Here is a 461,373-nt window from a genome sequence, read left to right as displayed (position 1 = left end):
TTCAATACGGTACGCAAGTCGGGGATTTCCAAAACAAACGAATTGTGCAACGATCATTCTCCTGTCCAAACTAATTTAATTAGGTCTTTATTACTTATATAATACCATTTACTTTACATAAAACAAGGACTCGGTAAAAATAAAGCCTCTTTTTTTTAGATGATAAAAAAGCAAAGTATTCTTCATCATTTACGGAGCAGTCAGAAAGACGTATAATAGAAGGAAAGTTTTATTTTGGGGCGATGCATATGGCTACGGTTCAATCCCTGGCGAAAAGGTTCGAAGATACGATACACAATTATATGGCTGCTATCGACAAATCACTTCTACCAACGCGTGCGTTGGATGAAGAAATGGTTCGAAAAGCAGTCTTTTTAGTGCGCCATGACGGCGTACAGATTCAGTCGTTCAATGAAGAACGGCTATTGCTCGAAGCAATCGTCAAAGATGCACATGCAGTTAAGGTCATTCTCAACTTTGATCAGCTCACGGCAATTTGCGCTTGTCCGCAGGAGACGATGTGCCGCCACCGGTTGGCGGTCATTTTTGCGCTATACCAAAAAATAGGCTCCCTTTCTGAATGGGTTGCCGCTTGGCGCGAACCTGAAAACAAGCAGCTGACCCTGTTGTCCGAAAAGCGTTCTCCTGAACAATGGACAAAGCTGATCCGCAGCACATGGCGTGAGGCGATCCCGGATTACACCACCCGCAATTATTTCTATTTTGAACAAATGTACGATGGGCGTTTGAAAAATGCTTTGTCCTACGTGCCTTTGGAACGCGAGTGGAAGGTACTGTACCGCACCTATGCGCATTTTATTTCATTGACGGAGGTATGGGCGACCTTTATCGCCGGCACACAGGAAGTCCATCATTCATTTTTCAAAACCTGGTTCGATGATGAACTCCATGAATTGCGTGATCTTCTCGACCAGCTGCGTGTTCAGCACCGGACATTTGAAACGGATGCTTTTTTTGAACACCTGAAAACCTTGATCCGTGAATTCATAGAAGTGAAGGACAGCTCGTTTTCACAGCGATTTTCGCTTTATCAGCTGTTTTGGACCCACTTGTTCACGACTAACAGGCTGCGGGAAGAAGAACTTGCCGCACTGAAAAATCCAGATGAACGGCTGAAAGCTTTTTTCGCCGTTATTTTGAAGAAAGATCTCGATGTCAAAAAAATATCACCGAATGAAACGCATGACTGGGTCGAACTGGCGGTTCTTGCCGAAGGTGAAAACCATCCACAGGCATTGACGAATATTTTGCTGGCAATCAAGCCGCATGTGAAGACCTTCCTGTTTGAAGGCCTTTATACGCAGTATCGCCATCAATATGTGCGGACGCTCAGCCGCTTATTTTCACAAATCGAATTGAGCGAATCCGACTGGGAAGATCTGTTCAAGCAGTTTGGCCATTATGGCCTCCCCGCCTATTCTGCTTATTTAGTCGAAAAGCAATTTTACAAGCAATGGGCAGAACTGCACCATCTCCATAATTCGCCTTTGTATTTTGCAGAGGAATGCGGACTCAAAGAAGTGCAGGCAGCGGCACCTGATTATGTCCTGCCGCTTTTCCACCGGTATGCGCTGGCTCACCTTGAAGAACGCAATCGTCCAAGCTATAAACAAGCGGTTCGCATCTGGAAGAAGATGAAGGCCGCCTGTAAGAAAAGTGGTCAAATGGAGTTTTGGACTGCGTACATCAATGAAATCCGCAAACAGAACAAACGTCTGCGTGCACTCCAGGAAGAGATCGAGAAAGGAAATCTGATATGAATCAATTCCAAACTGAAGGAAGCCGCCTCTATTATTTAACCATCACCCGCGGAGAACTTTTCCGTATCCAGGCAACCAATGAAGCGGGCAACCGGATTCCTCCGGAAATTTGGAAGCCGTATTTGTATTTTCTGGATAAAGACAGCTTCTTCGGCTTGACGGCAGAGACAGACGGCCTGGACTTGGTGTTAACACCTGCTGATTTCGTCCGTCTGTTCCAAAACGAACCTCACCATTACGTGACATTCGCCGGACAGCGGGCAGAAGATGAAGGCTGGCTGAAACTCGCCGCAAAAGTTGCCGATTCCTTAAGTGATCCGGATTTATGGGACCATGTTTCGGTTGAAGACGGGGACATCATTATCAGCGACAAGTATGGAGATCAGGAAATCCGGACCTTCCTTGGCGACACGATCCAGCATCAATTGCGCCAAAAAGGGTTGTCTGTGGCCCAACTCCCTTATATTCAAGGCTTTGTCCAAAAAGCGGGCTGGCAGGGAATGCCCGATGCAGATGACTATGTCGTCGCCGTGCAGTTGAGCGAACCGGATACGAATGAATTCTGGTCTTTTAAAGTTGTCATGCGTTCGAAGCGCGGCAGTGTTTACTGGTCCCCTTCCAAGCGCCGCGCTGATGAACCGATCGACAAGGCTTTGCCTGAAAAATGGCGTCCCTTTGCTGAGGATATAACAGAACGCCAATCGCTGCTGTTGAGTCTATGCCCTTCTGTCGAGCAGTTTGACGAAGACCGCTTTTACCATGCTGAATGGACAGATGGGGAAATTCTCGAGTTTCTCCGCAATGATGCAGAAATTCTCCAGGCTTTCGGTATCGAAGTGTCGATTCCTTCCTGGTTGAAAGCTGTACAGGAATCAAAAATCCGCGTCAAAGCCAATGTCAACTCGCCGATCAAGAAAGCATCGGTTGTCGGGCTTGACCAGATCGTCAATTTCGACTGGCAGTTTTCTTTGAATGGCCATGAATTGAGCATGCAGGATTTCCAACGCCTGGTTTCTGAAAACAAGGAATTTATCCGCATCGGCAATGAATGGGTGCGTGTCGACTCAAACCTGTTGATGCAATTGCGGAAGATGATCGAAGAAGCGGAAGATGCAGACTGGACGATCAAGGACATGCTGTTCCAAAATGTGCCTGAAATCATGTTGGAGGAGACAGCTGACGAGGATGATCCGCTGGTTGAATTCCATTTGAACCGCTCCTTAAAAACCTTATTGGATAAGTTGCTGGATAAACGCGATCTGCCGGAGACTGTTCTGCCGAATAATCTGTTGACAGAGCTGCGCCCTTATCAGAAAATCGGTTTCGATTACTTGGTATTCATGCGCGAAGAGGGCTTTGGCCTTTGTTTAGCGGATGATATGGGCCTTGGAAAAACCGTTCAGCTCATTACGTATTTGCTGCATGTCCATGGGAAAAAGCCGGACACTCCATCACTGATTGTCTGTCCAACTTCCGTGCTCGGCAACTGGCAAAAGGAACTAGAGCGTTTTGCGCCTGATTTGAAGGTGGTCACCCATTACGGCAGCATCCGTCCGAAAGGCGAGGAATTCAATGCCTTTTTAGCGGAAGAAAAACCAGATGTCGTGTTGTCGACTTACGGCATCGCCTCTTCTGATGGCGAGGAAATGCAGAGCCTGCACTGGTCGAGCATTACGCTCGATGAAGCACAGAACATCAAGAATATGTACACAAAACAATCGCGGACTATCCGGAAGTTTAAAGGGGACCATCACATCGCCCTGACAGGAACACCGATTGAAAACCGCTTGTCTGAGTTATGGTCGATCTTCGACTTCATCAATAAAGGTTACCTGTACCGCATCAAGCAATTCCAGGAAAACTTCATGATTCCGATTGAACGTGACAATTCTGAAGAACATAAGGAAAAATTGCGCCAGCGGATCCAGCCATTCCTGCTGCGCCGGACCAAGAAAGATCCGGACCTGCAATTGAACCTGCCCGAAAAACTGGAACAATTGGAGTATTGTCCACTGACGCCGGAACAGGCCGCTCTTTACGAAGGGCTGGTACAGGATACGGTGCAGAAAATGGAGACGCTCACAGGCTTTGAGAAAAAAGGGCTGGTATTGAAAATGCTGAGCAAATTGAAGCAGCTATGTAACCATCCGTCTCTATACTTAAAAGAGCCGTATACGAACGCCGCTGAAATCCTGCCCCGTTCTCAAAAACTGGAGCGCATTGTGACCTTGGCCGGGGAAATTGCGGAACGCGGGGAACAATGTTTGATCTTTACGCAATACATCGGAATGGGGCATCTGCTGCAACAGGCCATCAATGAGTTGTATGGCCATGAAGTGCCATTCTTGACGGGTAGCATGCCAAAGCAGCAGCGTGATTCCCTGGTTGCTTCTTTCCAAGCCGGTAAATTTCCGATTTTCATCCTATCCTTGAAAGCGGGGGGCACCGGGCTCAATCTGACCGCAGCAACTCACGTTCTTCATGCGGACAGATGGTGGAATCCGGCTGTTGAAAACCAGGCGACTGACCGTGCTTATCGCATTGGGCAGACGCAATTCGTCCATGTCCACAAATTTGTGACCATCGGGACGATCGAAGAGAAAATCGATGCCCTACTGGTGCAAAAGCAATCGATGTCTGAAGAATTCATCCAATCCAGCCAGTGGATGACCGATCTGTCGGATAATGACCTGAAGGAATTGTTCACGTATTCACTTTAAATCGCTTTAAATAAATCCGGCCAGGTCCCCACCTGGCCGGATTCCCCTTTTAGACGTGAATACTCACCCTTTTTGAACGGAACGGAAGATCGATTTCAGTTCACTTAGTTCCCGCTCCGCCTCTGCCAATCGTTGATGGAGCAAAGCGGTTAGTTTGATCAATTGCTCCATATGCACTTCCAGTTGCAACTGTACATCTTTCGGCATCGCTAAGTGCCTCCTTTTTTAAACTTGCTTATGCGTTTACCTGCTCCGTCTCCGGCGGTTGGAAATCGAAGTCTGCATCAGACTGCGGCACTTCCTGCTGAGGGGCGGTTTCTTCATGTGGTTTTCTTCTGTCGAGGAAGCGGATCTGGTCGCCGAGCACTTCCGTCACATAGATTCTCGTCCCGTCTTCTTTATCGTACGAGCGTGACTGCAAACGGCCCGTGACAGCGACAAGTGACCCTTTGACGCAGTATTTCGAGACGTTGTGGGCAGGCTTGCCCCAGGTGGAACAAAGGACATAATCCGTTTCTGTCTCCCCTTTCTGATTTTTATAGTTGCGGGAGACCGCTACGATGAAGGAGGTATGTATCCGTCCTTCATTCATGACCCGCATGGCTGGATCTTTGGTCAACCGTCCTACAATTCCGACTTGATTCATTTACTCACCTCCTTTGGCTTACTTAGAGCATACTAAGAAGATTGAATTCTTTGCAAAACGGAAAAAATAATTTTTTGTGGGTTTTCCGCTTCCATATCTCATTTTTGAAGCAGTCCCCAAAATAATTCTCCAGACATTTGGTTGAATTGATTGAGTTTCAGGAAACTGATCTACCAAATCAAAACTCGTTTTTTGCAGAATTCCAGTTTTTTTACAGTAGTCTTTTCCGTTCGCTTGCCAAATCGTCTGTATGCTATACTGAAACAAAGCTAGTATTGGAGGCATTGCTGCATGAAAACATTTAAAATGCTGTCATTGGGTATTGAAACAGACGATCAAGTGAACGATTATCCGGTACATGATGGCATCATCATCAACCAGGAGAACAGTGAACGCTCTTGGATCCTTGAAATGCTGATCGACTTACCGCATCTGGAGACTTTTGAAATACTGATGCAATCCGAGGCTACGATTGATGTGCAGGTGGTCATTTCCTATCCTGGAAACGAACCAGCCCCTTTTGAAGTTACTATTCGCAAGGTGAAGGTCATCGGCGACCATACCTCTGTATTGATGAAAGGCACTTTGAAACGGGCTCGCCGAAAGTACGCGGAAACCCTGCTTTCGGAACTGCTGGAAGATGGACTTGAAGGACAGGAACTGCTCAATCGCTTTGAAACGGATATGCGCACCCGTCCAGGCCTGCGAAAAGATGAGACAAAATCATAAGCCACAATTGCAACAATAAAAAGCAGTCCCCAAGGTCATTTTTCTGACCTTGGGGACTGCTTTTTTATTAATCGGGAGTACAGACTTTTTTCCAGCCTGCTGTTTAAGCAGTTAAATGCTTTGAATTACTTTTCAGGAACTGGCCCTAATGCAAAGAGAATATCACATTCGCAGGCAAGTTCCCCGTCTACTGTAGCAATTGCATGGCCCTTGCCCATTGAACCGCGAAGTTTCGTCAATTGGACTTCCAGGCGCAATTGATCGCCTGGTACGACCTGGCGTTTAAAGCGGCAATTATCGATGCCTGTAAAGAACGCCAGACGGCCTTTATTGGCATCCATCTGAAGAACAGCTGCTGCACCGACCTGCGCCAGCGCTTCAACGATCAAGACTCCCGGCATTACCGGATATCCTGGAAAATGTCCATTGAAAAAGTCTTCATTTGCAGATACATTCTTTAAGCCGACCGCTTTCTTGCCAGGTTCAATTTCTAATATTCGGTCCACCATCAAAAATGGGTAGCGATGCGGTAAAATCGCCTGAATTTGTTCTGTTGTCAACAATCGATTCAGCTCCTCTTATTTTGCTTCAAAGGCCAGTAAGACTCTGTCCCTTATTTCCCACTCATAATATCCAATATATGCTGCCAGGTTTCCCATTTCAGGGCATCGCCCGGTTTCCCATCACCAATCACACCAAAGCCTACCATGGCCCCCAGAACAGCCGCTAAGGCGACCAACGCCAGCACGATGATGATACGGAGCCAAATCGGAAACAGGCGTATTTGAACCCACCATGTCTTTTTCGTTTCTTCGGTTTCTGCTTTATCTTGGTTAGCTTTTTTCCGAAGAGAAAAGTTTTTTTTCAGCTCAGCCATTCACTCCGTCAACCTTTCCATCTACTGAATTCCCGGATTCCGGGCAAAGTCCGTTCGTTTTTTTCCTCAGTGGAGACGTTCTTCTGCTCGTTGAAGTTTCCCCATTATACAAACTCCATTCATTATACTAAAATACGCTGTTTTTTCCACCTGTTAATTGACTCTGTTTTCTTTGGCGAAAGACATTTTCTTTTGCTTCCAGCATCAAGCCCGTGCCCAGTGCCACACATTCCATCGGATTTTCTGCTATGGAAACCGGAATTTCCAATTTCTCTGCCAACAGCCGATCGAGGCCATCCAGTAATGCGCCTCCACCAGTCATAATTGCTCCGCTTTCAATAATATCTGAAGCCAGTTCGGGCGGTGTTTTCTCCAACACCATCCGGGCAGCTTCAACAATGGACTGGACCGATTCCCTTAAAGCCAGCTCAATTTCCACCGAATTGACAATCAATGTTTTCGGATAGCCAGTCATAATATCACGGCCTCTGATTTCCATTTCTTTCTCTTCCAAGCGTTTCACCGCTGTACCGATTTCCTTCTTGATCCTTTCAGCGGTCTTTTCGCCAATCAGCAGCTTATGGTGTTGTTTGACATATTTCATTATCTGCTGGTCAAAACGGTCACCGGCTATTTTAATTGTTTCACTGGTGACAATATCCCCCATAGTCAAAACGGCGACATCGGTCGTTCCGCCTCCAATATCGATGACCATACTGGCATTCGGCTGATAGATATTCAGACCTGCTCCAATCGCTGCCACTTTCGGTTCCACTTCGACATAAACTTTCTTGCCGCCTGCTTTTTCCGCCACTTCACGGATTGCATTCTGTTCAATGCTTGTAACATTCGTGGGACAGCAAATGAGGATGCGCGGCTTGGACATGAAACCTTTCAATTTCAGGATGTGAATAAAATGCTTCAGCATCGCTTCCGTAACATCGAAATCATGGATTACGCCATCCTTTAATGGACGGACCGCCACGATATGTTTAGGCGTTCTGCCCATCATTTTATATGCTTCTTTTCCAACCGCGAGAACTTCATTGGTTTTTCGGTCCATCGCCACTACAGAAGGCTCGTTTAAAATGATGCCTTTGCCTTTAACGTAGATCAATACATTCGCCGTTCCAAGATCGATTCCAATATCTTTTGAAAACATCAAGCCCGCACTCCTTCTGACCCATTTATCCCATTTCAGCAATCCCGGGATAATAACTTCGTTGATTGAAGTTCCCCATCATGAATATGTAATTAAATAAGTTTCTCTTAACTCAATATTTTATCATAGTGAGGAACGCATTGACAAAAATTCCTCGATCTATCTGGATTCATAAAAAAGAGCTTGCAGCACTGGTATCCAGCACTGCAAGCCCATTATGAAAAAATTAGACCAATTGCTCAACTTTCGTTTCAGTCTGCTCAACGCTTACACGCTCGATATCAGCGCCTAAAGCTGCCAGTTTCAAATGAAAATCAACATATCCGCGATCCAAATGATAAAGTTCATTAACCCGTGTGATTCCGTCTGCAGCCAGCCCAGCTAGGATCAATGCCGCTGCGGCTCTCAAATCGGTAGCTGCCACTTCCGCTCCCTGAAGATCTGAAGGACCTTCCATGATTACAGAACGGCCTTCAATTTTGACTGAAGCATTCATGCGGCGGAATTCTTCCACATGCATAAAGCGGTTTTCAAAAACGGTTTCTGTCAGGATGCCGCTGCCCGTAGCAGTCAACATCAGTGACATCATCTGAGATTGCATATCCGTCGGGAATCCTGGATGAGGCATTGTTTTAATATCGATAGATCGAAGTGGACGGCTAGCACGGACACGCAGTCCTTCTGCTGTCTCCTGAATGTCTACGCCCATTTCTCCCATTTTGGATATCAAGGCAGCCATATGCTCAGGAACAGCATTCTCGATGATTACGTCCCCTTCCGTGATTGCAGCAGCAACCATGAATGTTCCGGCTTCAACCCGATCCGGAATGATGTAATGCTCAGCGCCATGCAGTTCCTCAACGCCTTCAATACGCATTGTATCCGTACCGGCACCAATAATGCGGCCACCCATTTCGTTGATGTAATTTGCTACATCAACAATTTCGGGTTCTTTTGCAGCATTTTCGATAAGTGTCGTACCCTCTGCCAAAGCGGCAGCCATCATAATATTTTCAGTTGCGCCAACACTCGGGAAATCCAAATAGATTTTTGCCCCGCGTAAACGGCCAGTTGTCTTTGCCTCAACAAAACCATTTCCGAAAGTGATGCTCGCGCCCATTGCTTCAAACCCTTTCAGGTGTTGATCAATTGGACGTGAACCTATTGCGCAGCCACCTGGCAAAGCAACACGAGCAAACCCATTACGCGCTAGAACTGGTCCCATGACCAGGATAGAAGCACGCATTTTACGCACATATTCGAATTGCGCTTCGCTTGATAAGGTTGCTGAAGAATCGATCAGCATTTCATTCTTTTCAGGAGAGTACTCAACGGTAACATTCAAGCTTCTTAAGACTTCCTGAATAGTGTAAACATCCGCCAAATTCGGTACTTCTTTGATGATGCTTTTTCCTTTTGAAGCCAATAACGCTCCGGCTAATACCGGAAGAACTGCATTTTTTGCACCCTCCACACGTACTTTACCTGTTAATCTTTGGCCGCCTTTTACAATAATTTGATCCACTGATATGCCCTCCATGTGTTTAATAGTCATCTATATGTATCCCATATACGTTTAAAGTCCAATGTCATTATTTAGAAACAAAACCTTACTTATACTACCTTCTTTTTTGGTAAAAAACAAGCAACTATACTCTCATTTTGTGTTTCATTTGGACTTATAAGTATTCAGTGACGCTACATCATTCGATATATGCCTCAGCTTTATGTCCGTCAGGGAAGAAAGTCACGTTCTAAAAAGAATCTATTAGACCTTTTCCCCTCTAACTCCGCCTTAAACCTGATCCAAGCATTTATTTCCCGGGAAATATACATTTTGCCGTTTTGCCATAGCCATGGCACTGGAGCTCATGGCTATGGCAAAACGGCAATTTAAAACAGGTAAGGCAATTGCCGTGACCAAGATGAAATATTTAGGAAAAAAGTAGATACCATGGTCCCAATTGAAATGCTAAGAAAAATATAAAGAATTTGTGCCTGCAGCACATGATGTTTGTGGATCCATTTTTCGAACATTACTGCGCGCATCGCGTAAAAAGCGACTCCAGAAAAGAAAATATGGCTGAAGATTGAAATCAAAGCTGTTTGCCCAATCATGGTTTCCATCTTATCAATCCTTTCGTAAATAGAAAAAACGGACAGAAGTCAATTGCCCTTTGTCCGCTTTTCTTATTGTCCAGCTTCAACACCCAGATTCTAGGGTCATAAGCCACCCTGGCTGTGCGGCTGAAAACATGCCACTTCGCCAGGGCGTCTTATGCCTGTCGAATCTACACGGGCGCTTCTGCTTTTCTTATTGTCCAGCTTCAACGGCCAACTCTTCGGGTCATAAGTCAACCCAACTATGCGGCAAAAACGCCGCTTCGCCATTCTGCCTTATGCCTGTCGGAGCTGAACGGCCGTTTACGCTTTTCTTATTGTCTAGCTTCAACGGCCAACTCTTCGGGTCATAAGGCAGCCTGGCTGTGCGGCTGAAAAGATGCCGCTTCGCCATTCTGCCTTATGCCTGTCAGAGCTGAACGGCCGTTTACGCTTTTCTTATTGTCTAGCTTCAGCGCCCAGATTCTAGGGTCATAAGCCACTCTGGCTGTGCGGCTGAAAAAACGCCACTTCGCCAGCGCGTCTTATGCCCGTCGAATCTACATGGGCGCTTACGCTTTTCTTTAAATGTTACCCTCATAAACGTTGATACGATTCATCGCACGCTTTAACGCCAATTCTGCACGTTTAAAGTCGATTTCATCTTTATTTGCCTGCAAGAGTGCTTCTGCACGTTTAGCGGATTCCTGAGCACGCGCCAGATCGATGTCTGTTGCGCGTTCAGCCGATTGTGCAAGAATGGTCACTTTTTCAGGGCGGATTTCAAGAAATCCACCATTTACAGCAACCAATTCTGTCGAGTTCTCTTTTTTCAATCGGATTGCACCGATTCCAAGAGGAGCGACTGTCGGAATGTGGCCGGGCAGAACGCCCATTTCGCCTGTTGCTGTAACTGCAATAACCATAGATACTTCTGAATCGTATACCGGGCCGTCGGGAGTGACAATATTGACTGTAATGGTCTTCATTTTTTTCCCTCCTGGTCCCTGGTTTTAGACTTCTACGCCCATGCCTTTTGCTTTTGCAATAACATCTTCAATGCGTCCGACCAAACGGAAAGCATCTTCTGGCAAGTGGTCATATTTTCCATCAAGAATTGCTCTGAATCCTTTGATTGTTTCCTGAACAGGAACATAAGAACCTTTTTGGCCTGTGAACTGTTCAGCAACGTGGAAGTTCTGAGAAAGGAAGTTTTGGACACGGCGTGCACGGTTAACCGTCAGCTTGTCTTCATCACTTAACTCATCCATACCAAGGATTGCAATGATATCCTGTAATTCCTTGTAGCGCTGAAGCGTTTCTTGAACTTCACGTGAGATGTTGTAATGCTCTTGACCAACAATTTCAGGTGACAATGCACGTGAAGTGGAAGCCAGAGGATCTACCGCTGGGTAGATACCCATCTCAGAAAGTTTACGCTCAAGGTTAGTTGTCGCGTCCAAATGGGCGAAAGTTGTAGCCGGTGCCGGATCCGTATAGTCATCGGCTGGTACATAAATCGCTTGGATTGAAGTTACAGAACCAGTGCTTGTTGTCGTAATACGTTCCTGCAATTGGCCCATTTCAGTCGCAAGTGTCGGCTGGTAACCAACGGCAGATGGCATACGGCCAAGAAGCGCCGATACCTCAGAACCTGCTTGCGTGTAACGATAGATATTATCGATGAATAGGAGTACATCCGCGCCTTGTTCGTCACGGAAATATTCAGCCATTGTCAAAGCGGACAAAGCGACACGCATACGTGCGCCCGGCGGCTCGTTCATTTGGCCGAAGACCATTGCAGTTTTCTTGATAACGCCGGATTCGCTCATCTCGTGGAATAAGTCATTTCCTTCACGTGTACGCTCACCAACACCGGCGAATACTGAAAGACCGCCGTGCTCTTGAGCAATGTTGTTGATCAATTCCTGGATTAGAACTGTTTTACCTACGCCGGCACCACCGAAGAGACCGATTTTACCGCCTTTGATGTAAGGGGCAAGCAAGTCAACAACTTTGATGCCTGTTTCAAGAATTTCAACTTCTGTGGAAAGATGTTCGAATGTAGGCGCTAAGCGGTGAATCGGATCACGGCGCTCTGTAGCAGGAATCTCTTCCCCTAAATCGATAATTTCACCAAGTACGTTGAATACGCGGCCCAATGTTGCTTCTCCAACTGGAACAGTAATAGCGCTGCCCAAATCGGTTACAACCGACCCACGCTGCAATCCATCAGTGGATTCCATCGCAATTGTACGGACTGAATCATCACCAAGGTGAAGAGCCACTTCAAGCGTCAAAACGACTTGAGCTTGTCCGGGACGATCAATATTTACAGTTAGGGCATTGTAGATAGCTGGCAGTTGGCCGTTAGCGAACTTGACATCTACAACCGGTCCCATAACTTGAAGAACGTGTCCTGTGTTCATGCTGTTCCCTCCTGTCTTACTTTTATTAAAACTCCCCATCAGGGATGTTCGCAATTTATAGATTAGCAAACTTCAGTGCCCATCTGCATGGACACTTCCATTTTTTTATTCTAACGCAGCTGCTCCGCCAACAATCTCAGAGATTTCCTGAGTGATTGCCGCTTGGCGGGCACGGTTGTATTGAAGTGTCAATCCGCCGATTAAATCAGACGCATTGTCGGTCGCGCTCTTCATTGCTGTCATAGATGCAGCATGTTCACTCGCTTTGCCATCAAGAAGGGCCCCAAAGATCAAGCTTTCAGCATATTGTGGAAGAAGAACTTCCAAAATCGCTTCTGCTGAAGGATCGAACTCATAAGATGCAGTCGATCCTGTCGGTTGAATATCCGTCAGCGGCAAGACTTTTTTCTCTGTGACTTCTTGTTGAATAGCTGAAACAAAGTGATTGTAATACATATAAACTTCGTCATACGTACCATCTGAGAACATACCAACAGCTTTGCGCGTTATTTCTTTAATATCCGAAAACGTCGGATGGTCCGGAAGTGCGATTGCACTTTCAAGAATGGTCATTCCTTGTTTTGTAAAGAATTCCTTTCCTTTCCGGCCGACACTCAGGATAACAAAGTCGTCATTGGATGTATGCCGTTCACGGATTCTGCTCGTGACAGTACGAAGAATATTACTGTTGTATCCGCCTACAAGGCCACGATCCGATGTAATCACTAAATAAGCGGTTTTCTTCACAGGCCGCGCAATCATCATCGGGTTGCTTGTGTCCGAAGACCCAGCTGCGATAGATGCTACTACATCCTGGATTTTTTCCATGTAGGGAACGAACGCTTTCGCGTTTACTTCCGCACGGCTTAGTTTAGATGCAGAAACCATTTGCATGGCTTTTGTGATCTGACTCGTTTTCTTGGTTGACGTAATTCGTGTTTTTATATCGCGTAAAGATGCCACTGGTATTTCACCACCCTATTATTTTTTCTTCATATTCGACTCTAGTGTTACCCCACTTTAACGGGCAGTATGTCTCCCACATTGACATGCAGGAGATGGACTTGCCGTAAAAGTAAGAGTAGATGGACTAGCATTCAGTGAGGTAAAAGCCCCCCACTGAATCTAGTTTCTCTTTACTCTGATTTTGCGAATGTGCGTTTGAATTCATTGATCGCTGCACCAAATGCGTCATCAGCAGGTAAACCTTGAGTTGTACGAATAGTGTCCAAAATTTCTGTGTGGTTCGAATCCAACCAGCTTGTCAATTCAGCTTCAAAGCGAGAAATGTCGTTGATAGCGATGTCGTCAAGGAATCCACGAGTCAACGCATAGAAAATAACAACTTGTTTTTCAACTTTGATCGGATTGTTCAAGTCCTGTTTCAAGACTTCAACAGTACGTTTCCCGCGCTCAATTTTCGCAGCAGTTGCAGCATCAAGATCTGAGCCGAACTGAGAGAATGATTCAAGTTCACGGAAAGAAGCCAAATCAAGACGCAATGTACCCGCAACTTTTTTCATTGCTTTGATCTGAGCTGAACCACCAACACGTGATACAGAAAGACCCGCATTGATTGCTGGGCGTACACCTGAGAAGAATAGATCCGATTGAAGGAAGATCTGGCCATCCGTAATCGAGATAACGTTTGTAGGAATATATGCAGAGATATCGCCAGCCTGCGTTTCAACGAACGGCAATGCTGTGATTGATCCTCCGCCAAGAGTTTCGTTCAATTTCGCAGCACGTTCAAGCAAACGTGAGTGCAAGTAGAAGACATCCCCTGGATAAGCTTCACGGCCTGGTGGACGACGAAGCAATAGTGAAAGTTCGCGGTAAGCAGATGCTTGTTTTGTCAAATCATCATAGACGATCAACACGTGCTTGCCTTCAAACATGAATTCTTCAGCCATTGTGATACCTGCATAAGGAGCCAAGAACAATAATGGAGCTGGCTGTGAAGCCGAAGCGGTTACAACGATTGTGTAATCAAGCGCTCCGTTTTTGCGGAAAGTTTCTACTACGTTACGGACAGTAGATTCTTTTTGTCCGATTGCAACATAGATACAGATCATGTCTTGGTCAGATTGGTTTAGGATCGTATCGATCGCTACAGAAGTTTTACCTGTCTGGCGGTCACCGATGATCAATTCACGCTGTCCACGGCCGATCGGCACAAGTGCGTCAATCGCTTTGATGCCTGTCTGAAGTGGTTCATGAACCGATTTACGGGCCATAACCCCTTGTGCAGGGCTTTCAATTGGACGAGTTTTTGTCGTATTGATTGGTCCAAGACCATCGACAGGCTCTCCAAGTGGATTTACTACGCGTCCGATAAGTTCAGGTCCTACCGGTACTTCCATAATACGGCCAGTCCGACGTACTTCATCGCCTTCTTTAATGTCAGTGTAAGGGCCAAGGATAATGATACCAACATTGTTGGCTTCCAAGTTTTGCGCCATTCCAAGGACACCAGTTGAGAATTCTACAAGTTCTCCAGCCATGATGTTGTCGAGGCCATGAGCGCGTGCGATACCATCACCAATGGTGATTACTGTACCAACGTCGTCAACTTTCATCTCTGATTGATAATTTTCAATCTGTTTTTTGATCAGACCGCTGATTTCTTCAGCTTTGATGCTCATGTATGTCACCCTCTCATAATTTCATAAATTAACCGATTAATTGACGCTGCAGACGTGCTAACTTCGTGCTCACGCTGCTGTCGTAAATGCGGTTTCCGATTTGAAGACGCAATCCGCCGATTAACGATGGATCGATGATGTTTTCAATTCGTAAAGATTGTTTGCCGATTTTTTTAGCAAACACAGAAGAGATGGATGCGTGTTCTTCTTCAGTCAAAGGACGTGTAGAGTAAACTTTTGCATCTTCAATTCCCTGTGCATTGTTGGATAAAGAGACGAACGCGTCAGCCATTGAGCCGACTTCGTTCAGACGTTTGCGTTCTGCCATCAATTGAAGTGTATTCAGAACAAGTTGATTCGCTCCATTGAATACTTCATTGATCAAGTTTGTTCTTTTATCAGCTGAAAGTTTTGGAGAAACGATCAAATTGTAAAGTTCCGGAGTCATTTCGAAGACCTTTTTCACTTCACGCAGATCCTGTTCTACATCCAATGACGATTCATGCTTTTGAGCGACTTGGAACAATGCTAAAGCGTAGCGTTCTGCAACTTGACTCACTGAACTTCGCCTGCCTTCGCAATCGTTTCGTTAATCAACTGGCGGTTGTCTTCCTCAGAGATTTCTTTTTCAAGCACTTTCGTAGCAGCAAGCAATGACAATGCCACAACTTCTTCACGAACAGCTGAAATAGCTTTATCTCTTTCGTTGGCAATTTCTTGAACCGCAGCATCTTTCATGCGACCAGACTCAGCACGCGCTGTCGTGATGATTTCCTCACGCGAAACGTCGCCTTGCTTTTTAGCATTTTCAATGATTTCTTGTGCTTGCGTGCGCGCATCTTTAAGAAGGCTGCGCTGCTCGTCAAGCATTTTCTGTGATTCCAGACGGCTGTTTTCAGCAGTTTCGATTTCACTCTTAATCAAATCTTCACGCTGCTGCATTATGCCCATCAAAGGACCCCATGCGAATTTCTTCAAAAGCATCATTAGCAAAATGAAGATAACAAGTGTAGCGAGAATGTCTCCAATATTTAAAAACTCCCCGGTTGCACCGAGTACGAGGTGATCAAAAAACACGATTGTTTCACTCCCTTCAAGAGCCTAAAATGCAATTCTTTCTATAGTAAGATCTTTTATAGTCGTAAGATGAATTTTCAAAAAAATGGGTTCATACAAGTTTAAATGGCGAAAACCATATCGAAGCATCCCCACCATTTAACTTTTTGTATAAAAATACTATTGGTTCATAACGATGAACGCGATAACTACAGCGATGATCGGCAATGCTTCAACCAATGCAACACCGATGAACATTGTTGTTTGTAGAACGCCACGTGCTTCTGGCTGGCGAGCGATGCCTTCAACTGTTTTTGAAACGATAAGACCGTTACCGATACCCGCGCCTAGTGCTGCTAAACCTACTGCGATTGCTGCTGCTAATAAACCTAATGAACCTGTCATTGTAATGTGTCCTCCTCAGGATAGTTGTTTTTTTTTTGCTCTATGAGCAGTTTATACTCAATGGTCGTCGGCAACTTTATGCGATAAATAAACCATTGTCAACATAACGAAAATAAACGCTTGGATTGTCCCGATAAAGATCGAGAACCCTTGCCATAGCATCATTGGAAGGATGCCGGCTGCAAATCCAAATATACTTGCTGATGCGAGGCCTGCCAACAAAGTCAACAAGATTTCCCCCGCATAGATGTTACCGTAAAGACGCAGACCGAGTGTCAGCGTATTTGCGAATTCTTCAATGACTTTCAAAGGGAATAAGAATTTCATCGGCTTGATATAGCCTCCGGCATATCCTTTAACCCCTTTCAGCTTGATGCCATAATAATGGCTCAAGATGAGCACCATTGCGGCCAATGTCATCGCTACCGTTGGATCCGCTGTTGGTGATTTCCACCAAAGGTCTCCGTTGACAACTATTGCAAATGGAAGCCCCAACATATTCGAAACAAAAATGAACATAATCAGAGTGATTCCAAGAACATGGAATCGGCCACCATCTTTCCAATCCATATTGCTGTTGATTATCCCTTTCACGAAATCCATGATCCATTCCATGAAGTTCTGCATGCCCGTCGGTTTAAGCTGCAGTTTCCGTGTAGAGATAAAAGCAATTAGGAAGACGATAAGAGCGGCTACAAGTAGCATCATAACGTTCGATAGGTTGAACCAGATCCCGAACACCTCGAGCATAGGAGCGCCATGTTCCACGATAGTTTCACCTCTCTTTCCACATTCTTAATGGTATTTCACGTGATAAACAATCCGCTCTGTCAATAACAGAGCATAAGGGATCATCAACCCAATTACCGTACTGACCAAGTGAATGTGCTCTGCGAATAAAATGGCAATCGCCACAGCTGCAACACCTGATGCAAACCGTAATGCCGTTCCAATAGAACGAACTTTCGAGCCTTCAGCCACCGCACGGTCGAATTTCTCCATCCGTCGAACCAGGATCCACATGTTGTAAATGCCGAACAAAGTTCCGATTATGAGACCCGCGAACACTTCTTGATAAGGGGTAAACCCCCAACCAATAACGCAGAACGCTAAGATGAAAAGGATCATCTTTTTCAGTCTAGTATATATCTCCCTTAGTCCATCCATTTTTACTTGTCTCCTGATTCGAATTTGCGGACGGTCTGAAGCATTGCCCACACACCGGCAGTGATGCCTATGAATAGGCAGATGATCATGAAAAACGGTGCGGTTCCGATCCTTTCATCGAGCCACATGCCTGTGAACACACCGATGAGGACGGACCCGACAAGTTGTGAGAGGATGGCGCTGTAAAGTGCCATCGCTTGCAAGGGACTTTTTGTTGGGCGCATGACAACCCCCTCGAACTTCGTTGATTTGACATTAAACCCTATAAAAGAGCAGTCGCATCAGGCTTCTAAGACCACGTAATCTATGTAAGAAAACCTTCTCATGCATACCCTTTGTTAGCATACAATAGGGGTAAAATCATGTCAATTGCTAGAAGTGAAAAACTTCACAAGCGATTCTCCTCTGACATATTGTCGACAAACTTTACCGAAAAATGTGATAATGGCCGTTTTTTTTATTGCAGCTTTGCAAAATAAGCATGCAGCGCTTCAACAATTCTAGCCGACGCTTTGCCGTCTCCGTAAGGATTGGATGCCTGAGACATTGCTTTATAAGCTTTTTCGTCTGTCAGCAATTCTTTGGCCATCCCGTAAATCGTCTCTTCATTTGTTCCGGCAAGCTTCAACGTGCCCGCCGAGATCCCTTCAGGGCGCTCAGTCGTATCCCGCAAAACCAATACCGGCTTGCCAAGTGAAGGCGCTTCTTCTTGAATTCCGCCCGAATCGGTCAGAATAAAGAATGAACGAGCCGCAAAGTTATGGAAGTCCAGAACTTCGAGCGGTTCAATCAAATGGATACGTGAATCACGGCCCAATACTTCATCCGCCACTTCACGAACGGCTGGATTCATATGTACCGGATAAACCACTTGAATATCATCATGCTCGCTAATCAGGCGTTTGATGGCACGGAACATATTGCGCATCGGCTGGCCCAGGTTTTCACGGCGATGTGCCGTCAAAAGAATCATGCGGTCCGTGCCGATCTTGTCCAAAATCGGATGCGTGTAAGTTTCGCGCACGGTCGTTTGAAGCGCATCGATGGCCGTGTTGCCTGTGATGTAGATGGTTTCTGCCTTCTTGTTTTCATCCAGCAGGTTCTGAGCGGATTTTTCAGTTGGTGAAAAATGAATATCCGCCATGACGCCCGTCAGCTGACGGTTCATTTCTTCAGGATACGGCGAATATTTATTGTGCGTACGCAAGCCCGCTTCAACATGTCCAATGGCGATCTGGTTGTAGAAAGCGGCAAGGCTGGCAGCGAAAGTTGTTGTTGTATCACCATGCACCAATACGATGTCCGGTTTTGCTTCTTTCATGACTTCATCAAGCCCCTGCATTGCACGCATCGTGACGTCGGTCAAAGTCTGACGGTCCTTCATGATGTTCAGATCGAAGTCAGGCGTGATTTTGAATGTCTCCAGCACCTGGTCCAACATTTCCCTATGCTGCGCCGTCACCGTCACCAATGGTTCGATGGTGTCGGGATGTTTTTGAAGTTCCAGAACCAGCGGCGCCATTTTGATGGCTTCAGGCCGCGTACCAAATATCGTCATTACTTTCCATTTTTTCGTCAAGCTGATAGACCTCGCTCTCTTATTTTGTTCCGAATAAACGGTCTCCAGCATCTCCAAGACCTGGAACGATATATCCTTTTTCATTCAATTTCTCATCAAGTGACGCAATGTAGATATCCACATCGGGATGCGCTTGTTGAAGTGCTTCTACGCCTTCAGGAGCTGCGATGATGCACATGAAACGAATTTTCGTGGCTCCACGTTTTTTCATGGAGTTGACAGCTTCGATGGCTGATCCGCCTGTAGCAAGCATTGGATCAACAACGATAAAGTCGCGCTCTGCAACATCGGAAGGTAATTTCAAATAGTACTCAACCGGCTGTAATGTAACCGGGTCGCGGTATAAACCGATGTGTCCGACTTTAGCAGCTGGAATCAATTTCAGGATTCCATCGACCATGCCGATGCCTGCACGCAAAATCGGCACAACGCCCAATTTTTTCCCTGCAAGGACTTTCGATTTCGCCAGCTGAACCGGCGTCTCTACTTCAATTTCTTCCAATGGCAAGTCGCGTGTGATTTCGAATGCCATCAACGTGGCGATTTCATCTACCAATTCCCGGAACTCTTTCGTGCCTGTAGACTTATCACGGATGTACGTAAGTTTATGCTGAATCAGTGGATGATCAAAAACGTATACTTTTCCCACGGCCTATCTCTCCTTTTCAAACATTATCTTAAATAGTATAACAGAAAATCATTGGCTCAAGTTGCCAGATCCCGCTTTACCATTATTCAGTTATTTTCACCTATGGTTTATTTTCCAAAGAAAAAACCGGGAAATAATTCCCCGGTTTTTTCTTGAAGTGTGTTAAATCATTTTCTATACGTTCCAGTTGGAGCTGAGTAATTTGGAATTATAGCTTCCAGCAGTTGCCATTGCACAACACGGCCGTCTTCCAACAACCAGGCCAAAATGCAGTTCTTCAGCCTGAATTGCACACTCTATAATAAGAACGCTTCGTTGAGTGGCATAGGTTTGTAGAATAGATACCCCTGCCCTACTTTACAGCCAAGGGTCAGCAATGTCTGGCGATCCTTTTCCGTTTCTATGCCTTCGGCAACTGCACGCATGTTCAGATTTTCCGCAAGCTGGATGATGGTCCGGATGATGGCCAATGTGCCCGGTTCGCTCATATTCGAAATAAACGAACGGTCGATTTTCAGTTCCTCAACCGGCAGCTTCTGCAGATAGCTGAGCGATGAGTAACCGGTCCCGAAATCATCAATTGATGTTGTAAAGCCGCAATGTTTTAGGTGCTTGAATACTTTATTGGCCGTATCGATATCGACAAAGCCGATACGTTCTGTAATTTCCAATTGAATCCATTGCGGATCGATGCCAAACTCAGCAGTTATGTCCATCAAATACGGAACAAAAGAATGATGGAAAAAATGGTCTGCAGATATATTGATGGCCACTTGCCGAAGTTTCAAGTCCTGCTCGACTCTTTTTTTGAGCCAACCCAGCACATCCCTCAGAATATTTTGCTCCAACAATCGAATCTTGCCGTTTTTTTCAGCGGCCGGAATAAAGACATCCGGAGGGATCGTGCCAAGATCCGGTGAAGTCCACCGGGCCAGCGCTTCAAAGCTTAAGATCTCACCGGTTGCCAAATCAACTTTCGGCTGCAGATGGGCGCCGACTTCATTGCGCCGGAGGGCCGCCGTCAATTCATTGGCCACACGCAGATCCTTCATCATGAACTCATCATATTCACTTTCAAAATAACAGATGGCTTCGCCTGTACGGAGCTTAGCCTGCGACAGCGCACTGTCTGCACAACGGATCAATTCTTCCGTATCTTTTTGGTGGGGCGTTGCGATGGCGACACCCATTTTCAAAGTCAGGAACAACTCCATGTCTCCGACAGTAATGGGTTCAACCAACCCCAGCAGGAGCTGATCCAGGTATTCTGGAATTCTGGTGAAAGGCGTCCTGCTGTACATGGCTAATGTGGAGTCTGAAAACCTTGCAATCAAAGTATCAGAGGAACTTTGCGCCTGCGTTAAGCGTTTGCCGATTTCGCGCATAATCGTGTCGCCTGCGCGATGGCCGTACTGGTCAACTACTTTGATATATTCATCAGTGGAAAGGAAGGCGATAAATCCTTCTTTTCCTTCTATCATCATTTCAGCAATTTCATTTCTGAAATAATTGCGGTTGGGCAGATCCGTATTCCCATCCGTATAAGCAAGGCGCAGGATCTCTTCCTGCTGCCGGGAATATTTAATCGCCAGTGAAGCAATCGACGTGATTTCTTCCATGAATTCCAAATCTTTTTCATGTGGAGGCAATGACTTGGGAAAGTAAATGCCGAATGTGCCGACCGGCGTACCTTCCACATTGAAAATGGGAATTGACCAGCTTGATACCAGCTCGTATTCTTCCACCAAATGCTGGTGATTCCGCCATAAGTGATCCGTTCTCATGTCTTCGACAATCACCGGTTGCTGCCTATGGTATGCCGCACCGCAGGTTCCGATATCCGGCTCTACCCTGACGCCATCAATAGCATCCTGAAAACCTTTTGGCATCGAATTCGCTGCACCAATTTGATAACGTTCTAAATCATCAATCAACAATACCGTACACTTTGCACCGTCAATGAAGAACGATTCGGCAGTATGGCAGATGTTCTGCAGCAGCATGCTGAGCATATAGCCATTTTCGATTCCCCTGTAAGTCTCTTTTTGGAGTTTTATCAAGGCTTCGGCCCGTTTACGGTCGGTGATATCGTGTTGAAGCATCAAGGTGAAGTTGAAATTCTTCTCTGGAAATACCAGCGGTTGCACAGTGATTTCATTCCAGAAAGGCGTGCCGTTTTTTCGATAATTGACGATTTCAATTATGCGGCTTTCTTCGGCATCCACGCAGATACGGATTTCTTCACTTGCTTCTTCGGCCGTTTTTTCACCATGCAAGAAACGTCCATTCCGTCCCAAGGTTTCCTTTTCGCTGTAGCCAATCATTTTGTAGAAGGCTTCATTGGCGTAAACGACAGGCTGATCTTCCATTTCCGAATTGACAACCAAAAACGATGTGTGGAACTCTACACCCAGACGGCGCAGCCACTCCATGATTACCTTTTTATCTCTCTTAAGTTCATGCCTGTGCATACGACGCGTCCCTCCTGGTGATTATTCTATGTATATATATTGAAGCTTATGTACTCTTCGTATTTTTCTAAGAGTCCCTAAAGCAATTCCTGATAAACAATCGCTCTAAAGCGGCCTCTATAGCTTTTCCCTCTTTACCAGTTTGGGAAACGTTAGGATTCAGTTCAATTTTTTAAGGGAAAAATACAGCTGCCAAGCAGTGTTACCTGGCAGCTGTATGGATTTATTTATATAGCGGATGCGCAGCAGTCAATTTGGCTGTACGTTCTGCAGCATCTTTTTTCACTGATTCGTCTTCCGGATTTTTCAGAAGCATTGCCATAATAGAAGCAATTTCTTTCATGTCTGCTTCTTTAAAACCACGGGATGTGACGGCAGCAGTTCCAAGGCGGACGCCGGAAGTGACAAATGGGCTTTCCGGGTCGAAAGGAATGGTATTTTTGTTCGTTGTAATACCGACTTCATCCAGTACATGTTCTGCGACTTTGCCTGTCAGGTTCAACGAGCGAAGATCGAGCAACAGCAAGTGATTGTCTGTGCCGCCTGAGACGATATTGACACCTTCAGCGATCAAGCTTTCAGCAAGTGCATGGGCGTTTTTCACGACTTGTTCAATATAGGTTTTGAATTCCGGCTGCAACGCTTCACCGAATGCAACAGCTTTCGCTGCGATTACGTGCATAAGCGGTCCGCCTTGAATTCCTGGGAAAATGGTTTTATCGATTTTTTTAGCAAATTCCGCATTGCAGAGAATCAACCCGCCGCGTGGTCCGCGGAGTGTTTTATGCGTAGTCGATGTGACAAAATGGGCGTGTGGGACAGGGTTAGGGTGAGCTCCAGTGGCGACCAGACCGGCGATATGCGCCATGTCGACCATCAGGTATGCTCCGACTTCATCAGCGATTTCACGGAATTTAGCGAAATCCAATTGGCGTGAATAAGCACTTGCTCCAGCAACGATCATTTTCGGCTTGTGTTCCAAGGCTGCCTGGCGAACTGCTTCATAATCGACCAATTGTTCTTCTTCTGTAACGCCGTACTCAACAAAATTGTACTGCATGCCGCTGAAATTCACTTTACTGCCATGCGTCAAATGCCCGCCATGGTTAAGGTTCATTCCAAGAACTGTGTCGCCTTTTTCCAAAACTGCTGTATAGACAGCCATATTGGCCTGTGATCCGGAATGTGGTTGAACGTTCGCGTGATCCCCGCCAAAAATTTCCTTCAGGCGGTCGCGCGCGATGTTCTCAACGACGTCCACAAATTCGCAGCCTCCGTAATAGCGTTTGCCCGGATAGCCTTCCGCGTATTTGTTGGTCAATACCGATCCTTGTGCATCCATAACTGCTTGTGAGACAAAGTTTTCAGAAGCGATCAATTCAATATTCGCTTCCTGTCTTCCTTTTTCTGCATTCATCGCTTCATATACTGCTGGGTCTTGCGCCTTAATCAATTCCATCCGTATATCCCTCCCGTGATTGAACAAGCTCACGTTTGTAGCTCGCACGTTCACCGCCGATCAGTTTCGGCCGTGTAGTTGCAGCTGCCACAATCGCTTCACCTACTAGTTTAACAGAAGTTCGCAGAGGAACGGCAACTCTTTTCAAATGCATGCCGATCATCGTCTGCCCGATATCAATGCCTGCATGAGCCTGAATCTCTTCCACCACCACGGGATCGGCCATATTGCTGAATGCATAGGCACTCATCGAACCGCCCGCTTTTGCGACTGGAATAACAGAGACAGGTTCCCAACCATATTTACTGGCTGCCTGCCGCTCTACCGTCAATGCACGGTTGATATGCTCGCAGCCTTGAAATGCCAGAAACAAGTGATGGCGCGCTGCGAATTTCGCTAAAGGTTCAAAGAGACTTTCTGCAATATCCAATCCGCCGCCTGTTCCAATCCGTTTTCCTGCCACTTCCGATGTTGAACAGCCGACTACAAACACTTGGCCTTTCCTGAACTCGATCTGCTGTTCTAATTCACTTAAAACTTCTTCAAGTTGCAATTGCCATAAAGTTTGCATGCCGACTCCTCCTTATTTTTCGAGGTCTGTGATTTTTTGGATGCGTTTGCCGTGTCTGCCGCCTTCAAATTCTTCAGTCAGCCAGGTTTGAGCGATTTCACGTGCAAGCCCAGGGCCAATGACACGCTCGCCCATAGCCAAAATATTAGAATCGTTATGTCCTCTGGTCGCTTTTGCACTGAACACATCATGAACAAGTGCACAACGGATGCCTTTGACTTTGTTCGCAGAAATGGACATGCCGATTCCTGTGCCGCAAATCAGGATCCCGCGATCAAATTCTCCGCTCGCCACAAGATCCGCCACCGGCTTTGCATAATCAGGATAATCTACTGAATCATCTGTATGCGGTCCAAAATCCTTATATTCGATACCAAGTTCGTTCATTAGGTTAACGATTTCTTTGCGCAGGTTATTGCCGCCGTGATCTGATGAAATTGCCACTCTCATGATATACCCTCTTTTCTTGAAATCAAATTTATCGTGCAGGAAAAGCGTCGATGTCGAATTATGCCGAATTTTGTTCACGCTTTTATTCAATTCTAACATTTTTACGCAAAAAAGACAGACAAACCCTCGATAGGTTGGCCTGTCTTTTTGAATCATGTCACTTTTTTGATTAATTTGTTAATCAAAAGCTGGAGTTCCTGAAATGTCTGCTCATAAAGCGCCAGTGGCCCACCATATGGATCACTGATATCTTCTGTCGAACCGTCTGTAAATTCCTTCAGCGTATACAGCTTTGTCGCCGCTTCAGGATACGCCTGCAAAATGACCATTTTATGTGAATGGGTCATCGTTAAGATCAGTTCGGCCCATTCCATATCTTCGATGTCGAGCGGCTTTGACATATGCGCAAAAGAAATTTGCTGTTGGTCCAGTATTGTTTGGGCATTAGCAGAGAGAGGCGCGGCTCCGGCATGGATACCGGCAGAACGCGCTTCGATTTCCGGCAGATTTCTGGCTGACAAAATCGCTTCAGCCATCGGGCTGCGACATGTATTGCCTGTACAGACAAAAAGAATTCTCATCCCGCATCTCCTTTCAGCAATTCAGCTGAACCATTTATGGTCCGCCGCTTTTTCGAGTCTGTTCATCATTGCGTCATTGTTCTGCATACCGGGTTCAACTGAAGCCAAAATCAGGTCGGCATCTGTCGAATCACATTTCCGCAAACTGGCATAAAGGCTTTCCATCGACAACGGAAAGTTGAAATCAGCCGTCGGGTATTCGGTTTTGCTGATAACAGCTACACTCTTTCCTTTTTCATGAACGTAATCAATTGCTTTTTCAATCAAACCCTCTTCGTTTTCTATCAAATACAAAGGGGCAGTTGGCGCATAATGCATATATTTCATTCCCGGTGATTTCGGAACGTTATTTTTGTTGCCCGAAGATGTTCGGACCATCCCAATCACACTTTCTATTTGCTCTTTCGACACTTTTCCTGGACGCAAGATGACCGGCGGTTCACTGGTCATATCCAGAACGGTGGATTCAATGCCTATTTCCGTTGCTCCACCGTCCAGGATCAACGGAATTTTGCCATCCATGTCATGATAAACATGCTCGGCTAAAGTCGGACTTGGCTTGCCGCTGGTATTGGCACTTGGAGCAGCCAAAGGCAATTGCAGCTTGCGCAATAAACTCAAGGCAACCGGATGATTCGGCACACGGATGCCGACCGTTTGAAGATCTGCAGTTACATTTTTTGCGAATGCTCCTGGTTGTGCCTGCAGAATCAACGTTAAAGCACCTGGCCAAAAAGCATCCATGCATTGCAGCGCTTTTGGAGTAACTTCCTGCACATAACCTAGCGCCGCTTCTTTCGAATCGACATGAACAATCAAGGGATTATCTGCTGGCCGGCCTTTTGCTTCAAAAATTCTGCTGACGGCTTCCGAATTGGTGGCATCCGCCCCCAGGCCATAAACCGTTTCAGTCGGAAAAGCGACAACTCCACCCGCAAGCAGAATTTCCACAGCCTGTGCATAACTTTTTTCTTCATCCACATTGTTATCCACAAAAATAATTTCCGTTTTCACATGAACAACTCCTATTTTTAAGGGTTTCCCACCTTCTTATCCACAACTCGTGGATAAGTTCTACTGGTTTATGCGTAATCTGTGCATAACCTACTTTAGTATTGCAAAAACCATTCGGTCGTTTTTGTTGATATCTTTTTTACTATAGACTAAAGCATCCGGAAAAGCGTCTTTCAGTAATTGTTGGACTGCTTGTCCCTGTTGATAACCTATTTCAAAACCGATGATGCCTGGTTTATTGAGCAACGCTGGAAGCTGCCTCGCCATTTTTTGATAAAGAGCTAAGCCTTCTTTGTCGGCAAACAAGGCTTGATGCGGTTCAAAATCGCGGACACTGTCCGACAAGCCAGGGGCTTCAGCATAAGCGATATAGGGAGGATTAGATAAAACAACGTCCCATTTTTCATTTTTGATTGGTTCGGCCAAATCGCCTAGACGAAAGTCGATTTGCGCATTCAAGCGTTCGGCATTTTTTGCTGCCATATCCAATGCCGACTGCGAAATGTCAGTCGCCACAACCTGCGCATCAGGCAATTCGCATTTCAGCGTGATGGCGATAATGCCGCTGCCTGTACCAATATCAGCGATTGCCAGGTCTTTTTTCGATAGATGACGATCAATCAGTCCAAGCGTTTCTTCTATTAACTCTTCTGTTTCCGGCCGTGGAATCAACACATCCGGATTCACCAGAAAGTTTCTTCCATAGAATTCTTCACTGCCGGTCAAATGCTGGACTGGAATTCCTTTGGCATGCTGCTCGATTTTCGCCCAAAACCTTTCAAATTGCTGTTCACTGATTGTATCGCGCATCGAGGCGATCAAACCGGAATACGAAAGGCCCATTTCATGCTGCAGAAGAATGCGTGCAGCTCCTTCTTCCCGGCCGTTCTCCGTTAAATAAGAAGAAGCCCTCTTGAGGGCCTCATACACATACTTAAGATTGGTCATTGTTCAAGCTTTCCATGCGTGCAGATTGTTCTTCAACAATCAGGGCATCGATGATTTCATCCATTTTCCCCTGCAAAATCTGATCCAATTTCTGAATCGTTAAACCGATTCGGTGATCTGTTACACGGTTTTGAGGGAAGTTATATGTCCGGATCCGTTCAGAACGGTCGCCCGTTCCAACTGCGGATTTGCGGACTGCGTCATATTCAGCCTGAGCTTCCTGTTGGAATTTCTCGTAGACGCGTGCACGCAGGACTTTCATTGCACTGGCTTTGTTTTTGATCTGCGATTTTTCATCCTGGCACGTTACCACTGTATTCGTCGGAAGGTGCGTCAATCGGACAGCTGACATTGTCGTGTTGACGGATTGTCCACCAGCGCCCGAAGATGCATAGGTGTCTGTCCGGATATCGTTTTCATGAATATCAATTTCCACTTCTTCAACTTCCGGCAAACACGCAACCGTTGCTGTCGAGGTATGAATCCGGCCGCCCGATTCCGTTTCTGGAACCCGTTGTACACGGTGTGCACCATTTTCATACTTCAATTTCGAATAAGCGCCTTTTCCTGTAATCATAAAGACGATTTCCTTGAATCCGCCAAGGCCGGTCGGGTTTGAATCCATGACTTGGACTTTCCAACCATTGGCTTCCGCAAAACGCGTGTACATGCGGTAAAGATCCCCGGCAAACAGCGCGGCTTCATCTCCGCCGGCAGCGCCACGGATTTCCATGATTACGTTTTTGTCATCATTTGGATCTTTCGGAATCAACAGCTTGTGAAGGCGTTCTTCAACAACTTCAATCTGCCCTTCCAGTTCATTAACTTCTTCTTTGACCATTTCGCGCATGTCGGCATCCATCTTATCATCGAACATCGCTTTCGCTTCTGCCAATTGAGCTGTCAGATCCTTGTATTCACGGTATGTTTCGACCGTGTCCTGGAGGTCGGATTGTTCTTTTGAATAGTCGCGCAGTTTATTGGTATCCTTGACGATATCCGGGTCGCTCAGTAATTCATTTAAACGGTCATATCTATCTTCCACTGATTGCAATCGATCAAACATAGGTGTCACCTCGAGTTCTATTTTTTTATTATTGTAGATTTTATATTCCGCAAACCAGCTACGCTATTGGACCTGTAGCGATTTCTTCAAAACCATCTAAATATCTATAATCTATTCACTTAACAGTAACACCCGCCGGCACTTCGTGGTGATGGCGGCAGCGCGGTTCGTAGGCTTCTGATGCACCTACCAGGATTGTCGGATCATCCGACCCGGCAGGCTTTCCGTCGATGAGGCGCTGCGTCCGGCTTGCGGGGGAACCGCAAACTGTGCAGACTGCTTGAAGTTTCGTCACTTGCTCAGCGATTGCCAATAATGCCGGCATCGGGCCGAACGGGCGCCCTCTGAAATCCTGGTCCAGCCCTGCAACAATGACACGGAAACCGTGATTTGCAAGCTTCTGGACATTTTCGATAATGTCTTCATCAAAAAATTGGGCTTCATCTATGGCAATGACATCAAATTCATCGGTAATGTACTCCCACATTTCGGTTGAGCGGGAAATTGGCAGGGCAATCACAGTCGCACCGTTATGCGTAACAACCTCTTCTTTGCTGTAACGGTCATCGATTTTCGGTTTAAAGACAGCTATTTTTTGTTTGGCGAATTGGGAACGGCGGACACGGCGGATCAGTTCTTCTGATTTTCCGGAAAACATGCTGCCGCAGATCAATTCAACCCATCCTGTTTGTTTCATGACATACATAGGTGAGACCCCTTTCAAACACTTTGTTGTTTTTTTCATGTACTACTATCAATAGAAAGATAGAGCCCTTTCTATTATATAAATTGAACTCGACTAACTGTAGTAGCCGATATTCCGCAAAACAGCTCCGAAGACATTAGCCGTAGCTTGCGAGGACAATGTCTTTGCGACGTAGTGCGCAGCACGAAGGAGCACGGTTTTTAAAGCTACGCTATCGATAGGGATATAGCATAGCTGTTTTGCTCCATATCTCTAGAGATTTCTTTAACGCCGGCGCGGCACAGGAGCAGGCGAATGCCGAGCGGAGCAATAAGACGAGCGGTCTTCTCGGCTTATTGCGGGAGCCTTGTCCAAAGCGCCCAAGTGGCTTATTTATGATGATTCTTTAGTTCAACTTATATAGGCGAAGTTTTTCTTTATCATACCAAAAATCATGCTATTGCTTGCTGTTTTTTGAAATATGTAAGGTGTTTTTTGGGATAGAAGGCGAAAAAAAAATACCCGCCAGGCGTTTTCGCGCTAGGCAGGTATAATTTTATTTACTCGTTGATTTCTTCTTTTAAGCCGTATTTCTTGTTGAAACGATCTACGCGGCCATCTGCTGATGCAAATTTCTGACGTCCAGTGTAGAATGGATGACATTCATTGCAAAGCTCAACGCTGATGTTTTCTTTTACAGAACCAGTTGTGAAAGAGTTCCCACATGAGCAAGTTACTGTAGCTTGTTTGTAATCTGGATGAATACCTGTTTTCATTGTAATTTTCTCCTCTCGCCCTGAACCATCTGGAACAGAGTTTAATCTATTTTACTATTGCCTTACACGGTTCTTCAGACCGTATATGCAATAGCTTTGCTTTGATTCACTCTCATAATCATAACAAATTCCCGCACCATTTGCAAGCAATTAAATCATCTTCTTATTGCTTCGATGGGTCTTCATTTCCGTAGCCAATTGCTCAAAGAATTCTTCATTGGTATCCGTTTGGCTCAGTTTCTTCAGGAAACGTTCGCCGAAATCATGTGAATCCGAGAAAGTTTTCCGGATAGACCAAAGCTTTTCAAGTTGCTTCGGTTCAATCAGCAATTCTTCTTTGCGTGTTCCGGAACGGCGAATATCAAGTGCCGGGAAAATCCGGCGTTCAGCCAACGAGCGGTCAAGATGCAATTCCATATTGCCCGTTCCTTTAAATTCCTCGTAAATGACTTCATCCATACGTGACCCGGTTTCCACTAAAGCAGTAGCTAAAATAGTCAAACTGCCGCCTTCTTCGATATTGCGGGCAGCTCCGAAAAAGCGTTTCGGCCGGTGGAAGGCAGCGGGATCGATTCCTCCCGATAGTGTACGGCCACTTGGCGGAATCACCAAATTATATGCTCGCGCCAGGCGGGTGATGGAATCCATCAAAATGACAACATCACGTTTGTGTTCAACAAGGCGCATTGCGCGTTCAAGAACAAGTTCCGCAACTTTGACATGATTTTCAGGAACTTCATCGAAAGTTGAAGACACGACATCGGCATCCACTGAACGCTCGATATCCGTCACTTCCTCAGGGCGTTCATCAATCAGCAGGACGATCAATTCCGCTTCTGGATGATTGGTCGTAATTGAATTGGCGATTTCCTTCAGCAGCATGGTTTTCCCTGCTTTAGGCGGTGCCACAATCAAACCGCGTTGGCCAAAGCCGACGGGTGCGACCAAGTCCATAATGCGTGTGGACAAATGAGCCGGCGTTGTTTCCAAACGGATGTGGCGGTCTGGATAAAGCGGCGTAAGCCCTGGGAAATGGACACGTTCTTTTGCCACTTCCGGATCTTCTCCGTTTACCGCTTCTACTTGAAGCAAACCGAAATAACGTTCGTTTTCTTTTGGCGGACGCACTTTCCCGGAAACCTTATCGCCATTTCTTAAGTCAAAACGGCGGATTTGGGAAGCGGAGATGTAGATGTCCTGTGAACTTGGTGAATAATTGATCGGCCGCAGGAAACCAAAGCCTTCTGATTGGATGATCTCCAAAACGCCTTCCATAAAGAAGAAGCCTTCCTGTTCTGCACGCGTTTTCAAAATCGCGAAAATCAGTTCTTTTTTAGTCAGTTTGCTGTAGTTGTTCAGTTTGTATTCTTTTGCTAAATTATAAAGCTCTTTTAACGTCATATTCTCCAATGCGGAGATTGTTATCGTTGCCATTTATCGCACACCACTCTTATTCGTATTATTTTTGGTTTGTAGATAGGATTTGAGGATCAGCAGTGAATGATTGAGAAGATCTAAAGAAGAAGTCCGGCAAATTGCCGGACTCATTTTTATGAAGTAGGATCGTTAATCGTTCATTACAAGATTCGGCTTTTTCTGCAGGCTGTGACGCCCTTCGATAAAGCGGATGGTTCCGGATTTCGCACGCATGACCAATGTATGGCTTTCGGCGAAACCACCTTTTAGCTGGACGCCTTTTAATAGTTCGCCGTCTGTGACGCCTGTTGCCGCAAAAATGGCATCATCGCCTTTGACGAGGTCATCCATCATCAGGACTTTACTTACGTCAAGGCCCATATCGATGCAGCGCTGCGCTTCTTCTTCGTTCTGTGGAACCAGTTTCCCTTGGATCTCACCGCCGAGGCATTTTAATCCGACTGCAGCGATGACGCCTTCGGGTGCTCCGCCAGTTCCAAATAGAATGTCGACACCGGTTTGATCGAATGCTGTATTGATTGCACCGGCAACATCGCCGTCATCAATCAATTTGATGCGGGCTCCCGCTGCACGGACCTGGTCAATGATGTCCTGGTGGCGAGGACGGTTCATAATGGTGGCCACGACGTCTTCGATGTTCTTGTTCTTAGCTTTCGCCACTGCACGAAGATTGTCGATGACTGGTGCGTTAATATCGATTTTGCCTACTGATTCCGGCCCAACCGCAATTTTTTCCATGTACATATCAGGTGCATTCAGAAGGTTGCCGCGATCTGCGATTGCCAGAACGGCCAAAGCATTCCAACCACCAGCAGCGACAATATTTGTTCCTTCTAGAGGATCTACTGCAACGTCCACTTCCGGACCGTTGCCCGTTCCCAGTTCTTCACCGATATACAGCATAGGCGCTTCATCCATCTCACCTTCGCCGATGACCACTACACCACGCATTGGAATGGTATCAAATACCGTTCTCATTGCAGTGGTCGCTGCATCATCCGCTTCAATCTTCATGCCGCGGCCCATCCATTTTGAAGCAGCAATTGCTGCCGCTTCAGTGATACGCACTAATTCCATCGAAAGACTTCGTTCCATATTATAAGTTCCTCCAGTTCAGCTATAGCTCTATGTCTTTATTATTGTAGCATATATTTTTACGCTAAAAGAGAGTCAGTTTGCATCTTGGATAAGGTCAGACTTCATGCTTGTCACCGGGTCGATTGTCTCTCTCCGGATATCTGCACCAAGGCCTTGAAGCTTTTCGATGATCGACGAATAGCCACGTTCGATATGATAAATTTCACGAATTTCCGTTTCGCCTTCTGCCAGCAGTCCGGCAATCACCAGTGCAGCTCCTGCGCGCAGATCGGATGCTACAACGGTTGCAGAAGTCAACGGAGTCGGACCTGTAATAATTGCCGCTCTTCCTTCCACACGTCCACTTGCATTCATCCGGCGAAGTTCGTCAATATGCTTGAAGCGCGCAGAATAGATGGTATCCGTAATCATAGAAGATCCTTGTGCCTGGGTCATCAGCACGGAAAATGGCTGCTGAAGGTCTGTCGCAAATCCTGGATAAACCAAAGTTTTCACATCGATTGCATTCAAATTTTCAGACTTAGGAATATAAATCGATTCTTCGCCTTCCTGCACGTCGACGCCCATTTCACGCAATTTGGCAGTCAATGCTTCCATATGGAAAGGAATCACGTTGTCGATCGTTACACCATCTCCTACTGCTGCAGCCATAATCATGAAGGTTCCTGCTTCGATGCGGTCGGGGATGATTGTGTGATTGGTGCCGTGCAATTCTTCCACGCCATCAATTCGGATGACATTTGTTCCGGCTCCTTTGATTTTCGCACCCATATTAGTCAATAGGGTTGCTACATCAATGATTTCCGGTTCTTTTGCTGCGTTTTCAATGGTCGTCTGCCCTTTGGCCATAACAGCTGCCAACATAATGTTGATGGTTGCGCCGACACTGACAACGTCCAGGTAAATTTTAGCTCCGCGAAGTTCATCGGCACGCAAATAGATGGCGCCGTGTTCGTTCGTCACTTTGGCGCCCAATGCTTCAAAGCCTTTGATATGCTGATCGATTGGACGGGGCCCTAAGAAACAGCCTCCTGGAAGACCGATTGCCGCATGTTTAAAGCGGCCAAGCATCGCGCCCATCATATAATAGGAAGCACGAAGCTTTTTCACATTGCCATTCGGCAAAGGCATATCAATCATTTTCGTCGGATCGATATTCATCGTTCCGTCTTCAAATGTAACTTCCCCGCCGATTTCTTCCAAGATATTCTTCAGTGTCCATGCGTCGGAAATTCCAGGCAATCCTTCGATCGTTACTGGCGAGTTCGCCAAAATCGATGCAGGAATCAATGCTACTGCACTATTTTTAGCGCCATTGACTTTAATTGTCCCGGAAAGGCGGTTGCCGCCTCTTATTTTATAAACATCCATTAAATTTCTCCTTTTTCCACTTTCCAGATAGCTCGATTGGCCTGAAAAGTTCCAATGGTTCGGCTTTTGAGCTCGTTGCCGATCACAATTTTAATCTATCCGCTTTTCAAAAGGGGATAGATCCACCGCTCTAAATTCTTCTTTATTCCGCTTTATTTTACGCCGTCTTCCACTGAACGTTTTTCCCAGTCAGCAAGGAATGCTTCGATTCCCTGATCTGTCAGCGGATGTTTGAACATCTGATGCATAACTTTAATTGGCATAGTGGCAATATGTGCACCATTCAATGCAGCTTCTGTAACGTGCTGCGGATGACGGATTGAAGCAGCGATGATTTCTGAAGGGATGTCATGGATGGCAAAAATCTCTGCAATTGTTGCAATCAAGTCCATTCCGTTATGTCCGATATCGTCAAGGCGTCCAAGGAACGGTGAAACGTATGCCGCTCCTGCGCGTGCCGCAAGCAATGCCTGGTTAGCACTGAAAATCAACGTGACATTTACTTTTTTGCCTTCTGAAGCAAGAACCGCACAAGCTTTCAAACCGTCTGGAGTCATCGGCAATTTCACCGTGATGTTCGGAGCCAGATCAGCCAGTTCGCGGCCTTCTTTAATCATGCCTTCTGCATCAAGGGCGATGACTTCCCCACTGATTGAACCGTCAACAAGTGCTGCGATTTCTTTCAGGCGGTCATGGAATGAAACATTTTTCTCTTTTGCAACTAATGATGGATTGGTTGTAACACCCGAAAGGATGCCCCAAGCATGTGCTTCTTTAATTTCGTCAAAGTTTGCTGTATCGATGAAAAATTTCATAGTTTTTTCCTCCAGTATGACGGGAAAAAGAGAAGGAGCCTTTCGGACACTTCTCTCCCATCTTTTTTTATCTATTTATTAAGCTTTTCCTGAACTTCCAAACTCACGCATTTTGCCGGTTACCGTTTTTTTGATTGCGTCGCGGCCTGGTCCCAAATATTTGCGGGGATCAAAGACATCCGGATCGCTGTTCAATACATCGCGGACTGCTTGAGCCGATGTAATCTGGCTTTCTGTATTGACATTGATTTTCGATGTACCTAGAGAAACGGAGCGCTGAATATCTTTTGTCGGAATTCCCGTTCCACCATGCAATACTAGCGGCACATCACAAAGTTGAGAAATTTCTTCCATTTCTTTAAATCCTAGATTTGGTTCGCCTTTATAAGGTCCGTGGACTGAACCAAGTGCTGGTGCCAGGCAATCGATTCCTGTTTCCTCGACCAGTGTCTTGCATTCCTGAGGGTCAGCATAAATAACGCCATCTGCGATGATGTCATCTTCCTGTCCGCCGACAGTTCCTAATTCCGCTTCTACGGATACATTATGCTTACGTGCATATTCCACAACTTGTTTCGTGATTTCAATGTTTTCTTCAAATGGATGATGGGATGCATCGATCATAACTGAAGTAAACCCAGCATCAATCGCTTCTTTACATTTTTCAAAGCTTGAACCGTGATCTAAATGAATCGCCACGGGAACGGTAATTTTATAATCATGCATCAATCCTTTAACAATATTAACAACTGTCGTGAATCCACCCATGTAACGGGCTGCGCCTTCAGAAACTCCACAAATCACTGGAGAATTCTCTTCTTGTGCGGCTTGCAGGATCGCCTGTGCGAACTCCAGGTTGTTTATATTGAATTGACCGATTGCATAGCCTTCTTGTTTTCCTTTTATCATCATTTCTTTCATTGAAACCAATGGCATTTAGAATTCCTCCTCGTTAATCTTTAAAGCGAATATCCTTTATACTATATCAAAAACCCAGTACTTACGCTACTCTCCGGTGTTACTCTTCCAACAACTGCTTTACTGCATCGCGCACTTCGAAGACATCAAACGGCTTAGTGAAATAACGCGCCGCTCCCCAATTCATGGATTCCTTAATGAGGTCAAGTTCACCATAAGCCGTCATCATGATGACATGAACGTCTGAATTGCTCCTCTTTAAGCGCTTCAAAATTTCAATGCCATCCATTCCCGGAATTTTCATGTCCAACAGCACCAGGTCCGGACAAACTTCCTGCACTTTTTCAAGCGCTTCTTTTCCGCTGCCTGCTGTAATCGCTTGGTAGCCTTCTTTGCTGAATACTTCTTTCAACAACAACCGGATTCCTGGCTGATCATCTACAATTAAAATGGTTTTCAAGAAGAGCCACTCCTTTATCTGCTATACTTTTTTCACGAGGTGATTTTTATGGATCCATTAACTGCACAATTAACCCATTTGTTTGAACGCTTGTCCCAGCAGCAACCTGCTATCGGCAGCATTGCCGGCGTTTTGGCTCAGGCTGCCATTGCGGAAGGCACGATCTTCATCGCGGCATTCGGCGAAATGAAAACTGTCGCCGCCGCTGCCCTTCTCAGTGAAGAGCCTTTGATTGCTGCAGCGGAATGGTCGCCCGCAAGCATCGTCACCAGCACTGACCGCGTCTGGATCTTATCACCAAATAGAGAAGGCGATGAACTTGCCGGCAGGCTATCGGATGCCGGCATTCCGTTCGCCTTTGTCGGGCCACATTCAACTGACAGTGAATCGGCCGCTGCCATCCTGCTCTTGAACGACCAGGAAGGCGCCCTGTTACATGACGATGGCCCGCCTATGTTAGTTCCATACGCCATGGCCGCTCTCTATATTTACTACGCCGTCAAACTTCAAATCGACGAACTGCTGGCCGAATAGTTGTATGCATAAAAGCCTTCCCTTTTTTCAAAGGGAAGGCTTTTTGCCATTTATTTATTGGCAATGGATGCTTTTACAAATTCACGGAACAATGGCTGCGGACGGTTCGGACGTGAAATGAACTCTGGGTGGAATTGGCAGGCCACGAACCATGGGTGGTCAGCGACTTCAATAATTTCCACTAGGCGGCCATCCGGGCTAGTGCCTGTAAATTTAAATCCGGCATTCTCAAAAGCTTCACGGTATTCATTGTTGAACTCGTAACGGTGGCGGTGTCTTTCATAGACCAATTCTTCGCCGTAAGCTTCGTACGCTTTCGAACCTTTTTCAAGTTTCGCTGGGTACAAACCAAGGCGAAGTGTTCCGCCCAAGTCTTCGATGTCTTTTTGTTCAGGCAATAGATCAATTACCGGGAAAGGTGTTTTAGCGTTCAATTCAGAAGAATGCGCGCCCTCCAGGTTCATGATGCTGCGGGCAAATTCGACAGATGCCAATTGCATACCCAAACAAATACCGAAGAATGGCACATTGTTTTCACGGGCGAATTGAGTAGCTGCAATTTTCCCTTCAACTCCACGGTCGCCAAAGCCACCTGGAACCAGAATGCCGTCGCAGTCCTTCAATTTTTCTGCAACATTGTCTGCGTTGACGTGTTCAGCGTTGATCCAATCCACTTCGATTTCAGAATCGAATGCGAAACCGGCATGTTTCAAAGCTTCCACTACAGAAATATAAGCATCCTGCAATTCCACATATTTTCCGACAAGGCCGATGCGTACGCTGTTTTTAAGCGACTTTACTTTATCGACAAGTGTATTCCATTCCGTCATGTTCGCTTCAGGCGCTTCGATTCCGAAATGATCCAGGACGATTTGGTCCATATGCTGCTCTTGAAGGCGAAGCGGCATTTCGTAGATTACGTCAACATCACGTGATTCGATGACTTCTTCGGGCTTAATATCGCAGAACAGCGCAATTTTATCCTTCATGTCCTGTGGCACTGGGTGTTCTGTGCGCACGACGATCAGGTTCGGCTGAATGCCGAGGCTGCGAAGTTCTTTCACACTATGCTGTGTCGGTTTTGTTTTCATTTCCTTCGCTGCTCCAAGATATGGAATCAAGGTACAGTGGACGTACATGACTTCGTCGCGCCCAAGATCAGAACGCATCTGGCGGATCGCTTCGAGGAATGGCAATGATTCGATATCGCCGACGGTTCCGCCAATTTCTGTGATGACTACGTCCGCTTTCGCTGTTTTGGCAGCACGCAAAAGACGGTCTTTGATTTCATTCGTGATATGCGGAATAACTTGAACTGTTCCGCCCAAATAATCGCCGCGGCGTTCTTTTTGGATAACGGTCGAGTAGACTTTCCCTGTTGTTACGTTTGAGTATTTGTTTAAGTTGATGTCGATAAAACGTTCGTAATGGCCAAGATCCAAATCCGTTTCTGCGCCATCATCTGTCACGAAAACTTCTCCGTGCTGATATGGGCTCATGGTTCCAGGGTCGATATTGATGTACGGATCGAACTTTTGAATCGTTACATTCAACCCTCTGTTTTTCAATAAACGCCCTAATGATGCGGCTACAATTCCTTTACCGAGTGATGATACAACGCCACCGGTTACAAATATATACTTCGTCATGCCTGCTTCCTCCTCGAATGGTAAAAATAAAAAGCGCTCCACCTGCTGCATATGCAGGGGGAGCGCGTAAACTGTACGAATCATCTCTCCTATTTTAAGGAGCCCAGTAAAATCTTATCCAGTCCAGCTCCATAAGTCAAGATGAAAAAATGTTCAGATTACTTCAAGTCATCTTCTTCATCATCGTCATCGTCGTCGTCTTCTTCTTCATCAATGATGTTGCCGTCAAGATCTTCAACCAAAACGTCAACGTCCTCTTCATCGTCATCGTCCGCATCGAAATCAAGCACTTCCACTTCAACAGGTGATTTGACTACTTCGTCATCGTCGTCATCCTCGTCGTCTTCACCGAAGTCCTCAAACTCCAATTCGTCCTCCAACGACAATTCGTCCAGATCGTCAAAGCCTTCATCGTCAGCCACTTTGGCTTTTTTCTTGCGTGCTTTAACAGTTGGAGCAGATTCTTCTTCAATTTGTTCAACCGGATACCATTCGCGCAGGCCCCAGCGATTTTCGCCTAAAATCAAAAAGCGTCCATCAATATTCAGGTCTGTGTAGAATTGAACAAGACGATCTTTCATATCTTCTCTAGACAAGTTCAGTAATTTTTCGATTTCTGCAATTAATTCTGCATAGGTTTTTGTTTCGCGCGTTTCTTCCAACATAGCATATGTCAAGTCAACGAATGACTCTTCTATTAGTTCTTCTTTAGATAATTCACGAATTTTCATTCCGTGCACGTCCCTTCTTCTTTCTTAACTTAATTCATTATATACAAACTACCTAGTCTCCGCTACCGTGTTTTCTTTTTTCTGGGATCTATTTGTCTCCATCCAAAATAAAACAAATAAAGCGCCAGAATCATAAACGGAATCGATCCCAAAGCTTTATTGTACAGGAAGAAAATCAGTATGACACAGATTGTGATGATTATGTAGTGGATAGCTTTGCGCATAGGATCCATCCTTCTTGGTTTGTGCGATGCGTATTCTTCTATTATACAGAAAAAACGTGTGGATATCGACCGGCCATGTCTTTGAATCGATATTTTGGATGCGTTCTTTTTATTTTTCCGGAAATTTTTTCTTTATTTTAATATGATGCTGGATTTAATTTCTTTACATCTCTCTTTTTTTCCGTTGAACGTGCGTATTTCCTGCTGAACGTGCGTAACGCTCTAAAATAACAAAAAGTTCCTTCCTTAGCCTGCAAGTTAACCCCCGCTTTTCGTGTTCTTTTCAAAAAAGACACAAGCCCCGGCTTTTGACGGGGGTTGTGTCTTTTTTCGTCTTTTAATCCATCTCGCTCTTAGGTCAAAAATTGGCGTAACGACTGCAAATCTTTCTGAACGACTGCAAATTTCTTTGAACGACTGCAAATCTTTCTGAACGACCACAAATCTGTTTGAACGACCACAAATCAAATCCAGCCTGCATTTTCCCATAAAAAAAGTAAGCGGAATCCATTTCCCAATGGATTCCGCTTACTTTCCCGTATTTTATTCAGCGTTTCTTTACCCAAACTCAGATTCTGAGAGCGGATCCGCTTTTCCTTGTCCAGTTGCAAGTGCCTAGCTCTTCGGGTCATAAGTCAACCCGGCTGTGTGGCAAAGAACACCACTCTGCCGGTCTGCCTTATGCCTTTCAGAGCTGAACAGGCACTTTCGCTTTCCCTTTGTCCAGCTCCTCCAGCCTGCTCCTTGGGTCGTAAGCTGCTTTGGCTGTGCGGCTGAAAACACGCCGCTTCGCCAAACCCTCTTACGCCTGTCGGAGCAAAATGGCTGCTTCCGCTTTTCCCACTACATATTCCGTCGATACTGACCGCCGACTTCATACAACGCAGTCGTAATCTGGCCGAGGCTTGCGACTTTTACGGTTTCCATCAGTTCTTCGAAGATGTTGCCGCCGGTCTTCGCCACTTGCTTGAGGCGCTCCAAAGCTTCGGCTGAATCGTTGCGTTCCTGGAAGGCGCGCAGGTTGTTGATTTGTGTTTCTTTTTCTTCCACTGTGGCGCGGGCGATTTCCATCGCGTTGATGTCGTCGTCCGATTGCGGATTCGGGTTCAAGTACGTGTTGACCCCGATGATCGGCAATTCGCCTGTGTGTTTCTTCATTTCGTAATGCATGGACTCTTCCTGGATTTTGCCGCGTTGGTATTGTGTTTCCATCGCGCCCAGGACGCCTCCGCGGTCGTTGATGCGGTCAAACTCTGTCAGCACCGCATCTTCCACCAATTGCGTCATTTCTTCGATGATGAACGCACCTTGCAGCGGGTTCTCGTTTTTCGACAGGCCATGCTCTTTGGTGATGATCATCTGGATCGCCATCGCACGGCGGACCGATTCTTCCGTCGGTGTGGTGATCGCTTCATCGTAGGCATTGGTATGCAGCGAGTTGCAGTTGTCCTGCAGCGCCATCAAGGCCTGCAGCGTTGTGCGGATGTCATTGAAATCGATTTCCTGCGCGTGCAGGCTGCGCCCTGACGTTTGCACATGGTATTTCAGCTTCTGGCTGCGTTCGTCGGCGCCGTATTTATCGCGCATGACGATTGCCCAGATGCGGCGTGCCACACGGCCGATGACGGTATATTCCGGATCCAGTCCGTTCGAGAAGAAGAACGACAAGTTTCCGGCAAAGTCATCAATGTTCATGCCGCGGCTCAAGTAATATTCCACGTACGTGAAGCCGTTGGAAAGCGTAAACGCCAATTGCGAAATCGGATTCGCGCCCGCTTCGGCAATATGGTAGCCCGAAATCGATACGGAGTAGTAATTGCGCACTTTGTGGTCGATAAAGTATTGCTGGATATCGCCCATCATACGAAGCGCGAATTCGGTCGAGAAGATGCAGGTGTTCTGCCCCTGGTCTTCTTTCAGAATATCTGCCTGTACGGTTCCGCGCACCATCTGCAGCGTGCTTTCACGGACTTCGGTAAATTCTTCGACCGTCAACGTGCGGCCCAGTTTTTCTTCATTCAACTTAACCTGCTGATCGATGGCGGTATTCATGAACATCGCCAGGATGATCGGCGCCGGTCCGTTGATGGTCATGGAAACGGACGTCGATGGGGCACACAGGTCGAACCCTGCGTAAAGCTTCTTCATATCGTCCAGTGTACAGATCGATACGCCCGATTCGCCGACTTTCCCGTAAATATCCGGGCGGTGGTCCGGGTCTTCGCCGTAAAGCGTCACCGAGTCAAACGCTGTCGACAAGCGTTTTGCATCGTCGTCTTTCGACAAATAATGGAAACGGCGGTTTGTGCGTTCCGGCGTTCCTTCGCCCGCAAACTGGCGTTTCGGGTCTTCCCCTTCACGTTTGAACGGGAATACCCCAGCTGTATAAGGGAATGAACCCGGTGCGTTCTCCAAATAAACCCATGACAGGATTTCGCCGTAATCGACGAATTTCGGCAACACCACACGCGGCACTTTGATGCCGGATAGGCTTTCTGTGCGCAAGATCGTGCGGATTTCCCGGTCGCGTACGGATGTGACGAATTCATCTCCGGCATACATCTCTTTCAAGGCATCCCAGTTCGCAAGAATGCGCTTGGATTCCGTCGTCAGTTCATCACGGACGCCGTCAGCCAGCGATTCGAGTGAAGCGACCAATGCATCATCCGGCGCTCTTTCCTTAACCGCTTCAATGGCGCCTTCCAATTGGAACAGGCGGCGCGCAAAGGCGGATTGTTCTTTCGTTTTGGCGTGGTAGCCGCGGATTGTGTCCGTCAGCTCGCGCAGGTAATAGCGGCGGTCGTTTGGAATGATGAGGTTCTCTTTTTGGGTTTTGATGAATTTGTCGTAATCCGTCTCCCAATCGGTTCCACATTTTTCATTGACCGTACCCACTAATGCCGCGAACAGGGAATTGGTCCCTTTATCGTTGAACTGGCTGGCGATCGTGCCGTAGACAGGCATGTCGTCCAAATCTTTGTCCCACAGCAGATGGCTGCGCTGATACTGCTTCTGCACTTGGCGAAGCGCATCCTGCGAACCGCTGCGTTCGAATTTATTGATGACAATCAAATCGGCATAATCAATCATGTCGATTTTTTCCAATTGAGAAGGCGCACCAAATTCACTGGTCATGACGTACATGGAGACGTCCGAGAAATTAGCGATTTCCGCATCTCCCTGGCCAATCCCGCTCGTTTCGACGATGATCAAGTCAAAGTCTGCGGCTTTCACGACATCCAACACGTCCCCGATGGCACCCGACAGTTCAGAACGTGAACCGCGCGTTGCCAGGCTTCTCATAAAGACGCGTTTGTTGAAGATGGCGTTCATGCGGATCCGGTCACCCAGAAGGGCACCGCCCGTTTTCTGTTTGGTCGGGTCAATTGACAGAATCGCAATTTTCTTGTCCGGCAGTTCAGACAGGAAACGGCGGATCAATTCATCCGTCAACGAACTTTTCCCAGCTCCGCCTGTTCCGGTGATGCCGAGGACCGGCGTGTTTTTCGTCTGTTCCCGGACCGCTCTCAATAAATCGTCGGTATCAGTGTCGCGCGTGTGGGCTTCTTCCGCTGCTGTAATGACATTCGCCAAGACAACCGGTTCATCGGCTGACAGGTTTTCAATCTTCTGATCCGGCTTTACGGTAGAGAAATCACATTCCTCAACGATTTCCGTAATCATCCCCTGCAAGCCTTTTTTGCGGCCGTCTTCCGGCGAGAAAATACCGGCAATGCCGTATGCTTCCAGCTCTTTGATTTCGCGCGGCAAAATGACGCCTCCGCCTCCGCCGTAAATGCGGATATGCGAAGCGCCTTTTTCCTGCAGCAAATCGTACATATACTTGAAGTATTCCATATGGCCGCCCTGATAGGACGAAATGCAGATGCCCTGGACATCTTCCTGGATTGCCGCATTGACCACTTCTTCAACCGACCGGTTATGGCCTAAGTGAATCACTTCGGCACCGCTCGACTGCAGGATCCGGCGCATGATATTGATGGACGCGTCATGGCCGTCAAAAAGGCTGGACGCTGTGACAAAGCGGATATGGTTTTTCGGCTGATAGGTTTTCGTTTCTTCAATTGTAGCCATTATGATCAAGCCCCCTGTATTGAAATGTTTTCCCCTGCCATCCCCTGCAAAAGAAATTTGGTTTGCATATCGATAAATTCCTGTATGGTGAAATCATTTAATGCCCACCGTCTGAACGCCCACATCTGTCCCTGTACGAATAAATGATGGGAAGCCATGACCACTTCTTTCGGGGTCATCTTGATTTCTCCGCTGTCGACGCATTGCATCAAGAGGCGTTCGAAAATCGCCACCATTTCAAGTTCTTTATTCAACACATAGCTTAATGCGTCTTTCGGCAAGGATTTGGATTCCTGGTACATGACCACGAATTCATCCTGCATATCATCGATCAATGTGTAATAATGCTCGATGGCTGTAACCAGTACGCTGATGGAACCTTGTTCGATATCGAGCCGGTTCAAACGCGTATGCACCTCATCATAAATAGAGTCACAGACGAGATACAGCACGTCTTCTTTGGTCCGGATATATTCGTATAAAGTACCGATGCTAAAACCGGCCGCTTTGGCAATTTCCCGCGTCGTCGTCCGGTGAAAGCCCTTTTCTTTGAAAAGAGTAACCGCTCCGCGAATCATCTGTTCACGGCGCTTTTCAATCAGGCTTTCGTCTTTCACGGAAGACTCAATCTCACGCTTTTTGTTCATAAGGCAACCCTCCGCTTATTTCGTAACCATCCGGGAAATAACCAGGCGCTGGACTTCCTGCGTGCCTTCGTAAATTTGCGTGATTTTCGCGTCGCGCATAAAGCGTTCAACCGGATAATCCTTGGTGTAGCCGTAGCCGCCAAATACCTGAACTGCTTCAACTGTCACTTTCATCGCTGTGTCGCCGGCCATCAATTTCGCCATTGCCGACTCTTTGCTGTAAGACAATTTGTTCGACTCGAGCCATGCTGCCTGATAAGTCAACAGACGGGATGCTTCGATTGAAGTTGCCATATCCGCCAATTTGAATGAAATCCCTTGGTTGACCAGGATCGGCTTGCCGAATTGCTCGCGCTCTTTTGCGTAATCGATCGAAGCGTCAAGTGCGCCTTGTGCAATGCCGACAGCCTGAGCTGCGATGCCGTTGCGTCCGCCGTCAAGCGTCTGCATAGCGATTTTGAAGCCTTGGCCCAGTTCACCCAAAATGTTTTCTTTCGGTACACGGCAGTTGTCGAAAATGATTTCTGTTGTCGGGCTTGAACGGATGCCGAGCTTGCGTTCTTTTTTGCCGACCGAGAAGCCTTCAAAGTCTTTTTCAATGATGAAAGCTGTTGTGCCTTTATGCTTCGATTCCGGGTCAGTTACTGCAAAAACGATATAGATATCTGCAATGCCGCCATTGGTGATGAAGATTTTTGAACCGTTCAATACGTAATGGTCGCCGTCTTCTTTAGCAGAAGTACGCATAGAGCCTGCATCAGATCCCGCAGATGGTTCTGTTAATCCGTAAGCACCGATTTTTGTGCCTTCAGCCATCGGGCGAAGGTATTTCTGTTTTTGCTCTTCTGTTCCGAATGTATAGACCGGCCATCCGGCAAGTGAAGTGTGCGCAGAAAGCGTTACCCCCGTTGATGCGCAGACGCGCGACAATTCTTCAACTGCGATGCAATAAGCCAAATAATCCGATCCGATTCCGCCGTATTCTTCAGGCCATGGAATGCCGGTAAGGCCAAGTTCAGCCATCTTATCAAAGATTTCACGGTCAAAACGCTCTTCTTCGTCACGCTCTTCTGCTGTTGGCGCCACTTCTTTGTTAGCGAAATCCCGTACCATTTTGCGGATCATTTCGTGTTCTTCAGACAGTTGAAAATTCATTTTCCATTCCTCCAATTACTTGATTAGTTGTTTGCTGATGACAATTCGTTGAATTTCGCTGGTGCCTTCATAGATTTCGGTCACTTTAGCGTCGCGGAACAGGCGCTCGACCGGATAGTCTTTCGTATAGCCATAGCCGCCGAACACTTGAATGGCTTCAATCGTGACATCCATTGCCGCTTTCGAAGCGAAAAGCTTCGCCATGGAAGCCTGTTTATTGCAGTCTTTGCCTTTTGAATACAGGTCTGCCGCGCTATAGACCAGCAGCTTTGCCGCCTCTACCTGCGTTGCCATGTCCGCCAACTTAAAGCCGATGCCTTGCTGTTGTGCAATCGGTTTGCCGAACTGTACACGCTCTTTGGCATAGGCCACTGCGTATTCGTATGCCGCTTCAGCGATGCCAAGCGCTTGTGCCGCGATGCCGATCCGTCCAACATTCAAATTCGCCATTGCGATGCTGAATCCTTTATTTTCTTCGCCCAACAGGTTTTCAGCCGGAACCCGCATGTTTTCGAAGGTCAACTGGACCGTCTTCGAACCGTGCAGCCCCATTTTCTTTTCATTTTTTCCGATAATTAAACCCGGTGTATCCTTTTCAACGATAAAAGCCGAAATTCCACGAGAACCTGCAGACGGTTTTGTGGAAGCGAACACGATATAAGTATCTGCTTCCCCGCCGTTGGTAATAAAGACTTTCGAGCCGTTCATGACATAGTCATCGCCGTCGAGGACCGCTTTTGTTTTGAGGCTGCCCGCATCAGATCCTGCCGCGGGTTCCGTTAAACAGAAAGCCCCGAGGTATTCGCCGCTCGCCAGTTTCGGTACATATTTCTCAATTTGCTGCTGTGATCCGAAATTGAGGATCGGGTTGGTGCCGACAGACGTATGGACTGACAGGATGACACCGACCACGCCGCTCGCTTTTGATAGTTCGTGGATGGCCGTGATATAGGAAGTGAAATCCATTTCCGAGCCGCCGTATTTTTCCGGGGCCGTAATTCCCATCAATCCAAGCTCGCCCATTTTCTTCAGAATGGCTGTTGGGAATTCGCCATTTTCCATGTTCTCGATAAACGGTGTAATCTCTTCTTTCGCGAAATCCCGCACCATGTTGCGCATCATAAGCTGTTCATCTGTAAAGTGCAAATCCATTGCGGTTCCCCCTAATTATCATGTGTATTCATAGAAACCGCGTCCGGTTTTCTTGCCTAGCCAACCTGCTTTGACGTATTGGCGCAATAACGGGCTCGGGCGGTATTTGCTGTCGCCGAATCCGTCATGCAGCACTTCCATAATATACAGGCAAGTATCCAATCCAATAAAATCAGCCAATTCGAGCGGCCCCATCGGATGGTTCATGCCGAGTTTCATGATGTCATCGATTGCTTCTTTGGTCGCGACACCTTCCTGAAGCGTGAAAATCGCTTCATTGATCATCGGCATCAGGATGCGGTTAGCGACAAATCCTGGGAAGTCGTTCACTTCTACAGGTGTTTTCGACAGTCGAACCGTCATTTCTTCCACTTTTTTATAGACACTATCTGAAGTTGCCAAACCACGGATAATTTCCACCAATTTCATCACCGGTACCGGATTCATGAAATGCATGCCGATCACTTGCTCGGGGCGGTTGGTGACTGCCGCGATTTCCGTAATCGGAAGAGAAGACGTATTGGTTGCCAGAATCGCATGCTTTGGCGCCACTTCGTCAAGCGTTTTGAAAATGCTGTGCTTGATGGCCATATTTTCGACAGCCGCTTCAATGACGATGTCCACGTCGTGCGCATCTTTAAGATCAAGCGAAGGGGTGATGCGTCCGAGAACTGCTGTTTTTTCATCTTCCGTCATGCGGCCTTTTTCGACATTGCGGGACAGGTTTTTGGTGATGGTCCCGATTCCGCGCTCGTATGCTTCTTGTTTCATATCATTTAATTTCACATCTAGTCCTGCTTGTGCGCAAACCTGCGCGATGCCGGAACCCATTTGTCCGGCGCCAATGACCATTACTTTTTGAATCGACATGCTTATTTTGCCTCCTTAGGAACTTCAATCATGACCGCGTCGCCTTGCCCGCCGCCTGAACAGATGGCTGCGATGCCGATGCCGCCTCCACGGCGTTTTAATTCATAAGCCAAAGTCAGGATGATGCGTGCACCACTTGCTCCGATTGGGTGTCCAAGTGCCACAGATCCGCCGTTGACATTGACTTTTTCAGCGTCTAACCCAGCGATTTTCGAACTTGCGAGTGCGACCGCTGCGAACGCTTCGTTGATTTCAAACAGATCGATGTCATCCAGCGATTTGCCGGTTTTCTTCAATAATTCATTGATGACGATACCCGGTGTCTCCGGGAATCGATGCGGCTCGATCGCCACTTCTGTATGGGACAAGATATGTGCCAATACATTTTTCCCTTCTTTTTGCGCACGTTCTTCGCTCATCAGGACGAGTGCCGCAGCTCCGTCATTGATGCCGGGTGCGTTTCCTGCCGTGATCGTACCGTCCTTGCCGAATGCCGGTTTCAGTTTCGCCAATGCCTCAATTGTTGAATTGGCGCGCGGAGATTCATCCACATCAACTGTGATGGGATCCCCTTTGCGCTGTGGAATGTCGATGGCGACGATTTCTTCCGCAAACAGACTCTTCGCTTTAATGGCGCGCTCATGCGAACGGGCTGACCATTCATCCTGCGCTTCACGCGTCAGGTTGAAATCTTCAGCGGTTGAGTTTCCGTACGTCCCCATATGGACTTTATCCGGATGGAACGAGCAGGACAAACCGTCATGGACCATGCCGTCAATGACTTGAGCATCGCCCATGCGAAGGCCCCAGCGCGCTTTCGGCAAATAATAAGGCGCATTGGACATGGATTCCATGCCGCCTGCAACAATCACTTCTTCATCACCCAAGCGGATGATCTGGTCTGCCAAGGTGACGCTCCGCATGCCGGATGCACATACTTTATTGATGGTTTCAGATTTGACGCTGTAAGGAATGCCTGCTTTTTTCGCTGCCTGGCGTGAAGGGATCTGCCCCTGTCCTGCCTGCAACACATTGCCCATGATGACTTCCTGTACGTCTTCCGGCTTGATGTCCGCGCGGCTCATTGCGGCTTTGATCGCTTCTGCCCCAAGTTCGCTTGCCGTTAAGGTGCTCAAACTTCCTCCGAATTTCCCGAATGCTGTGCGTGCCCCATCGATGATGACTGTTTTTGCCATGATGATTTTCCTCCCCTTTGTGTTTTCGTGTAAACGGTTTCAACTGTGGTAAAAAAATTTAGCTGTTGTAGAAATCGCTGCAGGCGGACGCTTTCCGGGGGTACGGCTTCAGCCGCTTCCCTCGCTTTGCTCAGTCCAGGGTCTTCAGCTCGTACTGATTCCCCAGGAGTCGCCGCCTTTCGCTCTTTCTTTTAAGCATCATTCAGTTATTAGTGAATGAAGAATCATATTTTTCATGCAGCATATGGATTTAAATGGTGTAAACTCCCAAAGGATAGCCATGATGTGCAGAATATCCATAGCATAAAACTTGTTACAAATAAATTAGCTCAACTTATACAATTTTCAATCTAACTGAACTTGCTTTAATCATGTCTAACTTTGTCTTTATTCAATTACTCTCTAATCAAAACGGTTAAAAATATTGCCCCTGTATCGCTTCGGTAGCTTTGCCGCAAATTTTACGAGTTGAATTTCATTCAGCTTATAAAATTGACTGAACGCTCGCTCGGTTTAATTCCAAAAGAAAAGGGAGCATTCACTCCCTTCCTTTTTTTGCTTATGCTGTTATTCTACTCAATTTTCTGTCATTAAGCAATTATTAATTATTGAAGCTTTTTTGCAGTTGTTTACTGGACAATCGCTTCCGGTTCCGGCACTTCATTGCCAAGAACAGCCATTTCCAGCAGCTCAGCCACATCGTATGTGCCAACCTCGTCTTCGACTTCTTTGGCTTTCGTCCCATCTGACAGCATCGTCAAGCAGTATGGACAGCCGGAGGAAATCATCGTCGGATTGACTTCAAGTGCCTGTTCGGTACGGGCAACGTTGACGCGATGGCCTGCATCTTCTTCCATCCACATCATTCCGCCGCCGGCTCCGCAGCACATGCCGTCTTGTCGGTTGCGGACCATTTCGACTAATTCTACGCCTTCGATTGCTTTCAATATCTCGCGCGGTGCGTCATAGACATCGTTGTAGCGGCCGAGGTAGCAGGAATCGTGGAACGTGATTCGCTCGTTTACCGGGAACTGCGGTTTCAAACGGCCCTCCTGGAGCAATTCGAACAGCATTTCGGTATGGTGGTACACTTCGGCTTTGAAACCGAAATCCGGGTACTCGTTTTTAAAGATATTATAGGCATGCGGATCAATCGTGACGATTTTCTTGACTTCCGCTTTTTCAAATTCTTTGATATTGCCAGTCGCCAGTTCCTGGAACAAGAATTCGTTCCCAAGGCGGCGCGGCGTGTCTCCCGAGTTCTTTTCTTTATTGCCGAGAATCGCGAATTTCACACCGGCTTCATTCATCAAGCGGGCAAATGACAACGCGATTTTCTGTGAGCGGCTGTCGAATGAACCCATTGATCCAACCCAGAACAGGAATTCAAACTCTTCGCCGGCTTTGTTCATTTCTTTTACTGTTGGAATCGAAATATCTGGACGTGCATCTCTCCAGTTTTCTTTTTCTTTGCGGTTAAGGCCCCAAGGATTGCCCTGCTTCTCGATGTTCGTCATCGCGCGTTGAGCATCTTTGTCCATTTTCCCTTCGGTCATTACCAGGTAACGGCGAAGGTCGATGATTTTGTCGACGTGCTCGTTCATAACCGGACATTGGTCTTCACAGTTACGGCATGTCGTACACGCCCAAATTTCTTCTTCTGTGATAATGTCGCCGATCAGGCTTGGGCTGTATAGCTCGTCGATGCTGATTCCTTCAGCGCCGGCAGCCATCGCCAATTGGTTTCCTTGCGTATTGCTGAATGCCATTGCCGGCACCCATGGTTTTTTCTGTGTCATGACTGCGCCTGTATTTGTCAGGTTGTCACGGAGTTTTGTAATAAGATCCATCGGAGACAGCATTTTGCCTGTTCCGGTTGCCGGACACATATTCGTACAGCGTCCGCATTCTACGCAGGCATAGAAATCGATCATCTGCCCCTGAGTAAAGTCGGTGATTTTCCCGACGCCGAATGAAGGCATGGCATCCGGATCTTCTTCGTCTTCCATTTCTTCGAAGTTGATCGGCTTCAAGCGTCCAACGTGATCAACTCGGTGGAACCAGGTGTTGACCGGTCCGAAGATCAAGTGAGCATGCTTGGATTGTGGTACGTAAACCAGGAACGTCAATAGGCAAAGCAGGTGCACCCACCACATGACATAGAAAATAGCAGCCGCAGCAGCTACTGGCAGCCCAGAGAATAAGATCGCGAATACAGAAGCAACCGGCTCTGTCCAAGCTGTTTCATGGCCTTGCCAGATCATGCTTGCACCGTTCCCGACCAGTACAGACACCATCAATGTGCCGAGGAAGATTAGGACCAAGCCCGCTTTCCAGCCGCGTTTCAAGCGAACCAATTTCTCGATATATCTTCTATAGAATGCCCATACGACAGCAACCAAAATCGTCAACGTGACGATTTCCTGGAAAAATGTGAATGCCGGATAAAGCGGCCCTAGTGGAAGATGCGCTCCTGGCACCAAGCCTTTGATGATGAAATCAATGGCACTTGCCTGCACTAATAGGAATCCATAAAAGAAAATGACGTGTATGGTTCCGCTCTTTTTGTCTTTCAGCAGCTTCTTTTGGCCAAACACATTGACCATGACTTTGCGCAAACGCTCGTTGAAATTCTCTTCGAATTCGACTTTCTTGCCGAGCTTGATGAAATCATATCTCGACTTCAGCAAATAGATGAAAAGATAGACACCGTAAGCGACTATCGCTATGAATAAAACCCAGTTTGCAATAAGTAATGGCTCCATCGTAAAATCCCCCTTGTGTGTATATTCTAAAAATTCCTTATTCAAAGTTTACGTGAATGACAATAGATTGTCGATACTATGTTCTATATTAAAATATGAATGAGCATTCAGTCAACCTATATTTAAAAGTTTTTTCAATATATTGTTATCGCCTTATGTAAAATGGGAGATCAGATCGTGGATCACAGGAATCCGCTTTAGGCGTTGATTGGGATATACTGCTTTTAGAGTTCCAGAAACCGTTCACAGACAGAAAAAAACATCATCCATTTTAGTGGATGATGCACTTGCTTTATTCCAATCCCATCTGAAAAAGATTTTCTCCGAAGGACTCCTGAACACGTCCGCTGTTTGCTGGCAATACACCAATCAGGACACAGGTTGCCGGCCCAGCGGAGCTGTCGACATTAAGAGCGGCAGAAAATTTTTGGGAATTGCCCATCAACAATTCCACTTCATGCGCAATCCCTTTCGATCCGACTGGCCAGATGCGTTCAATCAACCCTGATTCGATAGCCTTCTTGATGATAGCAAGATCAGCGATTTGATCGATCTTCGCCAACACGTCTTCTCCGAACAGCGGAACGCCGTAGACGAACCACTGCAGCGATTCGGCAGGTGCCGGCTTGCGGTGCTGTTTGCCGATCATCGTCACGGCGATGCCGGATTGCAGCGTCGGCATATTGGTTTCCGTGCTGCCTGAAACTGGCGGCAACGGCGTTTGGGCTTCTGCGAAAAGTTCGGCGATGCCAGCCATATAGGCATCCCATTGATCGGCTCCGCTGAAATTATGCAGCAGCAAGGCATGCGGTTCGCTGCCCGCCGCCCATTGCTCGAGCAGCGCAACCCGTGCCGCAAACTTAGCGGTGACGGAGTCGGGAGCGTATACTGCATCATCCGGTTTTTCACCGATTGCCGCTGAATTATCCGAGGTGATGACAAAGCCGTCTATTAACAGTTCATGGCGCATGGTGCATTCCTCCACGGAATTTCAGTACATGCGGCATCAGTAAAGCAGCGACTCCAGCGTTGATGGACGCGGCAATCACCAATCCGGGCACCGAAGCGTAGAAAAATGCCGGTGACAGCAGGAAATAGAACGGAACGGCCGCAAGCACTCCGTTGCCGACGATGAATGCCGGCCATTTCAGCCAGTGTTTGCCGGCTTGATGCAATTTAGCAAACAGCCAGACGACTGCCCACATTTCAAGCGCAATGATGAGGTGAAACGGTCCGAGCGGCATGCCGCCGAACAAAGCCGAAATCAAATGGCCGAATGCCGCAATGGTTCCGGCAAGCGGTGCTGAAAAGAACAGGACCGCCACAAGTGCCGGCATCGAATCAAGTGCGATGGACGCGACGCCGAGCGGAATCTTAATCATGCCTCCGATTGCGGACAAGCTGATGAACAAAGCCGCAAGTGCCAGTTTTTTCGTCGACAACTCAATCCACCGACTTTTTGCTGCGCCCGCCATTCTTGAACACTTTGGCGCTGCGTACATATTCGTTATCCGGAACACCGGCGCGCGAATTGACGACGCGGGATGCAGCGAACAAGTAATCAGACAGGCGGTTCAAATAACGCTGGACCACCGGTGGGAACTCTTCCCCTGCTCTCATCAAGGTCACCGTCTGGCGTTCTGCACGGCGCGTGATGGTGCGCGCGATATGCAGCGTCGCAGCCGCGGGAGATCCACCTGGCAGGATAAAACGCTCCAGCAAAGGCGGTTCTTCCATTAGTTCATCGATGCGTTTTTCCAGAATTTCTACAGGCTCTTCCGTCATTTTGAAATTGGGTTCTTTACGGACATCGGCCAAATCGCCGCCGCAATCGAATAATTCGTTTTGGATCGCTTCCAGATCCACCAGCAGATCCGCATATGTTTCCGGTGCCAATTCTGTCATTGCCTTGCCGATAAATGAATTCACTTCGTCGATGGTGCCATAAGCTTCTACGCGCGGCGCATCTTTGTCCGTACGCGCTCCAATCAAACTGGTCTGCCCTTTATCTCCTGTTTTCGTGTAAATCTTCATCTTTATCCGCCCCTTTTCTCCCGCTTTGCGGACAGCAGGATTCCAGCTGTCCGTTAACGCCTGATTGGTTCAACAAACACCCCGTCGAAAATATAAACTCTTTTCAACTGGATGAACTTTCATTTGATCTTTTCTGGTATGCCGTACCAAATCCGTGTAACTTTTTCAGCTTCCGAAAATAAAAACTGGTACAGCCGTCCGATAACATCACGCATTTCCCGTTCAATCCGCTCAGTCGGCACGATACCGCGGTTCAGATCCGTTAAAATCCAAATCTGCTGCGCTTGTCCGCCATTTACTGCTTTCCTGACTTGCTCCATCAATTGCTCTTCTGAAAAACCCTGTTCAATTTGCCGCTTGACCCAATGCTCCAAACCAGCGATGACAGCAATCCCTTTCGCAGCTGCCGTTTCTGGCAGGCTGCCTTCATGCCAATCGATGGCTTGTCCTTCTAATTGGTCTTTCACATATTGCCGTTTGCCGTTAAAGGCTCCACCGAAAACGATGTGCATAATGCCCGCTCCTCGAACGCTTGGCGGCTTTGCCAAATTAAGGTGTGGCAGCCGCCGTGCAGCGCAATTTGATCTTGAAATTTTTCTCCCAAAGCTTGGGCCATCAGGTAACGAATCGGACCGCCATGGACAACCAGCGTAATTCGGTTGCCCTCCGGCAGTTTCCGTATGCCCTGTTCGACCCGTTCCGCCATGTCTGCCAGGCTTTCACCGCCAGGCGGCCGGATCTTCCATGGTTCGTCTATCCAATTTCGGTATAATTGATTCTCTTTCAGTTCTTCATAGGTTTTCATTTCCCATTCGCCGAAATGGCATTCCCGCAAATCCCGGTTTGCCAGGTAGGCGGCATTTGGAAACAGCCTAGCTGCCGTCTGGCGGCACCGCTTTAAGTCACTGCCGATCACATTTTTCAATTCCAGGTCGGGTTCTGCCCGAAACGGCAAAATCGACTCGTCAGTCCAGCCGATATAGCGTTTTTGTTGATTGCCTCGTGTAGGGGCATGGCGGATTAAACGAAGAACAAAAGACTGGTCCATAATAGAATCTCCACTCCTTCCACATAAGCACCAAACAAGTCACCGGTCACTCCACCGAAATTCCGCAGGCACCAGGCGCGGAACAGCCAGAGCGAAACGAGCAGCAGCGCAAGCAGGATCAACGCTATCCAGAAAGTTGTGCTCCAAGACAAGAAGACAAAACTGATAGCCAATAAAATAACAGCTGCGCGCTTTAGTTTACTGGAGTCCGCATGCTGCTGGAAGAATGCAGCCAAACCTTCCCGCTTTGCTGATTTCGTCGAGCTGAATAGGATCAACAACCCTATTCTGGATAATATCGGAACAAATAAAACCAACACCAGCGAAACACTAGCTAGGGATTCTGCTGCGATGATGATTTTCCCGACAATCGACAGCAGCAAAACCATGGTGCCGAATGCGCCAATCCGGGGATCTCCCATGATCTCCAACCGCTTTTCCCGGTCCTGATAGGAAAAGTAAGCATCCCCCGTATCAGCGAGGCCATCCATGTGCAATCCGCCAGTCAGCACGATGCTGATCACTACAACTGCAAAGCCGATCAGCAATGAACTCGCGTCAGTCGTTTCCCGCAGCAGCCAAACCGATCCTGCCAGAATGTTTCCAAGGAGCAGACCCAATACAGGCAGCATGGCGTACATCGCAGTGATATGAGCTCCTTCCATCGGCAGCTGTTTTTTCACCGGGATCACCGAGAAAAATTGAAGTGCCAATAGAAACCCTGTTCCCCACTGGCGGCTCATCGGCTTGCCTCCATGATTTCTTCGACTTTTTGCCAGTCCAGATGTTCTTTCACGTGCTCTGCCCAGCGGTCAAAAGGATCCGGCACGGCTTCAGGCGCCGGCGACGGCAGATTCTTCTTTTTCCGGATCGGTGCCAGAAAAGCGCTGCGGCAATGGGGGTCACGGAAAAACCCATGCAGATGCGTACCCAATAAACGTTCTCGGAAATGTCCTTCCACAGTGTTTTCGCATTGCAGGAGTGGATGAGCAGATCTAGTCGCTTTGCCGTGATGGATTTCGTAGCCGTCCACTTTAATAGGCCTCTCTGCAAATTCCACTATGCCGCTTTGCCGTTGGACCACTTTCTGTTTTTCAAAACGGACGTGCATATTCGGCACCAGGCCGAACCCTTCTTCGCTTTCTGCAGCGAAGCCGTCATGGCCTTCCGGGTCCGACAGGGTTTCGGCAAACATCTGAAATCCTCCGCATAAGCCGACAATCCAGGTATCTTCCTTCAACGCTTGGATTTTGGCGCCAAGCCCCTGCTCCTTCCAGTAGCGCAGATCAGCAATCGTACTTTTGGTGCCAGGCAACAAGAGGATATCGGGATGTCCGATAGCTTCAACCGTTTCCGCCCAGCGGATCGTTACATCCGGTTCATTCAAAAAGGGTTCAATATCTGTAAAATTCGAGATATAAGGATGTCTGCAAATCACCAGTTCGATCGCCTCTTTAACACCGGATACCCGTTGAACCCTCTGAACACCGAGCGAATCTTCCTGTTCGATTTCATGGCTGGCCATATAGGGGATGACGCCGAGCACCGGAATGCCAGTATAGGATTCTAAGAAACGGACCCCATCATCAAAAAGTCGGGCATCGCCGCGGAATTTATTGATGATCAGTCCTTTAACACGCTCCGGTTCAGGCGTCAGCGCAAGCGTTCCGACAATCGATGCAAACACGCCGCCGCGTTCAATGTCGGCAACAAGAATCACCGGAACATCCGCACGTTTGGCGACTGTCATATTGACCAGTTCCCGGTCGTTCAAATTGACTTCGGCCGGACTGCCGGCGCCTTCGATGACCACATGGGTAAAATCTTTTGCCAGATTGCCCAGTGCCTGATCGATTGCAGCTAGCCCTTTTTCATAAAACTGCGACCGGTAATCCATGCCGTCCATCGTCTCCAGTTTTTTGCCGAACAAGACCACTTGCGATTTCATGCCGCTTTCAGGCTTCAGCAGGATCGGATTCATATTGACCGTCGCCGTTGTCCGGGCGGCTTCCGCCTGAACGCCCTGCGCACGGCCGATTTCTTCGCCCCATACCGTCACATAGGAATTATTCGACATGTTCTGCGATTTGAAAGGTGCCACTTTCCGTCCCTCATCAGAAAAGATTCGGCAAAAAGCGGTACAGATCATGCTTTTCCCGACATCTGAAGCGGTGCCTTGAATCATTATTCCGCGCATTTTTTCACTTCCTTCTGAATGCCAGGCCGTTTTCCATCTCGATGGCCTGATCGGCTTGCTGCACGAGCCAGATGTGGATGCGCCCTAGCCAGCTCTGGTAAAGTTCGTCGCGCACGAAGTCGTCCAGCACTTCGTTCGAGACGACTGTCAATAAATCAACGGTCTCCAGCATTTCGTAAATCGTTTTTTTCAGGCCGCTCCATTTCTGTTCCATGCATCCTGGCTTTTCCGCACACATGCTGCCTGTTTCCCAGCCTTCGTAAAGTTCATTGGCGAGCCATGTCGTTACACAATCCCATAACACCAAGTCTTCTGGTTGCAGTTCACCCAGAACACTGTCCATACGATAGGCTTGTTCGATTGTCAGCCAGCCATCTTCCTGGCGATCTTTCCGGTGGCGTTCAATGCGGTCTTTCATTTCTTCATCGTGGGCCTGTCCGCTCGCCAAATAGATTTTCCGCCGGTTGCCAGCTGCGCAGACAATCGATTCTGCATAGGCGCTTTTGCCGCTTCTGACCCCTCCGCTGATAAATATTAATTGGCCTCGAGCCATTCCTTAATCGCCTCCCGCAATATCCCCATGTTCTCCGTTGACTTCATGCCGATCCGAAACCATTTGCCGTCCATCCCCCGAAACGATTCGGTATGCCGCAGGACGATTCCCGCTTTTAGGAAATCCCTGAAAAACGCAGTAGAATCGTCTGGATCCGGCAGCTGAAACGACAGGAAATTTGCTGCTGAATCGCTGGTCCGGCAATTGTTCGCAGCCAAAAACTGCCGCATATGCTGCCGTTCTTCCGTTGCAGCCGCAATGACTTTGCTGCGATAAGCCGCTTCGTCCAAGCATTGGGCACCGATAGCCGCAGATAAAGCATTGACGTTCCAATGCGCCGCCCCCTGCTTCAACTGCCCAATCGTTTCTGCCCGGCTGACCACGTAGCCGAGGCGCAGTCCGGGAATGGCATACATTTTGGTCATCGACCGGACGATGATGACATTTGGAAAGCTCTTCAAAAGCGGCATAAAGGATGCCGCTTCACCAATAAAGTCGATAAACGCTTCGTCGATTACGAGTTCGCAGTCCTTTTCCAGGCAACTCTGCGCGATTTCCTGAAGTGTATCGGTGCTCAGCAATACACCCGTAGGATTTTGCGGATTGCAGATATAGATAGCTGCACAGCCTGGAATTGCGGCTTGGACATTTTCAATCGTTAATTTCCATCTATTTCCAGCTTGCAATTGAATCTCTTTAATCTGGACATTTTCCGCTTCCAGCGTCTGGCGGTATTCGGAAAATGCCGGTTCGACCAATCCGACCTGCTGATTGCGGTATCTTCTGGCGAGCCATGTAAAAATCTCGGCCGCGCCGTTTCCTGCAGCCACTCCATCTACCGCGACATTATGGAATTCTGCAGCTGCCGTGCGGAAAGGTTCTCCGTCAGGGTCCGGGTAGGAACCGATTAATTCAAGCAAATCCGTCCACCGTTCAGCCAGAAAAGCAGGCGGCCCGAACGGATGGACATTTTCACTAAAATCCAAAATCTGTTGCGGCGGGCTGATGCCTGCCTGTTTATAGAGGCGCAGCGGATTGGCTCCATGTTTAGGCAATTCCAAGCAAAACTCCTCCTATAGCGAATAAAATGAAAAAACCGATGGTGACCGTCTGCATCTGGCTGATGGCATCCTTGATATGATGCGCTTCCAGCGGATGGACTGCTGTGCCCATGCGCGCACGGTCCGACTCGACTCCCTTGTAGCGGTTGACTCCGCCAAGTTCTACGCCCAATTGCACGGCAGTCGCCGCTTCCAGCCAGCCGCTGTTCGGGCTCGGGTGCTTTGGAGCATCCCGCAGCCATTCTGAAAAACGCTGACGCAAGGTCAGTGAACGCTTGTTTTCTGTCATCACCAAAATCAAAAATCCGGTCAAACGGCTTGGTATAAAGTTCACTGCATCATCTGCTTTTGCGGATGCAAAACCGAACTGCTCGAATTCTTCATTCCGGTAGCCTACCATCGAATCGAGCGTGTTGATGGCTTTATACAGCCACAAACCCGGTGCGCCCAGCAGAAACGCCCAGAACAGCGGTGCTGTTACCCCGTCGCTGGTGTTTTCAGATACCGTTTCCACGACGCCTCTGGTAATTTCGCTTTCATTTAGCCCGGCCGTATCCCTGCCGACAATCCAGGACAATTTTTCACGTGCCAGCACCATGTTTTTATTCGTCAGGGGATTGTAGACATCCATCGCCGCATCTTTTAGACTCTTCTGGGCAAGGCCTGAAGCGATCAGCAAGGCTTCAACGGCAATTCCTGCAAAGACATTCAGTGAATAGGCCAGAAAAACAATCGCGTAGACGATCAAAAAGGACGAAACGGCAATCGTTGCAAGCAGCAGGAAGCCGTTTCGGAAAGCGTTCGGCCCGTGATTCCAGCGCCCGGTCAGCTTGCGTATCGCTGTGCCGATCCAGCGAACCGGATGGGGCCAATTCGGCGGATCTCCGACGAGGCGGTCGATGGCCAATCCCAGCGCAATTGCAATCAAATGAGACATCATATACTTTTCGCTTTCGCCAGCTGGTACAATTTGAGCGCTTCAACTGTGCACTCAAAAACGCCGACGCCGATCAATTTCCCAAGCTCGGTGATGGGACCCGCGTAAGGAAGCGGCTCGCCTTGCTGTGTTGCCGCGACCAGGCAGCTGTCGGTGGATGTTCCGGTCGCAATCGTGCCGGTCAGCGGATCTTTGACTTTCTCCTGCTGAAGGGCTTTGGTCTTGGCTTCCGTCGCGGTGATCATCGCCTGGATAAAGGCTTCATCCGACAAGACGCCATTGACCAATACCCAGGTGTTGATGGTGCCGACGCGCAGTGTACGCTCCACCGCTTTCGAGACATCCACGCCGTTTCCGACGCCCGCTGTCACAGCGATCACCACTGAACCGAATGGGCCTTCGTATTCTTTTACGATGGCGTCTTCTGTCTGGACAGCAGTCATCATCCCTACTGTATCCGTCGTTTTCAGTCCGCTTTGTTCAATAAACCCGGACATTTCCTGGACGCTGTCATTGACATTGTAGAAAGCATCCACATGGCGATTCATAAAATTCCGGAACCATCCGAAGCCCGCATTGACAACTGCTGAAGAAACCGTCTTTAACGGAATGGGGCTCTGATAAAGCACCATGTCTTTGGAAACCTGAAATTCAGCTGCACGGATGGGATGGAGGACGGACTCTCGTTCGACTCCCGGCAATAAAGTAATCTGAGGTTTCGGCAATTCCGGATGCGGATGGTTGCTGACGCGCGTATGGTAGACCGCCTCGATATCCTGTTCCCGAACCACTTCATGCGGTTCACCGATCCGGACAACCTGCCCCTGGTCCAGCAGCAGCAATTGATCGCAATACATCGATGCCAGGTTGATGTCGTGAAAAATGGAGACAATCGTCAAATCCTTTTCGATGGCCTGTTTTTTGATGGTGTCGAGCAATTCCTTCTGGTGGTTGATGTCCAGATGATTGGTCGGCTCATCCAACAGCAGGATCCCTGCATCCTGGGCCAAAGCTTGTGCCACAAAGACACGCTGCTGTTCGCCGCCCGACATCCGGTCGATCTGTGTTTTTTCGTATTGGCTGATGTCCATCAGGCGCATCGCTTCCAGGACAGTCTGCTCATCTTCTTCCGACCAGGAAGAAAACCAGCCGTTTTGATGCGGATACCTGCCAAGTGAAACGGTCTCCCGGACGGTATGGGCAAAAGCGTGGGCATGCAATTGAGGCAAGACCGCCATTTTTCTGGCCAATTCTTTTGCCGGAAAATCAGCAATCGACATGCCGTCAATCCGAACGTCCCCACTCGATGCCGGCAGCACACCGCTGATCAGTTTCATCAAGGTTGATTTGCCGCTGCCGTTAGGCCCTAAAATACCGAGGATTGAGCCTTTATTGACTGTAAACGATACGTCTTTGACGATATTCTTATCGCCATAGCCGCCTGTCAGTCCTGTTATTTCCAGCATGGTTAAGCCCCTCCTTTGCGTTGTCGGAAAAAGATGAATGCAAATACCGGCGCCCCGATAAACGCAGTGATGACCCCGATCGGCAATTCTGTCGGTGAAATGATGGTCCGTGACACCAAGTCACAGACGATCAAAAGCGCCGCTCCGTTGATGAACGATAAAGGCAGCACGTGCCGATGATCAGACCCCCAAAGCAAACGGGTCATATGCGGAACGACCAGACCGACAAAGCCGATGGTGCCGGAAACCGAAACTGCTGCGCCCGTCAGCACCGAACCGCCGATCAAAATGGTCATTTTGCTCTTTTTGACATCGACTCCCAAATGCTGCGCGCGTTCTTCACCGAACAGCATGGCGTTCAATTCACGGCGCTTCAGCCATAAGACGAACGAGCCGATCAAGACGAACGGCAACGCCATCCGCACATAAGGCCAGCCCCGCATCGATACGCTGCCAAGCAGCCAGCCGATAATCTGGCGCAGTTCTTCCCCAGTCAATGCAATCATTAAGGAAATGATGGAGCCGAGAAATGAACTGAAGATGATCCCTGTCAAAATGACGGTTTCCATTTTCATGGAACGATCCACCATCTTCGCAAAGCTCATGACAGCAAGCATCGTCAGCAGCGCGCCAATCATGCTCATGACCGGCAAAGTGAACGGACCCAAAAACGGGATGGAAATACCAAAAAAGAGCGTCATCACAGCGCCGACGGAGGCACCGGAAGACACTCCCAGGGTGTAGGGATCAGCCAACGGATTCTTTAGAAGCCCTTGGAATGCAGCCCCGGCAATCGCCAGCGCCGCACCGACAAGCCCTGCCAAAATAACGCGCGGCATGCGGATATTCCATAAAATATTGGCAGCCGCCTCATCCGATGACGGGTTCCACAACACAACCGGCGAAATGGAGACCGTCCCAACCGTCACCCCCAGCAAAACGGCTCCTGCTAAAATCAGCAGCGAGACGCTGTATGCCAGAACATTTTTACTCATTGAATACTTCAGGATAAACAGCCTGCGCCATTTCCATCAATCCTTCTGATAAGCGTGGGCCTGAACGGGTGAGCATATCCGAATCCAGGTTGTAGACAGCATCCTCTTTGACAGCTGTCACTTCTGCAAAGCCGCTGCGCGACTTGATTTGGTCAACGGCATCTTCAATATAGCCGCCTTCTGTCGTAATGATGACTTCTGGATCTGCAGCCACGATGGCTTCCGGATCCATACTGACCCAGCCTTCCAACTCGCCGGCTACATTTTCAGCGTTGATGAGCGTCAGCATTTCGTCCATAAAGGTGCCTTTACCGGTCGTGTAGATATCCGGCTGGCTGCCGACTTCCAAGAAAACGGTTTTCGGCTCTTCGATCGTACTTGCCAATTCCTCGATTTCCGCCACTTGGACTTCCATTTCCGAAACAACGCTTTCCGCCTCTTCCATCGCGCCTGTCGCTTGTGCGATTACCGTAATGGAATCATAGACTTCTTCAAAACTGACCGCATTGTTGACGACGAATACAACAAGTCCCGCATCACGCAATTGCTGCAGGCCTGCGTCTCCTACCCCAAGTCCGGATTCATGTGCCAGCACCAAGTCGGGTTGCAAGCTGATGATTTTCTCCACATTGAATTCCTGGCCGCCGATTTTCTCGATTTCTGCAGCTTCTTCCGGGTAGTTGTCAAAATCCGAGACGCCGACCATTTTGTCGCCAATTCCGAGTTCAAAGGCGATTTCGGTATTTGACGGCACCATCGAGACGATGGCTTCCGGTTCTTCTTCAATGACAATTTCATCCCCGACCGCATCCGTCAGTGTCACCGGAAATTCAACATCCGCCACTTCTGTCGGCGGTTCCGCTGGTGTTTCGACGTCCTGTTCTTCTTCCGGTGCTGCCGTTTCTCCGCAACCTGCCAGTAACACCGCAGCCAATCCTGCCGCTGCACCAAACTTCCAAATCTTCTTCATAATAAATCCCCCTTGTTGTTTTTACTGTTTATCTGGTTATAACAAGTGAACGACCGAAGAAATCACTACAGGCGGACGCTTTCCGCGGGCGAAGCGCTGAGCCTCCTCGTCGCAAGCTCCTGCGGGGTCTCATCACTCCGCTTTCCCGCAGGAGTCGCCGCCTTTCGCTCTTTCTTCTAAAGAGCCACCTTGGTAATACAAAGTTATTTTTTTGCTAAGGAAGCCTCTGAATCTCTATAAGAAATCACTTCTAACATAAAATCCCCCGCAGCAAACTGCGGGGGATTGAAAGGACGCCATAAAAAAGCATGCGCATCCAGCCTTTCCTCGCAGGCGTTTGGGTGTGTTGTCATAAAGGCAGGTCTCCTGGCTTGTGGTCGTCGGTTTCTGCACCTTCCCAAAGCATCGCTTCAGTGGCATTTTGCAGATTCCTCTCACATACAGTGGCGGGACCACGCCGGAGTTGGACCGGCTTCCCTTTTAACTCATGTTCTTAGACATAAGCACCTTTATGAATTGTTATCATATTCTGTTACTTCTCTTTATTATACACGTAAACGACCGTGTGTTCCTTACATTTTTTCTGGAGCTGCAACACCGACTGTTTTCAATGCGTTGGCCAAAGTCGTTTTCACGGCCGTAATCAATGCCAGACGGGCACTTGTCAATTCCGGATTGGACGCGTCCAATACTTTATTGGCGTTATAGAAGCTATGGAAATGAGACGCCAGTTCATGGATGTACGCAGTGATTCGGTGAGGTGCACGCTGCTTGGCCGCATCCGCGATGACCTGCGGGAAATCACCGATTTTCTTCAGGACATCAATTTCCTTTTCAGAAGTCAATAAATCTAAATGGTCTTCTGAAACCATCAAGCCTTGCTCTTCTGCCTGACGCAGAATGGAAGAGATACGGGCGTGAGCGTATTGCGAATAGTAGACCGGGTTTTCGTTGGATTGTGAAACAGCCAAATCCAGGTCGAAGTCCATATGTGTATCGCCCGAACGCATCGCGAAGAAATAGCGCACAGCATCCAAGCCGACCAATTCAACCAGCTCGCGCATCGTTACGGCTTTGCCGGTACGTTTGCTCATTTTCATCTTTTCCCCGTCTTTGTACAATTGCACCATTTGGATGATGCTGACTTCCAGTGTCTCGCGGTCATAGCCAAGTGCTTCGATCGCCGCTTTCATGCGCGGGATATAGCCGTGGTGGTCAGCTCCCCACACATTGATGAGCTTGTCGAATCCACGCTGCAATTTATCTTCGTGATAAGCGATATCGGGCATCAGGTATGTGTAAGTGCCGTCGTTTTTGATCAGCACACGGTCCTTGTCGTCACCGAAGGTCGTTGAGCGGAACCAAGTCGCGCCGTCTTCTTCATAGACATGGCCGTTTTCACGCAATTTAGCTAAGGCAACATCAATCTTGCCGTTCTTGTAAAGAGACGATTCCGGATACCAGACGTCGAATTTCACGCGGAAATCTTCCAAGTCCTGCTGCAATTTGGCCAATTCCACTTTCAAGCCGTGCTGGCGGAATGCTTCAAAACGCTCTTCATGGGTCATGCTGACGAATTTGTCGCCATGTTCCTGAACGAGTGCATCCGCAATATCTTTAATATCCTGTCCGCGGTAGCCGTTTTCCGGCATGCTGTCGCCTTGGCCGAGAGCTTCAAAATAACGGGCTTCGATCGACAAAGCCAAATTATTGATTTGATTGCCGGCATCGTTGATGTAGTATTCGCGTGACACTTCGTATCCCGCAAAGTCCAATACATTACAAAGCGAATCGCCGACGGAAGACCCGCGGGCATGGCCCAAATGCAGATCCCCTGTCGGATTGGCTGAGACAAATTCCACTTGGATGCGTTCGCCGTTACCCGCTGTTGAACGACCATAATCCGCTTGCTGCTCCAGCACGGTTTTAATGACATCCAGCAGATAATCCTTTTTGATGGTGATATTGATGAATCCAGGCCCAGCGATTTCAACCGTCTGGATGTTTGCTGCATCTTTGTCAAGGTTTGCTACAATCGCTTCAGCAATCGCACGGGGCGGCTTTTTCGCCAGACGTGTCAATTGCATGGCAATATTCGTGGCGTAATCGCCGTTCGCTTTGTCTTTAGGTGATTCTAGTTGGACTTCAACCGGTTCGGTCGTCAATTCCGCTTTTTCGATGGCTTCCGCAAACGCCATTTTAATCGCCTGTTGAACTTTTTCTACTGCATTCATCATTTAGCCTCCATAAACTGTATTTCCATTTCGTATTCGCCGACATGATCCGAGCCCAATGCCAGATCATAGCGGACCATGAACCGCGTACCGCTGATCGATAGCTCGTGTGCCTTCGTCGTCAGCATGAACGACCCCTGTTCATTTGTCAGATTGCCGGTTTGTTCTTTATGTAATAAAAAAGGGAGCCGCATCTGCAGGCCGCCGCTTCTCATGATCACTGCTTCATCTTCTTGAATTTTGACCGTCGTCCGGATTTCAAGATCATCCTGCTGTTCAGCATATTGCAGATAACGCATCTTGTTTTTCTCCGTTAAGGTTCCGTGAGATTCCAGCACCATCACTTGTTCATCCATATCCGGCTGGCGGATCGTCGTCGTCAGTTTGATTGTCACTTTTTTTTGCATAGCTCTCCGCCTCCCCGTCCTTTGATAACCTTTATATTATAGCTTGACTCGACTGTTTTTTTCAATGAAGGATTGGCAGGAACTGCAGATTAGACAAAAGACCACATGTTTTGGCCTCAGCCAAATCCATGTGGTCTTTAAATCTTGTCCATTACAAAGTGCATTTGTTCATCTTGTATAGGTCGTCACAAAAGAAGGGCGCGGGAAAATATTCGGGCGCTTGTCGATGCCTTCCGTGGTGCCTCGCTTGGCGTGTGCATGCCCGTATGCCTGCGATTCCTGCCAATCCTTGAACGATTGCTCGTCTTTCCAAATCGTCAGAATGGTGTAGGTATCCGAATTCAGCGGACGCAATACGCGGATCGCCGCAAAGCCTGGCTCTTTCTCCACCATTCCCGCGCGGTTTTGGAAGCGCGACTCGAACAGCTCACGTCCTTCTTCCGTCACGGGAATATTATTGAACACTGCATAGAAGCCGTCGTTGATGTCTCCTACCGCATTCAGCACTTCGTAAGCTTCCGCCCCTTGCAGCCCGGGACCGCCCTCTGTTTCATAGAGCAAAACCGCTTCGTCGCCGTTCACTAAATAAATCAGCCGCGCATTAGCCAAGTTTGCCATCAGTGTTACCGCCTGGTCGCGGTGGCCTGTCCATTTATACAATTCCATCGTCTGCACCTCTTCCACTAGTTCGTCCATTTCATCTTATCCCTTTTAATCTAAAGAATCTATCCAGAGCACACTTGTTGAAATACCAAAAACCGATCTGAAGATTTCTCAGACCGGTTTGATTTATTTTATGTCTTTCAAATCCAGACAGGTGCTTGCGCTTGTCACGGCTAGACGGCTTCCAGCGCTTGTCGGGGCTTAACGGCTGCCTTCGCTTTTCTTTATTGTCCAGCTCCAGCGCCCAGCTCCTTGGGTCATAAGCCAACCCAGCTGCGTGGCAAAGTGCGCCACACTGCTGGTCTGTCTTATGCCCGTTGAATCTACACGGGCGCTTACGCTTTTCTTACTTCACCCAACCCAAAATCATCTCACGCATCAGCTTGCTGGCTGTGTTTGCGGTTTGGTCGGAATGGTCGTAGACAGGGGCCAGTTCGACAAGGTCGAATCCGACTACGTTGACGCCTGACGCTGCGATGGCGTGGATGGATGCCAGCAGTTCACGGGACGTGATGCCGCCTGCGTCGACGGTTCCTGTGCCCGGTGCGTGTGCAGGGTCCAATACGTCCATATCGATCGTCACGTAGACATCGCGCCCTTCAAGGGTCGGCAATACTCTCTTCAACGGCTCCAGCACTTCAAATTTCGAAATGTGCATGCCTTGCTCTTTGGCCCATTCGAATTCTTCTTTCATGCCCGAACGGATGCCGAATGAATAGACATTCTTCGGTCCGATATGGTCCGCAATTTTACGGATCGGCGTCGAATGGGAATATTCTTCGCCTTCGTAGTTTTCACGAAGGTCGGTGTGTGCATCAAAATGGATGATCGCCAAGTCGTCGTATTTGCTGGCGACCGCTTTCATGACCGGCAAGGATACCAAATGTTCGCCGCCCATGCCCATTGGGATTTTATTATCAGCCAAAAGTGTGTGAACGTAAGTTTCGATTTCGATCAGGCTTTTTTCCGGATTGCCGAACGGCAAGGGTATATCGCCGGCATCAAAAAACTTCACGTCTCCAAGTTCGCGGTCAAGATACGGGCTGTATTCTTCCAGTCCGATCGACACTTCACGGATTTTGTTCGGGCCGAAGCGGGATCCCGGACGGTAGCTGACTGTCCAGTCCATCGGCATGCCGTAAAGGACGGCTTTCGACTCTTCGTAATTCGGATGGCTTTTGATGAATACTTTTCCTGAATAGGTTTCGTCAAATCTCATCGGTTACTCTCCTGTCAGATCTTTTACGAATTTCGGCAATACGAAAGCGGCGTTATGCAGCTCAGGCGTGTAGTATTTTGTGTCGATTTCATGGAAACGCTCTGCCGGAACTTCCAGCGGGTTGTATTTCTTCGAACCGATCGTGAATGCCCACAAGCCGCTCGGGTACGTCGGAATGTTCGCCAAGTAGAGCTTCGTGATCGGGAAGATTTCCCCGACGTCGCTTTGGACCTGTTTGATCAAATCCGCTTTAAACCAAGGGTTGTCCGATTGGGCCACAAAAATGCCGTCTTCTTTCAACGCTTTTGAAATGCCTGCATAGAAGCCTTTTGAAAATAGGTTTACTGCCGGTCCGACCGGTTCAGTTGAATCCACCATGATGACGTCGAATTCGTTGTCAGATTCCGCAATGTGCATGAAGCCGTCGCCGACGATCACTTCCACGCGTGAATCTTCCAAGCCTGACGCGATGCTTGGCAAGAATTTTTTCGAGTACTCGATCACTTTGCCGTCAATGTCGACAAGCGTCGCTTTCTTGACAGACGGGTGTTTCAGGATTTCGCGGATAACGCCGCCGTCACCACCGCCGACAACCAACACGTTTTCCGGATTCGGGTGCGTGAACAATGGCACGTGCGCCACCATTTCGTGATAGACGAATTCGTCTTTTTCAGAAGTCATGACCATGCCGTCCAAGAACAGCATATTGCCCCATTCCGCTGTTTCCGCCATTTCCAGGTATTGAAATTCCGTTTGCTCCGTATGAAGCGTCTTGTTGATCTTCATCGTAATCCCGAAATTCTCTGTTTGTTTTTCTGTATACCAAAATCCTGCCATCTATAATCAAACTCCTTTTCAATCTGAATCAAATCCACCTTAAAAAAGTATAAGTGTTTTCGGTGAAAGTGCAATATTTTTTTCCTATTCCTCTTTACCCGTTGAAAGTGGTGCTACGCTCTAAATAAAAAGGTTTCCTGTACAGGGAATCTTTTCCCTTCACAGAAAACCTTTTTAAAGCCTGACGATGCGGAGAAAGAGACATGAGGCATTGGGCTTGGGTTTTATCGCGCTTTAACGGTCAGTAAGACTTCCACTTATGTAAGTGAGAGCACTGACCGTTAAAGTCCGATTGGATGGACTAACAATCAGCGGGGATAAATCCCCACTGTTTGAAGTTTCTCTTTATCGCAATGGCTCACAGCACTTGCTCGCTATCAGGTGTCCTAGCTTTCTATTGAAAAGCTGTATTTCTAGTGTACTGCCTTTTATAGACAACTTCAACCATCCAATGGAAGCAAATTGAAATGTCACATTCTGTTCAAAAAGCTGCATTTTTGATAGATATTCCGCTTTGACAATTGCATCATTTATTGGCCAAGCAGTTTTTCTTACTTTCGGCCAAGGTCCTGGTGAAGCTGTTCTGAACTGCGCTGCCACATTTCCGGGTTATGGGTCTCCAAGTATTCGGCCAGTACCCGCTTCGACGGTTCGTCCATTTGGTCGACGAGGATTTTGCGCTTCATCGATTTGTCCATGCGGTTGACATGATCAGCCAATATCTTATAGCCTCTGCGTTTCTCCCGGTTGACCACCATTTCACAAGCCGCAACTCCCGCATAATAAGGGCCTTCCGGATTAAAATCGATGGTGATCCACACGAGCCAATAATCTTTGCCGCCCTCAGAATCTTCCGGGTTGGTGGTGAACTTGATGCCGCGCTCCACTTCACTGCGGGCGTGCATCGCGCCGATATCAATAAAGGCTTCCTGCTCTTCCACGTCGATGAATAGTGGAGAAACGTTTTCCAGTGACAAAGAACCGATGCCGTAGCCTTTATGGCCGTCCGTCGGATCGTTTTTTATGATGGTGAAGCCTACTTTTTGTTTTGGTTTTTCTTCGTTCGCCATTGTCTGAATCCTCCGTTCTGCTATGATGATAGTATTCTCAAGAAAAGGAGCTGTATCCATTATGCCATACGTAACTGTAAAAATGCTCGAAGGCCGCACAGAAGACCAAAAACGCGCACTTGTCGAGAAGGTATCCGAAGCTGTTTCTGAAACAACAGGCGCACCCATCGAAAATGTCACTGTCTTTATCGAGGACATGAAAAAAACCGATTATGGAACAAAAGGCAAACTGTTCAGCGATCAGTAAGAAAAGCGGAAATGGCCGTTCAGCTCCGACAAGCATAAGACGCGCTGGCGAAGCGGCATTTTTTCAGCCGCACAGCCAGAGTGGCTTATGACTCGAGGAGTTGGCCATTGCAGCTGGATCTCATGAAGAGTGGAAGTGCCTATTCAGCTCTGACAGGCATAAGGCAGACCGGCGAAGCGGCGGACTTTGCCGCACAGCCAGAGTGGCTTACATCCCGAAGAGCTAGGCACTGCAACTGGATCCCAAGAGAAGCTCAACTTCAATTGCTCAAAAACTCCCGTAACGGGAGTTTTTTCATTTCTCCTCCACTTACGAACGCAATTCCTCGATAAAAGCGAACGCTTCATCGATTTCCTCAGCCGTAAATTTCAGCTTACCTTTGACGACATGCAGCTTGTGGATCTGTTCCTCGCGGTTCAGGTTGTCGAAATATAGGAGTGTCGCGGCCAATTCCAGGAATCGCCCGCTTTTGGCATTCAGTTTTCCGGCGGTCAACGGGTTATCCAAAACGGATTTGCCCAAAACCTTTCGGAATTCCATGCCTTCTTCCGTCACGCTGTATTTGTATTGAACGTAAGAACCTTTGTCTTCCAATGCTTCCGACAAAAACCCCATATCGCATAATTCCTCCACACGGGCAGTCAATTCTTCTGAATACGGTCCATAAATATGGAACTCGTATTTTTCCTGAAACGGCAGGTCCATCTTCTTCATTATGTAAATCATTTTCTGCAATTTCTTGCGGCCGGTGACCCCTTCCGCAGTGGCAATAAAGTCCACGATTTTTGCATGTTCCTTGAGCAACTAGAGCCCTCCTTCTCGAAGCATTTCCAAAATCTGTTGCTTGATGGCTTTTTTCTTGCCATCGATCAATAGTTCAGCTGGAAAATACAATTTATAATCGGTTCTGCGCTTGCCTGAAATGGCGTCCACAATCTGGGACAAGCGCGATAATTCCTTGATGTCGCCATTCGGCATCAGCAAGTGGATCGGCAGACGCTCTTCTTCCTCTCCCGGACGATAAAAATCGTAGGGCAGATCGGATGTCGAGTCGTCAATCAAATAATATTCCGGGTCAATGCCGGCAGAATGGAACAGCTGAGCCAGCTCGCCAAGCTTTTTATAGTCCTTGCCCGGATCGAAATCGACGTACTGGAACAAACGGCGGTTGACGAACCGGTCGCAAAGGTCTGCCAAAATCGGATCGCGTTCGTCCATCCATAATTGGAAGTAGGTCATCAGGACGCCTTCGTCCAGCGCCAAATATTCTTTCAATGTAAAGCTGCGGTCGAAAAACGACAGGAAGTGGGTCGGCGGCTGCGCAAATTTATAGCCGCTTCCGCTCAATTCTTTTGCACGCTGGAGAATCTTCCGCAAAATCACTTCTGCGCTGCGGGCAACCGGATGGAAATACACTTGCCAATACATTTGGTAACGGCTCATGATGTAATCTTCGACGGCGTGCATGCCGCTCGACTTGATGACAACCTGATCATCCAGCGGCCGCATGACGCGCAGTATCCGTTCCATATCAAAATGGCCATAGGAAACCCCGGTATAATACGCATCCCGCTGGAGGTAATCCATGCGGTCCGCATCGATCTGGCTGGAAATCAAGGATACGACTTGTTTATTCGAATACGTTTTGGCAATGACATCTGCCACTTTCTTCGGGAAATCCTCAGATACCCTCGTCAAGACTTCATTGACCTCGGTGTCCCCCAGCAGAATTTTCCGTGTAAACTCCTCATGGTCGACTGAAAAAACTTTCTCGAATGAATGCGAAAACGGGCCATGCCCAAGATCATGAAGAAGCGCCGCGCACAATACGACAAGGCGCTCGCTTTCATCCCATTCCGGACGGCCATGGAAAATATCATCCGAAATCCGGCGGACGATTTCATATACGCCAAGCGAGTGGCTGAAACGGCTGTGTTCCGCGCCGTGGAATACTAAATATGAGGTGCCCAATTGCTTGATCCTGCGCAAACGCTGAACTTCACGCGAATTGATCAGATCCCAAATCACTTGGTCGCGCACATGGATATACCGGTGAACTGGATCTTTAAAGACTTTTTCCTCAGCTAATTTTTGCGTTGCGTAGCTCACTCGCGCACCTCCGTTTTTTCATGTAACAGCTATTCTACACCAGCGCCGCTCCTCTATTCAAGAGAGCGTTCCAACATTTTTCGGTTGCGTTCGACCACCCGTTCCAGATAAAATCCGTACAGCTCCGTCTCGTCCGGCTGCAGCGGCATCAGCGCCGGTGCGCCCATCAAGGCATGGAGGTCCAGCACCACTTCCTGGACGGTGATTTGCCGTTCCAGCAGCTCACTGAGCGATGCCATCGTTTCGGGTTTTATTTCCGGATAAGCGAATTTCGTTTCTTCGCCTTGCAGCCCTGCCCTGTAAAAATCACGGATGACTCTTGCGCGCTCCGATCCGCTGCCTTCGATGCATAGATAAACTTGTACGGCAATGCCGCGGCGGATCCGGCGCTGCGAAATGCCGGCGAATTTCCGGCCGCCGATGCTCAGGTCATACGATCCCGGGCAATACGAGCCGACGATTTCGTAGGCATCGATCACGGCTTCCGGAAACAGTTCCCGGACCAATTCGAGCATCAATTCATAGCCTGCCGGAATGTCGATGGCGTTGTCCTTTTCCGACAGCACCAGCGAAATGTTCAGGACACCGGCGTCCAGCACAACCGCGAGTCCGCCGGAGTTCCGGACAATCGGCGTAAAGCCGTGTGCTCTCAAGGCGTCCATGCCCTCATCGATATGCGGCAAACGGTGATCCTGGATGCCAAGTACCACGGTATCGTCGTGCACCCAGGTGCGGACGGTGGGCGCGCTTTTTCCCGCTCCCACCAATTCACACAAGGTATCGTCCGCTGCAAATGACTCCAGCGCGGAACGGCTTTTAGCGCTCAGGGACTGATCCCAGAAACGCCAGGATGTTTCTTCAAAAAATAATGGCATGCCCATTTCTCCTCTTCCTGCAATTCCTTGTCTTCAGTTTACCCTTTTCCGGACCCGCTGAAAACCCGGGCGCGTCATGTCAAATTGGTGACAGCCATTAGTTTTAAAGGAAGTTGGTTGGGCGTTGTGCTAAACTGATTGGTGAGTGATTTACATCAAAGGAGTGTTTGAGTAATGAATGAAGCAGCAATTACATTAGATGGCTGGTACGTCCTGCACGATTTCCGTTCGATGGATTGGGTAACGTGGAAAATGCTGACGGACGAAGAACGCCAATTCGCGACCGAAGAATTCCAGGCATTTATGGACAAAATCAACCAAGCCGATGAAAATAAAACCGGCGCACACGCACTGTATTCAATTGTTGGCCAAAAAGCTGACTTGATGCTGATGATGCTGCGCGAAACAATGGACGAATTGAACGAACTTGAAACGGAATACAATAAGCTGACATTGATCGCTTATACGGTTCCTACCTATTCATACGTTTCCGTTGTCGAACTTTCCAACTACCTGGCTGGAAAATCCGATGAAGACCCTTACCAGAACCCGCATATCCGCTCGCGTCTGTACCCAGAGCTTCAGCGTTCACAGTACATCTGCTTCTACCCGATGGACAAGCGCCGCGAAGGCAACGACAACTGGTACATGCTTCCGATGGATACACGCAAAGAATTGATGCTGTCACACGGCAAGATCGGCCGCAGCTATGCCGGCAAAGTAAAACAGATCATTTCTGGATCTGTCGGCTTTGACGACTACGAATGGGGCGTTACTTTGTTCGCAGACGATGTTCTTCAATTCAAGAAATTGATCTACGAAATGCGTTTTGACGAAGTCAGCGCGCGCTACGCAGAATTCGGTTCATTCTACGTAGGAACACGACTGGATGCCGAAAGAACCGTTAAGCTTCTGGAAGTTTAATCAATGCATGCCGAAAGCCGCCTTTTGGGCGGCTTTTTTGTTTGATTATATGGGGAGCGCACCTCAAACGTCCTAAATCGCACCTCGCCGCGGAATCAGCAGCAGTTTCACACATTATTTTTCCAGTTAATTGGATATACAATCCGGATTGGTCAATATACTGTCCATTCCGCTCCAAATACTGTCCAAACTTCGAAAATACTGTCCAAACAACCACATTTACTGTCCACAGCCAAAAAAGAGGGCAATCCGCATAAAACGGATTGCCCTCTTCCTATTCTTACAATGCTTTTACTGCAGCAATGATGACCATTACCCAGGCGGCGATAAATGCAACGCCGCCGATTGGCGTGACGGCACCTAAAATGCTGATGCCTGTTAAACTCAGGACATATAAGCTCCCTGAAAAAATGACGATTCCAGCAAGCATCAAATAGCCTGCCCAGTTCAATGAGCCGAGTGGCCCAAGCAGAGACGAGCTCATGAGGATCGCGATGACCATCAAGCCGACTGCGTGGAACATCTGATATTGTACGGCGGTTTGCCATGTTTCTAAGTATTTGTCCGCAACGCGCCCTTCCAGCAGATGTGCGCCAAACGCGCCAAATGCGACAGACAGGAGGGCGTTAACCGCTCCGGCAATCAAGAAAAACTTCATATTCGGCTTCCTCTTTCCTTTTAAAATTCAAACAGCGAATCGCCGTTTGCGTCTTCTTCTTTCAGCTTGTTGACGGCAGAAACCGCCTGCGGCTGAGGGGAAGCAAGCGGCACGGCACGCGGTGCTGGCTTGTCGACTGCCGGTTGATCATCCTCGAGCAGCAAATCGCATAATGCACGGATTGCTGCGACAGCGTCACGCACCTTCGCAGGATCGCCGCCCCGGGCACGCGTCGTGTGCTTGTCGATTTCATTTAAAATACGCATGGTATCGATGGCCATGTTACAGCCCCCTCTCCGTTTATGAATTACTTCCAGTTTACCACGGCAATCTGCTGCAGGTCAGTCCAAACAGAAATCGATGGGCGCTTGGCCGCGGCTTTGTAACAGACTGTTCACTTTTGAATAGGGCCGGCTGCCGAAAAATCCACGGCTGGCGCTGAGCGGGCTCGGATGCGGCGCTTCGAGTACGTCATGCTTCCCGAGATTGATGAGCCGTTTTTTCGTTTGGGCAGGTTTGCCCCATAACACAAAAATAATCGGCTCCTCGCGCTCGGATAATTTGCTGATCACCCTGTCCGTAAACGTCTCCCATCCTTTATTGCGATGCGAATTGGCTTCACCGGCCCTGACCGTCAGCACGGTGTTCATCATCAGGACGCCTTGGTCGGCCCATTTCGTCAAGGTGCCGTCTGCCGGTTTGTCACAGCCGATGTCTTCCTTCAGCTCTTTGAACATATTGCGCAGACTCGGCGGATGCGGCACCCCCGGCTGGACCGAAAAGCTCAAGCCATGCGCCTGGTTTGGCCCGTGATACGGATCCTGTCCCAGAATAACGACTTTGACATCCTGATACGCGGTGTGTTCAAATGCCGACCAGATATTTTCCTTTGCAGGATAAATGGCGTTCGCCGCATATTCTGCTTTTAAAAACTCACGCAGCTCCAAATAATACGGTTTGTCGAATTCTTCACCCACGACCTCCTGCCAATCGTTGTTGAAAATCTGTTTCTCCATATTCACATCACTCCTCGAATTCTACTGTAACGTCATAGTCGACCAGCCCGAACATCTCCTGGACCGAACGCGCAGCATTGGCTTCTGCCGTCTGCAGCACACCTTGGCCCTCGGTTTCCGCGAGCATCAGGCTTTTGGCTTCTTCTGCCAGTTCATATGCTTCGGAAATGTCGGCCCCGCTGCGGAACAGCCCTTCATACGAATAAACCTCCACCTGGTCCATAAACAGTTCCGGGCCTCCCAAAAACTCAGCCGGCGGCAACGTCAATGTTGCAGTCTGTGCCTCTTCGTCAAGCACGATATCGTCTTCCGACACTTTGGAAAAATCAATGCCGGCGCGGACCGATCCCGGGATGACGACGAGCAATTGCCGTTTCGTTCCCGGCAGGTCGAGACCGATTTCCTGTCCGAACACTGCGTTGTCTTCACGTTCTATAATGACTTTCGAAAAAGCTTCTGCTGTGGACAATTCATTCAAGTCCTGGATCTGTTCCAGAAAAGCGCCTTTACTTTCTTTGAATGTGCTGCCTTGGATCATCCAAAAAGTGCCCAGCGGCAGAGCCACGAGCAACAACAATAAAATTGCGATCAATACGAGGAACGTATTGCGCCAGACGCTCATCATCAGTTTAGTGCTTTTCCAAAAGCCGGATTCTTTCGTAGTCCCCTGCTCTTTCATTTCTTCCAATAAACGTTCGATCTCCGTCAATTTCGGATCCTTCGCCAATAAAACCCCTACTTTCTTATATTCTATTCATCTCTGCTTCATGGTACGCTTATCTAAAGGAGCGATCAGCATGGCCGATTGGCGCGAAAAAATATCCAGTGTTTCAAAAACTAAAGGCACAAGTGCCCCCGAAAGTGCGAAACGTGCCGGACTGGGCTGTCTTGGGCTTATTATCATAGTTGTTTCCATTCTAACATTACTTATTACGATCGGTCTTTTCAAAAGCGGCTTTGCTTTAATGGGAATTTTCACCACTGTATTCCTGCTTATCTGCATCGCGACGGCCGTTCTTCTGCTTGTGCCGAATAAGCGCAATCCGTTGTAAATGTTCGAATTTTTGTTAAACTGAGAGCAAAGACATAATCCACTTAAAGGAGATTTACCCATGACACTGAAAAAAACCTTAACCATCGCCGGTTCTGACACTTCCGGCGGAGCAGGCATACAAGCAGACCTAAAAACCTTTCAGGAACACGGCACCTATGGCATGAACGCATTGACCGTCATCGTCACTATGGATCCTGAAAATGGCTGGAGCCACGGCATCCATCCTATCGCGCTGGATACACTCGATGCGCAGTTGAAAACCGCATTTTCCACAGGCATCGACGCATTGAAAACGGGCATGCTGCCAACGGTCGACATCATTGAAATGGCCGGAAAAGCGATTGCCGAGTCCGCCATCAAGGACGTCGTCATCGATCCGGTTATGGCGTGCAAAGGCGAAGACGAGGTTTTATTTCCTGAAAACGTTGACGCCATGATCAAGTATTTACTGCCGAACGCCAAAGTCGTGACACCGAACCTGGTGGAAGCGGGGCAATTATCAGGCGAAGGCACGATTCATACAGTGGAAGACATGCAGGCAGCTGCTGAAAAGATCCATGCACACGGCGCTGAGTTTGTTGTCATCAAAGGCGGCAAGCAACTAAAGCATGAAAAAGCAGCCGATTTGCTGTTTGACGGCAAAACACATTATTTGCTGACATCCGAGAAAACCGATACTACCTACAACCATGGCGCTGGCTGCACATTCGCAGCAGCCATCACGGCTAACCTGGCTAACGGCCAGTCGGTCAAAGATGCTGTCCTGAATGCCAAGATTTTTGTGGCGACGGCAATCCAGCACGGCTGGAAGCTGAACGAGTACGTCGGTCCGGTTATGCACGGCGCCGCATCGAAATTCACCAAAGCCGAAGTTGACGTAACCGAATTATAAGAAATAATAAAAGCGTGCCGGATTTTTTCGGCACGCTTTTTTGCGACCGGATTTTATTGCTGTCGGACTGAGGTGCGGTTTTCGTGTCGTGAGGTGCGGTTATTGTGGAATGAGGTGCGGTTTTCGGCCTGAGAGGTGCGGTTATTGCAGCATAAGGTGCGCTTAACAGCATTTGAGGTGCGGTCGGGAGAAATTTCAGTATAATCCTGGCCCCAAAGCATCCTAATCGCATTCTTCCCCATACTTCCTTATACTGAAAGAATACCGATTCTATAGGAGGAACATCATGGAACTAGTCGAAGTAAAAAAATTACAGGTTCAACTGGATGCGTTCGCAGGCAAAGATGTTTACCTTCATTTGGAAACCACCAACGGCTCGTATGCCACCCATTTCAATGAAGGCTTTTTCAACGCCGGAGCGTTTATCCGAAACGTCGTCATCAATTACGAACTTGGAAAAGTGGTCGGCGACAGCCCACACCGTGTCGGACTGAAATTGCCGCATGGCTGGGTCTATGCACAAGGCATCACCCATTATGAATTAGACGAACAGGGCCGCCTGCTGCTGGCAGGACATGACGGCGCTGGGAAATTGGCGGTGGCGCTGCAGATCAGCGAAACACCGTTCAGTTATTAAGGGAGGACTCACTATGACAATTTCACCAGAACGCCATGTGCTGGTCATCTTCCCTCACCCCGACGATGAAGCGTTTGGGGTTTCCGGAACGATCACGACATATATCAACCAAGGCACTCCCGTTACATACGCGTGTCTGACGCTTGGCGAAATGGGCCGCAATCTGGGCAACCCGCCATTTGCCACAAGAGAATCATTGCCGATCATCCGCAAAAAAGAACTTCAGGCCTCTGCAGATGCAATGGGACTGACCGATCTTCGGATGATGGGGCTTCGCGATAAAACCATTGAATTTGAAGACGACGAGAAGATGGTCGGCCTGATGACGGATCTGATCGAAGAGCTGAATCCTTCGAAGATCATCACCTTCTATCCCGGTTTTGCTGTCCATCCGGACCACGAAGCGACTGCCCGTGCGGTTGTCCGCGCTGTCCGCCGGATGAAAGACCGTCCGACATTGCATGGCGTCGCTTTTGCAAACGACACGTTGGAAATGCTAGGCCAACCTGATGTCGTTTACGATATCAGCGAAGTCCGCGACCAAAAGATGAATTCCATGAAAGCCCATATTTCTCAAACTGCCTGGATGCTTGAAGAAATGGAACACAAGCTTCAGCAAGGGGATACAGAGACGGAAAATTGGCTGACGAAAGAACGTTACTATAATTATAGATGGCATGAGGATTTTGAAAAATCCTTCTAAAATTATCCCCCCCAACTTTTTCTCTGTTGGGGGTTTTTTTTATGGACGTTTTCAGATAATATAAACATTGGCTGTAAAGCGTTTTCATAGGGGAAAAACGCTGTATAATCAGTTATAATTACGTGTATTCATGCATTGAGAAAAGGGGAATTATTTGTGAAAAAGTTTTCTGCTTCAACCTGGCTATTATTTCTGATTCCTTCTTTACTTGGAATCCTGCTTTTCCTGGTACCTATTCCAACTGAAGATGGCTGGATGGTAACCATAGCAGTTCTCGCCAACCTCATGGCCGGATCCATTGAATCCACCGTACCGTGGATCATGATGGGCATTTTGATTGTGGCCGCTTTGGGTTCATTGCTCTTCATCACAAAGGAAGTCAACGAAACAGAATATGTTTCATTTATCGACAAGCTTTTTAATGTCAATCTCTTCTGGACAATTGTCCGGATTCTTGGAGCTGTGTTTGCAATCATGGTCCTGTTCCAAGTCGGTCCTGAACCAATCTGGAATGAAAATACCGGCGGCCTTCTTCTCGCTGGAGACGGTTTATTATCTTTCCTTTTCACGATTTTCTTGTTTGCTGGACTTTTTCTTCCACTCTTGATGAATTTTGGTTTACTGGAGTTTTTCGGGACCATGATGGTGAAGATCATGCGTCCGCTCTTCCGCTTGCCTGGCCGTTCGTCCATTGACGCTTTGGCATCATGGGTTGGAGACGGCACCATCGGGGTCTTATTGACAAGCAAGCAATACGAAGCGAATAAATACACGCAGCGTGAAGCAGCTATCATCGGAACCACTTTCTCCGTAGTTTCCATCACTTTCGCGATTGTTGTCATTCAGGAAATCGGGCTTGGCAATTACTTCCTGCCTTACTACGCAACTGTCATTCTGGCAGGCATCATCCTGGCACTCATCATGCCGCGTATTTATCCACTGTCGAAAAAGCCCACTACCTTCATGGACGGTTCACCCCAGGAATCTCAATCTGAGGATGTCCCAGAAGGCTATAATGTTGCTACCCACGGCATCGAAAACGCGCTGACGAAAGCGGAAGACAATCGTTCAGTCAGCAAATTCTTCAAAGACGGCTTCAAAAACGTGCTGGATATGTGGATCGGTGTCGCACCAGTAGTTATGGCGTTTGGTACTGTTGCTTTGATCTTGGCTGAATATACGTCTGTATTCACGATACTTGGCTTGCCATTCGAGCCATACTTACGTTTGCTTGGCGTTCCGGAAGCAGCTGAAGCTGCACAATTAATGGTTGTCGGCTTTGCTGACATGTTCCTGCCAGCCATTCTTGGCGCAGGAATCGAGTCTGAAATGACACGCTTTGTCGTCGCTACGATGTCCGTAACACAATTGATCTATATGTCCGAAGTCGGCGGCTTGCTGCTCGGTTCCAAGATTCCTGTCAATATTCTGGACCTGATCATCATCTTCCTGCTGCGCACAATCATCGCTTTGCCGATTGTTGTCGGTGTCGCACATCTTTTATTCTAATCAACTCACAAAACGCCATCCGCATGCCGCGGATGGCGTTTTTATACTTTCAAGCTCTTTTAATGGGATTCACTTAAACGAGTTGAAGCTTTTTTTTTAATTTTTCCAGCATATCGAAAGTCATCGCATCCAGATCGTAGGAAGCTTTGAAGCCCCATTCCGCTTTTGCAGCCGATGCGTCAATATTATCCGGCCAGCTGTCTGCGATTGCCTGTCTTGCCGGGTCGACCGCATAGGACATCTTGAAATCCGGAATCTGCTTGCGGATTGATGCCGCAATCTGTTCCGGCTCAAAGCTCATCGCTGTCACATTGAATGCGTTGCGGTGGATCAATTTTGCTGGATCTGCTTCCATCAAGTCGACGATGGCCTGCAGTGCATCCGGCATATACATCATGTCCATGTAAGTGCCCTCTGCAATATAAGAGGTATAGCTGCCTTGCTCAATCGCTTTGTAATAGATGTCGACTGCATAGTCGGTCGTACCGCCACCCGGCTGTGCCACATTTGAAACCAACCCTGGGAAACGGACACCGCGCGTATCGACGCCGAACTTCGTATAGTAGTAGTCACACAGCAGCTCCCCGGCTACCTTATTGACGCCGTACATGGTGGTCGGACGCTGCAATGTGTCTTGTGGTGTATTCTTTTTAGGAGTTGAAGGACCAAATGCGCCAATGGAACTGGGTGTGAAAAATTGCATGCCGAGCTCACGAGATGCTTCGAGCGCATTGATAAGGCCGCCCATGTTCAGGTTCCAGGCAAGAAGAGGTTTTTCTTCAGCAGTCGCTGACAGCAAAGCCGCCATGTGGACCATTGTATCCGCTCCAAAATCCTTTGCCAAATCGTGCATTCTCTGTGCATCTGTCACATCCAAAATTTCGAAAGGACCTGATTGATCGGAAGAGTAGCGAATATCTGTCGCCAATACATTGTCATTGCCGTATATGCTGCGCATTTTACCGACAAGCTCCGACCCTATCTGTCCCAAAGCACCTGTAATCATAATTCGTTCCATTTTAAACACTCCTTTTCCCCAAAAAATGTCCTGTGTAAAAACACAAAAATCTTCTTGTAAACGCTGTTTATTTAAGCTTTATTATTAATTTATTATAAGGTGTTCTCTTTAAAAACACAAATACTTTCTTAAAAAAGATTTTCCAGAACTGCTTCGGGTTCTGGAAAACCTTTAAAGTCCATATATAATTGCTGACACTTCCAGCTGCAGCATGCTGGATGAAGCGCATTCACATCATTTGAGACTGCAGGACAGGCGTGCTATAATAAATCAGCTTTAGGATTCCGGTGGATTTCGCATCAGATTTTCCTTTTTTTAAACTTTAAACCCACTAATCCAGTAGGTTATAACGGTATTGTTCTTTATTTTATATTAGGTTTAAAAAAAGAAGCGATGTTCAGTTAGGAATCACAGAAAAAAATATAAAGGAATAGAGGAGATTATTTATGAAGAAATTTAGTTTGGCGTTTTTATTATTGATGGCAATGCTGGTATTGGCGGCCTGCGGCGGGTCCACTGAAGAAGATCCAACGACGGACGATGCTGCGGAGAATGGCGGCTCTGAAGAGGATGTCTTGGCTAAAGTCCAGGAAGAAGGTACGTTGGTCATCGGTACCGAGGGAACATACCCTCCCTTCACTTTCCACGATGCGTCAGGGGAATTGACGGGCTTTGATGTAGAAATTGCACGTGAAGTGGCAGAGCGCCTTGGCGTTGAAGCGGAATTCCTTGAAACGCAATGGGATGCCATGTTCGCGGGATTGGATGCTGGCCGTTTTGATATGGTTGCCAACCAAGTCGGCATCAACCCGGAACGCCAGGAAAGCTATGAGTTTTCAGACCCATACATCACTTCCACGGCAGTCCTGGTAGTCGCTGAAGATGACACTGAAATTCAAAGCTTTGAAGATTTGGAAGGCAAATTGTCGGCGCAGTCACTGACCAGCAATTATGCTGAAACCGCAACTTCATTCGGTGCAGAACTTGAAGGCGTCGAAGGATTTAACCAAGCAATTGAATTATTGAATTCAGGCCGTGTTGATGCGACTGTCAATGATAATTTGACCGTTTTGGATTTCCTGAAACAGCGTCCGGATGCACAAGTAAAAGTTGTCGATGAGTCTGAAGATGCTGCACAAAGCGGGTTATTGTTCAGACAGGACAGCGGCGCAATCGTCGATGAAGTCAATCAGGCTCTGGCAGATATGATCGAAGACGGCACATACGATGAAATTTCCGAAAAATGGTTTGGTGAAAATGTACTTGAGTAGTATTTTCTCGGATCCGGTCAGAATGGAACGGCTTGTGGACATTGCGCAATCTTCATTCCTTCCATTAATCGAGGCGACGCTTCAATTCACCTTGCCTTTATCGATTATTTCTTTTATTTTCGGATTGATCTTGGCGATTTTGACAGCGCTGGCGCGGATTTCAACGGTTAAAATTTTTCAGATCATTGCCCGCGTCTATGTTTCGATTATTCGAGGTACGCCTCTACTGGTCCAATTGTTCATCCTGTTTTACGGATTGCCGACACTCGGCATCACGATCGATCCGTTTCCAGCGGCAGTGATCGGTTTCTCCCTGAACGTCGGCGCTTATGCTTCCGAAGTGATCCGGGCAGCCATCCTGTCGATTCCAAAAGGCCAATGGGAAGCAGCCGACACCATCGGCATGTCCTATACACAATCTCTGCGGCGCGTCATTTTGCCGCAGGCATCGCGTGTTTCATTGCCACCCTTGTCGAATACCTTCATCAGCCTGATCAAAGACACATCGCTCGCATCCCTTATCCTGGTTACCGAGATGTTCAGGGTCGCCCAGCAGATTGCCGCAACCAATTATGAATTCCTGCTGCTGTACGGGCAGGCGGCATTGCTTTACTGGGTCATCTGCTTTGCTTTGTCCCTGGTTCAAGGAAGGCTCGAACACCGCTTTGACCGATACGTTTCCAGATAATAAAAGCAGTTCACTGATTGCAGTAAGGAGTCCCAGATGATTTCAATCAAAAATTTGCATAAAAAGTTCGGTGACCTTGAAGTATTGAAAGGCATTGATGCAGACGTCCAAAAAGGCCAGGCCATCGTGGTCATCGGGCCATCCGGTTCCGGGAAGACGACATTCCTGCGCTGCCTCAACACCTTGGAGACACCGACTTCCGGTTCCGTAACAATCGACGAACAAACCGTCGACTTCTCCAAGCCTTTGCCGAAAAAGCAGATCATGGCGTTTCGCAAGCAATCGGCGATGGTCTTTCAGCATTACAACCTGTTCCCTCACATGACTGCTCTTGAAAACGTCATGGAAGGCCCGGTCACTGTCCAAAAGCAGGACAAGAAGCTGGCCCGCAAAAAAGCCGAACAGCTGCTGACGAAAGTCGGGCTCGGCGAAAAGATCAATGACTATCCGTTCCAGCTGAGCGGCGGCCAGCAGCAGCGCGTCGGCATCGCCCGCGCACTGGCACTTGAACCGAAAGTCATGCTGTTCGATGAACCGACGTCCGCCCTCGACCCTGAACTGGTCGGCGAAGTGCTGCAGGTCATGAAAGACCTTGCCGCTGAAGGCATGACGATGGTCGTGGTGACACATGAAATGCGCTTTGCCAAAGGTGTTGCTGACGAAGTGCTGTTCATGGATGAAGGACGCATCGTCGAACGCGGCAAACCCGAAGACATCTTCAATCATCCGAAAGAAGAGCGGACGCAGCGTTTCCTAAGTTTGATCCAAAAAACCGACACTATTTAAGAAAAGCGTAAACTGAATAAAATAAAAAACTCGCCTCTCTTTTGAGATTGCGAGTTTTTTTGTGGTCATTTTTCGATGATGCATGATTTAACAGTCAGTTTTTCCAGCTGCGCCAGATCCACTTCCACACCCAGCCCCGGCTTGCCGGACAGCAGGACGTACGGATGCTGATAGGTCAAGTCCCCGATTTCTTCACTGAACAGCAGCGGACCTGTCAATTCCGTGCTTTCGATATTGATGCGTGACATGGCGACGTGATAGCCTGCCGCTGACCCGATGGAAGATTCCACCATCGAGCCGATCTGGCACAGCATCCCTGCCGCCTCGGCAGTCTTGGCCATCTGTGAAGCATGGAAAATTCCGGCACATTTCATCAGCTTGATGTTGATGACGTCAGCTGCCTGCAGCCGGATAATTTCCAGCAGGTCTTCCATCGATTGGATGCTTTCGTCGGCCATGATCGGAACAGCTGTCTTCGAACGGATTTCAGCCAGTCCGCGGATGTCGCCCATGCGGATCGGCTGCTCGATCCAGGCGATGTTTGCCCCTTCAAGCTGTTTGATGGCCGCTACGGCAATGCCTGGCGACTTCCATCCTTGATTGACATCCACACGGATTGGCATGTCTTTGCCGACTGCTTTGCGGACGGCCAGAATCCGGTCCACGTCTTCCTGCGCCTGCCCTTTCCCCACTTTCAGTTTCAGGGAAGCATAGCCCATTTCGACGGCTTTCTTCGCTTTTTCCGCCATGATTTCAGGTGCTTCGATACTTAGCACTTTCGGGTAATCCAAGTGAGCAGTTGCCTGTCCGCCAATCAGGTTATAGACCGGCTGTCCTGCCGCTTTGCCCATCAAGTCGTAGCAGGCGATGTCCACAGCGGCTTTGGCCGCTGGATTGCGTGCCATCAAGCCGTTCATTTTCGAATGGATGGCTTCGATATCGAACGGGTTCATTCCGATGATTGCCGGCAGGAACAACTCTTTCAATAGTTCAAATGCCGCAGTGAAATACTCTCCTGTGACATGTTCATCCGGAACCGCTTCCCCGTACCCGACAAGGCCGGCATCTGTTTCCAGCACGACAATCAATGCCGGCATATCGGGGTAAGTCGCATAGGATATGATGAATGGTTCGTTGAGAGGAAATCTGACCGCATGCAATGACGCTTTAGTGATTTTCATTTGAGTGCCTCCAATGATTTTAACTTATTGTATACTTACTACTATAGTGAAATTGAAGCGTGATTGGTATTTTATTTTACATCCAAAGGAGTTTTAGGATATGACATTAGCTGAACGGATTGATTTGCTTTACAACGAAATGGTTGAGACAAGAAGGCATCTGCATATGCATCCCGAGCTGTCGCATCAGGAAGTTGCGACTCCTGCTTTTATTGCGGAGCGTTTGGAAGAATTGGGCATCGAGGTTCGCTGGGGAGTTGGCGGGCGCGGAGTCGTCGGAACGATCCGTGGCGGCAAGCCCGGCAAAACGATTGCATTTCGCGCAGATTTCGACGCCCTGCCGATTGATGATCAAAAAGATGTCCCTTATAAATCCACTGTTCCCGGTGCCATGCATGCTTGTGGGCACGATGGCCATACTGCTGCATTGCTGGGCTTCGCCAAAGCGATGATGGCCATTCGGGAGGAGCTTCCGGGCACGATTGTGCTGATCCATCAATTCGGCGAAGAGCTGTCTCCTGGCGGTGCACGGGCGATGATCGCAGATGGCTGCCTCGACGGTGTTGATGCGGTCTACGGCGCCCATCTGCAAAGCAAAATGGACAGTGGCCGTATTTATTTGCGCGATGGATTCCTCCAGGCTTCCGAAGACACCGTCAAAATCATTGTCCATGGCTCCGGAAGCCACGGAGCCGAACCGCATAATGGCGTTGATCCCATTTTGGCAGCCAGCCACATCATGGTGGCATTGCAATCCATCGTCAGCCGCAACGCTGATCCGCTGAAGGAATTGGTCGTCTCCATCGGCAAATTCCATGCAGGCGACGCTGATAACGTCATCCCGGGTAAAGCTGTGCTGGAAGGCACTATCCGCGTGTTCGATCCTGAGCTGCGCAAGCTGGCCAGCCAGCGCCTGCGGACGATTGTGGAGAATGTCGCCATCGCGATGGGTGCTTCGGCTGAAGTGATCATTGAACATGGCTACGATGCGCTGTGGAACCATCCGGCAGAAGCTGATGCAGTCCGCATTGCAGGCCGCGGCTTGTTGGGCGAAGAAAACGTCGTGGAAATCGATCCGGTCATGCCGGTCGAGGATTTTACTTATTTTACGCAGGCAAAGCCAGGCGCCTACTTTTTTGTCGGGGCGAAAATGGCCGATAGCGAGTCCGTTTACCCGCACCACCACGAAAACTTCGATTTCAATGAAACCGCTATGCTGGTGACGGCAAAAATGTTCGCTGCGATTTACTTCGAGGCGCAGAAAATGCCTGCGGACAGTATTTCGGTTGATTTGGACAGTATTTGAGCTAGTTTGGACTGTATTTCCTGATGTCTGGACTGTATATTGCACTATACAGACTGTATATCCTATATCTGGAAATAAAAACACGCCCAGCAGCGTATGCCGGGCGTGTTTTCGTCTATTTACTTGATAACGCCTAATTCTTTGCCGACTTTTTCGTAAGTGGCGATGGCTTTATCCAGCATTTCTTTCGTGTGGGCAGCTGTCGGCATGTTGCGTACGCGTCCAGTGCCTTTTGGAACGGTTGGGAAGACGATTGATTTGGCATAGACGCCTTCGTCAAACAGACGCTTCGAAAATTCCTGCGTCAACTTTTCATCACCGATGATGCACGGCGTAATCGGCGTTTCAGAATGGCCGATATCGAAGCCAAGTGCATCGAGGCCTTTTTTCAGGTAATCGCCATTGTCCCATAATTTATCATGCAATTCTGTTGAGTCCATGATCATTTGGACTGCTGCTGTGATCGCTGCCACGTCGCCTGGCGTTACCGCTGTCGAGAACAGGAATGGACGTGAACGGACTTTCAGCCAATCAATGAGGTTTTTCTTGCCGGCTACATAACCGCCGACAACCCCGACTGCTTTAGACAAAGTGCCCATTTGCATGTCGACTTCTTTTTCAAGGCCGAAATGCTTCACGGTTCCTTTCCCTTTGCCGGTAACTCCTGAACCGTGTGCATCATCGACGTACGTGATCAAGTCGAATTCTTTGGCAATTTCCACGATTTCCGGAAGTTTGGCGATGTCGCCGTCCATTGAGAAGACGCCGTCCGTGATGACCATGACTTTAGTGTAAAGGCCGGATTCTGTTGCTTCTTTTGCTTTCAGGCGCAGGTCTGCCATATCGGAATGCTTGAAGGCAATGATTTTCGCTCTTGATAAACGGCAGCCGTCAATGATGGAAGCGTGGTTCAATTGATCAGACAGAATGGCATCATTCTTGTCCATTACAGCTGAAATCGCCGCCATGTTGCAGTTAAAGCCGGATTGGTAGGAAATGGCCGCTTCGGTTCCTTTAAACTCGGCTAATTTCTCTTCCAATTTCACATGCAGATCAAGCGTCCCGTTGATTGTGCGGACTGCCCCTGCACCGACACCGTATTTATCGATGGCGTCTTTTGCCACTTGCTTTAACTCTTCGTTGGTCGCAAGCCCCAAGTAGTTATTTGAAGAAAGGTTGATCAATTCCTTGCCGCGCACTTTGATGATGGCGCCGTTTGGCCCTTCAACCGGATCGATTTCATTATAAAGGCCCTGCTCTTTTAATTCTGTTAAGTTTTCATCTAAAAATGCATCTAGTTTTTTTGACAATGTCCTCTTCCTTTCAATAACGCAATTCTCTATCCATCTTACCATAAGGGCCTTTTTCTCCAAAAGAAAAAGCGGACCGAGGTCCGCTTTCAACTTATTTATTGCTTTTAGCTTTCTTTTTGCCTTTGTTCGGATTGTCCTGCTTGTAGATGACTTCATACGTGAATTCTTTCGCTTCACGTTGCCCTTCTTCAGCAGCGTAAGAAGTGATCATTTTGACATTTCCTTCACGAAGGACCTGCTTAAGATCCAAGGCTTGTTTTTCCGTCACGTTAAATGGATCTACGTGGAAAACGCGTTCTTTGCCATTTTTCTTGGTTTGGATGAATGTTGTCGTAAAGTTGACATAGTCACCTTTCAATTGGCCCAGCGACTGGAAAGCATCCGTTGAAGTTCCGTCAGCTGTGAAGTCACCCAATTGAACATTCTTGATGAACCAGCCTGCTTCATTTGAACCCCAGTCAGTCAGGTTGCGGAATGAAACCAGAACGTCCTGGCCTGCATAAGCGGATAAATCAAAGGTTTCAGTTGTCCAATCGCCATTCGTCCCAGTAAATCCAGGAACGTTTTCCTTGATCGTCGGATAGCCTTCTTCAACTACATCACTGCGCGTGTTTTCATTTTCAAGCGATTTCCATGTTTCGCCGTTATCCGTTGAAACCTGTACCATGCCGAAATCCCATTGTTCTTCAATAGTGTAGTAATGCTCGAATGTCAATGCTGCATCAGCTGCAGGGACAGTTGCTCCGAAAATCAATGCCTGGTCTGCTTCATCGCCATTATTGGCATGCAACACCTGGGTACCTGAACCTTTTGGATCGGCTACAGTGCCCCATTGCAATGGCAGGAAGTCGACGCCGTCAAATTCCAGGCCGCGCACATCTTTGTTGAAGTTGAATTCCTTAAAGTCGCCGCCCCATGCTGGAACGCCTTCTTTTTCAAAGGTCTTCGCTTTTTCAAAGTCTACCGTTTTGCCGCGCACGTCACCATTTGTGCCGACCGGCAGTTCGCGCAAATCAATGCTGTCAAAATTGTAATCGCTGCTGACGTCTGAGTTGTCCAACGTCAACGCCGTCATGAAGTTCTGGTAGACTTCAGTGAATGTCTTATTGGTGCCGTAATCCTGCAACACTTTGTCGACGCTGGCCATTCCCTGGCTGTCGCCGTCTGTTGCCAATTCACGGATGAATTCCTGGCCGAACTTGTCGTACATATAAAGAGTGAACAGGTAGACCTGGCCATAATCCGCAATCGTTTCAGGTCCGGTCGCTGATGTTCCATGCTCATCCCAGTTGACTAGCGAGTTTTCCGGATGGTCCAAATAGAAGTTGATCGATCCTTCTCCGTGGCCATATCCGCCCAGAAATTCAGAGAAAGTCGACATGCCTTCGTTCAACCAGGTTTCTTCAGAAGGGTCGTTATCCGCTTGGATCAAATGCTGCAATTCGTGGATCGTCGTCCCGAAGAATGTGTTCTCCAGACGCGTTTCCCATGAATTCGTATCAATGGTGATGATGTTGCGGTCTGTATAGTTTTCAAGAGTCTGCCAGAAGAAGCCGGCAACAAAGAATGGATAGCTCGGATCGTTCCAGCCTTCATCCTGGACATTATCGACCAGCATGATGACTTTATCGGACCCTTCGTAATAGCCTTCAGGAAGGCCGACCATGCCAGGAAGCGGCGAGTTGGAGCCATCAAGCTGGTCAGGTGTTCCGAAGAAATCAGTGGCTACCGGATAGATATTGCTGTCGAATTCAGCCTTCAATTTATCCACCTGCGCCTGCGTCACCACATCCGCTGGTTTCGGGTTATTTGGTCCATATGCCAAGTCATTAGCAACCCAGATTTCCACGTTGTCGCCTACACTGCGCAGTGTAAATTCTTTAAAACTTAAGTTGCGGTCGAGAAATTTTTTCGTCCCGCCATCGTATGTAAAGGCCCCGTCGGCTGCCGCATCAGCCGTTCCGCCTGCCGCTTCATCCGCCTGCGCTTTTATCTTTTTATCCGCTTCTTTTTTAAAGTTTGCATCCTGCGTCAACTCATTCAGGCTTTGATCGATATCAATCCGGTCCCCGTATCGTTCACTGTTCCAGTCCTTCATTGTTGGCACTGCCTCGGTTGGTGCCGCTGCAGCTGCTGGCGCGAATAAAGATAGAGTTAACGCACTAGCCGATAAGATCGATACCCATTTGCTGTTCTTCATATTGCATCCCCTTTCGAACTGTCAGAATATTGTTTCTTTGGAAATCTTACCATGACAGAATAATCAGAAGAATAGGGAATAAGATATATTTTTTCATCCTTCTTTTAGTTAAAAAGAGTGAAGTAAAGGAAAAAAAAACAAAAAAAACCGCCCCTCACAGGCGGTTTGTCCCTTATTTTAATGCACTTTCCAGATCTTCAATCAAATCTTCTACATCTTCGATCCCGACTGAAATCCGGACAAGCCCTTCGACAATGCCCAGTTCAGCTCGGCGTTCGATAGGTATCGACGCATGGGTCATCTGTGCCGGTACGGAAATCAAGCTTTCGACCGCCCCCAAACTTTCAGCCAAGGTGAAGTATTTCAGCTTGGCCAATAATTCTCCGGCTTTTTCTTTGCTGCCTACATCAAATGAAATCATGCCGCCAAAACCAGTTGCCTGTTTCTGCATTAATTCACGTCCAGGGTGGCTTTCCAGTCCTGGGTAGATGACTTTTCCGACCGCTTCATGCGCTTCCAAAAACTCCGCGATTTTCTGTGCATTGGCGTTGGCTTCTTCCATGCGCAAGCCCAATGTCTTCAATCCGCGGATCAGCAGCCATGAATCCTGCGGCCCTAAAATCGCACCGATGGAATTCTGGACAAAATGGACCTCTTCAGCAAGCTCTGCTGAATTGACGACCACCAGTCCGGCGACAACATCGCTGTGTCCGCCGATGTATTTTGTCGCGCTGTGCACAACAATATCCGCCCCCAACACAATCGGGTTCTGCAGATACGGCGTCATGAACGTGTTGTCGACAATCGTCAGCAAGCCCTTCGATTTCGCGAAGGCTGCAACCGCTTCAATATCCGTCACTTTCAACAGCGGATTGGTTGGCGTTTCAATGAAAATCGCTTTGGTGTTTTCTTTGACCGCCGCTTCCACTTCCGCCAGGTTGCCGGTATCGACAAAGGTAAATTCCAGGCCGAAACGGTTCAGGACTTTATTGATGACGCGGTAAGTTCCGCCGTAGACGTCATCTGTCAATACAACATGGTCGCCCGCCGAAAACATCATCATCACTGACGAAATGGCGGCCATTCCTGAGCCGAATGCGAAACCGGCGTGGCCGAATTCCACATCTGCAATCAATTCCTCGAGTGCATGGCGTGTCGGATTGCCCGTCCGCGAGTATTCATACCCTTTAAATTTGCCGACCGATTCCTGCTTATAGGTGCTGACCTGATAGATCGGCGTAGACACCGCGCCTGTCGCTTCATCTCCGACAATGCCACCGTGGATTAATCTTGTTTTTGGTTTCATTACTGATCCTCCTCAAAACTTCTGCTATAAATATTTTGGCTCATATAACGTTCGCTTGAGTCAGCAAAGACAGTCACAATATGGCTTCCCGGCTTAGCGGTTTCCGCTTCCCGGAGCGCTGCTACAAAAGCTGCACCGGAAGAGCTTCCCACTAATAAACCTTCGTTTTTTGCCAACTCGCGAACGGCCATAAATGCTTCTTTATCCAGGATGGTATGGATGGCTTCAAAATAACTGGCATCCATATAATCCGGCAAAAACTCCATGCCGATGCCTTCAGTCAAATGTGGCCCTGATGGCCCGCCGTTTAAGATCGAGCCTTCCGGTTCCACGATGACTGTTTTGATGGCCTGATTTTTTGATTTCAAATAACGCGCCGTACCCATGAAAGTGCCGCCAGATCCTGCTCCAGCAATAAAGACGTCAATTTTGCCGTCCAACGCTTCCCAGACTTCCGGCCCAAGTGTCCGGACATACGTTTCGGGATTTGCGGGATTGGAAAATTGGGAAGGAGAAAATGCCCCTTCCGCTTCCACCAATTCTTTGGCCTTGGCGATTGCGCCTTTGATGCCTTTTTCAGTCGGCGTATTGATGACTTCCGCACCTAATGCGCGCATCAGCCCCTGTTTTTCCTGACTGAATTTTTCAGGCACTACAAATTTCACGTGATAGCCTTTGCCGATGGCGGCGATCGCCAAACCGATGCCGGTGTTGCCGGCAGTCGGCTCGATCATTGTGCCGCCCGGCTTCAGAACTCCGCGTTTCTCAGCGTCTTCTATCAACGAAACGCCCAAACGGTCTTTGACGCTGCCTCCGGGGTTAAAATACTCCAGTTTGGCGAAAATGCGGCAGCCGTTCGGGATTTCGCTGTGTGTCAGTTCCAGCAGTGGCGTATTGCCGATCAGTTGCTGAATTCCAGTAACATAGTTCATCGTTATTCTCCTTAGATCGCTTTATCCGCGAAGACTTGGCGCCATTGGTCTTTTTTCGCCAGCATTTCACGCGCCAGTTCTTTTGCGCCTTCCAGGCTATGGCTTGCAGCCCAGCCGCATTGCACTTCATTGCATGCCGGCACTTCGTCCGCTTCAATAACATCCTTCAATGTGCTTTCCAGGATGCGGAGAATATCTTCGTAATCATCATGGTTGATGACGGATAAGTAAAAGCCCGTCTGGCATCCCATCGGCCCGATGTCCACAATGTCATCTGAATGGTTGCGGCTGTGTTCAGCCATCATATGCTCAAGCGAATGAAGTCCAGGCATATCCATATGTTCTTTGTTCGGCTGCTTGAAACGGATGTCGTATTTGCGGATTGTGTCGCCTTTTGCTCCGGTTTTTTCTCCTGCTAAACGTACATACGGCGCCACTACTTTTGTGTGATCCAAGTTAAAGCTTTCAACATTCATTTTTTTCATCCTAATCGCTCCTTGTTTCTTATTTTTTAGTTGCATCAATCAGAAATACGTAATTGTTCATCTTCGACAATTCTACCGTAAACCCTGCATCCGTAATCAACTTTTCCATGACAGGCACCGTGGTGTAATACTCACGGTTCAAGTCCTCTACTAGATTAGCATGACCTCTCGCTTGTTCAAATGCAATTATTTCCTTTTTGGCATCTTCTGATTCGAATAGCGTATCTGCGAAAACCACTTTGCCTCCTGCCGGCAATTGTTTTGCATAAATCTGGAATGCCTGTGCTTTTTCTGCATCTGTCAGGTGATGGAATGCGTAAGAGCTGACAAAGCTCTGCGGCGTGACGCCTGCATCAAATTCCAGAAAATCGCCGTCGGTGACTGTCAGGCCTTCTAGTTTTTGCGCCGTCACTTCACGCATCGCCTCGTTCGGTTCGATTCCGACCACTTCGAGGCCGCGGCCCAGAAGTTTTTCCGTCAAGTTTCCCGTCCCGACACCGAACTCCACAACCGGACCAATCGCCGCATCGGCAACGGCCTGCAGAATTTCATTATATTTTAAGAAGACGTCCTTGTATTCCTCGTCTTTTCCGCTGACCGACTCATCATAGGTATGCACCCATTCATCAAAGATCCGTACAAATTCCCGTCCCATAAAAATGCCCCTTTACGTTTATATTCAATAAAACCAATAGAGTTACTCGGCTTTATTTATAACACATTGCTAGAGAGGTTTCAACTATATGAAATGGGTCTTGGACCAAGCTTTCATCCTGGCTTTGTTAAAATCCAGTCCATGAAAAAAAGCCAGGCTGCGCTCACCTGGATTGCCGTTTTGTTTTTAACGGCGCATATAGCATTCATGGATGCAGAAAAAAGGCTGTATGTTTACATATAAAGATGTGATGGCGCTCCGCTTGCTCAAATCTTGAGAATGGGCGGGACGTCTGCTTTTTTGCCGATGAGCGTCACCAGCAGCTTTTCAAATTGCGGCAGCGAGACTTGCACGATTCTGCCAGTCAACAAGGCGACTGCAATGGTCCCGACACCAACCGGTCCGCCGAGCAGCCAGCCGAGGAAAGCGACGCCCACTTCGATTCCTGCACGTACCACGCTGATGCTGAGTCCGGTTTTCTCAACCAGCATCATCATCAGGCTGTCCCGCGGTCCCGCTCCGATTTTCGGCGACACATAGAGGCCCACGCCATAGCCCGAAACGATGATGCCGGCCGACAAAATCACGATTTGCCCGACCAGCGTCTGAATATCCGGAATCAGGAAATTGAAAATATCGATGAAAACACCGATCAGCACCATGTTCAAGAAGGTACCGATTTGCGGAATTCTTCGTGTAAACAAAGCCGTGCTGGCAATCAGCACAAATCCCGCGATGACCGACCAGGTGCCGATGGTCAATCCGAAGTTCAGGTACAGCCCGACATGCAGCACATCCCAAGGCCCGATGCCCAGCTTGCTGCCTTTGATGGTCATAGTAAAACCGAGAGCAAGAACAATCAATCCAACAATAAAAAACAACCAGCGGTAAAACAGCGAACGCTTCATCCAAATCCTCTTCTCTTCTAATGTGATATGAAAAATCCACCCATTCAAAAAGAATGGATGGAGGCCTCATTGACCGGAGGCTGTCAATTCCGCAAACTGGCCGTTTGCCACAGCTGCCAGTCTAGCAGGAGACAGTTTTAACTGCATGCCGATTTTACCGGCAGAAACGATCATTTCAGGCAATTGCTCAGCTTCCGCTGACACAAAGGTGGGAAACAGTTTTTTCATTCCGACAGGTGAACAGCCGCCCCGGATATAGCCGGTCAATGCCAGAATATCCTTGGCCGGGGCCATGTCGATTTTCTTTTCGCCGGCTGCTTTGGCCGCCTTTTTCAAATCCAGTTCTTCTGCAACTGGAATGACGAAAACATATGCCTGCTTTGACGCACCAATCGCCACCAATGTCTTGTAGACAAGCTTGGCAGAAGAGCCGATTTTAGCGGCGACGGAAACGCCATCCACTTTGCCGTCATCGGTACTGTAATAGAGCAGTTCGTAAGGGATTTGCTCTTTGTCGAGCATCCGTGCTGCATTGGTTTTCGCGATTTTCTTAGCCATGGCGTCTTCTCCTTATCTGAAAACTCTCTTCTTCACAGCATACCATCATCTGCAGCGGGATTCTATTCGGTTTGGCCCAATAGTTTCTTCAGCGCTTCAGCCATCGCCGTATTTTGCGGCGCTTCATCCTGTTGGTTCAGGTATTTATTGACATCTTTCTTATTGGCTTTGGACTGGCCGGACTTTTTGCGTTTTTCGAAGGCCGACAGCTTTTCGCGATGCCCGCATTTGCAGACGAATATCTTGCCGTCCCCTTCGCCCTGCATCTCCAGTTTCTTGTGGCAGTTCGGGCAGCGCGCATTGGTCTGCATCGCCACATTCTTTTTGTAGCCGCAGTCACGGTCCTGGCAGACATTCATCTTGCCGCGCTTGCCGTTGACTTCAAGAAGCGGCTTGCCGCAATCCGGGCACATTTTGCCGGTGATGTTGTCATGTTTGAATTTCTTGTCGCTCTTCTTGATGTCCGACACCGACTTCTCGGCGAAGACGATCATTTCTTTAATGAATTCTTCTTTTTTCAGTTGGCCTTTGGCGATTTTGGTCAATTGCTGTTCCCAGTCGGCTGTCAGTTTCGGCGACTTCAAGTCTTCCGGAACAAGCTCCAGCAGCTGGCGGCCTTTTGAGGTGATCGTCAGGTCCTTGCCTTTTTTCTCGATCAGGAAGGTGTTGAACAATTTATCGATGACGTCGGCACGCGTCGCTACGGTACCGAGGCCGCCTGTTTCGCCGAGCGTCTGGATCAGCTCTTTCGATTCGCCGCTCATGAACTGCGCCGGATTTTCCATAGCACCCAGCAGCGTCCCTTCATTGAAGAAAGCGGGCGGCTTGGTTTTGCCGTCAGTCAAGGCGATCCCTTTGATAGCCAACTTCTGGCCGTTTTCGAATGGCGCCAGTGTCGTATCGTTGTCGTCGTCTTCATCTTTGTAGACGCGTTTCCAGCCTTCATTGCGGACCGTATTGCCTTTGGCCAGGAAGGTTTCCCCGCCAGCCGTCAGCTTGACGGTCGTCTGGTCGTACTCATACTGCGGATAGAATACCGCGAGAAAACGCTTGACGATCATATCGTATAATTTAATCTCTTTATCGGACAAATCATGCAGCGGCGGCGTTTCTTCGGTCGGGATGATGGCATGGTGATCGGAAACTTTGGCATCGTCAATGACACCGTTTTGCGGCGCCACCGGATTTTTCAGGATCATCGCGGCCAGGCTGCGGTACGGCCCCATCTGCACCGCTTTGACACGGTCTTTCAGCGTGTCACGCATATCGCTCGTCAGATGCTTCGAATCGGTCCGCGGATACGTCACGATTTTATAGCGCTCGTACAGGTTCTGCAGCGTGTTGAGCGTCTCTTTCGCCGACCAGCTATAGCGCTTGTAGGCTTCTTTCTGCAGTTCGGTCAAGTCGAATAAAGGCGGTGCCGGCTGCCGTTTCGGCGTAATTTTGATATCCGTCACCGTGCCTTCATGCGTGTTCTGGAGTTTTTCGAACAGCTGATCGACTTTGTCCTTATCGAAGGAGTGCGTCGAGTTGCCGTCCGTCCAGGTGAACGCGGCCTTGTCGGTGACAGCCTGCATGCCGTAATAGGGCTTTGGCTGGAAATTGCGGATCTGCTGCTCGCGTTCGGCAATCATCGCCAGTGTCGGCGTCTGCACGCGGCCCGTCGACAATTGCGCATTGTATTTGACGGTCAGCGCGCGCGTCGCATTGATGCCGACCACCCAGTCCGCTTCCGCGCGCGCGACAGCTGCCGCGTAAAGGTTTTCGTAGGCGCCGCCGTCTTTCAGGTTATTGAAGCCGTCTTTGATGGCTTTGTCGGTCACCGACGAAATCCACAGCCGCTTCACCGGTTTGCGCGTATTCGTCTTCTCCAGGATCCAGCGCGCCACCAGCTCGCCTTCGCGCCCGGCGTCTGTTGCGATGATAACTTCATTGACATCGCCGCGCTGCAGCTGTGATTTGACAGCATTGTATTGCTTCATCGACTGCTTGATCGGCACCAGCTTGAACGGTTTCGGAATGATCGGCAGCGTGTCCATCTTCCATTCCTTAAAGTCGTTGTCGTATTGCTCCGGCTGGGCATGCGTCACCAAGTGGCCAAGCGCCCACGTGACGATATACTGCTTGCCTTCCAAGTACCCGTTGCCTTTTTGTTCGCATCCAAGAACGCGCGCAATATCACGCGCCACGGACGGCTTTTCTGCTAAAACGATCGATTTCATTTGGATTCACCCTCATTTCTGATGTGATTATTGTAACATTTTCTGATTTTAAAGGAAAAAAATGCGCCAGAATCATATTTCTCGTTCAATGGAACATATTTAAAGTTTTGTGAGTCGTATTTCAGAAATAATGGAACGTATTTCATTCCCAATGGATCGTATCCAGTTAAAACTGCATTACCATGAAAATAAAGTCGGAATATTCTTGATTTCATTAGTCAATAACGCTATATTATTTTAAACTCCCTTGAAAGGAATGATGTGTTTGCAACTGGTTGAACGCCGGCGGCCCAATATCCTTATTTATTTGGAAGCATTGCTGGCCCGCACCCCTCTCCATCATCCAACCTATGCCGATGTAAAAGAAAAAGTGAGGACCTGGACCGCTGGATATGCCGGCGAAAAGTGGTTTGACCGAATCTGGCATGATTATGCAAGCGATGAAATCTTCAGAGTTATCCCCGACTATGCTATTCCTGCCCATCAAATGGATGCCATCTGTGTCTTTTCCAAATTCATTGCCATTATCGAGATTAAAAACATCGGTGGAGTCATTGAAATGGACGGAACGACTCGGCAATTCACCCGCACACTGCATACAGAAACCATGGGTATGAGAAATCCCGACGATCAGCTTTATCGCCATGAAAAAAAGATCCGGCAGCTGACCAACTATAAGATTCCTGTTATCGGCATTGTTGTATTTACAAATCCCTCAAGCATCCTCAAGCTCGAAGCTGTTGAACGACGAGTTATCCATCTCTCCGGGCTTCCATTTGTATTAGATCAATTGATTGAACAACATGCCACCTACCCTTCATTTGATGTTCCCCAACTATGCGATCTTCTCCTGGCTTACCAATGTCCACCCACAGCCTATCAGTCCGAACCCATTACTTTCCCATTACAAACCGGTGTTTTTTGTTCCGCATGCTCTTTTTCAAAAATGGTCTATTCCCGCGATTTATGGCGGTGCCTCAATTGCAGCCACAGGCAGCAAGATTCTCATTTATTAGCCCTGCAAGATTATCGCTTATTAGTTGCAGACACTATTTCGAATCAGGAATTCCGTAGCTTTACGGAGATGGAGTCAAGGTCGAACGCTGTGAAAATTTTAAAACGCTGCGGTTTCAAAACTGTCGGCAACTATAAAAGCCTCAGGTATATGATTCCTGAGATGGACTTGCGGAATAAAGCCAAATAGGGAGCAAAATCGTATTTCGGGCTCAATGGATCATATATGCGTGGCTGTGGGTCGTTTCCTATTCCTAACGAATCGTATTTCCAGGCTTATGGAACGTATTTCATTTCCAGCGGAACACAAACAAAAAAACCTCCCACAAAGGGAGGTTTTTCTCATCAATCAAGGATTATCCAGCGTTTCCTTCGACAGATGCTTGCTCATCTCGGCGTATTGCACAAAGACGCGGGCCAGCTCGCGCAGGCGGTTGTGGACGTCTTCATTGGTGATGGTGTTGGTGTCATCGAAATGGCTGGTATGGGTGTAGACGTAGTTCGGCGTCACCAGGCAGCGGAAATAATCGAGAATCGGCTTGAGCTGGTTTTCGATGACCAGGTGATGCTGGTAGGTGCCGCCGTTCGCGACGATCGATACCGGCTTGTAGCGCATCGTGCGCGGGTGCAGCATATCAAATGTATTTTTCAGGACACCGGGGATCGATCCCTGGAAAATCGGCGACGCGATGATGTAGCCGTCGGCATCTTCAAAGCGGCGGACGATTTCCTGCATGCTGTCATTGTATTCGCCAAGCGGGCGGCCATCGACGAATTGGTGGTCGTAATCGGCCAGTTTTAAAATCCGTAATTCCATTTCCGGATTGAACTCCTTGATGTAAATCTGCACCTGCTCCAGAATGGCACCGGTCTTGCTGCCCAAAATTGTTCCGTCTACTAATAAAACCTTCATAATCCTATGTCCTCCTCAAAATGCGCAAAGTAGCTGTTGGTTGTGTATGTGGCAAGCCGAATCATTGTAAAGATCCGCAACAATCCGTTTGATTTAATCATAACAAACCCTGTTTCACAATACGCATTGAAAAGCTTAGGAGCGGATGATTTCATTCTTTAGGCTGAGTGGCGAGCTTGAAACGTTTATTTTCCAATCGCTCTTGTGTCCGGTCCGACTGGCGGATAGGTGAAGTGAAGCTGACGACGGTATCTCCCGCTTTCGGCTCGAGCTTATTGTTTTCAGCGAAAAATTCAATTTTGCCCTGCGGCCGCTGGATAAACAGCGGAATGGTTTCGCCAGTCCATTTGCCCTTGAAGTCCTCGAAGCTGAACTGCGCTGTCAATTGCGTTTTGCGCATCGTGTAGCCTTGTTCTACCTTCATCTCCAGCTCGTGGATGTTCCACGTTTCCCCGAACAGGGTCCGGCCGCTTAAAGAAGAATGGAAGTCGGCTGGATCACCTTCATGGATCGCCGTCTGGTAAAGGTTTGCGCGCCCCAGTTCAGGGACAAAGTTATTGACGACAAGTGCATTGTAGGAGTCGGTTTCAGTAGCGACAATCATCGTCTCGTAAGGCGTCAATTCCACTTCATAATCTGTGTGCTCCGACAGGATTTCACCGGCATAAGTATTTAACCCGACTTGGCGGGCTCCCTGCAGACGCCCCCAGGAAGGATCCATGATCAGCACGTTTTTATTGAAATCAGCCAGCGCTTCACCAAGCTTGGTTGCGAACCGGCTGGCCCCAACGATGATGATGCCAGGTTCGTCGGCAGTCGCCAGACCCAGCTTCCTGCCCAGCCAGCCGATGGTGAAACCATGGGCAACCACAGTCGAAAAGACCAGTGCAAAGGTCAGGGCCGTCAGCAGTTCCGCATCCGCAAAACCAGCATCCAGCAAGACTCCCGCAAAATAACCGGAAACCGTCAATGCCACGATGCCGCGCGGTGCAATCCAACCGACCAAGGTCTTTTCCTGAATGGTCAATTCGGTGCCGATTGTCGACAGCCAAATGGATAAGGGGCGAACGATGAACAAGGTCGCCAATACGAATGAAATGATTTGCCAATTGAAGATTTCAATCAATACACCGAGGCTTAACGAAGCGGTCAGCATGACAAAAATACTGGAAATCAACAAGACCGAAATATTTTCCTTGAAATGGCGCATATCATTGATTGAAGCAATATTCATATTGGCCATGATCATGCCCATAGCGGTCACTGCCAGCAGCCCCGTTTCGTGCATGACCATATCCGACACGACAAAAGTCAGTAAAACTACACCAAAAACCATTGGCGCTTTCAGAAATTCAGGCATCTGCCCCTTCTCGAACATCAGCCCCATAAGCCCTCCGGCTCCGGCGCCAAGTGCGACTGCAAACAGGGAGGCCAGGAAGAACAGGCCAAAGGCGGACGCTGTTACGTCGCCAATGGCGAACAGCACAAACTGAAACGCGAACAAAGCCAGGAGCGCTCCGAAAGGATCCACGATAATGCCTTCCCATTTCAGGATGGCCGCTGGACGCGATTTTAATTTTGCCTGCCGCAGCAATGGCAGGATGACGGTTGGCCCGGTGACGATGAACAGCCCGCCAATGACGAAGGCCACCGCCCACGATAAACCGGCGATATAATGCGCCGCCAGGGAACCCACAATCCAGGCGATGAACGCGCCCAGCGTGACAATCCGTAAAATGGGTTTGCCGAAGGTACGGATTTCCTTGAAATTCAAATTCAGGCTGCCTTCAAAGAGGATGATGGCTACTGCCAATGAAACAAAGGGATTGAACAGATCTCCGAAACTTTCAGCTGGATCGATGATGCCGAATATCGGTCCAACCAAGAGCCCGGCAATCGACATCAGCACAATGGCAGGAAGTTGAAAACGCCAAGCGATCCATTGGGAGAGCACCCCCAGAAAAATAATGAGCATCAAATCGAATAATAAAGTATCGATGGCAAGTCACTTCCTTTTGCTTTTTTTGGAATTATACAGGTTTTATATAGTGAAGGAAAATCATAAAAGATTCAACTTTTGTGTTTTTGTGTTACACTGGTAGAAAAATAAGGGTGATTTTGTGAACAAACAGGAATTGGAATACACAATTGCTGAGCTGAAGATGGATTATGTCCACCATCAAGGTGATATCGAAAAGCTTGAAACGACTGGACATACTGGAATGCTGGAAAAAGCGGAATTGCGTTTGGAAAAAATGGAACTACAACTTGCGGAATTAAACAAAAAACTCGCGGATCTGTAACCGCGATTTTTTTTATGATATTGGAGGAATTTATTAAATGAGTTTATTGACAGTAGAAAATTTAAGCCACACGTTCGGTGACCGGACACTTTTCAACGATGTATCTTTCCGATTGGTCGAAGGCGAACATGTTGGATTAGTTGGAGCAAACGGTGTCGGGAAATCGACAATGATGAATATTTTAACAGGCAAGATCATCCACGATGATGGGCGTGTTGAATGGCAGCCACGGACGCATTACGGTTATTTGGACCAGCACACGGAGCTGCAGTCTGGACGCACAATTCGCGAAACTCTTCAGGACGCGTTCCTGCCTCTTTACCAGAAAGAAGCGGAATTGAACGATATCGCCATGCAAATGGGCGATGCCGACTCTGAACGCCTTGAAGAACTGCTGGAGCTGATGGCGGAAGCGCAGGACGCTTTGGATGCTGGAGACTTTTATACCCTTGACGGCAAAGTTGAAGAAATCGCTCGCGGCCTTGGCCTTGATGCAATCGGCCTTGACCGCAATGTTGAAGCCCTTTCAGGTGGACAGCGCACCAAGCTGCTCTTGGCGAAGCTGCTTCTTGAAAAGCCGAAAGTATTGCTTTTGGATGAGCCGACCAACTATCTGGACGAAGAGCATATCCAGTGGCTCGTCAATTATTTGAAGAACTATCCGCATGCTTTCCTGTTGATTTCGCATGATACGGAATTTATGAGCAGCGTTACCAGCGTTATCTTCCACTTGGAATTTTCACGTTTGACGCGCTATACAGCGACTTACGAAAAATTCATCGAACTTGCGGAATTGAGCAAGCAACAGCATCTGGATGCCTATGAAAGACAAGAAGACATGATCAAGAAAACCGAGACTTTTATTGCGAAAAACAAAGCGCGTGCTTCGACGACCGGCCGTGCCAAGTCCCGCCAGAAACAGCTGGACCGCATGGATCGCATCGACAAGCCGGAAGTTGCGGCAAATCCACAATTCGCCTTCAAGGAAACACGCAGCCCGAGCCGTTACGTCGTTGAAGCGGAAGCTCTTTCCATCGGCTATGACAAGGCGCTCCTGCCGCCGTTGACCTTTATGATTGAACGCGGCGAAAAAATCGCTCTTGTCGGCATGAACGGTGTCGGGAAATCGACCTTGCTGAAAACGATGCTTGGCAAAATCAAACCGCTTGATGGTGATGTGCTGCGCGGTGAATATTTGACTCCGAGTTATTTCGAACAGGAAGTCAAAGCACCGACCCATACGCCGCTTGATGAAATCTGGGCCGCTTATCCGAGCATGGACCAGGGCCAAGTGCGCGGTGCCCTTGCCCGTACTGGCTTGAAAAACGAACATATTTCGCGCCCGATGACACAGCTGAGCGGTGGCGAACAAGCCAAAGTCCGTCTTTGCAAATTGATGATGGAAGAAAGCAATTGGCTGATTTTCGATGAGCCGACCAACCACTTGGACATCAATGCAAAAGCTGAACTGAAACGCGCGATGCAAGCTTATAAAGGCACCATCGTTCTGGTAAGCCACGAACCCGACTTCTACGAAGACTTGGCAACAAAAGTCTGGGACGTTGAAGAATGGATCGCAGCAGGCCAACAGGTACAGCCAAAATAAATAAAAATGCCTCTTCCGGTTTTCCGGAAGAGGCATTTTTCAATACGTCGTCAATTTGAATAGTTTTTGGAATCCATAGATTCCGCGTTGCCAAAATGTGAAATCGTCTTGGTATTCTTCAGTTTCCAATGTATATAATGCGTCTTCATTGTCCCATAATCGATCAAAATAAGTTTCCATTTCTCCAGTCAGCTCGCTGCCGTTCGGAGCGACAATCCGGATATTGCTTTCCAGATTATAATCATTGAACGCCCGCTCCGTGTAATTCGTGGAACCGCCTGAAATGATTGTTTGGTCAGGTGTTTGGATCATGATGGATTTTGTATGGAATTGTCCGACCACCGCATTATACCAGCGTACCTGCAAACGATCTTCCGTCTCTGCCAGCATTTCATGAACTACCGGCCGGTTCGGCAATCCGGTTTTTTCAGTACCAAAGGCATTTTCATTGGCATCCAGGATCAAGCGGACGTCCACTCCCCGATTGGCCGCGTCTGTCAAGGCATTGACGACACTGCTTTCAGAGATATAGAACATCGCCAATTGGATGGTGTCGCCTTCTGCTGTCCCTTCAATATCCGAAAGCAAAGCATCCAGCACTTTCCGTTCCGTCAAATACTGTACTTGATAGTCACCCTCTTGTTCAGCCGCCTCAATTCTGGGCAGCTCCGGCCCACCAGAAAATAGGGATACGGCTTCTTCCGCTTCGAGAATATCATTCAGGACGGGTCCGCTGACTTTAAAGGCCATGTTGCCGTGCAGACCACTGGCATTGTGGGGATTCGCCGAACTGATCAATGCCTCCCTTTCCGTAATGACCGCTTTCCGGTGATTGGCTTTGATATTCATCATCTTCAAATAAGAGGACACCGTTAAGTCGGGTGCGTCACTCGACATCCCATTCGGCACCCAGCCTTTTCCGCCGGCATCAAACCATTGGAAAATCACCCGGTAAAATCCGGAATACAGCGGGGTGGAGTCGCGCAGCTTGTCGAGGTCTGTAGTGATGACTTCGACGCCTTCGTCTTCCAATGTACCCAGAAATTGATTTTCATAGGATCCATAGCCATAATTCAGCGGATCTGTAATAAAGTAGATGGGAAAATCCGGATTTTCTTCTTTTTTGTCGAGTAAATGATCGGTCAAAGTTTCTGCTACTGCCGGGAAATCCGTGTCCTGATCATTGTAATTATCAAAAAGGAAAAGGTCGAGGACGATGAATTCTTCCGCCTCATCAATCATGTCGTAAATTTCATTGAATATCCGCAATTCACTTTCTGTTTCCGTGCCTTCTTTATCTTGGGCATAAGACAAATCATAAATCATTTCAACCTGCTCAACCGCATGGAGGTCGCCTGCGCTTGAAATTCCTTCAGGCAAGGGCTTGAAAGTCTGCCATGCGATGACGGCGATATAAAGGAATGCCAGAATGCCGACGGTGCCCATAACAATCCGCCTTCTTCTGCTCCAATTCTGAAACTTTTTCTTTTTCATGGACTTTCCCCCTCCTGTATATTATAACCAGTCAGAGAATAAAATCCTTAAAATATTTTCCATAAAAAAAACAACCGAATTTTCGGTTGTTTTCTTTTTATATTAGATGACCACGACATATTCACGTGTCCGGTCGTCTTCCATCAGCATGTCCTTTAATCGCTGTTTGCCGCGGAACAGGCGGGATTTCACTGTACCGATCGATACTTTCATGGCGTCCGCAATTTCAATCAGTGAATATTGATGAACATAAAAATACAAGATGGTCGTACGGTATATCGTATCCAACTCTGCAATCTTGTGGCGGATCATGACGGAAACATCCTGTTTTTCCAGCAGTTCGGCCACTCCCGTTGAATCAGAAGGAATCAAATCAAGCAGCGATACGTCCAAACCTTCCGGCTGCTGGATCACATGCTTGCTGCGCCGTACGTTTTTGCGGTAACGATCACGGAACGTATTCATACAGATTGTCGTCAGCCATGCCTTTACATGATCCACTTCAGCAATCGAAGATTCATAGCGTACAACTTTCAGCCAAACTTCCTGCATCAGATCTTCCGCTTCGGCTTTATTGCGTGTCAGTTTCAAACATAAATGATAAATGTACCGATTGTATTCTGTGTATAGCGTTTCCATGATCGTGCCCCCGTCCGTTCTGCTTGTCCAGCGAAGCAGTTGTTGCTTTCGCTTTCTCTTATATCCTTATCTTGACGGAAGTTTCCCTTTCACTCTATCGCATCTGCTTTCATTCTCCTTACAAAGGTGTAATAAAGGGAACTTTTTATAAACAGGCATTTTCCCTATTGATTAGATCTGGAACAAAAAAATCCCCTGTCCGAGGACAGGGGATTTTCTATGCCAACGCTTCTTCTTTATCCGTTTTCGTCATTGTTAAGCGGACAATACGATTTCGGTCCATTTCATTGATTTCTACGTGAAGATTTTCATAGGTGAACTGCTCGCCTTCATCCGGCACATGCCCAAGCTGCTGCATGACAAAACCGGCGATGGTATCGTGGTCATTCGGCACTTCCACTTTGAACATGTCATTAACATCTTCAATCTCAAGGCGGCCGTGGCACGACAACAAGGTATCCGTCATTTCAAACACCAGTTCATCATCTTCTACATCCGTTTCATCTTCGATATCCTGGCCGATCATTTCTTCGATAATGTCTTCGTGCGTGACAATTCCAAGTGTTCCACCGTATTCATCCAAAATAACCGCCATGTGTTTCTTCTTCGCCATCATCATTTTAAAGACTTTTTCCACGCTCACTGACTGGACTACGAACAAAGGATTATCGTCCATCAGCTCTTCCAGCGTCAAATTCGGGTTCATCGACCATTCGATCAGTTTTTTCGAATAAAACAAACCGACGACATTGTCCATGCTTTCTTCATAAACCGGATAGCGTGTATAGGAAGAATCCAAAATCAAATCACGGACCTCTTCATAGGTTGAGCCGATGGCAATCCCCACTGTATCCGTCCGGTGAGTCGACATGACATCCGACACGTCTTTGTGCGGGAAATCCAGAACTCCTTTGATGCGCTCAGATTCGTCTTCTTCGAAAGTCCCTTCAGTTGATGCAATATCAACCATTGTCCGCAACTCTTCTTTTGTCATAGTCGCTTCTTTCACAGAACCTTTGGAGATGATGCGAATAAAGATATTTGTAAATTGTGCCAGTAACCAAGTTAAAGGCTTTAATACGACCACCAAGAAACTGATGACTGGAAAAACGATATACGCCACTTTATCAGAGAATGTCGCTGCAATTGTTTTTGGCAGCACTTCCCCAAAAATGATCAGAATGACCGTTAGAATAGCAGTCGCAACTCCGACTTCCCATCCCCGCGTAATAGCAATTGTAGTCACTAATGTTGGCAGCATGATGTTGGCAATATTGTTGCCGATTAAGATTGTTGTAATCATTCGGTCCGGCTTCGCAATTAACTTTTGCAGTTTCTGTGCCTTAATGTCACCCTGCTCTGCGCGAAGATGGACCTTCATCCTATTTACTGCGGTTAATGCCGTTTCGCTTCCCGATAGAAAGAACGACATCATCAAAAAGATACCTAATGCTATAAACAATTTTATTTCCTCCAGTGCCTTAAACACATAATTTTACGAACTCTTTCCGTACTAAACACTATACCATAGCCAATTTCCACTTGTCGAAAACCAAAACCTGGTATGTTATAATTTTTTCATACTTAAAATTAATGAATCGAGGGATCTTTGATGAACGCTCAAGCCATAGACCAATACTTTAAAGACAACCGGGAAGCACATCTGGAAGAATTAAAAACGTTTTTGCGCATCCCTTCTGTCAGCTCTTTATCCGAACATAAAGCGGATATGCAAAAAGGGGCAGAATGGCTGATCACCGCACTGGAAAGTGCAGGCATGGAAAATGCGAAAATCGATGAAACTGATGGGCATCCTGTTGTTTATGCAGACTGGCTCCATGCAGAAGGCAAACCGACCGTTCTGGTATACGGCCATTATGATGTCCAACCGGTCGATCCCCTGAATTTGTGGGAGTCGGCTCCTTTTGAACCGCAAGTGCGCGACAATAAACTTTATGCCCGCGGCGCAAGCGACGACAAAGGACAGGTCTTCATGCACATCAAAGCTGCTGAGGCTCTTCTGAAGTTGAACGGTGAATTGCCGGTCAATATCAAATTCATCATCGAAGGTGAAGAAGAGATCGGCAGTCCGAACCTTCCGAAATATGTCGAAGAAAACCAGGAATTACTGAAAGCTGATGTCATCGTCATTTCTGATACCGGCATGCAAGGGCCAGGACGCCCAGCTGTCTGCTACGGATTGCGCGGGCTTGCCGGCATCCAGATCGATGTCAAAGGGCCAAAAGGCGATCTGCATTCCGGATTATACGGCGGCGCAGTCCAAAATCCGTTGCATGCCATCGTTGAAATCCTGCAATCGTTCCGTGACAAAGAAGGCTTGATTCAAGTGGAAGGTTTTTACGACGACGTACTCGAGGTCTCCGATAAAGAGCGCGAAGAATTTGCGGCGCTTGAGTTCGACCTGGAGCATGAGAAAAAAGAGATCGGCATTTCAGAAGACTTCGGCGAAAAAGGCTATTCTTTCGTGGAGCGTACGTGGATTCGCCCGACACTTGAAGTCAACGGCATTACCGGGGGCTTTTCAGGTGAAGGCATCAAAACCGTATTGCCCGCAGAAGCCAGCACGAAAATCACCTGCCGTCTGGTGCCGAATCAGGACCCCGACGACATCGTCGCAAAACTGAAAGCGCATGTTGACTCCCATAAACCTGCAGGCGTCACCGTTGAGATTTCTGAGTTTGATAAAGGAAAACCTTTCCTGACGCCATTCGACCATCCCGCCATCCAGGCAGCCGGCCGCTCTTATGAAAAAATCTATGGCGTACCGACTGCGTTCACGCGCATGGGCGGATCCATTCCGATTGTTGCAGCATTCGATGAAATTCTTGGCTTGCCGATCGTCTTGATGGGCTTCGGGCTTGCTTCAGAGAATTTCCATGCACCCAATGAACATTTCCATTTGGAAAACTTCGATAAAGGCCTTCGCGTCATCAGCGATTACCTCTTCGAAGCTGCAGAGTTAAACTAAACTTTTCTATAAAAGCCTTCCCGTTATGCTGGGAAGGCTTTTATACTCTGTTTTTATTTTGAAATTGGAGGCTCTCTCATGATTGTATACTGGCTATTGTCCTATTTTATCGGTAATTTTTTGACAGCCTGGTGGATCGGCAAATGGAAAGGCGTCGATTTGCGGCAGCAGCGCAGCGGCAATCTGGGAGCGCGGAATGCCGGTGCCATCCTTGGAAAATCCGCCTTTATCCTGACCTTTCTTGGTGATGCCGGCAAAGGGGCGTTGGTTGTCTGGATTGGGTTCTTTTTCGGGTTCTCCATCTGGGAAATCGCTGTGGCTGGTCTCGCTGTCATTCTGGGCCATCTATTCCCGTTCTGGCTCAAATACCGCGGCGGCAAAGGAATCGCCGCTTTTATCGGTGTCACATTTTGCTTGACACCGGATTTATTTCTGGCGATGCTTATTCTGTTTCTGGCATTTTATCCCTGGCTCAAAAGCGCGACTTTATCGATGCTCGCCAGTTTTTCCGGCTTTATCTTGATGGCCATCATCCTTCAGGTCTGGCTCATCGTCTGGCCCTTGATGGTAGCCATTTTTATTATTGTAATTAAGCATAAAGTGGATATTGTGGAATCGTTCAACAAGCGATTCCGCCCCTCTTCTGCATAGGAAAATCCACTTCCGACGGCTATTGCTACCGCAGGAATACTATCCATGTTATAGTTTTTGTATTCTAATTATTCTAAAAAGATAGGGGTTTTTATGATGAAAAAACCAATTGCCTGGGTTATGGATACAACAGGATTTGTTACAGAGGAATTCAAGGCTCATCCGGACGTTTATATCGTTCCGTTGAATATTCATTTTGGCACTGAAGAATTCATTGATGACGGGGTGGACTTGACGAACGATGAACTTTATCGGCGGATCAAAGAGGCGTCTGACTTCCCCAAAACCTCCCAGCCGTCCGCAGGGAAATTTGCCGAGCTGTATGACAAGTTAAAAGAAGAGTATGAATGCGCAATTGCTGTCCATGCTTCTGCAAAGCTCAGCGGCACAATCGCCTCTTCTACTGTGGGCGCCGAAATGAGCGAGTTCAAAGTCTACGCCATCGATTCGCTGGCACTGTCCTACGGCTTATCAGGCCTGATTGAGCGCGGCCTCAAACTTCAAGAACAAGGGTTGGAAGCAGAGGAAATCGCAAAACGCCTGGAAAAAGAAACTGCTAATTTCCGCAATTACATCTTAATTGGCAATCTGACACAGCTCTACAAAGGGGGCCGAATGAGCGGAGCCCAGTATTATTTGGGAAGCCTGCTGCAGATTAAACCGATTGTCCAGCTTACCTCTGAAGGCGAGCTCCAGCCCATCGATAAAGTCCGTTCCCATAAAAAAGCCATTCAGTATTTGATCAACCATGCGAAAAAAGACTATGAAGAACATGGCATCCGGCGCTTCCAGATCATGCATGGCCATGTTATGAAAGAAGCCGAAAGCCTCAAACAAGAGTTGTTGAAAGTGATGCCGGATGCCGACATTTTGATTGGGGACTTGAGTTCATCGCTCGCTGTCCATGCAGGAGAAGGCACATTGGCATTCCAGTGGCGCCGGGATGATTTGTAGAAGGTGAATAGGTCTATTGACTCATAATTGATTTTTATTTTTCAGACTTTTCGGCTGAATCAGCCGTCCTTTACCGGATATTCCTCTTTTGTTCTGCTACAATAAGAGTAGAAGAATGATGGTGAGGTGGATTTAATGCAACATGTGGAGCGAGAGCTTACTGAATTTGTAAAACTTTGTGATGCAAGAGGCCAATTAAATCCAAAAGCCATTGGTTATGCCAAGCAGCCATTGGTGGAAAGCAATTTACGCGGAAATTTCATGCGGAAGAAAAAATGGAATTATTGGTGCGTGTTTGGAGACGAAATCTTATTCTCAGCAACAATTTCCCATTTGGATTACGCAACTGTCTGCTTTGTTTATTTCCTTAATTATGAAACGCAGCGATTTTTTGAAAAAACGATTGTGGTTCCTTTTACAAGACATGTAAAATTATCTGAAAACGCACTGGATCCCTGCTACTTCCGCAGTGACACCATGACCATTGAATCAGTATACAGCCAGGATGCGACGCATTTAACGGTCAGCGTCAAAGATTTTGATGGGGAAGATCTGGAAGCGATTCTGGTCATCTCCCATCCCAAGGATTACGAATCCTTGAACGTCGTCGTTCCCTGGAATCGCCAAACCTTCCAGTTCACCGGCAAGCATACGTCCCTTCCGGTCAACGGAATGGTGAAAATCGGCAGCCAGCGCTTCGAGTTTGAAAAGCTCGACAGCTTTGCCGTATTGGATTATGGCCGAGGTGTCTGGCCCCGGGAATCTCTTTGGAATTGGGGAATGGCCTCTCAACGGTCGCTCGGAAAAGTGATTGCCCTGAATTTAGGCGGGAAATGGACCGATGGCACAGGAATGACGGAAAATGCTTTTTTCGTGAATGGCAAAATGACGAAAATCCACGAAGATGTTTTGTTTCATTACGACAAGGAAGACTATAAGAAACCTTGGCTGGTCCACACCAAATTCTCTGATGACGTCAAGCTGACGTTCTCTCCGTTTTTTGAACGTGTTTCACAAACCGACGCACGTCTCGTTAAATCAGAAGTCCATCAATTATTCGGCTATTATAATGGCTATGTCCGTTATCCCGATGGCAAAAAACTGAAAATCACCCAGCTTCTCGGTTCCATCGAGGAGCATTACGCTAAATGGTAAAATGAAAAGACGAATTGGAGAAATCCAATTCGTCTTTTTAGTGGAAAAATATAATAAGTCAGGTCAACTTTCACCCAAATGTGCCAGCATCTTTTCCGGATGGTCCGTAAAGATTCCATGGACGCCGATTTTCTGCAGTTCTTCTGCGTAGCTCAGGTCATTGACTGTATAGACATAGACGATGGCGCCTTTTCGCAAAGCGTCCGTGGTCATTCTTCTGAAAGCCGATGGCAGGGAAACGTGGATCCGTTTCGTCCCAATGACACGTGCGTAATCGTAGACATCCACCAGCACTTCAAAGGTGAGGATGGCACTTTCCACCTGTTTTCCTTGGACGATAGACTGGATATCTTCGTGGTTAAAGGAAGATATCAGTACACGGTCTGTAAATCCGCGCTCGGCAGCAAGCTCGACCACTTTATCAGCTAATCCGTCATATGGAAAGACATCGGTCTTTAATTCGATATTCAGCCGATGGTTGGTTTCTTCAAAAATATCGAATACCTCATCCAAGGTCGGAATTTTTTCATCGCTCCATTCCTCGGAATACCAGGAACCGCAATCGAGCTCACGCAATTCTTTTAAGGTCATTTCTTTTACATAGCCTTTGCCATTTGTGGTGCGATTGACTTTTTCATCGTGAATAACAACAATTTCACCGTCTTTGGTTAAATGCACATCAATTTCGACACCTGTAATCGGCAATTCTGCCGCTGCGCGAAAGGCCACTAATGTATTTTCCGGATAGGCGCCTGAGCAACCTCTATGCGCGTAGATCTTCACAAAACCCCTCCTAAATATCTGTCCGTATTTCCCATAGTTCAGGGAAGAAGTATTGATCAAGAACTTTCTTCAAGTAATTGACTCCTGAAGAGCCTCCAGTTCCCTGCTTGAATCCAATCACACGTTCCACTGTCTTCATATGGCGGAACCGCCATTGCTGCAGCCAGTCTTCAATGTCCACTAATTTCTCTGCCAGCTGGTATAGCTCCCAATGGGTCTCCACGTCACGATAGATTGTTTTCCATGCGTCGCGCACGCTTTCATTGGATTCATAGACCATGCTGACATCCCGCTGCAGTATTTCTTCATCGATGGCAAAACCGCTTCTGGCCAGTTTTTGAATGGCTGCGTCGTAAAGGCCCGGCGCGTTGAATGCTTTTTCAAGTTCCACGTGAAGCGGCGCATCTTTTTCATAGATCTTCAGCACATGCTTGGTTTTGTAGCCAAGAGCAAATTCAATCATGCGGTACTGGTAAGATTGGAATCCACTGGCATTCCCCAAATCATCACGGAACTCCATGTATTCAGCAGGCGTCAATGTCGACAGCACATCCCAGCCTTGGATAATCTGCGATTGAATGCGCGATACCCGGGCCAATTGCTTGAACGCCGGCTGCAGGTCGTCTTTATTGATATTGTCGATGGCTGCCTGCAGTTCATGCAAAATCAGCTTCATCCACAGCTCGGATACTTGGTGGATGATGATGAATAGGGTTTCGTCATGATGGCCACTGACGCCGTCTTGGGCCGTCAACAGCTTATCCAAGTGCAAGTATTCACCATAGGTCATGCTTTCCTTAAAATCTGTGCGGATGTTTTTTTCGGCTGCTGCGGCGATATTCTGTCCATTTTCGTAGTTGTTCATCAAAGTTGCTCCGTTCAATCTCGGCTTGGTCTCTGCTGGTCTCGGTTGGTGCCTTTTCTGCAAACTATTGATTAAATCCAGAAAATTCGGGAATGTGCATAGTAATAAGTATAAGCTAAGGGAAAGGATGGAGTCGGATGATCTTCAATAAAAAAAATATAGTGATGCCTTTGCTGTTTTCTTCTGCTTTGCTGCTGGCCGCCTGTGGTGATGACGAACAAGTAACAGAACCTGTGGACAATGAAAGCCAGGAGCAGCCGGCCGATCCCGGAGGTACGGAAAATGCTTCTCCTGAAGGCGGATTGGACCAGGACAGTATCGGCGGTGAAACATTCGGTTTTACCGAGCTTGATGTCAATGTCGACTTTCCTGATATGGACGATATGATCGAAATCACTTACGAAGAAGACCGCGATAAAGTGGAAGCCGAATATAAAAACCAAATGACAGAAACAGACCTATCAGGAAATGATGCCATGGATGAAATTGAACCTGGACTCAGCCAATTGGAGCTGACAACGGATACGCCCGATGACGAAGCGATCACGCAAGTCATTGAAGCTTTTGGAATTGAAGACGGATTTACCGAAATCGAAATTGAAGTCCGGTATCCTGACGGTACAGACAAAGAATACAGACAAACCGGAAATTGATTCAGCATCCGGATAAACTCTCAGCTAGTGCTGCATGAAAATCCATTCGCATACCCGGCTTCCTGAGTCGGGCACAGGCGGATGGTTTTTTGTTAGACGGTTTCACGTTTCCAATAAGAAATGGTTTGTATCCGCTCAAATCCTGATTTTTCGTAGACATGAAGTGCTTTATTATCCGTTTCAACATCCAGCAAGACTTTCGCCAAACCCCGATCGGAAGCCAGATTCCGGCACCATTTCAAGAACAGTTTGCCATAGCCGCTGCCCTGCTGGTCAGGATGCACAGCAAAAGCCGTCACCCATAACGCTCCTTCTTCAGTCAGCAGCGTGGCAGTGGCAACCAGCTGGTTTTCTTTCTGAAGCAGCCAGATCTCCCTTTCCGGATCTACCATATTGTGCTGCAGAATCGGCAGGATCGTATCATCAAATGCCGCCCTCAGCAGCTCGGTCAGCGCTTCATCTGCCCCTTCGTAAGGAACAATTTCCAGTCCGTCAGGCAAAGGATTCCCGGGCAATGGTTCTGCAGAAAGAAGGATTTCATTGAAGTCTGGACCGTAGCCGATCTTTTCCATGAATGCAGCAATTTCGGCGTCGTCTGCAAAAGCCGCCAACTCGCTTTCAGCCTGGCGCTGCGACAAGGCGTGGGATACACCATCTGCTAAAGCCGTCCCAAGCGAAATTCTGCGGTAATCCGGATGGACAAACAGCGACCACTCGTAATGATGCAGCCCGACCATATCCGCCGCTGCGGCAAAGCCGATCAACTCTTCCTGACCCGTGTAGGCAATCACAGCAAAACCTCTTGCCTCCGCTGCTCTCCATAGGGATGGATGAAGGACCATTCTTTGCTGCTCCGGCAGTTCTTTCAGCAATTGCGCCATATCCCCCGCTGTTTGTTCATCTACCGGGAATGAAACGATTGATAACGATAAATCCATTGGGATGCCTCCTCAGTGTACGTTTAATATTCACTGGTTTCGAATTTCCAGTTGAATAAAATGCCTCTTTATTTTCATCGTATCATATAGCCCGCGGAATGTAAGCGATGGCGCGAAAAAAGCCAAGCCCATTTAGTTGGGCTTGGCTCTTCTTTATAATTTGGCGTCGGCCAGCATATTGGCGTAAATGCCGTCTTTACTCAATAATTGCTGCTGTGTACCGGATTCCACCAATTTCCCCATCTCCATGACCAAAACCAAATCGGCTTTTCGCACGGTATTCAACCGGTGGGCGATGACAAAGCTGGTGCGTCCCGCCATGAGCCGCTCCAACGCTTCCTGTATCTTCAGTTCGGTGACGGTATCGATGCTGCTCGTCGCTTCATCCAGCAACAGGATGACCGGGTCGGCAATCAAGGCGCGGGCAATCGACAGCAATTGCTTCTGGCCCTGGCTGATCATCGAACCGTCTCCGGTCAAGATGGTGTCGTAGCCATTCGGCAACTTTTCGATAAAGTCATGGGCGTTGGCGCCTTTTGCCGCCGCCATCACTTCTTCATCCGTAGCGTCCAATTTGCCGTAGCGGATATTGTCACTGACGGTCGCTTCGAAAAGGAACGGATCCTGCAGCACAAAAGCGATCTGTTTGCGCAATGTTTCGCGCGGCATGTCAGCAATCCGTGTGCCGTCCAGGCGGATTTCGCCTTCATCGGCATCGTAGAAGCGCGCCAATAACTGCATGATGGTCGTTTTCCCTGCACCGGTTGCCCCGACAAGCGCCACGGTTTGGCCAATGCCGACGGTAAAGCTGACATCGCGGATGGTCCAGTCTTCTTCCGCTCCTTCGTATTTAAAGGACACACGATCGAAGGCCACTTCGCCTTCCAATTTCTTTTCGACATTGAAGACCTGGTCATCCTTTTCTTCGGTCTCGCCCATAATGGAGAAAACCCGTTCAGCGCCGGCGATTGCGGACAGTACGGTATTGAATTGGTTGGCCAGGTCGTTCAGCGGACGTGTAAATTGCCGGGAGTACTCCGTAAAAATTACGATGACCCCGATCGATACAGAACCGTTGAGCGCCAGGATTCCCCCGACACCAGCCACAATTGCAAAACTGCCGTTATTGAGGAAGTTCATCACTTTTGGAATGAACCCGGCATAGGTCCATGCCCAGAATCCGGCATGCCGAAGCCGCTCGCTTTTTTCCCGGAACTCTTCCATAACCCGGGGCTCCTGCGAAAATGCTTTGATGATTTTTTGTCCTGAAATCGTTTCTTCGATCATCCCGTTCAATTCCCCAATGGCTTTCTGCTGCTCTTTATAGAGAGGGCCTGTGCGCTTGGTGATCCATTGAATGGAAATATACATGAGCGGAATGATGATTAAGGTCAACAAAGTCAATAACGGACTGAGTGTCAGCATGACAACAGCCGTACCGGTCAAAGTCAAAACGCTGGAGAACACTTGGATGAAAGACGTGTTTAATGTCGAAGAAACGTTTTCAATATCGTTCGTCATCCGGCTCATCAATTCCCCGTGCTGCCGCTTATCAAAAAAAGTCACCGGCAGCCGCTGGAGATGTGAAAAGAGCCGTGTCCGCATACGGTAAATCACTTGCTGGGCAATCCCCACCATCCAGAAATTCTGAAGATACAACGAAACAGAATGCCCAATGTACACGACAATCAGCCACAGCACCACGATTCCCATGCCAGTAAAGCTTTGGGGAACGATGTATTCATCTATGATGAAGCCGATTAAATACGGACCGAGCAATGCCAAAGCGGAGCTGACAAAAACAAGTGCCAATACCACGATCAGCAGGAAGCGCTGTTCATCGACCAGTTTCCAGATCTGCAGCAGCGTTGATTTCCAGTTTTCCGCCCGCTCCGTTTTCTTGTTTTTCTTTTTCTGCAAGTCTTCTTTCGTCAAGATCGGTTCATGGCCGAAAGGACGGCGAATGGCATCAAACATATTCATCAACCTCCTCTTCTTGCTGGGACATCGCAATCTGGCGATACAGTTCCGAACTCTTCATCAGCTCTTCATGTGTGCCGTAAGCCGAGATGACGCCATCTTCCAACAGCAAGATGCGGTCGGCTCTCATCGCCGTCCTGATTTTTTGCGTGACCATGAGCATCGTCGCCTCTTCCCGGTCCAGCTCTTCCCATAATGCCGCTTCGGTTTTAACATCCAATGCGCTTGTGCTGTCATCCAATATCAAAATCGACGGCTTACGGACCAATGCGCGCGCAATTGACAAGCGCTGTTTTTGGCCACCGGATAAATTGACGCCTTTTTGCCCGACGCGGGTAAAATAGCCTTTCGGAAAGCGTTCCACCGTTTCATGGATCTGCGCTTTGATCGCTGCATCGGCCAGTTCCTCCTGCACCACTTCATCTTTGCCCCACGATAGATTATTGGAAATGGTTCCTGTAAACAGAAGCGATTGCTGAGGCACGATGCCGATTGTTTTGCGTAATTCCCGCAGCGACCATTCTGTAACATCCCGGCCATGCACCGACACCGTTCCGCCGGTTGCATCATAGAACCGCGGAATCAGCTGCAGCAAGGACGATTTCCCCGCCCCCGTCGCTCCCATGATCGCCAGCTTTTCATTGGCTTTCAAATGGAAAGAGACGTTTTCCAGTACAGGGCGTGAGGTTTCCGGATAGGTGAATGAAACATTGTCGAAACGGATTTCACCGCGGCGGATGGCTCGACTTTCTCCAACTTCCTCTTTTTCACGGACATCTTCCGCCAGCAGCACTTCTTCAAGCCGCTCGGAAGAAGCTTTGGCACGGGCAAAAATCATGATGATGAAGGAAAACATGGAGAAAGCGCCCGTCATCCGCATCGCGTAGTTGACGATGGCGACCAATTCCCCAATCTGCGCTCCGCCGCTCCGGATTTCAAATGCCCCAAACCATAAAACGGCCAGCAAGGAAAGGTTCATGCCGAATAATAAAATGGGCAGGATAATTTCCATAATCCTGAATGCCTTCACTGTATCCACTTTTAAAGAATCAGCTACTTCAGCAAAGCGGTTGGTTTCATATTTGCCCCGCAGATAGGCTTTGATCAGGCGCACCGCCTGCAGATTTTCCTGAACGATCCGGTTGACCCGGTCCAGCCGTTTTTGGACAAACCCAAAATAGCTGACGCCTTTTTTGACCATGACATACAAAAAAATAAGCAGGAACGGAAAAACGATCACCAAATAGAAAGCCAGTTTCGGGTTGACGACAAATGCCATGACCATGCTTCCCACCACCAGCAAAGGAGCACGCAGCATAATCCGCAACCCCATATAAAGGACCTGCTGGACCAATGTGACGTCACTCGTCAACCGTGTAATCAGCCCGGAAGCCGGGAATTTATTGAACGTCGCCAATGAAAATGATTGGATCCGCCCGTAAAGGACTTGGCGCAGATCGAACGAGAAGCTTTGTGAGGCATGCGCCGCAAAATAGGAATTGACGATTCCGGAAACGAATGCGATGGCCGATAAAACCATCAGCACGATTCCCAGCTGAATGATGACGTCCCGGTCTCTTGCGACGATGCCTTGGTCGATGATGCTGGCGATGACAAGCGGCTGCATTAATTCAACCGTCAGTTCCAGAAGCATTAAAATCAACGCAATGACAATGTAAAATTTATATGGTTTGGCATACGAAAAAACTGTTTTCATGGGAGTGCCTCCTAAACGTTTCGAAACTCGAACCTTTGTATTGAATAGTATGCCATAATTTTCAGATATCGAATAGGGATTTCTGTTTTTGCGCAAAAAAGCGATGCCCCCTTAAGCGGCATCGCTGACAGAAAAATTATGGAGGCAAGACTTCAGAAATCAGCAAGCATCGTTTGCTTTGTCAGAGTTTACTCAGAAGACTGCGGCTGATGAGCCTGCCCTTTTTTCTTTTTCGGATTGCCGGCAAGCGACAGCCACGTGACGAACACCAGCATCAACAATGCACCGAGCAATTGAATCGGCGACAAGACCTGGCCAAACCAATATATGGAAATGACCATTGCCGTTAAAGGCTCAAGTGATGACAGGATACTGGTCTCAACGGCCGTGATATAGCGCATGCTGCTGAGGAACAGGACGAAAGCGGCTGTTCCGATGACGATGATTGCAAGGATGGCACCGATAACCGGCACTTCAGTCAGGATCGGCCATTCATCTGACAGAAAAATCGGGTTTACCAGTCCCAGGAAGATTCCGCCAAACAGCATCGACCATCCGACAACAAGCAAGACTCCCCATTCCTGCATCAGCCGCGCAGGATAGAGTGTATAAAATGTGAAAGCCAGCCCCACCAGGATTCCCCAGAAAAATGCTTCTCCACTGATGATCAGCTGATCGGGCCTGCCATTGGTCAGCAATAGGAATAAACCGGCTAAAGTGCCCAACATCCCAATAATCTGGTAGCTTGGCGGCATTTTTTTATGGGTGATGGAAACAAACAAGATTACATAAACAGGAGCCAAAAACTGCATCAATGTCGCCACTACGGCGTTGCTTGCTTCAATGGCCGCGACAAAACTGTACTGGACACCGAGCATTCCCAATATGGAGAAGATCAGCAAAGGCCGAACCCAATACTTGTTGCGGAAGACAGCTGTGATGCGGACGCCTTTCAGCTTCAGGAACCCCAGCAATAAAAGACCTGCCACGGTCAAACGAATGGTTAAAAGAAATGGCACAGAAATACCGTAAATTTCCATTGTCCATTCCATCAAGGGGCCTGTAGCTCCCCACAGCATGGCCCCGATCAATATCATGGAAATTCCTTTTAAACGCTTCATTTCTGCACTCCTTTCCATAGAAAAACCAATCCCGAGAGATTGGCCGGCAATTGATTAAAATGAAAGATTCAACATCAATCCTACATAAAAACTGAAGATGAACCCAATACTGAATAATAGCGACAGCCAGGCATTCAATTGACGGGAAAAGCTCAGCAGCATCAATGCCAACAAGAGCAAGCTCAGTCCCAACAACAGCGAGCCATTCAACGTCCAATCCATTCCTGCAGTGAGCGGAATGTATAAAGGTCCCGACAACTTTTCAATAAACCAGCCGGCGCCTTCAATCCGCAGCGTATCATTGACGTCATGAGGCGGCGCTTGCTTGCTCATAAAAGCAGTAAAGACAAAGACGATCAGCAGCAATATACTTTCAAGTTTCAGCCAGGCCTGCTGAAACACTTTCTGTTTGTTGAGAAATCCATTGATCAAAGCTGCCAGCAGTACTGGTATGATGCTTAGATGCTTCAGCAGCAGCAGCTGGCCATAAGGCAAAGCCCAGGAATTCGCATAATCGGCAGGAGCCACGAAAAAGAACATGATGATAATTCCGCTGGCAATAACCGACGCTACACAGAAAAAGGCAAATGGCGTGAACCACGACAGAAACCGGCGCCAATCCGTTCCTTCTTTTGCAAACCATGCGATATGGAGCAAAACTCCTGCCCACATTGCCATGAAGAGAATATGGATCGAATGAAGAGCAAATCCAGTCCACAGGTCAAGCGTCGAAATATGGCTGTAAAAACCGACAGTCAAGATGAGCAGGAACAAAAACAATGCCTGGATATTCCGGCTGCCTCCCAAATAGATCGACAAAGCTAAGATGATGCTGAGCAGCAAGGTGATCACCCATCCCTGCCCGATACGAAACCCGGTAATGGCATTTAGGTAAGACTCTCCCCAACCTTGGCCGCTCTGGAGAAATAAAGCCAATTCGTGGACCGGCAAAAATGACAGCAATACGATGCCTGCGGTGCTGAGCAGCAGCAGAACTTTGGAGACAGCCATCGGCGGTTTCCGGTCTTCTGGCACAAATTGAAGCACAATCGAGCCTGCCAAGTATGAAAAGGCAAGATACAGCAAGACATCAGCAAATGCAGTAAAAAATATCATTTCTTCTTCATCAGTAATTTATAGATTCCGTAGACAACCAACACCGCAACCAGTAAAAGCAGAACCGTCACAAGCAAATTCCCGCCTTCTTCAGTTTGAACTTCTGCTGCTTCTTCTGAAGGCACAACAATTGGCTCTGCCGGCTCTTCAGCCTTTTCAGTTGCCGTTGTTTCTGTTGCTGCTTCTTCCTCAGCTTCGATGGAGACACCGAAAGCAATTTCACCTTCGATCGGATGCCCATCTTCTCCGATGATATTCCAAAGAATGCGATACGATCCATTGGGCAAGGTTTCATTGAAATCCCCCAACATCGAATCATCCGTGATGGCAATGCTGTCGAATTCGAAAGAGTCGCTTTCTCCTTCAATGGTCATCGTGCTGCCTTCTTCAATTTTCGTTCCAAACACCAACTGGACTTCTTTTATAGCTTCCGTTACATTTTCGCCTTCTGCTGGCGTGGAAGACAACAAAGTTGTATGCGCTTGAACCGAAAAAGGTATAATTAATATTAGGAATAATAATACAATAAATTTGTTTAGCATCTTCTTACCTCTATTTTCATATGATTTAAGCCTATTCTCTCACGATTAACCACGAAAGGATAGTGAAAAATCCGTGAATTTCCTGTAGAGATTATTTTGAAAAGGATGACGATAGACCTTTTCTTCTTTATAATGAAAGTACACTACGGTTAAGGAGCGTCAAAGAATGAGTGAATTGCAAGGAAAACTGGCTGATAACCTCGTTTTTAACCATATCCCTTTCCCCATTATCATAATTGATAAAAACGGCTTTATTTCCTGGTGCAACCAGTATGCCGAGAACGTTTTTCAAATAAAATCTGAGGCGGTCAAAGGACTGCTTTCTCCTTATATGAATCCCGAAAAAGCAGCATTAAGCAAGCATTCGTGGGACAAATTATTACATACTGAGGAACCGGTAAGATTTGAAGATGTGGAAATAGAATTGGGCGATGGCATAAAAGCATATACAACAGTAGTAGCCAAATCCTATACTTCCGACAACGAACAGTTCGTCATGACGATCTATGAACTGGATGAAGCGGATGAAGAAGGCTCTGCTCCCAAAGAATTAAACCATTTACGAAACGGTTTGGATGACTCGTTCATGCTGCTTTATTTTGATCAGGAATTTCTGATCACCTATGCGAATCCCTTGTTTTTGAAATTGAGCAAGTGGACACCCAAACGGATATTAGGCAAACCTGTCTGGCATATGTTCGGAGACGGTGAAGCAGATGTCCAATTTGTCGATTCCATTCTGTCCACGTTAAGAGAAGGAAATGTCTGGAACGGCGAAGCGAAAAAAGTGAAAAAAGACGGCGAAATTTATTGGGTTGATTTGACAGCGATTCCTATGCAGCTGTCCAGCGATGACACGTACTATATCTTCCTGGAAAAAGACATCACAGCAAATAAGAATGCCCAAAAGCATCTAGAGGAGATTGCATTTATCGATCCTGTGACCGGTTTAAAAAATCGCCACCGCCTTGAGCAGGTAGTCAATGAATACATAGAGGAAGGCCGACACTTCTCTTTCATCTTCCTGAATATTGACCGCTTCTATACGCTGCGTGATGTTTCGGATACAGATACTGAAAACGAGCTGCTCATCGAATTCACCAAGCGCCTGCGGATGTACTTTTCCGATTCCATCATTACGCGCGCCGGTTTACACGAATTCGCTCTAGTGACGCCTTTGAGCAATTGGTTTATCGAAGGATTTCTCCCTTACCTGCAGCAACACCCGATCTATCTGAACGGGACAGCGGTACCTTTGACCATCAGTGGTGCCATCACCAAATATCCAGAAGATCAGCAAAGCTTCATGCATCTGATCAAAGCTTCCTATGCGACCATCAAAAAAGTAAAAGATCGTGGCGGCAGTGCTATTTCTGCGTTGACATCCGATGACCATGAACGGTTGAGCCGCAAAGCCCTTATCGAAAAACGGCTGATTTATGCATTGGACCGTAAGAATTTGCAACTTCTATACCAGCCGCAGGTCAATTTAAAAAATGGCAAAGTAGAACGCGTCGAAGCATTAGTGCGTTGGACCGATTCAGAAATCGGCATCGTTACACCTGATGAATTGATACCGATTGCAGAAGAAAATGGCCTGATCAATGAAATCGGCAGCTTTGTCATCGAAACAGCCTGCCTTCAATTAAAAGACTGGAAATCAAAAGATATCGATCTGCAGATCAGCATCAACTCCTCCATCCGTGAATTCAGGGATAAGGATATGGCAAAAATGCTGCTCGAGCAACTGAAGATCAATAATTGCGAGCCCAGTTCATTAATGATTGAAATCACTGAGAAGTTCGCTCTCGAAGCGGAAGCAGAACGTTCAATCATGGCACAAATGAAAACTCTTCACCAGCAAGGCATCAGCTTTGCATTAGATGACTTCGGAACTGGTTACGCTTCGTTCCGCTATATGCTTATGCTGCCAATTTCTTCATTAAAAATAGATCAAATGATTATACAATCCATCACCAAACAAGAAAAAATACAAAAGCTGATCAACGGCATGATTCAGTTCGGCAAATCACTCGACTTCCAAGTAACAGCAGAAGGCGTTGAGACAAATGAACAATTTGAACTCCTGCGCGCCATGGGCTGCGACAGCCTCCAAGGCTACATCATCGGTCACCCGATGACTGCAGAAGATTTAGAGAAATGGTTGGGGTAGACAGAAAAGCGGAAGCAGCCAACAGCAGAAGCTAACCTAAGAACGCGACTTCCTGTCGCAACGGTTAGCTGACCCGCATCCTGCGGGCCCGCGACAAGCGCTGGAAGCCTTACCGGTAATGGCGTTCTTTGCCATTGCTGGTAAGGCTGAAGCGACTCGAGCGGCTGGCTGCTGGAGCTGGACAAAGAAAACCGGAAGCGCCCGTGTAGCTCTGACAGGCAGACCGGCAGAGTGGCATGTTTTCAGCCGCTCAGCAGGGCTGACTTATGACCCAAAGAGCTGGGCGCTGGAGCTGGACAAAGAAAAGCGGAAGCGCCCAACAAAAGGAACGTAAGCTAAAAGCGCGACTTCCTGTCGCAACGCTTACATGATCCGCATCCCGTGGACTTATGACCCGAAGAGCTAGGCAATAAAAAAACGCAAAATAAAAATGGGTCTGACAAACAAGAATCACTCTTGTGTCAGGCCCATTTTTCTCTGTATTCTTCGTGCCTGCCGCTTAAAGTACAGCTGCATCAGCACTTCTGCAAAGACCAGTCCCATCGCAACAGCTCCAGAAATCATCAATGCTTCGGAAGCAAAAGCGATGGCTTCCAGGTAATTGTTTTCGACGATATTCCGCATGGCGTTGTACGCCTTGCTCCCCGGCACCAAAGGAATGATTCCCGCGATACTGAATATGATCATCGGCATCCGAAACTTCTTAGCCAGCAAATGAGCCACTATGGAGACGGCAAATGCTCCGGCAAAAGAAGCCTGAACCGAATCATCAAAGGCCAGAAAGAATGCGCGGTAGATGAGCCAGCCGCTCATGCCGACCAGCCCACAGCTGATCAAGGTGCGGCGCGGGGCATTGAATATGACGCCGAACGCGCCTGCTGCCAAAAAACTGAGAAATGCTTCCAATGGCCAGTTCATCTGATCTCCTCCTTAAAATGATAGGACCACAGCGACTCCTGCACCGATGGCAAATGCCGTCAAAAAAGCTTCGGCTCCCTTAGACAACCCGGATATAAAATACCCTGCCATCAAATCCCGTACCGCGTTGGTAATCAGCAATCCAGGAACCAGCGGCATAATGGAGCCAATGATCAATGTATCCAAATTTGTCGCGAATCCCGTATAGACAGCGATGGATGCGAGTATTGCGATTAAAAAAGCGCCGATGAATTCGGCAAAAATCTTTACCCGTGTTTCGGTCAGAATGGTATCCACAATGAAAAATCCAATTCCACCGATTACAAAAGGAAAAGGAATATTGCTCCAACTGCCGCCGAGTAAAATAAAAAAGCAGGCACTGGCCACCGAAGCGGCTAGGGTCTGCACCCATATACTAGTTCGATAATTAGTTTGGTCAATGATCATCATTTCATCATAAGCTTGTTGCAATGTATATTCACCGGCCACCAGCTTCCGCGAAACGGAATTGACAAGCGCCACCCGTTCCAGGTCGGTGCTCTGGTTATTGACTCGGACAAATCGTGTAGCCAGCTCTTCACTTGGAGAAAACATGATGCCTGTCGGTGTTACGAAGCAATGGGAGTTCACCATATTTTGTGATACAGCCATTCGGATCATCGTATCCTCCACACGGTAGGTTTCAGCTCCACTTTCCATCATGATTCTGCCAGCCAGTAAAAAACAATCCAACGCGAGTTCACGCCTGGTCTCTCCTATTTGCGCCACGTATGTCTCTCCTCTCGCTGTCGGTTTCTGTACTTATCATAACTCACATAGACAAAAAATTAAACGCCCCGACTCTTGGGGGCGTTTAATAAGCTTTACCGCATGCATATTCGTAATTATGGTTTCAATACGACTTTAGTACAATTGTCCTGATGATCATTAAAGATTTGATAGGCATCACTGGCATTTTCCAACGGCACAATATGCGAAATGATTTCGCGTGGATCAAATTCTCCATTTTCAATTTTCTCATAGAGCATCGGCATCAAGTGGATAACAGGAGCCTGCCCCATTTTCAAAGTAACATTTCGTTCGAACATATTTCCAAGCGGGAACATATTGTAAGTTAAACCATAAACGCCGGTTAATTGAATGGTCCCAAATTTGCTGACAGCATCTTTGGCGATATTAATGGCACTGAGTGTGCCGCCTTGCAGCATCAGCTTTTGCTGTGCAGCTTCTGCCGGTGATTTCTTGCCATCCATCCCAACACAATCGATGACGACATTTGCTCCGCCTTGCGTAATTTCGTGGATTAAAGCACCTGTATTGTCGTGTTTGCTGAAATCAACAATTTCTACATTGTTCATTTTTTTGGCAAGTTCCATCCGGTAAGGGATTTCATCCACCGCAATAACGCGGCTGGCCCCTTGCATCCAGGCAAATTTCTGTGTCATGAGCCCGATAGGACCGCATCCCAGAACGACTACCGTATCCCCTTTTTTTACACCGGCATTCTCAACACTCCACCAGGCGGTCGGCAAAACGTCTGATAGGAACAGGAGCGATTCATCCTCCAGTTCAGAGGATTCAGGAACTAAAAGAGGCATGAAATTTCCATAAGGCACACGCAGATACTCAGCCTGGCCGCCTGAATAATCGCCATAGCGCTCCGTCAAGCCGAAATATCCACCCGTATCAAAATGGGGATTATCATTCGAGTTGTCGCACTGGCTTTCCATTTCGTTGCTGCAGTAAAAACATTTGCCGCAGCTGACGTTGAACGGCAAGACGATGCGGTCGCCTTTTTTCACTTTGGTGACGTCTGGTCCGACTTCTTCAACAATCCCCATCGGTTCATGGCCAATGACCGTGTCTTTTGTTGTCGGCAATGCGCCTTGATAGATATGCAGATCTGTACCACAGATAGCGGTTGACGTTATTTTCACAATGATATCGTCTTTTTTCTGAATTTCCGGATCCTTGACATTTTTCACCTGCATATTCTTGGTTCCTTGGAACGTTACTGCTTTCATCGATACCCCTCCAATTGTAGTTTTCAGAATACTTTTCAGCTTCCCTTTTTCTGCTAATTAAAAACATAAAAAAAGAAGAGGCAGCTGAAAACCTGCCTCTCCCTGCTATTGATTGAATGCCAGACTGCCGATCGGCTCGAAGGTGTCCAAGCCATAGCTCTTGATTTCACCATTTGCCACTGTGTACAATTCCCCACCAATATAAAGGATGCGCTGAATGGCCGTATTCCAGTCTTCGTATTGATCATCTGTTGGTTCAATTAAATTCGCTGTTTGTGAAATTCCATCTGGAGTAATCGTGTAGATCAACGCCCCTTCCCCTTCAAATTCCACATAATCACCAGCAGTTCCTTCGTATAGCGCAGCAGGAAAGCCAAACAGGTTTTTTTCCTGATGTGTAAACAAAGCTTTGTGATCATATTGAAGTGCCGAATAGGTTCCAGGTCCGCCGATAATCTCTGTGTCTTTTTCCACCGGTGCAGTAAAGTCACTGACATCAAACAACGAAATCTTCATGCCGCCTGTGACCACACGAGGCTCACCATTCTTGACAGGCACCAGTTTCGTATCATAGCCAAAGCCGATCAAATGGTCATCATCCAGCGGGTGCAGATAATTTGAGAAGCCCGGTATTTTCAATTCTCCAAGCACCTCCGGAGAGGACGGGACAGCAACATCAATGACGAAAAGCGGATCCGTTTCTTTAAAGGTCACCATATAGGCTTTGTCTTCAATAAAGCGGGCTGAATAGATCCGTTCTCCAGGAGCCAAATCTTCCACTGATCCCACTTGGTTCATCTGCCCATCCAAGATGAACAGGTGACTTTTCGATGGAGAAGTTAAGTCCCACGTAATCCCATCTGTCGTCACTGCCCTAAAATAACCATTGTATTCATCCATGGAAAACTGGTTGAGCAGGGAACCTGTTATTTCTGCAGAAGCCAGAAAATCGACCGCCGTACCATTCAATCCAAATTTAAAAACTTCCGTGTTGGCCTGTTGAGGGAGCCAAATCGCCATTTCACTGCCGCTGCTTGTATCATCATCTAACGGGACATACGCGGATGCTGTCAAATAGAGATTTTCTTCATTCATGTAAAGCTGCTCACTGCCTCCTAAAAACCCTTCTGTCGAAATGTCGCTGGTTTCAGGAACAGTCAAATCAATACTCGTAATGACACTGTAGCTGCCTTCCATGGTTCCAGGCAGAACGGCGATGCTGTCGTATGGCAAAGGCTGAAGCTCGCCGCCGTTATTCGAGTCATATCGATGCGGCCGCAGCTCAGGCTCATCCTGCTCTTCGAGAACCCAATAATCCGGATAGACATTGGTGACAAAATAAAGGACATTGCCCGCCAGCCTTGCACCGCTTAAATCTCCTTCCGCGCCGAATTCACGGATCAATTGAGGCGATTCAGGATTGCTGACATCATATAAATAGACGGAAGTGATGCCTAAATAAGGCAACTGGCTATGCGGCAACCGAAAGTTATCGATCGGCATAGCTGAAAAACGGCTGCCCATGACCACCAGTGTGCCGTCTGATAAGAAAAGCTGCTGCGGATACGTTTCTTCCGTGAAAGGCAGCTCCGCTGCGACAACCATCTCCTGTGGATTTCGGACATCTGAAATCACGACGCGCGATTCACTGATAGAGTAGATATACGAACCATCCGTTTTCACAAGGTCAGCTTCATCCACTCCCTCCACTTGGTTATTGGTGGTCGAATGATCGCCTTCCGCTCCCGCGCCTTCACCAGTTGCGGAGTCAGCGGATTCTGCTGTGTCTTCTCCACTTTCCTGAACAACGCCGCCGTATTGCTGATTGTTCTGCTGCATTTCCATCAGACGCGCAAAATAATTCCGCAACTCTTCTTCATCCGACAATTTCTCCAATTGTTCCTGCACAGTGAACGAAACTTCCGTATTCACCAAACTTTTCATAAAACTGTTCTTTAACGCTGCTCTTTTGATATGCAGTTGATATTCGCCGGTTGTGATTTCAGGGATTTCCAGTGTCTTTCCATTGTCGTGGATGAACATTTCGACATCCACACGGCCACCCTTTGCATCCGTCACATATACGTACCCCTTATCGATGGCTTCCTGATGAAGTGATGAAGAGAAATTGGCCTTCCATCCCTGTTCTGTTAAAGCGACAGAGGAAGCGCTGACGGATACCTTATCATTGAAAAAAACAAACAGCAGACCGATCGCTGCAGCCGCAATGGCGGCAAGAAGCCAGATCTTTTTCTTCTTCATGACGCTTCACCCTTTCAGACATCCCTTTTTCCATTAGACAGAAAATCACTGGAAAAGTTACACATTTCATCTGAAATTTTTTACAGCTGTCCGGAAAACATTCTTGAACGTCTCCGGTGATTCGTCCGTTGCGCCGCCACCTTGAGCAAATTGGGCGTTGCCGCCGCCTTTGCCTCTAGTCAATGCCAAAAGTTGCTGCAGAACTTCACGCATATCGCCCGGCGCCTGCTCTCCTTTTGCACAGACAAAGCGCATATCTCCTTCTGAAGCGCTGATGAACAGCACGGTTGCTGAAGGATTTTTGCCGATCACCAGGCGGGCAAGCTGCTGCAGTTCCTTAACCGGCCGGCCGGCAAAGAGCTTTTCTACAATTCCATTGTCCGGAAGCATTGCCTCCGCTTCCATGTTCAACAGTTGTTCCTGAAGATTTTTGATGGTTTTGTCGGCAGATGCTTTGTCGGCCACCAGAGCTTTTGCAGCCTCCGGCAATTCGGCAGTCGGCGCATTCAATTGAACGACCAATTTATCAGTGGTTTCCATAAGGAAATTGAAATGCTGCAATGCCCGGTCGCCGCATAAAAAATAAACCCGCATGCCGCCTTTGGCTTTCTCCGTGGAGATGATCTTCAACAGGCCGATATCCGCTGTATTTTTGGGATGGGTGCCACCGCAGGCATTCAAATCCACTCCATCAATTTCAACCAGGCGAATATCACCTTCCACCACTGGCGGCTTTCTCAGTTGCATTTCTTTGGCTCTTTCGGAAGTGACCCAGCGATCCGAAATTGCCAGACATTGGCGGATGAACCCATTCGCCTTTTTTTCAACTGCCTGCAGCTGTTCTTTTGTTGCCGAATCCAGATCCAGGTCAATAGAGACCCGTTCTTTCCCTAAATGAAAACTTTGGGTTTTAAAGCCGAAATCGTCTTCGAGCAACGCACTCAGCAAATGCTGCCCCGCGTGCTGCTGCATATGATCCCACCTTCTTTGCCGATCTACTTGGGCAAAAAAGCTGGTTTCTGGCAGCTGAATATGGGTGTAATGGCGGATTTCACCTCTGACGATCTGCACATCCAGCACTTTGGCAGGTCCAATTTCGCCTTTATCAGCCGGTTGCCCTCCACCTTCCGGATAAAAGCAGCTTTGATCCAGAATGGCGTAATAGCCGGCCTCATCCTTTCCGCTATCCATCACTTGGACAGTTGCTTCTAGAATCTCTGAATCCTGGTAATATAGTTTTTTTGTCATATCGGCACCTCATCTTTATAGTTGTGTATATTTCACTGGTTTCTGTTGTTTACGAAATCTGGATTAGTGGAATTATATTAGCAAATAGAAGTACAGGAGGGCACATGAAATGCCTAAGTTCAATCGTTCCGTATTATTGTATAACGGCAATGCAGGAGCGTCTACGGTAGACACTGTCCTGAGACTGGCTGTCCCGCATCTGGCTGAAGCATCCAAATCGCTCGAACTGATCCAAACGGATTCTCCGGAAGAATTCGAGAATGCCTGCCAGACCGCTGCAACTCATGCAGATATTCTATTCATCGCTGGAGGTGATGGAACCATCCATTCGGCGGTCCGTGCTTTGGCAGCTGTTCCTGCTCCTCCGCCCATCGCCATCATTCCAAGTGGTACCTGCAATGATTTTGCACGCACTTTGAATATTCCTTTGGACTTGGACTTGGCGGCTTCAGAACTGGTCAATGGGGAAATCAAGGAAATTGATACAGGAAAAATCAACGGCGGCTCTTTTCTCAATTTTGCCGGCATTGGCCTGATCACCGATGCTTCTTCCAATATCGATCCCCATTTAAAAGAACGCTACGGGAAACTCAGTTATTTTATGAGCGCGCTGCAATCCATGAGGCAAGCAGAACCATTTCCAGTCCATTTGAAGATTGATGGAATCAGCTACGCCGAGGAAGGCGTCCTGGTGCTTGTCATGAACGGCAAGTCGATTGGCACCCACAACTTCCCACTGGCAACGATCGACCCTGCAGACGGCTTGCTCGACCTGTTCATTATTCAAACCTCTTCTTTGGCTGCGTTGCGCGAATGGTTTTCCCTTTCTCAGCCTGAAGTCGTGACAGAAGAATTAGAGCATATCGTCCATTATCAGGGCAAATCCATTTCCATCACCACCGAGGAAGAAGTGGATGTTGATACCGATGGTGAAATCTATTTGACGACACCGCTCGCCATCGAGATTCAGCCAGGCAGCCTGAAAATGCTGGTTCCGAAAAAAGTGGAAGAGCCCATCTAAAAATCGAAAAGAGGGATGGCTCCTGTCTGAGCCATCCCTCTTTCTGGTCAAAAATCCCATTGCGTCCTTCATTCCGCGGAGACAGCCGGCTCGTTCAGTTCTGGAAAGCTGAACGGTGGATGGTTTCTTTAATTTCCACACCGCGCTTGGCCATCTCTGCAATATATTCCTCTCCGGGAACTATCATTTCTGGCGGGTAGGCACCCGGCTTATCGATTATGCCTTTGCCAATCATCTGTGCAACCACTGAAACGGTATGGGCGGTCGCACGTGCCATTGCGGTAACACCCGTATCAAGGTCTTTTACCGTCACCATATTGTATTCGCAGCTGATTTCCTCACCCGCTTTCACGCCTGACACCGTCACCCGCAAAACCACGGCATCCTGTTTGTCTCCAAGTGCGGTTATCGGTTCCAGCACTGCCTTTAAGACCGAGCGCAGCTTTACTTCACGGCCTTCCACTTGGACTGTTTTCGTCCGGTCCGTAAAGCCCAGATCAACCAGCAATTTAAATTTCTCAGCATGCCCTTTATAGCGCAAGGTTTTGTATTCCAACGACTTTACATCGCTGAAGGTATCCGTCAATGTCGACGTTCCTCCGGAGGTATGGAAAGCCTCCAATTCACCGAAGCCTTCAAATTCCACATGTTCAATTTCAGATAGGGATTCAACTTCCAGCAGCTTCCCTTCACGGATGACATGTGATTTGTCCGTATAATGATCGAAAACGCCTTCCAGTGAAAAAACATGGTTGTATTCGAGCGGCGGTTCCGGATGAACCGGGATGCCCCCGACAAACAGCCGGATATCGGATACTTGATCAAGTTTGCTGGCGCCGTAGCCTGCAAGGATATTGATCATGCCAGGCGCCACACCCAAATCCGGAATCAGCGTGATGCCCTTTTGCTGCGCTTGTTCATGCATCTCCAGCACCGCATCTGTCGCGCCTCCGATATGTCCACCTAAATCTACAGCATGGACACCACACCGGAGCGCAGTAGCCGCCACCTTTTCATTAAAGGTATAGAAAAGCGCATTGATGACGATATCCCCTTTCGAAATAACTGCCGCCAATGCATCATCATCGTCCGCATCCAGCTCCAGTACTTCCAGCTTGCTGCTGCCGAGCTGCTCCTTGAACACCTCGGCTTGATCAATAGTACGATCCGCTAAAAAGACCCGTTCCACAGCTTCACCGGCGACCAAATCCCGAGCCGCCTGTTTCCCCATCAATCCTGCGCCTAATACGACGATTTTCATCTCTCTATCCCCTTTCCCTTAAACTTCATTATCGATTTGCGCGCGTTGCAATTTACCACTGTAATCGACATAGACACTTTTCCATTCCGTAAAGACATCCAATGCCGCGACGCCGGAATCGCGATGTCCATTCCCAGTGCCTTTTGTTCCTCCGAACGGCAGATGAATTTCAGCACCTGTCGTCCCTGCATTTATATAGACGATTCCCGTATCCAAATCACGCTGGGCTTTGAACGCCCGGTTGACATCAGCCGTATAGATAGAGCTGGATAAACCATAAATCACCCCATTGTTGACCTCAATGGCTTCTTCGAAACTCGCCACTTCAATCATCGACACGACCGGTCCAAAAATCTCTTCCTGCGCAATGCGCATATTCGGCGTCACATCCGCAAACAATGTCGGAGCGTAATAGTTGCCTTTATCGTAAATGCCGCCTGTCAGGATTTCACCGCCAACTAAGAGGCTGGCTCCTTCCTCCTGGCCGATTGCAATATAGGAATGGATCTTTTCAAGGGCTTTGCGATTGATGACCGGCCCCACTTTAATCGATTCATCCGTGCCATCGCCAATCGTCAAAGTTTCCATTTTCGACAGCAGACGCTTCTGCAATTCCTCCTTGACATCCCGATGGACGATGACGCGGCTGCAAGCTGTGCAACGCTGGCCGGCTGTGCCGAATGCGCTCCATAGGATCCCTTCGACAGCCAAATCCAAATCAGCGTCTTCCATGACGATGACGGCATTTTTGCCACCCATTTCAAGCGATACTTTTTTCAGGTTGCGCCCTCCCGCTTCGGCCACTTTACGTCCCGTCTCTGTTGATCCGGTAAATGAAATGACCCGCACGCCTTCATGTTCAATCAGCGCTGTCCCAACCTCTGAACCAGCTCCAAAGACAATATTCGCGACACCTTCGGGAAGGCCCACTTCTTCAAATATCTTCGCCATTTCATAAGCCATCATCGGTGTTTCAGTTGCCGGCTTCCAAACAAAGGTATTGCCTGCCACAATCGCCGGAAACGATTTCCAGGTGGCGATTGCTATCGGGAAATTCCATGGAGTAATCAGCCCCACCACGCCAATCGGAGACCGGATGCTCATCGCAAATTTGTCCGCCAGTTCCGATGGCGTCGTTTCACCGAACAGCCGCCTTCCTTCCCCTGCCATGTAATAGGCCATGTCGATTCCTTCCTGGACTTCGCCGCGCCCTTCTTCGATGACCTTCCCCATTTCTTTGGTCAACACTTGAGCCAGCTGTTCTTTTCGTTCCTTCATCAGCCGGCCGATTTCATATAAGTAATCCGCGCGCTTGGGTGCCGGAACTTTCGCCCATTTTTTTTGTGCTGCCTGGGCCGCTTTAACCGCCAAGTCAACATCCTCTGCGGTGGACATGCGTACCTGTGCCAACTCTTCCCCGTTTGCCGGATTCAGGACTGGCTGGAACTTCGCCTGTTCAGCCTGCTGCCATTTGCCGTTTACAAAATTGGTCAATTTCATTGTCCTTGCCCCTTTCATACAAACCATTATGAGAGCGCTTTCAATTTCATTATTTCATAGATCTTCAGAAAACCCTAGGAGATTTCTGAAATATCCATTTTTATTTTTTGTTAGCTAAATCCTTATCCATCCAGCAACTCGTATCCCACTCTAACAGCCGCTGCCGAAGGATCCGAATCCATTCCAAAGCAGACATTCGAAGCCGACACCCTGTTCTTCGACTTTTTCAAACCGCTATAAGACAGAAATAATACATTTTCACGTCTTTTCACCGAAACTCTTGACACTGACGGTGCGTTATAGTGTATTTTAAAGAGAGAGGTGATTAGATTGTACAAAGTACAAGAAGTAGCAAAAATAGCGGGCGTCAGTGTCCGAACTCTCCATCACTATGACAGTATCGATTTACTGAAACCATCAAATATCGGAACCAACCGATATCGTTATTACAATGGAAAAGATTTAAAATTGCTTCAACAGATTCTATTCCTGAAAGAGCTCGATTTTTCATTAAAGAAAATTCAGGAGCTTGTAGCTGGTGGCTTTGATTGGGAATACGCATTGTCGCAGCACATCGAGTTGCTGGAACAAAAAAAACAACGCCTTGAAAAGCTGATTCAAAATGCAGAGCGCACTCAGCAGGAGCTCCAGGGGGGACAGAGCTTGACGGATTCAGAACGTTTTGCAGCTTTCGCCAGCAGCAAAGCAGAAGACCTGATCAGGAAATACCAAACTCCCGATACCGGTGTTTCTGTATTAGAGCCGGTTGAACCACAGCTGGAATCCTTGCAGGCTGCCTCAGGCGGATATGGTGAAGAATCATCTGTTGCCGTTGCGGTCGCTCCCGTTGAAACGGCTTTATACGAAGAACCTGCCGCAGCAGCCAGCGAACCTGTCCAAGCGGAAAAAGAAGAAGAAGATTTGGATGAAATCAACCGCGAAGGAGACCGCATTTACAACACAGTCGCCAGCTTGATGCACCTGTCTCCACAGACGGATGCCGTCCAACAAGAAATGAAGGCTTATTACACCCTCCTGAACCGTTTCTATGACTGTTCACCGAAAATGTTCCGCGGCCTCGGTGACCTTTACGCATCCGATAGCCGTTTTGCCAACAATATCGATCAGCATGGCCAAGGATTGGCTAAATACCTGAAAGACGCGATGTATATCTACGCTGAAGGTTTACAGGATGCTTGAGCTTATCGGGCCGTGCAGCAATTGCGGCAAAGACGTCTATTGCCGCGATGGTTTTCTTGATGGGGTTTATGTAGACGGGGAATTGGTCTGCTTTGATTGCCAGGAAGAAGTGGAAAAATAAACCGAGCACAAATTAAAAAAGCTGCCGAATCAATCGGCAGCTTTTTTGCATTCGTTTACACTCTAGTTGTTTCTTTCAATGCGTCCAGACGCACCTGTACTTGTTCCCCGGTCAAGCCGTGTTCAAAAGCATAACGGTTGCGCGGGTGTTCACGGCATTCATCAGAACATGAACGCATATACTTATGCTCATTTTCTTCAGAAGCCAAAATCTTCGCATTGCATTCAGGATTTGCACAGTTTACATAGCGCTCACAAGGTTCGCCCGTAAAATGGTCTTTGCCGACAATAGTGGGTTCAACCTGGTTTACAGGTACAGCGATACGCTCATCAAAAACGTATAATTGTCCGTCCCACAGCTCACCTTTTACTTCGGGATCCTTGCCGTAGGTGACGATGCCGCCGTGTAATTGAGCGACATCCTCGAAGCCTTCTTTTTTCAGCCAGCCAGAGAATTTTTCACAGCGGATTCCGCCTGTGCAATACGTCAAAATTTTCTTGCCTTCAAATTGTTCTTTGTTTTCGCGGATCCATTCCGGAAGATCACGGAAATTCTCAATATCCGGGCGGACCGAGTTGCGGAAATGCCCAAGATCATACTCGTAGTCATTTCGCGCATCCAAAACGATGGTGTCCTGTTGCTGCATTTGTTTGTAGAATTCAACCGGCTCCAGGTAAGTGCCTGTCAGTTCGTTCGGGTTGATGTCTTCTCCCAGCCCGAGGTGAACGATTTCCTTTTTCGCACGAACGTGCATCTTTTTAAACGCATGGCCTTCAGCGGCATCGATCTTGAAAACGATGTCCGAGAAGCGCAGATCGCTTTTCAGCATTTCCATGTAAGCTTCAGTTTGTTCGATGGTCCCTGAACATGTACCATTGATGCCTTCTTCCGAAACAAGGATACGGCCTTTCAGCTCGAGCCCTTTACAGGCAGCCAAATGCTCAACAGCAAAAGTCTCGGGATCTTCAATCGGTGTATATAAATAATAAAGCAGAACGTTGTGTGTATGATTTTGCATGAATCATACCTCCTATTTCCTCAATTTGCTTCTGCACCAAACAGGCAGCAAAAACCTCAATCATTTTACAATAAATAACGGTAAACTTCAACTTTTGCCAAGCAGGAAAAAGTTGAAGCTTGCCTGCAGCTGCGGGTCTTTAGGCAAACCAGCATCTGCAAGGCGTCCAATCCGCTATTCAACTGCAAAAAAGACAGCCCAATGACAGCTGTCTTTTTCTGCTTTCATTCAGCAGACTCTGTTTTTCACCGATTTATTTTCAAGACAAGCCTTGATCGCTTCCGCGTTCAACGCCATCATCTCCAAACGGGTCTGGACAGTGGCACTGCCGATATGCGGCAATACCGTAACATTCGGCAATGTCAGCAGCGGATGATCCAGCGGCACCGGCTCCTGCTCAAATACATCCAGGCCTGCCCCCCATATTCCGCCCTCTTTCAAGGCTTCGTATAAGGCCACCTCATCGACGATGCCGCCTCTGGCTGTGTTGATCAGGCAGGCGGTCTCTTTCATCAGCGCCAATTCTTTCGACCCGATCATCCCTTTTGTTTCCGGTGTCAGCGGAGTCAAGATCACTACGTAATCCGAAATCTTCAGCAATTCCTCAAATTCGGCGTAGCGCACGTCTTCAAGGCTTCTGCGCGACCGATTATGGTACAGGATATCCATGCCAAATCCCTGGGCACGGCGGGCTACCGCCTCACCGATCCGCCCCATGCCGATAATTCCAAGCGTGGCGCCGGCCACATTCTGTCCGGTCATCCCCATCGGTGTCCAGGATTTCCATTCGCCTGAACGGACTGTTTTTTCCGCTTCAATAATTCTGCGGGCGGTTGCCAATAATAAAGCAAAAGTCAGATCCGCAGTGGATTCCGTCAAGACGTCCGGTGTATTGGTGACCATTACCCCATGTTTGTGGGCTGCCTCAAGGTCGACATTGTTGTAGCCGACTGCCAGATTGCTGACAATCTTCAGGTTGGGGGCGGCTTCAAACACTTCATGGTCCACCCGATCGGACACTGTGGTCCATAGTGCATGCGCCTCTTTTGCTTCTTCAAGCAATTTTCCACGTGGTGCGGGAGCATCTTCTTCCGTCCACATCCGGACTTCGTATTGGTCTCTCAATCCAGCTACCGCTTGTTCCGGCAGCTTTTGCGTGATGAATACAATTGGCTTCATAAGAATCCTCCATCCTGTATTGTCCCATAATTATAACAATTAAAAAAACTGCAGGCAATTGCCAGCAGTTTCCTATTAGTTCCTCACTCTTATTTTCTTGATGTAATACCAGACAGCCCCTATTATCCCAAGGGCGATCAAAGCATAGACCACGTTCGAATAAAGATCCAATTGGTTCATGATCTGTTCGCTGTTGTCGCCTACCGCTTCACCGACAAACACCAATACGGTGTTCCACAGCAAGGTGCCGAGAGTGGTGAAACTTACAAACAGCCAAAACTTCATATTCGACATACCCGCTGGAATGGAAATCAAGCTGCGCACCAAAGGAATCAGGCGGCCGAAAAACACCGTCCAAACCCCGAAACGATCAAACCAGGCATCCGCTTTTTGGATATCTTCTTTTTTCACGCGCAGCCAGTTGCCATATTTGTCTATGATCTTTTCCAGCCGCTCGACATCCAGCAGCAAGCCGACGCCGTACAAGACCACCGCTCCAAGGACCGAACCGGCAGTGGATGCCAGTATCACTCCAGGTATCGTCATCGTTGTCGTCGTTGTCATGTACCCGCCGACCGTCAATATCACTTCTGATGGAATCGGCGGAAATACATTTTCCAGCATAATCAGCAGAAAGATTCCGAAGTAGCCGTAATCTGACATGACCGAAGTAATCCAATCTTCCATGCAAACACTCCTCTTACGAAGATGGCCGGAAATTCATCGTGACCGACCACAGCTCTGAACGGCTTCCGAGGCGCAACGGCGGTCCCCAGAAACCAAATCCGGAAGACACCACAAAATGTGTCTTCTTAATTAAACGATAGCCGTAATCCAGCTCAAAAATTCTCTTCGTCAATAAATGGTTTGGCCACATCTGGCCTTTATGGGTGTGCCCGGACATATGAAAGTCCGCACCTAACTCCACCGGAATTTTCAAATTGGATGGTGTGTGGTCCATCACAATCCAAGGCAATTTTCCTTTTTCCGGCTTCAATTGAGGCAGTGGACGCCGCTTGCCGTTGGTCCGGTCTTCACGCCCCGTCAAATAAAAACGATTTGCCACCAGAATAGTTTCATCCCTCAGGATATTGACCCCTGATTTTTCCATCAACCTTACCAGCAACGGGATTTTCTTCCCGTAATACTCATGATTCCCCAAAACGCCATAAACACCCAAAGACGGCTTCAGCTGCTCCATCACTTCCGACATGCCATAGCGCGCATACCAAACCGGATCATCATCCACCAAGTCGCCCGCTAAAAACACAACATCCGGCTGCAGCTCGTTTGTCTTTTTCACAAAACGCCGCAAATGTCTTTTGCCTGATAAGACACCCAGGTGAAAGTCAGAGCCGATGACCAGATGCAGCGGTTCAGCTGCTTCTCCGTCTACCGTGACCTCCAATTTGCGGACAACGGGGCTGTAGGCCAAATAAGTGCCCACAATGAAAATCACCAGCAGGATGGCGGCAGTTGCCGATCCGATGAAAAACACATCTCCTCCAAAATCCGCCACTAGCACAATGATATTCGCCACAGGAATCAGAAGAATCGCATATTGCAGAAAAGCGAACCAATACGAACCGAGAATCGTAAAGCCAAGCCATTTATGGCCAATCCGCCCGATAACATAACTGTAAGCGGCAATCAGCCAAAGAACCGCAAAGAACCACGGGTTGACGCTGTCCATAAAACTGTTCAGCCAGCTGTAGGCTGCCCAGCCAAGATAGGCAACAAGCGACGTATAGACCAATAAAGCACCACCGATGCCTGCCAGTATTTTCATCGTAAAAAACCTCTTTCTTCTTTTAAGTTGGACCCTGTATAGAGGATTCATTATTTTCAATGGGATAAAAAATATTATAGCATTCCATACGCTGATAGCTCGCAAGAAAACTCCTGAAAAACCTTTTGCGCCGTCAACTTATGTAGACGCTTCTACGCCTCAGGACCTAGGCAAAGATGCAGTCAGAGACCGTATTGGAAAATGCGGCCGCTTAGTATGATTAGGGTAGAAATTGAGAGGAGGAAAATCACATGAACAAATTTTGGTTAACCACCCTCGGCATCATTGCCGGAATCGTCGCCCTTTCCAATTTGGGACCCATCATCGGATTGGCCGTATCCCTATTAGTCGTCTACGCAGGGGTGCATTATTACTTGCGAAGCATCTCGGCACTGGCGAAATTCTGGTGGGCTTTCGTCGGCGTACTCGGAGGACTTGCAGCCATCTCAAATGTGCCGGCATTGATCGGCGTCGCTGCAATTGCCGGATTGTGGATGATCTACCGCGCATGGAATGGCCAAAGCGTTTCAGTCGCAGCTGTAAAAGAAAGCGATCCATTCACGAATTTCGAACAGCAATGGAACAAACTGACCAAATAAGGAGGAAACGAATATGACAACTTTATGGGACCGTTTCAAATTTGCCGTCGCAACCGACCTGGATGCCGTCGTCGCAAAAAAAGAGGAAAAAAATCCACTGGCGTTGCTGAACCGCTACATCACAGAAGCGGAAAACCAGACGGCCGCTACAGGAAAATGGGTGGAGCGCCAGGCTCAGCTCAATGGTAAACTGGAGAAGGAATTGGCTGAAGCTTCTGCTATGCTCGACAAGCGCCAAAACCAATTGGAATTGGCACAGTCTTCAGGCGAAGCCGACCTTGCTGATTTTGCCGCCATGGAAGTCGAGGCTTATGCTGCACGTGTTACGGTACTGCAGAACAACCTGGATGAAAACCTTGCTGAACTGACTGGCCTGGAGCATCGCTACGAGGAAATGAAGCATAAAGTGAAAGACATGAAAGTGAAGCAGCTGCAATTGATGGGCAAGGAAAACGCAACGCGCGCCCATCATCAGATGGATAAAGTGCTGAGCCCGGAACTTGTCGCTGAACGCATCGGTTCGTTTGACGACATGGCGTCCTACATCAAGACTCTTGGCGCTAAAGTCGAAGAACGCCATGAGCATTCAGCAATGGAACGCCGCTTGGAATCTTTAGAAAAAAATAGCGCAAACCAAAAAGAAATTGTTTAAACTGAAGTGAGAAGAAGTTTTTCTTCTTCTCATTTTTTCTGATACAAAGAAGGAGGCAAAAGCCATGCAGCATTTTACAACAAACAGACAAGCGTTTTTTTTATTGAGCGCTTTATTATTGATATTCGTGGAAGCTGCCTTTTTTGGAAACGGCAGTGTGTTTTTGATCCTTCTTGGTATCGGAACCATTTACTATGCGTTACGAAATAAAGTGAAATACCGCCGCTCATACTTTTGGACAGGTGCCTTCCTCATCGGAGTTTCCATCCTGTCGATGTGGAGTTTACGGCTGATGGTTTTCGGGCTTGCCATCTACCTCCTGATCCGGTTGTGGAAAGGTGAAGAATGGCTGCAGACTGCCCCGCTTCACGGCTCTACAGATAAAGGGCTTATCCAGAACAAAGTCATGGCCGCACAAAGCACTCCGATTGAATCCTATGAGTGGAAAGACATTCATGTACAGGGATTTATCGGCGATATCCTAGTGGATACCACTCAAACCGTGTTGCCGAAAAAAACCTCACTGATTTCCATACGGCAAGGCTTTGGAAAAGTCCAAGTTGTCGTTCCCTACGAAATCCCTGTAAGAATCTTCTATTCGACGCTGTTGGGAGAAGCCCGCTTTTTCAACGGGAACAACCAACGGATTCTTAATGGCACGATCCACGCAGAAGATGGATACCCAGCGGACGCCGGCAATAAAGTCGAGTTGATTGTTTCCGTGTCCACTTGGATGGGGGATGTCGAGGTGATCCGCAGATGAGACAGATTTTGCCGCGCAGCCTGTTTTTCATTTCCCTTTTCGCCTTGATCGTGTTCAGCATCCTTTTTGCCTTGCTCGGCTTGCCGACAGTCAACAGCTGGTCTGTTCTATGGGAAGATTTCATCGCCGGGCTGCCTCTGGGCATTTGGCTGCTTGTCTTGATGCTCGCCCTGTCTGTCAGCATCTCCTGGTGGACTGAATCTTTGTCACGGTCAAAGGTCCAGGAAATTGAAGAAATTTTCCAGGCACTCTTGCGCAATGAAGACAAAACCGTCGTCCAGGCTGCCCATATGAAAACCTTGCCGCGTAATCTATCGAGCTCCATCCTGAAACTGCAGAAGCTTCTGGAATCCCAGCGCAAAAGCCTGACACGGATTGCCAATGAACGGGCGGAAACACAGGACCAGATTATCCAGGAACGCCTGATCATGGAACGCCAACGTTTGGCCAGGGAGCTTCATGACTCGGTTTCCCAGCAGCTGTTCGCCGCTTCCATGCTGCTGTCTTCCATGACTGAAAGCGGGGACGTGCAGCCAGGACTGCTGCAGACCGAGAAGATGGTCCAACAGGCTCAACTGGAAATGCGCGCGCTGCTGCTGCATTTGCGCCCCGCTGCCCTGCATGACAAGAGCCTGCGTCAAGGATTATATGAATTGGTCAGTGAGCTGAAGGAAAAGGTCCATTTTACAATCGAGCATAAATTGGAAGAAGTCCCTTTGCAAAAAGGGGCCGAGGACCATTTGTTCCGCATTGCGCAGGAAACTTTATCGAATACGCTTCGCCATTCAAAAGCGACCGAAGTCCATATCTTGTTTGTTGAGCGAGATGATTTTGCAATTCTGCGCATTCAGGACAATGGCGTCGGTTTTGAAAGCGAGCAATCCAAGTCAACTTCCTATGGCCTAAAACATATCGAAGAACGTGCCATCGAAATCGGTGCAACCAGCAAAATCGTTTCCGTGCCTTCTGAAGGCACGATTGTGGAAGTAAAAGTTCCGATTGAAAGGAAGAAAACCCATGATTCGAATCTTATTAGTGGATGACCACGAAATGGTCCGCATCGGCGTCTCCGCCTACCTGCAATCACAAAAGGACATGGAGGTTGCCGGTGAAGCGGCGAACGGGCAGGAAGCAGTTGAAATGGCTCTAGAGCTGCGCCCAGACCTGATTTTAATGGACATGGTGATGCCCATCATGAATGGTGCAGAAGCGACAAAAGCCATCATCGATCAGTGGCCGGAAGCGAAGATCATGATAGTCACCAGTTTTCTGGACGATGACAAAGTCTACCCGGCTCTTCAGGCGGGAGCCGTCAGCTACATATTAAAAACATCAAAAGCGTCGCGGATTGCCGACTCGATTCGTGAAACCATGAACGGCACGCCTGTGCTTGAACCTGAAGTCATGACCAAAATGATGAAGCAGATGCGCCAGGAACGCGTCCTTCATGACGATCTGACCGAGCGGGAAATGGAAATTCTCCTGTTGCTGGCTTGCGGTTTAACCAATCAGGAAATCGCCGATAGATTGTTCATCGCCTTGAAAACAGTGAAGACCCACGTCAGCAATATCCTGGCAAAGCTGGAGGTCCACGACCGGACCCAAGCAGTCATTTATGCCTTCCAGCATAAGCTGATTTCTCCTCCTAAATAAAACACAAAAAAGCCGGACAGTTTTTATGCTGTCCGGCTTTGAGCTTTTAGACTAAAGAGTATTTATGTCATTCAAAGAATGAATACTCATTTCATTGTGTTTATACGGAATCCTGCGCTTCAGGCGGACGCTTTCCGCGGACGAAGCAATGAGCCTCCTCGTCGCAAGCTCCTGCGGGGTCTCATCACTCCGTTCTTCCGCAGGAGTCGCCACCTTGCGCTTCGGATTTTGAGTCTTGAGTGACGAAATAATGTTTGGACTATTTTTATCAGGATACTGACTAGCAGGCTTCTTCCTTTGATTGAAGCAGCACACTCCTAACAGGGCTGGCCACGAAGACTCCTGTGGGACAGCGAAAGCTGAAGACCCCGCAGGAACGCAGTGACGAGGAGGCTGAAGCTGAGCCCACGGAAAGCGAAGTGGCCGGACCGGTTGGGGGTTATGCACCGCTATTCATTTTGAATAAACTATGTCTACATTCAAAGCCGGACAGTTTTTACGCTGTCCGGCTTTTTCAATTACACATTTAATTTCCGCAGTTCCACGCGGCGGATTTTGCCCGAAGCCGTCTTCGGCAACTCGTCCAAAAATTCGATGATGCGCGGATACTTATAAGGTGCGGTGATTTCTTTGACATGGTCCTGCAGCTGCTTTACTAAAGCAGCTTTATCTGGAAAATCATCCGGATTGCGCAGCACCACATAGGCTTTGACGATATTGCCACGAATCTCATCCGGAGCGGCTACCACGGCACATTCCTGGATGGCCTCGTGCTTCATGAGCGCATCTTCGACTTCAAAAGGTCCGATGGTGTAGCCAGAGCTGATGATGATGTCATCGCTTCGCCCTTCAAACCAAAAATAACCGTCTTCATCACGTGTTGCTTGGTCTCCCGTTAAATACCAATCGCCGCGGAACGCCGCTTTGGTCCGTTCGGAATCCCGGTAATATTCCCGGAACAACGCCGGACAATCACGGTGTACAGCGATATCCCCCACTTCTCCGACCGCTGTCGGTTTGCCTTCATCATTGATGATATCAACCGGATTTCCCGGAGTCGGTTTGCCCATCGAGCCCGGCTTCACTTCCATATCCTGCAGTGTTCCGACAAGCAAGGTGTTTTCAGTCTGGCCATAACCATCCCGGACGTTGATATCGAATGCCCGTTGGAAAGCCTCGATGACTTGCCGGTTCAAAGGTTCTCCGGCAGACACCGCTGACCTCAATGCAGGCAGTTTATATGAATCGAGATTTTCCACTTTTGCCATGATCCGGTATTCTGTCGGCGTACAGCATAGGACATTGATATTTTCTTCCTTCAATAAATCCAGGTATTTCAACGCATCGAATGGCCCGTTGTAGACGAATGCCGTGGCGCCGAGCGTAATCGTCGACAGGAATGGACTCCAAATCCATTTTTGCCAGCCCGGAGCCGCGGTTGCCCACACCATATCTCCGCTTTGAACGCCCAGCCATTTCGTCGCCGCTGTCCGTACATGTGCATAGCCCCAGCCATGGACGTGCACTACGCCCTTTGGATTGCCGGTAGTGCCGGATGTATAAGACAGGAAAGCCATGTCTTCCCGGTGAGTCGGCACCGCTTCGAATTCCGTTGATTCTTTTTCCGCCAGTTCCTCGAAAGACTGCCAGCCTTCTTCCGTTCCGCCAATGATCAATTTATTGTCCAGTGCATCCAAGTCTTCATCAATCGAGTTGGTTTCAGCAGTTGTTTTATAATGCGCGACAATGCCTTTTGCACTCGAATGGTGCATCCGGTAAGTCAAATCTTTCTTTCGCAGCATTTCTGAACAGGGAATTGCGACAATTCCAGCACGCAGACAAGCCAAATACGTAATATAAGCTTCCGGAATCCGTGGAAGAATGATCAGCATCCGATCGCCTTTCTCAATGCCCAGCTTCAGCAACGCTTGTGCATATTGATTCATTTTGCCGACCAGCTCTTTATAGGAAAGATCTTCCCGATTGCCTTCACTGTCCAGCCACCGAATCGCCAATCGCTCAGCGTCTTCTTTGTATTTCTCTAATTCTGAGGTGATATTGTACTGTTCCGGTGCAATTAAATCCTTGAATTCCATCTGATAGCCTCCAATCTATTTTTTCATGCCGGCGGAATAATCAGGTAGTAGACGCTTGCTAAAAATACGAATGCTGCCAATGCCGCCAGGTAAGCTTTTTTAGTGGTGAAATTCTGAGTGGTTTTGATGATTTTGGCACACACCAGATACATCCAAAGAACACCGATTGCCAGCAGCACATAGACCAGCGGATGGCCATTTCCGGCATCTGCCAGGTAGGGTGCTCCCAAAAGGCCAGGCAGCAATGCTACCGGCGCTGCCCGATTAATGTCCCGCAGCAATCCTTTTCCGCCAAGCCCCTTTGAACCTGCCCAAAGCAGCAGCGCCAGGCCTATTTTTGTAATGAACGCCATTAACAGCCCAAATAGGATGAAAATCGACGGAACAATGAAGTTTTGCAGCAAAGCTGAATCGAAACTTGCTATGTATGAGGCATTTGACGCGATTGAAATCGCGCCATAGCCCAATCCAACGATGAGTAGCAACAGATTGCTCACCAATGGGGTTTTCGGCAATTCTAAAAATGACCGAAAAGATGAATCATTTAAAGCAACCATTTTTCCGACCATTTTACTCACCCTTTCTTTCATTCTCTACATCCCCCAAGGCATCAAAGCCCATATCGCGACAGCTGCAGAAACCACTACCGTAATTCCGGCACCGACCGTACTGTTGTAACGATACGATTTGATGTCCTTCCATCCGTGGATGCGTTCGATCAACTCAATATCCGATTGTTTGGTCAGCTTGTTCGCAAGACCCGGCATCCGGTTAGTGACATAGGAAACGACAATCAGCAGGATAAAGCTGATCGGCACAGCCAGCATAGCGCCGGATAAGCCCATTCCATCAGTAACGCCATGTCCCGTCAAGACGATGCTCGGGAAAACGAATGGCGACACGATGATATAGATGGCGCCACCAACTAGAGACGCCGCAATCGCGCCGAATTTATTGGCTTCTTTCCACCAAACCCCGACGATGATCAGAGGTGCATTCGTGACTCCAGCTAAACCGAATGCCCAGAGAATACTGACGACCAAGAAAGCCGGCGGTTGAATTGCCAGCAGGATACTGACCAATCCACCAGCGAAAATAGCGACAAAACCGATTCGCAAACTTAAGCGCTGAGGAATATTCGGCTTTAAGGTAGCGATGATATCCTGGGAAATCAAGGCACCGATGGCCAGTAAATTACCGCTTAATGTCGAAAGTCCAGCTGAAATCGCTCCAGCGATAACAAGTGCCGTCACCCATTCCGGGTTATAGACCAGATTCAAGATAATGGTGAGTTTATCAGCATCCCCTTCTGAAATGACCAGGCCTTGAGTAGCTGTTGCATATACGCCTACAAAGCCCATGGCGTACGTTGCGGAGAACACCAACCCAAGAATAAAGGCGAACCAGACCATCGCTGAACGCGCACTTTTCAGATTGGAGGCCGTGTAAACACGCATCGCTAAATGGGGAAGCCCCAAAGCGCCGATTGTTAAAGCGGGAATAATAGAGAAATACCATTTCGGCGAGAACTGATAGTCAAAAAATGTCGGCAAAGATTCCAGCATCGCCGGAACCATGTCTGAATAGAACAGGGGCGGGAAGTACCAGCCATCTGCTCCAATCGCTTTCATGATGGCACCAAGCGGCAGGATGAACATCAAAGCGATGATGACCATCTGAATCGCTGCGTTGTTTGTCGCTCCCGCCATTCCGCCGATTGTGATGTAGCCGACAATAATAATTCCGAAAACAAAGAGTCCGGTTAAATAAGGAATTCCCAATAATGTTTCAAACGTAATCGCGATTCCGATCATCTGCCCCAAGGCATACATGATTGAAACTAAAATCATGAAAAGGGCCGCAATAATGGAAGCCGTCACTCCATAGCGGTCGCGGATAAAATGCGTAGGAGAGAAAGCGCCCATCCGGCGCAGGCTTGTTCCGTAGATGATCGTGATCAATGGAATGGCCAGGATCAATTGGATCCACAACATGATGAAAGGTACCTGCAACTGTAAGATTAGCGCCGTGATTCCGAGGAACGTGGCCAAACTCATATAAGTCGCTGCCATTGCCAAGCCATTGGTGAAAGCTCCAACATTTCCTCCGCCTATGTACAGGTCTTTTGCTGAGGAACTTTTTCGGTTAGATAAAAATCCAACGACATAAAATAATACAAAAGTCGCTCCCACGACTGCTAAGCCCAGAATCGGATTGGATAACTGCCAGTTTTGCGCTTCCATCATCTACACATCCTTTACTTCGTCGGAAATTCCGAGCGCGTCGTTTTCATTATCAATTTCATCATCAATGCGATTGCCGATTTTTCCAGCTACGATGGTCAGGAAGAAAACTCCGAACCAGCCCATCAGGATTGGCACAATGTACATGACTGGAAAGCCGAATAGCATAGCATCTACTGGAAAGATGGAGAAAATCAGCCCTACATTTCCCACTAAAATAAAGGCAGCTGTCATCCAAATGGTAAATTGTACTTCTTTCTTATACGCTTTCATCGTATCCCCCATTTCATCTAATTCATATGGTCACCCTTCCCAACTGAGCGTTCGCTCAGTTACAAACAGTACACCCCCTCCTAACTATTATGTAGTTAATATCTCCCTTGATTGTAACCGGTTGCATAAAAACAAGTCAATTGAATTTTTTAATTATTTAATTAATTATAGTAAAAGCATTAATTGAGGATTATCAAGCATTTCACCCTTCTTAAAACCCTGTCGTGTAGAAATAAAGTTGCATATTAGATGAATAATTATTTTTCTTAATCAGTATTTTTATATTTTAATATACCTTTTATTAGCTTGGATTCAGTTGAAATATTTCCCTTTTTTTATAGTTGGACGAATAAATATGCATTACTCCTTTTAAAATCAAAAAAATCCCCTTGGGGCAACTGCCTGCCCAAGGGGATTTCTAAGATGAACTTATAGATTTGGTTTGTCGTTTTCTTTGTTCATTTTCTTTTCAAGATTTTCAAGCTGGCGCTTTGCGAATTCGCGTCCTCCAATACCGAAGGAAATAGCAAAGGCCACAGCAAGTCCGGCGATGATGAACAAGAATGCCAGGTTAACGATATTTGTTGCAAAGTTCAGCTGATCCAGTGTCATGAATACGGCAATGATGATGATTACGTATTTGACGATGGATCCAAGGAAGCGATTGCCGGAAGCCTGTTTGATGTAGTTTCCAAGCAGACTGCCTCCGATCAAGCCAAGACCTAGAATGATCAGTGAACTGATAAGCAATGGCATATAGCCAATGACAGCTTCACCGATTCTATTCAATACATCCAGCTGCAGGACATTCATCGCTTCCACTGTGAAGAAAATGATGATGATTGCCTGTACTACTTTGCCGATGACGTTTGCAATATCAAAGCTCGGCGTTTTTGTTTTGTCTGGATTCAAGTAAGTTGAAAATCTGTTGATGCCTGTCCCATTCAATAGGCTGATCAACAAATCTCCTACAAATTTAGCAATCAGGACCCCTACCAGGATCAAAATAATTGCGACAAAAATATTCGGAATCATGTTCAGAACCTGGTTGAGCATATTGACAATTGGTTCAGAAATAGACTGGATATTCAAAGTTTCCAATGCGATGGTCAGGATGGGGATCAATACTATGACAAACACCACATTAGATAAAACATTCGCCAGTGTTGATTTGTCTCCAGCATCCATTCTTGTTGTTCCTGTTGGAGTGCCGCCTGTTTTACTGGTGAATTTATTGAACCACTTATCAATATTCATTGCAGTCAAAAGGCTGAACACAAGATTTTTCACGAATTTAGCTACAAAATAACCTATGACCAATATGATGATGGCCATAAGAAGATTTGGCAGGAATGCCAGCAGCTTGTCCATCATGTTTGAGATTGGCTGTGCCACATTCTGCATATTCAGAGCCTGCAAAACGCTTGGAATAAACAAAATGAAGATCAGATAATAAAGAATTTTCCCTATAGAATCCAGTTTGCTGTCCGCATCTTCTTTTGTTTTTGCCATATGGCCTCTGACCATGGCTTTGTCAACGCCTGCTTTTTTTAATCCTTTCGTAAAGATCGCCCGTACGATCGTCGCTACAACCCATGCGATAAGCAATAACAATAACGCACCTAGAACGTTTGGGATATAGTCGATGATTGTATTGCCGACTCCTCTGAAAGAATTCCCTACTTCATTCATATAACCAACTCCTTTTTAATTTTTTATATCATACCTATTATCCCCTTGCTCTTGTGAGGTTAAACTTTTAAAGGCCAAAACAAAAAAATAACAGAACCACTCAACTTTCAAGTGGATCTGCCATACGGATAAAAAATCCCATTAAACAGGAGAAAGCTTCGCCCTTCTGCCGATGGTCAATACAAGTATGCCGCCCAACAGCAACAGAACACCTATCCAAGAAAGCCCACTCAGTACCTCTCCGACCACCAGCACACCCAGAACAGCGGCTGTCAGCGGCTCCGCCAATGATAAAGTCACCGCAGAAGAAGAAGGAATCTGTTTCAATCCATAAGAAAAGAGGATATACGATAAGCTTGTTGCTCCAATCCCCAAATAGATGAGCAGGGATAAGTTTCCGGGAACTGTTATGTAGGAAAGGTCATAGAACAGTAAAAACGGCAACAGGCAACAGGCACTCAGCGAAAAAATCACCGCCACAGCGGAAACGGTTTCCATACTCTTGAGCACATTTTTGCTGACAAGGGCATAGACAGCAAAAGAAAAACCGGCACCGAGCGCCATGGCAATTCCTACTGGATCCACCAGTTGCTGGCCTCTATTTGCAAATAGCAGGATGCACCCGACTAAAGCCAACACAGTAGCAATCACCCAAACTCTGTCAGGCTTTTTTTTCAAAGCCACCCATTCAATCATTCCCGTCAAGACAGGAGCGCTGCCAATTGCCACGACCGTTCCAATTGCAATCCCAGTCAATTGGACAGATGAAAAAAACAAAGGCTGAAACAATGCCATGCTGATGGCCGAAAGAATGGCTGCGGGCCATGGAATCGTCCGTACAGACAATTTCCGTGCAGCCAGAACAAAAATCAACAACGAAAAACCGCCGATTGCTAAGCGGAAAGCGCCAATCGACAAGGGATGTGCAGTTCCTTCAAAAAAAGATTGAGCGGTTCCTGTCGTTCCCCATAAAATAGCCGCCAGCAAAACCCATAGATACGCCATATAATTCAACATCAACACTCCTATTTTCGGACTTTTCCCTTTAACATACCATGACGCTAATGGTTTGAGATAGCTGCCTCCTTCCATTATAATAAAGGAAAAGAATGGAGGAGGAGATCCTATGTATATGACAGTCCAGGAAACTGCCGCATTCTTATCGATGCCTGAAGAACAAGTCAATCGTTATGTATTGGAAGGCCGTATCCGCGCAGTCCATGATGGGGAGCAATACATGATCAACACCTCTCAATTCGGAACTCATTTCCAGCAGTTGGAACAGGCCAAGCAAGCGTTGGAGGAATGGCGCGCCATCCCTATACCGGACGATGTGGATATTAAGGATGAAGACTGAACAATAAAAGCATCTGAACGAGGTTAATCCTCGTTCAGATGCTTTTTTACATCCGAATTTCTAACGTGTTAGCTCAGGCACTAAAAGACTTTTTAATTTCCCTCCGATAAATCCGCCCCATTTTTCAAACTCCACCAAAAAACCATCATGCCCAAAATCTGTTTCAATAATTTTCCATTCCGCGTCCTTCTGCTTTTTAAGCCAAGGCACCATCAACTCACTCGGATAAAGCAAATCATGGGTAAATGATAAGGAATAAATAGGCACCTCCAGGGCAGCCTCCTCAACATCATGCGTATTCATCGCTTTCAGCAGCACCACATAGCTGTTGGCATCAAAGCGGCCTGCCAGTTTCTTTCCTTGGTAGTTCAAGTATGACTGTACATTAAATTCATCGCCGTCATTGGTGCGCCCAAAACGCTGATTGAACATATTGCCGCTGCGATAAGTGACCATACCAGCCATTCTGGCTACTTCAAACCCTTTTAAAAGAGACGCATTTTCATAATTTCCACTGTTGAAATCTTTATCATTTTCAATTGCCAAAATGCCGATATGGTTAAAAGCCACGCCATAATCACTGTAATACGGCGTCACGGCTAACGGAAGAATTGCATCGACAAATTCCGGATACAATTTACCCCATTCCAAAGTTTTCATCCCTCCTAAGGAGCCGCCAATTACTCCGGAAAGATGGTTGATGCCCAGCTTTTTTAATGCATAATATTCCGCCCGCACCATATCACCTATCGTCAGGGTTGGGAAATCAGCACGATAAGGAGCACCGGTTGCCGGGTTTATCGATAAAGGGCCGGTCGATCCATGGCACCCTCCCAGGACATTGAAGGTAATCACTTGAAAAACAGATGTATCCACCGGCTTGCCTGGTCCGATTAATCCTGCCCACCACCCCGGATCTCCTTCTGTGCCAACTGCATATTGATCTCCTGTCAATGCATGGCACACAAGGACAGCAGGAGCTTTTTCATCTCCATGACGTTCGTATGCAAGTTCTACATTGTCTAAAGTCTTAGTTGAATCCAGGGTTAACGAGCCAATGGATACTGTCTTCATGAAAATCCCTCCTTATGCCTTTTCCAGTACTGCTGCCTTTATCGCCTGTTCCAAGTCAGCAATTAAATCTTCTGTGTTTTCCAGCCCGACAGACAACCGGATCAACTCTTCCGTTACTCCAGATGCTTTCAGCTCTTCTTCGTTCAATTGCTGATGCGTGGTGGATGCCGGATGGATAATCAGCGATTTGGCGTCTCCCACATTGGCAACGTGCGACCAAAGGTTGACACTGTCGATCACTTTGCGGCCAGCTTCCCGCCCGCCTTTTATGCCAAAGTTGACAATCGAACCATAACCGCCATTCTTCAAGTATTTCTTAGCCAATTGATGTGAAGGATGATCCTCAAAGCCTAAGAAATTGACCCACTCGATTTGTGGATGCTGTTTTAGATAATCAGCAATAATCTGAGCGTTGCTGCTGTGTTTCGGAATGCGGAGATGCAAAGTCTCCAGACCCTGCAGCAAAGCATGAGCACTATCCGGACTCAATGAAGGGCCAAAATCCCGCAGCAGCTGCACACGCAGTTTTGTCGCAAACGCCGCATCCGGTACATCAATGCCATAACGCAGACCATGATAGCTCTCATCAGGCTGTGTATAATTCGGAAAACGTGGATTGTCCCAATTGAATTTCCCGGCATCCACTGCTACGCCGCCGATCGTCGTGCCATGGCCGCCAATCCACTTCGTAGCAGAATGAATGACCACATCCGCACCAAATTCTATCGGGTTGCTGCCGTATGGAGAAGCGAAGGTGTTGTCGATCAATAATGGAATTCCATTTTCATGGGCAATTGCTGCCACTTTTTCTACATCAAAGACATTCAGGCTTGGATTGCCGATAATTTCCCCGAAAAAGACCTTCGTTTTATCTGTGATTGCCGATTTGAAATTTTCCGGATCGGTAGCATCGACGAATTTTGTCGTGATGCCATAACGCGGCAAAGTATTCGCAAACAAATTGTACGTGCCCCCGTAAAGGCTGCTGTCTGCCACTATTTCGTCTCCGGCTTCAGCAATGTTCATAATTGAAAATGCAATGGCCGCCATTCCGGAAGATAAAGCAACTGCAGCAGTGCCGCCTTCCAATAATGCTACCCGTTGTTCAAATACATCGACAGTCGGATTCATGATGCGCGAGTAGATATTGCCAGTATCCTTGAGGCCAAAGAGATCTTGTGCATGCTGTGTATCTTTAAAAACATAGGAAGTTGTTTTATAAACAGGCACCCCTCTTGATCCAGTTGTTGGATCGGGCTGTTGTCCGCCATGCAATAATAAAGTTTCCGGTTTTAAGTTTGTCATTTTCCATTCCCCCTGAGTTTTATTGATAGATATTGTCGAAGAGGACAGCAAAAAGCCCCCTTCGCTTAAGAAGAGGGCCGTAAATTACGGAGTTTCCTCCTCTCATCTGTCAGAACCTTTCGTTCGGTTCTGTAGGAATTAGCACCTTTCCAGACAAAATCGTCTGTTGGTTGCCGGGCATCACAGGGCCTATCCCTCCGCCACTCTTGATAAGAGTATTTGATTTAGTTTTTCATCTTGTTGAGAAGTATAAAAACTTTGTCGCTTTTTGTCAAGTGGATTAGTCAAAAAATTTTGAAACCTTGTGCTGCTTCAAACGTTATCTTTTAATGTAGAGGAGGAGTCGGTATGTTTATCTGGATTTTGCTATTATTTATTATCTGCTATGTAATCGGCTGCTTTCATGGATCTCTCGCAGCTCAGGTTTTATCAGGGGTCAACGTCAAAAAGGAAGGTGTAAAAAATTCCGGCGCTTCCAATGCCGCCATCGTATTGGGCTGGAAATATGGGGTGCTTGTCGCTTTCATCGATATTTCCAAAGGATTTGCAGCTGTTGCAGGCTTGCGGCTTCTGCTGGATTCCAGCAGCCTTTCTCCCGAAATGTTCTGGACTTTGTTGTTCATCGCAGGTGCCGGCGTAATTTTTGGCCATAACTTCCCGTTCTATATGAATTTCAGCGGCGGCAAAGGGACCGCTTCGGTAATCGGCGTCATGCTGGCCCTCGATTGGAAGCTTGGACTGGTTGGACTGCTCTTGCTCATCGGCGTTTCACTGGCCACCGATTATTTGGTCATTGGCGTACTGGTCCTTTACGCGGTTTATTTCATCATTGCTTTCGGACCTGCTGTTGGGCCGTGGCCATTGCTGACAGCCCTGGCCTTATTCGCGATGGCGGTATGGAAGCATAGCGAAAACATTATTCGAATAAAGAATGGAAGCGAGAGCAAAGTATCCTCCATCTTCAAGAAGAAGCCTTCAAATCCTGTCTAATAGAGGATTTAAACTAATTATTGCTTTCATTTAAAAGATTGTGAAATAAATATCATAATTCCTCTTGACTTTTTTGTTATTTCACCATAAAGTAAGAACCACGAATCGAATAGCATACATCACTTTCTTATCAAGAGAAACCGAGGGACAGGCCCTGAGACGTTTCGGCAGCAGATTTGTTTAACCGCAAAAACTGTGCCAACTCCTGCAAATGCCGTTTGTGCATTTGGAAGATGAGAATTAGATGGTTTCAACAGGAGCCTTCTTTTTTCTTATGGATAAGAAAAAAGGGGGCTCTTTTTTGTCCATTATCTCAGGGAGAATGTGAGACACCATCGATTTGATAAGATCCATTACAGCATGAGGAGGTTCAATCACCATGATTCAATTCGAAGGCGTCGCCAAAACTTATCAATCAGGAAAACAGGAAATCTATGCCTTGAACGGCATTGACCTGACCGTCGAAACCGGCGAAATCTACGGGGTCATTGGCTTTAGCGGAGCCGGAAAAAGTTCACTGATCCGCACCGTGAATCTGCTCGAACGGCCTTCTGCAGGACGCGTGTTGATTCAGGGAAAAGACATTTCTACTTTATCCAGCAAAGAGATCCGCACCATCCGAAAAGATATCGGCATGATTTTCCAGCATTTCAACTTGCTGAATTCAAAAACCGTTTACCATAATGTGGCGATGCCGCTCTTGCTCGCGAAGACACCAAAAGCAGATATTGAAAAACAGGTAACCGACTTGCTGGACTTTGTCGGCCTGGCAGACCAGGCGCAAAAATATCCAGATCAACTGTCAGGCGGACAGAAACAACGGATCGGCATTGCCCGGGCGCTCGCGACTAATCCATCTGTTCTGTTGTGTGATGAAGCGACTTCGGCACTTGATCCGCAAACGACTAAATCGATTTTGGACCTGCTTCGCAAAATCAATAAGGAATACAACATCACGATTTTGCTCATCACTCATGAAATGGGCGTCATCCGGGAAATCTGCGACAAGGTGGCCGTTCTTGAAGCGGGGAAAGTCATCGAGCAAGGCAGCGTTTTCGATATTTTCTCGAACCCACAGCAACCAACCACCAAACGGTTTGTCCGCTCCGTCATGAATGACGAACTACCAGATTCGCTGCTGGCACAAATTCAGGCTGCCGAAAGCGATAATGCCATCTACCGCCTCCAGTTTACCGGCAGCTCCGTCGGCAAACCGTTCATGTCCCGTGTATCACGTGATTTCAAAGTTGATTTGAATGTGCTGTTCGGCAACATCACCGAGCTGCAAGGCGTCCCGTACGGCAACCTGATCGTGGAATTTTCCGGCGAGCCAAGTGAAATTGCACTGGCCTTGTCCTCCATCCGAGAAAGTGAAATCCACATAGAGGAGGTCAATAATTATGTCAGTTAACTACGAACAGATTTTAGAAGCTTTATGGGAAACCATCTACATGACCGGAGCTGCGTTCGGATTTTCTTTATTGATAGGCTTGCCTCTCGGCATCCTGCTTGTGGTGACACGCAAAGGGCATCTGCTGGAAAATGAACCGGTCTCCAAAGTGTTGAATATCGTCATCAATATTTTCCGTTCGGTTCCGTTCATCATTTTGATGGTTGCCATCATTCCGTTGACCCGCCTGATTGTCGGTACATCCATCGGAACCGCAGCCGCTATCGTTCCATTGGTCTTTTACGCCGGACCTTATATTGCACGATTAATTGAAAACTCCTTACTGGAAGTCGATAAAGGTGTCATCGAAGCAGCTCAAGCGATGGGCGCTTCGCCGATGCAGATCATTTTCCGCTTCCTGATTCCGGAGGCCTTGAGCTCGCTCGTGCTTGCCTTGACCATCGCAATCGTCGGCCTGATCGGTGCATCTGCCATGGCAGGTGCCATCGGAGGCGGCGGGCTTGGCGACTTGGCCATCACTTATGGTTATCAGCGCTTTGATACGCTCGTCATGTTCATTACCGTAGCGATTTTGGTCGTACTGGTCCAAGGCATTCAATCACTGGGCAATGCATTGTCGCGAACAGTACGGCGCAACTAAAAAATAACAACAACAGAGAAAAAACTGGAGGAATTACTTATGAAAAAACTTACAGCAACAGCATTACTGGCATTATCAGCGTTGTTTTTGGCAGCCTGCGGAGACGACAGCAGTTCAGAAGGAAATACGAAAGTGACACTTGGCATCAGCGGTTCTGATACAACCATCTGGGATTATATCGCCGAAAAAGCCGAAAAAGAAGGAATTGATTTGGAAATCCAAACTTTCTCTGATTACGTCGCCCCTAACCTAGCGCTTGCCGAAGGCGAACTCGACTTGAATGCGTTCCAGACTGTTTCTTATTTCGATGAATTTGTCGCAGAGCACAATATTGATATCGTGCCGATTGGCTCAACAGTTATCGCGCCGATGGGCTTGTATTCCGATAAATATGAATCCATCGATGAAATTCCCCAAGGCTCACAGATTGCAATGCCGAATGAAGCGACCAATATGGGGCGTGCCCTTCTATTGCTCCATGAATCCGGTCTGATTACCCTTTCTGAAGATGCTGGACTTACCGGCACAGCAGAAGACATCATCGATAATCCGAAAAACATTGAAATCATGCCGATGGTATCCGGCCATACGCCGCGCGCTATGCCAGATGTTGCCGGTTCGGTCATCAACAATGGCGTTGCAGTGGATGCCGGCTTGAATCCGACTGATGATCCGATCGCCCGCGAAAGCGAAACAGCAAAACCTTATATCAACTTGATTGCCGCAAACGCTGAAGAGGCAGATAACGAAGCCTACCTGAAAATCGTTGAATTATATCAAGAAGAGGACACTGCTGAATTTATCATCGAACATACAAAAGGCGGTCAGATTCCTACCGTTGTGACAGTTGAGGAACTGGTCGATTACCAATAATACTTACCCATATGAGGAGGAGTTCCAATGACACTTATCAAGGAAGCAGCCCAGACTATTGCCCAGTCCATCGATTCCCGAAGTGAAATTTACATCGAAACAAGCCAGGCGATCCATGCAAATCCGGAAATCGGCAATCAAGAGATTTTTGCCAGCTCTCTGTTGATCAAACGGCTTGAAGAGGCCGGGTTTAACGTCGACAAAAGTGTCGCCGGCCATTACACCGCTTTTTTCGCCAGTAAGGAAAGCGCACTTCCTGGACCGACAATCGCTTATCTCGCCGAGTATGATGCACTTCCCGGAATCGGCCATGCTTGCGGACATAATATCATTGGAACGACCAGCGTAGCTGCGGCCATCGCATTGGCAGAAACCTTAGAGTCCACAGGCGGCCGTGTGGTCGTCCTTGGCACTCCTGCAGAAGAAGGAGGACCAAATGGCAGTGCCAAAGGCAGCTTTGTTAAACATGGCCTGCTCGAGGGCATTGACGCCGCTTTGATGCTCCACCCTTCCGGCAATACGGCGGTCACCGGCCCGTCCCTTGCAGTTGATCCATTGGAATTTCACTTTTACGGCAAACCTGCCCATGCGGCAGGGTCTCCTGAAGAAGGCATCAATGCATTGGATGCCGTTTTGCAACTGTTCAACAGCATCAATGCTTTGCGCCAACAATTGCCGGCGGATGCCCGTGTCCATGGCATCATCACACATGGCGGCGATGCACCGAACATCATTCCTGAATATGCGGCAGCCCGTTTCTATATCCGCGGAGATTCATGGAAGAAAACATCCGATACTGCACGCAAAATTCGGGCTATCGCAGAAGGCGCTGCACTTGCGACCGGTGCCACGGTGAAAATCGAACGGTTCCAGAATGAAGTGCGTGATTTGGTCATCACCCCTGCTTTGGACGCCGTTGTCCGCAGCGAATTGGAATCACTGGGTGAAGCAGTCGCTGATTCCCGCATCTCTGGCCTTGGCTCCACCGATGCCGGCAATATCAGCTATGAAGTTCCTACTGCACATGGGTATATCAAAATCGGCCCGGAAAGCCTGGTTGCCCACACTGCTGAATTCCGTGAAGCCGCAAAATCAACTCATGGCAATGATGCTTTGATCAAAGGCGCCAAAGCACTGGCCAATGCCGGTTATCGCCTGCTGACAGAACCTGAGCTTTTGGAACAAGTGAAAGCCGCACACAGCGATGCCGTTAAAGCAAAACAGCAGAATGGATGAAACGATGCCCAGGACAGGGCATCGTTTTTATTTTTCAGCATTTTCCTTCTTCGTGATAAAATACTAGCAAGACTTATTTTAGGAGGATTTATATATGTTGGAAACTTTAATTGAACGGCTTGTCCGTTATGCAAAAATCGATACACAATCCGACTTCAACAGTGAGACTACTCCTTCCACACCGGGACAATGGGATTTGCTTCACGAATTGGAAAAGGAAATGAAGACCATCGGACTGACAGATGTCGGCATGGACGATGCGGGTTATCTATTCGGCACCCTGCCGGCCAATACCGAACGGGATATACCAGTAATCGGTTTCTTGGCGCACGTCGATACCGCAACAGACTTTACCGGTAAAAACGTTAACCCGAAACGCATCGACAATTATGACGGAAAGGACATTCCGTTGAACGATAACATTACGATGACAGTGTCGGATTTTCCTGCACTTCAAAACTATATTGGCCACACTTTGATTACGACAGATGGTACAACACTTCTTGGGGCAGACAATAAAGCCGGTGTTGCCGAAATCATGACTGCGATGGAGTACTTGAGTGCCCATCCTGAAATTGAGCATGGAAAGATCCGGATTGCATTTACACCGGATGAAGAAATCGGCCGCGGCCCCCATAAATTTGATGTTGAACGCTTTGGTGCCGAATATGCCTATACCATGGACGGCGGACCTCTTGGCGAACTGCAGTACGAAAGCTTTAATGCAGCAAGCGGCAAACTGATTGTTCAAGGCAAAAGCGTCCATCCCGGATCGGCAAAAGGCAAAATGGTCAATGCCCAAACGGTTGCTATTCAATTCCAGGAGGAAATGCCAAAGAACGAAGTGCCTGAATTGACAGAAGGCTACGAAGGCTTTATTCATTTAAATAATTTCATCGGCAACATTGAAACGGCGGAATTGACTTACATCATCCGTGATTTCGATGGAGCGAAGTTCGAAACTAAAAAGCAGCATATGCAGGCGGTTGCTGAGAAACTCCAAAAACAATACGGTGAACAGGCTATTCGCCTGGAAATCGAGGACCAATACTATAATATGCGCGAGAAAATCGAACCTGTCATGGAAATCGTCGATAATGCAGAACGTGCCATGAACACGTTGGACATCAAACCGAATATTGTTCCTGTACGAGGCGGTACGGATGGTTCCCAATTGTCTTATATGGGACTGCCTACACCTAACATTTTTACAGGCGGCGAAAATTACCACGGAAAATACGAATTCATCTCTGCTGAAAATATGGAAAAAGCAACGCAAGTCATTATTGAAATTGTAAAATCCGCTAAGTGAGTTGTCGTATAAAAAAGGCGTATTGGACCCTGTCCAATACGCCTTTTGATTTGAAGTTGAAAAATTTCAGTTTCTTCTTTGGGTTTTATGCCTATCGGAGGGCCGCAGGATGCGGGTCAGCTAACCGTTGCGACACGATGTCGCGCTCTTGGGTTAGCTTCTGCTTTCGGCCGACTCCGCTTTTCTTATTGTCCAGACTCCAGCGCCCAAGTCCTTGGGTCATAATCCGCTCTGGCTATGTGGCAAAGGACGCCACTTCGCCAGAGCGTCTTATGCCCATCAGACTTCCACGGGCGCTTCCGCTTTTCTTATTGTCCAGACTCCAGCGCCCAGCTCTTTGGGTCATAAGCCCGCCCGACTATGCGGCAAAGTGCGCCGCTTCGCCGGTCTGTCTTATGCCCGACAGAGCTACACGGGCGCTTCCGCTTTTCTTTAAATAATACTCCGTCCGTTTTGTGCCAGTGCATAATGGATGCCGTGCTGCAGAGTTTGGAAGCATTGGAATTTTGACAAGTTGATGGCTGAATCCGTAATGGCCATACTCATTCCGGCTGAAATCCCCACCAAAATGGTTTGTGTACCGATCAGCGATGCGGTTGAGCCCAGTTTTTCAATCAGCATTGCGGCATGCTGTGTAAAGTTAGTATTTATTCCCGTCAAGTCCAGAATTAAGTACTTGGCTTTGTGTTTTGGCATGCTCTGCAGCGTTTTCACCAGCAGTTCTTCTGCCCGGGCCTCATCATAGGTTCCAAGCAATGGGACGACGACGATACCTTCAAGAACCGGAATCAGCGGAGATGAGATTTCTTTGATCATTTCATTGAGTTCCTGTGTTTTTTCATCCACTAACTGTTCGAGCTCATTGATCTTTTCCGCTTCTTTCAAACGGGACAGTTGATGGATATTCTTTTCAATGGTCTCTTCCGAAGGGAAATACTGAATGATGCTTTCCGTAAATCCATCCAATTGATGATGAACAACTTTATACCAAATGTTTTGCTTGAACAGCGATGAAAAAATCCCGGCGTAATGGGCAGGCAGAAAACTTCCGCCCTGTTCTTTCTTTTGGGCCACATTGATTATATGTTCCCAGCTGTTTTTCAGGTGCACTTCCAGTGTATGCGCTTCTTCATTCAACTCTTTTATTTTCGCCAATCCCCAGCCTGCGGAGGCATATGTATTGGTGATCAATTCAGCAGCTTCTGCAATAGAGACGCCTTTCATGCCTTGGAAATACTCCCCCACTACAAGTCCTTGGCGAAATCCTGTTGTTTCCAGGACAACATTCGCCGCATCTTTCCCGGAAATCTCTTCAATCGAATCAAAAAACATTTTCATTGCGGATGCCGTCCAAAAAAGAACAGATTCCTGTCCCTCAAATAGAAAGCGGCCTTCAGCCAAATCCCATTCAAAATTCAACCCGCCTACTGTTATTGCTGATTTTGGATTCATCTTGCAACTCCTTTCGTACGCTGGTTCTATTTTATCATATCTCTTATATTTCTTATGGTTGTCGGGATAATTTTCACTCTTTTTCCCATCCCTCTCCAGTCCTGATTTAAAGGGCTATAGAATTCTCGTCAAAAACCAGACAAAAATGCGGATTTCCGTATGTTTTAAATGATTTTATTAAAGGAATACAAGGAATACTACTAACAGGAAGAGGTGCTTTACATGCCAGACAAAAAACCATTCAATCAAGAAGATCGCCAAACAAGAGATGGCGCTCCCATGGATAATCCAGAACAGTTCAAAACCGACAAAAAGAGCCTTTCTGAAATGCATGAAGATGAAATGAACGTCGATTCTATTCCAATGGAAGATTTAAAGCAGGAAAAACTAGAGGAAAAAAATAAACGTGCCACAAAAAACAATTCCTCAAGCGAAGAGAAATTCCCTGAGTAAACAGCATGAATTTTCGTAAAAGTGAATGCTTTCAAAAAAGACCGCAGAGGCTATCCTCTGTGGTTTTTTTGTGCTATGATTCTCGTTTGAACAGGAGTGAAAGAAGATGAAAAACTGGATTTATCCACTGATGGTCGTCATAGCAGCGAGCTGTTACGGAGTTCTCTCAACCATCATCAAAGTGGCCATGAAAAATGGATTTACTGCTGCAGAAGCAGTGACCGCCCAATACTTTACAGGGTTCGCATTAGCGGCTCTTTTATTTTTTGCAACACAACGCAAAATGCCCCGAATCAAGGGGTGGAAGATTTTGCTGCTATCCGGCAGCTTTACTGCTGCCACCGGCATGGTCTACGCTCATTCCCTAAACTACCTGCCGGCTTCATTGGCCGTCGTGCTGCTGTTCCAATTCACTTGGATCGGCATGCTACTGGATTGCATCGTCAACCGCCGATGGCTGAAACGGACAGAAGTCCTTTCTTTGGCTCTGCTATTTGCCGGAACTTTGTTTGCAGCCGGCATCATTGGAACAGATCTCAGCGGGATTCCTTGGCAAGGTTGGGCATGGGGAATGGCTGCGGCTTTTTGTTTTTCAGCGTTCATGTTCGTCAATGGCAAACAGATCGAAGGCATGGATACTTCAGCCCGCCTGTTTTACGTATCGCTTTTCGCGGCCATCGTCGTTGGTCTATTCCAAACACCTGAAATTGTCTGGAATGGACAGTTGTTCAATGAAGGATTATGGATCTACGGGTTGTTGTTGGGCTTTTTCGGAATCATCATGCCCATCTACTTCTTTTCGGTTGCGGTACCGCATGTCGGCTCGGGACTTGCTTCCATTTTGAGCGCCATGGAATTGCCGGTGGCTGTTATTGCATCAGTTCTTATCCTCCATGAAACCTTGACACTGTTTCAAATCGGCGGAATCTTTATTATTTTAATCGGTATGGTGCTGCCAAGTGCATTTAACCGGACACCGAAAATAGTCCAACAGATTTAAAGGCCTGCTGCCCCAGCAGGCCTTTTATGTTTAGTTCAGAGTTAAAAAGGAATAGATAAGTACAAACAGAAAAGGAGTGGTATGGATGAATCAGGAAGATGTAAAAAAAGCGGCGTTGAAAATTTTAGAAGACAGTCATGTGGGGACCTTAGCAACGATAAAAGGGAAAAAACCCCATTCGCGCTATATGACTTTTTTTAACGATGATTTTACACTTTACACCGCCACCAGCAAAAAAACACAAAAAGTTGATGAATTGGAAGCCAATCCCCATGCCCATATTCTTTTAGGTTATGAAGGTGAAGGTGTTGGCGATACATTTCTGGAAATCGAAGGATCCATGTCACTGAATGACGATCGCGAAATGATCAACAAGGTATGGAACGAGCATCTGGAAGGATGGTTTGAAGGACCCGATGATCCCAATCTCATTATTCTGGCTATCAAACCGGACCGCGTGCGCTTAATGAATAAAAAAGGACAAGAGCCGCAAGTGCTGGAACTGTAAATAAAAAAAACGGCTCAATTAGTTGAGCCGTTTTTTATGTCTGAAGGATTTCGCGAAGCCCTTCCCTATTGAACATCAGGTCTTCAAGCGTATATTCATCCAATACGGACAGATAAGCGTTGAGCGCCTTGCCCAACACACCACGCAGGCCGCAGATTGGGGAAATTGGGCAGCGATTAGTCGCTGAATTAAAGCATTCAACCAACTGGAAATCATCTTCCATCCGCCTGACTACGGTCCCAATATTAATATTCTGCGGCAGATCGGCAAGACGTATTCCGCCGCCTCGTCCTCGGACGGTATGGACGAAACCGGCTTTTCCCAGTTCAAATGTAACTTTCGTCAAGTGATTTTTGGATATATTGTATGCATCAGAAATTTCCTGTATTGTTGCCAGCTTATCTGTTTCTTTGGTTCCTAAATAAATCAAAACACGTAATGAGAAGTCTGTATACATGGTTAATCTCATTCTTTTCACCTCTTCTGCATATTCAGTATAGCGGCTTTTCAGAAAGTCCGAAAGCAATTGAACCTCAAGACTTTATTGAGAAAAGGAGTAGATCAGCATGTTATCAGAAGAAACCCGCACAATCATCAAATCCACCGTTCCGGTTTTAGAGGACCATGGTGTGGCGATCACCACCAGATTCTATAAGAACCTTTTTGTAGCTCATCCGGAATTGCTGAATATCTTCAATCACGCCAACCAGGCACAGGGCCGTCAGCAGACGGCCTTAGCAAAAGCTGTTTATGCGGCAGCTCTCCATATCGATAATCTGGAAGAGATTTTGCCGGCTGTTGTCCAGATTGGCCATAAACACGTCAGCCTTGGCGTCTTGCCGGAGCATTATCCGGTTGTCGGCGAACATCTGCTGGTAGCCATGAAAGAAGTATTGGGGGATGCGGCAACGGATGAAATCATGGATGCGTGGGAACAAGCCTATGGGGTCATTGCGGACGCCTTTATCGGCGTCGAAAAAGACATGTATGCAGAAACAGCCGAACAGGAAAACGGCTGGAACTTCTTCAAGGATTTCATTGTTGCCCGTAAAGTAAAAGAAAGCGATGTCATCACTTCCTTCTATTTAAAGCCTGCAGATGATTCCAATGTTCCGCACTACACGCCAGGCCAATATATTTCTGTACGTCTATCGTTGCCTGATGACGAGTTTCTGGTGATACGGCAGTACAGCCTTTCCCAAGCGCCAAAACCGGATGAATTCCGCATCTCGGTCAAGCGTGAAAGCGATAACGACCCAAATGGCGTCGTTTCCAATTACCTGCACAGCAGCATCAACGAAGGAGATACAATCGAAGTCAGCGCACCGGCCGGTGTCTTTGTCCTTGATGTAACGAAAACTTCACCTGTCGCTTTCATCAGCGGTGGTGTCGGCATCACACCGATGATGAGTATGTTTGAAGCAGTGGCGAGCTCAACACCCGGGCGGCCGACCACATTCCTTCACGGCGCACGTAATGCCTTGCAGCATGCTTTTGATGATGATATTCAGGCATACGCCATGATGATGGACGATGCCCGTTACAAAACCGTCTATTCGGATGAACCAAACGGATTTATCACCCGGGAAATGCTCGAGGAATATGTCGACCCCGCAAGTGACATCTATGTTTGCGGACCGGCTCTATTCATGGAAATCATGATTCGTGAACTGAAGGGCATGGGGATTCCAGAAGAACAGATTCATTATGAGTTCTTTGGTCCAGCAATGGATCTGAATACAGGCAATTAGAATGGATTTGTAAAGTCCGACTTATGTCGGGCTTTTTATTTTGGGCTTTCTTGACAGGGAATTTATTTCTTTAAGTATTTCAATCGTTTTGGAAAGTATTTCTGCCTAAACAGAAAGTATAGCCAATTAATAGAAATGACTAATTTCTTTATGGAATGAAATATGAATAAATTTATCTACTCTCTTTTGGTTGTCGGAAGGCCCGCAGGATGTGGGTCAGCTAAGCGTTGCGACACGATGTCGCGCTCTTAGCTTAGCTTCCGCTTTTCTTTTTGGCCAGCTCCAGCGCCTAGAACCTCGGGGTCTTAAGTCCGCTTGCCTGTGCGGCTGGAAACATGCCGCTGCGCCAGATCGTCTTACGCCTTTCGGAGCTACACGGCCGCTTCCGCTTTTCCTTTTGTCCAGACTCCAGCGGCTAGCTCTTTGGGTCATAAGCCAACCCAGCTGTGTGGCAAAGAGCGCCACTTCGCTGGTCTGTCTTATGCCCGGCAGAGCTGAACAGCCGCTTCCGCTTTTCTTTGTTGTGACTTTTCTGTGAAGGGAAATGTGTCCAAATTTTAAAGATGTATTTAAGATATATCTTTAAGGGAATTGAGGGCGTATAGTCAAGATATAGAAAACAAAAGGAGAGATTCATAATGTTATCACAAGAAACCATCGCAATTATAAAATCTACAGTACCGGTGTTAGAAGAACACGGAACAACAATTACAACTGTATTCTACAAAAATATGTTCGATGCGCATCCTGAACTTTATAATATCTTTAATCAGGCTAACCAGAAAAAAGGTCGCCAGCAGGCTGCATTGGCAAACACAGTTTATGCTGCCGCTGTCCATATCGAAAACCTGGAAGCTATCCTTCCTGCAATTGTTCAAATTGCCAACAAACACGTAAGTTTAGGAATTAAACCAGAACATTATCCAATCGTTGGAGAATATCTGTTAAAAGCGATCAAAGAAGTATTGGGCGATGCAGCTACTGATGACATCATCAATGCTTGGGCAGAAACTTATGGCGTAATTGCCGATGCCTTTATCGGCCTTGAAAAAGATATGTATGGAAAAATGGAATCTCAGGAAAATGGCTGGAGCTTCTTTAAAGAGTTCGTCATTGCCCGTAAAGAAAAAGAAAGTGAAAATATCACTTCTTTCTATTTGAAACCAGCAGACGGAAAAAATGTCCCACCTTATCAGCCGGGACAATATATTTCTCTACGCATGTCAATTCCAAACGAGGAATACTTATTCAACCGCCAGTACAGCCTTTCTCAGGCAGTGCACGAAGATGAGTTCCGTATTTCAGTTAAACGTGATGCAGACAATGACCCGAACGGCCGCGTATCCGTTTACCTGCATGATGAATTGAACGTAGGCGATCGCTTTGAAGTCAGCGCACCTGCAGGCGAATTCATCCTTGATACTGAAAAAAATACACCTGTAGCATTCGTCAGTGGCGGTGTCGGCATCACACCAATGATGAGCATGTTTGAAACTGTTGCTACGTTGAATCCCGAACGCCCAACAGCATTCCTACACGCTACACGCAATGAATCTCTGCACGCTTTCGACAAGGATATTCAGAAATACGTTGCAGCTATGGACAATGCACGTTATAAAACACTTTATTCCGATCAGCCTGAAGGCTATATCACTCGAGCGGTTTTAGAAGAATACGTCGATCTCACAGGCGATGTCTATGTATGTGGTCCAGCTCCTTTCATGGAAGCCATGATTACGGAACTGCGGGCACTTGGCATGAAAGAAGAACAGATTCACTTTGAATTCTTTGGTCCAGCTATAGCTCTTCAAACTGTATAATTTCTAATAAAAAGCTGTCCGCTTGGCGGGCAGCTTTTTGTCTGCATTATTTTCCAAGCTAATTAGAAAGGACCTGCCGTGTCGGCAGGTCCTTTGTTTTATTCATTCGATTCTCTTTATTTCATTTTGCGCAGCAGGTAAAGCAAGTAAGGCGTACCGATCAACGCCACAACCAAACCGCTCGGAATATCTTTCGGTGCAATCAGGATGCGTCCGACAAAATCTGCGGTGACCAGCAATAGTCCGCCAAGTAAGCCTGATGCCAACATCAATGGCAAATGGCGGAAACCGACCAGCCGCCGGGCGATATGCGGAGCTACCAGCCCTACAAATCCAATGGTGCCGACAATCGATACAGCCACCGTTGAAATGGCGACGCCGATGATCAAGGCCCACACCCGCGTAGAACGGATATTCAATCCAAGTCCTGCAGCAACGTCATCTCCGAAGGTCAGCGTATCCAAACTGCGTGTCAGATAGATAGCTGGCCAAATGAATACAGCCAACAAGATCAGCGCAAATTGGACATCCTCCCAGCCTTTCCCGTAGGTGCTGCCTGACAGCCAGACAAGTGCACTCGACACCGCCAGCTTCGCCTTGACAATAAAGACCTGTGTCGCTGCCGAACCAAATGCGGAAATGGCGATGCCCATCAATGCAACCAGCATCGGCTGGAAATTATTCTTCCAGGCCGTTACGAGGATGATGCCAAGTGCCAAAGCGGCACCGACTGTCGCCCCGAGCGGCATGAATTCAGGCGGAATGGACGGGAAAAGAACCAGCAGCAACATCGCTCCGGCTCCCGCCATTGAAGTGACACCGAGCACACTGGCATCTGCCAGCGGATTTCGCAAGACTCCCTGAAGAATGACACCGGTAATTGCCAGCATGACCCCTACAATAAACGAAGTTAGGACCCGCGGCACCCGGAAATTCCAGACGACCGGTTCCATCCAGGCAAAGGTCCAGGCAGAACCATTGAAACTCAATGCCATGACCGTAATCCCCAAAATAATCGCTACCAAAACCGGAACGATCAGCTTTAAACGGATTGGCTTTGTCGTGCCCCCCATTTGGCGCTCTCCACGTTTCAAGGACTTGGCCGTACGCCATGCCAGATACAAAAGCCAAGGACCGCCGATCAAAGCTGTCATGGCGCCAACTGGCACTTCCTGTCCGGGCTGGATCAGTCGGCCCAACACATCCGCACCGACCAAAAAGACACTTCCCCAAATAAAGGAATGGATGAAAATTTGGAGATGCCCACGAATGCCCATCATGCGGACAATATGCGGTGCCATCAGCCCAATAAAGCCAATCGGCCCAACAACACTGACTGTTGCAGCAGCCAAGACGATGGCGACTCCCCAAGCAACCAGCTTAACAATCCGTACATTTTGTCCCAGCGAAGATGCAATATCTTCTCCCAGCGACAAAATATCCATTGGTTTGGCCAACAGCAGCGCACCGATGAACATCAGGAGAATGACCGGTGCTGCAAAAACGACACCTTCCCAGTCAAGCTGCACCAAAGTTCCGGAACCCCAAAGGAAAAGTCCATTTGTCTGATTTTCAAATAATAATTGCAGTGCTCCAGTGATAGAAGCGAACAGCAAAGAAATGATCATTCCCGTCAGTGCTACACGCACCGGCTCCATTTGATTTCCAGCAAGCCCAACGACTAATAAAGAAGAAAGAACGGCACCCAATAGAGCTGTAACAAACGGAAAAGCTCCAATCAGTCCGGGAAAAAAGATGGTTGAAAGAACGACAAAGAAAAATGCGCCTGCATTGATTCCCAACGTTCCTGGTGAAGCCAGCGGATTATTCGTCAAGGTTTGCAGGACAGCGCCTGAAACAGCTAACGCGCCTCCAGCCAACAGCCCCATTGCAAGACGCGGCAACCGGAAAGAAAGTACAATATCCTGGATGCGCCCTTCTGTCCAGACACCCGTCAACAATTGAGATACTGTATAATCCGCTTGTCCTTGCGTCAAATGAATGACAGATAGCACAATAAGCAGGAAAAAGCCCGCTGTCAGAGAGACAGTGGACTTATTCAGTAATCTTCGGAGCATTAGTCAGTCACCAGTACATCGGTCATTTGGTTCATTAATGTTTCAGCAGACAACGGTCCTCCATAGAGCCAAGTATCTGCGCCTAAATCATACGTGCGGCCTTCTTTTACAAACGCCAGATTTTCCCAGACAGGATTTCCTGCAAGCTGGTTTTCATAAATATTATCGGTATCCGGCACCGTGTAGAGATAATTGGCATCTTCGTATTTAACCAATCCTTCGACATTGAAAGTACTGGATCCGAAAATTTCAAACTGGTCCGGCTCATGGACATTATTCAAGCCGAGACGCTCCAAAATGATGGAAGCCATCGAGTTTGGCGTAAAGACACGAATTTCCGGTGCTTGTGCCCCACTATAGGCAAGGGTTAAAATAACATCTTTTGTCTTCAAATCAGCGGCTTCAAGTTCAGCTGCCTTTTCTTCGTACTGCGCTTCCAAGTCAACCAAAACCTGATCGCCTTCTGTTGTCTTGCCTACCGCTTTTGCAATTTCCAGGAACGTCGTTTCCATTTCCTGATACAAGTCGATGCTCTCATCTTCTGGATATGGATTAAATATCACAGTAGGAGCAATCGTTTCCAATTGTTCAATCATGTCATCATGGCGGAAGCTCACGCCAATGATCAAGTCTGGTTCTAAAGCAGCGATCGCTTCCAGATTGGGTTCCTGGCGGCCACCGACATCAACAACTGTTTCATCCAATTGCGGCTCAATATTCACGTAGTCTTCATACTCCGAAATATCGGCCATTCCCGCCGGCTGTACACCGACTGCCAATAAATCTTCCGCATAGGTCCATTCCAGAACCACCACTTTTTTGGCTGGAGCATCTAATGCTACTTCTCCATTGGTTCCTTGGATTGTAACCGGCTCAGCTTCTTCAGCTGGTGCCGCTGGTTCTTCTTCAGTTGATGAACAAGCCGTTAATATAAGTAGTAGAAATGCTGTTATAACCATTAATAATCGCTGTTTCATTTTGGTTGCCTCCAAGTTGTTTGATAATGATTCTCAATTCGTCTTTATTTTAGGGCTATCTGTCACATTTGTAAAGTCTTTTCTGCAAATCGTAGTGAAAATTGTTCTCATTTGATAAGAATTTATGCTATAGTTACGGTAATGAAAATCCTATCAGTTCGAATTACAGTGAAAGATATGGAGGAATTCCGCAATGACAGTAGCCGTCAAAACCAACGACTTATCAATTGGATATACGGATAATTTACTTTTTAAAAACCTGAATTTATCGATTCCGCGCGGCGAGATTTCGGTATTTGTCGGCAGCAACGGTTGCGGCAAATCCACACTTCTTCGCTCGATTGCGCGCTTACTTAAACCTCAAGAAGGTTCTATATTATTGGAAGGCAAAGAAGTTCATAATATGTCCTCCCGCGAAGTGGCCAAAAAAATGGGCATCCTCCCACAGTCTCCGGTGTCACCGGAAGGACTGACGGTGCACGATCTTGTCAAACAGGGCCGCTATCCACATCAATCCTGGCTGAAACGCTGGACTGAAGAAGACACAGAAAAAGTCGAAGCCGCTATGAAAGCGACGCGCGTCGATGAATTCCGCGACAAGCCGGTAGATGAATTGTCTGGTGGACAACGGCAGCGTGCCTGGATCGCCATGACGCTCGCCCAAGATACCGAGATTATTCTATTGGATGAACCGACTACTTTTTTGGATATGACACATCAAATCGAAATTCTGGATTTGCTGTTTGAATTAAATGAAACACAAGGCCGCACCATCATCATGGTTCTTCATGACTTAAATCTGGCTTCCCGTTATGCGCACAACATCATCGCCATTAAAGATGGTGCTGTCTTCGGACAGGGAACGCCTGAGAATGTCATCAATTGCGACCTGGTCCGTTCCGTCTTTGGAATGGAATGCCAGGTTTCTAAAGACCCGTTGTTTGGCACACCCCATTGCGTTCCATTCGGCAGAGGGCGTTGCATCGTCCCTGAAATCCGCCAAGCATTAAGCAGTGCCCAATAATGGAAAAACTGGATCTTTTCCAAGTACACCTCCGGCCGAACGCCAATGGCTTTATGACCTTGTCCGAAAGTATGGAAAGCCGTTCTCTTGAATTGATCCAAAAAGTCATCCGTGAATCCGGAGCACCTACTGAAGCCGTAGCCTCGTCTATCTTCATGCGGCGCTTTGGTTTTTTTGTTACCGCTCAGCTTTATTTACTGGCACATCAACAAATGTGGGCTGGCCCACTTAGTGAAGTCCACTTGACTGACGCTGAATACGGGATTGCTTTTGAAGTTGATGAGAAGTGGTTAAGGCCTCGCCAGGAAGGCGACCTGGAAATGGTTTTGAAGGAATATGCCTGGCCAGTGATTGAAACGTTCAGTAAAATCGGTCCCGTCTCCAAACTGATTCTTTGGGAAAATATTTGGGGATATGCCATCTGGATGTACGGCATGGAAGGATCTGTAGAGGCAAAACAGGACATGCAGGCTTTGCTGGATGACACACTCTGGCAGCCTGAAATGCGCAAATCGCATTTCAAGAAGTTTTTAGGCGGCCATAGTCTGGAGCATTCACAAGAGAAATACCAACGCATTACCTGCTGCCTCTATAAAGAATTGCCGGAAACGGAGAAATGCCCCTATTGCCCTTTGCGAAAGTAAACGCCCTACCAGCGCGCAGGGCGTTTTCGTTTTGATGAATTTTTAAAAAGCCGTCATTTCAGGAACTCCAACCGGTTGCCGAATGGATCAAAGATAAAAAATCGTTCAATCCCGGGTATGCTGTCGTCTTCTTTTACTAAAATGCCGTTTGCCGAGAGATGATCCTCCAGTTCCTCATATCCCGCTACCCGAAATGCCGGATGCGCTTTTTTGGCTGGCGAAAAAGGTTCCTCCACCCCAACATGTAATTGTTGTCCACCAAATCTAAACCAGGCGCCCCCTCTTCCTTTCAAAGATTCCGGCTTTTCAAGCTCCTGCATCCCTAAAATGCCTGCATAGAAGTCTCTCGCCACCTGTTCTTTTCCGGCTGGTGCCGCTACCTGAACGTGGTCAATCTGTAAAATAGCAAATCCCATATCCTCACTCCTTTATCTTCAGTTTATCCATATTAGTGGAAAAAGAATATACGAATGTTTCCAAGCTTTACTATAAGATTATCCAATCACTTTGCAAACTCTACCCGTTTGCCGTAGCATAAAAGATAAAGAGGTGATTCCGCATGACTTTACCGCAACAGGCAAGGTATTCATTGAGCAGCCAATCCGTGGCGGTGGACCGCCTTCCACAACAGCCGCTTAGCCAGGACATTCCTACGATGATCGAAGAATTGAAAGCCTGGTGTGAGACCGACAACGCAGGGGCGGCCGTATCGTATTTCTTCCGACAATACGCCCTCTATGTAACTGCTCAATTCAGCCTGCTTCATCAGCATAGCGGCTATTTCTCTGTCCACTGGCAGGATCTCCAATTTGAGCGCATCCATAATTACGGGCTGCCCCTTCTGCAGACACATGTGAATTCATCTGCTTTCCGGACGCTTGAGCCGAATGAAAGACATCAGGCTTTTCACGAAATCCTTCACCAGCAAGTAGATGAATTGGTGAAGGAATTCAAAAAATACATAAAAATTTCCCCCATCACCTGTTGGGAAAATGTGTTGGGATCTGTGCTGTGGTTCTATGCCGGACTGGAGGCACGGGATCCGAGAAAAACGGCCGAAGATATGGAATGGCTTCTTGATGCGGCTAATTGGCAACCCATCAAAACATCCTATCTGGCCAAGCTGCTTGGTGAAACCCCTTTGCAGCAGGCTGTTTCAAGGCCACTTCGAAAAACCTGCTGTCTATATAAAGAGATGCCGTCTTTTGACACCTGCACGTTCTGCCCAAGTCCCAAATAAAACACCTCAGCATAAATGCTGAGGTGTTTGCTTATACTTCAAATACTTCGTGCAGGATTTTTCCGGGATCATTGTTGACCAGATTTTTGTAAACACAGCTGGTCGGTTTCGTTTGGAGCGCTTTCGAGAAGGACTTGGCATGCTCGGCTTCTCCGACCACGTGGATTTCTTCCCATTTGCGCTCTTTTTTTAATTTCTCGATTTTGCTTCCCATGTCTTTATAGAAGCGTTCGAGGTTTTCTCTCAATCGGTGATCCAATTCATCGACAGGGCTTCCTCCGCCGCTTCCGCCAATGACCGGACTGTTTCCTCCAGCGGCACCGCCGCCAACCGATCCAGCTCCTGAACTGCCGGCTCTTCCCTGGATGCGCCCGGAACTGCGTACACCTTTCTGTTCTGTCCATACTTCCAATCCGGCATCAAATTCATAAAAGAATTCTTCATTGATAATCCCCATGGATGTATCGATTACGCGGATTCCTTTAAAGCCGGGCAAAATAATTCCTGCATAGGGATAAGCTTTATACATATAGCGCAGTTCTTCCAGAGCAGGCTTTGTCTCCCAGTGAAAACTCGTTTTCACTGGGACCTGAACATAATGGACAGACCACAAATCCTGATGGGGAGATGCAAAAATAACGACACCCTTCTGGAGGTCGTTTTGATTATCCAGAATTTCTTTTTCCACTTTTTTTCTCAAGGCTTTATATGCCTGTATTTCTTTTTCATCATTAGAGGCCTTTAAATATTCGTCTAGTCGTTTCAAGCCATTTTTCAGATGGATCTTCCATGCACCATTCTGGGCATTCAAATCAGCTGGATTGGTATTCAAATAAACACTTAACACGCAACGGTCTGGGCACTCAAAGCTTTTCAATTCCTGGATTTCGTCGTATAAGGTCATTTAATCATCCTCCTTGTATTCCATCCTTGTTATCTGATTACCCGCAGGAGTTTTATTTAAACGAATCTTCTGAATGATTATTGAGACAACGTTTAAATTTCAGCGGCTGTGGTAAATAGAGAGTACGATAAAAAATTGAAGGAGTGTGTTTCAGGATGGAAAACATCAATAAGCAAGTTGAAGATAAACTCAAAAATACGGACGATAAGAAAAAAGAGCAAATTTTGGCCGACTTTTCCGTGTTCATCAATTATTTAGGTGACAAGGTAGAAATCGGAGAAAAAATGGGCTTAAGCGAAGAACGCATCGCTCAACTAGCTGAAAAAGTGGCAGGTTACTTAGCCAAAAAAGAAGATCCAAAGAACAGTGAAGAGTATTTGCTGCAGCGCTTATGGCAGGTCGGCGACAAAGAGCAACAACATATGCTGGCACACATGCTGGTGAAATTAGCTAAAGATCAAAACAAGTGATAAGCAAAAGGCCTTCCTCAATGGGAAGGCCTTTTTTCGTATAAGTGAAACATGAGCAGGTAAACAAAGCCGCTGGCAAGTGCAAGCAAGCCCAACAGACCAAATGTCCAGGAAAAACCGAACCAGGCTGTCATTGGAATGGAAATTGGCGCAATCATCCGTCCAATTGTGTACCGCAAACTGGCAGCTGCAAAATATTGGCCCCTCATGTCCTCTGGCGCCAGCTTAGATATAAAGTTCTGCTGCAACCCTACAACCATTAATTCGCCCAAAGTGAAAACAGCCATCGCAACCACAAACATCCAGAACCAAGAGGTTAAAGGGAACAACCACATCGCCACTCCATAAAAAGCGGCCGAAGTGAAGAAAACCCATTTCTCCGGAAATTTGGTCATCCACCGGGTAATGACCACTGTCAGCAACGCCACAAATAAGCCATTTTCAGCCAATAGAATGCCAAATGAAGTTTCTCCTGTGACGGACCATTCCCGGTCAAATAGAGTGGCGATCGTTTGGGTATCAATCGTTTCCTTCAAGTAGATCGGTATCAGCAGATCCAATTGCATAAAAGTCTGTGCACCCAATACTCCCCCGATGATGAACAACAGGAATAAGCGATCTTTGAAAATTAAACCATACTCCTTGAATTGCTTTGAAATGGCTCCGACCCATCCTGTTGCGGTCTGTGACTGCCATTTGTCCACCATCACCTGAGATAGTGTTTCTTTAGTCAACAGCCTCAGAACCAAGCCCAGCAGCATGGAAATCACTGTAACCATCAGCAGCAGCTCAAATCGGTAGGAGAAGAACAGCACCGCTCCGAAGAGGGGCCCGACTACAACGGCAATATTTAAAGTCGTATAAAAAATCGCGAAGACATCGCTGCGGTATTTTTCCGGAACGACATCCGCAATCATTGCCTGGCTGGCTGGCCAGTACAAGGCACCGCACATTCCGGCAAGTGTAAACGCGACAAATCCAAGTTCCGGAGATTGCAGCCAGGGTGAATTGGCAAAAGCAAACAACAGAAACGAAAAACCTTGCGCAATAGAAGCCGTAACCAGCATCCGCCTGCGCCCAAAACGATCCGCACAATAACCGCCGACCAAATTGGCTGCAACAGAAAACATCTGAGAGACAACCAGCAGCAACCCCGCCGTTCCCTTGCCAAACTCTTCAGCAAAATAAATCGCTAAAAACGGGAACACCATCCAATAGCTTGTATTCATGAAAAACTCGCCGATGAGGCGAACCTTTAAACTTCGATCCCAATCCTTCAGTCTCATTCCCGTTTCCCCGCGTTCTTCTTATAGGCCACTCCACTTTTTTCCAGAGGCGCTACTCGATAATCTCCAGCAATCTATAGCTTAAGCAAATATCAATCATCAATTCTTTTCGTTCTTTTGCGAATTGGATAGAGATCCGTTCTCCATCCCGTTCAACAATTTTTCCTGCACCGAATACGCGATGCCTTACCTGAACGCCTTGACGCAGGGCATCCTCCGAATGGATGGCGTTCGGATTATTGGGCACTTTTACTTTGATCGGCGTTTTCGCTATGGTCTGCTGCTTGGTTGCCAGCCTTTTTTCAGGGAGGATCAGTTTGCGCACTTCGTCTGCAAAACGGGATTCGCTGCCATAACTGATCAGTTCCAAATGGCTTTTGGCTCTTGTCATCCCGACATAGAACAGACGCCGGGCTTCTTCAAGGGTGTCAGGAGTCTCCGCATCTTCTTCAGTCGGAATGACGCCTTCGACCAAGTCGATCATATACACCCGTTCAAACTCCAGGCCCTTAGAGCTGTGGAACGTCGACAAAGTCAGCATGTCGTCAGTTTTTTCCACCTTGGCCTGCTGAGTCACCTGCTCCAGCTGCTTCAGGCGTTTTGCAAAAGCGGTCATGGATTCAAGCGGCTCCGCAATTTGTTCCAGGGTAGTTAAAATCTGTGCCAGATAAGTCATTTTCATCCCAAACTTTTCGGCACGGCTTGAGAGCATCTGGTCATAGCCCATTTCCCCGCGGATAGTCCGGATAACTTTCAACGGCTTCATGCCACTCAAAGCTTGGAACCACTTTTTCTGCTCGTTCAGAATCTTAATCTGGTAGTCTTTTAAGGTGATGTTCAAATTTATTTCATCAAAAGCATTCTTCTCTGTCGGCTTCATGCGGCTCAGCATTTTCAGCTGGCTGCCTGACCAATAGGCATTGGTTTTGGAAGCCACTTTTGAATAGATGTCGATGCGTTCGGGCTTCAGGCTGAAACGCATAAAGTTCAGCATATCTTCTACAATCCAGTGGGAGAAAAAGCGGTTATCCGAATCCTTCATGTAAAAAGGGATGCCCAAACGTTCAAGTTCGCTCACCAGCAGAGTGGACGATGAGTTATTGCGGTAAAGAATAGCCACGTCGCCGTAATCGGTCAATTCCTTAAGCTCTTTCAAGACGTATTTAAACTGCGCTTCTTCTGAACTTAAGCGTTTTAACACGATTGGATCGCCTTCCGGCTGCTTGGTGAACATGTTTTTATCATGACGCTTTTTATTGGTTTTGATGAATTCATTGGCAGTGTGGACAATATTCTGGGACGAACGGTAATTGCGCTCCATTTTCATGATATAAGCATCTGGATAAACGGTTCTGAATTTCAATAAATAAGTCGGTTCAGCAGCTCTCCATGTATAGATCGACTGGTCGTCATCAGCCACAACACAGAGGTTTTGATGGCGGGCCACCAGCTTTTCTACAATGGCATGCTGAATCAATGAGGTATCTTGGCTTTCGTCTGTCATGATGTAGTCCCAGCGCCCCTGGTACTTCGCCAACAAGATCTTGTCCTTTTCCAGCGCTTCATAGGCCAATGACAGCATATCATCAAAATCAACCAACCTAACGTCATAGTTTTCTTTGAATGCCTCATAGGTTTTCAGGATTTCGATAGCACCCGGGAACGGTTCCTTTAACTTGGCCCATTCTTTTCTAGGCAGCATCTTATTTTTCACAAAACTGATGAAGGAAGTCAATTCCTCTAATTGGTCATCTGTAATCGGCTCATCATTTTCAGTTCGGTACATCTCCCGAAGCAGCTTTTTCTTGTGAAGGCCGTTTGTCTCACTGCCTTCTATCATGACGTAACGTGATCCTGAAAAATAATCACGGGTAATCTGGAAAGCCAGGCTATGGATAGTCGAAAAATCAATTGGCTGCAGTAAGGGGAAAAATCGCTTATAGCGGTCAAGCATATCGTTGGCTGATGCTTTACTAAACGTAATCGCTTTGATCCGCTGCGGCAAAACACCTTTTTCTTCAATCAGGTATCCAATGCGCATAATCATCGTCGTCGTTTTTCCAGATCCGGGACAGGCAAGCAACAGCAGAGGGCCTTCTGTCCGCTCCACCGCTTTTCGTTGTATTTTATTTAATTGGACTCCGAGTTCCTGTTTTTTACGTTCAAAGAATTGGCTCATTATGAGGGGGCTCCTTCATTTTTCAATATCCCTATATTAACACAAAAACGGACCCATTTTAATGGGTCCGTTCCTGCTCAAGCAGATAAAGAAAAACTTCAAAGTGGGATAATGCTTAAGCTGCGTCATGCCTGTCAGAGGTCTGCAGGATGCGGGTCATGTAAGCGTTGCGGCAGGAAGTCGCGCTTTTAGCTTACGTTCCCTTAAAAGGGCGCCTCCGCTTTTCGTATTGTCTAGCTCCAGCGCCCAGCCCCTCGAGTCGCTTCAGCCTTTCCAACAATGGCAAAGAACGCCATTATCGGCAAGGCTTCCAGCGCTTGTCGGGGCTACACGGGCGCTTCCGCTTTTCTCTAAATAAAATTTTTCTCATCTGGCTTGCTGATCGGGTCAGCGTTGCGCTTGTCTTTTCTGGATGCGGGATCTTCATAATGCCGTTCATCCAGTTCGACTGATTTTTCTTCACGGTCTTCTTCTATCGTACGCGGACCTTCCGACTCGATCTTGTGTTGTTGGATTTCCGTCTTTTCGTCTTCCGGCAATTCAAATGCATCGTGAGCATCTTTGTTGACGTAAAGCAATAATTTGCCGTCTTGAACGTCCCGGTAATAGCGTTCGGATTCACTTTCATCAATGCCCATATTCAGGAAGGCTTGATGGACTTTTTGGTCGCCTGTCAAAAAAGTGGCGAATCGATCGGCCCATCCGCCTTCAGATGCATGCACCTCGACATCCGATTTTCCTTTCACCAGGGAAAGTTGGTCGCTGGACTTGGCCATTATATACATATCTTTTTCCAAATAGCCGTCTTTTTTCAGCTCTTCGATTTTCTCCAGGACATGTTCCTGTGTATCATAGGTTTCGATAAATTGATTCAGCATGCTGATCTCTCCTTAGTAGGGGTTACTGTATTTTACCCTTATGCCAGGAGCTCCAAACAATGCTTATTTCTGGGATAGAATCTCACAGACACGCCCAACCTGTCCGTCTTCCAACCGCACTTTGATGCCATGCGGATGGGTTGCCGAGTTCGTCAATAAATCCTTGACGACACCTTGGGTTTTCTTCCCTGAACGCTGATCCTGCTTCAAAATCACGTTCACTTTGATCCCTGGTTTCACGTCGCTTCTTTTTTTACCGTCCACGCTTATCCCTCCTTACTTTCTTCTATCATACGCTATTCCTTCTAAGTGAACCAAATAAGATCAAATCATAAAGCAAGCAATGAAAAGACAGTCATTTCTCTTTCCAATAGTTTTCTCGCTCAGTATGCTGGATTTTAAACCGGATTTCTTTGTCAAAATAAAAAAGACGGGGAATGCTCCCCGCCTCACAGTACGTTGTCTTGATTATAAACGGTCACGGTCTGTACGGTCTTTGTCGTCTTTGAAATCTTTGCGATTTAACTTATCGCCTTTTAAATTAGTATCTTCATCGATATCCGCTTCTTCACGGCGAACCGTTTCGTTGACAGTTTCAGTATCCTGTACTTTGCGTTTCCCAACCACAATCTCTTCGGCTACCACGTCTTTTTTCGTAACTTCAACGCGTTCTTCCGACACAGGAATGTGGATGTTTTCGCCTTCTTGATAAGCATCTCCAGTTAATCCGGAATCCTTATCGAAAGAATTCCCTGTTGTTTCTTCATTCACAGGGCGGCGTTCTACATATACTTCTTCACGCTCTACCGGCACTTCAAATGTTTGATTTTCTTCAACAACGTGTTTCCCGACGTTCACTTCACCCGTCTGTACACGCTCTTTGTCGACATTCAAACGTTCTTCATGCAGACGCAGTTTTTCTTCATCCGTACCAGTGTTAAGGTCTCTGTCTTTGTCATCAAAGCGGTCTGTACGATTGACATCGTCAACTGTACGATCCGATCCTAATCCGAAGCCTGTGCCTGAATCTTTCCCGACACCTGCTGTTTCAGTCGTATCACGGCTGAATTTATCGTCTTTTTTATTGTAATAAACATCATTTTCAGTATTGGTATCCACTGTCATACCATCTCTGGCTACAGCTTCGTCATCCATACGGCTTCCGCTTCTTCCTAATCCGGAAGCTCCAGCAGCTCCAGCTGCACCCATCGTACCTGCCGCATTGCTGGTGGAAGTGTTGTCATATGGTGCTTTTCCGTCGTAGCTCGCACCGTACTCACGATCTACAAACAATAGGATCTTGCCATTTTGCACTTCATTGTAATAACGGTCAGCTTCTGCGTCATCTACACCCATTCCCGAGAATGCTTCACGTGAAGATTCGTTTCCTGATAAGAAGCCCATGAATTTATCCATCCAGTTTCCTTCAGATGATTTGTAGTCTACATCTGTCCGTCCCCGAACCATGGAAATCTGATCTTTATCCCGTGCCATCACATACATATCTTCTTCACTGGAACCTTGTGCTTTCAGTTCCTCGATTTTCTTCAGTACTTCTGTTTCGGTATCGAACGTTCCCATAAATTTATTGTTGGCCATTTTCTATTCCTCCAATTTTTATGCGTATTTTGAAAATGCTTGCTTAGTTTAGAAAATACCCAGCATGTGCTTTCTTAAACATTTCAGGGTTTTAAGATTTTAAATTCCGTATTTTTTTCTTCTTTATTCGACTTGTCTATCCCAGTGGCGGTGGGCTGTGATGGCTTCCAAGAAAGGTTCGGTGAAATTAGAAGCATCGCTTGCTGCAACAACGCCCGGCTGACTTTCAATGCCCGCTGCCTGCAGCCATTGCTGGCCATCATGTGTGGCACCGATCGGCTTGTAATGATCGAATGCTTCTCCGATATAGCGAGCTGCCTCTTTGGCAAACTTTCTGCTGACATCCGGTCCGCCTACAGCATAAATCGCATCATAAAGAACCGGATCGGTCGTGGTGAAAGTATGATCGACTTCAAGTTCTTTGCCGCTCAAACCCTTCAGCTTTCCTTGCATTTCGCTGACTATTTCATATTGCACACCTTTAGCTTGGAGTTCTTCAAGGACCTTCACTACATCCGCATCTTTAAAGCCTCCATCAATCAAGACACCCACTTTGCGGGTAGCTGGCGATTTCACGGTATTGTCCAAACTTAAAGCCGGAGATTTTTTCGTTACATCAGAACCACCGCTTGCTGGAGGTGTGACTCCGATATTTTTAGCTACTGCTTGAGCCATTTCCAAGTTGACGTTAGTGAACATCTCAACAGCACCTTCACGAATCCACGTTTCCTGGCATTTCCCGAGTTCAAAACTGAAAGCCTCAATAATATGCTTCCGCTCCGGTTCTGTCATGCTGTTCCAGAACAGGGTCGCTTGTGAGAAATGATCTTTAAAGCTTTCGCTGCGGGCACGCACTTTGCGCCCTTCTATTTTTTCTTCATAATGGGAGTAGCCGCCTTCAGCCTCGCTCACAGGAGCCGGTGTACTGTTAGTAAAGGAACTCTTCTGATAAGAAACCCGTCCTTTATTGATCGTTTGTCGTCCAAATCCATCACGCTGATTATTATGGAACGGACAAACCGGTCGATTGATCGGCAATTCATGGAAATTCGGACCATTCAAACGAAGCAGTTGGGTATCTGTATAGGAGAACAGTCGCCCTTGCAACAACGGGTCGTTTGAAAAGTCGATTCCCGGTACTACATGCCCCGGGTGGAAAGCTACCTGTTCTGTTTCTGCAAAGACATTGTCGACATTACGGTTCAATGTCATCTTACCGACAATCTGAATCGGAATTTCTTCCTGTGGCCATAGTTTTGTGGCATCCAACAGATCAAAGTCGAATTTAAATTCGTCTTCCTCCGAAACAATTTGAACGCCCAGCTCCCATTCCGGGAAATCTCCCTGTTCAATTGAATCGTAAAGGTCACGGCGATTAAAATCCGGATCTTTGCCGGAGATTTTCTGTGCTTCGTCCCAAACAAGTGAGTGGGTGCCAAGCGTCGATTTCCAGTTGAATTTGACGAAATGTGATTTCCCTTCTGCATTGATGAAACGGAATGCATGCACACCAAAGCCATCCATCATCCGGAAACTGCGCGGAATTGCCCGATCGGACATCAGCCACATCATCATATGTGCGGTTTCCTGGTTGTTGATGACAAAATCCCATAGTGTATCGTGGGCACTTGCGGCCTGCGGCATTTCATTGTGCGGCTCCGGTTTTACGGCATGGACAAAGTCCGGAAACTTGATCGCATCCTGGATAAAGAATACCGGCATGTTATTGCCCACTAAATCATAATTTCCTTCTTCTGTATAAAATTTGGTAGCAAATCCTCGAACATCTCTGACTGTTTCTGCAGACCCCTTCGATCCAGCAACAGTGGAAAAACGGACAAATACCGGCGTCTTTTTACCTTTTTCCGATAGGAATTTGGCTTTTGTCAAATGCTCTAAAGATTCGTAAGCTTCGAATACACCATGTGCTGCATAGCCTCTGGCGTGAACGACACGCTCTGGAATGCGTTCATGGTCAAAATGGGTCATTTTTTCCCGAAAATGAAAATCCTCCAACAAAGTCGGGCCACGTTCTCCAGCTTTCAATGAAAATTCATCTTCAGCCATCTTCAACCCCTGGTTGGTCGTCAGGCTTTTTCCGGAATCATCCGTCCGGTACTGCTCTAATTGCTCATCTTTGCTGTTTCCATTTACTTTGGGCTCTTTTGCCATTTTGCCACTCCTTCTGCTTTTTTTTATTCATTCTCCTATTACCCTGTCTTCTTTTAATACACACCTTTTTTTTATTTTATTCAATAAAAAAACTCCGCAGGCCAGAAAAGCCTGCGGAGATCGCTATTAAAAAATACTTAAATCCCATTCTTTTGAAATTTGCCGCAACATCATCGTGCCTGCCGCACTGTTTCCTTGTACATCAATGGCCGGGCCGTAGACACCAATGCCTGCTCCAGCACGAAACTCATAGGTTTGAGAATGGAGTTTCGGCGGAACGGCAGCCATTATGCCTCCAGATACTCCACTTTTCGCTGGAATCCCAACATGTGCCGCAAAATTCCCCGAAGAATTGTACATGCCGCATGTCACCATAAGGACTTTCGCCACCTGAGCGATTTCTTCCGAAAAATGCTTTACTTTCGTAATCGGATTGAACCCGTCATATGCAATGATCAGGCCGATCAACGCCAAATCCTTCGTGCTCACTTTAATCGCACATTGGCGAATGTAGATATCCAGCGCTTCTTCCACTTCGAGATCCAGGAACTTCGCTTCTTTCAAATAATAAGCAAGCGCCCGGTTGCGGTGGGAAGATTTCCACTCTGAATCGTAAACTTCCTTATCAAGCTCAAGCGGATGTCCGACCAGCTCTTCCAGGAAATGCAGCAGGAATTCGTATTTCTTCTGGCTGGTCTGCCCTGGCAGCAGAGCTGAAATGGTGATCGCTCCCGCATTGATGAACGGATTGAAAGGCTTATTCGGCCGGTGGATTTCAAACGGGATAATTGAATTGAAGGCTTCCCCGGTCGGTTCCACATCCACCCGTTCCAATACAAAATCCAACCCATAATGGCAGCTCAACGCAATGAATGTCAACGCTTTTGAAATGCTTTGCAGGGTGAATTCCTTTTCTGTATCCCCTGCACAATAATAGGTCCCTTCATCGTCCACCATACAGATTCCAAGCTGGCTCGGATCTTCTTTTCCAAGTGCCGGTATATACTGGGCGGTCGTCCCCAATATCGCATGGCCCTTATTATCTTTAACCCAAGCCTCTAACTGCTCTTGAATATGCAAATTATGTTGCACTGCCATCCCTCCCTCAATTTCTTTCTTCCTATGATGAATGACAGCAGCCGCCTTTGTCAAAAAAGCACAATGCGTATAAACAAAAAATCCGATTATCTCCGGCTGTCTTTATCCACGCCGATTGCACTAATAAAAAAATCTTCCCTGACAGTCAGGGAAGATTGGGCTTATAGTTTATCGTACCAGGTTTTGGCTGCTTCCACTTCCGGCATCGTCAATTGATGGCCGAAGTCCTCCCAGTGCAGATCGACTTTGGCTCCAGCATCCTGCAACAGCCTTTTAAGATCTGTTGATTCTTCTGCCGGACAGATGGGATCGTTGGTGCCTGCTGCGATAAATACTGGAACACCTGTTAAATCAGGCAAATCCGTCTCGCGATTCGGCACCATCGGATGATGAAGAATTGCACCCTTTAATGAGTCCGAATACGTGAACAGCAAGTTGGCCGCAATGTTAGCGCCGTTTGAATAACCAATTGCGATGACATTGCTGCGGTCAAATCCATGCTCCTTTGCAGCTTGCCCAATAAACTCATGCAGTTCTTCTGTACGGACTTTCAAATCTTCCATATCGAAGACACCTTCTGATAAGCGTTTAAAAAAGCGCGGCATGCCATTTTCCGAAACATTTCCGCGAACGCTCAGGACAGAAGCTTCCGGATCGATATGGGCAGCGATGGCCAGTAGATCAGTTTCATTTCCGCCTGTTCCATGAAGCATCAGGAACGTCGGTTTTGCAGGATTGGTGCCTTGCTGAAAAATATTTTTCATCATGAATAACCTCCAGTAGTAGAATAAAACCTTTAAAATGATTGGTTCGCCTTAATGCAGCTCTTCTTTCAGTTCCCCAATTTCGATAAAAAGAAACTTATCTCGAATTCAAGATAATGATATCATAAATTTTCTTTTCCTCCAATAGAAAAGGTCCATGGCACAAATGTGCATGGACCTTCCGTTTTCACTATGCTTCTGGATTCAGCATATCCTCCAGATTTTCTTTAGAGAACAGGTAGTTTTCATTGCAGAAATGGCATTGCGCTTCCGCTTTGCCGTCTGTCACAATCATGTCTTCGATTTCTGCAGCCCCAAGGCTTTGGATGGCTCTGGAAATGCGGTCTCTGGAGCATTGGCATTGAAACTGGACAGGCATTTCATCCAGCACATTGACGTTTCCAATGCCCAGTACCTCATTTAGAATATCTTCCGGCGTCAGACCTTCACGGACCATATTGGAAATGGTTGGAATGACTTTTAAGCGTTCTTCAATTTCCACAATGACTCTTTCTTCAGTTCCCGGCAACAATTGGATGATGAACCCTCCGGATGCCTGGATAGTATTATCAGGATTCACAATGACTCCAACACCTACAGAGGAAGGAATTTGTTCAGAAGTGACAATATAATGGGTGAAGTCGTCCCCTAATTCACCGGATACCAATGGAACTTGCCCAACAAACGGCTGAAGCAAGCCAATATCTTTCGATACGGACAATGTCCCTTCCGTACCGACAGCTCTTTTGACATCCAGTTTGCCCTGTTCATTCAAATCAAAATGGGTTAACGGATTCGTCACGTAGCCGCGAACTTCCCCTTTTGCATTTGCATCCACTAAGATTGTTCCTATCGGACCTCCACCGTTGATGCGGATCGTCAATTTTTCTTCCCCCTTCATCATGGCACCCAGCATGACGCTCGCTGTCATGGAACGGCCAAGTGCTGCTGATGCGGTCGGCCATGTGTAATGCCGGCGCTGAGCTTCCCCAACCGTTTCTGTCGTGCGCGCAGCATAGGCCCGCACTTGTCCATCAAAGGCTAAAGCTTTCACTAAATAATCGTTCATATTTTTCTCCCTTTCTATATCAAGCTTTTCAGCTTTGATCGGCTTGTTTTTTTGCACGGACTTTGTCAGGTGTGATATCGTCGCCCAGTGGGTCGATGACTGTCATATTGGTGACAGTCGATTCGATTTGTCCACGGATTGACCGCAAATAATCTTCGCGCAATACTTGGCGCTCTACTTTTTCCGCGTTTGTCAGTCCTTCTTCATGTGCTTTTTTTGCTAATTGGTTGATGCGCGGCAATATTCCGATCATCTTTTTCCCTCTTTCCGTCTTTACCCGACCAGTTTTTGAGACAGCCAGTCGGCCAGTTTTTTTGTCTTTTCCTGAAATTGCTGTTCTTTCATTTTTTCAGAAAGGACAGCGATTGTTTCCTGCTCCATTCGGGAACGCCAGGCACTCTCTGCCTCCAGCATTAAATCCGTCAGCAGACAGCAGCGCTCCGGTTCCTCAAGCTCCAGCAAGTCGCCCAAAACTCCACTTGAAGAATACAGCGCCTGCTTGCCTTCGATGGCCACATATATATCAAATACATTAATGTCTTCTGGTTTTTTATTGAGCTTAAATCCGCCTTTAACGCCTGGTACTGAAGTGATCAAGCCTGCACTGACCAGCTTTCTCAGCAGCTTCTGAAAATAAGTCGGAGACGTTCCAAGCTGCTGGCTGATGGCTTCACCCGGAAGCACCGCTCTTTCCGGCAGCATATTCAATAGAAGAATAGCATAAACAGATTGCTCTACACCTGGTTTCATATGCACCCAAATCACCCTCTTTCAATTACGGACAAATTTTATCCTTGTTATCCACATTAAACTATCTCGAATTAAAAGTAAATAATTCTGCTTGACCTTCCAAGGACACAAAAAGGCCATCCGCATTGGATGGCCTTTTTTCTTCAGATAATCCCGAAATCTGCAAAAGCTATACGATTCCGGACAAAGCACCATAAGCAAGCGCCATTAAAATGACGAAAGCCGGATGGACTTTCCTGATTTCCAGCAGCCAATAGCTGACGATAATCAGGATGACCGTTTGTATGGTGCCGGAAGTGTCGATTGACGTCATAAAAAATTGGAGAGTCATGGCGCCAAGCAAAACAGCGATGACCGGCCGGACAAGCTTGGTGATATTTTTGACTTTCGGTGAATCTTTGTATTTCAAGAGAGTCACCATCAAAAGGACCATCAGGACCAGCGAGGGTGCTACTGAAGCGAATAAAGCGACTATCGACCCCAGTATTCCGCCTTCCATATAGCCGATATACCCCGCCATTTTTGTTGCGATTGGACCTGGCAATGCATTGCCCAATGCCAAAACTTCCCCGAATTCCTGAGTTGTCATCCAACCGTAGCGGTCCACCACTTCTTTTTCCACAAGCGGAATCGAAGCAGGACCACCGCCATAACCCAAAATACCCGGAATAAAAAACGCCAAAAAGATGGACCAGTAAATCATTTCGATCCGACTCCTTTCTTGAAAGCAGTCAAGGAAAGAATCAAAACACCCAATATGACTATCGCCGGATGGATGTTCAATAATTCCAGCAGAATGATGGCAATGGCTGTAAACAGAATGGCGCGGCCGGCGCCTAGAGCTTTTCCGGATTTCTGGAAGAAATCCCATGTCATTATCGCCAGCATGACGCCAACGACCGGGACCACTGCTGCTGACATGCTGTTGACCCATTCAAGATCTTTGTATTTTTGTAAAATCCCTAACAGGATGACCATCATGACTACGGTCGGTACAACCGAAGCCGCCAGTGCTACAAGGCAGCCTGCCAGCCCATTGACACGGTAGCCGATATAGCCCGCCATTTTCGTGGCAATCGGACCTGGCATGGTATTGCCCAGGGCTAAAGTGTCGCCGAACTCGTCTTCTGTCATCCATTTGTAATTGACCACGGCCTCACGGTGAAATAATGGAATAGCGGCAGGCCCGCCGCCGAATCCGAGAAGGCCCACCCGGAAAAAAGCGAGAAAAAGATTCATATTAATTTTCAGGCTGGAACGTCTTCTTTTCTTTTTCTCTGCTTTTCTAGCGCCTACCAAGCAGCTACCGCGCCGTCTGTCCGCGATTCTGTGCCTCCTGCCAATACGCCTGTCTCGGGGTTGCGCCAGATGATCTGCCCTCTTCCGAAACTGCCGCCATCTGTCGCGACATGAACTTGATGGCCTTTACGGGCTAAAGCCTGCGACAAGTAGTTCGGGAAGCCCGGTTCCACGAGAACGGTTTTCCCATCCATCCACTGCCATCTGGGTGCGTCAAGCGCAGCCTGCGGGTTCATTAAATAGTCAATGGTGTTGGTAATCACTTGAAAATGTCCCTGCGGCTGCATATATCCACCCATTACACCGAATGGCCCAACAGCTTTTCCGTCTTTCGTCAGGAAACCTGGAATGATGGTGTGGTAAGTCCGTTTGCCTCCAGCCAGCACATTCGGATGCTCAGGATCCAAGGAAAAATCCGCTCCACGGTTTTGCAGGCCGATTCCGGTTCCTGGAATGACGATGCCTGAACCAAAGCCCATGTAATTGCTTTGGATATAAGAAATCATATTGCCTTCTTCATCTGCTGCAGACAAGTAAACTGTTCCGCCTTTTGGCAGCTCATAAGGCTCCGGATCAGAAGCGGTTTCGCCGATTGTTTTAGCGCGTATTGCAGCATATTCTCCAGATAGAAGATGTTCCGTACTGACTGGCATGTGTTCAGGCTCCGTAATGAATGCTTGGCCATCTGTAAATGCCAGCTTCATCGCTTCAATCTGTTCATGGAAAGTATCAGCAGACTGCCATTTCGGTTCGCCCAGCTCTTTGAAGATATTCAATGCCATCAAAGCGACCATGCCCTGGCCATTCGGCGGAATTTCCCATACGTCATAGCCACGGTATTCCGTAGAAACCGGCTCAACCCACTCAGGCTTGAATGATTCCAGATCTTCCTTGGATAAAAATCCTTCATGCTTTTTCATGAAAGCATCGATTTTGTCCGCAATTGTCCCTTCGTAGAAAGAACGTCCATCGGTTTTCCCGATTTCAATTAAAGTACGGGCATGGTCAGGAGAAGACCACATTTCACCGATTTCAGGTGCTCGGCCATTAGGTGCAAAGGTATCGAACCACCCTTGGTATTCTTCTCCTGTAAATGAAGATTTGTATTTTGAATAGGCAGTTTGCCAATTTTTCCCGAGAATCGGCGTTAACGGATAGCCTTCCTCCGCGTAGCGGATTGCGGGCTTCAGAGCCTCCGCCAATGACAGCTTGCCGAACTTCTTCGATAATTCAGCCCACGCAGCCGGAACTCCCGGAACCGTTACTGGCACTAAACCAAATGTCGGCATTTTTTCAAAGCCCAGCGCTTTGACCGCTTCCGGAGAAATGCTTTTTGGTGCAGGGCCGGAACTGTTCAAGCCGTGCAATTTATCTTTCACCCATACTAAAGCAAAGGCATCTCCGCCAATGCCATTCGACGTCGGCTCCACCACGGTCAAAGCCGCAGCCGCAGCGATCGCTGCATCAATGGCATTGCCGCCGTTTTGCATGACTTCAATGCCAGCCTGTGCCGCCAGCGGCTGGGAAGTAGCCACCATCCCTTTTTTTGAAAACACGGTTTGCCGCTGTGACGCAAACGGATTATGTAAATAGTCCATAGTAATACTCCCTTTCCTCCGATTAAACTTTTGTATAAAAAATCCTATTCTCCATCAATTGTTGATCATTCTCGGATTTCACTTAACTATAGTAAAGAGCTAATAGTCTCGATTATAGAGTATCCACTTCTTTATTTCTACCGGAAAAATATAAAATGCAGAATATTCCCATTAAAATTATTATGTACACATAAAATAAGATTCTGCAGCCGTTGCGACCTGCAGAATCCTATAGTTCCATCCCAGCACGGCTCTTGGAACGCCGAAGGAGAATATGGCTTTCTACTCTTGTCAGCATTCGAGAGCATGGAGTTCTTCATTGATGAATTTTTCAAGATCAATAAAATCATCCACCAATACATGCATGTGAAGAGTGGATGGACCTGTCATGCCGTAAAATCGCTGCTCTTTCTGGGAAAGAACAAGTGATTCCACTCAATTGCCCAAGCTGAATTGGGTACAAGTAATGCCTGGAGCCACTTCAATTAAACGCTCCTCCTGAAAACCGAACGCTTTGTATAGGGCAATTGCTGGTTTATTCGCGGTGCCGGTGCTGACCGTGAATCCATAGCCTCTGTAATGCTCCAGCAAGTATGCCACCAACTTTCTGCCGATACCTTTCCGGAAATGGACAGGATCCACCACGAGCCGGTGGATATCGACGACTCCTTCTTCAATTCGATACGATAAGATTCCCATCAACCCCTCTTCACTATAGCCGACAAACACCTCATCGCTTTTTTGAATTTCAGAGATTGTTTCATGCAGCTGCGGAATGCCATAGAAACCCATCAATTCCGCTTCTAGTTGATAAGCAGATTGTTGGATTCCCTGTATTTCTTTGGCGTTCTGTTCATTCTGATGATTTATTTTGCGGATCATAACCAACACCCCACACTTACTTTACCACGATGCGATTCTCAAGTTTTTGAAAATTATTTACGAAGAAATTCACGCAATTCCTGAAATCTGTCGGCGGCATCCTGATAGCCTTGGTTGTACAAAGCTTCCAGCTTTATCGGATCCCTCTCCACACCTCTTATTTTATAGAGATTCATCGGACGGATCACTATGGCTAAGCCTTCGCTTTCCAATTGATCAATAAACTCCATTGTTTCATTATAGTAGATATGCCGGCTTTCCATCTTTTTTGCGATAGCGGGATACTGGCGAACAAATGCCGGCATGACCTTGGCGAACCGGCTCTTCTTTTTCCGGTAGCCTTTTTCCCTTGTCAGAATGATCACCGGTTTGGTCACCCCGTCCGATAATGCTTTACGGATTGGAAGCGGATCCGCAATACTGCCATCCATCAATAATTTACCGGCAAACTCCACCGGCTGCGCCATCAACGGCAAAGAACTTGAAGCTCTGACAATGGCCAAGACATCTTCCGGACGACTTTGTTTTTCAAAATAAACTGCTTCACCTGTCAAACAATCTGTCGCCCCGACAACAAACTCTTCGGTTGCATCAGTAAAACGTCCGTAATCAAAAGGAACCAAGCTGTTCGGGATTTCGTCAAAGATCAAATCCATCCCGAAGAGTTCCCGCTTCACCAGCAAATTCTTTACTGAAATGTATTCTGGATGGTTGACATAGCCGATGGTCACTTCCCGGTTACGGCCATTCTGCCTGGAGATATAGGAGGATGCATGGCAGGCTCCTGCCGAAACACCGATGACATAATCGACAAAAATCTCTTCTTCCAGCAGCTTCTCGAGAACTCCGCCTGTATATACGCCACGCATTCCACCGCCTTCCAATACCAACCCACTTTTCATCTGAATCTCCCCCTATAGCCCGCAGAATCAGTAAAAGGTTCCACTGATTCAGCCGATTTTCTCAATCAGTTCGGGTTTATTGTTTTTTGGAGAATTGACTTCTTCTGAAACGCGATAGGCTTCCATATCTTCTGCCTTATACGGCTTCAACAGACCTTTTAATATATCGACATCATCTACACGGGGATCCAGCCAAATCTTCTCGTCTTCTTTTGACAGAATGACAGGCATCCGGTCGTGGATTGATTCCATCAAAGTATTGGGACCTGTTGTCAATATGGAGCAGCTGTTGATTGTTTTGCCGTCGGGCGCTTTCCACGATTCCCAGAGAGCCGCAAAAGCAAAAGGTTCCCCCGTTTTCAATTTAATGCGCATTGGAATCTTTTCTCCATCTTTGCGTTGCCATTCGTAGAAAGAATCTGCCACGACTAAGCAGCGTTTCTTTTTGAAGGCGCTGCGGAAGCTGGGCTTTTCCGCCGCTGTTTCCGAGCGGGCATTGATCATCTTATAGCCGATTTTCGCATCTTTTGCCCATGGCGGAATCAGGCCCCACCGAAGTTTACCGAGCCGGTTTTTATCTCCATCGTTTACGACTGCGACCACTTCCTGGGAAGGTGCTACATTGTAGCTTGCTGAATACTCGGTTTCGTCAATCGCTGATTCTTCAATGTTGAAACGTTCGATCAATACGGCGTAATCAGTGAACAACGAATATCTTCCACACACAAGAATCACCCTTTCACTAATGGTTTCTTATCCTAAATATACCAGATAACTCTCGTTTCCCTCTTCTATCCGCCTTAGTTTTTAAAATATTCAGATAAATAAGGGTTTATTTAAGGCACATCTGCCCCATCACTTGTGCTTTGATTTTGTTTTCCCCCTGAATTTCGGCACCTATCTTTATTCCTTTAAATCCATCGCCCTAAGCCTTCAGACCCTATAAAACTCAAAATCTATGGAAAATTCGTTAGGGTCCCTTAAATGGCTAAATAGTGTTATAATAGAAGAACAACGAGTTATATTAGGAGGAATCACATGGCTACTGCACGCGAAATGAGTCTCGTCAACAAGGATTTTCTGGTTGAAGAATTAGGGCTGAAACAACAAGGAAACTCAACTATCTTTATGAATGAAGATTGTTTTGTATTATCCCCATCTGTTCAGCGATATGAAAAAGGTTTTGACGTCAGTGAATTCAATTTGGCAAAGTTCGATCCTGAACGCCAACAAGGCTTTTTGCTCGTACGGTACATGGACACCTTTTTAATGGCGAAGCTTGAAAGCTTCACGAAAAAAATGATGCTCCCAGAACTTCAAATCAAAAAGAAAAATACAAAACCACATTGGAAGTTCACTGTCGCTGAAAATCCGGCCTATCATATCGTCAACACCCAGAATAAGGAACTGCGTTACCGTCTTCAGGAACCTACAAAAAAACAGATTTTATCTTTCTTCAATAAATTATAAGATCTTCCCGCTGCCTGTGTGCATGCGGGTTTTTTTATACCTGCCTGATTGGCGGTAAGACACGGCCGCCACCTGATTCGCCGTTTCTCTTTAAACAGAATCACCAACTTCCCGTATGGACTTATTGTTTTTAATGCTAAAATGGTTGATATGATAATATCCTCTGCCCACCGGCTGTTCTGCTAGTTTTTGGATGCCGGATAAAAAAAGTGATCAGCGATTGGAAGTGGCCCATGGACTCACAGCGTTATACCGTAAAAGACCGCCAGTTTTGGAAAATCATCCTCAGCCTTCTTTTCGCCTCTTTGTTTATTTTTGCAAATATGTATGCTGTACAGCCTTTGCTGCCTGTTTTTGTAGACGAATTTCAAGTCTCTGTTTCTACAGCCAGTTTATCCCTGTCATTGACTATTGTCGGTTTGATTCTTGGATTGATCGTCCTTGGATTCTTTTCTGATCGCAATGGCCGAAAATCCTATATCATCTACTCTTTACTCGGATCGGCAATTCCTTTTTTCATTATTCCACTGACCGATTCATTTACCGTGCTGCTGATTCTTCGGTTTATCCAAGGCTTTGCGCTGGCGGGTGTTCCAGCAGCGGCTCTTGCCTACATCAGCGAAGAAATTGACAGAAAGAACATCGCTTACGCAACGGCCCTTTATATATCCAGCAATGCGCTGGGCGGCATGTTAGGCCGTGTGTTAACCGGCTACCTGACCGATCATTTTTCCTGGCAGACTTCATTTTATGCATTTGCCGTGACAGGACTTGTGCTGTTCGCTGCTGTGGTCTATCTGCTGCCGCCATCACAGAATTTCAACTCCAGCCAATTGAGCTTTGCAAAAGACATTGAAGGGTTTCTGTTCCACTTAAAGAACCCGGCACTGCTCGTCGTCTTCGGTTTGGGTGCGATTTTACAGATTTCCTTTACCGGGATTTGGACGTACCTGCCCTTTTACCTGGAAAGCCCTCCTTACTCCATGTCGCTGCAGTCCATCTCGTATTTATTCTTTGCCTATGGCATCGGCGTCATCGGTTCTCCGCTAGCGGGACGTGCCGCCGAAAAATTCGGTTTGCGCAATGTCCGGTTAGCGGGAGTATTCATCCTGTCAGCTGGGATTTTCATGACACTCAGCCCTTATCTGTGGATGATCGTCGTCGGCCTTTGTGTGACTTGCCTGGGCTTTTTCACTTCCCATTCCCTGACTGCTGCTTCGGTCGGCCAGCAGGCTACCCATCATAAAGGCAGTGCTTCCAGCCTGTACTTAGTCTCCTATTACATAGGTGTCGCAGCCGGAAGTTCCCTGCTAAGTCCTTTGTGGACCTCAGTCGGCTGGACTGGACTGGTTCTTTTCACCGCCATTCTGCCGCTCATTTACATCACAGCTGTCACTCTTTACAGAAAAAAAGCAGGCTCCCCCATAAGGTGAGCCTGCTTTTTGCTGTTTATTCAACTTTATTCGAGAAATTCTGCCGGAATCGACATTAGATCGAGTCCCCAGACAAGCGGCAGGAAGTAAAATACTGCAAGTCCGACAAAGAAAATACCGAATATATTCAGTGCCAACCCAGCTTTAGCCATGTCAGAAATCCTCAAATATCCAGATCCAAAGACGACGGCATTCGGCGGTGTTGCAACCGGCAGCATAAATGCACAAGATGCTGCTACGGCTGCAGTGACCAGTAACGCATACGGGTGGATGCTGAGAGCTACAGCAAGAGATGCCATGATTGGGAACATCATGGAAGCAGTTGCGGTATTGGACGTGATTTCTGTCAAGAACAGGACAAGCGCAGCTACTACCAGAACAATGATCAGCACGTTGATGCCTTGCAATCCAATCAATTGATTGCCGATCCATTCAGACAGACCCGAATTTGTGAAACCGGCAGCTATAGCCAATCCGCCACCAAATAGCAACAAGATGCCCCAAGGCAATTTAACCGCTGTCGCCCAGTCCAGTAAATTGTCGCCTTTTCTGTTTTTGGAAGGGATGATAAATAAAATCATCGAAGCGATCAAGCCGACCATTGCATCCGTCATTTCAAGATTAGGCGCAAACGCATCCAGAACAAACGAACGGCTGATCCAGGCAAGTGCCGCCGCTACAAAAACGACAAAGACCATTTTTTCTTCATACGAAGCAGCACCTAATTCGGTTTTCTGCTGGCGTATCACTTCGCTTCCTCCAGGCAAATGCTTTAACTTTTGTGGATAAGCGACTTTGACCAAGTAAATCCAAGCAACCAAAATAAAAATCCAAGCCAATGGAACACCGAACAGCATCCATTGTGCAAAGGTGATTTCAATTCCATAAATTTCATTGACCGCACCGGCTAATAATGTATTCGGCGGTGTTCCGATCAATGTCGCAATTCCGCCAAGCGATGCGGAATAGGCAATCCCGAGCATCAAGGCTTTGCCGAACCCGAAATTTTCTTTCGAAGTGTCGATCGACGGATCATCTTTCAATGCCTCTGATACTTGATAGATGATGGCCAATCCAATTGGCACCATCATCATTGCAGTGGCCGTATTGGAGATCCACATCGACAGGAATCCAGTAGCGACCATAAAACCAAGAATGATCCGTTCTGTATTGGTGCCGATTACGGAAATGATGGTAAGAGCAATCCGTTTATGCAAATTCCATTTCTCCATTGTCAAGGCAATCATAAATCCGCCCATGAAAAGGAAGATCGTATCATTGCCATATGCAGAAGTTGCAGCGCTTACATCGAGTCCACCAGTCATCGGAAAAAGAATAATAGGCAGGAGCGATGTTGCCGGAATTGGAATGGCTTCCGTAATCCACCAGGTCGCAATCCAAATTGTACTGGCTAAGATGGCTTTCGCTTCAGGCGGCAGTCCATCAGGATTAAAGAAAAGCAGCGTCAAGATGAAAAGCAATGGCCCCAGAAACAAACCGATCAACTGAGGCGTATTGTAACTGCGGTTCTTTTTACGTTCGTCATAAGATCCAGCATCTTCCGCTCGATCACGGTCATCCGGTATACCGGCTCCGGGGTTTGTAAAAAACTTGAACGTATCTTTTGCCTGGTCGTGTTTTTCCCACATCCAGTTCCATGTTGCAGAAATCATTTTATCCCTCCAATGTCTTAAAAAAACGAATTTTTCAATAATTACCTTCATTATTGTATAGCTTTATACCTCGGCGCACAAGTAGCACAAAGACGTGTTTATTTATACAAAGCAAAAGACAGGAAACTAAAGGTTCCTGTCTTTTCCTTATACATCTGTATGCATTTTTCAGTCGATTTACTTCTCTTCTGATTCGCCGATTGGGTTTTGTTCATCGCCGACTCCCGTATTGCTGTGGGCCCCTCGTTTTTCCATCTTTTTGCCGTCTTCTTTTGATTCCTGATCAATGCTTTCAAATTCTTCACGCTGCCGCCGATTGTGGCTGCTTTCTGGATTTGCATCTCTTGAAAAATCATTTTTAGCCATTCAGATCATTCCTCCTATGAGCATTTGTTCTTCCATTTCCCTTCTGTCATAGAGTAAAACGTTATAAGGGAAGAAAAACGTCATAGCCAAAATAGACACAAAGAAGCGACAGCAATGCGAAAACCATGTACTCTGAAGTCCCCCCGGTCGTAGCGGTTATGGGGAAGCGGATCGTCCATCTAAACGGAAAGAACAGTTTGACTCCTCTTTTCGTCGCCATGTCCAACACAATATGGCTTGCCATTCCAACAAGCACCCCTGCTGAAATTGCTTCCATCGGCATGAAATTATGCAATAAAACTGCGGACAACAATAAAAACAATAGGCTGTGCGTAAATGTCCGGTGCCCGAAAAGGCCGTTGATCAATTTTGATAGGAGAGGCAAGGCGCGTCCAATCTTGCTGCTGCCATGGCAAATGTCCGGAATCAATGCGCCAACCACCCCTGCTCCCAGTAAGATGACCGGTTCGTAATTTGTGATTTGTGCAAAAGCAAGGCTTGCTGCTACGCCGCCTATGATGTGGGTCTTGCCTGTCATGCTGCTCTTCTCCTTCGTCATGCTTTACCGGTGTCATGTTTATTATACTAAAAATCGTGTATGCTGAAGACAAGGAATTCGATTATCAACTTTATAAGTTATTTAAGGAGGCGTCATCATGGGAATTCATCGTTTTTTTACATCATTGAATGATTTGGAACGGATTATCCGTGCACCTGGAAGATTTAAATTTGAAGAACATAATGTTGCAGCCCATTCGTGGAAAGTGAGCCAGTACGCGATGTTTTTTGCAACAATCGAAGAACGTACAGGCCGTGAAGTCGACTGGAAGGCATTGTACGAAAAAACCATCAATCACGATTTTGCTGAAGTGTTCATCGGAGATATCAAAACACCGGTAAAATATGCATCTCCTGAATTAAAGGAAATGATTGCCAAAGTAGAAGAGGGCATGATGGAGAAATTTATCCTGCGTGAAATTCCAGAAGAGTTTCAGGATGTCTTTTTTGATCGAATGAAGGAAGGAAAAGACTCAACTGTTGAAGGACGCCTGCTGGAACTGGCGGATAAGCTCGATCAATTCTATGAAGCTTTTGCTGAGTTGAAACGCGGCAATACCGACAAGGAATTTGTCGTGATGTACCGGATCGCGTTGACTAAAATATTGGATCTGCCTTTAACTGCAAGCATCGCTTATTTCAAGAACGTCATGCTCGATGACGTCATCAATGAGGATACAGCCATCGATGTGAAGGAAATTACACGGCAAATCATTTCTGAGCACTGAGTTTCGCTCTATATTTCGTGCTCTAATTATGGTAAATTTAACAGCAACAAATACTTTCGGAGGTGAATCCCTTAGTTAAGGGAATTTATTGGACCCCATACTTTTATTGAATTTAGCTTTGCTTGTCTTATTAATCGCGTTAACGGCCATTTTTGTCGGCTCAGAATTCGCCGTCGTTAAAGTCCGGATGTCGCGCATCGACCAATTGATCGACGAAGGAAACAAAAAAGCTGTACTGGTCAAAAAGATAACCAGTGACCTTGATTATTATCTGTCAGCGTGTCAGCTTGGAATTACCGTCACCGCCCTTGGACTGGGCTGGCTGGGTGAACCGACCGTTGAACGGCTTTTACATCCTTTATTTGAAATGCTCGGTGTCCCTTCTTCTGCTTCTACCATCATTTCATTTGTATTCGCTTTTTCACTGGTAACTTTTTTGCATGTTGTCATCGGAGAAATGGCTCCCAAATCATTAGCGCTTCAATTTGCTGAGCGGATGACGCTTCTGCTGTCACCTTTCCTGTATTGGTTCGGCAAAATTATGTATCCTTTCATTTTTACCCTGAACGGCTCAGCTCGTATCCTCTTGCGGATTTTCGGCGTGGAACCTGCGAAAGAAGAACAGGCCCATTCAGAAGAAGAACTGAAAATCATTATGGCGCAAAGCTTCCAAAGTGGAGAAATCAATCAAACCGAATTGTCCTATATGCAGAATATCTTTGCTTTTGATGAGCGCAGTGCAAAAGACGTCATGATTCCCCGCACACAAATGATCGCTTTTTCAGATGATTTATCAACTGAGGAACTTCTGGCTGAAATCCGTGAACACCGTTTTACCCGTTATCCCATCTCCAGAGATGGAGACAAAGACGACCTCATCGGTTTCATCAATGCCAAAGAAGTCTTGACTCATTATGCGGTAAATGGACAATTTGAGGTGTCAGAACTGATGCACGACCTTCCTTATTTCCATGAAACCACGCCGCTTCAAAATGCCTTGGTGAAAATGCAGAAAGACCGTACACATATTGCCCTGGTCATCGATGAATATGGTGGAACTTCAGGTTTGATTACGATGGAGGATATACTGGAGGAAATTGTCGGGGAAATCCGCGATGAATTTGATGAAGAAGAAGATGAAGAAATTATTAAGGAAAGCGACACCCGCTATCTTCTGAATGGCCGTGTCCTATTAAAGGATCTTGAAGAACGCTTCGGCTTTACTTTCGAAGACAGTGATGACATTGATACGATTGCCGGTTGGGTTCAGCATCAACTGATTGAAGCTGAGACTGGAGACCTTTTCGTAAAAGGCGGCTGTCAATGGTCCATCGTTGAAATGGAAAATCACCACATCATAAAAGTTGCCTGTGATCTGCTGCCAAAAACAAGTTGAAAAGAGTGTCCGTTTACCGGGCACTCTTTTTTTACGTCCAATCAATCCGTTGGTTTTACAAATGGCCTTTAGTTTTCCATTTTAGGATTAACTCTGTCTATAACGGGGCATATAAGGAGTAACTAATTTTAAAAATGGAGGTTTTTATATGAGTAAAGCTATGGGGTTCGCCAAAGAACTTGGCAGTGAATTCAAAAAAGACAATGCAACGACCCTAGCTGCAGCACAGGCTTATTACTATTTATTAGCTATTGTTCCTTTATTGATCTTGCTGCTGGCTATCTTGCCCTATCTTCAAATCGATCCACAGCGTGCAGTAGATTTTATCGGCACCATTCTTCCCGGAGAAGTGGCTGCCACATTTGAGGACACAATCATTAGTGTCGTCACGACACCATCAGGCGGGTTGTTGACATTCGGTATTTTGGGTACACTTTGGTCCGCTTCCAACGCGTTGACCGCCTTCATCAATGCCACTAACCAAGCCTATGGAATCGAAGAAAGCCGTTCATTCATCAAGTTGAAAGCAACAGCCATTGTGTTGACGCTCGGTATGTTGATTGCCGTCATCGTTGCGCTCGTCTTGCCGATTTTCGGCGGTACGATCATCGAAATGGTCAAATCATTTTTCAGTCTTCCCGAACAAACTGAAATCATTTTCCAAGTTCTGCGCTGGGTCATCTCCATTGCAGTTATGAGCATAGTATTGGCATTAATGTACAAGTTCGCTCCCGATAAACACTTCCCGTTCAAGGAAGTCATTATCGGAGCGGTAATCGCAACAGTCCTTTGGCAGGTCGTATCATTTGGATTTTCGATCTACGTTGCTAATTTCGGCAGTTACTCCGCTACTTATGGCAGTCTGGGCGGACTCATTGTCCTCATGCTTTGGTTCTTCCTGACCGGTTTAATCCTGGTGGTTGGGGCTGAAATCAACGCAATCCTGCACAGACGCAAAAACGCCAAAAAAGGGACCTCTTCTGATCCTGTCGCCCAAAGCGAAGCAAATCAAAAAGAGGCAAAAGAGGCAGAGTCCTCGATGAATAAATATTAAACCGAAAGCCCATTCGCCAACCGGTGAATGGGCTTTTTTGATTTCTTTCATCGCCTGTCTTTTGGCATTCCCCCCCCATTCCACAGAAAAAGGTTCAACAGGGGCTCCGAGTCCCTGTTGAACCTTTTTCTGCAAATCCTTAAATCTGATTTCATTGCTCCAGTGTCACCCGCCCCACTGCAGTTCTGTAGTGTAGAGCAACCGGTCTCCTACAAAAATCCGGCATTCCATTCGGCAGAAACAAGAGCCGATCGAGACCTTAATCTCTTCATCTTGGCCTTCTTCATTTTTCACTTTTCCAAACAGCCGGGAACTCAAATGAAAACCAACTTGTTCATCCTGTAAAACCCCGTCCACAAACAGTTTTTCATTGGTCCATGTATTGACGACACGGATTGTGTGTTCTCCGTACTTCACTACCCATACATCTTTCATATTCTGGCCCCCCGTTTTGGCTTTTGCCAATAGTATAACAGAAAAAGAAAATAGCAATGCGCATGAGCTTGCCTCTGTCCGAGAAATGAAATGGGATATAAATCCTGAAAAAACTGCTTTTTTCATCCTTCCCATAAAAAAAGACCATAGACCACCCGAATCAATCGAGTGTGTCTACAGCCAGAGGTATTCTCTTACTTGACCAATTCCAGTTCCACTGGAATCGATGCTTCTACTTCTTCGCCTTCAAGTGACTGAACTGCCGTTTCAATGGCCATTCCGCCGATCATTTCAGGTTTTTGTGCAATCGTTCCAGCCAAGCGGCCTTCTTCGACAGCTTTGACTGCATCTTCGTTCGCGTCGAATCCAACAACCGCAATATCTTTTCCTGAAGCTTCAATCGCTTCAAGAGCACCTAACGCCATTTCATCATTATGAGCAAAGACCCCTGTAATGTCAGGGTTTGCCTGAAGAATGTTTTCCATTACAGACAAGCCTTCAGAACGGTTAAAGTTTGCTGTTTGTTTAGCGACAACATCAAGGCTGTCAGCAGCGATATTGTTGAAGCCTTCTCCACGTTCACGTGCAGCCGAAGATCCTGGAACGCCTTCCAATTCTGCAACCTGTGCGCCTTCACCTACGATTGAAACCAAGTGTTCGCCTGCCATTTCACCGCCAGCGATATTATCTGAAGCGATATGGGAAACCACTTCGCCGCCTGCAGCACTGCGGTCAACGGTGATGACCGGAATGTTTGCAGCATTGGCTGATTCTACCGCGGCCGCAACCGCTTCAGAGTCTACAGGGTTGATCATGATCAGATCCACTTCCTGCTGGATCAAATCTTCAACATCACTTGCCTGTTTTGAAGCATTGTCCTGTGCATCCACTACCGTCAATGTCGCACCAAGCTCTTCAGCTTTCGCTTCAGCGCCTTCATTCAGTGTAACGAAAAATGGATTATTCAATGTCGAAATCGAAAACCCGATTGTGTAATCGCCGCTCGCTTCTCCGCCATCGCCGCTTTCCTCTTCAGAACTTGAACCTGGAGCTTCCATTGAACAAGCCGCCAAAATCATCATCGCCAACAAAATGAATCCCAATTGCATTTTTTTCATTTTCCTGCACCCCTTATGCTGTTTTTTTACGGTCCATGAGAACCGCTAATAATATGACTGCACCCTTCACCACTTGCTGGAAGAAGGACGGAACCCCAATCAAGTTCAAACCGTTATTTAGTACACCAATGATCAAAGCACCGATTAAGGTACCCACAATCCATCCACGCCCACCAGTGAGGCTTGTGCCGCCAAGTACGACCGCGGCAATGGCGTCAAGCTCAAACATTTCACCGGCAGTCGGCTGAGCTGAGTTCAGCCGTGACGTCAAGATCAGTGAAGCCAGTGCTGCCAATAAACCAAGCAGCGAGTAAACGTAAATTTTGATGCGGTCCGCATTGATCCCTGACAGGATCGATGCTTCTTCGTTGCCGCCTACTGCATAGACACGGCGGCCGAACGTCGTCTTTTTCAAAATGAAATACAAAATTCCGAAACTGACAATCATGGTTACTACCGGAATCGGAATGCCAAGAAAATATCCTTTGCCCAGCATTTGGAAAGTCAAGCTATCGCCCAAGCCTGAAATGGGACGCCCGTCTGTATACACCAGGGTCAATCCACGATAAATGGTCATTGTCGCTAAGGTAGCGATAAACGGGGCCACTTTTCCTTTAGCAATGATGATTCCGTTAACAGCACCCAAAACAGCTCCGAGCAAGAGTCCAAGCAACATGGCGAAAATCGGATCCATTCCGCTCGCCATCATTCCTGCTGTGACCGCTCCCGTTAAGGCAAGAGTCGCTCCAACCGATAAATCAATGCCGCCTGTCAGAATAACAAAAGTCATTCCGAAAGCAATCAATGCGTTGATGGAAACCTGCCGAAGGACATTCATTAAATTGGATACGGATAAAAATCCTGGATTTAAAATGGTAATAATCACGATAATAAGGATTAACCCGATGAATGGAGCGATTTTTTGTAAGATTGATTGATTATTGGTTTTCAACTGCAAGTTTTCCACCTCCTGTAGCAAAATGCATAATTCGTTCCTGCGTCATTTCATGTTTTGTCAAATCTGCTGTGATTTTCCCTTCGTGCATCACCAGGACGCGGTCAGCCATGCCAATCACTTCCGGAAGTTCCGAGGAAATCATCAGAATCGCCACGCCACGTTCAGCCAGCGCGTTGATGATGGAATAAATCTCCTTTTTCGCACCGACATCAACTCCGCGTGTCGGTTCATCCAAAATCAGCAATTTCGGTTCAATGCCAAGCCATTTTGCAATGACCACCTTTTGCTGATTGCCGCCGCTTAAAGATTTTGCCGCCTGATCAGGACCCGATGTGCGGATTCCAAGGCGTTTAACCATCGTGTCGTAAAGCTTTCGTTCTTTGTCTTTGGAAATCAAGCCATTTTTGGATATGTCCGCAAAATTTGTCATGCTGATATTTTCCTCGACTGTAAAGTCAACAACCAGCCCTTCTGATTTCCGGTCTTCCGTTACATAACCGATGCCCATTTCCTTGGCTTTTTTCGGTGTATCAATTTTGACTTGTTTGCCATCGAACTCAATAGTTCCACCGTCGAGTTTCTTATAGCCGAACAGGGACTGGGCCACTTCTGTACGCCCTGCCCCCATCAAGCCCGCAATGGACAGCACTTCGCCTCTTCGAAGTTCAAAAGATACACCTTCGAAACAATCTTTACGGCTCAAATCTTTAACAGCCAGTTTGATTTCACCAATATCCGATTTCCGTTCCGGGAATCGTTCTCCCAGTTCCCGGCCGACCATCATTTGAACAATTTCATCAAAGGACGTTTCGCTGATTTTTCGTTCTCCGACAAACTCGCCATCACGTAAAATGGTGATTCGGTCGCATAGCGAAAAAATCTCTTCCATTCGGTGAGAAATATAGATGAAGGAGACGCCGCGCTTTTGAAGTTCGCGGATGGTCTTGAACAGATTATCGATTTCACGGTCTGTCAATGCTGCAGTGGGTTCATCCATAATGATCACTTCTGCATCCACCGACAAGGCCTTGGCAATTTCCAGTATCTGCTGTTTCCCGACTGACAATGAACTGGCAGGATCAGAAGGATTGATATCCAGCCCCAGGTCCATCAGGATTTGGTGTGTCTTTTTCTCCATCTGCTTGGTTTTCAATATTCCCGTACGGCCAAAGGTTTCTTCACGCCCGAGAAACAAATTATCCGCAATCGATAGGTGAGGCAGGATGTTCAATTCCTGATGGATGACCGCAATGCCTGCCTTTTCAGCTTGTTTTGGAGAAGTGAAATGGACTGGTTCGCCTTTCACTTCAATCGTTCCTGAATCACGTGTGTAAATTCCGGACATGACTTTCATTAGAGTCGATTTGCCGGCGCCATTTTCACCCATCAAAGCATGGATTTCACCTTTTTCCAAAGCAAAATGAACATTTTTCAATACTTTATTGCCACTGAACGATTTGGAGATATCCGTCATTTTAATCATTAGGTTCACCTGCCTTCTTTAAAAAATAACGCCGGAGCGGAGGACAATATTAGCGTATGGTGTCGCTTCCCCTGTACGGATGATCAATTTCGCTTGTTTGCTGAGATCCTTCAGTTCGTCGTGTGTAATATAATCGGCTTTCATCTTTGTCAAAATCGCGCTTTCCACTTCCGGATTGCCTGCGGTTATTTCCCGGGCAATAAACGCCGCTTCTGCTTCAAAGTCATCCAGTACCGCTTCCAGTATGGTCAAAAAAGCGGGTTCCCCCAACTTATAGGACAAGTCGATGCATGGAATGCCTTTAGGGATCGGCAAACCGCAGTCGCCGATGACCAGAAGATCGGTATGGCCAAAAGAAGCCAAGGCTGCCGCTATGTCACGGTTGATGATGCCATGTTTCTTCATGAGCGGCCACCTGCCATTCGTTCAACTACGGCTGCCCGCTCTGGCATGCCGCCCTGTGCACCGAACTTCTCTACGGACAAGGAAGCTGCAGCATTGGCAAAGCGCACAGCTTCTTCAAAAGCTTGCCCTTCCGCCAGCGCGGCAGCAAGTGCGCCGTTAAAGGTATCGCCTGCGCCAGTGGTATCAACAGCTTCAGTAGGGAATCCTTCAACGATGACATGCTTTTCTCCATCATAAAACTGTGCGCCTTTTTGTCCAAGGGTTACCACAAGGCGGTTTGGGTAGTCCTGTAAAGCCGTTTCCCAATCGCCGCCGAAAATTTCTTCCGCTTCTGTTTCATTCGGGGTCAGGTAGGTGCAATACGGCAGGAAACCACTCGTAAATCCACTTGCCGGCGCTGGGTTTAAAATGGTGGGAACACCATGTTGATGGCAAATCTCCAAGGTCCGTTGAATAACAGGAATCGGCATTTCCAATTGCATCATCACCAAGTCGCTTGCCGCAAGTTGTTCCGTTAACGCCTCGATTTCTTCCGTGGTGACGCTGTGGTTGGCGCCGGGTACGACGATAATGCGATTGTCGCCTTCTGACAGGAGGATATTGGCAATTCCGCTGGCTCCGTCAGTCTGTTTGACGTGCTGTATTTGAATGCCCTCTTTCTCCAATCCAGCGAGTAGCTCAATCCCAAAAGCATCCTGGCCGACAGCTCCGATCATTTTGACGTCGCTTCCGAGCCTTGCAGCAGCCACTGCCTGATTGGCGCCTTTGCCTCCAGGAACCGTCGTATAGAGATTCCCTAAAGCTGTTTCTCCCTGTTTTGGAAAACGGTCTGTCTGGACGACCAGATCCATGTTGATGCTGCCAACTACTGTAATCATTCCGGCATCCTCCTCGTTGTTCCACGAATGACCAATTTCACGGGAACTTCATAAAAACTTTGGTCCATTTGCTTGTTTTCAATTTGTTTGATCAGGACACGGGCTGCAATCGCGCCCATCTTGTAGACATCCTGAGCAACTGTCGTCAAACCAGGCGTCAACATCGCGCCCATCGCCACGCCATCAAAGCCGACGATCTGCAATTCATCGGGCACATGCTTTCCAACCGCACTTGCCGCTTTTAAGGCACCTGCCGCTGAAACGTCACTGCTGGCAAAGATGCCATCGATTGTTGGATCTTCCTCTAATGCGCGTTCCACAATCTTCTGTGAATCAGCAAAGTGGAACGGGCTAGTCACTACCCGGTAACGCGCATCCGAGTTTTGAATCGCTTCCAGGAAGCCTTCGTACCGATCATTTGCCGGATTCAATTCTTCAGGGCCTCTGAGGAAAAGAAGATTTTGGCATCCTCTTTCCAGCAAAGCATTGGTTCCCATGGCCGCACCTTCTCTGTTATTGGATGAGACGGTTGGAATTTTTTCATTGATTGTCCGGTCAAGGGCCACTATCGGCACATTGGCATTGGCGTAATGGGGTGCATCCAGCTGGTTGGATGTCACAATAAAACCGGCGATGTATTTTTTCTTTAAGGTTTCAATGTAGTTTTTCTCTTTTTCAGGATCTTCGTCCGAGTTGCATAACACTACTGTGTACCCATAGGTTAACGCCACATCTTCTACCGCCCGTGCAAGTTCTGGAAAAAAAGGATTGGTGATGTCTGGCAGGATTAAGCCGATCAAATTCGATTTTTTTGTATTCAGTGAGCGCGCAACCGGATTCAATTCGTATTGCAGTTCTTCTACTGCAGCATTTACTGCTTTGGCGGCTTCTGCACTGACATATCCACTGTCATTTAAAAACCTGGAAACCGTAGCCACTGAAACCCCTGCTTTTTTCGCTACATCTTTGATGGTGGTCATGTAAAACGACTCCGTTCTTTTTCCGATGTGTAACCGGTTACACATAATATATAATGCTCCCTACTTGTTGTCAATGAAGAATTTTTCCAATTGTCTAAGTAAATATAACTGTTTCTTTCTTTCCAATAAAAAAAAGTTTCCGCAGGTCCGCGGAAACTTTTTTTACTTAAGCATTCATATTTTGCATGCGCAAATCTCTATCTTTTTCAGTTTCCGCTACATAAACTGCACATGCTGCGTCTCCTGAGATATTTACTGCCGTACGTGTCATGTCCAATAAACGGTCAATCCCGATAACAAGGCCTATGCCTTCAGGTGGAAGACCGACACTGCTCAGTACCATCGCAAGCATGATCAGCCCAACGCCTGGGACGCCTGCCGTACCGATACTTGCCAGTACAGCCGTCAGAACAACTGTCACAATATCCATCGTCGATAGCTCAATGCCATATGCCTGAGCTATGAACATCGTTGCAACCCCTTGCATAATGGCTGTTCCATCCATATTGATGGTGGCACCCAAAGGCTGCACAAACGAGCTGACAGATTTCGGCACGCCTAATTTATCTTGCGCCACTTCCATAGAAATCGGCAATGTCGCTGTACTGCTTGACGTACTAAAGCCGACACTCATCGCAGGAGCAAAGTTTTTGAAAAACCAGATCGGGCTTTTTTTCGCCAAAAACTTGATGGTGCCTCCGTAAGTGAAAATCGCATGGATCAGGAGAGCGGCTACAATCACCAGCATATAGGAGCCCATTGCTTTCATAGCCGACAAGCCCTGTGATCCCACAGCCGTAGCAATCAGGCCAAATGTTCCGTATGGAGCGAACTTCATCACTACCCCCACCAGGTACATCATAACGTCATTGCCCTGCTCAAATAAATGGACAAGTCCTTTGGTTTTTTCGCCAAGAGCCGTCAGCGCCAAACCAATGAAGACAGCAAACACGATAATCTGCAGCATATTGCCTTCACCTAAAGAGGCGATAGGGTTGGTCGGAATCATATTCAACAAAGTTTCTCCAACCGATGGTGCTTTTTCTGCTTCAAACGAGGCACTTGTCAGATCAAAGTCGCCGGCAAGTCCTGGCTGGATAAGGGCTGCCAATGATAATCCAATGCCTATCGCGATTGTTGTCGTTATCAGAAAATAACTGACTGTCTTGATGCCGATCCGCCCTAATTTAGCCGGATCGCCGAGTCCCGCTGTTCCAAGGATGATTGAAAATAAAACAAGCGGAACGACCAGCATATTAATTAAACTTAAAAATAGTTGGCCTAGCGGCACAAATAAATATGTATTCAAGGTATCAAAGGATCCAGGTGCAAATAAGTTTATCAGCAAACCTACGATTGCTCCCAAAACGAGTCCACTCAGTACTTTTACGGTCAAGCCAGGTTTTTTCATTCATTTCCCTCTTTCGTTTCTAGACATAGAAACTATATTATAGGAAAGTATATATTTGTGACAACTTTTAAGTAATTCGCGGAATCTACTGTGTTTTCAAAATAAAATTACTATTTCAAGATAAAAAACCTGAGTAAATGGAGTCCCATCTACTCAGGTTTGAGGTTAAAAGCATGCGCTAGTCATTTTGTCTTCGCTGTTTTTGCCCATTACACTATAGCTGGCCACGTCGAATCCTTTTCGCTGAAGCAGACGTGCCGCCAAATTTTTCTCCAACTGATTTTCTGCAATCAGGTGGATCGGCTTTTGTGGAATTTCCCCATAACCTCTTGAAAAATAGGAGATCGGCAGATTAAAAGCTTCAGAAATCGGCTCTTTATCGGATTTATTATAAGCGCGGACATCCAGCAAAGCATAGGAGTCGCCATCGATCCGATCAAGCCGCTCCTGTTTCACGCCGTAAACCGGAACATGTCTTTTAAAAGCTCCATAGGCTGCCATGGAAATGGAGCCACCAATCAGCAGTACACTTGCTATCATTTCATTTCTCCTTCTTTATATGGGTTACAGATATTTTTCAACTGACGATTCTGCGTAAAATATTGTTGAATCCCTAAAAACAATTAAACCGGCATTTCCTCTTCCCACTTCGAATAGCCGCCTGTCAGGTTCACCAGGTTGTCGAAACCATTCGCTTTGAGGATGCTTGCTGCAATTGCAGAACGCGCGCCTGCCTGGCATTGGACGATCACAGTTTTGTCCGCGTCGACTTCTTCCAGACGATTCTTCAATGTGCCGACCATAATATGATCAGCTTCTTCAATATGGCCATCCTCATATTCCGTTTGGCTGCGGACATCAAGCACGTAGCCTTCTCCATCTTCAATCAGCTTCTTGGCTTGTTCGGGAGTGACGTTTTGGTAGGAATCCAGCTGCTCTGCTTCATTGATTGCCTTTGAAACATCGGCATAGCCTGCTACATCATCGATGCCGATGGAATGCAGGACCTCGAGCACCTCATCCAAAGATTCAGGCTCCAGCAGCAGATAAAGCGGTTTTTGATAATCTGTGATCCATCCTGCCCAATTGGCAAATGATTTATTGAATGGAATATTGATGGTTCCTGGAATATAGCCATTGCTGAATGAAGGTGCAGGGCGCAAATCCAGAACCTGATGGCCATCTGCAATCAATGCCTCAAGCTCTTTGGCTGACCCGATAAGCTTGGGTTCAGGAAGATCTTTCACTAACTCCACACCTGTTTTATTGACAGCTTTCATGACTGCAAAATAATAGGGAGGTTCCGGTTGGCCATCCAACAGTTCTTTTTGGAAAGCTTTTGCATCATCGTATTGCAGAGCCCAGTTAAAGAGCTTCTCATAACCGACAGTAGTTGAAGGCACGGCGCCGAGAGCTTTCCCGCAGGCACTTCCTGCTCCGTGTGCCGGCCATACCTGAAGATAATCAGGCAACCCTTTAAAGCGCTGGAGTGACTTGAACAACTCTTTTGCCCCAGCTTCAGAAGTTCCTTTCATACCTGCAGCCTTTTCGAGCAGGTCAGGTCTCCCTACATCTCCGACAAATACAAAGTCTCCGGTGAAGATACCCATCGCCTTATCCGCTGAACCTCCACGATCCGTCAGCAGGAATGAAATACTTTCAGGCGTGTGGCCCGGTGTATGCATCACTTCAAACACCAGATTTCCGATTTTGAACTGGTCGCCATCCTTCAGTAATTGATGATCCAGGTGTTCGATATTCTGATATTTCCAATCTGCGTCGCCTTCATCAGACAAATACAGGGTGGCTCCGAAACGGTTCGCCAATTCACGCGAACCCGAAACAAAGTCAGCGTGGATATGCGTTTCCAGCGCTCCGACAATATTCAAGTTTTCTTTTGCCGCGAGCTCTTCGTAGGCCGCAATATTGCGCATCGGATCTATTACCACTGCTTCCCCGGTCGCCTGGCATCCTACTACATATGAAGCGTGCGCTAAATTTTCATCATAGAAATATCGTAATAACATCTCATCAATTCCCTTCAGCATTTTTTTATTAACCCCAATATACCACCAGGGGTATGTGATGTAAAATATTCTGCTTATGAGAAATCATTCAGAGAAGTCGACGCGTTCTCCTCTTTCTATAACCTGCTTGAACACAAAACACCAGCACTTCTTCTTTTGAGAAGCATTGCTGGTGTTTTTCAGTATCTGAATATTTATTTTTACGAAGTTATTTCACTTTCTCTTCAATTATCAATTCATATACTTTTTTAGGACGTCCTGGTCTGCCAGAACCGTGTTCCTCGGCAAGGGTTCGTATCAAACCGATTTGCTCCATTTCATTTAAAATACGTCTTGTATTACGATCAGTATTTTTAAGTAAAGCAGTTATTACTTCACCCGTAAATTGGGTAAAATTCTTCAATTTTATATAATGATAAATTTTGGCAGGAATAGTTTCTTTGTAATTATGTTTTTTCAAGACAGCTTGCCAGTACTCCGGCAGTTGATAGCTGCTTTCATAGGTATGATTTAACAAAGTCAAATTTGTAAATACATTATCCTCATTTACAAACGCGACTTTGCAGTCTTCTTTTGAAGCAGCATATTCAAAAGCCTGCTGAACATGCTGCTCAGCATCGTAAATGGTATAGCCTGCTCCAATTCCTATGTGGAAGTTCAAAGAAGTTCTCATATTAATTTCTTCGGCAATAAAAGAGATCGTATTCTTCGAAGTTAATAATTCGTAGTCACCTTGGGTCGTATAGATAAAATAAGTTCCGCCTCCTTTATCCATTAGAGAACCATTTAACATTTTTGTTACCCGGAGCAGCTCCTGTTGAAGTTCCAGCATTTTTTTACTTTCTTCAAAACTGAAAACAGCCTTCTTGGAAATTCTTCCTTCAAATAGCAAGTCTACGCCAATAATAGCCACTTTCTGCTTTTCATAAACATGGCTCTGTGCCCTCGAAAAAAGAATATCAAAAATTGTTTTTATAGCCATGCGGGAAGGGACTACTCTGTAGACTGGTATTCCGAGACGCTTCAATTCCAGGTATACCTTCAGCAAACAAGTGAGTGCCAGCTCAGATTTTCCGTCACGGTAATTACTTACATGAAAGTCAATCAATTCGTTATGATCGGTATATCCTTTAAACGATGATAGCTCAAAAGAGATATTATTCAGCTGGTATTCACTGAATAATGAAGAGACAACATGTTCGTCAACCGTATCCAAACTCATTTTCTCAACAAAACGGCCATGATCCTGAATCACTTTTAAACATGTTCCGAGCAGGGCCATGCCATGAAGCGGCGGAAAGGAAGCTTCATCTGGGGTGATCAGTCCCAGCTCTATACAATAATGGTATGGGGTTGGTCCTGAAAATATCCATTTTGCTACGTCGTATCGGTGTTTGTTTAAAATATCGGGTAATTCTTCATGATTGAAGTATTCAAAAGCTATAAGCTCAATGCGTGGATCATTGTCGGCAACTTCACGTATGACCTTTAATGAATCTGCGGGCCCTATTGCTCCTATCCGTACTTTCATGCTTTATTACACCCTTTTCATTTTACTTTGGAAAGACCTGAATCGGGCAACACATTCGTATCTTCCTGCAAAAGAGGATAGTGACAGGCGACAAAATGATTTGGCAAGATTTCCCGATATTCCGGAACTTCTATTTTACACTTTTCAGTCGCAAATGGACATCTGGGGTGAAAAGGGCAGCCTGAAGGAGGATTGATCGGACTTGGAATTTCCCCTTTTATCAATTGGTGCTCTTTTCTTAGTTTGGGATCTGGTATCGGTACTGAATCCAGCAATGCATACGTATAGGGATGCAGCGGGTGCTCAAATAATTCATTTCGATCAGCAAGCTCAACCATTTTCCCTAAATACATTACACCGATGCGGTCACTTATATGGCGAACGGCAGGCAGCCCATGCGCAATGAATATATATGTCAAATTCATTTCTTTTTGCAGTTTTTTCAATAAATTTAAAATCTGAGCTTGTATGGATACATCTAAAGCTGATACAGCTTCGTCACAGACAATTACTTTCGGCTTTAATGCCAGCGCACGCGCAATTCCTATGCGCTGGCGCTGGCCACCACTGAATTCATGAGGATATAATTTCATTTGGTGTTCTCTTAGCCCAACAAGCTTCATAAGTTCGCGAACCTGTTTTTTTAACTCTTTGCCCGATGCTAAGCCGTGGACTACAAGTGGTTCTCCGATAATTTGCTCCACGGTCATCCGCGGATTTAAAGATGAATATGGATCTTGGAAAATCACCTGCAGATCTCTTCTGGCTTTGCGCAGCTCTTCTTGTGACATGGCTGAAATATCTTCATTTTGAAAATAAATATGACCTTCAGTCGCATCTAGCAGTCCCAGCATCAATTGACCAGTAGTTGACTTGCCGCATCCCGACTCTCCTACTATGCCAAGTGTTTCACCTTTATAGACTTGAAAATTCAAACCATCTACAGCTTTTATTTTTGAATGCGTTTTTTTAATAAAGCCCTTTGTCAGATCAAAATGCTTTTTCAAGTCTATAACTTCCATAATCACTCTTTCCTCTGTTGATTGCATACAGCCACCCCTAACCTTTAACTTTTATACAGCGTTTTGCATGCTTTTCTGAAACGTATTCTAATTCCGGATGAACTTTTGTACATTCAATATCCGCTAATGGACAGCGCGGATGAAATTTGCAACCTGCCGGCATAGTGGAAGGATTAGGAACTGTCCCTTCAATGGAATATAATTCATCCACCACATCGTGAATTTTCGGAATTGAAGAAATCAGCCCTCTTGTATAAGGATGCCGGGGATTATCAAATAATTCCTGGATAGGCGCCACTTCTACTACTTCACCTGCATACATGACAACCACACGGTCTGCCAGTTCAGCTACAACCCCCAAATCGTGGGTGATGATGATGATGCTTGTATTCGAATTTTTCTTTAAGTTTCTCAATAAGGTTAAAATTTGAGCTTGGATAGTCACATCCAAAGCCGTTGTCGGCTCGTCTGCAATAAGCAGTTTGGGATTGCAGGATAAAGCCATTGCAATCATGACCCGCTGGCGCATCCCTCCTGACAGCTGATGTGGGAATCTTCCCATTATCCGATCTGCATCTGGTATTCCGACTGTTTCCAGCATCTTAATGCCTTTAGTATGCGCTTGTTCCTTCGTCATGTTATTGTGCACAATCAGTGTTTCCCTCAACTGATAGCCGATAGTAAAAACCGGATTTAACGCGGTCATCGGTTCTTGAAAGATCATTGCAATGTCATCGCCGCGCATTTTTCGATATTCTTTTTTGCTTAGGCTTCGTAAATCTTTGTCTTCAAATGTAATCGCACCTTCATAAATCTCCCCATTAGCCGGCAAGATTCCCATTAAAGCAAGAGAAGTGACACTTTTCCCACTTCCTGATTCCCCGACAATCGCTAAGGTCTCCCCTTGTTCCACTGAAAAACTTACGCCATTGACTGTCGAAACATAGCCTTCATCTGTTTTAAAACGAACTTTTAAGTCTTCGACTTTTAACAGTTCATTGCTCATGATGCCACTCACCTCCATTTATTCTTTAATTTTCGGATCCAATACATCACGCAGCCAGTCCCCCAGGAATATAACACCGAGCACTGTTATGGTTATGGCAATTCCAGGAAATGTAGCGACCCACCAGCTAGTTGCGATGTATTCCCTCCCATCACTTAGCATAAGTCCCCAGGAAACATCGGGAGGCTGGATTCCAAGTCCCAGAAAACTCAAGCTAGCTTCAAGAATAATAGTGGTGGCAACATTCAACGTTGCAATAACAATAAAGGAGGAAATAACATTCGGCAAAATGTACTTCATGATAATACGGAAATCTTTTGCTCCTATCGCCTTCGCCGATTTAACATAGTCACGCTCTTTAATGCTCAGCGTTTCACTTCGCACCATCCTTGCATAAACCACCCAGGTCGTTCCGCCAAGCACCAAAATTAATGTTGTAAGGCTCGGTCCAAGAACTGCTAGAATAATCAACATGAAAAGGATATTTGGAATCGCCAGCAGGGCGTCTACAGTTCTCATGATCACGAAATCCCATACTTTTCCGTAATAGCCTGCAATCAAACCTAGCGCCATGCCAATGGCACCCGCAAGTAACACTGCCGTAATACCAATAAACAATGAAATGCGCGAACCATAAATAATCCGGCTCAGGATGTCCCGGCCCAAATTATCTGTTCCGAGAATAAATTCGGGCGATCCACCTTCGCTCCATGAAGGCGGCAGCAAACGGTCCACCACATTGGTTTGAGCAGGGTCATGCTGTGCCAGTAAAGGCGCAAATACAGCCATCAATACGACCGTCACTACAATGATCAATCCGGTAATTCCAGTTTTGCTTCTGAATAAGCGGTTAGCCAGCTTCCTAAAGGAGGATTGAGCTGCACCTTTTTGTTGGTTGATCGTTGTGTCTGATGCTTGCGTCAACTTGAGCCCCTCCTTTATTCATATTTAATGCGCGGATCCAAGAACCGGTAGATTAAATCTGCCGATAGATTGCTGAGAATAACAAAGATGGCAATGATGAAGGTAGCAGCTTGTACAACTGCCATATCCCGCAAGTTTACTGACTGTACAAGCAATTGACCGAGTCCCGGCCATGCAAAAACAGTTTCTGTAATCAAGGTTCCACCTACCAATGTAGCGGTTTGAAGTGCCATTATGGTCACTACAGGAATCAAAGCATTGCGAAATGCATGCTTGTTGACAATAATCGATTCGCCTAGCCCTTTACTGCGGGCTGTACGAATAAAGTCCTGCTCTAAAATTTCCAACATACTGGACCTTATAAGCCTTGTCATCTCTGCAGCTATTCCTGTCCCCAACGTAATTGCCGGCAATACTAAATGTCCTAGTGTCCCTCTGCCAGAAACAGGGAAAATTTGGAATGTGACAGATAAAAAGAGAATCAACATAATGCCCAGCCAAAAATTAGGCATTGCCTTCCCTAAAACTGCACCTCCTGTAATGAATAAATCGAAAAAACTGTTTCGCTTAACCGCCGATAAAATGCCCAATGGTACGGAAATTATAATGGCTACAATCATCGAGGCAATGGCCAACTCAAAGGTTGCAGGCAGCCTTTCCAATACTAGGCTAAGTGCGTCTGTATTGTAGCGGAATGAATCTCCAAAGTCACCGGTCACCAAGTCTCCCAGATAACTGAAATATTGAATCGGCAAAGGCTCGTTTAATCCCATCGACTCTCTTAAAGAATCACGCTCTTCTTCTGTAGCGGTTTCTGGAAGCATTAAGGAAACGGGATCCCCAGTCACACGTATAAGTAAAAAAACAATTAAAGTTATGAGGAGTAGTACAGGAATGGTCTTTATCATACTTTGAACTAAATACTTCATCGATTTCCTCCTCCTATCGAAAAAAAAGGGGGAATCCCCCTTTTTTTACTTCAGTGTAATTGAGTCAGCATAGAACATTTCATTCAGGAGCGGCTCAAACTCAAGTCGTTCGTTGATGCCTGTAATAGCGTCCAATTGGAACATATAAATTTGAGGACGATCTTCAGCAATTATTTCCTGAGCTTCTTGATATTGCTGTTCGCGCTCTTCCGCATCCATGTTCTGTTCTGCAGCAAGCAATAAATCATTTACTTGTTGGTTGTCATAATCGGTTTCACCTTCAGCGTTCTCAATTGTCAGCCTATCCAATGCCAGCGAAGCATCGAACATGGAGTTGCCGTAACCGATGTAAAACATTTCAGCAAAATCGCGTTCTTGGTAGCGTTGGTTGAAGGCACTCCATTCAATCAACTCCTGATTGACTGTGATTCCCACTTCAGATAACATAGCAGCGATTAATTCGACTGTTTCTCTATCCTTTAAATATCTTCCATTCGGTCCCGTCAATGTCAGTTCAAAACCATCTGGATATCCAGCTTCAGCAAGTAATTCTCTAGCTCTTTCTGGGTCATAGAGTGATTGGCCATAAAGATCTTCATTCGCTCCGACATTTCCTGGAGTGACACGGGTGCGTGTAACGGTCCCTGCTCCTTCCAGCAATGAATCGACCATCGCCTGCTTATCAATTGCCAGGTCAATCGCTTCGCGTACTAAAGGATCCCCGGTCACGCTATCATCATCTGTTCGCAATACCAGCATCATGACACGCTGTGTCGGCGACTGGACGGTGGTGACTCCTTCGGTTTCATCGATGCGTGCCACGTCCGTTGGCGGAATGTTTACAGCCACATCAACTCCACCCGTCAACAGTTCAGAAACACGGGTCGAATCTTCCGGTATGCTTCGGAAAACGAGTTCTTCCCATTTCGGTGCATCACCAAAGTATTCCGTATTCGCTTCCAGTGTCAAACGGTCATCTCTTTGCCATTCCTTGAATTTATAAGGACCTGTTCCAACCGGGTTTTCTAAGAATACTTCCCAGCCTTCTGTTTCAATATACTCCTGCGGCAAAATAGCTGATCCTAATCGGGACAAGCGATTTAATAGTGCCGGTTCTGGATTTACTGTGACAATTTCAAATTCATAATCACTTATTACATTTACAGCTTCAATCTGATTGTAGTTGCCGTGCTCAAGCAGCGTGTCGTCTTTCGCTACTCTTTCTAACGTATACTTCACATCATCAGCGGTCAGCTCTTCACCATTATGGAAAGTCACGCCTTCTTTCAGTTTGAAGCTCCACGTCGTATCGTCGATATTTTCCCAGCTTTCGGCTAAATCAGCCTGGAAGCCTTCTTCTCCTTGGTTAGTCACCAAGTAATTGAACATGTTAACATGGACAGCCTCCGTAGAAGTGGTATTGTGATCATGAATATCAAATGTCACAATGTCAGTACCATTCGCGATCACCAAAGTTTTGCTGTCGCTTGTTTCTACCGGTTCTTCACCTTCTGTGCTGCTTGTTTCTCCACCTGAACATCCTGCAATAATCAGCGTCAATACTAAAAGCAATAACCAGAGCTGTTTCTTCATTCTTTTTCCCCCTTTTTGGTTTGTAAGAATTTATGTGTCAATAAACTTAAAACCGAAATACCGTAAAAGAACGAATGTTCATCTACATCAAAACGACTATTATGATTCGGAAAAGCAGTCTGTTCCCCACTGTTCGTCCCTAACCGAAAAAAGACGGAAGGCACCTTTTGGGAAAAGTAAGAAAAATCCTCGCCTCCCATGGAAGGGGTGGCGATTTGAAGCGCATTGGCGCCGAACAACTCACTCACTGTTTCAGTCAACAGTCCTCGCATTTCTTCATCAATTTTGATAGATGGTGTGACATGATGGTAAGTAAGGACAGCATCCCCTTTAAAACTTCTCGCTATTCCCGTGGCAATTGATTCTATTTTTCCGGGCATCTGGGCCCTTGTCTCTGGTTTTAATGTACGTACAGTACCCTTCAGCAATACCGAATCCGGAATAATTGTCGCTTTAGTTCCGCCTTCGATTTGCCCAAAGCTTAGAACTACAGAATCGAGGGGATCGGTTTGCCGGCTAACGACTTGCTGTAAGGCAATGAGTACTTGAGCTGCAATTATAATAGGATCTACAGTTTGATGTGGATGTGCTGCATGGCCCCCGGCTCCTGTGATGACGAGCTCGAAAATATCAACAGCGGCACAGCTGTATTCTGTCTCAGTCACTGAAAACTCACCAGTTTTCAAAGTAGGATGGACATGAAGCCCAGCCATTGCATCGACTGCAGGATTATCCAATGCACCATCCTTAATCATCGCATCTGCGCCTTGTCCAATTTCTTCAGCCGGTTGAAAAATCAGTTTCAAAGTCCCCGACTCCAGCCCCTTTGCAGCGAATAGCTTCGCTACCCCCAATAGGATGGAAGTATGTGCATCATGTCCGCATGTATGAGCTGCGCCATCATTTATACTGCGGTATGGCTGATCTATTTTGTCGTTCATGGGAAGGGCGTCCATATCGGCTCTCAAGCCGATCACTGGGCCTGGAGCTGCGCCATGAAGCAAGCCGACTACCCCTGTTTCCCCGACCCCTTCCCTGACCTCGTATCCCCATTTTGTTAACAAATCAGCTACAATGCCTGCTGTTCTAGTTTCTTCGAAAGCCAGTTCAGGATGCTTATGAAGATCGCGCCGAACTGCGACTACTTCATCAAAAACAGCTTCTATCGAATCGTGCCAATCGGGATGTGATGATTTCAGTTGCTTGAATTCTTTTATGCTGTCCACCTGTGCCGTCATCGATTCACACTCCCCTGTTTTTCAAATTGCCTGCTGAACTCGAATACTAATGCTGCAACCATTTTTATTCCCTCGATATAGTCTTCCACAAAGATATTTTCATTTGGAGCGTGGTTATTCGATTTGAAGTTACCGACACCAAACGAAGCTGAAGGAATCCCAAGAGCTTGACATAATTCGTACATCGGTCCGGTTCCTGGAGCATTGGGAACAATATTCGGTTTTTCATAAGAATATTGCTCAGCCACCTCTATCATGGCTTTGACAATTTCCTGATCCGGGTTTGTCCGTGCAGCACGCTCCGAACTCGTGACTTTTATTTTTATGTCCTCAAAGCCCTGATTATTAAGATGCCCCCGCAGCTGCATTAATATTTTTTTCGGGTCTTGCCCGGGTACCAGGCGAAAATCCAATTTTGCCGTAGCTGAAGAAGGCAGCACAGTCTTTGTCCCTTCTCCTATGTAGCCAGAAACGATTCCACAAATGTTGCAGGTCGGTTCAAAAACATGCTTTCTTTTTAATGGCTCCCCTTCTAGATTCAGTAAAAAATTTTCAAGACCCAACTTCCTCAAAGTCTCTTTTTCGTCCAATCGATAATGCTTCAGCATTTCTTCATCCAACTGCGTAATCGATTCGATATCATCATAAAATCCAGGAATTTTTATTTTTTCCTCCCGATCTTTTAATGTGTTAAGTGCCCAAACCAGTTTCCAGACGGGGCTTTCTATAATTGCGCCTTGTGCCGAGTGCAAGTCTGTATTTGCTCCTTCCACCGACAGCTCAACATACAACATGCCTTTGACCCCAAGAGAAACTTGAAGTGCACCATCAGCATCCCGGTAGCCAAACTCCCAGACGCATCCATCTGCATGAATTTTTTCTGCATAGTTTTTTGCAAATGCCGGTAAATTCAGGCTTCCAATTTCTTCTTCACCTTCAAAGATAAACTTGATATCGATCGGTAATTCAATGCCTAATTGTTTGATAGCATGAATAGCCGCTATTCTGGCCACCAAATTCCCTTTGTTGTCTGCTACGCCTCTAGCGAAGATTTTACCTTCCCGAATAGCGGGTTCAAAAGGCGGGCTATCCCACAATTCAATCGGATCTTCCGGTTGAACATCATAATGGTTATAAAAACTTAAAATTTTGTCGGACCTTCCTTCGAGCTCCGCGTATACTACCGGGAATCCTGCAGTAGGCAGCTTCTCCGGTGTTAGTGAAAATGCTTCTTGGAATAAATCATCCAGATAGGATACCGCATCTTCCATTCCTCTATTTTGGGCGGCGACACTTGGAATCTTGCAAAATTCAGTCAGCCATTTAATATACGTCTCCCGATTTTTTTCGATAAACTCATCAATTTTTGATTCCAAAAACTCTCCTCCTTTTATTTATGGACAATTTCCTTTATTTTTTATTAACTTTACCTTCTTTCAGCAACAGATGTCAATATAATTATCAGTTTTTTCAAAATAAATTGATTTATTTATTTATTTGTGTTTATGTATAAATATTATTAATTATAGGAGGAGAATGAATGAATGTTTATAAAAGTTACTTGTCATCTCAAAATTCAGAGATAAAAGAAGATTTATTAAGATTAGTCCGTGCTCAATCACCAAGCCATAATAAAATGTTAGTTGATCAATGCGGAGATTTATTAAAGGAAATATTCCACAATAGATTAAACGGAAAATGGAATTATAAAACTTTTGAACAACAAGGAACTGGTGACCACTTTTTGTTGGAATTGGAAGGCGGCAATGAAAAACCTAGAATTTTGTTTTTGTCCCACTTTGATACAGTATGGGATGTTGATGCAATTCCATTAGTAGAAAAAGAGAATGACATATATGGACCTGGCGTTTTCGATATGAAAGCAGGTCTGCTGTCTTCTATTTGGGCAGTCCGTTCCCTTCAATCCGAACTTGATGAATTACCCTTTACACCCGTTTTTCTTTTTACCGCTGATGAAGAAATTGGCAGCAAAACTTCCCGCACCATCATTGAGCAAGTAGCTCAGACCTGTGATGCTGTTTTAGTAATGGAACCGCCTGTATTCGGTTCCAATGCTTTAAAGACTGAAAGAAAAGGGGTTGGCCGCTATACACTCAAAGTGCAGGGAATCAGCGCACATGCCGGAAATCATCATGAAGATGGAGTCAGCGCGATCCTCGAGTTGTCACGGCAAATCATAGAACTCGAAAAACTGACAAATTATGAAAAGGAAACCACTTTGAATGTCGGGGTTATAAAAGGGGGCACCAGCAGCAATGTTATTTCTGCAGTGGCTGAAGCGGAAATTGATTTTCGTGTCACTTCCTACGAAGAAGCCGAAAAAATTATTCATACCCTTGAAAATTTAAAGCCTTTTAATAGTGCCGCTGTCCTGAGCATTAGCGGAGAGTTGAATAGGCCGCCATTGGAAAAAACCGAAGCAAATGCATTGCTCTACCAACATGCAGCAGCTGCTGGAGCACGGGTGGGCATTGGAATAGAAGAGGCCAAAGCAGGAGGCGGCAGCGATGGCAACTTCACTTCAGCTCTTGGAATTCCAACACTCGATGGCTTAGGCATTCCAGGCGATGGCCCGCACGCTATTCATGAACATATCCACTTTGACCATTTTAGTGAACGCTGCGCCTTGATCAGTGAAATTTGTTTAGAAGTGGGAAAAAGAGAAGCAAAATAAAAAAAAGAACTGGATTTTATACCTCCGACACTGAATATCGGTTGTATAGAGTCCAGTTCTTTATTTCAGAAATAAAGTTATTCAAAAAAATCCGGCAACTCACTGGCCTTCATCGGAAATTCTGCTTTGCGCTTGTCGACAAATGACCCGATGCCTTCATCTGCATCCGCATTCTGACCGGCCCAGTGCAGAAACTTGGATTCGACCAAATGGGACTCAAGCGGATGATCCTGCCCCAGCATCTTCCACAGCAGCTGCCGGGTAAAGCTGTTGGAAGTGGCAGCTGTGTTTTCGGTAATTTCCCGGGCGATTTCATAAGCCTTAGCAAGTGGATCTTCTGATTCGTATTGCATCAAACCGCTTTCCACTGCTTCAGCAGTCGGTATATAACGGCCGGTCAACGTCCATTCGAGCGCTTTGCCGATTCCTACAACTCTTGGCAGGAACCAGCCTGAACCGGCTTCTGGACCAATTCCGCGGCGGCCGAAGACAAAGCCGATTTTTGTATCTTTTTTGACGATCCGGATATCCATCGGCAAGGTCATCGTCATACCGATTCCAACAGCCGGCCCATTGATGGCTACAATAATCGGCTTGTTGACTTCGTATACCTGAAGGCTGACCTGGCCGCCGAGGTCCCGGTATTCGTCGGAAGATTGTTCGGAGGAGAAAGTCGATCCGCCTTCCGACAAGTCCATACCTGCGCAGAATGCACGGCCACTGCCAGTCACCACAATGACGCGTACGCTATCATCGTGATTGACTTCCTTATAGAAATGCAGCAGTTCCTCATTCATTTTTTCGGTATAGGCGTTCATGTGATCGGGACGATTCAAGGTCAATGTCAGAATTCCATCCTGAAGCTCGGTTTTAATCGTTTCGTACAAGCTCAGCCACCCCTTCCCCATATTCAACAATCAATTGGTCCACGATTTCCTTTGTTGTCTCCCGTTTGGTGATGGTGGTGACCCCGTGTCCTGCCGACCAGATATCCCGCCATGCTTTGGCATTGACCAAATGCGACAAATCGATTTCATCTTTCGGCTTTAAGGTTTTCGGGTCGATTCCCTGTTTGATTAAGCTCGGAATCAGCACATTGACCGGCACTCCGCTGAAGGAATCGGTATAGAGCACGTCTTCCACTGACGAATCGATGACCATCTGTTTGTACTCTTCCGGTGCGCTGCTTTCTTCCGCTGCCAGGAAACGTGTGCCCATATAGGCATAATCGGCTCCCATCAATCTAGCTGCAGCTACATCCGCTCCGGTAGATAACGAGCCGGACAAAATAATCGTTCCGTTATAGAACTTTTTGACTGCTGCTATAAAAGCGAAGGGGTTGATCGTGCCGCCATGCCCGCCCGCTCCTGCACAGACCAGGATCAATCCGTCCACTCCGCTCGAAGCCGCTTTTTTCGCATGGCGAATATTGGCGACATCCGAATAGACCAGCCCGCCATACGCATGGACGATTTCGATGACATCGGCCGGCGAACCGAGAGACGTAATGACGATCGGCGGTTCAAATTGGCGGATCAACTCAAAATCCTCTCCGTACCGCTTATTCGATCCGCGGTGGCAGATGAAATTGACTGCCCACGGCTTTTCTCCAAGCGATTCTTTCACTTCTTTCAGCCATTCGGCACAGGTTTCGATAGGCCGCGCATTGAGCAGCGGAAACGACCCGATCACTCCTGCGTTTGATGCTTCAATGACCATTTTGGGTGTTGACACCAAAAACATCGGCGCCACAATAACCGGCAGCTTAAGCATGTTCAATCACCACCGCAATTCCTTGGCCGCCGCCGATGCACAGGCTGGCGACTCCGTATTTGCCGCCGCGGCGCTTCAGTTCATATGCAAGCGACAATAATATCCGTGCACCGCTCGCACCTACCGGATGTCCAAGAGCAATCGCACCGCCATTGACGTTGACCTTGTCACGGTCCAGGCCGAGCTCTTTCTCCACCGCCAAGTATTGTGCGGCAAATGCTTCATTGAGTTCAAACAAGTCAATATCATCAAGCGTCAGTTCAGCCCGTTCCAAGGCTTGCTTGATGGCCGGTACAGGTCCGATGCCCATGATGGTCGGATCTACTCCAACCACTCCCCAGGAAACGATGCGCGCCATCGGCTTCAGGCCATGCTCCTTCACTGCTTCTTCGCTTGCCACGATGAGGGACGCTGCGCCATCATTGATGCCCGAAGCGTTTCCAGCGGTGACGGTTCCGTCTTTTTTGAATGATGGACGAAGTTTCGACAAGGATTCCTGAGTAGCATCGGGTTTGATGTGTTCGTCTTTATCGACCACAACGACACCTTTTCGCGTCTTCACTTCAACGCCGACAATCTGTTCCGCAAATGCACCGGATTCGCTTGCCTGTGCCGCTTTTTGATTGGATTCCACAGCAAAAGCATCTTGTTCTTCGCGCGAGATATTGTATTGTTCCGCCAGTTTTTCTGCGGTCATGCCCATGCCGCTGCCTGTATACTGATCCGTCAATGTCGCAGTCAGCATATCAGCAAATTGCAGATTGCCCATTTTCGACTTGCTGAAGCGCTGGTCAAAGTTCGAGTATGGTGACATCGACATATTCTCGGCGCCTCCTGCCAGCACCAAATCAGCTTCACCCAACAGAATATGCTGCGCTGCTGCCACGACCGCCTGCGCTCCGGAGCCGCAGAGTCGATTTAAAGTCAGCGCCGGAACTTCCTTCGGCACACCCGCTTTCAAACCGATATGGCGGGCGATATAGGCGGCATTCAAACTGGAATGAATGACATTCCCGTAAAAAACATGGTTGATGTCCTCCGCTTTGACGTTCGACCGCTTCAGGGCCTCCACTGCCGTCGCCGCTCCGAGTTCAGTGGCATCCGTATGGGCGAATGACCCGCCAAATCCGCCAAAAGCTGTACGTGCTCCATCAATTAAGTAGACATTCTTCATATTCCAACTTCCCCTTCCTCGATTCTAGGTTTTTTGAAAAATCGTAAAATCACTTCTAGCAGAACAAATAAAAAGCCAATAGGCACTAAGAAATAAATCGGCCAAACCGAGATCAAGCTTCCGCCTAATGGAACAGCCATCTGGCTTTCAAATCCTGACATGGCGAACAGGAATCCATAATAGGTCAATAAAGCAAATACGACCAAGTCAATAACAAGAATCAATACATCATTAAACTTCTGAAAAGCTTTTGGTGATTTCGCAATTATTTCTGAAAGCCTTGGCAAAACCCCTACCCAGTAGACATAGCCCAATGCCGGAAAGATGGCCATCGGCATGAGAAAGAACTGAACAATTTCATAAGTTCCTGAAATTGGGCTTCCAAATACATTTCGCATAAAAACATCTGCTACAATAATCAACATCATCAGGAAAATGGAGATTCCACTAAAATATTTTCCTGCATTCCGAAAAATATTATTTATTTTTTCTAGAAAAGTCATCATTTCACCTCTATCATCTCATTTGGCTTGGCAACCAAGTCACTAATCCTGGGAATAAAATCAATAGCCCAATTACGACCACTGTGGCAATCACTGCAAAAACAGTTGAAGTTTTAAATAAACGTTCAATAGGGATGCCGGACACCCCTCCAACCGCATATACACTAATTCCCACTGGTGGGGTAATCATTCCAACCGTACAGACAACAGTCAGCATAATTCCGAACCATAAGGGATCTACAGCAATCGTCTCCAGTATAGGCGTGATAATTGGCACAGTCATCAGAATAACCGCTACTCCCTCGATAAACATAAACAGGAAGAAATAGAAGACCATGATGATGATGATGACTAAAGTTGGAGAATCAAGAAGAGGCCCCAGTAAATCAATGATTTTTCTGGGTACCAGAGACAGTGATATAAATCGGCCGAAAAGTGAAGCCCCAATCACAATGAACATGGCCATGACTGTAATTTTTGTTGTTTCAACCAGCGATGTTCTCAGAAAATCCAAATTCAATTTCCCCAGTAATGCAGCCATGATCAAGGCGATAAATGCACCTACAGCCCCTGCTTCCGTTGGGGAAAAGATACCAAGGTAAATTCCACCGAAAATGGAGATACCCATTAATGATCCAAGAATCGTTACCACAATGTAGCGGGAAACCGGTACATTGTCACTGACAAATGTTTTGGAAGCAGCATTCAGCGCTTCCCTGTTCATCCGCAAGTAGAAGATGGCGACCACAGAAAAGACCAGCATGAGCAAAAGCCCTGGGATGAGTGCCGCAGTAAACAAAGATCCAATTGATATTTGCGCTACTACCCCATATAAAATCAAAATGACGCTTGGGGGAATGATGGCAGAAAGCGAACCGGCTGCCGCCGCAATCGTTCCAGCCAGATGATCCGGATACCCTCTTTTTTGAAGCTCCGGCACAGCAATCTGGCCAAGAGCAGCAGAAGTTGCGGTTCCTGATCCGGATACCCCACCCAATAATCCTCCGAGCAAAATGGTCATCACGCCCAATGGCCCCGGTCTTCCCCGTGCTATGGTATACATCAAACTGTATAAATCCTTGACAATGCCTGCCTGCATGACGAATTGCGCCATTAAAATATATAGCGGGATTGTGGTCAATGCATAGCTGGCTGTCCTTGTGAAAGGTTCATTCTGCAAAAAACCACTCAAAAGGTCCATTCCGCCAATCAAAAAAATCCCTAATATACCGATTGAAAACATTAAAGAGCTGATATATTGACCAGCAATTAAAAAATAAAGAAAAAGAACAAGCGAGATGATGATGATGATATTTTCCATAGACAAGTCCCCCCCTCTAACTTTAAAAAAGGAGCACTCAGGCTCCTGATTCAACTATTCTATGTCTAAAATATCCTGAGGAAGAACTGCACCAGATTCAACAAGCATATCTCTCCATAGAAGAGCCATTTCTTTACCGCCCAACCCCTGTGAATCTAAATCTTCAATCCAATCGTTCCAAGAATTGACCACAGCTGATTCCAGCAAATCATGCACTTCCGGAGTGACATCGTCAAAATGTGTTATTTCTCCACCCTTTTCTTTATTCGATGCAATATTCTCTTCTGTTTCGCTCATCGTTAAAGCCGCACCTTCATGGACAATCGACTCAGCATTTTCCTGGAATGATTCCTGTATTTCAGGAGATAATGAATCCCATGTTTCCTGGGTCATTGCCGTATGTCCGACAAAATGGCCTAAATTAACTCCCGTGATTGTATGCTTGATCAGTTCATCCAGTCCAAATGCAATCCAGTCAGGAGCGTTATAAATGATGCCATCCAAAGCATTTCGGCTTAACGCATCATAAGCGTCAGAAATCGGCATCGATTGGCCTGTAATGCCCAATTCTTTTGCCAAAATTTCATGGACGCGGGAAGCAGTCCGAACACGAAGTGCTGCTGTAAAATCAGCCGCAGATTCAAACTTTTGGTTTGTTGTCGAAAGTACATAAGGTTCTGTTGCTGGATTCGCAAAAGCTACAAGGTTTTTATCCTCGAACTCCAATTGGTAATATGTTTTTCCATCAGCAATTTCGCGGTCACTCTTCATCATTTTTGCCATCGCTTCAGTCGCGATGCCAGCATCAGAAGTCAAAGTTGGAAGCATGACCACTTCGGTATAAGGAAATCGCTGCGGATCATAGGGAGGCATCAAGGTCAGTGCAATATCAATCTGCCCGGAGTTCAGCGCATCCAATTCCCCACCGAGCGTCACCAATTCTCCAGAAGTGAAAATATCAAATGTTGTTTGCCCGCCAGATTCTTCTTCAACAGCCGCTGTCAACGGCTCAAAGAAACCTCTGTGCCAGAAATGCTTGTCGGGTACCCCCGAAGATGCACGAAAGTTTTTCGCCTCTCCACTTGCTGTAGCTTCACCCGACGAAGATGAACCAGTTTCTTCACCACAGGCGCTTAATACGAGAGCACTTGCCAATACAACAGACATCCACTTCATTTTTTTCATAATGAAATCCCCTTTGTGTGTTATTATTTGTTTCCGTTTAGCATTAGTCCCTTGGCTCCAGTGGCAGCAACATGATTTTTCCATTTCCAATAATAGTCACTTGCAAAGAACGCTTATCCTCCAGTCTCCCCCTTAACCAATTTTTTCTTTAGCCCGTAATGTATGTTTTAATACTTTACCGGAAGCATTCCTTGGCAACTCTTCCATAAATTCAACTTCAAAAGGCACTTTATATTTTGCAAGCTGTGTTGCACAATAGCTTTTGACCTCTTCTTCCGTTATAGACTGGCCATTCTTCACTACCACATAGGCTTTCGGAACTTCCCCATACACTTCATGCGGCACCCCTACTACTGCGGATTCCATGAGCTGGGGAATCTGATAAAGGACTTCTTCCACTTCAACCGGGTAAACGTTCTCACCGCCTCGGATGATCATATCCTTTTTCCGGTCTACGATATACAACAGCCCATCTTCATCAAATTTCCCTAAATCCCCACTGTAGAGCCAGCCGTTTTTAATTGCCTGATGAGTGGCTTCAGGATTTCTCAGATAACCTTTCATAACCTGAGGCCCTTTCACTACTATTTCTCCAACCTGTCCAATAGGAAGAGGCTCGCCAAACTCATCCACTACCTGGACATCTGTTTGAGGCAGCCGTTCTCCAACTGAGCCGATTTTCTCCAAAGCCAGATGGTCTTTCAAGGTGGATGCCGCCGGAGAATTTTCAGTCTGGCCATATAAATTTTGCACGGCTACATTCGGAAACGTTTCTTTCAGCGTCTTCACCAATTCATAGGGCATGGGAGCCGCCCCGTAACCGAACAGGCGAAGGCTTGGCAGTTCAACTTGTTTGATGTCAGGGAGATTCAGAATAATACTGAACATCGCCGGTACGCCAAAGAACATTGTCGGTTTTTTCCGCTGCAGCATATCGAGCGTTTTATCGGGAGAGAAAGCTTCTTCAATGATGATTGTCCCGCCTTTGCAAGTCACCGGAACAACAAATACGTGGCTCGCTGCACAATGGAAAAGCGGTGTCGAGACAAGCATCCGGTCATCTTCTGTAATCGACATGGCTTCAGACCAGATTTCACCTGCGGCTTTCACATTGTTGTTGGTCAGCATTACACCCTTTGGTTTTCCGGTTGTTCCCGATGTATACATGACAACTGCCGTATCTTCACCCGCTAATTCAACAGCAGTTAATAGAAGAGATTCATCTTCAAGGATCTCTCCTAATGAATCCTTTTCGCCTCCAATTGTAAGTACATCCTCGAATGAATAGCTGGTCTGATTGATTGTCTCTTCAATCCGAACATCATAAATCAACCCTTTGGCTTCAGAATTCGAGAAAATATATTCCACTTCTGGTCCAGCCAGTTTCGTATTGACCGGCATAACAGTAAATCCACCGAGCTGGATGCCGTAATAGCAGACTAGAAAAACATCTGAATTCAACGAATATAAAGCGATGATATCTTCTTTCTGATATCCCTTGTTCTGAAAATAAGCAGCTACACGCTGAGCTTTTTCGAAAAACTCTTTATAGGTCCATTCTCGTTCTTTGTAGGAGGTATAAATTTTATCCGGGTACTTTTGGACATTCGCTTCTAAATTTTCAGTAATGAACATTCGTCCAGCTCCTTTATTTCAATAATTTAATGATCGAGTCTCCAAATGTCTTTTGCAGTTCTTCTTTTGAAAGCCTTCCCCCTGGACGATACCATTGCTGTATCCAGTTCATCGACCCAAGGATAATCATTCTGGAAATCAGTGGATCATTTACTTCGAACTCGCCGGATGTGAGTCCTTTCTCAATGATTTGATCAAATAGATGGGAATAGAATTTCCGTAGTTCCAGTACGCCAGACAACTGTTCTTCCGTAAATATCTGTTCAGGCTTCAAAATCATATTGAAGGTCTCTTTTTCTTCGATTGCGTAATCGATATGGGTAAAAATCATAGCTCTTAAAATATCTTCTGTTGTACCATTTTTTTGAATATGTTCTTCCTGCTCTTCAATGGCCGCCCCAAGGACAAGATTATGGCATTGGAACATCAGATCGCCTTTATTTTTGAAGTAGTAATAAAGCGCTCCTTTGGTCATCAGCAGATCTGCGGCAATTTCCTCCATTGTGGCGCCCGAATATCCTCTGCGGTTTACGATAGCCACAGCTGCCATCAATATTTCCTCTTTTTTCTTTAAAGCCCTTTTTTCCGCAAGCTTCATGCTTTCCTCCACCTCTAAGCCAAAATTTTCTTGGCAATAATATTTTTCATGATTTCTGTTGTGCCTGCATAGATGCTCGTTACAGGGATGTCGCGATAACGCCGGGCAATTTCGTATTCCTCCATATAGCCATATCCGCCATGAAGCTGCAGACATTCAGCAGCAACCCTTTTAGCCATCTCACTGATCCACCATTTAGCCATTGATACCTCTTTAACAATTTCTTCACCAGCGATGTGTTTTTCAGTTAATGTATTAACATAAGTCCGTCCTATATCAATTTCCGTTGCCATTTCGGCGACTTTGAATTGGGTATTTTGGAAGTCTGCAATGCGGCTTCCGAATGCTTTCCGTTCTTTTACATAATCAATCGTCAAACGCAGCATTTCTTCCGCTTCTATTTGAACCTGCAATGCAACAACCAGCCGTTCCTGCTGCAGCTTTTCCATCAAATAGTAAAATCCTTTGCCCTCTTCGCCTAGTAAATTTTTCGCCGGTACTTTGGCATCTTCAAAAATTAGTTCAGCAGTATCGCCCGAATGCATGCCCATCTTATGGAGTTTCTTTCCCGTCCGGAATCCTTCTGTTCCTTTTTCAACAATCAATAAGCTGATGCCTCTGTGAGCAGGTTCCGCCTTCAAATCCGTTTTGCATACCACCACAATATAATCCGCATTCTGCCCATTGGTAATGAATGTTTTTTCGCCATTCAGGATATAATGGTCTCCATTTCGTTTTGCAGTCGTTTTGACTCCGGCTAAATCAGAACCTGCACCTGGTTCAGTCATCGCAATAGCTGAAATAAATTCACCAGTTACACTCTTCGGAAGCCATTTTTCCTTTTGTTCATCTGTTCCATAAGAAGATATGTAAGGGCTTACAATATCAGAGTGAAGACAAACTCCACTAGCCAATCCAACTCCCACTCGCTCTAATTCTTCTGTCAAAATGAATGAATAAGAAAAATCCAACGCTAAGCCCCCATATTTTTCTTCCACCCAAGGCAGCAGGAATCCATTATCGCCAAGCTTGCGCCAAAATTCTCTTGGAATCGCCTTGTCTTCTTCCCATTTTCCATAAAATGGATAGGCTTCCTTATCCAGCATTTTTTTTAAGGACTTTCTGAACAGTTCATGATCTTCTGTCAAAAAAGATGCGTTCATCTAATTCCTCCTTCAACAATTTATAATTATCTGAAAATTTATATTAATTTCATATTACCTATTTATTTTTGAATAAGCAATAACTTTTTCACTAATACTTTAATTTTTAACGCATAGTTTAAATAACGGGTTGTAATACCCGTTTCTTTTATTTCCCCCACATTATTCTATCAGGCAGAAAAAAACCTCAAGCAGGAGTTGCTCGAAGTTTTGGGTGGCAGCCATTTTCTTAAACTTTTTTTACTGATATATTCTGTTCATCTGCCCTCTTCTGTTCTTGAGTTATTACTTTATACTGTACTCCATCCACCATCGACCGGCAAAATAACCCCGGTAACATAACTGGCATCTTCAGAAGCTAAAAACAAAGCAGCCCCGGCAATTTCTTCTGGTTCTCCCACTCTGCCAAGCGGACCTGTCTCATAGTTTTTTGCGATTTCCGGAATATCCAGCACTTCGCTGATCATCGGTGTATTGATGGCACCTGGGCAAATACAATTAACACGGATATTGTGCTTCCCGTAGTCAGCTGCCATCACGCGCGTCAATGCCACAACGCCGCCTTTGGAAGCGGTATAAGCATCTGCTCCAGTGACGCCGATGATGCCATTTAAAGAAGAATTGTTGATGACACTCCCTTTTCCCTGTTCGATCATCACAGGTATGACATACTTCGACATCAAAAAAGTGCCATTCAGATTGATGCCCATAATACTGTTCCAGTCATCCAATGGTGTCTCTAAAATAGAGGCCATGGTGTATTTGGAACGGGAAGAAAAACCGATGCCCGCATTGTTGAATAAAATATCGATGCTGCCGTATTTGTCTTGAACGGCACTGACCAATTGCTGGACATTGTCTTCGTTTGATATATCCGTTTTGAAAAACATCGCCTCATTTCCGGCATCGGTGATTTCTTTTTCCACTTGCTTTCCCGCTTCTTCATTCCATTCGGCAATGACAACTTTTGCTCCCTGTTCAGCGAATAGCAAAGCAGACGCCTTTCCCTGACCGCTTCCTGCCCCAGTAATGATGGCTGTTTTCCCTGCTAACCTCATCGTCATCCTCCTATTCTTCAGCTCAATTCTTCCACTATTAAATTTTCAAATGCTTTCTTCACTTCATTCGTAAAATGGGCACCTGTCACACCATCGATAAAACGGTGGTCGTAGCAGATCGACAAAACCATAATCGGCGCAACAGAAATTTCGTCATTATCCCCGACAATCGGCATCTTCCGGATTACGCCGGCAAAGATGATGGTTGATTGCGGACTATTAACGATCGGCGTGCCCGATTCTATGCCAAGGCTGCCAAGATTGGAAATCGTGATGGTGCCATTTTCGTAGTCACTCATCGCCAGTTCTTTATTCTCCGCTTTTTCAGCCAGCCGTTTGATCTCTGCAGAAATCTCCTGAACCGATCTGCTCTCTGCATTTTTTACTACCGGTACCACCAACCCATGTGAGCTGTTGACAGCTACAGAAATATTCACGTCCTCGTAAACTGTGATTTTATTGTCGGCTTCCAGCTTGCTGTTGACGATCGGGTAATTTTTTACTGCATTGCTGACAGTTTTTACGATGATGTCATTTAATGAAATATCCGAAAGTTCTTTTTTCACCGCTAATGCATTTGCCATGTTCACAGATACCATTTGAGTGAATTGCGGAATGCTTTGCCAGCTGTTCAGGACATTTTGTGCCATTGCTTTTTTCACACTGTTGAGTGCAATGGTCTCTTTCACTTTAATAGTTGAGCTTGAAGCTGATGCATTTCGGATGTCTTCTTCTGTGACAATTGCGTCTTTTCCGGTTCCGCTCACTGCATCCAACGAAACGCCCAGTTCTTTTGCGAGTTTCCGCGCTCTCGGCGAAACTCCGCCTTGTCTCGCAGTTGGCTTCGATTCATCCTGATCGGCCGCTTCTTTCACAACTCTCTCTGTTTTTTCAGCAGGCGCGGCTTTGGCATTATACGTATACATCGACAAATCCGCCTCTTCATCTGGTGCACCTAAAATGGCGATGACCGTATTGACCGGAACTTCAACGTCCGCAGGAACGATGATTTTTTTCAATACACCTGATTCCTGGGCTTCTATTTCCAATGTCGATTTTTCAGTTTCCAACTCAAATAAATATTCACCTTTTTTGACTTCTGCACCTTCTTCAACCAGCCATTCGGTAACTGTACCGTTTTGCATCGTCACGCCTAAACGGGGCATTTTCACTTCATACATTTTATGCACTCCCTTCAAAAATTAATCGTGGAATATCCAAAAAGGGCTGGCTTGGAATACTTCCTTGTCCAGCCCAAGCTTTTAATATTCCATCAATTCGTTGACCACTTTGATAATCTGCTCTTTACTGGGTGTGTAAAATTGTTCAAGGTAGATGCTCTGCGCAATCGGAACATCCGGGCTGCCGATTCTTCTGATGGGTGCACTCAGGTCGAACAAGGCACCTTCTTGGATTTGGGCCGCAATTTCAGCGCCAGACCCTCCGGTTTTCGGTTCTTCATGGACAATCAAGGCACGCCCTGTTTTTCTGACTGATTCCAGGATTGTCTCCATATCCAAAGGAGCCAAAGTACGCGGATCGATGACTTCCACTTCAACCCCCTGCGCCGCCAGCTCCTCGGCAGCTTCCAAAGCCGTATGGACCTGCAGAGCCGTTGCGATAATGGTGACATCCGTACCCGCGCGCTTAATGTCTGCTTTGCCGAATGGAATCAAATATTCCTCTTCCGGAACTTCGCCTTTCATATCATAAAGAACTTTATGTTCAAAGAATAATACAGCATTATTGTCGCGGATTGCGGTTTTCAATAACCCTTTCGCATCGTAAGGAGTGGAAGGAATAACGATTTTAAGCCCGGGACCGTGCATGAATAATGCCTGAGGGCTTTGTGAATGCTCTGGCCCTGCGCCACCTGCAATACCGATAGGCAAGCGCAAAGTCACCGGCATTTCCATTTGGCCGCCATGCATGAAACGCCATTTCCCCATTTTGTTGAAAACTTCGTCAAAAGCAATTCCTACAAAGTCACCAAACTGCAATTCAGGAATCGGACGGGCATTTCCGGTGATTGCCATTCCCACTGCTGCCGCTACGATTGTCGGTTCTGCAATCGGCGTATCAAATACACGGGTACCGCCGAACTTTTCATACAAGCCTTTCGTTACGGCATTGATGCCGCCAAATTTACCGACGTCTTCCCCAAACAGAACCGTTGTTTCATCCCGCTCCATCTCTTCATTCAAAGCTTCCAGTAACGCTGCACGCATTGTAATCTTTCTCATCCGTTTCTCCCCCTTTACGCGAATAGTCCTTCGTAGATTCTTTCAGGATTCGGCATTGGTGCCGCTTCCGCTTTTTGAATAGCTTCCGCTATCTCCACATCAAGTTCTTTGTTGATGTTTTCAAGTTCTTCTTCGGTCACAACGTTATCAAGCATCAGCTTAGCTGCAAAATTGGTGATTGGATCTTTCGTGTCCTTCCAGTTCTGGAGAATTTCCACATCCACATAATCGTATGGATCCCCTTCAAAATGTCCGCGATGGCGGAATGTCTGAGCTTCGATGAAAGTCGGTCCTTCTCCGCGTTTTGCACGTTCCACTGCCTCTTTCACAACTTCATGCATCAGCAGCACGTCGTTGCCATCTACGACGCAGTTGGGGATTCCATAACCGTCGGCCCAATCCGCAATATTTTCTTTAACGGAATGCGTTTCCGATACGTGGCAGGAAATGGCGTATTCGTTATTTTCACAGATATAGATGATCGGCAATTTATATAGTCCTGCCCAGTTCAAAGAACCGTGGAGCATTTCACGCGACGCTGCCCCATCTCCAAAATACACCACTGTCACCTGATCGCTGCCAGTCAATTTCGAAGTATAGGCGGTTCCGACGCTCAACCCTAATTGGGAACCGATTGTTCCTGCCTGTCCGAGCACACCGCGAGCTGGATCCGCACTATGGACAATCCCCGCACCCAGGCCTCTTGTCGTACCTTCAATCGTCCCGAGGAAATCGCCATAAATCTTCGATAGCGGTATGCCCTTGGCAATCATCTGATTACAGCCTCTATGGTTGTAGTAGATATAATCTTCATCCCGCAGGTTTTGCCGGATAGAGCCCGCTGACAGCCCTTCAGAACCGATGCCGGAATGATAAAATCCGGAAACCTTTCCTTCAGCCATCAATTTGATCAGGTTCTCGTCAAACTTTCTGATTTTCGCCATTGTCGTATAAAAATCCACTAGTACTTCTTTCGTATAGCTTTTCGTTTCGACTTCCTTCACATATGTCTCAGCCATTCTTTTTCACTCCTCTTTTTTTGATGGTTCAAAAAAATGCTTTGATATTCGGAAAGAGATTAGCCTTCTTTTCTACTCCGATAGTTGTTGGTTCCCCACGCCCTGGATAAACTTCTACATTGTTAGTTCCGTGGATTCTTCTCCTGGATCGATTACTCCACAAAATAATTCGTTATCTGTCACAACATAACTATTGCTTTTGAGTTTTCCCGATACAAATGGGACGATGCTAAGCGGCTTCATACCCAGCCTTCCTTTTCCTGCAAGCTTGAATCCCTTAAAAGAAAGCGCTCTCAATAATCCCTTGATTGCTTCTTTCATAATTCTCTCCGCTTGCATGTATTGCCATCCGCTTTAAAGAAAGTGTCACCTCCTTTCTTTTTCATCGATTAAGGCAATGGCGCCGCCATTATCTATATAAGCAAATTTCATGCGAACTGAAAACTTGGGTTAAGATGAGGAATGGCCGGGCTTGTCAGCTGCATTTTTCTCGTTCCCAGGAATCCCTTATAAAAAAATCCTATTTCCGCTTCAATCGCATCGCCTGTTCATAGAATTCACAAACTTCAATTTCCACAATCAAGGAATCAGCAACACCTTGCCGATGCTCGCCCTGCTCTCAATATGGGCATGCGCTTCCGCAGCATTTTCCAATGCAAAGCTTTTGGAAATCACAGTTTTAAGCTGGTTCTGCAGCAGATAATCGGTGATCTTTTCTGCTCCTTCCCTAAGAAATTCAGGTCGGTTTTTACGGTAAGTGCCCGTACTGTAACCAATGACAGAGCGGCAGCTTGAATGGAGCTGATCGGTTTTTGCGATTCCTGGAACTGACCCATCATTGGCATGGCCGAAAGAGACGATTCGGCCGAATGTGGCCAGGCAGTTCAAGCTCTTTTCAAAGTTTTCTCCCGCGACCGTATCGAGAATGACGTCTACTCCTTTCCCTTCTGTCAGAGTATTGATTTTCTCCACAAAATCCGCTGATCGGTAATTGATGACTTCATCGGCTCCGAATGATTTGGCCTGGTCTATTTTTTCATCGCTGCCGACTGTGCCGAAGATTCTGGAAGCCCCGAAAAGCTTAGCCAATTGAATGGCGGTTGAACCGATTCCGCCTGCTGCTGCATGGATCAGGATCGTTTCACCTTTTTCCAGCCTCGCCATCCGCTGAATGACATTGTAGGCCGTGATGCCGACAGTCAAGGATGCAGCGGCAATTTCACTGCTGATTTCATCAGGTACCGGATAGGTTAAATTCTCCGGTGCCACGACAAATTCAGCATAAGAACCGCCTGCCGGGAATGCCATAACACGCTGCCCCGGCTTGAAACGCGTTACTTGTGCCCCCGTTTCCACGACCACTCCCGCACAATCCAGTCCCGGCGTAAAAGCGGCATGTGAGGAGACGCCGTGATACTGGCCTTGGCGGGCTTTGATATCGGCAAAGTTGACACTGATGGCTTCTACATGGATCAGCACTTGGTCTGCAGCAGGTTTTGGCTTATCCACCTCTTGCAGTTTCATCACTTCGGGTGGGCCTGTTTGATTGACGACAATGGCTTTCATGTTGTGCCTCCTTTACTTTTTAGAAAATCAGCATGCATGCCCCGATGACCAATCCACCATAAATCAAGGCAATCATGGTGTACCCCATAATGTCACGGATTTTCAGGCCGGCAATTGCAAGCAGTGGAATCGCCCAGAATGGCTGGATCATATTGGTCCAGCTATCTCCCCAGGCAACAGCCATAACGACTTTTGCCGGATCAACCCCCATTTCAAGTGCAGCTGGAATGACCAGCGGGGCCTGAACCGCCCATTGGCCGCCTCCCGATGGAATAAAGACATTTAAAATTCCAGCCGATAAGAAAGTCCAAAGCGGCAAGGTCGTGTCAGTTGAGATATTGATGAAGAAATTAGAGATCAATACCGCTAGACCCGAAGCACTCAACATCCCCATAATTCCTGCATAGAATGGATATTGCAGAACAAACTGGCCGACGCTGCTGACGGATTTCAACAAGCCTTGAGCAAGTTCCCGGACATTCGAAAACAACAGCAAAGCAGCAGTCAGGAAAATTAAATTGACCGTGTTCAAATCCAGCGAGAATCCATTGGCAATAAAATGATTGACCAAATAACTCAACCCAAGGAACCCACCGATGAGCGGGATCAGGCGTGTCTTTTCAATTTTGTCGTTTGGATAATTGGTTTCTTCACGTGAATCTTCTTCAATTACCGGATCCTCCAAACGTGACTGCTCCACAATATAGCGGTCTTTGGGATTTTTCGGATGCACCAAACGCATAACGAATGGCAAAGTGAAGAATAAGATAACGACAATGGCGATATTGACAGCCGACAACAAGGTTTCCGTAATGGGGATTAATCCGATCTCCCCTTCGAAAACATGGCCAGCTGTTGCAACAAACAAAGCTGGGGAAGAAGACAAGCCGCCTTCCCAAATCAGGAATCCGGAATAACCGGCAGCCACCAGAACACGATAATCGACGTCATGGACTTTTTTGGCCACCATCTTCGCGATGATCCCGGCCACCACCAACCCGAATGCCCAGCTGATCAGTGAAGCTCCAAGCGCTGTGAAAGTCACCAGCAAAATGGCTGAGTTCGGTGACTTGGGAATAGCTGCAATTTTTTCAAGCGTGCGTGAAACGGTTTTCGTCAGTGCCAGCGCATAGCTTAGAACGAAGGTAGTGATGATTTGTGCCGTGAATGTCAGCAGGCCCCACATTCCGTCGCCCCAATAGGTCATCATGTCAAAGGGGCTTGAATCCGTAAAAATGACCCCTGCAATAAAAGCGATGGCGGTAAGGATAATGGCAAACACAAACGCATCGGGCAGCCACCGCTCTGCAATGCGCGCAAACAAGCCCGCTACTTTGGCGAGCGGGTTGTTCTTGTTTGCATTCAATATTCTTTCTCTTTCCAGTTCTTCTGCGCTTTTCACTTTAGTCATCGTCGCTCCCCCTTAAATCCACTTTTTCATCTGCTGTTTCTGTATCTTTCCGACTGAAGTACGAGGAAACTCTTCTGTAAAATGAATTTCCTGCGGCACCTTGAACTTGGCCAGCCGTCCGCGGCACCAGTCCAACAGCTCATCAGATGCCAGCTTCCGATTCTCTTTTAAAATGACAAAAGCATGGATGGATTCTTCATATACCGGATCCGGTACAGAGATAACTGCACTTTCAAAAACTGCATCATGTTCATTGATGACTGCTTCAACTTCTCCAGCTGCTATATTTTCCCCTGATCGTTTCATCATGTCTTTCTTCCGGTCCACAAAATAGAAAAGCCCAGTTTTTGGATCCACTTTCGCCATATCTCCGGTATACAGCCAGTTGCCCTGAATCGTTTCCGCAGTTGCTGACGGATTTTTGAAATACTCTTTCATGATTGTCACACCTGGTTTGCCGTAAACTGTAATTTCGCCTTCTTCACCTGAAGCCACCTCATGCCCTTCTTCATCTCTTAAAACAACCGAATATCCGCAAGCTTCTCTGCCGATGCTGATATGGTCCTCCAAGTCTTCCACCGGATTCATCAAGGGAATCGCAACGGTTTCCGTCATTCCATATAGTTGCCGGAGCTCGACCTTGTACCTTTTGCGGAACTCTTCATACTGCTGCTCCGTAAGTGCCTGCGCATAAATGACAAGCCTTAATGGATTTTCCACATCTTCAGGATCGTACTCTTTTTTCAGGATCATTTTAATGGGAGCTGAAAAAAGCGAACCGACAGTCGCTTGCAAGCGTTTCGCCTGTTTGACGTAATTGGTTGCACTGAAGCTTTCGGTAATGGCAATGCTGGCTCCCGCATAAAGCGCAGGCATGGCCATATAGTATTGGCCATTGCCATGGAACATCGGCAATACAATCAGGACTCGATCCTCTGAGCTGTAGCCGAGCGTTTCTGCCATCTGCTTTCCGGTATGCAGGTAGTTCTGCTGAGTCAGCACTACACCTTTCGGTTTTGAAGTTGTCCCTGATGTATACAAAATCGCGGCGTCATCCTGTGGTGAAAGTTCTGGCAACTCCACCATTAATTCCGCCTTTTCAATCTCAGCCTCCAGCCATGCACCTTTCCGTTCTTCTCCAAGACGAGAAAACAGCAAAGGCAGCCCAAAGCTCGAGAATTTCTGCTCATACTCTTTTTCCGTGATGATCAGCTTGCTTTCCGAATGACTCACCAGGTATTTCATTTCTTCTTCAGGCGACAGGATATTTGTCGGCACCATTACAGCTCCAATGGATAGAATGGAAAACCAGGATTTCATGAAAGCATTGCCGTTCGGCAGATGCAGCAGAACCTTATCCCCTTTCCTGATTCCGTTTTCGCTTAATACCTGTGCCAGTTTCATAACTTGTTCCTGGAATTCAAGGTAACTTAGCCTTTCCACAGCACCATTTCGGTCTTCAACCACCAAAAATTCCTTGTCGGGATATTCGTCGCACCGTGTTGCCAACAGCTTTGAAACAGTTGCGTATTCCATTGGTCTCCTCCTTACTTCTGTCATAGCTTTTCAATTCGCTGTCCAGCCTCCGTCGATGTAAAGAATTTGCCCGGTCACATAAGTAGAGGCGTCTGATGCAAAAAACAAAGCCGGCCCGATCATTTCATCCGCCCGCCCCATCCTTTTCATCATGGTCCGGCTGATGATTTTCTCAAGCCTTTCTTCGTCCTGCAGAAAAGGTTCTGTCATGGGAGTGATTATGTAAGCAGGCGCTAAGGCATTGACGGTTATCCCATGCTCTGCAAGTTCAGATGCCCATACTTTTGTCAGTTGATCGATTCCCCCTTTACTCGCAGCATAGCTCGTCTGAAGTGGATTGCCGATTTTACCGAGAATCGATGAGATATTGATGATACGTCCGCCTTTTTGGACAATCATCCGCTTTGCCGCCTGCTGCCCCACCAGGAAAATCCCTTTTAAATTGGTTCCAATCACTCGATCCCAATCCTCTTCTTCCACTTCAACAAGGGATTTTCGGATATTCATGCCTGCATTGTTGATTAGGATATCGATTTGCTGAAACTCCTGATCGATGTAATCGAAGAGTTTCTCCACTTCTTTCTTCACTGTCACATCAGAAGTTTTCCAGGATACCCGATACCCTTGCTTCTTCATTTCATCCACAGCATCTATAAGAGCGGATTCATTTCTACCGGTGATCAGCACTTCCGCTCCTGCATGTGCCAAACCTGCGGCAATCGCTAGCCCAATCCCTTTGCTTCCCCCAGTTACCACCGCTTTTTTCCCAGTCAGATCAAATGTCGGATACATATAGTTTTGCATTGCATCTATTCTCCTTTTATATAGAAAGAATATTCCGTCTTTTGATTTCAGGCAGAGCCGTTTTTCACAATAAATGAACCCATCAGTTTCGTTGAATCCTGCTGATCTTTTATCAAGATTTCCCCGTTATTTTCAGTCACCATCGTTCCAGTGATGATGAGTACGGTTCCCGGATGGGTGACAGCTTGAAAGCGGACACTAAAAGACGCCAACTGCTGCTCTGGAAACCATTCTTCTATGGCTGCCGCTGCCCAGCCCATGACGAACATGCCATGAGCAATGATATCAGCAAACCCTTTTTCCTCAGCGGTGGAAGGAACGGTATGGATTTCATTGAAATCGCCGGATGCGCCTGAATATTTCACGAGGTCGATTGGAGAAATAGGCTTTTTGATGATGGTCCACAGTTTGGTCATCAGTCCACCTCCGCAATTTCTATGATGGTCGCCCGTCCCACAGCCGTAATTTCATTGTCTTGGTTTCTATAGATTGTCTCCAGGAGAAAGAAATTCTTTCCTTTTTTACGGAACTGCTCTTTGACCCTTACATGTGCTGCAATGGTATCACCAGCCACCATAACTTTATGGTATTCGTACGCCTGCTCACCATGGAGCACGTTATTCGGATTCAACTTCAAAAAATCTGAGAAAAGCTGATAAAAGTTGCGATCGTTCCAGAAATCGATAACTGTCATGAATGTCGGGGGTACCGGTATTCCTCGGTACCCCGCTGATTTAGCTGCTTCTTCATCCCTGTATATCGGATTTTCCAGCTGAAGCGCCTTCGCAAATTCCTTTATTTTTCCTGCTTCAATCAGAAATGGCGCATAGTCGAAAACCATCGCTTGTCCACTCATGAATCCACCCGCTTTACGAAAGTTATTGTTAAATCAATTGGCCGCTTCTGGTTCGATTAGCCATGTCCACTAAATTCGAGACTGCCTGATTCAAGTCGCTGAAGCGGTCATCGTCGATTTCCCCGATTTTCCAGCGATAATGGATTTGCTGCAAAATAACGGCGAGTTTATAAAAGCCGAATGTCACATAGTAGTCGATATTCGAAACGTCACGCCCACTTTGTTTTGCGTACTCCTCGATAAATTCTTTTCTGCTGAAGAATCCCGGTTGGCTTGTCACGATATTGATGCCCATATCCGGATCATCCGGTTCGCCCCAGTAAGCGACAGTAGAGCCCAAATCACTTAAAGGATCACCGATAGTGGATAGTTCCCAATCCAATATACCGACGGCTTTGCCTGGATTCTCTTGGTCGAGCACCATATTATTAAGCTTAAAATCGTTGTGGACAATAGTCGTTTCCGCGTTGACTGGAATATTTGCTGACAGCCAATTTTCCAGTTCATCTAAATCTTCAATCTCCTCAGTTTTTGATTGGCTGTAGCGTTTGATCCAGCCCTTCACTTGGCGCTCCATGAACCCTTCCGGCTTGCCCATCTCTTCCATTCCCGCTTCTTTGTAATCGATGGACTGGAGCTGAACCAAGGTATTGATGACATTTTGTGAAATCGCAGCCCCCACCTGCTCAGAGCTGCCATAGGATTCGGGAAGCTGATCATCGATTACGACGCCTTGTTTTTTCTCCATGACGTAAAAATGCTTGTCCATAATTGCAGGATCTTCACAGTATATATACGGCTTCGGTGCCAATGGGAAAACCGGATTCACTTTCTCGAGCATCCGATACTCTCTTTCCATATCATGGGCACGAGGCGGCACTTCGCCAAAAGGAGGACGGCGCAACACCCCTTCCCAGCTGCCGATTCGCACCAAATAGGTCAAGTTCGAATAGCCTTCAGAAAACTGCTGAACTTCCATATCTCCTTCCGGCAAGTCCGGTATCGACTTGCGCAGATGATTTTCAACTTTTTTCCAGTCAATCGGATCCACCGTTTTTTCTGCTGCACTCATTCCATCCACTCCCTGATCATCAGTCATAAGTAAAAAATCCCTGGCCAGATTTGCGTCCCAGACGGCCAGCCCGCACATATTTTTTCAATAGAGGAGCCGGGCGGTATTTGGAATCGTTGGTTTCGTTATAGAGGGTTTCCGCTACAAACAACATCGTGTCCAAGCCGATCAAATCAGTCAATGCCAGCGGTCCAATCGGATGGCTGGCCCCGAGCATCATTCCTTTATCAATATCTTCCGCCGATGCGATGCCTTCTGATAAGACAAAAATCGCTTCATTGATCATCGGCGTTAAAATCCGATTGACTGCAAATAACGGAGCTTCTTTTACCGAGATAGCAGTTTTATTGAAACGTTCAGCTACTTGATGCGCAATCTCAAATGTTTCATCACTCGTTTGTTCGCCTCTAATGATTTCAACCAATTGCATGACCGGCACCGGATTAAAGAAATGCATGCCAATCACTTTGTCGCTACGCTTTACAGAGCTGGCCATTTCTGTAATGCTCAATCCGGATGTATTGGAAGCAAAGATGGTAGAAGGCTTGCATATGGTGTCGAGTTCAACCAGCAGACTTTTTTTGGGTTCGATTTGTTCAATGATCGCTTCAATCACTAGATCAACATCTTTCAAGTCTCCGATATTTCCCGTCGGTGTAATTCGCTTGCGGATGCCATCACTTTCGCTTTGATTGATTTTTTTCTTTTCGACATTTCTGGCCAAGGTCTTCTCGATTCTGGCTACCCCTTTTGCCAGTCCTTCAGCGTTGACATCATATAAGAAGACATCAAAATTCCCTTCTGCTGCCACCTGGGCAATGCCGTTCCCCATAATTCCCGCACCAACAATCGCAATACTTTTCATCATTCCATCTCCCCTAGGCTTTATTTCCCTCGAAAATCAGCGGCTCGCTTTTCAGTAAATGCTTTGACGCCTTCCTGCATGTCCTGTGTTTCGGCTAATTCCGCAAACAGTTGCGTCTCCAACTTCTGGCCCTCTGCTAAACTCAGCTCCAGTCCTTCATCAATCGATTTCTTGGCATTCGCTACTGCCAGCGGTGCTTTCGAAGCTATTGCCTGAGCAAGCTTTACAGCATTTCCGAACGACTGTCCCGAGGGCACCAGCCGTTCTACCAAGCCCGCTTCATATGCTTCCTTACCGGATAAAAATTCACCCGATAAAACCAGCTCTTTGGCCTTTCCTGGACCGACTAAACGCGCTAAGCGCTGTGTCCCGCCATAGCCCGGCAAAATACCCAAGCCCGTTTCAGGAAGCCCAACTTTTGCAGTTTCTTCAGCAATCCGAATATCACAGGCAAGCACCAATTCCAATCCCGCTCCCAGAGCCAGCCCCTGAACTGCACAAATAACCGGTTTTCCCTCAGCCAACTTATCAAAGATTTTTTTCCCTTTTTCCACCAGAGCTATACCGCTTTCTTTTGTCAGGCTCGGAAATTGGCGGATATCTGCACCTGCAGCAAATGCTTTTTCCCCGGCTGCCCGCAGCACAATTGCCCGAATCCCTTGATCTTGTTCAACTTCGTCTATAGCTTCGCTCAGTTGGTTCAGCAACTCATCCGTCAGTACATTCAAAGGGGGATTGTTCAAGGTCAATACTGCAATCATTTTTTCCTGGCGCTCAAGTTTAATCACCGTCCACGGTTCTTTCTGCAATGGCCTTCCTCCTCTAACTTCTTTTAAGGGTTATTTTCTGATGATCGTTGACGATTTTCCCATTTCTAAAAATCGGAACAACATCCACCATTTCATGGTGCTGAAGGACAAATTCCACTGAATCCGTAAAATCGAAGCGTTTCAATAAATCTGCGGTTTCGCATTCATGCAAATCCTTGAATGATGCTGCATGTGCATGAAGGTACGCTTCTCTTGCCAGCTTAGAGGAATCGGATAAACCATAGTTCGCTTTTCTCGATAGATGTTCAACTATTTGTCCCGCTCCAATAAAATCTTCCATTGAAAAGCGGTCATCATTTCCTGAACAGACCAGAACAATGGAGGAATCATCTTCCTGGAGATGGATCCGTTCCGCAATCAAGTGGCCATTAACCAGCGAGGAAATGAAGAGCACATTGGCTTTGCTCGCTTTTTCAATGGCAATTGTGCCGTTTGTGGAACAGATGATGGCTGCCTGCTTGCCATCATTCAATTTGATTAGGCAAGGGTCAGGATATTGAAATCCATGGATGGACTCCCCTTTTGTCTCCCCTAATAGAATATGTGGTTCGCTGTGCTTTTTGGATAACTCAATTGCCTGTTCACTGTCCCTCACTGCATAAATAGGCTCGAAATTATTTTCAAGCAGAAAAGCAATCGTTGAAGTTGCAAGGAAAACATCGATGACCACCGCTGTACAACCTTTCAATTTTTCTGCTGCCACCGCTTCTTTTTGTGTAATGACATGAATTTTCCTCATCGCAATCAATTCCTTTGAATTAATTCCACTTCAGTAAGCTGATATCACTCGGCGTGTATAAGAAACTTAGTCCGAGTAATGCTCGTGGATTCTAATTTATGCCAGCATCTTCAAGAAATACTGGGCGTATATATTCTCTATCTTTTCTTTGCTGAACTTGCCTTCAGGCGAATACCAAACCTGTACCCAATTGGTGGCGCCGAGAATGATCATACGCGCCATTTTTTTATCCGGCACTGTGAATTCTCCCCGTTTCACGCCTTCCGCTATGATTTTGTCGAAAATCCCTGCGTATTGATCACGTTTTTGAATGATTGTTTCTATATTTTCTTCTGAAAAAAGTTGTTCCGGCTTAACAATCAGATTAAAAACTTCCTTCTCCTTTATCGCGATGTCCAAATGCATTTTAATCGCCTTTTCCATCTTCTTCATTGAAGGCAACTCCTGTGCATAAATGGCTTCCATCTTTTCCATAGCCGCCGATAAAATCAGATCATGGCAACTGTACAATAACTCTTCTTTACTTTTAAAATAATAATAAAGAGCTCCTTTGGTCATCAATAATTCTGCAGCAATATCTTCCATCGTTGCATTTTGATAGCCATTCCGTGAAATCACTAAACTCGCAGAACGGAGAATATCTTCTTTTTTCTTGGCTGCTTTTTGTTCCCGAAGACTCATGCCACCACCTCATTCATTTATTCAGTTTCAAAGCAGCTCTTCAGGCTTTGCCTCTGTTTCCTTCATCACCAAGGACGGCCTGCTGTCCAAAATATTTCGGATTAAAATAAAAATATTTTCAATCACAATCAAGGCAAAGGCAATAGGAATTAGGAAGAATAATGGATACAACGGATACAAGGTGCCGGCAGCGGGAAAGGCGGTCTTGCGTTCGAAGCCGCTCATGGCATATTCCCAACTGAATTGGACAATCAGCACAAGCACAAATAGTTCAAGCAACACCATCAAGAAAATCAAAATCCTTTTTGCAGAGTTATTCAATTTTTCAAGGATTAAATCCATTTTTGGCAATACACCAGATGCGTATACATAAGCAAGGCCCGGAAACACGACAAGAGGCATCATGTAATTCTGAATAATTTCAAAGCCGCCGCGTATTGAGCTGGAAAAGAGGGTTCGCATTGCAACGTCATACACAATCAGCAGCATCATCACTAGTACACTGACTCCACTGATCCATATTCCTGCAAGTTTTATAAAATGAAAAATTTTATAGGCTTTCCATACACCTTTCATCCAAGTCCACTCCCTTCAATCGCTCACATGGAATTCGGCAGCCATGTGGCAAGCCCTGGAAACGCAATCATCAAACCACAGACGACGACCATAGCAACGACGGCGAAGACCATGGAAATGCGGAATATTGATCCTGAACTGATTCCGCTGACACCGGCGACCGCATAAACACTCAACCCGACAGGCGGCGTTACCAATCCAATCGTGCAAATAACGGCAACAAATACACCGAACCAAAGGATATCAACCTGCAACTCCTGAATGATGGGAAGGATGACTGGAATTGACATCAAAATTACAGCTGCACCTTCTATAAACATGAACATGATGAACAGCACCACCGAAATGGCGATCAGCACCAATACCGGCGTGTCCATAATCGGTTCAATCAACTCGATCAAACGCCTTGGCAACAGCGATAGGGAAACAAAGCGCCCAAAAATCTGTGCACCGATCATGATAATCATGACCATTCCCGTCAGTTTTACAGTTTCAACAACCGAGGTTTTAAAAAACTGGAAATTGACCTTTCCAAGAACCAATGCTGCAAGCAAACCGACAAACGCACCGACGGCACCTGCCTCAGTTGGTGTAAAGATCCCTGAATAAATACCACCAAAAATAACTAGGACGATGACGACAGCAATCAGGCTCACAATGATCAAACGGATAACAGATAATTTTTCTGGCAGCGGCGCCTCTTTCATTGCCGGCTCCTCGATTTGCGTCCGCTTTTTCCTGTCCAATCTGAAGTAGACCAGCATCACCAGGATAAAAACAACCATAGTCAATATCCCAGGAATAAACGCTCCCACAAACAAACTGCCTACGGGTGTCTCAGTTGCCACTCCATAAAGGATCAGAATAATGCTTGGCGGGATAATCCCCGATAAAGAGCCTCCTGATGCCGCAATCGCTCCAGCAAGCGGTGCACTATAGCCATGTTTGCGGAGTTCCGGAATCGCCACTTGGCCGAGCGAAGCCGATGTTGCGGTTCCGGAACCGGAAACCGCCCCCAGCATTCCGCCGATGATCAAAGTCAAAATTCCAAGTAAACTGTTTTTCCCTTTGGAGACTTTATGGACCATGTAAAAAATATCCTGTACCATGCCGGAATGAAGAATAAACTGCGCCATCAGTACGAAAAGCGGGATGGTCGTCAATGTATAACTGGCCACCCGGTTAAAGGGTTCATTTCCAAGCAATCCTGGAAGAATCCCGAAACCTTCCAATAAAATCAAACCGATTATTCCGCTGGCAAGGAGTACCGAATGTATATATAATCCTGCTATCAACAATACAATCATCATTACCAGAATAATTCCTATGACCAATAAGTTATCCATTTCAAGACCTCCTTGCATCAAATTCTAAAAAGAAAAGAGAACAGCTTTAGGATGATAAGCTATTCCCTTTTCCCAAACGGCTATTCCAGATCCATGATGGCTTCCGGTACCTCGCCGCCTTCCTCAATTAGAAGATCTCTCCACATTTTAACCAATTCATTTCCTGGCATTCCATTTTCCTCAAGCAATGTTGCGTAATCCGTCCATGTCTCTTCGATCCCTTGGTTGAAATGGTCCTGGACGGCCGGATCTAAATCAGCAAAGTCGACAAATTTCCCGCCGTTCGCTTCATTTTCCGGGATGATTTCTTCTGAGCGGTTGATCCACTCCTGAGCACCAGGTTCAAAAATCTCTTCGTTTGCCTGAGTCATCGCTTCCTGTACATTGTCGGGCATTTCTTCCCATTTATCCTGGCTCATTCCAATAAAGGCGTTGAAATGCCCAAAATTGATGCCAGTCAGAGTGTAACGGAACAAATCCTGGAATCCATATCCTGTCCAGTCGGCAATACTGTAAAATGCTCCTTCAAATGTCCCTCTGCTCAACGAGTCGTAAATTTCCACAGCAGGCATTGTCACACTGTTGATGCCCGTTTTAGCCGCATACATTTCATGGATCCGTGAAGGCGTCCGAAGCGAAGTGCCTTCTACATCGCTGACCGCATTGAATTCATGGCCAGTTGTTGAAATTGAATATTCTTGTGTAGTGGAAATCGGGAATACTTTGAAATCACCAAATTGCATCTCGGTGTAGGTCTGTCCATCTGCCAATTCCTCTTCACTTTCAAGAAGCTTTTTCCAAGCATTGGAAGCAATCAGCGTATCTGAGTGGTTCAGCGGCAGCATCGTCACTTCCGCCATCGGAAATTGGTCAGGCTGGTAAATCGGCAGGACGATGGCAACGTCCACCGTACCGGTTTCGAGCGCTTCCGCTTCATCCGGAACCGCCACCAATTCTCCTCCAGTGAAGGATTCAAATTGAACCTGGCCTTCCGTCAATTCTTCCACCCGTTCCATCCATGGCACCATCGAAGCTTCCCACCAGGCGTGCTGAGCACTGAGGCCAGTGGCAGCACGCAATGTGATTGTTTCCCCTTCTGAAGAACCACCACCTGTTTCTTCATCGCCCCCACATGCTGACAACAAAAGCACCAATCCTAGACCTGCTACTGAAAAACGAGACTTAACTGATTTCATAATTTCTCCCTCCATCCATTTAATATAGTGATCGTGTTTTTGTATCCGCTTACAAAACCAAAATACTATTTGCCATTAAATTGAGGAACACGCTTCTCGAAAAAAGCTGAAATGCCTTCTTGATGATCCTTTGTCTGCAGCAGCATCGCCTGAATCATATTTTCCTGCATAAAGGCAGTTTCTTTATGGAGTTCTCCTGCATGATTAACCAGGTATTTGACGTATTTATTGCTGATGGGCGGACCGTTTACAATAAATTCTGCAAATTCAGCAGCCGCTTCCACTGCCGAGCCTGTAGAGATTTTGTTGATCAGGCCATGGCTATAGGCTTCTTCAGCTGACAGTGTCTTAGCTGAAGAAATCCATTCCTTGGCAATCGGTGGCGATACACGCTCTGTCAATGCTTTGATCAAACCTAAATCCGGAATCAAACCGATATTCGAAAAGCTCAAAGCGAATTTGGCATTTTCATCTGCGACAATGAAATCCGCAGCCAAGGCGATGCTGAATCCCGCTCCCGCAGCGTAGCCATGTACTGCAGCTATTACGTATTTATCCAGGCTGATTATTTTTTGCGACAGACCCGAAACATACTCCATCCATTCCGCCACTTCATTGGCATCCGTCAACTCCTTCATGGATGAAATATCGCCGCCTGCAGAAAATGCTTTGCCTTCTCCTGATAACACCAGAACTTTGGCTTCCTGATTGGCGGATAATTCGTCCAATGCACTCATGACTTCTTGTACTAATTCCCGTGACAGGGCATTCAACTTCTCCGGCCTGTTTAATTTCAGGTAACCGATACCTGCTTGTGTCTTGATTTCCACCAATTTGGCCATCTATTTCCCTCCCTTTCAGCTAAGGTTTTACAACGAGCTTTCCGTAAGTTTTGCGGTCACCCAGCAAATCCAATGCATCTGGAACCTTTTCAAATGGATATTCTTCATAAATCAACGGGCGGATAGCTCCTTTTTCATACAATGCCATCAATTCATGGTGGGCTTTCATCACTTCTTTTGGATACAAATTGCGTAACAGCCCAAAATGGACGCCCATAACCGAATAATTCTTTATCAAGGCATGATTAGTCGGCGCATCTGCAATCCGCCCTCCAGCAAAGCCGATGACCAGTATCCGTCCTTCAAAAGCGATGCATTTTCTGGAGCGGTCGAAAGTATCGCCACCGACAGGATCGAAGATGACATTCACCCCTTTTCCGCCTGTCGCTTCTTTAACTATGGAGACGAAATCCTCTGTTCGGTAGTTGATGACCTGATCAGCGCCTAGCTGTTTGCAGATTGCTGTTTTCTCATCGCTGCCCGCTGTAGCGATGACAGTTGCTCCCGCTGCTTTTCCAAGCTGGATGGCAGCTGAGCCGACACCGCCTGAACCTGCATGCACCAACAAGGTTTCGCCTTTTTGAAGGCGTGCTGTACGGTGTAGCGCAAAATACGCGGTCTGATATGTGATGAATAGAGAAGCTGCTTCACTGTATGAAAGTGAGTCTGGAATCGGGAATACCCCTTCTTCCTTGACTACCACCCATTCGGCAAGGCCGCCAGCGGGCAACTGAGGTGTAGCGAGAACACGCTGACCGATCTGTATGGCTACCCCATCTCCTGTACTTTCAACAATACCGGCAATTTCAGCACCTGGTGTAAATGGCAGATCGGGTTTTTCCTGATATTTCCCCTGACATTGAAGAATATCAAAGAAGTTCAAGGCAGCCGCCTCCACTTTCACGAGCACTTCGCCAGCTTTCGGTTCGGGATTCGTAAGCTCTGCAAGCTCAAGAGCTTCCTGTGGATTTCCTATTCGGACCACTGTCCAAGCCTTCATCACAATACCCCCTTATTTTACGTTTGAACTTTCCTTCAATTGTTCGCGCAATTCCAGGCGTCCAACATCACGTAGATGGACTTGGTCTGGACCGTCAACCAAACGCAGTGTCCGAGCATTGGCATAATGTGCGGCCAGCGGGAAATCTTCCGTTAAGCCAGCTCCACCGAATACCTGAATTGCGCGGTCAATGACATTCAATGAGACGCGAGGCACTGCAATCTTAATCATTGCAATTTCTTTACGTGCCGCTTTAGCACCTTCCTCATCAATTTTATGGGCAGCATGCAAGGTTAATAGACGTGCCTGTTCAATTTCGATTCGGCTTTCGGCAATGATTTCTTTGATAACATCTTTTTCAGCCAAAGTAGAACCGAACGCTTCTCTGCTGTCAGCGCGTTTACACAGGAGCTCCAGTGCCCGCTCGGCTGCTCCAATGGCACGCATGCAATGATGGATGCGTCCTGGTCCCAGGCGGCCCTGTGCAATTTCAAAGCCACGCCCTTCACCCAGCAGCATATTAGTAGCCGGCACCCGTACATTGGTGTAATGGACTTCCGCATGACCCTGCGGTGCATCGTCGTATCCGAAGACAGTCAGGGGGCGGATGATTTCCACTCCCGGTGCATCAAAAGGCACTAAAATCATTGATTGTTGCTGATGTTTTGCTGCATTCGGATCTGTTTTCCCCATAACAATCGCAATTTTGCAACGCGGATCCATTGCTCCGGTTGTCCACCATTTTTTCGCATTGATGACATATTCATCGCCATCACGGACGATGTTGCTTTGGATATTGGTAGCGTCGGAAGAGGCGACAGCCGGTTCCGTCATCGAGAAGCATGAACGGATTTCCCCACGCAGCAAAGGCTCCAGCCATTGCTTTTTCTGCTCTTCTGTTCCGTATTTTACGAAGACCTCCATATTGCCGGTATCCGGTGCGTTGCAATTGAACAGCTCCGGTGCAATCAAGGAACGGCCCATGATTTCGCAGAGATGCGAGTAATCGTAATTCGACAAGCCAGCTCCATATTCCGGGTGGTCTAAAAATAAATTCCAAAGTCCCTGCTCTTTCGCCTTTTCTTTCAGCTCTTCGATAATTGGTGGAATCGTCCAGCGGTCTTCCGCTTCCTGCAAGTACTTTTCAACAGTCACTTCATTCGGATAGACGTAATCATCCATGAACTTTAGTAGTTTTCCTCGCAACTCTTCGGCTTTCGGTGATAATTCTTTAAGCATTTGTTTTTCCTCCAATGTTTTTTAAAGTATTTTTTAAAATTTTGCCGGATGCATTTCTTGGCAGGCTATCGATCAATTCAAATTCTTCAGGAACCTTGAATTTAGCCAAGGACTTTCTGCAATGTTCCTTTAACTCGGTGAAATCATCGCCATTCAATTTCGGACCCACTACAAATGCCTTCACTTTTTCTCCAAAAACCGGGTCGGGTTCCCCGATGACAGCAGCTTCCACTACATCGGGGTGGGCTTTCAATACATCTTCGACTTCGATTGAAAATATTTTTTCACCCGCACGGTTGATCATGTCCTTTTTCCGGTCCCGAATATAAATAAAGCCGTCTTCATCCTGAATGCCCAGGTCTCCTGAATGCCAATAGCCATCCGTAAAACTGGTTTGATTGGCCGTCGGGTTATCCCAATATTCCTTGATGATCATCGGACCCTTAATATAAAGCTCTCCTGATTCACCGGATCGGCATTCTTTTCCTTCTGCATCAATAATTTTGATATCCGCCACTTCTACAGGGAGTCCGACTGAAGTCACTTTAGAATCCGGATAGTTTAAGGGCATTAATGTTGCAGGTGAAGTTGTTTCTGTTGCGCCGTAGGCATTGTGCAGTTGCGCATTCGGAAATGCATTTTTCAGCATAGTAAAGGTCTGCTGATAAATTGGCGAACCTCCAAAAGCCACTTTCTTCACAAAGTCGAACGAGTGTTTTTGAAATTCTTCACTAGTGGACATCATAATGAAAATGGTGGGTACGTTAAAAAGAAAATTGATTTTATGTTTCAGTATCCGGTTGATGTATTCTTCATTTTGGTAGCGGCGCATGCTGTAGACTGTGCCTCCGACATAGAACATATGCAGCAGCTGGCCAACCAGCCCGGTGACGTGGAACATCGGCACAGCAATCAGCGTATTGAACGTTTCATCGGTTTTGAAAACCAATTTATAATTCGTGAGGCTGTGAATGACATTGATATGAGTCAGTACTGCGCCTTTAGGACGCCCTGTCGTCCCTGATGTATACAAGATAAAAATACCATCTTCTTCTGTTACTGAGACTTGGCGAAAAGGCGTATCTGTCTTCAATAACCGTTCATATGAATTTTCGCCATCGATGACAAAGATATTTTCTTCAGGTACCATAGCTTCTTCCCTATTGGCTTTTCCCACTTTTCCCAGAAACTCTTGTTCGCTGATGATGATGCTCGGTTTGGAATGTCCGAGGATATAGCGAAGCTCTTCCACCGCCAGTTTAACGTTTATTGGAACCATGATGGCTCCAATTTTTGCACAGGCAATGACCAGCAAAGGAAATTCAGCACGATTTCCAACAATGGCTGCTACACGATCTCCTTTTGCAATTCCCCGTATTTGGAGATTGGCCGCAATTGCTGTCGCCAGCTTTTCCATTTGTTGATAGCTCAAAGATTGATCTTCGGTTACAATTGCAAGCTTGTCACCATAGGTTTTACTGCTAGCACTGACAATTTCTCCAACAGTTTGTGGACGCTCTTTGAACACCTTGACTCCCTCTCTGCCGAACAAGCATATTTCCTGTTGTTCCATAAAACGCCTCCTTCTTTTGAAACGAAAATGAAAGCACTTACATATTAAAAAATAAATAGTCAAAATCTTTGTACTATTGTCTCGAATTTAGTATAGTCATTCTTTTTTTGAATTACAAGTCAAATTCCTAATTATCAGAATATTTTAATCAAAAAAAAGAGAAGCGCTGTGATTTACACAAGGCGCCTCCTGATATATTCTCTCTTTATTCCCCTAAATCAACATTATGATAAACCTGCTGCACATCTTCCAGGTCTTCAATGGCATCGATCATTTTTTCGAATTGCTCCTGCGCGTCTTCCGGCAACGGCAATTCATTTTGTGCAAGCATCGTTAACTCTGCTACTGTGAACTCCGTGATGCCAGCATTTTTGAATGCTTCCTGCACGAGGTGATATTGATCCGGTTCAGCATAGACGATGACGCCGCCCTCTTCTTCCATTATGTCACGAACATCGATATCCGCTTCCATCATCAGTTCCAGCACTTCGTCAGCTGTTTTGCCTTCGATGCCGAACACTGCCGTATGGTCAAACATATAAGCAACAGATCCGCTGACTCCCATGTTGCCGCCGTTTTTGCCGAAAGCCGCCCGGACATCTGAAGCTGTACGGTTGACGTTATTTGTCAGTGTATCCACGATTACCATGGAGCCGTTCGGGCCGAATCCTTCATAGCGCAATTCATCATAGCTTTCTTCAGATCCGCCTTTAGCTTTTTCCACTGCACGGTCAATAATCGCTCTTGGAATGCTGTATGTCTTCGCACGCTCTAAAACTACTTTCAAAGCCCGATTCGATTCTGGATCCGGCTCTCCTTGTTTGGCCGCCACATATATTTCTCGTCCGAATTTCGCATAAATCCGGCTTGTGTCGGCATCTTTTGATGCTTTCTTTTCTTTGATATTATTCCATTTGCGTCCCATTAAATTTCCTTCTCTCTATAAATTCTTATTCTCTATGGAGTTCACTATGTACTATTATAGTACAAATCTTTCGGATGTAACGTATTTCATAGTCAAAAACCGCAGTTTTCATCTAATCCAATACTTTGAATTAAAGATAAAATAGGTGTAGGGTTAAGTTGTAGAAATAATTATAATCAATTAGGAGGAATTCAGTATGACAGAAAATAAAGTTCTAATCATCACAGGTGGCGCCAGTGGAATCGGGCGGCACGCTTCCTACCAATTAGCAAAAGAAGGCTATGCCATTGTTGTAGCTGATTTTAATGAAGACGGCGCAAACGAAACCGTTTCCCATATCGAATCTGAAGGCGGAAAAGCTGCCGCATTCAAAGTGGATGTGTCAAAAGCGGAGCAAGTCGAAGCGATGGTTGATTTCGCGGTCGAGAAGTTTGGTACCTTGAACGGCCTCTTCAATAACGCCGGCATTGGCCTGGTCAAACCTTTGCTTGAAATGGATCCCGCTTCCTACCATAAAGTGATCGACGTTGATCAGCACAGCGTCTATTACGGAATCTATTACGGCGCGAAGAAAATGGTCGAACTCGGAACAACCGGAACAATCGTCAACACGGCGTCGATTTATGGATCAGTCGCGGCAAAAGGCAGCTTTAATTACAACGCGGCCAAAGCAGCGGTCGTTATGATGTCAAAATCAGGTGCACTTGAGCTTGCTGAACATGGCATTCGTGTAGTCGGCGTCGCTCCTGGATTTATCGATACCCCTATCCTCGGAGATGATCCAGAAATGAAAAAAGCTCTGTCAGCCCTCCATATGCACAACCAGCTGATCCAGCCTGAAAAAGTAGCCAATGTCGTCAAGTTTCTGTTCTCTCCAGAGGCAGCGGCCATCAACGGCACTACTGTTGCAGTGGACGATGGTTTCTTAAGCTTTAAATAAAAATAGCCGTGCTATTTTTCCGAAGCGACCGAAAAAGCTCGGATAAAATCTTAGAAAAGAGCCCTTTGCCCCTTGGCAGAGGGCTCTTTTCTGTCTCCAGATAGAGGTGCTCTAGATTTATGAGCGTTCGGGCGGATTTGTGGGCGTTCAATCTGAAAATTTAAAAATAGCAGCGCTGCCTCGAGAGGCAGCGCTGCTATTTCTCATACTTTATCCGTCCGATGATATTCAGAAATCTGGATAACCCGTACATCCCTGGTGTTCAGTTCGTGATAGATTCCACGGTTGTCACGAAATGAAATATACTGGTCACGTTCACTTTGTATCAGCTTTTCCGCTTTCTCCTGTGACTCCATGTGTATAAAGCGACGGATGTAATGCTCGTCATCAAAAAAATAGGTTACTTTGAATTCTTTCATCATTATCCTCTCCTTAAGATTGATAGGGAGCTTTTTGAGGGAAATAATTTGGCTTGATCAGGTCATTTTTATAAGGCTTATGGAAAATATGGGTCGTGGCGGGAGACATCGGCGGGATTAACCATGCCCAGTTGCCGGTGACACCCCGTCCTTCCACTTCTTCTTTCCTCTCGAAATTCTTGAATTGCTTGGCCGCTGTATGATGATCCACGATGGTCACACCTGCTTCCTGGAACGATTCCAGGACCGCAATATTCAATTCGACCAAAGCTTTGTCTTTCCATAAGGAACGGTTCGATTGCGTATTCAATTCCATGAGTTCCGCTACAGCGGGCAGAAAATTATAACGGTCTTCATCTGCTAAATTTCTGGCGCCGATTTCAGTTCCCATGTACCAGCCATTAAAAGGGGCCATCTTGTATTCAATGCCTCCAATTTCCAGCATCATATCTGAAATGATGGGAACCCCATACCATTTGATGCCGAGCTCCGCAAACCCTGGAATTTCCGGATGGCTGATGTCGACTTCCATAATCGACTGTTCTGGAATCTCTTTCAAAACAGGCTCTTCTCCGGGCAATTGAATGACTAAAGGCAAAACGTCGAAAGCGGTTCCTGCTCCGTGCCAACCAAGTTTCTGACAGGTTTTTGTGAATTCCATTGAACTGGAATCACCGATGATGCCTTCCGCAGTTTCGTAGCCGGCATAACGGATCAGCTGATGGTTCCATAAACGCATAGCGTCTTCATTTTCCTGTTCAGCACGGAACACCGTTATGGTTGGACGGATTTTTCCGTTATTCGCAGCAAAATCAATATGCTGGACCAAGGCATCAAAAACCCCTTCTGCCGTCGTTTGATGCCGTTCGTCAAACACTGTCAGTGAATTCCAGAATAACCGGCCGATACAGCGGTTATTGTTGCGCCATGCCATCCGTGCGCCATGCTCCAGTTCTTCAAAGTTATGGGTATACGTCCCGGTGGCTTCGATTTCTTTTGTGATTTCAAGCAATCTATCCGCTTTTTGGCGTTCGCCCTTTTCCAATTCTCCGTAGCAGATCTCTATATAGTCAGTGGCTTCTTCCAATAAAAGCATAGTCGAATTGCTCATCTTCATTGCATTCACTCCTTGCCCCTATCATATCACCTGCACCTTATTCTTTTCAGTGACAGAACTCTGAACTGTCTATGTTTTTATTCATTTTTCCAGTACACTAGAGCAAAGTAAAGATATTGTCAGGAGGAGCTCACACCGATGGTCAAAGCGATTTTTTTCGATTTGGATGATACCTTGTTATGGGATAAAAAAAGTGTTGAAAAAGCGTTCGAGGAAACCTGCCAGTTGGCTGAAGAATTGACAGGCCAGGACTGTACAGGTTTGGAAGAGGCGGTAAGGGCTGCAGCGACTGAGCTTTATGCAGGATACAGTACATATGATTTCACCAAGATGATCGGCATCAATCCTTTCGAGGGCTTATGGGGAAACTTTGACGATGAAGGAACTGATTTCCAGCAGATGAAAACCATTGTTCCGGCGTATCGCCGTGAATCCTGGACAGCCGGATTGAAAAAAATCGGCATCGACAGCCCTGAAATTGGAGCTCAGCTTGCTGAATACTTCCCTGAAGCGCGCAAAAGAAACCCTATCCTGTACGAAGAAAGCCTAAAGGTGCTGGAAGATTTAAAAGGCCATTATCAAATGCTGTTATTGACCAACGGTTCGCCAAGCCTTCAGCAGATTAAACTCGAAATCACACCGGAAATCGCTCCTTTCTTTGATCACATCATCATCTCTGGCGCGTTTGGAAAAGGCAAACCAGATCCGGACATCTTCCGTCACGCCTTATCGAAATTCGATTTTTCCGCAGACGAGGTATTGATGGTAGGAGATAACCTGATGACGGATATTATCGGTGCTGAAAAAGCGGGAATCCGCTCTGTCTGGGTCAATCGCGAAGAAAAGGCTCCACACGATTCAATCATTCCGACATACGAAATCCAGCATTTGGAAGAATTACTTCAACTGCTGGAACAAATTTAAACACAAAAGAGGTCCTCGCTATGAGGACCTCTTTTGTGTTTCTTATAGATTGATGGCCGTGACGCCTTCAATTTCATCCAATTTCGCCAATTGTTCCAGACTGCTTGATTCTGCAGGCTTATCAATTGATAGCATCATAATCGCATCTCCACCGACATTCGAACGCCCAACCTGCATCGTTGCAATGTTGACGTTCTCCTGGCCAAGCAAAGTTCCCACACGTCCGATGACGCCGGGGCGGTCATTATGGCGAACATACAGCAGATGGCCTTCCGGCACGACATCCACCAAATAATCATCCACTTTGACGATACGTGCGCCTTGCCCATTCAATAGGGTACCGGCTGCTTTTCTAGTACCTTTTGCTGTTTTCACTTCTACAGTGATCAGGCTCGTAAACCCTTTCGATTCTGTAGTCTTTTGTTCGCTGACCACGATGCCTTTTTGGTTGGCAATATACATGGCATTGACATCATTGACTTGCTTGCCTAAATGGCGCTTCAACATACCTTTCAGCATATTGCGCGTCAATGGCCCCACTTCCATATTGGCCAAATCTCCAGCATAACGGACAGTCACTTCTTCTGCAGCTGCACCGGTTAAATCAGTTAAAAAGGCGCCCAGACGCTCTGACAAGTCAAAATAAGGCTCGATTTTCTTCATGATTTCTTTTGGTACAGACGGCAGGTTTACTGAATTTCGAACTGTTCCAGTTGTGAAGTAGCTGACCACGTCCATGCTGACATCCACTGCCACACTTTCCTGAGCTTCAAACGTACTGGCACCCAAATGAGGTGTTGCGATGATTTCCGGCAAATCCAATAGACGAAAATCAACCATCGGCTCCTGCTCAAAAACATCAAGCGCAGCTCCGGCTACTTTCCCTGATTTCACTGCGTCGAACAATGCATTTTCATCAATGATGCCACCACGTGCACAGTTGATGATCTGCACGCCGTCCTTCATGATTTCAAATGCTTCTTTATTGATCAGGTGCTTGGTTTCTTTCAGCAACGGTGTATGGACCGTAACAAAATCCGCCACTTTCAGCACGTCTTCAACTGATCCGAAATCCACACCCAGCTTTTCCGCCTTTTCAGCAGTCAAGAAAGGGTCGTAAGCAATGACGTTCATCCGTTGCCCTTTTGCACGTGCTGCCACTTCCTGGCCGATCCGGCCAAATCCGACAACTCCAAGCGTCTTATTCTTCAACTCGACGCCAACATACGATTTCCGGTCCCATTTTTGATTGCGCAGTGCATGGAACGCCTGTGGAATTTTGCGTGCCATAGACATCAGCATCGCCATGGTATGCTCAGCGGCCGAGTTGGTGTTGCCGTCCGGCGCATTGACAACGATGATGCCATGCTCGGTAGCGGCTTCCAAGTCGATGTTGTCGACGCCCACACCTGCACGTCCAATAATTTTCAGGTTTGACGCTTTTTCAATCAATTCGCGTGTTACCTGTGTTTGGCTCCGGACAAGTAATGCATCAAAGCCATCTATACGGTCTTCCAATTGTTCCGGAGTCAAGTCGGTTTCCATGACAATGTTTATGCCGTTTGCCTGGCGCAGAGGATAAATTCCCTCTTCGCTGAGTGGATCACTGATCAATACGTGAAAAGTCATTTGGTTTTCTTCCCTTCTGTCAAAAAGACTTGCTGTGCAGCGGCAGTTCCTTTACCGAGTTCGATTTCTTTTCCTACTTTGACCAAACCGATTTCCATTGCGGCAATTGTCTGCAGCATATCTGCCGGCGAGCAATAGCCCATGTGGCCGATGCGGAAAATTGTTTTCGCTAGATGCTGCTGGCCGCCCGCCAATTCCAATGCAAATTCCTTCTTCATCACTTTACGGAATTCCTCGGCATCAAAATCATCCGGTTTTACAGCGGTAACTGTTGGTGATGCATCTTTGTCGGAAGTCAATAATGGGATGCCCAATGCTTTGAAAGCGGCACGGGTCATATCCTTCATCAGGCGATGCCTTGCATAGACTGCCTCCAGCCCTTCTTCTTCCAATAATACAAGCACTTGCTGCAAGCCGAATAAAATCGATAAGGCCGGAGTGAAAGGCGTCGTATCTTTTAGAATATTGTCTCTGTGTTTTTTAAGGTCCAGGTAAAAGCGCGGCTGTGGGTTGGCTTCGATTTTCTTCCAAGCCCGGTCGCTTGCCGCAATGAATGCAAGGCCCGCCGGAAGCATAAAGGCTTTTTGTGAACCGGTGACGACTACGTCGATTCCCCATTTATCCATTTCAGTTTCTGTTCCTGCTACACAAGATACGCCATCGACGATGACCAGGGCTTCAGATACTTCTTTCACAGCAGCAGCCAATTCCTTAATCGGATTCAGGACACCAGTTGAAGTTTCACAAAATGTAGAAAAGACCACTTTGATTTCAGGATGTTCCAGAAGGAAATTTTTCACTGCTTCCGGATCAACCGCGAGGCCCCACTCCACTTCGAATACATGGGTTTGAATACCATATGCTTTACAGATTTTCGCAAAACGATCTCCAAATGCACCTGTTACAAGAACCAGAACTTCTTCGCCCGGAGCAACCGTATTAACCACGGCTGTTTCCAGACCTGCTGTTCCGCTGCCTGTTAAAATCATCACTTCCTGCTTGGTTCCAAAAACGCGTTTTAATCTTGGTCTGATGTCACTGATCATCTCAGATGTACTTTGGCCACGGTGTCCGATCATCGGTTGTGCCATCGCGCGTTGCACACTTGGCGGAATTGGAGTTGGTCCTGGGATTCGTAGAATTTGTTGGTCTGTCAGCATAATGATTTCATTCCCCTCTCGATTTCCCCGCTTTTGCGGGCAGTGATTGTATAAAGACGCAAAAAAAGACTCTCCGCCCTTACATAAAGATGCAAGGGGCGAAGAGTCTTCCATTTCGCGGTACCACCCTAATTCACTGCCGATATACTGGCAGCCTCATTGGTTCACATGCGTAACGGACATGAAGCGAATGGACCTACTGGGGTATTCAATCCACCTATTCAGGAGTGCTGCCCAATGCCGAAACCACTGATTCTCACCAACCATCAGCTCTCTTGAGATTTCTCTGCATGAAGTGTATCTCCATCAACATAGTTAATCTGTATTCTTGAATTGATTCCATCATATACAGCCTGAAATTCATTGTCAATATAGAAAAAATAGTTCGACTTCTTTGTAAACGTTTCCATTTCCTGCAAACGTAGAAGCCATATGGCTCTACTAAAATTTTAAAAATATTTTAATAATTCGATGAAGTGGACCAATTCAGGCTTAAATTCAGAAAAGAACAGATTTTTGTTATAATGATTGTGAATTTATTTCCAAGGAGGAATTGACATGGCAATTGACTCTTCTATCAATAATTACTTATCAGGCAACAGGGATCGTTTTGAATCCATCAGTAAATATATTTGGGACCATCCCGAAACGCGCTACGAAGAATTCAAGTCAGCTGCATTTTTGGCTGATGAATTGGAAAAAGAGGGATTTTCAGTCGAACGCGGGGTCGGCGGCATCGAAACCGCATTTGTCGCTGTTTACGGTGAAGGAAAACCGGTCATCGGATTTCTGGGTGAATTTGATGCCTTATCCGGCCTCAGCCAAAAAGCTAATGTTACCCAACAGGAACCGTTAGAACCAGGCGGCATCGGGCACGGCTGTGGACACAATTTGCTCGGCACCGGCTCACTTGCGGCAGCCTATGCCGTCAAAGCTTATCTCACGGAAAATAAAATCAGCGGAACCATAAAATTTTACGGCTGTCCCGCTGAAGAAGGCGGTTCCGGCAAAACCTTCATGGTACGTGAAGGCGTCTTCGATGGCCTGGATATCGCTTTGACCTGGCACCCTTCCTATGCCAACTCCATCATGAGCTTATCGAGCCTCGCCAATTACCAGGTCTATTTCCGTTTTAAAGGCGTGGCTTCGCACGCCGCCAATTCACCGCATCTCGGACGCAGTGCTCTGGACGCGGTAGAGTTGATGAACGTCGGCGTCAATTACCTGCGCGAACATGTCGTCCAGGAAGCGCGGATGCATTACGCCATCACCAACAGCGGCGGCTTTTCACCGAATGTTGTCCAGTCGGAAGCGGAAGTCCTATACTTGATCCGTGCGCCGAAAGTGGCGCAGGTCGATGAAATCTACAAACGCGTCTGCAAAGTTGCGGAAGGTGCTGCATTGATGACTGAAACCGATATGACAATCGTCTTCGATAAAGCCTGCTCCAATTATGAACCGAACCGGACATTGGAAGCGATTCTAAATGAAAAATTGCAGGAGGCCGGAGCGGTCCAGCCATCTGAGGAAGAAAAGGAATTCGCTGCAGGAATCTGGCAGACTCTTTCTGAAGGGGAGAAAAATAATTTTCTCGCCGGCATGAAAACCTTTGGTTACAGCGGTGACGGCAGTGAGTTCGAAGGCAAATACCTGGCGGACGTCATTTCCGACTATGTTCCTTCAGATGAAGTGATGGCGGGGTCCACCGACGTTTCGGATGTCAGCTGGATCGTTCCCACGGCTCAAGTAACAACGGCCACATCAGCCATCGGCACGCCTCTCCACACGTGGCAGATGGTGACGCAAGGCATCAGTTCTTTTGCCCATAGCGGAATGCTCTTGTCTTCTGAAGCCATGGCGAATACCGCCATCCAGTTGTTCAATAACCCAGAAGACCTTCAGGCGATCAAAGCGGAACACGAAGCGAAGCGCGCCAAAGAACCTTATACTTGCCCGATTCCGGAAGGGGTGCAGCCTTCTGCTTTGAAATAGCGGAAGAAATAAATATTCTTAAGACGCAAAAAAGGCGCCAGAAGGATTATCTGCCGCCTTTTTCTTATGGCTATTAATAAGAGCGTGGCATCTTCAGCACATTCTGGCCGAGATAAGCCAAGATCATATTGTTGCTGACGGGTGCCACTTGGTACATCCGGGTCTCCCTGAATTTCCGCTCGACGTCATACTCATCGACAAATCCATAGCCGCCGAAGGTATCCAGACAGACATTGGCCGCCTGCCAGCTGGCTTCACTCGACAGGAATTTCGCCAAGTTAGCTTGTTCACCGAACTTCTCATTTTCATCAAATCTCCTTGCCGCTTCGTAGCGCATCAAGTCCGCTGCTTTGATCGCTGCATAAGCTCGGGCAATCGGGAACTGGATGCCCTGATTTTCACCGATTTTCCGGTTGAAGACAACACGTTCATTGGCATAGCTGGTGGCTTTGTCGATGAAAAAATAACCGTCGCCAATCGCTTCTGCTGCCAATAAGGTCCGCTCTGCGTTCATGCCGTCCAATACATAACGGAATCCTTGTCCTTCTTGCCCGATCAGGCATTCGGCCGGAATCTCCATGTCCTTATACCAAACTTGGTTGGTTGCGTAATTGAACATGGCACGAACCGGTTCCACTTCCAAGGATTCGGGCTGCTGTTCGCGGATGATCCGCAGATCGACGAGGAACAGGCTAAGTCCTTCAGTCCGCTTTTCCCCCACTTCTTCAATTGGTGTGGTGCGCGCCAGCAGCATCACCAAATCTGATTGCAACAGACGGCTGGTCCAGTTTTTATGGCCGTTGACCCGATAGCCATCTGCTGTTTTCTCAGCGAAGGTTTCGATTGCCGTCGTATTGGAACCGGCATTTTCTTCCGTTACCGAGAAAGCCTGGAAGCGGATCGAGCCATCAGCGATGCCGGGCAGATACTGCTGTTTCTGTTCTTCACTGCCATGCTTCAATAAGGCGCCCATCGTATACATCTGGGCATGGCATCCGGCGGCGTGGCCCCCGGAGCGGTTAATCTCTTCCAAAACGATGGTCGCTTCCGTCATGCCATAGCCCTTGCCTCCGTATTGTTCCGGAATCAAGGCAGCGAGGTTGCCGCTTTTCGTCAACGCATCCACAAACTCATAAGGGTACTCCCGCTCAAGATCCAGCTTTCTCCAATAGGAATTTGGGAACTCCGAACACAGATTCCGCACTTCCTGCCGTAATTGTTCTCTTTCCTGCTGCGTTAATTTCGCCATTGCCATTTTCCCCTTTCGAATGCTGCCTTGTCATTGTGTGGTCAACTTATTTATTTGTTGTTCAGAAAATCCAAACTCCGACAAAATGGAGTGCGTATGTTCCCCGACTTCCGGAATCGGGTTCATGACGGTATCGACTTCATCTGAAGTGACAGGCGGGATAAGCGCCTTCAATTTCCCAACCGGCGAATCCACTTCCCGCCAGCGATTGCGTGCTGCCAACTGCGGATGTTCCACCAGTTCGTTCATGGTATTGAGGCGCGCGTTGGCGATCCGTGACTGTTCCAGCCGTTCGATTACCTGCCCGGAATCCATTTCTTGAAAAACATCTTCGATGATGCTTTTCAGGGCTGTTTTATTGGCTACGCGCTGGGAATTGCTGTTGAACAAAGGATCAGACGCCAGCTCAGGGTTTTTTAATACAGTTTCACAGAATTCAACCCATTCCCGTTCATTTTGAATCCCCATAAAGACCATTTTGCCATCCCCGGCTTCAAACGGGCCATATGGATAAATCGTGGCATGGCTTGCCCCGGTCCGCGGCGGTTCGTTGTCCCCGTAAGCGGAATAATAGAGCGGATAGCCCATCCATTCCGCCAGCGCTTCCAGCATGGACACTTCAATGATTGCGCCTTTCCCTGTTTTATAGCGTGCAATGATGGCGGTCAACACCCCGGTATAGGCATACATTCCCGCCGCAATATCCGCAATGGAGATGCCGGCTTTGGACGGGGTATCTTCCGTCCCAGTTACGGACACCAACCCTGCTTCGCATTGGATCAGCAGGTCATAGGCTTTTTTATTGGTATACGGGCCAAAGGTGCCATAACCCGAAATGGAACAGATGATTAGCTTCGGATATTTCGCCTTCAATTCTTCTGCGCTGAATCCAAGGCGGTCCACCGCGCCAGGAGCCAAATTATGAAGAAACACGTCGGCCTCTTCCAATAATTTATACAAAACCTCTTTGGCTTCTTCCTGCTTCAGATCCAGCGCCAACGATTCTTTGGAGCGATTGATCCAGACAAAATGGCTGGCCATCCCTTTCACCGTCTTATCATAGTTTCGGGCGAAATCACCCACTCCCGGCCGTTCCACTTTAATGACCCGGGCACCCAAATCGGCCAATTGTCTTGTGGCAAAAGGCGCTGCAACAGCCTGTTCCAAAGAAACAACGGTTATGCCTTCCAATGGCAACATATAAATCCCTCCTTAACAGAGTAATATCGATTTTAAAAAGTCAGCTCAATCTAAACACTTCATCAAATCAAATCAACCCAATCCAATTCCACCAGGTGGCGGCGACCAGAACAGTGGCTGCCATGGAAATGACAGTGGCGTATAAACCAGGCTTCAAAAAATCTTTCTGTGAAATCATTCCGGTGCTGTGGGCAATCAAATTCGGCATCGATTCAACAATCAGAACAAATCCGAAAAGGCAGGTCAAGCCTGTTGTAAAAGCAATGGCCAAAGGATCGATGCCGGCATTTTGGGCCACCCTGATAACAATCGGCACCAGGACAACAACGGCAGTGGCGACATTGGAAATCATTTTATGGAAGATTTGCGCCAGGACGATGACGATCACTACTGCAGAAAACGGATTTTGAATAAGCTGCATAAACCAGCCGACACTCAAGTATTGGCTGATGGTGGTTGCGGCGCCAGAATCCACAAATGTGTAACCCATCGATAAGGTGACGCTGATCAGCAAAACGGTATTGTAATTGATGCGGACGACAGGCTCCCAAGCGGCGACTCCGATAATGGGCAATGTCATCAACACCACACCGGCCAGGGCGGGAACGCTTGGATGCAGACCATGAAGAGGCTCTGTCAGCCAAAAAACCACTATCGTCAGCAGAATAGCCAAACAACGGATCTCCCGGGCATTAACGGGTCCTAATTCTTTCAGCTTCTCTGTCATTTCATCTTTGATTGCCGGAAAGTATCGCTGCTCTTCCGGCAATGGAAAAACTTTCAACAGCATGAGCCATATTGCCGGAATCAATATCAGCCAGATCGGGAATGTGTAATAGAACCACTCGAAATACGTGATATTGATTCCCGCAAAACGATTGAGCAGTTCCACTGTCAAAATATTGCCGATTGCCGCAGTCATGACAGATGTTCCGCTGATGATGCCGCCAAAAGCGACTCCGAGCATGATCATTTTCCGCAAATTCCCACCCGGCTCTGCATGGGTCGTTTCAATGATCATGGTTGAAACGGGCAGAATCAGTGCAGACCGGACAGCAGTGGAAGGGATAAAAAATGCCTGGATCTGCTGAATGATGATGATGCTGCCGAGCAGACCAGCTGAGCGGCCGCCCCATTTTTTCAGGATTGTGTAGCTCATCCGTTTGATCAAGGCCGTTTCATTGACCGCCGTGGCAAGCATCATGCCCCCGACAATCAAATAAGTTGCCGGTGACGCGAATCCACTGAAGATGACCGATGTATCGGCGATACCGAACAACAGCATCAACAATAGAATGATCAAGGCCGTCAACCCGATCGGAATCGGTTCCAATGACCATAAGATAATTCCGAGCGTAATGATGCTGGTCATCACTTTAGCGGCGTAGGAAAACTCATCTGGCAATAAAAAATAGACAGCAAGGAAACCCAAAACCGCTATTCCTATAAACAGGAGCGTTCTCCTGCTTTCCGCCGGATTGCTTTTCATGCTTCCTTACCTCCCTTTTCGCAGCCGAGCAGGTTCCGTTTATAACAGAAAGATGTTTCCATATTTTTTTTAGGACGCGTAACAGATCCATCCGCCAAAATGGTTGGTCTTAAAGAAGTTGGCGATCCGGTGAAATCCCGAGTCCCTCAGCAATTGACGAATTTGAGCTTCAGAAATCGAGGATTCCGTTAAAGTGCCTTTCATCAATTCCTCCACTTTTTGCTCTGGCAGGCTGGTCATGTCCAGCCAGTAGTTTTTCCATAAAGCCACCAGTTCTTTAAATTCGGGATCGTCTGGGTCTCCGAATTTACTGACCAATACGAAAGGGGCGCCTGAATCCAAATGGCTTCTTATTTTTGTCAGCAATGCCTTTTTCTCTTCTATCTGGGGAACGAAGTGCAGAACCAGGATGCAGGTCGCGCCATCAAAACGCTTTTCTGCCGGTACATCCATTACCGTGCCCTTCACCCATTCGATGCGGTCTTGGATTCCTGCCTGCGCCGCTTTGGCTTTCGCAGCTTCCAACATGGCTTTTGCCGGATCGACTGCTGTAAACCGCCAGCCTTGGTTCGGAACGCCAAAAGCTTTCAATTCGTTGCCGCCGCCGCAGCCGACCACCAGCACTTCTGCCTGCTCATTCAGCGCATTGCGAAGGAAGGTTTGTGACAAGCGCAGCATCGGATCGTAAGTCGGCAATGTCCGTCTTACCCCTTTGTCATATTCAGTCGCAATATCCTGATTGAATTCCATTTTGCCTGTCACTTCTTCACCTCCCATTTTTTGTCCTTACTTGCCGATCGTCAGCAACAGCTCATATAAATTGGCCTTTTCTTCAAAGCCGATTCCCGGCACTTCCGGGAGCCGGACATAGCCGTCCTCTACTGCGTAGCGATCCGCAAATCCGCCAAAAGGTTCGAAGACGCCTGGATAAGATTCATTGCCGTGAAGCTCCAGACCTGCCGCAATGTTGAGAGACAATTGGTGGCCGCCATGCGGGATGCAGCGGCGCGAAGACCAGCCATGGTCTTTCAGCATGTCGAGGATCCGCAGATACTCCACCAACCCATAGCTGAGGGCACAGTCGAATTGCAGAAAATCTTTTTCCGGGTCCATCCCTCCATAGCGGATTAAATTGGTGGCATCCTGAAGTGAAAATAGGTTTTCGCCGGTAGCTAAGGCATGCGGATAACGTTTGGAGAGCTCTGCCTGCAAATGATAATCCAATGGGTCTCCTGCTTCTTCATACCAAATCAGTCCATAGTCTTTCACTTTTTCACCAAACTCAATGGCATAGTCCAAATCGAAGCGGCCATTGGCATCTACCATCAAGCCGCTGCCTTTCGGCAAAATGTCCAGAACCGCTTCAATTCGCTGCAGGTCTTCATTCAATGGCGCGCCGCCTACTTTCATTTTCACGTCACGGTAGCCCAGGTCCAAATAGCCTTTCATCTCATCTTGAAGCTCAACCACTCCTTTATCGGGGAAATAATAACCGCCTGCTGCATAAATATAGACTTTGTCATCCGTTTCCCCAGTTCCATAGCGGTCCGCCAGCAGCTGGTACAAAGGCTTTTCCTCTATTTTCGCAACGGCATCCCAAACAGCCATGTCAATGACGCCCACCGCAACTGCACGCTCACCATGACCGCCTGGCTTTTCATTGGCCATGATGATTTTATGTATTTTGTGGGGATCCAGGTTGCCTCCATCGTCTGTCACAATGTCTTTCGGATCCGCTTCCAGAAGCCGGGGGATAAAGCGTTCTTCCAATAAACAAGTGGGTGCGTACCTTCCATTCGAATTAAACCCGTAGCCCACTACAGGTTTTCCGTTTTTGACGACATCAGTAGTGATCGCCAAAGCTGAAGTCGTCATTTTGCTGAAATCTATATAAGCATTGCGGATGGGACTTCTGATTGGCACTGTCTTGACATCGATTTTCACTATTTTCACTTTGCTCACCTCATCATTTTTAATGGGAAGATTGTTCAATAGTCTCTATTCTGCAGGATTCGTTTAGCTTTTTTATAGACAGGATAATCGACAAACTGTCCGCTGACTTTAATCGAAGCTTTGCCTGTTTTTTCAGCTTGTTCAAATGCTTCGACGATTTCTCCAGCCAAGGCAAGTTCTTCCTCTGAAGGCGAAAATACTTGATGGACAACTCCCAATTGTTTCGGGTGGATGACCAGCTTCGCTTTGAAGCCCAGCTGTTTGGCAAAAACCGTCTGCGCCTTTAGGCCGTCTTCATCCGTCAAATCAGGGAAAACCGCATCGATCGGCGAGCCGATTCCTGCAGCTTTTGAAGCGATCACCAATTGGGAACGGGCATACAATAATTCCAGCCCGCCAGCTGTAAGTTCACATTCGATATCCAGTGAAAAGTCGATTGACCCGAAAGCCAGAGCCGAAACCAGTGGATCCGCGGATGCAATCGCATATGCAAACTGAATCCCCCGCGCACTTTCTATCAAGGGAATTACATCAACTGTTTTGTCCCCGGCGATGCCCCGTATTCTTTGGCAGACCTTTTGCATGTCCTGTTCACTTTCCGCTTTTGGAATCATAATTCCATCTGCGCCACCAGTGATCGCCTCTTCTAAATCGGCTTCCCATAGATCGGTGTCCAGACCGTTGATGCGGACAATAACCCTGCGTTCAGACTGATGCGCCTCCAATGCTTCTTTCATTATTTTCCGCGCTGTTTGCTTTTCCGAGACCGCCACCGCATCCTCTAAATCCACGATAACAATGTCAGCTATTGATGAGAACGCTTTCTTTATAATGGAAAGATCTCTAGCTGGAACAAATAAATAGGAGCTTGATGTATTCATTGTGTTCTCTCCAATCATTGGATATTGGATACAATATTAATTTAATTCTCATCTTACTAAATGATTCAGCTATTGTAAAATATTTTTCAGAACATTTAGTTCTTTTGAAACCACAGCTGTATCCCTATTCAGAACACGCTAACTTCTTATTGTTTTCTGAGATTGGCGATGATTTCATCAGTCACTTCAGAAGTGGAAGAGCTGCCGCCAATATCCGCCGTCTTGATGCCGGACTGCATAGAGGCTTCGATAGCTTCGAGCAATAACGTACCCATTTCCAGTTCCCCGAAATGATCGAGCATCATTTTGGCTGTCCAGATCTGGCCGATGGGATTAGCGATCCCTTTGCCAAAAATATCCGGTGCTGAGCCATGAACCGGTTCGAACATGGATGGGTATTTTCCATTTAAATTGATATTTCCTGCCGGTGCTATTCCGATGCTGCCCATTATGGCCGCGCCGATATCGCTTAAAATATCGCCGAACAAGTTGCTGGCTACTACAACATCCAGCGTCTGCGGCTTGGTGATGAAAAAAGCAGAGAGCGCATCAATGTGCTCGCTATTGGTTTGGATGTCTCCGTAATTGGTTGCAACTTCTTTGAAGACTTCATCCCAAAACGGCATGGAGTGGACGATTCCATTGGATTTGGTTGCGCTCGTCACCCGGCCATTTCGTTGTTTTGCCAATTCAAATGCATACTCGATGACACGTGAAACCCCTTTTTTCGTGAACACCGCATTTTGGATGACAATCTCATCTTCTCCACTGTGGACTCTGCCGCCAATACTGCTGTATTCGCCTTCGCTGTTCTCTCGGACAATCATGATATCGAAGTCCCGCGGATTTGCTAAAGGGGAGACAATGCCTTTCAACTGTTTGGCAGGCCGGATATTGATGACCTGCTCAAATTCCCGGCGGATTTTCAGCAGCAAGCCGCCCAGCGAAATATGGTCAGCCACTAATGCGGGATCTCCGACAGCCCCCAGGAAAACCGCGTCACTTTGTGCGATTTGGCTCAAGCCGTCCTTCGGCATCATTTCCCCGTGTTGGACATAATATTCCGAGCTCCACGGATGATGTGTCGAGTTGAATTTTAATCCCCCGTGGATTTCTGCTATCGCATCCAGGACACGCAATGCCTCAGGAACCACTTCTTTTCCGATGCCATCCCCTGGAATAACCGCTAACTCCATCTGCTTCATACTGTCTGCCCCTCTCCCTTTATCAAACACTCTACAAATAACGACCTTTATTCTTTCATCATCATTTCGATCAAGTTTTCTTTGGTTCTCAAAATATGCTTTTCAGTAATTCTCCTTAACCGGACTTCGTCCTTCTGTTTTACGTATTCCAGCATTAAGCGATGCTCTTCATGCGAATCTGCCAAATGGTTCGACAAGAGGCTCGGTGTGTACGGAGGAATCCCTTTCCATAAGGTTTCGATAAACCCTTGAATTCTTCTCCATGGGCAACTCTCCCTTAAAATCCGATGGAATTCGGCGTTCAGCTTCATAAAGACTTCGACATCGCTTTCATCGGCTTTCAACTTAATCATCTCATTGTAAAGATGCTCAAGTTCCTGTATTTCTTCTTCCCCTAAATAAGGGAGCGATTTCACAACCGCCTGGCCTTCGAGGAGCGCTCTCAATTGGTAGATTTCTTCAATATCCTCAGTGGAAATCGGTGTGACCACTGCGCCTCTTCTTGGCTCAATTCTGACCAAACCTTCCACTTCCAGCTGGCGCAGCGCTTCCCTCAGCGGCATTCGGCTAACGCCTAATTTTTGTGCCCATTCCTCCTGCATCAAACGTTCGCCCATTTTGAACTCGCCTTTGAGAATTAATTCCCTCAGTTTATTTGTCACTTTATACTGTAGAGTGGCTCTATCCTGCTCTGTCAGTTTAAATTTCTCCATATGGCAGCACCCCTTAAATACGTTTCCCTTTAAATTCAGGAAAGAATAATTGTATTTTATCATTAAAAACCACCTTCGCGTATCAGCGTCACTAGGACCCCTTGATTTCCACGGAAAACATTTCTTCGATATATTTCACAATCGCAGTATGGTCCTGATCGCCGCCCCCTTGGGACCAAGCGTGTTTCCACAGCTGGAATGACGCACTGGAAATAAACATCGGCACCTTTTCTTCCTCTGCCATCGCCATTGCGATTTTCAGGTCTTTGACCATCAAATCCAACGTAAAGCCAACTTCGAATTTCCGCGTCAACACTTGATTGGGAAATTTGAAGTCACTGGAAAAGCTTTTGCCCGTACTGGCGTTGATGACATTCAGCATCTTTTCAGGATCAAGGCCCAGTTTCACGCCAAGTGCCATCGCTTCTCCCGTCGCCGCTAAAGTGGTTGCAGAGATCATATTATTCAATGCTTTGATCGTGTGCCCCGCTCCCGCTTCTCCGACATGAAAAATATTTGCTCCCATGCATTCCAGCAGCGGTTTTGCTCTTTCGAAGTCTGCTTCCTCACCTCCGACCATGATCGATAGAGTTCCTTCTTCCGCCTTTTTGACGCCTCCACTCACGGGGGCATCAATCATCTTCAGTCCTTTTTCTTTCAGCAAAGCACTCAGTTCTTTTGTTACAGAAGGGATGGATGTCGTCATTTCAATCAGCAGGCTATCGGAATCCATGCCTTCCATCAACCCTTCCGGACCTGTCAGCGTTTCTTTGACAATGAACACATTCGGCAAGACCGTGAGGATGTATGGATAGTTTCTGGCTAAATCAGCGGGACTTGTTGCCTCTTTTGCTCCAAGCTCGACGAATTTTCGGACGAATTCTTTATTGACGTCAAAAACACCGACTTCCACTCCTTGTTCCAACAGTCTTTTCACCATGCGGCCGCCCATATTCCCCAATCCAATAATTCCTGCCTTCATCTTTGCCGCCCCCTTTTGGGTATCTCGCCGATCATCTTTCATTGCTTGTATTTCGCGACTCCATCCTTGTAGATGTCGCCGCCATGGATATCATTGATGACGAATACCGGAAAATCTTCAATGGTCAATTTCCGGATAGCTTCTGTCCCTAAATCTTCATAAGCTACGACTTCCGCCTGTTTGATCGAACGGGCAATCAAAGCAGCTGCACCACCGACAGCACCGAAATAAACCGCTTGGTGTTCCAGCAAGGAAGTGATGACCTCTTCACTTCGATAACCCTTGCCGATCATTCCTTTCAACCCTTTTTCAAGAAGAGCCGGCGTATAGAGATCCATTCTGCCGCTTGTCGTCGGGCCCGCCGAACCGATCACTTCTCCAGGTTTTGCAGGAGTCGGCCCCGTATAATACAAAACCTGGCCATCCAGCTCAATGGGAAGCGGTATACCTTCTTTTTCCTGTTCCACCATCCGCTTATGGGCCGCATCCCGTGCAGTGTAAACGACTCCCGAAAGCAATACGCGGTCTCCCGCTTTCAGTGATTCAATGTCTCCGCCGCTCAAAGGCAGACTGATTTTCTTCTGCATCTTTATTTCACCTCATTTCAAACTGATCGTTTGGTGGCGGCTCGCGTGGCAGTTCAAATTGACAGCCACCGGCAACGCTGCGATGTGGCAGGACTCGAGTTCCACTTTGACATCCAAGGCCGTCGTGCTGCCGCCCATTCCCTGAGGTCCGATGCCCAGGCGGTTGATTTGTTCCATCAATTCCAGCTCAAGTTCTGCAACTGCCGGATCTTCATGGCGTACCCCTAAAGGACGGAACAATGATTTTTTCGCCAGAAAAGCACAGCGCTCAAAATTTCCGCCGATTCCAATGCCGACCACCAGCGGCGGACAGGCATTCGGCCCGGCTTCTTTGACGATGGATAAAATATATTCCTTGGCGCCTTCCATGCCGTCAGACGGCTTGAGCATTTTCAATGCACTCATGTTTTCAGCCCCGCCGCCTTTGGCTGTCATATGGAGCGTCAATTCTTCCCCTTCCACCAAATCGATATGGACAATGGCTGGCGTATTGTTTCCTGTATTCTTCCGGTTCATCGGATTATAGACCATCGAATTTCTTAAATAGCCTTCACCATAGCCTTTTTCGACACCTTCGTTAATGGCATCCACTAATCTTCCGCCGACAATGTGGCAATCCTGGCCAACCTCGACCATAAAGACTGCCGTTCCGGTATCCTGGCACATGGGTACTCTTTCAGCCTTGGCAATATCTGCGTTATCAATCAGCTGTGTCAACACTTCCTTGCCGGTTTCCGAACGTTCCGTCTGCAATGCCTGTTTAAATGCCGAGTAGACATCTTCTCCAAGATTGTAATTGGACTCCATGCACATGGCTTTTACTTCTTCCACAATTTTTTCGTAGGCGATTTCATTCATTTGTCTCCCTCCGTTCTTTTTGGCGCTCCACTGATGTAAAAAGTACCCAGCGCCTTCGCCACCAATTTCCCCGTATCATCATGGATAGCGCATTCAGACACAACCGTGGTTCTGCCTTGCCTTAAAATAAGGGGAGTCGCAATCAACCGCATACCTTGGCCTTTTTCAATGAAATTCACTTTCAGTTCCAAAGTGAAGACTTTTTCACCTTCTGTTAAATTCTGCAGGATGCTGAAACCGATGGCGACATCGGCCAATGTATAAATGGCACCGCCTTGTGCCACGCCATAGGTATTTTCGTTCTGAAAACCTAATGCCATCTCTGTCGTTCCGTCCTGATTCTGCACCATGCCTAAAAATCGCCCAAGAAAATGCATGGGTACAGCATTTCCGGTTAGATCAGCCTGCGGCTCCTGCAAAAGTGATAATAGGTAAGCCGCTTGCTTCAGTTCATTTTCATTTAAACTTTGCAGTTGCTTTTGAAGTTTTGCGACTTCCATCTTTTGCCCACTGTTCTGTTTCATGGAGACGCCCTCTTTGCATGAATTCTTTTTTATCCTGCTTCCGTTTCAATCGCAGCAAAAACCGCTTTACAATGTATCCATCAAATCACCGATATTCTCTGCTGATTCCAAGTCCATCAAGCTCTCCGCTAATATTTGCCGCTGTTCAACAGTCAACTTCGTGGCCATCCCCATAAATTTCTCAAGCAGTTCTTCTGAAGTCACTGCATTTTCAGGGTCGCCTTTTGGAAAATCAGTTTGTCTGCTGATTTTCTCCCCATTTTTCAACAGAACACTGACGGCGGCTCCCCACTGCTTCGGATAACTGCCGTCAATAGCAGGATCTGTGTGGACATTCACTTTTTTCACCAGCGACCGAATATCTTCATCCCATAGCTTATCCCCATTGAAATCATCCAGACCCGCGCGGCCATTCAACAATGCCAATGCCGAACAAAATTGGAGACTGAATTTAGCGGCGTATTCTGTCTGTGGATCAGGATCATCCGTAATAGTAAGCGCAACTTGATAGGAATCTACTTCCACCGATTCGATATCCTCTAATGCAGGGTTTTGTTCTTTAAAGACATCAATCAGTAAATCGACAGCATGATGTGTATGGCGGCATGAGGCATGGATCTTAAAAGAATTCTCCAAAATCTTGAACTCCCGACCCAGATTTTCCGTTATTCTTGAAGCATCATGCTGCTCGCTCATGGCATTAAAAAAGCCGCGGTCGCCTTCGAGTATTTTTTTCGGTCCCGTAAAGCCCTTTTTGGCGAGCAAAGCGGCCATTGTTCCGTTCATTGCCGCTTTTCCGGTATGCAGCTGCTTGGTCATCGCTCCATCTACAATGAATTCCCATAATCCCGCCGCCTGTGAACCTGCGTTCCCTAACGCACTGACCATTTCATCTTCCGTTAAACCGAGCAGTTTTCCGGCCGCTGTTGCAGCGCCAAAAGTGCCGCAGGTGGCCGTATTGTGCCAGTAATAATAATGGGAAGGCGATACCGCTTCCCCGATTCTGAAACAAACTTCGTATCCAGCCACTACGGCAGTGATCAGTTCTTTTCCGCTTAGCTCTTTCCATTCCGCAATCGCAAGTGCCGCTGGAATGACAACAGTCGCCGCATGGACAATGGACCCTTTATGGATATCATCGAGTTCCATCACATGGCTTGCTGCTCCGTTCACCAAAGCCGCATGTATCGTGCTGGATTTTCCGCCTGTAAACAGCTTGGCCTGTTCATGGCCTCCCATTTCTTTTACAAGATCACTGACCATTTGAACAGGTTTCTTATCTGACCCCGCAATTGCTGAACCGAAATAATCGAGAATGCAGAGTTTCGTAAACTCTACCACTTCTTTTGGCAACTCATCATATGAAAGATCTAAGCTGTACCTCGCCAATTGTCTGCTTAACTCCATTTTAGGCTTCCCCTCCATTAACGTGCTGAATGCTTTAGCAGCTTGTCATTTCCCTTGCCAGTTCGGCTGTCGTTTTTCATTGAAGGCCAATACACCTTCCAGGCGATCTTCTGAATTTGCGCATTTATAATATTGATCGAGTTCAATGGAAAGCGCTGTATTCATATCCGTATGAATGCCCACAGCGATGGATTTTTTGATGGATTGCAGGGATAACGGCGCATTTTGCGCAATTTCCTTCGCCACTTCCAGCGTCTTCGGCATCAGCTCTTCTTTCGAAAAGACGCCGTTTAGAATGCCGACATCCAATGCTTTGGCTGCATCCACCTGATTTCCTCTAAACAGCATCTCTTTCGCCAACCCGACCGGAATCGCACGCGGCAATAATTGCGTTCCGCCGACACCCGGGATGATGCCAAGCTTCACTTCAGGCAATCCCATCTTGGCGTGTTCCGCTGCATAGCGGAGGTCGCAGCTTAGCAGCATCTCCATGCCGCCGCCTAGTGCAAAGCCGTTGACCGCTGCAATTACGGGAAACTTGAAGTTCCGCAGCAGTTCATAAGCATCTTCAAAAATGTCATGCTGCTGTTTCCATTGTTCATTGGTCATCCCTTTCCGTTCTTTTAAATCCGCTCCCGCACAAAAGCTCTTTTCCCCTTTGGCGGTCAATACCAGAACCCGCAATTCCTTTTGCTGCTCCAGCGATTTCAGGCATTCAATCAGCTCAATGCCCATTTTCGTATTCAGCGAGTTCATCGCTTCCGGCCTGTTCAATTCAATTACAAAGACATTTTCATCACAATGTTCTTCATTTAAAATTAAGGTTTCCCAATTGGTCATGGTGGCATCCTCCAAGTTTTAGATAAGTTCTATTTCTTTGCCGGAACTGGATATTTCCGGTCGTAGGGCCCTGCTTTCAGAATGTAGCTGGGTGTTTCGTGGCCAACAAATTGTTGAAGCATTTGCGAAGCGGACATTAATCCCTCCAGAGACAGGCCTGTCTCTATTCCCATGCTGTGCAGCATATGGACCACATCTTCTGTACAAATATTCCCTGTTGCACCCGGGGCGAATGGACAGCCGCCAAGACCGCCTAAAGAAGCGTCGAAACTTGTGATGCCCGCTTGCATGGCCCCCACCATATTGGCAAGCCCCATGCCTCTTGTGTTATGAAAATGGAGATTAAACGATTGTTCCGGAAACTTGGCTGCCATTTCCGATACCAAATCGTAGACCTGCTGCGGATTCGCCATGCCCGTGGTATCTGCAAGTGTGATGGTTTCTACATTCAACAGCACCAATTGCTCCAGGATCCACTGGATTCTGCCTTTCTTCACTTCACCTTCAAAAGGGCAGCCGAAAGTTGTAGCAATCGATACATTCACTAACATTCCGTAACCTTCACAATAAACAAGAATTTCTTTAAATTCCTCTAAAGATTCTTGTGTACTTTTCTGCACATTTTGCTGATTGTGCGTATCACTTGCCGAAAAGACGAAATTCAACCTTTCTACACCTTTTTCCTGGGCGTTCTTTGCTCCTTTTAAATTCGGGATTAGGGCAATCAGTTCGAGCTGATTCGATTCTGTTGAAATCAACTCAAACAATTCACCACTGTTTGCCATTTGCGGGACTAGCTTCGGATGAACGAAAGAACCAAATTCCACTGTTCGAAGATTGGCTTTCACCAATTGATCAAATAAAGTTTTTTTCTCTTCCACCGTCAGCACTTTGCCTTCCAACTGCAGCCCGTCTCTCAATACCACTTCGTTGATCTTCACTTTTTTAGGCAGATGCATTTTGATTCCCCTCAGTTCCGAAATTGATTGGTATAATTTTACCAATAGTGTATATTGTACAGAAACAAGAATCAGGAAGATTCGTTTAATGATTGGAAGGAGAGAATGTCATGGAGATTTTTAATATTTTCTTGAATATCATCGTCCCCATCCTCATTTTGATAGGACTCGGGGCATTTTTGCATTTGAAATTCCATTTTGATTTGAATACACTGGCAAAAATCAACATTTATTATTTGGTGCCAGGATTAATTTTTATCCGTCTCTACGAAACTGATTTGGCTTGGGAAATGTTTTTTAAAGTATTGGCGTTTTTTATTTTTTTGTCAATATTCTTGTATTTTGTATCCAAGCTAATCAGTAAGCTTCTCGGTTTCAGCAAAGGGCTGGATATTGCCTTTTCCCATAGTTCTTTGTTCTACAACTCAGGCAACTATGGCATTTCCGTAAACGATTTGGCATTTCGCCAGGATCCGATCGCCATGGCGGTCCAGGTATTGGTCCTTACGTTTCAAAACTTGCTGGTCTATTCCTACGGCATTATCAGCTTGCAACGGCTGGACAAAACCAAGATCAAGGCTACCGTCCCTTATTTTAAAATGCCGGTGCTTTATGCGATGTTTTTCGGTCTCATACTGAATGCTTTTGATCTGACACTTCCACAATTCCTGTACACGCCGGGCTCTTATATTGCAGATGCCTTGATTGCGTTGGCTCTTTTGACACTGGGTGCGCAAGTCGTCCAGCTGAATTTCACTAAAAATATGCTCACGGTCTACTTGAGCGTAGGCGTCAGGCTCATCATCAGCCCGCTTCTTGCCTTTATCATCATTCAATTCCTTAACGTCGATACCATCACAGCTCAAGCGATGTTCATTGCTTCTGCCGTTCCAAGTTCCGTAAACAGTGCCATCATTGCACAGGAATACGAAAATGAAACTGCATTTGCTGCTCAAGCTGTTCTTGCATCAACTATTTTCAGCGCCTTATCCGTAACGATCGTGATTTTTCTGTCGCGGATCCTTTTTGTTTAAGGAAATTCGGGTTATTGTTCTTTGTCCATTTCATCAAATACTTCTTTTGCTGTCCGGAAGCTGTCAATCGCCGCTGGTACACCGCAATATATGGCGGCCTGCAGGAAAACCTCCTGAATTTCGTCTTTTGTCAAGCCGTTATTGATGGCGCCTCTGACATGCAGCTTTAGTTCATGCGGCCGGTTCAATGCCGTAATCATGGCGAGATTCAACATGCTCCGCGTCTTTTTCGGCAAGCCCGGCCGCGCCCAAATCTCCCCCCAGCAATACTCCGTCACCAATTCCTGCATCGGCATATTAAAGTCCGTCGCATTTTGAATCGATTTGTCCACGTATTCTGCTCCTAGCACACTTCTGCGTATTTCCAATCCCTGTTCAAATTTCTCTTTGTTCATCTTCCATTCTCCTGTCTGTAAGGTATTTTTTTGACTGGATGCTGCGTGGTGAAAATTCCTATTTCAAATAATTCTTGTTTTTAGCAAGATCTTAAACTGAAAAAAGCTGGCTATGGTGACAGCCAACTTTTTTAGTTCTCTTCAAGTATTATTGGCCTGCTGCTTCACGTGCCGCTTCGTATACATCTGCGCCGATTTCATCTTCGAACTCGTCATAGATGGGCTCCAATGCTGTACGGAACTCCTCGATTTGTTCTGGTGTCAACTCGATGATTTCAACCAGCCCTCTTTCACGAATCAGTTCAAGAGCTTCCTCGTTCAGACTTGTTGCTTCTTCACGGGCCACTGATGTCCCTTCATCCAAACCACCCTGCACAATTTCTTTTGTTTCTTCATTCATGCTGTCCCAAAACTCTGTATTGGTGAAAACAGCATAATCCACACGCGTATGGTTCATGATTGTCATATAATCTTGGACTTCATCAAATTTCTTGGATTCGATGTTGCTGAATGTATTTTCCTGTCCCTCTACTACACCTTGGTCCAGTGCTGTGTAAAGTTCGCCAAACGGAATGGACTCAGATCCGGCTCCAAGAGCAGAATAGATGGCTTCCAGCACTTGGCCGCCCTGTGTACGGAATTTCAGGCCTTGAAAATCATCCGGTGAATCGATTGGCCGTTCGTTGTTAGTGATGTGCTTACCGCCGTTCGGCCACATGGATAATCCAAGTACGCCGTCACCTTCCAGGCTCCCCAGAATTTCCTGGCCTTTTTCGCCATCCCAGAATGCAATCGCCTGTTCATCTGTTTCAAACATGAACGGAAGAGCCGGCACATTGAATTGCGGGTTGTTGCCGACAAACTTCGTCAAATCCGGTGCAATGAACTGAACATTATTCGAGGCCAGGTTCTGGTACTCATCCTGATCTCCGAACAACGAACTATTCGGATAAATCTCCACTTCGATAGCGCCATCGGATTCTGTTTCAATATACTCTTTCATCGCTAATGCACCTTGGTGTTTCGGTGTATTCTCAGCTACTACATGGGAGAATTTGATTGTCATTTCCTGGACACCTTCTGCAGCACCTTCCCCACCGGTCGCTGCTTCATCACTGCCACAAGCGGACAATACAAGTGCTGACATTAAAAGTGACGTGGATAGAAAATACTTTTTCATCTAAAGAACCCCCTTATTGGTTTTTGGACCTGTGCTTACTTAAATTTTTTTGTAAGGGCTTTCATTTTAGAGCTTCACCTTCCTTTCTTCCAGCCCTGCTCCCCGTATTTACAAAAAATTTTAAGTTGCTCTCCTTCAAATGAATTTTGGATACAACTCACAACAAAATTAGCATAGAAAAAAAATATTGTAAAGAAAAAATCGAATATTCAATTTTATTTTATACTAATATTTCACTTCTATTGGTAAAATATAACGTTTATTAACAAAGTTCCAAGGGTTTAATTGAACCCAAATACCTATTTAAATTTTTAGTCTATTCAAAATTTTAACTTGTTATTCAATAAAACTTGTATTATGATTTGACTAATTCTTTTCGTATCCAAAATACAAAGTAGTAAGGAGAGGATCTAAATGAAATACTTGAATTATATTGAAAGCGCTTTCTCCATTGTCTTGTTCTTGTTTGGAATCGGCATCAGCCTCTACTCGGTCTTCATGCGCTATATTGTGGGAAGCTCGCAAAGTTGGGCAACGGAAATCTATACTATGCTTTTAGTTTGGGCCATTTTCATCGGTTTCTCCTCTGCTTTAAAAGAAGATAAGCACATTGCGATAGATGTACTTTATGATCGATTCGGTCCTAAGATGCAGCATTTCTCTCAAGTGCTCACTTTATTGGTTGGCGCAGCATTCAGTATTTTCATTATTTGGACCGGTATGGATATGGTGACCACAGCTTACAGTCAGGATATCAAAACCATTGATGTCGGCTTCCCGATCTGGATCAATTACCTGATCATGCCGATTGCGGGTACTTTGCTGTTTATCCGTTTTTGTGAAAAAGCTTACCGATACTTTGTCAGGAAAGAAAATGTGACGGGCGGAGGAGATGCAGAATGGAAGCAGCAGTAATCGTAATCGTCTTACTTTTCGTCTTTGCTTTCTTACGGGTGCCGATCGCCATCAGTTTGGCAGTATCGAGTATTGTCGGGCTCTACATGGTGGACTTTTCGTTGAATACGGTGATCCAGAGAATGTTCACGGGAGTAAACAGCACCACTTTGATGGCGATTCCCGGATTTGTTTTCGCTGGATTGATCATGGCCAAAGGTGGAATCTCCAAATACTTGATCGAATGCATCCGTTCCTGGGTAGGCCATACCAAAGGCGGCTTATCAGTAGTCACCATCATCACCTGTATGATTTTTGCTGCGATTTCAGGTTCAAGTCCGGCGACAGCGGCTGCGATCGGTGCCATTATGATTCCGATGATGGTCAAAGCAGGCTACGACAAGAGCTATTCAATGGGATTGGTGGCTGCTGCTGGAACATTGGGGATTCTGATTCCTCCTTCGATTCCGTTGATTCTGTACGGTTCAGTTTCTGAACAATCCACAGGCAGATTATTCTCTGCCGGGATCCTTCCTGGACTGCTACTCGGTTTAGCTTTGATCATCTATGCAGTCCTTGTGGCTTACCGGAAAAATTACGGCGGCTTGCCGAAGGTTCCTTTAAAAGACCGGTGGCGCCCTACACTGAAAGCTACTTGGGGGCTTATCATGCCGGTTCTTATCCTAGGCAGCATCTATACGGGGATTGTCACCCCGACAGAAGCCTCATTTGTAGCTGCATTATATGCCATTATCGTATCCATCGTTATTTATAAAGAAATGACTTGGTCTCAATTCATTGAAATCACCAAAGAGTCCATCAATACCACTTCGATGATTTTCCTGATCATTGCTGCGGCACTGGTTTTCGGAATGTTCCTGACGACTGAACAGGTTCCACAGGACTTTGCTGCCTGGGTCAGTGACAGTGGCTTCAATAAATGGACATTCTTGCTCATCGTCAGTATTCTGTTCTTCGTTCTTGGAATGTTCCTGGAGCCGACAGCCATCATTTTGATTACACTGCCGATTTTGCTGCCGATCATCGGCGCATTGGAAATCGACGTCATCCATTTCGCCATCATCATGGTGGTCAATATGGAGTTGGGAATGATTACGCCACCAGTCGGGCTCAACCTCTTTGTCGTAAGCGGGATAACCGGCGAAAAAGTCGAACAGGTCATAAAAGGGGTTGTCCCGTTTTTCATGATTTTTATAATCGTCCTGGTCATAATCATCATCTTCCCTCAGATTTCGTTATACTTAACCTGATTTTCATTTTAAACAGTTTTCGAATCATTAATGGCATAAGAAAAGACGGCAGGAAATCCTGCCGTCTTTTCTTATGGCTTGCTTAATTTTAATGCGGAACGATACAGCACGTCGACGGCTGCCAGCATCGATGTTTCATCAAAATCGAATCGTTCATTGTGGTGGCCAGCTGTTAAATCACTGCCGACGATGCAATACGTAGCCAATCCGCCATGTGCTTTTACTTGTTCCATATAATAGGTCGCATCTTCGGATCCTGCCGAATCGGTGGACCAGTCGATTGTTTTAGTGAAGTAAGGTGAGTTTTGGGCAACCTCGTGCAAGGTTTCAACCAGCTCTTTGCTCGGAATGCTGCTTTTTGCTTCACCAACCACTTCTGTTGAAACTTCGACACCATACATGGCTGCAGCTCCTTCAAGAACGGCAAACGCCTGTGTTCGAATGTAATCATTGATTTCAGAAGTTTCTCCACGGGTTTCGATTTTCATATGAGCCGATGAAGGGATAATGTTGCGACCAGACCCGGCAGTCAACACGCCAACATTAATCCGCGAAGCACCAGCTGAGTGCCGGGAGATCCCGTGCAGTCCAAGAACAGCGGACGAAGCGGCCATTAATGCATTTCGCCCTTCTTCCGGTTTGCCTCCCGCATGAGAAGCCACGCCTTTGAATACTGCATCCATCTTGGTGGTTGCCAGAAAACCGGCATTGCCTGATACAAATTCACCTGTCGGCACGCCGGTTCCCAGGTGCATCGCGATGAAAATATCAACGTCATCAACCACGCCTGCCGCTACCATTGACTTCGCTCCCCGCGTACCTTCTTCTGCCGGCTGAAAAATCAGCTTGATCGTTCCTGCCAGCTTTTCTTTATTGTTGATCAGTGTTTTGGCAAAACCAAGCCCAATCGAAGTATGGCCGTCATGCGCGCAGGCGTGCATTTTGTCTGCGTTGACCGACTGGAAGCCTTGGTCGAATGGGATATGCCCTTCCGCCAATTCCTCCTGGATATCAAGGGCATCCATATCAAAGCGGTAGGCCAGCACCGGCCCCGGCCTTCCGGTTTCAAGCACAGCGACGATCCCCGTCAGCCCGTCCTTGAAGTTCGGCAGCCACTTGGGGTCAGCGCCGTTCTGTTCTGCCCATTTGTAATGCGCCTCCAGAACTTCTTGGCCGGGGACACCCATCCGCTGATCGGCTTTCATCACTTCCGCAGCCATCTGCAACGGGTAGCCAAGTTCCGCTAGGCGGCTGGCAACAAGCGAAGCCGTTCGCATTTCCAAAAAACCCGATTCCGCATGCTTATGCAAATCACGGCGCCAACTGATCATTTCCTCCTGCAGCAGTCCATCGATTAATTTTTCTGTCACTTGTCGTCCTCCTCAATGTGATGCTTCTTTTATAGATACGGTGTGATTCCCGGTCCATATTGCAACCCTGTAAAGAAGAATATCAGGAACAGGATGATCCAGACGACCAGGAAGGATAAAGTATATGGAATCATCAACGAAATCAAGGTGCCCATACCTGCTTTTTTGTCATACTCTTTCAAGAAGGAAAGCACGACGATAAAATATGGATTCAGCGGTGTCACGATATTCGTTGAAGAATCCCCCAAACGATAGGCCATCTGTGTAAATGCGGGATGATAGCCCAATTGCATGAACAACGGAATAAATACTGGAGCTTCCAGCGCCCACTTTGCTGACCCTGAAGTGATCAGGAAGTTCAAGGAGGCAGTGAACAAAATGTATCCGACAATCAAGTAGATGCCAGTAAAGTTGATTTGCGTTAAAAATTCTGCTCCGTTGACGGCAATCCAAGTTCCGATATTGGTCCATGTAAAGTAGGCAATAAACTGCGAGGCGGCAAAAATCAGCACAATGAATCCCGACATATCTTTGATGGATTCAGCCATAAAGCCTACAGCATCTCCTGAATCCTTGATAGCTCCGACTGTTTTTCCGTAGGCAATGCCGAGAACCAGGAAAAACCCTAGAATGATCGGTACAATTCCGGTCAGGAAAGGCGAAGGGATCATCCCGCCCTCTTCATTGCGGAGAGAAGAACCCGGCCAAACAATCAGCAGGACTATGACCGCGATATAGGCAAGAGCCGCAAGCCCTGCATTGCGCAAGCCTTTGTTGGCTTTCGGGTGTTCTTCAGCACTGACATCGATGACAGCCTTTCCTTCGTATTTCCCAAGTTTCGGTTCGATAATTTTTTCAGTCACCAGTCCGGCAACTATGGTCATGACAAAAACCGAAACGATATTGAAGTACCAGTTATCCGCAGGAGTTACAATCAGCGTATCATCCAATATAGCGGCCGCTTCCGTTGAAATCCCGGAAAGCAATGCGTCTGTTCCCACAATCAACAGGTTGGCAGTAAATCCAGCGCCGGCGCTGGCGAATCCTACTGCCAGTCCTGCAAGCGGATGGCGGCCCAGTTTATAAAATACCATGGCCGCTAAAGGTGGAATGAGGATTTGGGCCGCATCGGAAGCGATATTTCCCATGATCCCTACAAAAGCGATAGCATACGTTACGATAGAAGCCGGAGCTTTCATGATTGTCTTTCGAATGGCGATCTCCAGCAGCCCAACTTTCTCGGCCAATCCAATTCCGAGCATAATGGCCAATACAGTACCCAACGGAGCAAAGCCGGTAAAGTTGGTCAGCATTGAAGTGACGATATACTGCAGGCCGCCCCAGGATAACAGGTTTTCAATCGCTAAAGTCTCTCCTGTTCCTGGATGTACAACAGAAGCTCCAAATAAACTAAAGATGAATGATGCAATAATTACGCCGATTGCCAAATAAACAAATATCATGAATGGATCAGGCAACTTGTTCCCCAATTTTTCAATGGTGTTCAGAAAACGGATAAAGACCCCTTTCTTTTCCCCAGGCTGTTCCGGCTTTTTCATAGTGTACCTCCTCTTTTTCTGAGAATCCTGCCTTTTTAACTATTACAGGTGAATAGAAAGAAAATATTCAATTTACACTGACAAGAGATTCAGTCCGAGTTTTTTGCTCCAGGTGCAATAAAAAATCATTTTTTTAATTTATGCAAGGCGTCCACTGTCACTGCGGCCATCGTTTCGATGCCAATTTCCAAAGCGGATTCATCAAAAAAGAATTCCGGATCGTGCAACGGTTTGGGTGATTCTATCCCCTTTGCTGAACACCCAAGCCAATAGAATGCGCCAGGAATTTTCTCCAGGAAACGTGAGAAATCCTCACCTGCCATGGAGGGATCGACTTCTGGCAAAGCCTCTTCCCCCAGCAGCCCGCCGGCACTTCCGCGCACTAACTCTGACCATTCCGGAGTGTTGATGGTGGCCCCGTAACCATCTGCATAGTCGAACTCAATTTCCACTTCATAAGCAATCCCGAAGCCTTTCACTAAATTTTCCAGTCGCCGTTTCACGGTATCCTTGGCTTTTTTGCTGTAGGTGCGGACAGTTCCTTTCAATGTCACTTGATCGGCTATGACATTGTAGCGATAGCCCCCTTCAATCGTACCGATGGTTATCACCGCAGATTCCAATGGATTGACATTGCGGCTGACAATTGACTGCAGGGAGGCGATGAACTCAGCTGCCACGACGATGGCATCTTTTCCCTGATGCGGCATACTGGCATGCCCACCTGCCCCTTTGATGGTGAAGGACAGTTTATCGGAAGCACCCATCATCTCCTTGTCGCGTATACCGATCTGGCCTACTGGCAAATCTGGCCATACGTGCTGACCGAAGATGACATCAGGCTGGAATTCATCGAAGACCCCATCTTCCATCATCGGCCTCGCTCCACCGATGGGCGAGGCTTCTTCATTTGGCTGAAAAACGAGCAGCACACGACCAGGCAGCTGCTCTTTCATTTCCTGCAGCTTAAAGGCTGTTCCCAGAAGCATCGCAGTATGTGCGTCATGGCCACATGCATGCATCTTGCCATCCACTTTCGATTTAAAATCGACAGCCGCCTTCTCCAGAATCGGAAGGGCATCTATATCCGCGCGCAAAGCCACTGTTCCACCCTCTTTGCTGCCTTCGATAATGCCCAAAACGCCTGTTTTCGCAAAACCGGTTTTAAACGGAATTCCGGCTTTTTGCAGTTCTTCCTGTATCCGCTTTGAAGTTTCCCATTCTTCTCCACCGAGTTCTGGGTTTTGATGCAGAGCTCTTCTAATTTCTTTAACTTGGTCGATACCTGCCATCGCTTTTCATCCTCTCTGTTTTATTGACTCTTTTCGAGAATAGCACAGTTAAAAAAAGCTGTGTACAATATTCCGAATTTAATGATATTTATGCTACTATTGAAGGATAAATTCACGTGAGGGGATGACGCGGATGGAGATTAACATCAACCGGTTAATGGCAGAAATCAATTCCTATGCTGAATATGGAAAAGAAGGCGATGGCATCACTCGCCCCAGTTTTTCTGCTGCGGATTACCAGATACGGGAAATCTTCATTGAGGGGCTGAAAGCTCTGGGCATGAGGGTTTCAGTGGATGCCATCGCTAATATTTGGGGTACGCTCCCTGGCACTGACCGGAAGAAGCATCCGCTGGTGATTGGATCCCACCTCGATACTGTTCCAAACGGCGGAAAATTTGACGGAGCTTTAGGTGTATTGGTCGCCAAGGAGATTGCACAAACCTTGGCGGACCATAAAGTCACCTTAGCCCATCCGCTGCAAATCGTTTCCTTTACCGCAGAAGAAGCCAATGAGTTTAACTTTTCGACCATGGGCAGCCGCGCTTTGAGCGGGAAGCTCAAAGCGGAAGAATTGCTTGCTGCATCGGATCAGTCTGGAAGACCCTTAGCGGCAGCGGTCCAAAAAGCAGGGGGCGACCTTTCACAAGTGGGTGCTGAACAGATTGGACCGATGGCCGCTTACTTCGAACTGCATATCGAGCAAGGCAGCAAGCTGGAGAATAAGCATTTATCCGTCGGAATTGTCGAGAGCATTGTCGGGATTTACAGGGATTTGGTGACAATAGACGGACAGCAGAACCATTCCGGCACAACCGTCATGAAGGACCGGAAAGATGCGCTTGCCGCTGCCGGCGAAATGGTTGCAGACGTACAGAGGCTGGCGATTGCCCTCGACAGCGATACGGTCGCAACAGTCGGCAAATTTGAAGTGTTTCCAAATGCAGCCAATATCATCCCAGGGCGTGTCGAGTTTACGCTCGAGGTACGTTCTGCTGATGGTCAGGAACGCAGAACCCTGGTTCAACAGATCCACGATTCGTTCCATATGATCAAAGAAAAACATGGCGTTAAAATGGTGATTACAAATAGCTACAATACGCAGGAATGTAATTTTGACAGGCAGCTGATCGGTTTGTTGGAAGAAGCAGCTGCCGAATCCGGTATTCGCTATACAGTTCTGCCAAGCATGGCGGGGCACGACGCCATGAATATGGCGTCAATGGCTAAATCCGCGATGGTTTTCGTCAAAAGTGTACGTGGCATCAGCCATAGCCCGGAAGAATTGAGTTTGCCGGAAGATATCGAAAAAAGCGCCAACGTTCTGTTGAATGCTTTACTGAAAGCAGATCAGACGCTGTAGAAAGTAAACCTAGCGAAAGCTTCAGAACAAAAAAAACCGTTTATCAGTTTGTAAACTGATAAACGGTTTTCTGCTTCTATCAACCTAGGCCATAATCATTTACTAATGCAGCAAGGCCGCCCTGGTAGCCGCTGCCGATGGCATTGAATTTCCACTCATTGCCGTGGCGATACAATTCGCCGACCACTAGAGCCGTTTCAATCGAGAAATCTTCTCCAAGATCGTAACGGATCAATTCTTCATTTGAGTTTTCGTTGACGATGCGGATAAAGGCATTCGACACTTGGCCGAAGTTTTGTCCGCGGCTCTCTGCTTCGTGAATGGTTACAGTAAAACTGATTTTATGGACATCAGCAGGAACATTCGGTAAGTCGACAATCACTTGCTCATCATCGCCTTCCCCTTCGCCTGTCAAGTTATCGCCCGTATGTGTAACCGAACCGTTGGCACCCACCAGGTTGTTGTAGAAGATAAAATCTTCCGGCCCGCGTGATTTGCCGTTTTCTCCGACAAGGAAGACTGAAGCGTCCAAATCGAAATCTCCGCCTCCGCTGTATTTATTGGTATCCCAGCCTAAACCGACGACCACTTTTGTTAGGCCCGGATTTGTTTTCGTTAAGTCGATCTTCTGTCCTTTTGAAAGGTTGATTGTTGACATTATTGATTTCCTCCTCCGATTAATTAGCTTTACGTTGCGTGTCTTCGTATTTCTTCTGCAATTCTTCGATGCGGAGACGGCCTTCTTCACGCATTTTGCGATTTTCCTGCTCAATCTCGCGCGTGTCATTCATCCCCTGCATTATAGTCTCCCATGTTTGCTCAATGGTTTCAATCTTGATGCTCGGTTGGCCAGACATTCTTGCGATATCAACACTTTGGCGAGAAATATCGTTGGCATTGTTCAATAGCATCTCATTGGTGCGCCGATCCAATTCGCTCATCGATTCAGCAACCAGGTTTTGGCGTTTCGCTGCAATGGCATTGATCAAACCGGTTTTAAAAATCGGAATGGTCGTAACGAAAGCTGAGTTGATTTTTCCGATCAGCTTGGTATTTCCTCGCTGCAGCATACGGATTTGGGGCGCTGACTGATAGGAAACCTGTTTGGCCATTTCAAGGTCGTAGACGCGCTGCTCCAGAAGCTCGATGGCATTTTGCAGGGAATTTAGTTCCATCAGCGCCATTTGGTCGCCTGACTCGGCTTTTGCACGGACAGCCGGTTCTTTAGCCTTCAGCTCCTCGACTTTGAGGTCACCTGCGGCAATGTATTTTTCCAGCTCCATGAAGTAATTGAAATTTTGGTTATACAATTCTTCCAGCGTCGTTGTTGATTTTTTCATTTCGCCTTCATACTTTGTGATTTCAACATATACTTTATCGATTTCACTTCCCATGGTCTGGTACTTGTTGAATAATTGCTCAATCACTTTATTGCCTTTGTTAAAAATTTTGTTGAGGAAGCCTTTCTTTTCAACAAAATCCTTTTTATCGAATTTGTCCATGATTTTGCCAAGCTGTTTCAGCAATTCACTGGATTCCTCCATACTGTTTGCTTGGACAGAATTCAGTACTTTTCCTGTAAAAGCAGAAATTTCATTGGCAGGCTCACGGCCAAATTCCAATAAAGCGATTTGGTTTTTCGGATCGATTTTGGCAGCCAATTGAAGAACTTCAGGATCTTTCTTCAACTGAACCTTTAATTGGTTTTCATCTTTCATCACCAATTCCTGTTGTTCGATTTGTTCTGGCAGATTGGTCATCGGTTTTCACTCCTTTTTGGCTACAGCCATTTTCTGAATATCTTTTTCATGACTGAAGGCTCCTGGTAAGGCTCCTTAAAGCTCCGTTCATCCAGCCAGTGCGTATCAAAGGATTCCGGATTCACCCAACGTTCAATGTCCTGATGCCCCTGCGGATTGATGATGATGACATCAAGCCCGAATATATGGATCAAAGCAATGGCATTGGCATCCGCCCGGCTTAATTCGCCGTCTTTTTCTTCATTGTAGAACAGCATCGTCGGAACGAATTGCGGATAATCGAATAATTGGATCAACTGGATCACCGAATCCGGAAGCGACATGGATTGGGAAAAAGCATAGAGCTGCAATTCTTCAAATGACTCGCCGTTTTGAGCCAGCAGAATCGGTTTTTCCACATGCCTCGCCACCGCTGCTGCTATTGCTGTTTGGACACCATCCGGCAATTTGCTGTATTTCCACCAATGCGCAGCTTTCATTTTTTCGGGATCAAGTCGCCCATCCCTTCCAAGAGCAGCGCGGTAGTGGAATTGCTGATTGCCTTTTCGTTCCTCGACAAAGGGAAAGCTTCGGATCAATTTCGTATCTTCACGCTCCGTCAGATTATGGACATTTTCCCAGAACCGTCTGCGGTCTTTTTCGATGCCCATCACCTTCGAAAAGACGACGGGAATGTTGACGATTCCACTTGCTACTGAAAACGATGGGCGAACCATCGCACGTTCTTTCGCAAGCATGAATGCCTCATCCATTGTTGTCTTCAGCCGAACTGAATGGGTCAAATAGGATTTGAATTGGAAAGGTTTGTAGAGCCCCGAATCATCATGATGCAAAAGCCGATCCACTTCCTGCGTTGCCCGGTAGGCGACCGTGCCCACACGTTGTGGCTTTTCTTCAGGAAAAGGCAAAAGCGACTCCGCATTCACCTGGAAACTATGGCTATGAATCCTCTCATTTCCAACCGCATTCTCGAACCAACGGTCTCCTTTTGGATCATAGACGACAACATGGAAGCCAAAATCCGCTGCCAGCTTCAAAAACCAGGTTTCACTTTCCGAAGAGCTGCCATACCATAAAAAGCCCGGCAGCCCTTTTTCCAGTTCCAACTTCTCAATTTCAGGCTCAATATGGTTGAACATCCATTTGACCAGGTCTGTTGTGACACGCCGGAACGAGGAATGAGTGGTATTTCCTCCAGACTGCTCCTGAAATGCTTTTAGGATATCAATCAGCACAACCCGAAGGCGCCTGTTGAGGTCAGAATCCTTTAATCTGGGCAGCAGGCCTTTGCCATCAAGAAATGCCACCATGCGGTTCGGCGACAGGCCTTTTTCTTTTTTATTCATTTCGAACAGATCTTGTAATGTCCGCAGCCGATCCTGTTCAATGTGCTTGTTCATCTTATCGGAAAGCCGGATTAGCCGGCCTTCCGACGCTTCGATGACATCATAGATGGAAGCAAAATATTCGTCAGCATCCAATGTCATGCCCGTCACTTGCCCAAGCAGCTGGGGATACGTAATCTGATTTTCTTCAATTTTGGTTTCACTGTGATCCACAATCGGTTTTTTCAGCCACTCCCCGATCTTTTCCGGATCCCAGGTTTTGACGGGGATCGGATGCAATTGAACCATCGGAATCTCTCCTTGCTTTATTGCTTACTTATACTGCAACGAAACCTCAGCAACACGGGCTAAGATTTCTTCTCCTGCTTTAATGCCGTGTTTATCCGTCTTGTGAATATGTTCAGATACCTGAACCGCACTCCTCACCGCTTCGCCATGGGAGGCCAGCATGCTGCAATCTGCACTTTCCAATAAGTCGAGATCCAGCAGCGAATCTCCGGCAGCAAAGACGTAACTTGCACCAAGGCGTTTCTTGACGTACTCCATGGCTGCTGCTTTCGTAATGCTTTCCGGCATAAAATAAAGTTTTCTGCCCTGGAGCGACATTCCCCACCCCAGTTTCTTAAATGCCGCCGTATAGAACTCAAGCTTGTCTTCAGGAAAACGTGCACGGTCTACAATCAGGTAGACGAACCAATCGTCCGCTTCACGTACTTTCAATACCCAGTCTTCGGAGAAATGCCGCTCGATCTCCGGCAGCAACTCTGTAATGATGGTTTTGCGGCTGATGCACTTCCTGCGGATTTCTTCCGACCACTCCTTGATCGGTTCACCATTCTCTAAAATGACTGCCCCGTTCGAGATGACCGCAAAACGCGGCGCCTGTTGCCCTCTGAAAATGCCGGTCACTCGCTCGTATTGAGCCTGCGTACGCGTAGTCACCGGCAAAAAGAATGCAGCGTCGCTGATTTCCCACAGCTCCAATTGGCTCTTTTGGGTCATGAAGGATAAAGGCTTGCCTTCGTAGCGCTCCACTTCAACCAACTCATCTTCTGTCACGTCTATTCCCATCGAATTACGTGAATAAATCAGGGTCTGATCCAAATCGCTGGCGAATAGGACCGTCATATTTCTTTACCCGACCGGATCAAGCCGATTGCGCGATAAAATAAGTCGGGAACGACTTCTACCGGCACCTCTTTTTCTTTTGCCAGCATCAAAATATGATGGACATCCGGATTATCCAGGCTATTGACCAGAACTTTCCACGGACTTCTGCGAAGAAGAACACGTGTCGTTTCTCCAACTCCCGGCTTGATCAGATGATAGTCGGTTTCACTGTACATCTGTTGGCCGATAGCCTCGACTTCCTTCATGCCCTGCCAGGTTCTTTCCGCTGTCACCGGCGTAGAGACCGCATCCGTTTCAACTCTTTCACGCGTTACGGCAAAGCATTCCGTAATCTGATCGACAAAATCATTGGACAGATCCTCTTCGAGCAGCTCTCCGTAAAACTTCGCTCCGTGGAAATCATTTTCACCAATATACAATTTGTTGAGAATCGTGCGGCTCACCAAACCTGATACGGTAGCATTCAAACAGGCACTTGGAATCAGAAAGTCTTCACGCGTACCGAACAAAACCGCACAAGCACCGGGATCCGCCAACACTGCCATGTCGTCAAACAGTTCCATGCCTTTTTCTGCATTGAGGCCCTTGACCGCTTTGGTCAATTCTTTTTGTATAGCCCCTTTTCCGGTCCAGCCATCCACAAATTGGATGCGGCTGGCCGGATGCGCAGCCCGGATAGAATCGATTGCTTTTTCATCAATCCCTTTATCGCGTAAAATGGATACGCTGTAATGGGGCCATTTCATATTCATCACTTGCTCAGCGTAGCGGCGGATCAAAACCCCGATCGGGCTGCCCGCACGTGCCAATGACACGAGGACAATATCATCCGTCCCGGCATTCATGAAAATCCGGCGTGTCACCAAGCCTACAAGATAGCTTAATTGTTCCTTGGTTTTCAGGACCGTTTCATGATAAAGATTGGTGTACTCCTCAGAAGGCCGATATTCCATCGGCAGCCGCTCTGCATAATGGGCACCCGTCTGAACCGCTTTTTCCCGTTCCTCCAACGTGCTTTCAACGAATTCTTCGCTTACGTCTTTCAATAGGAAAGTGATATCTTCTTTCGGATAACTCGTTTTCACTAGACCGGTTGCTATCATTCGATTTCCTCACTCCTTTTGGTAGTTGTCAGGGATATCCATTCCACTGGCGCTTTTTTCTCCAGGTAAGCGAGCAGTGGCTGCCATTCGGATTTGTCGATGACAGATTCAGCCAACAGGTAAATCCGGTCAATATCCAGTTCATTCAAATTATAGATGAATTGGCTGACTCCTTCTGCATCCGGCAACATAAAACTGGCTTTTTCCTTAATCGGATAGCCAGCTGTCTGCGAAGCGAAAATCGGACTGCGCGTCGTAGTCTGCACCAGCGGGTTGCCGCCTAATGCCAAAGCAAAACGCAATGGCAGGTACATATTTTCCCCTATGCCAATAACCAGCGCCTTATCGCTTGTGCCTACGACCTGTTGGGCTGCCGATTCTGCCCAGACCGCTATTTCATCATGTTCCTTGCTGGTGATGCCAAAGCGCCCGGTATAAGAGATATACTGCTGACCGGTTTTTGACCCCACAGATAACTTCTCCCCTGCCAATTCGACATCCGGAAGTCTGCAGCCATCACTGCTCAATGGAATCAATTCAGGTTCTTCAGGTGCTGTGCTGTGCAACAGATCGAAGCGGCCAGCCATTAAGGACAGCACCTTCAGGCTGATATTCCGGCCATTTGCCATTTCTTCCAACTTTTCTTTTTGGCTTCTGTTCCGCCAATCCAGAATGGACAGTGAGGCATAATTTTTTCCGGGAAATTGATCATCCAATGCACAAACCAGATTCAAAAGCGTATTGCCTGTAGAGATTTCATCATCGATCAAAACGATGGTCTCCGCTTCTTCAAGCATACCCGAAGGCGCGTATACTTTATGGGACGTTGCGTGGGAATGTTCTTCTTCAAAGACAAAAGATGGGGTGATGCCGATAATTTCTTCACGCGTTGTATGGATATAGGCAGCTTCGTCGAAATGCTGAAAAACCGAATGCCCAAGACCGGTTGCCGTTTCCGCCATACCGATGAACACCGTTTTTTCAGGCATCGCTTTCTTGAATTGCAGCGCCTGAAAACTTACATGACGATCTAAGGATCCGGATTCGATCATTTCCACAAGAGAGAGCGCATCTGGATATCCTTCAAGCCCAAATTCTTCCATCAGCAAGGAGGCAAGCAATGTTCCTGTACCGAGAGCCAAAGAAGGAGAAACCGCCAAATGTTTGGCAATCAGTTTACTGACAAAGAGAAATTGACGCTTTTTATTGACGCGCAGTGCAACCGAAAATAGCGACTCCGGCGAGAGGCCCGGATAAGCAGCCTCAACAAAAATATCAATATCCAAATTATTCCAAAGCTTAGTATTGATTTGATAATTGGCTTGCCCGGATATGGTTGAGGACGTCGATTGGTTGATAGTTTTCATTCAGCACCCCGTAGACTTCCGCTTGAGCGGCAATTTTCTTTGCCCAGCTCAAATGCGGTTTTACTTCGTTCATTTTATTGCGTTTAGGACTTTGCAGAACACCATTGCGTTTGCCGCCCTCATTTAAAATCAAGTTGGCATCTTCATAGGCTTCAAGCGTTACGATATGGCCGGCATTGACGATTGAGATCTGTGAAGGGTGAATACAGGTTTTTCCTTTGAAACCGTTCAAAACATCCAGTTGGACTTCTTCCCACAGTGTTTGTTCCGGCGTGGAGGAAAGCCACAAACGTTCGCCGCTCGAAAAATGTTCATATACAGGACCAGAGACCGTAAAGCCGTCTTCTGCACGGCCAAAACGGTTTAAGATGGAAATCAGGCAATCCCGGATAACATGGACATCGTAAATTGTCCGGTCCGCAGGTCGCCGCAGGCCGTATAGACTTGAAAAATCGGTTGCACCCACACGAACGGTCAAAATCCGTTCAGCTTCCGATTGCATAATCCTGTGCAGATCAGTCAGCGTCTGTTCACGGGATTCGCTGTACAGCAGTTCTTTCGTCTCAAGAAGAGGCAGTGCATAAAGTCTTCTGCCCGCTGCTCTGTTCGCGCGATCCAATGCATCAAAAAACGATGGCAATGTTGCCGGCAGACATTTCGGAAAAACAACTCCCGTCAATACGCTTAATGCAGATCCCGCCTTTTTGATCAATTTATCCAAGTGATCCGGCGTCCGAACCCGCAAAAATAGAGCCGGACCTGCTGCCAATTGATCTGCATTCGCTTTCTCCAATATTCTTAACTCGCCTACAACATTGTCCTCCGCCTGCTCGAGCTCAGTATCGGCTACTGCATCTTCCAAGCAGACAATCAATGTCGTCAAGCCGGAAAACGCACCGCTATTGTAGTCCCCATTCAAAATTTTCTGAGCGAAATCCACTCTGGATCCTGGTGTATAAAGTGCTGCACCCAAGGCCAGGCTTAAGGTTTCCCGTTCCGTATCACGGTTAAATTCTGCCGGGGAATATTTAAAAAAAGTCTTTAAATCAGAATCGGTCAATCCGTTAAAATGTTTCATGCGTGATCCCTCCCGGCATGCTGCTAGCTACAGCCCGTTCAAATTATCATTTCATATATGAATGGAGAAAAAAGCAAGGAGACAGTCTCCTTGCTTTTCCATCGTTTGCTCAGCTGTTTAAGCCAAAGTCCTTCACAAGAGACTCTAGGCCGCCTTGATAACCGCTGCCAATGGCGTTAAATTTCCATTCTCCTCCGTGACGGTAAAGTTCACCGACAACAACCGCAGTTTCTATTGAAAAATCTTCACCCAGGTCGTAGCGGATCAATTCTTCGTTTGTGTCTCCGTTGACAATGCGGACGTATGAATTGCTTACCTGGCCAAAGTTCTGGCCGCGTGCTTCTGCGTCATGGATGGTGATGGCAAAAGTCGCTTTCTCGATTGAGGCCGGAATAGCCGAAAGGTCAACATTCACCTGTTCGTCATCGCCTTCACCTTCGCCTGTTTTGTTATCTCCTGTATGCTCGACTGCACCAGCAGCGCCTTTTGTATTATTATAGAAGATGAAATCAGCTTCAGAAGCTGTTTTGCCTTCGCTGTTCAACAGAAAGACCGAAGAATCCAAGTCGAAATCCTGTCCGCCATCATATTTATTGGTATCCCAGCCCAAACCTACGATTACTTTGGATAAACCTGGGTTGCTTTTCGTTAAGTCTACTTTTTGGCCTTTTGATAAGTTGATTGCCATTGCTCCATCACTCCTTAAGAATATTTGTTTGCGATTGATCCGATATCAGGTTCTGACGCGCCCTCGCCGATTGCAGAAAACTTCCACTCTGCACCTTGGCGGTAAAGTTCGCCTGTAATCAATGACATCTGCCCTGCATAATTATCGGTAAGGTTATAATGGATCAATTCTTCTTTCGACTGATTGTCGACTAACCGGATAAAGGCGTTTTCAATCATGCCGAAATCCTGTTTCTTTTGTTTTGCATTATAAATGTTCACAACAAATACCAAGCGATGTACGGAAGGGGAAATCTTTTTCAAGTCGATATTGATCGTTTCATCGTCGCCTTCACCTTCGCCAGTCAAGTTATCACCAGAATGAACCACGCTGCCATCCTTGCTTTTCTTGTTGCCGAAGTAGATCAGGTTTTCCTTGGCCGTCAGTTTGCCGTTTTCATCCAGCAATAGGACAGATGCGTCACAGTCAACATCAGCTCCGCCTCCGCCGCCTAACAGGCCGCTCAGGAATCCTCCACTTTTCTTTTTAGCGACTGGGTCCCAGCCCAAACCAACCATAATGCTTGAAAGCGATGAACGTCCTTTTGTTAAATCAATTTTCTGACCTTTTACTAGATTGATCGCCATTCGTAAACACTCTCCATTCATCAGTATGTATTCTATTTTAATGGTATCTGTCCAACATGTAAAATTCAACGAATAGAGCCTGACAGCAAATCCGAATATTCAGGCCTCTTGCATTCAAACTCTTGTAGTTTGAATTTTTACTGGAGATAAATCCACGCTGAATTTTCAATCAGATGTTTTCTTAAAATGCCTAACGTATACTAATACGTATCTAAGTCCAGGAAGTTTCACTTTCCTGAGGCATACTTCTTAAATGGCGTGGGTAGTCATAGGTTAAAGAGATATTATAAAGAGCAGTTTGAAAGGGGAAATAAATATGAAGCTGATTTCTATCGTAGTGCCGGCTTATAACGAAGAAGCCAATATCGTTGCCATGTACGTTAAATTGGCGAAGGAACTTGAGTCGCTTCCATATCGTTATGAGATTATGTTCATCAATGACGGCAGCAGTGATGGCACCCTCCAGGAAATTTTAAAACTGGCAGAAGCACATGACAACGTAAAATATATTTCGTTGACACGGAATTTCGGAAAAGAATCGGCGATGCTCGCCGGCTTGAAACGCATCAGAGGGGACGCGGCCATCGTTATGGACAGTGACCTGCAGCACCCGCCCACACTGATCGGGGAAATGGTCCAGGGCTATGAGGAAGGATTCAACCAGGTAGTAGCCAGACGCTCGCGCACCGGGGATACCAAAGTCAGATCCATACTTTCTTCCCTTTACTACAAGCTGATCAACTCCATCACCGATGTTGACTTGCAGGACGGCGAAGGCGATTTCCGGTTATTGAGCCGAAAAGCGATCGATGCGATTCTGGCATTGAGTGAAAGCAACCGCTTCTCCAAAGGGCTGTTCTCCTGGATTGGCCTCAGCAAAAAAACCATCAACTATGAAAATGTACTGCGGACTGACGGCGATTCAAAATGGTCGTTTAACAGCTTGGTCAATTACGGCATCGACGGCATCATTTCGTTTAATATGAAGCCTTTACGCATTTGTTTCTACACAGGCTTCCTGGTCTTGTTCCTGTCACTCATCTACATTTTCTATACTTTATACACGATTTTGCAGGAAGGCGTCGGTGCTCCCGGCTACTTTACAACGATTACGGCAATCCTTTTACTGGGCGGCATTCAATTGATCAGCCTCGGTGTCATCGGCGAATACATCGGACGCATTTACAATGAAACCAAACAGCGGCCGCATTTCCTTGTGGATATCAGCAATGTGGATGAATACGATGAGCCTTAAAGCGCTGAATACAGAGTTTACCCGTTTTATTTTTGTCGGCGTCCTCAATACGTTGAGCTATTACACCATCTACCTTGTGCTTCATAATGTTTTTGCTTGGCCTTATCTGCTTGCGCATATTGTCGGCTTTCTGATCAGCTTGAATATTTCTTTTTTCTTGAACTGTTATGTGACGTATCGCATCAAGCCAACCCTTAAGAAATACCTGTACTTTCCTTTAACACAAGTGGTCAATATGTCTGTTTCCACAGTGTTGATTTATATTTTCGTTGAGTTTCTTCACCTAAACAGCAATATTGCGCCTTTCGCGGCGGTTTTATTCACAATTCCCATCACCTTTATCGTATCCGGCAGAATTCTTAAAGATACGGTTCAGCCAAAATAAGCAAAAAGACGGTGACTCTATGCAAAAGCTACGCCCTGCTCTTCTTCTGTTAGCCTTCAGTTTCCTCCTATCGACAATTGGACACAGCGTTTTTCTCCATCAATGGACACGCGGCCATTTCATGGTAGGAATCAATGACGGGCTTTCGCAAATGATGCCTTTCAAGCATCTTTTATATGAACAATATACCCGAGGAGAATTTTTTTACTCGTTTGATTTCGGCTTGGGGGCCGGTACATTCAGTGAGCTGTCTTATTATTTCTCTACATCCATCGTCTTCCTGATTTCGGTGGTGATTGTTTTCATTTTGAAGACGATCAACATCGTCCAGGAAACGGATGTGCTGTTCTGGGCAAATGCTGCCGTCTTTATCAGCATCGTCCGTCTGGCTGTTGTATTGTTCATCACGGCGCGCCTGTTCATGTACATGAAAATCTCAAAGTATTCAGCATTGCTGGGTGCTTCACTTTACGGCATTTCAGGCATGTATTTCCGTCACGTGACATACTGGGAATTTTTTGCAGATGCTTTCTTATGGCTGCCGCTCCTCCTCTTTGGTGCCGAAAAAATCTTCCGTGAACAAAAGCCCGGCTGGTTTTTAGCAGCGGTTGCCGTTTCAATGATCGACAATTTCTATTTTGCCTACATCAACCTTTTATTGACCGGCATCTATATTCTTTTCCGCTTGTTCATCCCATTAAGTGAAGAGGGCGAGGACAAGAAAAAAGCAGTCATGAATTTTGCCGTGGCAGGCCTGATTGGTGCAGGCATCAGCGCCGTTTCCTTCGTCCCTGCTGTTTACGCGTACCTGAACAACCACAGGCCGCCTTTTCAGCAGGATATTCCATGGGTTGATGTAACGGACAATATTCTATTCAATAGCCGCTTTATCGTCTTGCCGGCGGTTTTCGTCCTGCTGTTGTTTTGCGGTTTTTTGTACCGCCATAAAACGTTCCGCTTGTTTGCGCTTCTTGGCATAGCGGGAGTCCTCATGCACCATAGCCCGTTGATCGGCAGTGCCTTCAACGGGTTCTCCGCTCCACAATACCGCTGGGAATACTTTTTATCCTTGGTTATGGGAGGCACTGTTGCAGTTGCATTCGATCAATTGCATCGATTCACGCTGCGGCGTTTTGCCATTGCTGCTGTTTTTGCGATTTTCTGTTTTGCACTTTACGCATGGGGCGATGAAAATCTCCTGATCGATTCGCGGGTTTCGATTCTCACTTTCTGCAACCTGCTGATTTCACTGATGTTGCTGTTCTTTTATACCTACTCTAAAAAACCTTTGTTTAAAGGCCTGCTGATGGTATTCCTGTTTGTATGGACTTTATTGTTCTCCAACCTGTATCAGACTGAGAAAATTCTGGAAGATGGGGATATTTCGCAGGTGAATGAAGAGCTGATGACCGGGGACGAATATGATGATCCTGAAATAAATGAACTGCTGGATTACATCCATACAAAAGAAACTGGTGGCCCTTATCGGATTGAATGGATGGAAGGCGTCCGGAACAATACGCCCATCGTTCAGGATTTCCAGGGATTGAGTGCATATTCCAGTATTCTGAATAAAAACCTCTTGTATTTTTACCTATTCGACCTTGAAATTGATATGGGACGTGAAAGCGTCAGCCGCTATGCGACGCTGGGCAATCGGGCAAATCTGCACAGTCTGCTGCAGGGCAAATATATCATCCGTCCACATGCGGACGAGAATATTCCATATGGCTTCACTGAAATTTATTCAAGCGAAAACTATGCAGTCTATGAAAATAGCTATGTACTGCCGTTTGCGCGGTCCACTTCCACCGTATACCAGGAACAGCAGTTAGCGGAAACATCTCCTTTGATGCGCGAACAGGCCATGCTGACGGGTGTTGTATTCGATCAGGGCCAAGGCGCTGAAAACCTTACAGGATCCGGCGATAACTCGACCGCTTTTGATGTGACAGAAGTCGGCGGAACTTATGAAAATGGTTTATTGCAGGTGACTGAAGAAACTGGCGGCTTAAATTTGAGCGTGGATACTCCGTCCGAATCCGGTGGCGATTTATTTGTTTCTTTCCATTTGGAAAATAAGGCAGCCGATCAAGGCTTTCCTCTTCAGGTAAATGGTTATCACACCACCAGAAAATCCAATCAGTCGGTCTATAAAACATTTGTAGATGATCTCACCATTCGAATTCCAGCTGATGAACAAGTTGAAATACGCCTACCGGAAGGCACGTATGAATTAGACGAGATTCAACTTTACTCAGAGTCCTACGAGATCTTGCGGGAACAGGCCGATCAACCCGATTTATCCAGCAATCTAATAATTGACGGCAGCCATGTCACCCTTGATTATTCGAATGTGGAAAATGACGATTACTTGAAATTGTCCGTTCCTTACGAACGCGGTTGGCGGGCAACTGTGAACGGACAAGATGCGGAAGTGCTGAGAGCTGACTATGCTTTTCTTGCAGTTCCGTTAGAGACTGGGGACAACCAAGTTTCCTTGACCTACCGGCCGCCATTTTTCAAACCAGCCCTCTTCGCAAGTGTTGTTTCTGTACTTTTGGGATTATTGTTTGTTTTCGGCAGAAGAAAAGCTAGATAAGTGAACCGTAGAATTACGTCTGAAGAACTCGTTCCAACCGCAACCTTTCTTATCCTACAAAAGAAGCCATTTCAGAAAATTGCGTTTACCGCCCTGTAAATATGTGTAATGTAGAATAACACGATTATGAGGGAGGAATTCAGATGAAGCGTTGGCTTATGCTTATTTTGGCACTGGCTTTCTTATTATTTTTAACAGCCTGCGGCAATGAAAGCGCAGAAGACCCACCAACAGAATCTGACGGCGCAACAGAACCGGAACCGGAAGACGATGGAGATGACCTGCCGCAGCTTGGAGACGAGACAGACGAGGAAAGCAGTGAAGAAATCCTGATGCTGACTGTTGAAATGATGGACAGTGATGGAAATGCAATTGGCACTGCGGAATTATCTGAAGAAGATGCTGGTGTAATGGTAGCACTTGAAGTCGAAGGCTTGGATGAAGGTGTGCACGGCATTCATTTCCATGAAACCGGTATGTGTGAAGCCCCTGATTTCGAATCAGCCGGCGGCCATTTTAATCCGACCGGCGCCATGCATGGGATGGATAATCCGGACGGACCGCATGCTGGAGATTTGCCGAATATTGAAGTAAGCGATGATGGCACGGCTTCGCAGGAATTCACAGCTGAAAATGTAACGCTCGCAATCGGCGAGGAACACTCTCTGCTTAAAGAAGGTGGAACGGCGCTTGTCATCCATGCAGCAGAAGATGATCAAATGACGGATCCATCTGGCGACTCTGGCGATAGAATTGCCTGTGGAGTAGTTACTGGAGAATCGTAAAATCTTCACTGAATAATTTTAAATCCCAAAACGGAAACACCTATTTCAAATAGGTGTTTCCGTTTTTCTTTCCTTTCTGAACAGCAGTCTTCCAAATAATTGCTTTTGTGTTTAAGTGAAACAACAGCGGGAATAGGGAACATGATGCTAGTTAATTTAAGGAGGATTCGTTATGGCTAAAGACAAATTCGAAGAAATTGATGAACAGGTAGACCCACAGGAACAATCAAAACAACCCGGTTCAGAAGAGCAGATGGACCCTGAACCGATTTACGATGATGAGGATTATAAAGGCTCCGGAAAACTGGAAGGCAAAGTCGCCCTCATTACAGGTGGAGACAGCGGCATTGGCCGTGCAGTAGCAGTTGCCTATGCAAAAGAAGGTGCCAGTGTCGCTATCGCTTATCTCGATGAGCATGAAGACGCTGATGAAACGATCAAAGCGATTAGAGCCTACGGAGCCAAAGGGGCTAAGTTTGCTACAGATATCAGTAATGTGGAAAATTGCAATCAGCTGGTAGTGGATGTCATTTCTGAATTCGGCCAATTGAATATTTTGGTCAATAATGCCGGGAAACAATTTCCGCAGGATGATTTCCTGGCCATCAGCCCGGATCAGTTGATGGAGACTTTTTCAACCAATATTTTCAGTATGTTCTACTTAACACAAGCTGCCCTGCCGCATCTTCAAAAAGGCGACAGCATCATCAATACATCATCCGTCACAGCTTATCGCGGCTCTCCAGAACTGATTGATTATTCATCAACCAAAGGAGCGATCACGAGCTTTACCCGCTCCTTGTCCGCCAATATCGCAGAGCAAGGCATCCGAGTGAACTCAGTGGCGCCAGGTCCGATCTGGACACCGCTGATTCCAGCGACTTTCGGTGCAGAAAAAGTAGGAGAACATGGTGGAGACACACCAATGGAGCGGCGCGGACAGCCATCAGAACTGGCTCCTGCCTATGTCTATCTGGCTTCCAAAGATTCTACCTATGTGACAGGCCAGGCGATCCATGTAAACGGTGGAGATTATATCAGCTCCTGAAATAGCAACAGACCTGGAGTTTTCCGGGTCTGTTTTCATTTTTTTGGGATCCAAAACAGCAATAGACCTGGAGTTTTAAGCAGTCTGAAAACTCTCCAAAACCCATTTTAATTTTAGTTAAGTATTTTTTCTATAACTCTTTCACTGGCCAATAAAACCTGGTTTTTAGTTTTTTTGAATAATGAGCCATCGGCAGATGATGATGAAGGGAACCAGGAAGATACGAAGCCAGTGTGTTTTGATGGACCTGGCCTTTTAAATAATGGAGTTTCCAAGGTGAATGTGTAATATCCACACGGTATAGTTGACCTTTAGGCTTTGTCCACAAACAATAACGTTCCGTCAGCCATTGCTCTATAGGGCTCGCCGCAATGGGCTTTGGTTCTTCTTTAAAAGTCATTCTAAAGGATTCCGGAAATTCGTCTTCTTCGATTCTCCGGCTGGCGAATATCCACTGCCCCGCTTTTTTTGACATGCTCATATCGGCATGTTTATAGGGCAAAAATCCACCGAAGGAAGCAGCTATTACTGCAAGCCGGCTATCTGCATCCAAACTGAAGAAATACACACCCTGCCTATTTCCGTATTTCACATATGTTCTGACGTTCAGCTCCAGGTAGGACCGTGTGCTTGGAACCGGCGGAAGCAACCGAAGGCGTGTAGCTTCTGCACGGAACAGTACAACACCAATCCATGCCCGGTTATCATATAAATCGATTTCCAATTCTTTTGGCACAAAACGGCGCAGCCAATCCGCCTCCACTGGCCAGTGCAAAAAAACGACATCTTTCCATTTCTGCTTCATGACCCAGGCTTTTTTCGACATCTTTTGCCCTCCTAATCTTTAGACAAGAAAAACAAAGAGGCCGCCCCTGGAAGCCATTGCAAATGACTTTGGGACAACCTCAAGAGGATTATTTTAATTTATCCTCCGGCAATGAGTTATGAGCTTCTGGCGGAGCTGGTTTCAATACAGGTTTCGTGCTGAGCGGCTCCGGTTTGCCAAATGTGAATTCATGGCCATCCGGCGCAGGCTCATTCATCCATTTCAGGTCTTTGCTGCTTTCAGAATTCGTGTAAAGAATATGGGAGTATTCGGTTGCTTCCCATTCGGGCGGAAGTGTTCCAGGCACAATCGGACCTTCTTTCGCTTCCAGTTCTTTTATGGAAGCAAGCCACTGGTTTTGGTGCATCGTATCGCGTGCCAATAGGAATGAAAACAGATCTTTCACACCTTTGTCGTCTGTCATGCTGTACAGGCGGGCTACTTGCAAACGGCCCTGCGATTCTGCATTGACGTTGGCACGGAAATCAGCCAGTAAGTTTCCGCTCGCTACGATATATCCCGCATTCCAAGGGACGCCGTTGCTGTCTTTTGGGGAAGCGCCCAATCCGTGGACGATTGCATGCTGCGGATTCATGCCGCCCATGATGGCTCCGACAATCGGATCGCTGGCAGCTTTTTCCTGTTCGTAAACAGGGGCCCCTTCGAGGAGCCTTGCCACCATAGTTGCCAGCATTTCAATATGCCCCAACTCCTGCGTTCCTGTATCCATCAGCAAATCTCTATATTTTTCGTTTCCTCTTGTGCTCCACCCTTGGAATAAGTATTGCATGGCAACGGACATTTCGCCGAATTGCCCGCCGATCAATTCCTGTACTTGTTTAGCAAACACCGGATCTGGAGCGTCCGGTTTGGCATGATATTGAAGTTCTCCTGTATGGAAAAACATAAACAAAACCTCCTGTTTGATTTTAGTTTTCGTCTTCGGAACCTATGCGCCCTTTACTGCCAGGCTTAACATCTTCCGGATGTCCACCATCGTAATCAGAGTCATTTCCGCCTGCGTTATAAGAATCGCCGGCTTGTTGTTCCTGCTGCTTTTCTTTTTTCTTTTTACTCAAAGCATCTTCCGGATGCCCGCCATCATAGTCAGAGTCATTTCCGCCTGCATTGAAACTTTTCTTTTCTTCAACTGAATTCGGATCTGTAAGTTCTGTATTTTCTGAGGTCCGCTGCTGCTTCTTCTGCTCTTTGTCCATACCCTCCATCCTCCTTTAATATCAGTGTGACTCTGCATTATATTTCTACCCCGCTCCGATTTTTTAAAACCATATTCTGTATTTTTTAGCAGTGCTGCAAATTTCTATTTTGATTTTTGGGCATAAGAAAAAGCCGGAAGATTTTAGCTTTCCGGCTTCTTTACAAAGTTCCTATACTATATTTAATTCTACCTCGACATTGCCTCTCGTTGCTTTGGAATACGGGCAGAACGCATGTGCTTTTTCTACAAGGTCTTTCGCTGTCGCTTCGTCGACACCTTCCAAATGGGCATTCAGTGTGACGCCGATTTTAAAGCCATCATTGCCTTCATCTTTCAGGAAATGCACATCCGCTTTGATGGAAGTGCTGGAAACATCCGCTTTTTCTCTTTTGATGATTAAGTTCAAGGCTCCGTCAAAACAAGCTGAATACCCTGCTGCAAATAATTGTTCAGGATTCGTGCCTTCTCCTCCAGGACCGCCCAATTCTTTCGGCGAGACCAATTGAAGATCCAATACATTGTCTTCGGAAACGACTCTTCCTTCACGGCCACCAGTGGCTGTGACAGATGTTGTGAATAATGCTGACATTTTTCCAACCTCTTTCCTGATTTGTATTTGAGAACAGTTAAAACTTACCTCTAATTCCAATACATAGTCAACTGATATGGTTTTCACTTGCGGTTTTGTGCAATAAAATCCAGCGCTCTCTCAATGGTGGAAAAAGTGATCAAGCGGCTGTCCCGATCCAAATCATTTGCGAATTGCTGGGCCGCGGCTGGGGAAATACCTGTTACATAAAGCTTGCTTCCCATGATCCGCAACGCTTCGTAGATTTGTGTGAACCAATAAAGAGGCGATTTTTCATTCCATGACAAGCCGGTGATATCGATGATGGCATGTTCAATGCGATGCTCCTGTACATACTCACAAATTTTCACTTTCAAGGTTTCAAAGCGCTGCAGATTCATCGTCCCAACTAGTGCTACGGTCGCCACATTTTCCTGTACGGATAAAATAGGCAGCATCAGCTTTTCAATTTCGTCTTCGTTGGCCATGATTGCCTGTTGCTGAGAACGCTCAAGTGTGATGTCTGTCTGGGTACCGATAAAATACAGCTTGCCCTCTATACGAACAGGTTCGATGGCAAGACGATTCCAAAATGGAGAACCATCTTTGCGGTAATTCTGTAAAGTCAAGACGACCTTTTTTTCACTGGAAATGGCTTCCTTCATTTTCCGAACATCTTCTTTTGCTGTTTCCGATCCCTGCAAAAATCGGCAATTGCGTCCAATCACTTCTTCTTGTGTATAGCCTGTCATTTCGATAAAGGTTTGATTGGTATAAATAATTGGATTGTCGTGCTGCGACGGATCGGTCACAATAGTACCCACTTTACTGCCATCGAGCATGGCTTCAAGCAAGGTCACTTGGGTTTCTTTGGTTAACTCTTTCAAGCGGTCCACCTCATCTTTCATTTCATAGAATAATCCTAGCATAACTTTGAAACCGAATCCAAGAACTCACCCGTTGCGACGTTTCAGGATTGCTCTACAGGGTAAATGAAGAAACAAGGACTTTCTAAAAGTAGGAGGAAGATACGATGGCAAAAGTATTAGCGGTATTATCCAACGGCTACACAGATGAAGAAAATAATTACGTGACAGGTTGGTGGGCAGAAGAATTGTTTGCACCGGCATTAGAGCTCGAGAAAGAAGGGCATATTGTGGGGCTGGCCTCTATTGATGGCGGAAAACCAGTGGTCGACCCCTTAAGTTTAAGCAAGGACTATGATCCGGACGGCATCTATAAAAAACAATACGAATCGGGCATGGCGGACAAAACGACGCCGATTGTCGACGTTAAGGCCAGTGAATACGATGCCATCATGATTGTCGGCGGACACGGGGCCATGTTTGATTTGGCGAAAAATGAAGATTTGCATGCAGTGATCAACATTGTCTATGAACTGGGCGGCATCGTCTCCGCTGTCTGCCACGGACCGGCGCCGCTGATTTATACAAAAACCAAAGAAGGCCGCGGAATTTTGGAAGGCCTGAAAGTCACGGGCTATCCGAATGCGAACGAGCCCGAAGAAGTAGTGGCTCTTCTGCCATTCAGCCTTGAGGATGAATTGAAAAAAATTGCCGATTATCACGAAGAGAAAGACCAGGATGCCTACGTTGTCTGGGGCAGCAAACAAGTTCTTACTGGCCGCGATCCGCAATCTTCACAACTTTTCGGCCGTGAGTTGGCACAGAAGTTAACTCAGCGTGAATTAAAGGCAGAAGAAAAGTACGTGGATTGAACCGTTGTCTTACCGGGTAAAGACAATTAACAGCAAGCCTAAGGAGGTATTCACATGAGCAACAGCGATAAAGACGATTACATGAAAGAAACCAAAGAAGAAGCGAAGCGCCGTCCACCTGAAGATAAGGCAGGAATACAGGAACCCAAAACCAAAGGTTACAAACCCCTGCAGTTGGGCATCATCATCTTTGTCATTCTCGTTCTCATCATTGTCGGCTTCGGAATTGGAACTGATTGGTTCGGCATTTTCGATTAAGGTTTCCAGTTTTTGAACCGCTCCAGAATTTCCATAAAGAAAAAAGCTTCCCGTTTATCGGGAAGCTTTTTTCTTATGCGGTTCGATTGTGTTTCCACATCATGTGACGGCATCGGATGGTGCAGCCGATGAGTGCCACTCCTCATTCCAAAAGCATCTTAGCTTGCGGACAGTATTGTGCCGAGTTTGGACTGTATTTCATTCGTTTGGACTGCAAGCTCTATTAATGGAATAAAACAATTCTTCTTTTCAAAAAAAACTCAAAAAACTTGCCGTAATCTCCTGAAAAGTCGCTGGCATCTAGGGAAAACCGCATACAACGCAAAACTGCTGGAGAAAAATCAATGATTTTTCTCCAGCGGCTTTATTTTAGGGACTTATGGGACGGCTCCTTTTCAGCTTGCTGAAAAAGTATTCATGCTTCATTCTACTCTAGGCGGAGACCCGCAGGATGCGAGTCAGCTAACCGTTGCGACATGATGGCGCGCTCTTAGGCTAGCTTCAGTTATTGGGCACTTCCGCTTTTCTTTGTCCAGACTCCGACAGCCAGTCCCTCGAGTCGCTTCACCCTTTCCAGCAATGGCAAAGTACGCCGCTTCGTTGGTCTGTCTTATGCCCGTCGAATCTACACGGGCACTTCCGCTTTTCTCTGTCCAGCTGCAGTGCCTAGCTCTTCGGGTCATAAGTCAACCCAGCCGCGTGGCAAAGAGCGCCACACTGCTGGTCTGCCTTATGCCTGTCAGAGCTGAACAGGCACTTCCGCTTTTCTCCATCAAATGCTCTCCGTCAGTTTCAACTCGAAACTTTGAAGTTCTCCATTTCTGTAGGCTTTCACTTCCAGCGTATCGCCGACTTCGGTTTCGTTATAGAGGTATTGGCGAAGCTCGAGTACGGAAGTTACTGCCTTTCCGTCCATTTCAACGATGACGTCGTAGGCTTCCATTCCGGCAGCTGCCGCTCCTGAACCTTCAACCACAGATTCAACCACGATGCCGCCTTCTACTTCTGCCGGCAAGTTCAATTGAGAACTGCGGTATTGTGCTGGCACTTCAGCTAAATCCAAGATTGCAACACCCATCGAGGGACGCTCTACTGCTCCTTCAGTTTCCAAATCAGCAATAATCGGGATAGCTGTATTGATCGGGATGGCAAGGCCGATTCCCTCTACCGCATCCTGGGCGATTTTCATGGAATTGATGCCGATCAATTGTCCTTCGGCATTGATCAATGCACCTCCACTATTCCCTGGGCTGATAGCTGCATCGGTTTGAAGAACTTCTGACTGCCAGTCTTCCGTGCCGTCCTGGTTTACGTCAATCGGCACCAAGCGCTCCGTCCCTGAAATGACACCTGTCGTCACCGATCCGGAAAACTGAAGTCCCAGTGGATTACCGATGGCAATAACCGGTTCGCCCGCTTGCAGCACGGAAGAATCCCCGAATTCAGCTACCGTTTTAATGCTGCCCCCTGGAACTTTCAAGACAGCCAAATCCGTCCAGATATCAGTTCCCAGTACTTCGGCGTCCAGTTCTGTTCCATCCGATAAGGTGACCATCACTTCTTCTGCACCTTCCACTACATGGTTATTGGTGACAATATAGGCTGTGTCTCCATCTTTTTTATAGATGACCCCTGACCCTACACCCGCTTCCTGAGATTCCGCATCTTTACTGGTCTGCGAAGCAAAAGGGTTTTGCTGGGCTACCTGCAGATTGGAAACCCCGACGACTGTGTCCGTGGTTTCTTCAACGATTTCCGTCACATCTGAAGTGACAACTGTAGAGTTTGTCTGCAAACCGCTGACTGATTCGGCAGTTGTCGACGTTTCAGCGCTACCGGGCTCTGCGTCGGTCATCCCAGGCAGAATGACGCCAACCAATAAGGCTCCTGCAATCAACCCTGTAAAACTGGAAACAAAGGACCCTTTCTTATTTCTTTTCGGTTCAGATGAATTATAATAACCCATGTTTATTTCCTCCTTTATTCTGTCAACTTATTGACGATATCGTACGATTCGGTTTTCTCAGCGAGCCATTCGGCATATTTTGTATTTAATGCTTCATCAAATAAGGTTTCCTTAATCTGTTGTTTGCTGTCTTCCAAGTTGGCTTCAACTGCAGCGGTTTTTTGAGTTACCTGTATGATGTGGAACCCATATTCCGTTTCTACTGGATCACTGGTTTCGTCAACTTTCATACTGAATGCGGCTTCTTCAAATTCCGGCGCCATTTCCCCTGCACCAAATGCGCCGAGCGCTCCGCCGCTCTCAGCATTGGCAGTATCTATCGAGTATTCTGCTGCCAGTTCGGCAAAGTCGCCTCCATCATCCAGCTTAGCCTTAACTTCATCCGCCTCTTCCTGCGTGGCTACTAGGATATGGCTCGCTTCCACTTGCGAAGGCTGCTCAAACGATTCTTTATTTTCTTCGAAGTATGTGCTGATTTGCTCATCTGTTATCTTGATGTCCGGACCGACGATTTTTTCAACCTTCAAGTAAGTTTGCATTTCCTCTTTCAGATCGTCTATCGACATTCCGCTTGTGGCCAGTGCCTGTTCAAGTGCCTCCGCACCGCCATAACTTTCTTCATAAACCGCCATTTCCGCATCAAGCTCTTCCTGTGTCACCTTAACGTCGGCCTTGTCCGCTTCCTGGTTAACGACTTCGTTGGAGATCATGGCATCAAGTGTCGCTGCTCCAGCGGAAGCCGCCATTTTGTCATACAATGCTTCTTTCGTTATTTCTGTATCCCCTACTGAAGCTACTGTCTCGTCTCCTGAAAATGCCACCATCATAAAAATAGCTGTTGCCGCTAGTACGCCGATTCCGATATATAAAAGTTTTTTCACGTATATTCCCTCTTTCCCTAAGTCGATATACATAGCTTATCAAGCAGTTATGAATAAACTATGACCAGAGTTTTAACAAATAAAAAAACCTGGAATTGTTTCTTCCAGGTCATTTTTTATGCGGCAGGCGAATGATGAATTTCGTCCCTTGCCCTTTTTCGCTTTCCACACGAATTTCTCCGTCGTGCAGCGTCACCAATTGCTTGACGATCGACAGGCCCAATCCAAATTGGCCGCTTCCACGCGATAAATCCGCTTTATAAAAACGGCGCCAGATCAAATCGATTTCTCCGACATCAATCCCCGCTCCATCATCTTCCACTGTAATCACCATGTAATCGGCTTCCGAATGGGTGGTCAGTGAAATAAGGCCGTTTTCAGTAAACTGAATCGCATTCTTGACGATATTCATCAGAATTTGAATCAAGCGGTCCATATCCCCGTAGATGACATCGCCCGGATTGGTATGGATGGCGATTGAATCGCCTTTCTCTTTTGCCTGCAGATACAGCTGTTCCTGAATGATTTCCAAAAGCTCATCTGCTTCGATTTCCTCTTTTGTCAGCTCCACTTGATTGGATCTGATTTTTTCATAATCCAAATTTTCATTGACCAGGCGCATGAGCCGTTTTGTTTCCTCGCTCGCCAGGCGGATGCCTTTTTCTCTCTGGTCTTCTTCGATCATGTTGTTTCGCAACCCTTCAATGATACCGGCAATCGTCGTCAAAGGGGTCCGCATTTCATGTGAGACATCCGCCATAAACTGGCGACGGCGGTTTTCAAGGCGGTCGATTTCCACGTTTGATTGCTGGAGTTTGGCGGCCATCTTGTTAAAGTCATGTGCCAAGTCCCCAAACTCATCAAAATTCGACTCGGGCAGATTGACGTCATAATGGCCTTCACTGATCATGGAGGTCGCTTTTCGCATCCGTTGAATTCGGCTGACATGCAATTTCGATAGCCATAGGCTGAGAAGGAGGGCAATCGCCAAAGCAATCAAAACCGTCGTGATCAAAGTTTTATTCAACTCGGCAATCATTTCGCTGACGCCGCTGACTGGCGAGGCAAGCAATACGCCGCCAGCCAATTGGTCATTTTCAAAATATGGCATGGCCACAAATGTCACCGTAATATTGAATCGCTCCACGTCACGGTTGACGACAAGGGTTTCTCCCTGCTCAATGACATTCCACTCTTCCCGCGTCAGTTCCACTGGAGGAAACGAACCGGACACCGGATACAAAATTCGGCTTTGCTGGTCAAAGACGATGAAGCTGATGTTCTGCGCCTCAAGAATCGAAACATAGGCCTGCAGATTGGTCCCTGGACGCGCCCGCTCCAATTCAGCAATAATCCGCTCCCCATAATTTTCGAGTTCTTCGGCTTTCTCACCATAGGCAAAATCATCCACGTAACGGACGAATAAAATACTTAAAATCAAAAAAGCGATCAGCAGGATGCTCATATGGCTGGCAATCAGCTGATAGAAATACTTAATTCGCGTGTTCTTCAAATTTATAGCCAACTCCCCATACCGTATGGAACAGCTTGTCCCCGCCATTGATTTTCTTGCGCAGGCGTTTGATGTGTACGTCTACTGTCCGTTCATCACCATAAAACTGATAGCCCCATACCTGCTCCAATAATTGTTCCCGGTTGAACACCTGCTTCGGGTGTTGCAGGAAGAACACCAGCAGATCGAATTCCTTGGGCGTCAGGCTGTCGACTTCCTGTCCATCCTTCAGAATATCCCGCGTTTCCTTATTGACGGTGAAATGGGCGGTTTGGATGAGGTCCGATACAGGTTCCGCCTTTTGGGTACGCCTCGTAACCGCTTTGATGCGTGCCATTAGGGTTAATGGGCTGAACGGTTTTGTCACATAATCATCCGCCCCCATTTCAAATCCGATGACCTGGTCTGACTCGCTGTCTTTTGCTGTCAGCATGATGATTGGGACCGCATTTCCTTCTTCTCGGATTTTGCGGCATAGTGCGATGCCGTCCATTCCCGGAAGCATCCAGTCCAAGATCAACAAATCGTAGTTGCCATCTTTGTACTTCTGATAGCCTTCCAGCCCATCTGCTGCAAAATCACCTTGGATGCCTTCTTTCGAGAAGAACAATTCAAGCATGGAACTGACGCTAGGGTTATCTTCCACAACCAATATCTTCATCCCGCACCTCCGCCTATCTTTCTTCTAAAGGTAAATGACAAATCCGAAAGACGCAAGCAAATTGAAACCGCCCTTCCATCAGGGAAGGGCGGCTCAGCAGCTTTTAAGCTTTTTTCTCACGTTTTTTCAGCTTTTCGAACAAGTCGCCGATCATATCGTAGTCGATGGCGATATTATTTTCATAAGCATACTTTACGCCATAGCCAAGTGCCAATGTCATGGACGAAGCTACAGTTCCACCGATGATGGATCCTGCTCCGGGAATAAACTTCAGCGCCTGGCGGTAAATGGTGTGGCCGATTGTTTGTGTCGCAGTGATGACAATCATGTCTTTCGCTGCTTTTTTGGTTAAGGGCTTGTCATAGAGGTTCGATAATTTAATGATCAACGCAACCTGCAGGGTGGTCAGCGGCAATACATCCGAACCTGGGATGGGTGAAGCACCGATGATACCTGCTGAAACGCCGGCACCGATAATCCAGCGTGTGGCAGCAGAAGATTTTTCTTTCATACTTTTGGCGAAGAGCAGGTCCTTACCCTTCTTTTCGAGCAAAAAAAGAATTTCCTTCTTTAGGGTTTCCAAATTTTCTTCGGTTTTTGAAGAAATTGGAATGACTTTGTATTTGTGCCCTGTGTGCTCTTGGACAAATTGGACGATGGACGGAATATTTTCTGCCGCATCGATTTTATTCAAGACAATCAGGATATCTTTATTGTGTTTTTCAATTTCTTGAAACTTCTCTTTTTCACTTTCCGAAAATACTGTGCCTGCAGCATTCAGGAAAAACAGCACAACATCAGATTTCTGGACAAATTCCAGCGTTTTTTTAGGGTTTTCATCATTTGGATCATTTAATCCAGGTGTGTCCATGAATTTGATGTTTTCCAGGCCGCGGATATTATAGGGATCCACACTGACCGTTTCCCCCGGCATTGGATTGGTGCTGGCAATATCTTCTCCGATGATTTTGTTGACGGTAGAAGACTTGCCGGCATTCACTTCACCGATCAACGAAATCAACAGTTCCTGATCGAGTGCATCATTGACTTTTTTCATTTCGTTTTCAAACATCTTGTCCATTGCCTGCATGACTTCTTTTTCAAATTCTTTTACCATAGAGCTTTTCCCCCTTATTCCTAGCTTACTGTCTATTATAACGGCTTCCTCTTGACTGAGGAAATTATTCCTTGATATAGCCTTTCAATAAACTATCTGCGTAATTCATCAAAGTTTCTGTATCATCAATATGCTTTTTGGCCTCACTGTTTTTCCCGCGTTCTTCCATGGTTTTCAAATCGTACAGGACTTCCGGCAGTTTCGCTCCCGGCGCTTTATAAAATTGTTCCGACTGGACATAAGAGCCTCCCGGCAAATAATAGCGCATGCCCAAAAGATTCTTTTTGTACTGGAACAGGTTATGGCCCATCATCGGCTCATCATGCTCAACTCCAAGCAAAGCCAGCAAAGTTGGCATAATATCCGTCTGGCCTCCCAGACGCGTCAGTTCGGTTTCTTCAAAAAGATTTCCGCCTGTGAAAATCAGTGGAATGGTGTACTGATCTTTCAATGAATAGTCATGCCCCAAAAAGCCAGTCAGTAATTGCTGGTCTTCTTCGGTAACCAGGGTGCCATGCATACCCGAATGGTCTCCGAAAATAGCAATCAAAGATTCATCATAAATCCCTTGTTTTTTCAATTCCTGGATGAACAAGCCGATCTGTTCGTCTGCATAGCGGATGGATTGCAGATAATTACCAATGTACATGCCGTCGTATTCAGCAGGCAACTCTAAATACTGCATGGATTCCGGCATTTCAAATGGTGTATGGCTGGTGACTGTGACGATATTGGCGTAGATGCGTTCATATTCCTCGAGCTGACGGGGCAGTTCGTTCGCTGCAAAATCAAACAGCACTTCATCGGCTGGTCCAAAACCAACTTGTTTGATATTCGGAATCTCCTCAATCGAGAAAATCTCTTCATAGCCAAGAACCGGATAAAGGACGTCCCGGTTCCAATACGTCACGTCATCAGCGTGGTAAGTGGCAGAGCCATAGCCTTGCTTCTTCAACGTCCGTGCCAACGAAGGTGCTTCTTTACCGGTCAGGCTATTGGCTGTGGGAATCATTCCCTGTGGATATAAACCTGTATTGACCATCCATTCGGCATCAGAAGTGGTCCCCGCTCCTACCTGCTGAAAGACGTTTGAAAAATAAGCACTTTCATCCAAAAGATTATTAAGATTCGGAGTGATTTCCTGTCCATTCAAATTTTTCCCAATGACAAAATTCTGCAGAGATTCCACTTGAATAACGAACAAGTGGCGGCCTTCGGCAACTCCAAAACCTTCGTGTTCGTTGACTTCCACGTACTTATTGCCTTTAAGTTCTTCCAGTTCTTTTGCCGATAGTTTGCTTGAAGAGGCGTGAGCAGTCTCAGTCGAGCGGCTATACAATTGGGCTAGTTGAGATTGCAGGAAGCCATTTTCTTTTGCGAAATAGGAAACGTCAATAATTGGTTTCTGAAGCGCATGAACAATGGTGACCGCACAAATTGCAGACATGCCGACAGCCACATATTTCATGGCCGCTGACTTTTCAGGCTTTCTCCAACGGCGCGCAATGAACACCACTAAAACAGCGTCCAGGAAAAACAGGAAGTCCCAAGGAGTCGCCAGCATCGTGATGGTATTGCTGACAGAACCAGTCTGCGTCAGTTGCTGCAAATCATAATAAGAAGGAATTGTAGAATAATAGCGAATGTAAAGTGTAACTATAAAAAAGACGACAGAAATCAGCAAATTGAATAACCAGACCGCTCGCCATACCTGTTTTTTAGCCATAATCAAAACAACCGACAGGAAGAAAGCCCACATCGGAAATTCAACCAATGCGATATGCAAAATTGATGTTGCATCAAAGGTAAGCATGCGGAAAGCAGCTACTTTGATTAATAACAGCAGAAACACCAGTACATAGGGGATCGCCTCTTTTTTTTTCATTTAAAACACCTCTTTTCTACAGACGAACACCCGAATTGGGGGTTGCATAAATCAGTTGCAAAAGGGAATAGGAGAGTTAGACTGACTACTCAAAAGGAGCGATACTATGCAAACATTAAAAGCAGTATTTTTAAACACTTCACTAAAAAAATCGAAAGAACCTTCTCATACAGAAGGCTTCATCAATGATGTTCAATTCCACTATAATCAATTGGGTGTCGAATCTGAAATTGTTCGTTTGGCTGATTACGCCATAGCTTATGGCGTCCAGGAAGACATGGGCGAGAGAGATGAATGGCCGCAGATTCTTGATAAAGTACTGGCTGCAGACATTGTCATTATCGGTACACCCATCTGGCTGGGAGAAAAAAGTTCATTGGCCACGCAAGCCATCGAACGCCTGTACGGCAGCAGCAGCGTCACCAATGACAAAGGACAATCCATTTTCTATAATAAAGTCGGCGGTGCCGTGGTAACTGGAAATGAAGATGGGGCCAAACACTCAGCCGCTTCCATTCTGTACGGCCTGTCCCATATCGGTTTTGTCATCCCGCCGAATGTGGATGCCTACTGGGTCGGAGAAGCAGGGCCTGGTGACTCCTATATGGATGCCGGCCGAGACAACGAATTCACAAAATCAGCTATTCAGCGGCTTGCCTACAATACTTATCATCTAGCGGGCATGCTAAAAAACAAGCCGATTCCAAATGAAGGAAATACACTTGAATAATTGGCCTATCAAACTAGGTGCAGCAAAGGCGGACGCTGCAGGCCGGCAGCACGTTAAAAGCTGCCGGCTCTTTCCCCTAGCTTTACGGACAGTCACGCGCCCACTTCCAAAACCGGCAGATCTGTATTCCCCTTTATGGAATCAGCTCCAAATACGCGTCACAGAAGGAGTCCCTTGTTTTATAGTTACTTCATAGACGTCCGGATTCGTCAGCTTTCTCCACTCCGAAAATCCATAGCTTGAGTCCATGTGCTTCAGCAATAATCCGAGTAAGTTTCCATGAGTCACCGCTGCGGTTCTGTCCTTCATTTCATTTAAAACTTCCAGTGCGCGGGCAGTTGCTTCTTTTCCCGATTCGCCTCCAGCAAGTTTTAAATCTGCATCTCCAAAAGATTCCTCCAACTTTTCCATCCAGTCTGGTAAATCTTCAGAACTCAAAACGCGTTCTGCCAAGCGGTCATCAATTTCAATCGGCAAATCCAGCTGGTCGGCTGCCGGTTCGATCGATTGGATAGCGCGTGTAAAAGGACTGGAGATAAAATGAATCACTTGCTGCCCCTGCAAAAACTCCGCTAATTCCTGTGCCTGCTTGTGTCCCGTCAGAGTCAATTCTGCATCCGGTTCCTGCCCGGTTGCTTGGCAGTGCCTGATTAAATAGATTGTCTTGTCCATAATTCTCCCCCTAATCCAAACATCATTCCATACAGGTGCATACGACAGATCCGTAAAAATAAGTTCGCTTTTTTCTCTATTGGCAGGCTATCCATGATTCGACAGACCCAATGCTCTTATACATTCCATTCCCCAAAACCCATTTTTTAACCTCAAAAAAACCCCTGAGCAAAAGCTCAGGAGCCATGTATTATAATTTTTTCATAAGGTTCGCCATTTCGATGGCTCCAGCTGCTGATTCCCAGCCTTTGTTGCCGGATTTTGTTCCTGCGCGTTCGATAGCCTGTTCAATCGAGTCTGTCGTCAAGACGCCGAAAATGACCGGAATATTGGCTTGGTCACTGGCTCTTGATACGCCTTTCGCGACTTCGCTGCAGACAAAGTCGAAATGTGGAGTTGCGCCTCTGATGACTGTTCCTAACGTGATGATCGCATCATAGTTTCCGCTCATCGCCATTTTTTTGGCAACAAGGGGAATTTCAAAAGCACCTGGCACCCAGGCAATAGAGACATCGTCTGCTCCAACGCCATGGCGCTTCAAAGCATCTTCTGCGCCCCCAAGCAATTTACTCGTGATAAATTCGTTGAAACGTCCGACAACTATGCCGATCCGCAGTCCTTCACCGTTTAAATATCCTTCAAAATGTACAGTCATTCAGTTCCATCTCCTCTGGTAGATTAATAGGCTGTCGTGTTTTGATTTTTTAGCTGGTAGGATACCAGGTCTTTGATTGTAAGAATACCGAGGCCGAGACGCTCCGCCACTTTCAGCAAATCGTCCACCCGTGCCATTGTGCCATCAGGGTTCATGATTTCGCATATGACCCCTGCAGGAGATGATCCCGCAAGCTTCGCCAAATCGACAGCCGCTTCGGTATGTCCCGTACGATCAAGTACTCCTCCATCTTTCGCAATCAACGGGAAAATATGCCCTGGACGTTTAAAGTCTGTTGCCTTTGCATCCGCCTTCACCAAACTGGTGATCGTGTGCGAACGTTCAAAAGCACTGATTCCTGTCGTCGTATCCTTATGGTCAATACTGATGGTGAAAGCCGTGCCGAATTCATCCGTATTGTGGTCGGTCATTAAACCAATCTGCAAGCTTTGAGCGATTGACTGGGCAATCGGCACACAGATCAGCCCTCTTCCTTCAGTCGCCATCAAGTTGACGATCTCAGGTGAAGCAAACTCTGCCAACGCGATAAAATCGCCTTCGTTTTCTCTATCTTCATCATCGATGACGATGATGGCTTTGCCATTTTTCAAATCTGCAACGGCTTCTTCTACGGTGTAGAACATCTCTTCAGCGCCTCCTTTTAAAATCCGTTTTCCGCCAGCCAGCTTCTGCTGATTTTTGGTTCTGCTGTTTGAACACGTTCGGTGTATTTCGCCAACAGATCACATTCGATATTGACCTTTTCGCCAATGCCTTTTTCGCCTAACAGCGAATCTTCCTGTGTAGTTGGAATCAAGGAAATGGTCACCGTATTATGGCCAAGCGCAAAAATCGTCAATGAAGTGCCATCGACTGCGATTGAACCTTTCAGCATCATATACTTCATCAGCTGGGAATCCAGCTCAATTGTCTTGGTCACAGCATTCGCCTCTTTTTTCACTGAACGGATAACGCCGACGCCATCTGTATGGCCACTGACAAAATGGCCGCCGAAACGGCCGTTGGCTGGCATTGCACGCTCTAAATTTACGCGTCCGCCTGCTTTCAATCCGCTCATCGTCGAAGACTTGACCGTTTCCGGAATGACATCGACTGTAAACGTGTGTGAATTGAATGTAGAGACAGTCAAACAAACTCCGTTAATGGAAATGCTGTCTCCGCGCTTGATGTCCTCTAGGATCAGTGCACAGGAAATCGTCAATTCCATGGCCTGAGGTTTAGTACGGACTGACGCAACGTGTCCGACTTCTTCAACTATGCCTGTAAACATATCGGCACACTCCTCCGTTCGGGCCGAAAAAGCCTATTCAATTGGGGTCTTACGGGTAATTGGGTGTTTTCCACCATGGGGCGTATGGGTGGTGGGGAAAGGAATATTCTGAAGGTTACTCTGTGCATGTGCCCTGCTTCTTTGTCAAGATGGCTGGTTGTCCAGCAATTTTTCATACCTTGAAAAAGCTCTTTTTCCACGAAGGAAAGGAGCAGGATTAAAGACGGTCGCCTTGCAATTTCAGAGACTGGTCCCTGAAAAAAGTGTTTGGTCATACAAATTCCTCCTTTCAATTTCAACTCATTGAAAAGAAGAGGCACATAACGAAACCGATCTCTAGATTCTTCTCCCATCCAGACTGTAACTGTCGGTGCCGGAATTTCACCAGCTCCACCGTTTGGGCGTGCACCGCATAGTGGCCTATGCCTGCATTCGCCCAAACGGGTCACGGACTTGCAGTTTCCTGCTCACCGCCGGTAAGGAATTTCACCTTGCCCCGAAGAATTAGATTCGTAGTTTCGTCCCTTTCATAGTAGCATAGAAAGAAACTGAACCCCATAAATTCCAACTGATTATTTTTATCGAGCTTGCGTCCTGCTGCAGTCCAGCCCGCTTCTTCGCCAACACATCAGATCAAACGCCTGTAGGCAGATGGCAAGAAAATCGCCATGATTCCATTTATGCGTTCTATTCCCGTTTCAGAAAGGAAGATCCGTATGGCCCATCACCACCCAGTGAAAGGCATCGGCGTAGACGCCGAAACACGTTGTGCCCATTATCATTCACCCATTGACCGCATCGCCATCAAGTTTTTTTGCTGCCAGGAATATTTCCCATGCTTCGAATGCCATAGAGCTGCCGGCTGCGGAACACATCAGGTTTGGCCAAAAGGCCGTTTCCATGAAAAAGCGGTTTTATGCGGGACTTGCGGACATGAACTGTCTATTGACGACTATTTAGCCTGTGCATCAAAGTGCCCAAGCTGTTCTTCACCGTTCAATCCAGGCTGCAGCCTGCATAAGCACCTTTACTTCGAATAAATGCAAAAAAAGCCAAGCGGCTGCATTTCTGCTGTCACTTGGCTTTATTGGTATACAGGGACATGACGTATTGCTCGCCTTTAGAGCGCATAATCCGTCTGCCCGTGTCTTTAAACCCTGCTTTTTGATACAGGCGCTGAGCCGGTATGTTGCGGGCATTGACGCCGAGCACGACTTCATCAAAATCTGGAAATTCTGTTTCCATAAATTCCGGCAATGCATAGATTGAACCTGTTGCAATTCCTCTGCCCTGGTATTTCGGATTGACGGAAAATCCCCTCAACAGCAAAGCTTTCGGATTGTCCGAGTATTTCTTCCGGTCCTCCGATTCATCCAATTCGAAAAAACCGGCATCTTCTCCGCGCGCTTTGATGATGATGAAATGCTTTAATGGATCTTTAGCATCTTTTTCCACAATTTCTTTGGGCAACCGGGTAAACTCGAGTTGAACTGGCGGCAAATCATAATCAATCGACACTTTAGAGGAATAACGATGCAATGAAACTTCCTTTTTCTTAATCAACTTAAGCAGCCTCCTTGTTTGCGTTCACTGGCTGAAGTAATCAACTACCGTTGAATCCAAAAACTGGATAGGCGGCAATTGTATAGACCGGAAATTGCCTGCAATAAATCGCTTTTCCTCAGTTGCCTTATCCCTTTTCCAGTGTCACGACAACAATTTCCGGCAGGTTAAAGATACGTACAGGAAAAGTACTGTTGCCAAGTCCGCGGCTGACGACCATCTTCGATTTATCTTTTTCGAAGATCCCCTCTGTCACTTTCGGAAACCACCCTTGCCCCGGGGCAATCAAGCCGCCAATACCCGGAATACGGATCTGTCCGCCATGTGCATGGCCTGAAAAAACAACATCTACACCGTCTTCTGCATAGGTGGACAGGTATTCCGGACGATGCGCCAGCAACAATGTGAAATCGTCCGTCAGTTGTGCACGGTCGAGGCTATGCCGAGTGGCTTCATCCTCATGGATATCGGGCTCCATCAATGGATCATCGATTCCCGCAATCTGGATGGACTCCCCGTCTTTTTCCCATTGGACCGAATCATCCGCCAGAACCGTGACTCCACGTGCATTCAAAGCATCTGTAATCTCTTCCACCTTATTGGAAGCCACCTCATGATTCCCTGTCACGTAATACACATGACTCATCTCTACAAGCGCATCCACCAGCACCAAACTAGCATCCAAATCATAACGGTTGCTGTCCACAAGATCTCCAGTCAAAAAGATGGCGTCGGGTTCAGCCGCCTCCACCTTTTCGATCAACGACGATTGATTTCTACCGAAAGTCGCATTATGCAGATCAGATACCTGAACTATTCTCGATCCATCAAAAGCTTCCGGCAACTCCTCGGATGCTACCGTATATTCAGTGGTTTGTATCCACTTATTGCTGCTCCAAACTCCACCCCATACCACTAGCACGAGCAGTATAAATACTGCGAGTTTCTTCATAAAAATTAACCTCTATTCGATTTTGATTCAGTCTAACGGGTTGTAAAGCCCCTCATCTTTTACTTTGTGGCACAGCGAAAAACGCTCCATCCTTTCCTTATGCATGGACGCCCACTTCACCTGGTGCTGTGATTTCAATTTTCAAGCGATCAGGCCCCTCAAGGAAAACCGCATAATAATTTGGACCACCTGCATAAGGATGGAGGTCTTCATACAGACTTGCGCTCCCCATTGTCTCATTTTTTCAGCCATCTCGTCCACTTGCACGCGCGAAACCGCCTGAAATGCCAAATGGTTCAATCCGGTTTGTTTCCGGTGATATGGAATCTCCCGGAATTTTTCCTCAGTTTGTACAAACACGATATACGTAAGGCCCGACTTGTAGCTGAAGCCTTTCTCCCATTCCTGAAACAAGGCATACCCTAGCGGCGGCAACAGCTCGCTGTAAAATGATTTGGCTTCCGCTAAATTTGAAACATTGAGTTCAACATGATGCAGCAATTGCTCCAGCTCCTTTTGGCCACGTTGCCTACTAACCCCAACAAAAGTACAGATTTCAGCGAAGCTCTTACGGATATTTGTCCCGTTCATTTCCAAACTAAACTTTGGTTTTGGCTTTGTTTTTCTGAGCTGACCAGCTGCCTAAAAGGAATAAAATGAAAATCATAAGAACCGCAAGTCCGATGGATCCCCATAGGCTGGCGTTATCCGGGTTCCCTGTCAGCCAGGCTGCTGCATATTGAGGGATTTTCACTGGCGAGACAGACCAATTCGCTCCGAATAAACCATCGGCCAATTGAAGAAGTACATATACCGCGAATGCGACAGCCGCGGCAAGTCCGCCATTCGGCAAAGCGGCACTAGCAGCCAAGACAACGGTAAGGATCAGCAGCACCCAAAAGCTGTATGAGCCCATCATTTGAAGAAGCTTGATGAATTCCACCTCTCCGAAAAATAACAATGTATAGTAATAGCCCGAAAAGAAACCGAGCCAAACGCTGGCCAGGGAAATAACCGCAGCCGTTGCCCATTTGCTTAGAAAATAGGCTGGGAAGGAAAGCGGACGCACATACAGTAAAGTGGCCGTGCCGCTTTTCCGTTCTCCAGCTATGGTTCCCATATATGCCAGAATCAGCACGACGATTCCGATGGTTTGAAATTGTTCCATAACTGCCATCAAAATCTGCTCCGGTGCAGGAGTCGGCATTTCAAATACTGCCCCCTCCGGCAAACCGCCGGATGCCTCCAGTATTTGCGGAAGAAAATAATTCACCGCAGGCTCTGTAATGCCCAAAAGGATGAAAATAGCAGGTATCCAATATACTTTATAATTCCGTAAATTTTCCCGCCATTCTTTTTGCATCAAAATGCCGAATTGCTTCATTTGGCAGCGACCACCTTTAAAAAGATTTCTTCCAATGAAGCCGTTTGGAACTCGACCCCCAGAATGTCCTGTCTTTCAGAAGCCAGAACCTGAAGCACCTGTGGCATGCTTGGACCATCTTCCTGAACCGGAAGAAAAATGGAATCCTCTTTAACTTCGGATTTCCACGCTTGTCCCTCAGCAAACTCCACCGCTTGGGCATGGTTTTGAAAGCGGATTCGGATACAAGGATTGGCATGCCGACTTCTGACTTCATTCAACGAGCCTTGTTCAATCAGCCGTCCGTCTCTCATAAACAACAACTGGTCCGTCATTTCTTCCGCATCGTTTAAAATATGGGTCGAGTACAGAATGGTCGTATCCTGTTGCAGGGATTTCAATAAGTCCATGATTTCCCGGCGGCCAGTGGGATCCAAAGCTGAAATCGGTTCATCCAGAAGAAGCAGCTTGGGTTGATGGACAATGGCTTGCGCAAGACCCAGACGCTGTTTCATGCCTCCTGAAAAAGCTCCTGTTTTTTTAGTTAAGGCAGTTCCAAGACCCACAAATTCCAGGGTGCGTGTTGCCTGAAATCTTGCTTTTTTTGCTTCGATACCGCTTAATTTTGCAGCCATTTCCGTAAATTCAAGAGCTGTCAACCAAGGGAAAAATTGCGGATACTGGGGAAGAAAGCCGATAGTCAGCCCTTCAGCCATGGTGATTTTTCCACTTGATGGAGACAGGAGATCAGCCAACATCGATAAAGTGGTCGTTTTCCCTGCTCCATTCGGACCGATTAAAGCCGTAGCAGTGCCTTCTTCCAATGCAAAAGAGAGCTCTTCAGCCGCGCTTTCCTGTCCATAACGTTTGGTAAGCCTTTCTATCTCTACGATGTTCAATAATTTCTCCTCCCGATAACAAAGTAAAGTATGGGTCCGATAATGTTAATGACGACAATAAGTACGCCCCACATCCATTTCGGACCGTTTGGATGTGGGTTTTTTATCAAGTCCACCAACGCAAAAATCATCAAAGCCAGTTGAATGATAAGGATTGGCAGCAATGCCAAAATCAAAGTTGTTTGATCCACTGGATGTCACCTCTTCTATCTATTTTTGAAAGACCGTATAGTTCTATGTTCTCTGCCTTCGCTGCCTTTCCCTTTTTTTACAAAACACAAAAAAACCGAAGACGGCGTTCGTTCGGTTTTTTCTCCCTTTGCCTTGCTTACCATTTCATCTTTGAAAAGAGATCACTCAAATAAGCCTTTTCATTTTCCCCAATGGTCCAGTGTGCTATTTCCTCCAGTACACCCATTTTTGTACCGTAGCCTTTCACAAATCCGTTTAACCGGGCAGCGAAAGTTGAGTCCGTCAGCAGTGACTGATCCGGGTAAATTTCGGCAGTCTGTTCCAACGCCTTAGGATAACACTTCAAGTAATATTTTTGATGACGTTCCTCGGCCGAAGTGAATTGGCTGAAAGGTGAAATTTCCGTTTCGATCGGCTCCCCTAACTGCAGCTCCATTTCCTCTCTGATTCCGTCAATCGTTTGCCGCTGCTGCTCTGTGTGGTAATGCAGCAAAGAGATATACTGTCTCCCTTTATAATTATCACGATTCGGGTAATGATTCTGCCAAAATTCCCTAAGCACCTCTGCATAACTGATCATCAATGGATCGAATTCAATTTGGACTGTTTCCGTATGATCGCCCATTCTGCGGTAAGTAGGAGACGGGAGCGTTCCGCCCGCAAAGCCGACACGCGTTCGGACGACTCCAGGGATACTTCCAAACCGGGCGTCCGGTCCCCAGAAGCAGCCCATCCCGAATGTTGCGATTTCCAAGGGTTGATCATTTTGATGGAGCCCTTTTTCGATTTCCTCAATGGTCATTTGCTGAAATTCCATCCTGATCATCCCTTCTTTAAAAACCTGGATCTCCAGAGCAATTACTATACAGTTCGCGACGATTTCCTTAAAATTAATGTAACAAGACTGAACAGAAAATGCATGGCTTAGATACTCCCTTTGGTGCAGTTCCAATAAAAGAAAGTAGGTGCATGTAATGAACAGCCAACGAAAAGAAATCATTTCCTATTTCAAGCAGATGGACCGCAGCTTTTTTATGGACGCCAACAAAGACCTGGCCTCTTTTGACCAAGCCCTGCCTATTGGATTTGAACAAACCATCTCTCAACCATCCTTGGTTCTTGAAATGACGCTGGCACTTGATCTTCAGCCAGAACAGAAGGTACTTGAAATCGGGACCGGATCCGGTTTTCAAACTGCTTTACTGGCTGCTTTTTCCGGAACTGTCTACACCATCGAAAGGATTGAAGAATTGCAGAAGCGTGCTGAAGAACGGCTGGACCAACTAAACTTCCAAAACATTCATTATAGATTGGGGGATGGCAGTGAAGGTTGGGAAGAACATGCTCCCTTCGACCGGATCATAGTCACAGCTGCGGCTTCCGAAGTGCCGAGAGAACTGCTCGAACAATTAAATGGGGATGGAAAGATGGTTATTCCGGTTGGAAACTCCTTCAGCCAGGAACTCCGGTTGATTGAAAAGGATCCGGATGGTAAAACCCACACCACTCTTTTAAATGAAGTCCTATTCGTTCCATTAAAAGGCAAGTACGAAAGATAAAGCTGCCGTTCCCCTTGGCGATGATTATGGGTACATGCCTTGATAAAAGACTGTTGAATTTGAGGTTCATTCCCGGTTGCCGTTGGATTTTACTGGAGTGTTCGGGGTTTGCCAAAGCAGAACTATCCCAGCCAAAAGCAAAATCACTGCTGTGATATTCCAAACAAGATCATATGGCAACAAATCCACGCCGTAGCGGATTTGGTGAAGCTCTAATAATTTATGTTGAAAGATGCCATCGTAAAGTTGAAAAGCTCCGGCACCAACCAGGATTCCGCCTGTCCATCTCTTTGGCCACCAGGCTTTTCGCCGTTGAAGATCAGCCAAAAGAAATAGCGAAGCCACGGTCGCAAACCAGCTGAAGGCATGAAAAACACCATCTGAAACTAATCCCACATCAGTTGTAGATCGATCATAGAAATGATGCCAATGCAGCAATTGATGAAAGACTGTTTCATCAATAAACGCCACTAAGCCGATACCAAATAAAAGTCCTGACCAGACGTTTCTTTTGGCATGGACTCTTCGGTTTTTCTCTTTTGTGTAGTCAACGGTTTTGACTGTAGATGAAGGCATGGAATCCTCCTTTCTTGGCCAAGCAGGCAAGTAAAAGAAAAAGCCATTGCAGCTTTTTCCAATTAATACCCTTTTTTTACCGACACAAAACAAAAAGACGGAACAAAAACCTTATTGCTGATTCAATAATCCTAATTTCCTTCACAACAATGATTTTTTCTTCCTAAATAAATTTATAAGGAGGCAAAATCCCGATATCTTTTATTGATTTCTTTAAATGCCCATCCTAATCCCGTATAATAAAGCCAATTGAGCATTAGTAAACACCCAGAATCCCATACCCGTACAATAAAAGGAGAGCTAAACATGTCCAAAGAAAAAACAATGCACACTGAAGTCGGCAGCTATATTTCCACCTTATTGCGTGACCATTTCGGAAAAGGCCCTACATCAGTATTCGTGACAGTCAAACCTCCTTTTATTTCTATACACCTTCGTGGATTTTTGGCTCCAACTGAACGAATTTTGCTGAAGCAGCAGGAGCATCGAAGAGTGTTGGAAACGCGGGATCTATTGATGAACCAGTTAGCAGCGGATATAAAATTGGATTTATGGAAGATTGGAAAGCTGGAAGTCGAAGAGGTATATGCCGACTGGAATTTAGATGATCAGACCGGGATGATATTGGCTGTCATGGCTGATAAGTCGGGAGCAGAAGAAATTGCATGGGATTCAGCTATTCAAATTGAAAGCATTCGCGAAGAAGTGAATGAAGCCAGCCGAAAAGCGCAAAAAACACCTGAATCGACAGAATTGTACTGGTTAAACAACCGGACACTATTGATCGAACGGTCCGGAATTTTTGTTGAAATCGAAAAAGAGCTGATCCATGGCGGCTTTATCGAAGAATTGAAATTGGTGAAGCGCCCTTTGGAGCGAAGATTATTATTGCAGACACGCATCGAAGCTATCCTCAAACAGCCAATTCTGGAAGTGTTCCTTGACTGGAACTTCATTACGGATAAAGGGTATATTGTATTGCTGCTGGAAAACACCAAATAGCAAAAAGAAGCCAGCTCTCAGCTGGCTTCCTGGACTATGGACTGACTCGGTTAATTTGAGCAGTTTGTGGTCTTTTTTTTTGGGGGAAGTATCTATTGTTCCACAGCTTCTATACGGCACTCTTTTCAGCTGCTGATGATTTGAGCTGTCTGGCAATAGGGACAAAATTCATAGGAATCCTTTTCCTCCAGCTGCTCGATATACTCAATACGGTCAGTAAATTCTCTTTTATCGACAGGTGTTTCTATAAACCCACAGCGATCTCCTGCAAATTGGCGTTGATGAATTTTTTTCTTCTTATGGTCTACAAAGTAATACATAAAATCGCTTCCTTTCTTTTTCAGAAATAGGAAAAGCCGAAAAGAGTCGCCTCTGTTTCAAAGCAATCTTTTCGGCTTTTATATCAGCTCTATCGTCTGAAATATTTAACCAAGGTATAAAGAAAAAATTCAATCAATGAGGAATTCTTCGTTCTCCATTGATTGCTGGTTGATCCAATCCGACTTTTATGGACAGTGGCTCCTATTTGTAAAAGCGGGAACCTTACCGACCGTTAAAGCGGAGTAAAATTAGATGTGTTAGAGATATCGATCCTAATGGATGAATGAAATTTTATAACAAGTCGGAAACGCTATAGTTTTCCAAGTATTTTTATTATACTCAATTTCACTGTAAAGGTAAAGAGAACAGTAAACTCAATTGCCTGTAAAATCAGATACCTTATTGTTTCTCCACTTTCCCCAACCCTTTCTTATGGGAAATGTCTTCGAATTCCTTGGCTATTCTTTCCAAAGCTTCTTTAATGAGCGGCCGTGGGGAAGGCGTACAGATTCGTTGATAGAATTCTCCTTCTTCACCGAACATGCTGCCATCTTCCAGCAGGACATTGGCTTTGTTGTAGATGCGGTCGTGGATTTCTTTTGCCGAAATGCCGTAGCCGCTGAAATCCAGCCACATAATATACGTGCCTTCTGGAATGGCCACCTTCACTTCAGGCATTTTTTCAGCGAGGAACTCTTTTATATACGCCATGGTGGCATCGACATAATCCTTCAATTGCTCAAGCCATTCTTCCCCTTCATTGTAAACGGAGATCAATGCAGCAATGGCAAATGGAGACGCCAATTGCATGCCCATTTCAGTGGCGAATTTAGTACGCAGCTCTTCATCTGAGATGATGACATTGGTACAATGCAGCCCCGCAACATTGAAGGTTTTGTTGATGGCTGTACAGGTGATGATATGATCAATTTGGTCGGCTACTTTAGCCATCGGAGTAAATTGCTTTCCGTTGCGCAACAAATCTCCGTGGATTTCATCAGCTACGATCAAGACATTGTTTTCATGACAGATTGCAGCCATCTTTTTCAGCTCTTCTTCATTGAAGGTCCTGCCCGTCGGGTTATGCGGGTTGCATAGAATGAACATTGTCGTATGGTCATCCTTTGCCTTAGCTTCGAAATCCTCAAAATCGATGGAATAATAACCATCCGCCTCTTGTTTCAGTGCATTATTCACCACTTTCCGGCCATTCCCTTCAATCACTGAAGTGAACGGAGGATAGACAGGACGTTGGATGATGATGCCGTCTTCTACATTCGTAAACGCTTTAACAGCAATATTCAATGCATGAACCGTGCCTGGGCTATAGACAATCTGCTCTTTTTCAACTTTCCAGCCATGCCGTTTCTGCATCCAGGACTGGATGGCCTCAAAGTATTCATCCGGAAAAACGGAATAGCCGTAAATCCGGTGATCCACTGTTTTATGCAAAGCTTCAACTAAAGGTTGAGGAACCGGCAAATCCATATCGGCGGTAAACAACGGAATGGTGTCTTCATCATATCTTTCTGTAAGTCCGAATTGCTTGATCAGCTCTCCGCCGTCCCATTTCATGGAGTAGGTGCCTCTTCTGTTGACGATTTCATCAAAATTATATTTCATGTGAAACTCCCTTTCCGGTGCATTGTTATATCTTCTTTCTTCATTATCAAAGAAAGACTGGAGCCATTGCAACCAATCAAGCTTTTGAGTCTCTTCTCTACTTACAAACTTTAAAACTCCATCTTCAATTTGCCGTCTTCCAGCACCAGTTTGGCGTTGAATTTTTTGCCGTTCTTCGAAACAAAGCCTTTAATGACCGGCGTCTTTCCTTTTGTGCACAAGTATTCGATCTGCTTGGCCGTCAACCGTTTTTTTAGGAAGGTTGCCGGGAATGATTGCTTGCAGCCGTTATCGTATTCGGTGCAGTTGTAAGAGCCTCTTCGCGACACGATCATACCGGTCTTGCATCTTGGGCAGAGAGCGATTTCGTCTTTGGCATCGGGCGTTGCCATCTGTGCCGGCAATCCGTTTTTCTGCATTTGCCCAGGCACTTCATCCAACAGCTTCTGGATGAACTTGCCGATGGTCGCCAGGAATACTTCCGCTGACCCTTCCCCTTTGCCGATTTTTTTCAAATACGTCTCCCATTTTGCAGTCATCGATGGACTGGACAATAAATTCCCTTCGATAGATTGGCACAGGATGCGGCCTTTTCCAGTGATTGAAACAATGTTTTTGGTAACTGAGATATATTCATGCCGCTTGATCGTCTCAATGATTCCGCTTCTTGTCGCTTCCGTGCCAAGACCTTCAATTTCCTTGAGGATTTCGGTATCTTCCACGTCTTCGACAAACTTCCCGCAGGTCTTCATCATGGCGATCAATTGGCCTTCCGTATACGGTTTTGGCGGTGTTGTCATGCTTTCTTTAATATCGATCTTGCTTTTCGCCCGTTCCTGCTCCCGCAGTTCCGGCAAAGACGGTTCCACTTTTGCTTCCTTGGCTGGGGGAAACAGCTCCCTCCAGCCTTTTTCAAGCTCGGTTTTTCCAGTTGTGAAAAATGCCAGTCCTTTAACGTCCGTCGTCACTTTGGTTTCGGCGTAGCGGTAATCTTTATGGAACATCGCTAGAGTTGTGCGCAAAACTTCTTCATACAGATTTCGTTCGTCTTTTGCCAATCCTTCCAGTTTTCTTGCTGTCGGTATGGTTTTTGTAGGGATGATGGCATAATGCTCCTGGACTTTGGAGCTGTCCACGAAGCGCTTTTTCGGTGCTTTGGAAGCAATCGGGAACGGTGCATCAATCAGCTGCTGGTATTTTTCGACTTGCCCTGCTAAATAGCTGAACTCACCCGGTGTAATATGCTGGGTATCGGTCCTTGGATAGCTGACAAGTTTCTTCTCGTACAAGCCCTGCATGACGGATAATACCTTCGCCGGACTGTATTTCCATTTCCGGTTCGCTGCAGCCTGCAAGGTCGATAAAGAATGAAGCTGTGGCGGCGGCGTCCGTTTTTCTGTGGTTTTCACCTGAGTTACAATGCCTTCTTCTTTGGCGGTAATGGCATGTTTAGCCAGAAGCTCCTCCGCTTCTTTCCGTTCTTTTGCCCGCAGCTTCGCCTTGCCTTTGTAACGCCCTTTTTCTGCGTCAAAAATGCCTTCGATTTCATAGAAAGGCTCTGGGACAAACGCTTCAATTTCTTTTTCGCGCTGATAAATCAAAAAGACAGTCGGGGTCTGGACACGTCCAATCGCAAAAACTTCGCGTATCCCTTTTTCCTGAAGCAGGAGGGAATACAGGCGGGATCCGTTCATCCCGACGAGCCAATCGCTGATCTGCCGCGCTTTGGCTTCCTGGTACAATAACAGGTCCTGCCGGTTGTCCCTAAGCTCCTGAAAACCTTTCCTGACTTCGTCTGCTTCCAGCGAGTTGATCCATAACCGTTGGATCTTTTTGTTTTTGGCACCTGTATGATAATAGATGCTATAAAATATATTGGACCCTTCCCGGTCAACGTCACAGGCATTGATGACCGTATCGGTTTGAAAAATTAATTTTTTGATGATGCCAAATTGCTGCGCTTTGCCTCTTGCCACCTGGAATTGGTAGGCATCGGGCAGAATCGGCAGTGCAGAAAGTGACCATTTCCCCCATTTCGGATCATAGGCCTTTGGTTCTTTCAATTCCACAAGATGTCCGATTCCCCATGTGATATAGGCACCTTCCGGAAAAATTGCATCGGGAGCGATTTCAATGTAGCCGTCGCGTTTCGTGGTCTTGAACGCTTCAGCATAGGCCTTGGCCTGGCTTGGTTTTTCAGCGACTATCACTGGTTTCATGCACTTCTTCCTTTCCTTTGGTCTTTCTCTTATTGTACCCTTTCAGCCAAAGAATCAAAGCAAAAAAGACAATTCCCTGCATAGTGGGGTATAGTAGGTTCTAACAGAAAGATGACGCAGAAAAAGGAGTCGTTCAAAATGAATAACAAAACTGCTTTACTGGCAGGCGCAAGTGGACTGGTCGGCAACGAATTGCTCCATATCCTTTTAGAAAGCCCGCATTACAAAGGGGTGAAAATCCTGGTACGCCGCCCACTGGACATGGCACATGAAAAATTGGAACAAGTAGTTGCGGATTTCGATAAACTGGACGATTATGCCCAGCACTTCGATGTAGATGATGTCTTTTGCTGTCTCGGAACCACCATCAAAAAAGCCGGATCACAGGACGCATTCAAAAAAGTCGATTATGAGTATCCCTTAAAAATGGCTGAATTGGCAAAGTCGCAGCAGGCAAAGAACTTTTTGATCATTACGGCATTGGGTGCTGATGCTGAGTCAAAAGTCTTCTACAGCCGCACCAAAGGGCAGCTGCAGGTGCGCCTGAAGAAGATAGGCTTGACGGCACTGCATATTTTCCAGCCTTCTTTATTGCTCGGAGAACGCCAGGAATTCCGATTGGGTGAAAAAGCTGCCGCTATCCTAAGTCCTGCCATCAGCAAATTGCTGAAGGGGAAAATGATGAAATATAAGCCTGTCGAAGCAAGAAACGTAGCACTGGCTATGTACGAAGTGGCTCAAATCGAGCGGACCGGCAACTACACCTACCCATCAGACCGAATCGAAAAAATAAGCGCCCAAAGCGCTGACAGATAACAAGAGATCTTGGCCAAAACAACCATCAGCAACCAGGAATTCAGGGAAGTTGCTGGAATCGGTCCAAAACTAAGTAGCGGGCGCGAAGATGTCCCTTTAAAGCAGTTTTAAAGACCGCCATTCCTCCATTCCGGAAGCATTTTCGCTTGCGGACTGTATTTCACCCTACTTGGACGGTAAGCTCTATTAATGGAATAAAACCATTCTTCTTTTCAAATAAAATCCATAAGAAGGCCGTACCCCACGAAAACAGCTGGCATCCGCAAGCTATTTTCAAGGAAAAACTTCATACTACGAAGAAAAAACCGCTGGAGAAAAATCAATCCTTTTTCTCCAGCGGTTTTATTTTGGGGACTTAAGGGACAGTCCTCATTTTATGCCTTACAAAATATCTGTCCAAATTTTAATAGCTGTGGCTAAAATCAACAAAGCCAAAATCCATTGCAGGTATTTCGTATTCATTTTTTGTCCAAGCTTTGCTCCAAGAGGGGCTGCCAGTATACTTGCAACAATCATGACGACTGCCGGTCCATATAGGATCTGATCGGTGACGATTTTACCGACTGTCGCACCGATGGATGACAGAAACGTAATCGCAAGCGAAGTCGCGATCGTCATCCGAGTCGGAATTTTCAAGACGACCAGCATGATCGGCACCAGGATAAAGGCACCGGCTGCTCCAACGATTCCAGCGGCAATACCGACAATGAATGCCAATCCTGCTGCCAGCCATTTATTGAAGGTGACCTGGTCGAGCGGGATATCATCGACGCCTTTTTTCGGCATGAACATCATGACAACCGCAATGGTCGCCAATACCGCGTAGACAATATTGATGGCTTGCTCAGACAACAAAGTCGAACCGTAGCCGCCAATGAAACTGCCCACTAAAATAGCGCCGCCCATATAAGCGATCAAGGTTTTATTCAAATAGCCGCTGCCACGGTATGCCCAAACACCGGCGATGGTCGCAAAAAAGACCTGGATGGCGCTGATGCCCGATACTTCATGGGCGCTGAATGCCGTGTAACCCAGCATCACCGGTATGTAGAGCAGCATCGGATATTTGATGATCGAACCACCGATTCCCACCATTCCTGAAACAAAGGAACCTACAAAGCCGATGATAAAAATGACAATGATAAAGTCAATACTCATTTTTTTTCACCTTTCTAAAAGGGAAAAGGGCATCATGGCGATGCCCTTCCATCCAGCTCTTAGCCTTTCTTGATCCAGAATGAAAAGACATCGCCATTTTCTTGTGAATCCAGCAGCTCATGTCCGCCTGATTTTGCCCATGCTGCCAAATCCGCTTTCGCGCCTTTGTCAGTAGCCAGGATTTCGAGCACCTGTCCACTTTCCATTTCCTTCATTTCTTTTCTAGTTTTTACGATCGGCATTGGGCATGCCAAGCCTTTTGCGTCCAATACTTTATCTGCATTCATCAAAATCTCTCCTTTTGGGTTTTAGTTACTATTAAATTTCTTTCTCAATAAGGTTTTGCGTTTAGATGTTACCTGGATATGAAGCAAAACAGCGCAGACGCTCACGAGCCTCTGGCAAGCTGTTTTGCGGAATATCGACTGCCCTAAATCGTTGCTTACCGAACCGCACAGCGGTTTGGTCCAATTTCCATTTCACGCTGCACTTCTTCATCTGGTGCAATCTTACCCATATTTGTCTTGCGGATATCCTGATAAGCGTTCGGCTGCGGCGGCAGGTTCTTCGTGACCATGTCACGGAATTCCTGCTCGTCTGCAATATTCAAGCCGTGATTTTCCTTGAACAAGTCGCCTAATTTTTTAGCGACACTGCCATCTTCGTTCAATTCTTCGATGATCATGAAATGAGCTGGCAGAACAATAAGTTCATCGGCTAATTCCTTGTAACGAGTGTACAGGGATTCTCTTAAATCGCCTACCCAGTCATCAGCCAAGCCTGCAAGATCCGGCCGGCCGATAGAGTCGATGAACAAGATATCGCCTGTCATCAAATATTTATGGTCTACGATGAATGATGTAGAGCCGATTGTGTGCCCGGGTGAATAAAGTGCTTCAATGTCGATTTTTGAGCTGCCGATCGCCACTTCCAAGCCGTTTTCCAAAGCTGTATAGTCAAATACCACTTCTTCTGCGTCAGCCGGCGGCAAATAATAGCTCGCGCCTGTTGCTTCAGCAATCGCACGGCCGCCCGAAATATGGTCAGCGTGCAGATGCGTATCAAATACATGCTTGATGGTTGCGCCTTTTTCCTGCGCGAAGTCCAAGAAGATATCCGCCATGCGTGTTGCATCAATAACAGCGGCTTCCCCTTCAGAGATGGCCATGTAAGACAGGCATCCCTTGCCGAGGCGAACAAATTGATACAATTCGCCGCCGCCTTGCAATTCACCGACTTTTACTGGTTCCAGGTGTTCACTCCAGGCTTTCATGCCGCCTTCAAGATACGCCGCATCAACGCCTTCCTCCGACAGCATTTCTGCCACCATGACGGAAGAGCCTTCTTTTGCACAGACAACCAAAATATCTCTGTCTGTCGGCAGGTCTGAAACCACTTCTTCGACGCCGTCCAATAAATCGAAATAAGGTATATTTATATACTGGATATTGCCGCCTTCAATTTTCCAATCAGCAAAGGCATCTCCGTTTCGGACATCCAGAATGAATAACGGCTGATTATTCACTACTTTTTTTGCTACTTCACTTGCTTTCATCGCTTTTACAGTCATATTCAAATTACCTCCAGGGGTATATATTTTTATAAAATTTTTTATTCTGTCTTCCCTGTCCAATCACTCATGCCAGGTACTACATTGTACAAGGTGCTAAATCCGTTTTTAGCCATCATATCTCCTGCAATGCCGCTTCTTCTGCCCGAATGGCAAATGATGTAGATTGCCTCTTCTTTGGACAACTCATCCATTCTTGTTTCAACTTCGCCTAAAGGGATATGGATTGCTCCAGGGATATGGGCTTCTTCGAATTCATCTTTTTCACGGACATCCAATACTGTCACGTTCTCAGCAGTTTCAACTTTCTGAGAGAAATCAGCCAGGGAAATTTCCGGTATGGTGATGGTTTCTTCAGGAGCTCCAGCTCCATCTTTACGAAGGAAATGGTGTAAAACGTCCCCTTCTGTTTCAGTTCCGATATATTGGTGGCCAGAACTCTTTGCCCAGGCTTGTAGATCAGCTGTTGAACCTTTATCTGTTGCCAGGATTTCCAATACTTTTCCTGAATCCATCGTTTTCATCATTTTTTTTGTTTTCACGATCGGCATCGGGCATGCCAGCCCTTTTGCATCTAATGTTAAGTCAATCTGTACCATTTAAGTTCCTCCTTGGAATTTTCCTGCTCTAAAGCAGGCGATTAGTTTGTTGTGCCATTCCAATCCAGCATTCCGCCATCCATATTGCTGACGGTGTATCCTTGATTTTCAAGGAACCGGGTAGCTTGTCCACTGCGTGCGCCGGAACGGCAAACCATGATATATTCTTTTGATTTATCGAGTTCATTCATTCGGAATTCCAATAGGCCTAAAGGAATATTGATGGCGCCTGGAATTTTTCCTGCTGCAACTTCATTGGTTTCCCGAACATCGATCAAGTTGATCGGCTGTTTGCTTTCGACTAATTCCTGAACTTGCTGGGTTGTCATTGTTTTCATTACAGATTCTCCTTTAAGCGCGGTAACTGCTCATACCGCCTCTGATATTTGTTATCTTGGCAAATCCATTTTTCTTCAATAATTGGCTGGCTCTGCTGCTGCGCATGCCGCTTTGGCAAATGACCAGGATTTCCTTTTCTTTTGACAATTCATTCATGCGCTTCGGCAATTCATTTAATGGGATATTCTTAAAGCCTTTAATATGGTTGCCTTTAAATTCCCCCGGGGTCCGGACATCGATATACTGTTTATCCTTCTTGCCGAGCTGTGTTTTCATTTCTTCTGTAGAAATCGATTCGATTCCTTTAGCCGGTGAAGTGAACCGGTAAGCTATCCAAAGAGCTGCCGCTCCAATCAGAACCCAGATGATCCATTCCATGCTGCACCTTTCCCTTCCGCTTTAACTGCGATTAAATGAATAGGTTGACGTTGCCGTCTTCCGCGTCTCCAAGATAAGCTGCAACTCCTGCATATTCGACTCCATCAAGCAATTCTTCTTTCTGCAATCCAAGAAGATCCATCGTCATCGTGCAGGCGATCATTTTTACGTCCTGCTCTTCTGCCATTTCAATTAACTGAGGCAAAGTTAGTGCGTTGTGCTTTTTCATGACTTGCTTAATCATTTTTGGTCCCATTCCGCCAAACTGCATATTCGATAAACCGAGTTTGTCTGCACCTCTTGGCATCATTTTCGCAAACATCGTTTCCAGACGCCCTTTTTTCAACGCTGGCGGATTTTCCTTCCGCAATGCGTTCAATCCCCAAAATGTATGGAAGATTGTCACTTCATGATCGTATGCCGCAGCACCGTTGGCAATAATGTAAGCTGCCATCACCTTGTCATAATCACCGCTGAATAATACGATCGTTGTTTTCTTTTGCTCTTGTGCCATTTTATTGCCTCCATTTTAAATTACCCATAGGGGTATATTTTTATTCAAAAAAAATAACGTTTTATAGTGGCGCCGCACTTCTTTCATACCCTATAGGGTATATTAAAGCATCTGTTTTTAAATGTCAAACAAAAAATTTCTATCTGCTTTTCACAAGCAAGTCTACAGCTTCTTTTACCATGCCTTCGGTGCTTTCACCTTTTTCGATGCTTTCGCGTACACACGTTTCCAGGTTATCACTGACGATAACGCCAATGGCACGATCAACTGCACTTCTTACCGCAGACAGCTGCATGACTACATCTCTACACTCTCCATCATTTTCAACCATTTTGATGACACCGCGAAGCTGGCCTTCTATTCTTTTCAATCGATTTTCAACAAGTTTGTCATACTTCATCTTCATTATGCCTCCTATAAATAATATAAGAATTTTTTGTTACCCTTATATTATACCCCCAAGGGTATTAAGTCAACACATTAGCTTGCGTTGGCCCCCATTCAGGAAACAGGCTGATTTCATAGTCCAGAAACTTTCGATAGCAGCTTATGCAGACTGGTCGATGCACTTGATCAAGCGCTCTTCAATGTCTTCAGCAATGGATTTGATGTTTTGGTCTTCCACCATGCTGATCAATGCAGTAGGCTTCGGCATTCCGATCTTCACACTATCGCTTTCCTTGTAGACAACAATTTTGCATGGCAGGAAATAGCCGATCATCAAGTTTTCCGATAATACGCGGTTTGCTTCTTTCGGGTTGCAGACTTCTAAAATGGTGTAGGGGGTATCGAAATCTTCACCTTTTTCCTGCAGTTTTGCAGTTAAGTCGAAATTCCATAAGACACCGAATTTCTCCGCCTTTAAATTTTCTTCTAATGCCTCTACGGCTTCACTCACTGTTTTGGATGTATTGACTGTGTAATTAAACATACTATTATTCCTCCTCTTATTTTTTAGCTCTATAAGTACCCTACCCGGTATATACCGGCGTAAACATTCGAGAGGAATGCGCCTTAACCAAAAACCTCCATCCTATAGAGATGAAGGTGATTGAAGAAACTTGGTTTTCCGGTCTACTATTCCGTCTGCAATTCGATTTCAGCGAATTGATCTATTGCCAAACGAAGACGGCCCAAGTAATCGCTATGGCAGTAACAACAAAACTCGAATATCCACCGATAATCAGCTGTTCCTTTAAAGTGAAGGCATTTTTTTGAAAAGCAAGAAATGTGGTGGGCGAGTGTATTGGCAAAATTGTCACTCCGCCGATAATCATAATGACTAAAAAAGCAGAAGACACAACAGACAGATCCAGAATATCTGCGTAGTTTATTATGATAGGAAAAATAATGATCATTGAAGTGGAAGGAACAACAAACAGGAAGCGCAGGACAAAGATAAAGCAGGCAATATAGACGATATTCCCAAAGTCACCCAGTCCATCCGGCAGCAAACCCATCAACTGTTCAGCCAATACCAAGGCAGTCCCGCTCTCTTCAATTATGTACCCTAACGAAAACGATGAGCCGAGAAGCAGAAAAGTTTCCCAATCATAGTCCCTTACTGTTTTATTCGTTATCAGCCCATTCACCGGCATCGCATAGTAGCCGACCAGTAGAAGCGGCGCCAGAACCAATGGCACCTGCTGATGATCTAAGACAATCCAACTGGCGATCATGGCGACAAAAGGCAGCATAACCCACCAAAACCTTGGCGGGAGTGCACCATCTTCCATTGCAGGCAGTTGCGGATCAGCTGCAGCTAACGGAGCGCTGTTCCGCTTAAAGTAAAACCAGACCCCAAAGCTTACAAGCAGCATCGCCAGCCATAAAGGAGGGGCAATGCGCAAAAACCACCCAAGCCACGAAATTTCGATGCCGCCAAAATCCTTCAACAATTGAGCCGCCAGTATCGGAAATCCGCCGCCTGTAAATACAATCATCGTCGCATTCTGATTGAGCATACCAATCACATACATACAATATTTGCGGAACAGGCTTTCCGGGCCAAAACCAAAACGGCCATTTACTTGTTCAATAATCGGTTCGAGTATACGAAACCGTGCTACTGCTGACGGCAGAAGGATAGGCATAAATACAATCAGCAGAGGCAGACCGAGTAAAATTGCCCGGATTCCGCCTCTGCTGAATTTTATGATGATATGGGCAAATACCCGGTCCACTCCCGCCTTCACTAAAGCGGCGGAAATGAGGGACAGTACCAAGATAAAGTAGAGAGCATTCGATAGGAAGCCCTTGAACGCTTCTTCCGGCTCTTCTGCTATACCGAACAGCAGCATCAATCCAATCAATACCAGACTTGATGCCGCCAAAGGCAATGGGCTGAGTGTCCAGAAATAAATCGCGATCCCGAGCAGCAGGAGTGTGGCTTGCTGCTGAAGTGAATAGGCAGCTCCGATATCTGTATAAAAGAGGCCGAACGCGGCTAAACCCAGCAGCAACAGGGTCAGCCATGGCCGAAGTCCAGAAAAACCCATCTGATCTCCTCCTTACATTTTGGCCAGTTTGCGGCGGCTTCTCCATTTCAGAAGACCCGGTATGACAAGCGACAAGAAGGCGATGAAAATCAATGACAAAGGCAAGGGACTATTGACAAAAATCGCTAAACTGCCATTTGAAATCGTCATGGACTGTCTGAATGCCTGTTCCATCATGCCGCCCAGGATGAACGCCAGGATAAATGGCGGAGCTGGAAACGAAAAGACCCGCATAGCAAAACCCAATGCCCCAAAAACAAGCAGCATATAAAGATCAAACACATTAAAGCTGATTGAGTAGACGCCGATTAAGCTGAACATGATGACCAATGAAATCAATAACGGTCTCGGAATACTGAGGATTTTAGCCAGATATGGAATAAGCGGCAAGTTCAGGATCAACAGAAAAATATTCCCTAAGTACATACTTGCGATGATTCCCCAGAAGATTTCAGGGCGATCCGTCATCAGAAGCGGCCCCGGCTGAACGCCCAGCACCAGAAATGCTCCCAGCATGACGGCGGTTGTCCCTGAACCTGGAATACCAAGGCTCAGCAACGGCACAAACGCGCCGCTTGTTGCTGCGTTATTGGAACTTTCGGGAGCAGCTAATCCTTTGATGGACCCCTTCCCAAATTCCTCGGGATTTTTCGAAATCCGTTTTTCAAAAATGTAGCTGATGAACGATGCGATGGTTGCACCTGCCCCAGGCAATACACCCAGGATAAAGCCGACAAATGATTGGCGCGTCATCGGACCGCTCATCTCTTTCAAATCTGCACGTGTAACTTTCAGGCTTCCAAGCTTCTGGTCATCACTCAAACTGCGGTTTTTCCGGTTGAGGACCAACATACATACTTCTGCGATGGCGAATAGGCCAAGGGCGATAATCAAAAAGTCAAACCCATCGTATAAGTTTACATTCCCGAAAGTGAACCGCTGTGTGCCGGTTTGTGGATCGATTCCGATCGTGACGACCATCACTCCGGCTACGGCAGATATCATGGCTTTTATAGTAGAGCCTTCGGATAAACTTGAGATTGCGGTCAGGCCCATCAACATCAAAGCAAAATAAGCAGGTGGCCCAAAAGAAATCGCCACACTGGATAAAGCAGGCGCCAACAGCATCAGCATGATGACCGATACCGTTCCGCCAAAGAAGGAAGCGATCGCTGCGATAGCCAGCGCTTTTCCGGCTTTGCCTTGCTGGGCCATTGGATAGCCATCAAAAGCAGTCGCAACAGTTCCCGAGATCCCTGGAGCATTCAACAGGATCGAAGAAGTCGATCCACCGAATACCGCACCATAATACACACCAGCCATCATTACCAATGCCGGTGCCGGATCCATTCCGTACGTGATGGGGATCATTATTGCGATGGCGCTGATCGGCCCCAGCCCAGGCATCATCCCGATCAGTGTTCCTACGATGACACCGATTAAAACAAACAAGATGCCTTCCCAGCTTAAAGCGACCTGGAAACCTGTTATCATTCCATCAAAAGCATTCATAAAATCCACACCCCCTATATTGGTAAAATGCCTCTAGGCAGCGAGATTCCTAATGCAAAAACAAAAATCGCGTACATGCCTAGAGGAAATAAAATTGAAATGATGATATTTGTCTTCCATTTGGTATAACCCAAAAACCAGGAACTGAAAAAAATGAATACTGTCGTCATGATGATGAAACCGATTGCTTCAAATAATAAAATATAAAGAAAAATCATAGCGAAAACAGCCAACAACACCAATAACTCTTTTTTAGGGATATTGCGTTTCTCTTTTTCCGCTTCCGTTTCAATGGCTTTAGAAAAAAACAGCGCGGCAGACAGAATGAGCATCAACACGCCGAGGCCTTTAGGTATAACGTCTGCATCTATCGGTGCATACGGGTAATTCGGCAGTTGAAAGCTTAAGAACAAGTAAATGGCCGCGATGATAAATAGCAAAAGACCGATTCGTTGATTGATTGTCGACAGCATATGGAACGCCTCCTTCAGACTGAAAAGAGAGAAACCGAATAGTCGCTATTCGGTTTCTGCATCTTTTAGTTTCCTAAACCAATTTCTTCTAATAATGTTTCAATTTCTTTATACTCAGCATTCAGGAACTCTTCATATTCTTGTGAACTTAAGAACATTTCGTTCCATCCATATTTCTTGCGCACTTCAGCAAACTCTTCAGACTCACTCAATTCCTTGAATTTCGCTTCATAAAATTCTACTGCCGCTGGGTCCATGTTTGGCGGCCCGAAGAATCCGCGCCAATTGATGAAGCTTTCATCAATTCCTTGTTCAATAGCGGTAGGGAAATCCGAAAGAATCTCACCTTCCAAACGTTCTTCAGCTGTTATGCCGAGGATTTTGATGTTTTCGGCACGCACTTGTTCTACCACTTCACCCACACCTGTAGAAAATACATCCACTGATCCGTTCAGAACTGAAGTCAATGCACCGCCATCTTGATCGGATACATATTTAATCGTTTTCGGGTCGACCCCTGCCGCTTTTGCGATGCGGACGAATTGCATGTGGTCCATGCTTCCCGGTGCGGATGTCCCTACAACCGTCACACTCTCAGGATCTTCTTTCAGCTGATCGAACATGTCATTGAGGTCATCCCACTCGCTGTCTGCGCTTACTGCAAAGGCACCGTAATCCGCAATCATGTTGGCTAATGGCGTGAAATCTTCATGCCCAAACTCGGACTGTCCATTTAAAGGAACGAACATCAATGGCGGTGATGCCACGAATAGATTATAAGGGCTGTCGTCTTGTCCATGAATGTAAGCCCAGGCGATTGCGCCGCCGCCGCCTTCTTTATTGACCACTGTCATGTTCTCTTCAATGATTCCAGTTTCACCAAAGACCCTGGCCACTTCTCGTGCCGTTGTATCCCAGCCGCCGCCAGCTCCAGCAGGTGCCACCATTTCAATATTTTGTGAAGGTTCAAATGCCCCACCTTCACCTGTTCCTTCGTTTGCGGATTCTTCTGAGCCGCATCCAGCGAACACCAATGCGCTGGCAGCTAAAATCGTTGTAAACATTGTCTTTTTCATTTGACTTCCTCCTTGTGTTTTTCAATTAAACTGAGTATAACTTCGAATTTTCAGAATGTAACCGTTTGCAAAATAAGGTTTATAAAGAGTTTAAAATCTTTTTTGTTCATAAAGTTCACACAAAAAAAAACTGATTTATAAGCATCAGTCTTTTTTCATATAGTAATGGCGCTCTGGCCTTCCAACAATTCCATAGGCCAATTCGGCATAACATTCATCAATGGCTACAAGATGTTCTAAATACCGGCGCGCCGTCGTTCGCGATGCCCCCATCTGGTCGCCCATCTTTTCAGCAGTGATTCCAGCCGTTCGTCCAGCTAGTACATCCCTTACCTTCTGCAAGGTCAGCGGATCGATTCCCTTTGCTCCGATGGCTGGCTTTTGGACCAGCTCAAGACCAAAGAAATCATCCAGAAAATGCTGATCAATGTCGCTGGTGTTTTGCAGCATCTTTTTATTTTCCATGTATTTAATGATTGTGGAAACAAATCTTTCCAATGTTGCCGGCTTGATGATGATGCCTTTTACACCTTTGCGGATAGCCGATTCAACATATGCCTTATCATTTTCAGCGGATACCAGGATGATGTCGGTGTGGGGGCTCACTGCACGGATATCATCAATCAAATCGATGCCCAGGCCATCCGGCATATAATTGTCCAAAATAACCAAATCGACTTTATGTTTCTTTACCGCTTCTAAGGTTGCTTGGCAGTCTGCTGCTTTCCCAAGTATATTCACATCGGGAATTTGCTGCAGAAATTGCTCATGGATATTCGCCACGCGAAAATCATCTTCAGCAATATATACATCGATCATTCATTTCTCCCCACTTTCCTATTTCGGCAAAAAGACCGTAAAGACGGTGCCCCTCCCCAATTCTGAATCGACTTCTATCGTCCCCTTCAATTCTTCGACGGCTTGCTTCACGATTGCCAGCCCATAGCCTCTGTCTTTTTTCCCGAGCTTTGTGGAAAATCCCAGTTTGAATAACTCTTCCATATGATTTGAGTGTATGCCACGGCCCGTATCTTCCACTTCGATGACCAGGTCATGGCCCAGATCGGTGACAAAAAAGGAAACCTCTTTCGTAGGCTGCAGAGCTACTTCTTCAATTGCATTATCTATCAGGTTCCCCAAAATATGAATAAGCTTGGCAATATCGAAGTGTTCCGGGAGGGCCTCCAATGAACTGTTTTCATCAATGATCAGCTTGACTTTATTTTCAGACGCCTTGCCCATTTTGCCAAGCAGAATCGCCTGAACTTTTTTATCCTGAATATGGGTTAGCATAGCCTTTGTTTGGTTTTCATGAATTCGGGTTTCCTGTTGGATCAAGTCGATGGCCGCTTCTTTTTGCCCGAGCTGCAGCAATCCTGAGATAGCATACAATTTATTGGAATATTCATGGGTCTGAGCCCGCAGCCCCTCTGAATACTGCTGGATTTCCGACAAAGTCTCCAACACTTCCTGAATGTCCGTTTTCTCACGGAACGTAGACACCACACCCACAATTTGGCCTTCATGCAGGATTTGTGTCCGGTTGATGATCAGGACTTTATCACCAACCAGCATTTCCTCGTTGCGGATGGTTCTTTCGGATTTCAGTGCTTCTTTCATTTTTGACTGCGGGATGACCTCAGCAATATCAAAATTAATCGAGGTTTGCGTCAACCCGAGCATCCTTTCTGCAGATTGATTGATTTCTGTGATTTTCCCTTGGCTGTCAATGGCGACCACCCCTTCAACAATTGAAGAAAGCAAAGCTTCACGGTCCCGGTACATCGCCGCTATTTCACGCGGCTCCAGCCCCATCGTTTCCTTCCGGATATTCCGGGCAAGCAGGATGCTGCCGATAATTCCGATTGCCAAAGCCAGCAAGACAAACTGCAGCAGTTCTAAAATTTTCCCAATAATAATCTGTTGGATATCTTCCATCAAATAACCAACCGAAACTAGTCCCACCACATTGCCGTTGCCATCGAAAATCGGAGCTTTCCCCCTTAAGCTCGGCCCCAATGAACCCTGTGCTTCAGACGTATAGAATTCGGCCTTTGCCAATGCGCGATCGTTGTCGCCTCCTATCATCGGTTTACCGATTCGTGAAGGATTGGGGTGGGAATACCGAATTCCAGCACGATTGCCGACCACGATAAATTCTGCACCGACTTGCTTCCTCATATACTCAGCTAAAGGCTGGATGATATCTTCCGGATTTTCATCGTCCATCGCTTCCACAATGCTCGGCATCACTGAAATGCCGATCGCTGTTTCCAATGCGCGCGTGCCGACATTTTCTTTGGTTTCACCGATTTCGTTATAGATGACAATTCCGCCAAAAACAATGGTGACAAATAGGAGGAGTGACATGCTCAATAAAATAATTTTTGCTTGAAGTGATAGATTCCGCATAGTTGATACCCCTATAAAACACTGATTTTTTAATATTTAGAGTTTATCACATTTCCTGCAAAGAAAAATCCATGCAACTACGGCTCCATCAAAAAAAGCCTTCATCTTTACTGGATGAAGGCCTTCATGAAATCTATTTTCCTATTCTAATATCCGCCTGCAATTCAATTTCCACATTGCCTTTGAGTGCACGCGTGATCATGCAGGAGCTTTCGGCTTTTTCCGCCAGCTTCTGTGCCAATGCCAAATCCTTTTCGGAAGCATCGGCTTTCAGGACCACTTGTGGCTTATGGATGATGCGTTTATAAGTGATCACGCCTTTTTCCACTTCCACAATGCCTTCCGATTCCATAGTCAGGGATTGCTTTTCCAATTTGCTGCGTTCCATCATAGCCGCGAGCGTAATGATATAACAGGTAGCCGCAGCGCCAAGCAGCATTTCATCGGGATTCGTGCCGATCCCCGGTCCATCCATTTCTGGCGGAATTGAAATTTTAGTTGTTAAACCGCCGACTTCCATGTCCCCCACATCATTGCGGAGGCCGGGCCAATCCGCCTTTAAATGAAAACTATGCAATGCCATATCCATTCTCTCCTTTGTATACTCATTTTTTGTAGTTCCATCCATTTTGGTTAATGATGGATAAGGAAGATGCCTATATAACAGAGGAAGCATGGTATGTAGACAATACTCTTCTGTTCAATAATATTTACTTCTTTCATTATTTCAGTCACAGTAGAATTAACGCAAGCAATAGGAGGAACATCCAATGAATGTCATTATACGACAAGCGCGTCCGGAAGACGCAGAAAAAATAGCACCGCTCATCATCAATGCCATCGGCAACATCGCCAACCATATGACGGCGCAAAAAGAGCCGGCAGCGGTACTGGAAAAAGTGGCAGATATGATCCGCGGTGAGCATACGCGCCATAGCCACCGATATACTTACACAGCTCTAGTAAATGGAGAGATTGCCGGCGCGTTGGTGCTGTATCACGGCAATCAAGCCGAAGCCCTGGATCGCTTCTTGATCGAACAGCTCCAAAAGCAAGGCCACGAGCGGACAATCGAACCCGAAGCCCATCTGGATGAATGGTATATCGATACCGTCTCAGTCGATCCCGCCTGCCAGGGGCAAGGAATCGGCTCCAAGTTATTCGAATTTGCAGAAGAACGGGTTCTTTCTCAAGGAGGCGGCAAGCTCTCGCTGAACGTTGATATCGATAAAGAGGGAGCGATTCGCTTATACAAACGCCTCGGCTATTCCATTTCCGAACCCTGGACCATCATCGGTGAACCTTTCCACCACATGGTCAAGCTAGTTTCCTGAAAGCACTATTTGATGGTGAAGCCTTTTTAATATAGACAAAAGCCGCTCCAGATTTTCTCGGGAGCGGCTTTCTGTCTAGGAACTGTTATTCGGCCATCCATTCCGGCTTGCCGAATCCTTCAAATTCCGCATCAATTACAGCTTCAAATTCAGCAGATTCCACAATTTCCACTAAGTCAGCAGCCAATTCACTGTCTTCATTTTCAGCATTGACCGCCACAACATTGCGGTATTGCTCGGGCATGTTCTCAAGTGCCAACGCGTCAAGCAGATCCATCTCCGCAGCGATTGCAAAGTTTCCAGGTACTGCCGCTAAATCAGAGCCGTCCACTGCACGCGGCAACTGGCCCGCTTCAATTGGCTGGAACTCCAGGTTTTTCGTATTCGTTACGACATCTCTTTCCGAAGCCTGCAGAACTTCCGCTTCCGGATCCATTTCAACCAAGCCTTCATCCTGAAGCATCAAAAGGGCACGTGCACCATTTACCGGATCGTTCGGAATCGCGATGGTCGCTCCATCTTCCACTGCTTCCAATGAATCGTATTGGTTTGAATAGATGCCCATAGGCGCTGTCGGCACAGTGATCAATGCAGAAAGGTCCATGCTGTTCTCTTTTTCGAAGTTTTCCAGGTAAATCGTGTGCTGAAACAGGTTGGCATCGATATCTCCGCCATCAAGCGCTACGTTCGGCTGAATGTAATCGCTGAATTCCACCAGTTCCACTGTATAGCCTTTTTCCTCCAGGCCAGGTACGATTGCCTTGCTCAGCATGTCGCTGTATGGTCCTGCGGTTGCCCCTAATTTAATCTCTTTCGAAGCTTCTTCTGTCGTTCCTGCAGAGTCGCTTTCTTCTCCGCCGCCGCATGCTGCCAAAACCAATGCACTCGCTGCCAATACTAATCCTAATTTTTTCATGTCATTCTCCCCTTATCGTTTATCGATGGCTTTCGCTGTGTAATCTCCTGCCTGTTGAATCAATTGGACCAGCACAATCAAAATGACGACTGTGACAACCATAATGGTATTGTCGTACCGGTAATAACCGAAGCGGATGGCTAAATCTCCAATGCCTCCGCCTCCCACAACGCCAGCCATGGCCGAATAGGCAACCAGGCTGATGATGGTCAATGTAACACCCTGGATAATGCTCGCTTTCGCTTCAGGAAGCAGAACATCTTTAATGATCATCCACGGTGTAGCGCCCACTGCAATCGCTGCTTCGATGACTCCTTTGTCGATTTCACGGAGTGAGTTTTCCACAATCCGTGCGAAAAAAGGAATCGCTGCAACCGATAAAGAAACACTTGCCGCAATCGGACCGATTGTCGTTCCTGTAATGAATTTCGTCAATGGGATGAGTGCCACCAATAGAATGATAAATGGAATGGAACGCACGATGTTGACAACAAAACCGACCACCGCATTGACCGGCCGATTTTCGAGGAACAAGCCGCGGTCTGTAATGAATAACAGGATCCCCAATGGCAGGCCAACAATCAGCGCCACACCCAATGAAATGCCGATCATCGTCAATGTCTGAAAAAAAGCAGTCTGTATTTCCGGCCACAATTCAATAATCCGTCCCCATTCAATGCCCATTCGGAATCACCTCCACAATTGCTGATCTGCTTTCCATATACTTTAATGCGTCCATAACCGCGGTAGAAGCACCTTTCAACTCCATGATGAAAATGCCAAGAGGCTGTTCCTGAATATACTCAATCGCTCCATGCAAAAAGTTTCCTTTGACCGGATAATTCTGCAGCATATCGGAAATCACACCTTCTCCAGCCACACCGCCTTTGAACAGCACCTTCACCAGCGTACCCGTAAATTCGCTCAGGATATGCTCTGGAACATTGAACGATACAACACTGGAAATGAATTCCTTGGTCAATTCTTTTTGGGGATCGGCAAAAATATCATAGACCTGCCCTTCTTCGATGACGCGTCCCCCTTGCATGACGGCCATGCGGTCACAGATTTCCTTGACGACATTCATTTCATGCGTGATGAGGACAATGGTGATATTCAATTTACGGTTGATGTCTTTCAATAGACGCAAAATGGACAACGTCGTATTGGGATCAAGTGCAGATGTGGCTTCATCGCACAGCAGCACGGCCGGATTGTTCGCCAGTGCCCGCGCAATGCCGACGCGCTGCTTTTGGCCACCGCTCAACTGTGCCGGATAAACATCCCGCTTGTCAGATAAGCCGACCATTTCCAGCAGCTCTTCTACACGGCTTTTGATGCTTTTGGGTGGTGTTCCTGCTGCGCGAAGTGCAAAAGCGATATTGTCGTAAACTGTCTTTTGGCTGATCAGATAAAAATGCTGGAAAATCATGCCGATCTTCAAACGGGCTTTTCGCAGCTGGTCTCCATTCAGTTGGGTCAGATCTTTGCCATCTACTGTAACGCTGCCAGAGGTCGGCCGTTCCAGCAGGTTAATGCATCGGATCAAGGAACTTTTTCCGGCACCGGAATAGCCGACAATGCCAAAAATTTCGCCTTTGCCAATTTCCAGTGAAACATTGTCCACTCCGGTGACTGTGCCATGCTTAGTTGTGTAAGTCTTCGTCAATTTCTCAATCTGGATCATAGCGTCCTCCCGGCAATAAAAAGATGCCTCTTTCATCAAGAAAGAGGCATCGAAAATTTTAAGTTCTCGACTTATCTTCCGGAACGTTTTCACATTCCGCAGGACTTGGCACCTTCCCAGTCGGGGGTTGCCGGACGTCATAGGGCCTACCCCTCGGTCTCTCTTGATAAGTTTACGTTATTTGATTGAATTTTATGTTACAGACATTCGTGCAGAGTGTCAATCTACTTTTTGAACTTTTCATACAATTTCTCACGGCGGTCTTCAAAAACCGGAATCCGCTTCCGGACTTCCTCCACTTCAGCCAAATCGATATCGACGTAAGCGACGCCTTCGTCTTTCTTCATGTCGAGGCGAACTTCTCCCCACGGTGCAATTGCCATCGTGCTGCCGCCGAATTCATTGTTCGGATCGCTGCCGATGCGGTTCACTGCCACAATAAAGCATTGGTTCTCGATCGCGCGCGCCTGCAACAGGATGCGCCAATGGTCAATTCGTGCTTCCGGCCATTCGGCTGATACAAAAATAAGTTTTGCCCCGTTTAGCGCCTGCGCGCGGATCCATTCAGGGAAACGGATATCATAGCAGATGACTCCGCCGTAAACGGTATTTTCCAACTCGAATGTGCCCAGTGATTCGCCTTCTTCAAGGTGGATATGCTCGTCCATCAAACCGAAGCGGTGCGCTTTATCATATTCTGAAACAAGCTTGCCGCTTTTATCGACGACATACATCGTGTTATAGAAACCACCCTTTTTTTTCGTTGAAACAGATCCGCCGACAATATTGACCTTGTGTTCTTTTGCAAAACTCTTCAGCAACTCCACGGTCCGGTTCGAGCTGTCTGCAAGTGTGCCCAGCTCCGTCAATGCGTATCCCGTATTCCACATTTCGGGCAGGACGATCGTTTCCGCTCCACCATCGGCTGCTTCTCTTAAATAGTCCATGACTCGCTGATAATTCAGTTCCGGCTCTCCAAAAGCGATATCCATCTGAACGCATGCAATTTTCATATGTTTCTCCTCCACTAGACAAGTTACCTTCAACTCTATAAGATTTGGGGTAGATGTGCAATTATTTCGAAAACAAGGAGAATTATATGGAATTTTCAAATCGCCTGCAAAACCTGCCTACCCAATTTTTTGCTTCATTGGTCGCTAAAACAAGTAAAGCCATCGCCGAAGGACGCGACGTCATCAACCTTGGCCAGGGCAATCCTGACCAGCCGACGCCCGACCATATCATCAAGGCACTGCAAACCGCAGCGGCTGATCCAAAAACACATAAGTATTCGCCGTTCCGCGGCATTGCTGAGCTGCGCCACGCTGCAGTGGATTTCTACAAACGCGAATACGGCGTGGACATCGACCCCGATCTTGAAGTCGCCATCCTGGCTGGAACAAAAATCGGGCTTGTTGAATTGCCATTGGCGCTGCTGAATCCCGGGGACCTGCTGCTTTTGCCGGACCCTGGCTATCCCGATTACCTGTCCGGGGCCCCACTCGCCGACATCGACTATGAGCTGATGCGGCTAGATCCTGAAAACGGCTATTTGCCGGATTATAGCAAGTTGCCCGAATCCGTCCGCTCAGGTGCCAAGCTGATGTATTTAAACTACCCGAACAACCCGACAGGCGCAGTGGCGAATGGAGACTTCTTTGATGAGACCGTCGCTTTTGCAAAAGACAACGGCATTGCCGTCGTCCATGATTTCGCTTATGGAGCTGTCGGCTTCGAAGGGAAAAAACCGGTGAGCTTCCTGCAATCCGAAGGCGCCAAAGAAGTCGGCATCGAGATGTATACTTTATCGAAAACCTATAATATGGCCGGCTGGCGCATTGGATTTGCGGTCGGACACTCAAAAATGATCGAAGCCCTGAACCTGATCCAGGATCATCTATTTGCCGGATTGTTCCCAGCTGTCCAAATGGCTGCCGCCGAAGCTTTAAGTGCGGATCAGCATTGCGTGGATAATTTAGTGGATCTCTACGAAAAACGCCGCAACGTCCTGGTCAAAGAGTGTGCGCGCATCGGATGGGAAATTGAAGCTCCACAAGGCTCCTTTTTTGCCTGGCTGCCGGTTCCAAAAGGCTTTACCAGTGTTGAATTTGCAGATTTCCTGCTTGAAAAAGCGGACATTTCAGTTGCTGCCGGCAGCGGATTCGGCGCTGGCGGAGAAGGATTTGTCCGTGTCGGATTATTGGTAGATGAAACCCGTATCACCGAAGCGATGGACCGCATCGATAAATTGAATTTATTTTAAACTGAAAAAAGACAGCTGCCCGGAAATGGGCAGCTGTCTTTTTTCGGTTTTGGACCGATAGAGCATTCACCGTCATTCCACAATCCCGATGTGGTCAAGTGGCGAAAGCCTGATTTTCACTTCCCCGATGATAGAGTCCTTGGAGATAAACCCTAGCACTCTGGAATCCATACTGTTTAAGCGGTTATCCCCTAATACATAATAGGATTCGGCAGGCACAGTAAATTCCTCAAAATCCTCCGTTAACCGAGGAAATCCCTGCTTTTCGGCTATTTTTCGGTTATCAGCCAGATAAGGCTCGGCCTTGGCTTTACCATTCACATATAATTGGTCATCTTCCATGGAAATGCGATCACCTGGCACGCCAATCACACGCTTGATGAAATTGGCTCCAGTCGGTGCGGCAAAGACGATCATATCAAAATTTTCTATTGTATAAACCTTAACCAGCATAACTTTGTCATCGTCTTCAAATGTCGGCATCATGGATTCGCCATGAACCTCTACCGGTTCAAACAGGAAATGCCGGGACACCAGCACAATAAGCACTGTCAAAAAAATGACCTGCATCCAGGAAATAGAAGCTTTTACCGGATCTTCATACACATTGTCCCCTCCTGCCCGCTCTTATTCTTTTTATATTATAATACGCTATCCGCTTTGTGCCTACTTTCGATAACCCGCTTTCTGCTAGTCATTCACAGAATGGGTAACAAGATCGTAATTGACAGGGCATAACCGGAAGACCTGCAAAGTTCCCCTCTTTTTTCGAGCCTTTTTTTGGACTGGATGAGCGATATCTCCATGAACTTTCAGCGTCTGAATCGTCAGACTTTTGAGCCCATCGCAATTATATGTTACACTCAATAAAAAATGTAGGTGATTAGGAATGGTAGGAAGAAATGATCCATGCCCATGTGGCAGCGGCAAAAAATACAAAAAATGTCACGGAAAACAGCAATCTGTATCCATTAATGATTTGGTGAATGAGGAACTGTTCAAAGTACGCCAGCAGTTCTTCTCGGAAAACCCGAATCAGGAGCAACTTGCCGAATTCCGTGAACTTCAACAAGCATGGCAGCCACGCTTAATGCAATCAATGGCTGAAAACGATGCACAGGCATTTGTAATTGAAAATTTCCTGTTCATGAAAAAACCAGAGCTATGGGAAGAATTCCTAGCAAAACAAATTGAGCTTTCGCAGCGCCCTTCAACTAAAGAAGTGCTGGAAAACTGGAAAGACGTGAAAGTATTCCTTGGCCAATATGTCAAAGGCGATACAGAAACGGCTCAGTTTACAGATATCTTTACTGGTGAAACGCTTGACATGGCAGATCAACCGCCAACTGACATGGAAAATGGACAAGGCTTGCTTGCAATCCTTCTTCCAGACTCCCGCATCGGAGATAAAGGCGTCCTGTTCCTCAACGGTTATTTGACCGTTGTTGGTGAGTTCAACCCATTCTTCGAGCAGTTGAAAGCACAAATCACTGCCGAAAATGCTTCACAGGATGAAAGCTATCTGCGTGACAATTACTTGACGGTCGTTGAACAAATCGTCAAGTATTCGACTGGCAGCGTAGAAGAAAGCATCCAGCTTTCTCCAGAACACGATTCTGTTATGGCGGAACTCGATAAGCATATCGAACAGGCTGATTTTGATGAAGAAACAGTCAGCAACATCACAAGCATCTTAAACAGCTATCTTGTCAGCCAGCAGCCAACTGTCCAAAAACCGGAAGCTCTTGTAGCCGGATATTGGAGATTCCTGCAGGATCATGAACTGGTTAAAGGCCCGATGTTATCCGCAAAAGACTTAAGCGAAAAATTCGGTGTGTCTTCAAGCACGATTTTGAAGCGTTCAAAAGAATTCAGCGCTTATTTCGAAGAATTATTGGCAAAAAAATAAACTTACCTCGGCCCGAGGAGATTTTCTCTCCTTGTGGCTGTTGAAACAGTAAAAAGGAGTAGCCGCGGCTACTCCTTTTTTGCGTTGTCTTTTCTGCGGAAAGTGATGAGAATGTACAAGAGAATTCCTGACACCGCCAGAAACAAATACAGACGGATAAAGTAAACGTGAAGCCATAAAACGTCGGTAACACCGAACAGCCAATTGGCCAATGTAAGGAAAGCTAAAAGGATGCCTACAGCAAAAATCAACAAACCCATATAACGGAGCAAGTTCAAGAAAGTTCCCATTTTCAATCGCCCCTAATCCAAATCAGATTATCCCTATTATTCCCTTTGCGAAAAAAATAAACCCAACTCAATAGTTAATCTCCGTATGAGGCGTTTGTTGATAACTATAGAGGAAAGCATGAATAGTACAAGAAAACTTCCTGAAAATTTGGGTTTACACTTAAAAATTTCCACATATTCATTCTTATACACATTTAATGCTCCATTTGTGTGTGTTATGTGGATAAGATGTTTGAATTTTGTTGATATTCGTGCATAAATAAAACTTATCAACATGTGGATAATTTTATTATTTTCGAACGAAAGGAGGAGTAAGATGTTTGAAATTACATTGGATAGTTTCATTCGAATCGTGACAGTTGGGTTTTTAGCCTATGTGGGACTGATTGTTTTCCTGCGCACCTCCGGTAAGCGTACGTTAACCAAATTAAACGCGTTTGACCTGGTAGTGACTGTAGCGTTAGGTTCGACATTGGCTACTGTCTTATTGAACAACAGCATCAGTCTGCTTGAAGGAATGACTGCATTTGCCTTATTGATATTCCTGCAGTACATATTCACTCTGCTGTCAGTTCATTCCGCTTGGTTCAACAATATCATTAAATCGGAACCCCGCCTGCTGTTTCTGGATGGACAATTTTTGAGAAGCTCCATGAAAAAAGAGCGGATCAAAGAAATTGAAATCCTCCAGGCTATCCGCAACACCGGCTTTGGGTCCACTGAAAAAGTGAAAGCGGTGGTCCTGGAAACTGATGGCAGCCTATCAGTTATAAGCAGTGAAACCGGCAATGCGTTAGCGAACGTGAAATCAAACACTGAAAAGCCCATTTAATAATTGACGCTATAAAAGGTGCATGGAATAGGATCCATGCACCTTTTGCTGTTATCTCGGTGTTTTCACACGCATTTTTCGGTGTTCACGTCTTGCGGGTGCTGATTCGAAAAAGAGCTTTTCACCTGCTGATTCCGGCAGAACAGCGGGTACCGGGGTCGGTTTGCCGTCGTCTCCCATAGCCACCATCGTTAAGAACGATTCTGTCGTCAGCTTTTCTTCACCTGTCTGCAGGTTCTGTGATTTTACCCGAACATAGACTTCCATAGAAGTCCGTCCGGTTGAAGTGACATTCGCTTCAAGCTCCAATACATCTCCGACTCTCGCTGAAGACAGGAAATCCACCGAATCGATGGAGGCGGTCACCACTACTTGGCGGCGTGCATGCTTCATTGCTGTAATTCCCGCAATCTCATCGATATAAGCCAGGACCTTGCCTCCAAAAATGGAATCCATATGATTGGTGTCCGGCGGGAGCACCAACTTTGTCTGAATTGTTCTTGATTCTTTCATCGGTCTTGCTTCCATTGCCATCATTCCTTTCTCTATTGCCTCGCCGACATTGGTTTCCCAAAACAGCAGGCTTTCCTTTATAATATAGTGAAATCGGAGGGATACTTTATGTCAGAGTTATTGAATATTTTAAACACACCCCAATTCCAGTCGAAAGAGACATTAAAGCATCAGCTTCGCCAACTTGGAATTTCTGCAGGAGACGCAGTGATGGTCCACTCTTCGCTAAAATCCATGGGATGGGTCGCTGGAGGCGCCCAAGCAGTCGTAGAAGCTTTAATGGAAACCATTACGGAAAAGGGCACATTAATCATGCCCGCCCAGTCTGCGGACAACTCAGACCCTATTTACTGGATGGAGCCGCCGGTTCCCGAAAACTGGCATCAGCCCATCCGTGAGCAGCTCCCTGCCTTCGATCCCCACTTAAGCGGATTGCGCGGCATGGGCAAAATTGCAGAATGCTTCCATCGCCATCCCGCGACTATCCGGAGCCCCCATCCCTCCCACTCCTTTATGGCATGGGGAAGCCAGGCAGCCCACTGGATGAGCGAACAGCCGATTGATGATTCCTTCGGCAAACAATCACCGCTCGCAAAAATGCTGCGGGGCAATGTGAAGATCCTGCTGATCGGTGTCGGCTTTGATTCGTGTACGGCTCTTCACTATGCCGAATTCGTACAGGAAAATCGGACCACTTCCCCCCAAGGAGCCGCAATCTTAAGGGATGGAAAACGCATTTGGCAGACCTATGAATGTGTGGAGATGGATTCAGACCGTTTTCCGGAAATCGCCAAAGCTTTTCCCGGAACTATTTCTGAAGGGCGGCTAGGCCAAGCCCAAACCCGCCTCGCGGAAATGAAACCCTTGGTCGAATTCGGAATCGGCTGGCTGCGCAAGCATCCCGCATCATAAAGCACAGAAAATGCCAGCGCTCTCCGAGCAGCTGGCATTTTTCATGGAATGATAATTTGATCCAACAGCCCTTCCAGACGATTGTTGTCTTTATTGAACGAATCGACAAACGCATTAATGATTTCTGCAGGTTCCAGAACCTTTTCCCAATCCAGCCGGCAGCCGGCATTCAGCATCAGCTGACGCGCAAATTCACGGATACTGCGCCCATTGCCTTCCCGGAAAGGATGAAGGGCATTCAATTCAGACAGAAAATAAGCAAGCCGTGAAATCAGCTGATCTCGCGGCAATTTCTTCAAGTAATTTTCTGCTTTCAATTCATTAAAAATTTTCAGCAGATGCCCCTCAATATGTTTCGGATGGGCAAAAGCAGATGAACCTTTGGAAATCATCTCTTTGCGCAGTTCTCCGGCAAACGGATAGACGTCCTGGAGCAGATATCGATGAATGGCTAAAAAAGCTTTCACATCCAAGGGATCTGCCGGTTTCTTAATCTGCAGTTCAGAAAGCCGGAGCAGAGAATAGACTTTCTCCAGCTCCTTCAACTTTTCGTCATCCTGTACATCAAACAGATTGATCAATACGTCGGTTCCGGGGTAGCAATACATCGAGGCATGCTGATATTTAGACATCGAACTTCTTTTTGATGGCCTGATGGAATTGTGCTTCCGTCCGTTCACCAGTCAATACGGACCGAACGAAGTTCTCATCCTCATTTGTCACATCAAACCCTTCCGTAACAAGAGAATGGGAGGCGCAGCAAATCGCGTGATTGGCTTGTTCATGGGAAACTCGGTTCACTAATTTCGTCAACTGGATGACCACCTTTCATGTTGAAATTATACCATTTTTCCAGTGCCGTTTCTATCGTCACCCCTTGATACAGAAAGGCTTTTAAAGAATTTCAATCATTTTTTGACAATCAAAAAAACCGGATGCCTGTGCATCCGGTCCAACTTAAATCTGTTGCTGCAATTCCCGTGACTCTTCTGGAGTGAACGTTCTGGAACGCGTCAAGAATCGCTTGCCTTCCACTCCCTCCAGAGAAAACATTCCGCCGCGTCCCGGCACGACGTCAATGATCAACTGTGTATGGCTCCAATATTCATATTGGTTTTTGTGCATATAGAACTTGCTGTCTCCGATGACCCCCATCAAAATATCCTGATCTCCGATGAACAGATCACCTTCCGGATAACACATCGGCGAACTGCCGTCACAGCAGCCTCCTGATTGATGGAACATGACCGGCCCGTGCTTTTCCTTCAGCATTTCAATCAATTCAATAGCAGCATCTGTCGCAATTACGCGTTCGACCATTGCTATCCCTACTTTCTGGTAGTCCTTAAAGTTTTAACTGCCTAGGCCCAGGATCAAAAGAAACCTTGCTTGTCTTCGCTGTAGCTGACCAGCATGTTTTTCGTCTGCTGGTAATGGTTGAGCATCATCAGATGGTTTTCACGGCCAAAGCCGGACATCTTGTATCCACCGAATGCAGCATGTGCCGGATACTGGTGGTAACAGTTCGTCCAAACGCGCCCTGCCTGGATGCCGCGGCCAAAACGGTAAGCCGTGTTGGTGTCTCGCGTCCAAATCCCTGCGCCCAATCCGTATAAGGTGTCATTTGCAAGTTCAAGCGCTTCTTCTTTCGTTTTGAAAGTTGTGACCGATACGACAGGACCGAAAATCTCTTCCTGGAAAATACGCATCTTGTTATGTCCCTCGAAGACTGTCGGCTGGATGTAGAAGCCTTCAGAATACTCTCCTTCCAGGTGGTTACGGTCACCGCCAGCAAGAACCTTAGCGCCTTCCTGTTTGCCGATATCCAAATAAGATTGGATTTTCTCCATCTGTTCCATGGAAGCCTGTGCCCCCATCATCGTTTCCGGATCAAGCGGATTGCCGGTTTTGATTGCTTCCACACGCTTTATTGCACGTTCCATAAACTCATCATAGATGTCTTCCTGAATCAGTACACGCGATGGGCATGTACAAACTTCCCCTTGATTCAAGGCGAACATGACAAATCCTTCAATCGCTTTATCAAGGAAAGCATCGTCCTGATCCATTACATCTTTGAAGAAGATATTTGGTGATTTCCCGCCCAATTCCAGTGTTACCGGAATCAGATTTTGAGCAGCGTATTGCATAATCATGCGCCCTGTAGTCGTTTCACCTGTAAACGCCACTTTATTGATCCGCGGATTGGAAGCAAGCGGCTTACCTGCTTCAAGCCCAAAACCGTTGACGATATTCAATACGCCAGGAGGCAGAATATCGCCGATCAGTTCAGCCAACACCAGAATACTTGCTGGAGTCTGTTCTGCTGGCTTCAAGACAACACAGTTTCCGGCAGCAAGAGCCGGAGCCAATTTCCAGACAGCCATTAAGATTGGAAAATTCCATGGAATGATCTGGCCGACAACCCCCAGCGGTTCGTGGAAATGATAGGCTACGGTATCGTTGTCAATTTGGCTCAGTGACCCTTCCTGTGCACGTATAGCCCCGGCAAAGTAACGGAAATGGTCGATTGCCAATGGCAGATCGGCATTCAATGTCTCGCGCACCGCTTTACCATTATCCCAAGTTTCAGCAACAGCCAGCATTTCCAGGTTCTGTTCCATACGGTCGGCGATTTTCAGCAGCGCATTCGAACGTTCAGTGACCGAGGTTTTTCCCCAGGCTTCTTTTGCCGCATGTGCTGCATCAAGCGCCAATTCCACGTCTTCAGCAGTTGAGCGTGCAATTTCCGTAAACTTCTTGCCGGTTACCGGCGAGACATTCTCAAAGTATTGTCCTTTGACCGGCGCTTTCCACTCTCCGTTTATAAAGTTCTCATACTTATCTTTAAACGTAATCTTTGAACCTTCTGTGTTTGGCATTGCATAGACCATTCCCATTTCTCCCCTTTACTCGTTTTACTGATATGTACGCGCTTACATTCGTTCTGATATCACTTGGCGCATCAATAACAGCTTCCCTTCTATATTGTCAAACTAATCTAAAAATAGCAACTGTGAAACACCGAAATTTTTTATTCGCCCCCACAGTTCATGTATAATGAGAGCGAGACTAGGAAATACAGAACTGAGAGGAATTAATTATGCGAATCAATAAATTTTTAAGCGAAACAGGAATCACGTCCCGGCGCGGAGCCGATAAATTCATCGAGGCAGGACGTGTAACCATCAATGGCGAGCCTGCCGAACTCGGCAGCAAAGTCGAAGCTCGGGACGAAGTTCGGGTCGATGGCAAAATCATTGAACAGCCAAAGCAGCAATATGTCTACTTGGCATTGAACAAACCGATTGGCATCACCAGCACAACCGAACGCCATATTGAAGGGAATATCGTCGACTTCGTCAACCATCCCGAACGAATTTTTCATATAGGACGCCTTGACAAAGATTCGGAAGGGCTTATCCTATTGACGAATGATGGCGATATTGTCAACGAAATCCTGCGTGCTGAAAATGAGCATGAAAAGGAATACATCGTCAAAGTCGACATGCCCATCACCGAATCCTTTTTAGCAAAAATGGAGGAAGGCGTTGAAATACTCGATACGAAGACACTTCCAGCCAAAGCTGATAAGCTGTCCACCTACACGTTCAAACTGACTATACGTCAGGGTCTGAACCGCCAAATCCGCCGTATGTGTACGGCACTTGGCTATGAAGTCCGAGCTCTGCAGAGAGTCCGGATCATGAACATTTCACTTGGAGATCTCGCTGTTGGTGAATGGCGCGATTTGACCGAAGCTGAACGCAATGAGCTATTTGCAAAGCTCGACTACACACCAAAACGCTGAGGAGGATATAGGATATGCTGACTATGAAAAGCACGCCGAACCATACAGGTGTTAAAATCAGCGGTGATTACTTTGACATGGATGAACTCAATCAGGCGATTTACAAAGTCATCGGGCAGGAAGATCAGTACTATGGCTATGAGGGATCCCGAATGCGAATTCTTGGCATTTCCTATGAAATCCGCCATGCTGCCCAAGGGGATCGCAATGTGGATTTCGTGTTCAACGGCCTGCACGAACACACGATGAAGCAGCATGAATTCATTGCCCCCGACAAAAATATCTACTTTTCCGTTGAAGTGCTGTGGCCGGAATTGCTCTATGCTGCCATCGCTTTGAAAGATTTCGTTAGATTCTATCAAGAAGATAAAAAATCCCCTCTTTGGGATGTCCACTTGCCTGTCATTTACCGCTTCCAGTCTTTGGTTCTCGACTGTCTTCAGGGACATGTTCCAAAAGAAGAATTCGAACTGATTGCGAAAGCCTTCAATCAGCCGGTTACCGTAAATGATTACGCAACCCAGTATATAGACTTTTTAAATTTAAAATACATCGGCATGACCAAAGAACAACGTGAACAAAACTTATCAGCCATCGCCATGAAGATCGCGGTGCAGGACCAGGATTACACTGTCTTCCGCAACCAGGTCCTCTCCGTCGCCACTCCACACAAAAAGCCGATTCACGAAATCAATATAAAAGCAGAGTACCCAGAGGAATTTGAGTGGTAGCCCGAAAAGCGGAAGTGCCTGTTCAGCTCTGACAGGTGTAAGACGATCTGGCGAAGCGGCATCTCTTCAGCCGCACAGCCAGAGTGGCTTACATCCCGAAGAGCTAGGCGCTGCAGCTGGACAACACCGAAAAGCGGAAACGGCCGCACAGCTCCGACAGGCATAAGACGATCTGGCGAAGCGGCATCTCTTCAGCCGCACAGCCAGAGTGGCTTACATCCCGAAGAGCTAGGCGCTGCAGCTGGACAACACCGAAAAGCGGAAACGGCCGCACAGCTCCGACAGGCATAAGACGATCTGGCGAAGTGGCATGTTTTCAGCCGCACAGCCAGAGTGGCTTATGACCCGAGGAGCTGGTCGTTGGAGCTGGACAACTAGAAAAGCGGAAGCGCCTGTTCAGCTCTGACAGGTGTAAGACGATCTGGCGAAGCGGCATCTCTTCAGCCGCACAGCCAGAGTGGCTTACATCCCGAAGAGCTAGGCGCTGCAGCTAGACAACACCGAAAAGCGGAAGCTGCCAAAAGCAGAAGCGCCCATCTTACCTTCCAACTCTCAACCCATAAAAAAACTCACGCTTTGTTAGCGTGAGTTTTTTTATGGAGTAATTTGAATGACCATGAGATCACTGGATTCAATTGCCGTCAGACTGTGCTTTTCTTTCGGATCCATATGCAGAATATTATCAGGTGATACTTCCACCGTTTGCCCTTCTACATTAAATGAAACCTTTCCGCTCCGTACAATAATGACGACATCTGCCACCGAGTCGTGCTCAGCAATCTTTTCCCCTGCCTGTAATTGGATATTGACGACTTTGGTTTTGCCGAAACTTAAAGCTTTATGGACATACTTGTTTTTTTCTCCTAATGCATTTGGTGTTTTTATTATTTCCATCTCGTCACCTCATTCCTTTTCCAAACCATACACTCAGGAAAGTTAAAAGAAAAGGGATAGATGGTCGCCTTGGAAAAATCAGTAAAATAACATGCATTCTTCTTCCAAATAAATGGATGTCCGCTTTTGAAAACTTCACCCGGGGGTTAGGAAGTGATTTGTAAAGGGTATTATTCAACTAGGAATGTTTAATTAGCTGAGGAGCGTGATTTTATGTATAGATTTTTCATCCCATTGAGTCTGGTTATAGTGTTGTCTGCGTGCGGAGAACCTGCGCCTGAAGTTACAGAAGAAAGCCAGACCGAAGTAGGGGCCCCTGAAGGAGAGCTGGATCCCACCGCTCCTGAAGAAGCCGAAAATGCGGAATTTGTGAGTTTTGAAGAATTAGCTTCTGGAAATATCGAAGAAGGCACTGGGGTTTCTGTCCAAGGAACAGTCGAAGAATTGGCAGATGACATTGCCTTTCCTTCATTTATTATTGCATATGAAGAAAACCGTATCTATATTCGGAATATGGCAGAAACGCCGGTAGAAATAGGTGATAATATCACGGCGGATGGAATTTACGAAGGCAATGCTGAAGAAGATATGCCGATGATTTCCGCTTCCATCATTGAAAAAGCAGAATAGACGCCTTAAAAAAGGGCTTGCTTGCTTTGACGCCGACTAGATGTATCGTACGCGGCAACGGCCAAGTAAAGTAGAAGTTCGGAAAGATACTTTGATCAAACAACCATCAGCAGCCGGGAATTCAGGGAGGTCGCTGGACTCTGTTCTCCGTCAATCGCTTTAAACCTGTTAACGGGCGCTTCATCAAGGCACCGCCACTACTTATTGCGGACGTATTTTAGCTTGTGGACAGTATTGTGCCGAGTTTGGACAGTATTGGACTTTAGTCAAGAAAGTGGACATTATTTTTAGCATTTGGACTGTATTTCACCTAACTTGGACTGTAAGCTCTATTAATGGAATAAAACAATTCTTCTTTTCAAATAAAATCCAAAAAAAGACCTTGGCCCACAATCTCCTGAAAACTGCTGGCATCCGCAAACTGCTTTCGGGGAAAACTGCATACAAAGCTAAAACCGCTGGAGAAAAATCAATCATTTTCTCCAGCGGTTTTAGTTTAGGGATTTAGAGGACAGCTACTTTTTCTCCGTTCTGGTATTAATCCACTTCAGAAATTTCGATGATGGTATTTTCGGCATGGTGGTTTTCTGAATCATCTCTGATTGCTAAATCCCCTAAAGAAACAATGCCGATTATGCGGTCATTTCCGACAATTGGCAGCCGCCGAATCTTATGCGCCGCCATCAAATCAGCTGCTTCTTCAATTGTTAAGTCTACCGTTCCGGTAATAACTTCTTCAGATAAGATTTCAGCAATAGCGGTATCGCCAGGAAGATGGTCAGCTATGCCCCGAATGACAATATCCCTGTCTGTAACAATTCCGACCAAACGGTCTTCTTCGCAGATTGGGATAGATCCCACATTGATTTCCCGCATTTTTGAAGCAACCTCTTGAAGCGTTGATTCAGGCATACACGTTTCGACATCAGTCGTCATGATTTCTTCGATTCTCATCCCTTCTGCCTCCTCACGTCATCCGATTACTATACCTTATCCGTTTTGTCGAACACCAAACGTCAATCAATAAAAGAAAGGAGGAATCGGTTCATTTGAACCGACTCCTCCTTTCAAATATGGTATTTTCAACCCACTTGCCGATTGGTTATTCGACAAGCTGAATAAATTGCTTGGTCCGTTCATTTTGTGGATTTTCAAAGAAAGTTTTCGGGTCTGCCGATTCAATGATTCTTCCCTCATCAATCATGATGATGCGGTCTGCTACTTCTTTGGCGAATTTCATCTCATGGGTGACGACGACCATGGTCATCCCTTCTTCAGCCAACTGTTTCATAACCTGCAACACTTCTCCAACCAGTTCTGGATCGAGTGCTGAAGTCGGTTCATCAAACAGCATGACCTTCGGCTGCATCGCAAGGGACCGCGCAATAGCGACACGTTGCTTTTGCCCGCCGGAAAGCTTGCTTGGATAGACCTCTGCTTTATCTTTCAAGCCTACTTTTTCCAGCAATTCCATGCCTAGTTTTTTGGCTTCTTCCTTCTTCATCTTTTTGACAGTAACCGGCGCTTCTATGACATTTTCCAATACCGTCTTATGAGGAAACAAGTTAAAATGCTGGAACACCATGCCGACTTCGGCACGTATTTTCGTTAGGTTATCCTTTTTCGGGTTGACCGTATGGCCATCGATGATAATTTTTCCTTCATTGATCATTTCAAGAAAGTTGAAGCACCTGAGAAGTGTACTTTTCCCGGAACCACTGACCCCAACAAGTACAACGACTTCCTGAGGTTTGACATGAAGGTCTACACCTTTCAACACCTCGAGGTCACCAAAGGATTTATGAATGTTTTCTCCAGTAATCATGTTAGTCCCTCCTTAGGCTCTGTCGACATCGAGTTTGTTTTCATACAAACGCAATAAGAATGTGAAGATCATAACAAGTACGAGGTAGTAAAGCGCAACAACCAAGAATGACTCAAATGGCTGGTAGGACTGTGCAGCTTCCCGGTTTCCAAGAGAGAAGATTTCCGCTACCCCGATAATATAAACAAGTGATGAATCTTTCAATGTGATGATAAACTGATTGCCAAGCGGCGGAATCGAGCGGCGCAAAGCCTGTGGAAAAACGATTCGGCTCATTGTCTGGCGGCGGTCCATCCCCAATGACATACTGGCTTCACGTTGTCCAGGATCGATTCCCTGAATCGAACCACGGAAGATTTCCGCAATATAAGCACCATTATGGACACCGAGTGCAATGGCACCCGCCCAGAAATTCGACATGGTATAAATTTCGACGATGCCGAAATATAAAAACATAATCTGTACGATCAGCGGAGTACCGCGGATGATCGTAATGTACGTATTGGCAATAGCCCGTAAAATTTTCGATCCTGAAATCTTCATCAGCGCAAAGATAAGTCCGATGACTGTCCCTAAAATGACACCGATTGCTGTCAATTGAAGTGTAACGACAGTGGCCTCTAAAAATCCAGGGTATGTTCGCATGAATACATCATAAACTGTTACAAATATCTCTGGCATAAACGCCACTCCTCCCGATCTCAGCTTGTTTAGTTGAGAATTTCAATTCCTTCAAGATCTACATCGAGGAGGTTACGCCCAAACCACTTCTGAGAAATTTCATCGTATGTTCCATCTTCAATAATAGCTGCCAGTGCTTCGTTGATTGCTTCAAGCAAGGCTTCGTCTTCAGGACGCACAGCAACAGCTGCTTGTTCAATCCATAATGGATCGCCGACCATTTCAATTTCCAAACCTGCATTTTGTGCTTCAAATCCTACTACATCAGCCGTGATAACAGCATCTAAACGGCCTTCAACTGCTAAATCCTGTAATGCAACTACATCACTATTGTAATACTGGATATCATCTGTGTATTTTTGGGCAGCCGTATCGTAGGTGCTTTGTCCAACTACGCCGATTGTTGCGCCTTCAAGATCTGCTTCTGAAGTGATTTCCGTATTTCCTGCACGGACGAAAATTACTCCGCCTGAATAATAGTAAGGATCAGAAAATGCAACTTGCTCAGCACGCTCTTCTGTAATTGCCATCGACCCTAAAATCGCATCGTAGCGGTTAGTCGTCAACCCCTGAATGATCGTTTCAAATGGAGTTGTCACCGGATTTGGTTCCAAGCCCATCTCTTCAGCAAGCGCGTTGCCGATTTCGATATCAAACCCCGTTAGATTACCGCCTTCTTCATAATTGAATGGCTTATAAAGCCCACTTGAAGCAGAAGTGAATTTCCCTTCTTCCACCAAGTTCAAATCGCTGTTTCCGCCTTCTGTACTTGATCCTTCTTCCGAACTGGTTGAGTCGTCTCCCCCACAAGCTGCCAATAGCATTCCTGCAGAAAATACTACACTTAAAAATGATAATTTCTTTTTCATTTTGCTCTCCCCTTTTCGTTTATAGTTGACCAAATCGCCGAGGCGTTTCGGAATTTCCCGGTAAATTGAGTGTTGCTACATAAAAAGATTCCGCTCTCTGTAGAGAGCTTCTGCCTTTGCCCAATTGCCATTTACTTTTTCCTGTTCTTTGACATAAACAAATCGCATGATCGACGTTAAAAGCGCATGGACAGATGTGTATGAATCAATACTTAAAGTCGAATTCATGGACACGGTAAGAACATAGTCTGCGTAGGCAAGAGCAGGCGATTCTGCTGAATCAGTCAAAACAATCACTTCTGCTCCTTGTGATTTAGCGTTTTTCAATGTATCGATGACCACCCTGGTATAGCGAGGAAACACAAAAGCAATCACCAGATCCCTTTTTCCTAATTTGGAGAGCTGAGTATAGTATTCTCCAGTTGAAGGATACATCATTTCCGTATGATCAAGCGCTAGATTCAGCCAGTTGGCGAACCAATGAGCTAGGCCATAATCGAAAAAATTGCCGGTAACATACACACGATCTGCTTGACTGATTTTATCGACTACTTGAAGAAGATCTTCTTCATTTATCGTTTTTTTCAGCTTAACAATGCTTAAAATTTCGGCATCCAATAAATTCTCCAAAAAAGACTGATCAGCAACAGGTTCCGGAACTTTTTGCTCTGCCTTCTCGAAGCGTTCTTCAGCCAGCTTTCGCTGTATGATCTGCTGGAACTCCGCATAACCCTTGTATCCAAGTTTTTGTGTCCACCGTATTACTGTCGATTCACTGACATTCACCCGCCGGCCGACTTCGAGAGCAGAAGAGAACGCTAAAAAAATGGGTTCTTTAAAAAATAAATCACCGACCTTTTTTTGGCCTGAACTAAATTCCGGATAAGAATCAGACACACTCCGCAGTAAATCCTGCATATTTAACGCCTCCACTCGAAGAACACACTCATTTACTCTTCTAAAGTATACTAGTATGCAGGAAACCCTGCAATAGTTTACAGAAAATTCAAGAATAACTGCATTCTCAGATATATCCGCTTATATAGCTGAAGGCTGGTGTATCAAGGGTTTTCCGCTGGAACGTGCAGGAAAATTTTCTAGATAAATTTTCACTTTAATTCAAATAAATACTCTATTTCCACTGGATAAATGTTCAATATCATTCGAAGATTTCAAGAATAGATAATTAGATACAAGATATAATCCCCTTGTTTTGTAAAATCAAAACCCGCTGGGCAATTTTCTCCTACAAATATTCTTCTTCGTACTATGGGCTTTCACATGTTTTCATATTTCAGCCAGACTCCTGTATAATATTTGTATAAGTCATTTTTTGAGGAGCTGTTCACGGTGTGGGAAAATCGAATCTTTAAGCTTTTTATTTTTTGGTACATCTGCGGCATTATTTTACTGGGCTTTGACCTCCTGCCTTCCTGGCTGGAATGGGCAAACGCATTCTTTTTGATGTTGGCAGGCACACTCGGATTTTTGTATTTCCTTAAACGTTTCGGTGTTGCCAGCGGTGCAGTGCTGGGCATCCTCATATTCTTTTCAACATTCATTGTGGAATGGGCCGGTGCAGACAGCGGCTTCCTGTTTGGTTCTTATGATTACACAGACCGTTTCGCTCCAAATATTTTCGGTGTTCCGATTGCCATCGGTTTCGCCTGGTTGATGGTCATGGCCACTACACATGTAGTCGCACGCTGGATTGTTCCCGCCGGCGGCTTACTGTATGCAATCGTCGGTGGGATTGGCGCAGTAATCATTGATCTGATCATCGATCCTGTAGCCTATCAAGTAAAGCAGTATTGGATTTGGGAAGACACCGGGCTTTATTACGAGATTCCCTGGACCAATTTTTTCGGTTGGTTTGTTGTGGCATTTGTCCTTCACCTGGTTATCGACTTGGCAATGAAGAAGAAAACCATGGTTATGGCGTCAGAGTTGCCTGAAAAACGGATGGTTCTTCTATACGTATTGATGATCGCAATGTTCATCATGCTGGGAGCAATCGGCGGGTTATGGCTGGCCTCTTTACTGACTGCCTTCTTAACTGCCTTAATCGTCTTGCTGGCATGGAAGAGGCGGCCCTTATGATCCATGCGAAGAAATCGGCTTTGTTTGAAACAGGCTTTAATATGTACTTGACGCCCCTCATCCGTTCGTCCTTTTCCCGTATTCTTGGACAAGGTGTAGAAGCCATTCCAGAAGAGCCGGTCCTGTTTATTGCCAATCATAGTTCCTGGTGGGATGGCCTGGTCTTTTTCTATTTGAATCGCACCGTCTGGCATCACGATATCCATATGATGATGCATGAAGAGGGACTTAAAAAGCATTCCTATTTTCGTTACCTCGGCGCATTTTCCATCAACCGCAAGAAACCGAAAGAAATCCTGACTTCGCTTCAATATGCTGAAACCTTATTGAAGCAGGGAAAATCAGTAGTTCTCTTTCCACAGGGAGATGAATTTCATCTCGAAGCACGCCCTCTCGCTTTTCAAACCGGGGTCGCCTACCTGATGGAGCATTGTCCGGAAGTTCCGGTGGTGCCGCTCAATTTTTATTATTCATTCGGGCATCAGCAAAAACCCGAACTTTGGATCCAACAGCATCCGCCTGTCCGGACCGAAGAAATCGCGCACATGACACGCAAAGAAAAAACGCTTTACCTTCAGCAGTTTTGCACTGAGCAACTCGATTCCTTAAAGCATACAGTCATCAGCGAAAACAGCAGCGCGTTTGAACCACTTGGAAAAAGGAGGAGATGATTATGGCTCTTTATATCGGAATCCATTTGTTTTTTTTAGCCTGGATCATCATTAATCGCCTGTTTCTTCCTGCTCTTCCTAAGCACGCTATGCCTTCGGGGGATCCTTTGGTGTCCGTTCTGGTTCCAATGAGAAATGAAGAACGCAACGTGGATGTCCTGATAAAATCCTTAAAGAATTCCTCTTACGGCCATACGGAATTCATCATCCTAAACGACCAATCAACAGATGGCACACAAGAAGAGCTGGAACGGAAGATTGCCGGAGATTCCCGTTTCACCATCCTGCAGGGCAAAGAATTGCCGGATGGCTGGGTTGGGAAAGTCCATGCCTGCCACCAGCTGCAGCAAGCCGCTTCGGGAGATTTTTTATTGTTTGTCGATGCGGATGTCCGCTTCAGGCCAAAAGCGATTGAACAGTCGTTGGCGTTGATGCAGCGGAAGGATGCACAGCTCTTGACCGGTTTCCCGGCTTTTGATGTTTCTCCATTTCTCAGCAAGCTTCTCGTGCCGATGCTGCATTTTGTGATTTTATTTCACTTGCCTTTGGCCTTAGCCAACTACACAAAATTTAAAGCAGCGACAGCGGCCAATGGGATGTGGATGATGTTCGAAAGGGATAGTTACCAAAAGATCGGCGGACATAGAGCGGTCCAAAATTCACTGGTCGAGGATGTCCATATTGCCCGGGAAATGAAGGCTAAAGACTTTAAAGTGGTTTTGGCGAATATTACGATGTCGGTAAAATGCCGGATGTATGACACCAACGCTGAAGTATGGGAAGGGTTTCTGAAAAACAGCTACGCTGGAATCGGCCGTTCTCCTCTGCTTGCAGCTGTCCTCATCCTTTTCTATTCAGTTTTTTACATCCTCCCGCCGGTTCTGGCCGTTTACGGTCTGTTCAGCGGACTTTATTCATGGATGATCCCTTACGCGCTGACAGTAGCTCAGCGCTGGTATGTGGATATGGTAACCAATCAACGCTGGTACTTGTCATTCCTGATCCCTCTTCAGGCAGCAGCGATGCTCGGGGTACTGATTGGATCCATGCGCAAATCACTTAAAAAACAGCCCTATTCATGGAAAGGAAGACATTATTCATGAAAAAAATTGTTATAGTCGGCGGCGGATTAGGCGGACTTGCCTCCGCGGTGACGCTTGCCCATGCAGGATTCCAAGTCGACCTCTTCGAGAAGAACGGCCATCTCGGCGGCAAGCTGATGCCCGTTGAACTGGGGAGTTACCGTTTTGATTTTGGGCCGAACACCATCACGATGCCTGCAGTGTTTAATCAAGTCATTTCACAGACTGGCGCAAATCCTCAGGACTATTTAAACTTTATTCCATTGCAGGCCCATACACGCAATCATTTTCCTGATGGCAATGCATTCGATTTTTCCAGCACTCAGGAAGAGATGATTCATCAACTCAAAACGCTTGATCCTGCAGCTGCTGATAAGTACCCTGCGTTCCTAAAAGAAATCAGCCGCCTTTACGAATTATCGGAACGCTACTTTTTTCCGGTGACCTTCCAATCCTGGCGCGATTATCTATCGCCTTCTCTCGGTTTTGCACTTTTGCAGGTGCGGCCGGCTGAATCCATGCATCATTTTTTCCAACGATACTTCAAGAACCCTTTAGTGGTTCAGGCATTCGACCGGTACGCCACGTATATCGGCTCTTCCCCTTATCGGGCACCGGCCACATTTTCCATGATTGCTTATTTGGAATTGGTTGAAGGCGTCTATTATACAAAAGGTGGCAATACCGGAATCGCTAAGGCCTTTGCTGCTGTCGCGGAGAACTCCGGCGCGAAATTGCATACCCGGACAGCAGTCACAAGAATAATTACAGACGAGGGCCAAGCACAGGGCATCGAGCTTGAAGACGGAACGCAGATTGCTGCTGACCTGGTCATTTTGAACGGTGATCTGCTATCAGCATTTCCGGCTTTGGTCCAAGAAGCGGAACGCCCATCTTTAAACGATGCGAAGATTGCTGCTTTTGAACCATCGATTTCTGCCTTTGTCATTACTGTCGGTTTAACTGTACGGCTTGAGATTCTAAAGCACCACAACGTCTTTTTCTCATCGGATTATCGTCAGGAGTTCACTGATTTGTTTGATGCTTCAATTTACAGTGACGAGCCGACCGTCTACATCAGTAATTCTTCCTACACGGATCCTTCGGTTTCACCGGATGGCGACAACCTGTTCATCCTGGTTAACGCACCCGCATTGACGAAAGAAGGGCATCTGCAAATAGAGCCAGAGGCATACAAAGAACGAATCTACGACTTTCTCATGAGCTACGGGGTCGATATCCGCAGCCACTTAGCTGAAGAGAAAATCTTTACACCCGCTTTTATCCGTGACAAATTTGGTTCATTCCGCGGCGCTCTATATGGCCCTTCGTCCAACCGTCCAAAAGACGCTTTTCTGCGGCCTGCCAATGCCAGCCGCGATATCCGCAATTTGTATTTTGTCGGTGGCAGCACCCATCCCGGCGGCGGTTCGCCAATGGTCGTGTTGAGCGGCTTGAACGTAGCGAATAAAATCATTGCGAAATTCAAAAAAACACCTCCATCATCGTGATGGAGGTGTCTTTTTCGATTGGAATAGGATGTGTTTCCGCTTTTCTTGTTGTCCAGCTCCAACGGCCAACTCCTCGGGTCATAAGCCACTCTGGCTGTGCGGCTGAAAAACGCCGCTTCGCCAGATCGTCTTATGCCTTTCGGAGCTGTTCGGCCGTTTCCGCTTTTCGTACTACAAACAAGCCAAAATTGCTTGTTTTGATTCTTCTGGTACGTAATGCTTTTCGCAGAAGACGTTGTATTGCTTTGAACGAATGGTTACTAAAATTTCGCGGTATACCAGCGCTGCCCCTTTAACAGGGACTCTTGAAGACAATGGGTAGTCCTGAATCGTTTCAAATGCTTTTTTGTAATGGAATTCAGCTGTTTCCGCCATTTCTTCCCACACAGCGACAAATTGCGGAGTGACTATTCCGGAACGCAGCTCATCTTCGCACAACTCATATTTCCCCATGATTTCTTCGGGCAAATAAATTCTTCCCATTTCCAGGTCTTCGCCAATATCACGTAGAATGTTGGTGATCTGCATTGCATATCCTAGAGAAATAGCGCCTTCTTTCAGGATGCCTGTTTTTCCTGGCGCCAAAATTGGCAGCAGCATCAAGCCAACCGTACTCGCCACATAATAGCTGTAATTCAACAGTTCTTCCATTGTCCGATAGCGGTTGATGGTCAAATCCATTTCCTGTCCAGTGATCAATCCCCAGAATGCCTCGACATCCATTTCGTGGTTTTCAAATACATGTGCCAATGCCACCCACATCGGATTTTCAGTATCATAGATTCCGGTCAGAAATTCTTCAAAATCCATTTTAAGCCGTTCAAGTTCTTCTTTTGGATTGAGCCCTTCATCCACAATATCGTCGACTGTCCGGCAAAACGTGTAAACAGCCCAGACAGCTTTGCGTTTTTCTTTCGGCAACAAAGAAAATGCTTTGTAAAAGCTCTTCGAATGCGTAGCGATGACTTTTTCACAAGAGGTATAAGCATCTTTCAGCTTCATCATGCACTGCCCCTTTCCTTTGCAAAATCGCCTTGGATTTGCTCTGCCAGCAGTTTTGCACCTTGCATGACAATTGGTATTCCCCCTCCAGGATGAACAGAAGCACCAACCGCATACAAGCGATCTGTTTTATATGGTTTGACTTGGGGACGGAAAACACCTGACTGAAACAAAGTAGGGCCAATTCCAAAACTGCCTCCTTTAAACAAACCGAAAGCTTCTGCTTCTGAAGGAGTCCGGACTTCCATCCATTCGACCGCTTCCCGGAAATCCGGAAAAGCCAATTCTTCCATTCGATCAATGATCCTGTCGATCCAGGCTGTATCTTTCGCCCAATCGATATCTGTCCCTGAAGGCACTGGTACTAATACATACAAGACACCCTTTCCTTCCGGAGCCAGCGAATCATCGATTTTCGAAGGATGGAACGTATAGATTGCAGGGTTTTCAGTCTTCCGTTTTTTTACAAAGACATCATCCATGTGGTCTTCATAACTGTCACCAATGAAAAACTGGTGGACATTGCCTTCTTCATATACCTTATTTAACCCAAAATACAGTAAGACACATCCTGAAGAAGCTGTGTAGCTTTTTTTCTTCTGCTCAGGCAATACTTTTTCAATGCCTGGAAAATCACCATTGTAAACAACAGCATCAAATGCTTCAAAGCCTTCTGCTGTTTCGATTCCCTTGGCTTGCTGGTTTTCTGTCACTATCCGTTTAACCGGACAGTTTGTTTTGATGGTTAGATTATTGCGTGAGCGCAGCTTTTTTTCCAAAACTGGGATCAGGCTGCCATATCCACCTTTTAAATAATATACCCCATGTTCATGTTCGCTAAAAGGAACAAGCGAATACATGGCCGGTGCACGGAATGGGTCTCCACCAATGTACAAGGATTGCAGCGAGTAAGCCAATTGCAACCGCTCATCCCGAAAATAGTTTGATGTAAGTTTTTTGACAGACTGCTGAGGCTTCAGCTTCAGTAATTTCTTTATATTGGAAGCTGTAAAAAAATCGGCTTTATTGACAAATGAATGCTCTAAAAATGAGGATTTGCCGATTTCAAAACGCTTGCGCCCTTCTGAAATGTACCGAAGAAATCCTTCTTTTTCAGCCGGAAAGACATTTTCGATTTCTTCCAGTTGACGATTGATATCGGGATATTTGGTATAGACGGTGCCATCTGGAAAACGAATGGAATAAAGAGGATCACATAATAGCAATTCGATGTCTTCCGCTGGAATTCCTGCTTGCTGAAGCAGCTCTTTAAACATTTCCGGCAACAAGACAATGGTAGGACCCTGATCCACCTTAAAGCCGTCCCTTTCGACAAAAGTTAAACGGCCGCCCAGCTTTTCCTCTTTTTCAAAAATCGTGACATCAAAGCCCATATCCGTTAAATACAGGGCGCCCATCATGCCGCCGACGCCCCCGCCGATCATAGCAATTTTCATGCAAATCCCTCCAATGCGGGAAGAGGAAGAATCGGAATTCCGTTTTTGCCATGCTGCTCAAGAATTCCGTTGGCCGTGATGCGTGCAGATTCCAGGATAGTCGGCAATCCGCTTCCGGGATGAGTGCCCCCGCCGACCAACCAGCAATTCCCCAGTTCTTCAAATTTATTATGTGGACGAAATACCATCATTTGGGTCAATTGGTGGCCCAGATTGAATGTCGCACCTTGATAAACCGAGTAATCTTCCTGCCAGCCCATCGGTGTCAGCATTTTTTCAACTTCGATATGATCCCGCAGGTTCTTGAATTCTGTTTTTTCTTCAATAATGTCCAGAACCAGCTCCCGGAACACATGTTGTTCTTTTTCCCAGCCAATGTCGCTGAAGTTATTCGGGACAGGAGCTAAAATATACAGCGCTGATTTCCCTTCAGGTGCCAATGTCGGATCGGTCACGCTGGCGTTTTGCACATAAATAGAAGGATCTGCAGAAAGGATGCGTGATTTTGTCATCTCTTCAACATTCTTCTTATAATCTTTTGAAAACACAATGGTATGATGCGAAAGGTCATACTTTTTATCAAGGCCTAAATACAACATAAACGTTGAACAGGAATATTTTTTCTTCGCCAGTTTTTCAGGTGTGTATTTTTTCAGGATTCCTGGTTCGACCAAGTTATTCATGGCATGGGCAAAATCGCCGTTGATGATCACTTCATCGGCTGCTTCGCGCTGCCCGTTTTCCAGGTCTACGCCTTTAACTTTGCGGTTCTCAATCCATAATTTCTTAACGCCTGTGCTGGTATGGATTTTGCCGCCCAGTTCTTCCACTACTTTTGCCATCGCTTGGGACAGTTGGTTTACTCCACCGATTGGATGATAAATGCCATAAGCGTGTTCCATATACGCTAGGATTGAAAAAGCGCCAGGACATTCCCATGGTGACATGCCCAAGTATTTAGATTGGAAAGCAAAAGCCATTTTCAATCGTTCATCTTTAAAATAACGTGACAATACATCATACAAAGTTTTGTTCACTTCGAGTTCCGGCAAGGCTTTTAAGACCTTCGGCTGAACCATTCTGAAATAGCTGTCCATCTTTGTTTGAAGAATCGGAGATAATGCTTCCAGTTTCTTTCCGGTTTCCTTCATGAAGCGTTCGTATCCGTCGCCATCACCTTTGAATTTTTCATTGATTTGTTTCTTCATTTCCTGGTTATTGCGTGTCATTATCAAGTTCTGATCTTCAAAAATCAATTCATACATAGGATCCAGTTCAATCGCATTCATATAGTCTTTTAAATTGCGGCCTGTTGCTTCAAACAGCTCTTCCACTAGATGCAGCATGCTCAAAAATGTTGGACCCGTATCAAAAGTAAAATCGCCAAGACGCAGTTCTGCGTTTCTGCCTCCTACCCATGGCTGTTTCTCATAAACATCCACTTGGTATCCTTTACTGGCCAATAACATAGCTGCAGCTAAGCCGCCAGGTCCGGCCCCTATCACAATCATTTTCTCCGACATAACAGATGCCCCCATTTCAAATTACCCTAAAAAATTCTACATTTCTTATACAAATATTATACCGTCTAACTTTAAAAAAGACTATTTATTTGAATTTACCCTCTTTCCCTATTTTTAACGTCTTAGCAAGCAACCAAATTGATGCGGAGAGGAGAGTTAATGGTGGAGAAAGAATTTTTTTGGCGAAATATGAATCTAATTTCCGGTATTATAATGCCGTAGTCCATAAAAAAATCCGGCTCATAAAAATGAGCCGGATTTTTGCTTATTTCAATATTTTTATTTTTACGTTTTTGCGTCCCCACTTAAGCGCTTTGCTTTGAGTTGGAAGGAAGACGTCAATTTTTTTCCCTTTAATGGCACCGCCTGTATCGCCAGCGACAGCATAGCCATAACCTTCAACATGAACTTTCGTTCCCAGTGGAATCACTTTCGGATCCACCGCGATGACTTTAAGTCCCGGATTTTTTTTCAGGTTAAGCCCTGTTCTCGTGATGCCTGAACATCCTTTGCAGTATGCTGTATAGGCAGTTGAACTTACTGTGAATTCTTTAGCTACCGATCCGCTCGTAGAACGGGAAGGGGTTGTTTTTTTGGAAACTGGCTTTGCTGCCGGCTTTTTCAATTTAAGTTTTTGTTTTGGATGGATGGTATTGGATTTTAGGCCGTTCCAAATTTTCAAGTTGCTGACTGAAACTTTTTGGGATTTTGAAATCTTATATAATGTATCCCCGCTTTTTACTGAATATGTAGTTGATGCGGCTGAACTGTCAATCGAAGTGGCTAGGAATAAAATCAGTGCAAAACTTAAGACTGCCAATAGTTTTTTCAATCTGCTATCCCCTTTGCTTTTTCTAAGTACAACTAAAATAGCATGGGAATATTACAGGCATGTAACAATAAAGGACATGTTTCATTACAATACCGCTTCATTTCGTGACAATAGTATTGCCTAGCCTCTTTAATAAACCTAAATTATGGGTTTTTAAAAGCCTTTTATCCCATTCTATATGATTCACTGAGATTTTATTCTCCAAGAAATAAAAAAGCACGGGCATCAATATGCCCGTGCTTCCTGCTTATTTATTTGCTTTGTGCACTTTCAGCGTTTTTCCTTTTATCGTCTTATCTTTCATGGCTTTCAGTACCATCGGGCCTTTGCCATTCAAAATATCGATATACGTTACTGTATCCTGGATCTTAATGATCCCGATGTCTTCAGCAGTTACTCCAGGAATGCTTGTCAACGTGCCAACAAAATCAAAAGCACGCAACTTCTTTTTCTTGCCGCCATTAAAGTACAGCTTGAGGATATCTTTATTGACTTGCTCATTCTTATTTTTCTTCAGCTTCGGACGGCTTTCAAGTTTTTCTGTAAACGCCTGCATCGCTTCATCCACTTCATAAGATGAAGGAGCCGTTCTGCGCGGAATCTCAAATCCGACGTAATCCTCTATTTCAGTTAGGAATTTATCTTCGTTTGGTGTGACGAACGAAATGGCTTTCCCAGTTTTTCCAGCACGTCCTGTACGGCCTGCACGGTGCACGTAGCTTTCTTTTTCCATCGGCAGGTCATAGTTGATGACATGCGTGATGTTGTCGATATCAATTCCACGGGCTGCGACATCGGTCGCCACCAAATAGCGGAATTCACCACGTTTAAAATCATTCATGACCGCAGTACGATCTTCCTGCAGCATGCCGCCATGCAATTTATCGCATGTGTAAAAATGCTTCTCCAATTGCTCCATGACAAAGTCGACATTGTCTTTTGTCCGGCAGAAAATGATGCAGCTGTCCGGATTTTCAACGATGGTCACATCACGCAGCAAGGAAAACTTTTTCTGTTCCGCTACAACAAATAGCGAATGATCAATTTTAGCCGTCAGATTTTCTGTAGAAGCAATTTCAATATGCTGAGGATCGATCATGTATTTTTTCTGCAGGTTTTCAACATTTTCAGGCAAAGTTGCTGAAAATAGCATCGTGGTGCGCTGTTTCGGCAATTTGTTGATGATTGCTTCCACTTGTTCTACAAAGCCCATGTTCAGCATTTCATCCGCTTCATCCAGAACCAGGTATTCAATGCGCTCCAGGTTCAACGTTCCGCGTTCAATATGGTCAAGCACCCGGCCAGGCGTTCCGACCACAACGTGGCATTTTTGCTTGAGTTCAGCCTGCTGGTAGGCAAATGGCTGTTTGCCGTAGACTGCCGCTGCTTTGATGCGCTTGAAACGGCCGATATTTGTCAAATCCTCTTTGACCTGATCGGCCAATTCACGCGTTGGCGTCAAAATCAATGCCTGAGGTTTATTTTCTTCCCAGTCGACCAGTTCGCAGATTGGAATACCGAAGGCTGCTGTCTTTCCGCTGCCCGTCTGGGACTTTACTGTTATGTCAGTCTTTGAAAATGCGACAGGAAAAACTTTTCTCTGCACTTCTGTCGGCTCGGTATATCCAAGTCCTTCTAGGGCCTTTACGATCGGTTCACTTATGCCATATTCTTTAAATTGTTTCGTATTCATATTCGCTCTCCATCTCCGTTCAAAAATTCAGGTTCTCCTATTATCGCACGGATTTGAAAATTCTGCTGTTAAACGATTATTAAGTTTTATCCCCTCATTGATCCATCAGGCTGACAGAGACTTTAACATCCAGAGACTGGCTGCCGCCGCGGTAAACGCCTTGTACTGGGCTGACGTCGTTATAATCCCGTCCAACCCCCACACGGATATGGTTTTCCAACGCTTCCACGTTATTTGTCGGATCCAGGCCGACCCAGCCAATTCCTGGCACCATCACTTCTACCCATGCATGGCTTGCAGCGTCTCCGACAAGCGCGGAGTTCTCGCCAACATATAAATAGCCGCTGACGTAACGGGCCGGGATGTACTTGCTGCGCAGAATCCCCAGCATGACATGCGTAATATCCTGGCAAACGCCTTTTCTCAGCTCAAAAGATTCTTCGGCTTTTGTGTTGACGGTCGTCGATTCCCCGTCATAAGTAAAATGCTGATGGATGTATTCCATGACATCAATTGCATACTGTACCGGATTTTTCATTATTCCCAGTTCACGATCAATTTGGCTCATTTGCTCCATCGTTAAATACGTATAGGCTGTATTGCTTAAAAATGCCAGATAATGTTCCCCGAATAATTGCGAATGAAAAATGGTGCTCATTTCAGGTGAATAGTCGATTCGGTGAATAAACGGACTTTTTTGGATACTGACAATCGACGTTGTTTTCACTTCCAGATGCTGATGATGTTCTGCGATAAAAAAGGTCTCCACATGGTTTCCCCAAATATCGATGTGTTCCTTGGTCAAAGAAGCCGGCGTAATTTCTGCCCGGTACGACAGGAGGCGCTGACATTCATCAGTTCGCGGCTTTAAGCGAATGGAGTTCATGCTTTGATCGACAATGGTTTCGTACTCGAAAACATTCGTATGTTCAACTTTATATTTCATAGAAGTTATTCCTTTCACGCCCATGCTTTGTGATTGGCTGGACTCCATCGGTTTTGTCTCCGAATCGCTTAAATAATAGGTTTTTGAAAATATTTGCCCGACTTCATTGCAGCCATTCTGGAAATCATTCAGGAAATCCATAATTTCATCTGAGTTGAGCTCGTCTATACTGATCCCTTCAAACTCTTCCTGCAGCTGATCGAGTTTTGCATAAAGCTCCCATGAATAATGAGAGATTTTTCCGCCTTCCAGCTTATCGACTGCATTGCGTACATTCATCAGGCAATAGCGGATTGAACGCGGGAAATTCGTATTGGCAATCAGGAACGTCAATACTTTTTTCGGATCCATCTGCGGAGGGTTCATTTTCAGGTATGCATTATAGCCATTGGTCATACGCAACGCCGCCAACCAATAATAATAATCCTCGGATTGTACTTCGAGTACGCGCTCTCTTGTACGTTCACAAACCACATTTAAAATACGCGCTGTTTTTTCTGCACGTTCCAGCCATTTTGCGATTTTAATGATCTGGTAAGGTACCCCTCGGGACATGGCCGATTCGACAATTCCTTGGGTGATCAAAGATGTTAGTTTCACTTGTTCGAGAAACTGACGCATTTCTTTGACTGTACAGCTTTGCTGATCTATTTCCTTCAAAGTTAAATAACAGCCATTCCAAGCTTCCCAATAATCATCAGGAATATGGTCTCTGCTGATTCTTGCATTTTCGCGAATGATTTTTACACAGCTTGCAACGGAATTAAAATTGGTTTCCTCCATCGCCAAATAATGGACAAGCTGGTCTTCCTGATAGCTGGGCATGGATTTGATCTGCTCCATTGTTTCTGTCGACGCACAAATTTCATAGATCAGCTTCCAATCACTGTTCCGAATCAGTTCTTCATCAGCGGCTTCGATCATCTGCAATAATTGCACGTCTAAAATGCGGGCGTTATTCTCCGCTCTTTCGACGTTTCTTGACATCCAATACAAAGAATTTGCTACACGGCTAAGCATTAGGCGTCCCCCTCTTCTTCTCTTTTCTTGAACACCCACGTATCCTTCCCGCCGCCGCCCTGTGAAGAATTCACAACGAGCGAGCCTTCTTTTAAAGCTACCCGTGAAAGCCCGCCCGGCATCACATGCGTATGGACTCCCCGGATCACAAAAACCCTTAAATCGACATGGCACGGGTAAAATTCTTCTCCTTGATACGCAGGAGCCCTGGATAATTTAATGGTTGGCTGGGCAATATACTGGTGAGGGGATTCAATGATTTTTTCGCGGAACTTTTCAATCAACTCTTCTGATGCATGCGGTCCGACCAGCATATCGTAACCGCCTGAAGCACCCACATTTTTGACCACCAATTCGTTCAAATGATCCAATACCCATTCCCGCTCTTCCGGGTTGTCCAATAGATAGGTTTTGACATTATCGATTAGGGGCTCTTCATTCAAGTAATAGCGAATCATATCCGGAACATAGGCGTAAATCGCCTTGTCATCCGCCACGCCATTGCCGATGCCATTCAGAATGGCCACATTGCCTTTTCTGTAGGCCAAGAGCAATCCGGGAACACCCAATGCTGATTCGGCCAAAAATGCTTCCGGATCCAAGTAATCGTCATCAATCCGGCGGTAGATAATATCCACCCGTTTCAATCCCCTGATTGATTTCATGTAGACGATATTCTTTTTGACGATCAGGTCGCGGCCTTCCACCAAATCGATTCCCACCTGCTGTGCTAAAAATACATGGTCGTAATAAGCAGAGTTATACATCCCCGGTGTCAATAACACAGCAAAAGCCTTTTCTTTTCTCGATTCCGGTGCATGATCCAATATGGCTTGATGCAAATGGGAAAGCTGGTGCTCGAGGGTATGAATCGATTGACTGGCGAAAAATTCGGGGTAAACCTGGCGCATAACATACCGATTCTGATAAACGTAAGACAAACCTGATGGGTTGCGCAAATTATCTTCAAGCACATGATATTTGCCGTTCTCATCACGAATCAAGTCTATTCCAGCTAAAAAGATGTGATTTTTCAGCGGGATATCAATGCCCTTCAGCTGCTCATCATAATAATATGGATTTTCCTCGACCAAACGCCTTGGAACAATTCCATCCTGAAGAATGCGCTTTTCATGATACACATCTTCCAGAAATCGATTGAGCGCTTCTGCTCGTTGGATCATCCCTTTTTCAACCACTTCCCATTCTTCCGTGGGAATGATGATGGGGACAAAGTCGAAAGGCATCGTTCTTTCTGTACCTACATTGTTGTTATACACAGTGAACGTGATGCCTTGCCTCAAAAACGCCAATTGAGCTGTTTCATGTTTTTCCCTCAGCTCTTCTTCCGAAAATCGCTGGAGTACATCGAAGAATTTTCGGTAATGCGATTTCGGTTTTCCTTGCGGCGTAAACATTTCATCAAAAAATGCTCCTGTTGAATATGTTTTAAACAAGCGAGCAGCCTCCCCATATGTAGAATATTCAGACAAAAAAGAATTGAGAAAAAAGCTATGCCGTTTCTCTAAACGAGCATAGCTTTTCCTGATTCCATTATACCAAAATTATTTTTTGAATGTTGAATCATCTGAAGATGAACTGTCTTTTTTCGACGAATCATCCGATACACCTTTTTTCAAAGACTCGGTATACGCTGTGCTTCCTCCATATGTTTTGCTTGAATCGGAAGAAGGGCTGCCTGTAGAGTCTGTCTTGCCGAATGTTGAACTGTCTTTATTTGATGAGTTATCCGATACATCTTTTTTCAAAGACTCGGTGTACTCCGTGCTTCCTCCATAGATGCCGCCTGTCGGCTTATTGGTGTCTGAAGAAACACTGCCAGTGGAGCTTGTTTGGGATTTGTCTGCCGTGGAACTGCTGCTCTTATCCGCATTTCCGCCAACATCATCCTGGAGTGTCTTATTGGCTTTATCCAGTGCATCTTTTTCTTTGTTCATCATATCCTGCTGTGCATCAATTGCCGTTTTGACTTTTTCCACCGCTTTGTTGACCGTTGGCTTCACTTTATCGACCATACCACCGGATTGCTCGTTAAAACGATCGAGCCCTTTTTTAATATTTGCTTTCATATCTGCTTTGCTCTTTTGAGAAGTCCCGCCTGTTTCGGTTTTCTGCTGCGTCATAGCTGCACCGATCAAAGCACCGAAGCCGATCAATATAAGCTTGCCGAATATGCCACCTGAAGATTTTCTGGCCATTTGAATCTCTCCTCTTCGTTTTTATAGTCACTGTGTATAAAGTATTGACTAAATTGCGTGTTTTTAAACATTTCAAACAAAATAAAGACACCTGAAATTTTTCTGGGTGTCTGGGTTCAGCATCTATGAACTTAGTTTTCCTTCTTCTTTCAGAACCTGTTCAAAAGCTTTTACAACTTCCCCATCGTATTGAATCCCAATCATACTAATAATCTCAGCTATCGCATATTCTGCAGAAAATGCGGATCGGTAAGCTCTGTCCTCGGTCATCGCATCAAAGGTATCGCAGACGCCGATAATTTTCGCTTCTACCAATATCTCATCGCCTTTTAGTCCGAACGGATACCCTCTCCCGTTAACACGCTCATGATGCTGTTCGACAATATCTGCTATGTCTGCATAAGGTGTATCACGAATCATGGCAGCCCCGTCACCCGGATGCTTTTTCACCACTTCAAATTCTTCGTCTGTTAATTTGCTTGGTTTTTTCAGAACTTCTTCCGGGATATTTATTTTGCCGATATCGTGGAGGATAGAAGCAAGCAATAAATTCTCAATCTGTTCTTTTCTCAAGTTCATTTTAGATGCTGTCTTCACAGCGTAATTAGCTACTCTAGAACTATGATTAAATGTATAGCGATCTTTTTTCTCTACAGCTTCACCAATTTTCTTTAGCTCATTTACCATATTACTAAGATAATGGAAAACAGGTACAGTTGAAACTGATAAAAATGTCACTTCGGTTAAAGTTTTAAAATGAATTGATCTTTCTAAATTTACACATGAGAAAAAATCATGTGCTCCTAATTTCAATATTTCACTATCAACTTCTGCTTCAATTTCACCATTTAATATGTAAAAGAATTCTTGGGCATCTTCAGTCTCTCCAGGAAAAAGAACAAAAATACAATCTTTCAACACTGTCTGCTTCATTAACTCAATACCATTACCACGGCCGAGTAAACTTAAAGTTGTTGTGCCATTATTCACTTTTTCGAGATGACCTTTTTTTAATATATCCAAGCCTTTCACAGATACACTTCCTTTTTTAAAAAAACATGAGAGTATAGAAAAATCTCTATACTCCCATGTTACTCTATTTATTGCTCATTAGACAACTACATTACCATCCAACAACAACAATCGGATCTATCATAGCAAAGCGATCTGCAAATTCAACTCTGATTAGATCAGGTCTTGTATTGACCCCTGCTTCTCTGGCATTCTTCATTCCGGTTTTCGTCATTTCTCTGGTAGTTGCTTTTAGTTCATTTATCAATGCATTCACTTCTTTATTATAAGCAGAATGCAATTTGTTTTTTTCTGAAACACGCTCAACTTTTGCTGCCGCTATTTCGTAAGCAGCAAATAAGTCTTTTACCTCATTTTGAACCCGTACAATTTCAGCATTAATATCTGAATTTGTTTTTTCAATAGCCGCTAAAGCTGACTCAATCTCTGGCGTTGTTTCCTTCTCAACATTTTCTGCTGCAAAAACACTCGTACCCAATCCCATTGCCATAATGAATGAAAATAACACTGCAATCAAACTCTTTTTCAACATATTTTTCCTCCTATTTTGTGTGTATTAGCTGGACATGAAAATACATTCTTTTTACAAGCGACGGTGAATACCATATCACTATAAAATGACTTAAAATACCAGCTCTAACCTTCTATAGTATATACTGAATGGATATTTCGCACAATATAGTATTGCATTATTTAGAAAAAATAGATAGTTCTCACGCCATCGAAATATGCGGAAAGTCCTTGCCTATCCCATCGATATTATTAAAGCCCATCGCGTCTGCTGCCTAGTCACCCAGAACTCTATTATGTCAGCGTACAGTTATACTCTATGATTTCTCTCCATAAAAAAGCTGCAGCTGGACTCAATGATGAGTCCAGCTGCAGCTTTAAATTTAACTATTCACTCGTTACGGCAACACAGTAGTTCCCATCAGGAAACGATCGCATTCACGTGCGGCTTCACGGCCTTCGTTAATTGCCCAAACGATCAGGCTTTGGCCACGGCGCACATCTCCTGCTGCAAAGACACCTTCTACATTGGTCGTGTATTTTCCATATTCCGCTTTCACCCTGGAATTCGCTTCAGTCTCTACTTCCAGCTGCTGAATCAAATCCTGTTCAGGTCCGCTGAAACCGATGGCAATCAAGACCAAGTCCGCTTTCCATACTTTTTCTGTACCTGGAATTTCTTCGCGGATCCGATTGCCTTTTTCATCTATCTTCAATTTCACATTTACTGTATGAACTTCTTTGATTTGCCCGTCTTCATTGCCCACAAATTTCTTCGTCATGACTGCATAAGCTCTTGGATCTTCACCAAAAGTTGCAGCTGCTTCTTTATGGCCGTATTCAACGCGATGAACTTTCGGATACTGTGGCCAAGGGTTGCCTTTTTCATCACGAATCGCGCCTTTTTTGTCATAGACATCAAACTGAACAAGGCTCGCGCATTCATGGCGAACAGATGTCGCTAAACAATCCGTTCCGGTATCTCCGCCGCCAATGACAATGACATTCTTGCCTTTAGCCGAAATAAAATTGCCGTCTTCGAAATTGGAATCCAACAGACTTTTCGTGCTGGTATGCAGGAAGTCCATAGCAAAATGAACACCTTTCAGATCACGGCCTTCTACATCAATATTGCGGTGGACGGTCGAGCCTGTACACATGACAACTGCGTCGAAATCATCCTTCAATTTCGAAGAAGGGTAGTTTTTCCCTACCTCTACACTCGTGATAAAAGTGATGCCTTCCTGTTCAAGAAGGTTTACACGTCTCGTCACCATATCGTATGACAATTTCATCTCAGGAATCCCGTATGTCAGCAACCCGCCTACGCGGTCGCTTTTTTCAAAGACAGTTACCATATGGCCTGCTTTATTCAATTGAGCTGCAGCCGCAAGTCCGGCTGGCCCTGATCCAATCACCGCCACTTTTTTGCCGGTCCGCGTTTTAGGCGGTTCAGGCACAACCCAACCTTCCGCAAATCCACGTTCAATAATAGAACGTTCCACTGTACGGATGGCTACCGGTGGTTCGTTGATGCCCAAGACACAGGCTCCTTCACAAGGTGCCGGACAAGCCGTTCCCGTAAATTCAGGAAAGTTGTTCTTCAAATGTTCACGGTGCAATGCTTCTTTCCATTGTCCGCGATAAACAAGATCATTCCATTCTGGGATGAGATGGTTTACAGGGCAGCCGGTTGTTACATTGTCCAGTTCCATTCCGGTATGGCAAGTCGGCACTCCACAGTCCATACAGCGTGCGCCTTGTTTTGCCACTTCTTCATTTGACAAAGGGATTGTATAGTCGTCCCAATCTTTTGTCCGTTCAGCCGGTTGGCGCTCTTTGACTGTTTGTCTGTCGTATTCCATAAAGCCAGTTGGTTTGCCCATCATTTCCCTCCTACTCACGATTTCTCATGTTGAATCCGCGGGGTTTTCGCTTATTGGCAAAAACCCGGGATTTTTATTTTGTCGAGACTCTAGTTCTGCTTTCACTTTTCTTGTTGTCCAGTTGCAAGTGCCTAGCTCTTCGGGATGTAAGCCACTCTGGCTGTGCGGCTGAAAACATGCCGCTTCGCCAGATCGTCTTACCCCTGTCAGAGCTGAACAGGCACTTTCACTTTTCTTATTTCCCCGCGTTGGCCATTTTACTTTCTTCAAAAGCAGCCATTTCCGCTTCGGATTTCTCCATGCCGCTGCTTTGCAATTTACTGATTCGTTCATTGATCTGCAGATAAGCTTTCGGAATGACACGCACAAACTTAGCTGTATAAATATCCCAGTGTGCCAATAAGCGCGTTCCGTTGGTACTGCTTGTATAATGTACATGCTTCTGAATCATTTCCCGCAGCTCTTCAATTTCTGCTGGATCGGCAAGTGGCTGTAAATGAACCATTTCCGCGTTGCAGCGTTCACTGAAAGTGCCATCTTCATCAAGAACATATGCTACGCCGCCAGACATTCCGGCCGCAAAGTTTTTACCGGTTTGTCCAAGAATCGCTACCCGGCCGCCGGTCATGTATTCACAACCATGATCGCCTACGCCTTCGACAACAATTTTCGCCCCACTGTTTCTGACCGCAAAGCGTTCGCCTGCTACACCATAAATATAAGCTTCGCCTGCTGATGCCCCGTAGAATGAAACATTCCCGATAATGATGTTTTTCTCAGGCAGGAATGTTGAGTCCAAAGCTGGATAAACTGTAATTTTACCGCCCGATAGCCCTTTTCCGACAAAGTCATTGGCATCCCCGATTAAATTCATCGACATCCCTTTCGGAATAAATGCCCCGAAGCTTTGTCCAGCCGATCCCTGGAAATTCAAGTTGACAGTGTCTTCAGGAAGCCCTTCTGCACCGTAGCGTTTCGAAATGGCGCTGCCGATGATCGTACCTGTAGCTCTGTGGATATTGCGGATCGCCGTAGCCACTTCGACACGTTCGCCTGTCTCAATTGCATTGCGGCAACGCGGCAATAGTTCCTGATAGTCCAGTGTCTGTTCCAATTCATGGTTTTGCTTGATTGTTGCATAACGCCCCACTTTTTCCGGCAGGTCCGGACGGTACAACAAGGCGCTCAAATCAATGCCCCCCGCTTTCCAATGGTCCACTGCCTGATTGGCTTCAATGACATCTGTCCGGCCAATCATTTCATTGACTGTACGGAATCCGAGTTCAGCCATCAACTCGCGTGTTTCCCGCGCGATAAAGCGCATGAAGTTTGCCACGTGTTCCGGGTCTCCGCCGTATTTTGCGCGCAGCTCCGGATTTTGAGTTGCAATGCCGACAGGACAAGTGTCCAAATGGCAGACGCGCATCATGATACAGCCAAGTACGACCAGTGGTGCAGTTGAAAATCCAAATTCTTCGGCGCCTAATAGAGCCGCTGTTACTACATCGCGGCCTGTCATCATTTTGCCGTCTGTTTCCACAACAATCCGGTCACGCAGACCATTCAACAGAAGAGTCTGATGCGTTTCAGCCAAGCCGATTTCCCACGGCAGGCCTGTGTGTTTCAAACTTGTTTTCGGCGCTGCTCCGGTTCCGCCATCGTAACCGCTGATCAATACAACATCTGCACGGCCTTTTGCTACACCAGCCGCTATCGTTCCAACACCGACAGCCGATACCAGTTTGACGCTTATACGTGCATCTGGATTTGCGTTTTTCAGGTTGAAAATCAATTCAGCTAAATCCTCGATTGAGTAGATATCGTGATGCGGAGGTGGTGAAATCAATTCAACACCTGGAGTAGAGCCGCGCACTTCCGCAATCCATGGATAAACTTTTTTGCCCGGCAAGTGTCCGCCTTCTCCCGGCTTCGCTCCCTGTGCCACTTTGATTTGGATTTCATCGGCATTCACGAGGTAATGGCTGGTTACGCCAAAACGTCCAGATGCCACCTGTTTAATAGCACTGCGTCGGTTGTCGCCATTTTCATCAGGGATAAAACGGGAAACTTCTTCTCCGCCTTCTCCTGAGTTGCTTCTTCCACCAATGCGGTTCATTGCGACAGCAAGTGCTTCATGTGCTTCTTTACTGATGGAGCCGTAAGACATGGCACCTGTTTTAAAGCGTGCACAGATTTCCTCGATCGTTTCCACTTCTTCAATCGGGACTGGCGTCTGTTTCTTAAAGGACATCAACCCGCGCAGGGATTGAAGATTGGCTTTTTCATCAGTCAAGAGATTGGTATATTTTTTGAAGACCTCATAATTATTGGTCCGGCACGCATGCTGCAGTGTATGGATCGTCTTCGGATTGTATTGGTGATTTTCACCATTTTCACGGTATTGGAATTCGTCGCCGGAGTCCAGTGCCTGGTCATCTCCTTGAGCAACGGGATAAGCTGCTGCATGTCTCATGAGAACTTCTTTCGCAATAATATCAAGCCCGATTCCACCCAGGCGTGAAGAAGTGCGCGTGAAGTATTTATCGATTACATCCATATGGATGCCGACAGCCTCAAAAATTTGTGCTCCACGGTAGCTCTGGATAGTGGAAATACCCATTTTGGAAAGAACTTTAATGATGCCGTCTGTAACAGCTTTTACGTATGTCTCCTCTGCTTCTTCGAAAGTCATATTCGGAATATCTTCGATTTCAATCAGGTTCTCGATGGTAGCGAAAGCCAGGTAAGGATTGATGCCTTCCGCGCCATAACCAAGAAGAGCCGCAAAATGATGGACTTCACGAGGTTCTGCAGATTCCAGCAAAATACTCATTTGTGTACGGGTGCCTTCACGGATCAGGTGATGGTGCAGCCCTGAGACGGCTAGAAGCGCAGGAATAGCTGCATATTCTTCGTTTACGCCGCGGTCGGACAGGATAAGTAATGTAGCGCCTTCTTTAAGTGCTTCATCCGCTTCTGCAAAGACCGCATCCAATCTTTGCTCCATGGCTTCCGCTCCAGCATTTTTAGCGAACAGGATCGAAATTGTAGCAGATTTGAAATCAGGAATATCCTGCTGACGCAATCTCTCAAGTTCCGCATCCGTCAATACCGGCGTTTCCAACCGGATGTGCCGGGCACTTTCAGGAGTTGGCTGAACAAGGTTGCCTTCTGCCCCGATTGTCGTACGTGCTGCAGTGATGATATGTTCCCGAATCGCATCGATCGGCGGATTTGTGACTTGTGCGAACAATTGCTTAAAGTAATTATAGAGAAGCTGTGGTTTTTTCGATAAAACAGCCAATGGTGAATCATAGCCCATTGAACCGACAGGATCTTTGCCGTCAGTTGCCAGCGGCTTGATGATTTTTTGGACTTCTTCCATAGTATAACCAAAAGCCAACTGGCGTTTGATCAAAGGTATCGTATCGTCAGAGTTCGAAGGTTTCACTGGTTCAGGCAGATCTTCCAAATCGAACATGTTTTTATCGATGAAATCCTTATAAGGCAATTCTCCTGCAATTTGAAGTTTGATTTCTTCATCAGGAATGATTTTGCCTTCTTCCAAATCGATCAACAGCATTTTACCCGGACGCAGACGATCTTTATAGATAATGTCATCTGCAAAGATATCCAGTGCACCAACTTCTGAACCCATTACGATCATGCCGCTTTTTGTCACATAATACCGCGCCGGGCGAAGGCCATTACGGTCAAGGCAAGCTGCAATTTGTTTACCGTCAGTAAAGACCAATGCAGCCGGTCCATCCCAAGGTTCCATTAAAGTACTGTGGTATTCATAAAAATCTCTTTTCTCCTGTTTAATGGTCGGGTCATTGACCCAAGGTTCCGGAACCATCATCATCGCTGTATGCGCAAGAGATCTTCCAGATAAATGCAAAAATTCAAAGCAGTTATCGAACATGGACGAATCACTGCCGGTTTCATCGATGACTGGGAGAACTTTTTGCAGATCTTCTTTATTGAATGCAGGAGATGCGCAAAGCATCTGACGGGCACGCATCCAATTGACATTTCCTCTTAAGGTATTGAATTCACCATTGTGGATTGAATAGCGGTTAGGGTGTGAACGCTGCCAGCTTGGGAAGGTGTTTGTACTAAAGCGAGAGTGGACAAGAGCTACTGCTGATTTGAATTCTGGATGGTTGAGGTCGATATAAAACGAGTCCAGCTGTTCCGGGATAAGCATGCCTTTGTAGACGATCGTACCTGCTGAAAGACTGCTGAAGTATACGTCTTTAAATTCTTCTTTTCCGATCATTGCCTGTTCGATCCGCTTACGGATGATATATAACCGGCGCTCAAGATCTATCCGGTTTTCTAAACCGTAAGCAGCTCCGACAAATACTTGGCGGATAACAGGCTTTGTTTTTGATGCGACTTTTCCAACAAATGAATCGTTTACCGGAACTGGACGCCATCCAAGACAGATTTGTCCTTCTTCCTGAATAATTTGTTGAACTATTTCTTTTGTTTTCATTCGAAGATCGTAATCCTGCGGCATGAAGAGCATGCCAATACCGTACTTTCCTTCTTCAGGCAATGTAATGCCTTCTTTTTCACATTGCTTCAAGAAGAAACGATGGGGAATCTGAGTTAAAATTCCAGCACCATCTCCTGTGCTCGTATCAGACGACTGTCCACCGCGATGTTCCAGGTTACACAATATATTTATAGCATTTTGAACGATAGCATGTGATTTTTGTCCATTAATATTGGCGATCATACCTATTCCGCACGCCTCATGCTCTTGATCTGGATGATAAAGTCCTTGTGGGATTGGATATTCCTTCTTGCTCATCAAACCGCCTCCTTCATTACACTCATGTGTCATAATATTTTGATAGTATATCATAAGTCTGAATATATATACAATTACCTGGAGTAAAAAAATATTAATCCTGAGGCCAAAATCCTATGATTACAGTGTAAACGCTTCCATTATTTGCGCTAATATTCAAGGATTTTTATTATATAGGACTGCATAATTATACAAGTCTGACAATAAAAAAAAAGGAAAAACCCCGTTTTATACGGCGTTTTCCTACTTATATTTATTCAATTATTGATCGCATCAAACGAATGGATCGCCTGTAAAAATGCTTCACCATATTTTTCAAGCTTATTCGCGCCTACTCCATTGACTTCTAAAAATTCAGCGTCATCCTTCGGCCTTCTTGCTACCATATCCTGTAATGATTTATCAGAGAAAATGACGAAAGGCGGAACTCCGGCTTCATCAGCCAAACTTTTCCGGACTACGCGCAATTCTTCAAATAAAGGATCATTTGAAGCGATGCGTTTCGTCACAACGGCTCCTTTTCGCAAAACCTGCCGTTTGCCAAGCAACACATCTCTTCCGCCGTCCGGCACATAAATGGTTGGGAATGACCCTTGCTCCACTGCCAACAACTCCTGGGAAATCATGAATTCGATCAAATTCGAAACTTCCTTGGCATTTTGATGTTTTAAAATGCCATAGGTCGACAGCTTATCAAAACCGAAATCCAATACCTTTTTATTGCGTGAGCCAGTCAATACTTGTGCTGTCATCGCTTTTCCGAACTTCTGTCCCATTCGGATAACACATGACAAGACCATTTGGACATCTTTGGTGACGTCCAGACTTTCACGGTCGTCCAAACAACTTCCGCAATGGCCGCATGGTTCAGCTGCTGTATCGCCGAAATAATGGATGATAAACTGCTGCAGGCAATTTTCAGTATGGCAATAATCGACCATTCCCTGCAATTTCACAAGTTCCCCCGGAATCCTGCTTGGATCCTGAGCTTGGTCAATTAAGAAACGCTGCGTTTGGACATCCTGCGAAGCATATAGCACAATGCACTCACTCGGCAGCCCATCACGGCCTGCACGCCCCGCTTCCTGATAATAGCTTTCCATATTCTTCGGCAGCTGATAATGGATGACAAATCGGATATTGGATTTATCGATCCCCATACCGAATGCATTGGTGGCGACCATAACAGTCACTTCATCATTTAAGAATTGCTCCTGGCCAAGCTTTCTCTCATTGTCTGGCATACCGGCATGGTATTTGGCTGCCTTAATGCCTTTTTTCAACAGCATTTCATATACCGAATCCACCGTTTTCCGGGTAGCCGCATAGATAATGCCTGCTTCTTTTTCGTTTTTCTCTACATATTCCTTCACAAACCGTTCCCGGTCCTGCCCGCGTACGACGGAAAACGTCAAATTGGCGCGTTCGAATCCGGTCATGATGGTGTGCTGTTCTTCAATATTCAAAATCCGGCAAATATCTTCACGCACTTGAGGCGTAGCTGTAGCTGTCAGGGCCAGCACTGTCGGATTGTTCGGAAACAATTCCGTCATGCGGCTGATCAGGCGGTAGCTCGGGCGGAAGTCATGTCCCCATTGAGAGATACAGTGAGCTTCATCGACCGCAATCAATGGTACGTGCACTCCCTGCAGCTCGTTGAGGAACATTTCCGAATCCAATCGTTCCGGTGCAATGTAAAGCAGTTTGATGGCGCCGCGCTGAACGTCCATAAGCGTCTCACGGACTTCGTCAAAATCCAGGGAACTGTTTATAAAAGCAGCTGGTATTCCAGCTGCCAAAAGGGCATCCACTTGGTCTTTCATCAATGAAATCAAAGGCGACACGACAATGGTGGTCCCTTCCATGACAAGGGCAGGAATTTGATAGCACATGGACTTGCCTCCGCCTGTCGGCATGACGCAAATCGAATTATGCCCTTCAAATACCTGTGTAATGGCTTGCTCCTGGCCGACTCGGAATGACTCGTAGCCAAAATGGGACTGCAGTAATTTCTTTGCGCTTTCCAACAAAATAGAACACTCCTAATACTCGTATCGTATGAGTTAGCTTACCACATTTCCAAGCCTTTTTCTTTGATGAAATCTTAAGAAACTGTGCAGCACAGACACAAAGAATCGTCCTGTAAGCCTAAGCTCTCAGGACGATTCTTTATTTTCCCAATTTCTCAAGCAAAAAGAAAAAAGGTTGGGGATCCCCTTTAAGATCCATCATGCCGATTAACTTTCCATCGGCAATCTTCCGCAAATGATCATGGATCGGCAAATGGTCATAAATGATGGCTGCACTCAATTTACCACGGAACTCGACCATCCGCATGCGGGCTTCACCACCGGCTGCTTCCGATAGTTTCTGCTTTGCCATGAACGGCACAGGATCGATTGCCACTACTTTTCCTTTTTTAATTTCAAAAAGCAGCGGATCTACATTATCTGCATCATGGAACTTCTTACCGTACCATTTCATTTTTTTCAATACACCATCCAGTGGATGGCCTGTATGAAATTCTTTTCCTTTCCAGGTTCCAAGAAGGGATTCTAAATCTACTGCCTCCAGTGAATCGAATAATTTGCAGGCAACATCCAGATCGGCTTTCCCTTCTTCCAGCATGGCGACAATCTCCGCTTGAGACTCCACGCTCATCTCCCCTTCAAATTTCCATTTCCCATCGCTTCGCTTCTTCTTCCTTCATCTGCTTTTCTGTTTCTTCCGGGAAGGCTGTACGGAATTTATGCGTATCGAGCGGAATGATTTCCACCATCTTCGCAATCATTTCTTCAGGATCGTATTGATTTCCCAAAGCTTTATCCGCCTCTTCCATGTCTTCTTTCCGCGTAAAGTGTATGGCTTCGTCATACCATTTCCATTTCGCTTCTGCACTTCGGTCATTGAAGCCTGTCGCAAATGCGCCTGGATTGACGGTCGCCACTTGTACCCCATGGCTTTCCAGTTCTTTCTGCATCGTCGTAGCAATTGCTTCGATTGCATGCTTGGTCGCCGTATACGGCCCAACGTAGGGCGTCGCCATTATCCCTGCCATCGAAGACATGAAAATGATTTTCCCTTCCCCTTTATCCACAAACTTACGTGCGGCAACCTGCGCAGTCTCCAAAGTGCTGAAGACATTGACCTCAAATAACTCCCTGAAATTCGACATCGGCACTTCTGAAAGCGGTCCGCCTTCATTTACAGCCGCATTGGCGACGAAGATATCAAAATCGTATTCGAGCATCTGCGCCAGATCCTGTGGATTTTTGATATCCATTTTGAAAACATCCAATTCCAAACCTTTTGCAGCTGCTTCCTCACGTAATGCGGTCACCTGCGGAGCGGTTTCCACTGGTGCTATGACCTTATGCCCCTGCTCCGCAAGCCCGAGTGCCGTTCCTTTTGCCAGTCCGCTTCCTGCTCCTGTAATAAAAATCGTTTTACTCAAGTAATCCAGCCTCCCATATTCCTTTTTTATACTTTATGTGTTCCCGGAGAAACAAAGAATAAACAGGACTTAATCGAACCTTAGATTCTCACCTGGCCTCTTACGTACTGAGCACAACCCGAAAAAATGCCCACTCCTTCGAAAAGGAATGGGCATTTCTATTAGGCTTATAAGAAATCAGTTTGTTGCGACTCCGTAATTGCCCATACGACGTTTAACTTGAATAAAAGACGCGGCTTCAGCAAGTTCGTTCTGGTTCAAGGGCTGGTCATCCAACATTAGATTGTAGTCGTTTAAGAAACTGGTATTTTGAAGATCTACATTGATTGTCCGTTCGCTGCGATCCAACAAACTGTCGACTGATATCTCAAAATAATCGGCAAGTCTTTCAAGATGCATTACGGACACTTGCTTCTTCCCACTTTCATAAGCCCAGATCGTACTTTTTGCAAAGCCGATTTCTTCCGCCAATGCTTCAGTAGATAGTCCTTTAGCTTCTCTTAAGTCCTTGATTCGTTTGCTTAATTGCTTCATTTATACTCCTGCTCCCTATTTAATTTTCTAACTATTTTAAATATACTGCACCTTGAGTTTTTTCACAACTTTTATTGGATATTTCTTTAAAAAAATGTGAATAATTAGTGAACACTAACTAATGATTACTAAATATGGTAATTTTATAGGTTATATTAATTGCTTAATTTACCAATTAATTAACTATTTTAAATAACAGGTAAATAGACACTTTAAAGATTATCCTCTTCTCCGATGCCACAACGACTATATGTTGAGAAGAAGAATATAGGCCAAGAACTCAGTACCTTAAGCATCGGCTGGCCCCAGGCAGTCTGTTTCAATGTGGCTTCAGTAGAATAAAACTAATTAATAACTCTAATTAGAATTAAATAACTATTCTAAAAAAATATATTCACTTTTTCAGAGTATTATATTTTCTTGATTCCCTTTGATTATAGGCTTTTTAACTAGTTTTGAAATTTATTTTGATTTTTTTAACTAAAAAAAGTATTATGTTAGAATAAACAAAATGGAGGTTAGTATGATGTCTGAAAAGTATTCTCGGCAAGAGATTGTCAATAGTGTTCCTCAGAAAGGCTTTTTTAGCCACCCTAAAGGACTTTTCACTTTATTCTTTACAGAGTTCTGGGAACGTTTCTCCTATTATGGGATGAGAGCCATTCTGGTTTTTTATATGTACTATGAAATTTCCGATGGTGGTCTGGGCCTTGATCAAACGACTGCTTTATCCATCATGTCAATTTATGGATCACTCGTTTACATGTCCGGTATTATCGGCGGTTGGCTGGCAGACCGGATATTCGGTACGTCAAAGGCTGTTTTTTACGGTGGGATTCTTATCATGCTTGGGCATATCGCCTTAGCAATTCCTGGAAACCTTGCGTTATTCTTCGTATCTATGGTCTTAATTGTCCTGGGTACCGGTTTATTGAAACCGAACGTATCCAGTGTAGTCGGTGAAATTTATGCGGATAATGACGATCGCCGCGACGCTGGATTCAGTATCTTCTATATGGGAATCAATATGGGTGGCTTCCTGGCACCTTTGATCGTCGGTACTGTCGGCATGAACATCAATTTCCATTTAGGCTTCAGTATTGCAGCTGTCGGCATGTTCTTTGGTTTGATAATCTTTTTAGCAACGAAGAAAAAAAATCTTGGGCTGGCAGGAACTATCGTGCCGAACCCATTATTGCCTTCAGAACGTAAAGCGACGATCAAAATCTTCACAATTGGTGCTTTAATCATTGCAGCAGCAGTTGCTATCGGCATTCCGACCGGATTGCTGACTTTTGACAGCTTCGTAGCGACTGTCGGTATTTTTGGTATTTTGATTCCAATCGCCTATTTTACAGTTATGTACCGCAGCAAAAAAACAACAGAAGTGGAACGCTCACACCTGTTGGCATATATTCCGTTATTTATCGCATCCGTCATGTTTTGGGCAATTCAGGAACAAGGATCAACCATCCTTGCCGCGTATGCGGATACCCGTACGGACCTTGAATTTGCAGGAATCACGATTTCTCCTGCCTGGTTCCAATCGTTGAACCCGTTGTTCATCATCATGCTAGCTCCGGTCTTCGCTTGGCTCTGGGTTAAACTGGGAAGCAGACAACCGTCGATTCCACAAAAATTCTCACTTGGTCTATTGTTTGCCGGGTTATCTTTCCTGGTCATCCTGTTGCCTGCTTACTTCGGAGGACCAGCAGCATTGGTCAACCCACTTTGGCTTGTCCTTAGTTATTTCATTGTCGTACTTGGAGAGCTTTGCCTATCTCCAGTAGGCTTGTCAGCAACAACCAAATTGGCACCTGCCGCTTTCTCTGCTCAAACGATGAGTCTGTGGTTCCTGTCCAACGCTGCCGCTCAGGCAATCAACGCACAATTGGTCAAGTTCTACACAGTGGAAAACGAAATGATGTACTTCGGAATCATCGGGGGAGCTTCCATCGTCCTCAGCATCCTGTTGTTCATCTTCGCCCCACGCATCCAAGGCTTCATGAAGGGTGTCCGGTAACAAGAAAAGCGGAGGCAGCCGTTTAGCCTCGACAAGCGCTGGAAGCCTTACCGGTAATGGCGTTCTTTGCCATTGCTGGTAAGGCTGAAGCGACTCGAGGGGCTGGCTGCTGGAGCTGGACAACTAGAAAAGTGAAAGTGCCTGTTCAGCTCTGAAAGGCATAAGGCAGACCAGCAGAGTGGCGTTCTTTGCCACGTCGCTGGGTTGACTTATGATCCGAAGAGCTAGGCACTTGCAACTGGACAATGAAAAAGCGAAGGCAGCCCGTTCAGCTCCGACAAGCGCTGGAAGAATTATTAGTAATGGCGCTCTTTGCCATTGCTGATAATTCTGAAGCGACTCGAGGAGCTGGTTGCCGTAGCTAGACAAAGAAAAGCACAAGCGCCCATGTAATATAGAAGCTGAAAAATAAACTTCAAAAAAATGCCCGACAGCTCAAAACTGTCGGGCATTTTTTCGTGTTCCTTCTATAATATTAGTTATTTTCTACAATCATTCCCATCTGCCGGGCAAAGGCGATTGCCTGATCCGGAGACACCTTGCAGCCCTGCAGTTTTTCAATCGATACCTGAATGCTGTCGAAAGTATTCGTACTTAAGTCAATGCCCTTCAAACTGGTTTCTGTGAAATTAATGTCATTCATGTCACACAAACGGAATTCGCTGGCCTTCAGCTCCATTTGATAAAAGTCTGCAAAACGCATGGAAGATGAAACAAAGCTTACCGTATTGCATAAAGAAAAACCAAATGTAGCGTAATTCAAAATGCATTCCTCAAAAAGAGTGTGGCGTATTCCTGCCTCGGCAAAATTAGTTCCCAGTAATTTGGAGTTGCGGAATTCAGTCCGGTGAAAAACGGCACGGCTTAAATCTGCATTCGATAAATCACAATTCAAAAAAACGACATCGACAAACTCCGAGCGCGGCCAAACCGTTTCCAAAAAATTGACGTTTTCAAAGACCACATTGTCAATATGAAGTGCTTCTTCCGTGCCGAAATCAATGGTTTCATGCGAAACTCTGCAATTGCTTATGTAATTGTCATCTATAGATGACATAAACGAACGGGTTTCCAGACTCTTTGGAATAGACGGTTCCAATCTTTTGATTTTCTTCATGACTTGTTGACTCTCCTCTTGAGCAAACTAAAGGCCGCCTCGATAACGAAGCAGCCTTTTGTTGTGTGTATTTACTTTTCCACCAATTCTTTGCCTAGGCATTCATCGATGATTTCAGGCAAGTCGATCCGGTCTTCGGTCACTTCAACTTGATACACTTTATTGTCATGCATGAATTTAAAGATCCCGTTATCAAAATCGGTACCGATTTCCTTGAAGAAAATCCCTTCAAGCTGGCAGTTTTTCGATTGGGTAAAGTTGATTTTGTAGCTATCCCCATCTTTCACCAGGTAACAGCGTACACCTTTTTCAAACTCGTCCCCTTCAGCGCCTTTCACCGTACGCGCCAATGAAACGACATGAAGATCGACTAATGGAATTTCACGCAGCAGCATGTTCAGGAACGAACCTTTGGTGATTTCTTCCCATCTGCTTCTAGCGGACTGGCCAATAATAATTTGTGTGATATTAAACTCATGAGCCACTTCCGCAATCACTTTTGCAGAGGGGCGTTTTTCATTATCACGAACAATAAACTCTTCAGCTTCATATTCTTCAGCAAGCTCTCTCCAGCGTTCTATATAAGATGCTTTTTCAGCGTCAAATTCATCAACGGATTTCTGATCTACCGTTAAGATGTACAATGGGCAATCCAGCATGGTAGCAAGTCTATTACCCCGACTGATCAAACGTTCACCATTCGGTCCGTAAAAAACACATACCAGGATGCTTTCATCCATTCGTCCTCTGATTTTTTTCATTTATGTTCACCCCCCTGGGAATATAATTCATATCCTGACGTTCAAAACTATGAAATTATACTTCTTCTTTTATAGAAAATCAAGGGTTTTTAAACACTTCCAGATTTCCTCTTCAGAAAAATCCCCTGAACATTTCCATGTCAGCGTAAGCTGGCCAATGAAAATGCCACGGTTTTCCTGTATAATTTAGATTGGCTGCTTTGCGAGCCCTTATCATATCATATTGCAGGAAAAGCGAAACCTTTTACCCTTATTATATACCCGCTCCGTGACATTTCCATTCACAATTGCTTTTCCTATACCAATACAGGAGGTTTTGCTGTGTATTTATTGATCTTAGCCATTTTACTCCCTTTTATCGCCGCTGCCTTAATTCCGCTCATACATAAACGGATAGGTGCCCTGCACATCGGTTGGCCAGTGCTGCTCATCCCACTCGTACTGTTTGCCATTTTCGTCTTGCAGATACCCGCTATCTCGAATGGGGATACCCTTATCCAGACAGTGGATTGGATCCCTTCAATCGGGATTAACTTTTCAGCTTATCTTGATGGCCTCAGTTTGATTATGGCTTTACTGATTACAGGCATGGGGAGCCTGGTAGTTCTCTATTCCATCTACTATTTATCACCATCCGATTCCTTTCCGCATTTTTACGCCTATCTGCTGCTGTTCATGGGTGCTATGCTAGGTGCCATCCTATCTGATAACCTCATGGTTTTATACGTCTTCTGGGAATTGACCAGTATTTCTTCTTTCTTACTGATCGCTTTCTGGTATCACCGTAAAAACTCCCGCTATGGTGCACAAAAATCCTTATTGATCACTGTATTCGGTGGATTTGGAATGCTGGCCGGATTCTTGATGCTGCATTCTATGACAGGCACTTTCAGCATCCGGGAAATTGCATCTGTAATCGGCCAGTATACCGATCACACCCTGTTTTATCCAGCGATGTTCCTGGTGCTGCTTGGCGCATTCACAAAATCAGCACAGTTTCCTTTCCATATCTGGCTGCCGGATGCGATGGAAGCACCGACACCCGTCAGTGCCTACCTGCATTCTGCCACAATGGTTAAAGCAGGCATCTATTTGGTCGCCCGTTTCACGGCGATTTTTGGCGGAACTGCCGAATGGTTCTGGACCGTCACAATTGTCGGGCTCGTCACTTTATTCTGGGGTGCATTCTGCGCCGTCCGCCAGACCGATCTGAAGGCTTTACTGGCTTATTCCACAATCAGCCAACTTGGCTTGATCATGAGCCTGTTCGGACTTGGCTCAGCAGCCCTTCATTTCGGTGACGGTGAACAAGGTGCCTTATATGGCTTAGCTGTATTTGCCGCTTTGTTCCACATGGTCAACCATTCGACGTTTAAAGGTGCACTTTTTATGGTGGTCGGCATCGTCGATCACCAGGTCGGTACGCGTGATATCCGCCGTCTAGGCGGGCTGTTGGCATTCCTGCCGATTACGTTCACATTTGCTGTCATCGGCAGTTTCTCCATGGCCGGACTGCCCTTCTTCAATGGTTTCCTGAGCAAGGAGATGTTTTTCACGGCTTCGGTCAATGCGGCCGGCCTTCCCATTTTTGGTGCTTCAACCTGGGGCTTGGCGATTCCTGTCATTGCATGGGTCGCCTCTGTCTTCACGTTCGTCTACTGCATGATTTTCGTGTTCCGGACTTTTTTTGGAACGCCGCAGCTGAAGAAAATGGATAGAAAACCGGTGGAGCCTTCAATAGGCATGCTCATTTCTCCAGCCATTCTCTGTATATTGATTATCGGTTTGTTTTTTGTCCCTAATCTGTTAGGCGACCACCTTCTGAGACCGGCATTGAATGGCATCATCCCAGGAATATCGGGAGCAGCCCCGCAGATTTCTGCATGGCATGGCTTTAACACTGAATTATTTATGACCTTGGGAATTATTTTGGTTGGAACGCTTCTGTTCCTCACTTTACGCAGCTGGCGGAAAATCTATCAGTTGCAGCCGGTTGGCTGGACGTTCACTGCGCTTTATAACTCGTTCCTGAAAGATTTGAAAAGAGTAGCCAATTGGGTTACCACCCATTATATGACCGGCCATCTGCCTGCATACTTTGCTTATATCTTTGCCTTCTTTATCGCGACAGCTGGCGGCGCCCTTATTTATACTGGCGCGTTATCCATAGACCTCTCTGCTGATTCACCTATCAGCATTTATGAAGGCATGCTGGTTGCCGCAATGGCAACTGCGGCCATCTTTATCCTATTTGCCAAATCCCGCCTGACAGCTATTTTGCTGAATGGGGTGCTGGGCTTTTCGATTGCCATTTTCTTTGTTTTGTTCCGGGCACCTGATTTGGCATTGACACAATTGGTCATTGAAACCGTGACTACTGTTTTATTCTTGCTGTGCTTCAACTTTTTGCCTGAATGGACAAGAGAAAATTCTCCAAAACGGATTAAAATCCGTAATGCATTTATTGCCATCGGAGCTGGCATAACGGTTACGCTGATCGGCCTGACGGTCAACAGCGGAAAACTATTTGACAGCATTTCCGGTTACTTCGAAGATTCTTATGAATTGGCAGGAGGAGACAATATCGTCAATGCGATTTTGGGCGATTTCCGCGCCTTTGATACGATGCTCGAAGGACTTGTTCTTTTCATTGCAGGACTTGGCGTCTATACATTAATTCGCTTAAAAGTCGGAAAGGAGCAGGAAAAAGATGAAAATCAATGACGTGATTTTAAAAACCGTATCAAAAGCCGTCGTTTTAATCATTTTAACTTTCGGCATCTACCTGTTTCTTTCCGGACATAATCAGCCAGGTGGCGGCTTCATTGGCGGATTGGTTATTGCTTCCGCTTTTGTACTGATGTTTCTATCCTATGATTCGGAAACCGTCAGCGAAGCATTGCCCATCGATTTCAAGAAACTGTCGGCACTTGGCGTATTATTGGCAATGGCGAGCGGAATAGCCCCCATGTTTTTCGGAGGAGCATTTCTGAGCCAGAGCTTCGGTTATTTCGATTTGCCGATTTTCGGCAAAACCGAACTTGCCACCGTCACCATATTTGAAGCCGGCATCGCGCTGACAGTTGTTGGCGTAGTCGTAAATATTATTCTTAGCATAAGTGAGGATGAGTAGCCTGTGGAATCATTGATCATCGTTTTGGTCGGCGTCCTTACCACGGTCGCCATCTATCTCGTATTATCCAAAAATATAGTTCGCGTCATATTGGGGACAGCAATTCTGTCCCACGCTGTCCATCTTTTGATCCTATCGATGGGCGGCTTGAAGCTGGGAACAGTTCCTTTGCTTGGTGAAGAAGCTGAAACCTATGCCGATGCCTTGCCTCAGGCATTGATCCTAACAGCGATTGTCATCAGTTTTGCTGTAACAGCCTTTATCCTGGTACTGGCCTATCGCGCCTATCAGGAGCTGGGAACGGATAATTTGGAAGCTATGAGAGGTTCTGATGATGAATAATATCTTAGTCTTGCCTATGCTGTTTCCGATTATAATCGGTGTATTATTGATTTTCCTCCGCACTTATGGCCGTATCCAAGCCTGGATCAGCATTGCCGCCATGGCAATAACTTCAGGCATTGCATTTTATCTTTTGCAGCTGGTTCGGGCCGATGGGATTTTCCGTCTGGATTTTGGCGGATGGGAACCGCCTTTCGGCATTTTGTTCGTCGCCGATTCCTTTTCACTGTTGCTCGTCCTGACGACCAGTATCGTAACAGTGATTTGCCTGAGCTACGCACTGATTTCCACCAGTAAAGAATTGCAGACCATGTATTTCTATCCTACGGTGTTATTTCTTGTAGCCGGCGTCAATGGTTCATTTTTAACTGGTGATCTGTTTAATTTATTCGTTTGTTTTGAAGTGATGCTGTTGTCATCTTACGTATTGCTGACCTTAGGGAATTCCAAGCGCCAGCTGCGCGAAGCCATTAAGTATGTGTCCATCAACATCGTTTCTTCCTGGTTCTTCCTGGTAGCCTTGGCTTTCCTGTACGGATCTGTCGGCACCTTAAATATGGCGCATGTGGCTGAACGGGTTGCAGAGGTGGGACAAACCCCTCTTCTGACCACCATCAGTATCGTCTTTTTAGTTGTTTTCAGCTTAAAGGCAGGTTTGCTTCTTTATTTCTGGCTTCCTGGTTCCTATAGTTCGCCGCCTATTGTCACCTCCGCTCTTTTTGGCGCTTTATTGACAAAGGTCGGCATTTACGCCCTTTTCCGTGTCTTTTCACTGATTTTTCACCATCAGCCGGAAATTACACACACCCTTATCGGCATCATGGCCGCGCTGACCTTGATCGGCGGAAGCCTGGGGGCCATCGCCTTTAATGATATCCGTACAATTGCAGCTTATAACGTTGTTATTGCTGTCGGTTTCATGCTGGTTGGATTGGCGATATCCACTCCTTCAGCAATTGAGGGAGCCATTTACTACCTCATCCATGACATGGTTGCCAAAGCTTTGCTGTTCCTGCTGGTCGGCACAATGATTACATTAAGCGGCACTTCGAAAATGGCAGGCATGAGCGGCCTCATGAAGAACTATCCGTTGCTTGGCTGGTCTTTCTTCATCTCTATGCTGTCGCTTGCAGGCATTCCGCCACTCAGCGGCTTTATCGGAAAAGTCCTGATTTCGGAAGCAGCAATCGACAGCGGTTCATACGTATTACTGGCCCTGGTACTCCTGTCAAGTATGTTCGTGCTTTATTCATTGCTCCGCGTGTTTAAAAACTGCTTCTGGGGCGAAACCATCGTCAGTAAAGAAGAGCAATTGCCTTTGCAAAAAGGCGTATTGATGCCTTGTCTCGCACTGGTATTCTTGACCATCGCCATCGGTTTAGGCACAGAAAGCATGGCGCCTTACGTCAAAGATGCCGCTGAAACATTATTGAATCCCGATTTTTATATTGATGCCGTATTAGGAAAAATACAGTAAATCCACTTTTTATTGAAAGGAGTGAATTAGCGTGCCGGCTCAGTTCCTATTAAACATCACCATTGCTTTGCTATGGACATTGCTGGTGGATGAAGATGCTTTTTATTTCACTACTTTTCTGACCGGTTATTTGATTGGTATCGGAATCCTTTTTCTTATGCACCGGTTTTTCGGAACCAAGTTCTACTTATTGCGTGTGTACTCCACCATCAAACTGCTGCTGATTTTCGTCTCAGAGCTTTTCCAATCCAGCCTGCTGATCATGAAACAGATCTTGAGCCCGAAACTTAATATAAAACCTGGAATTTTTACCTATGAACACAGTATGGAAGGGGATTATGAGTTGACCACACTCGCTCTCCTGCTGACTTTGACTCCGGGCTCTGTTGTAATGGAAGTATCTCCGGATGGAAAAATTTTCTATATCCATGCAATGGATGTAGAAACTTCACGTGACTCTGTCCTGAAGTCGATCAAGGTTTTTGAAAAAGCGATTATGGAGGTGACAAGAAATTGATGAATACGATACTGATGATTTCCCTTTCCTTGTTCATCCTGGCCATCATCCTGGCTCTTTACCGGATTATCCGCGGCCCTTCCATGCCGGACCGGGTGGTGGCATTGGATATGATTGGGGTCAACCTGATTTCAGGAGTTGCTGTATTTTCAGTCGTACTCAACACGCATGCTTTTATGGAAGTCATCCTGATTGTCGGCATTCTGGCATTTATCAGCACTCTTGCATTAGCGCGTTTTGTTGAAAGGGGCGATATTGTTGAGCATAAACACAATCGTTGAATATGCCGGGGCTTTTCTCATTCTGATCGGAAGCATCATGGCTGTAATCAGCGCAATCGGGATTCTTCGGCTTCCGGATGTCTATACACGCTCACATGCAGCGACAAAAAGCTCGACATTAGCGGTTTTGCTGTCCTTATTGGGTACCTTCATTTACTTCTGGGCATCTGAAAATTACATCAGCATCCGGCTTTTATTGGGCATAATGTTTGTCTTTTTGACAGCACCTGTCTCGGGCCACCTGATTACGCGAGCCGCTTATCGTTCAAATGTTAAATTAGCCGATTCTTCTACGGAAGATGCGTTGGAAGAGTTGTTTAAGAAATAAAGAAGAATTTCGTTCAGATTTTTGCAGCCATTACCACCAAGCACGACAAAAAGAGCATTGCCACTCCAACGAGTGCAGCAATGCTCTTTTTTACGAATAAATCAAAAGTTTATCAAGGGATTCGTAGGGAATAGGAATAAAAAACAGAAATGAGGACGGACGCTCGATGGAAAACGTTAGAGACACTTTTAAAGAAGTCGCCGCTGCCATCCTTCCGGTCACCATAGTCGTCATTCTTCTGCAAGTAGTCTTCATCAGGATGCCTTTTGAAGCAATAATCCAATTTCTTATCGGAGTTCTTTTTGTCAGCACTGGTTTTTTTCTTTTTCTTATCGGCGTCAATGCAGGGCTGTTGCCCATCGGCGAAATGATTGGCAGGAGGCTGCCCAGCACAAAAAAAGCCGGTTTTATCATCGCGACTGGATTTTTACTGGGCATTGCGGTCACTGTAGCCGAACCTGACGTGCGTGTTTTGGCCAAACAAATTGAAGAGGTTTCTGAAGGGGCTGTCAGTGCAACAATCCTTATCCTGTCTGTGTCCCTGGGTTTAGCCATCTTCGTGGCATTGGCGATGATCCGCACCATCTTTAGAATCCCCCTGCATCATTTACTCATCGGCGGTTACGCTTTAGTCTTCCTGTTGTCTTTTTTTGTCCCCGAAGCTTTTATTTCCATTTCCTTCGATTCTGGAGGTGTCACCACAGGGCCGATGGCAGTCCCTTTCATTCTGGCACTTGGCATCGGGGTAGCTTCTGTCCTGCGGTCAGAAGATGACAGTTCCGGTGAAAAATTCGGTTTGATTGGCCTGGCATCCATTGGACCGATTTTGGCTGTCATGGTATTGGGGGTGTTATTCAGGTGAACATTCATGTTTTTGAAGGATTTCAATCGGTAATGGTTGAAGTCAGCTTAGCCTTGCTCCCTCTTCTGGCTTTCTTTGCCGCATTCCAAATTTTCATGCTTAAATTGCCACTGCAGCGTGTGCTGCAAGTCGGACTCGGCTTTATTTTAGCCTTTCTCGGCCTTTCTTTTTTCCTTCAAGGGGTTCATATCGGCTTCATGCCTGTAGGCACCATGATGGGAGAAACGCTGGGAGGTTGGGAAAACAAATGGCTGTTGATCCCGATCGGCTTTATCCTTGGATTCTCTGCTACTTTTGCGGAACCCGCTGTCAGCATCATGACCGATGAGGTCGATCAGGAAACCGGTGGATACATTTCCCGGAAAATGATGCTTTATACATTATCCATGGGAGTTGGCGTCTCCATCGCTTTATCCATGTTGAGAATCTTGACCGGCTGGTCGTTATGGTATTTCATCATTCCTGGTTACCTTCTTGCATTCATCCTTGTATTTTTTTCGACCCAGACTTTCATCGGCATCGCTTTTGATTCCGGAGGCGTTGCAACCGGTCCTATGACCGTCACTTTTGTGGTTGCTGTCGCAGTCGGAATTTCAACAGCCATTGAAGGCAGCGACCCGCTGACTGATGGATTTGGAATGATTGCACTTGTTGCTCTGACACCAATTATTGCCGTCTTGATACTGGGTCTAATTTTCACTAAAAAAGGTGGGGGAAAAACCAATGATTCTTAATCACAGATTGATGATCGCCATCGTCAAAAGAGGACACTCGCGCGAAGTAATTGCCGCAGCAAAAAAAGCGGGTGTTGACGGCGCGACCATTATATACGGCGAAGGCATCGGAAGAAACGAAAAACCTACATTTTTAGGTTTGCCAGCCACCCATGAAAAGGACGTCATCTTCTTCGCCTTGGATGGGGAGCATGAAAAAGCAGTGGCAGAGGCTGTCTCGGAAGCCGGAAAATTAGGAAAGCCAGGCTACGGCCTGGGCTTTACTGTACATTTAAGTAAATTGCTTGGAGTGCCGCATTTATCAGAACGCATGGATGACCGGAAAAGAAAGAGGGGTGCTGAAGAATTGGAAACGGAATTGAAGGATTTTCAATTGATCGTAACCATTGTAAACGCCGGAGACTCGGCAGCAGTTGTTAAAGCTGCATCCAAAGCTGGTGCAGAAGGCGGAACGATTCTAAACGGGCGTGGAACAGGGGTCAACGAACAACAGAAGTTCATGAATTTCACGATTGATCCAGAAAAAGACGTGGTGCTGACGCTGGTTCCAAGCAGTTATGCAGAGAGAGTGGTCGACAGCATTGAGCAAGCTGTCGATTTGAATGCTCCTGGCAAAGGCATCGCCTTTCTCATAGAAGTCGAAAAAGTGTTCGGGGTTAACCATTCTTCACTGGCTGACCCCAAACCATAACAATGGAATTCAGAACGCAGTACAGCATAAAAAACCGATAAGCCATTAAGGCTTACCGGTTTTACAGATGAATCTTAATATGGCTTAGCTTCATGGCCTTTGGCAGCTGCGCCTTGCGCTACTTTATTGGCAGCAGGCTGGCCATATACTTTCGGTCCAGCCTTTTTCATTTCTTTATTAGCTTCCATCTTCTGCTCCATGTTTTCACGGACGAGGCGGCCATAATCTTCATCCGCCTGTGTGAAGTGATGGATCATTTCTTCCTGGATGCGAGGATCACATACCGATAATGCATCTCCCAGATTGTTGATCAACTCTTCGCGTTCCCAGTCTTCAAAGCTGCGGTAAGTCTCACCCGCTTGCCCATAGTTATTGGTGCGATCGATAGGTGCTGATACCACTTTCGCGTTATATGCCGGTTCGTGAGCCGGTGTTTCGCTTGAATCCGCTTCTGTATAGCCGCCAAGAACAGATGGTTCATAGTTGATGGACGGATTTGAAGGGTTTTCGTCAGGATTTTTCACGTCCATTCCCCCGCGCTGCTGATTGGTTGCCACACGTTTCTTCGGCGCGTTGACCGGCAACTTCAGGTAATTGGCTCCAACACGGTAACGCTGCGTATCGGAATAAGAGAACGTCCGTCCCTGCAGCATTTTGTCGTCCGAGAAATCCAGACCGTCAACAAGGACACCTGTTCCGAATGCCGCTTGCTCGATTTCAGCATGATAATCGACCGGATTGCGGTCCAATACCATCTTCCCGACTGGAAGGAATGGGAACTTATCCTGCGGCCATAATTTTGTATCGTCCAACGGATCAAAATCCAATTCTGGATGCTCATCGTCGCTCATGATTTGGACGAACAATTCCCATTCTGGATAATCCCCGTTTTCAATGGCTTCATACAGATCCTGTGTTGCGTGCCCGACGTTTTCCGCTTGGATTTCAGAAGCTTCTTTTTGCGTCAGGTTACGGATGCCCTGCTTCGGCTCCCAGTGATACTTAACCAAAACCGCTTCGCCTTTATCGTTGACCCATTTGTAGGTGTTGACGCCAGATCCCTGCATATGGCGATACGTTGCCGGGATGCCCCATGGCGAAAATAGGAATGTAATCATATGGGTCGCTTCTGGTGAACGGGCAACAAAGTCGAACATGCGCTGTGGATCTGCAATATTTGATGCTGGATCGGTTTTAAAGGCATGAATCATATCCGGGAATTTCATCGCATCACGGATAAAGAATATTTTAAGGTTGTTGCCGACTAAGTCCCAGTTGCCGTCTTCTGTGTACATTTTCACTGCAAAGCCGCGAGGGTCGCGATCAGTTTCCGGAGAATGCCTTGATCCTGCCACGGTTGAAAATCGCACCATCAGCGGTGTTTGTTTTCCTGCGCCTGAAAATACTTTTGCGCGTGTATATTTTTCTACTGGCTCATCACCGACTTTGCCATACGTTTCAAAATAACCAAATGCACCTGCGCCACGCGCATGGACAATTCGCTCCGGAATCTCTTCACGGTCGAAATGTGAGATTTTTTCAATGAAATGATAATTTTCAAGTGTAGCAGGGCCCCGGTTGCCGACAGTCCGCATATTCTGATTGTCTCTGATCGGATGGCCTTGGCGGTCCGTCAATGTTTCTTCGTTTTCGCCTGTACCCAGTTTCTTCTTTTGCTCGTCCTTATTCTCTTTCATGAATATCCTCCTCTACAATATGCTATCATTTTATATTCTTCCCATCTTCTGAAAAAATAAACGCCTAAGCAAAAAGCAACTCAAGAATTAGTTTAGGAATGAAGATAGACAAAAACAGCGTTATATGAAAAACTAAAGTAATGACAACAAGTAGAAAGCAGGGCTTTTAGATGAGTGTAGAATTAAAAGAAAAAGGGAATTGGGATTTTTTGAAGATATTCGCCAAAGTTTCAGCCGCATATCTCCTATCCTTTGTGACTAATAAAAAAAACAAAAAGAAAATTGCTTTGATTGGAGGGAATCTTGGCGAAAAGTATGAAGATAACGCCGCAGTTTATCATAGATACCTAGTGAACAATCATAAAGGCCAAGTAACTGCCTATTGGATGTACGACCCAAAAACCTCGTATGCCAAAGAACAAAAAATCGAAAATGCAGTTCCGCTCGGAAGCTTTAAAAATTACATGCTTTTTTTCCAGGCAGACTATACGTTTCACGGGCACTCTCTTCTTTATGACATTGTTCCGGCCGCAGACAAATTTCTGTTCCTCAACCGAAAAACCGTCATTACTCACGTCAGCCATGGAATTGAGGGATTCAAGAAAATCCTGATCCAAAAAGAAGATGTCCCATTGTTGAAACGCACTGATTACTTTAATTGCGCATCGCAATATGAGTATGAACTAAAGCTCAATGAGTGGAAAATTCCCGAACAGAAATTGATTATAACCGGCTTTCCCCGATTCGATCGCTATCCACCAAATCACCCTTCTCCGGAAGTTAAGAACATCTTAATGATGATGACTTGGCGCGAGTGGCTTTTTGATTTGACAAAAGAAGAATTCATCGACAGTATCTACTTCAAGAGCACAGTCGGCATACTGAAGCATGAAGGCATCCAGAAACTGCTTGCCGACCACAAGCTCAGCATGAATATTGCTTTGCATCCTTTCATGAAGAAATTCGAAAAGTATTTCACAGGCTTAACGGACAATGAACACGGCATCAGATTCCTGGACTTCAATCAGGAAACCATTGAATATTCAATCGACCACAATGATATGCTGCTGACGGATATCACCAGTGTTTCCTGGGATTTTCTGTACCTGAATAAACCGATTATCTTCTTTATGTTCGACCAACAGGAGTATTTGGAAAAAAGAGGAACTTACTTGAATATGGACACGGATCTGTATGGCTACAAAGCAGATTCCATCGATCATGTATATGAGTATCTCAAACGAATAATTGAAGAAAAAATCACCTTTAATGAATGGTATCCGAAGGCAACCGACTATATCGATTATTTCGATCAGGACAACTGCAAGCGTTTGACAAAGCGGGTTATGAATCTCGAATAGTTTCACGTGAAACTATTCAGGTGAATCATAAAGTTGAAAAAACACACTCAAAATTGAGTGTGTTTTTTTATAATTCTATTTGCAGCTCGACTGGACAATGATCCGAACCCCATACGTCTGCATGGATTTTTGCATTGCTCAGATAAGGCAGCAGCTTTTGGGAGGCGAGGAAATAATCGATTCTCCACCCTACATTCTTTTCGCGGCAATTGGAACGGTATGACCACCAGGAATAGAAGCCGGATTTTTCCGGATGGAAATGGCGGAACGTATCCACAAATCCGCTAGCTAAAAACGTTCCTAGCTTTCCGCGCTCTTCAGGTGTGAAACCTGAATTTTTCTTATTGGCCTTCGGATTCTTCAGATCGATTTCCTCATGTGCTACATTCAAATCTCCGCATAAAACAACAGGTTTACGGGCATCCAAATTTTTCACAAACGATAAAACGGCATCTTCCCATAAGAGCCGATAGTCCAATCGAAGCAACCCATGCTGAGAATTCGGCGTGTAGACCGTCATCACGTAATGGTCTTCAAACTCTAAGGTAATCAGCCGCCCCTCCGTGTCATGCTCTTCTAAACCCAAGCCATATTGGACCGATAATGGTTTTTGTTTCGTAAAAATTGCTGTACCGGAATAGCCTTTTTTTTGCGCATAATTCCAATATGTATAGTAGCCAGGCAAATCCATCTCTATCTGCCCTTCCTGCAATTTGATTTCCTGCAGACAAAAGACGTCTGCATCCACTTCAACAAAGAAATCCATGAAGCCTTTTTTCATTACAGCCCGCAGGCCATTGACATTCCATGAAATTAATTTCAAGAACAACCCTTCTTTCTTTTCCTTCATCATTTTAAAGCTTGGGGAAGCCAGACACAACAGATTGAAGATTCCGGGTCTCTTTCGAGAAGTTTAATCCAGCAAAAACTTTATTTCACTGGAGGAATCTATCTGTTTAAATATGTAAAATTTCTGTATTTTTTTAAACATTCTGCATCATTTTTAATTATCTTCTTGTACAATAAAGTTATCTATAGCAGACAGGCAGACCCGTGGATGACTGCCTTTCCACTGATTGCCAAAGCGGGACAAAGGGGATGGAATGATGAAAAAGTTTTCAAAAGAAGAAAAAAGCTGGGCCTTATATGATTGGGGAAGTTCAGCTTACTCCATCATCATCACCACAGCGGTCTTTCCCATTTACTATAAAGCCTCTGCCACCGAAGCCGGGGTCAGTTTATCCGACTCGACCGCTTATCTTGGCTACACGATTGCGATTTTCACGTTTATTTTGGCGATGATCGGTCCAATATTGGGAACTATCGCCGATTACCGGGGCATGAAGAAAAAGTTTTTTACGGCCTTCTTCCTGCTGGGCACCATCTCTACAGCCCTGCTTGCTTTTGTGCCGAGCGACAACTGGTTATTGATGCTGATCTGCTATGTCTTTGCAGCTCTTGGAGCCACCGGTGCCAACTTATTCTACGATGCATTTATTGTGGATGTCACCACAGAAAAGCGGATGAACAGCGTCTCTGCATTCGGCTATGGACTTGGCTACATTGGATCAACCATTCCATTTATCCTGTCGATCGCAATCATCCTGCTTGCCCAAAATGGCGTACTGCCGATCACTGCCACTGTCGCCAGCCGGATTGCATTTTTAATCACCGCCATTTGGTGGGTTTCCTTCTCGCTTCCGATGTTCCGGCATGTCAAGCAGCTTCATTATATTGAACGGGAACCCAATCCTGTCCATCAGAGTTTTAAACGTCTTGGAAAAACCATACGGGAAATTCGCCAGTACCGTGCCTTATTCCTATTTCTGATTGCTTACTTCTTTTATATCGATGGAGTCGGCACCATCATCTCGCTTTCAACGGCCTATGGGACTGATTTGGGGCTCAGCGCAACCAATCTCCTGATTGTCCTCTTTGTCACACAGGTCGTCGCCGCTCCCTTTGCCATCCTTTACGGCCGGTTGGCAAACCGATTCACCGGAAAAAAAATGCTCTATGTAGGAATCTGCGTTTATATTGTGGTCTGTATTTATGCATTCTTCTTGGAAACCATTACTGATTTCTGGATCTTGGCAATGCTCGTCGCAACCAGCCAAGGTGGGATTCAAGCACTCAGCCGTTCTTATTTCGGCAAGCTGGTGCCGAAAGAAAATTCCAATGAATTTTTCGGCTTCTACAATATTTTCGGCAAGTTTGCTGCCATTACTGGTCCGCTGCTGGTCGCAGTCACATCACAAGTGACAGGCAATTCCAACATGGGCGTCTTCAGCTTGGTGATCCTGTTCGTTATCGGTCTCATCGTCCTGTCCCGCGTACCCGAACCAAAACCTCATGAACCAGTAGATCAAGTGGCGGTGGAATAAAGAAAAGCGGAAGCAGCCGTTTAGCCGCGACAAGCGCTGGAAGCCTTACCGGTAATGGCGTTCGTTGCCATTGCTGGTAAGGCTGAAGCGACTCGAGCGGCTGGCTGCTGGAGCTGGACAACTAGAAAAGCGGAAGCGCCCATGTAGCTCTGACGGGCATAAGGCAGACCGGCAGTGTGGCGTTCTTTGCCACGCAGCTGGGTTGACTTATGACCCAAAGAGCTGGGCGTTGCAGCTGGACAAAGAAAAGCGGAAGCAGCCGTTTAGCCGCGACAAGCGCTGGAAGCCTTACCGGTAATGGCGTTCGTTGCCATTGCTGGTAAGGCTGAAGCGACTCGAGCGGCTGGCTGCTGGAGCTGGACAAAGAAAAGCGGAAGCGGCCAACTAAAGGAACGTAAGCTAAAAGTGCGACTTCCTGTCACAACGCTTACATGATCCGCATCCTGCGGACCTATGACGGGCATAAGACAAATCAGCGAAGTAGCAGCCGTTTGGCAAGCCGAGCAAGTAATCGACCAAAATGAAAAAGGTGTCCGCCAATCCATCTGGCGGACACCTTTTTCATTTTATTAATTTTTATTTTTATCTTCGGCTTTGACTGTCACACTGCCGGTGCTGTCTTTTTGGACAGATGCGTTGCCCAGTTCAACAACTTCGATGCCGCCTTTTTCTTTATCGGCTTCTTTGTCGGCTTTTTTAATTTCTTTTTCTACAGCTTTTTCAGCTTTTTCGTGTTCTTTTTCAGCTTTTTCTTGCTCTTTCACTTCTTTTTCAATTACTTTTTCTTGTTTCTTCAACTCTTTTTCTTCTTGTTTTTCAACACGCTTTGCCTTTAGTTCATCGGCTTTGTCTTTAGCTTTTTCTGTGATGCCGCTGGTTTTATCCTTCAACTGGTTGGCTTTTTCTTTTACCTGATCCATCGCTCCGCCAGATTTTTCTCCATCATCTTCTTTAGCGCTGGCAACTTTTTCTTTGACGATTTCCTGAAGCTCTTTGCCGCTCTTTGGTGCAAATAATAATCCGGCTGCCGCACCAATTAATGCGCCAGTAGCTGCGCCAGCCAAGAAGCCACCGCCACCTCCGCTAGTTTCATTCATTTCAGCTTCAGTTGGCTGTGGCGCTTGGATTTTACCGCCGCGCACAAGACGTTCTTCCACTTCTTCTACGATTTCATATAAGGTACGGCCCTTAGCTTCAACAAGTGACACACTCATATGATAATCACTTAAATCTTCTTGATCTCTCACAACAATAACATCGTAATCAGGAGAATCTGATTTGTCTTCCAGCATTTCTGCCTGATATCCTTTTTTCTCCAATGCTTCGCGTACTGATGTAAATGGATGTTCGACTGCAATTTTCACCATAATCTGTCCACTCCCTTTTCAAAAGTCTATATTTCTCTGTTTCCCCTCAATTACGAAATTATAAACGTCTCCCTCAAAAAATCTGCGTCTTATTGCCAGACTTTCAGGGGATCCGCCTTTATAAGACGTGGTGCTAAAATGAGGCCCAGTATAGCCCCGACCAGACTGGAAATGAAAAATGGAGGAACAAAAAATAAAGCGGCAAATTCAGTACCCAGCAAAATCCGGGCATAGGGTACGGCGACCAAAGATGCAATGATCCCAGTGCCCACCACTTCCCCTAATGCAGCCAGCCAGATTTTTCCGAACCTTGCATACATCAGCCCTGCCAGTAATGCCCCAATCATTCCTCCAGGAAAAGCCAGCAGAGACCCGGTCCCCGTCAATACTCTGACGATCCCGGTCAGAAAGGCGATCAAGACGGCGGGACCGGGCCCAAAAAGAACAGCGGCAATAACATTGATGGCATGCTGGATCGGATATGCGCGGGCAATTCCCGCAGGAAAATAAACAAAGGCGGACCCCGCCACTCCAATTGCGACGAACATTGCCATAACGATCAGTTTTTTTGTTTTCATTTCCTGGCACCTTCTTTATCGAAGGCTTTTAGAGCTGTAATCCGGGCTGCAATATCTTCCGCTTCGGTTATCGTGGATATAACGGCAATTCCTGAAACCCCGGATTTCCATACCACCCCCGCATTTCCCGGGTTAATGCCGCCAATGGCCACAATCGGCAGGTCAGGCATTTCATTTTTGACTATCAGGATCTCTTTAACGCCAGCAGGCTCCTTGGCATCGGCTTTTGAATTCGTCCCAAAGACCGGTCCCATGCCTATATAATCTGCCCCGTCCCTTACAGCTGTTTCCGCTTCCGCCAAGGAATGGACGGAAACACCCAGAATTTTTTCATTCCCTATCATTTTGCGTGCCTGCCCAGCAGCCAAATCGTCCTGGCCGACGTGTACCCCGTCCGCTCCGATTTGGCATGCCAGTTCGACCCGATCGTTGATGATGAAAGGAACGTTATAGTCACGGCACAATTGCTGGCACTGTAAAGCGAATTCGAGTAATGGTGATCCCGTCAAAGCTTCATCGCCCTTTTCACGCAATTGGAAATGGGTGATGCCTCCATCCAATGCCGCCTTCAATACAGCAACAGGGTGCTTGGCTCCCGAATTTTGTGAACCCATTATGAAATAGATTGCCGGCTTATCGAAAAACTTCAATGTTCGCCACCTCCCTGCTGCCTGACCGTCCCGCTTTATACGCTGCATGATTGGTCGGCCCATGCCCCGATCCGATATTCAATGGTTCACTAAGTGCGGCCTGGATGAATTGCTTTGCCGTATGGATGGCGTCCTGCAGCTCCTGCCCTTTCGCCAGCTGTGCGGTCACTGCCGCTGCAAATGTACAGCCTGTGCCATGTGTCTGGCCTGTCGCAATCCGGGCTGAGCGGTACAGCACCGATTCTCCGTTCATCTGCAGCAGATAATCTTCTGCATATTCCGGATCGCTTCCATGTCCGCCTTTAATGACGACAGCCTGTGCCCCCAGCAATAAAATCTTTTCAGCGGCCCGGCGGCGGCTGGCAGCATCAGTGATTGTGATGCTTGTCAGTGCTTCCGCTTCTGGAATGTTCGGCGTAATCAGCAAAGCTAAAGGCAGCAGATGAGTTTTTAATGCTTCCACTGCCTCCTGCTGCAATAAGTTTGCACCGCCCTTGGCAATCATCACTGGATCCACGACCACATTCTTCCAGTTGAATTGTTGAATCGCTCCAGCAGTTTCTTTAATAATCTCCGGATTGAACAGCATTCCCGTTTTCAAAGCATTAATTTCAAAATCACTGCCTACTGCCGCCAATTGCGCTTGAACGGCATCGGGTGTCATTGGATAGATGGCAGAGACTCCTGTCGTATTTTGTGCAGTTACCGCTGTAATGACGGATGTGCCATAGACACCCAGTTCCTGAAATGTTTTCAAATCTGCCTGGATACCGGCGCCTCCCCCTGAATCTGATCCGGCAATCGTCAAGGTTTGTGGAATCTTGCTCATAGCATTCCCTCCTGTAAATAGATATGTTCTTTTACTTCGTTGTCCGTCAGACTGGCGAGTTGATTAATGAAAGCTAGTTGAAAATCACCTGGAAGAACAGCCGTTTTTCCAGCTTTTTCACCGGCGATTGCATAAAAGCGCAGTGCGTTGCTGACAGCCTCTAAAGGATCTTCCGGCCGGACCGCAAGACAGGCAGCCACAACACTGCTCAATAAACAGCCCATTCCTGTAATTGAAGCCATGATTGGATCACCAAAAGGGATTGCCGTCACCGTTTTCCCGTCAGTGGCAATATCCGACTTTCCGGTGACTGCCACTATCAACCCCAATTCTTTGGCAGTGGAAACGGCAAGCGTTTTGATGTCCAGGAGTCCTTCTCCCGCATCAACGCCCTTTGACTCCCACTGTTCCCCAGCTACAGCTGCAAGCTCTCCTGCATTGCACCGAAGGACGCTGACGTCAACTGTGTCCAAAATTTCGCGAACTGCCTCTTTCCGGAAACTGCTGGCCCCTGCTCCAACAGGATCCAGTACAACGGGTATCCCCAAATGATTGGCCGCCTTTCCGGCAATCAGCATGCTTTTCAAGGATTCTGCCTGCAAAGTCCCGATGTTCAATGACAATGCCTGCGACAATGCAGCAAGCTCTGCCGCTTCTTCAGGCGCCTCTCCCATTATTGGGGATGCTCCGATTGCCAGCAGGCCGTTGGCTTGAAAATTGGAGACCACATGGTTGGTGATGCAGTGGACAATCGGATTTTCATTTCTTATCTGCTCAAACATATTAAACACCCACCTTGCCGATGGAATCTACGGACCACGACTCTTTTTTCCATGCCTGGTCCCAGAAATTCCATTCATAATAGCTGCTCTTGCGGAAACGGTTTTTCAATTCCTGCCGGCGTATTTCGGACAGCCCTTCCGCCAATTGGTCCATGCGGGAAATCTGTTCGTTGACGAGTGCGCCGAACTCCTCGGAACCATAAGTTGCGATCCACCGGTTGTAGATGGGATGATCCGGCTTGGCATTTTTCAAGCGTTCTCCGATTTCATAATAAAGCCAATAGCAGGGCAGGATGGACGCCAGCACATCCGCCAAATCACCTTCTGACGAACGGTACATATGCGATACATACGCATAAGCAGTCGGCGAAGGTTCAAACTCTGCCCATTCTTCTTCTGTGACTTCAAGAATTTCCATGAACGATTCATGCAACGCCAGCTCAGCACTGCAGGTATGTGCAGAATGGAAGGCAAAACGCTGGGTGGTTTCCAGATCTGTGGCTTTCGATGCGCCAATAGCCTGCATTTTTGCAAAATGCGATAAATAATAGGCGTCCTGCATTACGTAAAAGCGAAATCTATCAATCGGCAAAGTTCCCTCTTCAATTCCTTTCACAAACGGATGATCAAAACTCGCCTGCCACAGGCTGTCGCATTCTTTTCTTACTTCTTTACAAAATGTCATTTCACTATCTCCTTTGTGGGCGCCCGGCTTTTCGGACGCTTTTTTGGCAAACAAAAAACGCCGCTTCCCGGCAAAGGGAAGCGGCGTATGCAGTCGATAGAAGAAATAGCAGACGGTCGCCACTTCCCTCCGCTGGTATGATCCAGATCAGGTTCAAAGGGTCTGAGCTTATGCTCGTCTCAGCCGATATCCGGCCCCCCTAGTGGTGTTTTTTATTTGTGTTTTCGAAATCACTATATCATACTTTCTGATAATTCAATAGTCTTTATGCGATTTCCCGTTTCCTCATCAAAGAAATGGGCATGGGCCATATCGAATGCCAGCGTTGCTGTATGGCCGGGTTCAATCGTCGTGGCAGCATCGACACGCGCAATAAATTCCTGCTCTGCATAAACCGCATGAAGGATCGTTTCGGCTCCTGTCAATTCAGCAACCGATATGACCGCTTCGAATTCACTCGCCGGCATGCCTGACAAATCTTCGTTGTTGACATGGATATGCTCCGGACGGATCCCCAAGGTCACCGCTTTGCCTTCATAGCCTCTACTTTTCAAATACCGTCAAATCTGGATACAAGGCATAATTCTGAAAAACCATCGCAATATCGCGATCTTTCGGCTCGACCCCATTCATCAGCTTGCCATCTATATAAAATTCACCTTCCGTTATTTCCTCCAAGCCCGCAATCATCCGGAGAGTGGTTGACTTTCCACACCCTGATGGACCGACAAAGACGATGAATTCTTCATTTAGAATGTGCAGATTAAAATCCGATACGGCAAGAGCGCCATTGTCATACCTTTTTCCCAGCTTGTGAACTACTCACGACTAAAGCCGCGAGCTTCCTACAAACATCTTCCTTGCGTGCGTCTGTTGTAACGTCCAGCGCATGCAGCGGGAATGATTACGGTAGGCTCAAAAGACGGTTCCCGCCTCCTACTTGAATCTTATAACGCCAGTGCCAATAAATTCTGACTGGCATTGATGTCCCGGTCATGGTGTGTTCCACAAAGTGTACATGTCCACGAACGAATCGCCAGGGGTTTCCTGGAACCTCTATCCCCACAGGCCGAACAGATTTGGCTGGATGGGTACCATCTGTCGGCTTTAATCAGCGTACGCCCCAGCCACAACGCCTTGTATGCGAGCTGGCGCGTGAATTCAGACCAACTGACACCCGCAATGGCTTTGGCCAACCGGCGATTCCGCATCAGGTTTTTGCTGGAAAGCGTCTCGATGGCGATCACTTGGTTTTCGTGAACGATCCGGTGAGACAACTTATGCAAAAAGTCTTTGCGCTGATTGGCAATCTTTTCGTGTTTTTTTGCAACGACCACTCGCGCCTTGTCCCGGTTTTTGCTGCCGTGTTGTTTGCGCGACAACCGTTGCTGGGCGCGTTTTAATTTCTTTTCCGCTTTTTGCAGATATCTGGGATTGGCTATTTTTTCTGAAATCCCCGCATCGTTTGTGGTGATCGCGAAGTCGGTTAGCCCTAAATCGATGCCGATTTTATGCGGAGCCGGAATCCACAACAGGTCGTCTTGCTCGACAAGCACGGAAATATAATAATGACCGCTGGGTTTCATGCGCACCGTACAGGACTTGATGGTGCCCGTAAACTTCCGGTGCTGCGTGAATTTGACGAATCCGATTTTGGGCAATTTGATGCGTTTGCCTTCGATTCGAATCGACCCTTTTTGATTGTTTGTTTTGTAACTGGCTTTTGACCGATGTTTGGATTTATACACCGGGAAGTTCGCGCCTTGTTTGAAGAACTTCTGGTACGCCGCGTCTAAATTGAGTTTCGCATTGGCCAGCGCCAGATTGTCGATTTCTTTCAGCCACGGGAAGTCCTGTTTGAACGATGTGTACATACGTGGCTTAATTGACCGCAACAGTTGCGGGTCGTGCTTGTATTTTTCGTAATGGTCTTTCCGGTCAGCCAGCATCTGGTTGTAGAGAAACCGCACGCTGCCGAACGTTTTCGCAAAATACGTTTGTTGCGACGCCGTTGGATACAGCCGATAGCTATAGGCTTTCAGCATGCGGTTTCCCCTCATTTCCAGTTGATTTGTTCGTCTGTTGTGGCGTACAACTGATAAGCATATGAACAGGGTCTTTATCTGTTTCGAGTGAGAGAATTTCAATTTTTTGTTCATCCGCAATCTCCCGAAGAACCTCTTTGGTGTCGCGTTCGACGTCGCCGATTAAGACGGCATTCCGGTATTTAACACACCATACGATGTGATAATGTAAAGAGTAGACATAACCCCTACCTTTAGTAGCTTTTGTCATCTCGTTCACCTCTACATGTAGTGGAACGTATGCAGAGCAAAAAATCAAAAAAGAGCATTCGCTAACTCACGACTAAAGTCACGAGAGTGCGCTCACAAGTTCTTCAATTTTAATCTCTGCCATTCTGCATTCTCCTTTTTATCATTTTTAATCTTAATTATAGTGAATTATCTGCGAATTACAAATCCAGTCCCAAGAACTGAATAAAGAAAAAAAGCGTTCCTGAAATTAATCAGAAACGCTTTTCTCTATGGCATTAGACAGTTATTACTTTTTTCTCTTTTTTCTCTTTTTTGATTTGCTTGCTTCGCAATTGTCCACAGGCGGCATCGATGTCGGCGCCCTGCTCGTGGCGTACGCCACAGTTGATGCCTTTTTTCTTCAACGCATCGTAGAAAGCCGTGATGGCTTCCGGCGTGCTTTGCTGATACTGATCGTGCTCATCAACTGAGTTGTAAGGAATCAAGTTGACGTAGGACAGATGGCGCTTGTCTTCCAGCAATTTCGCCAATTGATTCGCTTCTTCCACGTGGTCGTTGACGTCGCGCAATAAAATATATTCAAATGTGATGCGGCGGTTGGATTTCTCCAAATAGTAATCAATCGACGCCATCAGTTTTTCGATCGGATAAACTTTATTGATTTTCATGATGCGTGTACGCAATTCATTGGTTGGCGCATGGATTGAAATGGCCAGGTTCACTTGCAGGCCTTCATCTGCGTAATCATAGATTTTCGGTACGATGCCGCTAGTTGATACTGTAATGTGGCGAGCTCCAATAGCCAAGCCTTTTTGCGAGTTGACGATGTTCAGGAAGCCCATCAAGTTTGCATAGTTATCGAATGGTTCACCGATACCCATTACAACAATATGGCTGACACGCTCTTCTTTTTCCTGTGTGTCAAAATGCGCCTGTACTTGCATGATCTGTTCAACGATTTCGCCCGCGTTTAAATCACGGCTCTTTTTCAAAAGTCCGCTGGCACAGAAACTACAGCCGATGTTGCAGCCGACCTGTGTCGTTACACAGACGGAATTTCCGTATTTAAAGCGCATCAATACCGTTTCGATCAAGTTGCCATCCTGCATTTCGAATAGGAATTTGATCGTGCCGTCTGCCGATTCCTGCTTAACTGTCTCTTTCAAAGTACGGATTGCGAAGTTATCTTCGAGCAACTGGATGCAATCCTTCGAAAGATTGTTCATCTCCTCGAATTCGGTGACGCGTTTAATGTACAACCAGTCCCATACCTGTTCAGCACGGTATTTTTTCTGGCCGTTTTCTAAAAACCATTCTTTTAACTGATCTATCGTTAATCCATAGATGGAATTTTTCATTTTAGTACCCTCATTTCAAATTTCACAATTGCTTATTATAATACTAAAAATAACGCTTGACAACAACTATTTTTGTTTAGACAGAAAAATCTGATTAAATATCTTGCTTATTTTGCTCTTCCAATGGGTACAGAAAGATAAAAAGGAGTGGGTTTTATGAGTACGATTACACATGTGGGACTTGCTGTTCCTGACTTGGATCGAGCCATCGATTGGTACAGAAATGTATTTAATTTCTATATATTGGCAGGTCCATTCCACTTTAATGTTGAAGAAGAAGATTCAGATGCCATGACACTGGATTTGCAGGGAAGCAAACTGAAAAAGATGCGCAATGTCCACCTGATGTCCTCAGGCGGCGTCGGTATCGAGCTTTTCGAATTTCAGGATCCTACATATTACACTGAACACCATTTTCCCCATGCCGGTTTCTTTCACATTTGTCTGGTTGTCGATGATCTTGTCGGAACCATCGAAAAAGTCGTTCAGCATGGCGGCAAACAGCGCAGCAAAATTTGGAATGTCAATAAAGGCAAACCCCATTACCTGGTTTATACCGAAGATCCTTTCGGTCACATCGTTGAATTGTACACACGCAGCACCGCTGAAATCTACGGCAACTGGTAATTGAAAACCCAGGCAGCCTGTCTTAGGCTACCTGGGTTTTTATAAAATATAGGGCGCTTGCGCTTTTCTTATTGTCCAGACTCCAGCAGCCAGCCTCTCGAGTCGCTTCAGCCTTACCAGCAATGGCACAGAACGCCATTACCGGCAAGGCTTCCAGCGCTTGTCGAAGGTCCGCAGGATGCGGATCATGTAAGCGTTGCGACAGGAAGTCGCGCTTTTAGCTTACGTTCCTCTAGTCGGCTGCTTGCGCTTTTCTATTGTCCAGACTCCAGCAGCCAGCTCCTTGGGTCATAAGCCAACCCAGCTGTCTAGTTCAGTGCCTAGCTCTTCGGGATGTAAGCCGATCTGGCTGTACGGCTGAAAACATGCCGCTTCGCCAGCTCATCTTACACCTGTCAGAGCTGAACAGGCACTTCTACTTTTCGTGCTACACGTGCGCTTGCGCTTTTCTATTGTCCAGACTCCAGCGCCCAGCTCCTTGGGTCTTAAGCCACTCTGGCTATGCGGCTGAAAACATGCCGCTTCGCCAGATCGTCTTAAGCCCGGCAGAGCTACACGGGCGCTTGCGCTTTTCTTTAGATCAATTGCTCTTTTTTCTGAAGCATAGTACCGTTTTTAGCTAAGTCTACGTGCCATGACAAGGCTTTTTCCAATACGTGCGGTGTATGGCCGCCGCGTGTTAAGGCCTCATCGTAATATTCACGAAGTTGAGCGCGGTATGTTGGGTGCACACAGTTTTTCAGGATAACTTCTACGCGTTCACGTGGAGCCAGTCCGCGAAGATCTGCATAGCCCTGCTCTGTTACGACCACATCCACATCGTGTTCCGTGTGATCCACGTGGGATGCAAACGGTACGACGCTTGAAATGTTTCCGTTTTTGGCAATTGATTTTGTTACAAAAATCGCCAGACGTGCATTTCGTGCGAAATCGCCTGAACCGCCGATGCCGTTCATCATTTTCGTACCGGAAACATGCGTTGAGTTGACGTTTCCATACATATCGAATTCCAAAGCCGTATTGATTGAAATCAATCCGAGTCGACGGATAATTTCAGGATGATTGGAGATTTCCTGTGGGCGCATAATGATTTTGTTGCGGTAGTTTTCGAATTCTCCAAAGACTTGTTTCATTTTCGGTTCAGATAATGTAATTGAGCAGCAAGATGCGAAGCTTACTTTTCCAGCATCCATCAAATCAAAGACTGCGTCCTGCAGAACTTCCGAGTATACTTGTAAATCTTTGAATTCAGAATCGATCATGCCGTGCAAAACAGCATTCGCTACAGATCCGATTCCTGATTGCAAAGGAGCTAATTTCTCTGTCAATCGGCCGTCACGGATTTCAGAACGCAAAAATTCCAACAGGTGGTCGGCCATGATTTGTGTATCTGCATCCGGTGGCAGGATAGTTGAAGGAGAATCCAATTGTTCAGTGAAGACAATGCCTCGGACTTTCTCCATATCGATTGGAATTCCAACAGTGCCGATACGCTGATCGACGGCTGTCAATGGAATCGGTGAACGCTCGCCTTGTTTTCCAGTATCATAGATGTCATGCAGGCCTTCAAATAATTCAGGCTGCGCCAAATTGATTTCTATAATGATGTTCTTCGCGTGCTTCGCAAACACAGCATTATTCCCGACAGAAGTTGTCGGAATGATCATGCCGTCCTCTGTAATAGACAAGGCTTCTAAAATTGCAAAATCAATGGTTTCTGTGACTCCTGTACGAATCCATTCTGCTGTATGCGATAAGTGATGATCCACGAACAGCATTTCACCATCATTGATTTTCTTGCGCATTGCCGGTTCTGCCTGGAACGGCAAACGTTTGTTGATGATCCCTGCTTCCGCAAACAACCGATCGATGTCTGAACCTAATGAAGCTCCTGTGAAAACGTTGACTTTAAAGCTTTCATTTTCCGAACGCTTGACTAATGCTAAAGGAACCGCTTTCACGTCTCCAGCGCGCGTAAACCCACTAAGGCCCAGAGTCATTCCGTCTTCTATCCATGAAGCCGCCTCTTCTGGCGTAACCACACGATCCTGTAATTGTTTTGCTTTGATGCGTTCAAGTTTTTTTTCCATTAATATCACTCTCTTCCAAGTTTAGTTTTACTAGCTACGTTCTTCAATAAAGCGTTTTCATGAGCGGTCGCTCAGTTCTAAATCGCATTTTACGCAAAAAGGGTATAGATTTTCATCATCTATCATCTTTTAATTATTAGATAATTGTAACTTATTCTGTTTCAGAATTGATTTTTGCAGAGCGGAAAAGAGTTTTTTCATGCCAAGAAGAGAAAAAGATGGTTAAAGCAGCATATTTTCAATAACTAAAAAAAGCACCCGTACGCCTCTGGCACGAGTTGGACTGGCGTTTTTTCTTTTTCATTATTCAGAATCTGGCTGTGCGGCTGAAAACACGCCGCTTCGCCAGATCGTCTTACCCCTGTCAGAGCTGAACAGGCACTTTCACTTTTCTTAGAACCCCAAAAGTTTTCTGAAGTAGCTGGAATAGGACTGGCTGACGGGGATCCGTTCTCCGTTATTCATCGCCAGGACAAATGTGGAGTGTGTGTCCGGGTAAATTTCTTCTATATGATGGACGTTGACGATGAATGAGCGATGGCAGCGGATGAACGATTCACGCGGCAATAGAAATTCGAATTCCTGAAGGGAGTTTTTATTGGTTCCCGAATAGCCTTCCGCATGGACATGGGTTTTGCGGTCCTTGACTTCCAAATACTTAACTTCGGTGAACGGAATCGGTTTCCAGCCATCGGGGCTTTTCACAGTAACCACTGACTTCCCTTCAGTAAACGCTGGATAGATAGCCATGACACAACCCTGCAGTTCACCTTCGTGTTGAAATGGCACAGCCATTCCATGGTAAGGGACGCCAAAAATTTCGCGATTGATGAATTCAGAAGTTTTCTGATTTGCCAGCAACGCTTTATACGCGATGGTTCCCGGCTTTACCAGGTCTCCTGCCTTTATTTTTAAATCCACTCGCTTGCTTGGCCTGTAATAGATATATTCTTTTGTGTTTGTTACAGCTATTGAAATTTCATCAGAGAACAGTTCCCCCATGACGTCCAACAACGAACCCAATGTAAAACTTTCCATTGTACCCCTCCTGTTTCAACTCATTGTTTTGATTATACACGAAAAGCTTTCTTTCCATTAAAAAACCAGCCCTTGCTCAGGACTGGCCTTGTACTGTTATTCGGATAAAAGCATCGTTCCATTTTCCATTAAATTAGCATGCCAGGAAAATGCTTTTTCCAAAACATGCGGGGTCTGTCCACCGCGCAGCAGCGCTTCTTCATAGTAAGCTTCCATCTGATCCCTGTACATCGGATGGACACAGTGCTTGATGATCAAGGGCACCCGCTCACGCGGAGCGAGTCCGCGCAAATCTGCGTAGCCCTGTTCGGTTACCAACACATCGACATCGTGCTCGGTATGGTCTACATGCGTGGCAAACGGCACAACACTTGAAATGATGCCGCCTTTGGCGATCGATTTGGTGACGAAAATGGACAAACGGGCATTGCGCGCAAAATCGCCGGAACCGCCGATGCCGTTCATCATTTTAGTTCCGGAAACATGAGTCGAGTTGACATTGCCGTAAATATCGAATTCCAGCGCTGTGTTAATGGAAATCAACCCGAGGCGGCGAATCAAGCCCGGATGATTCGTAATTTCCTGCGGCCGCAAAATGATTTTATCGCGATAGGTTCCAAAGTTTCCAAAAACCTGTTTCATCTTCTCTTGAGACAAGGTGATGGACGAAGCGGAAGCGAACTTCACCTTGCCTGCGTCAATCAAATCAAAGGCAGCATCCTGGAGAACTTCTGAATACATTTCCAACTCATTGAACTCCGAATCGATCAAGCCGTGAAGAACGGCATTCGCCACAGAGCCAATTCCCGATTGCAGAGGCGCAAGGCGATTGGTCAAACGCCCTGACCCCACTTCCGCCCTCAGGAAACTGAGCAGATGCTGCGCCATCATTTCAGTTTCTGCATCCGCCGGCAAAATAGTGGAAGGAGAGTCTCCTTGTGCAGTAAAGACGATGCCCCGAACCTTCTCAGGGTCAACGGGTATCCCGATTGTGCCGATGCGGTCATCAACACGGGTCAGCGGAATGGGAGAGCGCTGTCCCTGCATTCCGGGTTCGTAGATATCATGCACCCCTTTAAACAGTTCCGGCTGGGAAAGATTGATTTCGACAATGACGTGCTTTGCGTGCTTGACAAAAACTGATGAATTTCCGACTGATGTCGTTGGGATGATCATGTTGTCTGCGGTGATTTCCAAAGCCTCAATCACCGCGAAATCAATCGGTTCAATGACCCCTGCCCGAATCCATTCAGCCGTTTGGGACAGGTGCTGGTCGACATAAAGCATATCGCCGCTATTGATTTTTCTTCGCATGGCCGGGTCTGCCTGAAACGGCAGGCGCTTGTGGATGATTCCCGCTTCTGCCATCAGTTTGTCGACATCTGAACCTAAAGAAGCTCCGGTAAAAACATTCACTTTAAACTGCTCTGTTTTTGCGCGGCGAACCAATGCATATGGCACGGCTTTGGCGTCGCCTGCACGCGTAAATCCACTCAATCCGAGCGTCATTCCGTCTTTGACCCAAGAAGCTGCCTCATCGGCAGAGACCACGCGGTTCTGTAATTCAATCGCTTTGATACGCTGAAGTTTATTGTCCACCTTCATCACCCTTCAGAAGCTGTAGTTTTTTTGCCTTTCCATTTACTACATCTTATTCCCTGCCTGCCCACAATAAACACAGTTCTGAAATATTTTTTTGAGTGGCGTTGTGGGTCTGAACTCATTCAGATGTCTGCCTGCAATCTGTTTCATAGGTTCGGCAAAGGCAGCTGTTCCGGTGTTCCAGTTTCGCTTATAAAAAGCTGAAAGCTGCACTTCTTGCCCTGAATTGCAGCAGAATCCCTTTCCAGGCTTTTCACAGCCAGCCGGTAAAGTGCAGACCTCAATAATTTATTGCAAGTTCCGGCTTTAGTTGGCTTTTCCGAAGGTGAATCGCTCAAGTCTGTTCGATTGACAAGAAGTGGAAGCTCCAATAACATAGAAAAGCTGAAGAAAAAAATTCGTATAACCATATAGTAGAAAAGAGGATCCATTTCATGTCTCCAGACCAAAAAAAGAAGATTTCCATCCTGATGATCAATATGTTCATCGCCATCGCAAGCTTCGGGATCGTCATCCCGATTCTCCCTTCCTATCTCGAATCAATCAATCAAGGCGGCATGGCTGCAGGCTTGATGATCGCTATATTTGCCGCTGCCCAATTCGTCTTTTCTCCGATTGCCGGAAAATGGGCCGATCAATATGGACGCCGGAAGATGATCATTTACGGCTTACTCGGCCTAACCATCTCCATGTTCGTATTCTATGCTTCTGACTCTATTTGGGTATTGTATTTGTCGCGTGTCATCGGCGGCGTGGGAGCAGCGATGCTGATTCCTGCTATTTTCGCTTATATCGCAGACATCACGACCTTCGACCAGCGCGCAAAAGGAACCAGTTTGGTGTCTGCTGCCATGTCGCTTGGAATTGTCGTGGGACCCGGAATCGGTGGATTTTTAGCTGATTACGGTTTGAAATTGCCATTCCTCGTATCGGCACTGGTGTCCTTAGCCGCCGTCCTGTTTTCGGTCGTCTGGCTGAAAGAACACGATGCGGAAGATGCCAATCCAGCACTGGCTGCTACATTGACCGATGAAGAGTCGATGTTCACAAAAATCGGCCGTTCCACCAAGATGCCGTATTTCATTCCATTGGTCATTACACTCGTCATGAGCTTCGGCTTGTTGGCCTATGAATCAGTGGTTGGCCTCTATCTGGACAATCAATTCGATTCGACCGCCAAAGACATCGCCTTTATGATTACCGCAACGGGCGTTGTCAGCGTTATTGTACAATTGTTTATCGTCGACCGGATTGTTCGCCGTTACGGGGAAGTTGCCATTCTGGTTACGTTCCTGGGTGTTGCGGCATTCGGTTTCCTGATGTCCTTGTTTGCGGGAAGCTTTGTCATGTTCTTCGTCGTCTCACTGGTGATTTTCATGGCTACGTCCATTTTGCGTCCAGTCTTGAATACACTGATTTCAAAAATGGCTGACGGAGAAGTCGGGTTCGCTATGGGCATGAACAATGCCTATATGAGCATCGGGAATGTGATTGGGCCATTGCTTGCTGGCGTCCTTTACGATATCAATATCATTTATCCCTTCATTTTGGGCTTAATCATGTTGATGGTCACGATGTTTATCACAGTCGCTTGGCAACGTTCACGCGCTGCCAAAGCTTCTGCAGCGGTTTAATGGAAAACGGATTCTCTCCGGAGAGTCCGTTTTTTTCCTTTTTGGTGAATAATGTCTCCAGCTTTACGGGTTTGCCTACACGTTGTATAATATTTGTACAACACCAACCATAAATCTATAGAATGAAGGTAATGCTATGTATAATATTAAAGCAGCTGCCAAAATCTTAGATATGCCGAAAGTGACAATCCGCTCATGGGAAACGCGTTACAGCGCGATTACGCCTGCCCGTACGGAATCTGGACACCGCTTGTATTCGGATCAAAATCTGGAAGATTTGAAATGGCTAAAAATACAAGTGCAGGACAACGGCATGAAAATCAGCGAAGCCGTAAAAAAACTTCATGCTTCGCGCAAACAGTTTATCGTAACGAATAACGAACTTCCTCAAAAAGAGGCAATAGAATACGAGGAACAAATAAATCAACTTTTTCAGGCTGCTGCCGAGATGGATACCGAGCGCTTCAACTATTTGCTGGATCTGCATTTTTCTTTATTCCATCACCAAACAGTCTTTTTTTATATCATCGCGCCGTTGATGGTGCGTATTGGAGAGGCTTGGGAGGATGGCGTCATCAGTGTGGCTCATGAGCATATGATTACCCATATCGTCCAACAGCGCTTTAATCAATTTTTCCGCGTTTTCCCGGTTTCTCCGAACCTGCCAAAAGTTCTGGCACTCAGCCCGAGCGGCGAGCAGCATCAATTAGGCTTGCTGCTATTCACTTTGTTCATGCGGGAGAACGGTTTTTCCGTGGTTTATATCGGACCGGATACACCCCTTGAAGGCTTAGAGGAAATGGTCACCAAACAAAATTTCAAGTTGATGTGCATATCAATCGCTTCACCTAAACTCCTGCCGGTTGCTAACAAGTATATCGATGCGTTAGCGGAAGCCAATCCCGAAATGCATTTTATTCTTGGGGGGCAGGGCGTCGATTGCGAGCAGACGGAAGGCAATCGCTGGTATTTGGGCAGTGACGTAAAAGTCTGGAAGCAATGGCTGGATAAACAAAAATTTTAATCACATGAAAAAATGCCCTCAATCCGATGATTGAGGGCATTTTTGTATAGTTTTTTTATAAGCTTATTCCCAGTCGAGGTCCTGATAATCTTTCTGGTAAGGTCCGTTGTCCGTCACTTCTGAATGGTATAGCGCTTTTAAGGCAAAGTTTTTTTCAAGCTCCATTTCTTTCATCAACACTTTATAGCGTTTCTTCAATTCTGGATGATCGCTGACCAACTGCTCCATTTTAGATTTTGTGTATTTCATCTTTATCCGCTCCTTTTGAATCTTCTTCTTTCATTGTACACTGCTATAGAAAAAAACGCACTTGCCTCAGCAAATGCGTTACTGTTTTGCCCTTAACCTAAATAATGAAACACGAAATTCGCCAGGAACAATCCCGCGATTATAAACAGGACCGGTGAAACTTCGCGCCCTCTGCCCGTTGCAAGTTTCAAGATCGGATACAAGATGAATCCGAAGGCGATGCCGTCCGCAATGCTGTACGTAAACGGAATCAACACCACAATCAACAGAGCTGGAAAGCTTTCGGTCATATCTTTCATATCCAGATTCTTGATGTTCTGCAGCATCAAGCCACCGATAATGATCAGAATCGGCGCAATCGCGCTGTCCGGAATCAGTTTGATGACCGGAATAAAGAACGAAGCGACCAGAAACAACAAACCTGCCGTAATGGTCGTCAATCCTGTCCGCCCGCCTGCGGTCATTCCAGCTGCACTTTCGACCGTCGCCACTGTAGGACTCGTGCCGAAAATACCGGATGTCATCGCAGAAACGGAAGTCGCCTGGAACGCGCGGCCGAATTTCTCCGGCCGTTCGATGAACCCGACTTGTCCGTGGACCAGCCCGATGTTTTCAAACACCAGCACCATCGTCAGCGAAAAGACCGCGACCCAAAACGTCATGGACAGGATGTTGCCGAAAGACAACGCTCCGAATACCGCGAATGCTTCTGCTGCATTTATTGACGATTCGTTCATACTGCCGAAATCAATCAACCCGAAAAACGAAGCGATGACCGTTCCTACCACAATCGTGATAAGGAAATTTCCCGGCACGTTGCGGATAAACAGCACAATCGCGATCAGAAAAGTCAGCACCGTCGCCAGCACTTGTGCTTCGGCAAGCGAACCGAGCGCCAGAATCGAACTCGTTCCACGCTCTACGATGCCGCCTTTTTCAAGACCGATCAGCATAAGAAATAAACCCAGTCCGACGGTAATCGCTTCTTTCAGCGAATGCGGCACTGCCGCGCTCAGCATTTTCGCGAAACGCGTGAATGCCACCGCCACAAAGATTACGCCGGAAACAAATACGACCGCCAGCGCTTCCTGCCACGACAAGCCCATTGACTGGACCATCGTGTAGGAAAACAACGCGTTGATCCCCATACCGGGAACCAGCAAAATTGGCACATTGCCCCAGAATCCCATGAGCAAACAACCAAAGACCGACGCCGCAATCGTTGCGACAATCGCCGCTTCAAGCGGCATGCCCGCTTCCGACAAGATCAGCGAATTGACCGCGATGATGTAGACCACCGTAAAAAAGCCGACCAAGCCAGCTGTCATTTCGCGTTTGACTGTTGTATCGTTTTCTTGAAGACCGAAATAGCGGTCCATCCAATTAAACATAGTCAATTACCTTCTATTAAATTAGCCCTCTCCCTACCCGCTCTGCCTATCGAAATAGGTAAGCCAAGATAGGAGTGTAATCCAAAAAGATGCGGGTGTCAAGAGGATATGCTTGATGAAGAGATGCGCTGGCCGCGAGCGACTGGAAAACCGTTTGAACGGCTGCAAATCGGGCTGAACGATCAGAAAATCGGGCTGAGCGACTGCAAATCCATCTGAACGACTGCAATTGGCTGAACAGCTTTATAATTGGTCGCTTTTCGCCTGCGAAAAGCCGGTATTCAGATTTTTTCACCGGCTCTGAAAATAACATAGTATCGGAGTGCTGAGTAATGCTATACTTCTATTAATTTCGAAGGAGGAGGGATTTATATAGGGAAACAAATCGATTTATTGCCACGGGTTGAAGCTTTGGAGTTGTTGCTCGCGAGACTCAAAGATCTGCATCCGCAACGCCCATTTCTTGAGCGGGAGCTCCACTGGACCGCTGCCGGAAAAAGGGGCGAGAGCCGGCTGGAGAAAAAGTTCAATGAATTCTATCTGGAGGAAGACTATCAAATCCTTTGGGACGTCAGCCTGAAGATCGACAACTGGCCTGTACAGATGGACGGCCTGCTGCTCACTGAACGCTGTGCGGTCATCATCGAGTCCAAAAACATCAATGGCCAGCTCCATTTTGATGACAAGACGGGTGAATTTTTCCGCATTACTCCGGCTGGAGAAAAAACCATTATGGAAGACCCGAGAGTGCAGTTGAATAAGAATGTCCGTTTTCTGAAGCAGTTCTTCCAGATGAAAAAAATCAATCTGCCGGTAACCGGCCTCATCGTCTTTACTGCCAAAGATTGCGAATTCGCATCCAAACCGCATCGCGCCTCTATCTGCAAAACTTATCAGATGGTCGAATACCTCTTGAAGATTCTGCAGGCTTTCCCCCATGAAGCCGAACAGATTAAACTGCCTAAACTCCAAAAAATGATTTTGACGAATCAAACCCCTTATAAACAGTCCCCTTTATGCACCTACTATTTCATTGACCCAAACGATTTGCGGCCTGGTGTTTATTGCCGACAATGCAAGTCCCTGTCTATGCGGCGTGACAAGCGCAGCTGGATCTGCAGCAGATGCAGTGTGCGCGATCCCTCCGCTCACCTTTTGGCGATCCAGGAGTACTTCACTTTTGTGGGGCCGGAGATCACCAATCGGAAATTGCGTGAGTTTTGTGGGTTTGCGTCTCCAGCCGTCGCTTCTCGCATACTGGCCAAATTGGATTTGGAAAGCTCTGGCGCTGCGAAAAATCGAACTTATCATTATCGAAAAGAGTGAGAATTACCTCCGCAAATTGCGGGGGTTTTTTTCTGAAAAATGGCTGAACGACTGCAAATCGATTTGAACGACTGCAAATTTTTTTGAACGACTGCAAATCCATCTGAACGATTGCAAATCTTCTTGAACGATTGCAAATCCGACTGAACGCTCACAAAACCCAAGACGCATCAAAAAACCGACCTGAACCCTCTAAATACAAGCCCAAAACCCCCAGAATGCCCGCTTTCCGCAAGCGAAAAGCACTAAAACCAAAAAAGGGACCTGCAGCAGCTGCAGGTCCCTCACATTATAAAGTCTAGACGAACATTCCGGCAATGGCTGCACTCAATAGTGAAGCGAGCATACCTGCCGCAACGGCGCGAATGCCGAGGCGGGCGATGTCCGGACGGCGGCTTGGCGCCATTGAACCAAGTCCACCCAGCAAAATTGCGAGTGAGCTCAAGTTGGCGAACCCACAAAGGGCAAAGCTGATAACCATTACGGTTTTTGGAGACAGATTGGCAATTTCAGGGGCAAATGCTGTATACGCAACGAATTCGTTGAGCACCAATTTTTGTCCGATAAAACTGCCGGCTTGGACAGCTTCTGCCCAAGGCACACCGATTGCCCAGGCAAGCGGTGCGAAGATGACACCCAAAATACTTTGGATTGTCAGTCCTTCAAAACCGAACCAGCCGCTGATGCCGCCGAGCATGCCGTTCAATAAGGCGATCAATGCGATGAACGCAAGCAGCATCGCACCGACATTCAAAGCCAGTTGAAGACCATCAGATGCACCGCGTGCCGCTGCATCCACGACGTTGACCGACGTTTGGTCTTTTTCCATTACAAATTCTTTTTCTTCGACTTCCTCTGTTTCCGGAATCATCATTTTAGCCATGATCAAACCGGCTGGTGCAGCCATGAAGCTTGCAGCAAGCAAGTATTCAAGCGGTACGCCGAGAAGCGCGTAACCCGCCAAAGTTGAACCGGCAACGGATGCCAGTCCCCCTGTCATCACTGCAAACAATTCGGACTTGGTCATCCCCGCGATAAACGGACGGATGACCAGCGGCGCTTCCGTCTGTCCGACGAAAATGTTCGCCGCAGCAGAAATCGATTCCGCTTTACTGGTACCAAGAAGCTTCGCTAATGCGCCTCCCAGAAGTTTGATGATGATTTGCATGACGCCGAGGTAATAAAGAACTGAAATCAAAGATGAGAAGAAAATGATGATCGTCAGTACCTGGAAAGCGAAAACAAATCCAAATCCTTCCACATCAGCCGCTGGGCCGAATACAAAGGCGACCCCTTCACCAGCATAATCGATGACATTCTGGACTTTATTCGAAAGGCCCAACAGGAGTTTTCTCCCAAAGTCCCATTCCAGCACCATAAACGCAAACGTAATTTGGATGGCTAATCCGCCGAGAATTGTCCGTGGCTTGATAGACTTCTTGCCGTTTGATAATAAGAAGGCGATTCCAAGAACAACGAATACGCCAAAGATGCCCCACAATAAATTCACAACTTCACCTCATCGGTATTATTTTTTATCCCGCTTTAACGGTCAGTAACACCCCCACTTTTGCAAGTGAAAGATCCACTGACCGTAAAAGCCAAATTACATCAACTACCACTTAGTGAGGAAAAGAAAATCTTCACTAAATAAAACTTCTATTTATCAGAAAATTAAGCAAATATTTTGTTTAACTCATCTGTCGTCAGACATCTTACCAAATCTAGAGAGAGAAGTAAATGACTATCTTGTGACAAACTTTTAACGCATTCGTCCGTTTTTATTCTATGGGCAAGTCTTTTATTCGCCTCCGTCTTCCACTTCGATTTCAGGACCGGTTTTTCTGAGAAAAAATGCCAAAACCACCCCAATGATGCTCAAAATACCGACCACCATAAATGAAATATTAACCCCTCGTATCAGGCCCTGCACGCCGTATTGTTCAGGGTCCAGCGCAGTGCTTGTCATGACAGTCACCAGGAGCGCCGTTCCGATTGATCCGGATACCTGCCGCATGGTATTGCTCATTGCCGTGCCATGCGGAATCAACCGCTCCGGCAACTGATTGAGGCCGGCCGTCGTCACCGGCATCATGACCATCGCCACCCCGAACATGCGGATGGCGTGCGTGATCGTTAAGTACAGGAAAGAAGTGGCAGCGGTCAACACCGTAAACTGGAAAGTCGACACCGCCACAATCGATAAGCCGACAACCGCCAGCCATTTGCCTCCTATCTTATCAAAAACCCTGCCGGCAATCGGGTTCATCAAGCCCATAATGATGGCGCCCGGCAACAGCATCAGCCCTGACTGGAGCGCCGTAAAGCCGTGCATATTCTGCATATAGATTGGCAGGATCGTGGCACTGCCGATCATGGAAATAAAAACGATGACACTTAAGATGGTGGATAAAGTGAAAATCCCATAGGAAAATACCCGGAATTCCAAAATCGGCTCATCCAGCCGGAATTGGCGGCGGATAAAGAATACCAGCGAAACGATGCCGACGACAATGGAGATAGACACTGCAAGACTGTCCCAGCCCAGCGAGCCGGCACTCGAAAAACCGTAAAGAATTCCGCCAAAGCCCAACGTCGACAAGACTATCGATAAGTAATCCAAAGTCGGAAAAGTTTGCTTGGTGACGTTTTTCAGGAAAAAGTACGCCAAGGCCAAATCCAGCAAGGCAATCGGAATGACGATGTAAAATAAGGCGCGCCACGGGTATTGGCCGACGATCCAGCCTGATAATGTCGGACCGATCGCCGGAGCGAAGGAAATGACCAACCCGAACAAGCCCATCGCCTGCCCGCGTTTTTCCACTGGAAAAATGATGAACAGCACTGTCTGCGTCAACGGCATCATGATGCCCGCTCCAGCCGCCTGGACAATCCGCCCGACCATGAGCACCGAGAATCCCGGAGCAAAAGCACAAATGATGGTGCCGGCCGCAAATAAACCCATCGCTACAAAAAACAGGTTGCGCGTTGAAAATTTCCCGATCAAAAAAGCGGTGATGGGAATCATGACCCCGTTGACCAGCATAAAGACAGTCGTCAGCCACTGTGCCGTGTTGGCGGAAATGTTCAAATCGTCCATAATATGCGGCAGTGCTGTCGCCAGCAAGGTTTGGTTGAGGATGGCCACAAACACTCCAGCCATCAGCACCGCCAGGAAGGGCCCTTTCGCAATATCATTTTCTGTTTCCTTCTGCCGGATCTCCGCCATCGCCTCTTCCCCCTACGACCGTCTTTACTTTATTGCTTACCCTTTCGCTTTCCAAATATTCACCCATCCAAATAAAACTGCGCAGCCCGAAGGCAGCGCAGTCCAGTGTTATTCTGTAACTTGATTTCTGCGGCGGTTCACACGATAGAACACCAAGTACAAGGATGGGATCATCACCAAGGTGAACAAGCTTGAGAACGCCAATCCGGCAATGATGGTCACCGCCAATGGTTCAAATAACGGATCCCCCGACAGAGCGACCGGCACGAGTGCAATAATCGACGTAATCGTAGTCAACAAAATCGGTTTGATGCGGGCATAGCCTGATTCGATGATGGCTTCTTTAATATCAAAGTCACCCGACAGGCGGCGCACTTCCACAAAGTCGATGAGTACGACCGCGTTTCGAACAACAATCCCCGTCAAGGAAACGATTCCCATGACACCCAGGAAGCTGAGCGGCGTCTGCGTCAGGAACAAGCCGAGAATCGCACCGGAAATGCCCAGATAAACAGCAATCAACACAAGGAATGGCAAGCTGAATGATTTAAACTGGAAAGCGATAACCAAGTAGACCAACAGGAGCACAACCAGGAACAGCACGCCGATTTCTGCAAAGAACGCTTCCTGATCCGAATTTTCGCCGCCAGTCGATAATTCATAGCCTTCCGGCAAGGAATCACGTTCAGCATCCACTACATCCAGCATTTTGTTTTCAAAGTCATCCACTTCGCCGAATGCACGAAGCGTAATGGAACGATCAGCCTGCTTATGCGGAATCTGCGCCAATCGATCTGTTTCTTCAGCTGTCAGCAATTCATCCATCGGCACCAATTGCGGCGGCCCTTGTTCAGTGAGTGAAGGAACATCAAACTGAGACAAGTCAATCGGTTCTCCGTCTTCAATGCCTGATTGTTTCAGATACACTTCGTAAGGCATCTGACTTTCATAGATGGTGTAAAGCGGAACACCCTGCGTCAGAAGCTGCAGCTGATTGGTTACTGTGCCCAGTGCTATATTATTTGTCTGCAGGGCATCTTGATTCGGCACGTATTCGATAGCCGGCACCGGATCCCCCAGATTGTCCGTGACGATTGTTGCCCCGTTTTCAAGCATCTGCTCTTTCAGCACATCACGAAGCGACTCTAATTCTTCAATGTCCTCACCTTTGATGTCGGCGGTGACCGGAGCGCCAACGGGCGGCCCTTGGACAATCGTATCCAGGAAGATTTCAGCCTCCGGGAAACGCTCGCGCAGCTCTGGCTGCCATCTGCTGATAAAATCTGCAGCTGTCGTGCTTGCGCGGTCGATCCGGAACGCCACCTGGCCAGTATTGCCGCCGGTATTATCCATCGAGGCTGAGAACAGGTTCGGCAAACCTTCGCCGGCGAAAACGGCTGTTTCCGCAACGGTGCCATCTTCTGAAGCGACCTGTTCAGTCAAGTCCGTCAAGAATGCGTTCGTTTCTTCAATGGTGGTGCCTTCTGCAAGGCGGACATCCATCGTCACTTCTTCGCGGTCAGCTGCCGGGAAAAATTCAAATGGTGTAAAGAGCGCAAGGGACAATAACCCCGTCGCTACCAACAAACCGCCAACGCCTACAAGAAGCGGGCGCTTCAAGACGCCGCGCAAGACTTTATTGGAATAGAACAACGCTATTTTCTCAAGTGGTTTCCCTAAAAATCCGGGAGTGTCCGAAATTTTCTTCGATTTTCTTTTTGTTTTCAAGTATTGCATCATCGGCACCAGCGTAATCGACAGCACCGTTGACGCCAAAATGGTGGTGATTAGAATACTTGGCAAGGCTTTGATGAATGCCCCGTTGCCGCCTGACAACAGCAGCAGGGGCGAAAACGTCACGACAATCGCCAAACTGGAAGAGATGATCGACGGATACACTTCGCGGACGCCGGTGATGGCTCCGTTTAGCGGAGAATCCCCTAATTTATAGCGCCGCTGGATATTGTCGTTGACCACGATGCTGTCATCAACCAGAATCCCGATGGCAATGATGAGGCCGATGACCGAAATTTGGTTTAAATCGACACCCATGAACGGAATCGGAATCATGCCGATCAATACGGATGCCAACACGGTCAACGCAACTGCAAAAGCGCCAAATAAAGTCAGGCCGGCTGTGGTGACAATTAATACTGCCAGCACTGCGATGGCCAGTGAAACGTACAAGCTATCAAAGATCGTGTTGACATTATCCGCTTGGGATTCGTACTTTTCTGCCTGCACACCTGCCGGCAAGGTTTCCTTAAACGCCTCAATCACTTCTGAAACATTGCCGTCTACAGAAGGAACGTCCTGCTCCGTCTGCAAAAAGACCGTATAAGAAATCGCAGGTTCGCCTTCAAAGGTGACGATATCTACAGTTTCCTGGTCCACGGTTTCAATGGTCGCCACGTCAGCAAGCGGAACCGCCGAACCGCCGACCAGCAGCTGTTCCAGCTTTTCGATGCCTTCTTCTTGCTGAATGGTCAAGGCCACTTGTTCGTTGCCATTGTCATGGGTTCCGAGTGATAGGGGCTGGTTTGCCTGCCGAAGCGATTCAAGCACCTCGAACGGCTGCAGGTTATTCGCCGCCAGTTCTTCACTGTCCAATTCAATCAGCACTTGCTGCGTGTTCAGCCCTTTAACAGTCGTTCCGGCAACACCCGAAACGGCTTCTACTCGATCTGACAGATCGGATAACGCATTATCCATAGTCGCCAGTTCCTCTTCATCCCCATAGAACATATAGGAGACCAACGGGAAAGTCAGGTCCAGTTTTTCTACTGTCGGTTCCTGCGCGGTATCAGGAAATCCGGAAGCCGCACTGCTCGTCTGCTGCTGGATGCTGTTGATCAGTTCATCCGGATTTTCTCCATCCTCAATCTCCAATGTGATGATGGAAGCAGAATTGGAGGAGATGGACTGCATGGAGACGATCCCGTCCACTTTCTGGATTTCACGTTCCAGTGGATTGGTGATGGAAGTCTCCACTTCTTCCGGTCCCGCTCCTGGCAGGATCGTTGAAACCAACACCAGGCTTGAAGGCGTTTCCGGGATTTCACGTTGAGGCAAAGTCAGGAAGGTGTATGCCCCTATAATCGAAAAGATCAAAATCAAGAAAATAAATAATTTGCTGCGCTCCAATAGATAATTCATCGGCTTTGCCCCTTTGCTTTTTGTATAATAATTGTATAACCTGTCTTTTGGAAACGCTAGCATAATGCACAGAAAAACCGGATGAAATTTTCATCCGGTTCTACAAACTCTGCATTTTTTGCTGTTTCATCAGAAAAGCGGCAACAAACAGGAGCAACGGCACAAGTATAGCCAAGCGGAACCAAATTCCTTGGCCATCCATGGAGATGAGAAGCGCGGGCAGAAGCAAAGCGGCCCCGCTCCAAACAAGTGCTTTCCAAGACCGTTTCCAAAGACCGATAAACGCCAGCACAACTGCAGCAATGACCAGAGACCAAAGTAAAATCCCCATCAGAAATAAGCCCACCGTAAAGCGCCTCCTTATTTTTATGAACCTGTTAGTCTTCTATACCCTTTTTAAATAGTAAACATCACAAATATAGAAAAAACGGACAGCCAAATTTCGCTGTCCGCTTAAAAATTCACCTATAGATTTTGGAAGAACAAACGGATGACATCTATGCCGCCAATGACATTGCCGGCCGCGGTCCCCACATTGGTCAAAACAACCACCAATAAGACACGCGTGACTTTATTGTCCCAGAATCCTTTAAGGGTAAAGACGTCTTTCGATAGAGTCTGGAAATCCCCAACATTCGGCCGGCGGATATACGCTTGCGCGAGTCCGGAAAACCAGCCTGCCGCCAAGAGCGGATGCAAGGCGCCGATCGGTCCTCCCACGAAAGCTGTCAGGATGGCGAGTGGATGGCCAAATGCTGCAGCAGCACCAATAGCACCAAGACAAGCCGTCCATAAAACCCAGCTGATGGTCTGATCAATGCCGGCTGCCGGGTTATTCATGAAGGTGACGGCAATCATCGCCACAAGCACCAACGGAATCGCCCAGCCGATGATTTTCGGCCATTTTGATTTCGGCGGAATTTTTGATAACTCTTCCAGGTTGTGTTCGTTGTGGACTTCCTTGATGATTCCTGGAATATGGGCTGCACCGAGGACTGCAACGATTTTTTTGCCTGGCGCTTCTTTTATTTTCTGTGCCAGGTACTGATCCCGTTCATCGATCAGCGGTTCTTTCAATTTAGGGAAAGACTGGGTGAAATCATTCATGACTGCATTCAGGGTATCCTGTGATTTCATCTTCTCCAAGTCCTCTTCCGAAATCGTCTCTTTGCTGAAGATGCTGAAAAAGACCGAAGTCAAAAGCTGTGCTTTGCCCATAAACCCGATATTTCCCCAGATGCGTGAAAAAGTCACCTGAATATTGCGGTCAGCCAGCACCAGTTCTGCACCGGCTTCTTTGGCTGAGGCAATTCCCTGGATCATTTCCTGCCCAGGCTTGATGCCAAACTGATCGGCCAGGCGGTTCTGGAACGACGAAATCGCCAGGTTCATCAACAGCAGACTGGCTTTCTTGTCCTTAATCACTTTAAAAATATCTGTTTCTTTCCATTTGCTGCCCTGTGTAACCGATTCATAGCGCTGCGCATCCAATTCGATGCATACCGAATCCGGCTGCTCGGCTTCAATGACTGCTTTCACCTGCTCTGCACTGACTTTGGAAACGTGTGCGGTGCCGATCAGGATCAATTCTTTTTCACCGTATTCTATGCGTGTAATATTATCTTCCGTCATGTTGTACTTCCTTCATAGAACTGAATTTCTTCTCAATCAAAGATGAAAAGACTGTCTATTCTTTATAATGAATCACAACAGCGAAAATATCAATTCCGCACCCTTGGATTTCTGCCAAAAAACGGTTTGGGGTCATAAATCGGTCGCATTGAAGGTGTCGCCTTCTTTGAGATTGCCCGCCTGGAAGCCTTTATAGAACCAGCGCTGGCGCTGTTCGGAACTGCCATGGGTGAAACTTTCCGGGACGACATAGCCGCGTGAGCGCTGCTGGATGGTGTCGTCTCCCACCGCGCTTGCCGCTGTCAACGCTTCTTCCAGGTCGCCTTCCTCCAAATAGCCCATTCCTTGGGCGTGATGTGCCCAGACACCGGATAAATAATCCGCCTGAAGTTCCAGGCGAACCTGTACTTTATTGTATTCTTCTTCGCTTAATTGGTTGCGGAGAGGCTGCACTTCTTCCATAACGCCGAGCAGGTTTTGGACATGATGCCCCACTTCATGCGCCACTACATAGGCCATGGCAAAGTCGCCCGGTGCCTGAAACTGGTTCTGCAATTCATTGTAGAAGCTCAAATCGATGTACAGCTTGTAGTCGCCGGGACAATAGAACGGACCGACTGCTGCTCCTGCCGTTCCACATGCCGATTCGACGCTTCCGGTGTACAGGACGAGCGTCGGTTCAACATACTCCATGCCTTCCTCTGCAAACACTTCTGTCCAGACTTCCTCGGTATCGGCCAAGACGACCGATACGAATTCAGCCAACTCTTCTTCTTCTTGCGTCGCTTCATAAGGCTGATTGGATGTTGTATCCGTGGACCCTCCACCCAGTTGATCAAGGATGACGCCCGGGTCACCGCCCAAAAACGCCACCAGCAGCACAATCAGGATGCCTCCGATGCCGCCTCCTGCAACCATCGCGCCGCCTTTTCCTTTTCCTCTTCGGTCTTCAACATTTCTGCTGGCTTTTCTGCCTTTCCATTCCATATAGGGTCCCTCGCTTTATAATGTTTTTTCTTTTAAGCATACCCATTAACACCTTGTTTCTAATCCATTCTGGGCAGTCGGTAAATTAAAAATCGTTCCCTTGGATCTCTGTGGAAATCCGGCAACGGAATTTCCTGCACTAACTGAAAGATGGTGCTGTTTTCGAGGAAATCAGTATAATCCTGTGAAGCGAAAAACAGGATCACCTCTACCATTCGCGGATCCTCTTCAGCCGAACGCATAACTCGATTTATAAAAGTGATGAATACTTGCACAGAAAAAGGATTGAAGAAATAAAATTTATTGTCCCGCCCTGCTATCGGGTAGTCCTGTGCCAGGCAATTATAGAAGCCGATGCTGCGTTCAGCACCTTTATGTTTTTTCATATACTGTTTTTTATTGTTAATGGCTTCCGCATAAAAGACCGGGTTCATCTCAATCCCGGCACTTTCTGCACCGAATAGGTGATGGACATAAAAATTCAGGCGGCCTTTTCCGCAACCCACATCCACCAGCCGGTCTTCAGGAGTCAGGCTGTAATTCTCGAATAGCCTGTCCAACAGTCCATAAGGAGTCGGCTCGTAACGGTTATGATGCAAGGAATCCGTGAAGCCCCGCTGATTTCCTGCCGTTGCAATATTGAACCGGTGTTCATAGGCCTGTTCGTTCATCCGGATCCCTCCCTTTCCATAAGATTTTACGTTTTTCATCTTGCAATTGACAGAGAAATTTGTTATAGTACAGCTAATTAAATATTTCTTGCTCCAGCTTATATGGAGTAGGATAGAGGCGCAAAAACCATCAGTATGCAAAACGAGGAGTATGAGCTCCATTGACGTTTGCTGAAAGGGGTCTTTGCCGAAGTGGCGGAAATCTCATATTTCCGTACACTGGGTCTGCATTCAATAAGTGCAGGACTGTCATATAGGAAACTATATGGAGGGCTATCTGATGCACAGGAACGAATGGTAAACATTGTTTCTACTGCAGCAACGGGACCCCTCGTTGCTGCTTTTTTTGTTCCTTCCTGATTGGCCCCTCACCTCTAAGCTCCGAAAAAAATTAGAAAAGGGTGTGTTCTGTATGAATTTCGGCCAAGTAATTACAGCAATGGTGACGCCATTCGATCAACATGGAGAAATCGATTTTCCGGCAACACAGAAACTGATAGAGCATTTGATTGCAAACGGTTCAGACGGCCTTGTCGTTGCAGGGACCACTGGTGAATCTCCAACCTTATCGGCAGAGGAAAAAGTTGAACTGTTTCAGTTTACCGTCCACATAGTCGCCGGACGGATTCCGGTGATTGCAGGAACCGGTTCCAACAATACACGTGCTTCCATTTCCTTGACGAGACAGGCGGAAGAAACCGGCGTTGACGGCATTATGCTGGTCACGCCATATTACAACAAACCTTCACAAGAAGGCATGTTCCAGCATTTTCAGGCAATCGCCCAGTCCACAAGCTTGCCGGTCATGCTGTATAACATCCCAGGCCGCAGCGTGGTCAACATGTCTCCAGAGACAATCATTCGCCTGTCCAAGATCGACAATATCGTTTCTGTCAAAGAAGCGAGTGGAGACTTGGACGCAGCTGCAGAAATCATCGAAAAAACACCGGACACATTTTCTGTCTACAGCGGAGACGACAGCCTGACCTTGCCGATGCTGTCAATCGGCGGCACGGGCATCGTCTCAGTATCTGCGCATATTATCGGCAACGATATGCAGGACATGATCACCAGCTTCAAAACGGGTGATGTGAAAACAGCGGCAGCCATTCACCGGCGGTTAGTGCCAACAATGAAAGCCGTGTTCGCTGCACCAAATCCATCTCCTATCAAAGCTGCACTTAATATGGCAGGCGTCGAGGTTGGCGGCGTTCGCTTACCGATGATCCCATTGACTGAAGAAGAAACCCTGACATTGTGCAAGTCTCTGCCTGATCTCCATTCAGAAGCCATGACCAACTAGACACATGACGTGAAAAAACGCTGAAGCTATGGGCTTCAGCGTTTTTTCACGTCAATTGATCTTCATCTGTTCGAGAACACGCTTCAAGCTGCCGCCGATTTCCAAGTCATTCAACCCAACTCCGATTTCAGTCAGCGTCCGGGCAATTTCTGGACGGATGCCGGTAAGAATCGAACGGACACCGACCAGCTTCAGCGAACGGATGATTTTGATGATCTGCTCAGCCACCATGGAATCCACCCGCACGACTCCCGATAGGTCTACGATCAACACTTTGATTTTCAACTCATTTGCCGACAGCAGCGTCTGTTCCAGAATATAGCGTGCCCGATCAATTTCAATGCTGCCGACTAAAGGTAAAATGGCAATCTCGTCACTGACGGGTACGACCGGTGCAGAAAGTTCCAGGAACTCCTTTCTTGCTGACTTCAATTTCCGCTGATAAGAAACCGTGTAGGCTTGTGTATAGGAATAAGCCGCGTAATCCAGGATAGAATGAAAAAATTCCATGACATCAAAAAGACTTTGAAGCGCCATTTCTTTTCGGATCGCTTCCGTTTTTATGACGGCTCCGATATGTTTTCGGTAAAGCGATGTTTCCGCTAACGCATCTTCAAGCGCTCTGCCGTTTTCCAGAAAAAAGTTGCCCGTTGCTTCTCCCCAATCCTGAATGTTCTTATAGACTTTTTGTACATCACAACTATTGCTGATTGATTCTCCAATCAACTCTACAAAACCGGTTCGAACTTTAGTGACGATATCGATAAAGGCCTTGTTCATTTGAAGCTGATCTTGTGGAGCCTCTTTGACCGCTTCCTCATGGATCAATTGAGCGATTAATTCTTTATCCAGCAAAACCCGTTCACCCAGCAAACGATTGTTTTTTTCCATCGGAACCTCCAAAAGTGAAGATATTTTCATATGCCATCATTATAGCCGTTAAGCCGTTGATTGTAATGATTTTTTCGCATAAAAATACATCCGTCTAAAAACGGATGCACAGCCCAGCTTTTAATCACTTCCAAACACACAGTTTCTGCCATTGGCCTTAGCCTTATAGAGGAATCCATCCGCCCGCGACAGCAGACTTTCCACTCCATCTCCAGCGGTGTAGGCTGCGGCGCCAATGCTGACGGTGACAGGCACATGCTGCCAATCAGCAGCTTCCATGTGGCTGCACAATAGATTGCCGAGCTTCAGGCTTTCCTCAATCCCGGCATCCGGCATGACCACCACAAACTCTTCTCCACCAAGCCGCACCACGATGCCCGCAGTTCCAACTTCCATTTCCAGACGCCAGGCCAACTCCTGCAGTACGGCATCCCCCGCCTGATGGCCATATGTATCATTGACTTGTTTAAAATGATCGATATCCAAAATCAGAACAGCCACTTTTCTGCCGTCTTCCGCCTGCGATAAAAGCTCTTGCAGCCATTCTTCCAGGTAGCGGCGGTTTTTCAAGCCCGTCAGCTGATCGGTAGTAGCCAATTGCTGCAGTTTCAGGTTAAGCTCCATCAGCTCCTCCTGCTTGCATTCCACTTCACTCATCAAAGTCTGCAATTTTTCATAAGCTTCCGCTGTCTCACGGTTGATCTGCTCGGCATTGCGCTTGGCCAGCAGCAATTCCTTTTCATATTCTCCCCGGACACTCATCTGAATCAAAGCGCATTCGTAGAAACCATCCTGTTCGGTCGTATTCATCAGCACCGGCATTGGACCCGCATCGCTTTTCAAGCTCAAAAACATCTCGTTGACAGTCCCGTGCATCTTAATGGATGGAGTAAAGTAGGTCTGGAAATAAACCCGTGACGCGATTGTCAGTAAATCATGCATATGCTGCGGATGTTTTATCCCTGTCATGTTCTGCAGCGTTTTATTCATTTCGACGATACGCAATTCCTGGTCCAGAACCAAATAACCGCAAGGCGCCCTATCGAGTTGCTGTTCCATTGTTTCCACTCCCCTACTTTGCCAGGTATGCTTTGATGTGTTTCACCGTTTCCCCTGAATCACTTAGATGTGGATTATGGCCAACTGCTTCCATCATAATCATTTGGCTGCCTGGGATATGGTCGTGGACATAGTGCCCAACTTCCGGCGGAGCAATCGCGTCAAACTTCGGTTGAAGAATCAACGCAGGTACGGTTACTTGATCCAATTTTCCACGGAGATCTGAAGTGAACGTCACTTCAGCAAATTGCCGCGCAATCAGTGGGTCATTGGAACACAGCAGCTGTTCAAAATCTTCCGTAAGCTGAGGACGCTCCTCATTTTGCATAACGACAGGCGCCAGGTACTTGGCCCATTCCTTATAATTGGTTTCCATCATATCCAATAGTTCATCGATATCGGCGCGTTCAAATCCGCCATGATAGCCCGGTTCATTCATATAGTAAGGTGAAGGTCCGATCATGATCATTTTTTCCATCAATTCCGGACGCTCAATTGAAGCGAGCATGCCGATCATAGCACTGACCGAATGGCCGACAAAAATCATCTGCTCAATCCCCAACGCATCACAGACTTCCAGCAGGTCCTGCTTGTAGCCATCCAGCGTGCTGTAGCGTTCTTCTGAATAAGCCGCCTTATCACTGTTGCCCGAACCGACATAGTCGAATGTGATGACCCGGTAATCCGCTCTAAAGTCTTTGATGGTGCCGTTCCAAACCTGCTGATCACATCCGAAGCCGTGCCCAAATAAGATGTTTTTTTCACCTTGCCCTGTGATGCGGACATTATTGCGCTTTAGAATATCATTCCCCATTGTCCCACTTACCTCCTAAAAATTGTTTATTAAAATAAAAAAATATTATATAAAAGTAAAATATAACCTTATGATAGCATCATTAGATTGGCTTTAACGAAGATTATTTGAAAATTTTCATCCGTCATCAAAACCTATTCTTTTGAATCAGCTTTTTTATCCAACTAAAAGAACAGCAGACCAAAGTCTGCTGCCCGTTGCTAGTATGAAACGATCCATTTGAGTCAGAACTGCGAATCTGCTTTTCAACTTCTTATAGAAAGAAAAACTCGAAAAGCCGCTTTACCAACTGGCTTTTTTAACACCTGGAACCTGGCCTTTATGGGCCAGGTCGCGGAAGACAATGCGCGACATGCCGAACTTGCGCATAAAGCCGCGCGGTCTGCCAGTCACGCCGCATCGATTGTTCAGGCGAACCGGAGATGAATCTTTCGGCAAATCAGCCAATGCCTGAAAATCTCCCTTTTCTTTGAGTTCTTGCCGCAGCTCCGCGTATTGTGCAACCAGCGCCTGTTGCTTATGATGACGCGCAACTTTTGATTTCTTAGCCATTTCAACACCCCTTAAAAGTAATTATTACGATTTATATTTCACAAAAAAATTATTTTGTCTCCCGGTGAAGCGTAACTTTCTTCAGACGCGGGCTGTATTTTTTCATTTCAATGCGTTCCGGGTTTGTCCGCTTGTTTTTTGTCGTGCTGTAATTCCGATCCCCTGTTTCTGTGCATGCCAACGTGATATTGACTCTCATCGTTTTCCCTCCTCAAGTAAATGAAATCCTGGCAGCGGATCGTGGAATGTTGTCCAATCCCGTCCTGCCTCATCGTCTGTCAGTAAACAAAAATCGAGCCCGCTGACAATGTCAGCCTGATCCATATCAATGCCAATGAATACCAGCTCGGTCATTTTCACGCCATTTTCCAGATCCCATTGGCCCGCATGCTCAATGCCTAGTGACGGTCCGGCCTGCGACAGCAGGATAGCTGACTCGCTTCTTGTCGCCAGCCATAAAAACCCTTTGGCGCGGACGGCTTCCACCGGCCATTCCTTAATCCAATCCATCAGCCGTTCCGGATGAAACGCTTTCTGGCTGCGGTAAACAAATGAAGCAATGCCATATTCCTCGGATTCAGGAACATGCTCTTCATTCAACTCCTTGACCCAGCCCGCGCTTTGGCTTGATTTTTCAAAGTCGAATAACCCCGTATTCACTACTTTGTCCAACGCCACTTTGGAATGCATCGTTTCGATGATTTGCGCATCCGGATTCAGGGCTGCAAGCAGCTCCTTCAATCGGCTTTGTTCTTGCGGCGCCACCAGATCCATTTTATTGACCAGGATGACGTTGGCAAACTCAATCTGATCGATCAGCAAATCTGAAATTTCGCGGACATCTTGTGCAGTCGCCTCTTGGCTTCTTTCCAGCAGCGACTCTCCTGATGAAAAATCCTTCCAAAAAGCATAACCATCCACGACGGTAACCAACGTATCCAACCGGCAAATCTCCGTTAAATCGATTCCTAGCTCTTCGTCTTGATATGTAAAGGTCTGTGCCACCGGCAGCGGTTCACTGATTCCCGACGATTCAATAACAATGCAGTCGAGATCTCCAAGCTTCACCAGCTTCTCAACTTCCAGCATCAAATCTTCTCTCAACGTACAGCAGATGCAGCCATTCTGCATTTGGATAAGCTTCTCCTCGGTTTGAGAAAAGCCTCCTTGCTGGATCAGAGCAGCATCTATATTCACTTCACTCATATCATTGACGATAACTGCGACTTTCAGGTTTTCCCGGTTCTGAAGCAAATGATTGAGCAAAGTCGTCTTGCCCGCTCCGAGATAGCCGCTCAGCACCGTGACCGGAATACGTTTATCCATGATGGCACTCCTCCTTTTCTTTTTTTCTTAAATAGTAATGATTACGCTTTATATTGTATAAAAGAAAAAGGAGGAAAGCAAGCCTTTATTTTTCAAGCTTCTGAAATAATCTCTGCAGGGAAAAATAATAGGCTCCTCTCTATTTTTTTTGCCATTGGATCTATGCTCCATTGTCTATTGCACCGGGATTTCTATTGCTCTTTGCAGGTTGCGTAAAATTTAAGAAGGAAAATTCTTTTTGCACTTCTCCGAAAAAAAATGCGTTTACCCCGAAAAACAAGGGGGTAGATTATGATTACCTTACTTTACAGGTGATCCATCACTATTAGGAGGAATTGGACATGACAAACAAAAACACAACATTTATTCAAGCATATGATGTACAAGCAGAGGTTTTGCATAAAATCAGTGAGTTGAAAGCACAAGGCTATAAGGAAGAGGATATGTATGTAATTGCGAAGCATGACGAGCAATTATCCATGGTCCAGGGCCAAACAGATGTTCATTTGACTACACAGGAAGACGATAATATGATGGGCAAATTCAAATCCTTTATTTCCGGAGAGGATTCCACTCGGGACGCCTTTACACAAATGGGATTAGGCGCCAGCGAAGCGGATGATTATTACCGCCAAGTGGAAAACGGCAAGCTCGTGCTCTATGTCAATAGTGACTATGGTACGTCCTACAAACCATATACAGGCACTCAGGAAAGCACCGGAACAGCAAATACAACCACGTCCGGCAGCCACAATGAAGAAGAACATCTGCGCCTTCACGAAGAGCGCTTGAATGTTGATAAAGAACGCGTGCAGACAGGCGAAGTGAACGTCGGCAAGCATGTTGTAGAAGAGCAGCAGACCATCGAAGTGCCGGTGGAACGCGAAGAGGTTTATATAGAGCGCCGGCCGGTAAACGAGGAAGCCCGCTCCACAGATCGCGGCTTTACAGATAAAGACGCTTACGAAGACGGGGAAACCATTCACATCCCGCTTTCCGAAGAACGGGTCGAAGTCAGCAAGAAAAACGTCGTCAGCGAAGAAATTGTCGTTGGCAAGCGCAAAGTCCAGGATACCGAAGTTGTGAATGAGACGGTGCGCCGCGAAGAAGCGGATATCGATGAGCAGGTAAAACACAAAAAAGATGAGCGCAAATCATTTTAACAGGCAGCAAAAGGCGCCTCCGGAAGGTCGTATCCGGAGGCGCCTTTTTTTCTGCCTTGTTTCCTAAGGTTTACCCGTTGCACGGCTGAGGGTAAATGAACTTTAACGAAGTTAATTGGTGCAACTGACATGGAGGGATTAAGCATGGAGAAAAAAGGAAACAAACTTGTCGGCCTTTTTGATGCGCAAGCGCAGGTATTGATCAAAATCGGCGAATTAAAAGCAGCAGGATACGAAGAAGAGGAACTGTATATGGTAGCGAAGCACGACGAACAGATCAATTTGCTGATCGCCCACACTTCTGTCCATGTCGACACACAGGATCGGGATAATTTCAAAGGCAAAGTCATCGCTTTTTTAGCCGGAGAAGACATCACGAAAGATGCCTTTAACCGAATGGGATTAGATGCGGAAGAAACGGATTATTACTTCCTGCAGGTCGATAGCGGCAAGCTTCTTCTCTATACCCGTGAAGCACCTGCAGCTGCCCCTCAATCCGAGACAGCATCCCAGCCAGATGCCCAAAGTGTTCCGGCACCTCTTTCTGATGCCGAAGAACAAAGCCTCGTTCTTCATGAAGAACGGCTGAACATCGAAAAAGAGCAGGTGCAGACAGGCGAAGTCCATGTCCAGAAGCAGCTGGTGGAAGAGGACAAAGAAATTCAGGTACCTGTGGAACGGGAAGAAATCACCATCGAGCGGCGTACCCTTTCTCCAGGAACGGATACGGTAACAGACGAACAGGTGCTGACACCGAAACAAGCCTATGAAAAAGGCGATGCCATCTATATCCCGCTTTCCGAAGAACGGCTGGATATCGGAAAAAAGAAAGTAATTCGTGAAGAAATCGTCATCGGCAAACGCAAAGTCAAGGACGTCCAGGTCATCAATGAAACCGTCCGCCGGGAAGTGGCGGATGTAGAAGAAAATGGAGTTGTCCGTAAAGCAGATGGATCATAAACAAAAACAAGGCAGCCGGAAAGGCTGCCTTGTTTTTGCTGAACGCTTTAAGAAAAACTATAAAAATCCTTCTCCAAAGCGCCATTCATATTTCAAGCAAAAAGGTCTAATTTTTTAGAAGCCGCCACCCATAGCAGGAAGCAACATACTAAAGAACAAAATAAACAGTCCGACAATGACGGCGACTACCAATACCGTAGGAATGAGGATGATGAAAAATCCCTTCCATGCAGAAAACCTGTGCGCTTCCCCTATTGCCTTGCACTGAATAATGAAAGTCCAGATAGAGACGATTCCTAAAATAAGAAGAAAAATCAGTGAAAGTGAATCAGAAGCTGTGAATGGCACTTCATCCTGCTGCAGAAAATAGGTTTCCGGAAATAGCAATATCCACAAAATGAAAACTGGAATGAGCCAGATTTGCGGAATCTGTCCTGCCAGTACTGCCCGGAACATATCTGTATAGGTTGATTGCCCTTTAAACAGCTTACCCAAAAGAAGATAAATGCCTGCACCAAGGGCCGTGCTGACTACGACGCCAATCGGTCCGAAGAAAAGGGCTAACAGCAACAGCCCCAAGACCGGAAACGCCTGCTCAGAATCCAGGCTGCTTAGCAGTCCGGCACTAAAGCCTGCAAGTACGATTAGCAGAAAAATAAAGCCGGATGACTTTTCTTCGATGACGTAGCGGACGACAGCTCGGGGGCGTGTCCAAATTGCGGTAAATGGATTTATGCTTTCATAGTTCTCTGTCTTGTTCAATTTAATTCCCACCTTTTTATCTATTGTTTCTATTCAAACACACTGGAATAATAATGTAAATGATAGAAAATATACCCATCCATTAAATCCAGTAGCAGCTTCTGTTCAAACTAGAAAAAAGGCAGTCTCAGACGGAGACTGCCTTTTTCAACCAACTATTCTTCTATGGACACTTGATTTATTTCAAACGATCCTGCCTATTCCTTTTTCATCCGTTCCCGAATCCCGCCTTCCACTTCTGTCCCTTTTTCCATCGGAATGTAGAGGCTGCCATTGGTCGGTCCAGCTGGCGGCGCATCTTCTATGACCTTTTGGACAAATTTGGCGTTTAATTTTTCTGTGGCACCCGGAAGGATGTGGCTGGAAACGACCGATGCTTTCGATTTGGCACCGACCGCGACAGTTTCCTGTGGCTTATCGATCAACCCGATGATGGCCTCAACGACAATTGCCGGATCGTCCATCGGTTTCATTTCCGCGGCATGCCCTGTGTAATTTCCCGTATGTTCAAACCAAGGCGTATCCGTCGCCCATGGCAGCACCGTGCAGACATGAATATCCTCAAAGCCTTCCAGCTTCACTTCTTCGTTCAGCGCCGAGCTGAGTCCCAATACCGCATGTTTGCTGGCGCTGTATCCGGTGTAATAGGGAAAAGCGATTTCACTCGTAATAGAGCCTATATTGATGAGCGTACCGCGTTTCGTTTCTTTGAAATGGCGCAACGCAAAATGGCTGCCATTGATGGTTCCTTTGACATTGATATCGACCACCCGCGCCAAATCCTTGATTGGGATTTCGGTGAAGGGTCCAATTGCGCCAACACCGGCATTATTGATCCAGACATCTATTTTGCCGAACCGGTCAAGCGCTGCTTCAAAAAGACGCGCCACCTGCTCTTCCTGGCTGACATCCGTCGTCACCGCAATTGCATTCGGCCCCAATTCCTCTGCCAGCTTTTCAAGCAGCCCAGTCCGGCGCGCAGCCAAGACCAGGTGAGCCCCCTGTGCTGCCAGCTCCCTTGCTACACCTTTTCCGAATCCGCTGGAAGCACCAGTGATCACTACGGTCATTCCTTCATGGGATTTCTTTTTTGCCATTTCCTATTCCTCCTTGCTTCTGCATTCGGTCATTCTTTGGCTTTCAGCCGTTCCCTTAGATTTCCTGATACCTCTGTCCCTTCTGGCCGCGGATCATAAAGACTTCCGGATGTCGGCGGAGCAGGAGGTGCTTCCTGGATCATTTTCAGCAGCGAACGTCCCGTCAATCCTTTTGTTGCCTTTGGAATCAGCGCACCTGCAACCGCGATGCCTTTGGACTTGGCACCGATTTCCACCACTTTTTTGGGATTATCAATCAACCCGATGATCTCGTCAACCACTTTCTGCGGGTCATCCGCCGGTCCCACAATGATTTCATGGCCACTGTAATTGCCGGCATGCTGTGTCCAAGGCGTATCTGTCACCCACGGATCCACCGAACAGACATGGATGTCATCAAAACCGTCCATCCTCATTTCCTGATGCAGGCCATTGCTCAAACCCGAAATTCCGTATTTGCTGCCCGTATACGCGGCGCCAAAAGGCATCGGTGTTTTACTGGCGAACGAAGAAACATTGATCAACGTTCCGTACCGCTGCTTCTTGAATTGATTCAACGCATAATGGCTGCCGTAGATGGTGCCCAGGAAATTGATTTCCACCGTCCGGTTCAAGTCCCTCAACGGCGTATCGGTGAAGGAACCGTATGTTCCGATGCCCGCGTTATTGATCCAGACATCGATGCTGCTGAAAACGCCCATCGTCGTTTCAAATAGTTTTGCGACGTCCTCTTCCCGACTGACGTCAGTCGTCACCGCAATTGCATTGGGTCCGCACGCTTCTGCCAATGCTTCAATTTCCTTTGTGCGGCGCGCTGCCAGGACGACGTTGGCCCCTTCTGCCGCCAGCTGCTGGGCCACGCCTTTGCCGATTCCGCTCGAAGTTCCGGTAACGACGATCGTCAATCCTGCATATATTTTTTCAGTAGACATGTGAATCCCTCCTAGCATTAAACCGGCACTTACTGCCGGCTCCATCTTCGGAACTGCTGTTTCAATGAATTATGGACATTTCGGACATCGCTGTTCCCTCAGGCAGAGGTGTATTGGATGCAGCTGGAAGTTTTTCGCCAAAGGGCGCCAAATTCGAAGTTTCTCTTTATTGCTTACTAAGTACCCCTTTCTCCTCAACAAAAACGCTTTTTAGAGTGGTTCAGAAAGTCTTTTTCAGGGAATCAGAAAGACTAAACGAGAGGAGTGAGCTTATGTTGCTTGAAGGTTTTCAGTCAACGGCAATCGATACAGGCGAAGCAGAAATTTTTCTGCGCTACGGAGGACAAGGGCCGCCGCTGCTTCTGCTCCACGGCCATCCGCAAACCCATATGATGTGGCATGAACTGGCTCCACGGCTGGCAAAGGACTATACCGTGGTGTTGCCTGACCTGCGTGGATATGGAGACAGTTCCAAGCCCGAATCCAGCCCTGACCATTCAACTTATTCCAAACGAAGTATGGCGGAAGACCAAATAGCGGTCATGAAACAGCTCGGATTTTCCCGCTTTGCTGTTGTCGGGCACGACCGTGGTGCACGGTGCGCATACCGCTTGGCGCTCGACTATCCGGAAGCGGTGGAAAAGCTCGCTGTCATGGACATCATCCCGACCGGCGAAACCTTCAGAAGAGCCGACAAGGATTTTGCCATGGGGTATTGGCATTGGTTTTTTCTCGCCCAGCCTTTTGACTTTCCAGAACGGGTAATTGGACAGAATCCCGATAACTTCTACTTCCAGGGCACGCGCCATCTGTTCCATCCTGAAGCGCTCACGGAATATTGGCGCGCCATCCATAACCCTGGAACGATCCATGCCATGTGCGAGGATTACCGGGCCGCAGCGACAATCGATTCCGAACTGGACGAAGCCGACCGGGGAACCAAAAAAATCGCTTGCCCGGTCCTTGTCCTATGGGGTGAAAAAGGGGCTTTGCCGAACTGGTATGATGTGCTGGCTGTCTGGAAAGACTGGGCGGATGAGGTAACAGGTCGCGGCATTGACTGCGGGCACTATCTTGCGGAAGAGGCGCCTGAGGAAACCTATGAAGAGATCCGAAAGTTCTTGAGAACGTGAAAAAGGGCAATCCAGGTTGGATTGTCCTTTTGAGATTATCCAGATTTCCTCTGAAACTCCGCCTCGCATCTATGCGCATAGCAGTAAGCGCGAAGCGAATTCTGGCTGAACGGTTGCAAATCTTTTTGAACGACTGCAAATTGGAATGAACGGTTGTAAATTCTTTTGAACGACTGTAAATTCGGCTGAGCGACCACAAATTTATTTAAACGCCCACAAATCCAAACTGCCTGTATATAAAGACAGCCAAAAGCCCTTCGCCGACTCCTGGCAAAGGGCTTTTCCATAAGATTTGATCCAAATCACTCTATGACTCTGCAATCCCATACTCTAAACCTGTTCCACAGCAGTCCAGCTAGCAAATTTGCCTGCCTGCTGTCCCGCAATTTTCCCGAATACAGCACCCGCCATCAAGCCAGCGCCTCCAGGATAATTTTCGTAGAACAGCCCGCCCGCCGCTTCACCTGCTGCGTACAAGCCATTGATTTTTTCGTACATGGTGTTTTGCACTTCAGCTTGTTCGTTGATTTTCAAGCCGCCGAACGTGAACGTGATGCCACAGGTGACGGCATAGGCTTCAAATGGAGCGGTATCGAGCGTATTCGCCCAGTTGCTTTTATCAACAGCCAATCCAGTGGTGCCGCGTCCGTCTTTTTCATTCGGATTGAACGGCACTGCTTGGTTAATCGCTTCGTTGTATGCATCAATTTCCTGAAGGAATTTGGCCTTGTTGATGCCTTCCATTTTCTCTGCAAGTTCTTCGAGTGTATTGGCTTTGACTTTCGTCACTTGCCTGCCTTTATATTCTTCACGCAGCAAATGCGCCACTTTTCTATCAAAGACCTGCCACGCACAGCCGTCTTTTTGTTCCAGGATGCGCCGCCCGTATTTGGCATAGGTGTAATTCCGGAAATCCGCGCCCTCGTCCAGAAAACGCTGGCCATCGGTATTGACGATGACACCGAATGGATAACTCAGCCGCTGGAACCCTTCCTCAAAATCAGGCAAGTAGCGGTCGCCTGTCACGGCATGCGCCATCGACCAGTTGCCGGAGGACAGTGCCCCGATATCCAAGGCCATCTGAATCCCTTCGCCGGTATTGTAGCGGCTGCCTCTCGTATGTACCGTATCCCATTTTGGGCCGAGGTATTTGGTGCGCATTTCGATATTGGCATGGAAGCCGCCGGAAGCAATCACTACTGACTTCGCCCGGATCAGCTTCGTTTTCCCCTGCTCCTTGACGATGACTCCCTGCACGCCGTCGTCATCCTGCAGAAGGCTGATCGCCATCGTCCGGTAGAGGATCTGTACACCAAGATTGCTGGCCCGCTTATGCAGAGCTTCCACCAAGCCATGGCCCCCGCCGACCGATTCCAGGATCATGCCGCCCCAGAACTTGAAGATGCCGTCGACCTTGAACGCCTGCCGCCCATATATGGGAATGAATTTGATGTCATGGCCCGTCAGCCATTTCATGGTTTCGAAGCTTTCGCCAGTCAGCAGAGAAGCCAGCTCCGGATCCGTTTTATAATTGGTCATCCGGCACATATCGTCGTAATACTGCTCTTCACTGTAGCTGCCGAAATCAACCGTCTTCAATTCCTCTTCGTCCAGTTCCGGGATGATTACCTGGATATCCTCCACACCCCTATAGGCAAAGCGGATGGAACCGTGCGTATAGGTGGTGTTGCCGCCTTTTTGCTGTTCCGGCGATTTTTCCAGCACGATGACGCGCGCCCCCTGTTCCTGAGCGGAAAGCGCCGCGCACATCGCCGCGTTCCCGGCACCGATGATCACCACGTCGGTTTCATAATCGGTCGATTGTTGAGTCTTCACGGTAACACCCCTCAGCTGTTAAATTTTCTTGCTAAAGAATGACTGGATCAGCTCGTGGAAACTGTCCTTCATTTCAAGTTGCGCCCAATGTCCGCATTGTCCGAACACATGAAGCTGGGCATTGTGGAGATGCTCTGCCAGATAATAGCTGGATTCCACCGAACAGACCTTGTCATTCAAACCATGCACCAAGAGCACCCGGTTCTTGATCCGATTGAGCGCTACGGTTGGGATTGGAACGGCTGCTGTAGCGAAAATCGAATCATTTGAACGATGCACTTCCGGACGCATCGCCGTTTCAAAGCGTTCCTCCAGAAGGCCCTCGATGACCGGACTCATTTTATCCGCATCGTAAACGAACCAGCTCATGATCTGCTTTAATTTCTTTTTCGAAGGATTGTCGTAAAAGCTTTTCGCACGCGCCAGTTCAAAACTCAATTTGGTGTTCGGCGTCCCGCCTGGTCCCATCAGCACCACTTCATCAAAACGCTCCGGATACTCAATCAATAATTCCAAGGCGATCGAACAGCCCAGCGAATTGCCGACCAAGTGGACTTTCTCCAGCTCCAGGTGGTCCATCAATTCAAGGACTTGCTCTACCCACTGGTCCATCCACTGCTGGCGGTTTTTCAACGGCTGTTCCGGATGGCTGCTTTTGCCGAATCCGTATAAATCAGGTGCCAGGCAGCGGTAGTTTTCGCTGACGCCCTCGAGCGCTTTATGCCAGTTGACGACGGCGGTCACGCCAGGACCAGATCCGTGAAGAAATAGGATCGTCTCGGTGTTCTGCGCGCCTGACTGATTCAAGAAAGTTGCAAAATTTTCTGTTTGGATGATTTCCTGTGTGATTTCATTGGTTACAATCGCCATGGCCATTCCCCTTCCAATCTATAATGCTTCTATCGTTTCTTTGACTAATTGTTTCTTATCTATGCTGTCTCCCCAGTAAGTATTGCCGAAAGCCCGTTCACTTTCCGTCCATTCGACAGGCTCCCAATCCGGTTCAAAGATCAAGTAGCTGCCCGTGAACAGTTCCACGCGGCAGCCGCTGCCCGGATCTGTAACGTATAAATACAGTGCCTGGGAGATGGCATGTTTTCCTGGGCCGACAAAGTCGAAATGATGCTCTCTTAAAATATCCGCCGCGCGCAGAATATCCTGCGAATCATCCAGCCAATAAGAGATGTGGTGTAGCCTGGCTTTTGTCGGGGTTTCCGGACGGGACACCAACGCTACGTCATGGACCAATTGCGTGACGCTCATCCAGCCGGCCAGTACATTTCCTTCGTCGCTGATCAAATACTCCCGCATCTTGAATCCCAGCACCTCTTCCATGAATGAATACGTCGCGCTCGATTCAGCGGATGTGTGGAGATTAACATGATCCAGGCGCCGAGGAGAGATGCCCTTTGCCCATGACTTATAAGTTTGGTTCTTCAGGACCGACCGGCGATGTTCATCCACCGGAGGACGCTCTACATCGAAATACAGATTGAACGTATGGCCGCTCGGCACTTGAAAGCTGATGGATTCGCCGATGCCAGGCGTTTTCCAGGCATCAACCTGATCGGCTTTGATCCCCTGCTCTTCAAGCATGGCCTGAAAAGCAGCAACATCTTCCTTAGTCTTCGTCCGCCAGCCGATGTGTTTCACATGTCCACGGTCTCCCTGTTGGATCGACAAAGTATGGTGCTGGAAGTCGCCCCAGGCGCGCAAATAATGCACGCCATCTTTTGCTTCTGTTTCTTCCAGGCCGATGATGTCTTTGAAAAACACCAGCGACTTTTCCAAATCCGCCGATACCAGCGAAATATAGCCCAATTTTGCAATTTCCGGTTTCACGATAAACCCTCCCCTAACTGGTAAATGCATATATTCAATAACGGATTGCGTTTGACTCGAGTCCGGCCAATACACGCCCGAAGTTTTCTTTGGTGATCGTCGGTGACAATGAGCGATGCGTATGCAAAGTCAGGAAATCGAGCAGGATCCGCTGCATCGGATGGCCGTTGTAGACAAATCCAGAACCGCTTGCCGACAACAGGATATCCATCGCTTCTTTTAATAATTGGTTGGCATAGCCGATATCAGCCAGCGTTTTCACGCGTTCGTGGCGCGGCATGTATTCTTTTGCAGCTGCACTGGCATCCAAAGCATCCGCCACTTTATAGAAGAATATTTCAGCAGTCTCGATTTTCAGCGCCACATCCGCCATTGCGGTATGTGTGCTTGCCGCATCTTTTACAAATTCCACGCCCATATGTGCTGCACGGCGATTCGGCAAAGTCTGTTCGAAGAATTCCAACGCCGCCTTCAGCAAGCCCAAGCCCGGCAAGCCAAGCGACAGGATCAATGCAGGGAACAAAGCCGTGTTGTAAAGGGGGATATCACGCAGATGCGCAGATTCGAAATCGCCATCAAGAGCTTTCACGAACGATGTGCAGCGGCGTTCCGGAATAAAAACATTGTTCATCTTGACGCTGTTGCTGCCTGTTCCTTTCAAGCCCATCACATGCCAGTCATCCATGATCTCCATTTCAGAAAATGGCAAGGTCATCAATACCTGGTCGATCATCTTGCCTTCATCATCAATGATCGGCATTCCAAAATAGCCCCATGTCGCGTGCAGAGATCCCGAACAGAACATCCAAAATCCTTCTTCGATCATATAGCCGCCTTCCACCTTTTTGGCGATGCACTTGCGCGGTTCGTAAACTCCTGCAAACAGGACATCATCTTCGTTCTTGCCAAAAATTTCTTCATGGGTTTCTTCGCCGAAAGATTCAGCAACCATCAACTCGCGGATGGCGCATAATGCCACAATCCACCCTGTCGAACCGCAGCCTTTGGAAATTTCAACAACCGCTTCACTGTAGTCGCGCATAGACGTTTCAAGCCCGCCATAACGTTTCGGGCGCAACATTTTAAATATGCTCAATTCCTTTAATTCATTCATAGTAGCTTCTGGGATACGGCGGATTTCTTCAGTTTCTTTAGCGCGCTCCCGTAATGCAGGAATCAGCGATTTCGCCGCTGCCACTACATCGGCTTCACTTTGTTGTTGGATAACTGGATTCATTTTTCCCACTCCTCTTCAGCTTTTTCTTTCTGTCTCTAATTTAAAGAAATTTCTGAATAAATTAAAGATGAAAAAGCATTCGATTTCTGGTCCTTTTCCAATAGATTTTATTAGTTTTCTGAAAATGGAAGCGCATTAATCGAATTTTTCCAATGATTATTTTTTAGATACTGGATAAAGACCATAAAAAAGCATTGCCAAAAGCCGGGTCTTTCAGCTTCAGGCAATGCCTCCTGTTTTTTCTGTACAAATTAAACGTCGATGTCGCCAAGGATTTTCAAAGCATCCAGCATCAATAACAACTCATAGGCCACTGTCGGATTGCGCAATTCTTTGCCGAGCAGTTTTTCAATCCGGGTGATGCGGTACATCAGCCCGCTCATGGACAGTGACAAATCACTGATGGACTGCTGCAGATTTCCGCCATTTATCAGGAAGACGTACAATGTTTTCAGCAGTTCGTCGCGTTTATGGTCTTTCAGCTCAAAAATCGGGTCCAGCTCTTTTCGTGCAATGCGGCGAATGGACAGCATATTTTTCGAATTGATCAAAGAGCCGATGATGCTGACATCTTCAAAAGAAGCGATTTGGTCTTCCGAGTTGAGCCGCAAAGCCACCCGCGACTCTTCCAGGCTTTCTTCGATTGTTTCAATCGACTCGCTTTCACTGCTCAGTGCGACCTGGAACTCCGCATGGCGATGCTCTTGACGCAGATGCTTCAGGATATTTTCAATCATGTAGCGCAATCGGTCGACTTTAGGCAACAGCATGAGAATATGGCCTTCATATTCTGTAATGAGGATTTTATAGCTTTGCATCTCCAAATAGCGGCTGATCGATTGGATCGCCTGCTCCAAGAATTCCACTTTTGAAACATCGAGATGCTCCGAGGAACATTTTAAGGTCGCAATGTAAAAAGGTTCCTTCAAGTCCACTCCCATGTAATACCCGCGGTAAACCATGCTCGGCACAGACGTATATTGCTTGAGCAGCAGCTGCTCGAAAAAATATGCCTTGATGTTTTCAACAGCTTCCAGACTGGTTTTTTCATTCAGGAATAAAAGAGCCGCAGACGTAGCCGCACGCTGAATGAACATGGTTTCGTTCTCCAGTTCCACTGCTTTGTCGAGATAGAAGAAAGTGATATAGCCAATGGCTTTTTTCTGGACGATGATCGGTGACACAAGACGATTATGCATTTTGCCGCGAATGACAAAAGTTCCTGTGTAAGTGGAGGGCAGGAGTTTGCCGCTCTTGGTTTTATTGATGGTATTCCGGAAATCATCACTTAAATTCCGGTATTCGGTTTCATCCAGCCCTCTGTATACTCGGGACTCGAAATTCAGGTCTTCAATGGAAACCGGGATGTTCAGCGTGTCGTAGATGGTGCCAATGATGTCTTCGATTGAATCACCATCCGACAGCTTGGAGGTCAGCGTATCGTGAAAGGCTGCCGCTCGTTCGATATAGTTTTTTTGCTCGACCACTTGTTCATAAGTAACGTTCAGCTCGTCAATAAAACGGCTTTTTTCATACAGCCCTATTTCTTCCCGCATCTCCGGCTCATCCCAGTCTTCCTCCAACCGCATTTCAAATGTGCAAGTGGAATCCCCTTTGCCGCGGCATTCCACTTCTTTGATGAAGACACGGCGATTGATGATGGTCGAAGTGAAACCGCTGCCAAATCCTGTTAAAGTATGGCATACCGGACAAGCTGAAAGCCCGTGATTCTTGACATGCTCTTCCACTTCAAAAGAGTCTATCCATTCACCCTTTGCCGAAATCGACAGCAAGTTTCCCTGTTCATCCATTTCGACTGAACGATTGGAAATCAAGTTTGATATTTGGCCGGTTTGAAAATGCAATTCTCCAGCTTTCTCAAGCATCTCTTTTATCGTTCCGCCGGCTTTCAAGACATCTTTCGCATGTGCTTGGCCTAAATTCCAGCCATAGCGCAATAAAAATGATTTTGCCCGCTTCATTCCCAGGTTTTCAATCAGTTCTTTCCGCAATAATCCGAATGTCGCGGAAGTCGTCGATATCTTTTTATCTTCCAAATGCTTGAACTCCTCCAACTGTCTCATCAAATTCCCCCTTTGATCACAGTTCTATTTCACTACAGCATATTTAATAAAATAAATGGATAGCCTTATAACTGATTTAGAAGACAGCTCCATTATACAAAATTTTAGATAAAACTGATAATTTATTGTGATATAACGATATGCCAAAAAACCTCCGTCTGCGAGGAGGTTTTTATAGCTAGATTTGAAGGCCAGCTTTGACCGATAATCCGTAATCAAGGCCGGCATGGATATCGCTTTCTTTATTGTAGAAGCCGCGCAATTTTTTCACCGCTTCTTCCGGCGGCTTGGCATTGAAATAGCCTTTTCGCGTCATGGTAACCCCCGAATTCACTTTCAGATCCGTCATGGTCTCGCACATTTTGATGCCAGCTGCAAAAGAGTCGACAATCGGTACATCTCCAATCCGTGAAATGCCTTGTGTCGCGAGAAAGACGTTCATCGGTCCTTCTCCAGGAATAATCACGTCTGCGCCCAGCGCAATCGCCTTTTCCGCACTTTCGATAAAACTGTCGATGACTGGCTGTGGATTCTCAAATCCTGCCAGCACCTCGTAAAATCCGACAGAGGTTTGGACGATCGGTCCAAGCTTGCCTCCTAAGCCATAGCGATTGGCGTTCTGGCGCAATTGGTCGGCCAGTGGCTCCAGAAAATTGACGATGCCTATTGTGTCTCCAAGCATGGAAGCGATATGGAACGATGCCTGGCCGTAGCCAATCACCGGAATATCCACCAGCGTCCGGGCCTCCATCAATCCGACATCTGGAATGGTGCCGATGAACATGCAATCATAGCCCGCACTTTCAGCAATCAAGGCATTTTTGACAAATTGCTCCCGGTGGAGGTTCTGCAAATAGGCGTAAGTGATGAAATGGCCCGGGTATTCGGATGGATAGGTCTCATTCGACATGCCGTGCAGCACGACTTCCACATCCGGCCTCGCCACTTTTTGGATCTGGGCAATCACGGCGTCGCGATAAGCCGGAACATGTTCGATTGAAGTCAGGCTTTGGTGCCAAATTTTCAATGGTCTCACCTCTCCTTTTATCCCGCTTTAACAGACAGTGGAGGATGAAGACCCCCACTGATTGAAGCTTTTCTTTATAAAACCGCTTGCTTCTTTAATGCACTTTGGACGGCGATGCGTCCGAAGATTGCAGCTTTGCCCAAGGAACTGCCGGTCATATAACCCGCTCCGTGGAAGCCGCCGGCAATTTCCCCGGCTGCGTACAAGCCTTCAATGGGTTCGTTATAGGGATTCAACACCTGCGCATATCGGTCGACACTGACACCCGCATATGTGGCAAGCATCGCAACCGTCGTGTGCATCGCATAAAACGGCGCCTGGCCGATCGGCTGCGGCTTGCCGAAATGATGGGTCAAGCTGTCGCGCCCAAATCCACGGTCAGCGCCATTTCTGACGTCTTCATTATAAACAGCTACTGTTTCTTTCAGATCTTCCGCCGGCAAACCGATTTTTCGGGCAAGTTCATCAAGCGTTTCTGCCCCTTCAATCAAGCCAAGCGACTGGAGTTTGGCGAAATCGTAGAGGGCATCGCCCGCGACGCCTTGCTCCATAATCGCCTGGTCCCAAATTTGGTAAGTGAGTTTGTCCGGTTGTCTCAACGCTTCCGTTCCGATCAATTTATAGGAGATCGATTCATTGACAAAGCGTTTTGCTGATTTATTGACGATGATGGCGCCTTTGTAGAATGCCAATGCCTGTGATTTCCGCGGGCCGTCTGCTGTCGGATGAAAACCGAAAGTGCCTTTCAGGTACGGAAAATCGCGGAGCCAGGCACCTTGTTCACTGGCAAGCCGGATGCCGTCACCGACATTTCCTGCGCCGCCGATTCGTAAAGCGCCATCCAATTGCGGAGCAAATGCGGACAGCAGTTCTTCACTTTTTGAAAATCCGCCTGAAGTCAACAGCACTCCATTTTCCGCTGTTGCAGTGAAGGTCTGCCCCTCGTGTTCATAGACCACTTCCGCAACCCGGCCTGCTTCGTTTTTCCGAAGGCGTTGAACCTTGGACTGTGTTTTGAAAATGACATTTCCGGATTTTTCCGCTTTTTCGTATAAGGCCGTAATGGCTTGAAGCGGCGTGATCGTATGCCCACGCGGCACACTATGCCCGCTGACCGCCTGCACTTTATGGAACTCGACACCTTGGGCAACCAGCCATTGATAGGTCTCAAACTGATGCTCGCCATAAGCCTCGACCAAATCGATTTCATTTTTCCCTTCACCGACCGCCAGCATGTCCGCGACCAGAAATTCCGTTTGATCGTCAATTCCTTCACGCTGCTGAATATCGGTTCCGGCAAAAGCCATATAGCGTCCGCTCAGCAGGGAACTGCCCCCGAACTGCTCTTCCTTTTCAAGCACCAGGACGCTTGCCCCTTGCCCAGCCGCTTCCGCCGCTGCACATAAGCCGGCCATTCCCGCTCCGACAATGATGAGGTTAAAGGTATTTTCCATGAGCTTTACACAGCCTTGGTGGTAAGCTGCTCCAAAACTTCAAGGGCGGCTTCACAGACCTGCATGTCATGCGTGTAATGCCCGCCGCTGACGCCGATTCCGCCAATCAATTCCCCGTCGATCTTGATCGGGTAGCCGCCGCCGAAAATAACCAAGCGCTCTGTATGTACCAGGCCATGCAATAACGGTGGATCATCCTTCAAGCGGTCATACCATTCATGTGTCGCACGGTTATAAGTTGCTGCTGAAAAGGCTTTGTTCTGTGCGATATCCAGGCTCAATACCGGCGCATTGTCCATTGCTGAGAAAGCTTTAAGGTTTCCGACTCTGTCGACAATCGAGATGCTGAAAGGCATGCCCAATTCTTTTCCTTTTTCTACTGCAGCCTCCAATAGTTTAGTGGATAATTCAAGGCTGATGTTTTTTGATGAGATTGCTGATACGAATTCAGTCATTTTTATCGTTCCCTTCAATTTTTATTTTTGTAAGCTGGCGATCGGCTGTCCTGCACCGAACGCTTCAATCGATGCGGCTGTAATTGCGACCATTTTCGGCAGACATAAGTCAACCACTACATGCGCGATGTCGATCGGCTTGAGCCAGCCGCTTTTATCGACATCCATGCCCAAGTCATCAATCATTCGGGTGTCGACAGGGCCCGGATTCACTACATTTACGCGGATGCCATGCGGCTTCAACTCTTCACCCAAAGCTTTTGAAAATCCGATGATGGCGTGTTTGGATGAGATATATGCACTTCGGTTCGGCCCGCCTTTTGTCCCCCAGATCGAGCCGATATTGATGATGACGCCGTCCCTCTGTTCAATCATTCCCGGTACGACTGCTTTGCTCAAGTTGAACGGGGCATGGACATTGATATCGTGCACCCATTTCCATTCTTCCAGCGTCGTTTCTGTAAATGGCTTGAGGCTCATGACACCGGCATTATTGATTAGGATCGCCACTTTTCCAAGTTCATTTTCCACCGTTTCAACTGCTTGTTTCACTGCCGCTTCGTCGCCCACATCGCAAATTACCGCGATTGCCCGGACGCCATATTGCTCAGTAATCAGATCTACCACTTCCTGGCATTCATCCGCACTTCTGGCACAAACCGCCACATCCGCTCCATATGAAGCAAGCAGAATGCAGGTTTCACGGCCGATTCCACGGCCGCCGCCTGTGACCAGCGCCACTTTCCCTGTTAACAAAAGCTCCACCCCTTTTCATTAAGAATAAGATTTCACGTTTGAAGAAATAAACTTCACTGCATGCTCCCCGGAACGTTTGCCGAATACCAGGCCACGCAACACTGACGTACCGCCAGGGTATTTCCCGTAATAAAGTCCAGTCATCTCTCCTGCAGCGTAAAGGCCAGGTATCGCTTCGTTGTCATTGGATAAGACGCGGCCATGGACATCGGTCGCTATTCCACCGTTTGTAAAGACGTTGCAGCAAATGATCGGATAAGCGATATACGGCCCTTGATCAATCGGTACCGCCCAATTGGATTTGGGCGGTACAATGCCCACGGCTTTTTTGCCATCTTTTTTGTTCCATAAAAATTCGCCAGGCTGCACCGCTTTATTGAAATCTCCGACGGTCTTCGCCAGGACCTCTGCAGGAATGTCCAGTTTCTCCGCCAGCTCTTCGATGGTTTCCCCGGTTACAGGCGGCTGTTCGGTTTGCAAGGCTTCCTCGTAATTCGGAATAGCGTATAATTTTTGATCAGTGATCATATAAGCGATGTGGTTCGGCAGTTCATAGAAAATTTTCCGTGCTACCGCTTCGTACTGTTCATCAATCGTCGAGGCGCCTTCGTCGACGAACCGGTTGCCGTTCTGGTCGACAAGGATGGCGTACGGGTAAGTCATGACGCCCGCTTCTTCACGTTTGCTGCGCGGATCGACCGGCTCTGCATGGAAGGCATCCCATTGTCCGGAACCTTTGGCGCCGAGCTGCATGGCCATGCGGATGCCTTCACCTTTATTGAAGAGACCGCCTTCGGCAACCGGCGGTATCTTGTGCGCATCCCGTCCGATATACTGCGCCATCATTTCCTGGCTTCCTTGGAAACCGCCCGATGCCAGGATAACCGCGCTGACGTTCAACTCCACGGAACTGCCGCCTTTGATGCGGATTTTCAGCCCTGAGACTGCTCCTTCTTCATCGAGGCTCAAATTCCAGGCCGTCGCTTCATAGATGATTTCCACACCGAGTGCCCGTGCACGCAGCGACAGTGTGTCGATCAAGGCGCGCCCACCGCCGACCGGCAACAAGCGCGGTTTGGCTGACGTCAAAAACATCGTCGGCAAATAGTCGAACCCGACACCTTTCGATTCGACCCAGCGCAAAGTCGGTCCGGCATGGTCATAGAGTGTTTCGATATACTGGCGGTCCGAGAAATTATCCGAAAACGCCATCATGTCTTCCTTAAAGTTCGGTGCCGGTTGGTCGATGGTTTCCATGCGCATATAAGCCGCTGTCCAACGCGAGTTGCCGCCCCGGTTATCAAAATCCGCCCGCTCGATGATGGCGATCTTCAATTGCTGATCCTGTTCCTTCGCTTTTTCTGCAGCTGCCAGAGCCGCTGCAGTACCTGCTGCACCACAGCCGATAATGGCAATATCATAGTCGATTTCTCTCGTCATCGTTTGCGCGCCTCCTCTAGTACATCAAATTCAAGGTATTGCTTTTCCCATTGTTTGATCTGCTTGAGCTTGAACAGCTCCTGCCGTTCTTCCCACGTACAGATAAACTCATGGATGTTCTCCTGTGACTTATCCTGCTGCAGGATTCCCAAGCTTTGTTGAATGCCTTTGATAGCTGAACGCAATACGGTATTGGCACAAAGCATGATCTGGAAGCCCATCTTTTCCGCTCTTTCCAGCGAAACCAGCGGCGTGCTGCCCCCTTCAACCATATTGATGATATGGGGGATATCCGGAACCTGTGCCGTGATCTGCATCAGCTGTTCAACGGTTGTCGGCGCTTCAACAAAAATGACATCCGCTCCCGCTTCCTTATAGGCATTGGCCCGGTCGATCGCCTCTTCCATGCCGTAAATGGCCAGGGCATCGGTTCTCGCGATGATCGATAGGTCCTCGGCTTGGCGTGTATCGACTGCCGCCTTGATTTTATTGACCATCTCTTCTTTTGAAATCACTTGCTTGCCGCCGAAATGGCCGCATTTCTTAGGAGCTACCTGATCTTCAAACTGGATCGCCGAAGCACCAGCGCGCTCCAATTGTTTAACGGTGCGCATCAAATTCAATGCATTGCCGAAGCCGGTATCACCGTCTACAACGATCGGCACATTGGTGACATCCGACATGCGGGCCACCACATCCGCTATTTCAGTGACTGCCGTCAGTCCGACATCCGCCCAGCCGAGCTGTGCATTGGAAATTCCTGCGCCGGTTGCGTAGATAGCGGGAAATCCGAACTCCTCAATCATCCGTGCCGTCATTCCGTCATAAGCACCCGGCAACAAAAATGCATTCGGCTGCTCGAGCAATTGTTTAAACTGTTTATTTTTCGTCATCCAATCATCCTCTGCCATTGATTTATCAAGCGAAGCTGAAGACGTTTTCTTCAACTTCCTTATGCCATTTGATTGTCATGCGTTTGTCTGAAATAAAGCCGATGCGGTTGAAATTGATCTGCCGGTCGTTTGTCACCTGCAGAATCCCAGTCATTTCGCGGTCGTGGCATTTCAGCGTGACGACGTATTCACCCGCTGCCGGCAAGGTATAATGCGGAAGCAGACCGTTTTCTGGGCACCATTCAATGGTGTAGGCTTCACCCATCATGTTCTGCAGAAACTCGATATCCCCAGTCGCCAGCTTTTCGCGGATCCGCGTTGAGCTGATCTTCTCTCCGCAGACTTCCACTTTCGCCACTTCCGTTACTCCGAACTGGCCGCCGCCATGATCGGCAAGCGTCGTGACATTTCCCGCTCCTTTAGAGCCGTACGTATAATCAAATCCGCAGACGACATGCTGTGCATGCAAGCCAACTAAATAATCCTGTACAAATTGCTGTGGAGACAAAGCGGCGAAATCCAAACTGAATTCAACAATCAAGA

Annotated in this window: 452 protein-coding genes, 4 pseudogenes, 7 riboswitches and 1 other annotated feature (2 of these 464 running past the window's edge); of the genes and pseudogenes, 107 read left to right on the top strand and 349 right to left on the bottom strand. The window is 46.6% G+C overall.

What is annotated here, in order from left to right; translation table 11 throughout:
* Positions 1-50, bottom strand: the start of a protein-coding gene (locus AC1MEO_RS17430; RefSeq protein WP_480332836.1) for a hypothetical protein. Its footprint begins 325 nt before the window's first position; the window shows 50 of its 375 coding nt (coding positions 1-50); the start codon lies at positions 48-50; the stop codon falls past the left edge of the window.
* 198 nt (positions 51-248) lie between these two features.
* Between AC1MEO_RS17430 and AC1MEO_RS17425 the strand changes: the two genes are divergently transcribed.
* Both AC1MEO_RS17425 and AC1MEO_RS17420 read left to right on the top strand, forming a co-directional pair.
* Positions 249-1,781 carry a hypothetical protein gene (locus tag AC1MEO_RS17425; protein WP_480332834.1) on the top strand — a complete coding sequence of 511 codons (1,533 nt, stop codon included), beginning with the start codon at positions 249-251 and terminating at the stop codon, positions 1,779-1,781.
* A complete protein-coding gene (locus tag AC1MEO_RS17420; RefSeq protein ID WP_480332832.1) occupies positions 1,778-4,501 on the top strand; it encodes a DEAD/DEAH box helicase in 2,724 nt (907 codons plus the stop codon). Before AC1MEO_RS17425 ends, AC1MEO_RS17420 begins: the two co-directional genes overlap by 4 nt.
* A gap of 63 nt (positions 4,502-4,564) precedes the next feature.
* Here AC1MEO_RS17420 and AC1MEO_RS17415 read toward each other — a convergent pair whose 3' ends face one another.
* Positions 4,565-4,708, bottom strand: a complete 144-nt coding sequence (locus AC1MEO_RS17415) for a hypothetical protein (protein ID WP_169314366.1) — start codon at positions 4,706-4,708, stop codon at positions 4,565-4,567.
* Between the two features lie 28 nt (positions 4,709-4,736).
* Positions 4,737-5,147, bottom strand: a complete 411-nt coding sequence (locus tag AC1MEO_RS17410) for a single-stranded DNA-binding protein (protein ID WP_480332829.1) — start codon at positions 5,145-5,147, stop codon at positions 4,737-4,739.
* Positions 5,148-5,438: 291 nt separating this feature from the next.
* Here AC1MEO_RS17410 and AC1MEO_RS17405 point away from each other — a divergent pair, with 291 nt between their 5' ends.
* Positions 5,439-5,876: a YwpF family protein gene (locus AC1MEO_RS17405; RefSeq protein ID WP_480332827.1), complete on the top strand. Its 438-nt coding sequence runs from the start codon at positions 5,439-5,441 to the stop codon at positions 5,874-5,876.
* Positions 5,877-6,001: 125 nt separating this feature from the next.
* On the opposite strand, the gene fabZ is transcribed toward AC1MEO_RS17405, so the two are convergent.
* From fabZ to AC1MEO_RS17240, 33 genes are all read right to left on the bottom strand, one after another.
* Positions 6,002-6,439 (bottom strand): 3-hydroxyacyl-ACP dehydratase FabZ, encoded by a 438-nt coding sequence (gene fabZ, locus AC1MEO_RS17400; protein WP_480332825.1) that lies wholly within the window; start codon positions 6,437-6,439, stop codon positions 6,002-6,004.
* A 50-nt stretch (positions 6,440-6,489) separates the two neighbouring features.
* Complete coding sequence (locus AC1MEO_RS17395) at positions 6,490-6,753, bottom strand: DNA-directed RNA polymerase subunit beta (RefSeq protein ID WP_480332824.1); 264 nt, start codon at positions 6,751-6,753, stop codon at positions 6,490-6,492.
* Positions 6,754-6,880: 127 nt separating this feature from the next.
* Complete coding sequence (gene mreB, locus AC1MEO_RS17390) at positions 6,881-7,915, bottom strand: rod shape-determining protein MreB (RefSeq protein WP_480332823.1); 1,035 nt, start codon at positions 7,913-7,915, stop codon at positions 6,881-6,883.
* A gap of 226 nt (positions 7,916-8,141) precedes the next feature.
* Positions 8,142-9,440 (bottom strand): UDP-N-acetylglucosamine 1-carboxyvinyltransferase, encoded by a 1,299-nt coding sequence (murA, locus tag AC1MEO_RS17385; RefSeq protein ID WP_480332821.1) that lies wholly within the window; start codon positions 9,438-9,440, stop codon positions 8,142-8,144.
* Between the two features lie 368 nt (positions 9,441-9,808).
* Complete coding sequence (locus AC1MEO_RS17380; protein ID WP_480332819.1) at positions 9,809-10,042, bottom strand: DUF1146 family protein; 234 nt, start codon at positions 10,040-10,042, stop codon at positions 9,809-9,811.
* 557 nt (positions 10,043-10,599) lie between these two features.
* Positions 10,600-11,004 (bottom strand): F0F1 ATP synthase subunit epsilon, encoded by a 405-nt coding sequence (locus AC1MEO_RS17375; protein ID WP_480332817.1) that lies wholly within the window; start codon positions 11,002-11,004, stop codon positions 10,600-10,602.
* A gap of 24 nt (positions 11,005-11,028) precedes the next feature.
* Positions 11,029-12,444 carry a F0F1 ATP synthase subunit beta gene (gene atpD, locus AC1MEO_RS17370; RefSeq protein ID WP_480332815.1) on the bottom strand — a complete coding sequence of 472 codons (1,416 nt, stop codon included), beginning with the start codon at positions 12,442-12,444 and terminating at the stop codon, positions 11,029-11,031.
* 105 nt (positions 12,445-12,549) lie between these two features.
* A complete protein-coding gene (gene atpG, locus AC1MEO_RS17365) occupies positions 12,550-13,407 on the bottom strand; it encodes an ATP synthase F1 subunit gamma (RefSeq protein WP_480332813.1) in 858 nt (285 codons plus the stop codon).
* Between the two features lie 173 nt (positions 13,408-13,580).
* Positions 13,581-15,089, bottom strand: a complete 1,509-nt coding sequence (gene atpA, locus AC1MEO_RS17360; RefSeq protein ID WP_480332811.1) for a F0F1 ATP synthase subunit alpha — start codon at positions 15,087-15,089, stop codon at positions 13,581-13,583.
* 28 nt (positions 15,090-15,117) lie between these two features.
* Positions 15,118-15,648: a F0F1 ATP synthase subunit delta gene (locus AC1MEO_RS17355; protein ID WP_480332809.1), complete on the bottom strand. Its 531-nt coding sequence runs from the start codon at positions 15,646-15,648 to the stop codon at positions 15,118-15,120.
* Positions 15,645-16,166, bottom strand: a complete 522-nt coding sequence (gene atpF, locus AC1MEO_RS17350; protein ID WP_480332807.1) for a F0F1 ATP synthase subunit B — start codon at positions 16,164-16,166, stop codon at positions 15,645-15,647. The genes AC1MEO_RS17355 and atpF overlap by 4 nt, the downstream gene beginning before the upstream one ends.
* Before the next feature lie 159 nt (positions 16,167-16,325).
* A complete protein-coding gene (gene atpE, locus AC1MEO_RS17345) occupies positions 16,326-16,550 on the bottom strand; it encodes a F0F1 ATP synthase subunit C (protein ID WP_006829234.1) in 225 nt (74 codons plus the stop codon).
* Between the two features lie 57 nt (positions 16,551-16,607).
* Complete coding sequence (gene atpB / locus AC1MEO_RS17340; protein ID WP_480332804.1) at positions 16,608-17,318, bottom strand: F0F1 ATP synthase subunit A; 711 nt, start codon at positions 17,316-17,318, stop codon at positions 16,608-16,610.
* 27 nt (positions 17,319-17,345) lie between these two features.
* Positions 17,346-17,717: an ATP synthase subunit I gene (locus AC1MEO_RS17335; RefSeq protein WP_480332802.1), complete on the bottom strand. Its 372-nt coding sequence runs from the start codon at positions 17,715-17,717 to the stop codon at positions 17,346-17,348.
* A 2-nt stretch (positions 17,718-17,719) separates the two neighbouring features.
* Positions 17,720-17,941, bottom strand: a complete 222-nt coding sequence (locus tag AC1MEO_RS17330) for an AtpZ/AtpI family protein (protein ID WP_480332800.1) — start codon at positions 17,939-17,941, stop codon at positions 17,720-17,722.
* A gap of 233 nt (positions 17,942-18,174) precedes the next feature.
* Positions 18,175-19,296 (bottom strand): non-hydrolyzing UDP-N-acetylglucosamine 2-epimerase, encoded by a 1,122-nt coding sequence (gene wecB, locus AC1MEO_RS17325; RefSeq protein ID WP_480332798.1) that lies wholly within the window; start codon positions 19,294-19,296, stop codon positions 18,175-18,177.
* Between the two features lie 19 nt (positions 19,297-19,315).
* On the bottom strand, positions 19,316-19,945 hold the full coding sequence (gene upp / locus AC1MEO_RS17320; RefSeq protein WP_480332796.1) for a uracil phosphoribosyltransferase: 630 nt from the start codon (positions 19,943-19,945) through the stop codon (positions 19,316-19,318).
* 296 nt (positions 19,946-20,241) lie between these two features.
* Positions 20,242-22,416: a putative bifunctional diguanylate cyclase/phosphodiesterase gene (locus AC1MEO_RS17315; protein WP_480332794.1), complete on the bottom strand. Its 2,175-nt coding sequence runs from the start codon at positions 22,414-22,416 to the stop codon at positions 20,242-20,244.
* Between the two features lie 223 nt (positions 22,417-22,639).
* Complete coding sequence (gene glyA / locus AC1MEO_RS17310) at positions 22,640-23,875, bottom strand: serine hydroxymethyltransferase (RefSeq protein ID WP_480332792.1); 1,236 nt, start codon at positions 23,873-23,875, stop codon at positions 22,640-22,642.
* Complete coding sequence (locus AC1MEO_RS17305; protein WP_480332790.1) at positions 23,862-24,446, bottom strand: TIGR01440 family protein; 585 nt, start codon at positions 24,444-24,446, stop codon at positions 23,862-23,864. Before AC1MEO_RS17305 ends, glyA begins: the two co-directional genes overlap by 14 nt.
* A 12-nt stretch (positions 24,447-24,458) precedes the next feature.
* Positions 24,459-24,896 (bottom strand): ribose 5-phosphate isomerase B, encoded by a 438-nt coding sequence (rpiB, locus tag AC1MEO_RS17300; protein ID WP_480332788.1) that lies wholly within the window; start codon positions 24,894-24,896, stop codon positions 24,459-24,461.
* Between the two features lie 152 nt (positions 24,897-25,048).
* Entirely contained in the window at positions 25,049-25,477 is a 429-nt protein-coding gene (locus AC1MEO_RS17295; RefSeq protein WP_480332786.1) for a low molecular weight protein arginine phosphatase, read from the bottom strand.
* Positions 25,478-25,498: 21 nt separating this feature from the next.
* Entirely contained in the window at positions 25,499-26,491 is a 993-nt protein-coding gene (locus AC1MEO_RS17290) for an L-threonylcarbamoyladenylate synthase (RefSeq protein ID WP_480332784.1), read from the bottom strand.
* A 90-nt stretch (positions 26,492-26,581) separates the two neighbouring features.
* Positions 26,582-27,439: a peptide chain release factor N(5)-glutamine methyltransferase gene (gene prmC, locus AC1MEO_RS17285; RefSeq protein WP_480332782.1), complete on the bottom strand. Its 858-nt coding sequence runs from the start codon at positions 27,437-27,439 to the stop codon at positions 26,582-26,584.
* Positions 27,426-28,505: a peptide chain release factor 1 gene (gene prfA, locus AC1MEO_RS17280; RefSeq protein ID WP_480332780.1), complete on the bottom strand. Its 1,080-nt coding sequence runs from the start codon at positions 28,503-28,505 to the stop codon at positions 27,426-27,428. The genes prmC and prfA overlap by 14 nt, the downstream gene beginning before the upstream one ends.
* A gap of 115 nt (positions 28,506-28,620) precedes the next feature.
* Positions 28,621-29,211, bottom strand: coding sequence for a thymidine kinase (locus AC1MEO_RS17275; RefSeq protein WP_480332778.1), 591 nt, complete (start codon positions 29,209-29,211; stop codon positions 28,621-28,623).
* A 539-nt stretch (positions 29,212-29,750) separates the two neighbouring features.
* Positions 29,751-29,966 carry a 50S ribosomal protein L31 gene (gene rpmE / locus AC1MEO_RS17270; RefSeq protein ID WP_480332776.1) on the bottom strand — a complete coding sequence of 72 codons (216 nt, stop codon included), beginning with the start codon at positions 29,964-29,966 and terminating at the stop codon, positions 29,751-29,753.
* 150 nt (positions 29,967-30,116) lie between these two features.
* On the bottom strand, positions 30,117-31,400 hold the full coding sequence (gene rho, locus AC1MEO_RS17265; protein WP_480332774.1) for a transcription termination factor Rho: 1,284 nt from the start codon (positions 31,398-31,400) through the stop codon (positions 30,117-30,119).
* A gap of 132 nt (positions 31,401-31,532) precedes the next feature.
* On the bottom strand, positions 31,533-32,498 hold the full coding sequence (glpX, locus tag AC1MEO_RS17260) for a class II fructose-bisphosphatase (RefSeq protein WP_480332772.1): 966 nt from the start codon (positions 32,496-32,498) through the stop codon (positions 31,533-31,535).
* 75 nt (positions 32,499-32,573) lie between these two features.
* A complete protein-coding gene (locus AC1MEO_RS17255; protein ID WP_480332770.1) occupies positions 32,574-33,872 on the bottom strand; it encodes a UDP-N-acetylglucosamine 1-carboxyvinyltransferase in 1,299 nt (432 codons plus the stop codon).
* Positions 33,873-34,024: 152 nt separating this feature from the next.
* Positions 34,025-34,687, bottom strand: a complete 663-nt coding sequence (gene fsa, locus AC1MEO_RS17250) for a fructose-6-phosphate aldolase (RefSeq protein WP_480332768.1) — start codon at positions 34,685-34,687, stop codon at positions 34,025-34,027.
* Positions 34,688-34,765: 78 nt separating this feature from the next.
* Entirely contained in the window at positions 34,766-35,623 is an 858-nt protein-coding gene (locus tag AC1MEO_RS17245; RefSeq protein ID WP_480332766.1) for a class II fructose-bisphosphate aldolase, read from the bottom strand.
* Between the two features lie 82 nt (positions 35,624-35,705).
* Positions 35,706-36,065, bottom strand: a complete 360-nt coding sequence (locus tag AC1MEO_RS17240; RefSeq protein ID WP_480332764.1) for a response regulator — start codon at positions 36,063-36,065, stop codon at positions 35,706-35,708.
* Positions 36,066-36,113: 48 nt separating this feature from the next.
* Between AC1MEO_RS17240 and AC1MEO_RS17235 the strand changes: the two genes are divergently transcribed.
* Entirely contained in the window at positions 36,114-36,599 is a 486-nt protein-coding gene (locus AC1MEO_RS17235; RefSeq protein ID WP_480332762.1) for a DUF2529 family protein, read from the top strand.
* Positions 36,600-36,649: 50 nt separating this feature from the next.
* Here the strand turns inward: AC1MEO_RS17235 and AC1MEO_RS17230 are convergent, their stop codons facing one another.
* The 29 genes from AC1MEO_RS17230 to AC1MEO_RS17090 form a co-directional block, all read right to left on the bottom strand.
* A complete protein-coding gene (locus tag AC1MEO_RS17230; protein WP_480332760.1) occupies positions 36,650-38,248 on the bottom strand; it encodes a CTP synthase in 1,599 nt (532 codons plus the stop codon).
* Between the two features lie 158 nt (positions 38,249-38,406).
* Positions 38,407-38,979, bottom strand: a complete 573-nt coding sequence (gene rpoE / locus AC1MEO_RS17225; protein ID WP_480332758.1) for a DNA-directed RNA polymerase subunit delta — start codon at positions 38,977-38,979, stop codon at positions 38,407-38,409.
* A 1,067-nt stretch (positions 38,980-40,046) separates the two neighbouring features.
* Positions 40,047-43,298 carry a fused isobutyryl-CoA mutase/GTPase IcmF gene (gene icmF, locus AC1MEO_RS17220; RefSeq protein ID WP_480332756.1) on the bottom strand — a complete coding sequence of 1,084 codons (3,252 nt, stop codon included), beginning with the start codon at positions 43,296-43,298 and terminating at the stop codon, positions 40,047-40,049.
* A 5-nt stretch (positions 43,299-43,303) separates the two neighbouring features.
* Complete coding sequence (locus AC1MEO_RS17215) at positions 43,304-43,945, bottom strand: TetR/AcrR family transcriptional regulator (protein WP_480332754.1); 642 nt, start codon at positions 43,943-43,945, stop codon at positions 43,304-43,306.
* 15 nt (positions 43,946-43,960) lie between these two features.
* The gene (locus AC1MEO_RS17210; protein ID WP_480332752.1) at positions 43,961-45,100 is read right to left on the bottom strand and encodes an acyl-CoA dehydrogenase; all 1,140 of its coding nucleotides are present in this window, start codon (positions 45,098-45,100) and stop codon (positions 43,961-43,963) included.
* A 15-nt stretch (positions 45,101-45,115) separates the two neighbouring features.
* On the bottom strand, positions 45,116-46,252 hold the full coding sequence (locus AC1MEO_RS17205) for an acyl-CoA dehydrogenase (protein WP_480332750.1): 1,137 nt from the start codon (positions 46,250-46,252) through the stop codon (positions 45,116-45,118).
* A gap of 18 nt (positions 46,253-46,270) precedes the next feature.
* Complete coding sequence (locus AC1MEO_RS17200) at positions 46,271-47,122, bottom strand: 3-hydroxybutyryl-CoA dehydrogenase (protein ID WP_480332748.1); 852 nt, start codon at positions 47,120-47,122, stop codon at positions 46,271-46,273.
* 2 nt (positions 47,123-47,124) lie between these two features.
* A complete protein-coding gene (locus AC1MEO_RS17195; protein ID WP_480332746.1) occupies positions 47,125-48,318 on the bottom strand; it encodes an acetyl-CoA C-acetyltransferase in 1,194 nt (397 codons plus the stop codon).
* 629 nt (positions 48,319-48,947) lie between these two features.
* On the bottom strand, positions 48,948-51,083 hold the full coding sequence (locus tag AC1MEO_RS17190) for a (Fe-S)-binding protein (RefSeq protein ID WP_480332744.1): 2,136 nt from the start codon (positions 51,081-51,083) through the stop codon (positions 48,948-48,950).
* Between the two features lie 292 nt (positions 51,084-51,375).
* Positions 51,376-52,053 carry an alpha-ribazole-5-phosphate synthase gene (locus tag AC1MEO_RS17185; protein ID WP_480332742.1) on the bottom strand — a complete coding sequence of 226 codons (678 nt, stop codon included), beginning with the start codon at positions 52,051-52,053 and terminating at the stop codon, positions 51,376-51,378.
* Positions 52,043-52,525 (bottom strand): ECF transporter S component, encoded by a 483-nt coding sequence (locus AC1MEO_RS17180; RefSeq protein WP_480332740.1) that lies wholly within the window; start codon positions 52,523-52,525, stop codon positions 52,043-52,045. Before AC1MEO_RS17180 ends, AC1MEO_RS17185 begins: the two co-directional genes overlap by 11 nt.
* Position 52,526: 1 nt before the next feature.
* Positions 52,527-53,117: a cob(I)yrinic acid a,c-diamide adenosyltransferase gene (locus AC1MEO_RS17175; protein WP_480332738.1), complete on the bottom strand. Its 591-nt coding sequence runs from the start codon at positions 53,115-53,117 to the stop codon at positions 52,527-52,529.
* A 119-nt stretch (positions 53,118-53,236) separates the two neighbouring features.
* Positions 53,237-53,629, bottom strand: a complete 393-nt coding sequence (locus AC1MEO_RS17170) for a bifunctional adenosylcobinamide kinase/adenosylcobinamide-phosphate guanylyltransferase (protein WP_480332736.1) — start codon at positions 53,627-53,629, stop codon at positions 53,237-53,239.
* Positions 53,581-54,165 carry a histidine phosphatase family protein gene (locus tag AC1MEO_RS17165; RefSeq protein ID WP_480332734.1) on the bottom strand — a complete coding sequence of 195 codons (585 nt, stop codon included), beginning with the start codon at positions 54,163-54,165 and terminating at the stop codon, positions 53,581-53,583. Before AC1MEO_RS17165 ends, AC1MEO_RS17170 begins: the two co-directional genes overlap by 49 nt.
* Positions 54,138-54,908, bottom strand: coding sequence for an adenosylcobinamide-GDP ribazoletransferase (cobS, locus tag AC1MEO_RS17160; RefSeq protein ID WP_480332732.1), 771 nt, complete (start codon positions 54,906-54,908; stop codon positions 54,138-54,140). The genes AC1MEO_RS17165 and cobS overlap by 28 nt, the downstream gene beginning before the upstream one ends.
* Positions 54,905-56,362 (bottom strand): cobyric acid synthase, encoded by a 1,458-nt coding sequence (locus AC1MEO_RS17155; RefSeq protein WP_480332730.1) that lies wholly within the window; start codon positions 56,360-56,362, stop codon positions 54,905-54,907. The genes cobS and AC1MEO_RS17155 overlap by 4 nt, the downstream gene beginning before the upstream one ends.
* Positions 56,363-56,366: 4 nt before the next feature.
* A complete protein-coding gene (locus AC1MEO_RS17150; RefSeq protein ID WP_480332728.1) occupies positions 56,367-56,915 on the bottom strand; it encodes a bifunctional adenosylcobinamide kinase/adenosylcobinamide-phosphate guanylyltransferase in 549 nt (182 codons plus the stop codon).
* Complete coding sequence (locus tag AC1MEO_RS17145) at positions 56,897-57,976, bottom strand: pyridoxal phosphate-dependent aminotransferase (RefSeq protein WP_480332726.1); 1,080 nt, start codon at positions 57,974-57,976, stop codon at positions 56,897-56,899. The genes AC1MEO_RS17150 and AC1MEO_RS17145 overlap by 19 nt, the downstream gene beginning before the upstream one ends.
* Entirely contained in the window at positions 57,963-58,916 is a 954-nt protein-coding gene (gene cbiB / locus AC1MEO_RS17140; RefSeq protein ID WP_480332724.1) for an adenosylcobinamide-phosphate synthase CbiB, read from the bottom strand. The genes AC1MEO_RS17145 and cbiB overlap by 14 nt, the downstream gene beginning before the upstream one ends.
* Positions 58,913-60,379 (bottom strand): adenosylcobinamide amidohydrolase, encoded by a 1,467-nt coding sequence (locus AC1MEO_RS17135; RefSeq protein WP_480332722.1) that lies wholly within the window; start codon positions 60,377-60,379, stop codon positions 58,913-58,915. The genes cbiB and AC1MEO_RS17135 overlap by 4 nt, the downstream gene beginning before the upstream one ends.
* Before the next feature lie 2 nt (positions 60,380-60,381).
* Positions 60,382-61,374: a FecCD family ABC transporter permease gene (locus AC1MEO_RS17130; protein ID WP_480332720.1), complete on the bottom strand. Its 993-nt coding sequence runs from the start codon at positions 61,372-61,374 to the stop codon at positions 60,382-60,384.
* Positions 61,367-62,344 (bottom strand): ABC transporter substrate-binding protein, encoded by a 978-nt coding sequence (locus AC1MEO_RS17125; protein ID WP_480332718.1) that lies wholly within the window; start codon positions 62,342-62,344, stop codon positions 61,367-61,369. The genes AC1MEO_RS17130 and AC1MEO_RS17125 overlap by 8 nt, the downstream gene beginning before the upstream one ends.
* Before the next feature lie 203 nt (positions 62,345-62,547).
* The gene (locus tag AC1MEO_RS17120) at positions 62,548-62,697 is read right to left on the bottom strand and encodes a hypothetical protein (protein WP_480332716.1); all 150 of its coding nucleotides are present in this window, start codon (positions 62,695-62,697) and stop codon (positions 62,548-62,550) included.
* A riboswitch (cobalamin riboswitch) is annotated at positions 62,684-62,870 on the bottom strand. (Overlaps the previous gene by 14 nt.)
* Positions 62,871-62,916: 46 nt before the next feature.
* Entirely contained in the window at positions 62,917-64,578 is a 1,662-nt protein-coding gene (argS, locus tag AC1MEO_RS17115) for an arginine--tRNA ligase (RefSeq protein WP_480332714.1), read from the bottom strand.
* Positions 64,578-64,985, bottom strand: coding sequence for a YwiB family protein (locus AC1MEO_RS17110; RefSeq protein WP_480332712.1), 408 nt, complete (start codon positions 64,983-64,985; stop codon positions 64,578-64,580). The genes argS and AC1MEO_RS17110 overlap by 1 nt, the downstream gene beginning before the upstream one ends.
* Before the next feature lie 168 nt (positions 64,986-65,153).
* A complete protein-coding gene (locus tag AC1MEO_RS17105) occupies positions 65,154-65,651 on the bottom strand; it encodes an antibiotic biosynthesis monooxygenase family protein (protein ID WP_480336132.1) in 498 nt (165 codons plus the stop codon).
* Positions 65,652-65,994: 343 nt separating this feature from the next.
* Positions 65,995-66,867: an agmatinase gene (gene speB, locus AC1MEO_RS17100; RefSeq protein ID WP_480332710.1), complete on the bottom strand. Its 873-nt coding sequence runs from the start codon at positions 66,865-66,867 to the stop codon at positions 65,995-65,997.
* A 3-nt stretch (positions 66,868-66,870) separates the two neighbouring features.
* The gene (gene speE, locus AC1MEO_RS17095; protein WP_480332708.1) at positions 66,871-67,704 is read right to left on the bottom strand and encodes a spermidine synthase; all 834 of its coding nucleotides are present in this window, start codon (positions 67,702-67,704) and stop codon (positions 66,871-66,873) included.
* Positions 67,705-68,255: 551 nt separating this feature from the next.
* On the bottom strand, positions 68,256-68,774 hold the full coding sequence (locus AC1MEO_RS17090) for a YwhD family protein (protein ID WP_480332706.1): 519 nt from the start codon (positions 68,772-68,774) through the stop codon (positions 68,256-68,258).
* Between the two features lie 61 nt (positions 68,775-68,835).
* On the opposite strand from AC1MEO_RS17090, the gene AC1MEO_RS17085 reads away from it, so the two are divergent.
* Positions 68,836-69,021: a 2-hydroxymuconate tautomerase gene (locus tag AC1MEO_RS17085; protein WP_038704761.1), complete on the top strand. Its 186-nt coding sequence runs from the start codon at positions 68,836-68,838 to the stop codon at positions 69,019-69,021.
* A gap of 309 nt (positions 69,022-69,330) precedes the next feature.
* On the opposite strand, the gene AC1MEO_RS17080 is transcribed toward AC1MEO_RS17085, so the two are convergent.
* The 3 genes from AC1MEO_RS17080 to lipL are packed head-to-tail and all read right to left on the bottom strand — an operon-like array spanning position 69,331 to position 72,005.
* Entirely contained in the window at positions 69,331-69,825 is a 495-nt protein-coding gene (locus tag AC1MEO_RS17080) for a YwgA family protein (RefSeq protein WP_480332704.1), read from the bottom strand.
* On the bottom strand, positions 69,826-71,130 hold the full coding sequence (locus tag AC1MEO_RS17075) for an HD domain-containing protein (protein ID WP_480332702.1): 1,305 nt from the start codon (positions 71,128-71,130) through the stop codon (positions 69,826-69,828). It lies immediately after the preceding gene.
* 53 nt (positions 71,131-71,183) lie between these two features.
* Positions 71,184-72,005 (bottom strand): octanoyl-[GcvH]:protein N-octanoyltransferase, encoded by an 822-nt coding sequence (lipL, locus tag AC1MEO_RS17070; protein WP_480332700.1) that lies wholly within the window; start codon positions 72,003-72,005, stop codon positions 71,184-71,186.
* 174 nt (positions 72,006-72,179) lie between these two features.
* Between lipL and hemQ the strand changes: the two genes are divergently transcribed.
* Positions 72,180-72,929 (top strand): hydrogen peroxide-dependent heme synthase, encoded by a 750-nt coding sequence (hemQ, locus tag AC1MEO_RS17065; protein ID WP_480332698.1) that lies wholly within the window; start codon positions 72,180-72,182, stop codon positions 72,927-72,929.
* A gap of 280 nt (positions 72,930-73,209) precedes the next feature.
* Here the strand turns inward: hemQ and AC1MEO_RS17060 are convergent, their stop codons facing one another.
* The 4 genes from AC1MEO_RS17060 to AC1MEO_RS17045 are packed head-to-tail and all read right to left on the bottom strand — an operon-like array spanning position 73,210 to position 75,330.
* Positions 73,210-73,587: a DUF423 domain-containing protein gene (locus AC1MEO_RS17060; protein ID WP_480332696.1), complete on the bottom strand. Its 378-nt coding sequence runs from the start codon at positions 73,585-73,587 to the stop codon at positions 73,210-73,212.
* 20 nt (positions 73,588-73,607) lie between these two features.
* Positions 73,608-73,868, bottom strand: a complete 261-nt coding sequence (locus AC1MEO_RS17055; RefSeq protein WP_480332694.1) for a YwdI family protein — start codon at positions 73,866-73,868, stop codon at positions 73,608-73,610.
* Positions 73,869-73,928: 60 nt separating this feature from the next.
* On the bottom strand, positions 73,929-74,603 hold the full coding sequence (locus tag AC1MEO_RS17050) for a uracil-DNA glycosylase (RefSeq protein ID WP_480332693.1): 675 nt from the start codon (positions 74,601-74,603) through the stop codon (positions 73,929-73,931).
* A 7-nt stretch (positions 74,604-74,610) separates the two neighbouring features.
* Positions 74,611-75,330 (bottom strand): DUF4230 domain-containing protein, encoded by a 720-nt coding sequence (locus AC1MEO_RS17045; protein WP_480332691.1) that lies wholly within the window; start codon positions 75,328-75,330, stop codon positions 74,611-74,613.
* A 70-nt stretch (positions 75,331-75,400) separates the two neighbouring features.
* On the opposite strand from AC1MEO_RS17045, the gene AC1MEO_RS17040 reads away from it, so the two are divergent.
* The 5 genes from AC1MEO_RS17040 (at position 75,401) to AC1MEO_RS17020 (ending at position 79,398) form a co-directional block, all read left to right on the top strand.
* Complete coding sequence (locus tag AC1MEO_RS17040; RefSeq protein ID WP_480332690.1) at positions 75,401-75,655, top strand: hypothetical protein; 255 nt, start codon at positions 75,401-75,403, stop codon at positions 75,653-75,655.
* A gap of 60 nt (positions 75,656-75,715) precedes the next feature.
* On the top strand, positions 75,716-76,549 hold the full coding sequence (gene pdxK, locus AC1MEO_RS17035) for a pyridoxine/pyridoxal/pyridoxamine kinase (protein WP_480332689.1): 834 nt from the start codon (positions 75,716-75,718) through the stop codon (positions 76,547-76,549).
* Between the two features lie 286 nt (positions 76,550-76,835).
* Positions 76,836-77,186, top strand: a complete 351-nt coding sequence (locus AC1MEO_RS17030; RefSeq protein WP_480332687.1) for a YojF family protein — start codon at positions 76,836-76,838, stop codon at positions 77,184-77,186.
* Positions 77,187-77,199: 13 nt separating this feature from the next.
* Positions 77,200-77,889, top strand: a complete 690-nt coding sequence (gene bshB2, locus AC1MEO_RS17025) for a bacillithiol biosynthesis deacetylase BshB2 (RefSeq protein ID WP_480332685.1) — start codon at positions 77,200-77,202, stop codon at positions 77,887-77,889.
* A gap of 156 nt (positions 77,890-78,045) precedes the next feature.
* Positions 78,046-79,398 (top strand): YjiH family protein, encoded by a 1,353-nt coding sequence (locus AC1MEO_RS17020; RefSeq protein WP_480332683.1) that lies wholly within the window; start codon positions 78,046-78,048, stop codon positions 79,396-79,398.
* 73 nt (positions 79,399-79,471) lie between these two features.
* Here the strand turns inward: AC1MEO_RS17020 and AC1MEO_RS17015 are convergent, their stop codons facing one another.
* Positions 79,472-80,416 (bottom strand): L-threonine 3-dehydrogenase, encoded by a 945-nt coding sequence (locus tag AC1MEO_RS17015; RefSeq protein WP_480332681.1) that lies wholly within the window; start codon positions 80,414-80,416, stop codon positions 79,472-79,474.
* Between the two features lie 446 nt (positions 80,417-80,862).
* Here AC1MEO_RS17015 and AC1MEO_RS17010 point away from each other — a divergent pair, with 446 nt between their 5' ends.
* Genes AC1MEO_RS17010 through AC1MEO_RS17000 form a run of 3 tightly spaced genes read left to right on the top strand, consistent with a single transcriptional unit; the run spans position 80,863 to position 83,161 of the window.
* Positions 80,863-81,687, top strand: a complete 825-nt coding sequence (locus AC1MEO_RS17010) for an amino acid ABC transporter substrate-binding protein (protein ID WP_480332679.1) — start codon at positions 80,863-80,865, stop codon at positions 81,685-81,687.
* Positions 81,674-82,375 carry an amino acid ABC transporter permease gene (locus tag AC1MEO_RS17005; protein WP_480336130.1) on the top strand — a complete coding sequence of 234 codons (702 nt, stop codon included), beginning with the start codon at positions 81,674-81,676 and terminating at the stop codon, positions 82,373-82,375. The genes AC1MEO_RS17010 and AC1MEO_RS17005 overlap by 14 nt, the downstream gene beginning before the upstream one ends.
* Before the next feature lie 36 nt (positions 82,376-82,411).
* Positions 82,412-83,161: an amino acid ABC transporter ATP-binding protein gene (locus AC1MEO_RS17000; protein WP_480332677.1), complete on the top strand. Its 750-nt coding sequence runs from the start codon at positions 82,412-82,414 to the stop codon at positions 83,159-83,161.
* 65 nt (positions 83,162-83,226) lie between these two features.
* Here the strand turns inward: AC1MEO_RS17000 and AC1MEO_RS16995 are convergent, their stop codons facing one another.
* Positions 83,227-84,342: a mandelate racemase/muconate lactonizing enzyme family protein gene (locus tag AC1MEO_RS16995; protein WP_480332675.1), complete on the bottom strand. Its 1,116-nt coding sequence runs from the start codon at positions 84,340-84,342 to the stop codon at positions 83,227-83,229.
* A gap of 100 nt (positions 84,343-84,442) precedes the next feature.
* Between AC1MEO_RS16995 and AC1MEO_RS16990 the strand changes: the two genes are divergently transcribed.
* A complete protein-coding gene (locus tag AC1MEO_RS16990; protein ID WP_480332673.1) occupies positions 84,443-85,648 on the top strand; it encodes a M20 metallopeptidase family protein in 1,206 nt (401 codons plus the stop codon).
* 119 nt (positions 85,649-85,767) lie between these two features.
* Here the strand turns inward: AC1MEO_RS16990 and AC1MEO_RS16985 are convergent, their stop codons facing one another.
* The 9 genes from AC1MEO_RS16985 to AC1MEO_RS16945 form a co-directional block, all read right to left on the bottom strand.
* The gene (locus AC1MEO_RS16985; protein WP_480332671.1) at positions 85,768-86,958 is read right to left on the bottom strand and encodes a glycine C-acetyltransferase; all 1,191 of its coding nucleotides are present in this window, start codon (positions 86,956-86,958) and stop codon (positions 85,768-85,770) included.
* Positions 86,959-87,052: 94 nt separating this feature from the next.
* The gene (locus AC1MEO_RS16980) at positions 87,053-89,161 is read right to left on the bottom strand and encodes a peptidase M6 (protein WP_480332669.1); all 2,109 of its coding nucleotides are present in this window, start codon (positions 89,159-89,161) and stop codon (positions 87,053-87,055) included.
* A gap of 172 nt (positions 89,162-89,333) precedes the next feature.
* Complete coding sequence (locus tag AC1MEO_RS16975; RefSeq protein ID WP_480332667.1) at positions 89,334-90,467, bottom strand: bifunctional cystathionine gamma-lyase/homocysteine desulfhydrase; 1,134 nt, start codon at positions 90,465-90,467, stop codon at positions 89,334-89,336.
* Positions 90,467-91,399 carry a PLP-dependent cysteine synthase family protein gene (locus AC1MEO_RS16970; RefSeq protein ID WP_480332666.1) on the bottom strand — a complete coding sequence of 311 codons (933 nt, stop codon included), beginning with the start codon at positions 91,397-91,399 and terminating at the stop codon, positions 90,467-90,469. The genes AC1MEO_RS16975 and AC1MEO_RS16970 overlap by 1 nt, the downstream gene beginning before the upstream one ends.
* 11 nt (positions 91,400-91,410) lie before the next feature.
* Positions 91,411-91,884, bottom strand: a complete 474-nt coding sequence (locus AC1MEO_RS16965; protein WP_480332665.1) for an S-ribosylhomocysteine lyase — start codon at positions 91,882-91,884, stop codon at positions 91,411-91,413.
* 19 nt (positions 91,885-91,903) lie between these two features.
* Complete coding sequence (locus AC1MEO_RS16960) at positions 91,904-92,539, bottom strand: class I SAM-dependent methyltransferase (protein ID WP_480332663.1); 636 nt, start codon at positions 92,537-92,539, stop codon at positions 91,904-91,906.
* Positions 92,540-92,805: 266 nt separating this feature from the next.
* Entirely contained in the window at positions 92,806-93,447 is a 642-nt protein-coding gene (locus AC1MEO_RS16955) for a YczE/YyaS/YitT family protein (protein WP_480332661.1), read from the bottom strand.
* Positions 93,448-93,513: 66 nt separating this feature from the next.
* The gene (gene ybaK, locus AC1MEO_RS16950) at positions 93,514-94,005 is read right to left on the bottom strand and encodes a Cys-tRNA(Pro) deacylase (protein WP_480332659.1); all 492 of its coding nucleotides are present in this window, start codon (positions 94,003-94,005) and stop codon (positions 93,514-93,516) included.
* 62 nt (positions 94,006-94,067) lie between these two features.
* Positions 94,068-96,227, bottom strand: a complete 2,160-nt coding sequence (locus AC1MEO_RS16945) for a DNA topoisomerase III (RefSeq protein WP_480332657.1) — start codon at positions 96,225-96,227, stop codon at positions 94,068-94,070.
* A 265-nt stretch (positions 96,228-96,492) separates the two neighbouring features.
* On the opposite strand from AC1MEO_RS16945, the gene AC1MEO_RS16940 reads away from it, so the two are divergent.
* Positions 96,493-97,431: a nuclease-related domain-containing protein gene (locus AC1MEO_RS16940; protein WP_480332655.1), complete on the top strand. Its 939-nt coding sequence runs from the start codon at positions 96,493-96,495 to the stop codon at positions 97,429-97,431.
* Positions 97,432-97,590: 159 nt separating this feature from the next.
* Here the strand turns inward: AC1MEO_RS16940 and AC1MEO_RS16935 are convergent, their stop codons facing one another.
* Positions 97,591-98,154 (bottom strand): NADPH-dependent FMN reductase, encoded by a 564-nt coding sequence (locus tag AC1MEO_RS16935; RefSeq protein ID WP_480332653.1) that lies wholly within the window; start codon positions 98,152-98,154, stop codon positions 97,591-97,593.
* 151 nt (positions 98,155-98,305) lie between these two features.
* Complete coding sequence (locus AC1MEO_RS16930) at positions 98,306-100,129, bottom strand: cation:proton antiporter (protein WP_480332651.1); 1,824 nt, start codon at positions 100,127-100,129, stop codon at positions 98,306-98,308.
* 145 nt (positions 100,130-100,274) lie between these two features.
* Between AC1MEO_RS16930 and AC1MEO_RS16925 the strand changes: the two genes are divergently transcribed.
* Both AC1MEO_RS16925 and AC1MEO_RS16920 read left to right on the top strand, forming a co-directional pair.
* The gene (locus AC1MEO_RS16925) at positions 100,275-100,457 is read left to right on the top strand and encodes an SE1832 family protein (protein WP_480332649.1); all 183 of its coding nucleotides are present in this window, start codon (positions 100,275-100,277) and stop codon (positions 100,455-100,457) included.
* A 37-nt stretch (positions 100,458-100,494) separates the two neighbouring features.
* Positions 100,495-102,063 (top strand): ABC-F family ATP-binding cassette domain-containing protein, encoded by a 1,569-nt coding sequence (locus tag AC1MEO_RS16920; RefSeq protein WP_480332647.1) that lies wholly within the window; start codon positions 100,495-100,497, stop codon positions 102,061-102,063.
* 39 nt (positions 102,064-102,102) lie between these two features.
* Here the strand turns inward: AC1MEO_RS16920 and AC1MEO_RS16915 are convergent, their stop codons facing one another.
* The 3 genes from AC1MEO_RS16915 to AC1MEO_RS16905 form a co-directional block, all read right to left on the bottom strand.
* Positions 102,103-103,557, bottom strand: a complete 1,455-nt coding sequence (locus AC1MEO_RS16915; RefSeq protein WP_480332645.1) for a phospholipase D family protein — start codon at positions 103,555-103,557, stop codon at positions 102,103-102,105.
* Between the two features lie 102 nt (positions 103,558-103,659).
* Positions 103,660-104,196, bottom strand: coding sequence for an RNA polymerase sigma factor (locus AC1MEO_RS16910; protein WP_480332643.1), 537 nt, complete (start codon positions 104,194-104,196; stop codon positions 103,660-103,662).
* Positions 104,197-104,413: 217 nt separating this feature from the next.
* Positions 104,414-105,658: a CNNM domain-containing protein gene (locus AC1MEO_RS16905; RefSeq protein ID WP_480332641.1), complete on the bottom strand. Its 1,245-nt coding sequence runs from the start codon at positions 105,656-105,658 to the stop codon at positions 104,414-104,416.
* Positions 105,659-105,808: 150 nt separating this feature from the next.
* Here AC1MEO_RS16905 and AC1MEO_RS16900 point away from each other — a divergent pair, with 150 nt between their 5' ends.
* From AC1MEO_RS16900 to AC1MEO_RS16885, 4 genes are all read left to right on the top strand, one after another.
* Positions 105,809-107,185: a dipeptidase gene (locus AC1MEO_RS16900; protein WP_480332639.1), complete on the top strand. Its 1,377-nt coding sequence runs from the start codon at positions 105,809-105,811 to the stop codon at positions 107,183-107,185.
* 78 nt (positions 107,186-107,263) lie between these two features.
* The gene (locus AC1MEO_RS16895; protein WP_480332637.1) at positions 107,264-107,836 is read left to right on the top strand and encodes a glycerol-3-phosphate acyltransferase; all 573 of its coding nucleotides are present in this window, start codon (positions 107,264-107,266) and stop codon (positions 107,834-107,836) included.
* Between the two features lie 96 nt (positions 107,837-107,932).
* Positions 107,933-108,790 carry a DegV family protein gene (locus AC1MEO_RS16890; protein WP_480332635.1) on the top strand — a complete coding sequence of 286 codons (858 nt, stop codon included), beginning with the start codon at positions 107,933-107,935 and terminating at the stop codon, positions 108,788-108,790.
* 135 nt (positions 108,791-108,925) lie between these two features.
* Positions 108,926-109,945: a DUF2804 domain-containing protein gene (locus AC1MEO_RS16885; RefSeq protein WP_480332633.1), complete on the top strand. Its 1,020-nt coding sequence runs from the start codon at positions 108,926-108,928 to the stop codon at positions 109,943-109,945.
* 63 nt (positions 109,946-110,008) lie between these two features.
* On the opposite strand, the gene AC1MEO_RS16880 is transcribed toward AC1MEO_RS16885, so the two are convergent.
* Both AC1MEO_RS16880 and kynA read right to left on the bottom strand, forming a co-directional pair.
* Positions 110,009-110,728 (bottom strand): glycerophosphodiester phosphodiesterase, encoded by a 720-nt coding sequence (locus AC1MEO_RS16880; protein ID WP_480332631.1) that lies wholly within the window; start codon positions 110,726-110,728, stop codon positions 110,009-110,011.
* Positions 110,729-110,738: 10 nt separating this feature from the next.
* Complete coding sequence (gene kynA / locus AC1MEO_RS16875; protein ID WP_480332629.1) at positions 110,739-111,593, bottom strand: tryptophan 2,3-dioxygenase; 855 nt, start codon at positions 111,591-111,593, stop codon at positions 110,739-110,741.
* A 137-nt stretch (positions 111,594-111,730) separates the two neighbouring features.
* On the opposite strand from kynA, the gene AC1MEO_RS16870 reads away from it, so the two are divergent.
* Positions 111,731-112,246 (top strand): YusW family protein, encoded by a 516-nt coding sequence (locus AC1MEO_RS16870; protein ID WP_480332627.1) that lies wholly within the window; start codon positions 111,731-111,733, stop codon positions 112,244-112,246.
* A gap of 92 nt (positions 112,247-112,338) precedes the next feature.
* On the opposite strand, the gene AC1MEO_RS16865 is transcribed toward AC1MEO_RS16870, so the two are convergent.
* From AC1MEO_RS16865 to AC1MEO_RS16840, 6 genes are all read right to left on the bottom strand, one after another.
* Positions 112,339-113,184 carry a GNAT family N-acetyltransferase gene (locus AC1MEO_RS16865; protein ID WP_480332624.1) on the bottom strand — a complete coding sequence of 282 codons (846 nt, stop codon included), beginning with the start codon at positions 113,182-113,184 and terminating at the stop codon, positions 112,339-112,341.
* Positions 113,185-113,337: 153 nt separating this feature from the next.
* Entirely contained in the window at positions 113,338-115,161 is a 1,824-nt protein-coding gene (locus tag AC1MEO_RS16860; protein WP_480332622.1) for an ABC transporter ATP-binding protein, read from the bottom strand.
* On the bottom strand, positions 115,154-116,881 hold the full coding sequence (locus tag AC1MEO_RS16855; protein WP_480332620.1) for an ABC transporter ATP-binding protein: 1,728 nt from the start codon (positions 116,879-116,881) through the stop codon (positions 115,154-115,156). The genes AC1MEO_RS16860 and AC1MEO_RS16855 overlap by 8 nt, the downstream gene beginning before the upstream one ends.
* 188 nt (positions 116,882-117,069) lie before the next feature.
* Positions 117,070-118,002, bottom strand: a complete 933-nt coding sequence (locus tag AC1MEO_RS16850; protein ID WP_480332618.1) for a DMT family transporter — start codon at positions 118,000-118,002, stop codon at positions 117,070-117,072.
* A 54-nt stretch (positions 118,003-118,056) separates the two neighbouring features.
* The gene (locus tag AC1MEO_RS16845) at positions 118,057-119,118 is read right to left on the bottom strand and encodes a copper resistance D family protein (RefSeq protein WP_480332616.1); all 1,062 of its coding nucleotides are present in this window, start codon (positions 119,116-119,118) and stop codon (positions 118,057-118,059) included.
* Positions 119,115-119,660 carry a copper resistance CopC family protein gene (locus AC1MEO_RS16840; protein WP_480332614.1) on the bottom strand — a complete coding sequence of 182 codons (546 nt, stop codon included), beginning with the start codon at positions 119,658-119,660 and terminating at the stop codon, positions 119,115-119,117. Before AC1MEO_RS16840 ends, AC1MEO_RS16845 begins: the two co-directional genes overlap by 4 nt.
* A gap of 166 nt (positions 119,661-119,826) precedes the next feature.
* Here AC1MEO_RS16840 and AC1MEO_RS16835 point away from each other — a divergent pair, with 166 nt between their 5' ends.
* The gene (locus AC1MEO_RS16835) at positions 119,827-121,833 is read left to right on the top strand and encodes a sensor domain-containing protein (protein ID WP_480332612.1); all 2,007 of its coding nucleotides are present in this window, start codon (positions 119,827-119,829) and stop codon (positions 121,831-121,833) included.
* Between the two features lie 118 nt (positions 121,834-121,951).
* The gene (locus tag AC1MEO_RS16830; protein ID WP_480332610.1) at positions 121,952-122,167 is read left to right on the top strand and encodes a hypothetical protein; all 216 of its coding nucleotides are present in this window, start codon (positions 121,952-121,954) and stop codon (positions 122,165-122,167) included.
* A 116-nt stretch (positions 122,168-122,283) separates the two neighbouring features.
* Here the strand turns inward: AC1MEO_RS16830 and AC1MEO_RS16825 are convergent, their stop codons facing one another.
* The 5 genes from AC1MEO_RS16825 to AC1MEO_RS16805 all read right to left on the bottom strand — a co-directional run bounded on the left by AC1MEO_RS16825 (position 122,284) and on the right by AC1MEO_RS16805 (position 128,285).
* On the bottom strand, positions 122,284-122,751 hold the full coding sequence (locus AC1MEO_RS16825; protein ID WP_480332608.1) for a threonine/serine exporter family protein: 468 nt from the start codon (positions 122,749-122,751) through the stop codon (positions 122,284-122,286).
* Between the two features lie 12 nt (positions 122,752-122,763).
* On the bottom strand, positions 122,764-123,519 hold the full coding sequence (locus AC1MEO_RS16820; RefSeq protein ID WP_480332606.1) for a threonine/serine exporter family protein: 756 nt from the start codon (positions 123,517-123,519) through the stop codon (positions 122,764-122,766).
* 116 nt (positions 123,520-123,635) lie between these two features.
* Positions 123,636-124,775 carry a zinc-dependent alcohol dehydrogenase gene (locus tag AC1MEO_RS16815; RefSeq protein WP_480332604.1) on the bottom strand — a complete coding sequence of 380 codons (1,140 nt, stop codon included), beginning with the start codon at positions 124,773-124,775 and terminating at the stop codon, positions 123,636-123,638.
* A gap of 105 nt (positions 124,776-124,880) precedes the next feature.
* Complete coding sequence (locus AC1MEO_RS16810; protein ID WP_480332602.1) at positions 124,881-127,037, bottom strand: beta-propeller domain-containing protein; 2,157 nt, start codon at positions 127,035-127,037, stop codon at positions 124,881-124,883.
* Positions 127,038-127,103: 66 nt separating this feature from the next.
* On the bottom strand, positions 127,104-128,285 hold the full coding sequence (locus AC1MEO_RS16805; RefSeq protein WP_480332600.1) for an alanyl-tRNA editing protein: 1,182 nt from the start codon (positions 128,283-128,285) through the stop codon (positions 127,104-127,106).
* 109 nt (positions 128,286-128,394) lie between these two features.
* On the opposite strand from AC1MEO_RS16805, the gene AC1MEO_RS16800 reads away from it, so the two are divergent.
* The gene (locus AC1MEO_RS16800; protein ID WP_480332598.1) at positions 128,395-129,306 is read left to right on the top strand and encodes a diacylglycerol/lipid kinase family protein; all 912 of its coding nucleotides are present in this window, start codon (positions 128,395-128,397) and stop codon (positions 129,304-129,306) included.
* A 94-nt stretch (positions 129,307-129,400) separates the two neighbouring features.
* Here the strand turns inward: AC1MEO_RS16800 and AC1MEO_RS16795 are convergent, their stop codons facing one another.
* Together AC1MEO_RS16795 and AC1MEO_RS16790 are read right to left on the bottom strand one after the other, a co-directional pair.
* Positions 129,401-130,567 carry a saccharopine dehydrogenase family protein gene (locus AC1MEO_RS16795; protein ID WP_480332596.1) on the bottom strand — a complete coding sequence of 389 codons (1,167 nt, stop codon included), beginning with the start codon at positions 130,565-130,567 and terminating at the stop codon, positions 129,401-129,403.
* Between the two features lie 18 nt (positions 130,568-130,585).
* Positions 130,586-132,067 (bottom strand): aldehyde dehydrogenase family protein, encoded by a 1,482-nt coding sequence (locus AC1MEO_RS16790; protein WP_480332594.1) that lies wholly within the window; start codon positions 132,065-132,067, stop codon positions 130,586-130,588.
* A gap of 330 nt (positions 132,068-132,397) precedes the next feature.
* Between AC1MEO_RS16790 and AC1MEO_RS16785 the strand changes: the two genes are divergently transcribed.
* Together AC1MEO_RS16785 and AC1MEO_RS16780 are read left to right on the top strand one after the other, a co-directional pair.
* Positions 132,398-133,267, top strand: coding sequence for a MerR family transcriptional regulator (locus AC1MEO_RS16785; RefSeq protein ID WP_480332592.1), 870 nt, complete (start codon positions 132,398-132,400; stop codon positions 133,265-133,267).
* Positions 133,260-133,388: a hypothetical protein gene (locus tag AC1MEO_RS16780; protein ID WP_298824073.1), complete on the top strand. Its 129-nt coding sequence runs from the start codon at positions 133,260-133,262 to the stop codon at positions 133,386-133,388. The genes AC1MEO_RS16785 and AC1MEO_RS16780 overlap by 8 nt, the downstream gene beginning before the upstream one ends.
* A 55-nt stretch (positions 133,389-133,443) precedes the next feature.
* On the opposite strand, the gene trhO is transcribed toward AC1MEO_RS16780, so the two are convergent.
* From trhO to AC1MEO_RS16760, 4 genes are all read right to left on the bottom strand, one after another.
* Positions 133,444-134,406, bottom strand: a complete 963-nt coding sequence (gene trhO / locus AC1MEO_RS16775) for an oxygen-dependent tRNA uridine(34) hydroxylase TrhO (RefSeq protein ID WP_480332590.1) — start codon at positions 134,404-134,406, stop codon at positions 133,444-133,446.
* A 228-nt stretch (positions 134,407-134,634) separates the two neighbouring features.
* A complete protein-coding gene (locus tag AC1MEO_RS16770; RefSeq protein ID WP_480332588.1) occupies positions 134,635-135,585 on the bottom strand; it encodes a 2-hydroxyacid dehydrogenase in 951 nt (316 codons plus the stop codon).
* A 75-nt stretch (positions 135,586-135,660) separates the two neighbouring features.
* The gene (locus AC1MEO_RS16765; protein ID WP_480332586.1) at positions 135,661-136,272 is read right to left on the bottom strand and encodes a DedA family protein; all 612 of its coding nucleotides are present in this window, start codon (positions 136,270-136,272) and stop codon (positions 135,661-135,663) included.
* Positions 136,273-136,285: 13 nt separating this feature from the next.
* Positions 136,286-137,374 carry a metallophosphoesterase gene (locus AC1MEO_RS16760; protein ID WP_480332584.1) on the bottom strand — a complete coding sequence of 363 codons (1,089 nt, stop codon included), beginning with the start codon at positions 137,372-137,374 and terminating at the stop codon, positions 136,286-136,288.
* Positions 137,375-137,625: 251 nt separating this feature from the next.
* On the opposite strand from AC1MEO_RS16760, the gene AC1MEO_RS16755 reads away from it, so the two are divergent.
* The 5 genes from AC1MEO_RS16755 to AC1MEO_RS16735 all read left to right on the top strand — a co-directional run bounded on the left by AC1MEO_RS16755 (position 137,626) and on the right by AC1MEO_RS16735 (position 141,041).
* Positions 137,626-137,973, top strand: a complete 348-nt coding sequence (locus AC1MEO_RS16755; protein ID WP_223639878.1) for a lmo0954 family membrane protein — start codon at positions 137,626-137,628, stop codon at positions 137,971-137,973.
* 13 nt (positions 137,974-137,986) lie between these two features.
* A complete protein-coding gene (locus AC1MEO_RS16750) occupies positions 137,987-138,625 on the top strand; it encodes a PspA/IM30 family protein (RefSeq protein WP_480332581.1) in 639 nt (212 codons plus the stop codon).
* Between the two features lie 64 nt (positions 138,626-138,689).
* A complete protein-coding gene (gene liaF, locus AC1MEO_RS16745) occupies positions 138,690-139,388 on the top strand; it encodes a cell wall-active antibiotics response protein LiaF (protein ID WP_480332579.1) in 699 nt (232 codons plus the stop codon).
* On the top strand, positions 139,385-140,431 hold the full coding sequence (locus AC1MEO_RS16740) for a sensor histidine kinase (RefSeq protein ID WP_480332577.1): 1,047 nt from the start codon (positions 139,385-139,387) through the stop codon (positions 140,429-140,431). Before liaF ends, AC1MEO_RS16740 begins: the two co-directional genes overlap by 4 nt.
* Positions 140,406-141,041 (top strand): response regulator transcription factor, encoded by a 636-nt coding sequence (locus tag AC1MEO_RS16735; protein ID WP_480332575.1) that lies wholly within the window; start codon positions 140,406-140,408, stop codon positions 141,039-141,041. The genes AC1MEO_RS16740 and AC1MEO_RS16735 overlap by 26 nt, the downstream gene beginning before the upstream one ends.
* Before the next feature lie 518 nt (positions 141,042-141,559).
* On the opposite strand, the gene mbcS is transcribed toward AC1MEO_RS16735, so the two are convergent.
* The 6 genes from mbcS to AC1MEO_RS16705 form a co-directional block, all read right to left on the bottom strand.
* The gene (gene mbcS, locus AC1MEO_RS16730) at positions 141,560-143,137 is read right to left on the bottom strand and encodes an acyl-CoA synthetase MbcS (RefSeq protein WP_480332573.1); all 1,578 of its coding nucleotides are present in this window, start codon (positions 143,135-143,137) and stop codon (positions 141,560-141,562) included.
* A gap of 23 nt (positions 143,138-143,160) precedes the next feature.
* Entirely contained in the window at positions 143,161-143,727 is a 567-nt protein-coding gene (locus AC1MEO_RS16725; protein WP_480332571.1) for a hypothetical protein, read from the bottom strand.
* 3 nt (positions 143,728-143,730) lie between these two features.
* Positions 143,731-145,383 carry a solute symporter family protein gene (locus AC1MEO_RS16720; RefSeq protein ID WP_480332569.1) on the bottom strand — a complete coding sequence of 551 codons (1,653 nt, stop codon included), beginning with the start codon at positions 145,381-145,383 and terminating at the stop codon, positions 143,731-143,733.
* The gene (locus AC1MEO_RS16715) at positions 145,384-145,653 is read right to left on the bottom strand and encodes a hypothetical protein (protein ID WP_480332567.1); all 270 of its coding nucleotides are present in this window, start codon (positions 145,651-145,653) and stop codon (positions 145,384-145,386) included.
* Between the two features lie 429 nt (positions 145,654-146,082).
* A complete protein-coding gene (locus tag AC1MEO_RS16710; protein ID WP_480332565.1) occupies positions 146,083-147,345 on the bottom strand; it encodes a mechanosensitive ion channel in 1,263 nt (420 codons plus the stop codon).
* A 141-nt stretch (positions 147,346-147,486) separates the two neighbouring features.
* On the bottom strand, positions 147,487-148,362 hold the full coding sequence (locus AC1MEO_RS16705; RefSeq protein ID WP_480332563.1) for a DMT family transporter: 876 nt from the start codon (positions 148,360-148,362) through the stop codon (positions 147,487-147,489).
* A 109-nt stretch (positions 148,363-148,471) separates the two neighbouring features.
* On the opposite strand from AC1MEO_RS16705, the gene AC1MEO_RS16700 reads away from it, so the two are divergent.
* Positions 148,472-148,702, top strand: a complete 231-nt coding sequence (locus AC1MEO_RS16700; protein WP_215098966.1) for a helix-turn-helix domain-containing protein — start codon at positions 148,472-148,474, stop codon at positions 148,700-148,702.
* Positions 148,703-148,762: 60 nt separating this feature from the next.
* On the opposite strand, the gene metX is transcribed toward AC1MEO_RS16700, so the two are convergent.
* On the bottom strand, positions 148,763-149,776 hold the full coding sequence (gene metX, locus AC1MEO_RS16695; protein ID WP_480332561.1) for a homoserine O-acetyltransferase MetX: 1,014 nt from the start codon (positions 149,774-149,776) through the stop codon (positions 148,763-148,765).
* A 12-nt stretch (positions 149,777-149,788) separates the two neighbouring features.
* On the bottom strand, positions 149,789-151,081 hold the full coding sequence (locus AC1MEO_RS16690) for an O-acetylhomoserine aminocarboxypropyltransferase/cysteine synthase family protein (RefSeq protein WP_480332559.1): 1,293 nt from the start codon (positions 151,079-151,081) through the stop codon (positions 149,789-149,791).
* A gap of 99 nt (positions 151,082-151,180) precedes the next feature.
* Positions 151,181-151,297, bottom strand: a riboswitch (SAM riboswitch).
* A gap of 132 nt (positions 151,298-151,429) precedes the next feature.
* On the opposite strand from AC1MEO_RS16690, the gene AC1MEO_RS16685 reads away from it, so the two are divergent.
* The 6 genes from AC1MEO_RS16685 to pepT all read left to right on the top strand — a co-directional run bounded on the left by AC1MEO_RS16685 (position 151,430) and on the right by pepT (position 157,543).
* Positions 151,430-152,071 carry a glycerol-3-phosphate acyltransferase gene (locus AC1MEO_RS16685; RefSeq protein ID WP_480332557.1) on the top strand — a complete coding sequence of 214 codons (642 nt, stop codon included), beginning with the start codon at positions 151,430-151,432 and terminating at the stop codon, positions 152,069-152,071.
* A 124-nt stretch (positions 152,072-152,195) separates the two neighbouring features.
* Positions 152,196-152,311, top strand: a riboswitch (SAM riboswitch).
* A 139-nt stretch (positions 152,312-152,450) separates the two neighbouring features.
* Positions 152,451-153,482: a methionine ABC transporter ATP-binding protein gene (locus tag AC1MEO_RS16680; RefSeq protein WP_480332555.1), complete on the top strand. Its 1,032-nt coding sequence runs from the start codon at positions 152,451-152,453 to the stop codon at positions 153,480-153,482.
* A complete protein-coding gene (locus tag AC1MEO_RS16675; protein WP_480332553.1) occupies positions 153,472-154,122 on the top strand; it encodes a methionine ABC transporter permease in 651 nt (216 codons plus the stop codon). Before AC1MEO_RS16680 ends, AC1MEO_RS16675 begins: the two co-directional genes overlap by 11 nt.
* Before the next feature lie 39 nt (positions 154,123-154,161).
* Positions 154,162-154,995, top strand: coding sequence for a MetQ/NlpA family ABC transporter substrate-binding protein (locus tag AC1MEO_RS16670; RefSeq protein ID WP_480332551.1), 834 nt, complete (start codon positions 154,162-154,164; stop codon positions 154,993-154,995).
* A gap of 27 nt (positions 154,996-155,022) precedes the next feature.
* Positions 155,023-156,231 carry a M20 family metallopeptidase gene (locus AC1MEO_RS16665; protein WP_480332549.1) on the top strand — a complete coding sequence of 403 codons (1,209 nt, stop codon included), beginning with the start codon at positions 155,023-155,025 and terminating at the stop codon, positions 156,229-156,231.
* A gap of 94 nt (positions 156,232-156,325) precedes the next feature.
* Positions 156,326-157,543: a peptidase T gene (gene pepT, locus AC1MEO_RS16660; protein WP_480332547.1), complete on the top strand. Its 1,218-nt coding sequence runs from the start codon at positions 156,326-156,328 to the stop codon at positions 157,541-157,543.
* A gap of 432 nt (positions 157,544-157,975) precedes the next feature.
* On the opposite strand, the gene AC1MEO_RS16655 is transcribed toward pepT, so the two are convergent.
* Positions 157,976-158,995, bottom strand: a complete 1,020-nt coding sequence (locus AC1MEO_RS16655; RefSeq protein ID WP_480332545.1) for an STAS domain-containing protein — start codon at positions 158,993-158,995, stop codon at positions 157,976-157,978.
* A gap of 222 nt (positions 158,996-159,217) precedes the next feature.
* Between AC1MEO_RS16655 and AC1MEO_RS16650 the strand changes: the two genes are divergently transcribed.
* The 3 genes from AC1MEO_RS16650 to AC1MEO_RS16640 all read left to right on the top strand — a co-directional run bounded on the left by AC1MEO_RS16650 (position 159,218) and on the right by AC1MEO_RS16640 (position 160,956).
* The gene (locus AC1MEO_RS16650) at positions 159,218-159,448 is read left to right on the top strand and encodes a hypothetical protein (RefSeq protein ID WP_480332543.1); all 231 of its coding nucleotides are present in this window, start codon (positions 159,218-159,220) and stop codon (positions 159,446-159,448) included.
* 106 nt (positions 159,449-159,554) lie between these two features.
* Positions 159,555-160,448, top strand: a complete 894-nt coding sequence (locus tag AC1MEO_RS16645) for an EamA family transporter (RefSeq protein ID WP_480332541.1) — start codon at positions 159,555-159,557, stop codon at positions 160,446-160,448.
* Between the two features lie 85 nt (positions 160,449-160,533).
* On the top strand, positions 160,534-160,956 hold the full coding sequence (locus AC1MEO_RS16640; protein ID WP_480332539.1) for a pyridoxamine 5'-phosphate oxidase family protein: 423 nt from the start codon (positions 160,534-160,536) through the stop codon (positions 160,954-160,956).
* Between the two features lie 34 nt (positions 160,957-160,990).
* On the opposite strand, the gene AC1MEO_RS16635 is transcribed toward AC1MEO_RS16640, so the two are convergent.
* Positions 160,991-161,425: an RrF2 family transcriptional regulator gene (locus AC1MEO_RS16635; RefSeq protein ID WP_480332537.1), complete on the bottom strand. Its 435-nt coding sequence runs from the start codon at positions 161,423-161,425 to the stop codon at positions 160,991-160,993.
* A gap of 97 nt (positions 161,426-161,522) precedes the next feature.
* Here AC1MEO_RS16635 and hmpA (AC1MEO_RS16630) point away from each other — a divergent pair, with 97 nt between their 5' ends.
* Together hmpA (AC1MEO_RS16630) and hmpA (AC1MEO_RS16625) are read left to right on the top strand one after the other, a co-directional pair.
* Positions 161,523-162,707 (top strand): NO-inducible flavohemoprotein, encoded by a 1,185-nt coding sequence (gene hmpA, locus AC1MEO_RS16630; RefSeq protein WP_480332535.1) that lies wholly within the window; start codon positions 161,523-161,525, stop codon positions 162,705-162,707.
* 638 nt (positions 162,708-163,345) lie between these two features.
* A complete protein-coding gene (gene hmpA, locus AC1MEO_RS16625) occupies positions 163,346-164,527 on the top strand; it encodes an NO-inducible flavohemoprotein (RefSeq protein ID WP_480332533.1) in 1,182 nt (393 codons plus the stop codon).
* Positions 164,528-164,643: 116 nt separating this feature from the next.
* Here hmpA (AC1MEO_RS16625) and AC1MEO_RS16620 read toward each other — a convergent pair whose 3' ends face one another.
* Both AC1MEO_RS16620 and AC1MEO_RS16615 read right to left on the bottom strand, forming a co-directional pair.
* Complete coding sequence (locus tag AC1MEO_RS16620; RefSeq protein ID WP_480332531.1) at positions 164,644-166,605, bottom strand: iron ABC transporter permease; 1,962 nt, start codon at positions 166,603-166,605, stop codon at positions 164,644-164,646.
* Complete coding sequence (locus AC1MEO_RS16615; RefSeq protein ID WP_480332528.1) at positions 166,605-167,582, bottom strand: ABC transporter substrate-binding protein; 978 nt, start codon at positions 167,580-167,582, stop codon at positions 166,605-166,607. The genes AC1MEO_RS16620 and AC1MEO_RS16615 overlap by 1 nt, the downstream gene beginning before the upstream one ends.
* Positions 167,583-167,775: 193 nt before the next feature.
* Between AC1MEO_RS16615 and AC1MEO_RS16610 the strand changes: the two genes are divergently transcribed.
* Together AC1MEO_RS16610 and AC1MEO_RS16605 are read left to right on the top strand one after the other, a co-directional pair.
* Positions 167,776-168,606 (top strand): ABC transporter ATP-binding protein, encoded by an 831-nt coding sequence (locus AC1MEO_RS16610; protein WP_480332526.1) that lies wholly within the window; start codon positions 167,776-167,778, stop codon positions 168,604-168,606.
* A complete protein-coding gene (locus AC1MEO_RS16605) occupies positions 168,606-169,250 on the top strand; it encodes a hypothetical protein (protein WP_480332524.1) in 645 nt (214 codons plus the stop codon). The genes AC1MEO_RS16610 and AC1MEO_RS16605 overlap by 1 nt, the downstream gene beginning before the upstream one ends.
* Positions 169,251-169,303: 53 nt before the next feature.
* Here AC1MEO_RS16605 and AC1MEO_RS16600 read toward each other — a convergent pair whose 3' ends face one another.
* Positions 169,304-169,666 (bottom strand): VOC family protein, encoded by a 363-nt coding sequence (locus AC1MEO_RS16600; RefSeq protein ID WP_480332522.1) that lies wholly within the window; start codon positions 169,664-169,666, stop codon positions 169,304-169,306.
* A 143-nt stretch (positions 169,667-169,809) separates the two neighbouring features.
* On the opposite strand from AC1MEO_RS16600, the gene AC1MEO_RS16595 reads away from it, so the two are divergent.
* Positions 169,810-170,490 carry a hypothetical protein gene (locus AC1MEO_RS16595; protein ID WP_480332520.1) on the top strand — a complete coding sequence of 227 codons (681 nt, stop codon included), beginning with the start codon at positions 169,810-169,812 and terminating at the stop codon, positions 170,488-170,490.
* Between the two features lie 31 nt (positions 170,491-170,521).
* On the opposite strand, the gene AC1MEO_RS16590 is transcribed toward AC1MEO_RS16595, so the two are convergent.
* Entirely contained in the window at positions 170,522-171,394 is an 873-nt protein-coding gene (locus AC1MEO_RS16590; protein WP_480332518.1) for a VLRF1 family aeRF1-type release factor, read from the bottom strand.
* A 155-nt stretch (positions 171,395-171,549) separates the two neighbouring features.
* Here AC1MEO_RS16590 and AC1MEO_RS16585 point away from each other — a divergent pair, with 155 nt between their 5' ends.
* Positions 171,550-171,864, top strand: coding sequence for a DUF3243 domain-containing protein (locus tag AC1MEO_RS16585; RefSeq protein WP_142826992.1), 315 nt, complete (start codon positions 171,550-171,552; stop codon positions 171,862-171,864).
* A gap of 17 nt (positions 171,865-171,881) precedes the next feature.
* Here the strand turns inward: AC1MEO_RS16585 and AC1MEO_RS16580 are convergent, their stop codons facing one another.
* The 18 genes and pseudogenes from AC1MEO_RS16580 to AC1MEO_RS16495 form a co-directional block, all read right to left on the bottom strand.
* Positions 171,882-173,150, bottom strand: coding sequence for an MDR family MFS transporter (locus AC1MEO_RS16580; RefSeq protein ID WP_480332516.1), 1,269 nt, complete (start codon positions 173,148-173,150; stop codon positions 171,882-171,884).
* A gap of 52 nt (positions 173,151-173,202) precedes the next feature.
* Complete coding sequence (locus tag AC1MEO_RS16575; protein WP_480332514.1) at positions 173,203-175,329, bottom strand: ATP-dependent helicase; 2,127 nt, start codon at positions 175,327-175,329, stop codon at positions 173,203-173,205.
* Between the two features lie 350 nt (positions 175,330-175,679).
* Positions 175,680-176,207, bottom strand: coding sequence for a YflT domain-containing protein (locus tag AC1MEO_RS16570; protein ID WP_480332512.1), 528 nt, complete (start codon positions 176,205-176,207; stop codon positions 175,680-175,682).
* A 63-nt stretch (positions 176,208-176,270) separates the two neighbouring features.
* Positions 176,271-176,471, bottom strand: a complete 201-nt coding sequence (locus AC1MEO_RS16565) for a YwbE family protein (protein ID WP_480332510.1) — start codon at positions 176,469-176,471, stop codon at positions 176,271-176,273.
* Between the two features lie 204 nt (positions 176,472-176,675).
* Positions 176,676-177,806, bottom strand: a complete 1,131-nt coding sequence (locus AC1MEO_RS16560; protein ID WP_480332508.1) for a DUF2382 domain-containing protein — start codon at positions 177,804-177,806, stop codon at positions 176,676-176,678.
* A gap of 123 nt (positions 177,807-177,929) precedes the next feature.
* On the bottom strand, positions 177,930-179,978 hold the full coding sequence (locus AC1MEO_RS16555) for a catalase (RefSeq protein WP_480332506.1): 2,049 nt from the start codon (positions 179,976-179,978) through the stop codon (positions 177,930-177,932).
* Between the two features lie 126 nt (positions 179,979-180,104).
* Positions 180,105-181,076, bottom strand: coding sequence for a glutaminase A (glsA, locus tag AC1MEO_RS16550; protein ID WP_480332504.1), 972 nt, complete (start codon positions 181,074-181,076; stop codon positions 180,105-180,107).
* 161 nt (positions 181,077-181,237) lie between these two features.
* Positions 181,238-181,840 (bottom strand): alpha/beta hydrolase, encoded by a 603-nt coding sequence (locus tag AC1MEO_RS16545; protein ID WP_480336128.1) that lies wholly within the window; start codon positions 181,838-181,840, stop codon positions 181,238-181,240.
* A 190-nt stretch (positions 181,841-182,030) separates the two neighbouring features.
* Entirely contained in the window at positions 182,031-182,909 is an 879-nt protein-coding gene (gene hslO, locus AC1MEO_RS16540; RefSeq protein WP_480332502.1) for an Hsp33 family molecular chaperone HslO, read from the bottom strand.
* A gap of 28 nt (positions 182,910-182,937) precedes the next feature.
* Positions 182,938-183,162 (bottom strand): DUF896 domain-containing protein, encoded by a 225-nt coding sequence (locus tag AC1MEO_RS16535; protein WP_480332500.1) that lies wholly within the window; start codon positions 183,160-183,162, stop codon positions 182,938-182,940.
* A 20-nt stretch (positions 183,163-183,182) separates the two neighbouring features.
* Positions 183,183-183,665: an RrF2 family transcriptional regulator gene (locus tag AC1MEO_RS16530; RefSeq protein WP_480332498.1), complete on the bottom strand. Its 483-nt coding sequence runs from the start codon at positions 183,663-183,665 to the stop codon at positions 183,183-183,185.
* Positions 183,666-183,828: 163 nt separating this feature from the next.
* Complete coding sequence (locus AC1MEO_RS16525) at positions 183,829-184,362, bottom strand: chromate transporter (protein WP_480332495.1); 534 nt, start codon at positions 184,360-184,362, stop codon at positions 183,829-183,831.
* Positions 184,359-184,898 carry a chromate transporter gene (locus AC1MEO_RS16520; RefSeq protein WP_480332493.1) on the bottom strand — a complete coding sequence of 180 codons (540 nt, stop codon included), beginning with the start codon at positions 184,896-184,898 and terminating at the stop codon, positions 184,359-184,361. The genes AC1MEO_RS16525 and AC1MEO_RS16520 overlap by 4 nt, the downstream gene beginning before the upstream one ends.
* A 53-nt stretch (positions 184,899-184,951) precedes the next feature.
* Positions 184,952-186,556, bottom strand: coding sequence for a gamma-glutamyltransferase family protein (locus AC1MEO_RS16515; RefSeq protein ID WP_480332491.1), 1,605 nt, complete (start codon positions 186,554-186,556; stop codon positions 184,952-184,954).
* A gap of 229 nt (positions 186,557-186,785) precedes the next feature.
* Positions 186,786-186,952: pseudogene (locus AC1MEO_RS16510) on the bottom strand (Lrp/AsnC ligand binding domain-containing protein); the annotation flags it as partial.
* A gap of 39 nt (positions 186,953-186,991) precedes the next feature.
* Positions 186,992-187,438 carry a GNAT family N-acetyltransferase gene (locus tag AC1MEO_RS16505; protein ID WP_480332489.1) on the bottom strand — a complete coding sequence of 149 codons (447 nt, stop codon included), beginning with the start codon at positions 187,436-187,438 and terminating at the stop codon, positions 186,992-186,994.
* Positions 187,439-187,491: 53 nt separating this feature from the next.
* A complete protein-coding gene (locus AC1MEO_RS16500; RefSeq protein ID WP_480336127.1) occupies positions 187,492-188,346 on the bottom strand; it encodes a patatin-like phospholipase family protein in 855 nt (284 codons plus the stop codon).
* 42 nt (positions 188,347-188,388) lie between these two features.
* The gene (locus tag AC1MEO_RS16495; RefSeq protein WP_480332487.1) at positions 188,389-189,066 is read right to left on the bottom strand and encodes an SOS response-associated peptidase; all 678 of its coding nucleotides are present in this window, start codon (positions 189,064-189,066) and stop codon (positions 188,389-188,391) included.
* Between the two features lie 312 nt (positions 189,067-189,378).
* Between AC1MEO_RS16495 and AC1MEO_RS16490 the strand changes: the two genes are divergently transcribed.
* Together AC1MEO_RS16490 and AC1MEO_RS16485 are read left to right on the top strand one after the other, a co-directional pair.
* Positions 189,379-189,810, top strand: a complete 432-nt coding sequence (locus AC1MEO_RS16490; protein ID WP_480332485.1) for a hypothetical protein — start codon at positions 189,379-189,381, stop codon at positions 189,808-189,810.
* 233 nt (positions 189,811-190,043) lie between these two features.
* The gene (locus AC1MEO_RS16485) at positions 190,044-191,243 is read left to right on the top strand and encodes an MFS transporter (protein ID WP_480332483.1); all 1,200 of its coding nucleotides are present in this window, start codon (positions 190,044-190,046) and stop codon (positions 191,241-191,243) included.
* A 26-nt stretch (positions 191,244-191,269) separates the two neighbouring features.
* On the opposite strand, the gene AC1MEO_RS16480 is transcribed toward AC1MEO_RS16485, so the two are convergent.
* The 3 genes from AC1MEO_RS16480 to AC1MEO_RS16470 form a co-directional block, all read right to left on the bottom strand.
* The gene (locus AC1MEO_RS16480; RefSeq protein ID WP_480332481.1) at positions 191,270-192,916 is read right to left on the bottom strand and encodes an SLC13 family permease; all 1,647 of its coding nucleotides are present in this window, start codon (positions 192,914-192,916) and stop codon (positions 191,270-191,272) included.
* Between the two features lie 177 nt (positions 192,917-193,093).
* Positions 193,094-193,282 carry a hypothetical protein gene (locus tag AC1MEO_RS16475; protein WP_480332479.1) on the bottom strand — a complete coding sequence of 63 codons (189 nt, stop codon included), beginning with the start codon at positions 193,280-193,282 and terminating at the stop codon, positions 193,094-193,096.
* A 61-nt stretch (positions 193,283-193,343) separates the two neighbouring features.
* A complete protein-coding gene (locus AC1MEO_RS16470; RefSeq protein WP_480332477.1) occupies positions 193,344-193,820 on the bottom strand; it encodes a metal-dependent hydrolase in 477 nt (158 codons plus the stop codon).
* A gap of 118 nt (positions 193,821-193,938) precedes the next feature.
* Between AC1MEO_RS16470 and AC1MEO_RS16465 the strand changes: the two genes are divergently transcribed.
* The 3 genes from AC1MEO_RS16465 (at position 193,939) to AC1MEO_RS16455 (ending at position 197,018) form a co-directional block, all read left to right on the top strand.
* Positions 193,939-194,568 carry a YfbR-like 5'-deoxynucleotidase gene (locus tag AC1MEO_RS16465; RefSeq protein ID WP_480332475.1) on the top strand — a complete coding sequence of 210 codons (630 nt, stop codon included), beginning with the start codon at positions 193,939-193,941 and terminating at the stop codon, positions 194,566-194,568.
* Between the two features lie 88 nt (positions 194,569-194,656).
* Positions 194,657-195,964, top strand: coding sequence for a hemolysin family protein (locus AC1MEO_RS16460; protein ID WP_480332473.1), 1,308 nt, complete (start codon positions 194,657-194,659; stop codon positions 195,962-195,964).
* A 148-nt stretch (positions 195,965-196,112) separates the two neighbouring features.
* Entirely contained in the window at positions 196,113-197,018 is a 906-nt protein-coding gene (locus AC1MEO_RS16455) for a YihY/virulence factor BrkB family protein (protein WP_480332471.1), read from the top strand.
* Between the two features lie 165 nt (positions 197,019-197,183).
* On the opposite strand, the gene AC1MEO_RS16450 is transcribed toward AC1MEO_RS16455, so the two are convergent.
* The 18 genes from AC1MEO_RS16450 to AC1MEO_RS16365 form a co-directional block, all read right to left on the bottom strand.
* Positions 197,184-197,453 carry a hypothetical protein gene (locus AC1MEO_RS16450; RefSeq protein ID WP_480332469.1) on the bottom strand — a complete coding sequence of 90 codons (270 nt, stop codon included), beginning with the start codon at positions 197,451-197,453 and terminating at the stop codon, positions 197,184-197,186.
* Between the two features lie 194 nt (positions 197,454-197,647).
* Positions 197,648-198,571, bottom strand: coding sequence for a ribose ABC transporter substrate-binding protein RbsB (gene rbsB, locus AC1MEO_RS16445; protein WP_480332467.1), 924 nt, complete (start codon positions 198,569-198,571; stop codon positions 197,648-197,650).
* Between the two features lie 13 nt (positions 198,572-198,584).
* Entirely contained in the window at positions 198,585-199,529 is a 945-nt protein-coding gene (locus tag AC1MEO_RS16440; RefSeq protein WP_480332465.1) for an ABC transporter permease subunit, read from the bottom strand.
* Positions 199,510-201,012, bottom strand: coding sequence for a sugar ABC transporter ATP-binding protein (locus AC1MEO_RS16435; protein WP_480332463.1), 1,503 nt, complete (start codon positions 201,010-201,012; stop codon positions 199,510-199,512). The genes AC1MEO_RS16440 and AC1MEO_RS16435 overlap by 20 nt, the downstream gene beginning before the upstream one ends.
* A gap of 18 nt (positions 201,013-201,030) precedes the next feature.
* The gene (gene rbsD, locus AC1MEO_RS16430; protein ID WP_480332461.1) at positions 201,031-201,417 is read right to left on the bottom strand and encodes a D-ribose pyranase; all 387 of its coding nucleotides are present in this window, start codon (positions 201,415-201,417) and stop codon (positions 201,031-201,033) included.
* Complete coding sequence (rbsK, locus tag AC1MEO_RS16425; RefSeq protein WP_480332459.1) at positions 201,414-202,295, bottom strand: ribokinase; 882 nt, start codon at positions 202,293-202,295, stop codon at positions 201,414-201,416. The genes rbsD and rbsK overlap by 4 nt, the downstream gene beginning before the upstream one ends.
* Positions 202,292-203,275, bottom strand: a complete 984-nt coding sequence (locus AC1MEO_RS16420) for a LacI family DNA-binding transcriptional regulator (protein WP_480332457.1) — start codon at positions 203,273-203,275, stop codon at positions 202,292-202,294. Before AC1MEO_RS16420 ends, rbsK begins: the two co-directional genes overlap by 4 nt.
* A 166-nt stretch (positions 203,276-203,441) precedes the next feature.
* Positions 203,442-204,686 carry a dicarboxylate/amino acid:cation symporter gene (locus tag AC1MEO_RS16415; protein ID WP_480332455.1) on the bottom strand — a complete coding sequence of 415 codons (1,245 nt, stop codon included), beginning with the start codon at positions 204,684-204,686 and terminating at the stop codon, positions 203,442-203,444.
* Positions 204,687-204,851: 165 nt separating this feature from the next.
* On the bottom strand, positions 204,852-205,226 hold the full coding sequence (locus tag AC1MEO_RS16410; RefSeq protein WP_480332453.1) for a rhodanese-like domain-containing protein: 375 nt from the start codon (positions 205,224-205,226) through the stop codon (positions 204,852-204,854).
* 83 nt (positions 205,227-205,309) lie between these two features.
* Positions 205,310-206,713: an MBL fold metallo-hydrolase gene (locus AC1MEO_RS16405; protein WP_480332451.1), complete on the bottom strand. Its 1,404-nt coding sequence runs from the start codon at positions 206,711-206,713 to the stop codon at positions 205,310-205,312.
* A gap of 208 nt (positions 206,714-206,921) precedes the next feature.
* Positions 206,922-208,244 (bottom strand): hypothetical protein, encoded by a 1,323-nt coding sequence (locus AC1MEO_RS16400; RefSeq protein WP_480332449.1) that lies wholly within the window; start codon positions 208,242-208,244, stop codon positions 206,922-206,924.
* 17 nt (positions 208,245-208,261) lie between these two features.
* Positions 208,262-209,293, bottom strand: a complete 1,032-nt coding sequence (locus AC1MEO_RS16395) for an ABC transporter ATP-binding protein (RefSeq protein ID WP_480332447.1) — start codon at positions 209,291-209,293, stop codon at positions 208,262-208,264.
* 10 nt (positions 209,294-209,303) lie between these two features.
* The gene (locus tag AC1MEO_RS16390) at positions 209,304-210,272 is read right to left on the bottom strand and encodes an ABC transporter ATP-binding protein (protein ID WP_480332445.1); all 969 of its coding nucleotides are present in this window, start codon (positions 210,270-210,272) and stop codon (positions 209,304-209,306) included.
* A gap of 18 nt (positions 210,273-210,290) precedes the next feature.
* Entirely contained in the window at positions 210,291-211,196 is a 906-nt protein-coding gene (locus AC1MEO_RS16385; RefSeq protein ID WP_480332443.1) for an ABC transporter permease, read from the bottom strand.
* Between the two features lie 14 nt (positions 211,197-211,210).
* Positions 211,211-212,125 (bottom strand): ABC transporter permease, encoded by a 915-nt coding sequence (locus AC1MEO_RS16380; RefSeq protein WP_480332441.1) that lies wholly within the window; start codon positions 212,123-212,125, stop codon positions 211,211-211,213.
* A gap of 45 nt (positions 212,126-212,170) precedes the next feature.
* Complete coding sequence (locus AC1MEO_RS16375; RefSeq protein ID WP_480332439.1) at positions 212,171-213,718, bottom strand: ABC transporter substrate-binding protein; 1,548 nt, start codon at positions 213,716-213,718, stop codon at positions 212,171-212,173.
* Positions 213,715-214,956 carry a M20 metallopeptidase family protein gene (locus AC1MEO_RS16370; protein ID WP_480332437.1) on the bottom strand — a complete coding sequence of 414 codons (1,242 nt, stop codon included), beginning with the start codon at positions 214,954-214,956 and terminating at the stop codon, positions 213,715-213,717. Before AC1MEO_RS16370 ends, AC1MEO_RS16375 begins: the two co-directional genes overlap by 4 nt.
* The gene (locus tag AC1MEO_RS16365) at positions 214,953-216,332 is read right to left on the bottom strand and encodes a M20/M25/M40 family metallo-hydrolase (RefSeq protein WP_480332436.1); all 1,380 of its coding nucleotides are present in this window, start codon (positions 216,330-216,332) and stop codon (positions 214,953-214,955) included. Before AC1MEO_RS16365 ends, AC1MEO_RS16370 begins: the two co-directional genes overlap by 4 nt.
* Before the next feature lie 164 nt (positions 216,333-216,496).
* On the opposite strand from AC1MEO_RS16365, the gene AC1MEO_RS16360 reads away from it, so the two are divergent.
* Entirely contained in the window at positions 216,497-217,651 is a 1,155-nt protein-coding gene (locus AC1MEO_RS16360) for a M20 family metallopeptidase (protein ID WP_480332434.1), read from the top strand.
* A 77-nt stretch (positions 217,652-217,728) separates the two neighbouring features.
* Here AC1MEO_RS16360 and AC1MEO_RS16355 read toward each other — a convergent pair whose 3' ends face one another.
* From AC1MEO_RS16355 to AC1MEO_RS16195, 33 genes are all read right to left on the bottom strand, one after another.
* Entirely contained in the window at positions 217,729-218,538 is an 810-nt protein-coding gene (locus AC1MEO_RS16355) for an enoyl-CoA hydratase-related protein (RefSeq protein ID WP_480332432.1), read from the bottom strand.
* Complete coding sequence (locus AC1MEO_RS16350) at positions 218,522-219,424, bottom strand: NAD(P)H-dependent flavin oxidoreductase (protein WP_480332431.1); 903 nt, start codon at positions 219,422-219,424, stop codon at positions 218,522-218,524. Before AC1MEO_RS16350 ends, AC1MEO_RS16355 begins: the two co-directional genes overlap by 17 nt.
* Entirely contained in the window at positions 219,417-220,598 is a 1,182-nt protein-coding gene (locus tag AC1MEO_RS16345) for an acetyl-CoA C-acetyltransferase (protein ID WP_480332429.1), read from the bottom strand. Before AC1MEO_RS16345 ends, AC1MEO_RS16350 begins: the two co-directional genes overlap by 8 nt.
* Complete coding sequence (locus AC1MEO_RS16340) at positions 220,595-220,996, bottom strand: TRAP transporter small permease (RefSeq protein WP_480332427.1); 402 nt, start codon at positions 220,994-220,996, stop codon at positions 220,595-220,597. Before AC1MEO_RS16340 ends, AC1MEO_RS16345 begins: the two co-directional genes overlap by 4 nt.
* A gap of 118 nt (positions 220,997-221,114) precedes the next feature.
* Positions 221,115-222,422, bottom strand: coding sequence for a TRAP transporter large permease (locus AC1MEO_RS16335; RefSeq protein ID WP_480332425.1), 1,308 nt, complete (start codon positions 222,420-222,422; stop codon positions 221,115-221,117).
* A 54-nt stretch (positions 222,423-222,476) separates the two neighbouring features.
* Positions 222,477-223,607, bottom strand: coding sequence for a TRAP transporter substrate-binding protein (locus tag AC1MEO_RS16330; RefSeq protein WP_480332423.1), 1,131 nt, complete (start codon positions 223,605-223,607; stop codon positions 222,477-222,479).
* 132 nt (positions 223,608-223,739) lie between these two features.
* A complete protein-coding gene (locus tag AC1MEO_RS16325) occupies positions 223,740-225,242 on the bottom strand; it encodes a class I adenylate-forming enzyme family protein (protein WP_480332421.1) in 1,503 nt (500 codons plus the stop codon).
* A 13-nt stretch (positions 225,243-225,255) separates the two neighbouring features.
* The gene (locus AC1MEO_RS16320; RefSeq protein WP_480332419.1) at positions 225,256-225,840 is read right to left on the bottom strand and encodes a TetR-type transcription factor C-terminal domain-containing protein; all 585 of its coding nucleotides are present in this window, start codon (positions 225,838-225,840) and stop codon (positions 225,256-225,258) included.
* Between the two features lie 14 nt (positions 225,841-225,854).
* Positions 225,855-227,003, bottom strand: coding sequence for an acyl-CoA dehydrogenase family protein (locus tag AC1MEO_RS16315; RefSeq protein WP_480332417.1), 1,149 nt, complete (start codon positions 227,001-227,003; stop codon positions 225,855-225,857).
* Between the two features lie 290 nt (positions 227,004-227,293).
* Positions 227,294-228,061: an SDR family NAD(P)-dependent oxidoreductase gene (locus AC1MEO_RS16310; protein ID WP_480332415.1), complete on the bottom strand. Its 768-nt coding sequence runs from the start codon at positions 228,059-228,061 to the stop codon at positions 227,294-227,296.
* Positions 228,062-228,078: 17 nt separating this feature from the next.
* Positions 228,079-229,242, bottom strand: coding sequence for a dihydrolipoamide acetyltransferase family protein (locus AC1MEO_RS16305; protein ID WP_480332413.1), 1,164 nt, complete (start codon positions 229,240-229,242; stop codon positions 228,079-228,081).
* 81 nt (positions 229,243-229,323) lie between these two features.
* Positions 229,324-230,304, bottom strand: coding sequence for an alpha-ketoacid dehydrogenase subunit beta (locus tag AC1MEO_RS16300; RefSeq protein WP_480332411.1), 981 nt, complete (start codon positions 230,302-230,304; stop codon positions 229,324-229,326).
* A gap of 14 nt (positions 230,305-230,318) precedes the next feature.
* Entirely contained in the window at positions 230,319-231,323 is a 1,005-nt protein-coding gene (locus AC1MEO_RS16295) for a thiamine pyrophosphate-dependent dehydrogenase E1 component subunit alpha (protein WP_480332409.1), read from the bottom strand.
* A 114-nt stretch (positions 231,324-231,437) separates the two neighbouring features.
* A complete protein-coding gene (locus AC1MEO_RS16290; RefSeq protein ID WP_480332407.1) occupies positions 231,438-231,644 on the bottom strand; it encodes a hypothetical protein in 207 nt (68 codons plus the stop codon).
* Between the two features lie 258 nt (positions 231,645-231,902).
* Complete coding sequence (locus AC1MEO_RS16285) at positions 231,903-232,889, bottom strand: quinone oxidoreductase family protein (RefSeq protein ID WP_480332405.1); 987 nt, start codon at positions 232,887-232,889, stop codon at positions 231,903-231,905.
* A 19-nt stretch (positions 232,890-232,908) separates the two neighbouring features.
* The gene (locus AC1MEO_RS16280) at positions 232,909-234,300 is read right to left on the bottom strand and encodes a short-chain fatty acid transporter (RefSeq protein WP_480332403.1); all 1,392 of its coding nucleotides are present in this window, start codon (positions 234,298-234,300) and stop codon (positions 232,909-232,911) included.
* Positions 234,301-234,312: 12 nt separating this feature from the next.
* Positions 234,313-235,836, bottom strand: coding sequence for a class I adenylate-forming enzyme family protein (locus AC1MEO_RS16275; RefSeq protein WP_480332400.1), 1,524 nt, complete (start codon positions 235,834-235,836; stop codon positions 234,313-234,315).
* Between the two features lie 30 nt (positions 235,837-235,866).
* On the bottom strand, positions 235,867-236,640 hold the full coding sequence (locus AC1MEO_RS16270; protein ID WP_480332398.1) for an SDR family NAD(P)-dependent oxidoreductase: 774 nt from the start codon (positions 236,638-236,640) through the stop codon (positions 235,867-235,869).
* 47 nt (positions 236,641-236,687) lie between these two features.
* A complete protein-coding gene (locus AC1MEO_RS16265) occupies positions 236,688-237,056 on the bottom strand; it encodes a MaoC/PaaZ C-terminal domain-containing protein (protein WP_480332396.1) in 369 nt (122 codons plus the stop codon).
* Positions 237,056-237,496 carry an FAS1-like dehydratase domain-containing protein gene (locus AC1MEO_RS16260; RefSeq protein ID WP_480332394.1) on the bottom strand — a complete coding sequence of 147 codons (441 nt, stop codon included), beginning with the start codon at positions 237,494-237,496 and terminating at the stop codon, positions 237,056-237,058. Before AC1MEO_RS16260 ends, AC1MEO_RS16265 begins: the two co-directional genes overlap by 1 nt.
* 28 nt (positions 237,497-237,524) lie before the next feature.
* Positions 237,525-238,595 carry a phosphotransferase family protein gene (locus tag AC1MEO_RS16255; RefSeq protein ID WP_480332392.1) on the bottom strand — a complete coding sequence of 357 codons (1,071 nt, stop codon included), beginning with the start codon at positions 238,593-238,595 and terminating at the stop codon, positions 237,525-237,527.
* Positions 238,588-239,433, bottom strand: coding sequence for a 3-hydroxyacyl-CoA dehydrogenase NAD-binding domain-containing protein (locus AC1MEO_RS16250; protein ID WP_480336125.1), 846 nt, complete (start codon positions 239,431-239,433; stop codon positions 238,588-238,590). Before AC1MEO_RS16250 ends, AC1MEO_RS16255 begins: the two co-directional genes overlap by 8 nt.
* A gap of 20 nt (positions 239,434-239,453) precedes the next feature.
* Positions 239,454-240,242, bottom strand: coding sequence for an enoyl-CoA hydratase/isomerase family protein (locus tag AC1MEO_RS16245; RefSeq protein ID WP_480332390.1), 789 nt, complete (start codon positions 240,240-240,242; stop codon positions 239,454-239,456).
* A 13-nt stretch (positions 240,243-240,255) separates the two neighbouring features.
* On the bottom strand, positions 240,256-241,002 hold the full coding sequence (locus AC1MEO_RS16240; protein WP_480332388.1) for a 2-phosphosulfolactate phosphatase: 747 nt from the start codon (positions 241,000-241,002) through the stop codon (positions 240,256-240,258).
* A gap of 96 nt (positions 241,003-241,098) precedes the next feature.
* Positions 241,099-241,683: a TetR/AcrR family transcriptional regulator gene (locus tag AC1MEO_RS16235; protein ID WP_480332386.1), complete on the bottom strand. Its 585-nt coding sequence runs from the start codon at positions 241,681-241,683 to the stop codon at positions 241,099-241,101.
* Positions 241,684-241,710: 27 nt separating this feature from the next.
* A complete protein-coding gene (locus AC1MEO_RS16230; RefSeq protein WP_480332384.1) occupies positions 241,711-242,259 on the bottom strand; it encodes a TRAP transporter small permease in 549 nt (182 codons plus the stop codon).
* Positions 242,260-242,282: 23 nt separating this feature from the next.
* The gene (locus AC1MEO_RS16225) at positions 242,283-243,605 is read right to left on the bottom strand and encodes a TRAP transporter large permease (RefSeq protein WP_480332382.1); all 1,323 of its coding nucleotides are present in this window, start codon (positions 243,603-243,605) and stop codon (positions 242,283-242,285) included.
* An 80-nt stretch (positions 243,606-243,685) separates the two neighbouring features.
* On the bottom strand, positions 243,686-244,801 hold the full coding sequence (gene dctP / locus AC1MEO_RS16220) for a TRAP transporter substrate-binding protein DctP (RefSeq protein WP_480332380.1): 1,116 nt from the start codon (positions 244,799-244,801) through the stop codon (positions 243,686-243,688).
* 65 nt (positions 244,802-244,866) lie between these two features.
* Complete coding sequence (locus AC1MEO_RS16215; protein ID WP_480332378.1) at positions 244,867-245,643, bottom strand: enoyl-CoA hydratase/isomerase family protein; 777 nt, start codon at positions 245,641-245,643, stop codon at positions 244,867-244,869.
* Between the two features lie 19 nt (positions 245,644-245,662).
* Complete coding sequence (locus AC1MEO_RS16210; protein WP_480332376.1) at positions 245,663-246,643, bottom strand: NADPH:quinone oxidoreductase family protein; 981 nt, start codon at positions 246,641-246,643, stop codon at positions 245,663-245,665.
* A 12-nt stretch (positions 246,644-246,655) separates the two neighbouring features.
* Positions 246,656-247,882: an acyl-CoA dehydrogenase family protein gene (locus AC1MEO_RS16205; protein ID WP_480332374.1), complete on the bottom strand. Its 1,227-nt coding sequence runs from the start codon at positions 247,880-247,882 to the stop codon at positions 246,656-246,658.
* The gene (locus AC1MEO_RS16200; RefSeq protein ID WP_480332372.1) at positions 247,875-249,455 is read right to left on the bottom strand and encodes a class I adenylate-forming enzyme family protein; all 1,581 of its coding nucleotides are present in this window, start codon (positions 249,453-249,455) and stop codon (positions 247,875-247,877) included. The genes AC1MEO_RS16205 and AC1MEO_RS16200 overlap by 8 nt, the downstream gene beginning before the upstream one ends.
* Positions 249,456-249,660: 205 nt before the next feature.
* Positions 249,661-250,380, bottom strand: coding sequence for a YebC/PmpR family DNA-binding transcriptional regulator (locus AC1MEO_RS16195; RefSeq protein WP_480332370.1), 720 nt, complete (start codon positions 250,378-250,380; stop codon positions 249,661-249,663).
* 196 nt (positions 250,381-250,576) lie between these two features.
* On the opposite strand from AC1MEO_RS16195, the gene AC1MEO_RS16190 reads away from it, so the two are divergent.
* Positions 250,577-251,320 (top strand): SDR family NAD(P)-dependent oxidoreductase, encoded by a 744-nt coding sequence (locus tag AC1MEO_RS16190; protein ID WP_480332368.1) that lies wholly within the window; start codon positions 250,577-250,579, stop codon positions 251,318-251,320.
* Positions 251,321-251,523: 203 nt separating this feature from the next.
* On the opposite strand, the gene AC1MEO_RS16185 is transcribed toward AC1MEO_RS16190, so the two are convergent.
* Together AC1MEO_RS16185 and AC1MEO_RS16180 are read right to left on the bottom strand one after the other, a co-directional pair.
* Positions 251,524-251,742, bottom strand: coding sequence for a hypothetical protein (locus tag AC1MEO_RS16185; protein ID WP_480332366.1), 219 nt, complete (start codon positions 251,740-251,742; stop codon positions 251,524-251,526).
* 10 nt (positions 251,743-251,752) lie between these two features.
* Positions 251,753-252,856, bottom strand: a complete 1,104-nt coding sequence (locus AC1MEO_RS16180; protein WP_480332364.1) for a nitric oxide synthase oxygenase — start codon at positions 252,854-252,856, stop codon at positions 251,753-251,755.
* A 138-nt stretch (positions 252,857-252,994) separates the two neighbouring features.
* Here AC1MEO_RS16180 and AC1MEO_RS16175 point away from each other — a divergent pair, with 138 nt between their 5' ends.
* A complete protein-coding gene (locus AC1MEO_RS16175; protein WP_480332362.1) occupies positions 252,995-253,780 on the top strand; it encodes an HAD family hydrolase in 786 nt (261 codons plus the stop codon).
* Positions 253,781-253,822: 42 nt separating this feature from the next.
* Here the strand turns inward: AC1MEO_RS16175 and serA are convergent, their stop codons facing one another.
* Complete coding sequence (gene serA, locus AC1MEO_RS16170) at positions 253,823-255,409, bottom strand: phosphoglycerate dehydrogenase (protein WP_480332360.1); 1,587 nt, start codon at positions 255,407-255,409, stop codon at positions 253,823-253,825.
* Positions 255,406-256,569, bottom strand: a complete 1,164-nt coding sequence (locus AC1MEO_RS16165; RefSeq protein ID WP_480332358.1) for a pyridoxal-phosphate-dependent aminotransferase family protein — start codon at positions 256,567-256,569, stop codon at positions 255,406-255,408. Before AC1MEO_RS16165 ends, serA begins: the two co-directional genes overlap by 4 nt.
* Before the next feature lie 91 nt (positions 256,570-256,660).
* Positions 256,661-256,888 (bottom strand) — a binding site (T-box leader).
* Positions 256,889-257,127: 239 nt separating this feature from the next.
* Between AC1MEO_RS16165 and AC1MEO_RS16160 the strand changes: the two genes are divergently transcribed.
* Positions 257,128-258,561: a M20 family metallopeptidase gene (locus AC1MEO_RS16160; protein WP_480332356.1), complete on the top strand. Its 1,434-nt coding sequence runs from the start codon at positions 257,128-257,130 to the stop codon at positions 258,559-258,561.
* A gap of 73 nt (positions 258,562-258,634) precedes the next feature.
* On the opposite strand, the gene AC1MEO_RS16155 is transcribed toward AC1MEO_RS16160, so the two are convergent.
* From AC1MEO_RS16155 to AC1MEO_RS16085, 15 genes are all read right to left on the bottom strand, one after another.
* Entirely contained in the window at positions 258,635-259,810 is a 1,176-nt protein-coding gene (locus AC1MEO_RS16155; RefSeq protein ID WP_480332354.1) for an acyl-CoA dehydrogenase family protein, read from the bottom strand.
* A gap of 30 nt (positions 259,811-259,840) precedes the next feature.
* Complete coding sequence (locus AC1MEO_RS16150) at positions 259,841-261,010, bottom strand: CaiB/BaiF CoA transferase family protein (RefSeq protein WP_480332352.1); 1,170 nt, start codon at positions 261,008-261,010, stop codon at positions 259,841-259,843.
* A gap of 67 nt (positions 261,011-261,077) precedes the next feature.
* On the bottom strand, positions 261,078-262,499 hold the full coding sequence (locus AC1MEO_RS16145; RefSeq protein ID WP_480332350.1) for an SLC13 family permease: 1,422 nt from the start codon (positions 262,497-262,499) through the stop codon (positions 261,078-261,080).
* A 69-nt stretch (positions 262,500-262,568) separates the two neighbouring features.
* Entirely contained in the window at positions 262,569-263,261 is a 693-nt protein-coding gene (locus AC1MEO_RS16140) for a class I SAM-dependent methyltransferase (protein WP_480332347.1), read from the bottom strand.
* Positions 263,262-263,285: 24 nt separating this feature from the next.
* Positions 263,286-264,452, bottom strand: coding sequence for a mandelate racemase/muconate lactonizing enzyme family protein (locus AC1MEO_RS16135; RefSeq protein ID WP_480332345.1), 1,167 nt, complete (start codon positions 264,450-264,452; stop codon positions 263,286-263,288).
* Between the two features lie 35 nt (positions 264,453-264,487).
* Positions 264,488-265,333: an HpcH/HpaI aldolase/citrate lyase family protein gene (locus AC1MEO_RS16130; RefSeq protein ID WP_480332343.1), complete on the bottom strand. Its 846-nt coding sequence runs from the start codon at positions 265,331-265,333 to the stop codon at positions 264,488-264,490.
* A 146-nt stretch (positions 265,334-265,479) separates the two neighbouring features.
* Positions 265,480-266,538: a tartrate dehydrogenase gene (locus AC1MEO_RS16125; RefSeq protein ID WP_480332341.1), complete on the bottom strand. Its 1,059-nt coding sequence runs from the start codon at positions 266,536-266,538 to the stop codon at positions 265,480-265,482.
* Positions 266,539-266,585: 47 nt separating this feature from the next.
* The gene (locus AC1MEO_RS16120; RefSeq protein WP_480332339.1) at positions 266,586-267,251 is read right to left on the bottom strand and encodes a GntR family transcriptional regulator; all 666 of its coding nucleotides are present in this window, start codon (positions 267,249-267,251) and stop codon (positions 266,586-266,588) included.
* A gap of 91 nt (positions 267,252-267,342) precedes the next feature.
* The gene (locus AC1MEO_RS16115; RefSeq protein WP_480332337.1) at positions 267,343-268,275 is read right to left on the bottom strand and encodes an NAD(P)-dependent oxidoreductase; all 933 of its coding nucleotides are present in this window, start codon (positions 268,273-268,275) and stop codon (positions 267,343-267,345) included.
* Positions 268,272-268,820, bottom strand: coding sequence for a Fe-S-containing hydro-lyase (locus AC1MEO_RS16110; protein ID WP_480332335.1), 549 nt, complete (start codon positions 268,818-268,820; stop codon positions 268,272-268,274). Before AC1MEO_RS16110 ends, AC1MEO_RS16115 begins: the two co-directional genes overlap by 4 nt.
* 12 nt (positions 268,821-268,832) lie before the next feature.
* Complete coding sequence (locus tag AC1MEO_RS16105) at positions 268,833-269,678, bottom strand: fumarate hydratase (RefSeq protein ID WP_480332333.1); 846 nt, start codon at positions 269,676-269,678, stop codon at positions 268,833-268,835.
* Entirely contained in the window at positions 269,675-270,202 is a 528-nt protein-coding gene (locus AC1MEO_RS16100) for a PaaI family thioesterase (RefSeq protein ID WP_480332331.1), read from the bottom strand. Before AC1MEO_RS16100 ends, AC1MEO_RS16105 begins: the two co-directional genes overlap by 4 nt.
* A 66-nt stretch (positions 270,203-270,268) precedes the next feature.
* On the bottom strand, positions 270,269-271,609 hold the full coding sequence (locus AC1MEO_RS16095; protein WP_480332329.1) for an MmgE/PrpD family protein: 1,341 nt from the start codon (positions 271,607-271,609) through the stop codon (positions 270,269-270,271).
* A gap of 45 nt (positions 271,610-271,654) precedes the next feature.
* On the bottom strand, positions 271,655-272,449 hold the full coding sequence (locus AC1MEO_RS16090) for an enoyl-CoA hydratase/isomerase family protein (protein WP_480332327.1): 795 nt from the start codon (positions 272,447-272,449) through the stop codon (positions 271,655-271,657).
* Between the two features lie 29 nt (positions 272,450-272,478).
* Positions 272,479-273,408 (bottom strand): hydroxymethylglutaryl-CoA lyase, encoded by a 930-nt coding sequence (locus AC1MEO_RS16085; RefSeq protein ID WP_480332325.1) that lies wholly within the window; start codon positions 273,406-273,408, stop codon positions 272,479-272,481.
* 110 nt (positions 273,409-273,518) lie between these two features.
* On the opposite strand from AC1MEO_RS16085, the gene AC1MEO_RS16080 reads away from it, so the two are divergent.
* Positions 273,519-274,442 carry an AEC family transporter gene (locus AC1MEO_RS16080; protein ID WP_480332323.1) on the top strand — a complete coding sequence of 308 codons (924 nt, stop codon included), beginning with the start codon at positions 273,519-273,521 and terminating at the stop codon, positions 274,440-274,442.
* An 11-nt stretch (positions 274,443-274,453) separates the two neighbouring features.
* Here AC1MEO_RS16080 and pcaC read toward each other — a convergent pair whose 3' ends face one another.
* Together pcaC and AC1MEO_RS16070 are read right to left on the bottom strand one after the other, a co-directional pair.
* Positions 274,454-274,837, bottom strand: coding sequence for a 4-carboxymuconolactone decarboxylase (gene pcaC / locus AC1MEO_RS16075; RefSeq protein ID WP_223643573.1), 384 nt, complete (start codon positions 274,835-274,837; stop codon positions 274,454-274,456).
* A 148-nt stretch (positions 274,838-274,985) separates the two neighbouring features.
* Positions 274,986-276,017: a DctP family TRAP transporter solute-binding subunit gene (locus AC1MEO_RS16070; RefSeq protein ID WP_480332103.1), complete on the bottom strand. Its 1,032-nt coding sequence runs from the start codon at positions 276,015-276,017 to the stop codon at positions 274,986-274,988.
* 414 nt (positions 276,018-276,431) lie between these two features.
* Here AC1MEO_RS16070 and AC1MEO_RS16065 point away from each other — a divergent pair, with 414 nt between their 5' ends.
* Positions 276,432-276,932 carry a TRAP transporter small permease gene (locus tag AC1MEO_RS16065; RefSeq protein WP_480332101.1) on the top strand — a complete coding sequence of 167 codons (501 nt, stop codon included), beginning with the start codon at positions 276,432-276,434 and terminating at the stop codon, positions 276,930-276,932.
* On the top strand, positions 276,917-278,182 hold the full coding sequence (locus AC1MEO_RS16060; RefSeq protein WP_480332099.1) for a TRAP transporter large permease: 1,266 nt from the start codon (positions 276,917-276,919) through the stop codon (positions 278,180-278,182). The genes AC1MEO_RS16065 and AC1MEO_RS16060 overlap by 16 nt, the downstream gene beginning before the upstream one ends.
* 71 nt (positions 278,183-278,253) lie before the next feature.
* On the opposite strand, the gene AC1MEO_RS16055 is transcribed toward AC1MEO_RS16060, so the two are convergent.
* The 3 genes from AC1MEO_RS16055 to AC1MEO_RS16045 form a co-directional block, all read right to left on the bottom strand.
* A complete protein-coding gene (locus AC1MEO_RS16055) occupies positions 278,254-279,552 on the bottom strand; it encodes an amidohydrolase (RefSeq protein WP_480332097.1) in 1,299 nt (432 codons plus the stop codon).
* Positions 279,553-279,581: 29 nt separating this feature from the next.
* On the bottom strand, positions 279,582-281,111 hold the full coding sequence (locus tag AC1MEO_RS16050) for an AbgT family transporter (protein ID WP_480332095.1): 1,530 nt from the start codon (positions 281,109-281,111) through the stop codon (positions 279,582-279,584).
* 125 nt (positions 281,112-281,236) lie between these two features.
* Positions 281,237-282,403 carry a M20 metallopeptidase family protein gene (locus AC1MEO_RS16045; protein ID WP_480332093.1) on the bottom strand — a complete coding sequence of 389 codons (1,167 nt, stop codon included), beginning with the start codon at positions 282,401-282,403 and terminating at the stop codon, positions 281,237-281,239.
* A 133-nt stretch (positions 282,404-282,536) separates the two neighbouring features.
* Here AC1MEO_RS16045 and AC1MEO_RS16040 point away from each other — a divergent pair, with 133 nt between their 5' ends.
* Entirely contained in the window at positions 282,537-283,766 is a 1,230-nt protein-coding gene (locus tag AC1MEO_RS16040) for an allantoate amidohydrolase (protein WP_480332091.1), read from the top strand.
* Positions 283,767-283,845: 79 nt separating this feature from the next.
* Here the strand turns inward: AC1MEO_RS16040 and AC1MEO_RS16035 are convergent, their stop codons facing one another.
* From AC1MEO_RS16035 to AC1MEO_RS15995, 9 genes are all read right to left on the bottom strand, one after another.
* Positions 283,846-284,424, bottom strand: a complete 579-nt coding sequence (locus AC1MEO_RS16035) for a TerD family protein (protein WP_480332089.1) — start codon at positions 284,422-284,424, stop codon at positions 283,846-283,848.
* A gap of 19 nt (positions 284,425-284,443) precedes the next feature.
* Positions 284,444-285,526, bottom strand: coding sequence for a toxic anion resistance protein (locus AC1MEO_RS16030; protein WP_480332087.1), 1,083 nt, complete (start codon positions 285,524-285,526; stop codon positions 284,444-284,446).
* A gap of 20 nt (positions 285,527-285,546) precedes the next feature.
* Positions 285,547-287,160 carry a YceG family protein gene (locus AC1MEO_RS16025; protein ID WP_480332085.1) on the bottom strand — a complete coding sequence of 538 codons (1,614 nt, stop codon included), beginning with the start codon at positions 287,158-287,160 and terminating at the stop codon, positions 285,547-285,549.
* A 24-nt stretch (positions 287,161-287,184) separates the two neighbouring features.
* On the bottom strand, positions 287,185-288,000 hold the full coding sequence (locus tag AC1MEO_RS16020) for a hypothetical protein (RefSeq protein WP_480332083.1): 816 nt from the start codon (positions 287,998-288,000) through the stop codon (positions 287,185-287,187).
* A complete protein-coding gene (locus tag AC1MEO_RS16015; RefSeq protein WP_480332081.1) occupies positions 287,997-289,106 on the bottom strand; it encodes a cysteine protease StiP family protein in 1,110 nt (369 codons plus the stop codon). The genes AC1MEO_RS16020 and AC1MEO_RS16015 overlap by 4 nt, the downstream gene beginning before the upstream one ends.
* Positions 289,103-290,473, bottom strand: a complete 1,371-nt coding sequence (locus AC1MEO_RS16010) for a phosphoribosyltransferase family protein (protein ID WP_480332079.1) — start codon at positions 290,471-290,473, stop codon at positions 289,103-289,105. The genes AC1MEO_RS16015 and AC1MEO_RS16010 overlap by 4 nt, the downstream gene beginning before the upstream one ends.
* Positions 290,406-291,551: an HpcH/HpaI aldolase/citrate lyase family protein gene (locus AC1MEO_RS16005; RefSeq protein WP_480332077.1), complete on the bottom strand. Its 1,146-nt coding sequence runs from the start codon at positions 291,549-291,551 to the stop codon at positions 290,406-290,408. The genes AC1MEO_RS16010 and AC1MEO_RS16005 overlap by 68 nt, the downstream gene beginning before the upstream one ends.
* A gap of 109 nt (positions 291,552-291,660) precedes the next feature.
* A complete protein-coding gene (locus tag AC1MEO_RS16000) occupies positions 291,661-292,239 on the bottom strand; it encodes a TerD family protein (RefSeq protein ID WP_480332075.1) in 579 nt (192 codons plus the stop codon).
* A gap of 14 nt (positions 292,240-292,253) precedes the next feature.
* A complete protein-coding gene (locus AC1MEO_RS15995) occupies positions 292,254-292,865 on the bottom strand; it encodes a TerD family protein (protein WP_480332073.1) in 612 nt (203 codons plus the stop codon).
* Positions 292,866-293,175: 310 nt separating this feature from the next.
* Between AC1MEO_RS15995 and AC1MEO_RS15990 the strand changes: the two genes are divergently transcribed.
* The 5 genes from AC1MEO_RS15990 (at position 293,176) to AC1MEO_RS15970 (ending at position 298,940) form a co-directional block, all read left to right on the top strand.
* Positions 293,176-294,120 (top strand): glycosyltransferase family 2 protein, encoded by a 945-nt coding sequence (locus AC1MEO_RS15990; protein WP_480336124.1) that lies wholly within the window; start codon positions 293,176-293,178, stop codon positions 294,118-294,120.
* Positions 294,110-294,505, top strand: a complete 396-nt coding sequence (locus AC1MEO_RS15985) for a GtrA family protein (RefSeq protein ID WP_480332071.1) — start codon at positions 294,110-294,112, stop codon at positions 294,503-294,505. Before AC1MEO_RS15990 ends, AC1MEO_RS15985 begins: the two co-directional genes overlap by 11 nt.
* Before the next feature lie 19 nt (positions 294,506-294,524).
* Entirely contained in the window at positions 294,525-297,107 is a 2,583-nt protein-coding gene (locus AC1MEO_RS15980; protein WP_480332069.1) for a YfhO family protein, read from the top strand.
* A gap of 143 nt (positions 297,108-297,250) precedes the next feature.
* Positions 297,251-297,892: a superoxide dismutase family protein gene (locus AC1MEO_RS15975; protein WP_480332067.1), complete on the top strand. Its 642-nt coding sequence runs from the start codon at positions 297,251-297,253 to the stop codon at positions 297,890-297,892.
* Positions 297,893-298,064: 172 nt separating this feature from the next.
* Complete coding sequence (locus AC1MEO_RS15970) at positions 298,065-298,940, top strand: SDR family oxidoreductase (RefSeq protein ID WP_480332065.1); 876 nt, start codon at positions 298,065-298,067, stop codon at positions 298,938-298,940.
* 130 nt (positions 298,941-299,070) lie between these two features.
* Here the strand turns inward: AC1MEO_RS15970 and AC1MEO_RS15965 are convergent, their stop codons facing one another.
* The 5 genes from AC1MEO_RS15965 to ytvA form a co-directional block, all read right to left on the bottom strand.
* Positions 299,071-299,766 carry a YqjF family protein gene (locus AC1MEO_RS15965; protein ID WP_480332063.1) on the bottom strand — a complete coding sequence of 232 codons (696 nt, stop codon included), beginning with the start codon at positions 299,764-299,766 and terminating at the stop codon, positions 299,071-299,073.
* An 88-nt stretch (positions 299,767-299,854) separates the two neighbouring features.
* Positions 299,855-300,673, bottom strand: coding sequence for a manganese catalase (locus tag AC1MEO_RS15960; RefSeq protein ID WP_480332061.1), 819 nt, complete (start codon positions 300,671-300,673; stop codon positions 299,855-299,857).
* Positions 300,674-300,695: 22 nt separating this feature from the next.
* Positions 300,696-300,983, bottom strand: a complete 288-nt coding sequence (locus tag AC1MEO_RS15955) for a hypothetical protein (RefSeq protein ID WP_480332059.1) — start codon at positions 300,981-300,983, stop codon at positions 300,696-300,698.
* A 171-nt stretch (positions 300,984-301,154) separates the two neighbouring features.
* The gene (locus AC1MEO_RS15950) at positions 301,155-301,574 is read right to left on the bottom strand and encodes an organic hydroperoxide resistance protein (RefSeq protein WP_480332057.1); all 420 of its coding nucleotides are present in this window, start codon (positions 301,572-301,574) and stop codon (positions 301,155-301,157) included.
* An 83-nt stretch (positions 301,575-301,657) separates the two neighbouring features.
* A complete protein-coding gene (gene ytvA / locus AC1MEO_RS15945; RefSeq protein ID WP_480332055.1) occupies positions 301,658-302,461 on the bottom strand; it encodes a YtvA family blue-light photoreceptor in 804 nt (267 codons plus the stop codon).
* Positions 302,462-302,586: 125 nt separating this feature from the next.
* Between ytvA and AC1MEO_RS15940 the strand changes: the two genes are divergently transcribed.
* Complete coding sequence (locus AC1MEO_RS15940; protein ID WP_480332053.1) at positions 302,587-303,291, top strand: type 1 glutamine amidotransferase domain-containing protein; 705 nt, start codon at positions 302,587-302,589, stop codon at positions 303,289-303,291.
* Between the two features lie 54 nt (positions 303,292-303,345).
* Positions 303,346-303,549 (top strand): hypothetical protein, encoded by a 204-nt coding sequence (locus AC1MEO_RS15935; protein ID WP_480332051.1) that lies wholly within the window; start codon positions 303,346-303,348, stop codon positions 303,547-303,549.
* A 772-nt stretch (positions 303,550-304,321) separates the two neighbouring features.
* Here AC1MEO_RS15935 and AC1MEO_RS15930 read toward each other — a convergent pair.
* From AC1MEO_RS15930 to AC1MEO_RS15905, 6 genes are all read right to left on the bottom strand, one after another.
* On the bottom strand, positions 304,322-305,515 hold the full coding sequence (locus tag AC1MEO_RS15930) for a S1C family serine protease (protein ID WP_480332049.1): 1,194 nt from the start codon (positions 305,513-305,515) through the stop codon (positions 304,322-304,324).
* Between the two features lie 14 nt (positions 305,516-305,529).
* Complete coding sequence (locus AC1MEO_RS15925; protein ID WP_480332047.1) at positions 305,530-306,396, bottom strand: peptidylprolyl isomerase; 867 nt, start codon at positions 306,394-306,396, stop codon at positions 305,530-305,532.
* 109 nt (positions 306,397-306,505) lie between these two features.
* Positions 306,506-307,909 (bottom strand): ATP-binding protein, encoded by a 1,404-nt coding sequence (locus AC1MEO_RS15920; protein WP_480332045.1) that lies wholly within the window; start codon positions 307,907-307,909, stop codon positions 306,506-306,508.
* Entirely contained in the window at positions 307,890-308,570 is a 681-nt protein-coding gene (locus AC1MEO_RS15915; RefSeq protein ID WP_480332043.1) for a response regulator transcription factor, read from the bottom strand. Before AC1MEO_RS15915 ends, AC1MEO_RS15920 begins: the two co-directional genes overlap by 20 nt.
* A gap of 103 nt (positions 308,571-308,673) precedes the next feature.
* A complete protein-coding gene (locus AC1MEO_RS15910) occupies positions 308,674-309,687 on the bottom strand; it encodes a YcjF family protein (RefSeq protein WP_480332041.1) in 1,014 nt (337 codons plus the stop codon).
* A 64-nt stretch (positions 309,688-309,751) separates the two neighbouring features.
* The gene (locus tag AC1MEO_RS15905) at positions 309,752-311,572 is read right to left on the bottom strand and encodes an LTA synthase family protein (protein WP_480332039.1); all 1,821 of its coding nucleotides are present in this window, start codon (positions 311,570-311,572) and stop codon (positions 309,752-309,754) included.
* Between the two features lie 106 nt (positions 311,573-311,678).
* On the opposite strand from AC1MEO_RS15905, the gene AC1MEO_RS15900 reads away from it, so the two are divergent.
* Positions 311,679-312,302: a flavodoxin family protein gene (locus AC1MEO_RS15900; protein WP_480332037.1), complete on the top strand. Its 624-nt coding sequence runs from the start codon at positions 311,679-311,681 to the stop codon at positions 312,300-312,302.
* Between the two features lie 141 nt (positions 312,303-312,443).
* On the opposite strand, the gene AC1MEO_RS15895 is transcribed toward AC1MEO_RS15900, so the two are convergent.
* The 4 genes and pseudogenes from AC1MEO_RS15895 to ribE form a co-directional block, all read right to left on the bottom strand.
* On the bottom strand, positions 312,444-312,974 hold the full coding sequence (locus AC1MEO_RS15895; RefSeq protein WP_480332035.1) for a histidine phosphatase family protein: 531 nt from the start codon (positions 312,972-312,974) through the stop codon (positions 312,444-312,446).
* A 190-nt stretch (positions 312,975-313,164) separates the two neighbouring features.
* Entirely contained in the window at positions 313,165-313,629 is a 465-nt protein-coding gene (ribH, locus tag AC1MEO_RS15890) for a 6,7-dimethyl-8-ribityllumazine synthase (protein WP_480332033.1), read from the bottom strand.
* A gap of 41 nt (positions 313,630-313,670) precedes the next feature.
* Positions 313,671-314,273, bottom strand: a pseudogene (ribB, locus tag AC1MEO_RS15885) (3,4-dihydroxy-2-butanone-4-phosphate synthase); the annotation flags it as partial.
* A gap of 17 nt (positions 314,274-314,290) precedes the next feature.
* Entirely contained in the window at positions 314,291-314,920 is a 630-nt protein-coding gene (gene ribE / locus AC1MEO_RS15880) for a riboflavin synthase (RefSeq protein WP_480332031.1), read from the bottom strand.
* Positions 314,921-315,257: 337 nt separating this feature from the next.
* Positions 315,258-315,428: riboswitch (FMN riboswitch) on the bottom strand.
* Positions 315,429-315,636: 208 nt separating this feature from the next.
* Here ribE and AC1MEO_RS15875 point away from each other — a divergent pair.
* Positions 315,637-315,960 (top strand): CHY zinc finger protein, encoded by a 324-nt coding sequence (locus AC1MEO_RS15875; protein ID WP_480332029.1) that lies wholly within the window; start codon positions 315,637-315,639, stop codon positions 315,958-315,960.
* 34 nt (positions 315,961-315,994) lie between these two features.
* On the opposite strand, the gene AC1MEO_RS15870 is transcribed toward AC1MEO_RS15875, so the two are convergent.
* The 7 genes and pseudogenes from AC1MEO_RS15870 to msrA form a co-directional block, all read right to left on the bottom strand.
* Positions 315,995-316,483 (bottom strand): GNAT family N-acetyltransferase, encoded by a 489-nt coding sequence (locus tag AC1MEO_RS15870; RefSeq protein ID WP_480332027.1) that lies wholly within the window; start codon positions 316,481-316,483, stop codon positions 315,995-315,997.
* A gap of 127 nt (positions 316,484-316,610) precedes the next feature.
* Complete coding sequence (locus AC1MEO_RS15865; protein WP_480332025.1) at positions 316,611-317,435, bottom strand: metallophosphoesterase; 825 nt, start codon at positions 317,433-317,435, stop codon at positions 316,611-316,613.
* A 97-nt stretch (positions 317,436-317,532) separates the two neighbouring features.
* Positions 317,533-317,936 (bottom strand): annotated as a pseudogene (locus tag AC1MEO_RS15860) (VOC family protein).
* Between the two features lie 97 nt (positions 317,937-318,033).
* On the bottom strand, positions 318,034-318,819 hold the full coding sequence (locus AC1MEO_RS15855; protein ID WP_480332023.1) for an ABC transporter permease: 786 nt from the start codon (positions 318,817-318,819) through the stop codon (positions 318,034-318,036).
* Entirely contained in the window at positions 318,816-319,697 is an 882-nt protein-coding gene (locus AC1MEO_RS15850) for an ABC transporter ATP-binding protein (RefSeq protein WP_480332021.1), read from the bottom strand. Before AC1MEO_RS15850 ends, AC1MEO_RS15855 begins: the two co-directional genes overlap by 4 nt.
* Entirely contained in the window at positions 319,694-319,888 is a 195-nt protein-coding gene (locus AC1MEO_RS15845; protein WP_480332019.1) for a PLD nuclease N-terminal domain-containing protein, read from the bottom strand. The genes AC1MEO_RS15850 and AC1MEO_RS15845 overlap by 4 nt, the downstream gene beginning before the upstream one ends.
* 137 nt (positions 319,889-320,025) lie before the next feature.
* Complete coding sequence (gene msrA, locus AC1MEO_RS15840) at positions 320,026-320,706, bottom strand: peptide-methionine (S)-S-oxide reductase MsrA (protein WP_480332018.1); 681 nt, start codon at positions 320,704-320,706, stop codon at positions 320,026-320,028.
* A 157-nt stretch (positions 320,707-320,863) separates the two neighbouring features.
* Here msrA and AC1MEO_RS15835 point away from each other — a divergent pair, with 157 nt between their 5' ends.
* A complete protein-coding gene (locus tag AC1MEO_RS15835; protein WP_480332016.1) occupies positions 320,864-321,448 on the top strand; it encodes a protein-L-isoaspartate(D-aspartate) O-methyltransferase in 585 nt (194 codons plus the stop codon).
* 66 nt (positions 321,449-321,514) lie between these two features.
* On the opposite strand, the gene AC1MEO_RS15830 is transcribed toward AC1MEO_RS15835, so the two are convergent.
* A complete protein-coding gene (locus AC1MEO_RS15830; RefSeq protein ID WP_480332014.1) occupies positions 321,515-322,024 on the bottom strand; it encodes a DUF2243 domain-containing protein in 510 nt (169 codons plus the stop codon).
* A gap of 306 nt (positions 322,025-322,330) precedes the next feature.
* On the opposite strand from AC1MEO_RS15830, the gene AC1MEO_RS15825 reads away from it, so the two are divergent.
* Positions 322,331-323,026, top strand: a complete 696-nt coding sequence (locus AC1MEO_RS15825; RefSeq protein WP_480332012.1) for a Na-translocating system protein MpsC family protein — start codon at positions 322,331-322,333, stop codon at positions 323,024-323,026.
* A gap of 125 nt (positions 323,027-323,151) precedes the next feature.
* Here the strand turns inward: AC1MEO_RS15825 and AC1MEO_RS15820 are convergent, their stop codons facing one another.
* The 3 genes from AC1MEO_RS15820 to AC1MEO_RS15810 all read right to left on the bottom strand — a co-directional run bounded on the left by AC1MEO_RS15820 (position 323,152) and on the right by AC1MEO_RS15810 (position 327,189).
* The gene (locus tag AC1MEO_RS15820; RefSeq protein ID WP_480332010.1) at positions 323,152-323,346 is read right to left on the bottom strand and encodes a hypothetical protein; all 195 of its coding nucleotides are present in this window, start codon (positions 323,344-323,346) and stop codon (positions 323,152-323,154) included.
* 400 nt (positions 323,347-323,746) lie between these two features.
* Positions 323,747-324,970, bottom strand: a complete 1,224-nt coding sequence (locus AC1MEO_RS15815; protein ID WP_480332008.1) for a MalY/PatB family protein — start codon at positions 324,968-324,970, stop codon at positions 323,747-323,749.
* Positions 324,971-325,080: 110 nt separating this feature from the next.
* Complete coding sequence (locus AC1MEO_RS15810; protein WP_480332007.1) at positions 325,081-327,189, bottom strand: type IA DNA topoisomerase; 2,109 nt, start codon at positions 327,187-327,189, stop codon at positions 325,081-325,083.
* Between the two features lie 138 nt (positions 327,190-327,327).
* Between AC1MEO_RS15810 and AC1MEO_RS15805 the strand changes: the two genes are divergently transcribed.
* Positions 327,328-328,005: an oxidoreductase gene (locus AC1MEO_RS15805; RefSeq protein ID WP_480332005.1), complete on the top strand. Its 678-nt coding sequence runs from the start codon at positions 327,328-327,330 to the stop codon at positions 328,003-328,005.
* A gap of 381 nt (positions 328,006-328,386) precedes the next feature.
* Here the strand turns inward: AC1MEO_RS15805 and AC1MEO_RS15800 are convergent, their stop codons facing one another.
* The 16 genes from AC1MEO_RS15800 to AC1MEO_RS15725 form a co-directional block, all read right to left on the bottom strand.
* Positions 328,387-329,163, bottom strand: a complete 777-nt coding sequence (locus tag AC1MEO_RS15800; protein WP_480332003.1) for a sulfite exporter TauE/SafE family protein — start codon at positions 329,161-329,163, stop codon at positions 328,387-328,389.
* Positions 329,164-329,222: 59 nt separating this feature from the next.
* Positions 329,223-329,450, bottom strand: coding sequence for a sulfurtransferase TusA family protein (locus tag AC1MEO_RS15795; RefSeq protein ID WP_480332001.1), 228 nt, complete (start codon positions 329,448-329,450; stop codon positions 329,223-329,225).
* Between the two features lie 155 nt (positions 329,451-329,605).
* A complete protein-coding gene (locus AC1MEO_RS15790; RefSeq protein WP_480331999.1) occupies positions 329,606-330,733 on the bottom strand; it encodes an MBL fold metallo-hydrolase in 1,128 nt (375 codons plus the stop codon).
* 41 nt (positions 330,734-330,774) lie between these two features.
* Positions 330,775-331,332, bottom strand: coding sequence for a sulfurtransferase TusA family protein (locus tag AC1MEO_RS15785; protein ID WP_480331997.1), 558 nt, complete (start codon positions 331,330-331,332; stop codon positions 330,775-330,777).
* Between the two features lie 41 nt (positions 331,333-331,373).
* Complete coding sequence (locus tag AC1MEO_RS15780) at positions 331,374-331,670, bottom strand: rhodanese-like domain-containing protein (RefSeq protein ID WP_480331995.1); 297 nt, start codon at positions 331,668-331,670, stop codon at positions 331,374-331,376.
* Positions 331,671-331,683: 13 nt separating this feature from the next.
* The gene (locus AC1MEO_RS15775; protein WP_480331993.1) at positions 331,684-332,049 is read right to left on the bottom strand and encodes a rhodanese-like domain-containing protein; all 366 of its coding nucleotides are present in this window, start codon (positions 332,047-332,049) and stop codon (positions 331,684-331,686) included.
* Positions 332,050-332,080: 31 nt separating this feature from the next.
* Positions 332,081-332,563 carry a DsrE/DsrF/DrsH-like family protein gene (locus AC1MEO_RS15770; RefSeq protein WP_142826842.1) on the bottom strand — a complete coding sequence of 161 codons (483 nt, stop codon included), beginning with the start codon at positions 332,561-332,563 and terminating at the stop codon, positions 332,081-332,083.
* 139 nt (positions 332,564-332,702) lie between these two features.
* Entirely contained in the window at positions 332,703-332,963 is a 261-nt protein-coding gene (locus AC1MEO_RS15765; protein WP_191714934.1) for a metal-sensitive transcriptional regulator, read from the bottom strand.
* Positions 332,964-333,110: 147 nt separating this feature from the next.
* Positions 333,111-333,494 (bottom strand): DUF302 domain-containing protein, encoded by a 384-nt coding sequence (locus AC1MEO_RS15760; RefSeq protein WP_480331990.1) that lies wholly within the window; start codon positions 333,492-333,494, stop codon positions 333,111-333,113.
* A gap of 181 nt (positions 333,495-333,675) precedes the next feature.
* Positions 333,676-335,061, bottom strand: coding sequence for an SLC13 family permease (locus AC1MEO_RS15755; RefSeq protein WP_480331988.1), 1,386 nt, complete (start codon positions 335,059-335,061; stop codon positions 333,676-333,678).
* A 12-nt stretch (positions 335,062-335,073) separates the two neighbouring features.
* A complete protein-coding gene (locus AC1MEO_RS15750) occupies positions 335,074-336,573 on the bottom strand; it encodes a tripartite tricarboxylate transporter permease (protein ID WP_480331986.1) in 1,500 nt (499 codons plus the stop codon).
* Between the two features lie 14 nt (positions 336,574-336,587).
* Entirely contained in the window at positions 336,588-337,046 is a 459-nt protein-coding gene (locus AC1MEO_RS15745; protein ID WP_480331984.1) for a tripartite tricarboxylate transporter TctB family protein, read from the bottom strand.
* Between the two features lie 65 nt (positions 337,047-337,111).
* Positions 337,112-338,122, bottom strand: coding sequence for a tripartite tricarboxylate transporter substrate binding protein (locus AC1MEO_RS15740; RefSeq protein ID WP_480331982.1), 1,011 nt, complete (start codon positions 338,120-338,122; stop codon positions 337,112-337,114).
* 144 nt (positions 338,123-338,266) lie between these two features.
* On the bottom strand, positions 338,267-338,941 hold the full coding sequence (locus AC1MEO_RS15735) for a response regulator (protein ID WP_480331980.1): 675 nt from the start codon (positions 338,939-338,941) through the stop codon (positions 338,267-338,269).
* 18 nt (positions 338,942-338,959) lie between these two features.
* Positions 338,960-340,534, bottom strand: a complete 1,575-nt coding sequence (locus AC1MEO_RS15730; RefSeq protein ID WP_480331978.1) for an ATP-binding protein — start codon at positions 340,532-340,534, stop codon at positions 338,960-338,962.
* Positions 340,535-340,667: 133 nt separating this feature from the next.
* Positions 340,668-341,117, bottom strand: coding sequence for an OsmC family protein (locus tag AC1MEO_RS15725; protein WP_480331976.1), 450 nt, complete (start codon positions 341,115-341,117; stop codon positions 340,668-340,670).
* A 187-nt stretch (positions 341,118-341,304) separates the two neighbouring features.
* Between AC1MEO_RS15725 and AC1MEO_RS15720 the strand changes: the two genes are divergently transcribed.
* Positions 341,305-341,868: an N-acetyltransferase family protein gene (locus AC1MEO_RS15720; protein WP_480331974.1), complete on the top strand. Its 564-nt coding sequence runs from the start codon at positions 341,305-341,307 to the stop codon at positions 341,866-341,868.
* An 85-nt stretch (positions 341,869-341,953) separates the two neighbouring features.
* On the opposite strand, the gene AC1MEO_RS15715 is transcribed toward AC1MEO_RS15720, so the two are convergent.
* From AC1MEO_RS15715 to AC1MEO_RS15700, 4 genes are all read right to left on the bottom strand, one after another.
* Positions 341,954-342,784 (bottom strand): MetQ/NlpA family ABC transporter substrate-binding protein, encoded by an 831-nt coding sequence (locus AC1MEO_RS15715; protein ID WP_480331972.1) that lies wholly within the window; start codon positions 342,782-342,784, stop codon positions 341,954-341,956.
* 12 nt (positions 342,785-342,796) lie between these two features.
* Complete coding sequence (locus tag AC1MEO_RS15710) at positions 342,797-343,468, bottom strand: methionine ABC transporter permease (protein ID WP_480331970.1); 672 nt, start codon at positions 343,466-343,468, stop codon at positions 342,797-342,799.
* Positions 343,458-344,471: a methionine ABC transporter ATP-binding protein gene (locus AC1MEO_RS15705; RefSeq protein WP_480331968.1), complete on the bottom strand. Its 1,014-nt coding sequence runs from the start codon at positions 344,469-344,471 to the stop codon at positions 343,458-343,460. The genes AC1MEO_RS15710 and AC1MEO_RS15705 overlap by 11 nt, the downstream gene beginning before the upstream one ends.
* 68 nt (positions 344,472-344,539) lie before the next feature.
* Positions 344,540-344,644: riboswitch (SAM riboswitch) on the bottom strand.
* Positions 344,645-344,695: 51 nt separating this feature from the next.
* On the bottom strand, positions 344,696-345,484 hold the full coding sequence (locus tag AC1MEO_RS15700; RefSeq protein WP_480331966.1) for a carbon-nitrogen family hydrolase: 789 nt from the start codon (positions 345,482-345,484) through the stop codon (positions 344,696-344,698).
* Between the two features lie 86 nt (positions 345,485-345,570).
* Here AC1MEO_RS15700 and AC1MEO_RS15695 point away from each other — a divergent pair, with 86 nt between their 5' ends.
* Positions 345,571-346,734, top strand: a complete 1,164-nt coding sequence (locus tag AC1MEO_RS15695) for an aminotransferase class I/II-fold pyridoxal phosphate-dependent enzyme (RefSeq protein ID WP_480331964.1) — start codon at positions 345,571-345,573, stop codon at positions 346,732-346,734.
* A 72-nt stretch (positions 346,735-346,806) separates the two neighbouring features.
* Here AC1MEO_RS15695 and lepB read toward each other — a convergent pair whose 3' ends face one another.
* Positions 346,807-347,340, bottom strand: a complete 534-nt coding sequence (lepB, locus tag AC1MEO_RS15690) for a signal peptidase I (protein ID WP_480331962.1) — start codon at positions 347,338-347,340, stop codon at positions 346,807-346,809.
* 283 nt (positions 347,341-347,623) lie between these two features.
* On the opposite strand from lepB, the gene AC1MEO_RS15685 reads away from it, so the two are divergent.
* The gene (locus tag AC1MEO_RS15685; protein ID WP_480331960.1) at positions 347,624-348,643 is read left to right on the top strand and encodes a YecA family protein; all 1,020 of its coding nucleotides are present in this window, start codon (positions 347,624-347,626) and stop codon (positions 348,641-348,643) included.
* 68 nt (positions 348,644-348,711) lie between these two features.
* Here AC1MEO_RS15685 and AC1MEO_RS15680 read toward each other — a convergent pair whose 3' ends face one another.
* The gene (locus AC1MEO_RS15680) at positions 348,712-348,933 is read right to left on the bottom strand and encodes a hypothetical protein (protein ID WP_480331958.1); all 222 of its coding nucleotides are present in this window, start codon (positions 348,931-348,933) and stop codon (positions 348,712-348,714) included.
* A gap of 316 nt (positions 348,934-349,249) precedes the next feature.
* Here AC1MEO_RS15680 and AC1MEO_RS15675 point away from each other — a divergent pair, with 316 nt between their 5' ends.
* Positions 349,250-349,765, top strand: coding sequence for a DUF421 domain-containing protein (locus AC1MEO_RS15675; RefSeq protein WP_480331956.1), 516 nt, complete (start codon positions 349,250-349,252; stop codon positions 349,763-349,765).
* A 51-nt stretch (positions 349,766-349,816) separates the two neighbouring features.
* Here the strand turns inward: AC1MEO_RS15675 and AC1MEO_RS15670 are convergent, their stop codons facing one another.
* A complete protein-coding gene (locus AC1MEO_RS15670; protein ID WP_480331954.1) occupies positions 349,817-350,293 on the bottom strand; it encodes an acyl-CoA thioesterase in 477 nt (158 codons plus the stop codon).
* 93 nt (positions 350,294-350,386) lie between these two features.
* Here AC1MEO_RS15670 and AC1MEO_RS15665 point away from each other — a divergent pair, with 93 nt between their 5' ends.
* The gene (locus tag AC1MEO_RS15665) at positions 350,387-351,190 is read left to right on the top strand and encodes an AAC(3) family N-acetyltransferase (RefSeq protein WP_480331952.1); all 804 of its coding nucleotides are present in this window, start codon (positions 350,387-350,389) and stop codon (positions 351,188-351,190) included.
* Positions 351,191-351,231: 41 nt separating this feature from the next.
* Here AC1MEO_RS15665 and AC1MEO_RS15660 read toward each other — a convergent pair whose 3' ends face one another.
* The 4 genes from AC1MEO_RS15660 to adh form a co-directional block, all read right to left on the bottom strand.
* Positions 351,232-351,822, bottom strand: a complete 591-nt coding sequence (locus AC1MEO_RS15660; RefSeq protein WP_480331950.1) for a Fic/DOC family protein — start codon at positions 351,820-351,822, stop codon at positions 351,232-351,234.
* Positions 351,815-352,003 carry a hypothetical protein gene (locus AC1MEO_RS15655; protein WP_480331948.1) on the bottom strand — a complete coding sequence of 63 codons (189 nt, stop codon included), beginning with the start codon at positions 352,001-352,003 and terminating at the stop codon, positions 351,815-351,817. The genes AC1MEO_RS15660 and AC1MEO_RS15655 overlap by 8 nt, the downstream gene beginning before the upstream one ends.
* 144 nt (positions 352,004-352,147) lie before the next feature.
* Positions 352,148-352,510 (bottom strand): DUF779 domain-containing protein, encoded by a 363-nt coding sequence (locus AC1MEO_RS15650; protein WP_480331946.1) that lies wholly within the window; start codon positions 352,508-352,510, stop codon positions 352,148-352,150.
* 53 nt (positions 352,511-352,563) lie between these two features.
* Positions 352,564-354,084 (bottom strand): aldehyde dehydrogenase, encoded by a 1,521-nt coding sequence (adh, locus tag AC1MEO_RS15645; protein WP_480331944.1) that lies wholly within the window; start codon positions 354,082-354,084, stop codon positions 352,564-352,566.
* A 209-nt stretch (positions 354,085-354,293) separates the two neighbouring features.
* Here adh and AC1MEO_RS15640 point away from each other — a divergent pair, with 209 nt between their 5' ends.
* Positions 354,294-355,001, top strand: coding sequence for a pseudouridine synthase (locus AC1MEO_RS15640; RefSeq protein ID WP_480331942.1), 708 nt, complete (start codon positions 354,294-354,296; stop codon positions 354,999-355,001).
* Positions 355,002-355,015: 14 nt separating this feature from the next.
* Positions 355,016-355,732: a DUF6904 family protein gene (locus AC1MEO_RS15635; RefSeq protein WP_480331940.1), complete on the top strand. Its 717-nt coding sequence runs from the start codon at positions 355,016-355,018 to the stop codon at positions 355,730-355,732.
* 594 nt (positions 355,733-356,326) lie between these two features.
* Here the strand turns inward: AC1MEO_RS15635 and AC1MEO_RS15630 are convergent.
* Positions 356,327-356,626: a cupin domain-containing protein gene (locus tag AC1MEO_RS15630; protein ID WP_480331938.1), complete on the bottom strand. Its 300-nt coding sequence runs from the start codon at positions 356,624-356,626 to the stop codon at positions 356,327-356,329.
* Between the two features lie 213 nt (positions 356,627-356,839).
* Between AC1MEO_RS15630 and AC1MEO_RS15625 the strand changes: the two genes are divergently transcribed.
* Positions 356,840-357,256, top strand: coding sequence for a hypothetical protein (locus tag AC1MEO_RS15625; RefSeq protein ID WP_480331936.1), 417 nt, complete (start codon positions 356,840-356,842; stop codon positions 357,254-357,256).
* A 537-nt stretch (positions 357,257-357,793) separates the two neighbouring features.
* On the opposite strand, the gene AC1MEO_RS15620 is transcribed toward AC1MEO_RS15625, so the two are convergent.
* The 5 genes from AC1MEO_RS15620 to AC1MEO_RS15600 form a co-directional block, all read right to left on the bottom strand.
* Positions 357,794-358,210 carry a CBS domain-containing protein gene (locus AC1MEO_RS15620; protein WP_480331934.1) on the bottom strand — a complete coding sequence of 139 codons (417 nt, stop codon included), beginning with the start codon at positions 358,208-358,210 and terminating at the stop codon, positions 357,794-357,796.
* 148 nt (positions 358,211-358,358) lie between these two features.
* Positions 358,359-359,081, bottom strand: a complete 723-nt coding sequence (locus AC1MEO_RS15615; RefSeq protein WP_480331932.1) for an amino acid ABC transporter ATP-binding protein — start codon at positions 359,079-359,081, stop codon at positions 358,359-358,361.
* Positions 359,082-359,093: 12 nt separating this feature from the next.
* A complete protein-coding gene (locus AC1MEO_RS15610) occupies positions 359,094-359,762 on the bottom strand; it encodes an amino acid ABC transporter permease (RefSeq protein ID WP_480331930.1) in 669 nt (222 codons plus the stop codon).
* 29 nt (positions 359,763-359,791) lie between these two features.
* Positions 359,792-360,631: a transporter substrate-binding domain-containing protein gene (locus AC1MEO_RS15605; protein ID WP_480331928.1), complete on the bottom strand. Its 840-nt coding sequence runs from the start codon at positions 360,629-360,631 to the stop codon at positions 359,792-359,794.
* Positions 360,632-360,706: 75 nt separating this feature from the next.
* Positions 360,707-361,549, bottom strand: coding sequence for a MurR/RpiR family transcriptional regulator (locus tag AC1MEO_RS15600; RefSeq protein ID WP_480331926.1), 843 nt, complete (start codon positions 361,547-361,549; stop codon positions 360,707-360,709).
* A gap of 432 nt (positions 361,550-361,981) precedes the next feature.
* Between AC1MEO_RS15600 and AC1MEO_RS15595 the strand changes: the two genes are divergently transcribed.
* The 4 genes from AC1MEO_RS15595 to AC1MEO_RS15580 are packed head-to-tail and all read left to right on the top strand — an operon-like array spanning position 361,982 to position 365,995.
* Positions 361,982-362,731, top strand: coding sequence for a carotenoid biosynthesis protein (locus tag AC1MEO_RS15595; protein WP_480331924.1), 750 nt, complete (start codon positions 361,982-361,984; stop codon positions 362,729-362,731).
* Positions 362,728-363,402 carry a lysophospholipid acyltransferase family protein gene (locus AC1MEO_RS15590; RefSeq protein WP_480331922.1) on the top strand — a complete coding sequence of 225 codons (675 nt, stop codon included), beginning with the start codon at positions 362,728-362,730 and terminating at the stop codon, positions 363,400-363,402. Before AC1MEO_RS15595 ends, AC1MEO_RS15590 begins: the two co-directional genes overlap by 4 nt.
* 2 nt (positions 363,403-363,404) lie before the next feature.
* A complete protein-coding gene (locus AC1MEO_RS15585; RefSeq protein WP_480331920.1) occupies positions 363,405-364,505 on the top strand; it encodes a glycosyltransferase family 2 protein in 1,101 nt (366 codons plus the stop codon).
* Positions 364,502-365,995: a phytoene desaturase family protein gene (locus AC1MEO_RS15580; RefSeq protein ID WP_480331918.1), complete on the top strand. Its 1,494-nt coding sequence runs from the start codon at positions 364,502-364,504 to the stop codon at positions 365,993-365,995. The genes AC1MEO_RS15585 and AC1MEO_RS15580 overlap by 4 nt, the downstream gene beginning before the upstream one ends.
* A 171-nt stretch (positions 365,996-366,166) precedes the next feature.
* On the opposite strand, the gene AC1MEO_RS15575 is transcribed toward AC1MEO_RS15580, so the two are convergent.
* The 16 genes from AC1MEO_RS15575 to AC1MEO_RS15500 form a co-directional block, all read right to left on the bottom strand.
* On the bottom strand, positions 366,167-366,997 hold the full coding sequence (locus AC1MEO_RS15575) for a phytoene/squalene synthase family protein (RefSeq protein ID WP_480336122.1): 831 nt from the start codon (positions 366,995-366,997) through the stop codon (positions 366,167-366,169).
* The gene (locus tag AC1MEO_RS15570; RefSeq protein WP_480331916.1) at positions 366,997-368,454 is read right to left on the bottom strand and encodes a phytoene desaturase family protein; all 1,458 of its coding nucleotides are present in this window, start codon (positions 368,452-368,454) and stop codon (positions 366,997-366,999) included. Before AC1MEO_RS15570 ends, AC1MEO_RS15575 begins: the two co-directional genes overlap by 1 nt.
* The gene (locus tag AC1MEO_RS15565; RefSeq protein WP_480331914.1) at positions 368,451-369,977 is read right to left on the bottom strand and encodes a phytoene desaturase family protein; all 1,527 of its coding nucleotides are present in this window, start codon (positions 369,975-369,977) and stop codon (positions 368,451-368,453) included. The genes AC1MEO_RS15570 and AC1MEO_RS15565 overlap by 4 nt, the downstream gene beginning before the upstream one ends.
* Before the next feature lie 265 nt (positions 369,978-370,242).
* Entirely contained in the window at positions 370,243-370,809 is a 567-nt protein-coding gene (locus tag AC1MEO_RS15560; protein ID WP_480331912.1) for a 3D domain-containing protein, read from the bottom strand.
* A gap of 247 nt (positions 370,810-371,056) precedes the next feature.
* Positions 371,057-372,502, bottom strand: coding sequence for a DEAD/DEAH box helicase (locus AC1MEO_RS15555; RefSeq protein ID WP_480331910.1), 1,446 nt, complete (start codon positions 372,500-372,502; stop codon positions 371,057-371,059).
* A 94-nt stretch (positions 372,503-372,596) separates the two neighbouring features.
* Complete coding sequence (locus tag AC1MEO_RS15550) at positions 372,597-374,468, bottom strand: alpha-E domain-containing protein (protein WP_480331908.1); 1,872 nt, start codon at positions 374,466-374,468, stop codon at positions 372,597-372,599.
* On the bottom strand, positions 374,468-375,925 hold the full coding sequence (locus AC1MEO_RS15545; RefSeq protein ID WP_480331906.1) for a circularly permuted type 2 ATP-grasp protein: 1,458 nt from the start codon (positions 375,923-375,925) through the stop codon (positions 374,468-374,470). Before AC1MEO_RS15545 ends, AC1MEO_RS15550 begins: the two co-directional genes overlap by 1 nt.
* A gap of 108 nt (positions 375,926-376,033) precedes the next feature.
* Entirely contained in the window at positions 376,034-376,687 is a 654-nt protein-coding gene (locus AC1MEO_RS15540; protein WP_480331904.1) for a hypothetical protein, read from the bottom strand.
* A 123-nt stretch (positions 376,688-376,810) separates the two neighbouring features.
* Complete coding sequence (locus AC1MEO_RS15535) at positions 376,811-377,719, bottom strand: HD domain-containing phosphohydrolase (RefSeq protein ID WP_480331902.1); 909 nt, start codon at positions 377,717-377,719, stop codon at positions 376,811-376,813.
* 91 nt (positions 377,720-377,810) lie between these two features.
* The gene (locus tag AC1MEO_RS15530) at positions 377,811-378,251 is read right to left on the bottom strand and encodes a hypothetical protein (protein ID WP_480331900.1); all 441 of its coding nucleotides are present in this window, start codon (positions 378,249-378,251) and stop codon (positions 377,811-377,813) included.
* Positions 378,252-378,627: 376 nt separating this feature from the next.
* Positions 378,628-380,115 (bottom strand): glutamate synthase subunit beta, encoded by a 1,488-nt coding sequence (locus AC1MEO_RS15525; RefSeq protein ID WP_480331899.1) that lies wholly within the window; start codon positions 380,113-380,115, stop codon positions 378,628-378,630.
* Between the two features lie 235 nt (positions 380,116-380,350).
* Complete coding sequence (gene gltB, locus AC1MEO_RS15520; protein WP_480331897.1) at positions 380,351-384,937, bottom strand: glutamate synthase large subunit; 4,587 nt, start codon at positions 384,935-384,937, stop codon at positions 380,351-380,353.
* Between the two features lie 257 nt (positions 384,938-385,194).
* Positions 385,195-386,967, bottom strand: a complete 1,773-nt coding sequence (gene recQ, locus AC1MEO_RS15515; RefSeq protein WP_480331893.1) for a DNA helicase RecQ — start codon at positions 386,965-386,967, stop codon at positions 385,195-385,197.
* Positions 386,968-387,106: 139 nt separating this feature from the next.
* On the bottom strand, positions 387,107-387,592 hold the full coding sequence (locus tag AC1MEO_RS15510; RefSeq protein ID WP_480331891.1) for a DUF4334 domain-containing protein: 486 nt from the start codon (positions 387,590-387,592) through the stop codon (positions 387,107-387,109).
* A 13-nt stretch (positions 387,593-387,605) separates the two neighbouring features.
* Complete coding sequence (locus AC1MEO_RS15505) at positions 387,606-388,391, bottom strand: SDR family oxidoreductase (protein WP_480331889.1); 786 nt, start codon at positions 388,389-388,391, stop codon at positions 387,606-387,608.
* 177 nt (positions 388,392-388,568) lie between these two features.
* Complete coding sequence (locus AC1MEO_RS15500) at positions 388,569-388,925, bottom strand: helix-turn-helix domain-containing protein (RefSeq protein ID WP_480331887.1); 357 nt, start codon at positions 388,923-388,925, stop codon at positions 388,569-388,571.
* 526 nt (positions 388,926-389,451) lie between these two features.
* Between AC1MEO_RS15500 and AC1MEO_RS15495 the strand changes: the two genes are divergently transcribed.
* Positions 389,452-390,948, top strand: coding sequence for a peptide MFS transporter (locus AC1MEO_RS15495; protein WP_480331885.1), 1,497 nt, complete (start codon positions 389,452-389,454; stop codon positions 390,946-390,948).
* A gap of 475 nt (positions 390,949-391,423) precedes the next feature.
* On the opposite strand, the gene AC1MEO_RS15490 is transcribed toward AC1MEO_RS15495, so the two are convergent.
* Both AC1MEO_RS15490 and AC1MEO_RS15485 read right to left on the bottom strand, forming a co-directional pair.
* Positions 391,424-392,065, bottom strand: coding sequence for a pentapeptide repeat-containing protein (locus AC1MEO_RS15490; protein ID WP_480331883.1), 642 nt, complete (start codon positions 392,063-392,065; stop codon positions 391,424-391,426).
* Between the two features lie 71 nt (positions 392,066-392,136).
* Complete coding sequence (locus AC1MEO_RS15485; RefSeq protein WP_480331881.1) at positions 392,137-392,826, bottom strand: universal stress protein; 690 nt, start codon at positions 392,824-392,826, stop codon at positions 392,137-392,139.
* Between the two features lie 321 nt (positions 392,827-393,147).
* Here AC1MEO_RS15485 and AC1MEO_RS15480 point away from each other — a divergent pair, with 321 nt between their 5' ends.
* The 10 genes from AC1MEO_RS15480 (at position 393,148) to AC1MEO_RS15435 (ending at position 401,191) form a co-directional block, all read left to right on the top strand.
* Positions 393,148-395,550: a Na+/H+ antiporter subunit A gene (locus AC1MEO_RS15480; protein ID WP_480331879.1), complete on the top strand. Its 2,403-nt coding sequence runs from the start codon at positions 393,148-393,150 to the stop codon at positions 395,548-395,550.
* Positions 395,537-395,959: a monovalent cation/H+ antiporter subunit B gene (locus AC1MEO_RS15475; protein ID WP_480331877.1), complete on the top strand. Its 423-nt coding sequence runs from the start codon at positions 395,537-395,539 to the stop codon at positions 395,957-395,959. Before AC1MEO_RS15480 ends, AC1MEO_RS15475 begins: the two co-directional genes overlap by 14 nt.
* A 3-nt stretch (positions 395,960-395,962) precedes the next feature.
* Complete coding sequence (locus AC1MEO_RS15470) at positions 395,963-396,301, top strand: Na(+)/H(+) antiporter subunit C (protein WP_480331875.1); 339 nt, start codon at positions 395,963-395,965, stop codon at positions 396,299-396,301.
* Positions 396,294-397,778 carry a Na+/H+ antiporter subunit D gene (locus tag AC1MEO_RS15465; protein WP_480331873.1) on the top strand — a complete coding sequence of 495 codons (1,485 nt, stop codon included), beginning with the start codon at positions 396,294-396,296 and terminating at the stop codon, positions 397,776-397,778. The genes AC1MEO_RS15470 and AC1MEO_RS15465 overlap by 8 nt, the downstream gene beginning before the upstream one ends.
* 31 nt (positions 397,779-397,809) lie before the next feature.
* Positions 397,810-398,295, top strand: a complete 486-nt coding sequence (locus tag AC1MEO_RS15460; RefSeq protein ID WP_480331871.1) for a Na+/H+ antiporter subunit E — start codon at positions 397,810-397,812, stop codon at positions 398,293-398,295.
* Complete coding sequence (locus AC1MEO_RS15455; RefSeq protein ID WP_480331869.1) at positions 398,295-398,576, top strand: Na(+)/H(+) antiporter subunit F1; 282 nt, start codon at positions 398,295-398,297, stop codon at positions 398,574-398,576. Before AC1MEO_RS15460 ends, AC1MEO_RS15455 begins: the two co-directional genes overlap by 1 nt.
* On the top strand, positions 398,554-398,904 hold the full coding sequence (locus AC1MEO_RS15450; protein WP_480331867.1) for a Na+/H+ antiporter subunit G: 351 nt from the start codon (positions 398,554-398,556) through the stop codon (positions 398,902-398,904). Before AC1MEO_RS15455 ends, AC1MEO_RS15450 begins: the two co-directional genes overlap by 23 nt.
* Before the next feature lie 166 nt (positions 398,905-399,070).
* Entirely contained in the window at positions 399,071-399,766 is a 696-nt protein-coding gene (locus AC1MEO_RS15445; protein ID WP_480331866.1) for a DUF1538 domain-containing protein, read from the top strand.
* On the top strand, positions 399,763-400,500 hold the full coding sequence (locus AC1MEO_RS15440) for a DUF1538 domain-containing protein (protein ID WP_480331864.1): 738 nt from the start codon (positions 399,763-399,765) through the stop codon (positions 400,498-400,500). The genes AC1MEO_RS15445 and AC1MEO_RS15440 overlap by 4 nt, the downstream gene beginning before the upstream one ends.
* On the top strand, positions 400,490-401,191 hold the full coding sequence (locus AC1MEO_RS15435) for a P-II family nitrogen regulator (protein WP_480331862.1): 702 nt from the start codon (positions 400,490-400,492) through the stop codon (positions 401,189-401,191). Before AC1MEO_RS15440 ends, AC1MEO_RS15435 begins: the two co-directional genes overlap by 11 nt.
* A 74-nt stretch (positions 401,192-401,265) precedes the next feature.
* Here AC1MEO_RS15435 and AC1MEO_RS15430 read toward each other — a convergent pair whose 3' ends face one another.
* Positions 401,266-402,888 (bottom strand): catalase, encoded by a 1,623-nt coding sequence (locus AC1MEO_RS15430; protein WP_480331860.1) that lies wholly within the window; start codon positions 402,886-402,888, stop codon positions 401,266-401,268.
* A 170-nt stretch (positions 402,889-403,058) separates the two neighbouring features.
* Between AC1MEO_RS15430 and AC1MEO_RS15425 the strand changes: the two genes are divergently transcribed.
* Positions 403,059-404,249, top strand: coding sequence for a CDP-glycerol glycerophosphotransferase family protein (locus AC1MEO_RS15425; protein WP_480331858.1), 1,191 nt, complete (start codon positions 403,059-403,061; stop codon positions 404,247-404,249).
* Positions 404,250-404,316: 67 nt separating this feature from the next.
* On the opposite strand, the gene AC1MEO_RS15420 is transcribed toward AC1MEO_RS15425, so the two are convergent.
* The gene (locus AC1MEO_RS15420; protein WP_480331856.1) at positions 404,317-405,072 is read right to left on the bottom strand and encodes an exodeoxyribonuclease III; all 756 of its coding nucleotides are present in this window, start codon (positions 405,070-405,072) and stop codon (positions 404,317-404,319) included.
* Between the two features lie 283 nt (positions 405,073-405,355).
* Here AC1MEO_RS15420 and AC1MEO_RS15415 point away from each other — a divergent pair, with 283 nt between their 5' ends.
* Positions 405,356-406,633 (top strand): MFS transporter, encoded by a 1,278-nt coding sequence (locus AC1MEO_RS15415; RefSeq protein WP_480331854.1) that lies wholly within the window; start codon positions 405,356-405,358, stop codon positions 406,631-406,633.
* A 569-nt stretch (positions 406,634-407,202) separates the two neighbouring features.
* Here the strand turns inward: AC1MEO_RS15415 and AC1MEO_RS15410 are convergent.
* From AC1MEO_RS15410 to rlmN, 11 genes and pseudogenes are all read right to left on the bottom strand, one after another.
* On the bottom strand, positions 407,203-408,000 hold the full coding sequence (locus tag AC1MEO_RS15410) for a YkuS family protein (RefSeq protein ID WP_480331852.1): 798 nt from the start codon (positions 407,998-408,000) through the stop codon (positions 407,203-407,205).
* 89 nt (positions 408,001-408,089) lie between these two features.
* Complete coding sequence (gene thiW / locus AC1MEO_RS15405) at positions 408,090-408,578, bottom strand: energy coupling factor transporter S component ThiW (protein ID WP_480331850.1); 489 nt, start codon at positions 408,576-408,578, stop codon at positions 408,090-408,092.
* A complete protein-coding gene (gene thiE / locus AC1MEO_RS15400; RefSeq protein WP_480331848.1) occupies positions 408,575-409,228 on the bottom strand; it encodes a thiamine phosphate synthase in 654 nt (217 codons plus the stop codon). The genes thiW and thiE overlap by 4 nt, the downstream gene beginning before the upstream one ends.
* Entirely contained in the window at positions 409,212-410,057 is an 846-nt protein-coding gene (gene thiD, locus AC1MEO_RS15395) for a bifunctional hydroxymethylpyrimidine kinase/phosphomethylpyrimidine kinase (protein ID WP_480331846.1), read from the bottom strand. Before thiD ends, thiE begins: the two co-directional genes overlap by 17 nt.
* Positions 410,054-410,839, bottom strand: a complete 786-nt coding sequence (thiM, locus tag AC1MEO_RS15390) for a hydroxyethylthiazole kinase (protein ID WP_480331844.1) — start codon at positions 410,837-410,839, stop codon at positions 410,054-410,056. Before thiM ends, thiD begins: the two co-directional genes overlap by 4 nt.
* A 1-nt stretch (position 410,840) precedes the next feature.
* On the bottom strand, positions 410,841-411,524 hold the full coding sequence (gene tenA, locus AC1MEO_RS15385) for a thiaminase II (RefSeq protein ID WP_480331842.1): 684 nt from the start codon (positions 411,522-411,524) through the stop codon (positions 410,841-410,843).
* Positions 411,525-411,631: 107 nt separating this feature from the next.
* Positions 411,632-411,735, bottom strand: a riboswitch (TPP riboswitch).
* Positions 411,736-411,757: 22 nt separating this feature from the next.
* On the bottom strand, positions 411,758-412,048 hold the full coding sequence (locus AC1MEO_RS15380; RefSeq protein ID WP_480331840.1) for a TOBE domain-containing protein: 291 nt from the start codon (positions 412,046-412,048) through the stop codon (positions 411,758-411,760).
* Positions 412,049-412,073: 25 nt separating this feature from the next.
* A pseudogene (locus tag AC1MEO_RS15375) lies at positions 412,074-412,334 on the bottom strand (ATP-binding cassette domain-containing protein); the annotation flags it as partial.
* 137 nt (positions 412,335-412,471) lie between these two features.
* Positions 412,472-413,569, bottom strand: a complete 1,098-nt coding sequence (gene tnpB, locus AC1MEO_RS15370; RefSeq protein ID WP_480331838.1) for an IS200/IS605 family element RNA-guided endonuclease TnpB — start codon at positions 413,567-413,569, stop codon at positions 412,472-412,474.
* On the bottom strand, positions 413,553-413,819 hold the full coding sequence (tnpA, locus tag AC1MEO_RS15365) for an IS200/IS605 family transposase (RefSeq protein ID WP_480331836.1): 267 nt from the start codon (positions 413,817-413,819) through the stop codon (positions 413,553-413,555). Before tnpA ends, tnpB begins: the two co-directional genes overlap by 17 nt.
* 256 nt (positions 413,820-414,075) lie before the next feature.
* The gene (rlmN, locus tag AC1MEO_RS15360) at positions 414,076-415,158 is read right to left on the bottom strand and encodes a dual-specificity RNA methyltransferase RlmN (protein WP_480331834.1); all 1,083 of its coding nucleotides are present in this window, start codon (positions 415,156-415,158) and stop codon (positions 414,076-414,078) included.
* Positions 415,159-415,314: 156 nt separating this feature from the next.
* Between rlmN and AC1MEO_RS15355 the strand changes: the two genes are divergently transcribed.
* Complete coding sequence (locus AC1MEO_RS15355) at positions 415,315-415,785, top strand: VOC family protein (RefSeq protein ID WP_480331832.1); 471 nt, start codon at positions 415,315-415,317, stop codon at positions 415,783-415,785.
* Positions 415,786-416,360: 575 nt separating this feature from the next.
* On the opposite strand, the gene AC1MEO_RS15350 is transcribed toward AC1MEO_RS15355, so the two are convergent.
* From AC1MEO_RS15350 to AC1MEO_RS15340, 3 genes are all read right to left on the bottom strand, one after another.
* Entirely contained in the window at positions 416,361-417,875 is a 1,515-nt protein-coding gene (locus tag AC1MEO_RS15350) for an acetyl-CoA hydrolase/transferase family protein (protein WP_480331830.1), read from the bottom strand.
* Positions 417,876-418,268: 393 nt separating this feature from the next.
* The gene (locus AC1MEO_RS15345) at positions 418,269-418,913 is read right to left on the bottom strand and encodes a LytTR family DNA-binding domain-containing protein (protein WP_480331828.1); all 645 of its coding nucleotides are present in this window, start codon (positions 418,911-418,913) and stop codon (positions 418,269-418,271) included.
* Positions 418,914-419,009: 96 nt separating this feature from the next.
* Complete coding sequence (locus tag AC1MEO_RS15340; protein ID WP_480331826.1) at positions 419,010-420,512, bottom strand: acetyl-CoA hydrolase/transferase family protein; 1,503 nt, start codon at positions 420,510-420,512, stop codon at positions 419,010-419,012.
* A 437-nt stretch (positions 420,513-420,949) separates the two neighbouring features.
* Here AC1MEO_RS15340 and AC1MEO_RS15335 point away from each other — a divergent pair, with 437 nt between their 5' ends.
* Both AC1MEO_RS15335 and AC1MEO_RS15330 read left to right on the top strand, forming a co-directional pair.
* Entirely contained in the window at positions 420,950-422,149 is a 1,200-nt protein-coding gene (locus AC1MEO_RS15335; protein ID WP_480331824.1) for an MFS transporter, read from the top strand.
* Positions 422,150-422,285: 136 nt separating this feature from the next.
* On the top strand, positions 422,286-423,173 hold the full coding sequence (locus AC1MEO_RS15330) for a MerR family transcriptional regulator (protein ID WP_480331822.1): 888 nt from the start codon (positions 422,286-422,288) through the stop codon (positions 423,171-423,173).
* 63 nt (positions 423,174-423,236) lie between these two features.
* Here AC1MEO_RS15330 and AC1MEO_RS15325 read toward each other — a convergent pair whose 3' ends face one another.
* Both AC1MEO_RS15325 and AC1MEO_RS15320 read right to left on the bottom strand, forming a co-directional pair.
* Positions 423,237-423,422 (bottom strand): hypothetical protein, encoded by a 186-nt coding sequence (locus AC1MEO_RS15325; protein WP_480331820.1) that lies wholly within the window; start codon positions 423,420-423,422, stop codon positions 423,237-423,239.
* A 92-nt stretch (positions 423,423-423,514) separates the two neighbouring features.
* Entirely contained in the window at positions 423,515-424,813 is a 1,299-nt protein-coding gene (locus AC1MEO_RS15320) for an NCS2 family permease (protein WP_480331818.1), read from the bottom strand.
* A gap of 411 nt (positions 424,814-425,224) precedes the next feature.
* Between AC1MEO_RS15320 and AC1MEO_RS15315 the strand changes: the two genes are divergently transcribed.
* Positions 425,225-426,139: a nuclease-related domain-containing protein gene (locus AC1MEO_RS15315; protein WP_480331816.1), complete on the top strand. Its 915-nt coding sequence runs from the start codon at positions 425,225-425,227 to the stop codon at positions 426,137-426,139.
* Between the two features lie 298 nt (positions 426,140-426,437).
* Here the strand turns inward: AC1MEO_RS15315 and AC1MEO_RS15310 are convergent, their stop codons facing one another.
* The 7 genes from AC1MEO_RS15310 to AC1MEO_RS15280 all read right to left on the bottom strand — a co-directional run bounded on the left by AC1MEO_RS15310 (position 426,438) and on the right by AC1MEO_RS15280 (position 435,814).
* Positions 426,438-427,649 carry a NupC/NupG family nucleoside CNT transporter gene (locus AC1MEO_RS15310; RefSeq protein ID WP_480331814.1) on the bottom strand — a complete coding sequence of 404 codons (1,212 nt, stop codon included), beginning with the start codon at positions 427,647-427,649 and terminating at the stop codon, positions 426,438-426,440.
* A 291-nt stretch (positions 427,650-427,940) separates the two neighbouring features.
* A complete protein-coding gene (locus tag AC1MEO_RS15305; RefSeq protein ID WP_480331812.1) occupies positions 427,941-429,368 on the bottom strand; it encodes a DHA2 family efflux MFS transporter permease subunit in 1,428 nt (475 codons plus the stop codon).
* Between the two features lie 108 nt (positions 429,369-429,476).
* Positions 429,477-432,524, bottom strand: a complete 3,048-nt coding sequence (locus tag AC1MEO_RS15300; RefSeq protein ID WP_480331810.1) for an efflux RND transporter permease subunit — start codon at positions 432,522-432,524, stop codon at positions 429,477-429,479.
* A gap of 100 nt (positions 432,525-432,624) precedes the next feature.
* Positions 432,625-432,870 (bottom strand): hypothetical protein, encoded by a 246-nt coding sequence (locus AC1MEO_RS15295; protein ID WP_480331809.1) that lies wholly within the window; start codon positions 432,868-432,870, stop codon positions 432,625-432,627.
* A 119-nt stretch (positions 432,871-432,989) separates the two neighbouring features.
* Positions 432,990-434,156, bottom strand: coding sequence for a TraB/GumN family protein (locus AC1MEO_RS15290; RefSeq protein WP_480331808.1), 1,167 nt, complete (start codon positions 434,154-434,156; stop codon positions 432,990-432,992).
* 132 nt (positions 434,157-434,288) lie between these two features.
* Complete coding sequence (gene ypfJ / locus AC1MEO_RS15285) at positions 434,289-435,143, bottom strand: KPN_02809 family neutral zinc metallopeptidase (RefSeq protein WP_480331806.1); 855 nt, start codon at positions 435,141-435,143, stop codon at positions 434,289-434,291.
* Positions 435,144-435,202: 59 nt separating this feature from the next.
* Positions 435,203-435,814 (bottom strand): SAM-dependent methyltransferase, encoded by a 612-nt coding sequence (locus tag AC1MEO_RS15280; RefSeq protein WP_480331805.1) that lies wholly within the window; start codon positions 435,812-435,814, stop codon positions 435,203-435,205.
* A gap of 105 nt (positions 435,815-435,919) precedes the next feature.
* Positions 435,920-436,098, top strand: a riboswitch (Lysine riboswitch).
* 128 nt (positions 436,099-436,226) lie between these two features.
* Here AC1MEO_RS15280 and dapA point away from each other — a divergent pair.
* The gene (dapA, locus tag AC1MEO_RS15275) at positions 436,227-437,117 is read left to right on the top strand and encodes a 4-hydroxy-tetrahydrodipicolinate synthase (protein ID WP_480331803.1); all 891 of its coding nucleotides are present in this window, start codon (positions 436,227-436,229) and stop codon (positions 437,115-437,117) included.
* A gap of 51 nt (positions 437,118-437,168) precedes the next feature.
* Here the strand turns inward: dapA and AC1MEO_RS15270 are convergent, their stop codons facing one another.
* The 6 genes from AC1MEO_RS15270 to AC1MEO_RS15245 form a co-directional block, all read right to left on the bottom strand.
* Positions 437,169-438,008, bottom strand: coding sequence for an STAS domain-containing protein (locus AC1MEO_RS15270; RefSeq protein WP_480331801.1), 840 nt, complete (start codon positions 438,006-438,008; stop codon positions 437,169-437,171).
* Positions 438,009-438,128: 120 nt separating this feature from the next.
* A complete protein-coding gene (locus AC1MEO_RS15265) occupies positions 438,129-439,067 on the bottom strand; it encodes a GGDEF domain-containing protein (RefSeq protein WP_480331799.1) in 939 nt (312 codons plus the stop codon).
* Positions 439,068-439,080: 13 nt separating this feature from the next.
* Positions 439,081-439,881, bottom strand: coding sequence for an alpha/beta fold hydrolase (locus tag AC1MEO_RS15260; protein WP_480331796.1), 801 nt, complete (start codon positions 439,879-439,881; stop codon positions 439,081-439,083).
* A 282-nt stretch (positions 439,882-440,163) separates the two neighbouring features.
* Positions 440,164-440,433: a 30S ribosomal protein S14 gene (rpsN, locus tag AC1MEO_RS15255; RefSeq protein WP_480331794.1), complete on the bottom strand. Its 270-nt coding sequence runs from the start codon at positions 440,431-440,433 to the stop codon at positions 440,164-440,166.
* A gap of 49 nt (positions 440,434-440,482) precedes the next feature.
* On the bottom strand, positions 440,483-440,632 hold the full coding sequence (rpmG, locus tag AC1MEO_RS15250) for a 50S ribosomal protein L33 (protein WP_480331792.1): 150 nt from the start codon (positions 440,630-440,632) through the stop codon (positions 440,483-440,485).
* A complete protein-coding gene (locus AC1MEO_RS15245) occupies positions 440,629-441,759 on the bottom strand; it encodes a GTP-binding protein (protein WP_480331791.1) in 1,131 nt (376 codons plus the stop codon). Before AC1MEO_RS15245 ends, rpmG begins: the two co-directional genes overlap by 4 nt.
* A gap of 341 nt (positions 441,760-442,100) precedes the next feature.
* On the opposite strand from AC1MEO_RS15245, the gene AC1MEO_RS15240 reads away from it, so the two are divergent.
* Complete coding sequence (locus tag AC1MEO_RS15240; protein WP_480331789.1) at positions 442,101-442,922, top strand: YsnF/AvaK domain-containing protein; 822 nt, start codon at positions 442,101-442,103, stop codon at positions 442,920-442,922.
* A 144-nt stretch (positions 442,923-443,066) separates the two neighbouring features.
* Positions 443,067-443,882 (top strand): DUF2382 domain-containing protein, encoded by an 816-nt coding sequence (locus AC1MEO_RS15235; protein ID WP_480331787.1) that lies wholly within the window; start codon positions 443,067-443,069, stop codon positions 443,880-443,882.
* Between the two features lie 114 nt (positions 443,883-443,996).
* Here AC1MEO_RS15235 and AC1MEO_RS15230 read toward each other — a convergent pair whose 3' ends face one another.
* The 3 genes from AC1MEO_RS15230 to AC1MEO_RS15220 all read right to left on the bottom strand — a co-directional run bounded on the left by AC1MEO_RS15230 (position 443,997) and on the right by AC1MEO_RS15220 (position 446,673).
* Positions 443,997-444,644: a Yip1 family protein gene (locus AC1MEO_RS15230; protein ID WP_480331785.1), complete on the bottom strand. Its 648-nt coding sequence runs from the start codon at positions 444,642-444,644 to the stop codon at positions 443,997-443,999.
* A gap of 197 nt (positions 444,645-444,841) precedes the next feature.
* Positions 444,842-445,741, bottom strand: coding sequence for an SDR family NAD(P)-dependent oxidoreductase (locus AC1MEO_RS15225; protein WP_480331783.1), 900 nt, complete (start codon positions 445,739-445,741; stop codon positions 444,842-444,844).
* A 29-nt stretch (positions 445,742-445,770) separates the two neighbouring features.
* On the bottom strand, positions 445,771-446,673 hold the full coding sequence (locus tag AC1MEO_RS15220; RefSeq protein WP_480331781.1) for an SDR family NAD(P)-dependent oxidoreductase: 903 nt from the start codon (positions 446,671-446,673) through the stop codon (positions 445,771-445,773).
* Positions 446,674-446,945: 272 nt separating this feature from the next.
* On the opposite strand from AC1MEO_RS15220, the gene AC1MEO_RS15215 reads away from it, so the two are divergent.
* Complete coding sequence (locus tag AC1MEO_RS15215) at positions 446,946-447,806, top strand: alpha/beta fold hydrolase (RefSeq protein WP_480331779.1); 861 nt, start codon at positions 446,946-446,948, stop codon at positions 447,804-447,806.
* Between the two features lie 330 nt (positions 447,807-448,136).
* On the opposite strand, the gene tcuA is transcribed toward AC1MEO_RS15215, so the two are convergent.
* The 12 genes from tcuA to AC1MEO_RS15155 form a co-directional block, all read right to left on the bottom strand.
* The gene (gene tcuA, locus AC1MEO_RS15210) at positions 448,137-449,642 is read right to left on the bottom strand and encodes an FAD-dependent tricarballylate dehydrogenase TcuA (RefSeq protein WP_480331778.1); all 1,506 of its coding nucleotides are present in this window, start codon (positions 449,640-449,642) and stop codon (positions 448,137-448,139) included.
* An 18-nt stretch (positions 449,643-449,660) separates the two neighbouring features.
* Positions 449,661-450,512: an alpha/beta fold hydrolase gene (locus tag AC1MEO_RS15205; RefSeq protein ID WP_480331776.1), complete on the bottom strand. Its 852-nt coding sequence runs from the start codon at positions 450,510-450,512 to the stop codon at positions 449,661-449,663.
* An 18-nt stretch (positions 450,513-450,530) separates the two neighbouring features.
* Positions 450,531-451,484 carry a VOC family protein gene (locus AC1MEO_RS15200; protein ID WP_480331774.1) on the bottom strand — a complete coding sequence of 318 codons (954 nt, stop codon included), beginning with the start codon at positions 451,482-451,484 and terminating at the stop codon, positions 450,531-450,533.
* A gap of 34 nt (positions 451,485-451,518) precedes the next feature.
* Positions 451,519-452,721, bottom strand: coding sequence for an acyl-CoA dehydrogenase family protein (locus AC1MEO_RS15195; RefSeq protein WP_480331772.1), 1,203 nt, complete (start codon positions 452,719-452,721; stop codon positions 451,519-451,521).
* A gap of 251 nt (positions 452,722-452,972) precedes the next feature.
* Positions 452,973-454,805, bottom strand: a complete 1,833-nt coding sequence (locus AC1MEO_RS15190; protein WP_480331770.1) for a V4R domain-containing protein — start codon at positions 454,803-454,805, stop codon at positions 452,973-452,975.
* 178 nt (positions 454,806-454,983) lie between these two features.
* Positions 454,984-455,832: an aspartate/glutamate racemase family protein gene (locus tag AC1MEO_RS15185; RefSeq protein ID WP_480331769.1), complete on the bottom strand. Its 849-nt coding sequence runs from the start codon at positions 455,830-455,832 to the stop codon at positions 454,984-454,986.
* Positions 455,833-455,906: 74 nt separating this feature from the next.
* Complete coding sequence (locus AC1MEO_RS15180; protein WP_480331767.1) at positions 455,907-457,286, bottom strand: FAD-dependent oxidoreductase; 1,380 nt, start codon at positions 457,284-457,286, stop codon at positions 455,907-455,909.
* Positions 457,287-457,291: 5 nt separating this feature from the next.
* Positions 457,292-457,741, bottom strand: coding sequence for a GlcG/HbpS family heme-binding protein (locus tag AC1MEO_RS15175; protein WP_191714835.1), 450 nt, complete (start codon positions 457,739-457,741; stop codon positions 457,292-457,294).
* 21 nt (positions 457,742-457,762) lie between these two features.
* Positions 457,763-458,506: an SDR family NAD(P)-dependent oxidoreductase gene (locus AC1MEO_RS15170; protein ID WP_480331764.1), complete on the bottom strand. Its 744-nt coding sequence runs from the start codon at positions 458,504-458,506 to the stop codon at positions 457,763-457,765.
* Between the two features lie 9 nt (positions 458,507-458,515).
* Positions 458,516-459,937 (bottom strand): FAD-binding protein, encoded by a 1,422-nt coding sequence (locus tag AC1MEO_RS15165; protein WP_480331763.1) that lies wholly within the window; start codon positions 459,935-459,937, stop codon positions 458,516-458,518.
* Positions 459,934-460,830 carry an isocitrate lyase/PEP mutase family protein gene (locus AC1MEO_RS15160; RefSeq protein ID WP_480331762.1) on the bottom strand — a complete coding sequence of 299 codons (897 nt, stop codon included), beginning with the start codon at positions 460,828-460,830 and terminating at the stop codon, positions 459,934-459,936. Before AC1MEO_RS15160 ends, AC1MEO_RS15165 begins: the two co-directional genes overlap by 4 nt.
* Before the next feature lie 25 nt (positions 460,831-460,855).
* Positions 460,856-461,373, bottom strand: the 3' portion of a protein-coding gene (locus AC1MEO_RS15155) for an adenylyltransferase/cytidyltransferase family protein (RefSeq protein WP_480331761.1). Its footprint extends 280 nt past the window's final position; the window shows 518 of its 798 coding nt (coding positions 281-798); its start codon lies off the right edge, out of view — the gene reads right to left on this strand; the stop codon is at positions 460,856-460,858.

Source organism: Planococcus sp. BI3, assembly GCF_056680115.1.
This window is presented reverse-complemented; position numbering and strand designations above follow the sequence as displayed.

Coding starts and splice junctions, on each gene's coding strand:
- AC1MEO_RS17425 (WP_480332834.1), top strand. CDS start 249: ATGGCTACGGTTCAATCCCTGGCGAAAAGGTTCGAAGATACGATACAC.
- AC1MEO_RS17420 (WP_480332832.1), top strand. CDS start 1,778: ATGAATCAATTCCAAACTGAAGGAAGCCGCCTCTATTATTTAACCATC.
- AC1MEO_RS17415 (WP_169314366.1), bottom strand. CDS start 4,708: ATGCCGAAAGATGTACAGTTGCAACTGGAAGTGCATATGGAGCAATTG.
- AC1MEO_RS17410 (WP_480332829.1), bottom strand. CDS start 5,147: ATGAATCAAGTCGGAATTGTAGGACGGTTGACCAAAGATCCAGCCATG.
- AC1MEO_RS17405 (WP_480332827.1), top strand. CDS start 5,439: ATGAAAACATTTAAAATGCTGTCATTGGGTATTGAAACAGACGATCAA.
- AC1MEO_RS17395 (WP_480332824.1), bottom strand. CDS start 6,753: ATGGCTGAGCTGAAAAAAAACTTTTCTCTTCGGAAAAAAGCTAACCAA.
- mreB (WP_480332823.1), bottom strand. CDS start 7,915: ATGTTTTCAAAAGATATTGGAATCGATCTTGGAACGGCGAATGTATTG.
- AC1MEO_RS17380 (WP_480332819.1), bottom strand. CDS start 10,042: ATGGAAACCATGATTGGGCAAACAGCTTTGATTTCAATCTTCAGCCAT.
- AC1MEO_RS17375 (WP_480332817.1), bottom strand. CDS start 11,004: ATGAAGACCATTACAGTCAATATTGTCACTCCCGACGGCCCGGTATAC.
- atpD (WP_480332815.1), bottom strand. CDS start 12,444: ATGAACACAGGACACGTTCTTCAAGTTATGGGACCGGTTGTAGATGTC.
- atpA (WP_480332811.1), bottom strand. CDS start 15,089: ATGAGCATCAAAGCTGAAGAAATCAGCGGTCTGATCAAAAAACAGATT.
- atpE (WP_006829234.1), bottom strand. CDS start 16,550: ATGACAGGTTCATTAGGTTTATTAGCAGCAGCAATCGCAGTAGGTTTA.
- AC1MEO_RS17335 (WP_480332802.1), bottom strand. CDS start 17,717: ATGGATGGACTAAGGGAGATATATACTAGACTGAAAAAGATGATCCTT.
- AC1MEO_RS17330 (WP_480332800.1), bottom strand. CDS start 17,941: ATGCGCCCAACAAAAAGTCCCTTGCAAGCGATGGCACTTTACAGCGCC.
- AC1MEO_RS17315 (WP_480332794.1), bottom strand. CDS start 22,416: ATGCACAGGCATGAACTTAAGAGAGATAAAAAGGTAATCATGGAGTGG.
- glyA (WP_480332792.1), bottom strand. CDS start 23,875: ATGGAATTGATTAAGGCGCAAGACCCAGCAGTATATGAAGCGATGAAT.
- AC1MEO_RS17305 (WP_480332790.1), bottom strand. CDS start 24,446: ATGCAAACTTTATGGCAATTGCAACTTGAAGAAGTTTTAAGTGAATTA.
- rpiB (WP_480332788.1), bottom strand. CDS start 24,896: ATGAGAGTGGCAATTTCATCAGATCACGGCGGCAATAACCTGCGCAAA.
- AC1MEO_RS17295 (WP_480332786.1), bottom strand. CDS start 25,477: ATGAGAATTCTTTTTGTCTGTACAGGCAATACATGTCGCAGCCCGATG.
- prmC (WP_480332782.1), bottom strand. CDS start 27,439: ATGACCAATCTTAAGTATGTGTATGAGGCCCTCAAGAGGGCTTCTTCT.
- prfA (WP_480332780.1), bottom strand. CDS start 28,505: ATGTTTGATCGATTGCAATCAGTGGAAGATAGATATGACCGTTTAAAT.
- AC1MEO_RS17275 (WP_480332778.1), bottom strand. CDS start 29,211: ATGTATGTCATGAAACAAACAGGATGGGTTGAATTGATCTGCGGCAGC.
- rpmE (WP_480332776.1), bottom strand. CDS start 29,966: ATGAAAACAGGTATTCATCCAGATTACAAACAAGCTACAGTAACTTGC.
- rho (WP_480332774.1), bottom strand. CDS start 31,400: ATGGCAACGATAACAATCTCCGCATTGGAGAATATGACGTTAAAAGAG.
- glpX (WP_480332772.1), bottom strand. CDS start 32,498: ATGGAACGAAGTCTTTCGATGGAATTAGTGCGTATCACTGAAGCGGCA.
- AC1MEO_RS17255 (WP_480332770.1), bottom strand. CDS start 33,872: ATGGATGTTTATAAAATAAGAGGCGGCAACCGCCTTTCCGGGACAATT.
- fsa (WP_480332768.1), bottom strand. CDS start 34,687: ATGAAATTTTTCATCGATACAGCAAACTTTGACGAAATTAAAGAAGCA.
- AC1MEO_RS17245 (WP_480332766.1), bottom strand. CDS start 35,623: ATGCCATTGGTTTCAATGAAAGAAATGATGATAAAAGGAAAACAAGAA.
- AC1MEO_RS17235 (WP_480332762.1), top strand. CDS start 36,114: ATGGATCCATTAACTGCACAATTAACCCATTTGTTTGAACGCTTGTCC.
- AC1MEO_RS17230 (WP_480332760.1), bottom strand. CDS start 38,248: ATGACGAAGTATATATTTGTAACCGGTGGCGTTGTATCATCACTCGGT.
- rpoE (WP_480332758.1), bottom strand. CDS start 38,979: ATGAAAATTCGTGAATTATCTAAAGAAGAACTAATAGAAGAGTCATTC.
- icmF (WP_480332756.1), bottom strand. CDS start 43,298: ATGGCTACAATTGAAGAAACGAAAACCTATCAGCCGAAAAACCATATC.
- AC1MEO_RS17215 (WP_480332754.1), bottom strand. CDS start 43,945: ATGAACAAAAAGCGTGAGATTGAGTCTTCCGTGAAAGACGAAAGCCTG.
- AC1MEO_RS17210 (WP_480332752.1), bottom strand. CDS start 45,100: ATGAATTTTCAACTGTCTGAAGAACACGAAATGATCCGCAAAATGGTA.
- AC1MEO_RS17205 (WP_480332750.1), bottom strand. CDS start 46,252: ATGGATTTGCACTTTACAGATGAACAGCTTATGATGCGCAACATGGTG.
- AC1MEO_RS17200 (WP_480332748.1), bottom strand. CDS start 47,122: ATGTCGATTCAAAAAGTAATGGTCATTGGCGCCGGACAAATGGGTTCC.
- AC1MEO_RS17195 (WP_480332746.1), bottom strand. CDS start 48,318: ATGGCAAAAACAGTCATCATCGATGGGGCACGCACAGCATTCGGGAAA.
- AC1MEO_RS17190 (WP_480332744.1), bottom strand. CDS start 51,083: ATGGAGCCATTACTTATTGCAAACTGGGTTTTATTCATAGCGATAGTC.
- AC1MEO_RS17185 (WP_480332742.1), bottom strand. CDS start 52,053: ATGCGCCATGAACTGTTAATAGACGGCTTTGTCATCACCTCGGATAAT.
- AC1MEO_RS17175 (WP_480332738.1), bottom strand. CDS start 53,117: ATGAAGATTTACACGAAAACAGGAGATAAAGGGCAGACCAGTTTGATT.
- AC1MEO_RS17170 (WP_480332736.1), bottom strand. CDS start 53,629: ATGCACATCGTTTTCGGTGGAGCCTTTAACGGCAAACGGCAATATGTG.
- AC1MEO_RS17165 (WP_480332734.1), bottom strand. CDS start 54,165: ATGGACCAGTCTTTTGTTCTTCGTTTAATCCGCCATGCCCCTACACGA.
- cobS (WP_480332732.1), bottom strand. CDS start 54,908: ATGAGCCGCCAGTGGGGAACAGGGTTTCTATTGGCACTTCAATTTTTC.
- AC1MEO_RS17155 (WP_480332730.1), bottom strand. CDS start 56,362: ATGCGCGGAATAATGATTCAAGGCACCGCTTCAGATGTCGGGAAAAGC.
- AC1MEO_RS17150 (WP_480332728.1), bottom strand. CDS start 56,915: ATGGCTCGAGGCCAATTAATATTTATCAGCGGAGGGGTCAGAAGCGGC.
- cbiB (WP_480332724.1), bottom strand. CDS start 58,916: ATGATGTCTCATTTGATTGCAATTGCGCTGGGATTGGCCATCGACCGC.
- AC1MEO_RS17135 (WP_480332722.1), bottom strand. CDS start 60,379: ATGCTGGAAATAACAGGACTGACAGGCGGCTATGGCGATAAGAATATC.
- AC1MEO_RS17130 (WP_480332720.1), bottom strand. CDS start 61,374: ATGAGTAAAAATGTTCTGGCATACAGCGTCTCGCTGCTGATTTTAGCA.
- AC1MEO_RS17125 (WP_480332718.1), bottom strand. CDS start 62,344: ATGAAGAAGATTTGGAAGTTTGGTGCAGCGGCAGGATTGGCTGCGGTG.
- AC1MEO_RS17120 (WP_480332716.1), bottom strand. CDS start 62,697: ATGACAACACACCCAAACGCCTGCGAGGAAAGGCTGGATGCGCATGCT.
- argS (WP_480332714.1), bottom strand. CDS start 64,578: ATGAATGCAGTAGAAAAAGTTCAACAGGCGATTAAAATGGCGTTTGCG.
- AC1MEO_RS17110 (WP_480332712.1), bottom strand. CDS start 64,985: ATGCAAAAAAAAGTGACAATCAAACTGACGACGACGATCCGCCAGCCG.
- AC1MEO_RS17105 (WP_480336132.1), bottom strand. CDS start 65,651: ATGGAATTGTATAAATGGACAGGCCACCGCGACCAGGCGGTAACACTG.
- speB (WP_480332710.1), bottom strand. CDS start 66,867: ATGAGATTTGACGAAACCTATTCAGGAAAAGTATTCATCAAAAGCCAT.
- speE (WP_480332708.1), bottom strand. CDS start 67,704: ATGGCAGGATTTTGGTATACAGAAAAACAAACAGAGAATTTCGGGATT.
- AC1MEO_RS17090 (WP_480332706.1), bottom strand. CDS start 68,774: ATGGCGAACGAAGAAAAACCAAAACAAAAAGTAGGCTTCACCATCATA.
- AC1MEO_RS17085 (WP_038704761.1), top strand. CDS start 68,836: ATGCCATACGTAACTGTAAAAATGCTCGAAGGCCGCACAGAAGACCAA.
- lipL (WP_480332700.1), bottom strand. CDS start 72,005: ATGCCATTATTTTTTGAAGAAACATCCTGGCGTTTCTGGGATCAGTCC.
- hemQ (WP_480332698.1), top strand. CDS start 72,180: ATGAATGAAGCAGCAATTACATTAGATGGCTGGTACGTCCTGCACGAT.
- AC1MEO_RS17060 (WP_480332696.1), bottom strand. CDS start 73,587: ATGAAGTTTTTCTTGATTGCCGGAGCGGTTAACGCCCTCCTGTCTGTC.
- AC1MEO_RS17055 (WP_480332694.1), bottom strand. CDS start 73,868: ATGGCCATCGATACCATGCGTATTTTAAATGAAATCGACAAGCACACG.
- AC1MEO_RS17050 (WP_480332693.1), bottom strand. CDS start 74,603: ATGGAGAAACAGATTTTCAACAACGATTGGCAGGAGGTCGTGGGTGAA.
- AC1MEO_RS17040 (WP_480332690.1), top strand. CDS start 75,401: ATGGCCGATTGGCGCGAAAAAATATCCAGTGTTTCAAAAACTAAAGGC.
- pdxK (WP_480332689.1), top strand. CDS start 75,716: ATGACACTGAAAAAAACCTTAACCATCGCCGGTTCTGACACTTCCGGC.
- AC1MEO_RS17030 (WP_480332687.1), top strand. CDS start 76,836: ATGGAACTAGTCGAAGTAAAAAAATTACAGGTTCAACTGGATGCGTTC.
- bshB2 (WP_480332685.1), top strand. CDS start 77,200: ATGACAATTTCACCAGAACGCCATGTGCTGGTCATCTTCCCTCACCCC.
- AC1MEO_RS17015 (WP_480332681.1), bottom strand. CDS start 80,416: ATGGAACGAATTATGATTACAGGTGCTTTGGGACAGATAGGGTCGGAG.
- AC1MEO_RS17010 (WP_480332679.1), top strand. CDS start 80,863: ATGAAGAAATTTAGTTTGGCGTTTTTATTATTGATGGCAATGCTGGTA.
- AC1MEO_RS17005 (WP_480336130.1), top strand. CDS start 81,674: ATGTACTTGAGTAGTATTTTCTCGGATCCGGTCAGAATGGAACGGCTT.
- AC1MEO_RS17000 (WP_480332677.1), top strand. CDS start 82,412: ATGATTTCAATCAAAAATTTGCATAAAAAGTTCGGTGACCTTGAAGTA.
- AC1MEO_RS16995 (WP_480332675.1), bottom strand. CDS start 84,342: ATGAAAATCACTAAAGCGTCATTGCATGCGGTCAGATTTCCTCTCAAC.
- AC1MEO_RS16990 (WP_480332673.1), top strand. CDS start 84,443: ATGACATTAGCTGAACGGATTGATTTGCTTTACAACGAAATGGTTGAG.
- AC1MEO_RS16980 (WP_480332669.1), bottom strand. CDS start 89,161: ATGAAGAACAGCAAATGGGTATCGATCTTATCGGCTAGTGCGTTAACT.
- AC1MEO_RS16975 (WP_480332667.1), bottom strand. CDS start 90,467: ATGAAACCAAAAACAAGATTAATCCACGGTGGCATTGTCGGAGATGAA.
- AC1MEO_RS16970 (WP_480332666.1), bottom strand. CDS start 91,399: ATGAACTATGTTACTGGAATTCAGCAACTGATCGGCAATACGCCACTG.
- AC1MEO_RS16965 (WP_480332665.1), bottom strand. CDS start 91,884: ATGAAAAAAATGAATGTTGAAAGCTTTAACTTGGATCACACAAAAGTA.
- AC1MEO_RS16960 (WP_480332663.1), bottom strand. CDS start 92,539: ATGGGACGGGAATTTGTACGGATCTTTGATGAATGGGTGCATACCTAT.
- AC1MEO_RS16955 (WP_480332661.1), bottom strand. CDS start 93,447: ATGAAGCGTTCGCTGTTTTACCGCTGGTTGTTTTTTATTGTTGGATTG.
- ybaK (WP_480332659.1), bottom strand. CDS start 94,005: ATGGCTAAGAAAATCGCGAAAACCAATGCAGCACGGATGCTCGACAAA.
- AC1MEO_RS16945 (WP_480332657.1), bottom strand. CDS start 96,227: ATGAAATCGATCGTTTTAGCAGAAAAGCCGTCCGTGGCGCGTGATATT.
- AC1MEO_RS16935 (WP_480332653.1), bottom strand. CDS start 98,154: ATGAAGGTTTTATTAGTAGACGGAACAATTTTGGGCAGCAAGACCGGT.
- AC1MEO_RS16930 (WP_480332651.1), bottom strand. CDS start 100,129: ATGCTCATTATTTTTCTGGGGGTGCTCTCCCAATGGATCGCTTGGCGT.
- AC1MEO_RS16920 (WP_480332647.1), top strand. CDS start 100,495: ATGAGTTTATTGACAGTAGAAAATTTAAGCCACACGTTCGGTGACCGG.
- AC1MEO_RS16915 (WP_480332645.1), bottom strand. CDS start 103,557: ATGAAAAAGAAAAAGTTTCAGAATTGGAGCAGAAGAAGGCGGATTGTT.
- AC1MEO_RS16910 (WP_480332643.1), bottom strand. CDS start 104,196: ATGGAAACGCTATACACAGAATACAATCGGTACATTTATCATTTATGT.
- AC1MEO_RS16900 (WP_480332639.1), top strand. CDS start 105,809: ATGAACGCTCAAGCCATAGACCAATACTTTAAAGACAACCGGGAAGCA.
- AC1MEO_RS16895 (WP_480332637.1), top strand. CDS start 107,264: ATGATTGTATACTGGCTATTGTCCTATTTTATCGGTAATTTTTTGACA.
- AC1MEO_RS16890 (WP_480332635.1), top strand. CDS start 107,933: ATGAAAAAACCAATTGCCTGGGTTATGGATACAACAGGATTTGTTACA.
- AC1MEO_RS16885 (WP_480332633.1), top strand. CDS start 108,926: ATGCAACATGTGGAGCGAGAGCTTACTGAATTTGTAAAACTTTGTGAT.
- kynA (WP_480332629.1), bottom strand. CDS start 111,593: ATGAACAACTACGAAAATGGACAGAATATCGCCGCAGCAGCCGAAAAA.
- AC1MEO_RS16870 (WP_480332627.1), top strand. CDS start 111,731: ATGATCTTCAATAAAAAAAATATAGTGATGCCTTTGCTGTTTTCTTCT.
- AC1MEO_RS16865 (WP_480332624.1), bottom strand. CDS start 113,184: ATGGATTTATCGTTATCAATCGTTTCATTCCCGGTAGATGAACAAACA.
- AC1MEO_RS16860 (WP_480332622.1), bottom strand. CDS start 115,161: ATGTTTGATGCCATTCGCCGTCCTTTCGGCCATGAACCGATCTTGACG.
- AC1MEO_RS16855 (WP_480332620.1), bottom strand. CDS start 116,881: ATGAAAACAGTTTTTTCGTATGCCAAACCATATAAATTTTACATTGTC.
- AC1MEO_RS16850 (WP_480332618.1), bottom strand. CDS start 118,002: ATGAAGCGTTTAAAAGGAATTTCCATGATATTGATCGGGGCCATGCTG.
- AC1MEO_RS16845 (WP_480332616.1), bottom strand. CDS start 119,118: ATGATATTTTTTACTGCATTTGCTGATGTCTTGCTGTATCTTGCCTTT.
- AC1MEO_RS16840 (WP_480332614.1), bottom strand. CDS start 119,660: ATGCTAAACAAATTTATTGTATTATTATTCCTAATATTAATTATACCT.
- AC1MEO_RS16835 (WP_480332612.1), top strand. CDS start 119,827: ATGAGTGAATTGCAAGGAAAACTGGCTGATAACCTCGTTTTTAACCAT.
- AC1MEO_RS16830 (WP_480332610.1), top strand. CDS start 121,952: ATGGCGTTCTTTGCCATTGCTGGTAAGGCTGAAGCGACTCGAGCGGCT.
- AC1MEO_RS16825 (WP_480332608.1), bottom strand. CDS start 122,751: ATGAACTGGCCATTGGAAGCATTTCTCAGTTTTTTGGCAGCAGGCGCG.
- AC1MEO_RS16815 (WP_480332604.1), bottom strand. CDS start 124,775: ATGAAAGCAGTAACGTTCCAAGGAACCAAGAATATGCAGGTGAAAAAT.
- AC1MEO_RS16810 (WP_480332602.1), bottom strand. CDS start 127,037: ATGAAGAAGAAAAAGATCTGGCTTCTTGCCGCCATTGCGGCTGCAGCG.
- AC1MEO_RS16805 (WP_480332600.1), bottom strand. CDS start 128,285: ATGACAAAAAAACTATATTACCAGGATTCAGAGATTCTAGAAGCAACT.
- AC1MEO_RS16800 (WP_480332598.1), top strand. CDS start 128,395: ATGCCTAAGTTCAATCGTTCCGTATTATTGTATAACGGCAATGCAGGA.
- AC1MEO_RS16795 (WP_480332596.1), bottom strand. CDS start 130,567: ATGAAAATCGTCGTATTAGGCGCAGGATTGATGGGGAAACAGGCGGCT.
- AC1MEO_RS16790 (WP_480332594.1), bottom strand. CDS start 132,067: ATGAAATTGACCAATTTTGTAAACGGCAAATGGCAGCAGGCTGAACAG.
- AC1MEO_RS16780 (WP_298824073.1), top strand. CDS start 133,260: ATGCTTGAGCTTATCGGGCCGTGCAGCAATTGCGGCAAAGACGTCTAT.
- trhO (WP_480332590.1), bottom strand. CDS start 134,406: ATGCAAAATCATACACACAACGTTCTGCTTTATTATTTATATACACCG.
- AC1MEO_RS16770 (WP_480332588.1), bottom strand. CDS start 135,585: ATGAAGCCAATTGTATTCATCACGCAAAAGCTGCCGGAACAAGCGGTA.
- AC1MEO_RS16765 (WP_480332586.1), bottom strand. CDS start 136,272: ATGGAAGATTGGATTACTTCGGTCATGTCAGATTACGGCTACTTCGGA.
- AC1MEO_RS16760 (WP_480332584.1), bottom strand. CDS start 137,374: ATGAAAATACTGGCAGGCATCGGTGGTGCTTTATTGGTCTATACGTCG.
- AC1MEO_RS16755 (WP_223639878.1), top strand. CDS start 137,626: ATGAACAAATTTTGGTTAACCACCCTCGGCATCATTGCCGGAATCGTC.
- AC1MEO_RS16750 (WP_480332581.1), top strand. CDS start 137,987: ATGACAACTTTATGGGACCGTTTCAAATTTGCCGTCGCAACCGACCTG.
- liaF (WP_480332579.1), top strand. CDS start 138,690: ATGCAGCATTTTACAACAAACAGACAAGCGTTTTTTTTATTGAGCGCT.
- AC1MEO_RS16740 (WP_480332577.1), top strand. CDS start 139,385: ATGAGACAGATTTTGCCGCGCAGCCTGTTTTTCATTTCCCTTTTCGCC.
- AC1MEO_RS16735 (WP_480332575.1), top strand. CDS start 140,406: ATGATTCGAATCTTATTAGTGGATGACCACGAAATGGTCCGCATCGGC.
- mbcS (WP_480332573.1), bottom strand. CDS start 143,137: ATGGAATTCAAGGATTTAATTGCACCGGAACAGTACAATATCACCTCA.
- AC1MEO_RS16725 (WP_480332571.1), bottom strand. CDS start 143,727: ATGAAAGAAAGGGTGAGTAAAATGGTCGGAAAAATGGTTGCTTTAAAT.
- AC1MEO_RS16720 (WP_480332569.1), bottom strand. CDS start 145,383: ATGATGGAAGCGCAAAACTGGCAGTTATCCAATCCGATTCTGGGCTTA.
- AC1MEO_RS16715 (WP_480332567.1), bottom strand. CDS start 145,653: ATGAAAGCGTATAAGAAAGAAGTACAATTTACCATTTGGATGACAGCT.
- AC1MEO_RS16710 (WP_480332565.1), bottom strand. CDS start 147,345: ATGAATGAAGTAGGGAATTCTTTCAGAGGAGTCGGCAATACAATCATC.
- AC1MEO_RS16705 (WP_480332563.1), bottom strand. CDS start 148,362: ATGTTGAATTATATGGCGTATCTATGGGTTTTGCTGGCGGCTATTTTA.
- AC1MEO_RS16700 (WP_215098966.1), top strand. CDS start 148,472: ATGTATATGACAGTCCAGGAAACTGCCGCATTCTTATCGATGCCTGAA.
- metX (WP_480332561.1), bottom strand. CDS start 149,776: ATGAAGACAGTATCCATTGGCTCGTTAACCCTGGATTCAACTAAGACT.
- AC1MEO_RS16690 (WP_480332559.1), bottom strand. CDS start 151,081: ATGACAAACTTAAAACCGGAAACTTTATTATTGCATGGCGGACAACAG.
- AC1MEO_RS16685 (WP_480332557.1), top strand. CDS start 151,430: ATGTTTATCTGGATTTTGCTATTATTTATTATCTGCTATGTAATCGGC.
- AC1MEO_RS16680 (WP_480332555.1), top strand. CDS start 152,451: ATGATTCAATTCGAAGGCGTCGCCAAAACTTATCAATCAGGAAAACAG.
- AC1MEO_RS16675 (WP_480332553.1), top strand. CDS start 153,472: ATGTCAGTTAACTACGAACAGATTTTAGAAGCTTTATGGGAAACCATC.
- AC1MEO_RS16670 (WP_480332551.1), top strand. CDS start 154,162: ATGAAAAAACTTACAGCAACAGCATTACTGGCATTATCAGCGTTGTTT.
- AC1MEO_RS16665 (WP_480332549.1), top strand. CDS start 155,023: ATGACACTTATCAAGGAAGCAGCCCAGACTATTGCCCAGTCCATCGAT.
- pepT (WP_480332547.1), top strand. CDS start 156,326: ATGTTGGAAACTTTAATTGAACGGCTTGTCCGTTATGCAAAAATCGAT.
- AC1MEO_RS16655 (WP_480332545.1), bottom strand. CDS start 158,995: ATGAATCCAAAATCAGCAATAACAGTAGGCGGGTTGAATTTTGAATGG.
- AC1MEO_RS16650 (WP_480332543.1), top strand. CDS start 159,218: ATGCCAGACAAAAAACCATTCAATCAAGAAGATCGCCAAACAAGAGAT.
- AC1MEO_RS16645 (WP_480332541.1), top strand. CDS start 159,555: ATGAAAAACTGGATTTATCCACTGATGGTCGTCATAGCAGCGAGCTGT.
- AC1MEO_RS16640 (WP_480332539.1), top strand. CDS start 160,534: ATGAATCAGGAAGATGTAAAAAAAGCGGCGTTGAAAATTTTAGAAGAC.
- AC1MEO_RS16635 (WP_480332537.1), bottom strand. CDS start 161,425: ATGAGATTAACCATGTATACAGACTTCTCATTACGTGTTTTGATTTAT.
- hmpA (WP_480332535.1), top strand. CDS start 161,523: ATGTTATCAGAAGAAACCCGCACAATCATCAAATCCACCGTTCCGGTT.
- hmpA (WP_480332533.1), top strand. CDS start 163,346: ATGTTATCACAAGAAACCATCGCAATTATAAAATCTACAGTACCGGTG.
- AC1MEO_RS16620 (WP_480332531.1), bottom strand. CDS start 166,605: ATGCTCCGAAGATTACTGAATAAGTCCACTGTCTCTCTGACAGCGGGC.
- AC1MEO_RS16615 (WP_480332528.1), bottom strand. CDS start 167,582: ATGAAACAGCGATTATTAATGGTTATAACAGCATTTCTACTACTTATA.
- AC1MEO_RS16610 (WP_480332526.1), top strand. CDS start 167,776: ATGACAGTAGCCGTCAAAACCAACGACTTATCAATTGGATATACGGAT.
- AC1MEO_RS16605 (WP_480332524.1), top strand. CDS start 168,606: ATGGAAAAACTGGATCTTTTCCAAGTACACCTCCGGCCGAACGCCAAT.
- AC1MEO_RS16600 (WP_480332522.1), bottom strand. CDS start 169,666: ATGGGATTTGCTATTTTACAGATTGACCACGTTCAGGTAGCGGCACCA.
- AC1MEO_RS16595 (WP_480332520.1), top strand. CDS start 169,810: ATGACTTTACCGCAACAGGCAAGGTATTCATTGAGCAGCCAATCCGTG.
- AC1MEO_RS16590 (WP_480332518.1), bottom strand. CDS start 171,394: ATGACCTTATACGACGAAATCCAGGAATTGAAAAGCTTTGAGTGCCCA.
- AC1MEO_RS16585 (WP_142826992.1), top strand. CDS start 171,550: ATGGAAAACATCAATAAGCAAGTTGAAGATAAACTCAAAAATACGGAC.
- AC1MEO_RS16580 (WP_480332516.1), bottom strand. CDS start 173,150: ATGAGACTGAAGGATTGGGATCGAAGTTTAAAGGTTCGCCTCATCGGC.
- AC1MEO_RS16575 (WP_480332514.1), bottom strand. CDS start 175,329: ATGAGCCAATTCTTTGAACGTAAAAAACAGGAACTCGGAGTCCAATTA.
- AC1MEO_RS16570 (WP_480332512.1), bottom strand. CDS start 176,207: ATGCTGAATCAATTTATCGAAACCTATGATACACAGGAACATGTCCTG.
- AC1MEO_RS16560 (WP_480332508.1), bottom strand. CDS start 177,806: ATGGCCAACAATAAATTTATGGGAACGTTCGATACCGAAACAGAAGTA.
- AC1MEO_RS16555 (WP_480332506.1), bottom strand. CDS start 179,978: ATGGCAAAAGAGCCCAAAGTAAATGGAAACAGCAAAGATGAGCAATTA.
- glsA (WP_480332504.1), bottom strand. CDS start 181,076: ATGGCAGTGCAACATAATTTGCATATTCAAGAGCAGTTAGAGGCTTGG.
- AC1MEO_RS16545 (WP_480336128.1), bottom strand. CDS start 181,840: ATGAAAAATATTTTTCAGCAAGGCACCAATCCTGCAAAACCGACGTTC.
- hslO (WP_480332502.1), bottom strand. CDS start 182,909: ATGAACGATTATTTAGTGAAAGCTTTAGCCTTTGATGGACAAGTGCGG.
- AC1MEO_RS16535 (WP_480332500.1), bottom strand. CDS start 183,162: ATGATCGGAATATTGCCGCGCATCAACCAATTAGCAAAAAAAGCACAT.
- AC1MEO_RS16525 (WP_480332495.1), bottom strand. CDS start 184,362: ATGATTTACTGGTCCATCTTTTTGGCGTTTTTTATTCCGGGTATTTTG.
- AC1MEO_RS16520 (WP_480332493.1), bottom strand. CDS start 184,898: ATGAATCTTTTTCTCGCTTTTTTCCGGGTGGGCCTTCTCGGATTCGGC.
- AC1MEO_RS16515 (WP_480332491.1), bottom strand. CDS start 186,556: ATGGACTATTTACATAATCCGTTTGCGTCACAGCGGCAAACCGTGTTT.
- AC1MEO_RS16505 (WP_480332489.1), bottom strand. CDS start 187,438: ATGATCCGCAAAATAAATCATCAGAATGAACAGAACGCCAAAGAAATA.
- AC1MEO_RS16490 (WP_480332485.1), top strand. CDS start 189,379: ATGGCTACTGCACGCGAAATGAGTCTCGTCAACAAGGATTTTCTGGTT.
- AC1MEO_RS16485 (WP_480332483.1), top strand. CDS start 190,044: ATGGACTCACAGCGTTATACCGTAAAAGACCGCCAGTTTTGGAAAATC.
- AC1MEO_RS16480 (WP_480332481.1), bottom strand. CDS start 192,916: ATGATTTCTGCAACATGGAACTGGATGTGGGAAAAACACGACCAGGCA.
- AC1MEO_RS16475 (WP_480332479.1), bottom strand. CDS start 193,282: ATGGCTAAAAATGATTTTTCAAGAGATGCAAATCCAGAAAGCAGCCAC.
- AC1MEO_RS16470 (WP_480332477.1), bottom strand. CDS start 193,820: ATGACAGGCAAGACCCACATCATAGGCGGCGTAGCAGCAAGCCTTGCT.
- AC1MEO_RS16465 (WP_480332475.1), top strand. CDS start 193,939: ATGGGAATTCATCGTTTTTTTACATCATTGAATGATTTGGAACGGATT.
- AC1MEO_RS16455 (WP_480332471.1), top strand. CDS start 196,113: ATGAGTAAAGCTATGGGGTTCGCCAAAGAACTTGGCAGTGAATTCAAA.
- AC1MEO_RS16450 (WP_480332469.1), bottom strand. CDS start 197,453: ATGAAAGATGTATGGGTAGTGAAGTACGGAGAACACACAATCCGTGTC.
- rbsB (WP_480332467.1), bottom strand. CDS start 198,571: ATGAAAAAAATGCAATTGGGATTCATTTTGTTGGCGATGATGATTTTG.
- AC1MEO_RS16435 (WP_480332463.1), bottom strand. CDS start 201,012: ATGATTAAAATGACGGATATCTCCAAATCGTTCAGTGGCAATAAAGTA.
- rbsD (WP_480332461.1), bottom strand. CDS start 201,417: ATGAAGAAACATGGCATCATCAACCGTGACATAGCGGCAGCCTTGGCT.
- rbsK (WP_480332459.1), bottom strand. CDS start 202,295: ATGATTACAGTAGTTGGCAGCATCAACATGGATCTGGTCGTCCAGACA.
- AC1MEO_RS16420 (WP_480332457.1), bottom strand. CDS start 203,275: ATGACCACCATCAAAGATGTAGCGAAAAAAGCAGGGGTTTCAGTGGCT.
- AC1MEO_RS16415 (WP_480332455.1), bottom strand. CDS start 204,686: ATGAAAAAACCTGGCTTGACCGTAAAAGTACTGAGTGGACTCGTTTTG.
- AC1MEO_RS16410 (WP_480332453.1), bottom strand. CDS start 205,226: ATGATAGCAAGTGTACTGCTGATTGGTGGCTCCATTTCCATGGCAGCC.
- AC1MEO_RS16405 (WP_480332451.1), bottom strand. CDS start 206,713: ATGTTATTACGATATTTCTATGATGAAAATTTAGCGCACGCTTCATAT.
- AC1MEO_RS16400 (WP_480332449.1), bottom strand. CDS start 208,244: ATGAAAGTACGGATAGGAGCAATAGGGCCCGCAGATTCATTAAAGGTC.
- AC1MEO_RS16395 (WP_480332447.1), bottom strand. CDS start 209,293: ATGCAATCAACAGAGGAAAGAGTGATTATGGAAGTTATAGACTTGAAA.
- AC1MEO_RS16390 (WP_480332445.1), bottom strand. CDS start 210,272: ATGAGCAATGAACTGTTAAAAGTCGAAGACTTAAAAGTTCGTTTTAAA.
- AC1MEO_RS16380 (WP_480332441.1), bottom strand. CDS start 212,125: ATGAAGTATTTAGTTCAAAGTATGATAAAGACCATTCCTGTACTACTC.
- AC1MEO_RS16375 (WP_480332439.1), bottom strand. CDS start 213,718: ATGAAGAAACAGCTCTGGTTATTGCTTTTAGTATTGACGCTGATTATT.
- AC1MEO_RS16370 (WP_480332437.1), bottom strand. CDS start 214,956: ATGACGGCACAGGTGGACAGCATAAAAGAATTCAAGCAACTGAAATCA.
- AC1MEO_RS16360 (WP_480332434.1), top strand. CDS start 216,497: ATGAATGTTTATAAAAGTTACTTGTCATCTCAAAATTCAGAGATAAAA.
- AC1MEO_RS16350 (WP_480332431.1), bottom strand. CDS start 219,424: ATGCTTAAGCTGCCGGTTATTGTGGCGCCGATGTTTTTGGTGTCAACA.
- AC1MEO_RS16345 (WP_480332429.1), bottom strand. CDS start 220,598: ATGAAGAATGTCTACTTAATTGATGGAGCACGTACAGCTTTTGGCGGA.
- AC1MEO_RS16340 (WP_480332427.1), bottom strand. CDS start 220,996: ATGCGAAATGTATTTGGAAGCCCAATTTCAGGAACTTATGAAATTGTT.
- AC1MEO_RS16335 (WP_480332425.1), bottom strand. CDS start 222,422: ATGGAAAATATCATCATCATCATCTCGCTTGTTCTTTTTCTTTATTTT.
- AC1MEO_RS16330 (WP_480332423.1), bottom strand. CDS start 223,607: ATGAAAAAAATGAAGTGGATGTCTGTTGTATTGGCAAGTGCTCTCGTA.
- AC1MEO_RS16325 (WP_480332421.1), bottom strand. CDS start 225,242: ATGTTCATTACTGAAAATTTAGAAGCGAATGTCCAAAAGTACCCGGAT.
- AC1MEO_RS16320 (WP_480332419.1), bottom strand. CDS start 225,840: ATGAAGCTTGCGGAAAAAAGGGCTTTAAAGAAAAAAGAGGAAATATTG.
- AC1MEO_RS16315 (WP_480332417.1), bottom strand. CDS start 227,003: ATGAACGCATCTTTTTTGACAGAAGATCATGAACTGTTCAGAAAGTCC.
- AC1MEO_RS16310 (WP_480332415.1), bottom strand. CDS start 228,061: ATGAGGTTAGCAGGGAAAACAGCCATCATTACTGGGGCAGGAAGCGGT.
- AC1MEO_RS16305 (WP_480332413.1), bottom strand. CDS start 229,242: ATGTATGAAGTGAAAATGCCCCGTTTAGGCGTGACGATGCAAAACGGT.
- AC1MEO_RS16300 (WP_480332411.1), bottom strand. CDS start 230,304: ATGAGAAAGATTACAATGCGTGCAGCGTTACTGGAAGCTTTGAATGAA.
- AC1MEO_RS16295 (WP_480332409.1), bottom strand. CDS start 231,323: ATGGCTGAGACATATGTGAAGGAAGTCGAAACGAAAAGCTATACGAAA.
- AC1MEO_RS16290 (WP_480332407.1), bottom strand. CDS start 231,644: ATGAAAGAAGCAATCAAGGGATTATTGAGAGCGCTTTCTTTTAAGGGA.
- AC1MEO_RS16285 (WP_480332405.1), bottom strand. CDS start 232,889: ATGAAAGCCATTGTCGTCAATCAAACAGGCCCACCCGAAGTGATGAAA.
- AC1MEO_RS16280 (WP_480332403.1), bottom strand. CDS start 234,300: ATGACTAAAGTGAAAAGCGCAGAAGAACTGGAAAGAGAAAGAATATTG.
- AC1MEO_RS16275 (WP_480332400.1), bottom strand. CDS start 235,836: ATGGAATACGCAACTGTTTCAAAGCTGTTGGCAACACGGTGCGACGAA.
- AC1MEO_RS16270 (WP_480332398.1), bottom strand. CDS start 236,640: ATGCAAAACTATATGTATCCGACATTTGATCTGACTGGGAAAAAAGCG.
- AC1MEO_RS16265 (WP_480332396.1), bottom strand. CDS start 237,056: ATGACCAAACTGTGGACCATCATCAAAAAGCCTATTTCTCCAATCGAC.
- AC1MEO_RS16260 (WP_480332394.1), bottom strand. CDS start 237,496: ATGAGTGGACAAGCGATGGTTTTCGACTATGCGCCATTTCTGATTGAA.
- AC1MEO_RS16255 (WP_480332392.1), bottom strand. CDS start 238,595: ATGACTGATGATCAGGGAGTGGATGGAATGAGTGCAGCAGAAAAAACG.
- AC1MEO_RS16250 (WP_480336125.1), bottom strand. CDS start 239,433: ATGAAAAGTATTGCGATTGTTGGTGCGGGAATTATGGGGAACGGCATT.
- AC1MEO_RS16240 (WP_480332388.1), bottom strand. CDS start 241,002: ATGAGGAAAATTCATGTCATTACACAAAAAGAAGCGGTGGCAGCAGAA.
- AC1MEO_RS16235 (WP_480332386.1), bottom strand. CDS start 241,683: ATGAGTCTTCGGGAACAAAAAGCAGCCAAGAAAAAAGAAGATATTCTC.
- AC1MEO_RS16230 (WP_480332384.1), bottom strand. CDS start 242,259: ATGAAAGGTGTATGGAAAGCCTATAAAATTTTTCATTTTATAAAACTT.
- AC1MEO_RS16225 (WP_480332382.1), bottom strand. CDS start 243,605: ATGGATAACTTATTGGTCATAGGAATTATTCTGGTAATGATGATTGTA.
- dctP (WP_480332380.1), bottom strand. CDS start 244,801: ATGAAATCAGTTAAGTCTCGTTTTTCAGTAGCAGGTCTAGGATTGGTG.
- AC1MEO_RS16215 (WP_480332378.1), bottom strand. CDS start 245,643: ATGGCCAAATTGGTGGAAATCAAGACACAAGCAGGTATCGGTTACCTG.
- AC1MEO_RS16210 (WP_480332376.1), bottom strand. CDS start 246,643: ATGAAGGCTTGGACAGTGGTCCGAATAGGAAATCCACAGGAAGCTCTT.
- AC1MEO_RS16205 (WP_480332374.1), bottom strand. CDS start 247,882: ATGCTTAAAGAATTATCACCGAAAGCCGAAGAGTTGCGAGGAAAACTA.
- AC1MEO_RS16200 (WP_480332372.1), bottom strand. CDS start 249,455: ATGGAACAACAGGAAATATGCTTGTTCGGCAGAGAGGGAGTCAAGGTG.
- AC1MEO_RS16195 (WP_480332370.1), bottom strand. CDS start 250,380: ATGGGACGCAAATGGAATAATATCAAAGAAAAGAAAGCATCAAAAGAT.
- AC1MEO_RS16190 (WP_480332368.1), top strand. CDS start 250,577: ATGACAGAAAATAAAGTTCTAATCATCACAGGTGGCGCCAGTGGAATC.
- AC1MEO_RS16185 (WP_480332366.1), bottom strand. CDS start 251,742: ATGATGAAAGAATTCAAAGTAACCTATTTTTTTGATGACGAGCATTAC.
- AC1MEO_RS16180 (WP_480332364.1), bottom strand. CDS start 252,856: ATGAAGATGAGCAATTCGACTATGCTTTTATTGGAAGAAGCCACTGAC.
- AC1MEO_RS16175 (WP_480332362.1), top strand. CDS start 252,995: ATGGTCAAAGCGATTTTTTTCGATTTGGATGATACCTTGTTATGGGAT.
- serA (WP_480332360.1), bottom strand. CDS start 255,409: ATGACTTTTCACGTATTGATCAGTGATCCACTCAGCGAAGAGGGAATT.
- AC1MEO_RS16165 (WP_480332358.1), bottom strand. CDS start 256,569: ATGCTGACAGACCAACAAATTCTACGAATCCCAGGACCAACTCCAATT.
- AC1MEO_RS16160 (WP_480332356.1), top strand. CDS start 257,128: ATGGCAATTGACTCTTCTATCAATAATTACTTATCAGGCAACAGGGAT.
- AC1MEO_RS16155 (WP_480332354.1), bottom strand. CDS start 259,810: ATGGCGAAATTAACGCAGCAGGAAAGAGAACAATTACGGCAGGAAGTG.
- AC1MEO_RS16150 (WP_480332352.1), bottom strand. CDS start 261,010: ATGTTGCCATTGGAAGGCATAACCGTTGTTTCTTTGGAACAGGCTGTT.
- AC1MEO_RS16145 (WP_480332350.1), bottom strand. CDS start 262,499: ATGAAAAGCAATCCGGCGGAAAGCAGGAGAACGCTCCTGTTTATAGGA.
- AC1MEO_RS16130 (WP_480332343.1), bottom strand. CDS start 265,333: ATGAATACATCAAGCTCCTATTTATTTGTTCCAGCTAGAGATCTTTCC.
- AC1MEO_RS16125 (WP_480332341.1), bottom strand. CDS start 266,538: ATGAAGCAGATGGAGTTAGCGGTTATTCCAGGGGATGGCATCGGAAAA.
- AC1MEO_RS16120 (WP_480332339.1), bottom strand. CDS start 267,251: ATGGAGAAATTTAAACTGACAGAGCAGGATAGAGCCACTCTACAGTAT.
- AC1MEO_RS16115 (WP_480332337.1), bottom strand. CDS start 268,275: ATGAAAGATGATCGGCGAGATACCCAAAAGGGGGCGGCAAAGATGAAG.
- AC1MEO_RS16110 (WP_480332335.1), bottom strand. CDS start 268,820: ATGCAGAAGAAAATCAGTCTGCCTTTGAGCGGCGGAGACATTGAATCA.
- AC1MEO_RS16105 (WP_480332333.1), bottom strand. CDS start 269,678: ATGAATGAAATCGCCTACGAAAAAATTGTGGAAGAAGTAAAAGCCATG.
- AC1MEO_RS16100 (WP_480332331.1), bottom strand. CDS start 270,202: ATGAAACAGAACAGTGGGCAAAAGATGGAAGTCGCAAAACTTCAAAAG.
- AC1MEO_RS16095 (WP_480332329.1), bottom strand. CDS start 271,609: ATGGAGTTAAGCAGACAATTGGCGAGGTACAGCTTAGATCTTTCATAT.
- AC1MEO_RS16090 (WP_480332327.1), bottom strand. CDS start 272,449: ATGACCAATTGGGAAACCTTAATTTTAAATGAAGAACATTGTGATGAA.
- AC1MEO_RS16085 (WP_480332325.1), bottom strand. CDS start 273,408: ATGCATCTGCCTAAAAAAGTGAAGATCAACGAAGTGGTATTGAGAGAC.
- AC1MEO_RS16080 (WP_480332323.1), top strand. CDS start 273,519: ATGGAGATTTTTAATATTTTCTTGAATATCATCGTCCCCATCCTCATT.
- pcaC (WP_223643573.1), bottom strand. CDS start 274,837: ATGAACAAAGAGAAATTTGAACAGGGATTGGAAATACGCAGAAGTGTG.
- AC1MEO_RS16070 (WP_480332103.1), bottom strand. CDS start 276,017: ATGAAAAAGTATTTTCTATCCACGTCACTTTTAATGTCAGCACTTGTA.
- AC1MEO_RS16065 (WP_480332101.1), top strand. CDS start 276,432: ATGAAATACTTGAATTATATTGAAAGCGCTTTCTCCATTGTCTTGTTC.
- AC1MEO_RS16060 (WP_480332099.1), top strand. CDS start 276,917: ATGGAAGCAGCAGTAATCGTAATCGTCTTACTTTTCGTCTTTGCTTTC.
- AC1MEO_RS16050 (WP_480332095.1), bottom strand. CDS start 281,111: ATGAAAAAGCCGGAACAGCCTGGGGAAAAGAAAGGGGTCTTTATCCGT.
- AC1MEO_RS16045 (WP_480332093.1), bottom strand. CDS start 282,403: ATGGCAGGTATCGACCAAGTTAAAGAAATTAGAAGAGCTCTGCATCAA.
- AC1MEO_RS16040 (WP_480332091.1), top strand. CDS start 282,537: ATGGAGATTAACATCAACCGGTTAATGGCAGAAATCAATTCCTATGCT.
- AC1MEO_RS16035 (WP_480332089.1), bottom strand. CDS start 284,424: ATGTCAACAATCAACCTTTCAAAAGGACAGAAGATCGACTTAACGAAA.
- AC1MEO_RS16030 (WP_480332087.1), bottom strand. CDS start 285,526: ATGACCAATCTGCCAGAACAAATCGAACAACAGGAATTGGTGATGAAA.
- AC1MEO_RS16025 (WP_480332085.1), bottom strand. CDS start 287,160: ATGGTTCAATTGCATCCGATCCCCGTCAAAACCTGGGATCCGGAAAAG.
- AC1MEO_RS16020 (WP_480332083.1), bottom strand. CDS start 288,000: ATGACGGTCCTATTCGCCAGCGATTTGGATCAGACCCTGATTTATTCA.
- AC1MEO_RS16015 (WP_480332081.1), bottom strand. CDS start 289,106: ATGATAGCAACCGGTCTAGTGAAAACGAGTTATCCGAAAGAAGATATC.
- AC1MEO_RS16010 (WP_480332079.1), bottom strand. CDS start 290,473: ATGAAAACTATCAACCAATCGACGTCCTCAACCATATCCGGGCAAGCC.
- AC1MEO_RS16005 (WP_480332077.1), bottom strand. CDS start 291,551: ATGAAACATTTTAACGGATTGACCGATTCTGATTTAAAGACTTTTTTT.
- AC1MEO_RS16000 (WP_480332075.1), bottom strand. CDS start 292,239: ATGGCAATCAACTTATCAAAAGGCCAAAAAGTAGACTTAACGAAAAGC.
- AC1MEO_RS15995 (WP_480332073.1), bottom strand. CDS start 292,865: ATGGCGATCAATCTAGTAAAAGGTCAGAAAATTGATTTAACAAAAGGA.
- AC1MEO_RS15985 (WP_480332071.1), top strand. CDS start 294,110: ATGAGCCTTAAAGCGCTGAATACAGAGTTTACCCGTTTTATTTTTGTC.
- AC1MEO_RS15980 (WP_480332069.1), top strand. CDS start 294,525: ATGCAAAAGCTACGCCCTGCTCTTCTTCTGTTAGCCTTCAGTTTCCTC.
- AC1MEO_RS15975 (WP_480332067.1), top strand. CDS start 297,251: ATGAAGCGTTGGCTTATGCTTATTTTGGCACTGGCTTTCTTATTATTT.
- AC1MEO_RS15970 (WP_480332065.1), top strand. CDS start 298,065: ATGGCTAAAGACAAATTCGAAGAAATTGATGAACAGGTAGACCCACAG.
- AC1MEO_RS15965 (WP_480332063.1), bottom strand. CDS start 299,766: ATGTCGAAAAAAGCCTGGGTCATGAAGCAGAAATGGAAAGATGTCGTT.
- AC1MEO_RS15960 (WP_480332061.1), bottom strand. CDS start 300,673: ATGTTTTTCCATACAGGAGAACTTCAATATCATGCCAAACCGGACGCT.
- AC1MEO_RS15955 (WP_480332059.1), bottom strand. CDS start 300,983: ATGGACAAAGAGCAGAAGAAGCAGCAGCGGACCTCAGAAAATACAGAA.
- AC1MEO_RS15950 (WP_480332057.1), bottom strand. CDS start 301,574: ATGTCAGCATTATTCACAACATCTGTCACAGCCACTGGTGGCCGTGAA.
- ytvA (WP_480332055.1), bottom strand. CDS start 302,461: ATGAAAGATGAGGTGGACCGCTTGAAAGAGTTAACCAAAGAAACCCAA.
- AC1MEO_RS15940 (WP_480332053.1), top strand. CDS start 302,587: ATGGCAAAAGTATTAGCGGTATTATCCAACGGCTACACAGATGAAGAA.
- AC1MEO_RS15935 (WP_480332051.1), top strand. CDS start 303,346: ATGAGCAACAGCGATAAAGACGATTACATGAAAGAAACCAAAGAAGAA.
- AC1MEO_RS15930 (WP_480332049.1), bottom strand. CDS start 305,515: ATGGGTTATTATAATTCATCTGAACCGAAAAGAAATAAGAAAGGGTCC.
- AC1MEO_RS15915 (WP_480332043.1), bottom strand. CDS start 308,570: ATGAAGATATTGGTTGTGGAAGATAACCCTAGCGTCAGTTCCATGCTT.
- AC1MEO_RS15910 (WP_480332041.1), bottom strand. CDS start 309,687: ATGGTAAAAGAATTTGAAAAAGAAGTCATGCAGGCAATGGACAAGATG.
- AC1MEO_RS15905 (WP_480332039.1), bottom strand. CDS start 311,572: ATGAAAAAAAAAGAGGCGATCCCCTATGTACTGGTGTTTCTGCTGTTA.
- AC1MEO_RS15900 (WP_480332037.1), top strand. CDS start 311,679: ATGCAAACATTAAAAGCAGTATTTTTAAACACTTCACTAAAAAAATCG.
- AC1MEO_RS15895 (WP_480332035.1), bottom strand. CDS start 312,974: ATGGACAAGACAATCTATTTAATCAGGCACTGCCAAGCAACCGGGCAG.
- ribH (WP_480332033.1), bottom strand. CDS start 313,629: ATGACTGTACATTTTGAAGGATATTTAAACGGTGAAGGACTGCGGATC.
- ribE (WP_480332031.1), bottom strand. CDS start 314,920: ATGTTTACAGGCATAGTTGAAGAAGTCGGACACGTTGCGTCAGTCCGT.
- AC1MEO_RS15875 (WP_480332029.1), top strand. CDS start 315,637: ATGGCCCATCACCACCCAGTGAAAGGCATCGGCGTAGACGCCGAAACA.
- AC1MEO_RS15865 (WP_480332025.1), bottom strand. CDS start 317,435: ATGAAGAAACTCGCAGTATTTATACTGCTCGTGCTAGTGGTATGGGGT.
- AC1MEO_RS15855 (WP_480332023.1), bottom strand. CDS start 318,819: ATGAAGCAATTCGGCATTTTGATGCAAAAAGAATGGCGGGAAAATTTA.
- msrA (WP_480332018.1), bottom strand. CDS start 320,706: ATGGAATTTCAGCAAATGACCATTGAGGAAATCGAAAAAGGGCTCCAT.
- AC1MEO_RS15835 (WP_480332016.1), top strand. CDS start 320,864: ATGAACAGCCAACGAAAAGAAATCATTTCCTATTTCAAGCAGATGGAC.
- AC1MEO_RS15830 (WP_480332014.1), bottom strand. CDS start 322,024: ATGCCTTCATCTACAGTCAAAACCGTTGACTACACAAAAGAGAAAAAC.
- AC1MEO_RS15825 (WP_480332012.1), top strand. CDS start 322,331: ATGTCCAAAGAAAAAACAATGCACACTGAAGTCGGCAGCTATATTTCC.
- AC1MEO_RS15820 (WP_480332010.1), bottom strand. CDS start 323,346: ATGTATTACTTTGTAGACCATAAGAAGAAAAAAATTCATCAACGCCAA.
- AC1MEO_RS15815 (WP_480332008.1), bottom strand. CDS start 324,970: ATGAAATATAATTTTGATGAAATCGTCAACAGAAGAGGCACCTACTCC.
- AC1MEO_RS15810 (WP_480332007.1), bottom strand. CDS start 327,189: ATGAAACCAGTGATAGTCGCTGAAAAACCAAGCCAGGCCAAGGCCTAT.
- AC1MEO_RS15805 (WP_480332005.1), top strand. CDS start 327,328: ATGAATAACAAAACTGCTTTACTGGCAGGCGCAAGTGGACTGGTCGGC.
- AC1MEO_RS15800 (WP_480332003.1), bottom strand. CDS start 329,163: ATGAGTATTGACTTTATCATTGTCATTTTTATCATCGGCTTTGTAGGT.
- AC1MEO_RS15795 (WP_480332001.1), bottom strand. CDS start 329,450: ATGAATGCAGATAAAGTATTGGACGCAAAAGGCTTGGCATGCCCAATG.
- AC1MEO_RS15790 (WP_480331999.1), bottom strand. CDS start 330,733: ATGACTGTAAAAGCGATGAAAGCAAGTGAAGTAGCAAAAAAAGTAGTG.
- AC1MEO_RS15785 (WP_480331997.1), bottom strand. CDS start 331,332: ATGGTACAGATTGACTTAACATTAGATGCAAAAGGGCTGGCATGCCCG.
- AC1MEO_RS15780 (WP_480331995.1), bottom strand. CDS start 331,670: ATGAAAACAATGACAACCCAGCAAGTTCAGGAATTAGTCGAAAGCAAA.
- AC1MEO_RS15775 (WP_480331993.1), bottom strand. CDS start 332,049: ATGGAATGGATCATCTGGGTTCTGATTGGAGCGGCAGCTCTTTGGATA.
- AC1MEO_RS15770 (WP_142826842.1), bottom strand. CDS start 332,563: ATGGCACAAGAGCAAAAGAAAACAACGATCGTATTATTCAGCGGTGAT.
- AC1MEO_RS15765 (WP_191714934.1), bottom strand. CDS start 332,963: ATGAAGTATGACAAACTTGTTGAAAATCGATTGAAAAGAATAGAAGGC.
- AC1MEO_RS15760 (WP_480331990.1), bottom strand. CDS start 333,494: ATGTTTAATTACACAGTCAATACATCCAAAACAGTGAGTGAAGCCGTA.
- AC1MEO_RS15755 (WP_480331988.1), bottom strand. CDS start 335,061: ATGGGTTTTTCTGGACTTCGGCCATGGCTGACCCTGTTGCTGCTGGGT.
- AC1MEO_RS15750 (WP_480331986.1), bottom strand. CDS start 336,573: ATGAATGCTTTTGATGGAATGATAACAGGTTTCCAGGTCGCTTTAAGC.
- AC1MEO_RS15745 (WP_480331984.1), bottom strand. CDS start 337,046: ATGCTGTCGACAATCAATCAACGAATCGGTCTTTTGCTATTTATCATC.
- AC1MEO_RS15740 (WP_480331982.1), bottom strand. CDS start 338,122: ATGAAAAAGACAATGTTTACAACGATTTTAGCTGCCAGCGCATTGGTG.
- AC1MEO_RS15735 (WP_480331980.1), bottom strand. CDS start 338,941: ATGATCGATGTATATATTGCTGAAGATGATTTTCGCGTGGCGAATATC.
- AC1MEO_RS15730 (WP_480331978.1), bottom strand. CDS start 340,534: ATGCGGAATCTATCACTTCAAGCAAAAATTATTTTATTGAGCATGTCA.
- AC1MEO_RS15725 (WP_480331976.1), bottom strand. CDS start 341,117: ATGGCATTGCATAGTTTTCATTTAAAGGCGGATTGGCCCGGCCTCCGC.
- AC1MEO_RS15720 (WP_480331974.1), top strand. CDS start 341,305: ATGAATGTCATTATACGACAAGCGCGTCCGGAAGACGCAGAAAAAATA.
- AC1MEO_RS15715 (WP_480331972.1), bottom strand. CDS start 342,784: ATGAAAAAATTAGGATTAGTATTGGCAGCGAGTGCATTGGTTTTGGCA.
- AC1MEO_RS15710 (WP_480331970.1), bottom strand. CDS start 343,468: ATGGGCATTGAATGGGGACGGATTATTGAATTGTGGCCGGAAATACAG.
- AC1MEO_RS15705 (WP_480331968.1), bottom strand. CDS start 344,471: ATGATCCAGATTGAGAAATTGACGAAGACTTACACAACTAAGCATGGC.
- AC1MEO_RS15700 (WP_480331966.1), bottom strand. CDS start 345,484: ATGAAAATTGCATGCGTTCAGATGGATATCGCTTTTGGAGAGCCGGAA.
- AC1MEO_RS15695 (WP_480331964.1), top strand. CDS start 345,571: ATGGAATTTTCAAATCGCCTGCAAAACCTGCCTACCCAATTTTTTGCT.
- AC1MEO_RS15685 (WP_480331960.1), top strand. CDS start 347,624: ATGGTAGGAAGAAATGATCCATGCCCATGTGGCAGCGGCAAAAAATAC.
- AC1MEO_RS15680 (WP_480331958.1), bottom strand. CDS start 348,933: ATGGGAACTTTCTTGAACTTGCTCCGTTATATGGGTTTGTTGATTTTT.
- AC1MEO_RS15675 (WP_480331956.1), top strand. CDS start 349,250: ATGTTTGAAATTACATTGGATAGTTTCATTCGAATCGTGACAGTTGGG.
- AC1MEO_RS15670 (WP_480331954.1), bottom strand. CDS start 350,293: ATGGAAGCAAGACCGATGAAAGAATCAAGAACAATTCAGACAAAGTTG.
- AC1MEO_RS15665 (WP_480331952.1), top strand. CDS start 350,387: ATGTCAGAGTTATTGAATATTTTAAACACACCCCAATTCCAGTCGAAA.
- AC1MEO_RS15660 (WP_480331950.1), bottom strand. CDS start 351,822: ATGTCTAAATATCAGCATGCCTCGATGTATTGCTACCCCGGAACCGAC.
- AC1MEO_RS15650 (WP_480331946.1), bottom strand. CDS start 352,510: ATGGTCGAACGCGTAATTGCGACAGATGCTGCTATTGAATTGATTGAA.
- adh (WP_480331944.1), bottom strand. CDS start 354,084: ATGGTCTATGCAATGCCAAACACAGAAGGTTCAAAGATTACGTTTAAA.
- AC1MEO_RS15640 (WP_480331942.1), top strand. CDS start 354,294: ATGCGAATCAATAAATTTTTAAGCGAAACAGGAATCACGTCCCGGCGC.
- AC1MEO_RS15635 (WP_480331940.1), top strand. CDS start 355,016: ATGCTGACTATGAAAAGCACGCCGAACCATACAGGTGTTAAAATCAGC.
- AC1MEO_RS15630 (WP_480331938.1), bottom strand. CDS start 356,626: ATGGAAATAATAAAAACACCAAATGCATTAGGAGAAAAAAACAAGTAT.
- AC1MEO_RS15625 (WP_480331936.1), top strand. CDS start 356,840: ATGTATAGATTTTTCATCCCATTGAGTCTGGTTATAGTGTTGTCTGCG.
- AC1MEO_RS15620 (WP_480331934.1), bottom strand. CDS start 358,210: ATGAGAATCGAAGAAATCATGACGACTGATGTCGAAACGTGTATGCCT.
- AC1MEO_RS15615 (WP_480331932.1), bottom strand. CDS start 359,081: ATGATTACTGGAGAAAACATTCATAAATCCTTTGGTGACCTCGAGGTG.
- AC1MEO_RS15610 (WP_480331930.1), bottom strand. CDS start 359,762: ATGCCAGAGATATTTGTAACAGTTTATGATGTATTCATGCGAACATAC.
- AC1MEO_RS15605 (WP_480331928.1), bottom strand. CDS start 360,631: ATGAAAAAGAAATTATCATTTTTAAGTGTAGTATTTTCTGCAGGAATG.
- AC1MEO_RS15600 (WP_480331926.1), bottom strand. CDS start 361,549: ATGCAGGATTTACTGCGGAGTGTGTCTGATTCTTATCCGGAATTTAGT.
- AC1MEO_RS15590 (WP_480331922.1), top strand. CDS start 362,728: ATGATCCATGCGAAGAAATCGGCTTTGTTTGAAACAGGCTTTAATATG.
- AC1MEO_RS15585 (WP_480331920.1), top strand. CDS start 363,405: ATGGCTCTTTATATCGGAATCCATTTGTTTTTTTTAGCCTGGATCATC.
- AC1MEO_RS15580 (WP_480331918.1), top strand. CDS start 364,502: ATGAAAAAAATTGTTATAGTCGGCGGCGGATTAGGCGGACTTGCCTCC.
- AC1MEO_RS15575 (WP_480336122.1), bottom strand. CDS start 366,997: ATGAAGCTGAAAGATGCTTATACCTCTTGTGAAAAAGTCATCGCTACG.
- AC1MEO_RS15570 (WP_480331916.1), bottom strand. CDS start 368,454: ATGAAAATTGCTATGATCGGCGGGGGCGTCGGCGGCATGATGGGCGCC.
- AC1MEO_RS15565 (WP_480331914.1), bottom strand. CDS start 369,977: ATGTCGGAGAAAATGATTGTGATAGGGGCCGGACCTGGCGGCTTAGCT.
- AC1MEO_RS15555 (WP_480331910.1), bottom strand. CDS start 372,502: ATGAATACGAAACAATTTAAAGAATATGGCATAAGTGAACCGATCGTA.
- AC1MEO_RS15550 (WP_480331908.1), bottom strand. CDS start 374,468: ATGCTTAGCCGTGTAGCAAATTCTTTGTATTGGATGTCAAGAAACGTC.
- AC1MEO_RS15540 (WP_480331904.1), bottom strand. CDS start 376,687: ATGGCCAGAAAATCTTCAGGTGGCATATTCGGCAAGCTTATATTGATC.
- AC1MEO_RS15530 (WP_480331900.1), bottom strand. CDS start 378,251: ATGTTGAAAAAGAGTTTGATTGCAGTGTTATTTTCATTCATTATGGCA.
- AC1MEO_RS15525 (WP_480331899.1), bottom strand. CDS start 380,115: ATGGGCAAACCAACTGGCTTTATGGAATACGACAGACAAACAGTCAAA.
- gltB (WP_480331897.1), bottom strand. CDS start 384,937: ATGAGCAAGAAGGAATATCCAATCCCACAAGGACTTTATCATCCAGAT.
- AC1MEO_RS15500 (WP_480331887.1), bottom strand. CDS start 388,925: ATGAAGCAATTAAGCAAACGAATCAAGGACTTAAGAGAAGCTAAAGGA.
- AC1MEO_RS15495 (WP_480331885.1), top strand. CDS start 389,452: ATGTCTGAAAAGTATTCTCGGCAAGAGATTGTCAATAGTGTTCCTCAG.
- AC1MEO_RS15490 (WP_480331883.1), bottom strand. CDS start 392,065: ATGAAGAAAATCAAAAGATTGGAACCGTCTATTCCAAAGAGTCTGGAA.
- AC1MEO_RS15485 (WP_480331881.1), bottom strand. CDS start 392,826: ATGAAAAAAATCAGAGGACGAATGGATGAAAGCATCCTGGTATGTGTT.
- AC1MEO_RS15475 (WP_480331877.1), top strand. CDS start 395,537: ATGAAAATCAATGACGTGATTTTAAAAACCGTATCAAAAGCCGTCGTT.
- AC1MEO_RS15465 (WP_480331873.1), top strand. CDS start 396,294: ATGAATAATATCTTAGTCTTGCCTATGCTGTTTCCGATTATAATCGGT.
- AC1MEO_RS15455 (WP_480331869.1), top strand. CDS start 398,295: ATGAATACGATACTGATGATTTCCCTTTCCTTGTTCATCCTGGCCATC.
- AC1MEO_RS15445 (WP_480331866.1), top strand. CDS start 399,071: ATGGAAAACGTTAGAGACACTTTTAAAGAAGTCGCCGCTGCCATCCTT.
- AC1MEO_RS15435 (WP_480331862.1), top strand. CDS start 400,490: ATGATTCTTAATCACAGATTGATGATCGCCATCGTCAAAAGAGGACAC.
- AC1MEO_RS15430 (WP_480331860.1), bottom strand. CDS start 402,888: ATGAAAGAGAATAAGGACGAGCAAAAGAAGAAACTGGGTACAGGCGAA.
- AC1MEO_RS15425 (WP_480331858.1), top strand. CDS start 403,059: ATGAGTGTAGAATTAAAAGAAAAAGGGAATTGGGATTTTTTGAAGATA.
- AC1MEO_RS15415 (WP_480331854.1), top strand. CDS start 405,356: ATGAAAAAGTTTTCAAAAGAAGAAAAAAGCTGGGCCTTATATGATTGG.
- AC1MEO_RS15410 (WP_480331852.1), bottom strand. CDS start 408,000: ATGGTGAAAATTGCAGTCGAACATCCATTTACATCAGTACGCGAAGCA.
- thiW (WP_480331850.1), bottom strand. CDS start 408,578: ATGAAAACAAAAAAACTGATCGTTATGGCAATGTTCGTCGCAATTGGA.
- thiD (WP_480331846.1), bottom strand. CDS start 410,057: ATGAGCAAGATTCCACAAACCTTGACGATTGCCGGATCAGATTCAGGG.
- thiM (WP_480331844.1), bottom strand. CDS start 410,839: ATGTTTGAGCAGATAAGAAATGAAAATCCGATTGTCCACTGCATCACC.
- tenA (WP_480331842.1), bottom strand. CDS start 411,524: ATGACATTTTGTAAAGAAGTAAGAAAAGAATGCGACAGCCTGTGGCAG.
- tnpB (WP_480331838.1), bottom strand. CDS start 413,569: ATGCTGAAAGCCTATAGCTATCGGCTGTATCCAACGGCGTCGCAACAA.
- tnpA (WP_480331836.1), bottom strand. CDS start 413,819: ATGACAAAAGCTACTAAAGGTAGGGGTTATGTCTACTCTTTACATTAT.
- rlmN (WP_480331834.1), bottom strand. CDS start 415,158: ATGAAAAATTCCATCTATGGATTAACGATAGATCAGTTAAAAGAATGG.
- AC1MEO_RS15355 (WP_480331832.1), top strand. CDS start 415,315: ATGAGTACGATTACACATGTGGGACTTGCTGTTCCTGACTTGGATCGA.
- AC1MEO_RS15350 (WP_480331830.1), bottom strand. CDS start 417,875: ATGGAAAAAAAACTTGAACGCATCAAAGCAAAACAATTACAGGATCGT.
- AC1MEO_RS15345 (WP_480331828.1), bottom strand. CDS start 418,913: ATGGAAAGTTTTACATTGGGTTCGTTGTTGGACGTCATGGGGGAACTG.
- AC1MEO_RS15335 (WP_480331824.1), top strand. CDS start 420,950: ATGTCTCCAGACCAAAAAAAGAAGATTTCCATCCTGATGATCAATATG.
- AC1MEO_RS15330 (WP_480331822.1), top strand. CDS start 422,286: ATGTATAATATTAAAGCAGCTGCCAAAATCTTAGATATGCCGAAAGTG.
- AC1MEO_RS15325 (WP_480331820.1), bottom strand. CDS start 423,422: ATGAAATACACAAAATCTAAAATGGAGCAGTTGGTCAGCGATCATCCA.
- AC1MEO_RS15320 (WP_480331818.1), bottom strand. CDS start 424,813: ATGTTTAATTGGATGGACCGCTATTTCGGTCTTCAAGAAAACGATACA.
- AC1MEO_RS15305 (WP_480331812.1), bottom strand. CDS start 429,368: ATGGCGGAGATCCGGCAGAAGGAAACAGAAAATGATATTGCGAAAGGG.
- AC1MEO_RS15300 (WP_480331810.1), bottom strand. CDS start 432,524: ATGAATTATCTATTGGAGCGCAGCAAATTATTTATTTTCTTGATTTTG.
- AC1MEO_RS15290 (WP_480331808.1), bottom strand. CDS start 434,156: ATGACGGAAGATAATATTACACGCATAGAATACGGTGAAAAAGAATTG.
- ypfJ (WP_480331806.1), bottom strand. CDS start 435,143: ATGGAATGGAAAGGCAGAAAAGCCAGCAGAAATGTTGAAGACCGAAGA.
- AC1MEO_RS15280 (WP_480331805.1), bottom strand. CDS start 435,814: ATGAACGAACAGGCCTATGAACACCGGTTCAATATTGCAACGGCAGGA.
- dapA (WP_480331803.1), top strand. CDS start 436,227: ATGAATTTCGGCCAAGTAATTACAGCAATGGTGACGCCATTCGATCAA.
- AC1MEO_RS15270 (WP_480331801.1), bottom strand. CDS start 438,008: ATGGAAAAAAACAATCGTTTGCTGGGTGAACGGGTTTTGCTGGATAAA.
- AC1MEO_RS15265 (WP_480331799.1), bottom strand. CDS start 439,067: ATGGAACAGCAACTCGATAGGGCGCCTTGCGGTTATTTGGTTCTGGAC.
- AC1MEO_RS15260 (WP_480331796.1), bottom strand. CDS start 439,881: ATGGGGAATGATATTCTAAAGCGCAATAATGTCCGCATCACAGGGCAA.
- rpsN (WP_480331794.1), bottom strand. CDS start 440,433: ATGGCTAAGAAATCAAAAGTTGCGCGTCATCATAAGCAACAGGCGCTG.
- rpmG (WP_480331792.1), bottom strand. CDS start 440,632: ATGAGAGTCAATATCACGTTGGCATGCACAGAAACAGGGGATCGGAAT.
- AC1MEO_RS15245 (WP_480331791.1), bottom strand. CDS start 441,759: ATGGATAAACGTATTCCGGTCACGGTGCTGAGCGGCTATCTCGGAGCG.
- AC1MEO_RS15240 (WP_480331789.1), top strand. CDS start 442,101: ATGACAAACAAAAACACAACATTTATTCAAGCATATGATGTACAAGCA.
- AC1MEO_RS15235 (WP_480331787.1), top strand. CDS start 443,067: ATGGAGAAAAAAGGAAACAAACTTGTCGGCCTTTTTGATGCGCAAGCG.
- AC1MEO_RS15225 (WP_480331783.1), bottom strand. CDS start 445,741: ATGGCAAAAAAGAAATCCCATGAAGGAATGACCGTAGTGATCACTGGT.
- AC1MEO_RS15220 (WP_480331781.1), bottom strand. CDS start 446,673: ATGTCTACTGAAAAAATATATGCAGGATTGACGATCGTCGTTACCGGA.
- AC1MEO_RS15215 (WP_480331779.1), top strand. CDS start 446,946: ATGTTGCTTGAAGGTTTTCAGTCAACGGCAATCGATACAGGCGAAGCA.
- AC1MEO_RS15205 (WP_480331776.1), bottom strand. CDS start 450,512: ATGGCGATTGTAACCAATGAAATCACACAGGAAATCATCCAAACAGAA.
- AC1MEO_RS15195 (WP_480331772.1), bottom strand. CDS start 452,721: ATGAATCCAGTTATCCAACAACAAAGTGAAGCCGATGTAGTGGCAGCG.
- AC1MEO_RS15190 (WP_480331770.1), bottom strand. CDS start 454,805: ATGAGACAGTTGGAGGAGTTCAAGCATTTGGAAGATAAAAAGATATCG.
- AC1MEO_RS15180 (WP_480331767.1), bottom strand. CDS start 457,286: ATGGAAAATACCTTTAACCTCATCATTGTCGGAGCGGGAATGGCCGGC.
- AC1MEO_RS15175 (WP_191714835.1), bottom strand. CDS start 457,741: ATGACTGAATTCGTATCAGCAATCTCATCAAAAAACATCAGCCTTGAA.
- AC1MEO_RS15165 (WP_480331763.1), bottom strand. CDS start 459,937: ATGACGAGAGAAATCGACTATGATATTGCCATTATCGGCTGTGGTGCA.
- AC1MEO_RS15160 (WP_480331762.1), bottom strand. CDS start 460,830: ATGACGAAAAATAAACAGTTTAAACAATTGCTCGAGCAGCCGAATGCA.